Raw genomic sequence first — 461373 nt, 5'->3', positions numbered from 1 at the left:
GCCCCAGAAGGTCGCGCGCGCTCCCCCCCGGAACAAAGATCTCCAGATGCCCCGAGCTGTTCACGATGAGATTGGCTGCGCCCTTCTTCCCCTCCGCATAATTCTTCTTCAGACCCGACAGTCGAACCCCCTTTACAGCGAGCGCCCATTCGGATCCGCCGATCGACCCTTTCAAATCGGCCTCGGTCACGTTGGCAATCGCGTTTCCGAAACGATCGATATAGACAATTTTTCCAACGATCTCTCCCTCCCCTCTTTTGGGCCAAAGCCCTTCGATGACAACGGGGTCTTTGATCTCGGCGCCCAATGCCTCCGGCGGCGTCCCCGTCGCGAGAAGGGCCGCGATTGGGGCGAAATGATCCCGGCCGGCGAACGTCGGGCTCTTTTCCAATGAGAGGAGCGGCGTCTCGCCGACGGCATAAACCCGGCCTCCTTTCCTCTGAAGGATATAAGTGAGGATGCCGTTGTCGGGAGCCACGTAGCGCTGTCCTCCCTCGGCGGCGATGATTTTCCGCCGATCGGTTCCAACGCCGGGATCGACGACCGCCAGATGAACCGTTCCTTTTGGAAAATAAAGCGAGGCCTCCTTGAGGACGAAGGCGGCGGTGATCAGATCTTGCGGAGGGATCTCATGGGTGATGTCGATCAGCGAAACGCCGGGGGCCCTTTGGAGCAGGACCCCTTTGACGCTTCCGACGAAGTAATCGCTTAAGCCGAAATCGGTGGTGAGGGTGATGATAGGGACCGGGGGCCGGGGGTCAGGGGTCGGAGAAAAAAAAAGCCGATTGCGCTGCTTTCCGGGTTTGCCTTTTGCCGGCCCCCGGCCTCCGGCCCCTGGCCCCTGCATTCTTCACTCAAATGTGATTTTGAGAATTTCGTATTCGACGGTCTTGGAGGGGGTGACGATCGAGACCGAGTCGCCGACCCGCTTTCCGATCAGCGCTTTTCCAACGGGGGATTGAACGGAAATTTTTCCATCCTTCAGATCGGCCTCGTCTTGGCCGACGAGGGTATACTTCTTTTCTTCGTCGGTTTGAAGATCCATAATGGTGACGGTGACGCCGAAGACCACCTTTTCGGTCGAGAGATTGCTCGTGTCGATCACCTGCGCGTTCGCCAGCTTGTCTTCCAGCTCCCGGATCCGTCCCTCGACGAAACTCTGCTTCTCCTTCGCCGCCGCATACTCCGCGTTCTCGGAAAGATCGCCGTGCGCTCGCGCCTCCGCGATCAGGGCGATGACGTGGGGACGCTCGACGCGTTTGAGCCGCTCGAGCTCCTCTCGAATCTGCTCATACCCTTTTTGGGTCATGGGTACTTTCACTTTTTTCCTCCCATCTCTGCATGATACTCCTGGAGCGTCTTGACCGCCACTCCCCCTTTCAGCAGCGCTTCAATTCCGCGCACCGCCGCTTTGGCCCCCGCAATCGTGGTGAAATAGGGAATGCTGTAGTACAAAACCGTCTGCCGAATCGAAAAAGAATCGACCTGAGAGACCTTGTCGCCGACCGTGTTGATCACCAGATGAATCTCGCGGTTCTTGAGGGCGTCAACCACATGCGGTCTCCCCTCTTTGACCTTATAGATCCGCTCGACGGTCATCCCGTGTTGTTCGAAATAAGCGGCGGTTCCGGCGGTGGCGATCAGGCTGAAACCGAGCTCGAAGAGCCGCTTCGCCGTCGGTAAAATCGCCGGCTTGTCTTTGTCCTTGATGCTGATGAAGACTTTGCCGGAGACAGGAAGAAAATTCTCCGCCCCCGCCTCCGCCTTGGCGAAGGCTCGGCCGAAATCGTGATCGATCCCCATCACCTCGCCGGTCGATTTCATCTCGGGGCCGAGGATCGAATCGACATTCAATCGCTTGAACGGAAAGACCGCTTCTTTGACGGCGATATGGGTGATCGGCCGCGCCTCAAAAACCCCCTGCTCCCGCAGCGGCTTCCCGAGAATCGCCTTCATGGCGATCTTCGCCAACGGCAGGCCGATCGTCTTGCTGACGAAGGGAATCGTTCGGGAGGCGCGCGGGTTCACCTCCAGAATATACACCGCTCCGTCTTTAACTGCAAACTGGACGTTCATCAAGCCGACGACGCCGAGCTCTTTGGCCAGGATGATCGTCTGCGCGCGGATCGTCTCCAAAATCGACGGGCTCAACGAGAAGGGGGGGAGCGAGCAGGCGGAGTCGCCCGAATGGACCCCCGCCTCTTCGATATGCTCCATGATCCCGCCGACGAAGACCTCTTGGCCGTCGCCGACCGCATCGACATCGATCTCGACCGCGTCCTCCAGGTATTTGTCGACGAGGACCGGGTGCTGCGGCGACGCCTTCACCGCATGGGTCATATACTGGCGCAGGCTCTCCTGGTCGTAGATCACCTCCATCGCCCGCCCGCCGAGAACATACGACGGACGGACCATCACCGGATAACCGATCTCTCCCGCCGCCTTCAGCGCTTCGGGATAGGAGCGGGCGAGGCCGCTCTGCGGCTGCTTCAGTCCGAGTTTTTCCAACAATGTTTTAAATCGCTCCCGGTCTTCCGCCCGGTCGATCGCATCGGAAGAAGTTCCCAAGATCCGCACCCCTTCTTTTTCGAGGGGGACGGCCAGCTTCAACGGGGTCTGCCCGCCGAACTGGACGACGACCCCTTCCGCCCCCTCCCGCCGGACGATGTGGAGAACGTCCTCCAGCGTCAGCGGCTCGAAGTAAAGCCGGTCGGAGGTGTCGTAATCGGTGCTGACCGTCTCCGGGTTGCAGTTGACCATGATGCTCTCATAGCCGATCTCTTTCAACGCCGCGACGGCATGAACGCAGCAGTAGTCGAACTCGATCCCTTGCCCGATCCGGTTGGGGCCGCTCCCGAGGATGATCACCTTCTTCCGCTCGGTCGGGGCCGCCTCGCACTCCCGATCGTAGGTCGAGTAGAAATAAGGGGTATACGCCTCGAATTCGGCGCCGCAGGTGTCGACCCGCTTGTAGACCGGAAGGAGCCCCTCTTTCTCCCGCCAGGCGCGGACCTCTCCCTCCGAGCACCCGACCAGGTTCCCGATCCGCCGGTCGGAATATCCCGCCTCCTTCGCCGTCCGGAGAATATCTTCGCCTGTTGGAATGTCCGTCGTAGAGACGTCCCGCCGGGACGTCTCTACAGGGGATCTTGCCCCCCACTCTTTTAGCTTTCGCTCGATCGCAATAATTTCTTGAATCTGATCGAGGAACCAAGGGTCGATCTTGGTCAATTGATGGATCTCGTCGATCGAGACGCCGAGCCGGAGGGCGTCGGCGACCTGCCAGAGCCGGTTGAAGGTCGGGCGGGTCATCATCTCCTTCAGTTTTTTCCCGTCCCCATCGAGCGCGGTATAACGCGGCTCCAGGCTGTCCCGTTTGATCTCCAGCGACCGGAACGCTTTCAGGAGGGCCTCTTTGAAATTTCGGCCGATCGCCATTACCTCTCCGACCGATTTCATCTGGAGGGTCAGGGTCGGGTCGGCGCTCGGGAATTTCTCGAAGGCGAACCGGGGGATCTTCACCACCACGTAATCGAGCGTCGGCTCGAACGAGGCGGGGGTCACACGGGTGATGTCGTTTCGGATCTCATCCAGGGTAAGACCGACCGAGAGCTTGGCGGCGATTTTGGCGATCGGGAAGCCGGTCGCCTTCGAGGCGAGCGCCGAGCTTCGAGAGACGCGCGGGTTCATCTCGATCACCCGCATCTCGTCGCTCTTCGGGTTGAGGGCGAACTGGATGTTCGACCCGCCGGTGTCGACGCCGACGCCGCGGATGATCCGGATCGCCGCGTCGCGCATCCGTTGATACTCTTTGTCGGTCAGGGTCTGCGCCGGGGCGACGGTGATCGAATCGCCGGTGTGAATCCCCATCGGGTCGAGGTTCTCGATCGAGCAGATGATGACGACGTTGTCGTGTTTGTCCCGCATCACCTCCAGCTCGAACTCCTTCCATCCCAACACCGACTGCTCGATCAGCACCTCATGGATCGGGCTGCTTGAGAGGCCCGCTTCGACGCAGCTCTCGAATTCCTCGCGGTTGTAGGCGATGCTCCCCCCGGCGCCGCCGAGGGTGAACGAGGAGCGGATGATCGACGGGAACCCGGTCTCCGCCACCACCGCCAGCGCCTCTTCCCGGTTGCGCGCGCGCCCGCTCTTCGTGTACTCCAGACCGGCCTTCTCGATGACCCGTTTGAAGGCTTCGCGATCTTCCGCCCGCTTGATCGAGTCATACTTGGCCCCGATCAGCTCGACGCCGAACCGCTCCAGAACGCCGGTCTCGTAAAGCGCCACCGCCATGTTGAGCGCCGTCTGTCCTCCCATCGTCGGAAGGAGCGCATCGGGGCGCTCGCGGGCGATGATCTCTTTCAGCACCTCGACGGTGATCGGCTCGATATAGGTCCGGTCGGCCACCTCCGGATCGGTCATGATCGTCGCCGGGTTGCTGTTGACCAGGATCACCTGGTATCCCTCTTCACGGAGCGCCTTGCAGGCCTGTGTCCCGGAGTAATCAAACTCGCACGCCTGCCCGATGACGATCGGCCCAGGGCCGATTAGGAGAATTTTATGAATGTCGGTTCGCTTCGGCAATTATTTTCCTTATTTACAATTGATTAATTCACTGAAAGTAACGACCTTAAGTCGTGCAGAGGCGTTTATTACCATGGATCGAATTTTGATTCGACAACACTTGTAAAATCTTGTTTATAGCGACTATCTGTATAGTGGTTCTTGCACGTCTTGCAATTCCAATATCCCTCACCGTTACCTTGCAAATGTATAAGCTCGCTATCTTTGTCATAACACTGCTGACAAAATGGTCCATCCTTCTCCTTGTCCACCAACCAATAGTATGGAGCCTCCCATTTCAGCTTTGCTTTTATTTCGATTGCCTCTTCCAATTCCTTTATCTTCTTATCTTTTGTTGAGATCAAATCCTGAATTTCTGCAACCTGCATCTTAGTGTCAGCAAGGGCACTGATTAGCTCGGCAAGTTTTAGCTTTTGTTCTGCCTTTTCAAAAGAAAGATCTGTATCTCGAAAAAACTTTGCAATGTCGGAGGCAGTTTTAATGCTGCTAAGCATCGACGAAATTGTGACAATGTCAGTCATTTTTACCACCTCCTATTTTGCTGAAGCCCTTGCAATCGTCAGTTCATCTATTTCCGCGTTGTCGAGATACCACCGGTTTGAACCTTTTTTGCGTGGGCCAATTCTAGTTCGTATCTTTGCCTATTTGCTTCTTCTAAATTTTGAAACTTAAAAATCCCCTTTGGATAAACGATGGAATTCAGTTGGTCCGCAAATGCCCAAAGTTCGGCTACTCTTTTAAAGTACGCCTCATCCGGATTGAAATTCCATAGGGCTCGTTCCGCTTCTTCAAACGTTCTATATTTGTAGACCGGCATCAGACTTCTCGATAAAGATGAAAATCAACCCTAGCGAGGTGGGTTTGATTTTCTTGCTTTAATTAGCTCCAGTAAAAACGCTGCATCCATTTTATCTCGATCCCGCACGGTGTCCTTCTTGAGACGATACAACGTCTCGGGTGTCGCAATCTTGATCTTTGTTCCTTGGTAATCAAGAACCTCATAATCTAAGTTTTCAAATGCGGCAACCTCACCTATCCGAGCGATGACATCGATATAAAAATCATTCGGCGTTCCATAGCGAATCACCGGATATTTCTGCAACTCACCGAGCGTAATCTCCTCGATGGAACCATCATCGAAAACTTCATGGAGCGCCCTCCTCAACCTTTCAACGTTTTCAGGAACCATCTTGACCATAATGTCCACATCACGGGTTAACCGTTCCATCCCATGAAGGACAACCGCAACGCCCCCGATCAGAACATAATCCACACCATGTTTATCAAGGGCCGCAAGAACCGCAATAAAATCCCTGAATTGATCCGACATAGAACTTTATGCGCTCTCTGACTAAGGCATCCAAAGATAAAGAAACTTCGCCGATCCCCCCTGCAAAAGCCGCTTAGGATCGACCCCCCAGGCGGAGAGGGGATTCACCTCCGTCCGGATCGCCTCGGAGTAGATGTTGTTGATATGCTGGCCGGACCGGCTATAAAGGATCACACTCGCCTCCTTGAGACCCGCTTCCGACTTCGCAAGCTCGATCGCTTGGTCCAGGTAGCCGATCTGATCGACCAGGCCGGCCTCCTTCGCCTGGGCGGCGGTGTAGATCCGGCCGTCGGCGAGCGCCTTGATCCGGTCCGCCGGAAGACCCTCCCGGCCTCGGATGATCACCTCCAGGAAGCGGGCGTACATATCGTTGATCACGCTCTGGAAAATATCACGGTCCTCCGGCGAGAGAGGTTGGGTTGGAATCCCCAAATCTTTATTCTCTCCCGACTTGATCGCTTCGGCCCCCACCCCCACCTTTTCCATCAGCCCTTGAAGATTGACGTGAAGCATGATCACGCCGATGCTGCCGGTCACCGAGGTCGGCTGGGCGATCACCCGATCGGCCGCCATCGCGATATAGTACCCGCCGGACGCGCCGACGTCGAGAATCGATGCGATCACTTTTCGGCCGGTCCGCTCCTTGAATCGGACGATCTCGTGATAGATGATGTCGGACGCGGTCACCGTCCCGCCGGGACTGTTGATCCGCAAGACCACCGCCTTCACCCCCTTGTCGGACTCCGCCCGCTTCAACTCCTCCTTGACCCGGGCGACCATATCGGGGCGCTCGATCAGGCCATCCGGCTTCTCCTCGGAGATGATGCCCGAGATATCGAGCAGAAGGATCTTGTCGTCGCCGCTCCCCTCGACGACCTTTTCCTCCAACGGTCCGGGCTGGGGGAGGAGGGAAATGTTATAGATACATCCCGAGAGCAAAAACGAGAGTCCCCCTCCAAGAATGATCGTGAACAGATGTGTATCGAAGATTCGACGTCGCATGATTATCTCCCCCTTCCTTGGGCAGAGGCTGCTTGGTTGGCAAAAAAGTCGATAAACCGTTTGAAGAGAAAGTGGGCGTCGTGCGGGCCCGGCGAGGCCTCCGGATGGTACTGAACGGAAAAGACCGGGAGGGTCCGATGGTGCATCCCCTCGACCGTGTTGTCGTTCAGGTTCACATGGGTCAGCGCCACCTCTTTTTCGATCGACGCGAGATCGACGGCGAAGCCGTGATTCTCGGCAACGATCTGCACCCGCCGCGTCGCCAGGTCCATGATCGGCTGGTTCCCGCCGTGATGGCCGAATTTGAGCTTCTTGCATTTTCCCCCGAGCGCCAGCCCCAGGATCTGATGGCCGAGACAAATTCCGAAGAGCGGCTTTTTGCCGATCAGCTTCTCGGTGTTCCGGATCGCATAGGTCACCGCCTCCGGGTCGCCCGGCCCGTTCGAGAGAAGAACGCCGTCGGGATTCACCGACAGCACCTTTTCGGCCGGGGTCTCGGCGGGGACCACCGTCACCCGGCATCCCATCTGGACCAGCCGCCGGAGCATGTTCTGTTTGATCCCGAAGTCGTACGCCACCACATGATAAACCGGCGCCGGAACCGCCTCCCGCCAAGGCCCCTCTTTCCAGGGATATGCTTCGGCGCAGGTGACCTGCCGGACAAGGTCCTGCCCGACGAGCGGCGGATGAGAGTTCAACTTTTTTATGAGGGAGGCCGTTTCAAACGCTTCCGTCGAAAGGATTCCCTGCATCGCGCCGCGGTCGCGGATCTTTCGGGTCAGGGCGCGGGTGTCGATCCCCTCGATGGCGACGATCCGGTTGCGCTTCAAGAGCTGATCGAGCGGCTCGGTCGCCCGCCAGTTGCTCGGAAAAGAGGAGTACTCCTTGACGATGAACCCTTCCAGCCAGGGACGCTCCGATTCGACATCTTCCGGATTGACGCCGTAATTGCCGATCAAGGGATAGGTCATCGTGACGATCTGCCCTTTATAAGAGGGATCGGTCAGGATCTCCTGATAGCCGGTCATGCTGGTATTGAAAACCACCTCGCCGACCGCTTCGCCTTCCGCGCCGAACGATTTTCCGAGGAACGCCGTTCCGTCTTCGAGGAGCAGAATCGCCCGCTTCATCGCCCTGCCTCCGCGTCCGCAGACTTCCAAACGCCGGACAGGACGATGCCGGCGATCCGCCCCTTCATCTTCCAGCCGATGAACGGGGAGTTCTTGCTCTTCGATTTGAAGTGGCCCGCATCGACGACCCACTCCGCCGCGGGATCGATCAGCGTCACGTCGGCCCGATCGCCGATCCCAAGCTGTCCGATTTTTTTGCCGATGATCCGGGCCGGGTTCTCCGTCATCTTTTGGATCAGCGCCGGCAACGTGAGCAGCCCCTCCTCCACCAACATCAAGGAGAGGGAGAAGGCGGTCTCCAGGCCGATGATCCCGAACGGCGCATGGTCGATCTCGCACTCCTTCTCCTGCGCGGCGTGCGGGGCGTGATCGGTGGCGATCGCATCGATCGTCCCATCGGCCAGTCCGGCGCGGATCTCTTCCAGATCGCGCCGCGTCGCCAAGGGCGGTTTCATCTTGGCATTGGCGTCGAAGCCCCGCACCCGGTCGTCGGTCAGGGTGAAATAATGCGGGCAGGTCTCCGCCGTCACCGCGATCCCCCGCCGCTTCGCCTCGCGAATCAGGTGGACCGAGCCGCCGCAGCTGATGTGGGCGAGATGCACTTTCGCGCCGGTCAGCTCGGCCAGGGCGATGTCGCGCGCCACCATCACCGTCTCCGAAGCGGCCGGAATCCCCTTCAATCCAAGCGCGGTCGAGACCTCCCCCTCGAACATCACCCCGCCCGCCGAGAGGTTGAGGTCTTCGCAATGGTCGATCACCGGCACGTCGAAGATCTTCGCATACTCCATCGCCCGGCGCATCAGCTCGCTGTTCATCACCGGCCGGCCGTCGTCGGAGAGGGCGACGCATCCGGCGGCGACCAGCTCCCCGATCTCCGCCAGCTCCTCCCCCTTCGATCCCTTCGTGATCGCCCCGACCGGGAGGACATGAACTTTTCCTTCGGCCTTCGCCCGCTCGAGGATGAATTCGGTGACCGATTGGTTGTCGTTGATCGGGTTGGTGTTCGGCATCGCGCAGATCGTCGTGAATCCTCCCGCGGCCGCCGCGGCGGTCGCCGTCGCCACCGTTTCTTTGTATTCGAACCCCGGCTCGCGCAGGTGGCTGTGCAGGTCGATCAGTCCGGGGACGACGAGTTTTCCAGCCGCATCGATTTTCTGACAAGACCCTTTGACCGAAAGACGCGGGCCGATCTCGCGAATAACCCCTTCCTCGATCAGAAGATCGCCGACGGCATCCCTTCCCGCCGCGGGATCGATGATCCGTCCCCCTTGAATTAGAATTCGCTCGGTCATGATTTTTCTCCGGAAAGAAGATACAACAACGCCATCCGGACCGCGACCCCGTTTGTCACCTGCTCCAGAATCACCGACGAGAGACCGTCGGCCACCTCGGGGGTCACCTCGACCCCCCGGTTGATCGGGCCGGGGTGCATCACCAGAACACCGTTGTTGGCCAAGGCGACCCGCTTGCTATTAAGACCATAGAGCTGGGCATACTCTCGAAGGGTCGGGAGATATCCCTTTCCCTGACGCTCCAGCTGGAGGCGAAGGAGGATGATCACATCGGCCCCCGCAATCGCCTCCTCCAGACGATAGTGAACTTTGACTCCCCACTGCTCGATGCCGAGGGGAATCATGGTTGGAGGACCGGCGAGATGGACCTCGGCGCCCAGCTTTTTCAAACCGTGAATGTCGGAGCGCGCGACGCGGCTATGGAGCACATCGCCGACGATCACCACTTTCAGCCCCTGAATCCCCCCCTTCTTCTCTTTGATTGTATAGAGGTCGAGAAGCCCTTGGCTCGGATGTTCGTGCGATCCGTCTCCCGCGTTGATCACCGCGCTCCGCAGCGCCCGGGCCAAAATGTATGGGGCGCCGGAGGAGGCGTGGCGGAGGATGATGATGTCCGACTGCATCGCCTCGATGTTTCGCGCCGTGTCGAGGAGGGTCTCTCCCTTCACCACGCTGCTCGATGAGGTGGAGATGTTGATGACGTCGGCCGAGAGCCGCTTGGCCGCCAATTCGAAAGAGGTCCGGGTCCGGGTGCTCGGCTCGAAGAAAAGGTTAACCACCGTCTTCCCCCGGAGGGTCGGCACCTTTTTGATCTCGCGGGTCGAGACCTCTTTAAACGATTCCGCCGTCTGGAGAATCAGCTCAATCTCTTCTTTCTCCATCTCGGCAATGGCGAGAATGTCTTTTCGTTTCAGTCCCATTTGGTTATCCCGGGCAGACACACAGGTCTGCCCCTACAAGTTGATTATTTCCCCGACCCCTGACCCCCGGCCCCCGGCCCCTTTCTCAAAACGATCCGATCTTCTTCGCCCGCTTCCTCAAGAAGCACTTCAACTTTTTCGTCGGTGGCGGTCGGGAGGTTTTTCCCGACATAATCGGCCCGGATCGGCAGCTCGCGATGGCCTCGGTCGATCAAAACCGCCAACTGAATCTGCTTCGGCCGGCCGAGATCCATCAGGCCGTCCATCGCCGCGCGAATGGTCCTCCCGGTGAAGAGAACATCGTCAACCAGGATGATCTTCCGGTCGTTCAGGTCAAAGGGGATGTGGGTTTTCTTGAGGACGGGAGACTCTTTCCGGTGGGCCAGATCGTCTCGATAGAGGGTGATGTCGAGCTCACCGATCGGAACGGTCTCCCCTTCGATCTCTTGAATCTTTTTACCCAACCGTTGCGACAGATAGACCCCGCCGGTCCGGATGCCGATGAGCGCAAGCTCCTTCGACCCCTTGTTCCGCTCCAGGATTTCATGCGCAATCCGGGTGAGGGCCCGATAGATCTCGACCGAATTGAGAATCACCCGTTCCATCGCTCTCCCATCCTTCTCCCGCCGGCGTCAGGGTATAAAAAAACCTTCTCCCGCCTATGAAGATCGGGAGAAGGTTTTTTGAAATCGTTAAAAATCACCGTCCATTCCTTTCCAGCCTCGCGGGGCCGGTTTAAAGGGTAACTGGGGCTATTTTATTTTGATGGGAGGAAAATGTCAAGAGTTATATGACTTTCAATTAAAAACGGACTACCGCGCCGTCGCGGCCATCTGCTGGCACCAGTTGGCGTCGGGGGTGGCGCCGGCCTCGCGAATGCTGCCGGAACTCATGAGATTCTGCGGATCGGTGCTGTGATGACCCCCTTCGGCGTCCCCCGTATAACCGGCCGCGTGGCCCGATTCATGCGCGAGGGTGTCTTCGGCGGCGAGGGCGCGGTTCCACAAAATCCCTTTTTCTGGGGTGTTGGCGCGCGGGAAGATGCGGACCCCCTGCCAGGTCTGGCTCAGGGTCGATTCCGTCACAAGGACCTTCACCCCGCCGGCGCGCCCGGCGATATTGTCGAAGTTCCTGTCGCGCAGCGCGCGGTCGGCGGCGACATCGCTGTCATAGTCGCCGTCGGCGGGGGCCGGCTTGTTGGAGCGGCGCCAGTCGTAGTGTTGCTTCACGTCGATGTTGCAGGCCCGGTTATGGACGGCGCAGCAGCCGGCGATGGCGGCCTTCTCCACCCGAATCGACGCCCTCAGCTTTCTCATCGTCTCTTCATTCGCCTGCGCGCTGGAGTCGAAGCCGATATTCACCCAGATGGTCTTGCGCGGAACCGCCGGGGCCGCCTGACGCAGGATCGGTCCCGCTTCCGTCGCCGCGCCCTGCTGGATGGTATGGGTCGGCTCGTGCGCCGGCAACGTCCCCCCTTCGGCGGCATCCGGCATGCGCATCACCCGCTCGGCGACATCATCCGCTTCCCGCTCAGACGCGTCTCCCGGCCGGCTGATCGTCCGCTTCATTTGCAAGGTTCGTTGCACCGCTTGATTCCCGATGATCCGCTGCAATCGGAAAAAGGGATGTTCCAAATGATCGGTCCCCATTGTCGCCCTGTTGGACCGAGCGAGGCCGGAGGATTTTTGCGTTTGAGTTTGATTCTGCTTTCCTGCCATAGGGGACATTTTATTCCTCCCGCTTTATTGCGGCAACGCCGCCGGACGCTCCACGAACGGCAGATCGATCGCGAGAGATTCGGTTGGAAAATAATGAATGAATTGAGCCGAACAGAAAAGTTTTGTTGAAGTTCTTATGGAGAGGATATACCAGGCGAAGAGATGAAATCAATACCGCAGGAGAAAGCGGCTATGCGGCTTCATCGGCTTTCCAGCCGCCGACCTTTCCGGTCTTTCTCATTTTGGCAATGTCCGGCCGCGGGCCGAAGGGGTGTTCGCCAAATTGGTTTCGAAGAAGGGCGACGGCGCGGGCGGCGTCCGATCCCCCGCCGCGGGAGGCAAACAGGGCGAGGACCGATTGGGTGATCGCCGGCATCGGGACCTCTTTTTCGATCGCCTCTTCCAACGCCCAATTGACCTCGCCGGTATCCTCGACGTAGCTTGGGACATCGGAGAAATCGGGATGCTCGCGCAACCCCCGCTCCATCAGCTCGACGAGCCACCCGCGGATCACCGAGCCGTGCGACCAGGCATGAAAGAGATCGGCGAGATCGATCCGATAGTCGGAGCGCCGCATCAGCTCCACCCCCTCCCCGATCGACTGAAGCATGCCGAACTCGATCGCATTATGGACCATTTTGCAGAAGTGCCCCGCGCCGGGAGGGCCGGCGTAGAAGAAGCCCTCTTCAACGGCAAGCTTCATTAAAACCGGCGCCGCCCGCGCGACCGCGTCCTCCGTTCCCCCCACCATGAAGCAGGCGCCGCTCCGCGCCCCCTCCAGGCCGCCGCTGGTCCCGCAATCGACGAAGCCGACCTTGTTTTTTTGGAGGCGGCGAAATCGCGCGATCGAATCCCGAAAATGCGAATTTCCCCCATCGACAATCACATCCCACGGTTCAAGGAAAGGAACGAGCCGGTCAAGCGCTTCGTCGACCGCCGGCCCCGCCGGCACCGAGAGAAAGATGACCCGGGGCGAATGGAGCGATTTGACAAGATCGATCAGGCCCGCCGCCACCTGGACGCCGTGACGTCCCAGCGCATCGAGGTTCGTCACCTCTTTGGAGAAGCCGACGGCCCGAATTCCGACTTCGGCCGCATGAATCGCCAGGTTGCTCCCAATCCTTCCCAGACCGATGATCCCAAATTCCATGGCGCGCCTCCTTGAAATAAAAATGGGTGGATCACCCCCCGGCAAGAACGACCCGCGCCGGGGCGCCGTCGGCGCCGGCGATCTTGAGGGGAAGACACCGGAGATCGTAATCGCCCGGCGGGGGAAGCGACAGATCAAGCCCCTCAATCACAACGACACCAGCATGGAGGAAGGTCTGATGCGTCCGCGGCTGCGGCGCGCCGAACGCCTCGACGGAGAGATAATCGATGCCGACCAGACGGACGCCGCGCGCAACCAGCCACTCCGCCGCCTCCGGCGCGATGTAGACGAAATCCTCATGAAAACGGGACGCCTTGATCCACTCCCGATTCCGTGTTTGAAAAAGAACGCGGGTCGCGCCGTTTAATCCGGCCCGTTCGAGCTCGCCCGGACGGACCGCCTCCGGATCGTCGATCCGGACCAGACGCGCCGGTCCGCAAAGGATCTCCAACGGCAGCGCCTCAACCCCGGGCGCCCCTTCGATAAAATGAATCGGGGCATCGACGTGGGTGCCGGTGTGCAGGCCGAGCGAAAGGGCGGAGACGTTCGCCGGATCCCCTTTTTTCATCCGCTTGACCGGCGTGAGGGCGGGGCCGGGCTCCCCCGGATAGGTCGGCATGGAATGGGTGAGTGTCATTGTCACATCATAGAGTCGCATCGCTTCTCCCTCAAGTTTGCGGTGATGGTCCTTAAATGATCTTTTCACACGGCGCTGAAAGAAGTCAACGGAGGTCGGGGGAGAGGGCCTTCTGACGCGACCTGATCCGGCCGTTAAGATTGCGTCGATCGATCCGATCCGATAAAGAAAGTAAAGGGGGGACGATCCCCCAGGCCGGAAACGGTGATCGGACGCAAAAGGTGGAGCTCGGCCGTCAGGGCGGCCGTCGCCACGGTCCGAGAAAGGGGGGCAAGACGGGGCATCTCTTGAATTTGAGAGAGGGTGTAAAAACCGCATTGGGCGATCTCCTCGGTCGGTTGGGTGAAGCGTTCCCCGCCGATCGCCTCCAGCAAGAAGACCGCATACGACGTGTTCACATCAGAATCGGCCCGGTTGCGGAATCCGACCATCCCGATGGCGCGGCACTGAAGACCGGTCTCCTCCATCACCTCCCGGACCGCCGCTTGGTCGACTGTTTCATCAAAGTCGACGAACCCTCCCGGAAGGGTCCAGCCCCCCTTGTTCGGCTCCTGATTACGCTGGATCAGGAGAACCCGGCGCTCTCCGGTCTGGGGATCGGCGTCGATCACCAGACCGCCGACGCCGAGGGTGAAGCGGCCGTAGTCGATGAAACCGCACCCTTCTCCATCCGGGAGACAGACCTGGCGGAGGTGTCGCTCGACTTTGTGCTGAACTAACGGCCGACCGCATTCCGGACAAAACTTCATCTGCATTCTCCTTTCGAGCCCATATCGGTTTTGACTTTAGTCGAAATCCCGTCGATGAGTCAATCTCGCCTGTCATCACAGAGCGGAGCGAAGGATCTCGTCGTTCAGGTTCGCCCGCTCGCTTTTCCTCTTCGCTTCTATTAAAATGAAAATACTGTTTGAAGGAGTTTTAGGATGAAAGCAATGATCGTAGAAAAACGAGCGCCGCTTGAGGAGAGGCCGTTGCAGTCGGTCGAGCGCCCGATTCCGGCGCCGGGCGCGGGAGAGGTGTTGATCCGCGTGGAGGTCTGCGCAATCTGCCGAACCGATCTGCATGTGGTGGAGGGGGAATTGCCGGTTCACAAAAACCCGGTCGTTCCGGGCCATCAGGTCGTCGGAGAGATCAGCCGGCTCGGCCCCCATACGAGCCGGTTTCAAGTAGGCGACCGGGTCGGCGTCGCCTGGCTATGGGCCGCCTGCGGCGCCTGCTTCTACTGCCTTCGCGGCGACGAAAACCTCTGCGAGCTCCCCCAATTTACCGGCTATGACGTCGACGGCGGCTATGCCGAATACATCGTCGCGCAAGAGGCGTTCATCTATCCTTTGCCGGCCGATCTCCCCTCGCATCAGGCGGCGCCGCTCCTCTGCGCCGGAATCATCGGCTACCGGGCGCTTCATCGAAGCGACATCCGGAAGGGGGGGCGCCTGGGCCTTTACGGATTCGGCGCTTCGGCCCACGTGGCGATCCAGATTGCGCGGTATTGGGGATGCGGGGTCTATGTTGCGACCCGCGGGGAACGGCATCGCCAACTCGCAAAAGAATTGGGAGCCGCCTGGGTGGGCGAAGCGGCCGATATTCCGCCGGTCAAGCTCGACGCGGCGATCATCTTCGCCCCGGCGGGCGAGCTGGTCCCCGGGGCGCTGCGCGCGGTCGAGAGAGGAGGAACCGTCGCCGTGGCGGGGATTTACATGACCGACATCCCTACCCTCCATTACGGGACGGAACTCTTTTACGAGAAAAATCTTCGAAGCGTCACGGCCAACACGCGGCGGGACGGAGAGGAGCTCCTCCGATTGGCTTCGGAAATCCCGATTCGGACGCATACCGAATTGTTTGATTTGGAACAAGCGAACGAAGCCCTCTCGCGCTTAAAACACGACGGGATTCAGGGGGCGGGGGTGCTGAAAATAAAAAAAGACAATTAGGAATCTGTCGATTAGGAATGAGGAATCGACATCAACAAACTTGTTTTCAATTCCTCATTCTCAGATTCCTAATTGAAATCACTGTACGTTGAGGTCCCGCGCGCAGCGGATGCCGACGCTGCTCTCTCCCCGGTCGGCATGGGCCCCTCCGAAACGTTTGGAAGCGCGCAGATCGTGCGGCGAGCTGTTGAATGATCCGCCGCGGTAGACGAGGACTTTATTGATGTCGGGCTCCGCCGGTCCCTGCGGATTTTTGAAAGGGGATGTTTTGTAGTAGAACTGATCATACCAATCGGAAACCCACTCCGAAACATTGCCGGCCATGTCGTAGAGGCCGTAAGGGCTCCGCCCCTGCTCGAAGCTGCCGATCGGCGCGCTGTATTTGAACCCGTCTTCTTCGCCGCGGCCGTTGGCCAACTTCGTATTGAAGGTATCCCCCCAAGGAAAAGTTTGGCCGTTTTCTCCCCGCGCCGCTTTTTCCCACTCCGCTTCGGTCGGCAGACGTTTGCCCGCCCACTTGCAATAGGCGAAGGCATCGATCCAGGTCACCCCGACCACCGGCTGGGTCTCTCCTTTCAAAAGATTGACGTCGTCCTCAAAGACCGGAATCGTCGGGATGGGACGCTTGAGCATCTTGGCGAATCGCGCATAGTCCGCGTTGGTCACCTCGTGTTTGTCCATATAATAGGCATCGAGGTAGATGACCCGCTGCGGCTGCTCGTCGAAATCCCCCTCGGGTCCTCCCCCCATCGTGAAGGAGCCGGCGGGGATCAAGACCATCTCCCGTCCGTCGCCGCCGACGATCGTTTCAAACTGGCTGTAATCGACCGTTTTCACGTCGGGGAGCGCCTCCGCTTCCGTCTGAATCAGCCGGGTCCGCTCTCGAAGCGCCTCCGACTTTTTCGATTCGACGACCAGCGCGACCATTGTCAAGATCGTCAGCAACGCCATGGTAATGCAAATTCCAATGATGACGCCTCGGCTCATTCATGCTCCTCGGATTTGATCATTGATGGTGGAACCACCGGTTTAAAATCGATTCAATATAACGAATTCACCCTCCCTTTGCAAGGACATTTCCCCCCTCATTCTATCCGTTGCAATTTCAAAAAGTCATCGATATAATCTCACCCATGAATCTCATTGATCGGAGGAATTTTCTCCGCTACGCCAGTCTCGGCATCTTCGCCGCCCTCTTCACTCGAAAGGTCGAAGCGTCCACCTTTCTGATGAAGCGATTTTTGGCCCTTCCCCCGAAAGAGACTCCCTTCATCACCCCCAACGAACACTTCTATATCGTCAACTTCGGAAAACAGCCGCAGGTCGATGCGGCCGACTGGACCCTCCGGATCACCGGGAAGGTGCAGCGCCCGCTGGAATTGACCTACCAGGAGATCCTCGCCCGCCCCGCCGTCGAGAAGATGGTCACCCTGGAATGCATCGATAACGAGGTCGCCGGGGAGTTGATCAGCAATGCCGTCTGGAAAGGGGTGACCTTGAAGAGCCTGATCGAAGAAGCCAAACCGCTTCAGGGGGTGGAGGACGTGGCGATGTACGGCGCCGACGCGTATTCCGATGGGATCACGCTCGATCGCGCGTTGAACTACGATGTCTTCCTCGCCTACCAGATGAACGGGGTGACCTTGCCGAAGGAGCACGGCTATCCGTTGCGCGCCGTCGTGCCGGGGCTCTATGGGATCAAGAACGTCAAGTGGTTGACGAAGATCGATCTGGTCGATCATGACTACAAAGGATACTGGCAGCAAAAGGGGTGGACCGATACGGCGACGATCAAAGTAAAATCAAGAATCGACGCCCCCGGCCCGTACAACACGATCAATCCGGGATATATCTTTCGGGGAATCGCCTTCACCGGAGGATACGGCATTCGCTCCGTGGAGATTTCACTCGACGGCGGAAAGAGCTGGGTCCCGGCGACGATCGAGCCCCCCCCTTCCCCTTACTCCTGGGTCTTTTGGAAATATGAATGGAAGGACGCCAAGCCGGGAACCTATCAAATCCTCTCCAGAGCCACCGATAAACTCAGCCGGACGCAGACCGCCTTCATCTCCCGCGCCTTTCCGGACGGAACCTCCGGCCTTCAATCGATCGTCACCTTCGTGGAATAAGCGAATCGGACAACTTGACGGGCCCATCACACGGGACGATCGGACCTCTTATTCCGTTTTCTTGATGTGGAGATCTTTCAGCTGACGCGGGTCGACCTCGGAAGGGGCGTTCGTCATCAGGCAGATTCCCTTCTGTGTCTTTGGAAAGGCGATCACATCCCGGATCGAATCGACGCCGGCCAGGATGGCCGTCAACCGATCAAGTCCGAATGCGATGCCGCCGTGCGGAGGGGCGCCGTATTGGAGCGCTTGAAGCAGGAAACCGAATTTTGCCTCGGCCTCCTCTTTCGTAATGCCGAGAAGATCGAACATCTTCGACTGCACTTCGTTTTGATGGATACGGATGCTCCCGCCGCCGATCTCCGTCCCGTTGAGGACGATGTCGTACGCCTTCGCCCGCGCGCGGAGCGGATCGGTCGCAAGCAAAGGAATGTCCTCATCCATCGGCGAAGTGAAGGGATGGTGCATCGCCACGTAGCGCTTTTCGGTTTCGTCGTATTCCAGGAGCGGAAAATCGGTCACCCAGAGAAGCTTGAGGGCGTTGGGGTCGATCAGGTTGAGCCGCCGTCCGATGACCAAACGGAGATGGCCGAGGACTTCATAAACAACCTTCTCCCGATCGGCGACAAAGAGAAGAAGATCCCCCGGCGCCCCTTCCAACCGCTGACCGATCTCTTTCAGCATCTCCGGCTTGAAAAACTTGGCGATCGGCGCTTCCATCCCCTCCGGCGTCACCTTCATCCAGGCAAGCCCCTTGGCGCCTCGTCCGGTCGCCTCCTGGGTTAACTCCTCCAGCTCCTTTCGGGAGAGGGTGGCAAGCCCTTTCGCATTGATCCCTTTGACCAATCCCTTCTTCTCGACCGCCTCGCGGAAAACTTTAAACTCGGAGCGGGCCGCGATATCCGAAAGATCCTTCAGCTCCAGACCGAAACGGAGATCGGGCTTATCGACTCCGAACCGGCTCATCGCCTCCTGATAGGTCAGCCGCGGAAAGGGCGATTCCAACTGAATCCCTTTCACTTCCTTGAGAACGGTCCGGACCATCTCTTCCATCAAAGAAAGAATATCCTCCCGCTCGATGAACGACATCTCGAGATCGATCTGTGTGAACTCCGGCTGCCGGTCGGCCCTCAAATCTTCATCGCGGAAGCAGCGGACGATCTGGTAGTACCGGTCGAATCCGGAGATCATCAAAATCTGCTTGAAGAGCTGCGGCGACTGGGGCAAGGCATAGAACTGGCCGACATTCAAGCGGCTGGGGACGAGAAAGTCGCGCGCCCCCTCCGGCGTGCTCTTGGTGAGAAAGGGCGTCTCGATTTCGAGGAACTGATTTTGATCGAGAAAACGGCGGACCGCTTTCGAGAGGTTGTGGCGAAGAATAAAATTCGTTTGGACCGATTTCCGCCGAAGGTCGAGATAACGGTATTGAAGACGGAGCGATTCGGAAGGCTCTTTCTCTTCTTCGATGGAGAAAGGGGGGGTCAACGACGCATTGAGGATGATCAGATCGCCGGCATGGACCTCGACCTCTCCGGTCGGAAGCTCCCGGTTCACCGTCCCCTCGGGGCGGCGCATCACCTTTCCGGTCACCTGGATGACATACTCCGACCGGAGCTGGTGGGCGCGCTGATGGATCTCTTCGGAGAGCTGAGGGTTGAAGACGACCTGGACCAGACCTTCCCGATCGCGAAGATCGATAAAGATCAACCCGCCGTGATCGCGCCGCCGGTGAACCCATCCGACCAGCGTCACCTCTTTTTCAATCTGCGCCGCCGTCAACGCGCCGCAATAATCTGTCCGTTTCATTGTTCTATGCCTTTATTATCGTAATGGCGTGCAGATTAACACGCGTGATTTTCCTTGTCAACGCAACGACGTAAGGCTCTAAATCAGCCCCGAACGATCACTGATGAAGATTTTACGTTTAACGAATAATGATTCACGAATAACGTGTTTGGTTCCGGATTAGGGAGTATCGGCAATATGGAAGGTGCGGACTTTGTTGGGCCCGCCGTAGACCATGAAGACCTTCTTGCTCATACGGATATGGTAATTCGCCCAGGCGTTCGGCTCTCCATTATAATAGGCCTCGGGATCGACACCGCTGGCATTCAGGAAGTCGGGCTCATAAAGGCCGGCGTCCAATACTTCGGCCACCAGACACTCTGTGGTGAATCCCTGTCCTTTCAAAGTAACCTGTGTTAAGAGTTTAAGTATCTCTTCACTGTTCGTTAACACCAATGGTTCCATTCCGTCTAACCCCCTCCCGCGCGTTTACCCCGCACCGCTTCGCCCTTCGGTTTCACCGGCGCTTTTTTCGCCGCCCCCCCTTTATGAATGAGCCCCTTTAATCCCTTCACCTCCGCCGGCGTCAGCCGCCGATAATCTCCCGGAAGGAGATCCCCCAGCGCCAGAAAACCGTAAGCGACCCGCTTCAACTTCAAGACGTCATGGCCGATTTTTTCAACCATCATCCGAATCTGCCGTCGCTTCCCCTCGTGTATGATGATCTCGATCCAATCATGCTCGGAGGTTTTCCGAAGCGGCCGAACCCGAGCGGGAGCGCTCTTTCCCCCCGGCAGCGAAAGCCCTCCCTGCGCCAACTTTTTGATCTTCTCTTCCGTCAGATGCCCTTTGATCTTCACCCAATAGGTCTTCTCAACCCCGCTGCTCGGGTGCATCAACGCGCCGGCCAGGTCGCCGTCGTTGGTGAGAAGAAGAAGCCCTTCCGAATCATAGTCGAGGCGCCCGACCGGATAAACCCGCTCTTTGATGTCCCGGACAAAGTCCATCACCGTGGGCCGGCCCTCCGGATCGTGAACCGAGGTAATATATCCTCTCGGTTTATTTAAAAGCAAATAGATCTTATGCGGCTCGATCTGGATTCGCTTGCCGTTTACTTTGACGTAGTCTTTCTCCGGATCGACCTTGGTACCGAGCTCCGTGACGATCTTCCCATTCACCTGAACCCGCCCATCGAGAATCATCTCCTCCGCATGGCGCCGGGACGCAATCCCCGCTTTCGCAATCACCTTCTGCAGTCGCTCTATCATCTTTATACCCCTATTAAGGCGATTCGATCTCTGATGTTCTAACAGACTCTTTCCTGGATGGTCAAGAACTATCTCTCGCGCCACAACGAACCGACTCCGATAGAATCGTCCCGCCTCGGTCGATCCCCCTAGCCTAGGAGGGATCAACCCGCCCCGGCTATTTGGCCCGTTTTCCATTCTTAACCTCGGCCCGGAGACAGACAGCCCCTAAACACCTATTATTATTTCAAAAAAATACTTTTCAACAGCCTGTGTATTCACCGGCACCCTAAAATAGCACTCGTCCTAGTCCATCCGAACTAGTCCATTTTTCCGATACTAGGACTAGCTAGCCTTAAAATCTTTCGCCGTGTGGCTCAAGCTTTCCTTTAGGTTTTTTATCCACAGGAAATCCACACTAGTCTATACCGAGAGAGGATCGTCTCGGACCGAAGCGACCTAGTCAAACCAAAATGGAAAAAACCGGTCGAACTCGGCGACCGTGAAATCGGCGCCACTCCTAACGAATCAGGCTTTTTACGGCACTCCCCTTCCGAGAAAAAGGATCTGAGCGAAACGCGTTTTAGGAGGGTGAAATTCGGGCAAAACGGAGTGATTTTTTCAGGCAGGAGAAAATGGAAATGAGAAAAGAAAAATAGGCGGAGTTAAAGTCTTCGATGAACTATTCGCAAGCCGACCCAAATCACTCGCGGCGGTGGAACATCCCCGTTTCTAATCCCGCTCTCGGTCGGACCCGGAGGATCCCACTCCGCCCGGTTCGCAGAAGATGCTTGGAAGCAAGGGTCCGAAAAAACCGGAAACCACTCGATTCCCGGCTGCACGGGAATCACGACAAAGAGGGACCGACCGCTCAAAATGGAACGGACTCACGACGCGCCGATCGAATTGTTTCATTGAAAAAATCGACTGCACTAAAATACAAAGGGAGGGAAAATATAGGAAGGGGCGTTTGGACTACTTCTTTTCAACGATTTTTGTATCGCTGATTTTCCAGGTATTCCCTTCTTTCAGGAGACCCCAGCTGACCTTGTTGGTCGCCGTCTGGGCTTTCTTGGCCTTTTTGGCCCTTAAATTGGTCTGTTGGTTCATTGTAATGGAAGCGCGGTTTCCGTTGATTTGAAGGTCGGAGATATCGAATTGAACGGAAATACTTTCGTACTGATCAAAGAAAGACTGAAGCTCTTTTTCATCTTTCGGAGAGGACTGCACCAGGTCTTTTAAATAAAGCCCGATGTCCTTATTTTCAAAAGCCTTCTCTTGACGCCGGATAATCTGGCGGATTAACTCTTCGTCCGAAAGAACCGGGGGGGGCGGCGCAACGGCCGCAGGCGGACGGAGCGCCGCCTCTTTCACCGGTTCTTGCTTCGTCGGGATCTCTTTGGGGGCGACCTCCCGGGGCGGCGGAAGGACCTCTTTCTTCTCCGTCGGTGGAAGGGCGCTCTTCTTCGGCTCGGGAGGAGAGACCTTTCGCGCGAGGTCCGCTTCGGCAGCCGGAGGTTCGGGTGCTTTTTTAGAGACCCTAACCTGCTCTGCCGCTTTTTCTTCAGCGGGACGGTGCGTCAAGGCCGCTGGCGCCGGTGTTGCAGGCTCGGTCCGGGATGTCGATGCAACGGCGGGACGCTCGTTCGGCACATCCGGCTTCACCTCCACTCCTTTGGGCGCGGGTGCCGCGGGAGCGGGAGGCGGAGAGATCACCGCCGGCTGATTCGGGACCGGCAAAGGCTTTGCCACCAGGATGTCGGGCTCTTCTCCCTTTTTCAGAAAGACAACCGTGCCGACTCCGATGAGACCCAGCGCGCCGACAATCAAGAACGCCGTAATGGCCATCGCCCCGACCCGCTTCTTCGGGACCTCCAACTTGGGATTGGAGGGAACGGCTTTCGAAGGATTTGAATCGGGCGTCCCAATTCCGAGCTGAACCGTTACGCTTTCCGCCGTCGCCAGGGCGGCTCGCTTCATTCGGGCTTGGTCCTTCTCAATCTCCTCGTTAAAGAGCTGATGGACGCTTTGCGCCAGATCCGATTGGATCTCGCTGAGCGGCTTCGACAGGCACCGCTCCAGCTCGCCCTGCATCTGCGCGGCGGAGGCATATCGATCTTGCACCTCCTTGGCCAGCGACTTCGCTACGGCCGCTTCGACCTGTTCCGAAATCGCTGCGTTCAATTGGCGGGGAGATTCGAACTTCGCTTCGCGCACCCGCTCGAGTGTGTTGATCTCGCTGTCCCCTTTAAAGAGCCGCTTGCCGGTGGCGCACTCGTACAATACGATCCCTAACGAGAAAAGATCCGACCGGTGATCGATCCCCTTTCCCCAAGCCTGCTCGGGAGACATGTAGGCGAGTTTTCCTTTGAGGATTCCGGTTCGAGTTTCGTTCTCCTGGAGGGCCGCCTTGGCGATGCCGAAGTCGACCAGCTTGATCTCGCCGTCGTAGGAGATCAGAATATTCTGCGGGCTGATGTCCCGGTGAACCAGGTTCAGCTCGTTTCCGTGCAGATCTTTCTTCTTGTGCGCATGCTCCAACCCGCTGCAGACGCGGCTGATAATGAAGAGGATCTGATCGATCGGAAGAGGCCGGTTGCTCTTTTGACTCCGCTCCATGATCGTCCGAAGGTCTCTCCCCATCACATATTCCATCCCGATGTAGTACGACTCTTCGACCTGTCCGAAATCGAACACCTGGACGATATTCGGATGGGAGAGCTGGGCCGCGACTTTGGCCTCGTTGATGAACATCGAGACGAATTCGGCGTTCTCGGTAAACTGGGGAAGAATCCGCTTGATGGCAAGAAGCCGCTCGAATCCTTTCGATCCGGTCTGCTTGGCGAGAAAGACCTCCGCCATGCCCCCCTTGGCAATCTTATCGATGAGGAGATACTTTCCGTACTGGGCGGGAAAATTCATCCGATTCTCTTTCTCTCCCGGAGATGAAATGGGCTACTTTGTCTAAAGTTGCGGAAATAAAGGAATGAATCCGTATAGGAAAGTAAATCTTAAGGTCGGCGTTTTGTCAAGGAAAGCGGAGGGACGATCCTGATTCGGAATGAGGAATTGAGGATGAGAAATCTAAAGCGATCAAAGAAAGGAACCGCGGAAGTCACGACGCGCCTGCGGCATCTCTGGAACGGATGGGATTTGGCGGGAGCGTCAGGAGGGTTTGCACCAGCGCCGGCAGCACTTCCGGGGACGGGGCGATGCAATCGGGCTGCTCGCCCGGTCGATCGACGTAGCCCCAGGCACACCAGACCGTCGCCGCCCCGAAGGCGCGGCCCATTTTGATATCCGCCGCAGAGTCGCCGATCATCACCGCCCGCCCCTTGTCTGAAATAAAACCGCAGCAGAGGGCGGCCTCTTTCAAGACCCGCGGGTCCGGTTTGGTCGCCGAACAGGTATCTCCGCCGATGACGTCGGCGAAGAACTTTCCAATCCCAAGAAGGTCGAGCAGACGGCGCGAGATCCGCTCCGGCTTGTTCGTCACAACCACCAACGGACCGATCAAGGACAGGCGTTTGACCGCGTCGGAAATTCCCGGATAGAGTTTCGTTTCACAGACCGCATTCTCGAGATAATCGGCCTCGTATCGACGGCGGACTTCTTCCATCCGCCCCCCCTCGTCCGCTTGAAGATAGTCGTCGAAGCAGGCCTGATAGAGTTGTTCCATCCCCTTGTTGACCCAAGGAAGAACCGCTTCATCGGTGCGGCGCGGAAGCCCCAGCCTCTCGCGGACCCGATGGGCCGCCGAGATCATGTCGCGCCGGCTGTCTTCGAGCGTTCCGTCGAGATCAAAACAAATCATGCAGCTCATTTCGCCCCCGAGGCCCTGCGCGCCAGCTGTTCGACGCTCCCGCTCGCATCGCCATGCTCGGTCACCTTTCGCTCCCCGCTCAACGAACCTTTATAAGCGGAGAAAGGGCGGCCGTTGTGGCTGATCACTTCGTGCGCCAGCCCGCCCGGAATCAGGAGGATGTCTCCCCCTTCGATCGTAATGGGAAAATCGTCGAAGTGAAACGTAATTGCCCCCGACACCGCCCCCCGGATCTCCGGCTCGTCGTGCGCATGCCGGCTTCGCTCGAACCAGGGGGCGACGGTCTGAAGATCATAAACCGTGTAGCCGAACCGCTTCATCTCCTCGGCCACCGATTCTTCCGTCGGCTCCTCCTTTCGCCCCCATTTGATGACCTTCACCCCATTGGGGAAGGTCCCCACTTTCGCTTGCTGCGACATCGGCCAATCTCCTCTAAAAAAGCTGCATCGGCGTTCTCTTGTGGCATCGCTTATCTTTGCATCGGCCCTCAAAATAGCCTGCTTTTCTCTCAGAGTCAATAGGAAACAGGAGATCAAATCGGGTGAACCGCGCTCCTTTCATGAGTGCGGATTCGATCTTTTGGTTAAACTTCTTAAGCGACACCGTGCTTCTTAAACCACGCCTGGAGCCGCTTCCAGCCGTCCTGCGCCGCTTCCTTCCGATAGCTGGGACGGTAGTCGGCGTGAAAGGCGTGCGGGGCGTCGGGGTAGACGACGATCTCCGACCCGCCCCCGGCGGCTTTCAGCGCCTGGCGCATTCGCTCGACCGTTTCGATCGGAATGCCAGTGTCGGCGCCGCCGTAGAGACCGAGGACCGGCGCTTTCAATTTCGCCGCCACGTCGATCGGATGTTGCGGCTGCAGATCGCTTGCCTGTCCCACCAGGCGCCCGTACCATGCGACCCCCGCTTTCAAACGCGGGCTGTGCGCCGCGTAAAGCCAGACAATTCGCCCGCCCCAGCAGAACCCGGTGATCCCCAATCGTTTGAGATCCCCCTTGCCCGACTTTCCCGCCCAATCGGCCGCGGCGTCGAGATCGGCCATCACCTGCGCGTCCGGGACCCTGGAGACCACCTTGAAAATCTCCTGCGTGTCGGCCATCTTCGACACATCCCCCTGCCGGGCGTACAGCTCGGGGGCGACGGCGAGATAGCCGCGTTTGGCGAGACGGCGGCAGATGTCTTTGATATGTTCGTGGACCCCGAAGATCTCCTGGACCACCAGGACGACCGGGAAGCCCCCTCCCTTTTCCGGCATCGCCCGATACGCCGGCATCTCTCCACCCTTGGCCGGGATCTTCACTTCACCCGCGGTCAGGCCGCCCGCGTCGGTCGTGAGGAGCTCGCCGAACGCCGGCCGCACCGCCAGGGCGAACCCGGCGGCCAGCGCCGTCACCACAAACTCCCGCCGAGTAAATGGCTTCTTTGACAGGAACGTCTCTAGAGGTTCTTCCATGCCGTTTCTCCTTCCGCTGATCGCGATGGAATTCTTCTAAGATTGAAATAGGTACAGTCTACTTACTCCGGCCATCGATTTTCAACCCCCCCATTCTCCCCGTCGAGGGCTGCCGTCCTCCCTCCGCAATGAGTCACCCCACATTTTTAATCCTTTGGTATACTTTCTTAGGATTATTTTAACGCCTTTAAATAAATAATGACCCACGAACAATAACGGCCAACAAGGAGGCTCAAATGCAATCACGTTTCTACCGCTGGATGCTCGTCCTACTCTTCTTCTCTCCTCTTCTGCTGCAGAACTGCGGCGGGGGAGGGGGAAGCTCCGGAGGAAACCCGCCGTCCGGCGCAACGGTGTCGGGAACGGCCGCAACCGGCGCCGCCGTCGCGAGCGCCACAATCACGATCAAAGACGCCACGGGGGCGTCTGAAACGGCCACCACCGGCGCAGACGGGAAATATACGATCGATGTCACCGGTATGACCGCTCCTTTTCTCGTGAAGGTCGATCTCCCCGGCGGAACCGCCCTCTACAGCGTCGGAAGCGCAGCCGGGGTCGTCAATGTCCATCCGCTCACCGATTTAATTATCCGAACCTGGTATGAAGTGCAGAACGGCACCATCGACGCCGCATTTTCAGACCCGGCGGCCGCTCCCCCGCCGACCGAAACAGAGTTGGCGGTGATGGTCTCGGTGATTAAAGACCTTGTATCGCAATGGCTCGTCAATGCCGGTTTGGATCCGGAAGAATTCGACCTGATTTCCACACCGTTCGATGCCGACCAGAGCGGGTTCGACGGATTCCTGGACGATCTCACGGTCGACACAACCAACCTTGTCATCCATGTCGATACGGATGGAGACGGCACCAACGAGCAGGAAACGACGCTCAGTCTTGACGGAGGCACCGTCTCGGCCAGCACCACGGTCACCGTAAACGGGATCACCAGCACCAGCTTCAGTTCCGCTTTCATCCCGACCACCGCCGCGGAGCGCGAAGGGGTGGCCGGCGCCCTCGCCACGCTGCAGAGCCTCGCCGCCACGGCAACTTCGAAAGGGGATGATCTCGCGACGGCCGACCTGCTCCCCCTCTACGACGCCGACTACCTACACCGGGGGTTGAACGCCGAGCAGGACGCGGCGGGATTTGCGGACGACTTAGGTGGAGTCACCATCGACGCTTTCGTCATCGATCGCGTCCTCTCCTTCGACTCGGACAACAACATCGTCAGTGTCGCCGGACGGGCCACCCTCAGCCAGGGTGACCTTACTGTCGTAGAGATTATCGATGAAGAAGGGGACGGCCTCATCTTCAAGAAACAGAGCAACGGGCAATGGCTCTTCTACGGAAACCAAGAACGGGCGCGGGCTCAGGTGGGAGTGATTACGGAGCGAAGGAGGCTCGGAACGACCTGCGACTCCGGCTGCGATGATGTCTACTACGCCTTGAAGGTTCAGGTCAGCGCGCCGGTCGGCGAGATCACATCGGCGACGATCAGCGGTCTGATCGGCGAATCCCAACAGACCAATGTTCCTTTAACCAAAAATAGCGGCACTTTCAGCGACGACGGGGTCGAAACGGAACATTTCGATCTCAATGACGAGGGAAGCTGGTGGTACCAATTGACCGGACCGGACCAGTTTCCTCCGGCGGGAACGGTCTACACGATCACTGTGACTTTTGCAGACTCAAGTCAAGCGGTCTATACCCGCGTTCTCGGAGCATCGACCAGTGAGTCGTTTGACGTCCAGGCTGGGGTTGAAGCGGCGGTCGGTCATAGCTTCAACGACATAAAGGACACTCCAGTGACGCTTAGCTGGACTCTCCCGGTGTCGTTCCCCATCGAGGAAGTCTTTATGTATGGCTTCGTGAAGGGGTCGGACACCGGCATCGGCTGCAACGTCGAAGGACCGCTGTTGGCAACAACAGCGACTTCAGGCACCATTACCCTTCCGAGCCTGTGTGAGGAGGAAGCGGTTGAAATCGACCCCTCCTATCCGAGCATCAACGTTGTGGTGCGCGGGAAGAATGGGGAAGAAACGGGAATCTGGTACGCCTTCCAAGAATAATACCGTCTAAAGCCCCAGGCCCCGTCAACATGCGGGGCCTGGGGTTCACGGCAATCGGAACATCAGTTTCCCTAATGAACTTCAATTCCATCCAGCAATAATCTAACATGTAAAAAAGTGTGTCGTGATCCACTTTTTCGTGATCCGGATCTCCTTTGATTGACATCTCGCGATGGAACTCTTCTAAGATTGAAAAAGATAATGATCGCAAATAATAACGGCTAACAAGGAGGATTCAATGCGATCACGTTTCTACCGATTGATCAGGACGAGGGGTTTTTCCCGTCGTTTGCCCCTTCCTCCCTCACCGATTTCAAGTACTCCTCCCACTCGACCAGGAGCATATACTTTTTTCTGGTATTGCATTCTTTGCAGGCGGGCACGACATTCCCCTTGGCGCTCTTCCCTCCCCGCCCGATCGGGACGATGTGGTCCATCGTCAGCTCGGACGGCTTGAACTTCCGCCCGCAGTAATGGCAGATGCCGGTGCTCCGGCGGCGCTTCCACCACTGGCTGTTCCGAAGCTCGCGCGCCTTCGCCTTCTCCTTCTTAATGTCATCGTCATCCACATCGGTATAAAACGGCTCTACCATCGCTTGCCTATTCAATCATTGCAATGACCGGCGCGTGGTCCGACGGCCGCTCTTCGGCGCGGGGATCTTTATCGATCTCGCACGCGCGGCACCGCGCCGCCACAGCGGGTGTTCCCCAGATGTGGTCGATCCGAAGACCGAGGTTCCGGCGGAAGGCGGCGATCCGATAATCCCACCAACTGTATACCCCCGCCTCCGCGTGATGGAGCCGGAAGAGATCTTCCAGCCCCCACGATTTGAGATGCGCCAGCGCCGCCCGCGCTTCGGGATGGAAGAGGACCTCCCCCACCCATGCCGCCGGATCATGGACGTCGATCGGCTCCGGCGCGACATTGAAGTCGCCGACCATCACAAGCGGCTCCTCGGGCTTGTGGCATTGATCGAGATAGGTCCGAAGCCGCGCGATAAAACCGAGCTTATAGATAAACTTCTCAGAGCCGACCGATTGGCCGTTCGGCATATAGACGTTGATGACACGGATGCCGTCGATCGTCGCCGCCATCAGCCGTTTCTGTTCATCGAGCGGAAGATCGGGAAAGCCGATCCTCACGTCGGTCAACGGCCGCTTCGACAACATCGCCACCCCGTTGTAGCTCTTCTGCCCGGCAACCGCCGGCTCATATCCGGCTGCCCGAAAGGCTTCCATCGGGAATTTCTCATCCTCCACCTTCGTCTCCTGAAGACAGAGAAGATCGGGCTCGTGCTTCCGAAGCCAGTTTAAAATGGAATCCTGCCGGGTGCGAACCGAGTTCACGTTCCAGGTGGCGATCTTGATCACATTTCCTCCGCAATCCGGGGCTTATGTCTTTGTCATACCACTTCGGACCCCGATTTTCAATCCGCCCCGGCCCAAACTGACCCTTGTATCCTGTCTCCTGGATTTGTTACCCTAAGCATGATTCACCATCAAACGAGGAGGTATGACATGAAAACGATCAGCTGTAGAGACGCCGGAATCGATTGTGACTTCGTTGCACGGGGCAACACCGCGGATGAAGTCATGAAAGCCGCCGCGGAACATGGCCGACAGAAACATGGCATGACCAATATTCCTCCCGACCTTCAACAGAAAATGCGCTCCCTCATCCGCGAGGAAAAACAAGCGGTTTAATAAAAGGGCCGCCTCCGAATCAAAGAGGCGGCCCTTTTTATGTTCGCTTTTCCGATGAGGCTTCGTCATCTCCTGTCCGCGCGCGCGACCATCGCTTCAAACAAAAAGTGGTAGACCTCCGCGTGCCGCTTCGTCTCCCAGAGATCGGCCCCCCAGATATAGGCCCCATGGTCCTTCACCAAAATGCAGTGCGCCTTCGCGAAGTCGGGATGCTCGATCGCCGTCTTAATCTGCCCGACCAGCTCCGGCTCGCGCGGCGTATTCTGAATGACCGGGACGGCATGCCGATCGATGTTGCTTAAGCCGCGAATCCCCTTCAGCATCTCAAGACCGTGAAAGACGACCCGGTCGGACTTCCCGGCCAGATCGCCAGCCAAGACGGACGAGAGACCATGGCTGTGCATGACCGATCCGGCCCCCCGCTGATTGATCAAGAGGCAGAAGATGGTAGAACATTCGGACAGGCGCAATGTTTTGTTTTTCGGCGTACGGAGGATCTCCCCGCCGCGCCGATCGACGATGAAGAGATCGGAAGGCTGGACCCGCTCTTTGTGAACGCCGGTCGGCGCCATCAGGAATCGATCGGCATCGAGCCCGGCGCAGATGCCGCCGCCGGTCCCCGCGACCCATCCCTTTTCATAAAAGAGGGAAAGCATCTCGGAGATCAGGGCGCGGGTGGTCGCTTCCGTGGCGCGCGGTGTCGGCATGATCCTCCTCTCTCTGTTCGTCGAAAACGTCCGAGAGAATACCACGCTTCAGTCGGTTCGATCAATAGGATTTGTGATCAGGCAAACCGTGGGGAAATACCGGGGAAGACGCAATGTAGGGGCGTATGGCCATACGCCCCTACACGCCACATTTACACTTCGACGTTCATGCCGAGCCAGGCGCGGATCAGATCGTTTCGTGTAATCGTCCCGATCAATCGCTCGCCCCGGACGACCGGCAGGCGGTGGATATGAAGATCTTCCATCGCCTGACTCGCCTCTTCGAGGGTCGCATCTTCCTCCGCGACCACCACGACGGGGTTCATGATCTCTCGAACGGCAATCTCTTCCAAACGGCGCGTTCCCCGAAGCGCCATGAGGATATCCTGCTCGCTGATAAAGCCGACCACCCGGTCATCCTCGCTGACCACCGGCATGCCGCTTTCATGGCTGTCGAGAAGGAGGCTCGATACATCAAAGGCCGAGCTTCCTTCCCTCGTGAAGAGGGTGTTTCCCTTTTTAATTTCTCCGACGGTTTGATACTTGGGTCTCATGAATACCTCCTGTCATCATCATCCAGACGAACCCCTCATGCGAACCCGCATCAGAGGAGAGACCCTCCCCCGCTCTCCGGATCGGTGGAAAAGCAGACCGGTCCGATTTCCTCGTCATATGTAAAAATGATATTCCTTTTGCCGTGCGTAATGCAATCACCCGCCTTGACCGTATCGGCAAACCGGTCTATACTCCGGCAGCAAAAGGAGAAATGCGTGAGCGATTCACTGATCCTCAAAGATATTAAAGAGTACTACTGGGACAAGCCGGTCCCGTTTCTCGTGGAGCAGCTTCCGCGGCTTCGGAAGGGACGGGCGCTCGACCTGGCGATGGGAGAGGGACGCAACGCCGTTTATCTGGCGGAGCAAGGATTCACCGTCGATGCCGTCGACATTTCCGAAAAAGCGGTCCGAAAAGGAACCGCGCTTGCCCGTTCGCGCGGCGTTTCGATCAACGGGATCGTCGCCGACCTCGATCATTATCGAATCCCCCCGAACCGCTACGATCTGATCTGCTGCTTTTTCTTTCTGGCCCGGCCCCTTTTCACCGCGATGAAGGAAGGCCTCCGGCCCGGTGGAGCCATTTTTTATCAAAGTGTTACGGTTGAGGAATTAAAGATAAATCCGACCTTTCCGAGGGAGTGGTGTCTGGAACAAAACGAGCTTCTTCACGCCTTCAAAGATCTGAGAGTCCTCTATTATCATGAATCAGGACTCCAGGGAACGACCAGCCACTCGGCGGTCGCTTCTCTTCTGGCGATCCGGCCCGATCCCTCTCATATCTAACCCGGCTTGTTTGCACTCTTACCGATAAAATGGTATCCTTTGGGGACTTTTTCGCCCCCGCAGTAAATAATACGGAGCGGCACCTGACGGGGGTTTAGGAGATCAATGGCCCGAAAGTATTTTGAGTTCGTGACCGATCACGCTTACGCCGTGATGGCGGGCGTCTTGCTGATTACCCTGTTCTGTCTCTTTCGACTCCCTTTCCTGAAAACGGAACTCGATCCAAAACGGATCCTCCCGCAAGACCACCCCTACATACAGATGAACAATCAGATCGAGCAGCGCTTCGGCGGCGGCCGGGTGGTGGTGGTCGGCGTCGTCTCCAAAGAAGGGAGCGTCTTCACCCCTTCCACCCTCGCCAAGATCGATCGGATGGCCCAGGAGATCGAGAAGATCCCCGGGATCTACGCCGACAATGTCCTCAGCCTCGCTTCCCGGAAAGTCAAACACCTTCAGATCAACGATCAGGGATTCAACGTCGAGCGGCTGATGCCCGAGGTCCCGACCACGCCGGAAGGGGCCGAGGCGGTCCGCAAGCGCCTCTTCGCCAACCCCCTTTATGTCGGCTCCCTCGTTTCGTCCGACGCAACCGCCGCCGCCATTATCATCGATGTGCAGGACACCGAGGCGGCCGAGGCGATCCGAAAAGCCACCGAGGCGGTGATCGAGGGGGAAGCGCCGGAGCCGATCAGCGATCTTGCGATCTACCGGCAGATCAAAGCGATTGCCGACAAGGAAACCGATGCCAACACCACGATCCATCTCGGCGGCCTTCCGGTCTCCCTCGCCTTCCTGGAGATGGACACCGCCGTCATGAACCGGTGGGTCTTCCCGGTCGCGTTCCTCCTGATCATGGTGATCCACTATCTCTCTTTCAGGACCTTTCAGGGGATGTTGATTCCCCCGCTGACCGCGCTTCTCAGTGTGGTCTGGGCCTTGGGATTTATCAGTTTGACCGGGATGAAGCTCGATCTCTGGACGAAGGGGCTGACGCCGATTTTGATCGTCGCGATGGCGGCGGGCCACTCGGTCCAGATCCTCCGCCGTTTTTACGATGAGCTCGAATATGCGATCGGAATGGATGTTCCGGAGCCGGCGCAGAAAACCGCCGTGGTTCAAGCGGGCGCCAAGATGGCGCCGGTTCTTCTGACCGCGGGACTGGTCGCCGCGGCGAGCTTCGCTTCGCTGGTGACTTTTCAGCTCGCGACCTTCCGATCGTTCGGATTGATGACCGCCTTCGGGATCGTCAGCGCGCTGATTCTGGAGATGACCTTCATCCCCGCCCTCCGCTCGCTGATCCCCCCGCCGAGCGGCGAGGAGTTGGAGGTGGTCCTGCGCAAGACCTTCGCCGACCGGTTTCTTACCAAGATCAGCCGATCGATCCTCGGTCCGGAGCAGAAATGGATTCTCGCGGGAGGGGTGATCGTCGTATTGGTCGCCCTGATCTTCGCCAACCGGATCGTCCTGACCAACTCGCTTCGCGATCTCTTCTTTGAGCAGACCGATCTGCGAAAAGATGATCGGGTCTTGAACCAAAAGTTCGGCGGGACTTCGACCTTGAACATCCTGATCAGCACACCCGCGCCGGACGGCCTGAAAGACCCGAATATCATGCGGGCGATCGAAGGTCTTCAAACACGGCTGAAGGAGAACCCGGCGGTCGGCCGGACTGAATCGTACGTCGATTACGTGAAGCGGATGCGGCGGACCTTTTACCGGGACGATCCCCGCTCGGAGCAGGTTCCCGACAGCCCGGAAGAGGCGGCGCAGTTTCTCTTCCTCTATTCGGTCTCCGGCAATCCCGATGACTTCAAGCGGCTGGCCGACGTCGGATACCAGAATGCCGTGATCCTCACCTTTCTAAAATCGGATGCGACAGAACTGGCCGAGCAGTTGATCCGGACGATCGATGAATACAAGGCGGCCCATTTCCCCCCTGATGTGACGGTCGGGATCGCGGGAAGCGTCCCGGTCACCCTGGCGCTCAACGATGTGATCATCCACGGCAAGCTTTTGAACGTGGTGCAGATGATCGCCATTACGTTTATCCTCTCCTCGGTGATCTTCCGGTCGTTCTGGGGAGGGGTGGTCGTCACCATTCCCCTTCTCTTTGCCGTCCTCTGGAATTTCGGTTTCATGGGATTGACCGGCATTCCGCTCGGCATCTCGACGGCGGCGGTCTCCGCGATGGCGGTCGGAATGGGAGCCGATTACGCGATCTACATTCTCTATCGATTACGCGAGGAGCTCTCGCTCAACCGCCACCTCGACCGGGTCGTCCAGGTCACCCTCGCCACCGCCGGAAAGGCGATTCTCCTGATCGCCGTCGCCTTCGCCGCCGGCACTTTCCTCGTCACCTTCACCGGTTACTACCTTCACATGGAAGGGATCCTGATGCCGCTCGCCATGCTGACGAGCGCCGCCGCGGCGGTGATTCTCATCCCCGCCGCCATCATGACCTTCCGCCCCCACTTTATTTTCAGAGTCATCCCCTCCGAGTGGATTGAATTGTACACCCGGGGCGATGCTCAGAAGTTCAATGTGGAGGGGGACGTTTTGAGAAAACCGAAAAAGTAGATTAGAATCCCATCCAGGTGAGTCCCGCTTTTCCAACCCACACCAACGAAGCCAGATAGACCCAGGTCATGCCGGCCATCAAATAACCGGTGACGATGACGGCGCCGTCGTTTTCCATCATCCCCGCCGCGATCAGAAGGATCGACCAGGCCGGAATCGTATTGGTAAAGGGGATTGGAAGGGGGAGACTCAAGACCAACCCGCTCAAGAGGATGGCGAGCCCGTTCAGAAAATTGAAGGAAGGCCAATCTTTGAAGAAACGAAACCGTGGATGGAGAACCTTTTCCAGGCGGGTGGAGACGGCCAGTGCCCCCTTGATGACCTTCGTGAGGGTCGGATAGGGAATCTCCATGTTGAGCAGTCGTTTCGGGAGCCAGGGACGCTGTCGGAGCGCGATGCGAAGGCCGAAGAACATCAAGATCAGCCCGAAGGGGGTCGAGAGGCCGGGAAGCGGAATCGGCGTGCAAAACGGCAGAACCAAGATGATAATGAGGACATCGAAGCCACGGCCGTGGAGGATTTCGATGATCTTCCCGATCGTCACCCCCTTGCCGTTCGCCTGGTCCAAGATCCGCCGGAGGTCTTCGGAAAGACGCGTGGGACGGATTCTCTCGGCCCTCATCCCCCCCACCCTCCTCTCCGCATGCTCTTTCTTGATCGTTTCCATGATAAGACGATTATAGCGGAGGGGGCCAAACCGGACAACCCTTTTCTTGGCACTATTTGCTCGAAGCCTCTTTGACCGCAAGCGGCTCCGCCGTTCCCGAAGAAATGGAGGGAAGGACCCTCAGCGGGTGGGATTTGCTCTCGGGAGGAGTCAGCGCCAGGTCCCGGTAGGTTTTCACGGAGGGATCTCTCTCGACCTTCCGGGCGATCCGATAGAGCTTCCAATATAATGCGGCCACGCCGAACAACGAAGATCCGATCTCCCGCACACGGCGCCAAGCGAAAACCAGACGCCCCTCGCGGGGGAAGGACGGCCGCCGCTCGGAGCGGTCTTTCCGCCGGAAAAACCCGGCCTGAAGGGGATGGACCCCCTCGACAAATATCGAGCCGCGAAACCAGATCATCTGGCTGATCATCTTTCCGACGTTGCGCTGCCCGTCGGCCAGGCGCCGGCGGAAAATCGTCTCGATGTGCTCGAACGTATAGAACGATTTCCATGCGTGCTGATACGCCCGCATCCACTCTTCATGCGACATCTTCGGGTGGTTGGCGCAGGGATGTTCGGAATCGTACTTGTTCATGTCGGGATCAAGCCACGCCCCCTCGTTCACCAAGATCTGATGGTCCTCCGATCCGGGAAGCGGCGTCAGGACGAAGAACTCGACCAGGTCGAGCGGCAACTCCTTCTTGAGAACTTCCACGTCCTGCATCACCGATTCATAGGTGTCGTTCGGAAAACCGATGATGTATCCGGCGTAGGTGACCGCTTTCGCCTTCCGCCATGCCTGAAGCATCGCGCGGTACTCTTCCACATTGTTCTGCTTCTTCCCGGTTTCCTTCAGGGTGTCGCGGTTCACACTCTCGAGGCCGATGAAGACCTTCCGGCAGCCGGCCTTTGCGGCCTTTTCAATAAACCGCGGCAGCCGATGGCAGGCGGTGTCGACCTGGATGAGGAGGGAGATCCGGATTTTGTCCCGCTCGCGCAGGAGAATGATCCGATCCAAAATCGCTTCCCAGTTTCGGTTCCGGGCGAAATCATCATCGGTGATGAAGTAGCAGTTCAAGCCGCGCTTGTGATTTTCCCGGATGATCCCCTCAACGTCATCCGCCGTCCGCCAGCGCGATTTTCTCCCTTGGACGTTGATGATCGTGCAGAAACTGCACTCGAAGGGGCATCCCCGCCCGGCATCAAAAGTCGTCATCCGGCCCACGTTGCGCGAGATCACCTCGGCCGGCAGGATCGGCATCGGCTGCCCTTCGAGCGACGGAAGATCGTCGAGGAAATTATAGAGCGGCTTTAAGCGGCCGTGCAGCGCATCTTCCAACAACTCTCCGAAGCGTGCCTCCACCTCCCCCGCCACCAGCGTGATCCCTTCGTCCATCGCCGAAGTCAAATCTTCTGGAAGGCGCTTCAACATCGAAAGGCATCCGCTGACATGAAACCCGCCGATCATCACCGGAAGCCCCGCGACCCGGAGCGGCCGCGCCAAATCGACCGCGCGCGGAAACTGATTCGACTGCACCCCCGCAAAACAGATGACTCCCGACGTATTCCGCGCCGACAGTTGCCGGATGATTTTTTCAACGGGAATCCGCTGATTGATCTCGTCATAGACGTCGATCGACAGATCGATCCCTTCTCCCAATCTGCCTGAGGTTTTGACCGCTTCCGCGATCGTATAGAGACAGGCAAGCGTATTGCTCGGGATGGAGGACCTCATCCACCGAATGACATACCCTTCATCGTCATAATGCGAGGGCTTGATCAGCACGACGCGAAACGATCGCTTCAAACGGCCTCCTTAGGCGAAAAGTCATTTCTTTGGGCAGGTGCTCCCTGGTAGAAACAAAGGCACCGGGGATGTGGAAGCCAACGCAGGCAGGAAATTTGGGCTGGCAGGGAAGAGTATACCAGGTTACGGGAACGAGATGCCAGCAGAATTTGCTGTTTAGAACCGTCCGGGTCGAGCTGCAAACCGCTGATAGACCCGTCTGAGCCAGCGCCTCACCTTTTTGGAATTTCGATCCATCTTAGTAAGGAACCCATCGGGTTGACTTCACTGCATGAAAATGTTACCCCTTGAATTAAGAATTATGAATAAAGAAAAAAATAATCAAAGCACACAGCCCTCCGCAGGTCAACAGGCGCAAGAGGAAGATGCGGCGGTTGCGGCGGAGCGATATCGGGACCTGGCGGAAGGGATCGACCACGGCATCGTCTGGGAAGCCAATGAAGCGTTCCGGTTCTGCATGGTGAGCCGGAGGGCCGAGCAGATGGTCGGCTATTCTCTCGATGAATGGTGCGAGCCTGATTTCTGGGAGAAACACCTTCACCCGGAGGACCGGGATCGGGTCATGGCTAAATTTCAGAAAGCGTTGGATGGAGAGGACGAACACTCCGATCATCGGTTCGTTGCAGCGGATGGGCGTGTCGTTTGGTTTCATACGGGGATCCACGCTGCCCGTAATAAGGGTAAGATTGTCTATCGCGGCCTTTCGGTCGATATCACTTACCTCAAAGAAACGGAAGAAAAACTAAAACAGAAAACGAATCAACTGGAAGAAGCAAACCGGGTGAAGAGCTACTTTCTCTCTATCGCTTCCCATGAGATACGAAACGCCCTCAACGCCATCCTCGGGTATGCCAGTCTTTTAAAAGAAGAAGGAAGGATTAGAGAGGCCGAGAAGCAACGGGAGATTTACGGACACATTTACAGAAATGCCACCAACCTACTCGACCTGATCAATCAAATTCTTGACCTCAATAAAATTGAAGCCGGACAAACCGACCTCCGCGCAGAGGTGACGGAGACTTCAATTTCGGAAGTCGTCCAACAAGTTTTAGAGGACCACAAAGCTTTATGGGAGGAGAAAGGGTTGAAGGTCAGCCTGATCGATGACCCCACCGGGCCGAAGATCTATTCTGATCGTGTAAAACTTCGCCAGATCTTCGTCAATCTCATTACAAATGCAATGAAGTTTACCGAAAAGGGCTCCATTACCGTCCGCATTATCCACAACCCCGAGGCAAAGAAGGTCTCGGTCGAAATTAAAGATACCGGTTACGGTATTTCCAAAGAAGATCTATCCCACATCTTCGAGCCGTTCTACCAGTCAGGCCGGCCGGCAGAGAAAGAAGGGGTCGGATTGGGACTGCCGATCGTGAAGAAGTTTGTCGATGTTTTAAAAGGAACGATTGATGTAAAGAGTGAGCCGGAAACAGGCTCCACGTTTACGGTGACCTTTCCCTATGAGATTTCCTGAAGGGAATCTTCCCACCCGCTTCGACCGCTGAGAAATCAATTTTTGATCTCATCGCTTGCTCACGGGTAAAGCGATATTTAATGAGCGTATAGAGCGCAATCATCCCGTCCCGAACGAACCGGAGTTTTTTTCCTTCGGCATCGGTTCGCGGCTGATAGGAGATCGGAACCTCTCTGATCCGATAACCCCGCTTCAAGAGCTTGGCGGTCACTTCCGGGCAGAACTCAAAACCGGTGCACCGGAGGTCGAGACTTTTCAGGATGTCGGCCTTAAAGAGCTTATAAGCGGTCGCTTCATCGGTCAGGCGGGCGTTGTAGAGAAGGCGGATCAGAGGGGTGAGAATCCGCTGGGCCAGACGGCTTTTCCAGGGAATTCGATTGGCGGAATTGAGAAAGCGGGAGCCGTAGACCACCGAGGCTTGGCCGGAGAGGATCGGGACGAGGAGGACGCCGTACTCCTTGGGGTCGAGTTCCAGATCGGCGTCTTGGATGAGAACAATCTCCCCGGTGACATATTTCAGGCCGATTCGGACCGCCCTCCCCTTCCCAAAGTTTTTTTGCGAGCTGCAGACCGTGACGATGTCGGCGTGCTCCGACTGCTCGTGCTTTAAGACTTCCGCCGTCCCATCGGTGGAGCCGTCGTCAACGACAATCACTTCCTTTTCGACGCCGGAGAGTTCAACCGACAAGACCTGTTCGATCACTGCGCCGACGGTTGATTCCTCATTATAGACAGGGATGATCACGGAGAGCTTCATCACAATGGGAGTATACCCGAGGATATATTAATGGTCAAAATGGAAGTAGTGACAGGTAGGGCATCATCCGATAGGATGCGCAGAACCTACGGACCATTGGAAACCTGATCGATTGACTTCCCTTCCCCACTTCATTATCCTTTCCTCAAGCATTCCAACCCGAGATAACCCCATGGATCCATCCGCTCCCTGCACCATCCTTCACGTCGATATGGACGCCTTCTTCGCCTCGGTCGAGCAGGCGCGCAATCCGGCGCTTCGCGGGAAGCCGATTGCGGTGACCGGCGCGGGGGAGCGGACGGTAATTCTCACCGCTTCGTATGAAGCGCGGGCCTTCGGCGTCCGGACCGGGATGCGGGTTCCGGAGGCGTATCGGAAGTGCCCTCACCTGATTCGCGTCCCGGCGAATAACGCCGCCTATGTCGCCGCCTGCAATCGGATTATGGAAATCCTCCGGCGGTACACGCCGGAGGTGGAGGTCTTCTCGATCGATGAAGCCTTTCTCGACATCACCGGCTCTCTCTCCCTCTTCAAGGGGGCGGAGCGGATCGGCCGGTTGATCAAAGCGGAGATTCAGAAAGAGCTTGGGCTCGCCTGCTCCGTCGGAATCGCTCCCAATAAGCTGATGGCCAAGCTCGCTTCCGGGCTTCAGAAACCGAACGGCCTGACCCTTCTGAAACCAGCTCTCATTCCGGCACTTCTCGAAGAGATTCCGATCGAAGCGCTTTGCGGAATCGGCCCGAAATTAAAGTTAAAGTTGAACTCCATGGGAATCAAAATGTGCGGGGAGCTGGGCCGGATGCCGGTCTCGACGTTAAGGGGGGCCTTCGGCATCTGGGGGGAGCGGCTTTCAATGATGGGGCGAGGGGAAGATCCGGGAGAGGTGGTGCCGGAAGAGATCCGGGCCGATCCGAAATCGATCGGCCACTCGATGACCCTTGCGCAAGATATCTCGGATCGGACGCAGCTTTCAATTTTCCTGCTACAACTCTCGGAAAAGGTCGGCCGCCGGCTGAGGCGGGGCGGCTGGGCCGGGCGGGTGGTCGGCTTGACCCTCCGGAATCGCGACTTCACCACCCACACCCATCAGCGCCGCCTCCCCTCCCCCGCCTGGGAGAGCCGGAAGATCTATGAGGCCGCGCAAGCCCTTTTCGAATCGATCTCCCTTCCTCAACCGATTCGTTTGGTCGGCGTGAGCATGGCCGACCTGGTACCCAGGGGAACGCAAACTTCCCTCTTCCCGGAGGTGAATAAATCGGAACAACTCTATGAAGCGCTCGATCGGGTCAACGAGCGCTTCGGCGAATGGACCCTCACCTGGGGCAGCCTGATCGAGCGACAGAACCATAAAGGGGTCCTCTCCCCCGCCTGGCGGCCCGATGGGGTTCGGCGGTATCTCTAAGTGTCACTTGTCACGTTATTAATCATCTTGTCATGCTGAGCGTAGCGAAGCATCCCCGTTCGTATCCTTTTCCGAAATAACGAGAGAGACTTCGCTTCCGCTCAAAATATAAAAAAGCACGCAAACCCGGCGCCTGCACTCACTATCCGGTGCCGCTGGGAACGGCGGGTATTTTATTCGGGTCTTGATAAATCATCAAGTGGGCGTACGGCGTCCCCTCCCACATGATGTAAACGCCCCCCGGGTTTTCACCCGTCGGAAGACCGGTCGTCTCCGCATCGAACGGCCAGAGGAGCATCCAATGGGGCGGCTCATTCACCAATTTGGCCCCCTCCTCTTCTTGCAGCAGGATCTTTCCGTCCTTGTTCCAATGTTGTCCTCCATTGCCCATGTAGGCAATCCCGGGCGCTTTGTTTGCCGGCTGCGGCTCCCCCTTCAGAAGCGACGTTAAAAATTGCATCGCATTCGGATCGGCGCAGACCGGATCGGCCTTAGGGGTGCCCGGAAGATCGGCCAAACAGGTGAATTGGTTCGTCCCCTCTTTGACCGTCATGAGGGTTCCATTTTGGTCAAGCGCCACGATGGCGGCATTTTTTGCAATCCGATCGGGACCGGCGCTCATCGCAAGCCGGATCTGATCACTCTCTGAAAGTTTTGGGACCAGCCCTCCTTTATCTTCCGTCGTACCTTCCTGCGCCGACACAAATGAAATTCCGGCCAGGAGAAATAGGCCGAGAACAACTGCACCGTACAATTTATATCGCATCAATGTCCTCCTTTCATTTCGGGTTTCTTGTTGTCTATTAAGCTCAGGCTAACATCGGCTGAAAGGAGCGTCAATTCATTCGAGTAGATGATAGCTGCCGGATTGACAGCGGGACAAAAGCTGGTAATCTTAAAACGATTTTCCGATGAGGATCGCTTGGGGAGTGTCGATGGAAGATGAGACAAAAACACATACCGTCAAAATAGAGAGAAGGCGGCTCGACCGGGTTCATTTCCATTTCCCCTGTCTGGTGGTCGTCGCCGGCCCATCCCTCGGGGAAAAGTTCCCGCTCACCAAAGAGCGGACCATCCTCGGCCGCCATCGGGAAGCGGAGGTCTGGATTAATGACGATTCAATGTCGCGCAAACATGCCGAGATCCTCTCAAAGGGGGGCCGCCTCTTTCTTCGTGATCTGGGAAGTAAAAACGGGACCTATATCAACGACCACAAAATTCTGGAGATCGAGTTAAAGGATGGCGATCTGATCCGGACCGGAAATGCGACGTTGAAGTACCTAGGGCCGAACAATGTGGAGCAGTTTTATCTGGATGAGCTCTCCGAGCGGGCCAAGTGCGACGCGCTGACGGGGCTGTTCAATAAACAGACCTTCTATACTTGTCTGGAGAAGATCCTCCTGCGCTGCAAGGATCTCGGCGAGCCCCTCTCTGTCGCCATGATCGATCTCGATTTTTTCAAAAGGATCAACGACCAGTGGGGGCACCCTGCGGGCGACGCTGTTTTAAAGGAGTTCGCAAATCTGATTAAACCGACGATCCGTCCGACCGATCTTTTCGCCCGATGGGGCGGCGAAGAATTCGGCCTGATTCTCCCCCACACCGGATTGAAAGAGGCTCCGATTGCAGCCGAGCGGATTCGGAACCGGATCGAAAATCATCCATTCCTCTTCGAAGGACAGCGGCTTCCGGTCACGATCAGCATCGGGGTCACCGAACGAATCGACGCCGATCAAACGATTGAACCGCTGATCGCCCGCGCCGACAAAGCCCTCTACCGGGCAAAACAGGAAGGCCGAAACCGGACCTGCTGTCTCAGCGGCCCCTGACCGACTCAGTCGGCGGCCCGCGCCTCGTCATCGACTCTAAACCGGTAGACGAACGGAACGGAACGCTCCACCACCAATGTTCTAAACCTCAAATCATAAACCGAAACGTCGGCCGGCGCATCTGCGGACCCTCCCTCCGCCGTTTCATCTATTTGCCAGACCGGCGCCTTGAAGAACCACTCAATCCGGCGGGCCAACGGGGTGGCCCGAGCTTTCTCGACCCGCGGGTCGCCGATCTCAGTGATTACCTGATCGCGCTCCTCCTTTTCCCCGGAGAAGAGGTGAAGCAAATAGACCCGGTAGAGATCCCCCTCCCGCCACACCCCGCGCCACCGATGGGGCCCGAGCGGCTCCGGGAAGACATAGCTGAAATCGGCCGGCTGTGTCGATCCCTCTTCCAAGAGCTGCTCGGCCTGCGTCCTGCTGAAGACGCAAAGAAGAACATACACCGCCACCAGGGCGACCGCTCCGCGCGACAGGGGAACAAGCGACTCCCGCATCGATGGAATCCGGGAGAGGAATAAAGGGGCGGCGAGCAATCCGGTCAGGATCAGATCGATGATGAAGATAATTCCAAGCTCCGGCCGCCAATCGCTGAACGGCCAGAGAAGGACCACGCCGAAAGAGTTCACCAGATCAAAGAAGAGGTGAATCAATGCGCCGATGGAAGTCAGACCGATCAGCGTCTTCCAGCGAAGATGCGGATAATAACGGCGAAAAATAAAGCTGAGCGCCACTATCCAGATTGGAAGGAGAAAGAGGGAGTGGCCGAAGGTCCGCCGCATCAGGACGGCGGTCGGATCTCCGGTCAGCATGACGGCGCCGTCGATGTCGGGAAGATTGGAGGCGAAGGCAAGAATCGGGACGGCGGCCTTTCCGATCCGCTTCCGAAAAAAAGCGTTCGCGATGCCGACGCCGACCAGAGTATGTGTCACGGGATCCACGGCGGGATTATATCATTCGGCTCCGTGATGGACAATCCCCGACGGATGAAATCAGACGAAAAGATTTTGGGGAAGACTCATCCCCGTAAACGGATCGCGCAGGGCATTCCCCTCGAATTGAAACGGAAACCAGATCAGCGTGGCACTCCGAACGAAGAAGGGCTTTTCCTCCGGCGGTTTCATCTCCTGCGTCCCCCGCATTCCAGCCCAGGTAAACCGGGCAAGGGAAGCGGCGTCTTCCGAATCGTAGCACCCCCCCTGGGAAGGAACGAACGGCGCCGTTGAAACCGTGTAGACAGGCTGTGCCTTGGAGAGCCGTTTGGCCAAATCGCCGAGGAGCTTCAAGCGGCGATAACGGAACGCAGGGAGAAAGAAGCGGGCGGGAGGATTCCCCTCCCCCTCCGCCTGAAGCACCCAAAAGGGGAGATACCGAGAGACGGCTGCTCCCGCCGGCGGAGAAACAACCTGGTAATCGATCGGGGAAAGGGCGCTCCCCTCGATCTGCCATCCTCGGGCACAGGAGGTGCAAAAGAAGAGAATATCCTCCGGATCAAACGGAAGGTCCCATCCGCAATTCGGACAGGTGAGGGGTCGAAAGCCGACCGTCGCGGCCTCACCCGACGCGGGACGGCCCAAAAACTCGAGAAGAGAGATCGGGGCATCCGAATGAACCGCCCGCTCGGAGACGGCATCAAGAAAAACCAACCGCTCTTCTCCCTGGCGTTGCACCCGGATCACCCAGAAGGGAAAATAGATCAGCGATAAAACCCGGCCGAGAACCTGGCGATAGAGAACATTCTCCGGTTCGGCCTTCCTCATTCCCTGACGGAGCGCCTCCTCGGAGGAAAGCGTCACCCCCACGATCGTCCCCTGCGCCTCCAGGACCTCTTTCCGGAACAGTTCCAGCCTGAGAACAGCCGCCCGGACACCGAGCGAATAAGATCCCCATCCCTTTAAGTCGCAGGCGATAAAATTCTTTTCAACATACCGATCCCGAAATGTCATCTCCTCTTCTTCGGAGGCCGGCGCCGCCCCTTTTCGCCGCAGATCCACAACCGGTTGCTTGCGCTCGATCGGCCCCGTCGGTTTCGATTCATCGGGCTCAGAGAGGGGTTCATCCTCTCCCCGATACATTTTCTTTCCGATTTCCCAGAGATCTCCCAGAAAATCGGAGGCCACTTGAAGCGTCATCGTCAGATCGGCCTGCGGAGGGTCGGGAGAAAACGCCGAAAGATCGATCGGCTCGATCTTCGGTTTTGGAGCCGATTTCTCCCAGAGAAAATCGTGGCCGGTCAGGCGGTAATAGGGAATAAAATAGAGACGCGGCTCGATGACCCGGCATTCAACCCCTTCTTCCTTTAGAGCCAGGAGCGCTTTCGCCACCGCGCGATGGACATCAAGCTTGGGGGAGATAAAGTAGCTGAGGAGCTGTTTTCGACCGGTGACGAGGAGGCGGGAGCGGCAGTGGCCGCATTGAATCGCGTGACTCCCCTCCGTAAAATCAAGGGGCGCCCCGCAGGAGGGACATCCGGTTGAAACGGTCAGCCGGCTGTTCATCGGTCCTAGGCGGGATGGGGAGAGGTCATGATTTCGCCGGCGCGGAAATCGGCTCGCCGCAGTTGAAGCAGAATTTCGTTCCGGGCGGGAGCTTCGTCTTGCATTGCTGACACTGCAATTTACTCTTCAGATCGACCCCGCAGGCGGGGCAGAATTTGGCGTTGGCGGTAATGTTTTTATTGCATTGAGGACATTTCTTGATCACCACCATCTGATGGCCGCAGTGGGCGCAAAACCGGCTGTCGAGATTCACCTCGCCATGACACTCCGGACAATGAACCGTCCCCTTGGAGGAGATCTCCGGAGCGATCCCCTCTTTCCCAAGGGTTTGATAGAGCATGCCGGGAATCATCATCCCAATACCGGCGCCCATCCCCGCGCCGAGTCCCAGTCCCATTCCGGGCGCCCCTCCTCCGGAGGTCGCCGCATCCCCCATCGCCTTTGCCGCTTTGTACTTCATAAATTTTTCGATGTCGCCGACGGCGGCCATTCCGGCCCGCTCGTCGATCATCTTCTGGACCTCTTCGGGAGGGGTGATCCGATTGATATAGAAATCGACCAGCTCGGTTCCGTATTTCCGGAAATCCTCCGTCAGACGGGTCTTCACCGCCACCCCCATTTCATCGTAATACTTGGGAAGGTGGATCAGGCTATCGACCATCTCTCCGAGAAAATCGTTCAGACGCGAGACGATCACCTCGCGCAGATAATCCTCGATATGGGTCGTTTGGAAAGAGCCTTGGGTGCCGACCAGGGTGTTCACAAAAAGAAGCGGCTGCGTCACCTGCATCGTAAAGGCGCCGAAGGCGCGCAGGCGGATCAGCCCCAGCTCGCTGTCTTTGAACGCCACCGGATCTTTGGTTCCCCATCGCATGTTCGTGAAGATCTTCTGGCTGACAAAGTAGACCTCCGCCCGGAAGGGGCTCTTGAATCCCCAGGGAAGCGAGAGGACTTTGGTCAGGATCGGAAGATTCATTGTCGAGAGGGTGTGCCGTCCCGGGCCGAGGATATCGAGCCCTTTCCCGTCTCGAACGAAGATCGCCGCCTGATTTTCCCGGACGACCAGCTGCGCGCCGAATTTGATCTCCGCCGACCCCTGCTTGGGATAACGATGGACGATCTCCGATCCGGTCTGATCCAACCACTCGATCACTTCCATGAATTGAGACATCATCGCCTCCTAATGGATCGTGTAGAGATTGCAGCGGGTTGAAAAGATCTTCTCCAACCCGTCCAGGGCCTCATCCAAGGCATGGATCGCTTCTTTGAGGGCCGAGGGATCGCCGGCGACCTCCTCCAGCGTGTGGACCTTCTCCTGGATCGCTTGGACTTCGTCGAAGAGCGTGAGATCAAACGCATAGAGCTGTTCCAGCTTTTCCCGATCGACCGGAAATGGGTCGAAGAACCCACGGTAGCCTTGGCCGGCATATCTCATCACGTTACTTAACTTATCCATTTTCGCCGTCAGGTAATCGAGCGCGGGGAGAAAGGAAAGCTCTTTTTTCTCTATCAATCGACGTTTGATCCCTTCAATGTCACGTTCCCTTTCCCTGAGATCCTCGGCAAGGCGCACGCGAATCATTCGATCGGTCTCCCGCAGGTCCTCCATATTTTGATATCCGGCGACGCCGGGAACAACCCTCGCAAAGCGCTTCAGATGCTGTGCCATCTTCATACTGCTTCTCTCGTTTTGTCGTGCGATTTTCGTCCGGATGGGACGGCCTGAGGTGAGGAAGGCAGGTGAATCGAGGCCTCCTTCATGCCGCCCTAGTATTATGATGAAAGGGTACCAGATGTTTCGGGTCTGTCAAGGTATCCGGCGGATCAGAGCCGATTCGGTTGGAGATCGGGCCGTTAAAAACCTAACCTTTCTCCTTAATGATGGTTTGCGGATCGCTCCCGATCGCGAAGCCCTCCGCTACTTTTCCTTCCACCCTGATCTGCTCTCCCTTTCGTGGAAGCGGCTTTGAGGTGACCACCCTGATTTCACCGGTTTTATCTTTCACAATGAAGTATTTATAAAGAACCAAAGAGAAGGCCTCCTTGACCTCTCCGGAGACCTGGACTGTCTTGCCGACCCATTCGCGCGGATGGTCTTGGATCTCCGAAATGGGGACGGGGATCGCTTTCTCTTTCCGAATGGAGGCACATCCGAACCCTGAGAAAAGGACGATCACCAGCGTGATCAGCACCCAACCTGAATTAATCTTCTTCATCGTTCTTCCTCCAATCATTTCCTTTTAATATTTTAGGCTCATTCCGCAATGGATCACAAGGGAGGCGGAGTCACCTTCAAAATATCCGCTTGATCTGATATAGTTCCGGAAAAGAACAACTCACCTGGTCAACGACGCCATGGACCCACTCAATCGACTTCATTGCCTTGAAACCGGTGCCGGCCCGCCGCTGCTCTTCATTCATGGTCTCTTCGACCTGCTCGAAACGTGGGAGCGGTTGACCCCGCTTCTATCGGATCAATTCAAACTCTGCGCGATCGATCTGCCGGGGTTCGGGAAGAGCCCTCTTCCCGAGGAATGGGAAGAGAGTTTTTCGGGGATGATCGAGGCGGTCGTCGCCTTTCTCGATTGGAAAGGAATCGAGAAAGTCTCGATCGTCGGAAGCTCGATGGGGGGGGGCATCGCCCTGGGGGTCGCGGGAAGACATCCGGAGCGGGTCGACAAAATCGTCCTGATCAATCCATATGGATTCCCCTCTCCCCCCGTCGCGGCGGAAGTCGCCCGGAGCCGGATTCTCGGCACCCTCCTCCCCTATCTCTTGAATAAACCGGTCCTGAAACGCTGCGCCCGGGCCCTCTTCTCCCGCTCCCTCCATGATCCCCGTCTCCTCACCGACGCATTGGTCGAGCGGGTGATCGCCCCCTTCGCGACATTACGCCGACGGAAGGACCTCTTCCGATTCCTTCAGGGAATCTCCACCGAAACGATGCGGGAGATCGATGACCTCCTCCCTCAAATTCAGCAGCCGGTCCTCATCCTCTGGGGCGAAAACGACCGCTGGCTGCCGATCGACCATGCTCACCGACTGAGGCAACGCCTTCCGAACAGTCAGTTGACCACCCTCCCCGATTGCGGACATCTTCCTCAGATGGACAAACCGAAAGAGGTTGCGGAAGCCATCCGCCACTTTCTCCTCAACGATCTGTCTTATCTTTGAGCGCTCCCTTTGAGCGCTCCCCCTTGCCTTACGACGATATTTACTTTAGTATACTTAGGTGCAACGCTCTCAAACCGCGCACAAAACACCCGAAACAAACCAGGGCAATTTCGAAATCCTCAACATCAACAACGAGGGTTGACCAATCCATGTTGGAAACGCTGATCCTGACGATATCGATCATCCTCCAGTTCGTCGCGGCGTTGCTTGCCCTGAGGCTGATTCGAATTACGGGAAGATGGACCGGCTGGAGCTTGATCGCCGCCGCCATCACCCTGATGGCCGTCCGACGCTCCATCACCCTGTTTCACCATCTCACAAATGGGGGTCCCTCTGACCTTTACACTGAGTCAATCCCCTTGACCGTCTCCATGATCATTTCGGTTCTGATGGCGGCCGGTATTGCGGCGATCACCCCTCTTTTTGTTTCGATGAAGGAATCCAAGGAGGCGCTGCGCCGGAGCGAAGAACGTTTTCGGCGCTATTTCGAGCTCGGTCTGATCGGCATGGCGATCACCTCTCCGACCAAAGGGATTTTGGAGGTCAACGACAAGATCTGCGAAATCTTAGGATATGATCGGAACGAGTTGGTGAAACGGACTTGGGCGGAGCTAACCCATCCTGACGATCTGGCGGCAGATGTCGCCCATTTCAACCGAGTCACGGCGGGAGAGATCGACGACTATTCGATGGACAAACGGTTTATCCGCAAGGACGGCCAGATCATTGACTCCACCATTTCGGTGAAATGCGAGCGCCGTCCGGACGGCTCGGTCGACCACTTCGTGGCGCTGCTGGAAGATATCACCGAGCGCAAACGGGCGGAGGAAACGCTGAGGGAGAGCGAGGAGCGGCTTCGACTGGCGCTCGACGCCGCGCAGATGGGAACCTTTGATTGGGACATGCGGCGGAATCGGGTCACCTGGTCGCGCGGCCATGAAAAACTCTGGGGTTTGGCGCCCGGCGAATTCGGCGGCACTTATGAAGCGTTCTCGGAAAGAGTCCATGCCGAAGATCTGCCGGGGATAGAAGCGGAGATCTCCCGCACCATCGCGGCTCGGGAGCCCTTGGCACGCGAGTTTCGCGTCGTCTGGCCCGACGGCAGCCTCCATTGGGTGCTCGGCCGCGGTGAATTCACCTTTGACGAAAACGGCAAGGCCCGCCGGCTTCGAGGAGTGATCATCGAAACCACCGCGCGTCGACAGGCCGAAGAGGCGCTGCATGCAAGCCGCGAGTTGTTGAATAACATCATCGATAGCTCCCCTTCCTATATCTTCGCGCAGGATCTGCAACATCGTATTATTCTGGCCAACGATGCGCTGGGCCGGCTCTTTGAAATCTCCAAAAAAGAGATCTTGGGCAAGACGGAACAAGATCTTTTTCCCAAACAGATTGCGGACAGGATTCAAGCGGCTAATAAAAAGATCATGAAGACCGGAACGACGCTGGAACTCGAAGAGATCGTTGCTCGCAGAAGCGGTGGAGAGCCGCGCATCGTGATGACGGTTAAGTTTCCCCTGCGGGACCGACAGGGGAAGGTTTACGGTATCGGTGGGGTGGCAACCGACATCACGGAGCGTAAGCAGGCGGAAGAGGCGCTGCGCAAGAGCGAGGAGCGTCTCCGATTCGTCACCCTTGCCACGCATGATGCGGTTTGGGATTGGGATCTGGCGACGAACACAATCTGGTGGAACGAAACCTTCAAGGAAACGTTCGGCTATAAGACCGGGGAGATCAAACCGGGGTTCGAATTTTGGGAAAGTCTGATACACCCGGAAGACAGAGAACCACTTCTCTCAAATCTTCAAGCGACGATCGATAAGGGCGAGCAGTCTTTGGCGGCAGAGTATCGGCTCCGTCGGGGGGACGGAAGCTATGCAACCGTTTTAGACCGAGGCTTTGTTCTTCGTGATCAGAACGCGAAGCCGGTCCGGATGGTCGGGGCCATCATGGACATCACCGATCGCAAACAGGCGGAGCAGGCGCTGCAAGAGGCGGAAGCGCGGCTCCGGCTGGCGCTGCAGGCCGGCCGGATCGGAACATGGGATTGGAACCTAACGACCGGCAAAATCGTCTGGTCCTCCAGGCACGAGGCCTTGTGGGGGATGGCGCCCGGCACCTTTAAAGGGACCTACGAGGAGTTTGAGGCGCGCCTCCATCCCGACGACCGCGATGGAGTGAAGCGCGCGACGGCACGGGCGATCGCCGAGCGTTCAAATTTCCGCATTGAGTATCGGATCGTTTGGTCCGACGGCAGCGTCCATTGGATTGCGGGCCAGGGGGAACCCTTCTATGACGACGCGGGACAGCCGGTGCGGATGATCGGCGTGGTCATGGATATTACCGAACGCAAACAGGCGGAAGAGGCGCTTCGCAAAAGCGAGGAGCGCTTCCAACTCGCCTCCCGCGCCACCAATGACGCCATCTGGGATTGGGATCTGGTGACGAATGCCGTTCGATGGAACGAACGGTTCCAGACCCTATTCGGCTATCAGCCCGAGGAGATCGAATCGGGGGTCGAGTCCTGGACCAACCGGATTCACCCCGAAGACAAAGGGTGGGTCCTCTCGGAGGTCGATGCCGCAATCAAACAGGGGCACGAGAATTGGTCGGGTGAGTATCGATTCCGTCGGAGAGACGGGAGTTACGTCACCGTTTTCGACCGGGGCTATATCGTTCACGATGAGAACGGAAGACCGGTCCGGATGATCGGCGCGATGCTCGACATCACCGAACGGAAACGGGCCGAAGAAGAGATCAAGAAATTGAACTTGGATCTGGAACGGCGGGTCGCCGAGCGGACGGCCCAGCTTGAAGCGACCAACAAGGAACTGGAGTCGTTCAGCTACTCCGTTTCGCACGATCTGCGGGCGCCGCTTAGGGGGATCAGCGGCTTCAGCCGGGTCCTCCTGGCCAGGTACGCCGACCGGTTCGATGCCCAGGGAAAAGATTTTCTCCAACGGGTCGATGCCGCCAGCCGCCGGATGGGAGAGCTGATCGAAGATCTGCTGAATCTCTCCCGTATCACCCGAAGCGAAATTCGCGAAGAGCCGGTTGACCTGAGCTCCCTTGCCAAATCCATCGCCGAAGAACTTCAGCATTCCGAGCCTGAACGGAAGGTGACCTTCCTCATCCAGGAAGATCTGAAGGCATCGGCAGACCCCCGCCTCCTGAGAATCGCTCTGGAAAACCTGCTCGGAAACGCTTGGAAGTTCACCATGAAGCGGCCGGTCGCAACAATCGAATTCGGGCGGATCGAACGGGAGGGAAAAACGATCTATTTCGTCCGAGACGACGGGGCCGGATTCGACATGGCATACGCCGACAAGCTCTTCGGACCCTTTCAACGCCTCCACAGCCTGAGCGAGTTTCCGGGAACGGGAATCGGCCTCGCCACCATTCAACGGATCATCCATCGCCACGGCGGACAAGTCTGGGCCGAAGGAGAGGTGGAGAACGGGGCCACTTTCTACTTCACCCTTTGATAAGGAAGCCACATGTCGAAGAAAACCATCCTGCTGGTGGAAGATAATCCGGACGACGAGATGCTCACCCGGATGGCGCTTCAAGAAAACAACCTTCTCAACGAAATCGTGGTCGCCCACGACGGCGTCGAAGCGCTCGATTACCTGTTCGGGAGAGGAAGGCATGCCGGACGAGATCTCAACGACAAACCTCAAGTGGTTCTCCTCGATTTGAAGCTCCCGAAGCTCGACGGCCTCGACGTCCTTCGCGCTATCCGCGCCGATGACCGGACAAAATTCCTTCCGGTCGTCATTCTCACCTCGTCGAACGAAGAGCAGGACCTTCTCGCCGGATACAGCTTCGGCGCAAACAGCTATGTCCGAAAGCCGGTCGATTTTCAACAGTTCACCGACGCGGTGAAGCAACTCGGCCTCTATTGGCTTCTATTAAACGAACCTCCCCCCGGGAGATAGAAATGGAAAAATCGCTTCGGGTATTAATCGTAGAGGACTCGGAAGACGACACCGCATTGGTTCTGGAAACGCTGAAGGAGCGGGACTTTCACCCGGTTTACAAACGGGTTGAAACCCCCGAAGAGCTGATCGACGCCCTCCGCCAGAGCCCTTGGGACGTGGTCGTCTCCGATTACACGATGCCGCGCTTCAATGCGCTTGCGGCGATGCGCCTGATTAAAGAGGCCGGGCTCGATATCCCGTTCATCATCGTGACCGGCAGCATCGGTGAAGAGATTGCCGTCCGTGCGATGAAAGCGGGCGCCCACGACTATATGATGAAAGACAACCTATCGAGGCTCAGTCCGGCGATCGAGCGGGAAATGCAAGAGGCCGTCCGGCGGCGTCAACATCGGCAGGCCGATGATGAATTAAAGAACTCCCGTCAACAACTCCGAGATCTGGCCGCCCGTCTCAATTCCATCCGGGAGAAAGAGAGAGCCTGGATCTCGCGTGAAATTCACGATGAATTGGGCCAGCTTTTCACCAGCATCAAATACGAGCTCTCTCTTCTACGAAAACGCATCGTGAAACAAGAAGGCCACTCCGAGGCAAAAACAGATATCGAGGAAAGACTCAAATCAACATCGGACATGGTCGACACCGCAATCAAGACGGTCCAAAAGATCGCGACCGAGTTAAGGCCGGGCATTCTGGACGACCTCGGCCTGATGGCGGCGATTGAGTGGCAGGCCTCTGAATTTCAACAACGGACCGGGATCGCCTGCAGGCTTCACACGGACCTTCAGATCGTTCAGCTCGATCGCGAGCAGGCGACAGCCGTCTTTCGGATCTTCCAGGAAGTGTTGACCAATATCGTCCGCCACGCCGGCGCCACCCGGGTTGAGATCCGAATCAAAGAGAAAGCGGGTCGCCTCTATGTGGATATCAAAGACAATGGCCGCGGGATCACGACGGAAGAGCGCTCCAATCCGAAATCGCTTGGGCTTCTCGGAATGCGGGAGCGGGTGCTCCTGCTCAACGGCGAGATCCGCATCAGCGGCGCCCCCAAAAAAGGAACCCATGTTCACTTGAAAATTCCGCTGAAGGGAGGCCCGCCGTTTGCCTCTCCTGAAGCGGGAGATTAAGTGTTTATTAAAAATGGAGGGAGCCATGGCCACCCCATTGCGCACGCTCATTCTTGAAGATTCCCCAGACGACACGGCCCTGTTGCTGCTTGAACTGGAACGGGGCGGTTTCGATCCGACCCACGAGCGGGTGGACACAGCGGAGGAAATGACCGCCGCGCTTGGGCGTCACACATGGGACATTATTCTTGCAGACTATAAAATGCCCCACTTTAATGCCATCGCCGCGCTTTCGATTCTTAAGCAAAAGAACCAAGATATCCCCTTTATCATCGTCACCGGGAGCATCGGCGAGGAGACCGCCACCGCCGCCATGCGGGCCGGAGCGAACGACTATCTCATGAAAGACAATCTGACCCGCCTGAATGAAACGGTCCGGCGCGAGTTGAAGGAGGCGGTCAATCGCGCGGCGCTGCGCCGCGCGGAGGCGTCACTGCGGGAGTCTGAAGAAAAATATCGGCGGTTCTTCGAAGAAGATCTCAGCGCCGACTTCATCTCCACCCCGGACGGAAAGATCCTCGTCTGCAACCCTTCCTTTGTCCGTCTTTTCGGATTTTCCTCCACGGAGGAAGCGGCCTCTCACGACTTAAAATCGCTCTTTCCCGACCGAGCCGCTTGGGACCGTTTTATCGACGCGCTCCGGGAAAAAAGAAAACTCCAATGGTGCGAGGTCGAGCTCCGTTGCCCCGGCGGAGCCCGCGTCGATGCCATCGCCAACGTGGTCGGCCGTTTCGACCCGGAAAACAAGTTGATCGAATTTAAAGGGTACCTCTTCGACAACACGGAACGGAAAGCATTGGAGCGGCAGCTTTTTCAGGTGCGAAAGATGGAGAGCCTCGGCCGGCTCGCAAGCGGGATCGCCCATGACTTTAACAATGTCTTGACCGGCATTCTCGGTTACACCGATCTCTCCCTTCTTAAAATCGACGAGACGCATCCCCTCCACAGCTACCTCACCCACATCCGCCAGTTGGTCTGGAAGGCTTCCAAGATGATCCGGCAATTGCTGACCTTCGGACGCCGGCAGGTGATCGAGCCGACCCCTCTGAATCTCAATACGGTGCTCCTCGAACTGCTTCCCCTTCTAGAAAAGGTCTTAAGCGAAGAGATCGAGATGACCTTTCACCCCGATCCGCATTTAAAAAACGTACATGCCGATCTCTCGCAAATTGAGCAGGTGATATTGAATCTCTGCGTCAATGCACGCGATGCCATGCCGGCGGGGGGACGGCTCATCCTGCAAACGAAGAACCTCTCTTCGACGGAATCGGACATTCGAGAAACCCCCTTCATTCACCCCGGCGACTATGTTCTTCTATCGGTCTCCGATACCGGCGTCGGGATGGATGAAAAAACCATCGAACGGATTTTCGACCCGTTCTTTTCAACAAAAGATCCCGATCACGGGACCGGTTTGGGTCTTTCAATCGTTCACGGGATCGTCGGCCAACATGGCGGCTGGGTCACCGTCGAGAGCCGGATCGGGAAGGGATCGACCTTCAAAATCTTTCTCCCGGCTGTTGAAAAATCAGCGCACGCCGCCCCCGGCCGGGAATTCACCCGGCATCTTCCCCGACGCTCCGAAAAGATTCTCATCGTCGAAGACGACCCGCTTCTGAAGGCGGTTTTTCAGCGGAGCTTAGAGGAGCGGGGTCATTCCGTCCTCCTTGCCGAAAATGGAGAAGAGGGCCTCCGTCAGATCAAGCAGCAGACCGATCCGGTCCCAGTCGTTATCTCCGATCTCGTGATGCCGAAGATGAATGGAAGGGAATTCTACGAGCAGGTCCAAATGATCAAACCGGGAACCAAATTTCTTTTCGTCAGCGGCTACACCGATCTCCCGGACCACCAAGAGTGGCTCAAAAAAAACAACCTCCCCCTTCTTCTCAAACCGTTCAGCCCGTCGGAACTGGCCACGAAAGTCCACGATCTTCTTGAACCGCCGACCGATGCGGCGAAGCCCGAAGCGGCATGAGAATGATCAGTAGGAATCAAGAGGATTGATCTTTTGACCTTACCGGATTAAAATCCCCCCATATGTTTTCCGAAATCGCCGATCACTTCCAAGGAGAGACCAACCCCCTCTACCGGGAACGGGACAGGCTCCTGGCCCAAGGCAAAAAGGTCATCGACCTCGTCTCCGGAAACGTCCATCACCATGGTATTCTCTACCCGCAATCGATTCTAAACCAAGCCCTCGCATCTGCCGCCGAACAAGCCCGAATCTATAAACCCAATCCCCTCGGACAGCCGATCGCCCGTGAAGCGATCAGCCGTTCCTATCGGGAAGAAGGGCTCTCCATCCCCGCCGAGCAGATCGTCCTCACACCGGGAACCAGCCTTTCGTACTGGTATGCCTTCACGCTTTTTGCCGGACCGGGAGACGAGATCCTCTCCCCCCGCCCGACCTATCCCCTCTTCGACGCCATCGCCACACTCGCCGGCGTTCGAATGGTCGATTATCGTCTTCGCGAGGCCGATCGATGGACGATCGATCTCGATCATCTCGAATCCCAAATCACGCCTCGAACACGGGCGATCATTTTGATCTCCCCCCACAACCCGACCGGCGCCGTGGCCCAGGAGGATGAAGTGACCCGTCTCGCCGAGATCGCCGCCCGCCACCGTCTTCCGATCCTCTCCGACGAAGTCTTCAGCCCCTTTCTCTTCCGGCAAAACCGGCTCCCCCGCCCGGCGGCAACGAACGCGCCGCTTGTCTTCACGCTAAACGGTTTTTCTAAGATGCTTGCCCTGCCCGGGATGAAGATCGGCTGGATCGCCCTCTCCGGAGAAGCCCCGCTCGTCCGAAAGGCACTGGCCGCCCTGGAGACGATCTCCGACACCTTTCTCCCGGTCAACGAAATCGCCCAATTCTCCGTCCTGGCCCTCTTTGAAGGAGCGAAGGGATTTCTACCCGCCTATCAGTCCGCCATCCGCGAACGCGCTCAACTCGCCATGGACCTTCTCTCCCGATCGGATCGACTCTCTTTCGTTCCCCCCGAAGGGGGATTTTATCTGACGGTTCAGATGAACGATCCGAAGGCCGACGAAGAGGAGATCGCCCTCGATCTCCTGCGGCGGCGCTCGCTTCTGCTCCATCCCGGTTTCTTCTACGATCTCGAACCGCCCCACCTGGTCCTCAGCTTTGTCTCCGAACCGTCGCTGCTTCAGACGGCCATGGAAAAGTTGACCTCTTACTTCAAATAAGTCTCTGCCCCCTGACGCCTTTCGCCTTACCCCTCCCGTGTTTTCGTCTCTAAGAATTGACTTCATGCCATCCACCATTATAAGCTTCTGAAGATGGATTTCATGACCGCGCAAAATCGGGCCCGTTTCTTTGAGATTTGGAAGAAGGCCAAAGAGAATCTCCCGATGGAGGGGGAAGAAGCCCTCTTCGCAGAGATCATGCTGGAGCACCGGGAGCATCATCCCCTCTTCGACCTCGGCGAGGCCGCGATGAATATCGACTTTGCGGGCCGCCGCCAGACCAACCCTTTCCTTCATACCTCGCTCCATGCGGTCGTCGAGCAGCAGCTTCAAGCCCATGAACCGATCGAAGTAGAACAGGCCCTGCTCTCGGTGATCGCGCGCGGCGACACGCGGCACGACGCCGTTCACCAGATCGGCGGCATCCTGGCCCAGGTGCTTTACGACGCGGTCACCCGGAACAAACCGATCGATGAAGCAGATTATCTCTTGAAAGTCCGAGCGCTCATTTATTAACGCCAGAAAGGAGAACCGATGGAGAAACATCTCGCAGAAGGGGTTCCCGCCCCCGACTTTTCGCTCCCCGCCCATGACGGAAGAACGATCCGTCTTTCCGACTACAAGGGGAAAAACCACGTCATCCTTTATTTCTATCCGAAGGACGACACCCCCGGCTGCACCAAAGAGGCCTGCGCCTTCCGGGACGACTACAATAAGTTCAAGCCGTTCGGCGTCGAGATCCTTGGGGTCAGCACCGATCCGATCGCGTCCCACCAGGCCTTCGCCCGAAAGTACGATCTCAACTTCCCGCTTCTGGCCGACGAGAAAAAAGAGGTCGCCCGGCTTTATGGGGCGCTCAATCCTGAGAAGGGATACGCCCGCCGGATGACCTATCTGATCGACAAGGACGGGATCATTCGGCGGATCATGCCGAATGTGACGGTCGATGGGCACAGCGAGGAGCTATTCACCGCCGTGAAGGCGCTGGCCCCTTCCCTCCCGATGGAATAAGACGGGATGTTTCTGGATCGTGAGAAGATCCGGGCCCCGGAGATCGAGGGGGGTCGATGGTTCAATTCAACGCCTCTCTCCATCAAGGCGCTGCGCGGAAAGATCGTCCTGATCGACTTTTGGGACTACACCTGCGTCAACTGCATCCGCACCCTTCCCTACCTCAAGGCCTGGCACGAACGGTATGCCGAAAAAGGCTTGGTCCTCGTCGGGGTTCATTCGCCGGAGTTCCCCTTCGCACGGGAGGCTTCCCAGGTCGAGCGGGCCTTAAATTCGTTCGGCCTCACCTACCCGATCGTGATGGATCATGATTACAAGACCTGGCGGGCCTACGCCAATCGCTACTGGCCGGCAAAATATTTAATCGATCGAAACGGAATCATCCGCTACCGCCACGACGGCGAGGGGAACTACGTCGAGACCGAGCTGGCGATTCAGGCCCTTCTGATGGAGATCGACCCCGCTTTGCCCCTCCCCGACCCGATGCGGCCGATCCGGGAGAGCGACTATCCCGGCGCCGTCTGTTACCCCCCGACCCCGGAGCTTTATCTCGGCGCCGACCGGGGAAGGATCGGAAACAACGAGGGACTCCCGGAGGGGAAGACCGTTCAATACACCCTTCCCGATCGGCTGATGGAAGATATTTTTTATGCCGAGGGATCGTGGGAGGTGATGGCCGACCGTCTGACGTTCACCGGTCCGCGGGGCGGGGCGATCCATTTGGTTTATTCAGCGATGGAAGTGAATCTGGTGGCGTCGGCCGAAGAAGAGGCGATCGTCTGGATCAATCAAGACCGGCGGACGATGCGGAAAGATGAAATCGGCGAGGATGTCGCGATCGATGAGAAGGGGCGAGCGTTTGTTCGGGTGAAAGCGCCCCGGATGTATCAGCTGGTGCGGAATCCCGGCTTCGAGAAACACGAACTCCGGCTCTTCACCCAGGCGAGAGGGCTCTCCCTCTACGCCTTTACCTTCGTCTCCTGCAAGGTCTCGCCGCAATAAGCGACGGCGCGCAGCCCGAGATCTTCGATCATCTTCAAATCGTCTTCGGACTTCCGCCCCAGCGTCGTCAGATAGTTCCCGATCAATGTATGGCTGGCGCCGGCGGCGAACATCCACGATTGCAGATCGCGCAGATGGACCTCCCGCCCGCCGGCGGTCATGATGTCTTTCGACGGAAGCATCAAACGATAAACCGCGATGATCTTCAAGATCTCCATCGGCTGAAGCGGCGGCAGGTTTTCAAACGGCGTTCCCTTGATGGCGTGAAGAAAGTTGAGCGGCACCACATCGGCATCGAGCTCCTGGAGGGCGACGGCCAACTCGATCCGCTGATCCGGGCTCTCCCCCATTCCGAAGATCCCGCCGGAGCAGATGCCGATCCCCGCTTCTTTGCAATATTGAATCGTACGGACCCGGTCGTCGTAGGTGTGGGTGGTGCAGATCTTCGGGAAGTGGGACCGGGCGGTCTCCAGATTATGATTGTAAAAGGCGAGTCCCGCCTCTTTTAATTTAAAGGCGATCCGCCGGTCGGCGATGATCCCGAGCGAGGCATCGGTCCGGGTGTGACCGGCGGCGACCAATTCGCGAATCCGCTGCAGCACCATCTCCAGGTCCCGGCCTTCGCGAAGCCCCCACCAGGCGGCGACGATCCCGAAGGCTTCCGCCCCATTGCTTCCCGCCTCTTTGGCCGCCTGGACAATCCCCTCCGAATCCATCAGCGGGTAACTGGGAATCCCGGTGTCGTGATAGGCCGATTGGGCGCAGAAATTACAATTCTCGGAGCAGTTCCCCGCCTTGGCATTGACGATGGAGCAGAGGTTGATCTGATCTCCCCGGTAATGATGCCGGACGCGGTTGGCCGAGGCGATGAGATCAAAGAGATCGGGGCCGGAGACCTGCATCAGCCGGCATCCTTCCTCGTAAGTCAGGCGCTCCCCTGCGATCGCCTTCTCTTCCATTTTCCGGATAAAGTCTCTCATCGCTCTACTCCTACAAGGATAATAACACCCCTACAATTTGGCGGAGTTTAACATAGGCCGTTTCTTAAAGCCATTTCTTTTTTCGGAAGAAGGCGAGCATCCCGACGGTGATCGCCGCCATCACCGCGATGACGATGAAATAGCCGTACCGGGTATGAAGCTCCGGCATATTCTCGAAATTCATCCCGTAAATTCCGGTAATCACCGTCAACGGCATCAGGGTTGCGGTAAAAATCGTCAGGAGCTTCACGATCTCGTTGAGGCGGTTCGAGACGACCGAGAGATAAGCGTCCAGGGCGCTGGTCACCAGATCCCGGTACGACTCCGCCAGATCGGTAATCCGGGCCAGGTGATCATACACATCCCGGAAGTAGACGGCCGCCGTGGGACTGATCACCTTGAGGGGATCGCGGCTTAAGCGATTGAGGATTTCCCGCTGCGGACCGGCCACCCTTCGAAGGTGCATGACCTCCTTTTTCATGCTGAAGATTTTGTTGAGCGTCTCCCGATCCGGATGGGCAAAGACCTCTTCCTCGATCTGATCGATGATGGCGTCGAACTGATCGAGAACGGGGAAATAATGATCGACCATCGCATCCAAAATTTCATGAAGAAGGAAATCGACCCCTCGGGTGATGGAAGGTCCCCCCCGCAGACATCGTTCCCGGGCTTGGCTGATGCTGCGCGACGGCTCGTCATGGTAGCTGACCAGATAGTTCGGCCCGAGGAAGAAATTGACCTCCGCGGTAACGAAAGTCTCATCGGCCATCGTGCGGGCGCCATGCAGCACCAGAAAAATATAGTCGCCGTAGTCGTCGATTTTGGGAAGGAGGGTTTCGGAGATGCAATCTTCGATCGCGAGGGTATGAAAGTGGAAGTCGCGGGAGAGGCTTTCCGCCGCTTCGGGGGCGGGTCCTTCGAAATCGACCCAGACCTGATTCCGCTTATTGGCCAGGAGTGAAGGCAAAAGCGACAAATCATCAAAAGAGCGGTGCCCCTCCGCTTCCGAGTAAACGAGTATCGAAGTCATCGCTCGGCTTAACTGACCTCCCCCGCCTTATGAAGCGCCTCAAGAAAGAGGTCGCCGTACTGCGCGAGTTTCTTCGGTCCGACGCCGTTGATCTGAAGAAGTTCATCGCCGCTGCGCGGCCGATGGGTCGCCATTTGAAGCAAGACCGCGTCGCTGAAAATCAGATAGGCCGGCAGCCCTTTCTCGTCGGCCAGTTTTTTTCGCAACGCCCGCAGCCGCGCGAAGAGATTCCCCGCTTCCTCTCCGACGTTCTCGCTCGAAACAAAGGCCCGCTTTTTACCCCTCTGGACGGACCGTTCCTGTTCCAAGGGGGCGGCGGGGCGGATCTCTTCGAGAAGGTCCCACCCGGCGCAGTGATCGCATGCGCTCCCGCAGCCGGCGATCCGCTCCCCGAAGTGGGCGACCAGCCGCTGGTGACGGCATCCCTCGCCCTCCGCAAAGGAAAACATCTCGCGCGTCTGCATCCGCATTTTTTTGTTCACCTGAGAATCGGAGGCGCTTTCGGAGAATCGATCATAGCTGATCACCTCCGACCAAGAGTAAAAGAGCACGCAATCGCTTTCGACGCCGTCCCGCCCGGCCCGTCCGATCTCTTGGTAGTAGCCTTCGATGCTCTTCGGCATGTCCCGATGGATGACATAACGGATATTCGATTTGTCGATCCCCATCCCAAAGGCGACGGTCGCCACCACCACTTCGATATCGTCCCGGCGGAAGGCTTCCTGGACGATGGTCCGCTGGTCGTTCTCCATCCCGGCATGGTAAGCCGACGCGCGGACGCCGTTTGCTTTGAGAAATTCGGTCGTCTGCTCCGCACCCCGGCGGCTGAGACAGTAGATGATTCCCTGCCGGCCGGCGCGGGAGAGGACCAGATTGAGGATCTCCCCCTTGGTGTCCCGTCCTCCCCCCTTCTTGTAAGCGTGAAGGCGCAGGTTCGGACGGAAGGAGGAGCCCCGAAAACGAAGGGGGGAGACCATCCCCATCTGTTCAACGATATCGGAGGCGACGGCATCGGTCGCCGTGGCGGTGAGCGCGAGGACGGGGATATTGCCGAAGCGGCGCTTCAGACCGGAGAGGTTTCGGTAAGAGGGGCGGAAATCGTGTCCCCATTGGCTGATGCAGTGGGCCTCGTCGACCGCAATCAGCCCGATTCTGCACGAAGAAAATAGATCGAGGAGCCCCCCTTCCAACCCTTCGGGCGCGGCATAAACAAGCCGGTATTCCCCGGCTCTCAAACGCGCGATCCGGTCGAGCCGCTCGTCAGAGGTGAGACTCGAATTGATGAAAGTGGCCGGGATGCCGACCTCCGTCATTCCATCGACCTGGTCTTTCATCAACGCGATGAGCGGCGAAATGACGAGGGTCGTTCCTGAAAGGATTCGAGCAGGAATCTGATAGGTGAGCGATTTTCCGGCTCCGGTCGGCATGACGCCGATGCAATCACGCCCGGAGAGGACCGACTCGATGATCTCCCTTTGGCCGGGGCGAAAGCCGGTGTAGCCGAAAACCGACTTCAGAACGGCATCGGGCGAAAGCGGAGGGCACGCACAGGCCAGCGCCGGAGGATGGATCGGAACGGTCGCCGCCAGTCGTTTGAGGGAGGCGACCAGCGCCGAGGTGAAGAGATCCGGCTCCACCCGAAAAAGATCGCGCAGACCCTGAAGCCGCTCGTGAAAAAGGCGCGCCCCTTCGGCCTCCCCGACCTTTCCGAACGCCGCCAAGCGGGCCAGGGCCTCGACCTCCTCCGCCACCCGATCTTTCGTCCAGGATTTCATCATCGCCGGTGAGCTTAACGGAGGCGGGGAAAAAACTCAAGGGGGAAAAGAGCAATCATCCGGCGGATGGATTGGCCGGTAGCGGATTCGCCGCCGCAGGCTCCTCTACCTCCGCTGAAGTCCACTCGGGACCGAAATCAAGGACGATGAATCCTCCCGAGGTTTGGTCCTTTTCCAGGATCAACAGTTTCCGCTTCTCCGCCTCTTCCAAAAGCTGGTTGAAGTTTCGAAACCCGTAATACGATTCGTTGAAACCGGGCTTCCGCCGCCGGAGGGTCTGCTTGACCATCGATCCCCACACTTTTCGCTCTCCCCGTTCGTTGAAGATCGCTTCAACCGTCTCCAACACCAAGTTCAACGCCTCCTGCTGCTTCGACTCCCTCTTTTCCTCATCGTCCTTGGTCACCTCGGTCTTGACATCGGTCTTCACAGAGGCCGCCTTCGCCGCCGGCCGGGGTGTTTTCCGCTTGCGTCGGGCGACCGTTTCTCGGACCAGGTCATCGTAGAAGATAAATTCATCGCAATTGGAGATCAACAGATCGGAAGTCGACTTCTTCACCCCGACCCCGATGACATTTTTATTGTTCTCCCGCAGCTTGCTGACGAGGGGGGAAAAATCGGAATCGCCGCTGACGACGACAAAACTGTTGATATGGGACTTGGTATAGCAGAGATCGAGCGCGTCGACGACCATTCGGATATCGGCCGAGTTCTTCCCCGATTGGCGAATATGGGGAATCTCAATCAGCTCGAAGGCGGCCTCATGCATTCCTCCCTTAAAATCCTTATACCGCTCCCAGTCGCAATAGGCTTTTTTAACGACGATATTTCCCTTCAGAAGAAGCCGCTCCAACACCTTTTCGATATCGAATTGAGCATAACGGGCGTCTCGAACCCCGATCGCAACGTTTTCCAGGTCGCAGAAAACCGCCATATTGAATGTACTCTCAGAAGTCGCCATTGGTTTTAATGCTCCTCTATAGTTTAAAAAAGGTCATTCTACCTTTTTTTTACAAGACAGACAAGCAGAAGCGAGCAGAAGAGATCGATTTCATCCCGTTTGAATTTGTTCCGATGCTTTAGCCTATGACAAAGATGTTCCATCCGCCCGGAAATCTCCTTTTACACCCTCTCCGTGAATCGATAAAAACCTTGACAGAGAATGCCGAAAAAGGTATCCTTTTTCTAACTTTTCAGGAGTTTTCGAAGATGGTTAAAATACGTTTTTTTGCAGTCCTCAAGAAGATCGTCGGCAAAGAAGAGGTGGTTCTCGATGTTGAAAAAGGGACCACGCTGGAGCAGCTTCTCAATCGCCTGGAGCGGGATCTTCCTCCCTTGCAACAGATCATGAAAGAAGGAAAGGTCTTGATCTCGGTCAACCAAGAGGTGGTTCCAAAAGAGTGTTTGATTCAGAACGGAGATGAGATCGCCTTCCTTCCCCCCTTCGCCGGGGGATGAGGCTTCGAGAAGATCTCAAACAAAACGTTTATTCATTCATTTAATAAGGATCGGCCATGGATACAAAACAGCTTTCCGAAAGAATCCGCGTTCAAACCGAAGATTTCAGCGTCGAAGAAGAAACCAATAAGGTGAAAAACAGCTCGAAGCGGATCGGCGGGATCGTCACCTTCCTCGGAACGGCGCGGGATTTCTCAAAGGGACGCGATATCCATAAGATCGATTTTGAACATTATCCCGGAATGGCCCAAAAACGCCTCGCGGAAATCCGGGAACAGGCGCTCAAAGATTACGACATCATCGAGGTTTCGATCATCCACCGGGTCGGCGAAATTTCGATCGGCGACAACATTGTTCTCATCGTGGTCGGGGCGGAGCATCGCAAAGACGCCTTCCGGGCCTGCTCCTGGTGCATCGATGAATTGAAGCGGATCACGCCGATCTGGAAGAAGGAGACCACTCCCCAAGGCGAGGTCTGGGTCGAAGAACATCCGTAATTTTCGGATAAAAGCTCTGCAATAAAAAAGGGATGGAGAAAACTCCATCCCTTTTTTATTCATTTTGCCTCTGTTACGGCTCTCGCTCTTCAAAAAGTCCCAACTGGATAATTTCTTCGCCCGTGAACGGAATAGGATAGTTTCCAGAAAAACAGGCGGTGCAGAAATGCCGATTCTCCCCCGAATCCGAGTTGTAGACGGCGCGGAACATCCCTTCCGTTGAGAGATAGGAAAGGCTGTCGGCAGTGATATATTTTCTGATCTCTTCGACGCTGTGACTCGAAGCGACGAGCTCTTGGCGCGTCGGCGTATCGATCCCGTAAAAGCAAGGCGAAATGATCGGCGGGGAGCTGATGCGAACGTGGATCTCTTTCGCCCCCGCCGCGCGGATCATTTTGACGATCTTCCGGCTGGTCGTCCCCCGGACGATCGAATCATCGACCACCACCACCCGCTTTCCATCCAGGATCTCACGCACCGCGTTCAACTTGATCTTCACGCCGAAATGGCGGATCGACTGCTGCGGTTCGATGAAGGTCCGGCCGACATAATGATTTCGGATCAGCCCCGTATCGTACGGAATTTTGGACGCCTCGGCAAACCCCAACGCAGCCGGAACTCCCGAATCGGGAACGGGGATCACGATATCGGCCTTAATCTCCCCCTCCCGCGCCAACTCCATTCCGAGCCGCTTTCGGATATGGTAAACATTCCGATCGAAAACACGGCTGTCGGGCCGTGAGAAGTAGACATATTCAAAGACGCACTGCGCCGGCGAAACTTTGGTAAAGGGCTTGAACGAGAAGACCCCTTTCTCGTTGATCTGAACGATCTCTCCCGGCTCGATGTCGCGGACATATTCGGCATCGATCAGATCAAAAGCGCAGGTCTCCGAAGCAAGGACATAACCTTCTTTCATCTTCCCAAGGCAGAGAGGCCGCACCCCATACGGATCGCGAACGCCGATCAGACCCTCTTCCGAAAGAAAGAGAAGAGAGTAGGCTCCGCGCACCCGCTCGCACGCATCGACAATCCGTTGCACGAGGCGCTCCTGCCGGGAATGGGCGATGAGGTGGATGATGACTTCGCTGTCCATGGAAGACTGAAAGATGGCGCCGTAGGCTTCCATCTCATCGCGCAGAAAGCTGGCATTGATCAGGTTGCCGTTGTGCACCATCCCGAGGGTGCCCAGGGCATAGTTGACCATCAGCGGCTGGACATTTTCGAGACAATTGTCGCCGGTGGTCGAGTATCGATTGTGGCCGATAGCGGCGTTCCCCTTCAGCTTTCTGAGGCGGTCCTCAGAGAAGATGTCGGCCACCAGCCCGGTTCCTTTTTCCTGGTAGAAGGTATTGCCGTCATAGGTGACGATGCCGCTCGCCTCCTGGCCGCGATGCTGGAGGGCATAAAGACCGAGGTAAGTGAGATTGCCCGCCTCCGGATGGCCATAGATTCCGAAGATGGCACACTCTTCTTGCAGCTTATCGAACACCGATTCGTCCACCTGGCTCACCCGTTGTTAATAAAAATGTTAATCAAAGTATTTTGCCAAACCCCTCGAGTAGGCCTCTTTCATCTCCGAAACGGAGAGATGGATCGCCTGCTCCTTTCCTTCCAACCGGATATCGAGAGAGCCTCCCCCCGTTGTCCCCAAGACCGAGTGACCGACCCCGGCTTCTGCGATGAGGGCCTGCAATCTCGAAAGAGATCGCTCCGGAACGCTGACGAGAATCCGCGATTGCGACTCACCGAATAAATAGGCGTCCGGCCGGATCGTCCCCGCATCCAGCGCAATCATAGCACCCATGGAGGTCGGAGACAAGATGCAACTCTCCGCCAGCGCCACCGCCAATCCCCCTTCGGAACAGTCGTGCGCGGAGGAGAGAATCCCTTCCCGCGCTGCGGTGAGGACCACCTTCTGGACCCCCTTCTCCTTCTCAAAATGGAGGATCGGCGGATAGCCGCGCTCTTGGGAATGGAGAACCTTTAGGTATTCGCTCCCTCCCAGCTCTTCGAGCGTCTCTCCGATCAACACAATCACCTCATTCGGCTCCTTGAATCCCGCGGTCAGAGGGGTCTTCATCCCTTCGATCAGACCCAGCACGCCGACGACGGGGGTCGGATAAATTCCCAGACCCCGCGTTTCATTGTAGAGGCTGACGTTTCCGCTGACGACCGGGATTTTGAACTGGTCGCAAGCCTCGCTCATCCCCTCGACGCAGAGGGCGAACGACCACATCACCTCCGGCCGCTCCGGATTTCCGAAGTTCAGACAATCGGTCAGCGCAATCGGTTTCGCGCCGACGCAGACGAGGTTCCGCGCCGCTTCCGCCACGGCGATCGCCCCGCCATAGTAGGGGTTGAGCAAGCAGTAGGTGCTGTTTCCGTCGACGCTGATCGCCAGGGCGCGATCGGTCCCTTTGATCCGGATCACCGCCGCATCCCCCCCGCCCGGCCCGACCACCGTATTGGTTTGGACCATATGGTCGTACTGGCGGTAGACCCACTCTTTGCTTGCCAGGGACGGCGAGCCGAGCAACGTCCGTAAGGCTTCGGAATACGATTTCGGCTCCTGAATCGATTCGATATTGAGCGATTGAACCAACTCCTGGAACTTGGGGGTAGCCATCGGACGTTCATAAACCGGCGCTTCGGAGGTCAAGGCCGACACCGGAATCTGCGCCACGATCTCGTCCCGATTCTTGATCGTCAGCAGCCGATCTTCGGTCACCTTTCCGATCACCGCCATATCGAGATCCCACTTCTTGAAGATCGCCTCGACCTCGGCTTCTCTCCCCTTCTTTGCAACCAGGAGCATCCGCTCTTGGGATTCGGAGATCATGAACTCCTCCGGCGTCATTCCGGGCTCTCGGCTCGGCACCTTGGAGACGTCGATTTCGATTCCAGTTCCGCCGCGGTGGGCCATTTCGGAGGACGAGCTCGTCAGACCGGCCGCCCCCATGTCTTGGATGCCGACCACACAACCGGTCTGCATCACCTCCAAACAGGCCTCCAGGAGGAGCTTTTCGGTAAAGGGATCGCCGACCTGGACGGTATGCCGCTTCTCTTCCGATTGGCCGAGCTCCGCGCTCGCCATCGTCGCCCCGTGGATGCCGTCTCTTCCGGTCTTCGAGCCGACATAGATAACCGGATTCCCGACCCCGCCGGCCGCCGCCGTCACGATCTCTTCCTTTTTCGCAATTCCAAGGCAGAAGACATTCACGAGCGGATTCTTCGAATAGATCTCGTTGAAGTAGATCTCCCCGCCGACGGTCGGAACCCCCATGCAATTGCCGTAACCGGCAATGCCGGCGATCACCCGCTCGAACAGGTAACGGTTCTTGGGAACCTCCAGCGGGCCGAAACGAAGCGAGTTGAGCAGCGCCACCGGCCGCGCCCCCATCGTGAAAATATCCCGGAGAATTCCTCCGACGCCGGTCGCCGCTCCCTGGTACGGCTCGATAAAGGAGGGATGATTGTGGCTTTCAATCTTAAAGGCGGCGACCCATCCTCCGCCGATGTCGACCACCCCCGCATTCTCGCCCGGTCCATGGAGGACATGCTCCCCTTGCGTCGGAAAACGCTTCAAGTGGACCTTGGAGCTCTTGTAACTGCAATGCTCGCTCCACATCGCGGAGAAGATCGCAAGCTCCGTGGTGTTCGGCTCGCGACCGAGGAGCGCGACAATTTTCTGATACTCCTCATCGGTCACCGGATGGGCCGGTCGTTCCGGAGGGAGCCCTTGATTTTGGGCCGTTTTCTGAGGGTCTGTCATGGATTCTCCAGATATCGTATTCGTAGTCCGTGAATCGTTATTCGTAAAATCTTACGTTTAACGAATAACGGGGGCAGCGCGCTCCCTGCGAGAGCGGCGGAGAGATTCAAAGAGTTTGATCCCATCTTCGCCGCCAAGGAGGGGATCGGCGACGCGCTCCGGGTGGGGCATCATGCCGAGGACATTCCCCGCCTCATTGGAGATTCCGGCGATCTGGTCGACGGAGCCGTTCGGGTTTGCTTCATCCGAGACCGCTCCTTCCTTCGTAACATAGCGGAAGACGATCTGATTTCGCTCCTTCAACCGCGCCAACCCGGCGGGATCGATATAATAATTTCCTTCCGCGTGTGCGATCGGAAGCGAGAGAACCTGACCCGGTTGATAGAGCAAGGTGAACGGGGTTTGATGGTTTTCGACCCGAACGAAGACCGGCTTGCAGATAAACTTGAGGGAGCGGTTCCGCCGGAGCGCTCCCGGAAGCAGCCCCGACTCGACCAAAATTTGAAATCCGTTGCAGATCCCGAGAACCATTCCCCCTTTCGCGGCGAAATCGACCACCCCCTTCATCACCGGAGAGAAACGGGCGATCGCCCCCGCGCGGAGATAATCTCCATAGGAGAAGCCCCCCGGAATAATCAGGGCATCCACATCCGGAATTTTTGTCTCCTTATGCCAGATGAAGGTGGTCGGCTCTTTCAGGATCCCACCGGTGACGTAATGACAATCTTGGTCGCAATTCGACCCGGGAAAAACAACGATTCCGAAACGCATTCTATCCTCTAATTCTATTCCGCTTTTAATAAATCCCTGACAATCTTAAGAAGCTCGTTGGTTTGAATCGGTTTGGAAAGGTAGGCATTGGCGCCCAAGGCAAGCCCTTTTTCTCGGTCGGTTTGGGAGCCTTCCGTCGTGACAATCACAATCGGGGTCGATCGATAGGCGGGATCGCTTCGAATCATGCTGACCAGCTTGAGCCCATCCATCAGCGGCATGTTGATATCCGAAACGATTAAATCGAATCGATTTTCCTTCAATTTCTTGAGGGCATCGACGCCGTCGCTCGCCTCAACGATCTTGGAGTTCGGAATTCGTTTCAAGCTGAAGGTGATCAGTTGACGCATCGTCGGCGAATCTTCGACGACGAGGAAACGGATGTCAGCCATTTTGCCCCCAGGAATCTTCTCGACCGCTCAGCAGATCAATAAAACCTTGAATCGTTGATAACTTTCTGGCCGATTGCGAATAAAGTTTGGCGCTGAAAACCGCCGTGGCGGCATGCCCCGCCAACATAGTGAAAAGCTCTTTGTCGACGTGGGTCAATGTCTTTTTCTTTTGCTCCAGGAGCGAAAAAACGACGATGACGCCGAGCGTTTGATCTTTGATTTTCAGCGGGATGCAAACAATGGGACGAGGCTCCCCTTCGACGCTTCCCACGCTTAAATCGCTTTCGAAGAAGTTTTCGCCGCTCTGGACCGCCCGGCCGATGACCCCTTCGCCGATCCGGGCCTTGCGGATTGTCCCCTCTTCCATCCCCTCTGAAGCGATGGTAGAGAGAACGCCAGAGGCTTCATCCAGCAACATGATCACAAACCGCTCCGCCCCGACCAGGTTGATCATGATTTCGATGATGATTCGAAGCACCTCTTCGAAGTCGAGGGTCGAGTGGAGCTGATTGCTGGCGACATAGAGGTTGGCGAGGTTGTTGTTTTCCTCTTCCACTTCCAAATACTTTGAAGCGAAGCCCTTATTTTCCTCTTCAACCTCCTTAAAACGGTTGATCAGGCGATTGCGCTCTTCCTCAGCCTTGGCCAACTGCTCCTGAAGCGCTTTTACTTCAACCGGATTGGAAAGCTGGACCAACCCGTTCCTTTCCTCTTCGAGCTTGAGGACCGTATATCGGAGCCGCTCGTTCTCCTTGAGCAATTCTTGAGTGAATTCCTCCCCCTTCTTGAATACCCTCAAGAACTCTTCGGCCTTTTTCGCGATCTCGTTTTCTCTTCGCTCCATAAGCGATTTCCTTCCGGATTTGAAGGCCTTGTGGATTATAACACAGCCTATTTCAAAGCGCCAACCCTATTTTGGAAAACGGCGGTAATGCCGCGTGATCTCCGCCGCAATCTTGTGAAGCGGCAAAACCTGATCGACGACCCCCGCTTGGATTGCTTCTCGCGGCATTCCAAAAACAACCGCCGTCTCCTCCGACTCCGCGAGCGTGATCCCCCCCGTTTCTTTTACCTTCTTCAATCCGATCTTTCCATCGTCCCCCATCCCGGTCAGGACCACCCCGTAGACGCCATCCTTGAAGAACTCCGCGGCGGAGATCATCATCAGATCGACCGAGGGGGCGTATCGATCGGTCTCTCCCTTCGCCTTCAGACAAGTATGAATCCGGGAGCCGATCTTTTCGAATAAAAGATGATAACCGCCGGGGGCGATATAAACCCGGCCGGCCTCCAGCGGCTCCCCCCCGCCGACCTCCGAGACCTGCAAGCGCGACAACTTATTCAGACGCTCCGCAAAAGATTTGGTGAAACCGGGCGGCATATGCTGGGAGATCACAACCGGAATGGGGAGATCCTCCGAGAGATTCGAGATGATTTCAACCAGGGCGGGGGGCCCCCCCGTCGATGCCCCGATCGCCAAGAGCCGGGAGAGGCCTTCTCTCTGTTTGGGGGGCTGAAGAGAGACCTCGACCCGTTTTTTGGAACGGGTGAGCTTGGAATATTTTTTTGACAAGCTCTCCTTTGGAATTTTAGAAAGGGTCTCGATTTTTGAGATGAGCGCCTCCGGCTGCTCCAGGAGCGTTCCGTTCGGTTCGGGTTTTCCATAGAAATCACACGCCCCCAGCTCCAGCGCCCTGAAAACAGTGTAGCCGTCGGATCGGGCGGAGACGACCAATACCGAGGTCGGATAATAGGCCATCAGCCAGCGAAGAAACGTAAATCCGTCGATATGGGGCATCTCCAGATCGAGGAGAATCACATCGGGTTTTTTCTCGACGACGAGCCGCATCGCCTTCTCGCCGTTTTCCACCAATCCCGCAACAGCCAGGTGGGGATACTTCTGAAGAATGACGTTGATCATTTGTCTAAACAGCGGCGAATCATCAACGATCAGGAGTTTGATCGGCGTTTGTTGAAGCTTTCCTTTCTCCATCTCTTTCCTCTCATCCATGTTTCGCGAGAAGCGGCTTTTGGTAAACAAGATCGTTCTTGAAATGTTTTAACGCATAATGGGTGGAAAGATTCATCAACGATTCGGAATGGCCGAGGAGGAGATACCCCCCCTCTTTCAACTTTCCGTAAAACCCCTCGATCACCCGCCTCTTCGCGGTCATGTCAAAGTAGATAATGACATTCCTGCAGAAGACCGCGTTCACTGCGGGAAGCAGAATCCATCTCTCCCGATCGTTCAGGTTCAGGTGGAGAAAAGTGACATTTTTTTTTACCCGATCGTTGATTTTAAATCCGGCCGTTTCTTTCGTGAAATACTTCTTTTGAAAATAGGGGTCCGTCGAACGGAAGGAGGTCGGCTGGTAAATGCCGCGTCGCGCGCTCTGAAGGACATTTTGGCTGATATCGCTGGCATAAATTTCAACGCTCCAGTCATGGAATAACGGACTTTCCAGGATCAACATGGAGAGGGTATACGGCTCTTCGCCGGTGGAGCAGCCCGCGCTCCAGATCTTCAACTGTTTTGTTTTTTCCTCCATATGGGCCAGCTCCGGAAGGATCTCCTGGCTAAACGTCTGAAGCTGCTGATTCTCGCGAAAGAAGTAGGTTTCATGGATGGTGACGATGTCGATTAAAGAAGCCAGCTCCTCATCTCTTTTTAGGTCGTATTTTAAAAAATAATAGTAGTCACGGAAATGAGTGAACTGTCTCCGCTTGACGCTCTGCTGCAACCGGCTTTCCATGATGAACTTCGAATCGTCGGAGAAATAGATCCCCGAGATCTCATAAATCATGTCTCGAAGAAGCCGAAAAACTTCATCGGTCAGAACAATCTGCTGTTCGCAGGGATTCATTCGTTTCCCATCAAAATGGGTCCGCTCCCCGATTCTATTTGAGAGAGGCACTGGCGGGCGGTTTCACGCACCATCGGATCCGAATCGGAATCGGCCATCTCTTTCAGACGAAGGATCGACGAGCGATCACGGAGCCGCCCGATGGCCTGAATCGAGGCCACTCGTACGGTCCAATTCAGATCGGTCAAGAAACTTTGGAGCAGCGGAACCACCGAGGGCTCGTTCAGAAGACCCAAAGCCAAAATGGCCGCTTTCTTTACGTCGAGGTCGGGGTTATTTGTCTCGGCCAAAAGGAGCGGGAGCGCCCATTTTTCACGACGCTCGCCGAGAACGGAAAGGGTGGATATTTTCACGGCGCCGACCCGATCCGAGAGCAATTCGAGGAGGAGGGTTCGCGCCTTTTCTTCCTCGACCCGGGCCAGAATCGGAGGGATCGCCGACCGAACCCAGATGTTCTCGTCGTGAACAAGCGGATGCAGGGTGTCTGCCAGATTGGCAAGGTGCCCGATCTCATCCCCCGCCAGAATCTTGAGCGCCGCCAGCCGGACATCGGCAGACTCATCACCGAGAGCGAGGAGAATATGTTGGCTCACCTCCGGCGAATGGAAACAACCCAAGGCATCGACCGCCGCTTTTCGAACGCTCTGCTCGGGATCGCTGAGGAGGAACAGCAGGGAGGCGATCGCTTTTTCCTCTTTTACCCGTCCCAGAAGAAAAGCGGCATTGCTGCGAAGCGCCGAAGAATCGTGGCGTAGATAATCGAGGAGCGTCGCCCGGGGGAGCGCCTCCTTCATCTGCAACAACGCCTTGACCGCGCTCTCCTGTACGTTCGGGTAAACATCGGCAAGAACGGGCAACAGGGCGCCGATGGTTTCGGGGTCTCCGACTTCTCCCAAGGCGGCCGCGGAGGCCTGGCGAACATGGCCGCTGCGATCCTGCAACAGTTCCAAGAGGGCCGGAACCACCCGGCTCCCCCCGACCCTTCCCAAGACGGTCGCCATGACCTCCCGAACGGCGTCGTCCTGCGCGGACAATCCGGCGATGAGCGGCGCGACATTCTCCTTGCCGATCGCGACCAGCGCAGAAAGCGCATCCTCCCGGCACGCGCCGGTGATCAGCGGAATAAGGATTGAAACGCTTCGGGCCTCCGCCGCCCATCCGTACATACGGATCGCAGCCCGCCTCAAAGAAGGGTCGGCGTCCTGAACGGCATCGTCGAGAAGAGCGCGGATCGGATCTTGGTAAATCTCCTTCACGCGGCGATGAATCACGTCTCGATCGGCCGTCGATTGTCTCGATTCCAATGCGGCGATTGCCTTCAGAGCGGAGCAGCGGATGCTCTTCGAGCCCGATTGAAGGGCGGCCGTCAACGCCTCCAAGACACGCATATCTCCCATCGCCCCGAGCGCTTCCAGGCCGACCCGTCTATAGGCATTCTTGGCGAGGAGGCCGATCAGCGGCCCCACCGCACGGGGATCGCCGATCTGCTCCAGGGCCTTGACCGCCGAGAAGACGAGAAGCGGGTTCTCCCGCGTTAAAATCTCCAACAGCGGCGGGACCGACCCGGGATCTCCGATTTTTCCCAACGCTTCGACCGCCGAAGCGGCGACATTCTCGTTTTGATCCGACAAGAGGGCCACCAAGGGGGGGACGGCCTTTCTCTCCTTGATTTCACCCAGCGTATCGATGATCAGCTTCTTGACCTCGTCATCGGTGCGGCGAAGCGAAAAAAGGAGGGGATCGACAGAGGTCTTTCCGAACTGAATAAAGACCTCGACCGCCGCATTCCGCATCCCGATATTCTTCTCTCCGCTGAGACGGTCGATCAGTTGATGAACGATCCGATTTCGATCGACCCCCTCCAGCAGGATGGCGGCCGCCATTTTCCGAACCCTCCAATCGGAATCGCCCAACGCGGTGATGGCGGGGTCGATGACCGAGGCATCGGGAAGACCGGCCAACGCATTCAATGCGGAGAGTCGCACCTCTACATCCGGACTCGTTAAACGTTTTGCAATATCTTCTTGGAGAGATCGCATGAACACCCGAAATGATCGATCAACCGCCCGGCGGACGATCAGCCCTTTTTCTTCCTGATAAAATCTTCGAAGGCCTCTTTATAGAAATCCCGCACCTTTTGAACTTCCGGAGGGACCCTGGAATCATAATGTTTTTTTCCCTCCTCGATCTCTTCTTTCAGCAATTCATAAAACCGATTGGAACGCAGCCCCTCTTCGACCTTCTTTTTATTGTAGAGAACGATGTCGGAAACAATGATCCGCGCCAGACGCCTGGCATCCTCGTGCTCCTTCGGCTCCGGCGCCTTTTCAGACCCCGGCTCCACGGCGGGGGGAGGGACACCCTTTTCCAATGCAGGACGGGTGGACTGCTCAACGTCCAGGGTCCTTCCCTGATCGATCGCCGGTGGAATCGACTCCATTTCGGGACGCCGGGTCCGGGCCGTTTCCTCTAAGGACGGCATCGACGTCTCTCTCAAGGAGGGATCCTTGGAGGTTTCGGCCGGCCGAGGAGGCGCGGCGGGGGAATCGCCATTCTGCTTCCGATCCAAATGTTTTCGGATCCTGACGAGAAGATCCTTCTCGATATGATGGCGTTCGATATAATCGTCGGCGCCGAAAAGGGAGCTCGGTTGCCTCCGATATTTGTTGTTCTTCTCATAGATGGAGGCCATCAGGATGACGATCGTCTCCTTGAGCCGGTCGTCTTTTTTGATCATGCTGCAGAATTCGCTCCCCAAACCGTCGGGCAGGCCAACATCGATGAGCGCGATCGCGGGGCGCTGCTGGTTTAGAAGAGGGAGAATTTCCTTTCCCGAGTTGGCCTCGACCACCTTGAAGCTTGCCCCGGAAAGGAGCTCCTTGATCATCTCTTTGGTCCCCTCTCCGTCAATGGCGACAAGCACCTTTTGAGGATCGACGGCGGCGGGAAGAGGGTCTTCTTGGAGCGCTTCTACCGTTCTCGCCGGAGTCTCCGCCGGCTTCGATCGTTCCGGGGATGCCGTTCCTTCATTTTGCGGGGAGGGGCTCTTGGAGGAGTGCGCCCCTTTTTCCACAAGGATTTCGACGACGATTTTTGTTTTTAAAATGGACCGGCATCCCCTGCAAACCAAGGCGGTATCCTCGTCCAGATGTTTCATGTCGAGCGCGAGTTCCGTTTGACACTTTGGACATTGTACAATCATTCCCCGCTCCTTCCCTTCCGACTTACAGCTTAAATCTCGATATTTCCGCTTCCAGTTGCTTGGCTTGGCGCATCAGTTCCTCGACGGAAAAACCGACCTTTCCGACGGTGTCGACGTTTTCGTGGGTCACCTTCTTGATCTGATCGATGGCGTGCATAATCTCTTCGCTCTGGACCTTTTGGTCCGACGTCGCATTCGCGATCTCTTGGGCCAGGCGGGAGACCTCCTCGACCGTCTCGGTGACTTTTTTCATTCCCTTCGAATGGGACAATAAAACGGACTGAAGCCCCTGCGTGATCGACTTCATCCGGTGAGTGGCCTCGATGATCTGTTCAGAGCCTTTGCTTTGCTCATTGGTCGCCTTGGCGATTTGGTGAACCATTTGGTTGACCCGCTCCATGGAGGTCGTCACCCGCTTCACGCTCTTCGATTGTTCTTCCATCGTATTCGCCACAAAGGTGATCTTCTGTGTCGAATGACTGATGCTCTCCACGATTTTTCCGAGCGCCGCGTGAGCCGAGTTCGAGAGGACCACCCCCTCCTCGACGCGGGCGTTCCCGACATCGATCGCCTCCACCGCCATCTTCCCTTCGGACTGGAGGGCCTTGATGATCTCATGGATTTCGTGCGTCGATGCGGCCGTCCGATCCGCCAACTCCTTAATCTCATTCGCCACCACGCTGAAGCCCTTTCCATGTTCGCCCGCCTGGGCGGCGATGATGGCGGCATTCAGCGCCAGCAGATTCGTCTGCTCGGCCACCTCATCGATGACATTCAAGAATCGGCCGATGTTCTCCGTCTGCTTCTGGAGATTGCGGATGACCCGGCCGACCTCGGTCGAGTATTCCTTGATCCGCGTCATCCCGTCCATCGTCATTTCAACCGTTCTCTTTCCGGCGTCGGCATTGACGCTGACCTCGCGCGAAAGGTCAACCGTCTGGTCCACATTTTCGCGCATTTGGTTGAGCGATTGATCCATCTGGATCATCGCGGAAGAGGTGACCTCCGCCTCTCCGAGGAGCGTTTCCACGTTTTCATCGATCTTCTTGACCGAAGAAGACATCCAAAGAATCGAGGAGGAGGCGTCTTCGACCGAGGTGTTCAGGATCGTCATATTTTTCGCAATCTCATCCATCGCGAACGTCATTTGTTGGATCGCGCCGGCGCTTTCCTTCGATGCGCCGGCGAGGCTTTCGCTGGTTTCGGCGACGCTGCGGATGCTGCTGTTCATCTGCTCGATGGAGACGGAGGTCGCCTCGGTCGCATTGATCTGAATTTCCGCCCCCTGCATGATCTCGCGGCTCCCTTCCATGACGCCGCTCGAGGTGGAGGAGACATTCTTCGCCGCCGTGAGGATTTGCGCGATCAAATTGGACATCTTTTCGGCGAAGAGATTGAACCCGGACGCCAATTTTCCGAGTTCATCGCTGCTCTTCACCTCCAGCCGCTTGGAGAGATCTCCCTCCCCGCCGGCGATGTCTTGAATCCGCTCCGATACCTTGATGAGCGGTTTCATCGCCAGCCGGCTCATCGAAAATTTCAGGGCAAATCCGGTGATCAGGAGGGTCGCCGTCGAAAGGACGAAGAGATTTCGCTTTTGATCCCGAATATCGGCGTGCATCCCTTCGATCGAGGTGGAGATCATCAGCACCCCCCGCAGCTTGTGGTCGGAATTATGGCAGAGGAAGCAGCGGTCAAAGTTCGGAAGCGGCTTCAGATAGGTCATGACGTTTTGATCGGCGATCTTTTCAAAATAATAGGTGTCCGGCTGCATCGGATCTTGAACATATTCCTGGAAAGCCGCTTTAAACTCCGGCGTATCGACACCATCGGCCACATTGTGCTCCTTGTTCCGGTGATTGCCGATCCATTCCGGCCTCAACCCGCCCGGAGCGCGGGTTTTGACATCGTCCAGGGTGATAAAATCCTGAAAAGCCTCTTCCGTTCCGTTTCCCGTCTTTCCACGAATGATTTGAATGCGAACCATGCCGGGAATATCTTTCAAGTCTTCGATAATATGGCGCGCGATATCGGCCCGAAAGTTGACCATGCTTCGATCCAATGTCCGATGAATCGAGGAGGCGAGCATTTCGGATTTCTGATGTGTTTGAGAGACCGAATACTTTTCGATCCTCTCCGAAAGGAGGTAATAGAGAATTCCGAATCCGCAGACGAGAAACGTCAGGATGATCGCAAGGATCTTCATTTCGAGGTGATTCGCCAGGTAGGCTTTGAGTTGTCTCATTGCTTCCTCTTATTTTGAGGAGAGAGATCCGCGCCGTTGGAAATCGTCCGGCTGAGCGTCGCCTCCAACTCGGATGTTTCGGCCGCAGTCCATAACCGCTCCAGATTCAACAGCACGATCAATCGCTCACCCACCCTGTAAATTCCGTCCACATACGCTGCGTTTTGATCCATGAACGACTCTGTTCTTTGGATTTGATCTTCCCGCACCGCTATGACCTCATTCACACGATCGACAATCAACCCGATCTTCTGTCGGCGCACTTCGACAATCAGGATATGCTCCGGCGGACCCGGCGGAACCGCCGCCGCCTTGAGTTTCTTCCTGCTGTCAATGACAGGAACAACGGCTCCCCTGAGGCTGATGACCCCCTCGATCCCCTCCCGCGCCCCCGGCAGGGGATGGACCTCCTTCGCATAAATAATCTCCTTGATCCGCTCGATGGAGACCGCGTATTCGATTCCTGAAGCGTTGAAGCGGACGATTCTCTTTTCCGCCTTGACCTTTTCTTCTTTTTTCGTCTCTTTGAACAGCGGCATGTCGATCGTCACACTTTATATCGGTTGATCTCTTCTTTTAAGATGTTGGCTTGTGTGATGAGGCTTTCGACCGCCTCATTCATCTGCTGCGCCATCTGCATGCTGACTTGCGTGATCTGGTGTATCTCCAGGATCGATTTAACGATCACTTCACTTCCTTTTTTATGCTCGCTCATTCCCCGGCCGATCTGCTGTATCCGTATCGTGACATCCTCGACCGCATCGCTGATCTGTTTGCTTCCATTCGCCTGCTCTTCCGTCGAGATCTTCACCTGGCGCGTAATCGCCCGCATTTTCTCCGAGGCCTCGGTGATATGCTCGATTCCCCTCCCCTGTTCCTGCATGGCCCGGTTGATCTGCTGCACCATCGTGTTCATCTTTTCCATCGCCTGACTGACCTGATTGATCGCTTGGACCTGTTCATAGGTCGCTTTTTCAATCTGGCGCGACATGTTCGATGAGCGTCTCGAGACATCCAGAATCTTGTTCAACGACTCGCGCGCATTGACGGAGAGGCGGACCCCTTCTTCGACGCTTTGGGACCCCTCGTTGATCGAAACCACCGCATCTTTCGCCTCGGATTGCACGTCTCGAATCAACTGCGCGATTTCTTTCGTGGAAGAGGCCGTCCGATCGGCCAAGTTCTTAATTTCATCCGCGACCACGGTAAACCCTTTCCCTTGCTCGCCGGCCTGGGCGGCCAGGATGGCGGCGTTTAATGCAAGCAGATTGGTCTGCCGGGTCACTTCGTCGATGACGGTGAGGATCTTCCCGATGTGCTCCGTCCGTTCATCCAGTTTATTGATCACGCTGGCCGATTTTTCGACCGTTCGTTTTATTTTTTCCATCCCCTCGATCGTTTTCTCGATCGCGTCCATCCCCAAGTCGGTCGCATCCTGACTCACCTTCTCCGTCATCACGGCCGACTCTTTCGCGTTTTTCTCCACCTCCCGGATCGACGCGTTGACCTCATTGATCGAGGCGGTCGTCTCCACCGTGTTCATCGAGAGCGCGTCGATATGCTCGACCACCTGCTTGATGGAGCTCGACATTTGAATCAGGGAGGAGGCGGTGTCTTCGACCGATGAAGAAAGGGTCACGGTGCTCGTCGCCACCTGACTGATGGCCGCGCTCATTTCGATGAGCGACGAAGAGGTCGCCTCCGCGGAGGTGGAAAGCCCGTCGATGTTCTCCGAGATGTTTTTGACCGACGCATTCATCTCCTCAATGGACGACGAGGTTTTCTCCGCCGCCTTCGCCTGGTGCGTGGCCCCTTCGTTGATTCTGCGCGAATTGACCATGACTTTGTCGGCCACGGTCGTCACCTGCTGAGACGTATCCTGAATTCTTTTAATCATTCCCTTCAGCCCGTCCGACATCTGTCCCAACGCATTGGCGAGGACGCCCACCTCATCCTGCGTTTTTATCTCGACCGGTCGCCTGAAATCTCCGCCGGCGATCTTCACGGCCAGCCCCGCCATTTGTTCGAGGGGAGCGATGATGATCCGTGTGAACACCAATGAGACGGACATTCCGATGGCGATCAACGCGCCGAGGATGGAAAGGGTGACCAGAAGCAGCCTCTTTATTTCCGACTCGATTCCGCTCAAGGAAAGTCCCACGCGGATGACCCCCACCTTCTTACCGTCATGCGACTGCATCGCCGCCAGGTGAACCGGCGCGACGACATCGAAATAGCGTCCCGACGCATTTTGATAACGATAGATCGTCGGTTGTAACGTCTTCGCGGCTTGCGCGGTGAGCGGATCATTCAACGTCTTCCCGTTTTCTCTCTCATCCGAATGAACGATGACCTTTCCTTCGTGGTTCAAAACGGCGATATATGCGACATCCAATTCATGGGAGGGGCCGAGAATCATCTGCTCCAGCACGGCCCGGTCTTCGACAGACACCGCAAGCGCGCCGAACTTCGCGATGCCGCTCGCCAGGGCCAATCCTCTTTTTTGAAGCTGACCTTCAAAGGAGCTCTTTAGCCCGATGAGCAAGGTCAGGCCGATGAGAAAACCCATCGTTCCCAGCAGCAAGCCGATGACGAGCAAAAACTTGAATTTCAATCCCCGATTGGGTTTCGTTTGATCCGTCTCTTGCATGATGACTCCTTATCCCGCATCCTCTTTCTATCGGTCGATCTGCAATGTTTTTTCAATATCCAAGAGAATGAGAAGCCGGTCCCCATGCCTTGCGATATTCTTGATAAAGCCGGCATCGATCGCGGCAACCCCGGCCGGGGTCGGCTCCAAATGACGTCTCATCAGCCGGACAACGTCATTCACGCGGTCCACCAACATCGCCACCATCCCTTTTTCGGTGGCGCAGATGATGAACCGGTTTTTGGGTTCCTTGACGAAAGGGGCCAGCCCCAATCTGGCGCGCATATCAAAAACGGGAATCACATTGCCTCTCAAGGTGATAATGCCTCTGATGTAAGACTGAATGCGCGGAATAAGCGTAATTTCGGTCAATTTCGTGATTTCCTGAATCAGTCCGATATCCACCGCATACTCTTCATCCGCAAGATTGAACGTGAGCAACTCCCGCTCTTCAGAAACGACTTCCGACCCCTCTTCTTCCATCGACGGCGCCGTTTCAACCGCGTCGGGGGGCACCTCCTCGGAAGAAGAGACCGGCATCGGAGACGAAGGGGGGGGTGCTTCCGCTTCCGTCGCAACCGATTCCGAACCGATCAAACCCTCTCCGGCTTCAACCGCTTCCTGCGCCTCGGGAGCGCACTTCATCTCTGGGAACGCCTGCCGTTCTTTTGACATCCGCCGAGCGGGTTTATTTTGCCGACTCTTCTTGGCCATTTTGCCTTATCCGCTTGGACCAACTCTCTCGCACCTTCTGCGCCGCCTTGCTGACCAGAAAGCCCTCATCCGTAAGCGCCTTGACCTCTTTCAAGAAATAAAAATCATCGTCGGTAAACCGCTTGAATACCTTTTTCCCATGCGGCTCCAGAATGGGCCGGACCACGCCGATCAAAACCCAATAGTCGAGCTGCCGATGTGAAAGGTTCAGCAAGCCGCAGATCTCTTTCGGTCCGAGTTGTTTCGGAATGGAATCTTCCATTGATGGAACGGCCCCTCACTCTTCGAACATACCAGCTCAGAATCACATCCCACAGGGTTGTGGGATTTAAGAGCAGTTAACTGCAAGTCGTATGCCTCTATCTTGAACGGATTCGTCTCTAAAATCCTCTGCGTAAACATACTCTTCCACATCCCGCTTTTGTCCCACCAAACGGTATTATCCCAAATATGTAACTTCATTCACGGTCGTCTAACAAAAAACGGCATCCGACAAACCACATCCTTGTGACATGGTAAGACCTAGCGGATAGGACGATCGGAACGGATCGGCAGGTTTTGATTCAGATTGCTGTAAGGGAGGTGTTTTTGCTTTAAGGAATGACTACGTGAACATTTCGAATCGGAAATGGCCAGGTTATCCGGCGATCTCGACTTTCTTCTCTTTCCCAAGGGTCGCCTCGTCGATTAAAGAGGCGACATCCAGGACCAAAATCGTCTTGCGGTTTCCAAGTTCGGTCGCGCCTGAAATCCCCGGAGCATCTTTTAACAATCCCCCGAGGGACTTGATCACGATCTCCTGCTGGCCTTCGACGGCATCGACCACGAGACCGATCCGCTTCTCCGCCAGGCCGACGACGATCACATAAAGCCGGTCATCCGCCGCCTTCCCCTCACCCAGCTCGAAGAGGTCATTCAACCGAACCAATGAGAGGGTATGGTCCCTCAGTTGGACCACCTCTTTTCGCTCGATGGTCTTGATCTCCTTGGAGGAAATCATCAAGCTCTCCGAAACGGAATTCAAGGGAACGGCGAATGTTTCCATCCCAACCCGGACAATCAACGCCTTGATGATAATCAACGTGATCGGCAAGGTGATCGTAAAAAGGGTCCCTCTTCCCAACGTCGTTTCGACATCGACCAGCCCGGAGAGCTTCGCGATATTCTTCGCGACCACATCGAGTCCCACCCCTCTTCCGGAAATCTCCGTGACCTGTTCGGCCGTCGAGAACCCGGGGAGGAACAGGAAATGGGTCAGCTCTCCCTCGCTGTACTTTTTTGCCGGATCGATCAGCCCCTTCTGTTTGGCTTTCTTATAGATCCGATCGGCATCGATTCCTCCGCCGTCGTCCTCCACTTCAATGACGATGTGGTTTCCCTTCTGAATCGCGCGAAGATGAATCGTGCCGACCTCCGGCTTCTGTGCCTTGATCCTCTCCTCACGGCTTTCAATTCCGTGGTCGAGCGCATTTCGGATAAGATGAAGGAGGGGATCGGCCAGATCTTCCACCATCGATTTATCCATCTTGGTCTCTTCTCCGGAGACCATGAGATTGACCTCTTTATTTAAATCTCTCGAAAGCCTTCGGACCGTCCGGACCAGACGGTCGAAGATTTGCCCGATCGGGATCATTCGCACCTCAACGAGCTTCTCCTGAAACTCGCTGATCCGCTTGTCGAGCATCCTCGATGCCTTCAGCAGCTCCAAGGACAATCCGGAGAAGCCCGATTGCTCCAAAAGCTCTTTGCTGATCTGGCTGACGACCGCCTTGCTCAGAACGAGCTCTCCAACCATGTTGAGCAGAACATCGAGCTTTTGAATATCGACCCGGACCGTTTGCGCCATGCTTCGAAGGGACGCCCCTTCCTGAGGAGAAAGCGAGGAGGGAGGGGCCGGGTTGGAAGGCCCTTCCGAAGGCAAAGGAACAGGCGCCATCGCCTCCGGCTTCGAAGGGACCGGGCTTTCCCCCTTCTTTCCTTTCCTTTGAATCTCGCGAATCGTCACCTGATTGGAGACAATCTCGGAACCGAGCGGGGCGCTCTCCGGGGGAAGGCCGACAATGAGGTTGAACTCCATCCCCCCCTCCGGGGAGGGGCTGATGCTCGGAAGGGTGGTAATGATCTCCCCCATTCTCTGGATCTTTTCGTTCAATGAAGAGAGATCGGTATCGAATGTCTCCAGCTTGAACCGGGCCTTCACCTCAAAAAGGGTCGCATTCGACTTGATGTTCTCAAAAAGGCGATGGCTTTCGTATTCGGTGAGAACGTTTAAAATGGAAGGATCGAGATCGACGCCGTCGAGCTGGTTCGCCCCACCTTCTTGCGGTTTTCCGCTCAAAGCGGCCTGGATCCGCTCCTCCATCTGAGAGATCTCGGGCTCTCCTTTTCCTTGGGCCGCAGACTCGATCATCTTCTGGAGCAGGTCGACCCCGTCAATCAGGACATTGAAAATCTCGGCGGAAAAGGTCAGTTTCCCCATCCGAAGCTTGTCGAGCATATCCTCAAGGTGATGGCTCACTTGGGAGACCCGGCTCAGGCCGATCATTCCGGACATCCCCTTGAGCGTATGCGCGGCGCGAAAGATCGCGTTGATCACATCGGGGCGCACCTGCGTCCGATCGGGCAATGTTTCAATCTGCCGGAGATTTTGATGGAGCACCTCGATGAGCTCTTCCGCTTCCGGAACAAAATCATCCAAGGCTGGATCGCTTCCCTTCTCGGCCATGGCTCTCCCTACTTTACGTTCAGAAGCTCCTTCACCGTCCTCTTTACTTGCTCGGGGTCAAACGGCTTCGTGATATATTTCTGGGCGCCCAACGCCAAGCCTTTCTGGATATCCGCTTGGCCATGCTCCGTTGAAACAATGACCAGTGGAATATTCCGATAGGTTTCATTATTCTTGATGAAATGGACGATTTCGAGGCCGTTGATCTCCGGCATATTGATGTCGGTCAAAACCAGATCGAAAGACTGCATCGGAAGCGCTTTCAGCGCTTCAAACCCGTTGCTCGCCTGAACCGTTTCAATCCCGTCGATCTCCTCCAGGGTCGAGACCAGAAGCGAGCGCATGGTTGCCGAATCATCCACCACAAGCACTTTTTTCTTCACCTCTCCTCCAGACCCATCCCTTCCGATAAAACCGACGCCCGATCAGCCGGGCCCTTTTTGCTTTGTTTCCTGTAGTTTTCGCTCCAGCTTCGCCTTTCCGAAAGCAAAACCGGCCACCCGGACAAACGCCTCCAACCCCTCCGTCTCCGGAATCGGCGTCTGGTGCGGAAGGTTATCCCCATAAAGAAGGGCGATGACCTCCGAACCGTTCAAGAGCGGGGCGAGAAAGACCTCTTTCGGCCATCCCCCTCCGATTTGGTCGAGAAAGTAGCGATGCCACTTCTCCTGCGCCAGGCCCCCTTTATAACTACTCTTCTTTGCAATCACCTCTCGAAAAAGGGACGGCTCATTCAGAGGGATCTGGACCTCCCGGATCTTCTCATCGGCCGATTCGTCCCTGACCTGAAGGCCGAATTGACCCAAGCCCAAGATATCGTCGCTCCGGACGAGAAAGATGATGGCGCGGTTCATCACCTCGCTTGCGAACCGAAGGACAAGAAGGGTGATTTCGCTTCCGCTCGCCGGACCGGAAAGCTCTTCGATCATCGAGGTGAGTAACGCAAGATCTTTTCGGTATGTCGTTTTTTCCGGCGCATTCGCAGCGGCTCCTTGACTGTCCTCAAGAGAAGGCAAGCCCCCTTCCGAAGTTCCTCCAGGGGGGACGGTTGCTTCGGCGCCGGAAGCCTCGTTTTCCGGTGCCGGCGGAAGGGTATTCTGCTGTTCCGCCTGGGTGCGCTCATATTCATCCTGGCGTCGGCTCGCCTCCATCATCAAGAAATCAAGGTTGAGCCCTTCCTCCAGCGTCAAGTCGTTCGCAACCGGATCTCCCAGTTCGAAATGAAACGATCCGCTCTCCCAATTGAGAAAATCGCGCACCACCTCCACAAGATGATTCCGAAGCTCCTCCTCGAGCACCCCCTTCGCGATCGCGCCGGTCTTTTCCAGAATGGCCCCCACCGGCAGCTTCATTCCCCCCGTTTTCTGGAGCCGCAGCGCTTTTTCAAGCTCCTCCGTCGTGACCAGCCCCTTCTTCACCAAGGTATAACCAAGCCGGCTGACGCTGTCGGAACTCCCATAAATCAGCATGCCGCGATTAAAAACAAGACGCCCGGTTCCCTCTTTCCGGATGATCGTCAATACCCCGGATCGCTTGCTTAAGCTGATGATTTGAAAAATATCGGCCAGGCCGAGATCTTCCAGGCGCCCTTCGAGGCTCATGGTGAATCACCTATTCCTTCGGATCGAGTTCGTACCGGTATGTTTCGATCACCGTATTGGCGAGGAGTTTCTCGCACATCTCCTTGATGCTTTTCTCCACTTGATCGATCGGACCTGGAGCCAGAACCAGCTCCATATACTTTCCGACCCGCGCCTCTTTGACCCCCTTAAAGCCGAGCACGGAAAGGGCATGCTCGATCGCCTTTCCCTGCGGGTCGAGGATTCCGCTCTTCAACGTAATATAAATTTTTGCTCGCATCTTTTTATCCACCCCGATGAACTGTGCCCTCCTCTTAATGAGGCGGCTTACGCTTCGTTGAACACCCGTTTGTAAATCGTTTCGATATGGCTGACGAACTGCCGCGGATCGAAGCAAGCCTCGATCTCCTTGACGCTCAACCGTTTCGAGAGGTCGGGGTGTGAAAGAATCGCCTTCTTAAACGATCCCCCCTTGTTGAACACCGCCATCGCCGCCGATTGAACAATCTCGTATGCCTTCTCTCTTTTCATCCCTTTCTGGATTAATAATAGCAGAACCTTCTGAGAGTAGATCGTTCCACCCGTCAAATCGAGATTTCGGGTCATCCTCTCCGGGTAAACGAAAAGCCCTTTCATGATCTTCGTAAAACGCGCCAGCATGAAATCGAGCAGGATCGTGCTGTCGGGCAGAATAATCCGCTCCACCGACGAGTGGCTGATATCCCGCTCATGCCAAAGCGGCACATTCTCCAAAGCGGCATGGGCGTGGGAGCGAATGACCCGCGCCAAGCCGCAGATGTTTTCGCAGCCGATCGGATTGCGCTTGTGCGGCATCGCGGAAGAGCCCTTTTGGCCCTTTTCAAACGGCTCCTCCGCTTCCAGCACTTCGGTCCGTTGGAGATGGCGGATCTCCGTGGCGAATTTATCGAGACTCGCGGCGATCAACGCCAGCGTCTGAAGAAACTGGGCGTGGCGATCCCTCTGAACGATCTGGTTCGAGACCGGCTCCGGGTTCAGCCCGAGCTTTTCGCAGACGAAGGTTTCGACCGAAGGGTGAAGATGGGCGAACGTCCCCATCGCGCCTGAGATCTTTCCAAACGAGACGATCTCTTTCGCCTGCCCCATCCGCAGGAGGTTTCGCTTCGTCTCCTCATACCAAAGGGCCATCTTCAGACCGAAGGTGATCGGCTCGCCGTGGATTCCATGGGAACGGCCGATCATGACCGTCTCTTTGTGCTCTTCCGCCTTCTGCTTCAACACCTCCAGGAGGCACTGAAGGTCCTCGATTAAAATATCGGCCGCCTGGACCATCTGGACCGCCAGGGCGGTGTCGAGCACATCGGAAGAGGTCATTCCCATGTGGAGGTAACGCCCCTCCTCGCCGACCTTCTCCGTAATCGACGATAAAAAAGCGATCACATCGTGCTTGACCGTCTTTTCCAGTTCGTCGATCCGGACCGGATCGATCTTCGCCTTCGATCGAATGGTCTTGAGCGCCGATTTCGGCACCTCCCCCCGATCGACCATCGCCTCACACGCCAGAAGCTCAACCTTCAGCCAGGTTTCATACTTATTTTTTGATTCCCAAATCGCCGCCATCTGAGGCCGGCTGTAACGTTCAATCATTTTCCGATCTCGCTAACGAATAAGAGTGGCTCCAAACATACGATCCGTTTTTGATCCGTTGTTGGAGGGCCCTTGCTTTTTCACCGTCTTTGACGACAAAGGTCAAATCAAACGGCTCCAGTTTTTTTGTCTCCTCCATCCCCTTGAGAAAAGATTCCATCAAAAGGATTGGGTCGAGTGACCGCGAGGGAGGAGGGAGTAGTTCCATCGCGCACTCGCGCGCCTGAAGTCCCATCATCACCCCGGCGATTCGCTTGGCGATCAAGCCGAAGTCGGCCGCCTCATAAGCGTTGGCAGGACCGAGTCCGGCCAAGATGACCTTGGGAACCTGCATCTTCTGTTGGGTCGCCAAAAGGAGAATCTCACCGAGCTTCCCGGTGACTCTCCCCTGCATTAAAAGGTTCGAGAAAATTCCGCCGTAGAGCCAATCGACCTCGCCGGCGAATCCCCGGAGAGGCCGGACATCTTCGAAGCAGGAAACGACCAAAATTTCCGCATGCAGCTTCGTCAGCTTCCCGGAGAAGATCCCTACCCGCACTGTTCACTCCAGATGTCCCCGTCCACCGGATGCGATCCGTTCAGGAGTTCGATACCGACTGGACAGGACCGACCGGAACGGTTACATGGCCCCGTGCTTCAGGTCGGTCAAACCGGACGTCGTTTCATCCCGGTGGATTCGGTCGAGAATTCCATTTACGAATGCCCCTGAATCCTCGCTTCCATACTTCTTTGCAATTTCGATCGCCTCATTAATGGTGACCTTGGGCGGAATCTCTTTTAAATAGAGCATCTCGAAGATTGCGAATCGCAGTATGTTTCGGTCGATTGCGGCCATCCGATCGCGCGACCAATGCTGTGTATATTTTTCAATGATCGGATCGATCTCGGAGAGGCGCTTCAAGACCCCGTTGACCAGGATTTCGGTGAAGGCTTTCACCTGCGGAAGCGATTCGTTTTCGGCCCAGAAAGAAGAAGGGATCTCGATGCGGTCTTCCGTAAAATCGATCTGAAAAAGCAATTGAAGGGCCAGCTCTCTGGCCTTTCTTCTAAAACCCATTTTTTACACCCGGTTTAGTCTTACTTTAATGTTCGATACAAATGAGCCGTCTCGATCGCCGCCAGGGCCGCCTCGGCCCCTTTATTGATCTCATTTCCCGATCGCGCGATCGCCTGTTCCATGGAGTCGGTGGTCAACACGCCGAAAATAACCGGGAGCCCCAGTTCCAGAGAGAGTTGACCGATGCCGCGGCTGACCTCGGTGGAGATGTAATGAAAGTGCGGGGTCTCCCCTTGAATGACGGCCCCCAAACAGATCAGTGCGTGAAATCGTCCCAGGAGGCCCAACTTCTTGGCCGCGCCGGGAATCTCAAAAGCGCCCGGCACCTTTACGACCTCAATATCCTCCGGGCCGACCCCCTGTTCTCCCAGGACCCGAAGCGCTCCCTTCAAGAGCGGATCGGTAATCGATTGGTTGAACCGGCTGACGATAATCCCGAAGCGGAACCCCGCCCCATGGGTCTTTCCCTTCCATTCCAAAACCTGAGACTGAAACGGCGGAAGGCTTCTCTTACTCCTCCCGCCTCCCGCCTTCCGCTTTCCGGCATTTTTCACCACATTAGACATTATCAAGCATATGTCCCATTTTATTCTTCTTGGTTCTCAGATAATGGACATTCTTTTCATGCGGCGCAATTTCGAGGGAAACCCGTTCGACCACTTCCAAGCCGTAACCCTCGATCCCGACGATCTTGCGCGGATTATTGGTCATCAGTCGAATTTTGCGAAGCCCCAAGTCGACCAAAATCTGCGCGCCGATTCCGTAATCTCTGAGATCGGCCTTGAAGCCGAGCTCGAGATTCGCCTGGACGGTGTCTTTACCGCCGTCCTGCAACCGGTACGCTTTCAGCTTGTTGACCAAACCGATCCCCCGACCCTCTTGGTTGAGGTAGAGGAGAACGCCGGTTCCTTCCTTCTCGATCCGGCCCATCGCCGCGTGGAGTTGTTCGCCGCAGTCGCATCGCTTCGATCCAAAGATATCTCCCGTGACGCAGCCGGAATGAACACGGACCAACATCGGCTGGCTCCCCTCGATCTCCCCTTTCACCAGGGCGATATGCACCTCATGATCGATTTCGTTCTGATAAACGACCGCATTAAAATCGCCATATTCGGTCGGAAGCCGAGCCTCGCTGACCCGATGCACCAGCGACTCCCGCTTCATTCGATACTCGATGAGATCTTTGATCGTCACCAGTTTCAAATCGTGCTGCTTGCCGAACTCGATCAGATCGGGAAGGCGGGCCATCGTCCCATCTTCATTCATGATTTCACAAATGACCCCGGCCGGAATGAGGCCGGCCAGCCGCGCCAAGTCGACCGAACCTTCGGTCTGACCGGCTCGCTTCAACACCCCTCCCTTTTGGGCGCGAATCGGAAAGATATGGCCGGGCCGAACAAGATCGCCGGGGCGCGTGTCGGGATGAATGGCGGTTAAAATCGTGACGGCGCGGTCTTTTGCAGAGATCCCGGTGCTGACGTCCTTTCGGGCGTCGATCGAGATGGTAAAAGCGGTTCCGAAAGAAGAGGTGTTCTCTTGGGCCATCGGGGCGAGTTGAAGTTGCTCGGTCCGCTCCTCCGTCAAGGTCAGGCAGACCAAGCCCCGGCCGTACTTCGCCATGAAATTGATCACTTCGGGGGTGACTTTTTCGGCGGCGATGACGAGGTCCCCTTCATTCTCCCGATCCTCGTCGTCGCTCAGAATGATCATCTTCCCTTTTTTAATGTCGGCGATCGCCTCTTCGATGGTGTGAAACTTCATAACCCTTTGTGCCCTTTGAGAAAAATAAATAGGTCGGATCGAATGTAAATATATAAGAAACCTGGGGTCTTGTCAAACCATGCAGCGTCTATGACGCGGGAGAGCAAAGCCGGAAATGTATAAAAAAGGGGCCTGTCCGTTGAGGACAGGCCCCTTTTCCGGTGGAACTTGTTTTTAAAGATCGTAGTAGAGAAAGAACTCGTACGGATGGGGCCGCAGCCGCATCGGGTCGATCTCTTTGCTCTTCTTATATTCCATCCAGGTCTGCAAGATGTCCTCGGTGAAGACATCCCCTTTGAGCAAGAAGGCATGATCGGCCTCCAGCGCCGCCAGCGCCTCATCAAGGCTTCCCGGCATCTTGCGGACCTGGGCCGCCTCCCGCGCCTCCAGCTCGTAGAGGTTTTTGTCGATCGCTTCTCCCGGATCGATCTTATTCTCGATTCCATCGAGTCCCGCCATCAACATGGCGCTGAAGGCCAGATAGGGGTTGCAGGTGGGGTCGGGGAACCGGACCTCGATCCGCTTCGCCTTGGGATTGTTCGAATACATCGGAATTCGGATCGACGCGCTCCGGTTCCGGCTCGAATAAGCGAGGTTGACCGGCGCCTCGTAGCCGGGGGTCAACCGCTTGTAAGAGTTGGTCGTCGGGTTGGTTAATGCCGCCAGGGCATGCGCATGCTTCAAGATGCCGCCGATATAGTAGAGGCACATCTTGCTGATGCCGGCGTATTCATCCCCCGCAAAAAGCGGCTTTCCCTTCTTCCAAATGCTCTGATGGGTATGCATTCCGGAGCCGTTGTCGCCGAAGAGCGGCTTCGGCATGAAGGTGACGGTTTTGCCGTGACGCTTCCCGACATTCTTCACGATATACTTGTAGAGCATGAGCTTGTCGGCCATTTTGACCATGGAATCGAACCGCATGTCGATCTCGGCCTGACCGGCGGTCGCCACCTCATGATGCTGCTTTTCAACATGAATGCCGGCTTTTTCCATCTCCCGCACCATCTCGGCCCGGATATCTTCCTGGCTGTCGATCGGCGCGACGGGGAAATAGCCCTCTTTGTTTCGCGGCTTGTACCCGAGGTTGGCTCCCTCTTTTCCGGCGTTCCAGATCCCCTCTTCCGACTCGATGAAATAATATCCGGAGTTCATGTTCTGATCGAACCGGATGTTGTCGAAGATAAAGAACTCGGCTTCCGGACCGAAAAAGGCGGTATCGCCGATCCCCGATGCCTTCAAATAAGCCTCGGCCTTTTGCGCGATGTAGCGCGGATCTCTCGGATAAGGCTCATTGCGGATCGGATCTTGAATATTGCAGACGACCGAGAGGGTCGGGATCTTGGTGAAGGGGTCCATGATCGCGGTATTGGGATCGGGAACGGCAAGCATATCGCTGTCGTTGATCGCCTGCCAACCCCGGATGCTCGATCCGTCAAAACCGGAGCCCTCTTCAAATGTCTTCTCTGTAAACTCGATCATGGGGACGGCAAAATGCTGCCACATGCCGGGAAAGTCGACGAATTTAAAGTCGACCATCTCCGCCTTGTTCTTCTTGGCAAACTCCATTACTTCCTTGGGTGTCATGTCTTCTCCTTTCCCTCTTCTCCGATGATTTGATGATCTTCTTTACTTTTGATCCGGTTTTTCTTTGCCTGATAAAAACTGCGATACCGATTGGTGATCGGCATCCGTCGATCTTTGCCCAGGGCCCGCGGGGTCAGCTTGATCCCGGGAGGGGCCTGTCTTCTCTTAAACTCCGATAAATCGACCAAGGCGATCACCTTCGCAATGACCGCCGGATCGAACCCCATCGCAACGATTTCATCGTAGGACTTATCCTCCTCGACATACGCCTTTAAAATCGGATCGAGAAGCTCGTAAGGAGGAAGGGAATCCTGATCGGTCTGATTGGGGCGGAGCTCGGCGGTCGGAGGACGGGTGAAAGTCCGCTCCGGAATCACCGGTTTCCCCTTTTTATTTCTCTCCGTCGCCAGCTCATACACAAGCGTCTTCCAGACATCTTTGATCACGCCGAAACCGCCGGCCATATCGCCGTACAACGTCGCATACCCGACGCTCAACTCGCTTTTATTCCCGGTCGTCAGGACCAGCCACCCGAATTTGTTCGAGAGGGCCATCATCAGGTTTCCGCGAATCCGCGACTGCAGGTTCTCTTCGGTGATGTCGGCGGGGAAATTCTTGAATTCGTGAGAGAGAAGCGAAAGATACGACTCGAAGGACGATTCAATCGGGAGGGTGATCAAGCGGATTCCCAGATTTCGCGCCAACATCTCGGCTTCCTCCTCGCTCTCTTGCGAGGTGTAGCGCGAGGGCATGAAAACGCCGATGACATTCTCTTTCCCGAGCGCATCGACGGCGATCGCCGCCGTCAGAGCCGAATCGATTCCCCCCGAAAGGCCGATCACCCCTTTTTTGAAACCGTTCTTATGAACATAATCGGCCAAGCCGAGCGTCAGGGCGCTGTACATCTCATCGAGACGCGAAAGACGATCTTCCAGAGAAGGTAAAAGGGGCTTCAACTTCCCCTTCCGTTCCGTATGACCTAAGACAATCTTCTGAACCTCCGGGAAAACACGCTCCCGCTTCTCCGTCCTGCGCCGGGGATCGTGCAGCCTGGCGCGGAAAACGGAATCGACCGAAAGATCGATCATGATCAACGATTCGCGAAACTGCTTCGCCCTGCAGAGAATTTCCCCCCGTTCATTTGCGACAAAGCTTCCCCCGTCGAAAACAAGCTCATCCTGTCCGCCGACGAGATTCACGTAGGCGATGATCGCCGCATTGTCCCGCGCGCGGGTTGCGATCATCTCTTCCCGGAATAATCCTTTCCCCGCATGGTACGGAGAGGCATTGATGTTGATGATCACTTCGGCCCCCCCGCCCAATGCCTGCGCGAAGGTCGGCCCTTCCGGGTACCAGATATCCTCACAGATATTCACCCCGAGGGTTATCCCGTTCAAGGTGAAAACAGGCGCCTCTTTTCCCGCCTGGAAATAACGGTTTTCGTCGAAGACGCCATAATTCGGAAGATGAGATTTGTGGTAGACGAGCCGGACCGCCCCATCGTGGATCACTGCGGCGGCGTTGTAGATATCTTCTTGTCGATCGACGAAGCCGACAATCGCGGTCAGCCCCTTGCAACGCTTCGCCACCTTGTGCAAAGCCTGGAGGTTCTCCTCGATAAACTGGGGTTTCAAGAGGAGATCCTCGGGGGGATAGCCGGAGATGGCCAGCTCCGGGAAAGCGATCAGATCGACCTTGTTTCCTTTCGCCCGCTCGATTGCCTCCGAGATCTTTTGAACGTTTCCCGCAAGGTCCCCGACCGTACTGTTGATCTGGGCCAGCGCCAGCCGAAGGGTCCGCATCGATCTCCAAAATAAAACGCCTTGCAATCGACGATTGCAAGGACGACATTGTCCCTAAAAAAATGGCGTCTTCTCCGCGTGGAGAAGACGCCATTGTCTTCCAAGTTTCCGAAAATGAATTGAGTAGGATTTTATCATATCGCAAAAATCTTGTCAAGAAAAATCCCTTTCCCATCCGCTATTGTCATTCTCAAATACCGCCCCTTTCCCAACCCCCGTTTTGGACCGGCCGCGCCAATTCTCTTCCCGCTTCGGAGAAGAGATCCGAAAGGGCCTCCGCGATTTTTTTAGAACACAAGCCAAGCCTTTCCCCCCTATATTGACTCGCAGAAAAACCTTATGTTACTTTTTATAAGATGCAAATTATTCCGAGGTTTACCTTCATAATCCGCCGACATCTCCCCCCTTCCCATTGTAAGTGGAAACCTGGAGTCCCGAATGAAGATTGCGCAAATATCCCCTCTCTTTGAGAGTGTTCCGCCCAAGCTTTACGGGGGAACGGAACGGGTCGTTTCGGTATTAACCGAAGGACTGATCAAAAACGGCCATGACGTAACCCTCTTTGCCAGCGGCGATTCGAAGACCAGCGCACGTCTTGTCTCGGTTTGCCGTGCGGCGTTGCGATTAAGTAATGTCAAAGATCCTTACGCGGACCATATTCTTCAACTTTCGACGGTTTACGATCATGCCGAAGAATTTGATTTGATCCATTCCCACGCCGATTACTTTACCTTCCCTTTTGCCCAAAGGAGCGCCACGCCGACCGTGACGACGCTGCACGGCCGGCTCGATATGCCCGAACTTCAGGGAATCCACCGTTATTATAAGTCGCATCCGCTGATCTCGATCAGTCACAGCCAACGGACCCCCTTTCCCTTCGCCAATTGGGTCAGCACCGTTCATCACGGCCTGCCGATGGAGAAGTATCGTTTCCACCCGGAACCGGGGAGCTACCTCGCTTTTCTCGGAAGGATCGCTCCTGAAAAAAGGGCCGACATCGCCGTCGCCGTCGCGCAGAAGACAGGTATCCCCCTGAAAATCGCGGCCAAAATCGCCGATCAGGATCGCGACTATTTCGACGCGGTGATCCGGCCGCTGATCAAGCCGCCGCTGGTCGAATATATCGGGGAGATCGGCGACGAGGAAAAAAACGTTTTCCTCGGCGACGCGCTGGCGCTCCTCTTCCCGATCGACTGGCCGGAGCCGTTCGGCCTCGTCATGATCGAATCGCTCGCCTGCGGCACGCCGGTGATCGCGCGGCCTTACGGCTCTGTGAACGAAATCTTGGTCCACGGAACCACCGGCTTCATTCATTCCGAGGTCGATGATTTGGTCCGCGCGGTCGAGCGGATCGGCGAGATCTCCCGAAAGGGATGCAGAGAATATGTCGAGGACGCCTTCTCGGCCGAAAGGATGGTCCGCCGTTACGAGCAGGCATATGAAGAGGTCATCGCCTTTTGGAACAGGCCGCTGTCGGCGGACGAGCTGGCCGAAGCGGCCTGACCTCCGAACGGACGCGCGGGCCGCATCGGATGAATCAAGGGATCACACCCTCTTTCAAGGAGACAGCATGAACGACGAGACCGCCCTCCGGGACGATTATTATATTTTAACCTCTCCGGTTGCGGCCGGAATCAAGAAGCTCAGCCTGAAGCAGGAAGAAGGGTTCATCGTCTGTGACAAGTTCGGCAACTTCAGAAGCCGTTTTCAGGGAGAACTGGGATTCTATTTCGAGGGAACACGATTTCTCAACCTGCTGGGGCTTCGGATCAACGAGGAATTTCCCCTTTTCCTCTACTCGACGGTCTCCTCCGACGACAGCGAGATTCTCGTCGATCTGACCAACCCCGACTACACGATCGACCGCCACCTCGTAATCCCCCGGAACACCGTTTTTATCCGCAAGCGGCTCCTTCTCTATCGGAATACTTTTTTTCAGACCCTTCAGTTCAAGAACTTCCATACCCATCAGATCGAATTGAAGATCTGCCTCCAGTACGGCGCCGATTTTTTGGATGTCTTCGAGATCCGCGGGACCGAGCGGCCGAAACGGGGCGAGCTCTTCCCGCCGGAGTATCAGCGGGGGGCGGTCTCATTCAAATATTCGGGTCTCGACGACATTCTCCGAAGTCTTCACCTCAAGTTCGATCCTCTCCCGGAGGAGGCGAACGGGGAGGAGGCGACCTTTTTCATCCGGCTTCCGCCGCAAAAAGAGTGGGAGCTCCACCTCTCGGCGACCGCGCTGACCGGAGAGCGCCGATGGAACAAACGATGGAACTTCCCGCAGGTGATCACGCGGGTCCGGAAAGGGATTATCAAGTGGGAACAGGAGCGAACGCGGATCGTCACGAGCAATGAATCCTTCAACCAGCTGCTCAGCCGATCCCTCTCCGACATCCGGATGCTCGAGACGGAGACCCCGCACGGCCCCTATCCTTACGCCGGCATTCCCTGGTTCGTCGCCCCGTTCGGCCGGGACGGGATCATCACCTCGCTGGAGATCCTCCCCTTTCAGCCCCAGATCGCCCGCGGGACCCTGCAATATCTCGCCAAGCTTCAGGGGAAAGAGCACAATCCTTTCCTCGATGAGGCGCCGGGGAAGATCATGCACGAATACCGAAAGGGAGAAATGGCCAATCTCCGGGAGATCCCCTTCATCCCCTATTACGGAAGCGTCGATTCAACCCCGCTTTTTTTGATTCTGCTTCATCAATACCTCTCGTGGACCGGCGACGTCGCGTTTGTCGAATCGCTCTGGCCGAATGCCCTGGCGGCGCTGGAATGGATTCGAAAGTACGGCGATCTCGATCAAGACGGCTATATCGAGTACCACCGGGAGTCGCCGATCGGTCTGCAACAGCAGGGGTGGAAAGACTCACACGATTCGGTCTTTCACGCCGACGGAAAATTCGCCGATTCTCCGATCGCGCTGGTCGAAGTGCAAGGGTATCTCTACGCGGCGCTGGTCGGACTCGGATCGATCGCCTCGCAGCTTGGGAAGATCAACCTGCAGATGGAGTTGATCAGCGAAGCCCAAGCATTGCGCGAGCGGTTCGATCGTGATTTTTGGAGCGACGAGAAGCAGTTCTATGCGCTGGCGTTGGACAAGGATAAGAAAAAGTGCGAGGTGGTCACCTCCAATCCGGGCCACTGCCTCTGGACCGGGCTCATCGACGACCGGAAGGCGAGGAAGATCGCAGACCGGCTCATCAGTCCCGACATGTTTTGCGGATGGGGAATCCGGACCGTTGCGGAAGGGGAACCGAGATACAATCCGATGAGTTATCACAACGGCGGGGTCTGGCCGCACGATAACGCGATCATCCTGGCCGGATTCAAACGGTACGGTCTGAATGAACATCTTCGTCTGGTTGCGACCGGCCTCTTTGAATCGACCCTTTTTCTCGAAAACGGACGGCTGCCGGAGCTCTTCTGCGGTTTTGCGAGGACGATGGGTCACGGCCCGACCCCTTATCCGATCGCGTGCAGCCCTCAAGCCTGGTCGGCCGCGTCCATCTTCTCCGTCCTCAGCTCTTTTTTAGGCCTATCGGCCGATGCGCCCAATCAACGCCTCTACTTCACCGACCCGGTCCTTCCGACCTGGCTCAAATGGGTCGACATCACCAACCTTCAGGTCGGAAACGAGCGGGTCGACTTTATCGTTCGGGAGGGAAGAACCGGCGCCTTGATCGAGGTAACCAACAAGTCGCCGAAGGTGGAAGTTGTTACGAGGAGATGACGACGTTAAACGAACAACCTTTAACGTTGTTACCCCTTTCTCACCCGCCTCGCCTGCAGCACCCCTTCGACCTTCTCGATGCTTTTTAAGACTTTTTCGAGATGTTTGGTGTCGGTGATGTCGATGACGAAGTGGAGGGTCGCTTTTTTGTCCTCGGTCGTGATGATTTCGGCCTGACTGATGTTGGCGCCGGCGCCTGCAATCGAAGTGGAGACGGAGGCGAGAAGACCGGGCCGGTCGAGGGTCAACACGGAGATATCGACCGGATGGGTCGCCGCGATCCGCTTGTCCCAATCGACTTCGACCAGCCGGTCTTTGTCGTAATCGAGCTCGTCGATGTTCGGACAGTCGACGGTGTGGATCGAAAGGCCCCGCCCCCGCGTGATGAAGCCGATGATCTGATCTCCCGGAACGGGATTGCAACATTTGGAAAGGTGGATCATGATATCATCCAGGCCGCTCACCTTCACCTCGCTTTTGGCGAGGCCGACCTTCTTGATGAACTTGTCCTTGAGCCCCTCCTTCATCCGGGGCTCCGGCAGGAGGGGCTTGATCACATGATGCGCCGACACCTTCCCGTAACCGATCGCGACGAAGAGCTCTTCGATCGTCCGAATCCCCTGCTCCCTGAGGCCGGTTAAGATCTGATCCGATTTGAGGACCTCCGACGGGCTGAGGTTCTCCTTCCGAAGCTCCCGCTCCAGAATCTTTTTACCGATATCGAGGCTTCGGGCCCGCTCTTCCTCTTTGATGAGGTGCTTGATCTTCGCCTTGGCTTTGGAGGTCTTGACGATTTTCAGCCAGTCTTTGCTCGGGACGTGCGTCGGCGAGGTGAGGATTTCAACCGTATCGCCGCTTTTGAGCTGATACCGGAGGGGGACGATCTTTCCGTTCACCTTGGCCCCCACGCAGTGATTGCCGACCTCGGTGTGGATGGCATAGGCGAAATCGATCGGGGTCGCCCCCTTGACCAGCTCTTTCACGTCTCCTTTCGGGCTGAAGATATAGACCACATCGGTGAAGAGATCGGTTTTGACCGAATCCATGAACTGCCGCGTGTCGGAGAGCTCCTGCTGCCACTCGACGAGCTGCCGAAGCCAGGCGAAGGTTCGTTCATCTTTCGGATTGAGGGTCCCCCCCTCCTTGTAAGTCCAGTGCGAGGCGATCCCTTCCTCCGCAATCCGATGCATCTCTTCCGTCCGGATCTGGAATTCGACATGCCGCCCTTCCGGGCCGACGACGGTCGTATGGAGCGACTGATAGAGATTCGACTTCGGGATGGCGATGTAATCTTTAAACCGCCCCGGCACCGGCCGCCAGAGGGAGTGGATGAGACCGAGAATGGCATAACAATTCATCTTGTTGTCGGTGATGATTCGAATCCCCATGAGGTCGTAGACCTCTTCGAAAGGGATCGCCCGCTTCTCCATCTTGTGATAAATCCCGAAGAGGTGTTTGTATCGTCCGGTGACTTTGCAGGCGAAACGGTTTGCCGCCAGCTCTTTCTGAATCGCTTCGATGACCGACTCCATATATTTTTCCCGCTCTTCGCGGCCGGTCTTCACTTTTTTGACGAGCGAGAGGTAAATATCGGGCTTCAGGTATCGAAGACAGAGATCCTCCAGCTCCGACTTGATCCAGCCGATCCCGAGCCGATTCGCCAGCGGAGCATAGATCTCAAGCGTCTCTTGGGCGATCCGCTCCCGTTTTTCTTCGGCCAGCGCATCGAGGGTCCGCATATTGTGGAGCCGGTCAGCCAGCTTGATCAGGATGACCCGGATATCCTCCGCCATCGAGACGATCATCTTCCTGAAATTCTCGGCCTGTTTTTCCTGAACGCTCCGGAACTCGATCTTTCCAATTTTCGTCACGCCGTCGACCATGGCGGCGATATCTTCCCCGAATTCCCGCGTCAGCTCTTCTTTTGTGTGAAACGTGTCCTCCACCACGTCGTGCAGCAACCCGGCGACGATGGAGGGAACGTCGAGCTTTAATTCGGTCAGAAGGTTGGCGACCTCAAGCGGATGCTGAAGGAACGGCTCCCCGGATTGGCGGAGCTGTCCCGCGTGCGCCTTCTCGGAAAAGGCATAGGCCTTTCTCAGAGGCGAGACGTCGGCCTGCGGCGCATAGGCGTGGATCTGCCTGACGATATCTTCTAGCGTCAGCTTCTTTGCCGGGCGTTCCTTAAAGATCAGTCGATTCAGCATTGCTCTTCCGGGCGCTGTTCAATCGCCCCCACCCTCCGAATTCTTTTTAATCTGAGAAAAATCCGTGGCTCCCCCTGCCAGGTCCACACTTCCGGGGCAAAAGCGAGATCGACGGCCGCTCCCTCTACAAAATCGTTCCAAGGAAGATTCATTCCGCCGGGCCCAACGACATCGAAGGTCCATCCCTTCTTGTCCCGAACCTTAAAGCGGACCGACCGATCGAGCTCCCGTTGCAACCCGATCAATGATATATTCCGCGCCAAGAAGACCGGCTCCGGATGGGCCGGTCCGAACGGGGCCAACGGCGCGATCGCGCGAATGAAATCGAAAGTCACCTCTTCCAGCTTGATCTCGGCGTCGATCCAAAGCGTCTCGGATGTTTCGACCGAGGGAATTTCCGAGAAAACATTCACCAGCCCCTCTCGAAAGAGATCGACGCGATCGGCCCGAATCATCAGGCCGACCGCTCCGGCATGGCCGCCGAATTTCTCAAGCAGAGCGCGGCAAACCGAGACCGACCGGTGGAGGTCGATCCCTTCGACCGATCGGCCCGATCCTCTCCCGATCCCTTCCGGCGAGAGGGCGATGACGATCGCCGGACGGCGATACCGTTCTACAAGGCGCGATGCGATGATCCCGACGACCCCCGGATGCCACCCTTCCGAAGCGAGGACGAAGAGCGGATGGCGATCCGCATCTCTCATCTCCGACACCTGTCGCTCCGCCTCTTCCCACATCCGCATCTGAATCCGCCGGCGCTCCCGATTATACGCCTCCAATCGCTCTGCCAGAGGGAGCGCTTTCTCTCGCGAGGGAGCGGTCAAGAGGGCGACCCCCTCTCCGGCGTGGTAGAGACGGCCCGCGGCGTTCAGCCGCGGGGCGAGACAATAACCGAGGGTCTGCTCGTTCGCGGAAGCCCGGTCCTCCCCGGCGATCTCAAGGAGCGCCGCGATCCCCGGCCGGATCCCCTCCCGGATCACGCGAAGACCCTCGCTGACGAAATAACGATTCTCTTCGGTCAGCGGCGCCACGTCGGCGACAGTCCCCAACGCGACCAAATCGAGAAGCGGGCGGAGCCGCAACGGGGAGAGCCCCGATCCTTTAAAGAGCCCCTCCGCCAATTTGAAGGCGACACCGACGGAGGAAAGGCCCCGAAAAGGGTAAGGGGTCTCCTGAGGTGGTCCCTCCGGGTTCAAAAACGCAACGGCGGGGGGGGCCCCTCCCGCAAGCTGATGATGATCGACAATGATGATGTCGAGTCCGAAGGAGGCCGCCTCTTTAATCTCCGCGTGGGAAGTCGTGCCGCAATCAACCGTGATCACCAGCGCGGTTCCGGCCTCCCGCGCCCGCCGGAGGGGGGGAAGATGCAAGCCATACCCCTCCTCGAATCGATCCGGAATGTACACATCGACAGGATAACCGAGCAGCCGGAAGGTTTCCACCAAAAGGGCGGCCCCCGTCATCCCGTCCACATCATAATCGCCGTAAATCAGGATCTTCTCATTTCTCTCGATCGCCTGCAGGATTCGCGCGGTCGCCCGTTTCATCTCCCGGAACAGGAAGGGATCGTTGAGAAGGTCGGTGGAAGGGTCCAAAAACCCCTTTACGGACGACGGCCCGACCCCCCGTTGGAGGAGCAGGCGGGCCGTGATCGGGTGGAGAGAAAACCGCGCCGAGAGACGCCGCGCCTCATCCAGGTCGATCGGCCGGACTTTCCAGAAAAGATCCTCTATCGCGGCGGTCGGCCTCATAAAATAGCCTCGTGCGGCACTCCGATTCTTCTTTCAACTGTTTTGCTTCCGTTCACGTTCCACATGGCTTAATCGTAGAATCATCGGAAGGGATTGTCAAGCGAGGAAACACCCGAAGTAGGGGAAAACTCAGACGAAATACTTGGCCACATCGATTTTATATTTGCCGGCGTCGATCGCATTGACGATCTCATATTTGAAATGGCCGCTCTCGTTTTGCTCGCAAAGATCGACCAGCTCTCCATGCGCCTCATTTCCCTCGGCATCCATGACCCGCTTTACCTTGGGGCGGTCGCCCCGCTCCGGGTTCGGATTGGAGGTGAAGACCACGCCGATCTCTTTGGTATTCAGCAGAACCAGCGTTCCGATCGGATAGACGCCGATCGCATTGACGAAGAGCTTCATCAGGATCGGGTCGAACGCCTTACCGCTTTTGCTCAACATGAACCGAAGCGCTTTATCGGGAGGGAAAGGAACCCGGTTGTAAACCCGGGAAGAGGTCAAGGCATCGTAACAATCGACAATGCAGATGATCCGTCCGAGGAGGCTTAAGTTTCGCTTCTTCGCCAACTTGGGGTACCCGGAGAGATCGTAATTGAGATGATGCTCAAAGGCGCCGATCGTCACCCGGATCGCCATGTCGTTGACCCCTTTGAGGCGGACCAGCTCTTTGACCGAAAAGATCGGATGGCGGCGCATGACCTTCCACTCTTCTTCGGTGAAGTCGGTCGGCTTGTTCAACACATCGAGCGGAATGCCGAACTTGCCGAGATCGTGGAAAAGTCCCGCCATGCCGAGCTCGCAAAGGCGCTTCTTGCTGTAGCCGAGCCGCTGCCCGATCGCCAACGCCAGGATGCAGACGTTGACCGAATGATTGTAGGTGTATTCGTCGTGGCTTCTGAGATTGGTCAATCCAAGGAGGGTCGAATCTTCCTGCATGATCAGATCGACCATCGATTGAACGATCCGCTTGGCCCGCTTCAGGCTCACCGCTTGGCGGAGCTTCACACTCTCCATCACCTCGCCGACCGCCGTCACGGTATTGAAATAGGTCTTCTTCGCCAGATCCTTTTCATTATCCTCGGTGGCCTGCGCGACCTCTTCCTTTTCCTTCTTCTCCTCCAGGAATAAGATCTGCGGATTGGTCAGGCCGGCGTCTTCCAGCTCCTTCTCCAGCCGCTCGAACGGTTCGGGAAGGCGCGTATCAAGAGAAGCAAACAGAGAGGAGAACTTTCGTATCTCCCGCTCCCCGATCCCCCGCGAGAAGACGATGCTCCCGACCTTCCGCTTCTTCATCTCTTCATTCACCAGCATGAAGTTGGTGAAGATGTCGATATCGAGCTTTAATTTCATGTCGCCGAGGAAGAGGGCCTCCCCCTCCAGGCTCAGCGCCACCTCGGGATCGTCGATGAAGAGATCGCCCAGCGTTTTGCCGAAGTTCTCCGCCGGCTGCTGCAGCGCCACATTTCCCGCGTCATGGATCTGGGAGGTCTTGATCAAGATGGCAAATTGATTGACCACCTGCTTTCCAAGCTGGGCCCTTTCTTCATCGTAGCTTCGCACGGCGGTATTCCGGCTCATGTTTTCCCCGCTCCCAATAGCTCCAGCGCTTTGACGCACGCCTCGCTGATCGGCTTGCTCTTCGAACCGCTTCCCTCTCGAAGCGCCTCCACGGCGGGAGGGCTCCCGATGCGCTGAAGCGCAAAGGCGGCGCAGAGCCCCATCTCCTCCGCCCGCGCGTTCTTAAACAGACTCCACTTTACCTCCAGGAGCCGCCGCAATCGAGGAACCACCTTGTCTCCCCCGATCTTTGCAATGGCATCGAAGATTTCCTTTTTCTCGTGCATCTCCTTCTCATCGAACTCTTTGGATGTAAGGAGGTTCATCAGCGGCTCCAGCCCCTCCTGGGACTTTCTTTTGGCCAGGGCCCGGGTCGCAAAGAGACGGTTGGAAAGATCCGGATCGGAGAGGACCTTCACCAGAAGATCGTTGGTCTTCGGGCTTTCGATCATATCGAGCGCATGGAGCGTTTCCTTCCGAACTTTGGGATCTTTATGCTGGAGCAGACGCGGGAAACTTTTAAGCGCCTTCGGATCCCCGATTTTCCCGACCACATAAATTAAATTTCTCACGAGAAACCAACGATCATCCTCCAGCTTTGAAACAAGGAAGTCGACCTGCTGGGTTCCCAGCTTGACCAGGATTTCACAAAGAACCCGCCGCGCTTTCATTTTGTCGACCGCGCCGAGCAGTTCCACCAGAGAGGGAACGATCTGTTGATCAAAAAACATCATCAGAGAAGAAAATTCTTCCAGCCGGTCCGGCTCGCATTCGTTTAATACATTTTCCAACATCCCGATCCGTTTTGGATTTCCGGCCTGGATCTTCGCCTTCTGAATCTGATCGACCAAAGGTTGCGGCAAGCCCATCGATGGATCGATCATCTCCTGGAAAAACTCCAGAATCGCGCGCGCGTGTGGGAAATCCCCCTGCAGAAGAAGGCTCTCGAAGATATTATCGATGATACCGAGGATTTCACCGAAAAGAGCCGGGTCCCGCTCGATCCGGAGGATGTCGAAGAGAATCCCTTCCAGCTCCGCCACCATATCGAGCTCTTCTTCCCCCCGGACCTCCGCCTTCATCTTGCGGATTTCCTCATCGGTGAGCTTGAAGATATGGAGCGATGGGATTTCAACCCCCTTGGGGGCCTCCAGCGCCTGGGGCGCCGCCTCTTGATGGAACATTTCCCGAAGCTGATTCGGATTGGCCGGAACGGTTTGCATCTCCTTGCACTCTTCCGCCCGGACGTCTCCTTGGAGCTCGTCGACGACGATATATTTCACGTGCACCAGATGTTTTTCCCAGAGGAGGGTGACGATGTCGTCGTCCACATTGTCTCCCTCCCCCCGCTTCCCGATCACTTCAAGGAAGGTGATCAGCTCTTCTTTCTCGATCCCGGGATGGAATGAGAGCTCCCTCAATCCGTCGATGAAAAGCTTGAAGGCCACGCTCTCCATCCGATTCGCGTTCTCGTAAACCGGCTGGCCGGAGCAAAAGAGCTCGAACTGTTTGATCCGCAGTCGGAGCGGACCGTGCTCGGTGAGGTGACGCTGGATTTTCTCCGCCAACTCGTTGATGAATTTTTGATGAATCGGATTGTTCGGCAGGTAGATCTGGAGGGTCTTGGTGGTCTTTGTCAGATACTGAACGATCTCTTTGGCCGATTTTACCTCTTCCTTGTCGTACGCTTCCCCTTCTTCAACGGGCTCTTCATCGGCCATCGGCGCTTCAGCTCTGTCATCCATGATTGATCCTCAAAAAGCATAAAAAGTATATATCACGATCCCCATAAAGTCAAAAACTTGACACCCAAAATCGATTTCAGTAAGATCGATCCTGCATGGAAAATGAATGGCTCACAAAGGAGGCGTTTTGGGAAGATTGTCGGCGGAATCCGATCGATCCTCTTCTCCGGCTGCTTCTCACGTCGGACGGAACACTCATTCGCCATCTGGAATCGCTCTTCCTGGCTTCGGTGAAAGTGACCATTCAAGATCAACGGGAAATACTGATCGACGAGGAACACGCTTCCCGAATCGGGATTCCCGCGGGAGAAAAAGGAATTCAACGAAAGGTCTGGCTGTCGGCGGGAGGGGGGAGGAAGGTCTTTGCGGTCTCCATCTTTCCCCTCTCCGGATTGAAACCCGATTTTCATCAGGAGGTTCTACTCGGTCAGAAACCGATCGGTCGGATCATTGAGGCGCAACAGCTTCCGACCCGCCGAGATCGGCTGGAGATCACCCGCCTCGCCCTCCCGCAGGTCGCCGAAGCGCTCGGACTGCAACCACGGGAGTTATTTTGGGCAAGACGTTACCGCTTAAACATTTCCGATCAGGTCTCGGGCGTCATTTTCGAGGCATTCTCACCCTCCCTTTTCTCTTCCTCCTCGTTTTCGCCCTGACCGGCTGCGGGGCCCGACTTCATCACGGGACCCGATTCGATCAGATCGATCAGATGGCATGGATCCCCGCCGGGGAATTCATGATCGGATCGGATGAGGTGGATGAGACGAAGGAAGCGATTCAGCTCGGTTTCCCTCGCCCTTGGTTCGAGGATGAACATCCTCTCAGGAAGCGATCCCTCCCCGGCTTCTACATCGATCGGCACGAGACGACCCAGGAAGCGTATTTCAAATTTGTCACGGCGACGAACTACCCGCCCCCCGCCCATTGGCCCGACGGGCGGGTGGAGAAGGGAAAAGAGCGGCATCCGGTGACGAACGTGGACTGGTACGAAGCCAACGACTATTGCCGATGGGCCGGAAAGCGGCTCCCCACCGAAGAGGAATGGGAAAAAGCGGCGCGCGGCCCGGAGGGCCGCCGGTATCCCTGGGGGGATACCTTCGAGATCGACCGGGCCCATCTCTCATCGGGATCGGGTCTGAACGAGATCACCCGACCCGTCGGCAGCTTCCCCGCCGGGAAGAGTCCTTATGGAGTCGAGGACATGATCGGCAATGTCTGGGAATGGACCGACAGTTGGTATCTTCCCTATCCGGGAAGCGCGTTGCGGCATCCCGATTTCGGAATGAAGCACCGCGTCGTTCGAGGCCTTTCTTACTTGAGCCTGGGACATTATCCGGAGGGGGCTTACCGACGGGTGCTGGAGATCTATGCAAGGGCATCGACCCGATCGTACGATCCCCCCGCGGAGCGATTGGACGACGTCGGATTTCGATGTGCGAAGTCGAAGTAGGGTGATCCACGAATGAAGCAGCTTTGGCGGAAACGGCAAGAAGTCGCAAAACTGATCCGGCTCGACAAGCAATACGGGACCCTGCTGCTTCTCTTCCCCACCCTCTGGTCGCTTTTTGTCGCCTCGGAAGGAAGGCCCAGCTTGAAGCATCTTTCCGTTTTTGTCCTCGGCTCCTTTATGATGCGGAGCGCCGGCTGCGTGATGAACGATATGGCCGACCGGAAATTCGACGCCCGGGTCGAGCGGACGAAAGATCGCCCCCTGGCAAAAAATGCGTTGACGTTGATGGAAGCGCTTGTCGTTCTTTTCTTCCTGCTCTTATCTTCTCTGTTTTTGGTTCTCCTTCTCAACCCGCTGACGTTCCTCCTCAGCTTTGCAGCCCTCTTCACCGCCCTTTTCTATCCCTTCGCGAAGCGCTTCACCTATCTCCCGCAGATCATCCTCGGCGTCGCCTTCAGTTGGGGGGTCGTCATGGCCTGGACGGCGGTCCGGAACGAGCTCGCCCTGACCCCGTTTTTAATCTTGCTCGCCAATCTCTTCTGGGCCACCGGCTACGACACCGTTTATGCCTTGATGGATCGGGACGATGATCTTCGGATCGGCGTGAAATCGACCGCCGTCCTCTTCGGCGCGCAGAGCTGGATGGCGGTCAGTTTCTTTTATCTCCTTGTTATTTTCTTTTTGACCCTGGCCGGGAAACAGCTCGGGATGAATCTGATCTATTACCTCTCTCTGGCCGGCGCCGCCCTTTTGTTTTTCGGTCAGACAATCCAGCTTCGCAGATTGCCCGAGCGGCCGGCCCTTTTCGCCCTTTTCCGATCCCACGTCTGGGTGGGATTGATCATCTTGGTCGGGATTACATTGAACTATCATTTAAAGAATTAGACACGGAGGAGAAATGCCTTACACCGATCTGCGCGAATTTATGGAGATGCTCGAGAAGAAGGGACTCCTTGTCCGGGTGAAAAAAGAGGTCGATCCCAAGCTGGAGATCACCGAGATCTACAATCGCCTCCTGGCCAAAAAAGGCCCCGCCGTCCTCTTCGAGCGGGTCAAGGGGCATTCGATCCCGGTTCTGATCAACCTTTACGGGACGATCGAGCGGGTGGCGCTGGGACTCGACACCGACGAAGCGGGGCTCCTTGAGATCGGCGAGTTCCTCGCCTTCCTGCAGCATCCGGAGCCGCCGAAAGGGTTCATCGACGCGGTCAAACATCTCCCCTTCTACGGCCGGATTCTCCACCTCTCGCCGAAGAAGGTCGGCCGCGCCCCCTGCCAGGAAGTGGTTCTGGAGGGGGATCAAATCGATCTCGATCGGATCCCGATCCTCCACTGCTGGCCCGACGACGTCGGGCCGCAGGTCACCTGGCCGTTGGTGATCACCAAGCCGCCGACCGGCGAGGAGGGGAAATACAATATCGGGATCTACCGGATGCAGCAGATCGACAAGAAGACGACGATCATGCGCTGGCTCAAACATCGCGGCGGCGCCAAACATTGGCGGCAGTGGATGGCGCAGGGAAAGACGATGCCGGTCGCCGTCGCCCTCGGCTGCGATCCGGCGATGACGATCGCCGCCGTCACCCCGGTCCCCGATCAGATCGGCGAGTTTCACTTCGCGGGGCTGCTTCGGAAGAAACCGGTGGAGCTGGTCCGCTGCAAAACGGTCGATCTGGAGGTCCCGGCGACGAGCGAAATCGTCATCGAAGGGGAAATCCGCCCCGGCGAGATGGCCGACGAGGGGCCGCACGGCGACCATACCGGATTCTACAATTCGGTCGAGCCGTTCCCCATTTTCCATATCACCTGCATCACCCACCGGAGAGACCCGATTTATCTCACCACCACGACGGGACGGCCGCCGCGCGAAGACGCCGTCGTCGGCCTGGCGCTCAACCGGGTTTTTCTCCCGCTTCTGCGGCAGAATTTTTCCGAAATCGTCGATTTCCACCTTCCGATGGAGGCCTGCTCCTACCGGATCGCCGTGATTTCAATGAAGAAGGAATACCCAGGCCATGCCAAGCGGGTGATGTTAGGTATTTGGGGCTTCCTAAAACAATTTCTTTATGTTAAATATATTATCGTCGTCGATCATGATATCGACGTCCGGAACTGGGACGACGTCATCTGGGCGATCTCGACCCAGGTCGACCCGGCGCGCGACACCTTCACGATCGAGAACACCCCGATCGATTATCTCGACTTCGCATCGCCCGAATCGGGGCTCGGATCGAAGATGGGGATCGACGCCACGACCAAGATCCCCCCCGAGACCCATCGGGAATGGGGAAAACGGATCGAGATGGACCCCGACGTGGTCGATCGGATCGACCGAATCTGGAATGAACTAGGAATCGATTGATGCCATTCCGCACAATCATCCGTCACGCATCCATCATCACCCTTTCTTTGGCGGGGGCGGTCTTCGTCTCTGCTTTTTTGGCGACGGAGGGTTCCTCGCTTCCGACGCGCCGCCTCCCGGCCCCCGCCCGCCGCGCGACCCTCTCCGATCCAAGCTGTCTGCACTGCCACTCCGACCGGTCGACCTTGCAGACCGATCCCTCCAAGCCCGAGTGCCAAGAATGCCACAGCGACCGCCCGCCCGTTCCGGAACATGAGATCACGCCGGTCCGGGCGCCGATCCAGATCAAGGAAGAAAAGATCATCGAGCAGAAGATGGTCTTGATTCCGGAAGGCGCCTTCGTCATGGGGAACAACGGGCGGCCGACGGGGGAAGGGGCGGGAGACGAAGACGAGCAGCCGGAGCATGAAGTCTTCGTGAAATCATTTTATATCGATGTGTATGAAACAACCAACGCCCACTATAAAAACTTCGTCGACGCCGGCGGCGCCGAGCCGCCGCTCCTCTGGCGAAACGGCGACTACCCTCCCGCCAAGGTGAACCATCCGGTCGTCTATGTCAGCTGGTACGATGCCGACGCCTACTGCCGATGGGCCGGCAAACGTCTTCCGACCGAGCAGGAATGGGAAAAGGCCGCCCGCGGGACCGACGGACGCCACTTCCCTTGGGGAACCCCCTTCTCTTTCCAGAAGGCGAACACGCCGCAATACTGGCTGGCCAAAGGGATCGACGTCTCGAAGGGGAGCACCCTGCCGGTCGCCAGCTTCGAAGAGGGAAAGAGCCCCTACGGCCTCTACGACATGGCCGGCAACGTTTATGAATGGGTCAGCGATTGGTATCTTCCCTACCCCGGTAATCCTTTTCCCAATATCCATTACGGAATGAAAAACAAAGTTTTAAGAGGGGGATCGTGGTATGATTGCCTCTCATACGGCTGCGGCCTCTCCGCCCCGTCGTACAACCGAAGCCGCTTCACCCCCGAGATCAAGAACAAAGGTTTCGGCTTCCGCTGCGCAAAAGACGCCGTCGGAGGGGTGAACGCCGGGGGCCGGGGAAAAGGGGCAAAGAGATAATCGATCTATCATTATTACTATTACTGCTCCCGCGCTCACCTTTTATAAATCAACCGAAGTTCACCCGACGCGTAAATCTTTTCTTCCGCTTTTTAAACAAGTCGCGATGAAGAAGGAGGTTTTGTTTTGAAGTCGAAAATCGTATCCGTGATGATTCTCTTTACGATCCTCATCGCCGGACTTTACCTCTGGAACAGACCCAGCCAGCATGCCCCCGCCGGCATGATCCTGATCCCCGCCGGCGAATTCATCATGGGAACGGATGAAACCGGCTACTCGGTCGATCCTGCCTCCATCCTCCCGAACAAACCGCTCCTCAAAGACGAGCGCCCCGCCCACGCCGTCTATCTCGACACGTTTGCCATCGACCGGACCAAGGTCCGCAACCGCGACTATCAACGCTTCGCGATGATCTCCGGCCATCCGCTCCCCTTCGGCCTCGGAGAAGCCGACCCGGACCAGCCGGTCACCGGCCTCACCTGGCAGGAGGCCGCCGACTACTGCGACTCGATCGGCAAACGTCTTCCGACCGAAGAAGAGTGGGAAAAAGCGGCCCGGGGGACCGATGGGAGAATCTATCCCTGGGGAAATCAATTCGATCCGGAAATCGAAAAAGCGGTCCGGGCTTCCCTCCCCGCCAAACCGATCTTCTCCCCTTACGGCGCCGAAGCGATGGTCGGGTTCGGATGGGAGTGGACCGCCGACCTCTATCGTCCCTACCCCAACAACCCCTATCGCGCCGATCCCTTCCGGAAAAATGTCCGCGCCATCCGCGGCGGGATCGGAGGCGATCAACCCGGCGCGCTTCGTCTCCTTACCCGAACGACAACCCGCTTCTACGCCGATCCCGAAAAGCGAGATCCGCTGATCGGCTTTCGGTGCGCCAGATCACTCTAATCCATCCGGCGGATTTGTAGCTTTTCACGAAATTGCGTAAGATGTTTAGATCGGCTTGAACTTTTCGTTCGATCGGACTACGCTCCTTCCGAACCACGCCTCCTCTCTGATCTGAGGAGGATCTGCGAAGATCATGATGATCTCCTTGTTATCCCGATGGACCCTTTTTACTCACCTCTCTGTATGGAGAAAGCGTTATGAAGTCGAAACATCGTTTGAGTGGGATCATTCTTTTGTTTTTCTTCTTCTGGACCGGGGGCTGCGTCACGAAAAGCCGCTACCTGGCGGAGGTGGCTCAACGGGAATCTTCCGCCGCGCAGCTTCAGGAAGAGCGGCAGAAACGGGCCGCGCTGGAGAAATCGCTCGAAGAGGCGAGGGCGGCCGCGTCGAAACGGGAAAAGGATCTCGCTCTGCTGGAGCAGCAGCTCTCCCTCGCGAAGGAGACCGGAAACAAGACGGAGCAGGAATTAAGAGACCAGATGCTTCAGATGAAGGGAACCTTTGAAGAGACCGATCAGTCCCGGCAGGCGATGATCAACCGGCTGGAGGAGGCATTGAAAGTCACCGAAGAGGAGGCCGCCCGGCGCGAGAGAGAGCTCCGGGAATCGGAGAAGACCCATCAACAGCTGATCGGGGAGCTTCAAAAGGAGATCACCGACGGAAGCGTCAAAATCACGCAGCTGAAGGACCGGCTCTCCGTGGAGATCGTCGATAAAATTCTCTTCGCCTCCGGGAGCGACCAGGTGACCTCCGAAGGAAAAGGGGTTCTCAAGAAGGTCAGCGACATCTTGAAGAACGTGAAGGAGAACAGTATCCGGATCGAGGGACATACCGACAACGTCCCGATCGGCCCCCGGCTGGCCGGAAAATTCCCGAGCAACTGGGAGCTCTCCGCCTCGCGCGCGACCCAGGTGGTCCGATATCTCTCCGAGCTCGGCATCTCTCCGGAGAACCTGTCGGCCGTCGGGCTGGCGGAGTATCGGCCGGTCGCCCCGAACGACACCCCCGAGGGGAAACAGCGAAACCGACGAATCGAGATCGTTCTCTATCCCAAAGACCTCCAGGAGATCGTCTCTTCCGTCGAGCCCCCTCAAATGACCGATAACCGATAAACACCCGCGCAGCAAAGGGTCCGGTCCGCCGCCTCACCCCCCGGGCGGACCGGACCCTTCTTTTCATAAAAATGACAGCCTCAAATCGATTGACAATTCCCTCCCTCTTCCCCTAAAATCGGCCCCATGGTCAATGCCGTTGAATGGAAAAAAGGGGCGGTCCGCCTGCTCGATCAGACGAAGCTGCCGACCGAGGTGATCTTCGTCGACTGCACCGATGTCGAAACCGTGGCGCGCGGGATCAAGGAGCTCTGGGTCCGCGGGGCGCCGGCCATCGGGATCACCGCCGCTTATGGGATCGCGCTGGCGGCGCAGAAGATCTCCGCCCAATCCTTCGATGATTTCTACAAACAGCTTCTTCCGAGCTGCGATCTGCTCGCCGCCACCCGGCCGACCGCGGTCAATCTCTTCTGGGCCATCCAGCGGATGAAGGAAACGGCGCAGGCCCATCGGACCGAATCGCCCGAAGCGCTCAAAAAAATCATGTTGGATGAAGCGCACGCCATCCTGCAAGAAGACATCGAGATGAACCGCGCCATCGGGAAATTCGGCGCGGCGCTCATCGAGGCGGGCGACGGCGTCCTGACCCATTGCAACGCGGGGGCCCTCGCCACGGGCGGCTACGGCACGGCGCTCGGCGTCATCCGCAGCGCCTGGGAGGCGAACAAGAAGATCGCCGTCTACGCCGACGAAACCCGGCCGGTCCTTCAAGGGGCGCGGCTGACCGCCTGGGAGCTGGTGCAAGACAGCATCCCGGTCACCGTCATCACCGACAACATGGCCGGCTTCTTCATGCGGCGGGGAAAGATCCAGCGCTGCGTCGTCGGCGCCGACCGGATCGCCGCCAACGGAGACACCGCCAACAAGATCGGCACCTACAGCGTCGCCGTTCTCGCCAAAGAGCACGGCATCCCCTTCTACGTCGCCGCCCCTTACTCCACGATCGATTTCAGCATCTCCTCCGGAGACGAAATCCCGATCGAAGAGCGGAATCAGGCCGAGCTGACCCACATCGCCGGAAACCAGATCTGGGCCACCGGCGCCACCACCGCCAACCCCGCCTTCGACGTCACTCCCGCCAAATACATCACCGCCATCATCACCGACAAGGGGGTCTTCAAGCCGGAAGAGATCGTCAGACTAAAACCATCCAAGCGCGGTTGATCGATGCGGAACCGGACCGATGCGGGACCTCTTCCCATCCCTCTTTGGCTGAAGCGTCTCGATCGGGTCCGCGAGGAGAATCGAACGCTTCCTTCCCTCTCTGCAAAAGAGCGGTCGCGGCAGGTTTTTGAATTGATGTCTTTGGGAATCAGGATGGTGGAAGCGCAGTGCCGGGAGAGAGGAGAAGATCTCTCCGCTTGGATGCGCCGCCAGGACCGGATTGACCAAATGTGGAAAACCGAGTGGGAAAATTGGCGTGAAGCGAACAAGAAGCGATCAACCCGAAACGGTTCTTCTGGAAGTCTTAAGATTCCTCCGAGGTAAAAAGATTCCGCATCTCCTTATCGGCGCCCTGGCCGTCGGTCTCTGGGCCCGTCCCCGGACCACGCTCGACATCGACCTTCTGATTTCTATCCCCGAAAATTTTAACGCGCTCTCTGATGCAGCCCCTGAAGCGGGATTTCAGGTCGACCGGCAGTGGTGGGCCGAAAATCCCCTTCTTCAGGACCGGCAGATTCGGTTAAGACGGGGATCGGTTTCGGTCGATCTGAGACGGGCGGAAGGTCCCTTCGAGCAAAACATTTTTCAACGAAAGCGGCGCAAACGGCTCGGGGAAAATACACTTTGGGTTGCTTCTCCGGAAGACCTCATTCTAATGAAACTCCGCGTGGGAAGACCGCGCGATTTTGAAGATGCGAACGCCCTTGCGGTGAACTGTAAAAAGACAATCGACTTTGATTATTTGTCTTCGCAGGCCAGACGGCTTGGCCTTGTCGATGAACTCCGGTTTGTTTTAAAATAAGCCGGATTGTCGTCGTGAACACCGAAGTCGTGGGGCTTGGGGCGAAGAGCCCCATTCCAATGCTCTTAATCATTCCGTGAACATGCTTTAATTAAAACCTATCCAAAGGATAAAAAAGGATAAAAATGGATATTCGTTCGAATGTACTCGACCTGATCGGCGGGACCCCGCTCATTCGGCTGAAGGGGCCGTCCGAGGCGACCGGTTGCAACATTTTAGGGAAAGCGGAGTTTCTCAACCCCGGCGGGTCGATCAAAGATCGGACCGCGCTCGGCATTATTCGCCATGCGGAAAAACAGGGCCTTTTGAAAAAAGGGGGAACGATCGTCGAGGGGACCGCGGGGAATACCGGGATCGGATTGGCGATGATCGGGCGGGTCCTGGGGTATCGCACCCTGATCGTCATCCCCGAAACGCAAAGCCCGGAAAAGTTCGAGGCGCTGCGGCTCTTCGGCGCGGAGTTGAAGCTGGTTCCCGAGGCCCCCTATTCGACGCCGCGGCATTTCGTCAAGATCGCCGGTCAGCTCGCCCAAGAAATGAACGAAGTGTCCCCCGGCGCCGCCTTCTGGGCGCGACAATTCGACAACGTCGCCAACCGCGAGTTCCACACCGCGACGACCGGCGCGGAGATTTGGGAGCAGACCGGCGGAAAGATCGACGGGTTCAACTGCGCCGTCGGAACCGGGGGAACACTGGCGGGGGTCGGCATGGCGCTGAAGGCGCGGAACCCGAAGGTAGTCATCGCCCTTTCCGATCCGATGGGGGCCGCGCTCTACAACTATTACAAGCATGGCGAGTTGAAGTCGGAGGGGGATTCGATTGCCGAGGGGGTCGGTCAGAGCCGCGTCACCGAAAATTTGGTCGGCGCCCCGATCGACGAGGCATACCAGATCCCCGACGACGAAGCCCTCCCCTATATTTTTAATTTATTGCGGGACGAAGGGCTCTGCGTGGGGGGCTCATCGGGGATCAATGTCGCCGGGGCGGTTCGGCTGGCGCGCAAGCTGGGGCCGGGGCATACCATCGTGACGATTCTGGCCGACAGCGGCCTGCGGTATCAACGGAGACTTTTCAATCCGGCGTTCCTGCGGGAGCAGAAATTGCCGGTGCCGGAGTGGCTGGAAGCGAGTTCTCATTAAAGTGCATCCGGGTTCAAGCAATGAACTGCGTCGTTCTACGGCCTATTCAAGTTCATCACCTCATCGCATCGATTGACATGCAATACTTACTTTTACATGCTAACATATCTCTATGAGCGAAACCTTTAACCGTATTCTGAGTTTAGTGGAACGCAGAGAGGTGAAGATTTCTGATCACGGTTATGACGAATTGGCCGCAGATCAGATTTTTGTGAGAGATATTATCAAGGGAATCGCACAGGCCGTTGTGGTGGAAGATTATCCTGACTATCTAAAAGGTCCATGCGTATTGGTTTTACAAAAAGATCGAGATGATCAACCGGTTCACGTCGTTTGGGGAATTCCTAAAAACACCTCCTCCCCTGCGGTTCTTGTCACGGCCTATCGACCCGATCCTTCGCAATGGACAGATGACTTTCTACGGAGAAAAAAACAATGAAGAGAAGATCCCATACAAAACTGGTCCGAGAGGGAAAATATATTGCCGAGGTCGAGGTTGAACTCATCGAGACGGATGAGGGTTGGTCGCCGTATTTGGCTCTCGAAGATGTCTACAAGCTCGATGACGTTCGGGAAGCCTTACGCCGCGGCGATATTAAGGATGCAACACGATTCGCCCGTGTCTTCACTCTCACCCCCGTCGCCCCGTAAGAATTACTTTTATCGGCGCCCGATCGACGAGGCGTATCAGATTCCCGACGACGAAGGGCTCTGCGTGGGGGGATCATCAGGGATCAACATCGCCGGGGCGGTTCGGCTGGCGCGCAAGCTGGGGCCGGGGCATACCATCGTGACGATTCTGGCCGACAGCGGCCTGCGGTATCAACGGAGACTTTTCAATCCGGCTTTCCTCCGGGAACAAAAGTTGCCGGTGCCGGAGTGGCTGGATAATTGCCTTTAAAACGTCTAATGTATATGAGGCCGCTGTGGACACGTTGTATAATCAAGCTCTCAACATTATGACTGATACATTTCGCATGTTGGAAGGGCGTGTACCACCTCCGCAGAGGGTACCCCATATGGACTCCTTTGCCTTCCGGTACATCGAAAAGACCATTCATCAAGCGATGGTCCAGAAACTCGCCCGGGTCATTTCAGGTTTGCATGCAGCGCGCCTGCTTATGGAGAAAGGTTTCGTCCAAGAACAAGCTGCGTTGCAACGAATGCTCGATGAGTTTCACGAGGACATCACGTTCCTGTCGTATGCCGTCATCTTCAACAATCGAATACCGCTTCATCAAAAGTATCTCGACGCATTCTATGAGGAAGAATTCGACGCACCTTCAGCGATTGAATCAACTCAGAAACGCCTAATGGTAAAGCGCACCAAGATTCGCGCCTATATTGCGCAAGTAAGTGGACCCGGGCTTGACCCAAGCACTGGCGTGGAAGCTGCGCGCACGCTTTCAAAAACCTATTCGGGATATGTACATGGTGCCTCACCACAGATCATGGATATGTTTGGCGGAAATCCACCCCATTTTCATGTAAATGGCATGCGCGGCACCCCCCTCCAAGAGGAACACCAGCATGACCTTTGGAACTACTTTTTCCGCAGCATAATTTCCTTCGCTCTTGTTGCAAAAGCGTTTGGCGATGAAGAACTTTTTCGCAGTCTCTACGATTACCATATTGAGTTCGATAGACAATCTGGGAGAAACAATACTGTTCAGAACGCTGACGAAACTTAACTCTCTCAATGTCAAACCCTTAGAATCATGACTCCGTCAGACGAGAAAGTGCGCAAACATTAACCAAGAAAAATAATGTTCGAAGGTGCTCGACTAAAGATTGAACGGGGCAATCAACACATCGTTGATCTGAGGTCTACTATCAATGCTTTTTTGCAGCGTCACCCCTACACTCTTAGCGTTCGCCATAATCCAAACGGTAACGAAATCACTATCGAGATGAACCTCCGCGAGCAAGCTCCATCCGCCATTCCACTCATCTTGGGGGATAGTATCCATAATCTTAGGACCGCCCTTGATCATGCGACATGGGAATTGATCGGTTTGGATGGCGGCACACAGGATCGATACACAACCTTTCCGACCGGAGCTGAATTACCTGGGTATAAAGGCACGTGTAATGGAATAAAAACACCCCGGAGCGATACGAAGGAATTCCTTGCTTCCTTCGAAGCATATAAAGGGGGGAAGGGCGAGATACTTTACGCGCTTCATTGCCTTGACGTTGAGGACAAGCATATTATTCTCACGCCCACAGTAAATGTGTCCTCTATCCGTCGTATGACTGTTATCCGCCCTGATGGAATAGTAGCTCTTACAGTCACGAATCAGATGTGTGGGATGGACAAAATCGGCCGGAGTAGAATTATGACCCTCGGAATTGTACCTGGCAGCACCATTGAATTCAATCCCGATACCGATTCTACGGTTGATATATTTTTTGGCGATATCGAGTTTTTCAAGTTTCAACCGATTATTCCAACGATTGTGCAGATCAGCAATGCCGTCTCGCACGCTATCGGACAGTTTGATAATTTCGTCAAAACCCGTTCTTGATTTTTTGCTTTTTACCCATTTCGAATTCCGGGGCACCATACTTAATTCACGTGGTTATGGGGGTCTGGTTATGGGGGTCTGGGGGTCTGGTTATGGGGGTCGGGTCTTGAATCTGGATAACCTCGTCACCCCGCTCGTTAATTCCATAAACCAGCAATGAAAAAACTTCTTTTCATCTGCAGCCAGAATCGTCTTCGGAGCCCGACGGCCGAAGCGGTCTTTTCAAAATGGCCGAACGTAGAGGCGATGTCCGCCGGGCTCAATCACGACGCGGAGCTTCGGGTTTCGGCGGAGATGATCGAATGGGCCGATGCCATCTTTGTCATGGAAGCGGGTCACAAGAAAAATCTCAGCAAGCAGTTCAACGGACCACTTAAAGGAAAACGGATCATCGTCCTAGGAATTCCAGATGATTACGATTATATGCAAAAGGAACTCGTTCAACTCTTAGAAACAAAGGTTCCGAAGTACCTCAACATCTGAGCCACCATCAGGAGTCAAGTTGAACTAAAGTCCACGACACCCCGTTAACCGTGATAGAATATCTTAGTCCCTCATTCTTTGGAGGTTTTTTCAGATGAACTGGAAAGAGTATATAACGGTTGATCAGGAGATTTGCCATGGTAAGGCGTGCATCAAGGGGACAAGAATCATGGTGTCCGTGGTGCTTGATAATCTTGCCGCCGGTCTCACAGCAGATGAGATTTTACAGAGTTATCCTTCCCTCACTCGCGAAGCCGTGCAGGCCGCCATCGCATACGCAGCCGAACTCGCGCGAGAGCGGGTTGTCATCATGCCGGCATAGAACGACCTAATGAAATTCAAAGTTGACGAAAATCTTCCCATTGAAATTGCCGGCCTTCTCCGCGAAGAAGGCCACGATGCGAGGACGGTATCGGAACAACACCTTGGCGGTAGTGCCGATTCCAATATCGCAAGTGTTTGTCAACAAGAAGAACGTGCTTTAGTAACATTGGATACGGACTTCGCTGATATTCGGCTTTACCCTCCTGACCAGTTTTCCGGAATAATCGTCCTGCGCCTGGAACGGCAAGACAAGCCGCATCTTCTCGACATCTTCACGCATGTGATGCAAGTATTTTCTCGTGAACCGGTCAAAGGACATCTCTGGATCGTTGAAGAGAAGCAAATTAGAATCCGAGGGTAAACTCCGAAACAACACAACCCGTCATTGCATTAACGGCGCCGCCATGCCTTATAATAAGTCTCTCTCTGACCGCCTCCAACCCCTCCTCAAAACCCGCAAAGGCTTCTCCGAAAAAGAGATGTTCGGCGGTGTCGGATTTCTGCTGAACGGAAACATGTGCGTGGGCGTCTATAAAGAATTCTTGATCCTCCGGCTGGGAAAAGAGGAAGCCGACCGCGCTTTGAACAAAAGCATGTCAAACCATTCGACATCAACGGCCGGGCAATGTCCGGATGGGTGATGGTGGAGAAAGAAGAAATCGACAGCGAACACAATCTACGTCCAAACACGGAAAATAAAATCTCCCTCACTCCATCACACGAGGATCATCACCCCGAAGTATTGCTCCAACCATCTCAACCGCCTTAGAATATCTATAGATACTTCAAGATCTCATAGTGTGATCGGAGAAACCCAATGAGAACCGTGACGCTTCCATCAGGAGTACCGGTCCCCGTGCTCGGCCAGGGGACCTGGGGAATGGGCGAGACGCCGGAACGGCGGCAGGAAGAAATCGCCGCGCTTCGCTTCGGCCTCGACCTCGGCCTAACCCTCATCGACACGGCGGAAATGTACGGCGAAGGGGGCGCCGAAGAGGTGGTGGGGGAAGCGATCGAAGGACGCCGCGACGAGGTTTATCTGGTCAGCAAAGTGTATCCGTTTAATGCCAGCCGGCGCGGAACCGTCGCCGCCTGCGAGCGGAGCCTCAAGCGCTTGAAGACCGATCGCCTCGATCTCTACCTGCTTCATTGGAGAGGCGACTATCCCCTTTCCGAAACCGTCGAAGCCTTCGAAGCGCTGAAAGAGGCCGGGGCGATTCGGGACTGGGGGGTCAGCAATTTCGATCTCCCCGATATGAAAGAGCTGGTGACCGTCCCGAACGGCGAACAGGTCGCGACCGACCAGGTGCTTTATAATCTTTATCACCGCGAGGTGGAGACCGCGCTCCTCCCTTGGTGTCTGAAGCGCCACATTCCGATCATGGCCTACTCCCCGATCGAGCAGGGGCGCATGCTTGACGATCCCCTCTTGAAGGAGATCGCCTCACGTCACGGAATCACCCCGGCCCAGGCGGCGCTCGCCTGGCTGCTTCAAAAGCAGGAGGTGATCGTCATCGCGAAGGCGAGCAAGATCGAGCACGTTCGACAGAACCGCGAAGCGCTCGATGTCCATCTAACGATCCGCGATCTGGAAGCATTGGACCAGGCCTACCCCCCTCCCCGCAAGCCCACCCCATTGAAAGTTCATTGAGGGGACCCTCATTCCAACGAGGTTGATCTCTCCCTGCTCTTCATTCTTTATATACGTTCCCATAAGAACAGAATATTTGATCTTATGGAATGTTTGACAACCCACCTATTTTCGGCGTATACCTAAAAACCAGCCGCAAGAAAAGCCTTTAAGGCGTCTACCTGTTTGGCATCAAACGAACCTGGGCGGATAAAAGCGGGAGAACGGCAGATGAATCAACCCCTTCAAGGCAAAGTCGCATTGGTCGCAGGGGCGACGCGCGGCGCGGGGCGCGGCATCGCGGTCGAGCTCGGCGCGGCGGGCGCCACGGTCTACTGCACCGGCCGGACCACCCGCGCGCAACGTTCGGAGTATAACCGTCCCGAAACGATCGAAGAGACCGCCAAGATGGTCCAGCAAGCCGGCGGCCGAGGGATCGCCCTGCAGGTCGATCATTTAGACCCGGCGCAAGTGAAGGCGTTGGTCGCGCAGATCGAGCGCGAGCAAGGCCGCCTTGATCTCCTGGTGAATGATGTCTGGGGAGGGGAACTCTTGACCGAGTGGAACGTGCCGGTGTGGGAGCATTCTCTCGAAAAGGGCTTGCGCCTGCTGCGGCTCGCGATCGACACCCACATCATCACCAGCCACTTCGCCCTCCCCCTCTTGATCAAACATCCGGGCGGGTTGCTCGTCGAGATGACCGACGGCACCGCCGAATACAACAATGCAAACTACCGGCTGTCGCTCTTCTACGATCTCGCCAAAACTTCGGTCATTCGAATGGCCTGGGCGCAGGCGAAGGAGCTTTCGCCCCATCAATGCACCGCCGTGGCGCTGACCCCCGGCTGGCTGCGCTCCGAGATGATGTTGGATATCTACGGCGTCACCGAAGCCAACTGGCGGGACGCCACCGCGAAGCAGCCCCACTTCGTGATCAGCGAAACGCCCCGTTACGTCGGCCGCGCCGTGGCCCACCTCGCCGCCGATCCCAAGGTATCACGCTGGAACGGCCAATCTCTTTCGAGCGGCCAGCTCGCAAAAGTTTACGGCTTCACCGATCTTGACGGTTCCCAGCCCGATGCCTGGCGCTACATGGTGGAGGTGCAGGATCCCGGCAAACCGGCCGACGCCACCGGGTACAGGTAACGCAGCCGCTCGACATGACCAACCAAGCAACGTCCGCTGAGGGAGATTCGACTGATGGCCGCCGCCTCTACACGCATTCGCCGCCACCTGAACGCCCCTCGCGCAGAGGTCTATCGCGCCCTTCTCGACGCGCAAGCGGTCGCGACATGGATGGTGCCGGACGGGATGACCAGCCGCGTGCATGCCTTCGATGCCCGCGAAGGGGGTCTATTCAGAATCTCGCTTACCTACGACGCGCCGACCGGGACCGGCAAGACGACCGCCCACACCGACACCTACCATGGCCGCTTCGTCAAACTGGTTCCCAATGAACAGGTCATTGAAGTGCTGGAGTTCGAGACGGACGATGCCGCGATGCGCGGCGAGATGACCGTCACCTTCACACTCATTGATGCGGCCGGCGGCGCCGATCTGCTCGCCGTCCACGACAACCTGCCGCCCGGCCTCTCGCCGGCCGACAATGAAATCGGCTGGCGAATGGCGATCGACAAGCTCGCGGCATTCGTCGAGACGCGCCGAAACAAGTAGGCCCGCGCCCTCGCGGCGCGAACCTTCGAAAGCCCACAAAGGTAGTAAAATGCAGATACGCCCGATCGAGCCTCCAGACATTCCACGGTGGATCGAGCTTCGCGCCAGGCTGTGGCCCCAGGAGTCGCGGTCCGAACTCGAAGCGGAGGGACCTGTCATGCTTACCGCGGAACCGCCGCTGATTGTTTTCGTCGCCGAGGAGAACGGCCCGCTCGTCGGATTTCTGGAGCTCGGCCTCCGGTCTGTCGCGGAGGGTTGCATCAGCTCGCCGGTGCCTTACGTGGAAGGATGGTATGTGGAGGCCGACCGGCGGCGGCGCGGCATCGGCCGTGCTCTGATGAACGCCGCGGAGGGATGGAGTCGGGCCCACGGCTACACGGAGATCGGCTCGGATACGGAAGTAGTCAACCGTCTCAGCCGCGACGCCCATGCGGCCCTTGGGTTCGAGGAGGTGGAGACGCTGGTTATTTTTCGGAAGTCGCTTTAAGTGGTCTCCCCATCATCAAGGAATCCCAAGGCCTCGCCGCGTCATAAAAAAATCTCTGGCCACCCAGGCCAGAATGACCGGCCGCCTTCGGATCGAACCGATACAGTAAGGAAGCCACGCATGGCCATAGGGGATATAAACCCGAACAGGGACCCCCAGTGGTTCCGCGACCTCTTTGGCCCGAATCGGCAGCCCCCATAACTGCTCCAACCGGCACGGGGTTCCTGATTTTTGAAGCCGCGCCAACGCGGCCCGGGCCAGCACCGGATCGTGCGTCGCCACCGCCACCTCCCTCGCCCGGCCGGCCAGCCGATCGATCAGCTCCAAAAAGCGTCCCTTCGGATCGATCGCTTCTCCGGTAGGATCGGGCCACTCCCCTTTGACCACCCGCACCGGAGCGCCAAGATCGATGGCGCATTCGGCATCGAAAAAACTCCGGCGCCATCGAGAAGGAAGCGTGCAGCCGATGTGGGGGTAATACGGAACGGCTTTCTCAAGCAACCGAAAAGTGGGCGGGGCGGTATCAAAATCATGCGAATCGAAGTGAATCCGGACCCCTCGCTCGCCGGCAACAGCCAGAAGCTCCTTCAATGCCTCAAAATCATACCGAAGCGAAGGGGCTTTGATCGAGAGATGGGCGTCCAACTTTTCGGAGGCGATGGTCTGCAGCGCCGTTTGATAATTTGAGAGAACCTCTTCCGGTGTATCCCCCGGCCCGTCCCAGGGACAGAGGATACTCCCCCACCCTCGGGCAGCCACCCGGCGGCAAAGACGAAGGGCATCGGTGAGATGAGGGCCGGCGATGTAGTTTTCGGCCAGACGCCGGACCATCCATTCTTTTATTTGGATCAACATTCCGAACCTGCCTTCTTATTTGAAGCGCCGCATGACCTTGCCGCCCGCTTGGCAAGAGAGATCGACCCCCAGGCCGAACAAGCCTTTCGGAGAATAAGGATAGGTTCGGGTCGAGACATAGGCGTGGGCCTGGTCGGTCCAGACCCGCAGCCAAGGTTCATCGATTCCCAAGAATTCATATCCTTCGAGCCCCTGCTTGAAGGCATAACGGATCATCTCATGCATCAGAAGCGCACCGGGGGAACACCGGGCCCATTTTTCATCGTAGCCGGTCTTTAAGACCCAGAGCCGGCCGGCGCATTGAACCGCCAGTATGGAGGCGATCGCCTTTTTATCCATCCTGAAAAAACCAAGCCGAAGGAGTCCGAGGCGCGCCGCGGCCTGAGCGTAGAGATAAAAAAACCGCTTCAGCGGTTCGTTCAACTGCAGCGCCGTTCCATGTTGTCCTTTCCAGCCGGCCGTCTCCACAACAAGGAGCTCTTCAAGATAACGATCGACGTTTTCGGCATCGGGAGAGACCATCTCAAACTGCACCTTTCCCTCGGCCTCCGCCCGCCTTTTCGCCCTCCGGAAACAGGCGCGGCGGGAAGAAGAAAGGGCCGACTCGAATTCGGCCCATCCCCCTTTACAAGAGAGCCAGAGCGACCCCTCCGTTTCCTTGACCGTCGTATAGGCATGCCGCTCGCTGCGCCCGCGCAATAGGCGGATTTCTTCAGCGGAGGAGGGGACCCTTCGTAGGAGCAGCGGCCGCTTCAGAGCGACGATGCCCTCCACCAGTTCTTCCAGCGCGGCGAGGTCCTCATAAATAAACCCGCCCGGCTCAAACAAAAAAGAACAACCCAATAATTCGAGTCGTTCGATCCCTTTTTGTCGAACAGAAACCAACGGCGCCGCCGCGGTGATTTTCCCTTTTGAACGGACGATAACAATGGAGAGTTGCTGCGGCGGGCAAAAGGCCTCGGCACAAGCGACAAACCACTCGTGACGAAGCAGGGGATTTCCAAACGGTTCTGCAATCTCGTTCCAAGGCGTCGAAAGGATGCGGAGATCCTCAAGACGGTCGACAATTTCAACCACGATGCATCATCCATCAATGAGTTTGATCGAGAGGTTCGCATCTTGGTAGAAATATGAGATGGAGACCCTTCTGCGATCCAGTCTTTAAATTTTTATCGCAAAGAGATCTTCGGCTGCTGTAACAGCGGATACACTGTTTGATAAAAATAAAAACTTTCGGTGGAGGGAACGGATGAAGAAATAATTCTTTCGAAAGGAGGATTACATTGGCGACGATCGAGATCACGCGTCGATCGGAGATGAAAGGTCTGTCACTCGGACCGTATGAAGGCGCTACGCCGCCCGGCGGGCTTCGTTTACGAGTTGATGCGCCATCCGTGTCGGCTCAGGCAAACGATAGCGGAGTTGGGAGGAGAGGACGATCTCGACCGCCCGGTCGAGGGTCATCCGGTGACCGGGGGAGATAAAAACCGGCGACACTCCATCGCGCGTCCGGAGGACCGCGCCGATCGTCTCGCCGCGATCGATCAAGGGAGACCACTCGCCCTGCAGCGGTCCCGGCTCGCGATGGGCGCCGATCAGCCGCGTCTTGCCGCAGCCGATGGAAGGAAGATCGACGAGCAGACCGAGATGAGAGGCGATGCCGATCCGCCGCGGGTGGGCGATCCCCTGGCCGTCGGCCATCAAACAATCGGGGCGGATCTGCAGTTTCTCCCACGCTTTTAAAACGACGGGGATTTCTCGGAAGGAGAGAAGACCGGGGACATACGGAAAGGCGACCTCCAACGAGGCGGTCGCCACCTCCAGGATCGGGAATCCCTTCGGCTGCGGATGTTGAAGATCGAGGACGACCACGGCGGCGAAGAGCCGATTCGACCCGAACGCGTTGGAAACGTCGACCCCGGCGATCGTTCGGATCACCGCCGGGGCCTGATCTAAGATAAGTTGTCTGCGGAGCCGGTTCTGGATCTCGATCGCTTCGAGGGGGGTCACATCCCATCGATGAAGATCGAGAAAGTTCATTTTTTTGCTTTGCCCTTCGGCTTGGCTTTGGACTTCGCCTTGGCCTTCGGCACGCTCTTCAGCTTCGGCTTTGCTTTGGCTTTCCCTCCCGACACCCGTCCCCTGACACCCGTCCCCTTTTTCTTGAGCAGCTTCTCGATCGCCTCTCCGATCAGCGCCGGATTTTTCACGACCGTGACGCCGGCCGCTTCGAGGGCCGACATCTTGTCGTCCGCCGTCCCCTTGCCGCCGGCGATGATGGCGCCGGCATGGCCCATTCGCCGTCCCGGAGGGGCGGTGATCCCGGCGATGAAAGCGACGACCGGCTTGCTAACGTTCCGCTTGATGTAATCGGCCGCCCGCTCTTCGGCGTCGCCGCCGATCTCTCCGATCATCACGATCGCCTCGGTCTGCCGGTCTTTCTCGAACATGCCAAGAACATCGACGAAGTGGGTCCCGTTCACCGGGTCGCCGCCGATACCGACGCAGGTCGACTGCCCCAGTCCCCGCTGCGTCAGCTGCCAGACCGCCTCATAGGTGAGGGTCCCGCTTCGGGAGACGACGCCGACGTTCCCCTTCTTGTGAATGAAGCCGGGCATGATCCCGATCTTCGCCTCTTCCGGCGTGATGACGCCGGGACAGTTCGGCCCGATCAGACGAACCGGCTTGTCGGCGAGGAACCGCTTCACCTTCATCATATCCAACACCGGGATGCCTTCGGTAATGCAGATGATCAACGGAACGCCGGCCTGCGCCGACTCCATGATGGCGTCGGCGGCAAACGGGGGGGGAACGAAGATCAGCGACACGTCGGCGCCGGTCTTCTCCACCGCCGCTTCGACCGTATCGAACACCGGAATCCCCTCGAAGTCGGTTCCCCCTTTGCCCGGGGTGACCCCCGCGACCACCTTCGTCCCATAGGCTTTGCAGGCCGAGGCATGGAAGGAGCCCTCCTTCCCTGTGATCCCCTGCACCAAGATCCGCGAGTTCTTATTCACCAGGATACTCATCGACGCTCCTCAAAGTAGATTGGAAATAATCTAAATACCATTCAGCAACTTTTCATCCTGAGCTAAAGCGAAAGATCTCAGATTCTTCAGCTTCGTCTCAGAATCACAACGAAGACCGCTTATCTTACCTGCGCCACGATTTTTTGCGCCCCGTCCCACAGCGTGTCGGCGACCGTCAGATTCAGTCCCGACTCGGCCAGCATCTGCTTCGCCTCCTTCGCATTGGTCCCTTCAAGGCGGACGACGAGCGGAACGTTGATCGAGACCTCTTTCGCCGCTTCGATGATCCCCCCGGCGATCCGCTCGCAGCGGACGATCCCGCCGAAGATGTTGACGAAGACCCCTTTCACGTTCGGATCGGAGAGCAAGATTTGGAACGCCTCTTTCACCGTCTCTTTCGAAGCGCCGCCGCCGACGTCGAGGAAGTTGGCCGGCTCGGCCCCGGCGAGCTTGATCACATCCATCGTCGCCATCGCCAATCCCGCGCCGTTGACCATGCAGCCTATCGTCCCATCGAGCTTCACGTAGTTGAGGCCATGCGCCGTCGCGCGGGTCTCAAGCGGGTCTTCCTCGTCAAGGTCGCGGAACGCCCGAATATCTTCATGGCGGAGGAGAGCGTTGTCGTCGAAGTTCACCTTGGCGTCAAGCGCCATCAGCTTGTTCTGCTTGGTGATGATCAGCGGATTGATCTCGATCTGAGAGGCGTCCTTCTCGATGAAGAGCCGATAGAGATTCCCCAGCATCGCCACCCATTGCCCGATGACCTCCTTCGGAAGGCCGAGCTTGAAGCCGACCGTGCGCCCCTGGTGCGCCTGGTATCCGATCACCGGATCGACCGAGAGCTTCACGATCTTGTCGGGAGAGTGCGCCGCCACCTCTTCGATCTCCATCCCCCCTTCGGTGCTGGCGATCAGGACGATCGACGCGGTCCCCCGATCGGCCACCCAGCTCACATAGAGCTCTTTCGCGATATCGACCCCTTCCTCGACGAGGAGCTTCTTCACCTCTTTCCCCTGCGGGCCGGTCTGAGGGGTAATGAGGATTTTTCCCAACAGCTCCTGGGCGATCGAAGCGACGTCCGATTTATTCTTCGCCAGCTTGACGCCGCCGGCTTTTCCCCGGCCGCCGGCATGAATCTGCGCCTTCACCACCGTGATCGGCGTCGCCAAGGTGTCGGCGGCGGCCTGCGCTTCCTGCGGATTAAATGCCACCTTGCCGTTCGGAACAGGGATCTGATATTTCGCGAAAAGGGCCTTCGCCTGATATTCATGAATGTTCATCGATTCGTCCTTATCTGTATTGTCCTCGTAGGGGCGGACCTGCGTGTCCGCCCTGCACTACCGGGAGGGCGCACACATCGGTGCGCCCCTACATCAATTAATTCTTCTTCACATAATCGGGAAATAACATCGGGGAGACTGTTTTCGACTCGACCCCCGCCTTCTTCTGCGCCTCGCGAAATTGATCGAGGTGCGCCAGGGTCAACTTTCCGGGGGCGATCTCCGTCGCCCGCTTCGACGCCGCGCGCCCGGCCCGCCGCCCGTAGACGATGATGTCGAGAAGGGAGTTCCCCATCAACCGGTTGCGGCCGTGAATCCCGCCGGAGGCTTCCCCCGCCACAAAGAGATTCCGGACGGTCGATTCGCCGTCGACATTGATCTGAATTCCCCCGTTCTGGTAATGCAACGTCGGGTAGACCAGGACCGGCTCTTTTCGGATATCGATCTGATAACGCGAGAACTGCCGGACCATGTTCGGGAAGCGATGGGCCAGGGTCCCCTCTCCGTTGACGATATCGACCATCGGCATGTCGAGCCAGACGCCGCGGCGGCCCGCCGCCGTCTCCACCCCCCGCCCCTCCGCGCACTCTCGGATCACGGCGGAGGCGACCGCATCGCGCGTCTCCATCTCATTGATGAACCGCTCCCCCTTCACATTGACCAACTGCGCCCCGACCGACCGGATCGCTTCGGTCACCAAGATCCCCGCCATCGGCTCGGGATAAACCGCGCCGGTCGGATGATACTGAAAGGTATCCTGAAGGGTCAGCTTCGCCCCGGCCCGGTAAGCGATCGGCAGTCCGTCGGCGGTGGCGCCGTAATGATTGCTCGTCGGGAAACCTTGAATGTGAAGGCGCCCGATCCCCCCCGTCGCCAGGATCACCGCCTTCGCCTGGACGACGACATACTGATTGTTGTCGAGGTTCTTCAAGACGGCGCCGGTGCAGGCCCCTTCCCCGTCGGTCAGAAGCTCGACGATGGGAGAAAACTCCAGCAGCTCGACCTGCTCGTTGAGGACGCAATCCTTGAGGACCCGCATCAACTCAAGACCGGTATAATCTTTACAGCGAAGCAGACGCGGCTTGCTGCTCCCGCCGCCGCCGCGGATGCTGAGGTTGCCGTCGGCCTCGCGGTCGAAGAGAACGCCGATGTCCATCAGCCACTTCGCCACCTCCGGCCCTTCTTCGACGAGGGTCTTCAGGAGCGCCGGATCGTTTTTCATGTAGCCGCCCCGGAGGGAATCGAGGAAGTGGCGCACGGGAGAATCTTCCGCCGAGACCGCCACCTGCATTCCCCCTTCGGCCATCACCGTATTCGAATCGCCCAGCCGAAGCTTGGTCGCAAGGAGGACGCCGGCCCCCGCCGCCTTCGCCGTGAGCGCCGCCGTCGCCCCCGCGCCCCCCCCGCCGATAATCAGCAGGTCCACCTGATGGTGCGGAGAGAGGGAAATCTCTTCGGAAGCGATCGGGCTTTTCCCTTCGAGGAGGTTGGCCAGCTCATGAACCGTCTGCTCCCCTTGGTTGGGGCCGATCTGAATCGTCCGATACGCCTCTTTCTTATAATCGGGATGAAACTTCCGGATCAAGGCGTCTTTGTCTTCCGGAGAGAGGAGCGCCCTCTCCTCTTTCATCCGCGCCGCCCGGCTCTCATTCACCCGTGTTTTCGAATCTTCCAAACTCATTCACCTTTCCTTATTAGTTGCTTTGTTCAATTCCTCATTTCTCTTCAGATCGGCAATATTCGGACAAGGCCGCATCGTCGGCGGAGAGAAGCCTGTCCCACGCCGACGCATATTTCCCCGATCGAACCTCCTCGATCCGGTGAAGCAGGCCGGTCGCCTCTTTCGGATAGAAGGCGCCGGTCAGACGGCGGACATACATCCCGACGCGGTGGGGCTTGATCTGCACTTCGCAGACCGCCGCGCAAAGGCCGCACATCACGCAAGTGGTGAACTTCTCCGCCACGGTTGCAAGCTCCCCGTTGATCGCCGCCCGCACCCCCCCCATGACGTCGATCTCCTGCGGACAGACCGACGTGCAGGCGCGGCAGGCGGTGCACCGGCGCGTTTCGGGATAATACTGAAAGAGGGTTTTCTGCGTGGGGGCTTCTTTCGGAAGAAGCGCGATCGCCTTTTTGGAGCTGTCGGAGGGGATGAAGGTGATCGCCATTCCATCGCGAACCGCCGTCTGGCAGGCGAGCCCCGTTTTTGAACTCATCTGATCGGGAAGGCGATAGGTGATGGGACAGGCGCCGCAAACGCCGCCGAGACAGCCGACCCCGTGGATCGTCGGCCGGCCGAGATGCCACATCGCTTGGATGACGGTGATTCCTTCCGGGACGGGGTGTTCGGCGCCATCGACCTCGATGCGGATCAGAGAAGACTGAGAATCGGAATGGGACATCAAGACGTTTCCTTTTTGTGCGGATGAGCGCAGATCAGGCGATGGGGCAGGTTTTGAGCTCCTCTTCGGACATCTTCATCAGCGTCTCCCATTGCGTATTGTACTTTCCACAGTGAATCTCTTCGATTCGGCTGGAAAGCTGCGGCGGCCGTTCGTTGAAGAAAACCCCCTCCGCGCGGCGAACATAGAGGCCGACCTGATTGGAGGAGATCTCGGCGATGCAGACCGGGACGCAGAGGCTGCACATCACGCAGGAGAGGAAGAGGTTGGAGGCCTCTTTGAAATCTCCGAACGCCGCTTTCCAGATGCCGGTCCGGACGTCGATTCCCTGGGGACAGGCTTCGGTGCAGGCGTTGCAGTTTCGGCAGAGGGCGACTTCGGGAAAATATTTGAAGAGATCCTGTTTCGGATCGGTGATCTCTTCCATCCGGTAGATCGGCTTCTGAACCGGAAAGGAGGCGGAAAGAGAGAAAGAGATCCCCTCCTCGACGATCAATTGGCAGCCGAGCCCCTGCTTGAGCTCATAACTTCCCTTGGTCCGATAGAGGGTCGAGCAGGCCCCGCAGACGCCGCCGAGACAGCCGATGCCGCGGGTGATCCGGTGGCCGGTATGCCACATCGCTTGGATCAGCGTGATCCCCTGGGGGACTTGATACTTCTTCCCCATGATCTCCACCGTCACCAGATTCTTCTTTTCGGTCGTTTCCACCGTCGGCATCTTTGTCCAAAATCGTAGGGGCGATCCTTGTGATCGCCCCTATTCTTCAATGAACGTTACGCGTTCAGCGCGTTGAGCGCCGACCCCGCTTTGAACCAGTCGATCTGCTGCGCGGTCATGCTGTGATTCGCCTGGACCGTGATCTCTTTACCGTCGGCCTTGTGGATCACGACGTCGACCGCTTTGCCCGGGGCCAACTCGGAGAGACCGATCACGCTGACCCGGTCGTTCTGCTCAAAGTTTTCCCAATCCTTCGGGTTCGCAAAAATGAGCGGCAAGATCCCCTGCTTCTTAAGGTTCGTCTCATGGATCCGGGCGAAACTCTTGGTAATCACCACCTTGATGCCGAGGAAACGGGGCGACATCGCGGCATGCTCGCGGGAGCTTCCCTCGCCGTAATTCTCATCGCCGATCACCACCGACCCGACCCCTTTGGCCATATATCTTCGGGCCACCTGGGCCGGGGTGAGGTTCGACTCGCCGGTGAGGACATCGTTCGCCTTCCCCGCCTCCGTCGTGAAGGCGTTGTTGGCGCCGAGGAACATGTTGTCGCTGATCTTGTCGAGATGCCCCCGGTACTTCAGCCAGGGCCCGGCCGGGGAGATATGGTCGGTGGTGCACTTTCCCTTCGCTTTGACCAGAATCGGGAGCTTCGAAAAATCTTTCCCATCCCATTTCGGGAAGGGCTGAAGCAGTTGCAACCGCTCGCTGGTCGGCGGGAGGTCGACGGTGAGGTTGTCGCCGTTCTCCGCCGGGGCGACAAATCCTTCTTCCCCTTTTGCAAATCCCTTGGCCGGAAGCTCTTCACCCCGGGGCGGCTCGAACTGAATCTTCGTGCCGTCGGCGGCGGAGAGGGTTCCCTTCACCGGATCGAAGGTCAGATCGCCGGCAAAGGCCATCGCCGTCACGATCTCCGGGCTGCTGAGGAAGGAGAGGGTCTCGGCGATCCCGTCGTTTCGGCCGGGGAAGTTCCGGTTAAAGGAAGAGATAATCGAGTTCGACTCTCCCTTCTTCACATCGTCCCGCTTCCACTGGCCGATGCAGGGACCGCAGGCGTTCGCCAGAACGGTCGCTCCCATCTCTTCGAAGGTCTGCATGAAACCGTCCCGCTTCATCGTATGGTAGATCCGCTCCGAGCCGGGAGTGACGAGGAACTGCGCCTTCGCTTTAAGACCGGCTTTCAATCCCTGCTTGGCGATGTGGGCCGACCGGCTGATATCTTCATACGAAGAGTTGGTGCAGCTGCCGATCAACGCCGCTTTGAGCTGGATCGGATAGCCCTTCTCCTTCGCCTCGGAGGCGAGCTTGGAGATCGGACGGGCGAGGTCGGGGGTGTGCGGACCGACGACATGCGGCTCCAGCTCCGAGAGATTGATCTCGATCACCTGGTCGTAATATTTCTCGGGCGACTGGAGAACCTCCGGATCGGCGGTCAAGAGTTCCTTGTTCGCATCGGCAATCTTGGCCCACTCCTCCCGTTCGGTCAGCTTGAGGTAGGCCGCCATCTTCTGGTCATAGGGGAAGATCGAAGTCGTCGCCCCGAGCTCGGCCCCCATGTTGGCGATGGTCCCCTTCCCGGTGGCGCTGATCGTTTCGGCGCCCGGTCCGAAATATTCGACGATTTTATTGGTTCCCCCTTTGGTCGTCAGCAGACCGCAGAGGTAGAGGATGACGTCTTTCGCCGAGGTCCATCCGGTGAGGCTGCCGGTCAGGCGAACGCCGATCAGTTTCGGATGGAGGACTTCCCACGGAAGGCCGGCCATCACTTCACCGGCATCGGCCCCGCCGACGCCGATCGCCATCGCGCCAAGCCCGCCGCCGTTCGGCGTATGCGAATCGGTCCCGATGATCAAGGCACCCGGAAAGGCGTAATTCTCAAGAACCACCTGATGGATGATTCCGGCCCCCGGCTTCCAGAAACCGATCCCGTATTTCTTCGCGGCCGACGCCAGGAAGTTGTAGACCTCCTTGTTTTCGTTGATCGCCCGCTCGATGTCTTCTTTCGCCCCGCTCTGCGCCCGGATCAGATGATCGCAGTGGATCGTGCTCGGAACGGCGGCCTGTTTCTTCCCCGCCTGCATGAACTGAAGCATCGCCATCTGGGCGGTCGCATCCTGCATCGCGACCCGGTCGGGCCGAAGCGCCAGCTGCGCCTTCCCCCGCTCCCACTTCTGCGTTCCAAAATCGTCGACATGCGCGACCAGGATCTTTTCCGTCAGGGTGAGGGGACGGCCGAACTTTTTACGTGCTTCCGCCAGACGAGCCGGCATCGATTGATATAGTTTCTTAATCATTTCGGTAGACATCATTGTCCTCCATCCACTTTGAGCGGCCCCGACGGTTTCGTCGCGCCTGAAATAAAAGAGATCTTCATCTTACAGAGCAATTCTCAGATGGTCAAGACTACTTCAATACCTCTTGCCTAACCTCGATCTTCTTGGCATTCGTCTCGAGGGGAGGGGCTTCTCTTCGCTTCGGCGAAGCGTAATTGACCACGTAATTGAACAGCCGGATCAAGCGGCTCCCGTTGCGGGTTTGATCGACCCAGTGACCGATCAGACCGATCGTCCGCGCCAGGATAAAGAACCCGTTGAGCGACTCGATCGGCCAGCCGAGATCGACCAACACGGCGGCAATCGTCCCATCGACGTTCAAAATCAGGGTATCCTTCTTCGCCGTGGTGATCTTCTCGACCGACAAAGCAAAATCGAGGTGCGGGGTCGAAATGCCGGTCGACTTCACGAAGGAGACGAGCTCTTTCACCCGCTTGTCGGGATTCTTCACGCTCTTCACCCGATGCCCGATTCCCGGCACCGGCCCGACGTTTTTCTTCATATGTTCGAGGAACGCTTCCGGCGCCATCTTATTATCAACCGCGTATTTGAACCACTTCCCGGCATCGGTGACGGCGCCGCCGAACCGCGGGCCGATCATGATCAGACCGGCCGCCACCGATTGCGCCATCTGAATTCCGGCGCAAGCGGCGATGATCGTGGTGAGCGCTCCCGAGACACAGGGACCATGGTCGGCCGAAAGCATGATGATCCGCTTGACGATCTCCGCTTCGATCGGGGTGATCAACCGCTTGTCCCAGAGCAATCCGATCACGTGAGGGATCTGATAACCTTTGTTGATCAGGTCGGAAGCGGGATAGCCGTAGTAGAGCGGCTCGTCCCCCCGGTCGTCGCTGATCGTCGATTTGATGAGCGGCTCGACGAAGACATCGCCCGACTTGACCGCCTCTTCGACCGGCTTCGGCAGCTTCGGCAGCGCGGTGACGTCGCCGTCGACCACCGGCTTCACCAGCCCCTTCGCCACGATCTCTTCGTACACCTGCTTGATCGTCGGGCCGAGCCCGCCGAAGGTCGCCGGCACGATGGCGCCTGACTTCTTCAAGGCGTCCGCCTTGCTGCGGGCCGAGCCCTCGCCGTGCTGTCCCTCTTTCGCGCCGGCATGGCCGAACTTCATCCCTTTCGGGAGTTGCTCTTGGCAGAAGCCGGAGACGACGCCGATCAGCTGGATGCGACGCTTCTTGGCGCCGTACCATTCGGCCGCCCGCTCTTCGAGATCTCCCCCCATCTCGCCGACGATAATGACCGCTTTGGTCTGGGGATCTTGCTCGAACATCTCGAGGTAAGTGACATAGTCGGAGCCGGGATAAGCGTCGCCGCCGATTCCGATCGCCGTTGTGATCCCGTCGGCGAACTGGCTGCAGATCCAGATGATCTCGTTGGAGAGACCGCCCGACTTGGTGATCACGCCGAACGATCCGGGCCGGTGGAGCTTCGAGAGAATCAGGTTGTCGAATGCCCCGCCGATCACGCCGAGCCGACACTCGCCGGCCGAGATGATCCCGATCGCCGACGGCCCGTTGAAAACCTTGCCGAGCTTTTTGGCTTCGAGGCTCAGCCGCTTGGAATCTTTTTCCGGCACCCCTTCCGTGATCATCGAGACCAGCTTGATCTTCGGATCGGCCAAAGCTTCCATCGCCGCTTTAAACGCGCGATCCGGTCCGACAAAAATCAAGGTCGTATTCAAGGCGGGAAAAGCGGCCGTGGCCTCCGCCATCGTTTTGAAAATAGGAATCGAAACCAATTCGCTTCCGAAGGGGACCTCCGCCGTTTTTCCGGCATCGGGCGGAAAAACAAACGCAAGGACTTGGAGCGGTTGGCGGGTCAGGTGGCAGAACTCGGCCATCCGGCGGGCGGCGTTGACCCCGGCCGGTCCGCCCTGAATCACAACGCGGGTGTCTTTATTGGCGACAATGCTCATTTTCCCACTCCTTTAATCGCGTAGTCGATGATATCGGTCAATGGTGTGTAGCGGTCATAGACATGGATGTTGAATCCCTCCGCTTCCAGCGCCTTCATCGCCGCCAATCCTTCTTTCTCGAACGGCCCGCCGCGCCGAACCCAGATCTCCACCCCTTCGAGCTTCCCCTCGGCTTTCGCTTTCCGAAACCCGTTGATGATTCCCGCAAAGGTTTTCTTGACATTGGTAAAGTTGGCGATCGCCCCGCCGACGATGATCCGCTTGATCCCCTTGAGGGAGCAGACCTTCTCGGTCAGCGCCTCGACCGCCCAATCGGGGGGATCGCCGGAGTACTCCGCATAATTTGCGATTTTGCCTCCCAAGGCCAAAACGGCATCGGAATAATAGACGGAAGCGCCGCCCCCCGCCGGCAAAAGCGCCGTATCGCCGCCGGGGATTTCAATGAACTTCACCGAACCCTTGATCCGGGAGTCGATCTCCATGATCGCCCGCTCGTCGTTGGTGTAGGGGCGGCCGAATTCGGAGGCGAAGGTGAAATTCCAATCGGGATGGCGGAACCGGGCGTCCGCGTCGACCATCGTCACGGCGTCGAGCGCGACCAGCTCTCCGTCCGACTCGCGGGTGACGAGGGGGTTGATCTCGATGTAGGTGCCGTCTTCCTGGTCGTAACATTGATAAAGCTTGAGGGCGAAGTCGGCGACTTTTCCGGCGAGATCTCCTTTGAACCCGGCCTCTTTGGCGAGGCTCGCCAATTGATCCCGCGTTGGATCGGTTCCCAAAGGAATCGCGATCCGCTTGACCTTCTCCCAATTCGCTTCGACCTCGATTCCGCCGACGCTCGCCAGGAGCAGCTCGGCCCCTTCCCGAACCGACTTGACGGCCAGGTAGAATTCTTCTTTATGCTGGATCATTTCGGAAATGATGACCTGAGAAATCGTCATCCCATTGAGACTTTTCCCGAGCATCTCGCCGGAGGCCTTTCGCGCCGCATCCAGATCGAGCCCGACTTTCACGAGTCCCAACTTCATTCTGGAGCCGATCGCCTCATGCGCCTTGACGACCAGCTTCGATTCCCGAAGCCAGGGATTCGCTTGAGAGAGCCGATCGAGTTGATCCGCCGCCGTGATGACGACGTAGTGAGGAACCGTCATCCCCCACTTTGAGAGAAGCCCCATTCCAGGACCTTCCAACACCTTTGCCATGCAGCGTCCTCCGTCAATTTCCTTTAGTTTTCGTTTACTTCGCTACTGAGCCCCAACGGGCATGATGCGACAATTGAAGTGTTTCCGACAAAAAAAGAAGACCGAACCGTAATTAGAGAATATAGGGAGGTGACAGTCGCTTTGTCAAGAATTTTTTCCATGTATTCGCGGGAATTCCCGCTGATGATCTCTTCGACGGACCTGATCTGAAGGATATACCTCGACTGAGTGATCCGCTAAAAAGGAAATCGGATCAGGCTGGCTTCAAAGATAAAAAACCGGTGAAAGTCGAGATGAATGGATTTGCAGGAGAGGGAAGAAAATAATTCAATGATTCGGAAGGCTTATTCTTTGCTAAGGAAACGGCAGCAACCGACGAGAGGCCCCCATTTCCTCTCGTTGGTCACTGATGCGGAGCGGAGCGAAACACCATCTTATCTCCTCATCGAAAAGTGGAAAGTTGGAACGGATCGGGAGGCGGTCAGGCTGCTTTTCTTTCCTCTTCCTCCTTGACCTCCTGAGTGGATTGGGAAACCGGCTGTTCTTCGGCCTGGGGCTGGGACTGCTGTTGGGCGAACCTCCGGCGGGCCGCCTGTCCTCCCTTCCGGCCGGCTTCCCTGGCCTCTTCGGGGGTAAACTCGTGCGCCGTCCCCTTTTGATGGGCCGCCTGTCCCCCCTTTCGGCCGGCTTCTCTGGCCTCTTCAGGGGTGAACTCATGCGCCGTCCCCTTCTCATGGGCCGCTTTTCCCCCCTTTCGGGCGATTTCCTTTTGTTTTTCCGTATCCATTGCGGCAAATCCGCGCGGGCTTTTTTCCGCCATTTTACTCCTCCATCTTAAAATTCAAATAATGCCCCTCTCTCTAGATTAATTTCGCCTTGAGGCTTGGGCTACCTTGACTTATTCCGCTGCGAACGTTTGGTATTGATTTATAATTTGATTTCAACTTTTATGCCAATCCCACATTCAAACTAGAAGGGGAGGATGAGCAAAGATCAGACCTGTCCGACTCTATCCGTTCCGTTTCGACCCGCCGGTACCTGACAAAGGACCTCTGCCGTGCAGTTTTGTTACAGGTAACACCACATCCCGCCGGCTTGTATCCTCAATTCAAGCCGCACATAAAACCCTTAAAAAGGTTCCCCAAATTTCTTGACCTTGAGCTGTCTGTTTGATAGACTACAGGACGCTTCAATACGAGCTTCAGGAACAGGATCATCGGTTTAAAAGGAGACAAAAGGAATGGCGACCAACGGGAAATCGATTTTAAGCGTAGAGGGAACGGTTCAAGAGAAGAAAGAGTGGAGTTATGAAGATCTCTCCCGTCTTCCCCAGGAGCATCAAATAGAAGATGTCAGCCGGTTGGTCGCCGGGATGGAAGGGGCGGGCGTTCGCGTCAAGGCGGTCTTAAAGGAGTCGAATCCTCTCTCCAAGGCCGACCATGTGACTTTCCATTCGCTGGATGGAAAATTCGCCGCCAGTGTTCCTCTGCAAGAGGCGATTGAAAAAGGAATTCTGATCTACAAGCGGTCCGGCGGCCCCCTCCCCGATTCGAAGGGGGGACCGATTCGGCTGATCGTCCCGCACGGGGACAACGCGTGCAGCAACGTGAAATCGGTGATCCGAATCGAATTGACCGTGGGGAAAGGGAAAGACACCACCTGGGACCCCGACCACGACAATCCCGCCATCCACGGACACTCCCACGATCACGGGCATGACCATGATCACCATGACCATGGACATGATCACGGACACGATCATCATGACCACGATCACGGGCACTCCCACTAAAAGAGACGCCCCCTTCCTTGCCTCGGAAAAGCATCCCCCTTGAATCCCATTGAGGCGCGCCTCGTCCCCTATCTCGTTCTCATCAACCTCCTCTGGGGAGGGAACGTCGTCTCCATCAAGCTGGGGGCGGGGGAGATCTCTCCCCTGACGATGGCGACCCTCCGCTTTCTCATCGGCGGAAGCGTCATTCTCCTCTACGCCGCGTTCCGGAAAATCGGTCTTGGCCTCGCCCGGAAGGAAGTTTTCCTCCACCTGATGAACGGCCTTCTCTTCGCCGTTCAGATCGCCCTTTTCTACTTGGGGACCTTCCGCACCTCGGCCTCTCACGCCTCGGTCTTGATCAACACCCATCTTTTCTTCGTCGCCGTCCTCGCCCATTTTTTTATCCTTCACGACCGCCTCAGCGTTCGGAAGATCTCCGGTCTGGCGCTCGCCTTTCTGGGAGCGGTCGTTCTCTTCAGGGACCGGCCCGAGCGGGCGATGGAGACGGTCTCGCTCCTCGGGAACAGCTTCGTTTTGATCAGCGCCTTTGTTCTTGCCGTCAAAATCATTTACATCAAGCGATTGATCGAACGGATCGATCCGGTGAAGGTCGTCTTCTGGGAGATGGCGATCGGCGTTCCCCTCTTGGGTTTGATCGCATTCTTTTTTGGAGAGACCCTTCCCGATCGCGCCTCAGCGCGGTTGATGGGGGCGATGCTCTATCAAGGAATCGTCGTCGGCGCCTTTTGCTTCGTCGCTTCCACCGTCTTGTTGAAACGCTACGCGGCCAGCAGCATCGCTTCGTTCTCGGTCCTGGTCCCCTTTTTCGGCGTGACTCTGAGCCATCTTTTTCTCGGAGATCCGCTCACCCCCCATCTGACGATCGGCGGCGGAATGATCATTCTTGGAATCGGCATCGTGAACATCCGATGGCCGATGATTCCCCCTGAGTAGGAATCGGAGGGGCGATCCCCCCACGGCGGCCCGCATGGACCGATTCAGAACAAGACAGGGGAGGCACAGGGGCCTGCCCCTACGGCCGGTTCGGTCCGGTGGTCACTCGGACCGAGCGGGGCTGTCTTCCGGCGGCGACCTGGCCGAAGGGGGTCAGCAGGCCGGTGGTCTGATCGATCGAGAAGATCGAGAGGTTATTTGAATTGAGATTGGCGACGTAGACGAACCGGCCCGACCGGTCGATGGTGATCGACCGCGGGCCGGCGCCCCCCCGGATCGCGCCGAGCGGGCTGAGCGTCCCGCTCTCCGGATCGATCCGATAGATCGAGATGTCGTTCGTCGCGGAATTCGCCACGTAGGCGAATCGGCCGGAGGGATCGACGGCGATCGAGAAAGCCTGTCCCCCCGCGGGGACGACGCCGATTCTCGTGAGCCGGCCGGTCGCCGGATCGACCCGAAACGACCAGACATCGTCGCTGTCATAGTGTGAAACATAGACGAATGCCCCCGAGGGGTGGACCGCCACGGAAATCGGGGCGCGGCCCGCGCCGATCTCGCCGAGACGGGTCAACAATCCCGACTCGGAATCGACCCGGTACATCGAGACATTATTCGTGCTGTAATTCGCCACATAGGCAAATCGACCGAGCGGGTCGATCGCGACCGAAACCGAGCTGATCCCCGCATCGGCCGTCCCGAGCACCGTCAAAACGCCGCTTTCGGGATCGATCCGGTAAATCCAAACATCGTCCGCCGCGTTCTCATTCGCCGAATAAGCGAATCGGCCCGACGGATCGAAGTGGATCGAATAGATCCCGGCGCCGGTCGGAGCGCTCCCCCGCGCGGTGAGATTCCCGGTCGCGGGATCGATCGCATAGATCGAGATATCGTTTGAGGCGAAATTGCCGGCATAAACGAACCGTCCGGTCGGATCGACGCCGATCGGATACGGATCGCGCCCGGCCGGAATGGAGCCGATCTGCGTCAGCGCGCCGTTCTCAGGATTGACGGAAAAGATCGAAACATCTCCGGAAGCGGAATTCGTGCTGTAGGCAAATCGCGGGGCCAATGCTTCCACCGGGAAGACTTCGGCCGTCGCTTCGGCCCGCTTGGTCGGATCGGCGACGCTCGTTGCAACCACGTGATACGTCCCCGGCGCGGCTGGAGCGGTGTAGTTTCCATCGGAATCGATCGACCCGCCGACCGTCCCCTCTTCGATTTCCCAGCTCACGGCGGCCTGATCACTCGCCGAAACGGTGGCGGCGAAGCGAAAGCGCCCCCCCGGCGGAAGGGTGACGGCCGCCGGCTCGATCGCCACCGAAACGACCGGCAGGGTGACCACCTCCACCTCGGCGATGGCGCGGACCGCCGGGTCCTCCAGGCTCACGGCGACGATATGATAAATTCCGGGGGTCACGGGGGCGGTGTAATTTCCATCGGGAGAGATCGACCCGCCGCTCTCCCCTTCTTGAACTTCCCATCGAACCGCCGGGTCAACCCCGTCCGTTCTCTCGGCCTTGAAGGTTTGCCGGGTCCCGGTCGTCACGACCGTCTGCCCGGGGGTGACCCTGATCGGAACGGAACCTTCCCCTCCGTCGACCTGATCCCCCCCAATCGGCGCGACCCCGGTCCCCTCTCTCCTTCCCTCATCGCTGCAGGCGGCCAGCCCGCAAAGCACAACGGCAAAAAAGATAACAATCACCCTTTTCATATCGGCCCTTTCTCCACTGAACGTAATGCGGATAACAGGTTCTCTGTAATTAAGATTACCAACGGAGCGATTGTTTCCGCCATTGGTAAGCCGACTTACTTCAAGGGGGGAAAAAGCCTATATTCCGGTAGGAAAGAGACATGCCCCGTCCGGGTCAACCTCCGGACGGGGGAGATCATCGAGGGGAGACTAATCCTGAAGGTGAGGCGCTTCCAGAGGCACGAGCTTCTCGACATCGGGGACATGCCCCTCTTCATCAAGGGCTTCGATTTCGTCCATCAGCGGAATGCTCCAGAGGACCAAGGCGAGATGATCGGAAGGGGTCGGATGCCGGGGGGAAACGGTATGATAGGTCAGTTCGATATGGGTCTTCTCGTCCTCCCAGATGACGGTGGGGCCGGGAAGTTGCTCCTTCGGTTTTCCGTAGGCGCCGGCCCACTTCGGGAGGAGCGCCTCCAGCTCGCCCGGATTATTGGTGTCCCGGAAGCGGACGTGGATGATCGTCAGCCCGAACTTGGGATGAAATCCGAGGCTGACCGACCGGATGTCGGGCTCTCCCAGCGCCCCTCCCGAAACGGTCAACTCGCCGGGGGCCGGGCCCTGCACCGCCCAGGGTTCGTTGTCATGCGTATGCTTGGGGGGAGCGAGTTGAACCTGATAGGCCGACATGAACTCCGGCTGCGTCATCCCCCACGTCGCCTTGCCGAAACCGGGCGGCAGGGCCGCCTCGGCTTCCACGCCGGCGGTCAAGAGAAAAATCATCGTTATCAGCTGTATGCTCTTCTTCATCGCACCGTTTCCTTTAACCAACCAACGACGTCGGCAATCACCCGTTCCCGGCCGATCTCGTTGAAAACTTCATGATAAAACCCCTCATACCAGAGGATCTTTTTTTTCGCGGAGCCGATCCGCTCAAACAAGGCGCGCGCCCCCGACGGAAAGACGATCCGGTCCTGGCTTCCCTGCAAGAGGAGGGTCGGCAGGACGATCTTCCAGGCATTTTGATGGAGATGGTCGTTCATCTTTCCGAACTCGACATAAAATCGGGGGGTCCCGGCCCGCTGCACCAGCGGATCGTTCCGAAAGGCGACCCCGATCGCCGGATCGTGGCTGAGCCAATCCGGAACGCTCGGGTAGCGGACCGGACGCGTCGGAAGAAGACGATTCAGCAAGACGCCGATAAAACGGAGACGGAACGGAAGCGCCGGAACATCATACGCCGGAGCCGATAAGACCAGTCCGTCGGCCGCGTTCGGATAATCGATGCAGAAGGCGGCCGAGACCGCGCCGCCGAAGCTATGTCCCAGGATCACCACTTTCCGATCGGGATGCGTTTCCCGGACAAAATCCAGAACGCGCTTCAGATCGAGGAGCATGTCGGTGTAGCTTTCCATGTGGGTCCGCGAGCCGTCCGACTCTCCGAATCCCCGCTGGTCGTAAGCATAAGAGGCGAACCCCTCTTTCGCCAGATCGAGTTGAAGGCGCTGGTACCTCCCGCGATGTTCGCTCAGACCGTGGACGATGACGAGAACCATTTCGATCGGATCGGGAATCACGGCGGAAAAGGAAAGGGTCATCCCGTCGCGGAGGATCGTCCCCCCCTTGCAAACGATCCGACCGACCGAGTCGGTCTTATCGTTCGACGGGACGGCCATAGAGGGTACTCGAAGAGACATCATGGATCCGCACGGAGACCATCGTTCCCGGTCCGAAGGGGGTTCTCGGAAAGACGACGGTGGTGTTCCCTTCCGTCTTCCCCATCTGGTGGCCGGGCCGTTTGCTGGTGGCCGCCCCTTTTCCTGGGCCATCGGCCTCGCCGTCGATCAGGACCGTCAGGGTCCGGCCGATTTTCTCCCGGTTTTTCTGAAGCGAGATCGCCCGCTGCAAATCGATCAGCCGGACGATCCGATCGGTCTTCACCTCGGGGGGGACATCGTCGGGATATTTCCGCGACGCGATCGTCCCTTTCCGCTCGGAATATTTGAAGATGTAGGCGCTGTCGAATTGGCCGTCTTTAAACAGGCCGGCCGTCTCTTGAAAATCTTCCTCCGTCTCGGTGGGAAAGCCGACGATGATGTCGGTCGTCAGCGCAATTTCGGGGATCGTCCGCCGGATCTCCTCCACCAATCGGAGGTACTCTTTCCGGGTATAGGTCCGGGCCATCAAATCGAGGATGCGATCGCTCCCCGCCTGAAGCGGAAGATGAATATGCTTGCAGATGCGAGGGTGCGACGCGATCGCCTCCAACAGCGGCTTCGGAAAGTCTTTTGGGTGGGGCGAGGTGAACCGGACCCGCTCGATTCCCGGAACGTCGGCCACTTTGAGAATCAGATCGGCAAAGCGTTTCCCTTCATCCCGGTAGGAATTGACGTTCTGTCCGAGGAGGGTGACCTGACGATACCCCTTCTGCGCCAGCGATCGGACCTCGCTCAAAATGTTCTCGATCGATCGGCTCCGCTCCCGGCCGCGGGTGTAGGGGACGACGCAGAAGGTGCAGAAGTTGTCGCAGCCCCGCATGATCGCCACCCAGGCGTTGACCCCTTCGACCCGGGTCGGGGCGATGTCGCCGTAGGTCTCATACTCCGATAAATAAGCCTCGATCTCTTGCCGGTCGGTCCCGATCACCTCGTCGATCAGCTTCGGGAGCGATCGATAGCTGTCGGGGCCGACGATGAGGCTGACCACCGGATGATCGAAGAGCTCTTCTTTCAGGTTCTGCGCCATGCAGCCGAGGACGCCGACGACAAAACGCTTTTTCTCCTTCTTGAGCGGACGAAGCATGTCGAGCCGGCCATAAATTTTTCGATGGGCATTCTCGCGGATGGCGCAGGTATTGATCAGGACCACCTCCGCCTCTTCGACCGCCGCCGTCATCTCATGGCCGTGCGGCGCCAGGATCGACCGGATCAGCTCCGAATCGTATTCGTTCATCTGGCAGCCGTAGGTTTCGAGATACACTTTCATCGGACTTCCTCAATCAGCTTCCCGACCGCCAGCCCGCCGGTCACCGCTTCGATCCGGACCGAGCCGAGCCGGCCGGAGAGATCCCGGCCGCTCTCCACCCCGACGCGGATGTAATTCGGGGTGAGACCGCAAAAGAGCCCCGCTTCATTGCGCGTCTCGAAGAGGACCTCGACGTTCTCGCCGATCGCGCCCGCGTAAAACGCCTTCCGCCGCTGCCGGGAGAGATCACACAACATCCGGGAGCGCTCCTTGATCACCTTCGACGGCACCGGCGCGAGATCCATTTTGGTCACCCGGGTCCCCTTCCGCTTCGAAAAAGGGAAGACATGGAGGTAGGAAAAAGGAAGCGAATCAATCAGGGCAAGGGTCTCGGCGAATTCCTTCTCCCCTTCCCCCGGAAATCCGACCATCACATCGGTCCCCAGTCCCAGATTCGGAACCCGCGCCGTCGCCTCCCGAACGAAATCGATATACTCCCGCCGCGTATATCGCCGCCCCATCGCCGAGAGGACGGCGTCGCTCCCGCTCTGGAGCGGGAGATGAAGATAGGGACAGAGCTTCCCCCCCCGCGCCATTTGATCGAGAATCCGGTCGGAGACGGTCGTCGGCTCGATCGATGAGATCCGGATCCGATGAAGTCCGTCAATCGTCTCCAGCGCCTCGATCAGATCGGCCAGATCCTCCCCTTCCGATCGATATTCGCCGAGGTTCACCCCGGTGAGAACGATCTCCCGATGGCCGCGCGCCACCCAGATCGAGGTTTCGAGCAAAATATCGTCGAGCTTCCGGCTTCGCTCCCGTCCCCGCGTCGTCGGGATGATGCAGAAGGAGCAGAAGAAATCGCAGCCGTCCTGGATCTTGATGTTCGGCCGGGTCGCCTGGTCGAAGGCGGCGTAGCTTTCGATCGTAAAATCGTTCCGGCCGATCTTCGGGGTATGGAAAACCATCGGCGCCGGCCGCTTCGCCGGCGGCCTCCCGTCGAGGACATCCTCGACCAGCCTCGGCAGGTCCATCTTGAATTCGGTCCCGGCGATCAGATCGATCCCCGGCATTTTCCGGAGGGCTTCGGTTCCGACCTGGGCGTAACAGCCGGTCACGGCGATGAAGGTCTTCGGGTTTTGCTTGAGGATCTTCCGGATCAGGTTGCGGCACTTCGCTTCGGCCTGCTCGGTGACGGAACAGGTGTTGATCACGGCGAGATCGGCTTCGCTCTTTTCATCGACGACGCGATAACCGGCCGAATAAAATCCGGCGCCGAGCGAAGCGCTCTCGGATTGATTCAGCCGGCAGCCGAGGGTATGGAAGGAGATGGTCGGTTTACCCGGTGAAAAGATCTGGAGAAGTCCATCTTTCAACCTTCATCACCCCCTTGCCCACGATCGGGGCATCAGCAGCCGCTCGACGATCTCTCCCTTGAGGAGATGTTTTTCGATCACTTCCAAGGCGTCTTCCCGGTTTTTCACGGTGTACCAAACCCCTTCCGGGTAGATCACGACCGACGGTCCCATCGCGCAGGTATCGAGGCAGCCGGCCTGGTTGGCGCGGACAACTCCCTTCAATCCCCGGTTCGCGATCTCTTCCTTGAAGAACGACCGAAGATCGTCGGCCCCCTTCGTGGCGCAGCATCCTTTCGAATCGCCCACGGGACGCCGATTGGTGCAGATAAAAAGATGATACTTATATTTTGACATGGCCCTTCCTTAAACATGGGCGGACACGCAGGTCCGCCCCTACCGTTCCTTCTCTTCCAGAAATCGCCGGAGCGCGTCTTTCAACTCGGGGATCTGCGGGAGGTTGTTTTGAATCGCCCCCATGATGTTCTCCAGCCGCGCCATCCGCTGTGTCTCTTTGTCGGAGGCGATGTACTGATCGAGCGTCTCATAGGCGTTGGCATGATGGGATTCCAGAAAGGGCCTCGCGGCGAGAAGGGCGGCGATCAAATCGGCCGGCTCGACATCGGGGGGAGAGGCCACCACAAACGTTCCGTCGGAGAAAATGACGACCGCATTCGACGGCCCCGTCGCAATCACTTTCTCGATTTTCTTCCCCTCGGTCGAGGCCCAGTCGGTCAGCCGTCCCGGGAAGGTCTTGGCGAAGGCGACCTTTTCGGCGTTGATCTTCCATTTTTTCTCGACGTATCGCTCGATCGCCTACCTCTCCACCGGAAGGCCGAGCCGCCGCCACACCTCGAAGCCCCCCTCCATCGAGGAGACGTTTTCATAGCCCATCTTCTTTAAGACCTGCGCCGCGACGGCGCTTCGCCCGCCCGCCGCGCAGTAGAGGATGACCGGCTGCGTCGCATCTTTAAAATGCCGCTCCATCTCCATTTCCAAGATCCCGCGGGGGATGTTCCGGCTCTTCGGGACCCGTCCGGCCTGGAATTCGTCCGCCTCCCGGACATCGATCAGGGTGAATGCTTCTCCCCGCTCGATCTTCTCCTGAACATCTTTTACCTGGAGAAGCGGCACCTCCCGCTTCGCTTCCGCCACCAGATCCCGCCACATCTTCATTCGTGTCTTCCTCCCTATCGCGATGAACCGAAGGTTCAGACTAATCTATTTTATCCCCTTTTTCAACCGGCGGGATTCGGTGTCATGAATCACTTTTGCCCCGGCGCTTCGACCGTCTCACCGAGGAGGCGCCCCAAAGCCGGCCGGCCGAAGAGGTTGAAGCCCCGCGCCGCCTCGGGGGGGTGGCCCGCCACGCAGACGATCGGCTTCGATCCCGCCGCCCCCAGCACGAGCGGCTTTCCGGAACGCATCGGGACCCCCTTCACCACCGCGCCGGGCGCCCCCGCCGCATTGACGAGATCGACGGTGAAATCTCTCCCGCCGATCGCCGTTCCCCCGGAGATCACCACCATCTCGGCCTCCGCAAGGGCCTCCTTGAGCCGCTTTGCGAAGAGATCGAAATCGTCTTGAATGATCCCTTTGAAAAGGGGGGCTCCCCCCGCCTCTTCAACCAGGGCCGAGAGGCCGAACGAATTGCAGTCCCATATCGCGCCGACCCGAAACGGCTCGGTCGGCGGAATCACTTCATTCCCCGACGAGAAAATCGCCACGCGCGGCCGCTTCGCCACGCTCACTTCCAAAATCCCCTGGCCGGCGAGGAGAAAAATGTCGGCCGGCGTGATCCGGCGCCCCTTTGCAAAGAGAAGACTCCCCTTCTTCCGGTCGCACCCTTGCGTCTCGATGTTTTCATTCTGCGCAAGCGGCCGGGTCAGCCGGATCCGGTCCCCCTCCTGGGTCACGTCCCACTGTTTGACGACGGCGAAGTCGCCGGCGGGGATGAAGCTGCCGGTCGTCACCCGCATCGCCGTGCCGGGTCCCAGTCCCTTCGCCTCTCCGGCCCCGACCGGAATCTCCCCGACGACCTGGAGCGTGACGGGCCGCTCAGCAGAGGCGGCGGCCGCCTCCGACGCAACCAGAACATATCCCTCCATGATCGAGCGGGAATAGGGGGGATCGTCGACGCCCGCCGTCACATCGGCCGCGAGGATACGCCCGCGCGCCGATGAAAGGGGGACCTTCTCCGCCCCCGAGACCCCTTGCGGGACCACCGCCAGAAAGCTCTCCAGGGCCGCTTGAACCGGATCGTCTTTTTGACTCATCATCGCTCCTTACATACCATATCGTGATTTTCGGATCAGGAAGAGAAATGCCACACCAGCCCCCCGAGCCCCCAAAGCAAGGCGATGAGGCCGTAGAAAAAGGCCCAGTACCTTTTCCCTCGGGCCGACGGAAGAAAATGGACCTCCGTGGAAAAACGCATGATCCATTTGAAGAATGAAAACTGATTCTCAAAATGATAGCTGATGAAGAAAAGAAAGGCGATCCCGATCATCACCAACGACGATAATAACATCGGACCCTCCCGGCCGGTTGGAACTCCCATTCATATCACGAAGTTCCCTGTTTATTCAAGACTTATCGGGCGATGAAGAGGGACCGCGGCGTTTTCATTGAGCTGATCATTCTAACGAAGCGCTAAGCGGGCGAAGCGGGCGTGACGCATTCGAGAAATGAATTGGATTTTAAAAAAATTTTCGTTTATAGTAATACCCATTGTTCTTAAGGAGGAAGGATGGCGCTGACGGTCGGCATTTTATCGATTAAAGAACGAGGGATCGTGCCGGGCGAGGACCGGGTCACCAACGAGCTTTCGAAGATGATCATGGAAGCCGGCGGAGAGATCGTCGTGAAAGAGGTGATCACCAGCGAGGAAGAGAAAGTCCGGGACAAGCTGATCGAATGGAGCGACCGGATCATGCCCGACGTCATCCTCACCGCCGGCGGCTCCGGCCTCGGCAAACAAGACCGGACCCCCGACGCCACCCGCGCCGCGATGGACCGGGAAGTGCCGGGGATCGCCGAGATCATGCGGACCGAAGTTTTTCAAAAAAAAACCAAGAAAGCGATCATCTCCCGGGCCACGGCCGCGATCCGGAAAGACACCCTGATCATCAACCTTCCCGGCAGCGCCGGCCCCGCTCGGGAAAACCTGGAGGTCATTCTCGGGACCCTCCAACACCTGGTGGACATGGTCCATCCGAGAAGACCATAAAGATAAAATAGAGGTCTTAAAAATGGGAAGCCCACTCTTTTTGGCGACTGTTTTCACCCTCGTTGCCATCTGGGCCGTTCTTCTCGCCATTCCGGCCCTTCGCCGTCCCCCTCCCGGATTCGAGCCCCGTCTTTGCCTTTCCTGCAGCAAGACCAGCAAATATGATGCGACACAATGTGAACACTGCGGCGCCCCGATCGAACCCCGAAAAGATGTTTGATCCGTTCAGGGGCGCGATGGTACAATCCGCACTGCAAGGAGGAATTTACTTTGGAGCCGGATGATCGGCTGATTGCCAAAAAAGAAGGGTGGGCCCGGACCGGACGGGGCCTGACGGGAGAGATCCAAAAGGACGAACGGCCGCGCCTTCCTCCCGGACAGAAGCTCAACAAAAGCTTTCCCGTGTTGGATCTCGGCATCCTTCCCGAGGTCGATGCCGACGATTGGGAGCTATCGGTCAAAGGGGAGACCGAAAACCCGCTTGTCTGGAATTGGGACCGGTTCAGCGCGCTGGCGACCGACCGGATCGTCACCGACTTCCATTGCGTGACGACCTGGAGCATCTTCGATGCGCATTGGGAGGGGCTCTTCTTCAGGAAGCTGATTGAACAGGTCCGGCCCGCCCCGGAAGCGAAATTCGTTTACTTCACCTCCTACGACGGCTATACCACCAACCTCCCCCTCTCGGTCTGCGCCGACGAAGATGTCTTGCTCGCCCGCGCGTGGAACGGCCGGCCCCTTTCGAGGGAGCACGGCGGCCCGGTCCGGATGGTCGTCCCGAAACGGTATGCCTGGAAGAGCGCCAAGTGGATCAAAGAGATCCACTTCATGAAAAACGACCGGCTCGGCTTCTGGGAAATGCGCGGCTATTCCAACACCGCCGACCCCTGGACGGAAGACCGCTACGCGCAATAGTCAGAAAGAACGGAAACAGGTGACCGGCATCATGGCGCAGCAGAGCAAAAACGCCGCAATCATCATCATCGGCAATGAAATCCTCTCCGGAAAAGTTCAAGACGCGAACTCCCCTTACCTCTCCGGCGAGCTGCGGGCCTTGGGGGTCGACGTCCAGCGGATCTCGGTGATCCCCGATGAAATCGATACCATCGGCGAAGAGATCGCCGCTTGCCGGAAGAAATACCATCTTGTTTTCACCAGCGGCGGGGTCGGGCCGACCCACGATGATGTGACGATGGAAGGGATTGCCCGAGGGGTCGGGAAGCCGTTGACCCATCATCCCATCCTCGATCAGCTCCTCAGGACCGTTTACGGGGGGGATTTAAATCCGGCGCAACTGAAGCTGGCCGATGTGCCGGAGGGGCTCGAGCTTCTCCACGCGGAGGGGCTCCGGGTTCCGGTGCTTCGCTTTGAGAATATTTATATCTTCCCGGGAATCCCCTCTTTATTGGTCCGGAAATTCGAAGCGATCAAGGAGCGATTCAGAGAAACGCCTTTCCATCTCCGGAAAATTTTCCTCACCGGAGATGAAGCGCTCGTCGCCGAAGATCTCAACAAAGTCCTCCGCCTCTTCCCCCGCCTTCTCCTCGGATCGTACCCGATCCTCCATCATCCCGAATACAAAGTGATCCTCACCCTGGAATCGAAAGACAAAGCGTATCTTGAAAGGGCGACGCAGTCGCTTCTGTTGTTCTTGCCGAAGGAATTGGTATTAAGATTGGAGTAGGGACAATTTCTGAATTGTCCCTGCTTTAGCGCGCTCTCTCGATCAGCTCGATTTCGTACTTATCGGGCGCCTCGATGAAAGCGAAGCGGCTCCCGCTGGAAGAGACGGTCGGACCGTCGGTGATCGGGACCCCCTTTGACTTGAGGTAGACGAGCATCGCATCGAGGTGGTTGACCTCGAAGGCGAGATGGACCAAATCTTCCTGAACCTGCACCGGGCCGCTCGGCTTGTATTCGCAAAGCTCGATCTCCTCCTTCCCCCCCGGCACGGAAAGGAAGGCGAGCTTGGAGCCCCGGGGGGAGTCGTGACGCTCGGTCACTTGGAGATCCAGGACCTCGGTGAAGAAATATAGCGCCTGATTCAGGTCTGAGACGCGCAATCGGGTATGCAGCAGCCGTTTAATCATCATGTCCGCCTCCGCATTCAGATTATTTGGATCGCGTTTTGGTCGACGATTGCATCAGGCTGTCGGCCTGTTCCGGATAGAATCCGTCGTAGCCGTTCCGCTCCGTCAATTCCAGAACGGAGAACGCCTCTCCCTCCCGGACTTCGGATGCCGTGAAGATTTGCCGCAGGCGCGTTCCCTTATTGCCGACCACCGCGCCGGAGAACTCCACCCCCCGCTTCTTAAGCGCCGCAATCGTTTGATCGATATCCTGAACCCGGACGGCGACGTGATGGAGCACCTGGTCGCTGAACCGGGCGACCCAGGCCGGGATGATGCTCTTTCGCCCGCGTTCATCCTCGTACGCCTGGTCGACGAAGAGGGCCGGATAGCCGGGACGTCGATAAACCTTGGCCCACCACCCCTGATCGGGATACTCGACCACTTCTCCCTCGAAACGATATCCGTTTTTCAAAAACGGCTCGGCGCGCCGATCGACATTCATGCAGCGGATCGTGATGTGGTCGATGACCAGCGGCCAACCCTGTTTTCGGCATTCATCGGCATAAACCCGGGCCGCCTCGTTACCGTCAAAAAAAATCTCGATCATTTTCTGAACCGTCGGATCGTCGTAGGTGGGAAGAGCCTTGTTTTCCATCGCTTTTCTCCAGATTCTTTCCGAATTATACGGCCTCATCCTCGACTTGTAAAGACAAGCCTTGCTCCTTCAGAATCGATTAACCGCATTTTATCCCTTTCGAATAGGAGCGGTCCAGCCCTTTTCCGGGGCCGTCTTTTTTCGTCGGTAAAACCCCATCGGCTACTTGACACCGTTTGCATTGCGCCCTACAATCGGCCCCATGAAAATCAGAAAATGGATCATCATCGGACTCACGCTTGTCGTCGGCTGGGTCTTGCACAACCCGCCGGCTCTTTCCGCAAAGCCGGAAAAAGAGTCCCGGTCCGGGATGGTCCTGATCCCCGCCGGACCGTTCTGGATGGGGCTCGACAAACTCCCCCCCGACACCCCCTGGGGCCAGGAAGACGCCAAGCCGAAACATGAGGTGAATCTTCCCGCCTTTTACATCGACCGGACGGAGGTGACCTACGGCGACTACAAAAAAGTCGATCCCAGCCTGAGGATACCGGGCCGGACCGAGACCTTTCCGGTCACCGACGTCAACTGGTTCGAGGCCGACCGCTACTGCCGGGCGGTCGGCAAACGGCTTCCGACCGAGGCGGAGTGGGAAAAGGCGGCGCGCGGGACAGACGGCCGCGCCTACGTCTGGGGAGAGGGGTTCGATCCGCAAAAAACGAACGTCGGAAAATTTCCGATGCCGGTCGGCGCCATGCCGCAAGACAAAAGCCCCTACGGCGTTCTCGACATGGGGGGGAACGTGTCGGAATGGACCGACAGCTGGTATCAGCCCTATCCCGGCAACAAATACAACTCGTCCGACTACGGCATTCTTCACAAGGTCGTCCGGGGGGGCTCGTTTAATTCGGACCGGCACTTCGCCGACGAGATGTTCACCCAGGTCACGTTTCGCAATTACAACCGCCCCGACGTCTTCGGCCCCGACAACGGTTTCCGCTGCGCCCTCTCGGCCCCGCCGGCCGATCCGCCATCATCCAATCCGAAAGACGAGAAGCGCCGATGACCGAGGCGCTCCTCCTCGGAGCGATCGGCGCGGCCGCCGGCGTAATGGCCGGCCTGCTCGGCATCGGCGGCGGCGTCATTCTGGTCCCGGCGTTGATTTTTCTTTTTCAGTCGCGCGGGACCGCGCCGGAGATCGTCACCCAGCTCGCCGTCGGAACCAGCCTCGCGACCATCCTCTTCACCGGCTCATCCAGCGCTTGGACCCATCATCAGAATCGAAACGTCGATTGGGGCGCGGTCCGGGGGATGTCGCTCTTCATCGTGATCGGGACACAGATCGGGGCCCTTCTGGCGGGGACGCTTCATGGAATCACCCTCAAGCGCCTCTTCGGTTTATTTGAATTGATGATCGCGGCTCGAATGCTCATCGTCGCGGCGCCGAAGCCCGGCGGGAAACCGGTCTCAACCGGACGGATCTACCCGGTCGGCGGACTGACCATCGGCGCCGTCTCTTCCCTCTTCGGCATCGGCGGAGGGACCCTCACCGTTCCCCTCCTCGTCTACCTTCTCGACCGGCCGATCAAGATCGCGATCGGGACTGCCGGCGCGCAAGGGGTGGTGATTGCGCTCTTCGGAACCGCCGGTTTCGTTTATCAAGGCTGGGAACATTCCGCCCTTCCCCCCGACGCCTGGGGATTTGTCTCACCGAAGGCGGCCCTCCTGATTGCAATCACCAGCACGCTGACGGCGCCGGTCGGAGCAACCATCGCCAATCGCTTCCACCCGGCCTATCTGAGCCGGGCGTTTGGGATCTTTCTGATTTTCGTCGGGATGGAACTGGCGGGATTTTTTTAAGGAAACAGGCGAATCGCAGCGGAGACGACCCGCCGGAGAGTCCCTATGAATTGGATTTATGTTTATGATAGGATACTAAAGATTTTATCTATTTATCCAATCGACACATTCCGGAAAAATGAATCCTCAGGAAAAAATAAATATATTATTGGTAGACGACCATCCTCAAAACCTTCTTTCGCTGGAAGCGCTCCTCGACTCCCCCGATTATCATTTGGTCAAGGCCCATTCAGGAAAAGAAGCCCTCAAACATCTTCTCAAAGAAGATTTCGCCCTCATTCTGCTCGATGTCCGGATGCCGGACCTCGACGGATTGGAGACCGCCAAGCTCATTAAACAAAGGGAACAATCAAAACATATTCCGATTATTTTTCTCACCGCACTCCAGCAGGATGAGAAACAGCTATTCGAAGGGTACTCCATCGGCGCGGTCGATTATGTCCTCAAGCCGTTCAACCCGCTCATTCTAAGGTCTAAAGTCTCCGTCTTTGTCGATTTATATAAAAAGAACCGGAAGCTACTGCAAGAGCAAAAAGAGCGTCTGAACGTCGAGGCCGCGCGAAGACGCCTGTCGGCTCAATATGCCGTGACGCGCGTCCTGGCGGAATCGACGACTTTAAATCAAGCCGCCCCTAAAATCATTCAGGCCATCTGCGACAGCTTAACATGGGAACTTGGCGTGATTTGGCTCGTGGACAAGGAGCGGTACCGGCTGCGGTACGTCGAGATATGGCACAAGCCTTCCGAGGCGCTTGCCGCTTTCGAAGAGGTCTGCCGAAAAAAGACCTTCCTGGTCGGCGAAGGGCTGCCGGGACGGATTTGGGCCAACGGGGAGCCGGCCTGGATTTCCGACGTCGTCGAAGACGCGAACTTCCCGAGAGAGGGAATCGCAATCGATGAAGGGCTGCATGCGGCGTTTGGATTCCCGATCCGGGGCGGGACAGATCTCTTGGGGGTCATTGAATTCTTCAGCCATCAGATCCGAGAACCGGATGCGGACGTCCTTCAGTTGATGGCCAGTATCGGAAGCTCGATCGGGCAGTTCATCGAACGAAAACAGGCGGAGAGAGCGGTGCAAGAAAGTGAGGCCCGCAAAACGGCTGTCTTGGAGTCGGCGTTGGATTGTATTATTACGATGGATCACCAGGGGAGAGTCATCGAGTTCAACCCGGCGTCGGAGAGGACCTTCGGCTTCCGGCGGGATGAGGTGATCGGGAAGGAGATGGCGGAGCTCATTATCCCCCCCGCCCTGCGAGAGAAACATCGCGAAGGCTTGACGCGTTACCTCGCCACCGAAAACGGACCCATTTTGGGAAAGCGGATTGAGATGACCGCGATTCGGGCGGATGGAACCGAATTTCCGGTCGAGCTTGCCGTCACCCGCATTCCCTTGGACGGCCCCCCCCTGTTCACCGGCTATCTGCGCGATATTACCCAACGGAAGGAAGCGGAAGAATCCCTCAAACAGCGGACGATCGAAGCGCAAGAAGCCAGCCGCCTTAAATCACAATTTGTCTCGAACGTTTCCCACGAATTGAGGACGCCGATCAATTCGATTCTCGGCTACGCTTCTCTTTTGTTGGATGAAACGTACGGCCCGGTCGGCGACGAGCAAAAGGCCCCTCTGGACGGCGTGGTGAGGAACGCCCGTGATCTCCTCGCCCTGGTCAATGATGTCCTGGATCTATCCAAAATCGAAGCGGGAAAAGTGCTCATTCATATCGAAGCGCTGAATCTCCCCGACTTACTCAAAGGAATCATCATCGGGATGAAACCCCTTTTGGATCAGAAACCGATTCAGATTCAATGGAAGGGGTTGGATCGTTTTCCCCCGATTGAATCGGATGCCGGGAAGATCAAGCAGATTTTCACCAATCTCTTCTCCAACGCCGTCAAATTTACGTCCAAGGGGAGTATTACGGTCACCGGAAAAAATCTGCCGGAGAGAAAAGGGATTGAGATCGCCATTCAGGATACCGGCATCGGCATTAAGGCGGAAGAGATGCCTAAACTATTCAACGCATTTCATCAAGCCGATGCCGAATTGACGCGCGCCTATGGGGGCGTCGGTTTGGGCTTAAGAATCGTGAAAGATTTGGTCCACCTCCTTCAGGGAGAGATCCGCGTCGAGAGCAGCCATGGGGAAGGATCGACCTTTACCGTTTTTTTACCCGTTCAATTGAATGAAACGAAACAAATAAGGCAAGACAAGGAATAATGATCTGGGGTTAAGGGTGATCCTCTGATCGCCCTTCATACTTCTTCAAAACAAAAAGCCTGAAGCAGAATGTGTTTTCCTGCCTCAGGCTTTTGTCTAAGTCCGCCGGCAGATAGTATCGGCATCCTCGCGTGTGCTAACATTGAAGTATGTCGGTTTTTTATGTTTGTGAGCAGCGCCAGGAGGAGATCAGAAGATGAACATTGCCATTTATAAAAAGACGGGATGCCCTTGGGCGGCGGCCGTCGCGGCATTTCTGAAAGCGCAAGATATTCCGTTTGAGGAAAGAGATATGACCCAGAACCCGGATTTCAAAAGGGAGGTCGAAGAGAAGTCGGGTCAAAGCAAAAGTCCGACGTTGATCATTGATGGTGAGGTCCTTCCGAATGCAAGCGTCGAGCAGGTCTTCGAAGTCTTGCAGAAGAAAAAATAACACTCCTTCAGGTAAAAAGATCCGTGAGTGAGTTCAGGGGGGCGCGTTTTGATTTCTGACTATTAGGAGAGAGTCAAAAAGAAAACAATCAAAAGTAAAGATGCGACCCCCGCGGGTCTGTTAACTTGTTTCAGGCCATGTTAATATTTTTGCATGGCTGGATTACTGCCAGTAGTTTCTCCTTCCTGGAATAAATAACCGCGAGCATTCTATAAAATGCAAGTTTTCTGCTAAATAATCAGTCCAGTGGAAAGCTTCATTCCTAACATGCCGATCGCGTCATTTTTTAGGTTGTGGTCGGAACGTCTGATATACTAAAAATGAGTGTAGGCTTTTATTACAATCTTTATCGTGGTAGATTGTGTCAGCAAAACTTTTCAAAATAATATTTTTATTATCTGCAAACGTAGTTTTGTTTATACCCCCTACAAATGCCGTTCAATTAGATGCTGTGGTCAATGCGAACGTGGCTTTCTCGAAAGAAACAGAAATTTATAAATACCAATACTCAGTCTCAAGCGATATAAATAATACCTATAATATCCAGATTATTGATATCGATATTGAAAAGCCAACTGGAAGCAAGAACCTGCCAAACCAGGGCCTGATGATAATTGAACGTAATGGGACTCAGACCGAATATGAGAACTACTGGACTTTAAAATCCAAAGGCTTTCCTGGATTGATGCAATCAATCATCCCAGTTGGATTTCATCCACCAGATAATTGGGTTGCAGTACCTACAATGAGCTTATCCGTCTCCTGGGCAGCAACGACACCTTTCGGTGAGAGCCGACATTTAATCCGCCCAGGTGAGACAAAAGATGGTTTTGAATTAACGAGCTACGGTCTTCCTGGGATTCGGATTGTCAGATTATATGTTTCCGTTCCCTTCGCAAAACTATTAGAGGAGGCATTTAATAAAGCTTATCAAACGACTCCCCCCGAAGAGATGACGGAAGAGCAAGTGGTTGCGATTAATAAAGTTGTGCGGGATGAAACCTCGATCCGGATCACGACTATCGGACCAACATCTCCACAAAAGAACTTCGTAGCGCTTGATTTTATCAACTACTTAATCAGTCTTCGCCGCCAAGCCGAAACCCACCTCTGGATCACTCAGCCGAGCATTATCCCCGCGCTCGATGCCAAGCTTGATCTGGTGAAAGCAAGCCTGACGGCCAATAACAATGCGGCCGCGATTACTGATCTAAATGATCTTATTAATGAGGTGGAAAACAAAAAAAAGGTCGCGCTAACAAGCGAAGCCTATATACTACTAAAATTTAATGTGCTCTACCTGCGTGAAAAACTTTTGAGGTCCAAATAGGATTTTTGAAACTGGGCCACATGGGGGGGCAGGTCACACTTGGGCGACTTCCGATCATATCGTAAGTATATTCAAAGCCCTATTCGACTCTGAACTATGACTACTTATTTGGCTCAGGCTCGGCAGGCATGTACTTATTAATGCTCGCCTCTTCGGGAGTGAAGGTAATTTTTTTCCCAAAGTAGCTTTCCCAATCTTCGATGGCTGTCACCTTTGAGTAATCTCCTGGTGTATCTTTTGATTGAAGGTAAGCTACTACGGCAACAATCTCAAAGTCGGTCAAGTTCACAGGAGATCGGGTTATAACGGGCATGCCGCTTTCTAGATCATTGGTCCCTTTTATCCCATGATCCTTGGCCACGTAGCATCTAGGGCAGTACAACGACTCAATCAGATATTCTCCTCCTGTCTTTGCGTGAGGTTTGGTTCCGGTTTCAGGATCCCCATCTGCGCTGTACCTATCAACAAACATTTGATATCGCTCTTCCTTAACCCGTTTATGTGAAAGCGCCTCGACTCCAAGAAGAAAGGGGGCTCGATCGGCATGTTGCTCAGGCAATAGTCTGTGACAGAGGGAGCATCGTCCCTTTCCGATAGGAGTCTCACTTTTTCCAAATTGAGGATTATCCGTTCCAAAAATAAGCACCTTCCCGATAAGTGCAAGCTTTTCATATGAGATTTCTCTGGTGCCTATCTTGATACGCACCGGATCTGCTTCCGTCGAGGGAGAATTATTGCTGCAAGCTGAAACCAGAAAAAAGAGGTTCAAAAACAATATCATCATAAATAGAAGTATACGGCTCATTCTCTGCTTCATAATATTCAGAAGTGAAATCCACAGTGACTGCCAATTAACTCTAGGAATTCCGGGGACACCATACTTAATTCAGTTGGTTAGGTCCTGGTCTTTGACGATGAAGAACACAACCAATTCCTCTTAAGGAAGGAGGGTCAATAATTATGTATGGTGTCCCCGGAACTTAATGCTTTAAGACAGACGGTTTTTCCTCTCAAGAAGAAAGCCTGAGGCAGAATCACTCCGCCTCAGGCTTTCTTCTAAAAGCTTCTGAGATTCTATTTAATCGCGTCGACGATCGCGTTCAACGTCGAAATCTGGGGACACTATACTTAGTTTAGCGTCTTTCGCTTAGGCTCTTTCAGCAATTGTTCGGCGATGCTTCGCGTACTGAATGTTTAAGATGAGCGGGGTGTTTTCCGTATCCGCTCCATTTTTTTGTGGTGCTTTTTTTCTAAGTCACGCGCGGCGTACAAGGCTTCAGGAGCGATATCGACGCCGTTTGGCCAAGCGAGTGTTCCCCCTTCTATGAAGAACTTTTTAAACAGCTTTGGATCCTTGAGAGGCTCAAAAACCGGGCCTTTGAACCATTGAGAAAGATCAATGTGTTTCTCAGTTCCGTCATCGAAACGAGTTGAAACGATAAATCCGCTTATATGGCGCGCTGCGATTACCTGTGGCAAATAATTCATAAAATTACTCCAAGGGCTTAATTCGATTGAGTGGCCGTCCCCTCTCGATGTTTCTCCAGTTTATCATAAGCTCGAGTTTGTGACGACGGGCCCAGTCACGCACCAATTTCCGCGCCGTTCCGGAGGAAATACTCCCAGCAAGGAGTCTGCCCTCGAAATTGAATGTTGCCTTCTCCCCCTGAAATTCGGCATGGAAGTGTGGAGGATTATGATCCCCGAAATACATTCGGATGATAATCCCAAAAAACGTTGAAATGATTGGCATGGGTCCTCTTATATAAGATTCGGGTCGCCAGGCCCAAGAAGCCGCTTTTTTACGATTGGTTTTTAGATATACGCCGAAAACGACATGTTGTCAAACGCTTCAGGGAAAGAGCGTAAAGCAGGAAACATTTAAATACGCCTCTAACGGTATCAAGATAAAGCCGAAACAGATAGGGCAAATTAGAAATGTGTTTGGTCACAGCATCACGGCGCTCAAAAACAAAAAGCCTGAGGCAGAACATCCTGCCTCAGGCTTTTTTCTAAAAACTTCCGAGATCTATTTAATCGCGTCGACGATTGCGTTCAACGTCGGGCTCGGACGCATCGCTTTGGTCGTCTTCTCCGAATCGGAATGATAGTAGCCGCCGAGATCAACGGGTTTTCCTTGAGCGGCCTTCAGCTCGGCCAGAATCTTCTGCTCGTTCTGCTCCATCTCTTTGGCGATCTTGGAGAAGCGGGCTTGAAGGTCCTTGTCCTGCGTCTGCTCGGCCAGGGCCTGCGCCCAGTAGAAGGCGAGGTAGAAGTGGCTTCCGCGATTGTCGAGCTCGCCGAGCTTGCGGCCGGGCGACTTGTTGGTGTCGAGGAACTTGCCGGTGGCGCGGTCGAGGGTGTCGGCCAGGAGCTGCGCCCTGGAATTGTTGCCGGCCTTGGCGAGATGCTCCAGCGACGCGGCGAGCGCCAGGAATTCGCCGAGCGAATCCCATCGCAAGAACCCTTCTTCCTGAAGCTGCTGAACATGTTTCGGGGCCGAGCCGCCGGCGCCGGTCTCGAAAAGGCCGCCGCCGTTCATGAGCGGAACGATCGAGAGCATTTTGGCGCTGGTGCCGATCTCCAGAATCGGGAAAAGATCGGTGAGGTAGTCTCTTAACACGTTCCCGGTCACCGAGATGGTATCCTTCCCCTCCTTGATCCGCTCCAACGACAGGCGCGTCGCCTCGGCCGGAGACATGATCCGGATGTCGAGGCCTTTCGTGTCGTGGTTCGGCAGATATTTGTTGACCTTCTTGATCAGCTCCGCGTCGTGCGCCCGGTCCTTGTTGAGCCAGAAGATCGCGGGAGCGCCGGTCGCTTTCGCCCGGGTGACGGCGAGCTTCACCCAGTCCTGGATCGCGGCATCCTTCACCTGGCACATCCGCCAGATGTCTCCTTCTTCCACATTGTGCTCCAGCAAGGTCTGGCCCGACGTGGTGACGACCCGGATCGTGCCGTTGCCCGGCGCTTTGAAGGTCTTGTCGTGCGATCCATACTCCTCCGCCGCTTGCGCCATGAGGCCGACGTTCGGAACGCTCCCCATCGTCTTCGGATCGAGGGCGCCATGTTTTTTGCAAAACTCGACGACTTCCTTATAGACCGGGGCGTAGCTGCCGTCCGGGATGACCGCCTTGGTGTCCTGAAGCTTGCCGTCGGGGCCGTACATCTTTCCGGAGTCGCGGATGACCGGCGGCATGGAAGCGTCGATGATCACGTCGCTCGGAACATGGAGGTTCGTGATCCCCTTGTCGGAGTTGACCATCGCGAGCGCCGGCCGCTTTTTGTACACTTCTTGAATGTCGGCTTCGATCGCGGCGCGTTGATCGTCCGGCAGGTTCTTGATCTTGGCGTAGAGGTCGCCCAAGCCGTTGTCGGGATCGACGCCGAGCTTCTGGAAGGTGTCTTTGTATTTTTCGAAGACCTCTTTGAAGAAGACCGAGACGACATGGCCGAAAATCTTCGGATCGGAGACCTTCATCATCGTCGCCTTGAGGTGGACGGAGAACAAGATCCCCTGCTTTTTGGCATCTTCAATCTGCGCTTCGAGGAATTCCCGGAGGGCCTTGCGGCTCATGAACGTGGCGTCGATCACCTCGCCCGCCTTGATCGTGACCTTCGGTTTCAGAACGGTGGTCTTTCCGTCCTGGCCGACGAACTCGATCCGCGCCTCGGTCGCCTCGTTGACCGTCATCGACTTCTCGTTCGACCGGAAATCGCCCTGGGTCATATGGGCGACATGGGTCTTGGAGTCGGGGGTCCACGGCCCCATCTTGTGCGGGTTCTTTTTGGCGTAGTTTTTCACCGAGAGGGGCGCGCGGCGATCGGAGTTTCCTTCGCGCAGCACCGGATTGACGGCGCTTCCCAAAACCTTGGCATATCGCGCCTTGATCTCTTTTTCTTGGTCGGTTTTCGGGTCTTCGGGATAGTCAGGGATTTTGTAACCCTGGGCCTGTAATTCCTTGATGGCCGCTTTCAGCTGGGGGACCGAAGCGCTGATGTTGGGGAGCTTGATGATGTTGGCTTCCGGCGTCTTGGCCAGTTCTCCCAATTCGGCCAGGTCGTCCGATTGCTTCTGGGCGGCCGTGAGATTTTCGGGAAAGGCGGCGATAATTCTGCCGGCCAGCGAGATATCCCTCAATTCAACCGAAACGCCCGATACTTTTGTAAATGCATTGACGATCGGAAGAAAAGAATAGGTTGCCAGGGCAGGCGCTTCATCCGTTTTTGTCCAAAGAATTTTGGTTGCTTTTGTCGTCATGATTTTTTCCTCACTTGAAAAATTCAATTTCCCCGAGTTTCTGAGCCTATGGACCGTTACTTTCTTCTATTTCAACATATAATTCCGCGCGATCTAAGTCCCTATTTAAATGCAAAGAGAAACGCCACGTCAAGTAAAATTTGTTGCATTTATAATGCTCATCCCCCCCTTTTGTCGATTTTCCGCCTGCCGTCATTTAAAACCATCTTTCGATGCGGAATGCCCGCCTCGTAAAAGCGCTCCCCTTCCGCGGTAAATCCGAGCGCTTCATAGAAGGATAAGGCCGATTCCTGCGCGTGGAGATAAAGTCCGACCCGCTTCTTCTTCCCAAAAGTCTTCTTGATGAAATCAATCAGGGCGGTCCCAACCCCCTTTCCGCGCCAATCTTTCCGGACCGCCATCCGGCCGATCTTTCCCGATTTTCTCTGGCCCGTTTTTCCTTTCACGACCAGGCGCGCCGTGCCGATGACCTCCCCTCCTAAGATTGCGACGAAGTGGATCGCACGGTCATCCGCGTCATCGAGCTCGATCTCAAGCGGAACCCCCTGCTCGATCACGAAGACTTCTTCCCGAAGGCGGATCAATCGAAAGAAATCTTCTTGTTTCTCGGCAATCCGAACCGTGGGCCGCACGACCATTCCCTTAATTGACAGAACGGAACCGACCGGCTAAAGTAGAAACCATTGGAGGTGACGATGCGCGCCGGACTCTTCCTCATGATCGTTTTCATCCTTCAGCCGACCCTCGGCCGCGCCGAGGTTTTAAAGTATATCGACGAAAACGGCGCGGTCGCCTTTACCGATAATATCGAGAATGTCCCGGAGGCGCTGCGCTCTCAAATCGAAAAGATCGAGCCGGAGATCCCTCCGGCCCTCTCTGAATCGGTTCCTCCCCCCGCGCAGGAGTTCGCCCGCCAGGAATATGAACGCTGGATCGATCATCCCCTCGCCAAGTACGCCTTCGGCTTTATTCTTCTTTCCATCGCCATGTTTTACGTCCAACGGAGGACAAAGAGCTTCCTGCTCGGACTCGTCATGAAACTCCTTTTCGTCGGATTTCTCGGCGCCGCGATCTACAGCGTTCTCTCCGCACAAGACAAGGCGATCACCCCGGCCGCGCTTCAGAAAGCGGCCGAGCCGTTCCTCCCCACCCCCCGGCCGATTCACCAGGCCAAAGAAGCCGTAAAAAAGATGGAAGAGGCCCAGAAGAAAAAAGAAGCGGCGATGGAGTCGCTGATGGGCGAATAGCCGGTCAGCCTAATCTGGAAAGTTTGTTTCTGAGGAAATGATCGACCAGAACCAGCGCCATCATCGCCTCGGCGATCGGAACGGCGCGCAGGCCGACGCAGGGATCGTGCCGCCCTTTGGTGGCGATCTTCGCCGGACGGCCGTGAATATCGATCGTCTCCTGCTCGATGGCGATCGAAGAGGTCGGCTTCACCGCCAGCCGCACGACGATCTCGTCCCCGTTGGAGATCCCGCCGAGGATGCCGCCGGCATTGTTTGATTTGAAACCGGCCGGCGTGATCGGGTCGCAATTCTCGCTCCCCCGCATCTCGACCACTTTAAATCCGGCCCCGATTTCGACCCCCTTCACGGCGTTGATCGACATCATCGCCCCCGCGAGCGCCGCGTCGAGCTTATCGAAGACCGGCTCTCCGAGCCCGGCGGGGACCCCCTTCGCGACCACCTCCACCATCGCCCCCACCGAATCTTTTTCCGACTGCGCCTCCTGGATCACCCGCGTCATCGCCTCCACCGCATCGGGGTCGGGGCAGAAGAGGGGGTTCTGCCGGATTTGTGCATAGTCGATCTTTTTAATTTTCACGGGACCGACCTGCGCGACATAGCCGACAATCTCAATCCCCTCGCGCGCCAGGACCTTCCGGGCGATCGCCCCCGCCGCCACCCGCGCCACCGTCTCGCGCGCGGAAGAGCGTCCGCCGCCGCGGTAATCGCGAAAACCGTATTTCTTGAAGTAGGTGTAATCGGCATGGCCGGGGCGGAAAAGATCTTTGATCGATTCGTAATCTTTCGACTTGGCATCTTCGTTGTAGACGATCAGGCCGATCGGCGTCCCGGTCGTCCGCCCCTCGAAGATCCCGGAGAGGATCTTCACCGCATCGGACTCCTTCCGCTGTGTGACGAGCTTGCTCTGGCCCGGCTTTCTCCGGTCGAGGTCTTTCTGAAGATCCTCTTCCGAGAGGGACAACCCGGCGGGGCAGCCGTCGACGACCGCGCCGAGCGCGATGCCGTGGCTCTCGCCGAAGGTGGTCACCCGAAAAATCTGTCCGAAGCTGCTTCCCGACATCCCCTCTCCCAAAAAACCGGGCGGGTCATCGACCCGCCCTGACACCAAGCGTCATTCCCGCGCAAGCGGGAATCCAGCGGTCTTTGATTTAAGTGCACTGGATTCCCGATGAAACGTTCGGGAATGACGGATTAAAGCTGTTAGTGCACGCCGACCTGAAGACACTCCTTGCAAAGCTTCTTTCCCCCCTCCTCCAACAGGAGGGCGACGTTCGTCTGCTCGCCGCAATTTCCGCACGGCTCGGCGTCATATTTACCGCTCTTCGGCGGCGGGGGAAGGGTCACATGCTCAATTTTAAAGAGGGCTGCGTCAGGCGCGTTTAGGATCTCATTGATCTTGTCGTCGGTCAGCTTTTGGAAAGCCGCCTTGTTCTCCGCCGTGGCGTTGGGGGCGGTCGCCTCCTTCCGCAGCTTTCGCAGCTGCGCATGATCGAAGGTGTCCCAATAGGTGCAGTAGGCCCGGACCGCCTTTCCGGTTTTGGTGTTCTGGAGAATATAAACCGGCTTGCCGACCTGGGTGAGATAAAGGTTCCGCTTGCCGAAGGTGCAGCCGGTGATCTCTTGAATCGCATCGAGCGCGCAGGTCTCATTCCCGACCAGAGCGACCAGCTCCTTCATGTTCTTCATCTGGTCCCCCATCTCCCGCATCAAGACTTTTGCGGCCCGATAACCGACCGCAATATCCAAACAAAGATGCCGATGAAAATCGACCGCCTTCTTGAATTCAGGATCCATTCTTCGCCCCCTTCCGGAAAAAGTTCATCATTTGCCCGCGATCATATCATATTATTCCAAGAAATCAAACGAGTGAGATCTAATCCGCCGCCACTGGCGGCGACGCCACTCTCCCCCCGATCGCCCCGCGCCGCATCAGCCACCACAACACCGCCAGTCCCGGAACCGCCCCCAATACGCTGGCGGCGAAAAACATCGGCCACCCCAACCCGGCCGCCAGGAGGCCGGTCGGCGCGCCGGCGATTTTCGGGGTGATCGCCATCAGGCTGGAGAGGAGAGCATACTGGGTGGCGCTGTAGCGCTTTTCGGTAAGGCTCATCAAGAAGGCGACGAACGCCGCCGTTCCCATGCCGCCGGAGAGGTTGTCGACGCCGACCGCCAGAATCAGCGCGGCCTTGTTCTGCCCCGCCAGGGCGACCCCCATGTAAGTCAAATTGGTGACCGCCTGGAGGATGCCGAAGGCCCAGAGCGAACGGTAAATCCCGAGGCGCGCGATGAGGCCGCCGGCGGCGACGGCGCCGAAGATCGTGGCGACCAGCCCGAATCCTTTGTTCACCGCCCCGATCTCGGTTTTGGAGAAACCGACATCGAGCAAGAAGGGGGTCGTCATCGCCCCGGCAACGGCGTCCGGGAGTTTATAAAGAATGATAAAAAGGAGCAGAACAAGCGCGGCATCGCGGCTGAAAAAAGCCCTGAAGGGGAGCGCCACCGCCTCCGCCAGGCTGCGGGGGCTGCCGCCGCTCTTCGGCTCGGTTCCCCACAACGCGGCGGCCACGCCGACCAGCATCAGCCCCGCCATGATCCGATAGACCGCCGCCCAGGGCAAGTGGTCGGCCAGGATCAGCGCCATCGCCCCGGAGGAGAGCATTCCCAGGCGGTAGCCGAGCACCGAGACCGCCGCCCCCGCGCCGAGCTCTTCCTCTCTGAGAACGTCCGCCCGGTAGGCGTCGACCACGATGTCCTGGCTCGCGGAGAGAAACGAAACGAGCACCGCCGTCACCGCCAGGAGCCAGGGCTGTGAAACCGGATTCAAACTTCCCATGAAGACGATCGCCGCCATGAGGGTTAGCTGCGTCACCACCAGCCAGCCCCGCCGCCGTCCCAGAAAAGGGGGAGTATAGCGGTCCATGAGGGGCGCCCAGAGATATTTCACCGTATACGGCAACCCCACTAAGGTAATTGCGCCGATGGCGGCGAGATCGACCCCCGCATCCTTCATCCAGGCCTGCAAGGTGCCGAAGGTGAGCGCCAGCGGCAGGCCCGAAGAAAAACCGAGCAGCAGCAACACGGCGACCCGCCGGTTGCTGAAGACTTGAAGATAGAGATTCATAATTTCTCGCGTCGGTGGAGTGGAATGATAAATCATCGCTACTTTACCCCGTTCGGATCGTTTTGTCATCTCCCTTACAGTCTAAAACTCTGCCTGAACGGTATGATGGAAAGGCAGGGGATTGACTTCCTTAAGGGCTCTGCGTATTCTAAGAAATGTTTTTCCAACCTTTGATTTTAATCCATTTCAATTCTATTCTAAGGTATAAGCGGAAGCCGATCCGACGTCTGCGAATCAACTTCACAATGGAGCCGACCCATGAAGGGACAAAAATTTCTGGAAATCTTGCGAAAGCGAAAAGACGAAATCCTGGAGAACTGGGTGAAGCGGCAACTTCCTCTGGCAGGCAAGGGAGGGGTCACTTCGGATGAGCTTCGGCGCCAATGCGTCGAGTTCCTCGACCTGCTCGAAAACGTGATACAGAGCGGGGCCTCCAGTCCGGATGATCCGAAAACGGCGCCGATCGTCGAATTCCTCAAGGAGGTCTCGCGGGATCGGGTCATGAGAGGATTCTCTCCGACCGAAACGGCCGTCTTCATTTTCAGTCTCAAAGAAATAGTCCTCCCGATGCTCCAACCGCTTGCCAAGAATGAGGAGACCTTCTCCAGCGAAGTAATGCCGCTCTCTCTTCTTCTCGACCAGATGGGATTGCTCACCTTCGAGCAATACCTGAACAACCGCGAAGAGGTCATCGCTCGACAACAGCTCGACATGACCGAGCTCTCCACCCCGGTCGTCAAGATTTGGGAGGGGATTCTCGCCCTGCCGCTCATCGGAACCCTCGATTCCAGACGGACGATGACCGTCATGGAAAAACTTCTTCAGAAAATCGTCGATACCACGGCCACCGTGGCGATCCTCGACATCACCGGCGTCCCAACCGTAGACACCCTGGTGGCCAATCACATCATGAAAACGGTCGCGGCGACCCGACTGTTGGGCGCGGAGGTGATCATCACCGGGGTCTCGCCTGCCATCGCGCAGACGATCGTTCACCTGGGGGTCGATCTTTCCGGAATTCAAACGCGGGCGACCATGGCGGAGGGGTTGAAGCTGGCGCTCCGGATGACCAAACAACAAATGACCGAGGAGGCCCGGAACGGGGTGAACCTGCTGGAGAAGGGAATTGCAGCGGCCCAGACGGCGCAGGCCCGGAAGGGACGGAGCTAAATGGAAAAAATTCCGATCATCAAAGTCGGCGACACCCTTCTCGTCTCGATTCAAACCGATCTTCAGGACCAGGTCGCCATGACAATGCAGACCGATCTCCTCGGCAGGATCGAGCAGACCTCCGCCCGCGGGGTGATCATCGATATCTCGGTCGTCGATATCGTCGATTCGTTCCTGGGCCGTGTCCTTTCCGACACCGCCTCGATGGCGCGGATCATGAACGCGGTGGTGGTGGTGGTCGGGATACAGCCCTCCGTCGCCATCACCCTGGTCGAGCTCGGTTTGGAGCTAAAACAGATTCCGACCGCATTGAACGTCGAACGGGGCCTGCAGCTTCTGCGGGAGAGGATCGCATGGGAGGATCATGCCGTCGCAGACGGCGCGGAATCGAGGGAGCTCGGTCGGGAAGAGGAGCGCGCGCGCAATGGTCACGGTTAGCCGGGCAACCCGCCTCTCGATTTCGAATGAAGTCGATCTGGTCAGGGCCCGCCAGGAGGTCCGCGTTCAGGCGCAGGCGCTCGGGTTCAGCCTGGTCGATCAAACGCGCATCACCACGGCGGTCAGCGAGCTGATCCGGAACATGATGAAATATGCCGGCGGCGGAACGATGGAGATCGAGGGGGTCCGGAATGGGGTCCGCATCGGCCTTCGGATTATTTGTCACGACAAGGGCCCCGGAATTCCTGACATCGGCCTGGCGATGAAGGAAGGTTATTCGACCAGCAACGGGTTGGGATACGGCCTGCCGGGAACGAAACGGCTGGTGGACGAATTCGACATCTGGTCGGAAGTCGGGAAAGGGACGCGGGTGACGATTTCGAAATGGCGCTGAAAGCAACGGAGCTCTGTGTGATTGTTCCCGAAGGAGCGGCATGGGCAGGCGAGATCCGGCGCCGATTGGTCCGCCTGGCGGAATCGGTCGGCTTCTCCGAGGAGAAATGTTCGGATGTCGCCCTGGTCGCCACGGAGATGGCGACCAATCTGGAAAAACACCGCGCCGTCTTGCCGGTCATCCGGTACGGCGTGACCGAATCGGATCTGCGCGGCCGAAGCCTTCTCATGATCTCGGAAGACCGGGGCCCCGGCATCCCTCATCCGGAGCAGGCGCTTCGAGACCATTATTCGACGGCAGGAACATTGGGAGGGGGGCTCGGCGCCATCCGGCGCCTCTCGGATGACTTCGCGATTTACTCCGAGACGACGCGTCCGAGGGGAGGCTTCCCCGGAACGGTCGTTGTCTCGCGGATCTGGAGCAACGGCCCCTCTTCCGACAACCTGTTCGACTGCGAAGCGCTCACCCGGCCGAAGCCGGGAGAGATCGATAACGGTGACGGGGTCTGGTTCGGGCAAAGCGGCGATTCTCTGCAGGTGGCGGTCATCGACGGCCTGGGACACGGCCTGGGGGCAAAAAAGGCGGCCCAAGCGGCGCGGGAGGGGCTCAATGGAACCGGCCGGCTCCCCCTCGACGCCGTTCTCGACCGGCTTCATCGCGCGCTCCAGCGGACGCAGGGAGCGGTCGTCGGGATTCTCCGGATCGACCTGAAAGAAGGACGGGCGGTCTACGCCGGGGTCGGCAACATCGATTGCCGGATTTACGGGCCGCACCCGGCCAGACCGATTTCAATGAACGGCTCGCTCGGGGTGGTCACGCCGCGATTTCGTGAAGAGTCGTTTCCCTTCGAAAAGGGGGACGTTTTTGTTCTTACGAGCGACGGGATTTCAACCAAGTGGGATCCGGCCGATTATGGCAAATCGGCCTCGGCGTCTCCCCTTCTCCTCGGCTCTCTCCTGTTGAGAGACCACAGCCGCCCGAAAGACGACGCCACGGTGGTCGTCGGACGAATTGGATGATGATGGGTTCCCTCACGGAAAAGAAAGTTTTATCGCTCTCAATCGGAAAACAGAGCCGGCTCTTGACCGTTCGGAACAAAATCCGGACGGTTCTCGATCACCTGGAGATCCCGCGCCGGGAGCAGAACCGGCTGATCATCGCCCTCTCGGAGCTGATGCGCAACACCATTCAGTATGCCAAGTCGGGGGAGATGACCCTGTCTGCCGTTCAAGAGGGATCAACCTGGTCGATCGCCTTCGTTCTCTCCGACAAAGGCCCCGGCATCGCCCATCTCGACGAGATCCTGCAAGGGGCCTACCGCTTCGCGCCGGGGCGGGGCTTTGGAATCGCTTCGGCCAAACGCCTCTTGGATGAATTCGAGATGCAGACCGTCTTGGGAAAAGGGACCCAGGCGTGCGGCCGGATAGAGGTCGGGCATCTCTATGCGCAAGGGCTCGATGAAGGGCGGATGGCGCGCCTGCACGAGACCCTCGCCCAGCAGCCCGACATCGAAGAGCTCGTCACCTCCCTTCGCGAAAAAGAGCAATTGATCGAACAATTGAACAATGAGCTCAACGTCACCAACGAAGGGATCATCGCCCTCTATCGCGAGATCGATGAAAAAAACGTCGAGCTCTCCCGCGCCAATCAGATGAAGTCGTCGTTCCTGGCCAGCATGTCTCACGAGCTGAGAACCCCCCTCAACTCGATCCTGGCCCTCAGCCAGATCCTCCTCGACCGGATCGACGGCGATCTTTCCGGCGAACAGGAAAAACAGGTAACGATGATTCAAGACTCGGGCGAGCGGCTCCTTCAGCTGATCAACGATATCCTCGATCTCTCCCGGATCGAGGCGGGAAAGGTCCGGATCGAGAAGATGTGGATCGATCTACGCAAGGTGGCGCAAGAGGCGATCACCAGCATGGAGCCTTTGGCGAAGAAAAAAGGGCTGACCTTGCGCTTCGTCGCCCCCGACTCCCTTCCTCAGGTCTTTGCCGATGAAGCGCGCGTGCGGCAGATCCTTCTCAATTTCTTGAGCAATGCGGTGAAATTCACCCCCGCCGGCTCGATTCTCGTGAGCTTGGCCCTGCCCGTGAAGGAGGAACGGGAAATCGCCGTGTCGGTTCAAGACACCGGGATCGGAATCGCCCAGAAAAACTTGGTTTACATCTTCGAGCCGTTCCATCAAATCGACAACACCCCCGCCCGTAAATACGGCGGGACCGGCTTGGGACTCTCGATCTCCAAACAGCTGGTGGAGCTGATGGGGGGAAGGATCTGGGCCAACAGCAGCGAGGGAGAAGGATCGACCTTCACCTTCACCCTTCCGATGGCCAAAACAGGGGTCGGCGCGAAGTTTCAGGAGTGATCGATGCCGATACGGATTTTACTGGTCGAAGACACGCCGGTGAACATGTATGTCCTTCAGCGCGTCTTCAACAAGGAAGGATTCGAGGTGCTGGAGGCGACCGACGGGAAAGAGGCGGTCCGCAAAGCCGAAAAGGAAAAACCCGATATCGTCCTGATGGACATGCGTCTTCCCGGCATGAGCGGGTACGAAGCGGTGACCCTCCTCCACAAGAAGATCCCCTCGCTTCCGATCATTGCCGTCACCGCCGACGCCCTGCCGGGAGACCGGGAGTGGTGCCTGAACCTCGGATGCGCCGATTATTTTTCCAAGCCGATCAAATACCGGGAAGTGATCGACGCGGTCTATCGAATTATCAAGGACGGCGACAATCGATCGACCGCAAGCGCTTAAGAAAGGTGAGCCGACGGAAATGAGCCAAGCCGATTCAATCAACCCATATTTTGAAGGAGGAAGAGAGAATATGCCGACCGTTTTAGTCGTGGATGATACCGAAACCAACCGGTATATCCTGGAGAAAATTTTAAAGACCGAGGGCTTCCAGGTCATCTCCGCCGAAAACGGCGCCCAAACCCTGGCCCGCGCCGCCGAGGAGCGGCCCGACCTGATCCTCCTCGACATCAATATGCCCGACATGGACGGGTTCGAAGTTTGCCGGCGCCTCAAAAAAAATCGACAGACCGAGGTGATCCCGGTCATCATCATCTCCGCCACCTATTACGATCTCGAAAGCCGCGTCCGCGGCATCGAGCTGGGGGCGATCGACTATTTGACCCAGCCGGTCAACAAGGGGGAGCTGTTGGCCCGCGTCCACAGCAACCTCCGGTCAAAATACTATTATGACCGGGCGGTCAAAGATGCGGAGCGTTTCAAGCGGATGACCGAAGTCGGGAATCTTCTCTTCGCCTCCGTCTCAAGCGGTCCCTTCCCTTCCGAGATCGCGACGAAGATCATGCAGATGTTCGACGCGGCGGGAGCCGCCGTCCTCTTTCGAGACCGGTCGGAGGGGCACTTCCGCTGGACGATGACCGGCGGTATTTTTGCGGGGCTGGAGAGCGACCCCGACGCGCTCACGGGGGAAACCCAAGGGCTGCTGGCGCAGGTGCTCTCAAAGCAGCGGCGGACGGTTCTCTCCCGCGCCGAGGTCGCGGCCGATCCTTCTCTTGGAAGAATCTTGGCCGGAAAGGAGTTGGAGGGATTGGTCCTCTCGCCGCTCTCCTACCAAACGTACACCAAGGGGGTGCTGCTGATCGCCCTTCGCAGGCCGCTCCTCTCCCCCGAGGAGGAAGATCCCATTGAGATTCTCTCCTCCCGAATGACCGCCGGACTGCTGAACCGGGAGGCCTACCAATATCTTCACCGGACGAACGAGGTCCTCTCCCGGACCAACCTGAAACTTCGAGAAGAGGCGATGCAGCACCAAACCTCCGTCTCCTACACCTCTCACGATCTGAAAACGCCGTTAAACGCCATCATCGGATTTGCCTCGCTCCTTCGGGACGCGAACATGGATGACGAAAAAAAGAAATCGGCGGTCGAGCGGATCCTCACCAATTCGAAAGACCTTCTCCGGATGCTCGAAAAGGGGCTCGACCAGTTCCGCTCCAAAGCAACCGAGGCGGCCGAGGTCGATCTGAGCGAGCTGGTCCGGGAGCAGATCCAAAACGAGCTGATTCCCCTCCTCTTCGGGAAGGAGGTGGAGGCGGAGAGCCGGATCGAGCCGGGGGTGCGCATCCGCGTCTCCGACCCGGACCTGATCAAACATATCCTCTCGAATCTCCTGTCCAACGCGGCCAAGTTCACCCCCACCGGAAGCATCCAGATCCGGGTTCGGAAGGCGAAGGAGAAAGAAGAAGAGGGGGCTCAAATCGTCGTGACGGACACCGGGATCGGCATCGAGGCCGACCGGCTGGCCCGCATTTTCGACACGTTCAGCCACGCGTCGGGATATGAAGGGAGCGGGATCGGCCTGACGATCGTCCACCACATCGTTCAACGGCTGCGCGGAAAGATCAAGGTGAAGAGCACGCCGGGGGCCGGAACGCAATTTACCCTCTGGCTCCCTCAACAGTGCGATCCGGCCGGTTGAATCGATCGTGGACAGCGCGCCCCCTCCTTCATCACGCATCGACCGGATCACCTTTTGTCTTGTCTCACCCGAAAGCCCCGGCAACATCGGAAGCGCGGCCCGTGCCCTCAAGAACATGGGATTCAGCCGCTTGGCGCTCGTCTCCCCTACCGACCCGCGCGGCGAGGAATCGATCCGGATGGCCTACCGCTCCCGCGAGATTCTCAATGAAGCCCGGCTGTTTCCCGATCTCTCCGCGGCCCTCTCCGAAACGGAGTGGGTCGTCGGCATCAGCGGGCGAAAGAGAAGAGGGGCCGGGGTTGAATCGATCGAGACGCTGGCCGCGGAGATCTGGGAGCGGGCCGGCCGTCAAAAGATCACGCTGCTCTTCGGTTCGGAAGGAACCGGCCTCTCCAACGAAGCCCTCTCCCGCTGCCACCGAACCGCCTTCATCCCGACCGGCCCCCGTTTCTCCTCGCTGAATCTCGCCCAGGCGGTCTTGCTGGTCGCCGCCGCCCTCCACCGGGCAAGTTCCCTCGCCCCCTCTCCCTCCTCGGATCCGAACGGCCGGCCCGCGCCAGGGATCGCCTCTGTTGCCGAAACGGAATCTTTCTTTCATGAGATGGAACGGACGCTGGAAGAAATCGGCTTTTTGAAACCGCCTGCAAAGAAAAAAACGATAAGAAGGCTGAGGGAAATTTTGATGCGGGCGGAGGTTGATTCGGAAGAGGCAAAGCTGTTGCGGGCGATGTTCCGGCAGATGCTCCGGGCGGCGGGAAAAAAGAAATCGAACTAACGCCGCTCCGCCGTTACCATCATTCCGTGTTTGGGCCGCAGCGTGATCAGCGGTTGAAGCACCACCGGATGGCCCGGAACCAACCGCAGCCGCCAGCGTTGGGCGAGGGTCGCAATCAGGAGAATCCCCTCCATCCAGGCGAACGATTCGCCGATGCAGACGCGGGGGCCGCCGCCGAAAGGGAAATACGAAAACTTCGGACGGACCGCCTTCGCCGCCGGCTCCCAACGCTCCGGGTCGAACCGGAAAGGATCGGGATAATAACGGGGATCGTGATGCATCACATATTGGCTCATCAGGACGATCCCCCCCTTCGGAACGACATACCGGCCGACCGGGTAATCCCGGATCGCGCGATATCCGAGCAGCCACGCGGGGGGATATAGCCGCATCGATTCGGCCAGCAGCTTCTCGGTATAGGTCAACTTCGGCAGATCGTCGACCGCCGGGAGCCTTCCTCCCAGCGCGTCGATCTCGGCGTGGAGTTGCGTCTCCGCGTCGGGATGTTGCGACAGCAGATACCAGGTCCAGGTCAGCGCGTTCGCGGTCGTCTCATGTCCCGCCAGGAAGATCGTCATCGCTTCATCCCGAAGCTGTTGGTCGGTCATCCCGCCGGTCCCCCCTTCCTCGTCGGTGGCGTGAAGGAGCATCGAGAGAAGATCGCCTCGGTCTTCTTTGCTCGCCCGCCGCTCGGCGATCATCCGGTAGACTGTTTCATCCAGGCGGCGCTTTGCTTTTCGAAATTTGAGGGTGCTCGGCACCGGCAGCTCCGCCAAAAGATCGGCGAAGGGAAGGGTAAACCGGTTGAAAAATTCGACCGAGACCGACAGCGCCTCCCCGATCTCCTTCGCCTCCGACTCGGCCTCGGTATCGAAGAGGGTCTTCGCCGCAACCATCATCGTCAGGTGCATCATCTCCTTTAAGACATCGAACGGTTTCTCCTCCTCCCAGCGCTCCCGCGTCCGGACGCCGTAGCCGGTCATCATCTCGCCGTAGGCCCCGATCCGTTGCCGGTGGAAGGCCGGCTGCGCGATCCGCCGCTGGCGGCGGTGGAACTCCCCCTCGCTGGTCAAAAGCCCTTCACCCAGAAGGCGCTTCGCCCACTGAAGTCCCCGCCCCTTGATAAAGCTGCGGTGATCGACCGTTAAGACGTTTTTGATGAGATCGGGATGGTTGAAAAGAAACAGCTCTTGCGATCCGATCTTGAAGCGGGCGATATCCCCGTACTCGCGGGCAAGCCGCATCAGGAAATCGATCGGATCGCGTCGAAAAGGAAAAAGCTGCCCGACCAGCGGCGTTCCCGCCGGGCCCGGCGGCATGTTGGGATGTTTCGGAGTCATGCGGTAGAGGATACCTTAAGCGGCCTTCGATCTCAAGTGGGGCATCTTGTAAGGAAGAATCGCCTTGAAGGTCGCCCCGGCCCCCAATGCGCTCGCCACCCGGACCGTCCCCCCGAGCAGCTCGGTGAACTTTTTGACAATCGAGAGCCCCAATCCCGTCCCCTCATAAGATCGGGTATCGGAAGGATCGGCCTGGTAGAACGGCTCGAAGAGATGCGGCAGATCGGACTCGCCGATGCCGATCCCGGTGTCGGAGACTTCGATGCAAGCGCGCTGTTCCGTCGAATGATCCGAGAGCCGAATCGTCACCGAGCCGTGGTCGGTGAATTTGATGGCGTTCGTAATCAAGTTGGTGACGATCTGCTCGATCTTTTTCGAATCGGAGTGAATCGGCAGCGGGCCGTCTTCATTGATGAACGCCACCGTTAAGCCTTTCTCCTCTCCCATCGGTCTGAGATTCTCGACAATCCCGCCGACCACATCGGCAAGAAACACCGTCTCCGCCTCCACCGGCATCTGTCCCGCCTCCATCCGGTTGAGGTTCAGAAGATTGTTGATCAGCTCCAAAAGAATGTGGGCATTGTAGTAGATCCGGTCGATCCGTTCCGCTCCCTTCGCGGGATCTTCAGCGACATTCGGACGCTTCAGAAGGCCGGAGTAGCCGATGATCGCATTGAGCGGCGTCCTCAGCTCGTGCGAGATAATCGACACAAAGTGCGATTTGGCCCGGTTCGCCTCCTCGGCCTCCCGCGTCTTTTGCTTGAGGTCCTCTTCCCCCCGCTTTCGTTCCGTAATGTCGTCAAAAGTGGTATAAACCTGATAGGGTTTCTCTTCCCCCGGATGGAACTGCGGGACGGCATTGATATTAATCCAACGATAGGCCTCCTCCCGAGGATGAAAGATTCCCATCACCACGTTTCGCACCGCTTTTCCGGTCTTCAGCGCGACGATCGCCGGATGGCTTTCTTCCGGAAAGTGAGATCCATCCTCGTGAATCGCCCGCCAGGAGAGATCAAACGAGGTCCTCCCCGGCATCTGATCCAACGTCAGCCCCAAGATCCGCTCCGCCGCCGGATTGACCGAGATGATTTTTCCCCACGCATTGTGATAAACGACCCCCTGCGCCATCGTCTCGAACAGGTTCCGGTATTTTTCTTCCGACTGCCGCAGAGATCCTTCCACCCGCTTGCGCTCCGCAATTTCTTCTTGAGCGGCGCGGTAGAGTCGCGCGTTCTCGATGGCCAGCGCGGCCCGGCGGGCGAGGTCTTCCGCCAAGGCGAGATCGGTCGGGTTATATCGCCTCCCCGATTCCGCCGAGATAAAGGTAATTGCGCCCAAAATCCGATCGCGGCCCGCGATCGGAACCACCATCACCGACTTTGGATGAATCCCCCGGATCAGCGTTAAGTGCCTCTCATCCGAAGCGGCTTGCCGCAAGAGAGGATCGGAAACCTCCGGGTAGAGTTCCGATTGACCGATCCGTATGACCTGCGGGGCGCCGACCCCCACATTCTGATTAAGCGATTGACGTTGCAGGTCGCGCGCGAGGAGGTTCTTGGAAGGGTCGGCTTGCGCCACGGCCAAACGGAGAAGCGACTGGTCTTCTTCAACCATATCGATCAAGCACCAGTCGGCAAAGCGGGGAACGACAAGATGGGCCACGCTGGAGAGGGTGGTTTTATAGTCGAGCGAGTTCGCCAGGAGCGCCGTCGCCTCGGCCTTCATCAACTCCGCTTGACGCGCTGTCCGCCGATGCGTCAGCTCCTGTTCGATGACATACGCCGTATGCGCCGTCAGAATCACCCGCTCCGGATTGTCGTCGGCCCCGGGGGTCCCGAAGCCGATCGCGCCGATGCCGTTTCCGTTCAGATGAATCGGCGCGCCGGTGCAGGTATAGGCGTGGAAAGGCCGGGCGAAATGCTCCATCTCGATGATCGAAATCGCCTGATCTGCCGATAAAGCCGTTCCTGCGCCGTTGGTCCCCACCTGCCGCTCGGACCAATCGTAGCCCGGAATCAGGTGGAGTTTTTCCCGAAGTTCGGAATCGTTCCCGGTGACGTAGAGGACGATGCCGTCGCGGTCGATCAAAAACAAAACGTGCGGGAGACGGGTCCATGACGAGGAGATCCAATCGAGGTGGAGGGCGGCGATCTCGATCAGCTCACGATTCGATTCGAGTCGACGCTGAAGGGTCTCCTCCGCAATACGTTGGAATAAAACCTGCTCCGGATTGACGCCTTGGGCGCGACATCGCTGCCACGATTCCAGGATGACGCCTCGCCCCCCCTCGGGGGGAACCCCTTCCATAAATTGTTTCCACTGTTGATGGATGGGGTTTTCTTGATTCATCTTGATGTGTGCCGATGGGAAAGACTTTCCAATCCCTTTTCTCGTTTGCTCTGCGGTCTCTTGACTTCGAGATGTTTTCCTCGACCGCAGCTTTTCTAGATCGCGATCCATCTTCATCCTCGCTTGGGATGACCCAAGCTCATCTCTTGAATGTAAGCCTGTTCACTCTATCTATCTTACGCCTACAAAAATAACGGTTCAAGAGGAGGGAAAACGGAGATTTACGACGGAGGCTTCCGTTCATAGGGGAGGGAGAGGGTGAAGGTCGCCCCGGCCCCCAACGTGCTCGCCACCCGGACGGTCCCTCCGAGCAGTTCGGTAAATTTCTTCACGATGGAGAGCCCCAATCCGGTCCCCTCATAAGATCGGGTATCGGAAGGATCGGCCTGGTAGAACGGCTCAAAAAGACGCGGAAGATCCCCCTCGCCGATCCCGATGCCGGTGTCCGACACTTCGATGACGGCCCGCTGCTCGGCCGAGCGGTCCGACAGCCGCACCGTCACCGCGCCGTGATCGGTGAATTTGATGGCGTTGGAGATGAGGTTGGTGACGATCTGCTCGATCTTCTTGGAGTCGGAGTGAATCGGCAGCGGGCCGTCTTCATTGATGAACGCCACCTTCAGCCCCTTCTCCTCTCCCATCGGCCTGAGATTCTCGACAATGCCGCCGACCACGTCGGCGAGAAACACCGTCTCCGCCTCCACCGGCATCTGCCCCGCCTCCATCCGGTTGAGGTTCAGAAGATTGTTGATCAGCTCCAAAAGAATGTGGGCGTTGTAGTAAATACGGTCGTTCATCTCCGACCGCTTGCCCGGCCGTTCGGTAAATTCGGGACGCTTCAGGAGACCGGAGTAACCGATGATGGCGTTGAGCGGCGTTCGCAGCTCATGCGAGATAATCGACACAAACTGTGATTTGGCCCGGCTCGCCTCCTCCGCCTCGCGGGTCTTTTGCCTGAGGGTCTCCTCCATCCGCTTTCGATCGGTGATGTCGCTGGAGATGCCGCAGATCGCATACGGTTTCCCGGTTTGATCGAAGAGAGGAACCTTCATGGAAAGGTAAACGTGGACGCCGTCCACCAGCGGAACCTCCTCTTCGAATTCCAAAGCGTGTTCGGCTTCCAGCACGTTTTCATTATTGGCGCGGAAAGCATCGGCCACCTCTTTAGGGAAGAGGTCATCGATTGATTTGCCGTCCACCTCTGCTTTCTTTAAATCAAAGAGCCTTTCAAATTGCCGGTTGACCATCATGAACCGATGATCGATGCTCATCAGATAAACCACGGCCGTCGTATTATCGAGAATCGCCTGGAGCTGTTCCCGGCTGTTCCGAAGCGCCGCCTCCGCCCGCTTGCGCTCGGTGATATCGACCACAAAGGCAACCCCCTCCGCTCCACTTTCAAGCATGGCGCCGCCGAACAGACCCCAGAACCGGGTGCCGTCTTTTCGGAAATATTCTTTCTCATAAGGGGTGCACCGGCCTCGCGTCTTAAATTCTTGGACCGCTTGCCGTGTCCGCTCCATCCATTCCGGCGGCGTCAGTTGATCCCAACGCACTTTCCCTTCGAGGAGTTCCTCCCGTGTAAAGTCGATCATTTTGAGAAACGCATCATTGGCATCGGTAATCCGCCCGGTTAGATCGAAGAAGGCGAGGCTCACGATGCCGCTCTCGCTCACCTGGCGAAACCGCTCCTCACTTCGACGCAGCGCCTCTTGCGTCCGCTTTCGCTCCGCGATTTCTTCTTGGGCCGCGCGATAGAGCTGCGCGTTCTCAATAGCAAGCCCTGCCCGGCGGGCGAGATCTTCCGCGAGAGCCAGATCGACCCGGTTATAACGCCGGCCCGATTCTGCCGAGATGAAGGTGATCGCCCCCATCACCCGACCCCGACCCGGAATCGGCACCACCATACCTGAGATCGCATTCATTTGCTGGATCAAGCGAAAGTGCCTCTCATCCGAGGCCCCTTCCTTCTTGGCCAAATCGGAAATTTCAGGGTAGAGCTCCGATCGACCGGTCCGTGTCACCCGAGGAGCGCCATAAGGCACATCCGGATTGAGCGACTGATGCCGAAGATCATGTGCGAGGGTGCTTTTGGAAGGATCGGCATGCGCCACCGCACATCGAACAATTAACTGATTCTCTTCGACCATATCGATGATGCACCAATCGGCTAACCGAGGGACAACCAGGCGCGCAATGATGGAAAGGATGGTTTTATAATCGAGCGAGTTGGACAGGAGCATCATCGCCTCGGCTTTGATCGACTCCGCTTGGCTTGCGGTCTGCCGATGCATCAACTCCTGCTCGATGACATAGGCCGTGTGGGAGGTCAGGATCATCCGCTCCGGATGGCCGTCCGCAACGGGGGTCCCGATGCCGATCGCGCCGACGACCTGGCCATTTGCATGGATCGGAACCCCTGTGCAGGCATAATGATGAAACAGTTGAATGAAATGCTCCGGCCCCGAGACCGCGATCGCCTGGTTCCCCGCCAGGGCCGTTCCGACCGCATTGGTCCCCATTTTCCGTTCGGACCAATCATATCCCGGTTCCACATGGAACGACTCTCTCATGCGGGAATCGTTTCCGGTCGCATAAAGGACGATGCCGTCCCGATCGACCAAAAAGACGGCATGAAGGATCTGCGCCAATGAAGAGGAGATCCAATCCAGATGAAGGGCGGCGATATCGACCAACTCTCGGTTCGTGTCGAGCCGAGCCTGAAGATCATCTTCTGTAATGCGACGGGGGGAAAGTTGAGACGGTGCCGGATCGATGCCGTCGGCGCGGCTCCGCCGCCACGACTCCAGGATCACATTTCGCAGCGGCCCCTCGGGCGGAAGCCCTTGAAGAAACCGCTTCCACTGGAGATGGATCGATTCAAATGGCGCTTCACCCCCTTTTTTCGACGGAGAGCGCTTGCCGATCCGATTTTTTTCGATGGGGTTCTTTAATTTTGACTGGGTCTTGCTCGTTCGGATGCCTTCCCGATCGCGATCCATTCATCAATTCCCGGATGTGTCTGAGCTGTGGTTATTATGTAGATACTCTTTATTTATTCTACGGCATTAAAGAGGGTCGTTCAATAGGATGACAGGGAAGGGGGAATTTACTCGGCGCGGAGAATCGCCAGCGGCTTTTGTCCCAAGATCCGGTAGGTCATCAAGAAACCGGTCAGGAGGGTCAGAAGAAGGGTCGCGATCACCCCTTGCAAGAGGGAGACGCCGTCAAACCGCCACGGCAGATCGAGAAAGAAATGGACGATCCCCCAGGAAAGCCCGATCGAGAGGAGGCCGCCGACGGCGGCGGCAAGAAGGCCGAGAAGGCCGTACTCCACCGCCATGATCGCAAGCAGCGTCGGCCGGGTCGCCCCGAGGGTTTTGAAGAGGGTCATTTCGTGAAGCCGGCGGGCGCGGGTCGCCGCAATCGCGCCGGAGAGGACGATCAGCCCGACGGCAAAGCCGAAAAGGGCCATGAACCGGACCGTCCGGGTGATCTCTCTGAGGATTCCGGCGATCGTCTCCAGGATTTCCCGCAGATGGATGACGGTGACATTCGGAAAGGCGCGAATGACGGCGTTCTGGATCGGAAGGTCCTCCGCGGGGGTCGTCGTTGCGGTCGCCACATAGGTAATCGGCGCGCCGTCGAGCGCCCCCGGCTCGAAGATGAAGAAGAAGTTCGTCGAGAGGCTTCCCCAATCGACATCACGGATGCTCGTCACCTCCCCCTCGATCGGAACCCCTTGGATATCAAAGGTGACCTTCGAGCCGATCCCGATCCCGAGATGCCGCGCCGCCTCCGCCTCCGCCGAGATCCGGGCAACCGCGCCGTTGGGATTCCCCCCTTCCCACCATTCGCCCTTGCGGATCGTATTGTGCTTCGGAAGACCCTGTTGGTAGGTCAGAACATACTCCCGGGTGAAGTACCATCCGTCGGGACGCTCCTCGACCTGAATCTCGGAGACCTTTTGGCCGTTTAAATCGAAAAGCCGCGAGCGGACCAGCGGGGTCAGCTCGACCGGCTTTTTTAGATCCCACTTCGCCATGATCTTCTCGAACGGCTCTTTTTGGTCGGGCTGAAGGTCGATAAAAAAGAGACTCGGCGCATCGTCCGGAATATTCTGCTGAAGATTGGCCAGGAGATTCTTCTCCACCTGCAACAGCGTGAGGAGAATCAACACGCCGATCCCGATCGAAAGGACCACCGTCATGATCTGCCGTCCGGGGCGGGTGAGGTTGCCGATCCCGTAGCGGAAAATCAGCGGCCGGGGGCGGCCGAAGATGCGGATCAATCGTAACGCCCCCCAGGTCGCCCCGAGCAGAAGGACGACCGCCGACGCCACCCCGCCGATCACCCAGCTACCCAATCGCCACGACCCCGCTTGCCAGATCGAGAGCCCGGCCCATCCGAGGACAATGAGGAGGCCCAGCGCGAAGGAGCGGGATGAGAAAAAAGAGAAGAACCTTTTGGAGTTCTCCCCGATCGCCTCCCTCCCTCTCCCGGGCTCCCCAAAAGAATCTTCCACCTCCTGCCGGAAGACCCGCGACGGCGCGATCCGCCAGACTTTTTGAAGCGGCCAGAGGGAGAAGAGGATGGTCGTTCCCACCCCCATGGCCACGCCCCGGAAAATCGGAAGGAAAGACATCTCGAAAGCGAAACCGGGGGGGAGAAATCGGGTGAGAAGCCCGAGGAGCGATTGATACATCGCCACCCCCAGGCCGACGCCGAGGAGGCTGCCGACGGCCCCGAGAAAAGCGGCCAGGAGAAGATAGATCAGAAGGACGGAAAAAGCGGGACTCCCGAGCGATTTGAGAATGGCGATCGTCCCGATCCGCTCGGTCAAAAAAGCATGGATGTTGCTCGCCACGGCGATCCCCCCGATCATCAAGGTAATCAGGCCGACGAGACCGAGGTAGGTGGTGAAATTCTCAAGAAACCGCCCGAGACGGGGCTGAGACTCCCGGTAGGTCTTCAGCCGGACCGATTCGCTCGCCCACCGCTCCTCTAATTCGGTTTTGAGGGAGTCGGCGTTCCAGGGCTCCGGGGTCTGAAAGAGAATTCGCCGGTTGATCCGGCTCCCGGTTTGGACCAGCTTCGTCCGCGCCAATCCCTCCTGAGACAACATGACGCGCGGCCCCAGGGTAAACGTTCCGACGGCCCGGTCGGGCTCTCTGCGGATGACCCCCTTGATCGTGAAGGCGGCCTCCCCCAGCTTGAGCCGGTCGCCCACCTGAAGGCCAAGCCGAATCAACAGCCCTTCCTGAACCCAGGCCGCTTCGGGATCTTGAAACGGGTCGGAGGTCGGCGGATCGACGGCAAACCGCCCGTAGAAAGGATAGCCCGGCTCGACCGCCTTTAACTCCACGAGCTGCGACTGATACCCTTGCGGCGCGTCTTGAGAGGAGGGGTCGGTGGCGGCCATGCCGATCATTTCGGTGATCCGGACCAGTCGAATTCCTTGGCCGGTCAAATCGGCCAGCGCCGCCTCCCCCTCCGGCGACAACGGCTGCCTTAACCGCGCCTCCAGATCGGCCGTGAGGAGATTGCGCGCCTCATGGAAGGTCATCTCTTCCAGATTGGCCGCGATGATGCCGACCGCCACGATCGATCCGACGCCGAGGGCGATCGAGAAGAGAAACGAGAGGAAATGCCGGAGGGAGCCGCGCGCTTCGCGCCAAATCATTTTGAAAATAAAAAAGGCCATGTCAGACTTCCGTTATCCTTCGTTCCTTAACTCATCCCCCACGACCTTCCCGTCGCGCAGCGAGAGGACCCGCTCGGCCCGGGCCGCCAGCGACGGATCGTGGGTGACCAAAATCAGCGTGCTCCCCTGATCGCGGTGAAGCTGAAGAAGGAGATCGATGACGCGGGCGCCGTTGGCGGAATCGAGATTGCCGGTCGGCTCATCGGCGAGGAGAAGGGCCGGCTTCGCCGAATAAGCCCGGGCGACGGCGACCCGCTGCTGCTCCCCGCCCGAAAGCTGGACCGGATAATGATGTTTCCGATCGCCCAGCCCCACCGCATCGAGAAGACGGATCGCTTCCCGGTCGGCGGACCCCTCTCCCCGAAGCTCCAGCGGGACCTGGACGTTCTCCAGGGCGGTCAGCGTCGGGATGAGATGGAACGACTGGAAGATCATTCCGACCTTTTCCCGGCGGAGGCGCGCGAGATCATCTTCGCTCAACGCGGAGAGGGAGACGCCGTCGATCCGGATCGACCCGGAGGTCGGCCGGTCGAGTCCGGCGATCAGCCCGAGCAGGGTCGACTTGCCGCTCCCGGAAGGGCCGACCACGGCAAGGAACTGCTTGGCGGGAACGGAAAGATCGATCCCGTCTAAAATGGTGACGGTCCTTCCGCCGCTGGTGAGTTGCATCGTGAGATTGGAAATTTCAATCATGGGCGCTCCTCGTCCTCAAACACAAGCTCGTATTATACACCAGGCGGAAAGGAAGGAACAGAAGCGGAAGAGATTCGCTTATCGAGCCAACTTCTTAAGGAGGAAGGTGGATATCAAAGGAAGAGGGAGAACCTCATCGACGGCCCCCCGGGCGATCGCCTCCTTCGGCATGCCGAAGACGATGCAGGTCGCCTCGTCCTGGGCAACAGTCGTCGCCCCCGCCTGTTTCATCTCCAGGAGGCCCGCCGCCCCGTCGTCTCCCATCCCGGTCATGATGACGCCGACCGCGTTCGGCCCCGCCGCCTTGGCAACCGAGCGGAAGAGGACATCGACACTCGGACGGTGGCGGGAAACCGGCGGGCCGTCGACGATCTCCACGGCGTAATGAGCGCCGTCGCAGGTGAGGAGCATATGATGGTTCCCCGGCGCGATCAAAGCCCGGCCGGGGATCACCCGATCCCCGTGCGCCGCCTCCTTGACCTCGATCCCGCAGCGTTGGTTGAGGCGATTGGCGAACGCTTTGGTGAAACCCTCCGGCATATGTTGGACGATGACGATCCCGGGGGCGTCGGGGGGCATCGCTTCGAGGCACTCCCGGAGCGCTTCGGTTCCCCCGGTGGAGGCGCCGATCGCGACGATCTTGTCGGTTGTAAAGGTCAGCGGACGCCTGCTCCCCGGCGGGAGGATGACATCGGCGTTTTGTTTCTTTCCCGACGATCGGAGGGGCGACGCAGAAGGCCGGAGGCGCGCATGGGCCGCCCCCCGCACCATCTCCGTCAAAGCGCGGGCCGATTCGGAAAGAAAATCTTTGACCCCCATTTTCGGCTTGGTGATGATCTCGACCGCTCCCTCTTCCATCGCCCGAAGCGCCGCTTCCGACCCTTCTTCGGCAAGGCTGGAGCAGATCACGACCGGAATCGGATCTTCGGCCATGATCTTTTTGAGAAAGGTTAAACCGTCCATCCGGGGCATTTCGAGGTCGAGGAGGATCACATCGGGCCGGGTCTGCTGCATCTTGCCGATGGCGATCAACGGATCGGCCGCGGTGACGACGTGGATGTCCTTCTCCCGCGAGAGCAGGGCGATCATCGTCTGGCGGACGACGGCGGAATCATCCACCACCAACACATTCAAAAAACGCCCCGCTCCGTTTTCCATCGTCATGGTTTTCGGCTCCATTCGGCATTCCCCCGACCTCCCCCCTTCACGTAGACCGTCGGGAGGACGCTCCGGACGCGATCGGCCAGTCCGGTGAGGCTCTCCGCATGACCGATAAAGAGATACCCCGTCGGCGAGAGCGCGCGGAGCAAGCGGTCGATGACGCGGCGTTTCGATTCGGCGTCAAAATAGATGAGAACGTTCCGGCAAAAAATGAGGTCCAGCGGTCCTGAGGTGGGATAGACTTCTTCGTTGAGATTGAGCCGCTCGAATTGAACGATGGAGCGGATCTCCGGGCCGGCTTTGATTTTCCCCTCTTGGCTTCCGGTCCCCCTCAACATAAAGGGTTGAAGATAGCGGGGCGGGATCTCCTTCGCCTTTTCGATCGGCCAGACCCCCTTCCGGGCCCGCTCCAGCGCGCGGGTGGAGAGATCGGTCGCCAAGACTTCGATCCGCCACCCGGAAGTGAACGGGAATTGAAGCAGCAGACTCATCGCGAGGGAGTAGGGTTCCTCCCCGGTGGAGCAGCCGGCGCTCCAAACCCGGATCTTTCGGGGCCGCCGTCCCGACTCCCCCTCGCGGGACCACTCCGGCAGAAGCCGCCGTTCGAGAAACTCGAATTGTCCCGGCTCGCGGAAGAAATGGGTCTCGTTGGTGGTGACGGCGTCGAGAAGGAGAATTCGCTCCGCTTCCCCCTCTTGAAGGACGAAGCGGTAGTAAGCCTCGAAGGAGGGGAGGCCGAGCTCCCGGAGCCGGCGGGTCAATCGACCGGCCAGCAGCGTGTTTTTGACTGAAGAGAGGTAAATGCCGGCCTCTTTGTAAATCAGCTCCTGAAAGAGAGAAAATTCCCGATCCGTCATCGGCCGAAGAGCGATCCGCTCCCGCGCCGGCCTCTCTTCCTCTTTCATCACCGTCCCGGCTCGCGCTCTTCAGCAGGACGCGGATCGGACCCGGCCGCTTCCTGGAGCGACGCCACCACCTGCAGCTCGTCGGCGGATAAAACGCGGTCGGCATCCAAAATCAAAACGAATTTCTTCCCGGCCTTCCCCATCCCTTTCAAATAATCGGTTCGGATCTTGGTTCCGAAGGCCGGCGGCGGGGTCACCTGCTCGGGAGAGAACGCCATCACCTGGCTGACGGCATCGGCCATGATCCCCATGACCGAACGCTCCCCTCCCAGATCGACCTCGACGATCACGATACAGGTCCGCTTGCCGACCGGGCTCTCCGGGTGTCCGAACTTCACCGCCAGGTCGATCACCGCCGCCACGCTCCCCCGAAGGTTGATGACCCCCCGCACCCAGGGAGGGGTCATCGGAACCTTCGTCAGAGCGTCATATTCGATAATCTCCTTCACCTGGAGAATATCGATCGCATATTCCTCTCCGGACAGATGGAAGGTCAGGTACTGCATCTGATGGGTCATCTGATTCACGATTTTGTCCTTCCTCGCCAGAAAGTGTTAACGGGCCGGCCGGGCTTCTTTCGGAATGCCGACCGGGCCGACCGACATTCGCTGGCTCATCATGGAGCTGATCAACGCCAGCCCGAGGACAAGCAGGGTCGCAATGCCGACCCCCCATGCCAGCGAGGAGCTGTTCATCCCCGTCGCGGAGGCCGCCGACGCGGTCGCCGAGGAGGCGGTCGGCATGAAATTCGACGCCATCATCGCCGTATAATGGAGTCCGACGATCGCCCCCCCCATCACGAAGGCGCTGATTCCCTTTTGAAGCAACCCGATCCCCCCCGTCTCGTTACGCAGATGGAAAGAGAGCCAGAGGGCGACAACCGACACCACCACGGCGATGACGACGGAGAGAAGGAAAAAAACCGGATCATACGAAACGGTCGCATCGACCCGCACCGCCCACATCCCGGAGTAGTGCATGACCCCGATTCCGACCCCCATCAAAACCCCGCCGAGCAGCAACTGGGTAAGCCCCATCTCATTGCGGCTGACGATAAAGAGGGCGATCGCCGAGGCGATGATCGCCGCGATCATCGAAAAGATCGTAATTCCGATGTCATACGAAATCGGAACCGGAAGGCTGAAGGCAAGCATGCCGATGAAATGCATCGACCAGATGCCGATTCCCATCGCAGTGGCCCCTCCCAGCAACCATACGGTGCGCGACCCTCCCTGCGCCGCCGTGACCCGCCCGGCGAGGTTCAACGCCGTGTACGATGCCACGATGGCAACGACAATTGAAAGAACGACCAGCAGCATGTCGTAGCTGCTCGTCATGGCCATATTCATCCCTGTGTTTAACATTTCATACCTCCTTGCTTGGTGTTGTTACCGCACTTCCTTTATTAGAAACGCTTGAATTCATGATCGTGCTCTTCCGCAGGGGTCGCACCGTTTCCCTCCTCGCTTCGCCTTCCCTCCTTCACCCCCGCGAGTGAAGCGGCCCTGTCCTTCGCTTCCTGTAACAGGAGCTCCTCCCTCTCATGCGCCGGAGCCGTTTCGATGAGATCCTGGCGTTGTTCCCCCATCTCGTCTTTTCCGAACCGGAAGTAGGCCATCAGCTGTTGCAATGCAATCGCCTGAGAAGACATCTCCTCCGCCGTGCTCGAAAGCTCCTCCGCCGCCGCGGCATTGCGCTGGGTCACCTGGTCGACCTGTCCCATCGCCTTGTTGATCTGCATCACCCCCGACGATTGCTCCCGGGAGGCCGCCGCCACCTCTTGGACCAACTCCGCCGTTTTCCGGATCAAAGGAACCAGCGCGGAGAGCATCTCTCCCGCGCGCTCCGCCATCTTGACGCTGGAGCCGGCCACCTTCCCGATCTCCTCCGCCGCCGTCTGGCTTCGCTCCGCCAGCTTTCTGACCTCGGTCGCCACCACGGCGAACCCTCTTCCATGCTCTCCGACCCGCGCCGCCTCGATCGCCGCATTCAGGGCAAGCAGGTTCGTCTGATAAGCGATCTCTTCGATCACCGAGACCTTCTCCGCGATCTCCTTCATCGCGTCGACCGTTTCCGTCACCGCCTTTCCGCTCTCCTCGGCATCCTTCGCCCCTTTGACCGCCATCTGCTCCATCTGCCGGGAGTTGTCGGCGTTCTGCGTGATGGAGGCGCTCATCTCCTCCAGACTGGAAGTGACCTCTTCCACCGACGCGGCCTGCTCGCTCGTCCCCTTCGACACCCCCTGCGACGAAGCGGAGACCTGCGACGAGGCGGAGGTCAGGGAATCGGCTTGACTCCGGACCTGCGTGATGATCTGTCTGAATTTCGAAATCATGACATCCAAGGCAAGCAGGAGCTGCCCGACCTCGTCTTTCGAGGTGACGTCGATTCGGGCCGTCATCTCGCCCTGGGCCACCTGATTGGCGACATCCACCGCCCGGCCGAGGGGGGTGGTAAAAGAGATGATGAGGGCGATCGACAGTCCCGCCAGACAGACCACGCAGACGAAGCTGATGATGGCGATGATCACCATCAACATCCGCTCATTATTGTCGGCCTGAACGAACGCGGCGGAGATGACCGATTCATTCTGGCGGATGACGGTGTTTAGTTTCTCGGCCAGGTCGTCGTATTTTGCCTTGACCGCGTCGGGGAAAGCGCCCCTTCCCCTCCCTTGCAGCGCGGCCTGTCGCGCTTCGGAATAATAGTCCTGGAACATCCCGATCATCCGTTCTATCTCGGACGCCGCGATCTCCCGATTTTGCTTCCCGCTCTCCAGCTTCTTGATCAATTCATCTTGAATCGCTTCGGCGGTTTTGAGCTCCTCGATTTTTCCGGCCGTGACGACCTCTTCCAAGACGAGATGAAGCGCGCCAAACGACTTCTGCAGCTCCTGGCTCAATCGCAATGCGGGATAGTAGCCGGTCTCGATTCGATCAAACAGCGCTCTGTTCTTGTTCCCCATGAAGAGGACGACAAGAATCATGATGACAAAAGCGACGGTCGCCAGGATGGGCAAAAGGATCACTTTCGATTTCACCGTCATATCTTTAAACATCTCTACCTCCTGCAAAGGGCGTTAAGAAAAACCGTACAACGGAAGACCGTTCATCAGCGGCCCGGAGCCACCTCCATTGAAGCTCCCCGCCGCAAGCAGCGGGGAATGTGCAGTTATAAATCGGGTACGAAGTACTTCTACTCACATCGCGAAGCCATCTTCGACCGAAAGGAGAAAATTCTATTTGTATTCGCGCGTCTAACCCTCGCCCCCAGGGGGCGGGGAATGCGACGCGCGTGCGTGTTCACTTACCCGGCGATTCTCTCCGGTCGGCGTTTCACCGCCTCACGCAGCAATCCCGGCACATCCAAAATCAGCGCCACCCGTCCGTCTCCTAAAATCGTCGAGCCGGAGATCCCCGGAAGGCCATGAAAAAGTTTTCCCAACGATTTGATCACCGCCTGCATCTCGCCGTGGAGGAGATCGACCACCAAACCGGCCTCCTTCCCTCCCGAATTCACAACCACCACGCTCTGCCGGCGGGGAGGGCTTCCCCCCAGATGGAACAGACTCCGAAGATGCAGATAGGGAAGCGGCCTCCCGCGAAGGGAGATCACGCCGTCGCCGTTCGGATGGACGCTCTCCTCCCTCGGCAGCTCCACACATTCCGTGACCGCCTCGAGGGGAAGGATATAGGTCTCGGAGCCGACCCCCACCGCGAACCCTTCGATGATCGCCAGGGTCAGCGGGAGCCGAAAGGTAATCGTCGTCCCCTTCCCCTCGTTGCTCTCGACCGAGATCGATCCGCGCAAGGCATCAATGTTTCGTTTGACGACATCCATCCCGACCCCCCGTCCGGAGAGATCGGTCACCGCTTCCGCGGTGGAGAACCCGGGCTCGAAGATGAACCGGTAAACCTCCTCGTCCGACAGCCCCTCCGCGCTCGCGATCATCCCTTTCGAGAGGGCCTTCTCGATGATCCGCCGCCGGTTGAGTCCCGCCCCGTCGTCTTCGAGTTGGATCACGATGCTTCCCGCGTCATGGAAGGCGCGAAGGACCAGGCGGCCGCATGGATCTTTTCCGAGCGCTTTTCTCCGGTCGGGCGGCTCAATCCCATGGTCGAGGGCGTTCCGGATCATGTGAACCAGCGGATCTTTCAAATGCTCGATCACGGTGGTGTCGACCTCCACCTCCTCCCCTTCCAGGCTGAGGCGGGCGCTTTTCCCATGGGCTCTGGCGACATCCCGGACAGTCCTCAGATGCGGTCGAAAGATCGGGCCGACCGGAACCATTCGAATCTTCATCACCTGCTCCTGCAGGTCGATGAAAAGGCGGTTCGCCTCCTGATGCGCTTCCAGGAGATCCTCTCTTCTCCCTTTCCATTCCAGCAACTGTCCGAGGCGTCCCTGGGCAATCGCAACCTCGCCGGCAAGATTCAACAGCCGGTCTAATCGATCGATGTCGATTCGGAGGGTCTTGGTCCGTTCATTCGTAAAATGGCGATCCCCTTCCCTTCTTCCCGGCTCCTTGCGGCGATCCTGCGTCGGAGCGTCGACAGGGATCTCTTCTCCTTCCACGGCCGCCAATGGAAGTCGCCGAAAAAAATTGAGGGCCGCCGAAGAGACCGTTCCGGCTTCGGTTTCCTCGATGACGATCCGCCGGAGATAATCAACGGCTTGCAGCAGCAGACTGATCAGCCGATCATGGACTGGAAGCGTCCGGTTTCTCAACCGCTGAAGAAGATCCTCGACGACGTGAGCCGACTCGGCCGTCTGGACGAAGCCGAGGCTTGACGCATTCCCCTTCAATGTGTGCGCCATCCGAAAGATCGTGTGAAAGAGTTCGTCATTCTCCGGCTCCGTTTCGAGCGTGATCAACAACTCCTCCATCTTGGAGAGATTCTCCTCCGCCTCGACCAGAAAGGTCTTCAGAACCATTTCCAGGGTGATATCCTCGGGACTCATCTCTTTCGGCTCTCGTTCCATCGATCCCTCTTATAGCGATTTCACCCAGACAACGCCGTCATCGGTCTGGAAGATCAATTTGCGGCCATACCGCCCCCCCACATCTTCCCCGATGATTCCTATCCCCGCTTCTTCTAAAAGCCTTCGGGCGACCCCGACGTTCTTCATTCCGAGATGGTTCTCACCCTCTTTAAAAGCCTCGATGACGCAAGCCCCTCCGAAGAGCTTGGCCACCAGCCGCTCCTTCACGCATCCGAGGGAGAGCAGACTTTCAATGAGGCACTGCACCGCCACATTGCCGTATCGAAACGACGCGGCGACACCCCCCGCCCAGTGGGGGAGGAGATAATGGTTGATTCCGCCGACCTTCAACAGAGGATCCCAGAGACAGACCGCCACGCATGATCCCAAAATCGTCGTCACCGCAGCCGGCTCGGAGGAGACACGAAACTGTCCGGGATGGAGATAGACCTTCAAGCGCCCGCCCTGCGCCTCTCTGCCGGCGGGGCGGCCGGCGCTTCCACTCACGCCCCCCTCACCCCCGCGGCCACTCGCGCGTGAAGGCCCGCGCAATAGAGGGACATGGCGGCGTGGGTTGCCAGAAGATCGAACATCTCCTGATCGATCGCTTCCAACGCCGTTTTATGTTGGAGCAGCCTGAAAATAGCGATCACGCCGGTCACCTTTCCCTCCACCTTTAACGGAATGCAGGCGATCAGCGGGGTCCGGTCGGAGGCAGCGGGGTCCGCCCCGTTCTCCTTGGCGAGATAAATTTCCCCGGCCCTGACCGTCTCGCCGATCTTCCCCTCCCCGACCGGAATGCGCCCGTAGCGCGCCGTATCAATCCCCATCGAGGCGGTCAACGTAAGCATTCCCCCGTCATCCAGGTCGAAGATCGCAAATTCCTCGCAACCGACCAGATTGATGATGATCTCCTGGACGGAGCTGAGAATCTCCCTCCGGTCCAACGTCCCATGCAGGCGGTAACTGGCCACATAGAGATTGGCGAGGTTGGAATTCTGAACCTCGACCTCCAGGTATTTTTGGGAAAAGCTGTGGTTCTCCTCCCGAATCTCGGCCATTTGACGCTTCAGGGCCTCTTCTTCCCTTCGACGATGCTCGATCTCGGCCCGCATCGTCGAAAGCGCCTCCTCGGAATCCCGCCTCTCTTTTTGCAGCCCCGCCACCAGGTTGCGGAGCCGCTCGTTCTCCGTCAGAAGGTCCTTGGCAAAACGGCGCGTTTCTTCATGAACCTTCCAGACATATCCCTCTCCACCCTTCTCCTCTTCGCCCATCCGAATCCTCCCTGCGCTACTCGCCCAGATATGTCTTGACCTTCGACATCAACTCGACGCCGTTGATCGGCTTCGTCACATAATCGGTGCACCCGCTTTGATAGCCTTTTTCGACGTTTCCTTCTTCCCCCCGCGTCGTAACCAGGATAATCGGGGTCGATCGGGTCGCATCACTCTGCCGGAGCTGCACACAGGCCTCGAATCCGGTCATATTCGGCATCATCACATCCATGAGGATCAGATCGGGCCGCTCCGCCGCCGCTTTTTCGACCGCCTCCCGGCCGTCTTTGGCGGTCACCAGATCGTATCCCCCCTTCGCCAGGATCATCTTCTCCATCATCAGGATGGTGCTGGCGTCATCCACCAACAAAATCTTCTTTCGTCCCACGATCTCCCTCCCTTTTTCTCTCCGCAGTCAACTTTCCGATCGTCACAGTAATGAAATCTAGCACATCTTTTCATTCCGTCAAGGAATACGATTAGACAACATGAATTCACTTACCGATACAAACTTGATCAATCGCCCTGTTTATGACAAAATAATTTTTTGAAAGTCGCAGAAAAGCAAGTTTCGGAAAGAGGGAGGAGAGTTGAAGCAAGGGATCGTTTTATTTTTACTGGTTTTTTTTCTTCTCGGGACGGCGGATGATCCCGGAAGGAGCCCCTTCTTTGCGGCCCATGCGCAGGAACGGGAGCGGGTGATCGTCGCCTTCGGCGACAGCCTCACGGCCGGCCTGGGGGTCGCGGCGAGCGAAGGGTACCCGGCGGTGCTGGAGGAAAAGTTGAAAGAGGCCGGCTTTTCTTATCGGGTCATCAATTCGGGGGTGAGCGGGGAGACGACCGCGGGGGGACTCCGCCGGGTCGATTGGGTCCTACGAAGCCGGCCGGAGATCGTCATTTTGGAGCTTGGCGCCAATGACGGACTGCGCGGGCTCGACCTGATTCAAACCGAAAAAAACCTTGCCGGCATCATCGAGCGCCTCCAGGAAGCCGGGGTGGAGGTGATTTTAGCCGGGATGAAGATGCCGCCCAATTATGGGAAGGAGTATACGGAAGGGTTTGAGAAGATTTTTCCGAGACTCGCCGCGCGATACCGACTGACATTGATCCCATTTTTCTTAGACGGGGTCGCCGCGCAATCGAATCTCAACCAGGCCGACGGCATCCATCCGACGGGGCAGGGTTATCGCGTCATCGTCGATCGAATCTGGCCGATCATCAAACCGTTGCTGAACAAATAAGAGAAGGGCCAGAAAGGGGGAGGGGAGATCAAAAGGCTTCGGCGGTGAGAGAAGGCGCCTTCCCTTCCCGTTGCGAGGAGAGAAGCACCGTGATCACCCCCCGCTTGCTCTCGGTCTGCATCAAGACCGGAACCCGCTTGTCGTCCTCCGTAAACCAGATAAAAAAGCGGCCTTTGCTTGAAAGGGGGCTTTCTTTCGGGAGGGCCGTCTCGACTTTCGTCGTTTGAAAGGTCCCGGCGGGTGTCGTGACAAGCTGCCTGGATAAACTCCGGACCTCCAGCTTGCCGTTCTTTTCGCTCTCATGGATATCGATGGAAATCTCCTCGCCGGCCTCCGGAAGCGGCTGCGTTCTGAAAAAATAAAGCGAGCTCAAGGAATCTTGAACCCGGGGAGGAATTTCGAACGTCTCCGCTTCATTGTTCTTCCACTGAACCGCGCGATGGCCGACCTGATCGAAGGTCACCACCTTTTCTTCCGTCTTTCTGCGCCGCTCCTTTCGGATTTCAATCCGGTGCGAATAGAGGCCCTTCATATCCATGTAGGACTCCACCCGATCGTTGATCGGAACGAGAAGGGAAAAAAAACCGCTCGATTTCACCTCGGAGATCAGGTGGTAGACCGCCCTCCCCTGCAGGATCGTTTCCTCCACCTTCATGACCGCCTTCCCCACCTTGGCGTCATTGAGCAGGACATCGTAAACGAACCGCTCGCCGGGGGCGAAGGGAACCGGCGAGCGGTATGAGACGGGGGGGATGGCGCCGAATGCGCCGGGAGAGATCCTCTCCAGCGTCAAGGCGGGAAAAAGGATCAAGAAAAAAAGGAGGGGGGCGACACGTTTCTTCATGATTTTTCTTCCTTCCGACGAAATGGGATAGGAGCGTCTGTCGATGGAGGACATCGAGAACCCGCCCGATCGTAAAGGAAAGAATAACAGATCACGATCTCATCGGCATTCGGAAGGAAGCGTAGTTTTGATAAGAAAATACCCTATAAAAAGGAGGATAAAGACCGAGAGGGTCTGGCGGAGAAAACCTTCAGTATCCCATTTCGGTCAAGAAGGCGTCATTCTTGCCCCACCCCTTCTTGACCTTGACCCAGAGCTCCAGGAAGACGCGGGTCCCGAGGAGGGTTTCCAGCTCTTCCCTCGCCTGTTTTCCGATTTCTTTCAGCATCTGTCCCTTCTGCCCGATCAAAATGCCTTTCTGGGAGTCCCGCTCCACAAAAAGGGTCGCCTGAATCGTGATGAGATTCTTCTCTTCCTCCTCTTTGAACGTATCGATGTAGACGGCGACGGCGTAGGGGATTTCTTCGTGGGTCTTTTGGAAGACCTTTTCGCGGATGATTTCGCCGGCCAAAAAACGGACCGGCTGATCGGTGACCAGATCCTCCGGAAAAATCGGCTCTCCTTCGGGGAGATAGGAGAGGGCGATGGGAACCAAGCGGTCGATGTTCTCCCCGGTAAGGGCGGAGATCGGGAAAATCTCCGAAAATTGGGTCTGCTCGTTGTAAAAAGAAAGAAGCGGAATCAATCGATCTTTCTTCACAAGATCGATTTTGTTGATCACCAATACCTTCGGCGTCTTGATCTGCTGCAAGTGTTCGGCGATGAATCGGTCCCCCTCCCCCGGCTCCGGATCGGGCTCGACCATGAAAAAGATCAGGTCAACCTCCTGAAGCGATCCGATCGCCGTTTGGACCATCCGCTGGTTCAGCTTGTTCCGGGCCTTATGAATTCCGGGGGTATCAAAGAAGACCATCTGCCCTTCGGGAAGGGTCTTCACGCCGACGATTCGGTTGCGGGTCGTCTGCGGCTTGTCCGAGATGATCGAAACCTTCTGACCCAAGAGGTGATTGAGCAGCGTCGACTTCCCGACGTTGGGACGCCCGATAATCGCGATAAATCCTGAACGGTAAGACATCGACATCACCACAAAAAAGAAGAGGCCACCCTTCGGATCGCCTCAATCATAAAACGGTCACCCGATTTAGATCGGATTCCCCTCAGTCAAAAAATTCATAAATCAGCTCTCCCTCTTTTGCCAGCCCCAGACGGTCCCGGGCGATCCGCTCAATGGCATCGGAATCGGTCTTTAATGTCTTGATCCGCCGGCCGAGCCTTTCATTCTCCTCCCGGAGCGCTTCATTCTCTCTCCGAAAATGCGCATAGGTCTGCTTCATCTTGATGAATTTCAGCAGCCCCATTTCGCCGAAAAGAAGGGAGAGGAGGAGATAGCCGTTGGCGACGAGGGCCATCGCGCAAAAGAGGCGTTTCAGACGGGTCTGCCGATGCACGACTTCCCCTTTTGTCCGGTTCCTCATAAGAGAGAGCACAGGTGAGGTGTTAGGCGTGTAGCCTAGAAAATGGAGCGGCCATTAGAAGCGTGAGGGGTAAAAGATGAAGGTCTTTAAATCTTTCGACTTGACCCCTTACGCCTCGCCCCTCACGTCTATTCGCCTTTAAAGGTGATAGTTCAGCCGAAGCGTGAGGGAGTTCTCGTTGATGATCCGCGCCTCGCTCGAGAAATAATAGTTTCCGTAAATCTTGAATTCAGCGCCGATGAAAAAACCGATGAAGTCGTCCGATCGGATCGTCGGGCCTCCTTCGAATTTCCCTTGCGCCTTCGAAAGCAGGAGACCGAAGTAGGGGACGAACTGCTCCATCCCCTGGAGCGATCCGCCCAGGAACGATTCGATCTCGGTCCAGGTGACCTTCGGCGCCGCCGACCCGCCGTCCCGGCTGAAGAATTCGAGAAATTGAATTCCGGCGCCGATTTTGAGTTTGTCTTTTTGGAAGAGGGTCCACCGTCCCCCTCCTCCGAAGGCGATCCCGAAGTCTCCTTGAAAATTCCGGGGACCGGTCTCCAGATCGGCGACGCCGACCCGAAGATAGAGATCGACAAAATGGGTCAGCCCGTAGACCCCTTGGAGGAGGATCCGCTCGCTCGTCGCCTCCCCGCCGAACCCGTTTTGGCCGGCGTCCATGTCGCGCTGGACCAGATCATATTCGAGGTTGAATTGGGAAAGGGTGTTCGGCTTCCCCGATGCGGTCGGCTCTCCGATGACCCCCGCCCTTGCTTCCTGCGCCCAGATCAGAAAAAAGAATCCCGAGACCAACAAAAGAAAGTGCGATAACCGTCCTTCCCTCGACCTTACACAACCCCCGCCTCGCCCCGCGACGCCCATTCCGCCTCCCCTATTGGATCGAAATAACGGGAGGGGTGACGCCGAACGCCTCGCGTTATTTCAAATAAAGGTTTTTCCCTCGAAACACCGCCGCATCGCCCAGTTCCTCTTCGATTCGAAGGAGTTGGTTGTACTTGGCGGTTCGATCGGTCCGGGAGAGCGAGCCGGTCTTGATCTGTCCGGCCCCGGTGCCGACCGCCAGGTCGGAGATCGTCGTATCTTCGGTCTCTCCCGACCGATGTGAAACGATTGTACCATATCCCGCCTGTTTCGCCCGCCCGATCGTATTGAGGGTCTCGGTCAAGGTGCCGATCTGATTCAGCTTGATCAGGACGGCGTTTCCGATCCCCTCCCGAATTCCTTTCTCCAGGATCTTTTCATTGGTGACGAAGAGATCGTCGCCGACCAGCTGGACCCGTTTCCCCAAATGCTCGGTCAGCATCTTCCACCCTTTCCAATCGTTCTCCGAAAGCCCATCTTCGATCGAGACGATCGGAAAAAGATCGATCAGCTCCTCATAATAGCGGACCATCTCTTCGGGAGAAAACGCCTTCCCCTCGGATTTGAGATGATATTTCCCCTTTTCGTGGAACTCGCTCGCCGCCGCATCGAGGGCCAACAGCACATCCCGCTCAGGCCGGTAGCCGGCCTCCTCGATCCCCCTGATGATCATTTCCAACGCTTCCTTGTGCGACCGGACCGCCGGGGCGAATCCTCCCTCATCGCCGACCGCGGTGGTATACCCCTTCTTTTTCAAAACCGATTTGAGGCTGTGGAAAATCTCCACCCCCATCCGGAGCGAGTCCGAAAAGGTGGCTCCCCCCGCCGGGATGATCATGAACTCCTGAAAATCGAGACCGTTGTCGGCGTGCGCGCCGCCGTTGATGATATTCATCATCGGAACCGGAAGCTCCCGCGCCCCGAGCCCCCCGAGATAACGATAAAACGCCATTCCCCGCTCCTCCGCGGCCGCTTTCGCCGCGGCGAGGGAGACGCCGAGGATCGCATTCGCCCCCAAAGACCGCTTGTTCGGGGTCCCGTCCAGCTTGATCAGCGCTTCATCGAGGGACGCCTGCTCTTCGGCAAAAAGGCCGATGATCTCCGGCCGGATCTTCTTGCGGATGTTCTCGGTCGCCTTGAGGACCCCTTTCCCATGGTATCGCTTCGCGTCTTTGTCGCGAAGCTCCAGCGCCTCCCGCTCCCCGGTCGACGCTCCCGAAGGGGCCGCGGCCCGGCCGACGGCGCCGCTTTCGAGAAACACTTCCACTTCGACCGTCGGATTGCCGCGGGAATCTAAAATCTCACGCGCATGCACATCAGCGATTTGACTCATTCGAACCTCCACACCCAAAATTCGTAGGGGCGAATCTTGCCTGCACTGTTCCACCGTGTATTCGCCCGGTCTCAATCGTTTCGCAGTCAGGGCGATCACAAGGATCGCCCCTACGTCTGCAATTTTTTCTTCAACAGTTCGTTCAGCTTTCCGGGGTTCGCCTTTCCCCCGGAGCGCTTCATCACCTGTCCGACGAAAAATCCGAGAAGCTTCTCCTTGCCGGCCCGATAACCCTCGACCTCTTTCGGATTCGCCGTCATCACCTCGTCGATCACCCCTTCGAGCGCCGATTCATCGCTCACCTGGACGAGCCCCTTCTCCTCGACGATCTTTTCGGGATCGGCGCCGCTCCGATACATCTCTTCGAAGACGGTCTTGGCGATCTTTCCGCTGATCGTTCCGGCCTCGATCATCTTCAGCATCGCCGCGAGCTGCCGGGGACGGACCTGCGCCTGGCCGATCTCCTTATTCTCATTGTTCAGCTCCCGGAGAAGATCCCCCATCACCCAGTTGCTGACGTTCTTCGGCTTCGGATAAAGCCGGACGGTTTCTTCGAAGAAAGCGGCCAGCGCCTGCGAACCGGTCAGGATCACCGCATCATATTCCGGGATCTGGTATTCCGAGACAAACCGTTTCCGCTTGGCGTCGGGAAGCTCCGGCAGGGTCGCCGCAATTTCATCGATCCATTTCTGATCGACGGCGAGGGGAACCAGATCGGGCTCGGGAAAGTAGCGGTAGTCATGGGCCTCCTCTTTGCTTCGCATCGAAAAGGTCATTCCGCTCTTGGCATCCCAAAGCCGGGTCTCCTGAACGACCTTTCCCCCCTCCTCCAAAATTTTCTCCTGCCGCGCGATTTCGTACTCGATCGCTTTTTGGACAAATCGGAAGGAGTTCATATTTTTTATCTCGGCCCGGGTGCCGAACTTTTCGCTTCCGGCCGGCCGGAGCGAGACGTTGGCGTCGCAACGGAAATTTCCCTTCTCCATGTCGGCATCGGAAACACCCGTATAGACCAGAATCTCGCGGAGTTTCTTCAGATAGGCGACCGCCTCTTCCGGCGTCCGAAGGTCGGGCTCGCTGACGATCTCCAGAAGAGGGACCCCCGCCCGGTTCAAATCGACATGGCTCGCCCCCTCGATCCCCTCGTGAAGATTTTTCCCGGCATCTTCTTCCATGTGAATCCGGGTCAGCCCGATCTCCCGCATCTTCCCGCCGACGGCGATCTCAACCAGGCCGTGCTCGGCGAGCGGCAGCTCATACATCGAAATCTGATATCCCTTCGGCAGGTCGGGATAAAAATAGTTCTTCCGCGCAAAGCGCGCATAAGGAGCGATCTTGCAATGCGTCGCCAGCCCCATCCGAATCCCCTGCTCCACCACTTTCCGATTGAGCACCGGCAAGACCCCCGGATGGCCTAAACAGATGGGGCAGGTCTGGCTGTTCGGCGGCTGGCCGAACTTCGTGCTGCAGCCGCAGAAGATTTTTGATTCGGTGAACACCTGGGCATGCACTTCAAGCCCAATGACAGCTTCGTACTTCATTCAAATCATCCTACTATAAATGACGACGTAGGGGCGACGCACGCGTCGCCCCTACTACAGGTTCATTTCAATCATGCGTTCGGAGCGATTTCAAAAAACCGAGATAACGTTCCGAAACTTTGTTCTTCTCGGCCCCTTGGATCATTTTACTCAGGTAGGACCGGGAGGGAAGGAAAACGCCTTGACGGATCGCCACATAGGTCAGCGCCGGAAGGGTCTCCCCATCCATCTCCACGAAGACATCCTGGCGGATGTAGGAATTCGGATAGTCGGCGAACTTATCCATCCGCTTCAGGTCATCCAGCGTCAAATCATAAAGGACGCCGCAGATCTCCTTTCCCCGCTCCGGAAGGATATCGGCGGTCCCGCTGTTCCACGATCGGGACCACCGCGTAAAGGCGAGGGCGTAATTCGGCAGCCGTACCGTACCGATCACGCGGTGTCCGGGACAGCGGGTTTGCATCTGCTCATGATCCATGTTGGATCCGTAGGCAAAATAAATCACGACAGCGACGGCCTCCGTGTGTGAAATTCCGTTTCTTGTTCAAAGGTGTAGGCGACGCGAAGAATCCCCTCTTCGTCGAACGCGCGACCCAAAATCTGCAAGCCGATCGGAAGCCCCCCCTTGGAGAAACCGCCGGGGAGGGAGATCGCCGGGATGCCGGCGAGGTTGACCGAGATCGTGAAGATATCGGAAAGATACATCTGGAGCGGGTCGGCGGTCTTCTCCCCGAAGCGGAACGCCGGGGTCGGCGCGGTCGGGGTGACGATGACATCGACTGCTTTGTAGGCTTCGTCGAAATCGCGCTTGATCAACGTCCGGACCTGCTGGGCTTTTTTATAATAAGCATCATAATAGCCGGCGGAGAGAGCGTAGGTCCCGAGCATGATCCGCCGCTTCACCTCCTGCCCGAATCCCTCGGCCCGCGTCTTCATGTACATCTCCAGTAAATCGCGCCCCTCCGGGGCCCGATAACCGTACCGGACGCCGTCGTAGCGCGCCAGGTTGGAGCTCGCCTCCGCCGTCGCCAAGATATAATAGGTCGCGACGGCATATTCGGTGTGGGGAAGCGAGATCTCCTTCACCTCCGCCCCGAGCTTCTTGAGCGTCTCGATCGCCTGCGCGACCGCCCCTTCCACCTCCGGGTCCATCCCCTCGATGAAATATTCTTTCGGAACGCCGAGGCGCATCCCCCGAACGTCGCGTCTCAAAGCGCGGGTCAAGTCGGGCATCGGAAGATCGGCCGAGGTCGAATCGGACCGATCGTATCCGCCGATCACGTTCATCAGGGTCGCCGTGTCGGTGACATCTTTGGTGAGCGGGCCGATCTGATCGAGCGATGAGGCAAACGCCACCAGACCGTATCGGGAGACCCGTCCGTAGGTCGGCTTCAACCCGACCACCCCGCAGCAGGCCGCCGGCTGGCGGATGGAGCCGCCGGTGTCGGACCCCAACGCCGCCGTCGCCTCCGAGGCGGCCACCGCCGCGGCCGATCCGCCGCTCGACCCCCCCGGAATCCGGGAGAGGTCCCAGGGGTTCTTTGTCTTCTCAAAGGCCGAATTTTCGGTCGAGGAGCCCATGGCGAACTCATCCATGTTGGTCTTTCCGAGAAAGATCGCCCCCGCTTTTTTCAAAGAAGAAACCACCGTTGCGTCATAGGGGGGGCGATAACCGTCGAGGATTTTAGAAGAGCAGGTCGTCCGAACTCCTTCGAGACAGAGGTTGTCTTTGAGGGCGATCGGGATGCCGGCCAGCGGACCGATCGCCTCTCCGCGCGCAATCGCCTGATCGATCCGGTCGGCCTGCGCGAGCGCCTCTTTCTGAGTGAGGGTGTTGTAAGCGCGGACCCCCTTTTCGACCGATTCGATCCGCGCGTAGAAAGCGTCCACCAGCTCCTTCGCAGAGACCGATTTCTTCTTCAGCGCGTCATGCAGCTCATGCGCGGTTAACTCCACCCAGTTCAAATCCCGCTCCTGATCGCTTCGACTCGGTTCTTTTCGTCCACCTTGACCACCTTCGGCTGATACCCTTTGAGCTCTTCCTCGTTATAAGCGGCATAACAGAAGATGATCACCTTGTCCCCGACCACTCCCTTTCGGGCCGTCGGCCCGTTGAGACAAATGGTGCCGGAGCCTTTCACTCCCGGCAGGGCATAGGTCACAAACCGTTCGCCGTTGCTGAGATTGGAGACCATCACCTGCTCATAGGGGAGCATCCCCGCCGCCGCCATCAATCCCTGATCGATGGTAATGCTTCCCTCATAATCCAACTCGGACTCCGTGATGGTGGCCCGGTGAATTTTGGATCGTAACATCTGTCTTAACATCCAATTCCTCTTTATAATGGATAGGCGTTAAAACCGTTCACCCATCCCGATGTTATTATTTATGAAACAACTACTCGATAATCTTCGGAACGCGGAAGAACGGTCCCTCCGCATCCGGAGCGTTCTGCATGACCTTTTCAACCGGGAGCGACGGTCTCGCGCGATCCTCTCGAAAGACGTTCGAGATCGACATGACATGGGACGTGGGTTCGACCTCCTTTGTGTCGAGTTGATTGAGTTTCTCGACATAGGTGAGGATGTTGCTGAGCTGATCGGTCAACCGTTCGATCTCTTCAGACGACAACTCCAGCCGCGCCAGCTTCGCGACGTGCAACACCTCTTCCCGACTGATTTTCACTTTATTTTCCCCCGATCACCCGCTGATTTTTTACAAACATTTTTCCAGTCTAGCATATTTCAATGCCAATTTCTTCGTCCCGGCCGAGGAGAAGGCGACGGTGACTTTCGCCCCCTCTCCCTCTCCCTCGCACCGCTGGACGCGGCCGATTCCGAAGAGCGGATGGCGGACCATCGCGCCGACCGGGAAGAGCCCCGCCTCGCTTTCCTGGATGTCGTTATAGACCGGATCGTCCGACTCTTTCTTGACCCGCCAGCTCTGCGCGCGGCGGCCGTCCGCCTCCGGACGGAAGGCCGGCCGGCGGCTCACGATCGTGATCCCCTCCTTCGGCAGCTCTTGAATAAATCGGGACGGCGCGTTCCACTGAGCGCTGCCGTAGAGCCGCCGGTGCGCGGCGCTGACGAGGTAGAGCCGCTCCATCGCACGGGTCATTCCAACATAGCAGAGTCGCCGCTCTTCTTCCATCTCCCGAAGATCGGTGAGCGACCGGGAGTGGGGAAAGAGCCCCTCCTCCATCCCGATCAGAAAGACGACCGGAAATTCGAGCCCCTTCGCCGAGTGGAGCGTCATCAGCGTCACCCCGCCGCCGCTCGCGTCCCGTTCATCCCCATTCGAGACCAATGCGATCTGGTCGAGAAAGGCCTTCAGGTCGGTCGGACGCTCGGTTTCGGCCACGCCGGAAAGCTCCTCCTCGTCGACGATCGGATGGAACTGATCGGCCGCGTCGATAAACTCCATCACGTTTTCGATCCGCCCTTCGGCCTCCGTCGTGAATTCCTTCTTCAGATAATCGAGATAATGAAGCTCTTCGATGAGATAACGGACGACCTGCGATAACGGTTGGCTCTCGGAGACGATTCGGATCGCCTCAATAAACTGATAAAAAGCCGAGAGGCCCCGTCTCGCCCCGCCGGTCAGCTCGATTTGATCGGGAAGCATCGCGTCGCTCCCAGAGACAATTCGGCCGATGGCATCGTACAACGAAAGGGCGTGTGTCTCCGCATAGGTCGCGAGCCGATCCAGAGAAGTCGCCCCCACCCCCCGTTGCGGCAGATTGATCACCCGCCGGAGGCTGAGTGCGTCTTCCGGATAGACGGTCAGCCGGAGATAGGCGATGAGATCCTTGATTTCCTTCCGCTCATAAAATCGAAGGCCGCCGAAGATGAAGTAAGGAATGCCGGCGTTGCGAAGGGCCTCTTCCATCACGCGCGACTGGGCGTTCGTCCGATAAAGAATGCAGAAGTCGGAAAGGGTTCGTCCTTCCCGATCGACCAAGCCCCGGATCGTGTCGCGAACGAAGCCCGCTTCTTCCTCCTCGCTTTCGACCTGGGACCAGAGGATCGGCTCCCCCGTCGGGTTCTCGGTGAAGAGCTGTTTCGATTTTCGCTTGGTGTTGTTCTCGATCACCGCCGATGCCGCCGCCAGGATCGTCCGGGTCGACCGGTAATTCTGGTTGAGGATCACCACCCTCGTGTCGGGGAAATCGCGCTCGAAGCTGAGGATGTTTCCGACGTCGGCCCCGCGAAAGGCGTAGATCGACTGGTCGTCGTCGCCGACGACGCAGAGATTTCGCCGCTCCGAGGTGAGGAGCCGAATCAGCCGATACTGGGCCGGGTTGGTGTCTTGATACTCGTCGACCAAAATATATTCGTACTGTTCCCGATAGCGCCGGCAGACCTCCGGGACCGACTCGAAGAGCCGGATCGTCAACCCGAGCAGATCGTCGAAATCGAGCCCCTGCGCGGCGATCAACCGTTCCTGGTAGAGGGCATACACTTTCTTGAGCTTGTCGTCCAGACCGTAGTCGGCCCCCTTCTCCGCGAATTCGGCGGGGCTCATCAACTGGTGCTTCAGCTGGCTGATCCGGGTCAAAAAAGTCCGCGGCGGATAGAGATCTTCATTGACCGACAGCGCCTCGGTGCACCCCTTCACCAGGGCGAGTTGATCGCCGGCATCGTAGATCAAAAAGTCGTTCTTGTAGCCGAGCAGATGGATGTGGCGCCGAAGGAACTTGAGACAAGCCGCATGGAAGGTCGAAATCGTCAGCCGCCGGCATTTCTCCGGCGAAACCAGCTGCGCGATCCGCTCCCGCATCTCTTCGGAGGCTTTGTTGGTGAAGGTCACCCCGAGAATCGCGGAGGGCGAAACGCCGCGCTGCTCGACCAGATAAGCGATTCGGTGGGTGATCACGCGGGTCTTGCCGCTTCCGGCGCCGGCCAAAATAAGAAGCGGCCCTTCCGTATGCCGGACCGCTTCGCGCTGCTCTGGATTCAAACCACTGAGAAGATCAGTCAATCGAAAATCCTTTCGTCCTTTATTCTAGGCGGGGCGAACAGACAGGTTCGCCCTACATCCGGATATTATTCCACCGTCACGCTTTTCGCCAGATTTCTCGGCTGGTCGACGTCGCTCCCCCGCAGCACGGCGATATGATACGCCAGCGACTGGAGCGGGATCGTCATCAAAATCGGGCTGACGTGGGGATGAATCTTCGGGACATAGAAAATCTCATCGGCCAGGGAGGCCAGTTCGCTGTCCCCTTCTTCCGCAAAAGCGATGATGATCCCGCCGCGCGCCTTCACCTCCATCACGTTGTTGACGATCTTATCGTAAACGTCGTCCTTCGGCGCCAGAATGACCACCGGCATGTTCTCGTCGATCAGGGCGATCGGGCCATGTTTCATCTCACCCGCCGGATAGCCTTCCGCATGGATATAGGAAATCTCCTTCAACTTGAGCGCCCCCTCCAAGGCGACCGGGTACTGGATCCCCCGGCCGAGGTAGAGGAAGTCGCGGTGCCGGAAGAAGTGCTTCGCGATCGCCGCGATCCGCTCTTCGTGCCGGAGGAGTTCCTCGATCTGCTTCGGAAGATGGACGAGGGCATGGATCAACCGCTTTCCTTCTTCTTCCGGAAGAACTCCCCGTTTACGGCCGAGATAAATCGCCAACAGGGTCAATGCGGTCAATTGGGTGGTGAAAGCCTTCGTCGAGGCGACGGAGATTTCGGGACCGGCATGGGTGTAGAAAACGGTCTCCGCCTCCCGGCTGATGCTGCTGCCGACCACGTTGCAGATCGAGAGGGTCCGGGCCTTTTTGGATTTCGCCTCCTTGAGCGCCGCCAGGGTGTCGGCCGTCTCTCCCGATTGAGAGATCGCGACCAGAAGATCGTTCTCCAAGAGCCGGGGATTTCGGTAGCGAAACTCCGACGCGATATCGACCTCGACCGGAAGATGGGAGAGCGATTCGATCAAAAATTTTCCGACGAGCGCTGCATGCCAGGAGGTGCCGCAACCGACGAGGATCGCCCGCCGGAATTTTTGAAGGTCGCTCTCCGACCAGCCGATCTCGTCGAGGTAAACCTCCCCCGCCTCCTGCGCCACGCGGCCGCGGATGGTATCGACGATCGCCCGCGGCTGCTCGTGAATTTCTTTCTGCATGAAGTGGCGATAGCCCCCCTTTTCGGCCATCACCGGGTCCCATGAGATATGCTGGCTCTTCTTTGAGAGGAGCGCTCCCTTGAGGTCGGAGATCTCCGCGCCGTTCCGGGAGAGGACGGCCAGCTCCCCATCTTCCAAGAAGATCACCTCGCGCGTGTGGCTCAAAAAAGCAGGGATATCGGAGGCGACGAAAAACTCTTTGTCTCCCACCCCGATCACCAGCGGACAGCCGGACCGGAAAACGATCATCTTCTCCGGCTCTTTCTCGGAGATCAGGCAGATCGCATAACTTCCGACCATCTTTTCAATGGCGGTCCGGACCGCCTGCTCCAGCGGCATTCCTTTTTGATAAAGGTGATCGACGAGCTGGACGATCACCTCGGTATCGGTATCGGAGGTGAAAACCCGCCCCTCGGACTGCAAACCCTTTTTCAACGAGAGGTAGTTTTCGATAATTCCGTTGTGAACCACGACCAAGGAGCCGGCCCGGTGGGGATGGGCATTCTGCTCGGAGGGCTTTCCGTGGGTCGCCCACCGGGTGTGGCCGATTCCTAAATAGCCCTTCGGCGGGATGCCCGAGAGGGTCGATTCGAGCGCGGCGAGTTTCCCGACCGACCGCTTCACCTCCAACGCCCCGTCCGAGAAGTACGCGATCCCGGCCGAATCATACCCCCGGTACTCCAACCGCCGAAGCCCGTCGACCAGAATCGACACGACGTTTTTCTCCCCGATATAACCGATGATGCCGCACATATGAACGACTCCAAATGACGGACGGCGGAAGGCTCCCGCCTCACTCCGCCCGTTTTTTTCTTCTCCGACGGACCCAGCCTTCTTTATTTTCTTGCCGGATGCGTGAAATCGCGAGCGCCTCCGGCGGGACGTCTCGTGTGATCGTCGAGCCGGCGGCGATCAACGCGCCAGCGCCGACCCGGACCGGCGCCACCAGCTGCGTGTCGCTTCCGATAAAAACTTCATCTTCGATGATCGTCTGGTATTTCTTTTCGCCGTCGTAGTTGCAGGTGATCGTCCCCGCGCCGATGTTGACCTCTTTCCCGATCACCGCGTCCCCGATATAGCTGAGATGGTTCGCCTTGGAACCCTCCCCCAACTCGCTCTTCTTGATCTCGACGAAGTTTCCGACCTTGGCCCCCTTCCGAAGCACCGTTCCGGGCCGGAGATGGGCGAAGGGGCCGATCGACGCGCCCGATTCGATCTCGGATTCTTCAATGACGCTGTAATCCTTCACAACGACATGCTCTCCTAAGCGGCTGTTCTCGATCCGGCAGGCGTGCAGGACGCAATCTTCACCGATCTTCGTCTTCCCCTCCAAAGCGACGCCGGGATGGATCACCACATCGCGTCCGATCTCCACCGAGGCGTCGATCCGGACGTGGGAAGGATCGAGGATCGTCACCCCTTCGGCCATCCAGCGGGCGGCGATCCGCTTCCGGAGCGTCCCCTCGGCCGTCGCCAAATCGGCGCGGCTGTTCACCCCGATCACCTCGTCCGGATCGGCCGCAGCACCCGCGAGCCGCTCCCCCCGGCGGGCGGCGATCCCGATCAGGTCGGTCAGATAGTATTCCTTCTGCTGGTTGTTCGGCTGGACTTCCCCGAGCCCATCGAAGAGAAACGGCGCTTCGATGATGTAGACCCCGGTGTTGATCTCCTGGATCGAGCGCTCCGCCGGCGTGGCATCTTTCTCTTCAACGATCCTGGAGATCGCGCCGTTTTTCTTTCGGAGGATGCGGCCGTACCCATGGGGGTTCGCCAGGCGCGTGGTCAGAAGGGTCATCGTCGCCCGCTCCTTTTGATGAACCTCCCAAAGCCGCTGCACCGTCTCCGGCCGCAGAAGCGGCGTGTCGCCGCTGAGGATCAAGACCGAGCCGGAAAAGTCTTCGAGCGCTTTCTTCGCCTGGAGAACGGCATGCCCCGTCCCCAGAGGGGGATCTTGAAGAAGGGAGGTCACTCCCCATGATGAAACGGCCTCGGAGACCTGTTCCGCGCGATGGCCGATGATGACGAAGGTCCGCTGAATCTCCAGCCGCTTGACCAGATCGAGAACGTAGAAGAGCATCGGCACCCCGGCGAGGGGATGAAGGACCTTCGCCCGCTTCGACTTCATCCGTTTTCCCTGGCCGGCCGCCAGAACAATCGCCGCCCGTTCGCCCGAGGGACGCGGAAATTCCCCAGGTTTACCCGCAGCGATTCCTCTCTTTCGGCTGTTTCGTCGCGGCGCTGAAGGGTGATGCCCCCCCTTTTTCTTTCCGTCTTTCATGGCTGGATCAGTTTAGACCTTCAGAATCGTTCAAATCGGCTTCAAAACGGGATGCAAAGGACCATCAGGGTAATACAATCGATGCAAACGAGACAATATACCTGACTTTTCAGGCTGCTTGCAATATTTTTTTCCCCGAACTCGGAAAGGGAAGCCGCCTACAACCCAAGCAGCCTTTTCGCATTTCCAAAAAGAATTTTCTCCCACACCGCCGGTTTAAACCCTGCCTTCTCGAAATCGGCGATCCAGCGTTCGGGGGTCAGAAAAGGGTAATCGGAACCGAAGAGGACCCGATCTTGAAGCAGACTGTTGGCATGCTGCACCAGCGAAGGGGGAAAATACTTCGGAGACCAGCCGGAGAGGTCGATGTAAACGTTCGTCTTATGAACGGCGATCGCCAGCATCTCCTCCTGCCAGGGCCACGAAGGATGCGCTCCGATGATCGTCAGGTTGGGAAAATCGGCGGCGATATCGTCGATGCAGGGAATCGGCCGGGCGTATTTCAACTTCAGGCCGTTCCCCCCCGGGACCCCCGCCCCGACCCCGGTCGTCCCGGTATGAAGGAGCAGCGGAATCTTCAGCCCTTCGCAGCATTCCCAGAGCGGATAAAACTTCCGATCGTTCGGATAAAAGGCCTGGATGATCGGATGGCATTTTAATCCGCGCAGCCCGAGCGCCTTGACCGCCCGCTCCAACTCGCGAACCGCCAGGGCCCCTTTCCAGGGATCGACGCCGGCAAAGCCGATGAAGACGTCGGGATACTTCTGAACGATGCCGGCAACATAGTCGTTGGTCACCGGCGGCAAGCCGGTATGCGTCTCCGCATCCCAGGCGAGCAACACCCCCATCATGTCGAGCCGGCGATAATACGCCGCCATCTCCTCGATGCTCACGACGGCGTCGTGCCGGTGAAAATAGTGAAGCGCGTCGGAAAGATATTTCCCCCCGGCATCGACCAGATACTCCCTGGTCCCGGGATGGACATGCATGTCGATCGCCCGCATGGCTGCTTTCTCCTAAGAATTCCGAGATTGTACCATAACTCTCTTCTCGAATTCCTCCGAAAACACTTCCGGCTTGTAACTTTTTTAAAGTCAATCTAGAAAACACCCCGTATCCCTTAAAAATCAAATTTGATAGGGTGATCCGGCATCGCGATCGGACCGAATTTCAATCTGCCGGAATCCGGCCGACCCGATGCCGTTACTCTTACCGAGACTTTCAATAAAGGAGAAAATGATGCTCCAATCGATTGGGTTTGGATGGTTCATCCTGGCGGCCTTTCTTTTCAGCAACCTTGTTTGGTTTTGGGACACGGCCATCACTCCTCCCCCCCGCACGATGAGAAAAAAACGGGCGCCCAGATCGGCCAAGCTGATGATAAAAAAGGTGACAAGACGCCCTGCCCTCCCGATGGCCCGGCTTCATCAACTGTCCGCCAGAAAGCCGGTCGCTCAACCCATTCCGTAAAACGCTTTGAGCGGACCGGATCACCTTTCCTCCTCTTTTCGAACAATGCGGACGCTCACCGGCGCGACGACGCGCCGGTGAGCCACGCGTGAACCGGTTTAAAAAACCCGGTTTTATTGATGAACCCCTCCGGGTCGCCTTCCGTCCTCTTTATGGAACATCCACTCCCCCTTTGCCCCAAAATGTCACTCGCTGTGAAATCGCCTCCACAAGTTTAAACTTCTAAGGTTGCCGGCCTTCTCCCGGCCATCCGTTCGATTCTTCCCTTCGCAATTGGAATTGTTGAAGAAAAAGAACCTATCCGACATCCGCCATTCTTGGCACCACTATTGCTTTAAGGTATCGTCCTAGGTATCTCCGGCCGGGATGGCGTCAAGCGCGCAAGCGGCTATCTCAGGCCCTTGAGCGGTATATTCCAGCTCAGGATAGGCTCCGGCTTTGAAAAGCGCGGACCTTCGATTCAATCCAAACTGAAATGGAGGAGAGAATGCGACCACCGAAATTCCTGTTACAGCTGATCGTAGCGGCAATGCTCTTTGTTTCGCTTCCGAAGATGGGATGGTCTTTCGAAGTCAACGATCGGCTGCGGATCGACGCCTTCGGAACCCAAGGGTATCTCAGAACCAGCGAGAACGAATTCCTCGGCACCGATTCGAGGGGGACCTTCGATTTCGGCGCCTACAACCTCTTGATCAAAGCAAACCCGGCCGAGCGTTTTCATGTCTGGCTGGAGTTGTTCTCTTCCTCCCAGCTGGACGACATGATCATGCTGGAGTGGGCTTTCGGCGAATATATCTTCAACGATCAGGCCCATCTGAAGTTCGGGAAAATCCCGGCGCCGATCGGGATCTATAACGAGATGCGGGACGTCTACCCGATGTTGCCCCTCTCCCTCCTTCCCGCCTTCTATGCCGAGGCCACCGAGTTCAGCCCGGCGACCTTCAAAGGGGTGGGGCTCAGCGGCCGAACCTCCGCCCTCGGAATGGAGATCGAATACGACCTCTTCGGGGGAACGAGCTACTTCAATCACTCGACAAACACCCGTCGATACGAATCTGTGACGGGCGCCCGTCTCTGGCTGAATTCACCGAACCGTGTCCTCCGTTTCGGGCAGAGCCTCTTTTCCGGCACCGAGATGCCCGACACCGGGGCGACCGCCGGACAGCGGATTCGGATGACCACCTACATTCCGTCGATCGAATACTTCTCTCCCATCGGGCTGAACATACGCGGCGAGCTCGGCCTGCATTACCACCAGGGTGAGCTGAAGAACCCGAAAGACCCCCGACGGCTCGGCTACTATGTGGAAGCGACCTACATGATCGCAGAGCGCCTGATGCCGGTGGTCCGTTATGATGTCTATTATCCCCGCCGGCGCGAAGTGAACACCGCCGCCGATTATCAAAAGGATCTCACCGTCGGCTTCAACTACAACGTGACCCATTTTCTGGTTTGGAAGGCGGATGTCCACTTTATCAAAGGCACCGCCCTTCTCGCCGCGGCGGATAACCCCTCCCCCGAAGAGGAATGGCGGCTTTACGCCACCAGCATCTCTTTTCTGTTCTAATCGTGGAAACGGCTCCACCTTTGACAGGCGAGCCTTTTTTAGATAAGGTAGGGATGATTCCGGGGGTCTGAACCTGGAGAGTCGGTGAGGGGGAGATCGATGGACGATCTCCTCCTCCATCATAAGATCGAAGGGATCGTCTTTCGATGAAAATCGTTCTTCTGGCGCTGGTCATGCGCCTCTTGATGATCGGCGCCGCCTCGGCGCAAGAGACCGCCTCATTCAAGATCGTTGTGAATCCTTCCAACGGCATCTCTTCCCTGACGAAGGAGCAGATCTCGGATCTGTTCTTGAAAAAGGTGACACAGTGGGAAAACGGGCGGAAGGCCCTCCCGGTCGATCAGGTCACCGCCTCGACGATCCGCGAAAAGTTCTCCAAAGAAATCCATGAAAAATCGGTGACGGCAATCAACAGTTACTGGCGGCAGAAGATCTTCTCCGGCCGCGACGTCCCCCCTCCCGAAAAATCATCCGACGCCGACGTGCTAGCCTATGTCGCGGAAAACGCCGACGCCGTCGGTTATGTCTCGGCCAATGCCCCGGTCGATAAAGTCAAAGTCCTGAAGATTACGAAGTAAGCCTCCCCTGTCCGGACAACCCCCGAACGCTCCCTCCTACGCGATTGATCCCCGATGTTACGAGCGATCCCGCACCGCCGAGAGAAAAGCAAACGCGCGCGCTTCAGTCCAATAACGGACCTTCCAGGGCGAGGAACCTCCGACGAAACCGGTGTGGCCGCCGGAAGGAGGAAAATCGGCCGTGAGCCATTTCGACTGCGCGACGACTTTGAAAGGAAGACACTCCCGCGGCAGGAAGGGATCGTTCTGGGCGTTGATGAGGAGGACCGGCCGGCGGATCGCATCGAGAAACTTTTTCGAGCTGGTGCTCGTCCAATAATCGACGCCGTCCCGGAATCCATGGACCGGCGCGGTCACCTGATCGTCGAACGCGGCGAAGGAGGCGATCCGCCGCAGCCGCGCCGGATCGACCAGGCCGGGATATTGCCGCTCTTTGATCAACGCCTTCTCCTTGAGCGTTCTTAAGAAGACCTTGCCGTAAATCCGGCTGAATCCGCGGTCGATGTTCCGCGCCGCCTCGGCAAGATCGAACGGCACCGAGATCGCCGCCGCTCCCCGGACCGGATCGGGGGCCTTCTCCCCCTGCTCGCCGAGCCATTTGAGGAGGACGTTTCCTCCGAGCGAGAAGCCGATCAGAAAGAAGGGAGAGCCCGGAAAGCGTTCGATCAGCCGCCGGACGACCCAATCGATATCGGTCGTCTCCCCCGAATGGTAAAACCGCCGCTGCCGGTTGATCTCCCCGCTGCACGACCGAAAATTCAGCGCCGCCCCCCGCCAGCCGAGCCGGTTCGCCTCCCGGAGCATGCCGAGAATATACTTCGCGCGGGAAGAGCCTTCCAGACCATGGAGGCACAAGACGGTCGGGACCGGCCCGACGCCTTCTTTCGCCGGATCGGGATCGAAGAAGTCGAGATCGAGAAAGTCATCATCGGGGGTCTCCCACCGCTCCCGCCGGAGGGTGACGGTCGGAATCTCCCCATAGAGCCGCCGCCAGACGGTCTGCAGATGCGGGCCGGGACACCACCAGGCCGGGTTAAAGTTGTCGTGCTGCATAAAATACCCGACAATCAATTACGAATCTGAAAATTAGGAATGAGGAATCGAATTCAGGAAGAAAAGTTTCGCTCTTGATTCCTAATTGAACGACTCCTAATTCCTAATTGCATTTTAGTGACCCCTCCATTATGATGATTGTTTCGGAGGTTGTATGAAGGGGCATTTTATCACATTCGAAGGGGTCGAAGGGAGCGGGAAAACCACGCAAATGGCGATCCTCGGCCACGCCCTCGAAACACGAGGATACCCCGTCGTTCGGACGCGCGAGCCGGGCGGCACCAAGATCGGCGACGCCATCCGCTCGCTCATTCTCGACTCCAAAAATCAGATGATGGACGCCAAAACCGAGTTCTTGCTCTACCTCGCCAGCCGCGCGCAGCATCTGAAAGAGGTGATTCTCCCCGCCCTGGCGGAGGGGAAGGTCGTCCTTTGCGATCGATTCGCCGACGCCACCTATGCCTACCAGGGATACGGCCGGGGCCTTTCGAAGCGGGAGATCGAGCTGATCGGCCGCTTCGTCACGGGGGGGCTCTCCCCCGATCTGACCCTGCTGCTCGATATCGATGTCAAAAAAGGTCTCGCCCGATTGAAGGGACGAGAGGAAATCAACCGGCTCGACCAGGAAGCGCTTCAGTTTCATGAATCGGTCCGAAAAGGCTATCTCAATCTGGCCAAAAGAAATCCGCGCCGCATCCGGGTGATCCGGACCGACGCCGGTGTCGAAGAGATCGCAAAAAAAATTAAGGAGGCGGTGGATGACTATTTCCGGGTCCCCTGACAAGCCCGCTTTTCAGGGTGGCTTTCGTGATATTATCGGGCACCCGCGGGCGCTCGATATTCTGCAATCGATGCTCCTCTCCGAGGAGGTCCCCCATGCCCTCCTCTTTATGGGGGAGGCGGGGATCGGCAAGCGCACCGTCGCCCTCACCTTCGCGCAGACGCTCCTCTGCCACGAGCGGCAGATGCCGGAGGGGGAATCGGAAGGGTGGATCGAGCCGTGCAATCGATGCCTCTCCTGCCAGAAATTCGCCGCGCAGAACCATCCCGACTTGACGATCATCGAACCGGAAGGAGCCTCGATTAAGATCGAGCAGGTCCGCGCCCTGCAGGATAAAATCATTTACAAGCCGCTCGACGGGCCGAAGCGGATCGTCATCATCGACCCGGCCGACAAGATGAACGCCGCCGCCGCGAACGGCCTTTTGAAAACCTTGGAAGAGCCGCCGAGCCATGCCATCCTGATCTTGGTCACCTCGAAACCTTTTTCCCTTCCGGAGACGATCCTCTCCCGCTGCCAAAAAATTTCCTTCTATCCCCTCTCCCTCTCGCAGGTGGAGCGCCTTTTGACCGAGCGGAAAGGATGCTCGACGCAGGAAGCCCGGTTGATCGCTTCCCTCACCGGCGGCGATCTGGGGGAAGCGCTCTCGCTGGAGATCGAAGGGGCGCGGGAGCTCGAAGCGGCGCTCTACACCCTCGTCTCCGAGACGACCCTCAACGATTATGACGCGCTCTTCGATGCCGCCACCGCCCATTCCCGGGATGAAGCGGTCATGGCCCAATCGCTCCACTATCTCTCCGCCTGGTTCCGCGACGTCCTGGTGCTGCAATCGGTCCCGAACCCGGAAATCCTCGATCCCTCCTGGCTCGTCTACAGCTGGCGCCATGAGGAGATCCGGCGATGGGCGACGCGGATGAATTCACACGAAGTCGGATCGTTCCTGGCCGACATTCAAGAGATTTACCAGGCGCAGGTCCGCAACGTCAACCGCCAGCTCGCCCTCGAAACCCTCCTGATGCAATTAAGAGACAAAGTGCTGAGCCAAAAACAGAAGGCCTCCGGATGACCTCGAAAGAAAAGTTCTACCTGACCACTCCGATCTATTATGTGAACGACGAGCCCCACATCGGCCATGCCTACACCACGATCGCCGCCGACGTCCTCGCCCGCTACCACCGGCTGCTTGGACATGATGTCTTCTTTCTCACCGGCACCGACGAGCATGGGCAGAAGGTGGCGCAGGCCGCGGCGAAGCGGAACGTCCCCCCGCAGCAGCATGCCGACGAGACGGTCGTTCGCTTTCAAGCGCTCTGGAAGAAGCTCGGCATCTCCAACGACGATTTCGTCCGTACAACCGAAGACCGGCACAAGCGGGTCGTCCAGGCCGTTCTCCAAGAACTTCAAGACAAGAAGGAACTCTACACCGGCAGCTATGAGGGATGGTACTGTCTCCCCGACGAGCGGTTCTGGACCGAGAAAGATCTGGTCGACGGGAAGTGCCCCGACTGCGGCCGGCCGGTGGAGCATCTTTCGGAGCAGAACTACTTCTTCAAGATGGGACAATACCAAGACAGACTCCGGCAATACATTCGCGATCATCCCGACTTCATCCGTCCGGAGAGCCGCCGCAACGAGGTCTTGGGATTTTTGGAAAAACCGCTCACCGATCTCTCCATCTCGCGCCCCAAGAGCCGCCTCCCGTGGGGAATCGAATTTCCGTTCGATCCGAACTATGTCACCTACGTCTGGATCGACGCGCTCGTCAACTACATCTCGATCCCCGGCTACGCCACCGATCCGGCCCGTTTTCAAAAATGGTGGCCGGCCGATTTGCATCTCGTCGGAAAAGATATCCTGACGACCCACGCCGTCTACTGGTCGACAATCTTGATGGCGCTCGGCCTCCCGCTGCCGAAGACCCTCTTCGCGCACGGCTGGTGGACGCTCAATGCGCAGAAGATGTCGAAGAGCCTCGGCAACGTCGTTCATCCCGGCGACGTCATCGAAAAGTACGGCGTCGATCCGTTCCGCTATTTTCTCTTCCGGGAAGTTCCCTTCGGCCAAGACGGCGACTTCTCCGAGACGGCGCTGATCAACCGGATCAACAGCGATCTCGCGAACGACCTCGGCAATCTCCTCTCGCGAACGCTGACGATGCTGGAGCGCTACACCGGCGGCCGCACCCCCCCCGCGCACGAGGGGAAGCAGGCGGAAGATCTCGATCTGCGCCGAAAGATGGAGGCGCTGCCGGCGCGGGTCGATGTGCTGCTGGCGCGGCTGGAATTTCAGAAGGTGTTGATCGAGATCTGGGACGCGGTCAATCAGGCGAACCGGTATATCGAGGGGGCTGCGCCGTGGGTCCTGGCGAAAGATCCCGCCAAGGCGGAGCGGTTGCAGACGGTCCTCTACCATACGGCCGAGGCGCTTCGCATCGTCACCCTCTTCGTCTCTCCATTCATGCCGGCGACAGCCTTGGAGATGGCGCGGCAGATGGGGCTTCCCTCTCTCTTCGAGGGGATCTCTCTGAAGGAGGCGGCGCAATGGGGCCGGCTGCCGGCCGAGCAGCCGATCGCCAAGGGAAAGTCGCTCTTTCCACGCATCGAAAAAAAGACGGAGAAGACATTGGAGAAAGAACCGACCGCCGCCGCTCCCACCCCCACTGAAAAAGCCCCTGCCGAGAAAAAGAGTGCCCCGGCCTCCCCGGCCGGTTTTAAGCCCGCCATTCCCTACGATGACTTCGCCAAGATCGATCTGCGCGTGGCGGTGATTCTCGCCGCCGAGAAGGTCTCCGGATCGAAGAAGCTGCTCAAGCTGCGCGTGACGCTCGGCTCGGAGGAGCGGCAGGTCGTCGCCGGCATCGGGACGAAGTATGCGCCGGAGGCGCTGATCGGAAAGCGGATTGTGCTGGTGGCGAATCTTCAGCCGGCGAAGATTATGGGGGTGGAGTCGCAGGGGATGCTGCTAGCGGCGGGGGCGGAGGAGGTTTTGGAACTGGCGACCTTTCTCGAAGAGATCCCGCCGGGGACGCGGATTAAGTAGGAGCCCATGAAGCCCTTTGAGAAATGTCTAATTTGTGGCGGCGACCTGGTTGAGAAAGAGGTCGAAAAGATCTTACGTGGCGGGGTCCACACGGCGGTCTTGAAAGTGCATGCCGAGGTTTGTCTTCATTGCGGTGAGCGCCTTTATTCTCAAGAGACGGTCAGGCGGTTTGAGGAAATCAGAGCCAAACTGGAACGCCAGGAAACGGCGGACTTTGAGCCGCTGGGACAATCGTTTAAGGTGATGTGATGGGCTCTACCCCAAAAGGTGAACACGTACGCGCATTGCACTCCGAGCCCTTGAGAACGGGCTAGATGCGCGAATGCAAATTGATACCTTCTCCATTCGGGTCGAAGATTCCCCGACCCCAAGCTGAGGGGAATCTTCAATATTTGAAGCAGGTCTTCGCCGCCAAGAAAGCGCGGAGGAAAGAGCTGGCCGCCCTGCCGTATTCGGAGAAGTTAAAGATTTGGTTGGAGCTGAAGACCCTCTTCAACAGCGTCTGGAGAATCAAATAGCGGAAGGTCCGCGGCGCCAAGAAGCTGCTCAAGCTGCGCGTCACCCTCTGCTCGGAGGAGCGGCAGGCATGCCGGAACTCAGTAGGTTTTTCGGAATCATCATTCGTATGTTTGCAGAGGTCGATGCGCCGCATCATACACCCCATTTTCATGCTTACTACCAAGATCAGGTCGCGGTCTACGGTATTGATCCGATTGAAATGATTTCGGGATCTCTGCCGAAGCGTCAACAACGTCTGGTGGAAGCCTGGGCAGAGCTACATCAGGGAGAGTTAACGGCCGACTGGAATTTGTTGCAGTCCGGCCGGAGGCCTACTCCCATTGAGCCGTTGAAATAGGGAGATGAAATGATTCATCCAATTTATCGTGTCCGCTCTTTTGAAATTCTTTCGCCTTATACCTTGCGTGTAGAATTTGACGACAACACCGAACAAACGATCAACTTTCAGCCGATCCTGGCAGGAGAGCTGTACAAACCGCTGCGTGATCTGACTCTGTTTAACCAGGTTCGTATCGATCCTGAAGTTCATACGCTTGTTTGGCCGAACGGAGCGGATTTCGACCCGGCGACATTACACGACTGGTCTCGGCACATCGAGGCGTTGACGGAACGAGCGAAGAAGTGGGAACGTGCATTGGCATAGCCCAGCGCCCAGCCCGGCGCTGGAGCCGACCGCATCGGGACGAAGTATGCGCCGGAGGCGCTGATCGGGAAGCGGATCGTGCTGGTGGCGAATCTTCAGCCCGCGAAGATCATGGGGGTGGAGTCCCAGGGGATGCTGCTGGCGGCGGGGGCGGAGGAGGTTTTGGAGCTCGCCACCTTTCTCGAAGAGATCCCGCCGGGGACGCGGATTAAGTAAGCCGTCCGCCATTTCTTTGTTGGTACCATCAACCGCATCAGAATAAATTCATCTTCTTGTGGTGCAAAGGCGCTGGACTCCTTTCCGACGTTTGCCATCCACTCTCTCCCAACATTTCGATCATAGTGGTGTCATTTAAATCCCTCTTGAAAATAAGTCGTTGACATTAAGGGTGAACTGGCTTATACAGAAAAGCCAGGCGAGACAGAAGATGTTTTAGGGATGTCTATTATGTATCATGTTCCTTTGGAGAGACTACCTGTGTCCAATATAAAAGTGTTGTTTTCGGCTCTGATCCTTGGCGTTATCTTCCTTGGCTGTGCGGCGATGGGAGTACCAGCCACAAGCGATCCTGATAAAAAGATCGGATATGCATACATGCTATTTGATCGACAGCAAAGACCGCTACCAGCCGAACGGCTAATACGGGAGGCCATTGAAATTTATCAAGAGAAGAATAATGACCTCGGGCTAGCGGAGGCATATCGCGCATATGGGTTCTTTTTTCGATCCGGCGCTTTAGAGAAGTGGCACAAACACTACGAATCAGACGGCTTTATGGAAGAAGGCGCTACATACGCGAATCGGCATGAAAAATCGATTGAGTACTTTGAGAAATCGGCCGCAATTTTTGAGAAGCATCACAAAAACGATGCGCTGACGAATGTTCATCTCAATATGGGATTCACATATGAGTTCGCCAATCAACCTGAAAAAGCCTGTGATGAGTACAAGAAAAGCCTTGTCAGCAACCAGCTTCACATAAAAGAAAATCCCGGTGTTACATTTACGTTACCAGAAGGATTTTCCTCATACGAAGCGTATGTGACGCCCATGATGGATAGGTTGAAGTGTGTAAAATAGAAGGCATAACAATGAGGAAATAAATCGAAATAAATCTGTCCCCTTTTCCACTTTTCTGGAAGAGATTCCGCCGGGGACGCGGATTAAATGAGTTGTGCTGTCATGATGTGCGTATAGGTTGCCAAGGCACTGCAGCCCCTCTGCGAGTGGGGAGAAGACAATCAAACCTAACGATCTCTCAGAATCAATTATTACAGCCGTGGTCCACTCAAAGCTGAACGAAGTATCGGTAGATATCGCAGAGATTGGGCTGGACACCTTCTTAGATGAAGGGGTGCTCCGCGAAGTTCCACTTATAGGAAGCATCGTCAATATTGTGAGAAGCGGCTTTTCAATCCGGGATAAGTTGTTCATCCGGAAACTCTGCACGTTTCTTATCCCATTATCCAATATCCCAGAACAGGAAAAGGAAAAGTTCGCAGGAAAGCTGGATACAGATCCGAAACTAAAGCGGAAGGTTGGCGATAACCTTATTTTATTGCTGGACCGATTGGATGATCTAGAGAAACCGCAATTTCTAGCAGATGCTTTTAAAGCCTACATTCGGGGCGACATCTCCTACGAAGACTTCCGTCGCCTATCTTCCGCAATCGATATCGCGTTCATTGATGATTTGGGAACCCTCACCTCAGTAAAAGAACATGCCAGTTACGATTTGTTGCACCGATTGACTAGAGCTGGTCTGGCTGAGACGGCAAGATCCACCCCGACTACATTCGGTGAAACAGACATTGGAGTAGTACTCTCCGAGCTTGGGCGGTTATACATCAGGGTCTTGGGAGCGCGCTGATTAGAAAATAAATTGTGTTTGTTGCGAATCTTCAGCTTGTGAAAGATTATTGGGATAAAGCTGCAAGGGATGTGTCTAGCAGTGGTCAAGAATTAAATCTGTCCCCTTTCCCAGGAAAAATTAAAGATTTGGTTGGAGCTGAAGGCTTTCTTCAACAGCGGCTGGAGGATCAAAAGCGGGGTGATCCGACTAACGTTAATACGCAGTTTGTAGACCTGGCCCTAAGCCTCTTGCGAAACGGCTGAAGCGCAGAACCGCGCAGCGAGGTCTAAGAACTATCTGCGGGCCATGAGGTTTGTTCTCGTTCTAACGGTGATTCTGCTTGCTTCAGTCTGGTGGAAACATTGGGGCGTTTTAGTTTCGCGCACTCCGCGCCGGGTAAGCCGTGTAACATTTCGGTGAACGCGGATGTCCGCGAGCATGCCTTCTTTTTCGGTTGTCAAGATCAGCCACACCATGCAGATGCGCCCCGTCACTCGCGGCTGCTGGTTACCTTAACATTCGGCCAAGAAGGAATACAACATGAAGATAATTGTTCTAGGGATACTTTTGGTGCTGTGCGCGATACCTGATAAGGGTCGGGCAGGAGACATGTTCAATTATGGTAGGTATTGGTCTCAACTTCCACCAATAGCCCGTTCTGCCTATGTTGAAGGAATTGTTGACGGCGGATCCCATGCGTACTTCCAAGCAGCTTCAGAATGGTTGCCACCCGGCGAAATAATTAAAAAACCAGAGCCGGAAAAGGTCGGCATAGTCAGGAAAAAGGTATTCATTATGGTCGATCCGAACACAATCATCTCCGTGATAACCGATCTATACAAGGACCCTGCGAATACCTTTATCGACACCGTGGACATGCTTTATATCGCACGCGACAAGCTTCTCGGTGAAAAAATTGATGATCGCTTGGTATCTGCCCGGAAAAAAGCCGTTGAGTCAAATGAACAGTTGAAAGTCTTCGAAAGGGACAAGTAGCAGAATCCACTGAATTAAGTATGGTATCCCTGGAATTCAAGGGTTTGTTTCGAAACTTAAAAAATCATTGAAGAAATTAGGGTCAAATCTTGAATATTGATAATGCAGGCTGCGCTGTAATAAAAGAACCAAAATATCAACAATCAAAACTTGACCCCATTCTTGGAAAGCCATACCCAAAAACATCTATTGGGGATATATGTTAGGCAGCTCAAATAACTAAGGAGAATAAGTTATGACAAAAGCGTCCCTGAAGCTTCCGAATGGAGCGGTCGTAACACTTGAAGGCACGCCTGAAGAAGTCAGGCAGCTCCTCGAACTTTATGACGGCAATCAGCCCGCACCAGAAACCCCATACCGTAAAAAACGCAAATCGGGAGCTGCCGTAGGTAAAGCGAAATCAGATTCGGACAGCAACGATGGTAAACCCAATCTCAACCACATCGTTACGCTTACCAAGGAATGCGATGAGGCGGAGACCATTGAGACGCAGATTTTGGACCGTACTGCTCAAGTGGATCGCACGCTGCTTCCGCTATATGTCGTGCATGAATACCTTGATAATGCATTTGGTCTCACCTCAGGAGAAATAAGGAAGATCACGACCGACCTAGGAATCCCGATCTCTCAGCCAAATGCTTCACGAACACTGTCTGGAACTGCTTCGAAATATGTAATTGGCGATAAGGTCAAGGTTAAGGGCCAGCCGGTTCGTTACAAACTATCAAGACGCGGCGTCCAGTATATGAAGGAGGTCCTAGCAGGGAACGCTAATGGCTGATCGCTCACGCTTTGCCAAAGGCATAGCTTCGCTGGATCTGTCCCATGCGGAGAGAGCGGTTGCGTTCCTCTGGTATTACCGCCAAACTCAAGAATTTGAAGAGCGGACGGCTTCTGAACTTGCCAATGATCTTCACGACGAGGGTTTTCCCCAGCCGAATGTGACCCGATTAAATCGGGATCTTGGACGAAGCCGTCTTACCATAAAGGGTCGAAGGGCAGGGTCATTCCAGATTGACGTGCGGCATGTTTCCAATCTTGAAGAGAAGTACGGTCAGATCCTCAAAACGAAAAAGGTAGATGTTCAGGACTCTGTGGTTCCAGGGGAGTGGGTTAAAGGTACCCGGGTCTACCTTGAAACATTAGTTCATCAAATTAATGGTAGCTACGAGTATGGATTTTATGACGCTTGCGCAGTCCTATGTAGGCGTCTTATGGAGTCTCTAATTATCGAGATTTATATTCACAACAGTAGGCATCACGAGATCCAGAACAGTGGAGTATTTCTCGGTCTCGAGAAACTTATTGCACATATTCGGACGGACGATAAGCTCATGCTCGGGCGGAATACCTCAAAAACAATGACCGAGGTCAAGCAGCTTGGGGATACCGCAGCTCATGATCGAGTTTATATTACGAGCAAACAAGATATTGATGATGTGCTCGCTAGGTACCGTCGTATGATTCAGGATCTCTTAGCGGCTTGCGGAATTCGGAAATGATCGGAAAGTCATCTAACTAAATTCCGAGGACGCCAAACTTAATTTAGCTTCATCATTATGTGCTTTGGAAAAATCGAGGAACATCGAAGCAAAAATATATTTTCTTACCACTGAACAGTAGAAGGGAAAATAGGGCCAAGTCTACAAACTTGACTATAGAAACTCTAGTACACAATTTGTAGACCTGGTCCAGACCAGTTAACGTTCGCAGCCAAGAGAGCGCGAAGGAAATCCCCGGAATTACAAACGTTAGAAGGCGTAGTGGATGATGACAGTCGATGTAGCCGAAGCACTGCTTTTTCATGCACAACTTCGCCGTGAAGAGATCCCGGCGATCGCGGTCGCTCTGTTGGAAACCGGAACCGACACGCCGACCATCAGACGGCTTGCCGGCCTGACCCCTTCGGAGTTGTCAGAGGCCCACGATCTGTTTCGGCGTATCCTTCAAGAACTGAGGCGCCGTCCCCCAACGGTCAGCGAGGCAGCGAAGACAGTCGCGAAGTACCTTGCTTCACTCGTGCTTGCCGACCGCGCCGACTTAAGACGTATAGCAGCTGAGGGCGCGCTTCTGGCAGCCACGTTTAACTATCCCGATATATTGATGCCGTTCTACACCGCTGATGACTCATATGCCCTCCCTGAGGTACTGAACCGGGCCGACGTGGATCGGGACCTTATTGAGGACGCTCGGCGATTGCTTGAAAATGATCGGGGGCATGCTATCTGATACATTGCTGGAGTTGTCCCGCACAAAGGAAATAAATCTGTCCCCTTTTCCACCTAAAAATGAGGATGATCTAGCCACACGGCAAGATAGTGGGTCACAAATGCAATGCTCTCGGTTCATATGCGGATTTCTGCTCGTCGCCCTCAGTCTGGCAACTGCCAACTGCTCGCGTGTCTCTTGGTATCGTGTACCGATTGATATGAACCCATCTATAGGGCTGAGCCAGGCCGAAAGAAAGATTATCAGCGCAGAGGAATCCTCCGCGCTACCAAAAACCTTTGTCCAAGTCCTGCGGCATGTCGAGAAAGATCATATCGATGAGGTAGATCCCACGGCGCTCAAGGAATCGGGGTCAGAGTACTTTAAATGAACACCTTCTCTTCCAGAATAGTACTCTGACCCTCATTTTTACTCACTCATTTTTACTCAGTCGGCGCTTAAAGCGAGCAGAAAAGGGAAGTACATGATTGCAAGACCCGACCCTAAACTTACTAAACTTAAGATTTACTCATATAGCTTTTACTGGGATCTGTGAGGAATATGAAACCGTTTTTGATTGGGATACTGTTAAGCGCAATTCTCTTTGTTCCGGCTTTTGCAGGAAAGAAAACGGCTAAAGAGGAAGCGGGTTTACTTGGCTTGGTTCGCACGGTACACACCGAGAGTGTAGAGTTTTCAAATAAGTCTGGTCAGTGGATTGAGAAAGTAAAGTTTAAACAAACGATGAGTTATGACCAAAAAGGAAACCGGGTTGGAAGAATTAATTACAATCCGGATGGTACTTTTCGATCAGAAGAAAGAAGTAATATTACCTATGATAAACATGGAAGAATAACGGAGATCAATTCGGCGGATAATTTGGGGTCTTTTGGTGGAAAGAAAATCTATAAGTATGATTCAAAGGGTAATATCAGTGAAGAAACGAATTACATCAATGATGGTTCAATGGGCAGCAGGAATGCCTATGTTTATGATGAGAACGGCAACATCTCTGAAGAGCTTCACTATGCTCACGATGATTCGTTTGTTAGCAAGAGGGTGTACAAATATGCTCCGGAGGGGTACGTTGCTGAAGAAGCCGTCTATGACTCTCGAAGCAAGTTGCTGCGTAAAAAGGAAGTGGCCTATGATGCTAAAGGGAACAAGACTGTGGTTCATTATGGCGGAAAGGGTTCTGCTACCGATAAGGAAGTATTTACATACGACACTAAAGGAAACATAAGTGAAATACTCTTTTATAAACCGGATGGTTCTATCGATGGGAAGAACACCTACAGTTATGAATATGATTCAGTTGGAAATTGGATTAAGCAGAGAGAGTTTCACAAGGGCAAAGTAGAATGGTTAAGAGTAACTGATCGAACCATCACTTACTATTCTAGGGCAGAATAAAATGTCATTTTTAAGAAATAGTGTAAATATTTTGGGACATGGGGACACCATTAATTCCGGGCAAGATCACCATACTTAATTTTTGACACCCCTTAAGCTGAATTCAATACGTTAGGCACCGACGTCTTCTTCGCTTCACAAAGAATCCGTGACGGCTTTACCTTTCTGTTGCAAGCGGGAGCCTAGCATGACATTGGAGACACGTTAATTCGAACACGTGTAAACAATACCGCGTACCGATCCGCCATCGGCGTTGCGCTCGCGGCAGCAGTCCTCCTCGTCTGGCTGAGTCTGGGCGTCGGCATCATCGGGGCGGACGGCGATCCCGCCAACCGGATGTATTTCGGGGTGCTCGCCGTCGGAATCATCGGGGCCATTATCGCGCGCTTCCAACCCCAGGGGATGGCGCGCGCGTTGTTCGGGACGGCGCTCGCGCAGGGGTTGGTTACCGCGATCGCGCTGATCGCAGGGTTGGGTCTGCCGTGGAGCCCGCCGGCGGAGATCATTCTGCTCAATGGGTTCTTCATCGCGTTGTTTTCCGGATCGGCCTGGCTGTTTCGGCGCGCCGCGCGCGGGCAACCCGAACGGGGCGACGCCTAACAATTTATCAGTGAAAGAATGGGGAGGTCTGGGCCCTGTACGCCTTACTTCGATTTTCGGGAGCCGTCCGAAGAGATCCGTCGATCGACGCCTGGCTGGCCGAACGGCCCGCCGAGCTGGGTTTCATTGCCCGGACCTGGTTTTCGAAAATGCGCCAGTGCGGCGCCGATGTTCGAGAGCTGATGCATGACGGGTATCCAACGGCGTGTGTAGAAGATGCCCCTTTCGGCTACGTCGGGGTCTTCAGGGCGCACGTCAACGTCGGCTTCTTCCACGGCGCATCGCTGCGCGACCCCGCCCGCCTGTTGGAGGGAACCGGAAAATACATGCGCCATGTAAAACTGAAACCGGGAATCCCCATCGACAGTGCGGCTTTGGAAGCCCTGATCCTCGCCGCGTACGCGGACATAAAAGAGCGGCTGAGCGCAGATGAGGCCGGAGCGGAGTTCCAATGAGCCAGACCGAGTATGTTTTTCAAAACACGTCGTTTCAAGCCGAATTGAATCGTCTGAGATCGATCGAGGCGATCTTTGACCCCGCAACGCGCCGCCGACTCCTTTCCGCCGGCTTGAAAAGAGGAATGCGCTGCCTGGAAGTCGGGGCCGGCGCCGGCTCGATCATGGCCTGGATCGCCTCCGAGATCGGCCCCTCCGGCCGGGTGACCGCCGTCGATATCAACACGCGCTTCATCGGCAATCCGCCGCCGAATGTACAGCTCTTATCCGGCGACATTCAGACGGTCCCTTTGAAGCCCGATTCATTCAATCTGATTCACGCCCGCTACGTTCTGGTCCATATCCCGGAATATCAAACCGTCCTGCAAATCCTCTGGAGATCGCTGAAGCCGGGGGGAAGCATCGTCATCGAGGAGCCGGACTTTTCTGCCTTTCGCGCGATCGAAGGGAGCGACGCGGGAAAACGGGCCTTCAAAAACATCCACCAAGCCATCAACCAGATGTATTCTTCCAAAGGGATCGATCCCGCTTTGGGAATGAAGCTTCCGATCCTTTTTCAGGAGTTGGGAGCGAAAGAGGTCGTGGTTGAGAATGACGCCCCGATTTCCCGAGGCGGATCGGACATCGCCGAGATGATGAGGATGTCCTCGATCCCATTGAAGGAAAAATATATCGCCACGGAGAAAGCCACCCCGGCCGATATCGACGACTACGAAGCCTTCACCGCCGACCCCGATTCAGCGGCAATTTATTATGCGACCATCGGCGTCATCGGCTGGAAAGAGGGAGTGGCTTAACGGCCAAGGAGGGAGTCATGAGCAAACTGCGGGTGGAAAGTTTCTCCATCTCGATCGACGGCTTCGGGGCGGGGCCCCATCAGAGCCTTGAGAATCCGTTGGGGGTCGGCGGAGAGGCGCTGCATGAATGGGTCTTACCGACGGCCACCTTTCAGAAGATGTTCGGAAACGAAGCCGGCACCACCGGAACGGACAATGACTATGCGGCGCGCGGCTTCAAAAATATCGGCGCATGGATTCTCGGCCGAAACATGTTCGGCCCGGTGCGCGGGCCCTGGCCGGATGAAAAATGGAAAGGATGGTGGGGAGAGAACCCGCCCTATCACGTGCCGGTGTTCGTTCTGACCCACCACCCCAGACCCTCCATTTCAATGGAAGGGGGCACCACCTTTCACTTCGTGACCGACGGGATTGATGCCGCATTGGCCGCGGCCAAGAAGGCGGCCAACGGCTTGGACGTTCGGGTCGGAGGGGGCGTTTCGACGATCCGGCAATATTTGAAGGAAAGATGGATCGATGAAATGCACGTCGCCATCTCTCCCATCCTTCTCGGATCGGGCGAGCCGCTCTTTTCCGGATTGAACCTGGTGGAGCTGGGGTACCAATGCGTCGAACATGTCGCAACAGAGAACGCGACCCATGTTGTGCTCAAGAGAGCATGAGCCGAACATGGAAGAATGAATTAATGTATGGTGTCCCCGGAATTTGTGAAAAACGACAAGGAACTCTATCGTGAACGCGATTAGGACGGTTCGGGCAACTAGGAACGAAGTGGGGTATGTAGAGATTGAAGTTGACGGAAAGCGCTTGGCTCATCACTTTGCAGGTCGTCTCGGCACTCATCCGTCGCAACTGTCTCCTCTCGGTTGGAGGTCAGCCACCGCAGCCCATCGAGCGGAAATCGTCGCACTGTTTCTGGCCGAAATACCATCGAAGTTGGAATCTGGGCGTGTTCCAGTTTTAGTCTGTGAAGAGTGCGGCGACGTCGGATGCGGTGCCTTCGCGGTTCGCGTGGTTCGGGAAGACGACCTTATTAAATGGACGGACTGGGCTTACGAGAATGGATATGAACCCGCCCGAGAACTCACATGGCCCACACGACCCAGTAACTTGGTATTTGATAGAAATACATATGAATCTGAGATCCGAAAAGCATTGTGACCACAATAGCGTCCAATCAACCAAATTCAACAAAGAGGAGAAAACTTCAATGTCGAAACGTTTTCTGGCGTTAACTTTATAATCTTTTCACTTTCTGGATAAGGAAATAAATCTGTCTCCTTTTCCAGATTCGTTTTAGGAGGGCAACATGAGAGTAATCATTGCTGCCATTCTGATCTTATTTGCCGGTCCTGCTTTCGCCGCCGATTCCTGCGAGGCACAGATTCCCTCCTCCTTGAAAGTCGCCTTAGCCAAGGCCTTTCCCAAGTTCCGTCCGCCGCTCGCCTCCGACAACTTGGAAGAGGACATTGAGTTCATTTGAAGGAGGGGGGGAAGGGGTGTCTCGGTGTGGCCGTCGCAGACTTTGATGGCGATGGAACCAAAGACATCCTGTTGGGTCTCACAGCGCTCAAAGGATCGGGAGCCCTCATCGTGGTTGCACTCGCGCGCGGCAAGGATTGGAAGCTCGAGTCCCTTGACGAGTGGCCTGAAGGTCGAATCAGCCTCTACGTTAAAGCGAATACGCCCGGAGTCTACCGACGGACAAAGGCCTCGGATGGCCCATTGGAGCCGGGTGAAGTAAACCCTCTGACGTGTCCCCACTCGGTCGCCGTTTTCGGCGCCACGGAGTCTTCAGGCGTTGCTTACTGCTATAACGACCAAAAGTGGCAGCACGTTTGGATATCCGACTAATGTTGCCCAACAATCAGAGGAACCGCGATGGCTAAACAGCAATCAGTCTCCGTCGCAACATTGAAGACGATTACCGATGCGTTTAACGCCCACGATCTGGACGCCATCATGGCGTTCTTTGCCGACGATTGCTCGTTAGACCTCCCTCGGGGACCGGACCCCTGGGGGCGGCGCTTTACCGGTAAAGCGGCCGTGCGGGAGGGGTTAGCGACACGCTTTAAGGGTCTCCCGGACGTCCACTACAGTGATGACCGGCATTGGGTCAGCGGCAATATGGGCGTGTCGGAGTGGCTACTCACCGGCACGACACCCGACGGAGTTCCGGTTCGAGTACGCGGTTGCGACCACTGGGAGTTCCGGGACGGGAAGGTCATCAGGAAGGACTCGTACTGGAAGATCGTCGAGAAACCCACATAGACAGTCAAGGAGGGATATGCCCATGTCTCTGCGTCGTCAAGTCTCAGCGCCATTCTGGTTCTTTCTTCTGTTCTTCACGCTTGCCGCCTTTGGTTGTTCAGGGGCGAGTTATATCAAGGCAAGCGTCCCCGACAACCCCCTTCAGAGAGTTGCACAACAGGCCGAGCCGGAGTGGTCCGTTGAGCGGGTGGACGAGAACACGTTGCACCTTCGCGACTCCTGGCCCATCCACAGCATTTTTGCTCTAGGTTACAGTGCCTCGTATGCCCATTTGTTCTACGATCCATCCGTTTCGGAACTCAACATTCAGTATTATTTCAAATCCTATCAACCCATCACGTTATGGGTTGTTCCCTTCTCCCTCGACGCCGAGCCCGGCTTCGCAGGTGGCGCCCTCAAGCCAACCATGAATCAGCAGATCGACGATATCCTGAGGTGGAGCGGCGCGACCGTCACATCGCGGCGCGGCGGGTCAACGTCGGAGCCGTTCCCCCCGAAGAAGGAAGACGGACTTGCCCCCCCTCTTGCTCCATAGATGGATTAAAAAAATAGGGATGGACACTTTTTGCGAAATACAAGATAATTGATCTGTTTCGGCGTAAACGAACAAAGGCGAATTGAGTCTGCCGCGCCGATTTCCCCTAAACGCGAAAGGCACAACGCTCCGAAGCTTCGTTCCTTTCCCTCAACAAAAAGGACAACCATTTGGCAAAACCGAATTATCAACATGAAAAGCGTCAGCGAGATATCGCGAAGAAAAAGAAACAGGAAGAAAAAAGACAGAACAAGCTGAAGAAAAAAGAAATCGCCTCCAAGGCGAACCCTGATCCATCTCCAAAAAATTGACCACCTAACTTCTCGGGTCGAAGATCGCTTCGCGATGTGAATGGAGGTACTTCATACCCGATTTATAACGGCACATTCCCCGCTGCTCGCGGCGGGGAGATTCAATTTCGAATTCCAGGGAGAAGCTACTTCATGATTGACTCTCCGTAGGGAGAAGTGTACCCTCCCGCCATAGCCGGAAAAACACGCAGGCCCCACCCGCTTTCCCCCACCCACCCATCACTCAACGCGGCAACCACCGGCAGCAACCACTTTTCATCAGGCTTCGGGACCGTCTTCTTTACCGTCGAAACCCGGACCGAAGCAAAACTTGAATGAATGATAAAAATTCGTTATGCCCGATGTCGATTTCAGGGTTCCCCGACGACTATTAAGTGTAGGGCGGTAATTGTCAAAAAAAAGATGATGAATTACACTGATCCGGATTAAAATAGGCTTCATCTGAACAAAAACAAGGAGAATCCAGTATGAGTCGCGTACGCGTTTTGGTCGGCACACGCAAAGGGGCGTTCATTCTAAACTCGGATGGGAAGCGGGCCAAGTGGGAGGTCAGCGGACCGTTCTTTGCCGGATGGGAAATCTATCATATGAAAGGCTCTCCCGCCGATCCGAATCGGATCTATGTCTCCCAGACCAGCAGCTGGTTCGGACAGATCATTCAGCGATCGGACGACGGCGGCAAAACCTGGCACCAGCCCGGCCTAAAGCCGGGGGAGCCGACCACGACCCCCGAGGGGATGCCGATGGCCGAGAGCAACAAGTTTGTTTACGACACCTCCCCCGAAACGGGCAAGCCGCTCACGACCCACCAGTGGTACGACGGCACGCAGCATCCGTGGGAGTTCAAGCGGGTCTGGCACCTGGAGCCGTCTTTGAACGATCCAAACACGGTCTATGCCGGCGTCGAAGACGCGGCGCTTTTTCGCACGACCGACGGCGGACAAAGTTGGCACGAGCTCGCGGGATTGCGGGGCCACGGCACCGGACCCCAATGGTCGCCCGGCGCGGGAGGGATGGGATTGCATACGATCCTGCTCGATCAAAAAAATCCGAATCGCATCTATATCGCGATCTCCGCCGCGGGGGTCTTCCGAACCGACGATGCCGGGAAGACGTGGAAACCGATCAACAAGGGGCTGACCTCTCAATACATTCCCGATCCCAAGGCCGAAATCGGTCATTGCGTTCACCGCATTGCCATGCACCCGTCGCGCCCCGACGTGCTCTATATGCAGAAGCATTGGGACGTCCTGCGGAGCGACAACGCCGGCGAGTTATGGCAGGAGGTGAGCGGGAATTTGCCGACCGACTTCGGGTTTGTGGTCGATGTCCATGCGCACGAGCCGAACACCATTTATGTCGTCCCGATCAAGAGCGATTCGGAGCATTTTCCGCTCGAGGGCAAGCTCCGCGTCTACCGCAGCCGCAACGGCGGAAATGAATGGGAAGCGCTGACAAAGGGACTCCCCCAAAGCAACTGCTACGTCAACGTCTTGCGCGATGCGATGGCGGTCGATTCGCTCGACTCCTGCGGGATTTATTTCGGCACCACCGGCGGACAGGTCTATGTGTCGCCCGACGGCGGGGAGAACTGGAGCGCCATCGTGCACGATCTTCCGGCCGTCTATTCGGTCGAAGTGCAGACATTAAGATGATCCGCGTCGGGCTCCCCTATCATCTGCGAAACCTGGCGCGGGTCGATGCGGAGGTCCAACTCCAGGTCGACGGCCCGGTCACCCAACGGACCGTGCTGAATGCGCTCGAAGCACGCTACCCGATGCTGGCCGGGACGATTCGCGACCATGTCACGCAAAAGCGCCGGCCGTTTCTCCGGTTCTTTGCCTGCGGAGAAGATCTCTCGCTGGAATCTCCCGACGCCCCGCTCCCCGACAAGGTGGCGGCCGGAGAAGAGCCGTTTCTCATCATCGGCGCCATCGCAGGAGGGTGAATCTGAACACCGGGATCGACAATGAGCCACTGATGAACGAATCCACATTTTAAATAGGAGAACAAATCATGTCTAAAAATACTGTCCGACTTCACCGGGTCCTCCGTTCCACCCCGGAAAGAATCTATCGGGCGTTCCTCGACCCCGATGCAATGGCCAAATGGCTGCCGCCGAACGGATTCACCGGCAAGGTTCATCATCTGGAGGCCAAGGTAGGCGGCACCTACAAGATGTCGTTCAAGAACTTCACCACCGGCCACGGCCACTCGTTCGGCGGGGAGTATCTTGAATTGGTGCCAAATGAACGGATTGTCCACACCGACAAATTCGACGATCCGAATTTACCGGGAGAAATGAAGGTGACGATCTCATTGAAGCCGGTTTCCGTCGGAACGGAGATGAACATCATCCAAGAAGGGATCCCCGACGTCATTCCGCTGGAGGCCTGCTATCTCGGCTGGCAAGAATCGCTCACGTTACTTGCAAAACTGGTCGAGGCGGAGATTACAGAGTAAGGAGGATCAAAATGTCTATTCCGAAAATTACCCCCTGTTTGTGGTTCGATAACCAGGCCGAAGCGGCGGCGAAGTTTTACACCTCCGTCTTCAAAAAGGGAAAGATCGGAAAAATCACCCGCTTCGGAAAAGAGGGTTTCGAGATCCACGGAAGGCCGGAGGGATCGGTGATGACCGTGGAGTTTGAGATCAACGGCCAGCCGTTCACCGCGCTCAACGGCGGCCCGGTCTTCAAATTCAACGAGGCGATTTCGCTTCAAGTGCCATGCGAGACGCAGGAAGAGATCGACTACTATTGGGACAAACTTTCCGAAGGGGGAGAAAAATCACAGTGCGGCTGGCTCAAAGACAAATACGGCCTCTCCTGGCAGGTCTTTCCGAAGGGGATAGACGAATGGGTCGGCGATCCCAACTCCGAAAAATCGCAGCGCGCAATGAAAGCGATGCTTCAAATGGAGAAGATCGACATCACGAAACTCAAGCAGGCCTACGAAGAAAAGGGCACAAGATAGCAAAGCTGGATCCGGGACCGGGCAGTTGAACTTTAAAGAACGGGGTGGTAAAGAGATTGCATCTGATATGGATCGAACCCTCGCAGAAGGAGAGAGGCCATGTCTAAAAAAGATGCAACCGCTCCGAAAGAGATTCCGAGCGAAAACAACCGCCCCTACCTCATCCTCCGCCCCGAAGAGCATGCCGTTCTCGGCGAGAGCGAGTTCGGGACGCCCGGCCTTCGCGCCGTCGAGTCGATCGGCCCCTTTACCGAAATCCAAGCCTCCGGCCCGCTCATCACCGTGCACGACGCCACCGTAGCGCCGCACCTCGGCATCGGACATCACCCGCACCGGTTCAACGAGCGGCTCTTCTACATCGAGCAGGGGGAGCTCGACCATGACGACGCATGGAACAACATCCATGGTCATATCGGCCCCGCCGACGTCGGTCAGTTTACCGAGGGGAGGCGCGGGATGCTCCACTCCGAGTGGAACAACGGCGACCTTCCCACGCGCGCCTATATCCTCGTCTACAGTACCGATCCGGTCCCGGAGGAAACCGCTTTTCATGTCCTGAAAGACGACGAAGCGCCTCGCTATGGCGAGGGACGCGGTGTCGAGACGAAAGAGCTGGTCGGCGGAAAATCGCCGCTTCGCGTACACGGCGACCTCCGCCGCTTCACCGACTCGCGCCTCGAACCCGGCGCCGAGTTAAGCCTGCCGCTGGCGGCCGGCGAAGGGGGTCTCATCAGCGTGCGGGAAGGGCGGGTCCGCCTCGGCGGCGAAGTGCTGCCGGTCGGCGAAACGGTGATCGTTCCCCCCGCCGACGCGCCCGGCACGCTGCGGCTTCGAGCCGACGCGCCGAGCCGCGTGATCCGCGTCGTCTACGGTCCCGGCCACGGATTCGTCCGCGCCGCCCCCCGCTATCGGACCCGCACCCGCGCTTGACCTACTGGACGTAAAGCCGTAGTTTGCGGGAGCGCAGCGGACGGCGGCCGACTGAATTACAGGGTTCAGAAAGCAAGCGCCTTGGAGCCGGCCGCAGAAAGCCGTCGCATTTCGGCGAACATTCTTCGCGATCTTCCCTCGACGCTCTCTTCGCGCAACGGTTCCAGATCCGGTTCTTCTTGACTCTCCCGAAGGAATCGGTTTACTTTCGACTTATGGCGAGACTCCTATCGACGGCCTTCAAGCGCTTCCCCGGCCCTCCCACAAATGGCCACCCTCGTCAGCAAACCCTTGTTCCGCAGAATTCCGAACATCATGGAATGGCCGATGCAAACAATTAACTGAGGAGGCAACGCAATGAGCGCTAAGATTGTTCTGCCTACGGATAATGAAAGCTTCGACTTCGGCGGCCTCGGGGTGCTCTGGAAGGTGGACGGACAGGAAACCGGCCAGCGCTTCTCCATCATTCACCATCCGATCGCCCCCCGCGCGCTGGCCGCGCCGCTTCACTACCATCACCAGGAGGATGAGCTCTGCTACGTCTTGAAGGGGACGCTCGGCGCGAAGCTGGGGGACGACATCGTCACCGCCCGACAGGGGACGTGGGTTTTCAAACCCCGCGGACAGTGGCACGCATTCTGGAACGCGGAGGAGACCCCTTGCGAGATCATCGAAATCATCTCGCCGGCCGGCTTCGAGAACTACTTCAGGGAGGTGGCCGCGACCTGGGGCAACCTCGCGAAATTCGAGGAGATCAACAGGAAGTACGACCTCGACATGGACTTCGACAGCATTCCGAAGCTCTGCGAGCGCTTCGCCCTGACGTTCCCTCAGCTCTGACGCCGCGCGCGCAAACGGTCGATGTCTGTATGAAACCGCCGCCATGGATGGATCCTCGATTCCGGCGGCTCATCTTCGGGCGAAAGGAAACTTCGAGCATGAGCAGAGAGACCTTCCCCTCAGGGGTCCACACGGCGCTGAGCTTCCCTCTCGTCTCAAGCGCTCAGGTGCACAGCGACGAATTCAAAGAGTGCGTGGCGCTTCAGGCGCAGTACCTCTATGACCGGTTCAGAAAGTTCCCCGGCACGGTGCCGAGCATCTTTTCCCTGATGTATCTGCAAGCCCATCATCTCGATTTAGAATTCTACGACCACTATTTCGAGCCTGGCGCCTATTTGCAGACGCACGCCGAGCATATGGCGGGCTGGCACGGCCGAGAAACCTAACCTCACGCCCGCCGGTGAGCCCGCCGCTCCGGATGAAGCGTGCGGTCGGCCCCGCGGTGGAAAAGAAGCTCGCTCCCTTTTCTCCAAAAGGTCCCGAGCGCCGTCTGCCGGAGGGGTTGGGTCTGAGACCGTCTCGGCGTCAGCCAGTATTTCCAGGCAAACCGAAGCCACTCCCTTCGGACCACCGGCCAGATGTGACCGTACCGCTCCCGCCCCCGGAGGACCTCGAAGTAAAGCTCGGCGATCCACTTGTGGCTCTGAAGGAATCGGTAGCTCGTCTCCGGCCATTTGTGGAAGAGGCGCGCAAATCGGCGGGCGGCCTTGAACTCTTCCGCCGTCTCGGCCCGGACCCGCGCGGTATAAGCCGACAAGCCCTCTCCGGTCCCCTTCAGGTTATTCGAGATCACCTCCGCCGCGATCAGGCCGGTCAGGAGGGCATAGTAAAGTCCGTCCCCGGAAAGGGGATCGATCAGGCCGGCGGCGTCCCCGACCCAGAGGACCCCTCCCTCGTGAAGCGGCGTCCCCTCGCTGATGGAAGCCCGTTGGAAAACGCTCACCGGTTGTCCCGACGCCTCTTTGAGGATTCCCTGATTTTCGATGAACTGGCCGTAGAGCTCTCCGGCGCTTTTGACCTTTCGGTCCGCGCCGGAAACGCCTGTCGCGTGATGATCCCGCTTCGGGAGACGCCAGCCGAAGCCGTGCGGGGCCGATCCGAGATCGATCCGAATGAGGCTGTGATCCTCATGCGCTTCCCCCTGATACGGAATCTCGCTCTCCACGCCGACCGCCCCTTCGCCCGGCAGCCCTCCGCCGCGCCGGATCAGGCCGTTGAGGCCGTCCGCGCCGATCAAGTAGCGGCAACGCCAGCCGTCGTGCCGGGTCCGGACCGCGATCTCGCCGTCCTCCTCCGTCCACTCGACCACCTCGGTCTCGTCGCAAAGGACCGCTCCCGCCGCTTCCGCCTTCGAGGCCAAAAGGTAGTCGAATCGGTCGCGCGACACCGTCGAGGCGACCGGCTCGGGCGTTTCGATCATGAAAGGATCCTTCCCGCAAAAATCAAAACGAATCCCCTGGATCGTCTGCTCGATCTCACCGCTGATATCGAAAGGGATCAACGCGGCGGCCCGAACCGTCAGGGCCCCCCCGCAGATCTTCCCCCGAGGGAGAGACGATCGCTCCAGCGCTAAAACCCGGTGTCCCCGACGGCTCAGCTCATACGCAGCGATGGCCCCGGCCGGACCGAGGCCGACCACAATGACATCATAATCGGTCATGGGATTACCCCTGCACTTTTAGTTTATTCTCTACCTGTTTGACGCCGGAGACGTCCTTCGCCAACGCTTCGGCCTGACGCCGCTGCTCCCTTGATTCAACCTCTCCTTCCAGGACCACGATCCCTTTGCGGCTGGTCACATCGATATCGGCCTGACGAGTCACCGGATCGGTGATGAGGTCGGTCTTCAGTTTGGCGACAATGGAATTGTCCAGGATCACCTCGCTGGTGAGCATCAATCGGTTGTCGATTCTTCGAAGCTCGCCCACAACAGACCGCGTCAACTCCTCCGCCCGCTCCCGCTCTTCCTCGCGGTCGACCAGACCGGTCAGGACGACGGTATCCCCCTCCAGCTTCGGTCGGATCTGCCAAGCCGCCGTGAGGGGATCCCCTTTCAATCTGCTCTGAATCTTCGATTCAATCGCCTCGTTCCGCGGAGGGGCCTCCGCGCGGCGATTTTTCGCGCCACAACCATTCAAAAAAAGCGCAACGATCAAGACAACCCACACCGTTCTCTTCATTAGACAGTCTCCTCTCATCGCTTACATTTTCTTATGTCTTGAACAAGGGTCTTCTGAGGATGGAACTAAAAACCTAAACAAAGATAAAGCAAAAACCAGGCCGCTAAAATCGTTGCCCGATGCCTGATCGTAAGCCAAGTTTCATTTAGAGTGATCCATTTGGGACCACTTTCGATTCAGGATGATCGAATTTGTGAAAAACATGCACAAGGTTGAATTTTTTATTCATCGGAAGTAACATGATCCCTTCATGAAGAGGGCTCTGAAATGTTGATCGATACGCATACCCATATTGCCGACCCCGAATTCGATGCAGACCGGGCGGCCGTGATCGAACGCGCCCTCGCGGCGGGGGTTCGAAAGATGGTCCTGATCGGAACCGACCTCGCCTCCAGCCAAAGGGCGGTGACCCTCGCGGCGCAATACCCCTTTTTTTGGGCGACGGTCGGCCTGCATCCGCACGAGGCGAAGTCGCTCGACCGGGACCTCCTTCAGGCGCTTGAGAAATTGGCGGAACACCCCAAAGTGGTCGGCCTGGGGGAGACCGGCCTCGACTTTCACTACAATTATTCCAGCCCGGAGGAACAGCGCCGCGCGTTTATCGAACAGATCGGTCTGGCGAAGCGAAAGCGGCTCCCCTTGGTGATTCATACAAGAGAAGCCTGGGACGAAACCTTTCAGATCTTGGAAGAAGAAGGAGGGCGATCCCATGCCGCCGAGGTCGGCGGGGTCTTTCACTGCTTCACCGGGGACGGCGCGGTCGCGGAGAAGGCGGTTCAATTCGGCTTCTATCTCTCTTTCTCCGGCATCATGACCTTTCCGAAGGCGATCCCGCTTCAAGAGGCCGCCGCCGTCGTCGATCTCTCGCGGCTTCTCATCGAAACCGACGCCCCCTACCTGGCGCCGCAAGGGTATCGGGGAAAAAGGAATGAACCGGCCTTCGTCCGCGCGGTGGCCGAAAAGATCGCGCAGATCAGAAACACTCCGTTCGAGAAAATCGCAGAAACCACCTCCGCCAACGCCGAGCGACTCTTCACGCTTTCCTAAGCCGACTTTATCGCCTCTCTTCTGAACCCCTCGTAATTTGACAGCTTTTTGATCGGGTGGTAGATTTTGTTCTGCCCGAATCGCCACGTTATTGCAGGCCATGTCATTCCTGTTTGAGCACGCCGAACAGGAAAACCGCTAAAGGATCCAATCCAGTGAGAATTTTAAAATGAGTCAGCCGATCCGGTTCGGAAAATATCTCCTCCTCGACAAGATCGGCACCGGCGGCATGGCCGAGCTCTTCCTTGCGAAGCAGACCGGCCTCTCCGGTTTCGAGAAGACCGTCGCCATCAAACGGATCTTGCCGCACCTCACCCAAGGCGCCGAGTTCATCGCGATGTTCATCAATGAGGCGAAACTCGCGGCCCTTCTGAGCCACCAGAACATCGTTCAGATTTACGATCTCGGAAACGTCGATCAGTGCCATTACATCGCGATGGAATATATCATGGGGAAAGACCTTCGAACCGTGATCAACCATGGAAAATCGAAGAGCATGCCCCCCTCGATCGGCGATGCGCTTCTGATCGTCAGCAAAATCTGCTCCGCCCTCGATTACGCCCATCGGAAGAAAGATCTCAACGGAAACGACCTGCACCTGGTCCACCGCGATATCTCCCCGCAGAATATCCTCGTCTCCTACGAAGGGGAGGTCAAGCTGGTCGATTTCGGAATCGCCAAGGCGGCGACGGGGGGACAGGAGACGAAGACCGGCGTCTTGAAAGGGAAGCTCGCCTATATGTCTCCCGAACAGGCGTGGGGGAAACCGGTCGACGGCCGGACCGATCTCTTCGCGCTCGGGATCGTTCTCTACGAGGCGGTCACGGGGGAGCGGCTCTTCACCGGCAACGATGAAATCTCTATTCTGGAGAAGGTCAGAAAGGCGGAGGTCCCCCCGCCGACGCAACTGAACCCCGCCGTTCCCCCCGAGCTCGAGGTCATTCTCAAGAAGGCGATGGCCAAAGAGCCGGAGGATCGGTATCAGACCGCTTCGGAAATGGAGATGGCGCTGGAAGATCTGATCACAAAAAAGGGATACGCCTTCAGCAGCCTCTCCCTCTCTCATTATATGCAGGCCCTCTTCGCGGATGAGATTTTAAAAGATACCCGGCGGCTCCAACAGGTCACCAGCCAGGCGCATCCGGTCGCGCCGGTGGAAGATCGCAGCACGATCGTTCGTCCCGCGCACGCGGCCCCGCCCCCCGTCCCCGCCGACCCTGCGGCCGCCGTGCGAAAAAGCATCAGCCAGAGCAAGCTGATTTTTCCTCCGCCGAAAGGACGCCGGTTCTCCCAGTGGGTCTCAGTCAGCCTTTTGCTCAGTTCCTGGTCGATATTCTTGCTGCTTCTCTTTCTTTCGGATATTCACTTTGTCGCCCGGCTACGATCGAAATTTCCGGTCCTGGAGGAATCGAAGGCCAAGATCTCGGCGTCGCTGGAGAGGACCGGCCTGCTCTCTTTTCTGGATGGCTTCCAGAACGGCCTCTTTCGACTCGTCGAAACGGGAAACCCCGGCCCTCCGTCCCACGCCTCCTCGGGCGAGAAGCCGGTTGGCGTGACGCTCGCTCGCGAATCCGCGCCGGCTTCGCCGCCGGCGACTCCCGACACGATCGACTCGGAAACAGGCGTCCAACCGGCTTCTCTCCCCCCTCCGGCGCCAGATATTCCGAGCCTCTATCGGGAAGCCAAAGAGGATTACCATGCCGGCCGGCTGGATGAAATGGAGCGGAAACTGCGGCAAATTATCGAAATCGACCCGAACGAGGTGCAAGCGTATCATCTCCTGGGAACGGTCTACCAGGAGAAGAAAGAGCCCGACAGAGCGCTTCGGATCTTTGCCGACGCGGCGGCGCTCTTTCCAAAAGAAGCGATCCTTCATTATGATTTGGGGTTCCTCTATTTCAAGAAGGGGGTCGACTCCCTCGCCGCACAAGAGCTGAATTTAGCGATGAAGCTCTCCCCCCGGAGCCCGGAGGCGGAGCGCGCCCGGGAGATCTTACAAAAACTGGGGCAACGGCCGCAGCCCGCCGCTTCTCTCCCGAAAAAAAAGACGGAGCCCCCCCGACCGGCCGCCGCGCTCCCCGCCCTCACCCCAAAGCCGGAGACGCGGGAGGAAACGGCAGAAAAACCGACGGCGCCGCCGCTCCAATCGGCGGCTCTTTCCCCCGCCGCCCCCTCTATGGTCGACGATCAGGAACAGATCCGGCTGCTCATCTCTAACCAGAAAAGAGGGTTTGAGGGAAAAAACATCGAGGGGGTCCTTCAAGGCCACCTCCACCCTCTGCCGGCCTTCCGGCAGAAAGTGGGGGAGTGGTTTCAGCGCTTTGACCGGGTTTCGGTCAATTATGAGGTCTATGAGCTCAAAATCGAGGGGAATGAAGCGTCGGTCTCGGCCCTCGAAACGATTGTCCTTCAATCGGATAAAGCCGCCTCCCGTCAGGTCGAGAAGGCGCTTGTTTTTTGGAAATTGGAGAAGGTCAGTGACGGCTGGAAAATCGCCAAAGCCAATGTGGTTGAGAAATATTAAGAGGGATCGCCATGCAGATCACTTGTGAAAATTGTTTTACCGTTTATGAACTCCCCCCCGAAAAGAGCGGCCTCGCCGGCTGTCCCTATTGCGAGCATATCAACAAGCCGAAGAAGAAGGTCGCCTCCGTTCAGTTCGGAGGGGGCGCCGGCGGAGAGATGGGGATCGACCCCAGCAAGACGATGCTGAACTATATTGAAGGGGAACGAAAGAGCGAAGGCTCCGCCGTCCACAAAACGATCGCGGGAAAAGCCCCCTCCCTCCCAGCGGAAAAATCATGGATCCTTACCATCCTGGAAGGGGAGGACAAAGGAAAACGTTTTCTTCTCTCCAAGCCGGTGATCCGGATTGGACGGAAAGAGGTGGAGTTGGTATTGAGGGACCCGGAGGTCTCCCGGCAACAGTGCGTGATTCAAATTTACGGCGAGACGGCGATCCTTCGCGACCTGAAGAGCGCAAACGGCACCCTGGTCAACGGCTTCGTGGTGCAGGAAGAGATCCTGAAGAATAACGATCAAATCCGCGCGGGGAATACCCTCTTCCAAATTTCCCTCCAAAAAAAGAAGTAAAAAGAAAATTATCGAAGGGAATCGGTTTCCCATTGAAGCCAAATTTCGACCCCCTCCCTGTGACAGTGATCACCCCCCCTTCCAGAGATCCCCTCATAACACATTGATTTCTTTCCGATGAGAGATCTCATCCAATACGGAATAGAGATTGCATTTACTCTCGGCAGATATCCCTTGGAAGGATCTCCTCCCAAAGGAAGGTCCCCCACCCAGGAGGCCTTATGGAAAGGCACTTTATCCTCATTGTCGATGATGAACCGAGCATTCGAAGCGGCCTGGCCCGGCTCCTTCAGAGAGAAGGATATGATACCCTCTTGGCGGAGAGCGCGGAAGACGGGCTCGCCATCCTTGAAAAGAAATCGTTCTCGGCGGTCATTTCCGATTACCGGATGCCGGGCCGATCCGGAACCGATTTTCTGACCGAGGTGAAAAGGCGGCATCCGGAGTCGATCCGGATTCTTTTGGCCGGGCAAGAGGAAATTGACGAAGTGATGCCGGCCGTCGATCGAGGCCTGATTTCTCATCTGATCGTCAAACCTTGGGACAATGATACTTTAAAAAAGGCGATCGAAAGATGGGGTGAAGAATTCGAGAAAGCGCACCCCGGGAGGCCCCCGGTCCCGGTGGAAACATCGGACGAAACGGAAGAAGGGATGATCCTCATCGACGAACTGGAGACAGCCACGATCCCGGACGAATTCCTCCAATTCATTCCACCCGCCTCAAAGAAACCTTCCTGACCTTTCACATCGATCCCGCTTGACTTTTCTTTCCGCTTCGATAAAAATCGACCCATGTCGATCCCGCCGAATTCTTCTCAAAGCAATACCATCGATTGGAATGAGATGTCGAAGAGCTTCGACCGGTGGCTTCCTTATATTCAGCCGGTCGCCGAGGCGCTGATCTCTCTGGCCGATCTCTCGGAAGGGGACGAGATCTTGGACGTCGCCGCCGGGACGGGAGAGCCTTCGCTGACGATCGCCCGGCGCTTCGGATCGGCCGTCCGGATCACCGCCGTCGACGGCGCCGAGGCGATGGTCGCCGTGGCCGAAGAGAAGCGCCGGAGAGAAGGGCTTTCGGGGATCACCTTCCAGCCGATGAAGGCCGAGGCGCTCGCTTTTCCTTCGAACCGGTTCGACCGGGTCATCAGCCGGTTCGGCGTGATGCTCTTCGACGATCCCCTTCAGGGACTCAAGGAGATGCGGCGGGTGATGAAGCCGGGGGGGAAGATGGCGATCGCGGTCTGGAGCGAATTCCACCGGATCGAATCGCTCCATCTGATCTGGGAATCGATCATGAAGCGCCTTCCCCCGGAAGGGCGCCCGCCCCTCCCCAAAATGGCCGACCTCGGCCCCCCGGGAAAACTGGAAGCGCTTTTAAAGACCGCCGGGTTCGAACAGTTCGAGATCAGGCCGTTTCTTTTATCGTATACCTTCGACGATTTTGAAACCTATTGGGCCATCAATACCGAATCGGGAACCCTCCGGGAACCGCTCGACCGGTTCAGCGCCGAAGAGCAGGAAGCGATCAAAAAAGAGACCTCCAAACAGGTTGTCCCTTTCTTCAAAGAGGGGAAAATCATCATGCAAAATCAGGCCCTCCTCGCCGCCGCAATCGCGTAGGGGCAATCTTCACCGCTCTCTTGCATCCTCTGCTTTTAGTCCGCTACAATATGTATCTAAACGAAACCGGTCATCAAGGAGGGTCCATTGCTGAAGACGATCCCGCCCCGCCCATTCGGCGCAACAACATTGGAAAACGGTTCCGTCGCGTTTCGCGTCTGGGCCCCCTTTGCGAGAGAGATACAGATCAAACTGATCGGCCGGGACTTGCCCCTTCAGGCGACAATGAGCGCAACGGGAGAACGTCACTGCTTCGAAGCGATCGTCCCGAACATTCCGGCCGGCACCCGTTATTTCTACCATCTCAACGGAGATCGGGACCGCCCCGATCCCTACTCCCGCTTTCAGCCCGAAGGGGTGCACGGCCCCTCCGAAGTGGTCGATCCGAACGCCTTCGCCTGGTCCGATCAAGGGTGGCGCGGCATCCCGCTCGAAGATTATATCCTTTACGAACTCCACCCCGGGACCTTTACCCCGGAAGGGACCTTTGATGCGATCATCGCCCATTTAAATTATCTCAAGCGGGATCTCGGGATCACCGCCGTGGAGATCATGCCGGTCGCGCAGTTCCCCGGACGCCGAAACTGGGGTTATGACGGCGTCCATCTCTTTGCCCCGCAAAACAGCTACGGCGGGCCCGACGGGCTGAGGCGGCTGGTCGACGCCTGTCACGCCGCCGGCCTGGCGGTGGTGCTGGATGTGGTCTACAATCACCTCGGACATGAAGGAAATTACCTCCGAGAGTTCGGCCCCTACTTCACCTCGAAGTACAAAACCCCCTGGGGAGATGCGGTGAATTTCGACGATGCCGGGTCGGACTTCGTCCGCCGCTACGTGATCGACAACGCCCTCTACTGGATCCGGGAGTATCACATCGACGCCCTCCGCCTCGACGCCGTCCACGCCATCTATGATTTTTCCGCCAAACACATTCTGCAGGAGATGAAGGAGGCGGCGGATGAGACCGCCCGGGGGCTCGGAAGGCCGGTTTATTTGATCGCCGAAAGCGATCTGAACGACCCCAAAATCATCCGCGCGCCGGCGCAGGGAGGCTACGGCCTCGACGCCCAATGGAGCGACGACTTTCATCATTGCCTCCATGCTCTCCTCACAGGCGAACGAGAAGGCTACTACCAGGATTTCGGGCGGCTCGATCAGATGGAGCGGGCGATCCGGGAGGGATACGTCATGGCGGGCGTCTATTCCCCCTACCGCGATCGGATTCATGGGAGCCCCTCCGACGGCCAACCCCCTTCCAAATTCGTCGTCTTCTCTCAAAACCACGATCAGACCGGCAACCGGGTATTGGGAGATCGGCTCTCGACCCTCATTTCGTTCGAAGCGCAAAAGCTCGCCGCGGCCGCGGTCCTCCTCGCCCCGAATCTCCCGCTTCTCTTCATGGGGGAAGAGTACGGCGAGACCGCCCCCTTTCAATATTTCACGCACTATCAGGATCCGATTCTCGGAGAGGCGGTTCGGAAGGGACGTTGGGAAGAAGCGATCGGATTCGGATGGAAGGGCGAGGTCCCCGATCCGCAGTCGGAGGAGACGTTTCAGCGCTCCAAGCTCGATCTCTCGCAACGCTTCCAGGAACCGAACAGCCGGCTCTTCGCGTTTTATCAGCGGCTCATCGCGCTTCGGAAGTCGGCGCCCGATCTTCATCCCACAGGAGGAACGGCTCAGATCAAGCGTCACGATCAGGAGGCCTGTCTCACGCTCCAACGGGGGGATAAAATTTTAATCGTTCTCAGCTTTCATCCCAAAATCGTCTCCCTCCCGATCTCCTTTCCCGGAGGGACTTGGGAACGGCTCCTCGACAGCCAGGAGAAACAATTCGGCGGATCGGAAGAGCGACTCCTCCCCGCGCGCCTGGAAGCAAACCGCACCGCCGAACTTCGACTCTCCCCCTATCAGGCCGCGCTTTTTCGACGGATCGAGTAAAAAGAAGCGGACTTGTCACGTCGTTCCTATTTTGATACGATCCGGCGGATGAAAGCGAGAACCGTCGCATCCCTCCAGGAAGAGGTCATCCGCTGCACCCGCTGCCCCAGGCTGGTGCAGTATTGCACCGAGATCGCGCGGACGAAACGAAGGGCTTACCGGGATGAGGCGTATTGGGGAAAGCCGGTGCCGGGGTGGGGCGATCCCGATGCGCGGCTGCTGATGATCGGCCTGGCCCCCGCCGCGCACGGCGGCAATCGGACCGGCCGCGTTTTTACGGGAGATGCTTCCGGCGATTTTCTCTTTCGCGCCCTTCACAAGGCCGGCTTCGCCAATCAGGCGACATCACTCCACAGGGAGGACGGCCTCCGATTGAAAGACGCCTACCTGACCGCCGTCGTTCACTGCGCCCCGCCCGACAACAAACCGCTGCCGGCCGAGATTGAAACCTGCCGGAGTTACCTTGTGGCGGAGCTGACGGCGCTAACGAAGGTGAAGGCGGTCTTGGTTTTTGGAAAAATCGCCTTGGACGGATTTCGCGCCGCCCTTCCCGAGGCGCACGGGATCGATCTTCCGGCGGCATCGACCCCTTTTCAGCATGGGGCCGCTTACGAGATCGGCCATCCCCCGCTCCGTCTCTTCATCTCGTATCATCCCAGCCGCCAGAACACGCAGACCGGCCGTTTGACGGCGCCGATGTTCGACGCCGTCTTCCGAAAGATCCGGGTCTATCTCGATCAAAGCTAAACAACCGAATTTATTTTTTCTGCGGCTGCAAGCTTGCAATAAACCGGTCGATCGGAATGGCCGGCATCGTCAAAAGCTTGACCGATCCCCGCCCTCCCAACTCCACGGAGAGCCGCGCGACCGTCTCGTTGTCGGGCGCTTCGATAATGTTGACGAAGTCATACGGCCCGAGGGTCGCGTACTGGCTCATGATCTTCACCCCCATCCCTTCGATCTCTTTATTGACCTCTTTGAGCCGGCTTGGATTTTCTTTGAGCGTTTCGCTCCCATCGTCGGTCAGCGTGCTGAGCATAATATACGTCGCCATGGCGCCCTCCTCGTTGAAGGATCACGTTCGGATATAAACCTCTCAAAGTGTAAATCGATTGAAAATGAAAATGCAAGTAAGAGCAAAAAAAAAGGGGAAAGAGGTCAGGAGGGACTACGTATAGATGAGACCGAAGAGCCGCTCCGCCCGGTCGCGATCGATACCGGAGAGGATTTTATATTCTTCCAGCGCCGCCGCCTGATTCTTCAGGCTGACATAGGTAATTCCGAGGTTGAAGTGGGCTTCGGGATAAGCGGGGCGCAGAGCGACGGCCCGCTTTAACATCTCGACGGCCTCCTGCTTGCGGCCCATCACCCCGTAAAGGGTGCCGAGATTAAAATAGCCTTCCGCGCGCTCCGGCTTGATCCGGATCACGTTTCGGAACGCCTCCGCCGCTTCTTCCGGACGGCCCAGGTTGCCGAGAACGACGCCGGCATTGTAATAGGCTTCGGCGTAATCGGGCGAAAGCGCGATCGCTTTTCGGAAAGAGGCGAGCGCTCCTTCCTTATCCTTCTTGGATAATTCGAGACCATGATTAAAATGTTTCTCGGCATCCGGATCTCGTATTGACACGGCATCGTACCTGCGCGCAGACTCCTCGTCCGACCAGTCGATACCGGACGAAATCGAGGGGGCGCTAACCCCGAAAGATCTGGTCGTGTTCTCTTACGTGATCGCGCACTTTCAACCCGAATATCTGACCGGCTGAAGCTTCTTGAACCGATTGGTGATCGACCTCCATCGATTCAACCGATTGCCGCAGATCGGTGGTATGCCCTTTGATATGGATGGGTTCCCCAACCCGCAACGGCCCTTCGTTCAGTTGAACGACCGCGACGGAAAGGTGGGAGTAATAATGGGTCACGACGCCGATCGGTTGCTCGGCCGGCATCGGGGGGGCCGCCGGCGGCGGCGCGGGTGAGGTCGTTGTCGCGGAGGGGGAGGGAGCGGCCGTTTCTCTCATCGGGATGACCGGGGCCTGTCGTTTTTCCTCTTTCGGAGCGGCGGGGGCTTTTCGAGGGGCGGCGGCGCTTCTCTTGGCGGTGGTCTTCTTCGCCGCCGTTTTTTTGGCCGTCGTCTTTTTCGCCGTTGTTTTTTTGGCGGTGCTTTTCTTCGCCGTGCTCTTCTTGGCCGCGACCGTTTTCCGCTTCGCCGTCGTTCTTGACTTCGCCGCGGTTTTCTTTTTCGGTTTTGCAGCCGTTTTCTTCCGTGTCGTTTTACTCGCCGTCTTTTTGGTCGCTTTCTTGGCGGTCCTCGTTGCCGCTTTTTTCTTTTTCACTCCCCTCTTCATCGATTTGACCCCCTCCCGTGTATTTAGACAGGTAACCGATTACAAGCGTGATCAGATCCCGCTTCAAGAATTACAATATTCCCAAAAAGGAGTCAAGTAGTTTTGTTTAAAGTCCTCCCACCGTTCTTGTTAAGGCGCGACTATCCTTTCCGCTCCGAGAGGGGAACATAGGCCCGGTCGTGCTCTCCCTCATAGATCTCGGTGGGACGGAAGATGTGGTTGTCTTTCACCTGTTCAATCCAATGGGCCAGCCAGCCGACCACCCGTGCCATCGCGAAGATCGGGGTGAAGAAGTCGGTCTCGATCCCCATTTTCTGGTAAAGAATCCCCGAGTAAAAATCGACATTGGCATAGACCTTTTTAGAGGCAAGGTACTCTTCTCCGACCTTCTCGACCTCGACCGCCACCTCGTAAAGGGGTGATTTGCCATAATGCTCGAACAGGCGTTTGGCCAGGCGCTGTAAGATAATCGCGCGGGGGTCCTTGACCTTGTACTCGCGATGCCCCAACCCCATGATCCGCTGCTTGGCTTTGACCTTTGCTTCGATGTACGGCCGCACCCGATCGATCGAGCCGATCTCTTTCAGCATCGTAAGGACCTTTTCGTTCGCCCCTCCATGAAGCGGCCCTTTCAGGGTCCCGACGGCAGAGGAAACAACGGTATAGGGGTCGGCCAAGGTCGAAGCGGTCACCAATCCGCTGAACGTCGAGGCGTTCATCGTATGCTCGGCGTGGAGAATGAGACAGGTGTCGAGAATCTCCGACATCACCTTATCCGGGACCTTTTCGGTCAGCATGTAGAGGAAATTTTCGGTGTAGTTGAGGTCGTCGCGCGGCTGGATCTGATCGTCTCCGCGCCGAAGACGGGCATAAGCGGCGACGATGGTCGGAATTTTGGCGATCAGACGAACGGCTGAAAGATATTGGGTCTGCTCATCCTGGACATTTTTATCGGGATAGAACATCCCGAGCGCCGCGACCGCCGCCTGAAGCGCATCCATCGGGTGACCGTTGTCGGGAAGGCATTTGATCAGATCGGTAATGCGGTATTTGATCCGCCGGTGCACGCGGAGGTCTTTGTCGAACTTCTCAAGCTGGGTGGGGGTCGGCAGGTTTCCGAAGAGGAGAAGGTAGGCCGTTTCGATGAAGTTGCTCCGATCGGCCAGGGTCTCCAATCGAATCCCTCGGTACTCGAGAACCCCTTTGGTCCCATCCAGATAACTAACCTTGGACCGTGTCGCAGGAACCCCCGCCAATCCCGGTGAATAGTCGCTCATCAGTCTCCTCCGCGTAGAATTTCAGTGAGTGTATTTTATTCTAGCGGATTTAGGAGATTCGGTAAAGTAGGGGCGAATCTTGTATTCGCCCTCTTGTATTCGCCCTGATGTGGATTGCGAGGGCGATCGCAAGGATCGCCCCTACGGGGAAAGCACCTGCAGGACGATGCACTTGAGATATTCGGTTTCGGGAAGGGACAACAACACCGGATGATCCTTTGCCTGGGAACGGAGCGTCACCAATCGGAGGGTTCTTCCGACGTCTCGCGCCGCATCGAGGAGGATCTCCCGAAACCGCCCCTCCGAAAGGTGATACGAGCAGGAACAGGTCAACAGAAACCCGCCCGGACGGAGAAGTTTCATCGCACGAAGATTGATTTCCTTGTAACCGCGGACCGCGTTCTCAATCTCTTTCCGGCGCTTCACGAAAGAAGGGGGATCGAGGATGATGCAATCATACTCTCTCCCCTCCCCCTCCTGCGCCTTTAAAAGATCAAAGACATTCCCCGCCTCGAATCGGCATCGCGACTCGAAGCCGTTGCGCGCCGCGTTCCGGCGCGCGAGATCGAGAGCCCCCTCCGAAGCATCGATCCCGATCACCGCTTTGGCGCCGAATCGGGCCGCATGCACCGACCACCCCCCGGTGTAACAGAAGGTATCGAGCACTTCTCCCCCGGCAACGAGCCCCTCCAACTGAAGGTAATTTTCGGATTGATCCAAAAAGAATCCGGTCTTTTGACCTTCCAATAGATCGATCTCAAAGGCAAGGCCGTTCTTCAAGATAACAACGGGCGGCTCCAGTTTCCCGGAAAGGACCTTCCGCTCGACAGGAAACCCCTCCAGGGCGCGAGATGGAATATCGTTGCGGGCGACGATCGCCTGAGGCGAGAAAAGCGACTCGATCGCAGCAAGGATCGATTCGGTATGCCGCTCCATCCCGGCGGTCAAGACCTGAATGACGATATACGATCCATATCGGTCGACAATCAGCCCGGGGAGGAGGTCCGCCTCGCTGTAAACGACCCGATAACTCTCTTCCCCGGCATAAAACCGTTTTCGGTAAGCGTCGGCGCCCGCGATCTTTCTTAGGAAAAAGTCGCCGTCGATTTTCTCCCGTTCCCGGGAGAGGATACGGACCGAAATCACCGATTTCGGATTACAATACCCGATCGCGATAAATCTCCCCTTTGGATCGGCGAGTTCCACCAGCTCTCCAGGCGGGAAATCGAGCGGGAGCTTCGGCAATTCGTTCCGATAGATCCAGGGATGCCCCTGTACGACGCGGGTGGCGATTGTTTTATTTAAGCGAAATGATTCCATGGAACGCTAGCCTACAAGATAAAGGGGGGAAGATGCAAGAACCGTTATTTGAAATCAGGGAGGGCGAACCGCTTCCGATCGCATCCCGGTTCATTAACTTTCTAAACGGAGAGGGCCGGATAACCCGACGGTTACCCGGCCCTCTTTCATTTACGAAAATCTTTACTAAAAAATATTATCGCTTGATCGCCAGCTTCTTACGGCCCCAGATTGCGAAACCGGCCAAACCGGATCCGAGAAGCAAGAGACTGCCCGGTTCCGGCACTTCCGAAACGCTGAGCGCTCCTCCCCCCTGTGTTCCGGAGAAAGCAACCCCGGTGGCCGTGGGAGAGGTCCCGAAGAAGATCTCTACCTGAGCAATCGACCCGCCGGAGGCGGGGGGATTGAAACCGAGCGCCGCGGCCAGATCGGCGTCAACATAAGAGATGTCGAGGAGGCCGTCGAACGAGGAGGCATACACCGGTGAAGTACCGGAGCAACAGGTAAATGTCGAGGTATCGGCGAAATTCCCTTGCATCAGGAGAACCGAGCCGGAACCGATATCTCCATGGATGGTCACAGACCCTCCTGCCGCATAGTTATTTTCAAACCCGCTCGTCGTCGCTCCGCCGCCGATGTAATTGCCGGTGGCAAAGTCGAGGTCCCCGCCCGCGATGGAGAGGTTGGTCGATCCATTCCCGACCTGGGTTACCGCTCCATTTGTCGTCGTAAACGCGCTATCTCCCCCCCCGTAAGAGACCGTCCCGCCAAAGCCTAAGTTGAAGACGATTGGAACGGCCATCGCGGGGATGCTGGAAAACCCGACGAAGAGGGTGAACAAAGCCGCGATCACGGCCGCTTTCTTCATTGTTCTGAAATCCTTCATATTTAAGATTCCTCTGTTTGTTTCTGAATGTTGTCGTTTCTTTACCTGTTCCGGACTTACTTTGTCTTCGTCTGGACCGGATTTCCCTTGAGCCTGCGGCTCCAGATCCCGATTGCGATCATACCCGAGCCGAGGAGCAAAAGGGTCGTCGGTTCGGGAACCGCCGCCGTATCTGTCACCGCCACGGCGCCGCCGCCCTGAATTCCTGAGAAGGCGGTGCCGGAGGTCGTCGGCGAAGCGCCGAAGAAGATTTCGACCTGGGCAATCGATCCGCCGACCGGGGGATTGTTGAAGTTCAGCGCCGCAGCCAGCGTCGGATCGACATAAGCGATATCGAGAAGACCGCTGAAGGAGGAAACGAGGACAGGAGAACTCCCCGAACAGCAGGCGAAGGTCGCGGTATCGGCAAAGTCCGCCTGCATGAGGAGAACCGAGCCCGACCCGACATCTCCGTAGATCGTCACCGATCCGCCCGCTGCATAGACGTTTTCAAAGCCGGTCGCCGTCGCTCCGCCGCCGATGAAGTTTCCCGTGGCAAAGTCAAGATCCCCGCCCACAATAGAGAGGGTCGTCGAGCCGTTTCCGACCGAGGTCACCGCCCCGTTCGTTGTCATAAATGCACTGTTCCCACCCGCATAAGAGACCGTTCCGCCGTATCCTAAGTTAAAGACAATCGGAACCGCCAACGCAGGGGAGTTGAAAAGCAATGTGAGCGAAGAGAACAAGAACACACTCAAGATTGCCGTTCGAAGTTTTCGCCGCAGATTCATCATTTCGAGTCCTTGCTTAATTTGATTGTTTGTTGATCTAAACTCGGACACACATAGAGCAAAGGACATGCCAAACAACCACATGAAAGAAATTCAATATATAAGAGGTTGATTTTCATAGGTTTGTTTAATACTCTCCCCTCGAATATCTCCTAGGTAATTTAATCCTGAAAGCAAAGGTGTCAACTTTTCCGTCTCCCGACGGAGGATTCAAATGGCCTAATTTAAAATTTTCTTTATAAATCAAATGAATTGAATGAATACCTGGAAAGAGGGGTGTCAACTTTTCTGTCGGCCGGCGTTACGTTCGATCGATTTTGTGTTTGGAAAGGATATCGTGGAGGGCTTGCCGTAAGATATCGAGGGCGGATGCCGCCTGGGTGACGTTTCCGCGAACCGCGCCAGCGCCAGCTCCACCAGCTCACGTTCCAGCTTCTCTCTCGCAGCTTTTAATCTTGGCAGGGGAACCGGCTCGCCCGGTACGGCCAATTCCAGGTCTTCCGGGGTCAAATGAACCCCGTCGGTCATCACGACCCCCCTTCTGACCTTGTTTTCCAACTCACGGACGTTCCGGGCCAGGAATGGGGCCGTGAGCGCCTCAACGGCCGCAGGGGTTAACCCCTTGACCTTATCCCCGTTTCGCTCATGTAACGGGGGAACCGATTCCCGACGATAGCCAGGATAGAAGAAGGTCGCCCCGCCTCCGAGCAGCGGCCCTCTTGTCGATTGAACGGATTTCACACGACGAACGGTAGGTAAAAAGGGGAGAGGATGAAGGAACAGAAGTGGGGGAAATAAAAAAATCGGCAGAAATCGATCTTCCGATTCCTGCCGATGGAAACAATCGGAGTTCGCCGCCGGGAAGAGCGGCTATTTTCCGGTTCCCCGCATATTCCTCTTCCAAAGCCCCAGTCCGATCAGACCGGAACCGAGAAGGAGGAGGGTGGAAGGCCCCGGAACCTGTTCGGTTCGCCTTGCTTCCGCATCATGAGAGAAAGGGGCAAATTGCGTAACGTCAATATCGCCACCATTCTTCAATTTCGTATTGTAAAGGTCGAAGTGAATGGAATAACCGGGAGAGAGATCCGATAGGTCGACGACAAACGCGGCGTAATAGAGCGCCCCGGACGGATCGTCGATGGGGCCCTGTCCTGCATCGTCTTGAGTATTATACCCCGTCGCCCGGTTGGCGCTGGAGAATTGAAATTCAAACTCGGCAAAATAGGTCGGATAGATCCCATGCTTCGGCAAATCTCCCGAGTCCCACCCCTGCAGCTCAAGTATTTGTTCCAACGGCGGGACGCCATAGACCATATCACCGGTGACATCGATCGTACTGCCGTTGAATTGAAACGATCCCAGATCGGTACCGTCGCTGACCATTGGGCTCAGGGCAGCCGAAATGTAGTAGGTATCGCTCAATGTATTCTTCAAATTAGGCTTTAGCAACGCATAAAGCGTAAAAGAATCTCCGGAAGAGACGATTGTCTCCGTCGTGAGATCATAAGTGCCCCCCCCGATATCCAGTTGAAGGGTTGGGAGCGCCAATGCGGGTTTGTCCCAGATCAGGAGAATAGCGCAAACAAAGAGGTAAAGAGAAACTAATGGAAATCTTTTTTTAGCCGGTTGAAACCGATCGGAGAAATTCATATTGCACCCCTGAATTGTTATCGTTATCCTACCTGCCTATTCGAAAATAGAAGCACTTGCAGCTAAACTACTAACCAGTATAAACTATAAGCAAAGGACATACCATACTTCAAAAATTCAAGAGGCCTTAGAGAAAATAGAACTAAGCATTTGATTTATATATAAAAATAATATGTATTTTCGATCCTTTTCTCCTGTTAAAGAGGGAAATACAAAAATAAAAATCGGCAGCTGTCAAGTTTTCCGTCGGGCGTCACGAAACAAGATAAGAGATCCGAATCAATCGACTTCCGAATGGAAAAATACCGTAAAAAATTATTCTCGGCATCTTTTCCCGCGTTTTGGCGTTCACTGAAAAAGGAAAATCCCGCTTCTAATTCGAGGAACGCTCGATCTGGCGCTTCGTCAGGATATCGTGCAGCGCCTGCCGTGAGATACCGAGGGCGGATGCCGCCTGGGTGACGTTTCCGCCGAACCGCGCCAGCGCCAGCTCCACCAGCTCACGTTCCAGCTTCTCTCTCGCAGCTTTTAATCTTGGCAGGGGAACCGGCTCGCCCGGTACGGCCAATTCCAGGTCTTCCGGGGTCAAATGAACCCCGTCGGTCATCACGACCCCCCTTCTGACCTTGTTTTCCAACTCACGGACATTGCCGGGCCAGGAATGGGCCGTGAGCGCCTCAACGGCCGCAGGGGTTAACCCCTTGACCTTCTTCCCCGTTTCTTCCGAAAAACGGGCGATGAAGACGCGGGTTAAAACGAGAAGATCCCCGTTTCGCTCACGTAACGGGGGAACTGAAATAGAAACAACCCCCAACCGATAAAAAAGGTCTTCTCGGAAAACCCCGCTCGCCATCCTCTCCTTCAGATCGCGATTCGTGGCGGCAATCACCCTCGCGTCGATATGAAGACTCTCCCTTCCGCCAACCCGCTCAATCGTCTTCTCTTGAAGAAAACGGAGCAGCTTCACCTGAAGGCCCAATCCAAGCTCTCCGATTTCGTCCAGAAAAAGGGTCCCCCCCGCCGCATATTCGATCCGGCCTTTCCGCTGCGCGTGCGCCCCCGTGAACGCCCCCTTCTCATGACCGAAGAGCTCGCTTTCCAAGAGGTTCTCCGGAATGGCGCCGCAATTGATCGCGATAAAAGGACCGGCCTTCCGGGCGCTATGCTGATGGATCGATTGGGCGACCAGCTCTTTCCCGGTGCCGCTCTCGCCGGTAATCAGAACAGGGATATCGGTCGTTGAAACTTTGCGGATCGTCGCGTAGAGCCCTTCCATCACCCGGCTGGCGCCGATCATCCCTCCCTCTTGTGTCGGGCGTTTCTTTAATTGACGATTCTCCTCCTCCAACTGAAAGAGGTGAATCGCCCGCCGGAGGGTCACCCGGATCTCGTCGAGATCGATCGGCTTGGTGAAGAAATCATAGGCCCCTTGCTCGATCGCCTTGAGGGCATTCGCCCGGTCGGAGTTGCCGCTGACAATGATAATTTTGACCCGCGGGTCGATCTCCAGCATTTCGGAGAGGGCCAGCAGCCCCTCCGTCGCTTCCCGGGGATGAGGCGCCAGGCCGAGGTCGAGGGTCGCCACCGGAGGGAGCTCCCGCCGGAAAAGATCGATCGCGCCCCTTCGGTTTTCGGCCAAGAAGATCTCGTACTCGTCGGCCAGGGCCCATTTCATCTGTTGGCGGATCGTCTCATCATCATCGACGATGAGAATTTTATACTTTGTGTTCTGTGCCATTGACGCTATGGATCGGCAGGATCACCCGAAAAGTGGTCCCGACCCCCTCCTCGCTTTCGACTTCGATTTTACCGTGATGCGCTTCCACAATTTTCTTCGTATGAAACAGACCGATCCCAAGCCCCTGACTCTTTGTGGTTTGAAACGGCTGGAAAAGAGAGCGCTCGATAAATTGTTTCGAGATGCCGCAACCGTTGTCGCTGACGGAGAAAACGACGCACTCTTCCGTCCGGTCGGTCTCGATCCGGATGACCCCCCTTTGGTCGACCGCTTCGTTTGCATTGAGGATAAGATTCACGATGACCTTCTGGACCTGGTCGGGATCGATCATGCACTTCGGCAACGTCTGAAGGTTTTTCTCCACCGTCGATTTGACCGATCCATTCATTCCTCCCAGGGTGGAGGCGACCAATTCATTCAGATCGACTTCAACACACTGCAGCTCCATTTTTTTCGTCAAAAGGGAGAGGCGGCTGCACATGTCGTTCATTTTGGAGACGCTCTGGGAGATCACCCGCAGCGCATCACTCCTAAATTCGGGATTATCAAAATGGGCCGGCAGATTCCGCATCGTGAGAGAAAGCATCGATGCCAAATTTTTCAAGTCATGGATGAAAAAGGCGGAGAGGCTCTGGAACGCCTCCATCTCTTTCGCCTTCAAAAGACGCTCCGTCAGCTTCACGTTGAGGAGACTCCCCGCCGCTTGATCCGCGATGGTTTTCAACAAATCGGCGTCCTCCAACGAGAACGGCTCCTTGGTTAGACGGCGGCTCAACGTCATCACCCCCAGCAGGCTCCGGCTGGAAATGAGCGGGACGCAAAAACTTATTCTGGTCTTTTCAAAATAATCGGCGTGAGCTTCCTTCATTTCTCTTATCTTTTCGTTTTTGGGCGAGTCCACATCGAGCGGCGCCGGATGACGATTCATAAATGAAAGGAGCTCATCCCATATTTTACTCTTGTTCTTCACATCCAGGATTTGAATATCGGAAAATACGGTCGATCCGCCGAAATAAATGGCATTGGGACTCTCATCAACCAGCCAAATCGTTACAGAAGGGGCTCCAAACGTCTCTGAAACCATTTTTGATACTGCGGAGCAGAGATCGTTGACGTTCATCAATGAAGTGGTCTGTTGGGTAAATGCCGTCCACTCCTTGCGATAGTCGTAACGCGGCTGATAAAAGTTCCGGCTGATAAAACGCTTTAGCTCCTGGCGCAACTGATCGGAAAGAAGGATCGCCGTAAGGCCCAGGAGCGAAACAAAAACGAAAAAAGTGCCGAGGGGAATGGCCTGGTTGCCCCCAAAATAAGCGATCGCCTTCGCAAGGATACCGACCGTCAGAAGATAGGCCCCGACGACCACGATCGTAATCGAGTTGTAAAGCAATGTGCGTGAGAAATAAATATCGACATTGAGGAAGCGATTACGCAGGAGGGAGAGGACAATCAGGATATTCGCCACCAGAATCGCAAAAGAATTGATCGATTCCATCCCCGAATTAATCAATGAAAAGAGAAGGGTATGACTGGCGGTATAAATTTGAACGGCAAACAGCCCCCCGATCCCGAGGAGCATAAATTTGACTTGCCACCGCTTATTCCCCGTGGAAGCCCGGAGGGTTCCCTCCAGATTCATCAGTATCACCACGGAAGCCAAAAGATAGAAAAGGTAAAAGGTATAACCGGACCATCCAAGACGGAGAACGGGAGATCCCCCTTCTTCCGGAAAAGCGGACACCAAGAGAGACTCCCTAAAGAAGAGTGTCATCGAAAAAGGGAGGGTCAGCGACAGGAGGATAAACCACTTCCATTTCGCCACCAGCTCCTTGTAATTCGAACGACCGAAACTGAGGCTGAACAAAAACCAGCTTCCGGGAAGCATACTGGCCGCTGTCAGCCCCCAGGCCCCCCAATCGACCCTTTCCGAGGGAAGGGGGGTTCCCATCGCCATTCCGACGAAAAGCTCTTTAAGGGCCAGGGCGATCATCCCGAAAGAAAATACCCGGTGGACAAAGGACCGCTTGTCTTCAAGGAAGATGAACAGCGCCAATCCTGCGCAAAGAAGGGCATTCAAGAATGGGATAAAGGAAGGAAATGTCATATTGACCTGTTTTTATGGAAATCAGAGTATTTTAGTAGAAACTCTGGCGCGGCACAATCCCCTCGATCGGGGGGGGGGCCCTGGGTAATCGGCTTCACATCGGAGAGACAAAAAGAGGTTTTCAGCCGTAAAATGCCGTTTTCCCGATCGAACACGATCATACGCCCCTTGAGAACTCCTTCCATAATCATTGGATAGAATCTAGCCTCAAGAGACGGCCTTTGAAAACTCCTTCCATAATCGTTGGATAGAATCCATTCTTTTCTCCATTCGTGTTTCACAGGCATGTCGCTTGCGTATACCGATACGCAACATACGACAGCAACTCGTGAAAAAGGGCAAACTATCCGAGAGGGTAGGACGCAAAGCCAAGAGACCGATGAGTAGGGGATCCACTTCCCACGGTTCGTCTGGTTGCCATGACGATGCCGGCGCATCTTTAGGCACAAGCCCATTCCGAGGAATGGGCTTTTTTATTACACAGACCAAACACTTTTTATTGATGCATGGAGGAACAGCATGCAGACCTCATTGATCAAGCGAAGCGCTCTGATGATCATCGGTATGATCCTTCTCCTGAATTGGAAAACCCCCGCGATGGCTGCGGACGCCTTCCTCTCCTGGGACGCCAACACGGAAAACGATCTCGGGGGATATAAAGTTTACTATGGAACCTCCTCCGGCAGCTACGGCGCCCCCGTGGACGTCGGCAATCAAACGTCTTTCACTGTAAACGGTTTAAGCAGCAGTCAGACCTATTATTTTGCCGTCAGCGCATACAACACCTCGGGGGCGGAAAGCGGCTACTCCAATGAAGTCAGCAAGAGCTTCGGCGACACCACCGCGCCGACCCTCTCCGCCATTGCGGCCGGCAGCATCACCAGCGCCGGAGCAACCATCAGCTGGAGCACCAACGAAGCGGCCACCTCCCAGGTGGAGTACGGCGTCACGACCTCATACGGTTCCTCCTCCGCGCTCAATTCGACCCTCGTCACCGGCCATAGCCGCGTGTTAAGCGGCTTGAACCCTTCAACGACTTACCATTATCGGGTCATCAGCAGAGACGCCGCCGGGAACACCGGCACCTCCGGGGACCGCACCTTCACCACCTCCGCCGCGCCCGACACCACCGCGCCGGCGATTTCCGGAATCGGCGCCTCGAATATCACCACCACCGCGGCCACGATCAGCTGGACGACCAATGAGAGTTCCGACACCCAGATTCAATATGGGACAACCACTTCGTACGGAAGCTCCACGACGCTCAATACCACGCTCACTACAAATCATAGCCAACAGGTGACCGGGCTTCTCCCCGCCACGCTTTATCATTATCGCGTCCGCAGCCGGGACGGCGCCGGAAATCTGGCCACCTCGGGAGATCGAACGTTCACCACCGCCGCGCCCCCCGACACCACCGCGCCGACCCTTTCCAATATTGCCGCCAGCAACATCGCATCGACCTCCGCAGTAATCACCTGGAGCACCAATGAAACGGCGACCTCCCAAGTCGAATACGGAACGACGACATCGTACGGCTCTTCCTCCGCATTGGGCGCCACGCCGGTCACCAGTCACAGCCGGACCCTCTCCGGCCTGAGCCCCGCCACCACCTACAACTACCGGGTCATCAGCCAAGATGGGGCCGGAAACATCTCGGTCTCCGGAAATAGAACCTTCACCACCTCCGCCACCCCCGATACAACGGCGCCGGTTCTCTCCGGTATCGCCGCGGGGAACGTTGCTTCCACCTCGGTTGTCATTTCCTGGAGCACCAATGAAGCGGCCACCGCCCAAGTGGAATACGGGCCGACCACGGCGTACGGCTCTCTCAGCACATTGAATACGACCCTTCTGGCCGCCCACAGCGCTTCATTGACGAATCTTCAGCCGGCCACCACCTACAACTACCGGGTCATCAGCCGGGACGCCGCCGGGAATACCGCCACCTCCGGGAACAATTCGTTTACAACAGCCGCCCAATCTTCTTCCGATACGACCGGACCGGTTCTGTCGGCGATCGATGCGCGGGACATGACCACGGAGGGTGTGACGATCACCTGGGGAACGGATGAGCCGGCGACGAGTGAGGTGGAGTATGGTCTTACCGTCGGATACGGGAACAGCAGCGGGGTCAACGCCACCCTGTCGAACAGCCACAGCCGGACCCTCTCCGGGCTCCAACCGAACACGGTCTACCATTATCGGGTCAAAAGCGCCGACGCCTTGGGCAATCTCTCCGTGTCGGCCGACCACAGCTTCACCACGAACCCCCTCGGCGATACGGTCCCTCCGGCGGACGTCGAACACTTCACCGCCGTTCCGGGGACTCAAACGGTCACATTAAGCTGGGTCAATCCGTCCGATTCCGACTTCGTCGGGGTCCGCATCGTCTACCGGACCGATCGATTCCCGAACGGCATTGAAGACGGTGAGATCCTCGGAAACTTTTCCGGGCGAATCAATGAAAGCATCACCGTCATCCATGCAGGGCTACAGGATAACGTGACCTACTACTATTCGGCCTCATCATACGATAACAACGGGAACTATCAACAGACCGCGCATGCTTCTGCAACCCCCTTCGGTTTTTCGACCGGCGGCTCGAATGCAAACGACGGCGGCTCGGGGGGCGGGGGCGGCTGCGCGATGATTTCGCCGAGCTCTGGAACCGCGTCGGGACCGGGCCATTCGGCCGACATGATCGGGCTGATTCTGGTCCTCTCGCTTGCGGCGCTTCGGAAGGGAATCAAGAAATGAACGCGGCGCCGGCGATCGACTCATTAAGTATGGATCACTTACGAAGGACCGCTACGTTGACCTTCCGATTGATCTCGATCCGCTTTTCTTATATCTTGCCGAGGATCGATCGAGAATGTTGAACGACAGGAAGATATTGATTAAGTCGAAACGGTATAGATTAAATGGAGGGTGATTATAGTTGACGGGAAAAAAGGAATATAGTATTTTATATCGTTATTAACACCACATAAGTCGAAGCGTCAGAGTGGGTTGCGCTGAAGAATCTCACGCCGATGGCGTAACTCAAGTTACATTTCGACCTTTGCTCAGAGCAAACCCATCGAAAGGTGGGGACGCAGAGTAACGGGGCTAAAGCTGAAAGGCCATGCCCGCCGAGCCGCCAAAGGATTCCCTTGGCGGCTTTTTTTATTGTATTGACGGAGAAATAAAATAATTGACGCAAAAATCGTCCCTTCAAATACAACGCATTTATTGCAGATGGCCCGGCATTAACTTGATCTCCGGATATTTGATGATAGACAATCGACACAATAAAGACCTGAAAGAAGATATGCTTAAATCAAATATCCAATTATCAATCAAAGAGTGACAGGGAGGATAACCATGTCATTAAAGAAAATCGTCAGCATTCTTTTTTTCATCGCCTCTACAGTGCCATTTCACCTCTCCGCCTTGGCACAACCGGTCATTACGGGTGTTTCTGGCTCCCTCAGCCACGGCACCGCTGTTACTATCAGTGGTCTCGGTTTCGGCAGCAAAACGGCGGGTCCCCCAATAATTTGGGACGATTTTGAAAAGGGAATCCAAGGCGGTGCTATCAAGGGGAACCTCCCTGTTATAGGGCCGGCATGGGACGACTATTTCAACGGCACCATCGGACCTAAATACTCCAATGTGGGAGTCCGACCGAACTCGACGGTGTCAAGTTTCCACGACTTCCTAAATGGAGGAAGCAATATCTCGCTTGAGTATTCCGGCCAACATAGCTCGGTTTATTTCACCTTCTGGTGGAAAATGCAAAAACAAAGCACAAGTTGGTCGAGAAATATAAAGCCCTGGCTCGAATATGGTAGTGATGGTTTGCTCCCAATGACCTATGCCGGTCTTGGAATGGGCGGCACTGCCGATAGTAAATTACGAAGCAGTGTCCAGGATAATCCGACGATCAATATACCGACCCTTTGGGGAAGCACACGCATCGAGGACATTGAAAACGAATGGGTACGATTTGAAGTCTATCTTGTTCAAAGCACGCCGAACGTGCCGGATGGAAAGTATAAAATGTGGGTACACCGGCCCTCTTCCCCTGTCCCTTCTATTCTGCTCGACTTAAATGGCGATGCATATATCACCCGAACAACAACTAAAACTTGGCGTCAGTGGCATTTTGGGTCCTACTTCGCCAAGGACAATCCCACTGACGCCCGAGCTCTCGTTTATATTGACGACCTTTATTTCGACACAACGCAAGCCAGGGTTGAGATCGGAAACGCGCCGATCTGGACCGCCGTCACCCATCGAGAGATTCAAGTTCCGACATCTTGGGCCGATACGTCGGTCCAGGTCACCTTAAACAAAGGATCTTTCGGCAGCTTGAATGACACATATCTCTACATTGTCAACGCAGACGGAACAGCTAATCCGGTCGGTTTTCCCCTCTGCCAAGACTGCCCCCAGCCGCCGAAAAACCTGCAGGTCCAATAACTCGTACAGTGGAGGTCCATGATACTGTACTTCGCGGCGCTTACTTGACTACAAAGATCTGAACGAGTTTGGCATATCGCCGGATGCGAGGAAAGCCCTTCATCAAAACAGAATCGATCTTCCTAAGAACCGGCCTGAACTTCGTCGCAAACCGGCTGGCGGAGGTTTCGAACAAGTTGAATATCCCATAATGCTCGAAGTGATGACTTGAGAACCTGGAGACGATCTGCGCCAAATTCTCATCGTCTAACGCCTCCTCTGTCTCCGTATGCTGACCCGGCGTCATCCGCCGATACAGGCGCATAAGGGGATGATAGGCATAATCTTCAATGAAAACCGCTTTCCCTCTCGGTTTCAAGACGCGACGCACCTGATTGGTCGTTTTGTCGAGGTCGCAATGATGCAGCGCCGCATGCATAATAACAAAATCGAAGAATTCATCTTGATAAGTAATCTCTTCAGAGGCCATGGTACGAAAATCGGTTAAGTCGGACAGGTTATTTTCACTGGCATACCGCATGGCTATTTCGATCAGATTCGGCGATATATCGCAGCCGTATGCCATCGCCCCACTCTTAGCTAGACTGAGAGATATCCACCCATCCCCACACGCCAAATCTAAGACCCGCTTGCCTCTCACCGGCCCCCAGAAATCGATGACCGGGACAAGATAAGGGATCGACCGACCGAGATCTTCTAAAGTGGGCAGGTGGGGATGTCGATAACTGTAAGCAGGATCCCTCAAGATGACTTCAGCCCGTCGATCCCAATATTCTCTTTCATGCTTATATCGATCCTCAGCATCCATCTCTTTTGCTCTCCTGGATTTAACAGTAGGTTTCATACCATTTTTGAAACACGATTAATGAAAAGATTAGCTTGTCATGCGACTCCCTTCTCATCACGTGGTCGTCGAGTAGTTTGTTGATATAGCCACTCCGAAAGAAACCATTTCTGTTGAGATTGTCTTCGGAGAGGAGATCCCTCGAATAGCCCCTTAAATCATTTCTAAGCCAGGAAGCCATCGGAGAGGCAAAACCCTGCTTCCTGTGATTGATCACTTCAGAAGGCAAAAACGACCTGGCAATCTTCTTCAGCAGATACTTCTTCTTAAAAAATCGGATCTTCATAGAAGAAGGAATCGTCGCGCAGAATTCGACCAATTCATGATCAACAAACGGAACCCTCAGTTCCAGAGAATGGTGCATACTCAATCGATCAGAGAGGGCCAGAATGTCATCGGGAAGGTACATTTTGAAATCCTGGTAGAAGGCCCGATCGAGTATCTGGTCGTTCCTCAGCGCATTAAAGTATCGCGTTCCCAGTCGCTCTGTTTGGGCGACATTGATCTCTTTCTGAAGTCCTTCTGAATAAAGCTTCCCCCTAGCTGAATCATCCAGCGCCGACATGTATCTCTGGTAACGGCTCGCCGGATCGCCGTCCACAGACCGAACAAAGCGCTTTAAGTGATTGATCAAATAATGGCCGCTCTGCTGTTCCGGAATTCTTCCAACCAAAGGTTGAATAATCGCCTTTGTAATCAGGGGGGGGATCTTTTGGTAAAACTGGCTCAGGGTCAACCCGAGGTAACGCTCATACCCTCCGAATAACTCATCCCCCCCCAGGCCGGTCAGCGCGACGGTAACATGCTCTTTCGCCAACTTACAAATGTAGTAGGTCGGAATAACTGAATCGTCGGCAAACGGCTCATCAAACGATTGGATAATAAAATCGATGATTTCCTCTAGCTTGGGACGCACCTCGAATTCATGGTAATCGGCATCGTATCGCTCCGCGATCTTTTTTGCATATCCTCTTTCATCCAAATACCCTCCGACCCCTCCGCCGAATCCCATTGTAAAGGTCTGGACCGGAGAAGTCATATGTCGGGCCATCATCGCGACCATCAATCCGGAGTCGATTCCACCACTTAGAAAGGCACCGAGAGGAACCTCGCTCATGAGGTGAATCCGAACCGATTCATCGAAGCGCTTCAAAAACTCTTCTGCGAATTCTTCCTCGTTCTTTCGGTGATCAGGTTTGAACTGCAAGTCCCAGTATTGTTCGATCCGGATTCCTTTCGCATCACATTTAATGAAGTGTCCCGGATCAAGTTTTCGGACTGATTTAAAGATGGTGAGCGGCGAAGGGATATAGCCATAGGTAAAAAAGGCATCCAAAGCGGCAAAGTCGATCTCTCTGGAGATCGCTTCATCCTGCAAAAGGGCCTTCATTTCGGAGGCGAATAGAATCCCCCCTCCTTGCATCGAATAGAATAACGGCTTAATCCCAAGCCGATCCCGGGCGACGAACAACGACCGATTCTTCTGATCGATAACCGCAAAGGCAAACATCCCTCGCAGATATTGGACGCAACGCTCACCGTACTCTTCATAGAGATGAACGATGCATTCGGTATCCGAGGTTGTCGCAAACGTGTGTCCCTTCCGGGTGAGATCCTCTTTGATCTCCAAATAATTATAGATCTCACCATTGAGAACCACCCAAATTGACTTATCTTCATTCGGGATCGGCTGGTGACCGGTCGCCAGACCGATGATGCTCAGCCTCCTCATCCCGATTCCCATGTTCCGGTAGCAGTACTGGCCTTCGTCGTCTGGGCCGCGATGAATCAGGCTTCGACACATTTTTGTCAAGAGACCGGAGCCAACCGCCGCCTGCTGATCTTTATGAAATACCCCAGCGATTCCACACATAACTCTTAATCCTTACGACCTCAAGAGCGAAGGGCCTGGACAATGCGCTGAGCGGCCAATCCATCCCCGTATGGATTGTAGGGCAATGGGACCGATCGGCTCTCACCTAAACTCTTCAAAGCCGAAGTGACCCCTTCGACGATCTGATCTCGATCGGTGCCGACCAGTCGGCTTGTCCCGGCCTCAACCCCCTCTGGACGCTCCGTCACTTTACGCATCACCAAAACCGGTTTACCGAGACTCGGCGCCTCTTCTTGTATTCCTCCCGAGTCCGTTAAGATCAGCGCACTCCTATCCATCAGCCAAACAAAGGGCTTATAGGTCAATGGGGCAGTTAAGAGAACCCGCTCAACCTTTCCCAAAAGACGCATCACCGGCTCCTGCACATTTGGATTCAAATGGACAGGGTAGATGAAAACAACGTCCCGGTACATCTCCGCCAACGTTCGGATGGCGAGACAGATCTGCTCGAAACCTGGACCGAAGCTCTCGCGCCGGTGCCCGGTTACGAGCACCATTCGCTTTCCATTGGAGAGCGCCTTCAGGACCTCTGCCGACAGGGAAGGTTGTTCTCTTCGAACCCGCTCGATCATCCAGAGAAGGGCGTCGACTACGGTGTTGCCGGTTACCAAAATATCGCTTTCCGCCACCCCCTCGCTCAGAAGGTTTCGCTTCGCCCTATCCGTCGGGGCAAAATGCCTGTCCGCAACCATCCCCGCAACCCGACGGTTCACCTCTTCCGGAAAGGGGGCCCATCGGTTGTGACTCCGAAGCCCAGCCTCCACATGGCCGATCTTCACCCTTCGGTAAAAACTGCAAAGGGCGCCGACCATCGCTGTCGTCGTATCCCCCTGAACCAAGATCCAATCGGGCCGTTCGGATTCAAGAAGATGATCAATTGCTTCAAAAAGGCGGGCCGTCACACCGGCAAGCGATTGTCCCGAACGCATGACGCTCAGATTCATATCGGGGACGATCTCAAAATCGGATAAGGCCTGGCAGAGCATTTCGTTATGTTGGCCGGACGCACAGATGACCGCCTCGAAGAGATCAGCGTTTTTCTTCAACTCCAGGATAATAGGAGCCAGCTTAATCGCCTCGGGACGCGTTCCGGCGAGTACAATGATTTTCTTCTTCATAATGTCCGGAACACGCGCTCCATTTTTACGACATGTTTTTCAAAGGTGTGATGGGCCATCACGACTTGGCAGGCATTCTGTGCAATCCGTTCCATCTCCTTCTGGTCTTTAAAAGATTCGATTATCGCCTTAGACAGGCTCTGAGGATCGTTGGGTGGAACTAAAATTCCCGTTTCTCGATCTCGAACGACCTCCGGGGTCCCGCCGACCGACGTTGCAATGACAAGCTTTGAACAGAGAAAGGCTTCCAACACCACAGTTGGAAGTCCCTCCGTAAGCGAAGGGAGGAGGATCCTATCGGAGAACTTCAGATAATCGATGACATTCGGCCGGAAACCGACGAAGTAGACTTCATTCGAAACGCCCAACTCGTGGCCCAGCTTCCGCAATCTCCCTTCTTCCGGTCCTTCGCCCAAAAAAACGAGACGACATTCAGGGATTTCCTTGATTGTGCTCGCAAAAGCTTGGAGCGCGACTTTCTGACCCTTTTCGAAACTGAGCCTTCCGACGCAGATGCAAATCTTCTCATCTCCACTCAAGCCGAGTTCTTCCCTCAACATTTCAGGCCGACCCAATCGGGAAAGGCCAAGGAATTCTTCAGGGTCGATTGCGTTCGGCACCACCGTCATTTTAGTCTCTTCGATCCCGGATTGCTGCAATCGTCTTTTGTTCGCCTCCGAAACGGTGATAATGTGGTCCATCCGCTTCAAAACCGCTCTATCGATTCGATCAAAGAATCTAACTTTCGAATTAGAGCCGGTCCAACCGTGAAACGTAGCGACGATCGGAACGCTTAAGACCCTCGATGCGATGAGGCCAATCAGATCGGCGCGATAGCCGTGCGAATTGATGATATCGTATTCCCCGCGCCTTGCAAGGGCGATCAAATTCGTGATCTGCTTCGGATCATAGGAGTGAGCGCACGGGATGACGAACGAATTGATCTTCTTCAACGCGTGCGATTGAGATAAAAAAGGGCTATCCGAACCGTCGCTTCCGAAGGTTGAGACTGCTATTTTGATTGAATCATCCAGCCCCTTCGCATATCCGAGGATATACTTTTCCGGGCCTCCCAGAGAATTCGAGTCGATCAGATTCAGGATTTTAAGTTCTCGCATTTCCATTGCATAATAGCTGAGGAGGATGCGTTAGCGCAAGGACGGCTTCGATCAATCGGCGCGAATCGTGGTCCCAATTGTATCTGCTCAAAACGGCCTGATACCCCGCCTCTCCCATCTTCCTCCGCAACTCCCTACTCCGAAGCTGAATAATCGCTTCCGACAATTCATCCACACGGTGATCCTTGTACACCAGACCGCACTGCGCAAAATCGACGATTTCAGAGAGGGTTTTCGCGTGGGTGACGATCACCGGTTTCTTCTGCAGCATATAATCGAAAATCTTATTCGGAATCGTCGTATCGGTATGCTCCGTGACGTAATGGGGAACCAGACAAACATCGGCCGCCTGAATCAGCGAGGGAACCGATTTCGGATCCTGCCACCCCATCCAGAGAAGGTGCTTTTCAAGCCCCAACGCTCGAGTCAATTGTCTGAGCATCGGCTCAGAGGTTCCCTTTCCAACGAGGACGACCAGGACATTCGGCTCCACTTCAGCGACCCTTGGGATGGCTCGGATCAGGGTATCCAACCCTCTCGTTTCCTCCAGTCCCCCCACATAGATCAAGATAAAATCGGACCTCTCTCTGATTTCATTTGCAAAGGAATGACTCACTCCTCTTTGGAGGGAGGGGGTATTTCCGACGACTGAGATTGTCTCTTTTGGGACGCCCAAATTCCCAACTCGCGCCGCACTCGCCTCGGAGACAACCAGAACGCCGTCCATTTTGGGCAGGATGAACCGCTCCATGCTCCGGAGCAACGCGGGGTTTCGAATGAGGTAATCGAACCCCTGGGGTCCTCGATAGGTCCAGGTGTCCTGAATCATCGCAGGATAATTCTCCGCCATGTCTAAGAGAACCGGTCGCCGGGTCATCTTTCCAGCAATCCAGGCTGTAATCGCAAGAGGCAAATCCCGGACGATGATCAGTTCGGAGGCCGTCTTCCAAACGCTCGAGACGATCGCCTTCAGCCAGAATGGAGAGAAAAAGGCGGGGAAATTGAGGAGATCTCTCACGACCGGATGAAATCCCTTAGACAACCGATGAATGGTGATCTGGTCACGATAGGGTTCGGTTCTGGCCAAACCATCCCGATTGCGCGAGACAATATGCACTTCGACACCCTGTTGTGCGAGCGAATCCGAAATCTTTTCGACCCGCACATCCCACGGATATTGATCCTGAAAAATATAGCAGACTCGCTTATGCAACGCGACCCCGTCCATCAAAACCGCGCGACTTTCCCCCGTACATGACATGCGCCTACAAACTACAAAGTTTCTTTCGGTGAGGCAATCGCGAGCGGCCTAGAATGCACATCGTGCTGCGACTCCGAAAGAGCCCGAGCACTGGCCACCCTCCGCATTACGACGGAAAGCCCACCGGCAAACCACCAGTAATTTTCATAAAGATCCATACCGAACATCCCGACAATTAGTCTCCCTAGAACAAAGATTGTCACGGCTTGAGCCAGCTGTGACAGCCAAATGTTTTCACGTCCTCCAAGGGTCTCCAGGTGCCGTTTCGTGCGGGTCAAATTTTTGAATATTGATACCATCAAATTGAAAAAAGCGATTCCACCGATGATTCCCAAGTTGGTTAAGACCTGAAGATAAAGATTATGCGTATCCTGCCAGCGATTGAAACGGGCCCCTCGGACAGTTGGGAACGCGTCAACACCGACGCCGAGAAACGGATGGTCGAGAAAGATCATCCAGGCATCTCGAACAATTTCCCATCGCTCCATCATCGACCCATCGACCGCTTCGTCTTTTGATAAGATCACCTCATCCATCGACTTCAGCGAAAGAAACTGGTTCCGGTAGTCGTCCGGCATCACGAACCAAATAACGACCAGAAAAAAAAGCGCCAGCACGATATTCCGAATCTTATGAGGGTTCACTATCCAAATCGCACCTACCACACCGAGCACCCCGACGTAGGCGGTCCGTGAACCAGTAAAGATGATGCTGCCAATTGAAGAGACCGCAATCGCGAGGATCAGCCAGCGCTTGAGTTTGGAATTTTCCGCCTTGTAAAGGAAGTATAAGAACGGTAGGTTCGCCGACGCGAAACCACCCAATGAGTTCGGATGAGCCCAGAGCCCGGTCGCACCCATGAGCCTGTCGTACCCCCTGTGTGAACCGAAAGTGGCGTTTCCTGTGATCACGCCCAGAAACGGCTCCCCCACGATGAGAAAAACCATCATCAAATAAGTCCAGACAAATTGTTTTAATTTCTCCTCGGTATCGACCGTCGAGACGATCATGATATAGATCGAGAAATATTTCAGTACACGGATGAGCGTCTCGATCGATTTTCCCGGCCAGTATGAAATTGGAATCGTTATGAGCATCGATATAAAAAAGAAAATAATGGCATAGTTGAACTGATTTCCCGACTCGGCCTTCCGAGATCGGTCAAGTTTCCTCATCAAAATTAAGCAAAGAGCGAGGGAACCGACCAAAAATTCGATTCGAATCTTCCCGAGGATCGGAACACGTCCTCCGATCTGAGAGTAAAATATAACAATATACAGGAGAACCAACCGGAAGAGCATCTCTCATATCTCACAAGGGGCAAATAAGAAGTGGAGGATCAGGTATACGCCCGCATCCACCCAGATCAATCGACTCCAGAACTCACAGATATTCCTCCAGTTCTGCGAGACCATCCAATACCCCCTTTCCCAGTCTCTTCACTCCAACGCAGCAGAGCGATGATTTCTCTTTTATAGAGAGCGATATGGCCTCTGCCATGTGACAAACAATTTGAACTGGCACCGAAATCGATCATGAAGAGATGATATAACTGGACATTTTCAAATACCTCTTTTTGTCATCCTGAGTCCGTTGTCTGTCATTCTGAGCGCAGCAAAGGATCATTGCTTCTCTTCTCAATCCCCCGTTCTATTGATCGACATTGCAGATTGAAAATCGATACTTTCCATTTCGCTCCGCCTGTATCTCCCCGACCTCGCTTAGCTCAATCTGCATATTCAAACCGAATGTCTTTGAGAAATATCGAATCAGCTCATTCCTGTTTTCCGAGGAGAATGCCTGATCTGGGACAATATTTACCCTGATACTTTCCCGATCATTCTGAACGATCTGCATCTGTTCGATTCCCGGAATGCGGGTGAGCGTATTTTCGATGAGAGAGATGCCGGCGATCAGTGTTCCATCCTTGCGCACCAGAAAATCGGCGACCCTTCCGGCGATCTTCTCCATCAGGGGAAGTCCCCTCCCGCAGGAGCATTTCCGATCGAGCGGAACCCCCATATCCTCGATTCGGTATCGGATAAAGGGCATCGCCTTGTTGATCAGATCGGTAATGACAATCGCTCCAAGCTCGCCCGGCTGCGCCGGCGTTCCGTCCTCTTTGATGAATTCTACGAAGAGATGATCGATGTTGATGTGCATCCCTTCATGCCGGTCGCATTCGCTGGAAATGAGTCCGACCTCCTCACAACCATAACGGTTAAAGACCTTCACGGAGAACACCCGCTCTATCACCGCCCTTTCGTGGGGTAGCAGCATCATAGACGAGGAGATAACCCCCTTCGGCGCAATGCCGTGAATCCCCGTCTCAAGAACCATTTTTGCCAAAAGATAGATGGAGTGCGCATGACCGAAGAGAAGCGTCGGCCGAACCCGCTTCCAGTCGGCCGCGAATTTCTTTACAGCCTCTTCGGTCAAAGCCATCGTATCAAGATATATTGTCGGGGAGAGAAGCGCATCACGAAGTTTTTCCTTAAGCCCAACCGGATAAACCGGGTTTCCCCAAACCGCGGCGACCGGCTCCCCCACTTCCCAGCCAGACCATCGATTATGCCTTCGGGCACACGCATTTTTTAACTCGCTACACACTTCTGTCAGATAGAGCTTTAAAGACGTTCCCGTTGATCCTCCGGTCTTCGCCTCCATGAGATGAGAGCGGCTGAATCCGTTTGATATCAGTTCCTCTCCATGTCCCCGAATCTCTTTTTTAGTAAGTATCGGCACCTTGCGAAGATCCTCTGGTGTTTTTATCTCCTCCAGGCGTATACCGTATTCCTCGAATCTTCTTCGATAGTAGGCATTATTCAGGAAAGCGAATTCAACCATCATCTTAAGCCTGGCCCATTGACGTTCCCGAAGCTGTTTCTCCGAGAGGAACTGTGACTCTTCCAGTTCTCTCCAATGGCGCAACAAAGGCGTTCCGCTCTTTATTGCCCAGAGCGGCTCGATTATACTTCTTCTTATCAGGGGATGAACTTTCATTTCCGTTTTTCAGTGATGAATGGTTAAGTGCTCCTATTCACGCGTGACGACGAAATCCTTAGAGCCATTGTAACTTAATATCTTTGCCGGCACCCCCCCGACGACAGCATCATCGGGAACATCGTCGCAGACGACTGCATTTGCGCCGACGGCGACATTATCGCCGATTAGAATCGGTCCGAAAATCTTCGCGCCCGGACCAATATAGACCCGATCCCCGATTTTAGGAACACCCCTACACTCTCCCCTTCCCCCTTCTCCGATAATGACGCCGGGAGAAATGTTACAGTACGAGCCCAATTTGGCGTGGGGATTGACCACAATATATCCGCAGTGTCCGATGTAAAATCCTCTTCCGATCTCCACATCAAATGGAATATCAATCTTTGTGATGATCCGGAGGACGGCATGGAGAACCAGGGTGAACGCCATGAGTATCTGTTTGACAATTGGAATGTATAGCTCATATCTGACCCATCGACCAAGACGGTAGCTGATTAGGACCCAGATCCCTTCGGTCGAAACAATGCCCCAGAGCTTGTAAAGCGACGGCTCCTTAGACAAAAGAACATGATACCTTCCCAAGTCTTCTTTTAAATCCGAAAACGACAAGATCTCTCCTTACGCCTGCCGACTGCCGGCTCGTTTTATCCCCAGCAATGCCAATAAGTTCTTTGCCAGGCCTCTGTACGCTCCTTGGTCTAAAGGAGCTCTCGGAATTGCTTTTAAAAAGTATCTAGACGATTTTCGAAGGTCCTTACTTCTGTAATATTCCCCTCGGTTGCAGTATGTCTTAAACCATGCACGATTCAAAGCGGCCCCGGACAACATTTCAGGACTTTCCGACAAAAACTTTTCCATGATTCTGTCGGAGCATCTCATTCGCACTTCCATGTTTTTCGACATCTGATTGACATGCCCCATCCGGTAATAGAGAAGCGGTTCGTCCACAACATCAAATTCATACTGGCGAGATATCCTCAGCCACAAATCCCAGTCTATTCCCATCCCCAGTGATTCGTCGAACAGACCGGCCCGTTCAAAACATTCACGGCGAATCATCGCGGAAGAAAAAGGGATGAAATTGTCAATAAATAGCTCCTCGGTAATGCGTCCTGAATAGGTCTTCTCCGGATAAATCCAGTCCAAGGGAATGCCGTTGGAATCCATAATTTGAGACTTGGAATAGACGACGCCGGTATTTTCCTCCGAAAATCGCGCCGCCAGCTTTTCGAGTTTCATTTTGTCCCACCAGTCATCCGCATCTAAAAAAGCGATCAGACGGCCCATTGAATTTCTAATTCCATTATTCTTCGCGTTCGCCTGGCCCCTGTTTTCCTGTTTGATGTATTTTATCTTTTTCTCGCTGAGGTAAGGTTTCAGGACGTCGTCCGTATGATCGGTGGAACCGTCGTTCACGATAATGACTTCAAAATCGGAATATGTTTGAGCTAAAACTGAGTCGACCGCTTGGCTGATGAACTTTGCATAGTTATAGCAAGTGATCACAACGCTGACGGTTTGGCTTGTCTCAGACGATTGGAGGCCCTTCATTTTATTTTCCGAGCGCACGGCTTCGGTGTTTTTAAGATCGACATTGCGCCTCCAAACACGATTCCTCTCCGACCTTTTTTTCAACAGTCGACCGAGATCGGTCGATTATGATTCCGACGAAGATACCGGCCAGATTGGTCAACAGATCGCTGGCGGAGGAAAACCGGCCCGGCAAAAAATACTGCAGCGACTCAGCCGTCAGGCTGAATAATCCTCCGATCAACATCACCCAGACGACTTTTGCTTTTCTCGACCCCAGGTGCTCTCCGAGCGCAGCGTGGAGCAAGAACCCAACCGGGATAAAGAGGATGATATTCAAAACGCCGTCGATCAACATCGTTACGGTCAGATCGGACAAACGGACGGGGTACTCCAAAAAATGGGCCGGACTCTTCTGCTGGATTCGCTTCGGAATGTAGAGGTTCGAAGACAAGGGGTGGCCGGAGCGATCTGCGATGATCCCCCCTTCCCTCTCGTCAAAGAGATAGAGAGCCGCCAAGCCGTCCGAAACGCGCCGCAGACTCCCCTCGCCGTTTGGCGCGGCCATCCACCCCGCCTGATAATTCCGATGAATCTCCATCGTATCCAATGCGCGTTGATAGAGGGCCACCAGGAAAATTCTCCCCAGCCAAGGCCGATCTCCGGTCGCTTCGTTCGCCAAGACCAACGGATACGATCGATCCCAATTCGAGAAAGTCCCTTTCACCCCTTGAGACCGAATCTGCTCCTCGCCGTCGACGTAAATGACTTCTTCCTTAAAGTCATACGTCGCCACGATGTGGCGCGGTTCAGTTGACTGAAACACATCTTTCACAACGAGGTGTGGGATCGTGCCGTTGAGGTCGGTCCCGGTGGTTCGCAGCCGCATGATCAGATTCTTCCCCTCCTGACCGAGCGTGAAATTCCGCCGGGAGGGATTTCGGGAATGCGAGACAATCCTCGCCGGTCCGGATTGCTGCGGATCGGCGGTCGCCACCCACGCCTCCAGCGTGAAACCGCCTCCTGATGCAAGGAGATCGCGCAAGGGGATCCCCCCCGGGGAGAGGATCTGCCCCGGCTCGCCGATATCGACACCGTTCGAACGCTCCAGCCACCGGGCGCCGTTTTCGCTCCTCTCAAAAGCGCGCCAAAAATCAAACGGCCATAAGAGGAGAAGCACGACAAAAAAAAGGTAGGCGACAGCCGCCCGTAAAAAGCCGCCCTCCCGAAGAGGGTAAGATTTCTTAGTCATAACCGCCGCCGACTCAAATAGGCAGGTGAACACTTCAGGCGCCCCGTTCGCAACGAACTCATCCATAGATCGAAATCACCATTCCCTTTGCTCATTAACAGCACCATTTCATGGATTGGTCCTCTTTATGAACCGGGAACCGACCGCTTGAATAACTTCTTGATTCTCATGATAAGAAAGTCCATCCCATATATCTTCCAGAGGAAATCGATCCGGTCCTCCGAGACAGAAACGCGCGTTATCTTGTATCTCTCCGCGGGCCGGTAAGGCCCCTCATGCGCCACCACGGCTCCCTGATAGCCGGCCTTTTCAACGGCCGCGACGACCTGCTCATTATAATCGGAAGTCTGTCCATTCGGATAGCAAAATGTCTTCACAGTTCTTCCGATCCGCGCCTCGATCTCCTTTTTTGAGAGCTCAAGCTCCTGTCTCAACGACCCGTCGTCCAAATCGGTCAAAATCCGGTGACTGACGGTATGCGATCCGATTTCGACTCCATGATTCGACAAATCCACAATTCGATCCCAGCCGATCTGTTTATACGGGCCGACGGGGGTATCCGGCACCACGATCCCCAGCATGTCGGCAACCGCACCGATAAACCTCAATCGCTCCGATTCGGAAAGGGTCATGCAATAATCGGCCAAGCGATGCCAGGTCTTGCTCTCTTTCGCCGGCGTTGTTTTATCCACAATAAACAGGTCTCTTTGATAACGCCACTCTTTCCTTGCCTCCGGCGCCTGCTTTAAAATGTACCTTAAACGATCCCACCAAAACCACGATTCACCCCCGACATAACTTGTCACAACGAAGAGGGTCGCCGGTATCCCGTTTCCGAGCAGGATCGGGTAGGCGATCGCGTAAAAATCATCGTAGCCGTCGTCGATTGTAAGGGCCACGATCCCGTTTCGCGTTCCGCCGTTTTGGGACTGTTCGATACATTCGGAGAGAGTCTTGGCGCGAAAATCGGCTTTGATCACTCCGATTTGCCATTCGAATGTCTCCCTGGAAACAATCGTACCGTCCCCCCCCCGCACCGCTTCGAACCGGTGGTACATCAAGATGCGCGGCACATGTCGCGTGAGGGAAAGCGCCAAGCCTTTGACAAAGGGAAGTCGAACCAAAAAACACTTGAACGCTCTCTTAAAAGACATGTTCATACATTTGCGCTGGAAACCTTTTCAGAAGGCCGCAGTAGTAATCTTCCAGCTCCCGCATCGTCTTCTCCCAAAAATAGGTCCTTTCCACTTTTTCGAGGGAGCGTCTTCCCATCTCCTTTCGCAAGACGGGGTCGAGGGCCAGTTTGATCAACGCCTCCGCAAGAGCCTCCGGATCGCCCGGAGGGACACAAAACCCATTCGAAGAATCGACCAGTTCGGCGTTACCTCCCACATTCGTCGCCACCACCGGGAGGGCACACGACATATACTCCAGCAGCGCATTTGAAAAACCTTCCCTGTCCGAGCATAACACGCCGATATCGAGATGTTGCAAATAGGGGGTGACGTCGGGAACCGCCCCCAAGAAATGGACATCCCCCGAGAGTCCCAGAAATCCCGAAAGGGTATAAAGTGCGTCTCGCTTCGGTCCGGCCCCCAAAACGACCGCCCGAACGCGGAACCCTTCGGGGAAAGCGGCTTTTACTTTCGCCACGGCTTGAAGAAAGAGATCGATTCGCTTTACCGGCTTCAAGTTCGCCGCGATGCCGATCCAGAGGTCGGCACGATTCTCGCAGAAAATCGGCGGCTTCGGCGCTACAACGAGGGGGATGCTGACCCCGTTGTGGATGACCGTTACCTTCTCCTCGGAGAGCCGCTCCCGTTCAATGACATACCTTTTGAGGTTATGGCTGTTCGCGACGATTCCATCGAACCGCCGATTGACAAAAGGGAGGACCTGTCGGTAGGCCGAGTGATACCAAGGCTGCTCCCCCAACCCCATGTCCCGGCGGCTCGACAACAAAACCGGCACAGACCGGCTGAGCAAGGCGCCGAGGTAGCCGACAAAAATGGCGTCTTCGAAAAAGGTATGGACGATATCGAATTTCCTCTCCCTTAGGAGATCAACCCATCTTCCCAACACGTTAATAATATTGGGCTTGATGAAGCCGCGATATCCGAGGGTGATCACCTCGCAAGGGAGGGGATTCATCTCCATCCAGGAAGATTTCCACAAACAGACCAGGGACGGCTCGAAAATGTTCCGATCGAGTCGCTGAATAATCTGGAGGAGTTGCTTCTCCGTTCCCGCCGTATCACAGATAATGGTGTCGATCAGGTAGGCGATTTTTATCTTGTGCATCTGTATTTGAGCGATCAGTACGCCAAGGGAGCGTTACCCTTTCCGGGGAACCCACAGCGCCTGCTTCTCCCCTTTGAGAAACTTTAGAAAGGCATGTCCTGCCGCAATGTTGATCAGCGAGAAATAGAAGGGGATATAAAAGAGCCGCAAGTCCCACTTTTTCGTCTGCAGCAGATACCCGATGTATGACCCGGTGTGGAAGAGCGTCTGGAGGAAAAAGAACAATTGATAAATCCGGTGATCTCCCAATAAAAATCCGTTCAGAACATAGAGCGCCAGCATCAGGCCGAAGGCGGCATATCGGAGCAATTTATGAGAAAACAATTGCCAGGAGAACCACCCATAACGAAAAAGGTTGAAGAGGCTTTTCATCTCCATCAAGGTCCAGAGAGATCGAAGCGAAACGCGAACGCGCATCTTGTACTCATCCCTCGCCGCAGAAAGCGCCTGCTCCTTCAGGAGCGCATTCGGCTCATAGACCACGCGGTATCCCTGCTGCACCACACTCAAAGGGAGCACAAAGTCGGGCAGCTGATGCGGCATCATCGGCCGGTAGAGTTCCTTTTTCACCGCATCGATTCCGCCGTCCACCCCGACGATCGATCCGATCAAGGTCTCTTTGGACCTCAGAAAGTTTTCGTATTTCATGTAAGCCGAGCAGCCGTCTCCAATCATCGATCCGTCAGGGTTCGCATAGATCATCTTTCCCGTCACATAGCCGATGGTGGGATCGTTGAAATTACTCATTAGATGCCGAAGCGCCTCTCGATCGTAGATCGAATTGGCGTCGGAGAAGACGATGATCTCTCCCTTGGCCTCCCTCACCGCCAGATTCAGCGCCGATGTCTTTCCCCCCCTCGGCTCCTGGCGAAAGAATCGAACATTCGAAGAGATAAAACTTTTGACGATCTCGTCGGTTCGATCAGTGGAGCCGTCCGACACGACGATGATCTCCAGCTTTTTCTCCGGATAGTTGAGGGACAGCTTGTTTCGAATCGTCTCCCCGATCGACCCCTCTTCGTTGAAAGCGGAGATCACAATTGTCACTTGCGGCGCGTACTCCCCCCGCCGGATCTCCTTTCTGATCCATTTTGAAAAAATCAGAACGGAAAAAGGATATCCGAAATAAATGTAAGTCAGGGTGATCAACACCCCAATGAAAGCCGCTTCAAGCGCGCTCATTGCCGCACCTGCATTCTGCTTCAGCATTGAAGGGGTTCAAAGTCATTCTATGGTGGCTCTCTTTTCCGATCATGGACCAATCGCTTAAAGCCGTCGGAGGATCCGCTCTAGGCTGTTTTTCGGATTCAGCAGAGCATCAAACAGTTTCGAGAGAATCGCCACGATCAGCTTCGGAATGCTCAACGGATGCCCTGCAGCCTTCCGCATATTCATTGTGAACGACCAAAACTTCTTTTCCCTTAATTCAAAAACCCCATTTGCCAGCAATTGATAATAGCTCTGCCAGGTTTCGTTTAACAATCTCTCATGCTCATCCCGGCCCAGATAGGATTGACCATATTTTTCCAAAATTATAATTTTCCCCAACTGGTAAGCGCCGCTCGTCGCCAGAAAAGTGCTCGCCTGCTCTTTATGGACCCTGAAACAGGTGAGGACTTGATGAACAAAGCCAAAATCGTGGGTCCGAAGGATATCGTAGACCGCCTCTTTGTCGGCCGTTGAATAATTAATCTCATTGTAAAAGCTTGGGCGGCTTCGAACCAACTCCGAACGGAGTAAAATGGCGGTCGGCGGGCCAAACACATCCGGCCCTCCCAACAGGGTTGATCGGCCGATCTCTCGGCCTGAAATGACCGCAATCGGGTGGCGGACACCGCCCGCCATTTGATCCCCATTGATCCGATATGACCCGACGACACCGACCGACGGATGCGCCTCGGCCAACCGGACCATCTGAGTAATGCAATCTGGGAGTAGGAAGTCATCGGCATGAACGACCTTGCAATACTTGCTCTCGGGAGAGATCTGGCGCATTGCATTGTTCAAGTTCTGCATCAACGGTAAGAAGGTGCTGTTGTGATGAATTCGAATACGCGCGTCTTTTTCGGCGTAACGTTGCGCGATCGCCGGGGTGCGGTCGGTGCTGTAGTTGTTGACGATCACATATTCCCAGTTTTTGTAGGTCTGGCCGAGAATACTTTCGATACATTCCGCCAAAAAGGTCTCACCATTATAGACCGGTGTTACCACGCTGACGAAAGGCTCTGACGCTTTCTCCAAGCTAGTTCTCCTCCGAGGAATTCAATTCCGTCCCGTCACGCCACTTGAGGATGCGCAAGGGAGATCCCCCCACGACGGCCCCGGCCGGAACGTCCTTTGTCACGACCGACCCTGCGCCCACCACCGCGCCTTTTCCGATCCGCACACCGTCTAAGACAATAGCGCGCGCGCCGATCCAGACGTCATCCTCCACCACAATGCCGCCCCTGGATTGGAGAGGTTGCTCCTTGATGAACACTCCCGGGGCAATGCCGTGATTGTAGGAATAAAATACGGAATAGGCGGCGATCATGACGTGCTGGCCAATTTGAATGGGAGCCACATAAGAAGAGAGGATACAGCGGGGCTGCACGCTTGAATGGGCGCCGATGCTGATGCTTCCCCCGTAACCGGTTTGGAGAATGGCATCGCGGTAAATCGAGACCCAATCTCCCAACTCGACCGGCCCCCCCTCATGATCCTGGAAGATGAGCGCGCGGTCGTCGATGAACACATGCCGTCCGAGGCGAAACCCCTGATGACGGATGGTTGCGCTGGGGGCGATATATCCCGCGGGGGAAAAGCCGGCTAGTTGGCGCGCGGCTTTATACCGGGGGGCGAACCAGGTCGCAAGGCGCGTGGCGATCCGGCCAGTCCAAGATAAACCGGCCCATCGCATCCAGAATCGAATCCACAATCGTATCCATAATTTCGGCAGCAAACGAAATTTCAGGCGCTTCCAAACCCCATATGCATGGCTTACTTTTGAAGCTAAGGTGCGATAGCTCTCGTGGGCATTCGAGTTTGTTTGTGGATGCAAGTCGTTCACCAAAATTTCCGTACAAAAGCTAAACTTTTAATACGACGCCATACGCTGTTTAATATGGTCCGCCAGTCGAATGGCCAGGGCAACAATCGTCAGGGTTGGATTCGCATAGCCACCGGTCGGGAATGTAGACGGACCCGCGATGAACAAATTGTTTATTCCATGGACAAGACAATGCTCGTTGACGACACCCTGCTTCGGGCTATGATGCATTCTGGTTGTCCCCATGTGGTGCCAACCGCCGTGAAGGTCGGGAGGAGAAACCTCCCCTTCCCCTTCCATTTCAATTTCCAAGCGCCCCAGGCCGGCGCGTTGTAACTCTTCATCCAGAATTTGCTGACCGCGCAGAAGGGTCCGTATATCGATTGCGCTGAGTCGCCAATCGAGTTTGACCTGCCTCTGTCCAAAACAGTCCAGCTCCTCGGAAAGGGTCACCCGGCTACTCGGATTAGGCGCTTGCTCAGACATGTGCTGAAGCGAAAAAAATCCGACCTTACGTGAAGCGAAAAGATAATTGAGAACCCGCCTCCTTAAAAGGCCGATCATTTTCCGACCGACCGCTGCCGACACCTCATTGAAGACGAAAGGAACCAGGAACTTCAAATGTCGCCCGCAGTCCCGGAAATTGCCCCTCACGACCGCGTTTCCAATCATTCGGCAGGTCTGATCCACTTTTTGTAGACCTGCCCTAACCGTCAGAGGCCAGAACTTCGGACTGATCGACACCGTCCAATTCAGCAGTTGTTCCTTCCTCAACGTCTCTTCCGAAAGCGCAAACCTCCCGTACGTGCGCCCGTTGTCTGAGGGAGGGAATGAATATAACGCCAGAGTCTGTTCGAGGTGGAGCTTTGAAGTTATATAAGTACCCGAGGTCAAATGGGGATGCTCCATAAAGAAGCGGCCGACAAGATCGTTGCCGTTCCCCAGCCCCTCCCGCTGTCTCCGGTTTGACAGCAACAACAACCGAGGTGTCTCAACTGCGCCGAGCGCTAAAATAAAGAGTTTCGCCGTGACCCAGACGACCTTATCGGCGGAGCATGCCATCCTCAGCCGCGTCGCGGTCCGCCCGGCCGAGTCAGTCTCGATCTCTGTGACGGTGGCATGCAGATAGGTCGTAATGTTCTCCGCACGCGTGATCTCGGCGCGATGATGCGTGATAAACGTGTCTCGCTCCCCCAGTTGAAAGATGACCGTCTCGACACGTCCATTTAGCAGAGGGAGGGATGGTTTCCTTTCCGGGTCTGCCCAATCCTCCGAGCGATACTTGAACGGTCCGAGTCGGCAGACCGCTTGAGCCCGTTCATAGAGCGGATCTAAATGAGCCCGTTTAAAAGGCCAACCGCTGTATGGAACCCAATCTCTTTCCTCGAAATCGATCGGGTCTAAAGGTCGCAGTTGAATACCCGGTCGGTTTTCAGCGATCTGCAGGAACCAATTGTACGCGGCTCCCCCAAAGCATCGGGGGCGGGCCAATTCTAATTGAAAGTACGGGTGGCCGACATTTTCGCCGCCGGACAAAGCCTGCGTATCGCCGGCGGGCTCCATCCCCCCGCTTTCCAGCAAACAGACCCGGAACGGCTGGCCGATAAATTCGCGAGCGACCGTGATGCCCGCCACACCCCCACCGACGATGCAGACGTCGGTGTCGATTTGTTGGTTATGAGGAAGCGACCGCGCGTCAACAATCATAGTTTCCGGGCCATTTCTTTTTTCTGGAGAAGGGTTTGATTTAGATGAACCAGACTGCTGTTGAGATATTTTCGGTCGAACTGTTTGAGCTTCGTTTTCCACCGATTCAACTTCTCTGATCTCTCGCACTGCTTGATCTTATCCTCAATGGCCGATACAAGATCTTTGCGACCTCTCTCCGCCAAAGGAGCTAACAATTCATGGTAGCAACGCACACTGACGCTGCTTAAACGAACGGATCTGACAAGGTCAGCCGAGATGTCTTGCGCAGGGAAAACGGGAACCTTATGGAGAATCCCCAAGGCCGAGAAGGACAGCATGGTTCGGATACATTTTTCACATTTCCCACAGTTTAATGTCTCGGATCGAACACTCCCTGTCCTATTGCAAACCCTCAGATGCTTCAAGGCGAAGTCCCAGTCAGAAATCAACCGTGCCTTCTCCAACCTTGAGAGGGCGATTCCGTCATGATGTATTCTAAGATCACTGCTGCTGTAATTGGGATCGATCAAAGGGTGTGATCCATGCGGATCGAATTTTCTTGGAAAGCAGAACCCGGCCGAAGCGAGGGCGACTGTTGTGAGGCGATTGGTGAAGGCATGTGCAACTGCGGCGAAGGCGGCTCCAAATAGCTCATCCGCCCAGAACGCCCAGCCTGGACCGAGCGCAACCAGGTTGGTCCGTATCTGGATAGGAGTGATCCCGACCTCCTCGGCCACCTCCGAAAGCGACGCCAGAACCTGCTTGAAGTGATCGGGTTCCTCCCCGTGGAAACCAAAAACGATAAGACCATCCTTAAATGATCCCGGATGCTCCGGCGAAAAATTGAGCCGATTTGAGCGTAGCGCTGCGAAGGAATCTAAACCGCCGGAGACAAAAACCCCTGTCCTTGGCGGTTTATTGGGGGTCAGGACCTTTGCTCTTGTTTTCGTCTCGATTTGTACCAGTTGTTTATCGGGTTTGTAATACCAATGCCGCATTAATGTCATCACTGCAAGGAGCCCCTCTCTCAATTCGGGACAGATCTCCTCCTTGATGAGGATTCTTCTTTCTCCGAAATGGAAGGCAGGGATCAGACTCGCCACCAGGAACGCATGCGGATTGCAGGTCAAGCTGTCGGCAAACGCCGCATCCGTTTCAAAATACACGTCCGTAACCGGCTGGTCATAGTCTTCCCAGATTACCGTTGCAATCACTTTTGCCTTATCTGTGCCAAATTCCGTCCTTAAATTTTCTATTCTCATGTCATCCACACAGCTCTAATTTTCCCTCGCAGACGGATCTTTCTCAACCCAGACGATCATCCCGCGGCTGTGATCGAAATGTTTTTCCGTAGCCTTTCCGTAATAGCCTCTTTGGAGACGCCTTCAAAAAACACCTTGGACCAAACTTCCAAATGCATAAGCCTGAGCCGGAGGTTCCTGCCTGCATTCTCAAAGAGAAAATCGGCCTCACGCGTTGTCAAGCCGAACATCTCAAGAATGACTGATCCTTCAAACAGTTCAGAAGATATCTCCATACGATCGAACGCATTAATCGGGAAGGGTTTCTTCGGTCTCTCGTGCAACTCTTTGGGCAGATACCGTCTTGCCACCTCCCGCACGACCCATTTATCCTTGAAGAAATAATGGTTTGGGTCCAAGAAGAAAGGAGAGAATCTGACCTTGTACTCGTACGGCATATTGACCGCGAACTTGACCAGGGCGCTGTCCAGGAACGGAAACCTGGCCTCGACACTGGCGGCCATCCCCATTGTATCGTTCCGATGAAGCAATCTGCGGAGGTGATAGCTCAGCAGGTCCATCGAATGATAAGCCGACTCGCCCGCCGATGTCCCGAGTTCTTTTTTCAGACTGGAGCGGATTTCCGCGTTCTCATACTCGCGCTCAAATCGGGTGTGTAAACCCATCGCAAATTCGGACGATTGAGCCCAGTAAGGAGCAGTGTTCGGTTTACGGCGGCGTATTATCCTCATCATCTTCCTGAACGCCCGGAGTGCGTATTGAGGCCACTTCCGAATATCCGGGGACAAATAATCATAACCGAGGAAACACTCGTCAGAACCCTCTCCCGACAGAACAGCTTTTATCCCATTTCTGCGGATCAACCTGGCAACCATCAACAGAGGAATAGAGTGAGGACAGATATAGAACGGGAGGCTGAAATGCTCGGTGACGACCGGAATCTCATCAATAAAATGGTGGTCATGAACATCGGCTGCTTGTAAATCCAACTTCAGATGCTTGGCAAGTTGATAGGCGGCATCATATTCGCTGAGCTTGCCAACAATGTTTGCATGGAAGACAGCCAAGTTCTTATGAAATCTGGCCGCCATTGCCACGATGATGGAGGAATCCAAGCCGCCGCTGCAGAGGCCTCCGATGGGAACATCCGCGACAAGCTGCTTCCTAACACTCTCAAGCAGCAGCTGCTCCACCTGATCGACGATCTGCGCCGGCTTTAAGCATTTTATCCGATCGGCATGTTCCGGGTCCCAGAAATCCGGCATAGAAAAGAACGTCTTGAATTCGGACTTGCCACCGATTCGCACCTTCACGACCGATCCGGGAGAGAGGATTTTGACTTTGTCGAAAAACGTATGTCCCTTGGTCGGACCGTTAAAGCCGTAGAGGAAGGCCGAAATGGTTGGGAAATCAGGCTTCAAGTCGATCCAGGGCATCATCGCCTTCACTTCTGAAGAAAACAAAAAACAATTCTCATCCTCATAAATGAATAGCGGTTTGATTCCAAACCGATCTCTGGCAAGAACCAGCTTTTTTTCAACTTTATCGTAGAAAACAAATGCAAACATTCCCTCCAAGCGCTGGAGGGTTTTTTCCAATCCTGTGTAAATGATGCTCTGTAATAGAACCTCCGTGTCACTCGTCGTTCGGAAGGGGATGCCCTGCGTTTCAAGCTCCGAACGTAACTCCTTAAAGTTATAAATCTCCCCATTATAGACGATACAATAGCGCCCTTCGGTATCCCAAAACGGTTGGTTGCTTCGTGATGAGAGGTCGACGAGAGACAATCGGGTGTGGACGAATCCCAGACCGGGCTCTGAATATACTCCATAACCATCCGGACCTCGATGTTCCAGGAGACGGGCGGCCTGTTCCAGCCGGTCTTTCCCAGGAACGAACTCGCCGTTATGCATTACAATGCCGAAAATTCCACACATCTTGGCTGCCTCCCGACTTTCGATATTTTGGCTGATCTAAATATCGCTGCGAACGTCGATTCACGAATCGAGCCTTTCCGTTTTCCATTCCAATAGCGGCTGCACAACACCCAGCATCCTTCCGTTGTACCCCCCTCTGGCCGATAGACCACTCCCTGAGTCGACTACCGAGAAGGACACCACTTGATGCTCATTACACTGTACAGTCATCGGATCGAGCGTGACGAGATCTGCGTTCACGAAAAGGGTCCCTTCTTTGAGAAAGTGTCTAGGGATGATCGCCCGACTTCGGTATCTGCCGGAGGGGCGTCTGCGTCCAAGCCAGGCCGGATCGACATCTAGGGAGGCGAATATGCAGATCCCCTCTTCATTCCAAACACCAAAATTAGGCGCAAACACATAGCCCGATTTCAAGATTTCGTATTCCATTTCGATCATGATCTGGCTCGTCACGTCAATCAGGTCGGCCACACGTCCCTCCCCATCGCGCACGCGCACCGCTCTCAATCGGGCTAATTCACCCCCAGGTGCCGTAGCAGGATCGGGCCATTCGCGCTCGGGTACGTTAAGCAAGCCGGCATTCATGTAGCTCGCGACAACCCGGCCTGCGGGTCCATCCTCTTTGATCCGGCCCTCGTTGACGAGAATCGCCCGTTGACACATCCGGGTGACGGCCTGCATGTTGTGGGAGACAAAGAGCACAGTCCGCCCTCCCTTGCCGACCTCTCTCATTTTATTCAAACATTTCTTCTGGAACGCGATATCTCCCACCGCTAGGACCTCGTCCACCATGAGTATTTCCGGCTCCAGATGAGCAGCCACGGCGAACGCCAGCCGCATGTACATCCCGCTGGAGTAGTGCTTGACCGGCGTGTCGAGGAACTTCTCGATTTCAGCAAAATCGACGATCTCATCGAACCGACGTTTGATATCGGCCCTTTTCATCCCGAGGATGGCGCCGTTGAGATAGATGTTCTCCCGCCCGGTCAGCTCCGGGTGGAAGCCGGTCCCCACTTCCAGGAGAGAGCCGACCCGTCCATGGATTTCCGCAAAACCATGCGTCGGCTCGGTGATTCGGGAAAGAATCTTCAACAGGGTGCTCTTCCCGGCGCCGTTTCGTCCGATAATGCCGACGACTTCACCATGTTTAATCTCCAGGCAAAGGTCCCTCAACGCCCAGAAGGGCTCGTTGAGCTCCGCCGCGCCGGTCGCCTGGCCACGAATCAGTCGGCCGACCCGCCGGATCGGCGAGAGAAACGCCTCGGTCAGTGTGTCTCGAAGGGTCTTATACGGCTCTTGCTTGCTCCCTGTGTGGTAGAGTTTGCTCAGGCCGACGGTCCGAATCGCGATATCGCCCATGATTTCATCCATTCGAGAAAGCTGAGATAGGCACAGAGGCACAAAGGTTCTTGCCTATTTGCCACTTAGCTTCCTAATTAAACTGCTGAGCATTCGTTCTATCTCTCAGCTTAACGCATATACCTTATCGAATTAATCTCTGTTTAATAATGCAGATTCATAGAAATTTCCATCTGGGTTTGCAATTCATATAGAGAACCCGTTGCAGTTCGCAGGAAATGAAGCATTCGTCGAATTCCGACCATAACCTTCCGCCATGTTGCTGGGAATTGAAGTTGCGCAGCGCCTCATTTGAAAAGTCAATCCGTAAGTTTCATCTTTAGGAAACCCTTTAGAAATCTTATATGCTTCAGCAATTAAAACCATGGATCTTTGCCAAATCTGTAAGTCTCTATACATTCTCACTTCTCTTTGTGCCTCTGTGTCTGTGCTGCCCTGTGCCCATCTATCCCCAAGGATCATTCATCAAACCACATCCGCAAAGGTTTTTTCCAGACGGCGAAAATAATAGGTCCCGCTTACCAGAAGCGCGACGGCCGTTACGGCCGAAACCCCCATCATCGGGCCCAATGCCGTTTCGGTTCCGAGCAACGCCCAACGAAACCCCTCCACCACGCCGACCATCGGGTTGATGCCGTAGACCGTTCTCCAAGGCTCACTCAGCAGGCTGCTGGGATAGGCGATCGGCGTGGCGAAAAGCCAGAGCTGCGTCAGGAAGGGGACAGCATAACGAACATCCCGAAATTGAACGTTCATGGCCGACAGCCAGAGCGACACCCCCAGTGCCGTCGTCAGAGCAAGTAGGAGAAGGGCCGGCAGCCAAATCAGGTTGACCGTCGGCACAACGCCGTAATAGAGCATCATCGCCAGCAGGATGACGAAGGCAAAGACGAAATCGACGATGCCGCTGAAGACCGAAGCGAGCGGTACCGTCAGCCTCGGGAAATAAACTTTCTTGATCAAATTGGCGCTGCCGACTAGGCTGTTGGACGCCTGCGTCAATCCGTTCGCGAAGAAAGTCCATGGGACCAAAGCGGCCAGGGTGAAGATCGGATAGGGAACTCCGTCCGACGGCATCTTCGCCAGACCGCCGAAGAAGAGCGAGAAGATCATCATCGTAAAGAGCGGTTGAATGATCGCCCAGGCAATTCCTAAAACCGTCTGCTTATACCGAACCTTCACATCCCGCCAGATGAGGAAATAGAGAAGCTCCCGGTAGGTCCAGACTTCATCCAGTTTGAGGGAAATCCATCCTTTGGAAGGTTCGATCCGAATGGGGGGAAATTGTTTCTCCTTCGCACGCTCCAAGACGGCAGACGGCGTGTTCAGTTGTATCTGCTCTTCGATTTTCATTTCCTCATCCTCAAAATAAAGTCTTCTCCGTATGATTCCATCGTCGACATTCCTTGAACACTTACAGTGCCCTATGACACAGGGGGTTGACAACTTAGTCGCGCGCTGGTCATTCCGAAGTGGGCGTTTTGCTCATTCCTCAACCGATCCGAGAGCCGTCCTTCGGGAAGCGCTACATCCGCGTAGGTGAGCACCTGAGTTCTCGGTACATCCCGACTCAACCTGCACCCCTCCGCCAGTCCCATGGGGAGGAGTTCCAGCAAATTCGCCACCTCCGCATTCTCGCAAAGCCCATACGTCATGTAACCCCCGATCCCGTCCAAGACCTCGCCGGCCTTGAGATCCCTCTTTGCTGCAGCCACCACATCCACCATCGGCCGGCCGAGCGGCGTAATGGCGGCATCCCGGAATAGGACAGCGCGCGCAACGGTGTTCGGCACCTCAAAGTGGCAGAGATGATAGGGCGTATAGAAACAATAAAAGGGGCCAGTTCCCATTTTGTAGAGATTCAAATAATGCTGCTGAACAGGATCGGTATGCACACCGATCACGAAAACGCCAGGATTGGGCGACGCGCCGACGACATAGTCCACAAACCCGGCCCCTTCCATCATGGCGTCTTTGGGATACCAGTTGACTGCTTCCTGGACCGGGGTCCCCTCCGGAACGTGCGGTCCCATCATCCCCCGCTTGAACACCCGCATTCCGGTCGCATTGGCCACAATCGCCTGTTCAAAGGAGATCTTGGTCCCATCGGCGAACGAGGTGACCATATACGGATTTTGTTTCCATCGGCGCGCGAATCCTTCCTGGGTGGTCGGATTGCGATAGGGATCATGCAGTCCTTTGATGTTGCCGCACAGTACGGGCCTGACCCCGATTCCCTTCACAAACCGATAAAGGTTCATGATCACCCCGGGTTGATCGCCGTCTACATTGGTGATCACCACACCCGCTCGCTCGGCATACACCTTCAAAATTGGGCCCAATGTGCCATCGAGCTCTGCATTCATCAGGATGACATGCTTTCGATGCGCCAGCGCCTCGCAGACGATCCGGGCTCCAAATTCGATTGTCCCCGTGACCTCAATAATCGCGTCGATCCCTTCCGCCCGGCAGAGGAACTCGGGATCCTCGGTCACCGCATATTGGTTGGAGGAGACACACTCCTCCATCTCTGCCACGGTATGAACCTCACGCACTCGGTCGATGCCCACCTCCATAAAAGCCCGCCTCGCCTGCTCCAGGCGGCGATTCGAAACGGCGACGATCCGGATCCCCTTCACCGCGCTAAATGTCTGCAGGAGAATTCCCTTGGCCATGAACCCGGCGCCGATCATTCCAACCCGGATAGGACGACCCTCCTCCTCGCATCTCTCCAGCATTTTATCAATGATGATCATCTCCCTCCCCTCGTACGCCACGTCGGTGAATCAGAATCTTTCATCAAAATATAATCCGGCCAACTCCGATCTTTATCCGATATCCCACTGACCGGCAACGGCCATTCAATCGCGAATGCAGGATCATTATATCGGACGCCCCTCTCCAACGCGGGAGAATAGAACTCCGAGACCTGATAGAGAACTTCAGAATCATCCCTTAACGTCTGATAGCCATGCGCAAAGTTTTTGGGTACATAAAGCGTTCGATAATTATCGGCCGTCAATTCTACGGCGATCCACTCTCCATGTGTGGGTGAATCGGGTCGCAGATCGATAATGACATCGTAGACAATTCCCCGGACACAGCGGACCAACTTGATCTCTTCAGAGGGGGCCACCTGATAGTGCATCCCCCGCAAGGTTCCCCGCGTTTTATTATAGGAAATGTTCATCTGAACTGAAAAATCGTTCAACCCTTTGGCCCGGACCTCTTTCTGGCACCACGCCCTCGCAAAAAATCCCCGCTCATCCTCGCGTTTTTCGAGTTCGATAATGAACGCTCCCGGGAGTTTTGTCTCAATGAAGATCATTTCGCAGCCAGCCGCTCATACCGCGCAATCTGCTCCTCAGTCAAAAGGCGCATATCCAGATGATTAAGATAGCCGCGGTACCATTCGATGATCCATTCCAGCGCCACTGGTAAACCAAGGACCGGATACCAACTTAGCAGACTCTTCGCTTTAGAACAATCCAATTTTAGAACGCCGGCCTCATAGGGATGTTGCGCCGAATCCAATTCCCATCGGGCTCTCTCTCCCCAGAGATCGGCCAGTCGTTCTACAATCCAGGAGACCGGCTTTGCATCGTCTTCGGCCGGACCGAAGTTCCACCCCTCGGCAAAGGCAGACCCCTGCGTCCAGAGCCGCTCCGCGAGGGAGAGATATCCCCGGAGTGGCTCCAACACATGTTGCCAGGGACGAATTGCATGTGGATTGCGGATGAGAACGGGACGCTCTTCCATGAATGCCCGTACGATGTCGGGAACAAGCCGGTCCTCCGCCCAATCCCCACCCCCGACCACATTGCCTGCCCGGGCAGTCGCGACGGCGACGCCCCGATGGGGATGACCCTTATCGGCAAAGAACGATTGGCGGTAGGCCGAGGTCACCAATTCCGCGCATCCTTTGCTGCTAGAGTAAGGGTCCTTTCCCCCCATCGGTTCCTCTTCCCGGTATCCAGGGTGGGGAGCGTTGTTTTCATAGCATTTGTCACTCGTCACGTTGACCACGATGCGGACACTCTCGGCGTGGCGGACGGCCTCAAAAAGATTCACTGTCCCCATGACATTGGTCGCGTAGGTCTCGACGGGATGCGTATAAGAGCGGCGGACCAGTGATTGCGCGGCCATGTGTATGATGATCTCAGGTTGCTCCTTGAGAATCACCCTTTTGAGATGATCAAAATCCCGAATGTCGCCCAGAATCGACGTCATCCCATCCGAGATCCGGGCTACCTTAAATAGGCTTAGCGTCGTCGAGGGAGGAAGGGCATAGCCGACCAAATCGACACCCATCTTCTGGAGCCAAAGGGATAACCAACTTCCCTTGAATCCGGTATGTCCAGTCAGTAGGACCTTTTTGCCATTCCAGAAGGGCCGGTTCATTCCCAGATTTTCCAAGGCGCTTTCCCCGAGATCCATAGTTCTTCCAAAATACTCTTCTCTTTAATCGTATCCATGCACGACCAGAAACCGTCGTGGCGATATCCCATCAATTCGCCGTGGCCTGCCAAATGCTCCAGCGGCGCTCTCTCCCAGATGGTTTCATCATCGTTGATGTAATCAATCGCCCGCCGATTCAGGACGAAATAGCCGCCATTAATCCGTCCTTCTCCGTCAATCGGCTTCTCATGAAATTGGACGATCTGATCCTCTTTAAATGTGATTCGCCCGAACCGAGCCGGTGGAAGGACGGTCGTCATCGTGGCGAGCTTACCGTGCGCTCGGTGGAATCGCAACAGCGCTCCGATATCGACGTCGGCCAGCCCGTCCCCATAAGTAAAAAAAAACTCCTCATCGTCCTCCAGCCAACTCCGTATTCGCTTTAGCCGTCCACCCGTCTGCGTATAGAGGCCGGTATCAACGATGTGAACTTTCCAGTTTGGCTGTTTCCCAGCGAGAATTTTGACCGCTCCGGTGGCGAGATCGATGGAGATATCATTATTGATCGCGTAAAAATTAAGAAAGTACTCTTTGATGACCTCCGCTTTGTAGCCGACGGCGATCACAAACTCCTTGACCCCCTGGCATGCATAAATGTTCATGATGTGCCAAAGGATCGGCTTCCCTCCGATCTCGATCATCGGCTTCGGCTTGAGATGGCTCTCCTCGCTGATGCGTGTACCGAAGCCTCCCGCAAGGATAACTACTTTCATCGAATCGCCTCCCCCCTCTTCAGGATCGTTGATATGAGCTTGGGCCTCTCTGCGGAGGCCTTGGCGAAGGAGCGAATGGCCCTCGCCTTGTTTCGAATCAGTTCAACGATCTTTACAATGCCCGGACGCGCCAGATAGATGCTGCAAAGGGTCCTGTACTCGCCGGTCCATCTTTTCTTATAAGAATCCCCGCTGCCCCTCATCAGAAAATCGTACTCCTTCATCCCGTCCCGGATCGCTTCCTCGATTGCATGAGCGTGGAGCAATAGTCCGGGTGCCAAGGTCGGATCGAAAGAAAGATCCATCCCCGATTGATAATAATATACCCGATCTTTGTATCTGATGTTGTACAAGGCGGCCACATTTTTCCCCTGAATTGAGAGGAATTTCAACTCTAGATGCCCTTTTTCGAGCATTGATGCCGCCATCCGGCGCTGAAAGAGCGGAAACCGTCCCTCTGCAAACGAACCGGGAAGACGCCGCGCCTCCCACCGCTGCTGGTGCAGCCGGACAAATTCCTTAAAATCCCTTTCCAATTCAGAGAGATCGCGCGTCTTCCGGAACGAAACCGCCGGATATCGGAAAAGCTTTTTTTGTTGGCTTCGAATCTGATGCCTCAGAGAGGGTCGGCAACCCGATAGGAATTCCTCCCATGAAGAAGGCAGATGAATATACGGGCTCTCCATTTCACAGCTCGTATTGCATAAAAATTGTCTCGCCTCTGACGCTTTTTTAAGAAGGGGGAGCGTTTGCGAGGTGGTGACAATGTTATGAAGTGAGAGATCGTCACAAAGGTCTTCCTGCACCACTTCATTGATCACCCGTTTGACAACCGCCTCTTCTTCCCCAGGCCGGCAAATAATGTTCATATATTCTGAGACGAGACTCTCCTGCGTGGTTCCTAAAAAAAGAAGGCGCCGGACCTTGAAGATATTTTTCCACGATTGATTGGTCACGTAAAACGGCGCAATACCGACCAGATCCTCCCCTCTAAGAAGAAGAAGGATGCAGAGTCTATCCCGGCTGGTTTTGTAGGCATCCCACCAAGTCGATAACCATTCCCAGCGCAGAAAATAGTGATCTGCCGAAGAGGCCTCCAAAAGCGCATTCCAACGGCCTCGAAGTCGTGAAAACCCTTCCTCTGTCGTGAGTCTCTGAATGGTCAGCGCATCCGCCGGTCGATTCATTACGCCCCGCTTTCGGGAGGAAGATAACCCCGGAGCACCGGGACGATCTCTCTGATAAATGCCTCAGCATCCGACAATGCCGGATCTGGATCGCTCTGGGTGAATTCGCCCGAAACGACAATCACCGCCCCATTCGACGATCCGCGAACAAGGGTATCCCAGGTGGTGTAGGCTTTCGCCAAAAACCGATCGGTCGCAGTGCGCCCGTTGAGGTCATACCAGAATAAGATCACTCGATTCGTTTTTTGATCAATCAGTCGATTGACCTCCAGGCTCTTCCCACCGTTTAGTCCGACCTGCATCGGCACCGAGGCCCGATGAAACGCCCCGGATTCATAGTTGACCAGTTCTCTTCCTTGTGATTGCGCTTCGTAATAGCCGATATAGAAATGCAGCGCTTTCCCGGAGGCGGTCCTGTATGTTCTCGACAGGCTTGCATCGACAACTCCGAATGCGCCGTAACCGCTCCCCCCGTCGCTTCCCCACCAGGGTCCGACGGAGAAGGGGAAAGCTGTCAATTCCATCTTCAACGGAACAGGACGGGGCTGAAAGAAGTGAAGATATCCTCCGACCAAAAGCAACATCGCCGTCAGAATCGAAAGGGGATAGCCAGGGAGCCCCTTCAAAATGAGTTTTGGCCGAACATCCGCTTCAAACGAAGCCGACGGCCGCGGGACCGCGACTAAGACGGCAGGCCTTTTCGAGAGAGACCACGTTCCTAGAAATAAGACGACGAAACCGATCTGCGAAACGACGAGTCCCTGTAGAATGTGATACGGGCCGTGCAGACTTTCCGATATCTGATGGTAAGAAAGGGCCCCGATAAAAGCAATTCGGAGGCTGTTTGTCAAAATTCCGATCACTACCGCACCACCGACCAGAAGGATTTTTCTAGGCCAGCTGCGCAAGACAATCGAAGCCAGCGCCACCGCCATGGCCAAGATCGCGATGAGATAACTTACGCCGCTGCATACCTTCGCCACCTCCAGGGTAATATTCGGCAATTCAATGAAGATCGACTGCCGAAAGGCGGGAACACCGATCATCTGCAACATTGCCGTCCCCAAAATCGCCGAGAACTTCTGAAAGGGAAAATGAAGCCGGTCAATCATGATTCCCCAAGAGGGGAGCATGAAAAGCAGATAAGTGATAGGGAACCACAATACCTTCAGAAATGCAACGCCGAGGAGAAGGAGCACCATCCCGGCCACGGTAATGATCAGAGAGAATTCCTCTGCCAGGAGAACCCCTCCGGCATTTCCGCCAAGCCGCAATGTCAGGCCGGCCAGAACAACAGGAAGTCCCCAAACATAGTTCGAAGCAAGGGGGAGATTCACGAGGTTCCCTCGCCGAAGCCATACGATGTAAAGACTGATGAATGGAACCAAAAAGCCATGAGAGTAGACATCATTGCTCCACCAAGTCTGTACCAGGCTGGCAAACAGACCGGCATAGCAAAAGAGCACCGCTCCCGCCAGCAGAGCGGATTGCAGCCAAAACTGCTTGGCCGGGTACCCGAATTGAACCCAAGTCTTCTGAACCATCTCGGAGATGGAGAGATTCATTCTGTGATCCCGATATGATTGCGGCCGACGGCGACCGGTGCCGAAATCCCCTTGACCTCTCCCGGCAGGCTGAGATCGCTCCCGCGGTACGATTCCGCCAATACCCTCAGGGGAACAAATTGGAAATCAGAAAGAAGATTCTTCAGTTTCTGTTCCATTTTTTCCAAATTGACATAATGCCTGAACCGGGAGAGCCGATCTCCATTTATCCGGGGTTGGTTCGGGTCAATTTCCCAAGGATGAAGATAAACAATCGCCGGAGCCTTCTCCTTTTCGTTGATTTGTGCGATTCCCCACCGAATAAACCAATAGGGAAAGAGCCGCAAATATCCCCCGCCCGCTATCGGGATATTCCACTTCATCATTCGGACCGTCGACAAAGGAAATTCCAGCAGTTCTCTCCCCTCCGACAGGGAGTGGCCATAGGGGAATCGGGAAGCATTTGGGATTCCATATCGGTCATGATGAATTGGAAAGATGCTCGAATCGTATTGAAAACCCAACGCATGCAAGACTTCAAGACTCCAGAGAGTCTGCTTGGTGATCGAATAACTCGCCGCCCGATAGCCGACGACCGGCACACCGCAGAGATCTTCCAAAACCTCCTTCGACCGTTCGGTGTCCTGTCGAAATTCCTCCCGGCTCATATTGTAAACGAGACGGTGCCGGTAGCCGTGAGAGGCGATCTCATGCCCCTCCTTGTGGATGGCGAGGACGACCTGGGGGTAACGTTCCGCAATCCAGCCGAGAATGAAAAAGGTCGCCTTCACCCGATGAAAATGAAGCATCTCCAGAAGGCGCCAGGTGTTTCCGACCACCCGGCTCTCATAATCGGGCCACTGCTCGAACCGAATGTGGGATTCGAAGCCGGAGACCTGATAGTAATCTTCAACATCGATCGTCAGTGCATTCAATCGACCATCCATCACTTGACCCATCCTCGTGTCCATTTTATTGCATGATCCTCAACGCCGGCGCGGCCGTCAGGGTGACCATCACCAGATTTCTCCGGGCACCGCGATCGGTCGCACCCCCTTCCGTCCGTTGGCTCAAATAGGAATAATTCACCCCTCCGCTCAGCCAGGAAAAGAGACTCGCTTGCATTTCTATTCCGACCTCCTGGGTGGAGATCTCCAGAGGGGAGCCGGAAAGGGCCTCGTTGACGCCATAGCCGAATCGGAGGGAAGCCGACGCCGACCGTCCCAGGACCCGCGTGACCCCGGCCACCAGATTTTGGGTAAGGGTCGGCGTCGTCGTCACACCGCCGCCGGTTCCGATTCCACGGATGTACTGCAGCGAGAGACTCCCCATCGGACCGGTCTTTTCCACCCCCGCGCCGAATGTCCATTGCGTCGAGTCCCCCGGAATGAGCGCGGCGCCCGCCCCGAGATTCGCCCTGAAGGTCCGGTTGATCTGATAAACCGCTCCGATGTCGGACTGATGCGCCAGGATTGAATCCGCTTCTTCATATTCCTTGAGAGAGGCCGAATAAGAGATCCTCCACTGAAGGTTTCGCGACGCTTGATAGTTGCCGCTCAAACCACCCTCATGGACGATGTGATCCCTCAGTGTCCCTCCCTGATATCGATTGATCAGATTATTATAAGAGAGGGACGCGCTGAAAAGAGGGGTCCAGCGATAACCGAGCACCATTCCGGCACGGTTTCGGAAAGTATTGGTCCGGCCGACCTGAATCCCCTGGTTGGCCTCGGGGGCGAGCGGGTCACCGCTTCGGCCGAAAGAAAAAGCGGGGAGCTCCGGCACATAAGCGACGCTCTCGGTAATACGGAGGTCAAACCTTCTGCCCCCCCGCGAATGGAGATCGATCCCGAGCGTTTGGCCGTACTGGTTCTCTTCCGGATGGCGCGCGTTGAACTCCGCGGTCCCTTCATACCTTGCGGACATGCTCCAATTTCGATTTTCAGCGGCCAATGTCAATTGCGGACCCACCCTGGTTGTAAATTCACCTTCTCGATTCGCCTCTATCTCCGAGAAGAAAAAATTATCGCTGTATCTTTCCGAAAGAGCGAGCGAAGGGGAAAAAGTGACGACCCCTTCTGCGCTTTCATGAAAACCGATGAGGAAAATCAAAACCGGCGTGACCCACTTTCCTAATAGTCCCCGGGAGAAAATGCGGTGTCGGGTATTGTGCGCCCTCAATCGGTTCCCCGCCCTCCGGCTCGCTCCCCTCCAGACCCGCGCCGCTTCATCGTCCTTTTCCTCCCAAGATCACCTGAATGGTCTCCATCACGATGGTCAGGTCAAAGAGGGGGGAAAGATGCTTGATGTAGTAGAGGTCATACTGGAGCTTTTCCAGGGCGTCTTCCTCGGTCGATCCATATTGGTATTTAATCTGGGCCCAGCCGGTCAGTCCGGGCTTGACGGTAAACCGGAGATCATAATAGGGAATTTTCTTCCGAAGCTGGTCTACAAAGACCGGCCTTTCAGGCCTCGGCCCGACGAAGCTCATTTCTCCCCTGAGGACGTTGATCATCTGAGGAATCTCATCGAGACGGAGCAACCGCATGATCCTTCCCAGTCGCGTCACGCGCGGGTCGTTTTCACTGGCCCAAACCGGCCCGGTTTTTGTCTCGGCGTCCTGGCGCATCGAGCGGAATTTAATCACCATGAAGGTTTTTCCCTTCTCTCCCACCCGCTCCTGGCGATAAAAAATCGGCCCCTTCGAATCGAGCTTGATCAAAACGGCGAGGATCGCAAAGATCGGCAAGGAAACGATCGAGCCGACGGAGGCGAGAAAAATATCCAGCGCGCGCTTCGATAGGCGCATAATCTTCATCCGGTTGAACCCTTCGCTGAAGATTAGGCTGCTCGGCCGAAGGGGTTTGACGAGGATCTTGCCCGAAATCTGCTCGTAAAAAGAAACGCCTTCGATCACCTCGACCCCCTGCACCCGAAGGTTGAGGAGCGCTTCGACCGGAAGCTGCCTGCGCCGGTCATTCAAAGCGATCACCACCTTGCGGACCTGATGCATCCCGAGCACATTTCCGAGTTTTTCCCATTCTTCTCCCAGCTTATCCGGGGCGCCTAAATCCCATTTGAACTGAACGGGCCGATAACCCAAATTCCGGTGTCGACTCAGGGTATCCATCAAGAGCGTCGCAACCTGTCCCGATCCGATGATGAGCACCGATGTCTCCCATTGTCGCACGGCGACCAGCGCCTGGTACCCGAGACGAAGTCCGATCAGGATGAACGGGGAAAAAGCCAGATGCTTCCAGAAGCGCTCCGTCGATGCGATCTCAACGGGGGTGACCACAAAAATCGCAAAAAGAATTCCCCCCGCCAGCAGGATCGACTGAAGATGCTTCACCCAAAACTCTTTCAGGGAAAATCGGGGAAAGGAGGGATGCAATTCATTGTAATAGAGACAAACCTGAACGACGAGCGGGACCAAGATTAAATTGGGCCACCCGCTTCCCATGGTCGTAGACCACATGAGGAAGAGAAGGATGAGCGCATTTTCCAAGATGAAGTACACGGTATCCCGAATCGGGAGATAACGATTAAAAATCCGAATCATTTTCCAAGTCCACCAGAAAGAAAGGTCAAAATGCTTAAAACAACCGACGATGTGACGTTCCGATGCCCTTTACTGCTGCCTGCTAATACCCATACTCATAATACCGGGAAGGCCAATCCATCTTGGCCCTGTTGAGGACGCTTCCGATGATCTTTGAAGAACCGAGTGATTTGATCGCCTGGGCGAGGACCTGCTCGGGAACCTCCCCGGCTCGGACCACAATCAGGGTGCCGTCGACCGAATCCGAAATGAAGCTCATATCGAAAAGGGGAAGAATCGGCGGGGCGTCGATCCAAATGTAATCAAACCAAGCCCGCACTTCGGTCAAAACATGCTTGATCTCTTCCGTCGTCCATATATTATTCTCCTTGCCCGATCGGCGTCCCATCGGGAGAATGGCCAAATTCTCAACCGGCCCTCTTTTCAGCGCGTTTCCAAGCTGCACCCTTCCCTCGATGACATCGATCAAACCCGACTCTTCGGGCATGGCGAATTTTTTTGCCAATGTCGGGTTTTTAAAATCCCCGTCGATAATGAGGCACCGCTTCCCGAAATCGCGCGCGGCCACAATCGCCAAATTCGCCGTGGTGGTTGTTTTTCCCTCCCCCTTGATCGAGCTGGTCAGGGCGATCAACTTTTTCTCCGGTGTGCGGCAGAGTTGATCCACCTTTGCAAAAAGCATTCGGTACCGGTCGGAGGCAAGGGAAGCCCGTCGGGTCAAGGTCACCAACTCCTCCCCTTTTCCTTCCTGAAAATCAGGTATGACTCGTTTCGCCATTTGTTTTCTCATCATTCACCGCGGTTTTGCTCAAGTACTTCTCAGTGATCATCAATTCTTCATCGAAGTCCGGAATCGAGGCAAGGACCGGCACGGAGGTAATCCGTTCCACTTCCTCCGGTTTGCGGATGGAGCTGTCGAGTTTCTCTCGAATAAAAGCAAGCGCAATGCCCACCCCCAGCCCGCCGGCGATCCCCATCAAACCGATTTGCATCGGCACCGGTTTGAAAGGCCTTTCCGGAAAATTGGCCGGATCGAGGATCCGAAACTGCTCCCCTTTTTGCCGCTTCTCGAGGTTTTCGGAGATTTGTGCGTTTAACTTCTTGTCCAAGAGCGACTCATAGTTTTTCTTGGTGTTTTCATAATCTCGCTCCAAAACAGCCAGATCTTGTTCGCGTGCCGGCACGTTTTCGACCCGTCTTTCGTAAAGTTGAATCTGTTTTTGAAGCCCGATCTCCCGCTCTTTCAGGGTGTTCAGCTCCACTTCAATCGTCTGAATCTGCCGTTGGCTTTCGGCGATGTGCGATCTCTCCAGCTCAAAACCCATCGGCACCCTCAACGGCGCTCTTCTTCGATCACTTTGGTTGTTTTGGCCCGGCTCCCTCAATCCCGCCGGAAGCGTTCCCGCCTCGCTCATTTCCGTAAGGGCGACTTGATCCTCCAGCTCTTGAATCTCCCGCTTCAGCATAATAATATCGGGATAAGTCTCCTTATATTCCGTCTGAAGATTGGCAAGATCCATTTTCTTTTGGATCAATTTAAGCATCTGCGGAGAGGGGGGTCTTTCCGCCGTAGGAGGTGCGATCCCCGATTCGAGAAGGGTTTTATCGTCGATTTCCCGTTCCTGACTGGCTGCCCTCTCGATCCGCTGCCGTGTCAATTCGATGGTTTTCTCAAGAACCAGTTTTCGGTCTTGCGCGGACCGTTTGGCCAATTGAGTCGCTAGAAGGTCCGACTGAATCCGATCGAGCGAACGAAGGTTCGCCTCCAACTGTTGGGGAAGTTCTCCCATATTCATCCGTTTGAACTCACCGATCCGGGCCTCCTGCCGCTCCAGCGTTTCTTTCAAGTTTTTTAACTCGTTGTCGAGGAATTCAGTGGTCCCTTCGACCAACTGCTCTCGGATCTTCAAGTTCTCCTCGATAAAGAGAGAGGCGAGTTCGTTGGTTACATTCATCACCATCACCGGATCTTTTCCCTGGAAGGAGATGGAAAAGGCCTCGATATTGTTGTTTCTCGCCACGGTCGTTCTGACATCGATATTGTTCCGTATCCGGCCGACGGCTTCTTCCGTAATCACCCCGTTGGAGTTTTCCGGATAGAGTCCGAACTTTTTGATAATTTTTTCAATAAGGCTCCGGCTCATGATCTGCTGCTGGATGGTTGAAAGGCGGCCTTCCACCGTCCCCGAGACGGCCGACTTGACATATTCCTCCGGAACCTTTTGCGCCTCGACCAGGATGAGCGTCTTGGATCGATAGATTTTGGGTAATTTCACGATCAGAACGCCGGCGATGAGGATTCCTCCGATGAGCGGAAGGATGATCCACATTTTTTGACGCCAAACCATCCCAAGGTAATCGCGCACAAGCTGTAGAAGATCCTGGTTCGTCTCTTCCATCTTCACCCTATCCTTCGCTACGGATTGATCTTGTTTTTACGTTGTGAATCATGAAAATCATGGAACTAAAATGGTGTCCCCTCGATGGAGAAGAAGATTTCCGTCGGGATTCCTGCCGCTGACGATGTCCTTGTAGCGGACGCGGATCCGCGTCTCGCCACCTCCTTCTCTCCGCAAGAGGAGAATGTTATCCGGGTCCGCATACTGGGTGAAGCCGCCCGATAAGGACAAAGCCTGAAGGAGGGTCGTCTCGCTTCGGAGTTGAAGTTTTCCGGGACGGGCGACCTCTCCCAGGATAAAAACCGCCAGGCTGTTGACTTCTCGGATAATGACAGAGACTTCAGGCGTCTCTTTGTATTCCTGCAGATGTTCTTTGATCGAATCGCGCAACTGCGTCGCGGATAAGCCGGCCGCCTGTAAATCGCCCACAATTGGAAGTGAAATCTTACCATCGGGACGAATGGACACCGTCCGGGAGAGCGCTTCATTTCTCCAAACAAGAATTTCTACGACATCCTCCGCGCCGAGAATATATTCTTTGGATGCTGAAATGGTCGATTCCTGCATCTCCGCCGTTTGATTCTCCGATTGAGAAATCGTTTTCCGGCGTTCGGCGCAGGCGCCGTTCACCAGCAAAACCAACCCTAAGGAGACCACCATCAAATACTTTCCGACAAACACATTTCCTCCAGTCGCAAACAAAAATCCCCTCTTCCAACTCGCGGGTGCGGGAGGAGGGGATATTGACACAGGCCTTTTATCATGATATACAGCACCTGTATCTCTCCACCGTGGAGATACCCCGCCTTATGGGACGTTCATAGTATCGTAAGGAAACTGAAAGGGTAGCGATCTGGCCATCGCTACCCTTTTCTTACTTTATAAGAGAAAACGAAGACCGACCCAATATCCCTTTTGCTTCTTCAGCCCCTCCACCCAACACACTTCCGCCAATGTGGGTGACATCGCATTTACTTTCGGTATGGGAATGCTCACCCGTATGATCTGGGATTGCGACAGAGGCGTTTCCGTCTTCAAACAAAAGCCCCCGCTGCTGATATTGATCGTTCTTCCAGCATGCACCTTTTCTTTAAGGTCCAGTCCCGCGGAGGGCTCATACATTACTTTTGTCCGAAGTCCATACCGCTCTGATTCCCTCCGTTCTCGATCGATTCCTTTCGCCATGCTTGCCCTTCCTACATGGTAGTTGGTTAATCGTGGCATACGAATACTCTGTCTTACAGGGTTCGAAGCACGGCTCAGACAAGAGCCTCTATACTTCACAGGATTGTTTCAATTTCAAAAGGAGGGAATCTTGACAGGTATTCCTGAAAGATGATATATGAATAAATGTATCTCATCCACTGGGATACCCTCCTTACAAGAAGCGTTTACCACCACTCAGGGGAGGTAAAAGGGTAGCGATCCGTCCATCGCTACCCTTTTTCTTGCCGAAATATTGTTACAATCTAAGTGATAATCGTCCAAATATCAATCCCCCCAAAAGAGGGGGTTGTGAAGAAATCGTTATTCGTTAAATGGTATTCGTTAATCGTAGAGATAAAAGAAAATAAGGGGGAGTTGCTCTTTGTCTTGGGTTTTCACGTTTAACGTTAAACGAATAACGTTTAACGTTCATTATTGGCGGGGAGGTGCTGGTGAAGAATTTTTGCCACAATGCCGGCTCGCGTCGTAACGTTTAATTTTTTCATGATTCTTTTGACATGATCTTTGACGGTATACTCCCCGATATTCATGCACGATGCAACCTCTTTATTCGTTTTCCCTTCAAGGAGGAGCCGCACAACAGCCTGCTCGCGCTCGGTCAGGTTCGTCGACTGGACAAACTGATCGATCCGAACCCCTTGGGATACTTTTTCGATTAATACCATAATATGCATGGAGTCTCGACTGGTGCCTTGCTTCTGTAAAAGAAGCGCCCGGAAAAGAAAGACAACCCCCTCATGGATGCAAACTCGGTTGACCGTCGGCATGGATGACCCAAGCAGATCCGGGCCGATGCCGTTGATGTTTTCCTTAAACTGGGTATAAAGTTGATAGACGATTTGAGGCAACGGACCATGATTCGGAGAGGGTGAAGGGCTTTTCGCTGTAAGCGCTTCCAGAAGGCCTTTGGCGTCCTGGTTCACATAAAGAATGTGCCCATCCTGATTGAGAATAAGGATACCGGGTTGCGCCCGCCGGCGAACCAGCTGATGGAGCTCTTCCTCGCTGATCTCAGAAACTATTGATTTCTTTTGAGAAACAGGAATTCTCTCTAAGTGGGCTCCGATGATCGGGGAAGCAAAGCTTAATGCTTCAAGATTTGCGTCAGTAAAATCGCCTTTATTCTTCTCTCTCCAAAGGGTAATGTACCCTCTACACTTCTTCTCCCCATCGAGAAGAACAAGAATAAGGGCAAAGTGAAGCTGATTCGGCTTCAATACTCTTTGATAGATCGGATGGCTGCTGAGACGAGAGGGACTCCACCACTCCTCTCCCCGCATACAGAGCGCACCCCTTTGCAGCAGTTGTCGAACGGTCGGGAATAGCGACGAACCGTGATTCGCGCCGTTCATTTCCGGGGGAGCCACTCCGCTCCAGACTTGCCGAGCGGATTGAATCGGTTGCAACGTATTCGGACTCGTCTGAAAAAACCATCCGGCCCGAAATGGAATCTCTTTTTTGACTTCTGAAAAGATCTCATTGAAAAGGGAATCGAGGTCAAGATCATTCGAATCGATTTTCTTAAGCTGGGCCGCAAGCCGCTTTTGATTAGAAATCATGGAACCAACCATCTCAGAACCCGAGGAATATACCTAAATAACATGAATCCGGGTCAAAAGTCAATTTTTTGACGCCGAGAGGCTTCATTATCGAAATTCAGGTCATCTAAAGAAATGAATTAAAGAAATGAATTTTAAGTTTTCATTAAAAAACAGCGGCTTGAAAGAAGACCGTCGCTCTTGACCGGATCACTCGATCTTGGCATTACGAATTTAATTCGTTTATCCTATAATAAGTAATAATAAATAATCGACCTTACCCAAAAATAAATATTGGCAGTAAGGCTAGCTGAACCATCCAACGCCTCATCGACGTCGATTCGGAACGGCACTACAGCTCGTTCAATGTCCTCTCCGCCTCATCGGCGCCGGGAAATTCCTTCCCGAGCTTTAATGATTCGGACAACTCTTTTTTAGCGAGCCCATTCTGACCGCTTTTGTAATAGGCCATTCCCAGATGATAACGAACAACCGGGTTCTTCGACAACTTTTGGGCGCTCTCCTCCAACAGAGAAACCGCTTTCAGAAAGGCATTCTTTTTATAATAGATCCAGCCGAGCGTGTCGGAAATGGCAGGATCATCCGGGTATTTCTCCTTTGCCATTTGCGCCAAGGTCAACGCACGATCGATGTTGCCCCCATGTTCGGCGTAAATCCAGGCTAAATTATTCGCGGCCGGCGCAAAGCTCGGATCAATCTGCAGCGCTTTCTCATAGTCGCCTCTCGCTTGAGCATACTTTTGCTGCGCCTCATAAATCGACCCCCGTGTCATATAGATTTGGGGGAGGTTCGGATTGACCTTGACCGCCTCATCCAACTTTTGGATCGCCTGATCAAACCGCTTCCCCTGAACATAGAGGCTCCCAAGATCTACATAAGAGGCAAGATAATCCGGATCAACTTCGATTGCCTTCTGATAACTCTCTTCCGCCTTTTTGAACTCTTTTTTTGCAATATAAACTTTTGCCAGCAGGTTATACAAAGCCGGGTTTTGCGGCGATGCATCCACCTGCGTCGTGACCCGTTTTAGCGCTTTTTCCGAATCCCCTCTTGAAAAATCGATCGTAACAATCTGCGCCAACGCATCGACATGGTCCGAGTTGAGCGATAATGCCTTCTCGAAAAGCGTCAGCGCTTCCGGGTCCCTTTTCTGTCCGCGCCGGAGAAGACCGAGCTTGTAATAGCCGATCGGCTCATTCGGCGCCAATTTGACGATCTGCTGATAAGAACCTTCCCCTTTTTTGATCTCCCCCTTTGCTGCAGAGGCATCCCCCAAAATCAAGAGCGCTTTGATATTGGAAGGATCCAATTCGATCGCCCGTTCGGCTTCCGTCTCGGCAAGATCAAACGACCGCGCCTGAAGGTGCATCTCCGCGATCGCCGTTCGGGCGCGGACATCTTTTGGATTCTGACTGAGCGCCTCCGAAAATGCCGACTTCGCCTGTTGGATATCGTGATCCGCAAAATGAGCCAGTCCGAGGAAGTAATGTCCCGAACGAAGAGAGGGTTCCGACTGAACCGCCTTCCTGATCAGGGCCACGGCCTCGCCGCTTTTGTTCTCCGCCAGGAGAAGGCGGCCCTTTAGCAAAAGCCCTTCCGGATCGTTTGCATTCTTCGTCAAGAGCTCTTCAATCATCCCTCCCGCCTCGTTCCTCTTCCCTTGATTGAGGTAAAAATCGGCCAGCCGCTTCCGGCTGAATATTCCATCCGGCCTGGCATCCGTCGCCTGCCGATAGGCCCTCTCCGCCTCTTGCATCTTACGGTGGCTGACGTAAAAATCACCGAGCGCGATAAAGGGTTGGGGATCTTTTACGTCGAGTTGACTCGCCTCTACCAGTTTGGTTTCCGCCTCCGCCGTCCTTTTTTCAATCGTATAAAAATTCGCCAACGCAAAATAGAGCGATTTGTTCTGAGGGGAAAGGGCGAGCGCTTTTTGGTAAAAGGCCTCGGCCTCGGCAGGCTGCCGATTATAATGATAGAACCGGGCGAGGGTAACATGGCTTTCAACCGAGTTGGAATCGATTGCAAGGGCCTTCTGGAGAAGCGCCTCGGCCGACGCAGGATCCTTCTTCAGCAGGTGAAGGCCGGCAAACTCATAGTAGGTCAACAGCCGCTTCGAATCGAGATCGAGGAGTTGACGATACGTTTTCTCCGCATCGTCCAGACGGCCTTCCCTCTGCTCGATGCGAGCCTTCACCAAAAGGGCGTCGACACTGTTGGGCTCTTTATCGAGGATCCAGTCGGATTTTTCCTTTGCCTTGATCAGGTCGTTCGACGCCAAATAAAGGCCGGCGAGTTTGATTTGAGCGTCGATGAGATCCGGTTTTTTTTCCACCGCCTCACTCAACATCTTAAAAGCATTTCGTAGATTGGCCGGTCCGCCCATTTTCAGATAAGCAAGCCCCAGGTGATACTTCGCATCGACATGATTCGGATCGAGTTGGAGAACATTTTTAAACTCGACGACCGCCTCCGGGTACTTCGCTTCGGCGACATAGTCCCGCCCCCTTTGATAGTGCTTCTCCCGCTTTGCCTCCACCGATGTGCAAGACGACAACACAACGAAATAGAGAACAAGGAGCATCGGGACCCAGGGCCCTCCGGTCAGGCGCATTGAACGATTCTCCATGATTATTCAATCAATTCATATCGATCATGAAGGTATCCGAGAAGAGTACAAATGTCAAATCCTGGAGCGGGCTTCCGGAGAAGACCGGATGCTCCAAGCCCCTGCCGGCTTGTTCTGCAAAAGGACAGCCTATGTCAGATTTTCTCCGGGGCCGTCGGGAAGCCCGCCCCAAAGATGGAGCGCTCTCCAACGGTCGGTTAGATCAAAGGGACTCTCCTTTAATCCCGCGATCGTCATCAGGATTTTATCGTGGAGATCTCGTTTGAAATGGATCGATCGGAAGATCCGATCTCGCGCCCAGGTCACCGGGGGGAAACCGCTGTTCCAGAGCCAGGTCAGCTCGTCTCCAAGCCGTTGGAGCGCCTCCACGGAGGGGCGGCGCCGTGATTCGTAGTCGGAGAGCGCTTCCGCCGAAAACTCTCCCTTCCGGAAACATGTCTCCAGAACTTCCGCGAGAACGATTCCATCTTCCATCGCCGTATTTCTCCCCTGCGCCACGTGAGGGTTCATCGCATGGGCGGCATCCCCGATCAGCGCGGCGCCGTCCGTGACCCACCGCCCGCACCGAACTCGAAAACAGGACATATAGGAGGTCTCCTTCCAAGAAGAAACCGCTTTGAGCGGTCCTTCTAAAAAGGAACGGGTGGAGGGATGGAACGAGAGGATCTTCTCTTTAAATAGGTCAAAGCTCCCCTCACGGAGCCGCTCTAAAAGACCGGAAGGAACCATATAGAAAAGATAAAGTTTCTCCTTTGAGACCGGAAAGGCGCCGAAGATCGCCCGGCGGCCGAGATAATACCGCGATTCCCCCTCGAACCCGGCGGGGCGATCGACGACCATCGTCAAATAACCATCCTTATATTGATGAAGCCGATGCTCGATTTGGAGCGCCGTCCGAATCGCGGAGCGGGCGCCGTCCCCCCCCACGACCACCGGCGCGCGCAATGTTGTTTTCTCCCCGTTCCAGTCGACCTCGACCCCGGTCAGCCGCGTCCCTTCATATACGAAGCCTCGGAAAGTGGTCCCCCAAAAAAGAGAGACATTCGATCTCTGAGCGATTTTCTTTAAGAGAAGGTCCTGCGCGACCTTGGGGAGAAGGATCAAAGAGTAGGAAGGAGGCGCCGGAAGGAGACGATAATCGACGGTGCAGAGAAGCGGTCCTTTTTTTTGAAAAAAGTCCACACGCTCATTTCGGTAAATATCCGAGGCGAGAAGTTCCGGAAGAAGGCCGAACCGGTCAAGAAGACGGAGGCCGTTCGGCTGGATAATCTCCCCCCTCGGAAGGGAGACGGGATGCGGCTGCCGGTCGAGGATCGCGATCTGAAGCCCCTTCTTCGCCAGCTCCAGCGCAAGAACAAGCCCACCCGCCCCGCTGCCGACGATGATCAGATCCCATTTTTGGGGTCTTACCACAGCTCCCTCCATGAGGCCCTACTCTACTTGAGCCTACGTGACCCGTCAAGTTACCATTTGACGATCGCCCGATATTTGAATACACTCATTTAGGATGGAAGCCGGTGATCCCTTTTCAGACGGGATCGTTGATTCACTTTGTATAGAACCGCTGTCACAAGGAGGAACGTTGAGTCGGCAAGATCGGTGGACGGACGAGCATTTCAGGGAGCAGCTTCTATCCATTATGGACCGGAAAAATCATTGGGCGTGGACCCGCTTCTCCGGTCCCAAAATCAGCAAAGCGCAATTGAAGATTCATTATCAACAAGAATATGCGGTCTACGTTCGGGATTTTCCCATCTTTCTCGGGCGGCTTTATTCAAAAACCCCCTCGGCCGAAGCCCGGCGTCCCCTGGCCACCAACTTATATGAAGAAGAGACCGGCGGCTTGAGCCTCGGGAAGCCCCACCCGGCGCTTTTCCTAAAAATGATGGAAGCGCTCGGACTTCAGGAAAATCACTTCCAGCGCATCTCTCTTCTGCCGGCCAGCCGCCGTTACCGCCGCTGGCTGGATGAGGTCACCCTCTCCCCCTCCTGGTTGGAGGGAACGGCCGTCATCACCATTTTTGTCGAGGGGAGCATTCACGATCGAAAAGAGATCGGCGACAATCCCCCCGCCGCCCCTCCCATCGAAGAGGTCCTAAGAAATCATTTTCTGGTCCGCCATCATCAACTCGATCCCTCGGCGCTCGATCTGATTCGGGCCCACTACCTGGTGGAACATGGTCACCGGCTGGATGCCTGGCAGATTGTGCTCAAGAATGCAACATCCCACGCCTCACGGAAGCGGGTTTACGACCATCTCCATCGCTCTTTAGATCTCTGGCTTGCCTATCGAGAAGGGGTCGCCAAAGAAGCCGGGATCCGCCCCTCTTGACGGTCCTGCGATAAAGTATGAGGCCCTCCGGATGATCGAATGGAACCAGATCGATTCCGTCCTGCTCGACATGGACGGAACCCTCCTCGACAAACATTTCGATGATTACTTCTGGGAAGAGTTGATCCCGGAGAAATTTTCGGAGTTAAAAAAGATTCCTCTCGATGAGGCCAAACGCCAACTGCTCGCCGCTTATCGCGCGGAGGAGAAAACGCTGAACTGGACCGACATCGAATACTGGTCGCGGCGGCTCGGCATCGACATCGTGGCGCTGAAGGAGAGCATCTGCAGCCGGGTTCAGGTTCATCCCGGCGTGGAGCCGTTCCTCCATTTTCTCAAGCAGGAGGAGAAGCAGATCGCCCTGGTGACCAACGCGCACCCCAGAACGGTTCAAATCAAGCTCGGCCAGACGATCCTGACCCCCTACTTTGATGTGATCCTCTGCTCCAGCGACATCGGCTTACCGAAGGAAGAGGTCCATTTCTGGAGAGGCGCCCAGAGGGTGCTCCAATTCGATAAGGAACGATCGCTCTTTATCGACGACAACGAAGAGGTCCTTCTCGCCGCGCACGCCTTCGGGATCAAGTATCTCTTCTTTAAAACCCACGCCAGCAGCCGGGTCCCCCGCGACGATTCCAAAAACTTCCCATCACTCCGGCATTTCGGCGAACTCTTGCCCTAACTTTATTTTGTCCTCTTTTTGATTCTCGGACTGAGAATTCCTCTTGAGACCGACTAACCAAAAGAGAACAAGGAGCGCGCTCCAGAAAAGGAGGACGTTTGCCGTGATCACCAAGCCAACCTGAGCCAAGGGCGGCGTGAAGGCCCAAGGGGAAGAATCGCGCAAAATTTCATTGATATGCCAGTGGAGTCTCACCGCCGATCTCCGATACCCTCCGACTCCCATGATCCATGTGACCGTGACCGCGATAAAAAGGAGGGCGTAATGCCCCCTGTTGGGAAGACGGCCCCAGATCGGCCGGTCGATCTTCTCTTCCTTTCTGACCATGGCATGGCTGAGAATCGATCCGAACAAAGCGATGCTCAATGTTGTCATGACCATTGGAATCTGGAGACCGATTCGCGCATTCGCGGGAATAAAATACCCGTACGTTCCAAGTACGACGATGTTGGCCACCCCAGCTGCAAAGAGGGTGATCAAAGCGATCTCCGCTGCTCTCGGCTTCGATCTCCGAGAGCGTGATCTCCAAAACGAAAGGAGAGACCAGATTGTTACAATGATCATGATGTTGACGGCGGGCTGTTTCGACGACTCCACTCCATAATTGCCGGTGACCGGGTGCTGCGCCCCTCCCATCGCCTTCAACTCCGCCGGGGTCATGACAAGGGTATGCGGCGTGACGTAAATAAGAAAGCAGACCCCTAGGATAAGAAGCAGGTACTTTGCTTGTCTATTGAATCGGCGCTCTCCGGTCGAATCGATCCGCAGCCAGAGATAGTAGTTGATCGCGATAAAGAGGCCCCCCAGTAAAATGACAAGAAGCATCCCAACCCATGCCAACAATCCCCCGAGAAGGGTAATCCCCATCTGCTGCCGATAGCCATACGTCGCCCGCATCATCCAGTACCCTCCCGCCGGAAGGGTGCAGAGGGCGGCGATCATTGCCAGTAGGGAAACATGGCTCATCCATTCATACCAGCTTCGATGTTCGACCGACGTCGATGCCAGGGACTTGACCGCCGCATAGGCCGTTATCACAGCAGCGCCCAATACGATATTTCCGAAGAAACGATGCACACTGGACGTTATCCATAATGGATTGTTCAGAACATTCCAGCTGTTCCCCAGAAAGCGGCCCGCCTCATCGACCCCGGAAGGAGAACTCATAAAACTGCTCCAGCCATTCGCGACAAGCAAGAGAATTAAACCGAATATGTTGATTAGAATTCCAATGAAAAAGTGGCCCCACTTCGCAATCCCCGATTGCATTTGGTGCCATGCATATTCATAAAGGGCGGTCGTACCGCTGAGAAGGATGAAGAGAAGCGCATAGATCAGGAGAAGTGGTCGAAAGACCGTCGCCAAATATCTGAGAAGCTCCGGATAGAACGCCAACAGACCAAACAAAAAGAGCCCTCCGGTGATCGCAGTCAGGGAGAGCGCCAACAAAACGGCTCGGAGCATTTCGTGGGCCATCCGATCATACTTCTGCCGGGTCTCATTTTGTCGCGAGCAAATTCCTCTCAGCTCAAAGATCATCACCAAAAATAACGTGCCTAATGTAAATGCGCCGAAATAGAGATGGATCTGGGCCATCATCCAGACGAGGATCCGATTTCCTCCGAACTGCGGAAGCGGTATGAAGTAGAGATAATCGGTTTGCTTTAGGCGTGGCGCGGGTGGGCCGGAGATCACCCCGTCCGATTTGAAATAAATGTCTTTGGAGGTTTCTTTTTGAAGCGGAGGAGAGGACGGCTGAACAGCGGACTGGCCGTCCGAATCCGACGGGAGGACAACCGTGAGAAAAAAGATCAGGAGAAGGAGAACAGCCCTCCGAGAAAGGGGCGGTTCTAGAAAATCAGAGAATCCGCTTTTCTCCATGTCGATCTCTCCGAACGATCAAGCGACCCATACCGGACGAGCGTCGTTGCATATTCTATTCTCATTTAAATAATAAATCAATTTCCATGGCAATGAGACACGCAGACAATGAGGACCGTCCTCATGCCAATTTTCGCTGCTCTTCGCCACTTCGGGCCCAAGCGGCATGAGGGAAGCGGATTTTGTTTGAAGGCCGGATATCCGCTTTCAGCAGGCGCTTCATCATTCGAAGCGCCTGCCGGTTTTCAGTTTCGGTGTGGGAGGTCACGCAGTCGGAGGGAATGATCAGATAATAATCGCGAAGATAGGCATCGTTCGCCGTAAAAAGGACGCAGTTGTCTCCCGTGATGCCGGTGAGAATCAAGGTTTTCACATTGAGATAATTGAGAAGGACGTCGAGGGTCGTCGAGTAGAAACCCGAGTTCTTCGGCTTTAATACAAAATAATCGTCCGGCTCCGGCTTTAACTTCTGCACCAGAGGCCTCCCGCAAACGTCGTCGTCGAGACAGTGGGCCACCAGCCTTTTGAAGTCCGACCGCCACTTTCCGAAGTTGTCGTTGACGTAAACGACCGGAACATCCGCCCGTTTTGCCCGCCTCTTCAGCTGCGCGATTTTGTCGGCGACCCGCAAGGCCCGCTTAAGAAGAGACCGTCCCTCTTTAAACTCCATGTCGTTGATCACGTCGATCAACAGCAAGGCGACGTCCGCCTTGTCTGGAACATTACCGTGCAGATCGGGATTCCGAGCCGGCATCTCCCACCCCTTCTGTTGTTCATGAGAGCACGACGCTTGAGCCGCCGCCCCTTCTATACTTCCATGGTACCGAAAACCGTCCTTGGATACAATCTTCTCAATCTGTTCCTATCCCGCCTGCGGTAACTCCGTTTTCTTTCTCCCTTTTGCTTTTTCTCTCGTCCGTTTCAGGCTCGCCTTGAGCGCCTCGGCCAAATCGATGAGCGGGGCCTCGGCCTGCTTCGAGATCGTCACCTCCCTCCCCTCGATCTTGTTATGAATGATCTCAAGCAGCTGTTCGCGATGGGTGTCGTGATACGCCTCCGGATCAAACGGGGCGGACAATTGCTTCATCAATTCAACCGCCATCTCCAGCTCCTTCGGCTTCAACTCAATTTTTTTCGGAAGCTCTTTTGAAAGGGTGTCCACCGTCCGGACCGATTCAGGGTAATAAAGGGTCTCCAATCCGATGGCGTTTTCGATCGGCCGCAGGAGGGCCAGATGTCCCTTCTGCCGGAGGGCGATCCGGCCGACCGCGGCGAGATTCATCTTTTTCATCGCCTCGCGGAGGAGCGTATAGGCTTTCGCACTTCCCTCTTCGGGGACGGCGTAATAGGCCCGATCGTAATAGACCGGATCAATTTCCTGAATGTGGACGAAGTTGAGAATCTCGATCGTTCTCTCCAGTTGTTCGGCCGCTTTCTCAAAATCTTTTTCATCCAGCAGGACAAACTGTTCCTTCGAGTATGGATAACCTCGGATGATCTCTTCCTGTGCGATCTCCCTCTTGCAGTTCGGGCAATATTTACGATATTGAATCCGGGAGTTACATTCTTTGTGGAGATAGTGGAATTTCAACGGACGATCTTCCGTGGCGGTGTAAAGCCGGACGGGAATGTTCACCAGTCCGAATGTAATCGAACCCTTCCAAAATGAGCGAAATGCCATTGTGATTCTCCTTGCTTATTGGAGCTTCTTTAGAGCCTCCATCGGATCTTGCGCCGATTTGAGGATTCCCTCCCAGAGGTCGCCCGATTTTGTCAGCAAATCGGGGACCGACTCCATCGTATAATCAAGGGGAGAGACGCGCCGGAGCGCTTCCCATTTGATCGGGAAGGAAACGGTCGCCTCCGGCACCGCGCGAAGCGAATAGATGGAAGCAAGCGTTTTCCCCGCCGCATTCTGATTAAAATCGATCAACACCTTCTTTCCCCGTTGCTCCTTCTGCCAGGCGGTTGTGATCTGCTTCGGATGCTCGGCCTGAAGCTGCTCGGCCATGGCGCGCGCGAACCGGCGGGTCTGGGTGTAGCTGTAGATCGGAATGATCGGCACAAAAACATGGAGACCCGATTTCCCTGTCGTCTTTACATGCGACTGTATCCCCAACTCCCCCAACTGGCGATTCAGCCAAAGGGCGACCTCCGCTCCCTGCTCGAATCGTTTCCAATCCACCCCTTCTTTCCCTTCGCGCTTCGGAGGGTCGATGTCGAAAACGATAAAATCGGGGGGGGCGAGAGACCCTTCCGGATCGACGCGGCTATACGAGGGATGCAGCTCGATATTCCCGAGGTTGGCGAGCCAGACCAGGGTGGAGGCATTGTTGCAGACGATCATCCTTCGATGCGTTTCCTCCTCGGTTTCAATCGTCACCCGGTGGACCCAGTGGGGAGCCGCTTCCTTCCAATCCTTCTGATAAAACGACTCCCCCTCGATCCCCTCCGGAAAGCGAATTAACGTCAACGGACGATCCTGTAAATGAGGGAGGACGAAGGGGGCGACCTTCGAGTAATAGTCGATCAGATGGGCCTTGGTATATCCACGCTTCGGCCAGAATTGTTTGTTCAAATGGCCCAACTCCAGCCGATTCCCCTCGAATTGAACGGCGACGCGCTCACCGATCCAGATCTCCTTTTTTTCTTTTTTCTGCGGGACGACCTCCTCCGGATTCACGCGCGGCTCAAACCGGCACTCCTTCGGCGCGATATCGTCCCGGAGCCCCAGCAGGATCGGCGCGCGAAGGTGGCGGTCTTGGGTCCAGTGGGTGAACTTCACCCGCGCCACCAGACGCGGCGTCACCCAATGGGCGCGGGCATTGGTCTTCGGCCGGGTTGAAAAGGGACATTGGTCGATTTCAAGCGGCCGGAGCTCTTTTTCGACCTGCCGCAGCATTTCCGCATCGAAGCCGCTTCCGGTGTGCGAGATATAGTGGAGCGCCTCCCCTTCGTAGAGACCCAGAAGGAGCGCTCCGATCGTATGCGACCGGTTCCCCCTCCCCTCCGTCCATCCCGCCACGACACAATCGAGCTCCTGAACCAGTTTGAGCTTGATCCACTCTCGGCTCCGTCTCCCTGGAGAATAGACCGAGTCTTTTCGTTTGGCGACGATCCCCTCTCCTCCCTCCGCGCGAAGACGCTCAAAAAGAGCGATTCCATCTTCATAAAGAGGACTCAACCGAAGCGTTCCATGAGGCAAGGAGAGAGAAGCGAGCAGCTCGCGCCGGTAGATGAGAGGAGCCGTCATCAATGACTTGCCGTTCATATAAAGCAGGTCGAAAAGAAGATACGTCGCCGGAACGTCCTTTCGCACCACCCCGATCTCCTCTGAATCGGTCAGATGCATCCGATGCTGAAGGAGCTGGAAAGAGGGCTTTCCTTTTTCGTCCAACGCCACCACCTCTCCGTCCAGAATCAGCGATCGGATCGACCGGTTGGCTTCCATCAGCTGACACAACTGTTCGACCACCTCCGGATACTGCGAATCGAACCGGGAGAGATTTCTCCCCCAGAGATCGATCCGAACCGATTCTCCCTCCCGAACCAATCTCACCAGGGCGCGAACCCCGTCCCACTTCTCCTCAAAAACCCAATCGGGATCGACAAACGGCTTCTCACCGAGCGCGGCGCGCATCGGAGCAAAGGGAGAGGGAATGGGATCATTCCCCTCGGGAAGGGACGACCCGCTCTTCATGATCAGCCAGGCTTCCTTCTCCCCTTTCCGATCCGTTCGGACCAGCGTGTATCGGCCATGATGCCGGCGGCCCGACACGACGAACGTCAGCTTTCCTTTCTCCAGATCGCCGGAGACAACTTGATAGGTGCCGATCTCCCAAAGAAAGACCTCTCCGGCGCCGTAATTTCCTTCCGGAATCACCCCCTCGAAGTCGAGATAGTCGAGCGGATGGTCCTCCGTTCGGACCGCCAGACGCCGCTCCTCCTCCGACGCGGGAAGCCCCTTCGGGATGGCCCACGACTTGAGGACCCCATCCATTTCCAGACGGAGATCATAGTGGAGCCGCCGCGCATGGTGCTCTTGAATCGAGAAGCGATTCCCGATGGAAAAAGGACGCGGGGGTATTCGGACGCCGCTCGGTTCCGGCGTTTTATTAAAGTTCCTCTTCTGTTGATAAACTGAAAGCGGGTTCTTTTTCATCCTAGTTTCATCCTAGAATGATTGAATCCCGCGGGTCAATTCCGTCGCCGTGTCTAATCCAAAAGGAGTAAATCGGCCCGAATACGCTTAAAGGAGTAGACGACTCGGCTGGAAAACTAGAGAAAACTAGTATTGTTGGTTTCTTTCTGCTTTTATTTTCGATATAATGGCTTGAACTTCTAGAGAGAGGACGAGCCGTGGAAAACGATCTGATCAAGGAGCGCGTCCAGCAAGCGCTCGACTGCGTTCAAGGATTGGATGAGCCGTATCGCGGGATTGCCTTTCAGGTGATTCTAAAAGAATTGTTTCGAGAAGGGATCGCGCCGGAATTAAAACGTGTTCAGCGCCCGGATCTGCCGCCGAAATCATTTCCTCCGATCAACGAGTTCTTCTCGGCGGTGCACCCCAAGGCCTATACCGATGCCGTGATCACGATCGCCTATCATCTCCTTCACGGCGAAAAGGTCCAATCGTTTACGATTCAGGATATCGCGGAATCTCTTTCAAAATGCCGCGCCGAGAAGCCGAAGAACCTCTCCGATGTCTTGGCCGGCTGCGCGCGAAACGGCTGGCTGGCGGAAGGAAATCAGAAACAGCGGGGGATGAAAAGCTGGTATCTGACCTCGACCGGAGAGAAGTATTTTCAGTCAAAATTAAATCCGGCGGGAATGGGCGGCTAACGACCGCTGGAAAGGCTTAAGATTCGAGCAGGGCGGCGAGATCTTTCTCCATCGCCGGCAGCCAGGCCTCGATCGGCTGATCGGCGTCGACGGTGATCTCGAACTTTCCATTGAGAAGTCGGCGGACCCGCCCCGGGGAGGCCGGGCCGAGCGGGACGACAATCGCTTCTCGCGAGATGCCGAGTCGGTCGGTCACGCTGAAAATCGCATTCATTTCGTTCATTCCAATGATCTTGATCGAACCCATATCACCTCTTTGAAAATTTTGTCGCCTGACGTAAATGACGAAACGCTTGAAGTATAACATCGCAAAATGTTAATTTCTACTTATTGTTGTTCCTACTGTATCGGCGGAGAAAAATGATTCCTGAAGCGACCGACCATTCTTTCGATCGAATCATCGAGAACAGCCCGACGCCGGTTTTGGTGGAATTTTGGTCCCCGACCTGTCGAAATTGCAGAGCGTTATTATATGAGCTCGATCGGCTCTCGGAGGAAAGAGGGGATGAAATCGCCATTTACAAAATGGACGTCACGGAAAACTACCAAATCCCCGCCGAGTACGAGATCTCCAGCCTGCCGGCGCTCGCCCTTTTTTCAAAGGGGAAGTTCGTTCAGTTCATCGGCGGGATGGGAAAGAAGAGCGCGATCGAATCGGCCGTCCAAAAAGCCCTCGCCCTTCGCGAACGGTCCGGCCGACATTTTATAACAGACAGAACCAAATAGAAGAGGTCCTCGACCGCTCGCGATCTCGGACATCTCTTGTGATTTCTTACAAGTCTCTTTGAAATTAAGACGGTGAGACTCCCGCAAACTCTCCCTTCAGATAGACCGGCCCGGTCGGTTTAGGTTTTCCTCCCGCCGGCTCGATCGTGACGGAAAACGCCTTCAGCCCTTCCAGGTTGATGATCTTTGGGACCTTCATCACCGCTGTCCGGTCTTTGGAGGGTTGGAACATCCCGGCGCTCACCGGAGCCGCTCCGATGGTCCAAAGCTGGTAGATCTTCCCCGCCGGCAGCTTCTGCAGGTCAAAGCCGTAGAAGGCCGCCGTCTGTGTCTGAGGATCGAACAAAAGGAGCCCTCCCGCCCCTCCGGCCTCTTTCGATCCGGTCATCCGGACAAGCTCGGCCGTCGGCGATGAAAGGAGCCGGAGCCATTCCGTTTGATTGGTCATCGCATTCTGGAGGGAGGCGTTTTCGAGCTGTTTTTGAACGAGCTGCGACTGTAATTCGCGCGTCTTCTTCGGCAGCTTGGCGCCGAACTGGGCCGTCTGCTGAAGCCGGGCGATTTGGCCGTCCCTTTCCATCAGGGCCAGCCGCATCGACTCGATCTGCCCCTTCAATTGGTTGGTCTCCGCACGCGTTTGCTGGAGGAAATCTTCGCGGCCTTTCGCTTCCTCCGTCAACATGGCGACGGTCCGATCACTGGCCGCCGTCTCCGTTCGAAGTCCCTGGATGACCGAATGCATCCCCTGAATCTCTTCTTGAAGCTTGAAATAATTCAAACCGCCGAGGCCCGCTAAGGCAACCATCAGAACGGAGATCAATACCGGCTGATAGGACCGTCGGCTCGTTTTCGTCGGCTTGGCTTTCTTTTCAACCGTCGCCTTTCCCGGAGCCGCCTTGAGAGGATCGATATCCCCAAACGTGCCGATCTGCGTTTCCCCTTCGATTTCAGAGTGGTCCATCGGTCCCTCCGTGTTTTAGAATAATTAGAGTAAAAGGTAGACGAGGTTTGGAAACCTGTCAAGGAAGCCCCCCACTGCATTATCCCTCTGGTGGATTACTTCGGCGGCCCGGATCGTTGTCAATTTCCGTATTTACAAACCGATCCCGGACGATTTAAGATGACCCAAGAGACTTCAATCCTAAGAGAAAAGGACGGAACCGATGGAGCAGCCGAAGCACACCAATCGCCTCATTCACGAGACCAGCCCTTATCTTCTCCAGCATGCCCACAATCCGGTCGATTGGCACCCCTGGGGGGAAGAGGCCCTTGAAAAGGCCAAAAATGAAAACAAGCCGATCCTCCTCTCCATCGGTTACTCCGCCTGCCACTGGTGCCACGTGATGGAACACGAATCGTTCGAGGATGAAGAGACCGCGCAACTCATGAACGAGCACTTCGTCAACATCAAAGTCGATCGCGAGGAGCGGCCCGATCTCGACCAGATTTATCAGAATGCCGTTCAGCTCTTCATCCGGCGCGGCGGGGGATGGCCGTTGACGATGTTTCTCACCCCCGAGAAGGTCCCCTTTTACGGCGGGACCTATTTCCCCCCGGAGGACCGCTACGGTCTCCCCGCTTTCTCCAAGCTGCTGGAAATTGTCACGAACACCTACCGCGAAAAACAAGACGAGATCGTGAAGACGGCGGAGCAGGTCAGGACGGCACTGGGGGAAATGTCGGGAGGCAAAGCCGCCCCCGCAAAACGAGAGATCGACCCTCATCTTTTGGAAGGAGCGGCGGAGAGCCTCGGCCGGATTTTCGACACCAAACAGGGCGGATTCGGCGGCGCCCCGAAGTTCCCCAGCACACCGGCGCTGAACCTCTTCCTGCGATACTACCAACAAAACGGCGAAGAAACCTATTTGACGATGGTCACCTATACCCTCGGGAAAATGACCTGGGGAGGAATCTACGATCAGCTCGGCGGCGGATTCCATCGCTACTCCACCGATGATCACTGGTTGGTCCCCCACTTCGAGAAGATGCTCTATGATAATGCTCAGCTCGCCCGTCTCTATTTCGCGACATACCAGGCAACCGGCCAAGCGTTCTATATGAAAATCGGCGAGGAGATTCTCGAATATGTCCTCCGCGAGATGACCGACCCCCTCGGCGGATTCTACTCCACACAAGATGCCGACAGCGAAGGAGAAGAAGGGAAGTTCTTCGTCTGGACCCCGCAGGAGATCAAAGCGGTCGTCGGAGAGGAAATAGGTGCGTTGATCTGCCGGCACTACGGTGTCACGGATGCGGGCAACTTCGAGGGGAAAAACATCCTCCACGTCCGACAACCGCTCGACAATCTTGCCAGGGAAATGGGGAAAACGACGGAGGAGATGGAGCGGATCGTCGGCGAGGCGAAGAAAAAGCTCTTCCTGGAACGGGAGAGAAGGATCAAACCGTTTCGGGATGAGAAGGTGCTGACGAGTTGGAACGGCCTGATGATCGGCGCCTTTGTGAATGGATACAATGTCACCCGAAATGAGCGTTACCTGGCCGCCGCTCAGAAGGGGGCCGATTTTCTCTGGACCCGCCTCTACCAAGAAGGGCGATTGCTTCGCACTTTCAAAGAAGGGGTCGCCAAGCTCAACGGTTATCTCGACGATTATACCTTCACCGTCGATGCCTTACTCGACCTATATGAGGCAACCTCCGATGCAACATATCTCGATCGGGCCCGGGGTCTGACCACCCGCTTGATCGACCAGTTCTGGGATGACGCTCAGGGGGGGTTCTTTTTTACCTCGAAAGATCACGAATCGCTGATTGCCCGGTACAAATCGTCGGCCGACCAATCGATCCCATCCGGAAATGCCGTCGCCGCGCAAAGTCTTCTCCGGCTCTTCTACCTGGCCGGGGAGGCCTCTTATTTTGACAAAGCAGAAAAGACCCTCCAATTTTTCTCCGAAGCGATGGAAGAAAACGTCTTTGCCACCGGCAACATGATCGCCGTTGCCGACTTCTACCTGCGAAAACCGAAGGAGATCGTCGTCATCGGAGACCCAAAATCTCCCGAGACGGAGCGCCTTCTCGCCGGCATTCAGCGGCTTTACCTTCCGAACAAGGTTCTCTTTCGCGTCGACCCCGGTCAACCGCAGGAGACTCCCCTCCCCGATCCGGTCAAAGGGAAGAAGATGATCGACGGAAAACCGACCGTCTACATTTGCCACCACTTTACCTGTTCTCAGCCGCTCACCGATTGGGAGGCGATCCGGGCGCAGCTCATCGCAAAGGGTTAGCTATGGGCACGGAAGTTCTCGATCTTCCCGAAGTCGAAACCATCTCGGAGGAGGCGACGCAGGTCGATCTTCCCTGGAATGTCATTCTTTACAATGATGACTTTCATGGCTTCGATGAAGTCATCCTCCAGGTCCAAAAGGCGACCGGCGTCTCGCTGGAGCGGGCCGCCGAGATCACGCTGGAGGCCCATCTCAAAGGGCGCGCGGTCTGCTTTACCGGCCCACTCGAACGTTGCGAGCATGTTGCCGTGATCCTCCGGCAAATCGAGCTCACAGCGGAGATCGAGCGGGCCGTATAATTCCGACGAACATCCATTCCACCTCAAGGCAAAAAAATAGACCCGCTGTCGACGGGTCTATTTTTTCAGATGGAAACCTGGGATTATCTCTCTTTCTTACAATAGGGGCAGACCAACCAGTCGGCTTTCAGGTGTCTCTTGCAACAAGAACAGTTTGATTGAATCTCATGCCGGCAATGAGGGCAGATCACGAAATCGAGATGGATCGCCTTTTGGCACCCGGGGCACAGAATACGAATCTCCTCTTCCACTTCGATCACACGGAGGACCTCCTCCAGCGTGGTCACCCCTTGCTTGACCTTGGTCAGCCCGTCCTCTCCCATCGTCGTGACCCCCTGCCCCTCGATGGCCCAACGGATCTCTTCTTCCGCTCCGCCCGAGGCGATCATCTCCCGGATTTTGGTGCTGAAGGGAAGGACTTCAAAAATTCCGGTCCGACCTCGGAATCCGGTGAAATTGCACTGGGCGCAGCCTTTCCCCCGATAGGAATCGGAAGGGCTCAACGGGGAGGCCCGCTTGCTCAATTTCCGAATCCCCTCCTCGGAAACCGGCGCCGTCTCCTTGCATTTTAAGCAGATCTTTCTGACGAGCCGTTGGGCCACGATCCCCACCAGCGTGTTGGCGATGATGTATCTCGGAATTCCCATATCGAGCAGCCGGACGATGGTCGCAATTGCGTCGTTGGTATGGATGGTGCTGATCACAAAATGACCCGTCATCGCCGCCCGGAAAGCGATCTCCGCGGTCTCCAGATCCCGGATCTCTCCGACCATAATCACATTCGGATCTTGTCGGAGGATCGATCGGAGACAGTTGGCGAAGGTGAGTCCGATATCGGGTTTTACCTGGATTTGATTCAATCCCTCGATGTTGTACTCGATCGGATCTTCCACCGTCATGATGTTGATCTCTTCGGAGCGGATCTGATTGATGAAGGAATAAAGTGTTGACGTCTTCCCGCTTCCCGTCGGGCCTGAAACGAGAAGGATGCCTTGCCGCTTCTGGGAGAATTGGAGAAGCTGCTGATAATCCTTCTCGGACAGTCCGAGCGTCTCCATGTTCACGGGGATCGCCGATTGGTCGAGGATCCGGATCACCACCTTCTCCCCATACTGCGTCGGGAGGGTGGCGATTCGCAGATCGATATCACGGTTGTCCAGCCGGACACGGATCGCCCCGTCCTGGGGAAGTCGGCGCTCGGAGATATCGAGAGAAGCCAGAATCTTGATCCGCGAGACGACCGCCCCCTGGACCCATTTGGGGAGACTCATCTCCTCCTTCAAAATCCCGTCGACCCTGAACCGAACGGAAACTTTGTTCCGCTGCGAATCGATGTGGATGTCGCTCGCCCGCGCTTTCATCGCCTTAAGAAGAATCAGATTGAAGAGCCGGATAATCGGGGCCATCTGGCTCTTATCCCTGAGATCCTCGGAAGGGGCCACTTCCGATTGCGAGATGACCGGGACAATTTCAAGGTACGAATCCTTGAAGGCATCGGTGGTCTCTTCGACGATATTCTCCACCGAGTCCTCCAGATGGTAGTGCTGCTCGATCGCCTTGATGATCTCTTTTCGGGTGGAGATCAGCGGTTTTACTTCCAAGTTGGTGTTGAAGCCGATATCTTTGATGCATTCATAATCGAGGGGATCGACCATCGCCACCGAGAGTTGCCTTTTATCGACGTTGATCGGGACACAGTGATATTTGCGCGCCAGATTCTCCGGGACGATGGCGATCGCCTCCGGCTCGATGGGGGTGCTTTCAAGGGAGATGTATTGGATGCCGAGTTGGTTGGCGAGGGTATTTGCAATATCAAACTCGGTCACCAGCTTCAGCTCGATGAGGGTGACCCCCATCCGCTTGCCGGTCCGTTTCTGCTCCTCGATCGCCATCTGAAGGTCGGCCTCGGTGATCAGTCCGGAAGAGCAGAGAAGATCGCCAATACGTTTTTTTGTGAACGACGGCTCTTTCATCACGTTTATTTTATCCGAGGATGGGATAATACGCAACTTCACGGGATGCGGGGAGGGCGGATATTTCTCTTGATCGATCCCGATCGCTTGGATATAGTGACGATTCACCCTCTTACGTTTCGCCGATCTTTCTTTTTCAGGGACAGAATGGGAATTCCAATCGCCCAAGTCGACGCCTTTACCGATCAGCCTTTTTCGGGGAATCCCGCGGTTGTCTGTCTTCTCGACGAGCCGATGGAGGCCGCCTGGATGCAGAAGGTCGCCCGGGAGATGAATCTTTCCGAAACCGCCTTCCTTCTCAAAGAGGGAGCGCTGTTTCATCTCCGCTGGTTCACGCCGACGATCGAAGTCGATCTTTGCGGCCATGCCACGCTCGCCGGCGCCCACATGCTCTGGGAATGGGGAATTTTGAAGCCGGATGAGCAGGCCCGTTTTCAGACGAAAAGCGGCCTTCTGACCGCCGACAAAAAAGGAGGGTGGATCGAGCTGGACCTCCCGGCCGAGCCAGAGAAGGAGGCGCCGTTTCCCCCGGCCCTTCGGAAGGCGCTGGGGGTGGCGCCGAAATACATCGGCAAGAATCGTTTCGACTATTTGATTGAAGTCGAATCGGAAGAGGTCCTGCGAAAACTTCAGCCCGATTTCGGACTGCTCGCCACCGTGCCGTGCCGCGGGGTGATCGTAACGAGCCGGTCGGATTCGGACCGGTTTGATTTCGTCTCAAGGACATTCGCGCCGCGGGCCGGCATCAACGAAGATCCGGTGACGGGGTCGGCGCATTGTTGCCTCGGTCCTTTCTGGAAAGAACGGCTCGGTAAAAACACTTTCCTTGCTTACCAAGCCTCCGCGCGAGGAGGGGTCGTTCGGGTCCGTTTGGCCGGAGATCGTGTACAGCTCGGCGGAAAGGCGGTCACGGTTTCGCGGGGGACGCTCCTTTCTCAATCTTTTACAAAACATTGAAGGTGAGCGGCTTCTCTATAAAGATTCTTCTAACACCTTCTGAACGAATTGTCCTGTAAGTGTGCCCAAAAGAATGGCAAGGGCTGGAACAAAAATGTAACTTCCTGCCAAGAAAACAGGATCATGTCGGCCTTGCAGCAGGTGGATGACCAGAGCGACAGATAATGCGGAGAGGAGAGACTCGCAGAATCCTCTTGTCGAACGACTTCGACCGGAGAGAACCGCTAAAAAACCGACCGGGAGGAAGAGAAGAAATCCAAGTAAGCCCCGGTCCCTCTCGATCGTCGTTCTCAAAGCGAGGGAATCTGCCAGGAGAAAAAGGCCGCCGGTTAAAATTGCTTCGGCCACGGGGACTCCATTCACGTAGAGGCGTGTTAGTCCCCGGTTATAGACCGAAATCAGATGGGATGGCCCTTGCGGGAGGGGCAATTGGGTTGTTTGTATATTTCCTAAGTTCGGAAATCCCGCCTTCAGGCGGTTTCGGACTTCAAACCCGAGATTGATTCCTCCCTGCTGGAGTAAGAAGTATTCAATGCCCGGCGCCTTCGCTAAAGAGACCAACCGGCCCCGTTCTTCATACGGAAGCGGCCCCATCTCAACCCAGGCTTCTACGGTAAATTGATCTCTGTCTGAGATTCTCCGCCGGATCTTTTCCGCCGGTTCCGAACTAATAAATGCAGCAGACCGATTGAACTCGTAGCCGAAGGGAAAGAGCCATCTCCCCCTCTCCGGATTCAACAGCCGCAGGTCGAGCGGCGGAAGCGTTTCGGCGTGGTCCTGGAGCGTGGCCCCTCCTCGTTCATCAAAGAGGTAGAGCACAATCGGGTTCTGCTGCAGATAGATCTCCGGCGGAGCAGAAATACCGGTCTGGTAATGCCGCCGGATCGTATCGGGATCAAAAGACCGATCGTAAACGGCCAGCCGATAAATCTTCCCCTTCCAGCCGTCTTCCATTTCCGGATCGACACCGACCCAAAGAAATGCACCCGGATCCCATCGGTCCAAATTTTCCCATGAGAAGCCTGCAAGAAATAGGAGAAGCCCGGCATGGAGCAAAAACCCAAGCTGCGCAAAACGGCGTCGGTGATGCCCTATCCGGCGAAGCCACCCCCGATCGGCCGATGCCTTGAACAATAAAAAACCGGCTCCACCGCCCAGAGTATTGGTGATCAAATCGCTGTAAGAGGGAAATCGCATTGGAAGAAAGAGCTGCGACATCTCCACCAAGAGGCTGATCGCCGCGGAAATAAGAAGAATAAATATGAGACGGGGCGGACGGTTCGAAAGACCATAAAGCAACCCTCCCAGTGGAAGAAAAAGGAGGAGGTTGACGGCAATATCGGGGAACGAAAAAACGAGCGACTTTTCCCATCGGTGGGGCTGTGAGACCTGCTGAAAATCAAAAGGGCCGAGGGTCGCGGCGCCAAGGTAAAGGAGATAAAAGACCAAACCGACGAAACAGACTCTTCGCATCTATGCTCTGCCGTTGATTTTTATAGGGATCTCAAACCGATGGCAACAATACCTTCTTACTCGGACGAGAGCAACAAGAATAAAAATGCTTTTTAGAAGAATTGCAACAGACAAATCTTAGGAAGGAGAAACGGACCAAACACACCTTATTCAATCATTACTTCTACCTTCAAAGATCCCTCGGAGGGAGGAGTTTTTTTGGAAATCTCTTTGACCAGTCCAAGCGATTGGAGCGACTGGGAAAAACTCTCATAACGTTCGGCGGGAATTAGAAGCACCACCTTGGCCTCCATCTCATCTCCTTTTTTGCTGAGCACCCTTCCCTGAGAGGCTACCGTATCGGCGGCCTCCTTGATATTTCTGGAAATCAGAAGCAGTTTGATCTCGGACGGCCGCGGAAGTGCGGCCTGCCGACGGGCCGCTTTCGAAAGAGGTTGGGTCGTTTCGTTGTGAACTTTCATCGGCATAGGGGCCGGCGGATCGGCCGGCGCGGTTTGCGATGATGGAGGGGGAGAGATCGGCGTTTCCTTCTCCTGTGTACCTCCGTGGTTTTCCGCGGGAGCGGAGAGGGCTACCGCCTCTGCGGCCCGCGCAGCGCCATTTTCCGTCATTGAGAAATCGGCCTTCAGATCGGACGCTCCCCGTTGATAGAGGAAAAGGGTCCCGCCGATCAACACGATCGTCACGGTTATCTCAACGGGGCGATGCCACAGAGCGGAGAGCATTCCAGAAGTGGATGGAAAGCCGGAGGAGCGCTCCTGCGGGGGAGAGGCAATCTTCTCCGACGAAATTGCAACCTCCTTCGCCTTTTTTGGACCCCCTTTCTCCGCCTTCAAGGCCGCAATACGGCTCCGACACTTTTTACACCCCTTCAGGTGCGCCTTGATCGATCGGCAGAGGGCTGGATCGGCCTCTTCAGCAAGATAAGCGGAGAGGTCTTCCTCAATCTCTCGGCACTTCATCTTTTATCCCAGCGATGCCTGAACGGCTCATTGTCTTCCAGACTTTTAAAATCAATATTTTTCGGAAATTTCCGCGATAAATTTCTCTATTTCACCCGCCAGTTCCATCGGCCGCTCCGCCGGAACGGCATGGCCGGTTTCCCTAAAAACCGAGCGCTTTGATCCAAGTATACCCGAATGGAGACGTTCTTGGTATATCGCCGGAATCGCCCGATCGTGATCGGCACTAATAATTAAGGTCGGCATCCGGATCTCGTGAAGCCGGTTGTGAAGCTCCGGGACCACTTTTTTTCGTTCAACCAGGCGGGCAAGGGCCCGAGAAGAACGGAGGATCTCCTCTCTCTCCGCCGGTGTCGGTTTATGTCGGGCCAATTTTTCGCGAATTTCCGGACGATGATAAAATCGATCGAGGATCTCTTTGAAATTCATCCCGGACGGGCTGACGATCGGAACTCCCGGAAGACGTCCGCCGGAAGCGGCGATCAGGATGAGGGTTTGGAATCGCTCCGGGTGGGAGAGGGCCAAAAGCAGACCCATCCATCCGCCGAGGGAAAATCCGACCAGATGGCAGCGCTGAAGGCCGACGGCATCCATCCAATCGATCATGAACCTCGCGAGATCTTCGGTCCCCTCAATGGAAGGGAGGGAATCGGATTGGCCGAAGCCGGGATAGTCGAGGGCATAAACATGAAACGATTTTGAAAGAAGCGGAAGGACCTCCCGGTATTCGGCGGCACGCCCGGCGGCGGAGGGAAGAAGGAGGATAGGCGCTCCTTGTCCGGCTTCTAGATAACGAATCGATGCGCCGTGAACGACGACACGTCTTTCATGTGCGATCACTTCAAAAGCTCTGATGAAGGAATTCCCGATGGAGACGATTCCACTAAGATGGCCGCAATCTCGGGTTACGGCAAGTAGCGGACCAAAGCAAAATCAAAACCGTTGGTTTCCTGGAAAGTGTTGCCGGCAACAACAATCTTACCGTCCGGCTGAAGAGCCATCCCCCACGAATCGTCGCCAAGACCGATCGGGGTGGTGATCTTTCCATCGTCCCCAAACGTCGGGTCAAGATCGCCGTCGGGTTGATAGCGGACCACGGCGAAGTCATCGTTCTCGCCGTTGAAGCTGATCCCTGCCGCAATGATCTTGCCGTCCGATTGAAGAACTAACGAGGTGGCCGCCTCCCCTCCCGTTCCGATGGCGGTCCGAACCGTCCCGTTGTTTCCGAAGGTCGGATCGAGCCCTCCACTTTGTTCATACCGGGCCAGAAAGAAATCGTCGTCGCGCTCATTCAATGATTGTCCTGCGACAAGGATCTTCCCGTCCGAGGTCATCTCCATGGCAGCAATCACATCTTCGTCCGGTCCCCAGTCGGAGGTCACGACACCGACGATGCCAAAGGTCAAATCGCGCGCTCCATTTGAATCGTAACGGACCAAGGCCGCTTGAAAAACGCCCCCGCTTTCCGACATTCCCGCCGCCACGATTTTCCCGTCGGATTGCAGTTTGACCGCTTGGGCGATGTCATCCCCGCCGCCGATCCCGGTCCGAACCACCCCTCGCTGTCCGAATGTTGTATCAAGAGCCCCGTTTGTCTGCAGCCGGACTAGGGCAAAGTCGTCGCTGCTCCCGTTATAGAAAGACCCGGCGGCCACGATCTTTCCATCCGGCGCAAGGGCGAGCGCATAGATCCGGTTGTCGCCGGGGCCGATCCCAACGGTCACCATTCCTCCATTTCCAAATTCAGGGTCGAGGAGCCCGCTCGGCTGGTATCGGGCCAATGCGAAATCAACATTGATTCCATTAAAGGTCTCGCCGCCCACGACGATTTTTCCATCAGGCTGTATAACCATCGCACGGATTCCGTCCCCCCCGAAACCAAAATCGGTGATCACCTTCCCCTCATTTCCGAAGGTGGTATCAAGGTTCCCGTTTGAATGATAGCGGACCAAGGCAAAATCGTTATCGAGGCCGTTAAAGGACCAGCCGGCCGCAATGACCTTGCCGTCAGGTTGAACGGCGACCGATAAAAGGAAATCGTCTCCCTCACCAAAATGGATCAGGATGCCTCCTTCCGTGCCGAAAGTTTGATCCAGGCTTCCGTCGAGGTTATACCGCAGGAGTCCTGTATCCTCGTTCTTGCCCTGGAAGACCCTTCCAGCCGCCACAAGTTTTCCGTCCGTCTGAATAATAACCGATTCGATAAATTCCGAACCGCTCCAGATCGCGGTGGTTACCTTCCCTCCCGCACCGAAATGGTCATCCAAAGAACCATCCATGTTGAACCGGACCAAGGCGAAGTCTTCGTTGTTTCCGACGGAAGCGTATCCCGCTCCCACGATTTTCCCATCTTGTTGCAGCGCTAGAGAGAAAATAGCGCCCGCCTGGCCGACCGGCGTGACGATCTTTCCACCTCCCGAGCCGAAGAGAGGATCGAGGCTTCCGTTCGAATCGAAGCGCGCCAGCGCAAAATTGGGAAAACCCAACCCGTCATACGATTCCCCACCCGCAATGATTTTTCCATCAGGCTGGATCGTAATGGCCCGTATGAAATCATCGCTGACACCGACGGCGGTGACCACTTTGCCTCCGGACCCAAAGCTCAGATCGAGATCCCCGTTCGCGTTGTATCGGGCCATCCCAAAATCCAAGTTGCTGCCGGTGCTTCCGGTATCAACCGACCCTCCGGTCACAATCTTCCCGTCGGCCTGAATCGCCAGCGCAAGGATTGAATCATCTCCGCTACCGAACGAAGTCACTACCTTCCCCGCCGTTCCAAACTGCAAATCAAGGTGGCCGTCGGTCAGATAACGCACGACGGCGAAGTCGTTATTGCTCCCATTCCTTGAAAAACCCGCCACAACAATCTTCCCGTCTGTTTGGATACCGATGGCGCGGATCGATTCATCGCTGAACCCGATGGGGGTCGTCACCCCCCCTTCTATACCGAAAGATGGATCAGGATCGCCATTCGATTGAAACCGAAGGAGACCGAAGTCGTAATCGTTTCCGTTAAAATATCCTCCGGCCACGACGATTTTGCCGTCCGGCTGAAGAATAATCGCCTGAAGAAAATCGAAACGGCTCCCAAAAGGGATGACCACCTTACCGTCGTTTCCAAAGCTGTTATCGAAAGTTCCATCCACATTGAACCGCGCCAACACAAAAAAATCGAGCGTGGCGTTTATCATTTCCCCGACGATAATGGTTTTCCCGTCGGGCTGAACCGTCATACCGTATATCGCATTACGCGTCTTTCCCAGAGAAGTCACCACTTTGCCGTTCACCCCGAAACCGGCATCCAGTCGCCCTGATGCGGATCCCGGAGGTCCGCCTGTATTGGTTCCCGGCGCTCCTCCGCCGGTTCCGCCGCCGCCTCCACCCCCGCCGCAGGCGGCCAGGAACATCAAGGTGAAAAGGAAATAAATCGCCCAAAAAGCGACGCTTCTTTGTGTTCGGTAAAACATGCCTCTCCCCACTACGGATAGAACGCTCACCGACCGCGGCCTATCCCACTTTGGTCTTAATAAAACCCATCTGAGGTTAGCACTTCGCCGCCCGAAGTGTCAACAGCGGAGACGTTGCAACGGACCGGTGCGTCGGTCGGTTGAACCGCCGGATCACCCTCGATTCCGTGATGAACCTGTCGATCAAGCGCATCACGAATTGACATGTTATACTTCCAGAAGTAAGATGGTCACTTTATGAGGATCGGATGAGAAACGATTCATACTTCCAGATTCACCACATCGCTATCCAAACGGCCGACCTGGAACGCTCCGCCGCCTTCTACGGCGAGACCCTCGGTTTGGTCCGGATCAAAGAAGAGAAAACCCCCAAAGGGAGAAAAATTATTTGGTTTGATTCCGGAACAGGACGGATCGAGCTTTACAGCGGCAAGCCGGAACAAGCGCTGATCAAACCGTGGAGTCCCAATTCAGTCGGTCCGATCTCGATCGGTTTTCGGGTAAACGATTTAGAGGAGGCGGTCCGGCGCCTCATGGAAGCAAACGTGCCGGTGATCAAACCCCCCTATGAGCCGGTCCCGGGGGAGCGGGCTGCGATGATTCAAGGCCCCGATGGAGAAGAGATCGTTCTCTTAGAAAAAGAGGTCGGTTGACTTCCAAGAAGAGGAGAAGATGAAACAGCGGAAGCTAAGAAGATATAGTATTTTTGTCGAAGCGAAGATCGAATCGAACGATTTCCGTGTCCATGGCGTCGCGGTCAATTTCAGCTACAAAGGGGTCGGCGTCTGCTGCCTCACCCCGCTTGCCCCGAAAAGCGAAGTCTCATTGACGTTTTACTTCAATGACGAGCAGGGGGCTGTCCACTCGGAATCGGTGAACGGGATCATTCGGTGGGCCAAAAATTTCGGCCACCTTCAGACCGGTGGGATCGAGTTTTCCGAAGAGATCTCGGAAGAGAACCATTTCGTGATCCTCTCGCATATCGAAATGGCTAAGGAGTTTGAGGGGTAGTCGCTCTCTCCACCCCTTCCGGTCCCTCTGAGTTTTCTATCGTCCTTTCTTTTGGAATTTCCTTTTCCATCGCCATCCGGGTCTCCGGATAGCGTTTTTGCATTGCCTGAAGAATGGAATCGATCCGCTTTCGTAGATAAGGGGTCGACCGGCGATTCTGGTAATAACGGGGGGCTGGAAGAATCGCCGCCAGAAAAGCCGCCTCTTGAGGGGCCAACTCCGCCGCAGGCTTGGAAAAATAATGGTCGGCGGCCGCCTCCGCGCCATAAATCCCCTCTCCCCACTCCACCACATTGAGGTAAACCTCCAGAATGCGCCGCTTTTTCAACTTCGCCTCCATCACCGAGGTGATCAACGCTTCCTTTATCTTTCGAATCGGGCTCTTCTCCGAAGAGAGATAGAGGTTCTTGACCAGCTGCTGGCTGATCGTGCTCCCGCCGTATTCGAACGATTTCGCCGCCCAGTCCCGTTCGGCCGCCTCCACGATCGCCTCCCAATCGAATCCCTGATGTTGGTAAAAACGCGCATCCTCCGCAAGGACGACGGCGCGCTGAAGGTGGGGCGAGATCTGGCCAAGGGGCCGCCAGCGCGCGGCGAGCGAGATCGACGCCTCTTTTTTTCCCTTCGCCCTCCGCGCTTCGATCAAGGCCGTCGTTTTCGGATTGGTTTTGGCCAGCCGCTCCACCTCCGGCCAGTAGGAGAAGAGATAGGCTCCTACGGAGATGGGGATAATGAAGAGACAAAGAAAAACAACCGATCGAAGCCTTACCCGTTTCATGTTGATCTCACCGGACGTGAACGCGCTATAACTTCGCGATCTCTTCCATTATTGTATCAACAATTCGCTGGGAAGTTTCGACCGTATCGGGGAGGGAATAATAAATTGAAAGGTTGATCGGAGATCCATAGGTGATGGTCGTCTTCTTTCCGATTCGGGGAAGGATCTTCCCGACCGGTAAAATCTGATCGACCCCCCGCACCCGGACCGGAATCACCTTTCGCGGGCGCGCGTCGTAAAGGATCTTTCCGACACCGGCCCGCCCCGGCTGGAGCGCGCCGTCGGAAGAACGCCTCCCCTCCGGCGCGATCACCACGACCGAATGCGACAGCATTTCCGCCATTTTTTGCATTGCCGCCAGATCGCGTTTTCCCCGCCGGACCGGAAAAGCCCCCCAGGAGGAAAGAATCGTCCGAACGATCGGAATGCCGAACAGCTCTTCCTTCCCCGGGGCGCGCCACCAGACGGGGGAGAAAAAAGGCATGCTGGTGGCCCCCACCAGAAAGGGATCGATCGCCGAGATGTGGTTGTACAAAAGCATCACCCCCTCCTCTCCCCGTTTTGGGATATTTTCTTCGCCGAAGACCTCGACGTGATTGATCCACTTGAAGACGAAATGCCAGAAGGAAAGCCCGAGGAGGTGCCACAGATTTAAAAAGAAGCCGGGACCGTATTGCATAATTTATGGAAGATTAGAATGGAAAAAGCCGATGGAAGGGGGCCGATCACCGGCTTCTTCTCGGCCTTGAAGAGGAAGGCCGTCCCTTGGTCGGGCGCGAAGGGGGATGGGCCGGCCGCGTTCTTTGTATCCGCTCGGAATGAGGGATCGATTTGGGCTGAACGAAGAGGTCGTCTTCCGGCCATTCGACCGGAATCTTCTGTCCGATGTACTCCTCGATTTCCTCCAGGGCCATGACATACTCCTCATCGGCCAGGCTCAACGCCTTTCCCGCCGCGCCCGCGCGGGCGGTCCGGCCGATCCGGTGGACATACGCCTCCCGGTCCTGGGGAAGATCGTAATTCACGACGAGGCTGACCCCCTCGATATGCAGCCCCCGCGAGGCGACATCGGTGGCGACCAGGATCGGCACCTTCCTCTCCTTGAATTGCTCCAACGCCTTCATCCGCTGTTTTTGCGGCAAGTCGCCGGTGATCGCACGGGCCGGATACCCTTGCTCGGTCAGCCGATTCGCCAACACCTCCCCCTGGTTTTTGGTATTGACGAAAATCAACACCCGCTCCCAGCTTTCTCTCTTGAGCAAGCCGAGCAGGAGAGGGATCTTCTTTGTCCGCTCCACATGGAACAGGATCTGTTCCACCTTCTCTGCGGTGATCTGCTCGGGAGAGACTTCGATCTTGATCGGATTATTCATATGCTCATAAGCCAGCTCCATCACGCGCTGCGTGAGGGTGGCGGAAAAGAGCATCGACTGCCGCTTATGATAAGGAGGGAGACGCCGCATCATGAAACGAAGGTCGGCGATAAATCCCATATCGAACATCCGGTCGGCCTCATCGATCACGAGGACCTCCACCCGGCGGAGGTCGTAGACCTTTTGCTTATAATAATCGATCAGTCGTCCCGGCGTTCCGATGAGAAGATCGACCCCCTCCGCCAGCATCGATCGCTGCTTCTGATAATCGATTCCGCCGTAGACGGCCTGGATGTTAAAAGGGGTCTTTTGTCCGAGCAGGGTTGCTTCTCTGGCGATTTGAATCACCAGTTCCCGCGTCGGGGCGATGACGATCGCCCGCGGAGAAGAGAGCTTGGAGGAAGGGGAAGGCTCGGTTTTGAGAAGACGTGAAAAAAGGGCGATCAGAAAGGCGGCGGTCTTTCCGGTCCCGGTCTGGGCCTGACCCGCGACATCCTTACCGGCAAGGGTGATGGGAAGAGTCCCCTCCTGGATCGGAGTACATTCTTTAAAACCGAGAGACTCAATTCCCTCAAGAACAGGAGGAGGAATCGGCAACGATCGAAATTCAGTAGGCATATCGTTGATATATTACCCTGCCGTCTCCTAAAATGCAAGGACCGATTGACTTCGACGAGGCCCGATGCGCCGGACATTTTTATCTCACACGAGAGGAGTCGTTCAATAATTCTGGTTGCGCGGCTTCCTTCTTTCATGCTACATTTTTAACTGGATGCAGAATGAATCCCCGATCACAGATCGCGAACTTCGTAGAGTTCTTTTCTCGTATTCCAATAGGGTAAACGTAGAGCTGAAGGAGGAAATGAATGGCCGATATCTTGGTAGTAAGTTCGAAAATTAAGAAATTCATTCGAGAGAAATCCGAATTCAACACCTCCGCTGAATTTCTCCAGGCGCTCAGTCAGCGTGTCGAAAAACTCGCGATGGAAGCGATTGAACGCGCCAGAGCGGACAAAAGAAAAACGGTCAAGGAGAGAGATCTGCCCTGACCGTTCGATAAAGGCGCTTCGAGCAGGCGGCCCTCCTTAGCAGCGGCAATGCGGCCCGAACCGCCTCCTCTTGAATGATCTACAAACCGATGTCGTTCCGATGAGTTCAGGGGGAGGAGCTATCTCTGCAGTAGCCCTCCCAATCCCTCTTTCTCCAGCCTCTCTGTCAATCTTTCCCGAAGCTGCTTCGCCGCCGTCTCTTTCAGCGCCTCTTCACGCAAGGCGAGGCGGGCCCCTTGGGGGGTCCCCGCAATTTCGATCGGGATCTCCAATCTCCCTCTCTCCATCGGGAGGAGCGACCCGACCGGCGTGCTTCGAATTTTCTGTGTGACCGACTCGGCCAGTCTCATCTCGCCGAGAAGATGATAAAGGCCGTCCAATCCGACCTCCCCTTCTCCCAAAAGATCAAAAAGAGGGTTGTCCATGGAAAGACGGCTCAGCCCGATGCGGCCGGCCTCGACCTGAAGCCCCCCCTTTGCGGAAGAAAATCGGGTGTTCGGCTCCAACGGGAGTTGAACCTGATCGAGGATCTGAAGCGTGGCGAGAGACTCTCTCAAGAGGTTCACATTCTTAATCTCCCCTTCTCCCACTTCCCATTCTCCCTTCCCCGTCAACGTCTTTGAAAGCGCTCCCCAACTCCCCCCGCTCCCCTGCAGCGTCAGTCCGACCGACGCCTCCCCGCTGAAAATCTCCGGGTCAATCGGGACAAACTGCCTTATGACCGACCCGAGAGAAGCATTCTCCAGGGCGAAATCGGTCATGAATGGAAAAGCGCCGCTCGATAGGCCCACCCGGCCGCTTCCTGTAAAATGACCGCCCCAAATATCGCCGCTGAGATCTTCCAGGGCGCCCCATCTTCGATTCACCTTTGCCCGGCCGGAAAGATCCGAAATGGTCATTCCTTTTACCAGGACCTCCTCCAGATTAAAATCAACCTCCATCGGAGCCGCTCCCGGAGAGGAAGGAGGGGGTCCCGGAGGAGGTGAGGTCTTCTGTGGAGGAGACCCCCCTTGCGGCAGAAGAAGCATGATCTCATCGAGATCGACCTGCTTCGCATTCGCCGTCAAGAGAAGGCGCCCTTTTTGGTATCCCCCCTGGAGGTGAAGATCGCTCCGCCCGACGGTTCCCGAAAGATCGATCGTTTCCGGTTTGAGCGCTGTGGTCAGCGGTCCGACCCGTCCTTTCAAACTTGTCTGCTTCCCCTGCGGCTCGATCCGTGTCTCCAGATCGATCGAAGCGATCTCACCCAACTGAAGGTTGGATAGGTTGAGATCGAAATCTTCCGCGGCCGTCGACAACGGCGGCCCTCCTTTCACACGGCGAACGTAGGCGATCCGCCCGTTTTTGACGATCACTTCGTCCGCAAGAATTCCGATCGGACGTTGCTCCTGCGGGGATGTTGCCCCCCCCGGCGGGGATTTCCCGCCGCCGCCGAGGGTCGATGTGTTCCATTTTCCGCTCGCATCCTGGATCAGTTGGAGCGCCGGGCTTTGAATGAGAAGCTCCTCCACTTCCACCCTTTTCTGCAAGAGCGGAAGAAGCCGGAAGCTCACAACGACTGAATCGGACCGGAAAAAATCTTCGGGAGAGAATTGAGGATCATCCCGGACAACGACATTTTTCAATTGAACGCCAAGCGGCCAGAGCGAGAGGCGAACGCTCCCGACGTCGACCGACCGTCCCAATGCCGCTTCAACCTGGGGCAAATAACGCGATTTAACAAAAGAGAGGTCGACCAAAAACGGAGCCAACAGGAGGATGAGGATCAAAACCAGAACAATCCCCCCCAGAATAACCGCTATTTTCTTCATCACCACACTCGGATTTATGTTTCTTTTATTATAGGGAATCCGAAGCGGGTGAAGCAAGTTGGGCAGATGGATGAATCGAAATCCGTTCAGGCGGGGGGGGCCACGCAGATGCGGTCTTTTCCCTGGTCTTTTGCAACGTACATCGCGGCATCCGCCTTACGGATCAAAAGATGGCGGATATTGCTGTTCGAAGTGCCGTTGCCGACATGTTTCTTCAAAGAGGCCAGCCCGATGCTGCAGGTCAGCCGTCCCTGAAGGGTCTCGGCTTTCGCCTTTTCATTGATCGGCACGGTGGAGAAGGGGAATTTCTTGATCGCGGTCCGAATCCGATCGGCCACCTGCACCACTTCCTCCAGCGTGGTTTGAGAGAAGATGATGACAAATTCATCGCCGCCGTAACGGGCGACCGTCGTCCCCCGGACTGGAACGACTTTCCGGAGAACGTCGCCGACCTCTTGAAGAATATGGCTTCCGGTCAGATGACCGAATTGATCATTGACCCCTTTGAAGTGGTCCATGTCCAAGAAAAGGAGGATCAGGTCATGCTGGCCCCTTCGGACCTGCCGGACCTCCCGTTCGAGGCGGGTGTGAAAATAGCGGTCGTTATAGAGTCCCGTCAATCCGTCCCGCTTCGCCAGCTCGATATGTTTGCGGGCGTCCAACACGTTTTGAATCAATGTCGATGTATACCCGGCGAAGATCTCGAGGAGCTTCAACTCTTCCTCGGTAAAATTGGGCTTCCCTTTGCGATTGATTAATTCAATGACGCCGTAAATCGAATTTTCCACGATGATCGGCGCACAGATAATCGAACGGGTGCTGAATCGACTGATCTTGTCGATTTTGGCGTAGAACATCTTATCCCGCTTGACGTTCTTGCTTAAATACGGCTTCCCGGAGAGATAGGTCGCCCCGGCGATGCCGGTGTTGATCGACAGCCGAAGGCCCGGAAGCTTTGAGGAGCCCGGTCCGAAGCAGGCGACAAAAACCAGCTCTTCCCGCTCTTTCTTTCCGATCGGATCATCCAACAGAATGGAGCCGGCCTCCGACGGGACGAATTGATTCGCTTTTTTCAGGATTTCCTTCAACATCAGATCGAGGGCAGGCTCGTCCCGATCGGGCGCTCTCTGTTTTCGCTCGCGTCCCAGCAAGACGTTCAAATGTCGGTGATCGAGAAGATGGAGCTTCATGAGAATTTAAGATAACCTCTAATCAAAAGCATGTCAACGACGTAGTGAAAAATCCCTCCTTTCTCAGGAGGCCTTGAAATGACTTGACAATGGAACGAAAAAAAGATAGTTTTCTCAGCGATGGCTCTTTTAAAAAGAACACCCTGGTTGCTTATTTTCTTCATCTTGGCGGGAGGCCTGTTAGGTGGAGTGATGGGAGAGATTCTACTTCTCTTCTCTCCTTCCGGCTTTCTTAAAGATGTTTTTCTCAAAGGGTACCATATCGGCATTACCCCTCCGTTTACCTTTGATCTTCATTTGGTGACGTTTACCTTCGGCTTCACCTTCCGAATCAATCTCCTCAGTCTTCTCGGCATTATTCTGGGAATCTATACTTACAAACAGGCATAAGATTGGCGTTTAACGGATGACTTGCCCCTCCTTCAGTCGCTTGATGCGATCGCGAATCTCCGCCGCTTTCTCATACTCAAGGCGTTTTGCCGCATCGCGCATCTCCCGCTCCAGGCTCTGCAGAACCCGCGGCAGCTCCTCTTCCGGGATATAGATCTCCCCCTCCTCCGCGGCGATCGGAACCGTGTAATAGTCCGCCTCGACCGCCTCGCGAAGGGTTTCGGGAATCACCTTTCGGATCGATTCGGGGGTGATGCCATGTTCCATGTTGTACGCCGCCTGGATCTGACGACGCCGGTTCGTCTCATCGATCATCATCCGCATCGACTTCGTCATCGTGTCGGCATAAAGGATCACCTCTCCCGAAACATGCCTGGCCGCCCGCCCCGCCGTCTGGATCAATGAGCGGTGGGAGCGAAGATAGCCCTCTTTGTCGGCATCCAAAATCGCCACCAGCGACACCTCCGGAAGATCGAGCCCCTCGCGAAGAAGGTTGATCCCGACCAGGACATCGAACTTCCCCAGCCGGAGATCGCGGATGATCTCCATTCGCTCCATCGTTTCGATGTCGGCGTGGAGGTAGCGGACTTTGATCCCGATCTCTTGATAATACTCAGTCAGATCTTCGGCCATCCGCTTGGTCAGTGTCGTAACCAAAACCCGCTCGGACCGGTCGACCCGCTTTCGGATCTCCTCCAGCAGATCGTCCACCTGGCCTTTGGCCGGCCGGATGACCACCTCCGGATCCATCAGGCCGGTCGGCCGGATCACCTGCTCGACGATCCGGCCCTTCGCCCGCTCAAGCTCATATGGACCGGGCGTCGCCGAGACGTAGAGGACGGTCCGCATGAATTGCTCGAACTCCTGGAACTTCAACGGACGGTTGTCGAACGCTGAAGGAAGCCGGAACCCATACTCCACCAGGTTCGTCTTGCGGGCCCGGTCCCCCTCCTGCATCCCGCCGATCTGCGGAACCGTCGCATGGCTCTCGTCGATGATCAGGAGAAAATCGTCGGGAAAATAGTCGAGCAGGGTCGGCGGCGGCTGCCCCGGCGCGCGGCCCGAGAGGTGGCGCGAGTAATTCTCAACCCCCTGGCAGTATCCGATCTCCCGGATCATCTCCAAATCGAAGATGGTTCTCTGCTCGATCCGTTGCGCCTCCAGAAGCATCTGCCGGTCCCGAAAAAACTTGATCCGGTCGTGAAGCTCTTCCTCAATCCCTTGCAACGCGACATGGAGCCGATCGGGCGGGATCACGTAATGGCTCCCCGGATAGACGGCGATTTTCGGGAGGCGTTGAATGATCGTTCCGCGGAGGGGATCGACTTCATAAATCGCATCGACCGTATCGCCGAAAAATTCGACGCGGATGCAGCGGTCTTCCGATGACGCCGGAAAGATTTCGATGACATCTCCCCGCACCCGGAAGGTCCCTCGATAAAAATCAAAGTCGTTCCGCTCGTACTGGATTTCGACCAGCTTCTTCAATACCTGATCCCGCTCGATCTCCTTCCCTTCCTCCAGATAAACCAACATGTCATGATAGGCCTCCGGCGATCCAAGGCCGTAAATACACGAGACCGATGCGACGATAATGATATCGTTCCGCTCCAGGAGGGATCGGGTCGCGGAATGCCGCATCCGGTCGATGGCATCATTGATGGAAGAGTCCTTTTCGATGAAGGTATCGGTGTGGGGGATATACGCCTCAGGCTGGTAGTAATCGTAATAGCTGACAAAGTACTCGACCGCGTTTTCAGGAAAGAAGGTTTTAAACTCGTGGTAGAGCTGCGCGGCCAAGGTCTTGTTGTGGGCAATCACGAGCGTCGGCTTCTGGACCCGCTCGATTACATTGGCGAGTGTATATGTTTTTCCTGAGCCGGTGACACCTAGGAGGACCTGGTGCGGCTCCCTCCGACGGACCCCTTCAGAAAGGGCACGGATGGCGTTCGGCTGGTCCCCTTTCGGTGTAAAATTCGAATGAAGCTTGAATGGATTCATGTAAACCCCTCGAAGATGGCATGATAACACACCTGGATAAATCTTACTATCTTTTGGCTTGACTTCGAAAAGTGTATCGGACTATAAAGGGCAGATGAAAAAGGCGAATCTGGTCGCTTTCAAATGGCTTCTTCATCCAGTGGACAGGCAATCTATTTATGCAACGAACCTTAGATTTAAACAGGCACAAGTGGGAAGAAATACAACATTCTCTATCGTCTTTAACCGGCCTAACCCTTTTTATCTACGATCCCTCGAAACACCGGCCATGTACAGCGATCACGCGTGAACACCTTCTTTGTCACCTGGTTCATCAGACCGAGCGGGAGACCCTTTGTCAGAATGCGTTTGCGCAACAGGTTGATCTTGCGATTCAGACACAGCAGATCTCTTTTTCCAAATGCCAGGCCAACCTGAACTATTTTGTCATTCCGATCCGGCTCTCGAACGAGATGAGTTATGCCATGATCGGCGGGAAAGTGTATCAACATCCCGATGAATATGCCCATTTCAAACAAAATGCATCCGAGTGGGGCATTTCATCCGAGAAGCTGCCTGTCGACGTCGATCTCTCCTGCCCCGGCGCGCAAGAAGGGCTTCAACAGGTCGCCTCCTATCTCCAAGTCGTCGCCACCGCCCTGTTGGAGAACATCTACCGTCGCGGTCAATACCAGGGAAAGGCGGCCCACCTGACGACCCTTCTCAATGTGGGAAATCAATTCAAAAGCGTCAGCAATATTTCAATCCTTCACAGCACGCTTCTGAATACGCTCGGCATCCTCTTCAACTTGAAAAGCGCCTGCATCTTCCATCAAACCAAAAAACAAGGAGCTTACCGCGGCGTCGCCGTCTTCGGGGAGAAGAAGGAGCGGTTTAACCAATTGGAGGCGTCCCTGGACATTCTCTTTCAGAAAAGAAGCGGGGGCGATCCGTTCGTCTTCAACGACGTGACATTTGACCTGTTGAAGTCGAAACTTCCGCAAGACGTGACCTCCTGCTATCTCTTCCCCCTTTACCAAGGCCGGAACGCAACGTCAACCCTGGCGATATTCGACACCATCCTCACGTCGGAAGAGACCGCGATGATCTCTTCGTTCTGCAGCCAGGCGGGGTCTGCCGTTGAAAATATCGAGCTTCAAAATCAATTGGCGGAGCAACGGAAAATCATGATCGCCCTCTCGAACCTCACCCTCATGATCGATTCGCCCCTTTACCTTCATCACCTTCATCATAATATCTTGGAGCAGACCCTTCAGCTCCTGCAGGCGGAGCAAGGATCGTTGATGGTCCTGGACGAGTTCAAAAATGAGCTCTCCGTGAAAGCGATGAAGGGGATCAATCGGCCCGTTTATGAAATGTTCAACTCGAAGCCGGGGGAAGGCATTGCGGGATCGGTCTATGAAACCGGCGTCCCGCTTCTGGTTCAAGATCTCAACCACGATCCTCGCGTACAACAGGGGGCCAAGCCGCGATATCGCACCCCTTCCTTCGTCAGTGTTCCGCTCAAATTGAGAAACCGAACCCTCGGCGTCATCAATCTGGCGGATAAAATCACCGGAGAGGTCTTCTCTGAGGAAGACCTCCAATTGTTGCAGGCGATCGGTAGCTACATCTCGATTGCCATCGAGCGGTCCGAATTGTACGAGAAAACGGAAGAGCTGAAACGGATCTCGATCACCGACGCCCTGACCGGCCTTCTGAACCGCCGCTACTTTCAGGAACGCTTGACGGAGGAGATCGAGCGATCCCGGCGCCACCGGATCCCCGTCTCCCTCATTATCGTCGATATCGATAATTTCAAAGGCTTCAACGATACCTTCGGCCATTTGGGAGGAGACGAGATTCTGGTTTTGCTCGGACAGGCCCTTCGAAACTACATCCGGGCGATCGACGTCGCCGCGCGCTACGGAGGGGAGGAATTCACCATCATCCTTCCCCAGACGAATAAGGAAGATGCGCGGATCATTGCAGAGAGGCTGTGCAGGGAAATCGAGCGGAACGAGACGCTACAAAAAAAATACTCCGATTTGGCCCGACTGACCGTCAGCGTCGGTCTTGCCACTTTCCCGGATGATGCCGAAACGTTCGAAGAGCTGATCCGAAATGCCGACCGCGCCCTCTACCAGGCGAAGCTGCAGGGAAAAAACAGGGTCATTACATTTGATAATGGACTCTTCTCTTAAATCAGTGCGGGTCCTCACTCCTTACCGCTTTCAAAAAGTCCCTCTGCAAATGACTCGATGTTGAACGGGATCAAATCGTCCACCCCTTCGCCGACGCCGACGTAAGTAACCGGAACCGAAAGGGCTTCGACGATCGGGACGATGATTCCCCCCTTTGCCGTCCCGTCCAGCTTCGTCAGGATAATCCCCGTCACCCCGATCGTCTCATGAAAAAGCCGCGCCTGGGAGAGGGCGTTCTGGCCGGTGGTGGCGTCGAGCACCAGGATTCTCTCATGGGGGGCATCGGGAATCGCCTTGGCGATGACCCGCTTGATCTTCTTTAACTCTTCCATCAAATTGCTCTTCGTCTGGAGACGGCCGGCGGTATCGATCAAAACCGCATCAATCTTCCGCGCAAGGGCGGCGCTCACGGCATCGAAGGCGACCGCTGCGGGATCCGCCCCCTCCTGATGCCGGACGACCTCGGCACCGACCCGGTCTCCCCAGATGGCGAGCTGCTCTCCGGCCGCCGCCCTGAAGGTGTCGGCCGCCGCAAGGAGGACCGTTTTCCCCTCTCGCCTCAATTGAGCGGCCCGCTTGGCGATGGTGGTGGTCTTGCCGACCCCGTTCACCCCAACGAAAAGGGAGACGACCGGCGTCGTCTTCGGCGGTTCCTGCGGAACCCCCTTGTTCAGGATGACGACCAGATACGACTTCAGCTTTTTTTTGAGGGAGGCGAGATTGGAGATCTCCTTCCGCTCCACCGAGGCCCGAAGCCCGATCATCAACCGGTCGGTCACCTCCATTCCTAAATCGGAACCGATGAGGAGCTCCTCCAACCTGTCCAATGTTTCCTGATTGATGTTCGGCTGATCGAGAAAAACCGCCTCCAATCCGGACGACAGGTATTCCCTTGTCTTCGCCAGTCCCTTCCCAAGTTTTCCCCAAAACCCTTCCGCCATCATTCTCCTTCCAACCCGCAGGAGAGGCCGCTTCGCCTCCCCTAAATTTCCTTTTGAATTTCAGCCGCCGCCCAACGGAGCCAACGCCTCGCCTGGCCGATCCCTTCCGAGGGATTCACCAATAAGAGCACCATATATTCTTTCTGCACCGGCCGCATCAGGCAGATTCCCTTCTCTGCCGCAAAAATCGCTTCCGCCGCGGAAGCGGCAAGGTGGCGAGATACCATCGCCTCTATTTCAAGCCAGACGATGCCGTAATGCGCCCCCATCAATTTCATTTCATCTCCCGAAAGACTTGTGTAATGGGCGATCTCCTCTCCCTCGCGATCAAGAAAGATGGCGCCGACCGCTCCTTGGGTTTCCACAACGGCTCTCTTGAGGATCTGATTAAAAACCATCTACCCCTGATGATAAATGCGTTTGAACAGAAGCCGTTCTCGGCGTTGCATTCGACGCTCCTCCTTCGGAGATCGTTCGTGGTCATACCCGAGGAGATGGAGCACTCCATGAATGAGGAGAATCAGCAACTGTTCGCGGCGGGATCTCCCATACAAGATCGCTTCTTCCGCCGACCGCTCCAACGAGATCATCACATCGCCGAGAAAATCAGGATGAAGCTCACCTCCGACACCCTCCCGCATCGGAAAGGAGAGGACATCGGTCGGCTGATCTTTTTTTCTATAATCACGATTATAAACGCGGATTTGACGATTATTCACCAAAATAATTCCCATCTCCGCATGATCCAGCTTCTGCAGCGATAAAATTTGGCGGGCCCACCTCAGGAGATTCTTCTGGTTCACAGGGTAGGTCCGCTGCCGGTTTTGCATCGAAATTTGCATAATAAATTAAATAGAAGATCGGAAGATCGGGTCAATCGATAAGGGAGCCGCCGACAAGGGTCGGCAGATTCTACCTGTTGATGGAAACAAGAACAAGAAATAAAAATGACCTCAGAAGAAAAGTGAGGTCATTTGGCGTGATCATGGAGGGATCCTACTTTTTCTTTGATTTTCCCCCCTTTCCCTCATACCGCTCGTACGCTTTCACGATCTCCTGGACCAGACGGTGCCGGATGACATCGCGCTCGCTGAAATAAACAAACTTGATCGCGGAGACCTCTTCTAAAATCCCCTGGATTTCGATCAGCCCGGAGGTCCGTTCGACCGGGAGGTCGACCTGTGTAATATCTCCCGTGACGACCGCTTTCGACCGGAACCCCAGACGCGTCAGAAACATCTTCATCTGCTCCGACGTGGCGTTCTGGGCCTCATCAAGGATGATAAATGAGTCGTTGAGGGTCCGCCCGCGCATGAAGGCAAGCGGGGCAATTTCGATATCCCCCCGCTCCAGGAGGCGCGTGGCGCGATCGACCTCCATCATATCGTAGAGGGCATCGTAAAGGGGCCGCAGATAAGGATTGACCTTTTCAACCAGATCCCCCGGAAGAAAACCGAGCTTTTCACCCGCTTCGACCGCCGGACGGGCTAAGATGATCCGGTTTACCTCTTTCTTGAGGAAAGAGGAGACGGCCATGGCCATAGCGAGATACGTCTTTCCCGTCCCCGCCGGACCGATCCCGACCACGATATCGTGCTTTCGGATGCTTTCGATATACTCTTTTTGGGAGGGTGATTTCGGGGCGATGAGCTTCTTTTTCCCGAAAACCGGAATGGCGTCTTGATAAATTTCCCGGACGGAAGCGGGGGCGTTTTGTTGGGAAGATTGGATGGCGTAGTTGACATCTTCCGCCGTCACCCGGAACCCGTCTCTGGAGAGATTCGCGAGATCGGCGATGACCTTCTCAACCTGTTGAACCTGTTCAGGCTCCCCTTCGATCGTAACCTCTTCCCCTCTCGCCGTCATTCGAACGTTGAAGGCCTGCTCAATCATCTTGATGTGGCGATCGTAGCTTCCATAGAGGGCCGAGGTATCGGTTCCTTCTTGTAAATTAACTTTCCCGATAAGCGATTTTTTCAACGAAAAATAATTTCTCCCAAACGTAAAACCACTTCAGAACAAACTCATTATAACAATCCCCTTTTCAAAATACAAGAAAACGAAGCAGAAAGGATGAGAAAGAGAGCCGTGGCATCCTTTATCTGGCATGGAGTGTAAATCGCTGGATGCTTTTCCCCCCTTTTTTGTCGATGGCCTGAATGGTGACCGGCACCATTTCCTGTGGAAGCGCCTCCACCTTCCAGACCAAGAGCCCCGATGCCGCATCCAACATCATTCCGGGAGGCCCTCCATCAAGGTGGTACTCGACGGCGTCTCCATCAGGATCGCTGGCGACGATCTGGTACCGGTATTCGTTCTCCCCAATTTCAGACGTAGGGGACGAGATAATTTCAGGGGGCTGATTAATGACGGCGATGGACCGGCTGGCCGTCGGGGTGCCGGCGTCGAAAGAATCCGAGGCGGTCACGAGGACCCGGATCTGATCTGCGCTCTGAATCAACTTTCCATCCAACAGATTTCCGGTAACCCCTTCCACCGGCACTCCGTTGATTTCCCATTGATAGTCGTAGAAAATCGAGTCTCCCTCTTCGTCTCTTCCCTCCACCTCGGCCAGGATCGTCTGCCCGACTTTCGGCTCCGTCGGAAGGAGCACGATGCGGGTCACGGCGGGGGGATGATTTCCGATCTTCACCGTCGGACCGGGAAGGGAAGGACCCTCCGACTTCCCGTCGGAAGGGGTCACCTCCACTGAAACCAGATCCCCTTGCCGAAACCCCTTCAAAGAGAGAACCGGCTGGTCTCCGACCTCTTTCTGATTGACAAACCATCGGTACCGATAGGTCAACGTATCCTGATCGGGGTCTTCCGCTTGAAGCGCCACCTTCAAGACCGACTGGAGGTCGGGCGAAGGGGGGAAGATCTCCACCCGCGTCATCCAGGGGGGGTGATTGGTCTGTCCCGGCAAGGAAGCGGCGGCGGAACTTCTTTCCTCCGTCCCCTTTCCTCCCTGGATCAGAGGATCTTCTTTGCCCCGGAGAAGCCAGACCGCCAGCAGGAAAACGACCAGCGAAATAATCCGTGTTCTCATTCCACCCCCCCCTAATCCGATTTCTCTCTCAACATTCTGGTTCCCGTGCTGATGCTGTTGGGCGTTTGGATATCCTTGATCTGAACGATCTCCCCGGTGCTGCTCTGGACAAAGCCGGTAAGGGTGCTCTTTCCGGTTGTCGGGTCCCGACCGACCACGACGTTCACCTTAGAAGCGACCCCGATCCCAAGCTCTTTTTTCCGCCGCACGGTCGTCCCATCCGATTCAAGACCGATGGAGCCCAAAACCTCAGCGGTATCCCCATCTCCGTCCGAATCGTTGACGTCGGCGCTCGGATAGGCGGCGCCGGTTCCATAGTGGAGCGCATAAACGGCATTGGTCCCCTGGGGCAGACAAACATCCACACCCGGCGTATAGGACGTTGCGGCGACAATTCCTCCAAGGACCGTCGGTTCGTGGAGAACGCGCTCCCCGCCGGTGAGGGTCAAAAACCATCCCGCTTTTTCGCTAGATGTGCTGTCGATCCGATTACTCAGCGCCGTCAGAGTAGCCGCCCCGCAGCTGCTGCAGGAGACGGCGCCCGTGATCGATACGGAAGCGTCGGTTACATCGACCAAGTCGGTGGCGGCGATCGTCGGACAGCTTGCTTTCCAGCTCCCGAGACTCCTGTTCCAGCAGCCGTTCGCGCTCGACTCTTTGACCCCATAGAACGCTTGGTTGGTCTGGTCGTCCGCGTCGCTGCTCGGCCCGCTGCTGAAGAATCGACCTGTTCCGAAATAAACCCAGAACCTCCCGGCGCCGTCCAGGGTGGCCGACGATTTCACCAGGACCGGCTTCGCCGGATTGAACAGGATGGACAACGACCAGGTCGTCGGATCGGCGTTCCCTTTCGTCAACAGACGATAGACCTTTCCGTTCCAGGCGCCGGTCGATCCATAGCCCTTCCCGATGTAGGCGATATCCGAGAAATAATTCTTGGGAAAATCATAGACGACCGGATCTCCCATAAAGGCATAGCGATCGGTATTGTCTGTGGCAAGCTTGTTCAGCAGTGCCCCTGTTTCGAGGTCGAGCACATAAATTTGGCCATATTCGGAAATACTCTGACCGAATTTATTTCCGGTTGCGGGAAGACCCGCCAGCCGCTCCCCCTTATAGGTCGTCGGACCGGAGCCGAATACCGCATACCAGGCGGCGCCGGAGGAGCCGTTCAACCTCATCACCGCCGGCCAGCTGGTGGTAAAACCGAGATCGGAATCTTTAAATACCCAGAGAAGCTTCGGCGGGGTCTCCGGATTGGTGATGTCGAGGGCGAAGTAGGCCGAACGAAACCGGTCCTCTCCGGGATCGGTGGTGTTCCCGTTCCCGTTCAGATCGACGCTGATGCTTCCTCCTCCCATCCGCAAGCTCCCGATGAGAACCGTCCCCCATCCCTTCGGATGAATACATCCCGAGTCGGTCAGGCTAGTAGCACAGGCGCTCTCCTCCGTGAAAATCTGGGCGTCGACGACGCGGGGACTGCCGTCGACAAAGTAGACGTGCCGGGTCTTGTTGTAGTCGGTCTGCGTCAACCACTTCAAATGCGGGAGGAGTTCCTGTGGGATAAAGCCCCAGAGTTCCTCTCCCAATAACTCTCCGCCGTTCCCGTCCGCATCCGTGGTCGTAAACCAGCCATGCTCGATGACCGAATTGGTGGCCGAATCGTCTCCCGGGTGGAAGAAACCGCCGTTGAAGGCATGGAGCATCCCGTCGTTGGCCCCAACATAGATCACGTGCCGCCGATTCTTATATTTCTCGAAAAAAAGCGTATAACTGCTGTCTTTGTACTTTGTATCGAACTGTTCTTGAGGGGCGCTGACCGAAACCGGGCTGGAATAAATAATGTCACCCAACCGCCAGGTCTTCTCAGATGCGCCGGAGCCGATCTCACGGGGCCGATAGCCGGAGATCTTTTCCCCCCGAATATAATTGATGATGTCTGCCCCCTCGGTCGAATTCGCCGCGCGCAGATACGGTCGAAGGTCGGTTTCATTCGCCGTCGAAAAATCGATGAACTCCGCGTCATCAACGACCCCGTCTCCGTTTTCATCAACCCAGGTCTTAATGACCCGGGGGTTGGTCGACAGGTCCCGGTCGGCGAGATTGCTTCCCCCCTCCCAAATCGGGGTCAGTTCGCGCAGGGAGATGTCTTCAGGCGTTCCTGTCCTGTCTCCGGATGCATCTACGGCATATCGTTTCACCCTGGTCTCCGCAAGATCGGTGTCGAAGTAGGTCTCGATGATCTTGTCCTCGGTCAGAACCAAACGGCCGTCGGCGACGGTGTCCTCACGGAGTTGTCCCTTGAAATCGAAGAAAATACCTTGAAGATATCCGTGCCAGTAGACCTCGTTGGCTCCGATGCCGACCCGGGGATAGAAATAGGCCTGATAGATCGCCCCCTCCCCGCCGGAGGAGGTCGCCAGAACGGAGACCGACGTCCCGGAGGCGCTCTCCTGCAAGATCTTGGTGATCGCCGCGATGAGACTGCTCCGGAGGGCGAAGGCATCCGCCGACTCGAAATAGGTGTCGGGGACCCCGTCGCCGTCCTCATCCCACTCCGAGGTAAGGTCAGGCACCCCGTTTCCATTCTTATCTTTAAAGCCGCCTGCTTTGGCGGTATCCATCAATAAGTTGGAACCGGAGCCGAAGGCGAAAAAGGAATAAATGTTCAAACTCTGAACCCCCGGGAGGCGGTTGGTGTTCGGCGTCGCATTGATGCCGGAGATGTTGCCGCTCTCAGGGCGCAGATCGGTCGTGTGCGCCCAGAAGGCGACATCGTCGAGGTAATGAGAGCCGTCCGAATTACATGGATCGCTGCTGCTCCCTCCATAATAGGCGGAGCAGACATCATGATGGTTGGAGGAGTGACCCAATGCGGCATGGGCATAGTCCTGGATCCCGCTGGGAATATTCTCGTCTTTTGTCGGTTGGCCGTCGGTAAAGACAATGACGAAACTCTGGCAGCAGGGAACCCATCGTCCCTGGGTGCTGCTGCGGCACCCCGTCTCCCCGGAAGGGGGGTTCAGATCGCCGTAACAGTATGGATCGTTGTTGACGTGCACCGTAAAATTGGCCGCCCCGGAATCGGACGTGGGGGAAATCTGGGCGAAATAGCGGGACGCTTCATACACCGTCTCGGCAAGCGGCGTCCAGGAAGTGGCGACCATTCCTTCGATGGCATTAACCATCGAGACTGTATTGCCCCCGATGTCGCTCCGGATCTCCCCGCCGTTTTCGACGGTTCCATCATCGTCGAAGACCATCAGACCGAATCGGGCCCGATTCCCGACCTCCTGGATCACCCCGGTCTGCTTGACGCCGGCGTCGACCCGGATATTGAATGTTGTATCATCATCGCTGGAGTTGCTGCCGCAGCTTGCCCCGTTGTCCCGGATGGTGAAATTTCCGCCGTTTACACGGATACAACGGGTTGTGGTGTAGGTCGAAGGAGCTAAGCCGGTCAAATTAAATTGTTTATAAAAAACATGGCAGCAGGCGCCGCTATTAAATGAGCTCTGCCCGCGCATCGTGGAGCAACTGTTCTCGCTGCTCCGAACCGAATTACACTGCCCGCCGGTCATGACCCATTTGGTGATGTCGATCCGCCGCATCGTCACCCAATTTAGGAAATTCCCATCCCAGGCATCGGAGCAAGGCTTCGAGCCGCTCGGAGAGAACTTGCTGCTGGCGTAGGCATAACACTTATCCGATTCGAAGTAGCCGCCGTAGGTCGTTGTGGATTGATATTGATCGGAAAGACCGCTCCCGCTGCTAGCAAGACAATCGTCCTCTCCCGAGCCGGTGTCGACCTTGTCGGAGTAGGCGCAATTGTTCATGCTTCCGGAGTTGTCGACGAGAAGGAGAACGTTGGGGGTCACCGAGGAAGCGAGGAAAGGGGGGATGCTGCTGTAATCATCGATCGTCTGCGCCCGCAACGTCTCTCTTCCTATTCCTAAAAGAAGAAAAAGAAACATTGCAACGTAAAACAACTTTCTCGGTTCCATGACCTTCCTCCTATCTCGTCAAAAGGCCGAAGACCTTGATCCGAGTGACTGTCTGACCTGTCAAGGTTAATTCAACCTTCATTTGTTGCCTGAGCGCATTCAAACCTTTTTCAAGAATCCCATCCTCTTCATTCGTAACCCGAACATCCACCGCAACCTGAAAGCGCTTCCCACCGATAATGACAAATCCGCGACCGACTTCGTCGATGTTCCCCCGGACGGTATTCGACGGCAGGCCTGCACGGGCCTCTGAAACCGGCACAACCGGCGGCGGCGCCATCGAAAAGGCCGGCGTGTGGCCGGCGCCTCCGAGAATGCCCCAGATGTAGAAGACCATCCCAGTGAGGAAAAAAACAACCTTTTGCATAACCTCCTCCGGTTTAAATGCTCAACACTTGTAATAAGCCGACCCGACATTCGATCGGGTATTCAACGGACCGACGGAGACCACATCGATGTAGTAGAGGGTGCCGGAGCCGCATCCGGCTCCGGATACCTTTTTGTGGTAAGCGATCCCAAACTCCTCCAACTCCGATCCCGGAAGATTCGCCGTCCCCTCCAGGTCGATATCGATCTGCATCGTGTGACCGAGCGCCGTGACGACAAGATCCGGACCCCTCGTCTCTCCGGCCGCGGGGTCGGCGGTCGGCGCGATCGGAGGGGCCGCACAGTCGTAAGTTGTATCCCCCGAGGCGCTGTCGTTCGCCAACAGGCCGCCGCCGCTCCTTAACTCCTCCACAAAATCGTGGAGGCCCGTATCCCCGATCGTCGGGCTGTTGGAGCAGTCGAACACGATCGTCGCTGGATAATTTCTCGTCGTCGACGGGTTCGGGGGATTGGTCGGGACGGCGTTCAATTCCAATGTGTCCTCAATCACTTGGTTGGCGATCTGGATCCCCGCTTCGGCCGCCTGAAGCCCTTGGGTCGTCCGCCGATTGGTGGAGGCAAGATTGCTCTCGATTCCGCTGATATTCAGCGCCATCATCAGAAGGGCGGTCACCAGGAGAATCATCAGCACCATCGTGATCAACGCGGCCCCTTCTTCATTTTTCCGAAACGAAAACAGTTTAGAATCCAAGGTTCCTCACCTCTGTAACTTTCTGGGTTAATCTTCGGTGAAACCGATCGGCCGCCGCCCCCGCCGCGTGATCCTCCAAGGCCGGCCGGGTTGATATGGAATTGACCTTCGGATTGGGATTCTGCGCCCGCGCCAGCATCCCGATCCGGATCGCGCGAATCGAGGGGATCACCGTCGTCGCCACCGCCCCCGGATCGTTGACCGCCGTTCCATTGTTCAGAAGATAGGCAAATTGCAGATCCTCGATTCCGGAAGCGACCCTCTGTCCCGGAAGGACGCCGTCGTCGATCCTAAACAAAACCGGTTCGGTCTCGCCGTCCGGCACATCCACGTAGTAGGTAATCTGCTGTAGCCGGAGGACTGAATTATTCTGAGAGTAGTCTCTGTTCAAAGCCGAATCGAGGGTCAACGTATACGCTCCATTTCCGTTCGGCCCGGAGATTGCGGTAACGGTCCCGACGTAAAAACCTTCCAACGTGATCGTCGCTCCCGCGACCGTCGGACTGGTTGGATTGGTTCCGGCCGACGGCTGCACGAGGATCTGTGTCGCCCCTTCGGCCGCCACGGGATTGGCACAGGGAGGGACAGCGCAGGTCAGCGTCCCAACCGGCTGATATCCCCCCCAAAGCGAAATCCGATCAAGCTTGCTCGCGACCCCCGAGGGGTCCGGATCAGCGTTGTTGCCGGCGGTAATGATCTGATTGAGGGTCGCCCCCGGATGGATCTCGTTGCTCGCCAGCGGATGCCGCACCCCGAACCCGGCGTTTCGAATCTCACGGCTTATCAGGTCGATCGCGATGCGGATCTCCCGCTGCATCTCGATATTGCCTTTGTGAACGACGGAAAAATTAAAAGTGTTTGTAAAAAAGGTATATCCGGCGGCGCTGACGACGATGGCGATCACCGTGGCGATCATCAACTCCAGCAGGGTAAATCCTTTTGCGTTCACGCGATTTCTCCTTCTCACTAGAAAATGGTTTGAACGGCTACCGTCCGAGCGCCCCACGTCAAGGTGACCGTCACCTGTTGCATGGTCGAGATCGGCCCGGCGGCGACCGCCACCGTTCCTCTCCCTCCCGCCAGTCCATAAGGGGATTGTTCAATCTGCGCCTTCCAGGCGTCATAGTCGTCACGGGCCATGCCGGCCGAGCCCGGCCTGGTGCCGGCATTCCCCGTATCGAAACCGTTGTAAGCGGCGACATTGGCCTGGTTTCGCCTCATCCGCTCCAACATATCTTCGGCGGAAGCTGTCGCGAAGGAGATCTCGCGGGCCGTGCGGCCGGTTCCGACAGTGATCGTCTCACCGGTCCCGATCGCCAGGAGCCCAAAACCGAGTATCGCGGCCGCGATCAAGACCTCGAGAAGGGTAAATCCCCTTTCGTCTCTGTTCCTTCCGCTTACCCGTGCATTAACATGCGGCGTTGCTGACATTGATATCCCCCACCAACGTGACAGTCGTACAGTACTTTTTAGTTTCCGCATTCCTCAGTTCGACGCCCGGATTACCCCCCGATGGGAGCTGTCGGATTCCCCTTCCGTTGAAAAGAAGAAACGGAGTTCCAAGGGCATTGCTTGCCAAGTTGTGAAGGGAAAGAGAGATCCCTTGAGAGAGCTCCCTGGCTTGAACGGCGGAATCGTCCATGCCGATTTTCGAGAGATACGGTTCCGATCCGTTTCTGACCCCGTCTCGGGCCGTCCCTCCACCTGCTCCGTTATCGAAGAAAAGGACGTACTGACCGGCGGCCGGGGTATTGAAGAGAACCGTCACCGCGGCGCCCCGATTAATCGCCGCCATCCGAGCCGCGTGAAGATCCCCCTCCAGTTGCGCCAAATCCGACCGGAGTCTTTGGTTGCTGACCCAGACCTGATAATTTGGGATCGCAATCGCGACCAGTATCGTCAGGATTGCCACCGCAACCATGATTTCCAAAAGGGTAAATCCTCTTCGGTCCATCCGTTATTCTCCCTGGTTGATCGATAAGTTGTGCAACTCCCATACCAGCTATTCCGGAATAGGATCACTCATATTTTCGACATGAAAACAAACGATTGCGGCATCTCGGAAAAAGAATGGAGGGTGAATACATCTTCGGGATGGGAATCGAAGGATCCAATCACTATGTAATCGGTTACATATCAGGCGGGATATAGCGCCACGTACCCTTGAGGCGGATCAGCGGGGGGATGCTCGAATAAGCGGCTGAAGCAAAATCTTTGTTATACCAAATTTGTAAATTTTCCGCGCCGGGGCCGGTGAATCCTTGCCCTGCATAGACGGCCCCGTAAGCCGCGAAGGGCCCTTGCAGCTCAATCGCACCCGGCGTGAAGAAAAACCCATCAAGCCGGATATAATCGAGCGCAATCGGGAAAGGATGCGAGGCGGACCATGGATGCGCGTGGACCTGAACCGTCATTCCGATCTGAGACCGCTCGTCTTCAATTTGAATGTCTCCGGAAAAATAAAAATATCCCTTATAGTTTTTCCGGCCCAACCGGATCGGCCCCGAGCGGCTGTACCCGGGAAGAACGTCGATCCATGCCAAAGCATATTCACCTCCAGGGTTCCCGAATACTTCGTCGAATTCTCCCCGGTCGGCCCCGTTTTGCTCCAGGCGGCCCGACGGGGAGACGACATAGTAGCCTCCCCGCTTCTTGATGAAATTTTTGATCTCGGTTAATTGGTTTGGCGTGAATGAATCAAGGCGCACGGCGCTGTCGTTTTCATAGACATTGGGACGCCGGCCGATAGGAGGGCCTGTAATCCCCCTTTCAATATGAATCTCCACGACCGGATCCTCGTTCAACCCTTCTTCCCTATAAGGATGGGAATGCGGCGAGAGGATCGGATTGATCGTCGGAATTCGTTCCGGACGCGGGCCCAATCGAACCCCTCCGGCATAGCGGATCGGGCCCCAGTGTCCCCAGACCGGGGCCGAGACCCCCGTCTCGCCGAACCCCTGAATCGCCGCCGTGATCGGCGGCATCGGATTTCGTGCAATCTCGACCTGGACGACCTTCGCCGCCCCTTTCCCGGCGACCGCCCCGCTTTGAACCGTGCAGATCCCCTCCGGATGAGACGGTTTGTAGAGGCGGAGATCGACGATCTTCCCCCGCTCGCTTATTTCGGCGAAGGGGCCTTCTCCGTGATCGTCCATGTGCGCCTCCGAGAGCTGAAAATCAGGAGAGGTCCTCTCCCCGTCACAGCGCCGGGTCGGCAGTTCGGCGAAAAACGGCGGATCGGGAGATCGGGCCGGTTCGGCCACCCAGGAGAGAACCTTCTCCACCCCCGATTCAGCCAGATAGGTCGATGCAAGCGCACGGCCGGCATAGGCGGAGATCTGAAGCTCCCCTGTGGAAACATGGAACGCAAGTAATCCAAGCCCGGTGGCGAGGACCAGGAGCATGAGGGCGGCAAAAATCGCCGTCCCGTTTTCATTCTTCACACATCTTCCAAAGGGGTCTTCCATCTACATATTCCTCAGCCGCACTTCGAACGTGATGTGGCGCATTCGGAAGCCTCCGCCGGAGGGATTGTTCGGATCTCTTCGCTCCGACCGGGCGCGCAGCGTCATCCCGATTTTTCGAACGCGCGTCCGCTCGTCTTGACTCAATGCCCGTTCGGGAAGAGCCCGCCCCTGTTCATCAAAATAGACCAATTTAAATTGATCGATCGAAAAAGCGACCTCCTGCCCCCCTCCGCCCCCTCCCGTATCCCTGTAGAGGGTGAACGGCGCTTTTCGAATCCCGCAGGAATCGATCCCGCTCGCTCCGACCCATTCATAACGGACATCTTCATCGATATCCTTTCGTGTGGAGATGGAATCATCAAGGACGGCGTTTCCATTCAGGTCGGCCAAAAAGTGAAAAACGACAGGGGTCGCCTCCAGAATTCGCTCGGCCGGATGGGCCCTCCGTTCACAACCAACCCGACTCATCGCTTTGGTCAGCTTGTTTTCGTTCGGGAGACCTTCCGGCGGAAAGAGCGATCCGGTCGGATCGTATCCGGCCACCTCGATCTCCCTCGACAAAAGGTCCGCGGCCACGCGCGCCTGCTGCTGCATCTCCGCGATCTCCTCCTGGTTCTGGTAGTTTTGGTAGAATGCAAGAAGCAATCGATAAAAGGAGGCGGTCACGACGATGAGAATGATCGAAGAGAACAACAGCTCGATCAGGGTCGCCCCCTCCTCATTCTGCGAGATTCGGCACATCGTCGTCCCCGTTAATGGAACACGAAGCTTTTGAGCAAAACGGTCCGGTTCGGCGCCAGGCCGCCTCCCCAATCGACCTGGACTTCGACGATCCAGATCCTCGGATCTCTCCCGCTCCGCTCAATCGTCCAACGCCTTGCCATTCCTTCCGGTTCATCTTGTCCCCCGGAGAGGAGGGACGGATCGGCGGAGCGAAACGCTTCCATCTTCTCTCGCGCCAACTGCACCGCAAGACCTTGCCTGTTTCCGGCCCGAAGCGCCTTGAAGCCGACTTCGAAAAAACCGATCACGCCGAGCAGCCCGACCGACAGGATCGACATTGCGATGAGAACCTCAAGGAGCGAGAAGCCGATCTGGTCCTTTTCAACGCCACGCATTTCCATTCCACTTTCGAATTTTGACCCGCCCGGTGGTGACGACGGAGACCGCAACCGTTTCATGATGGACCGAATCGTTGGTCAGGTACACCGTCCCGCCAAGCCCCGTGATCGTTCCGTTCGGCTGGAAAGTAATCGTATTCTCCCGAAAGCTGATCCCATCGTCGGGAAGGACGGCATCGGGTAGAGGTGGGACCCCCTCTCTGAGACCGAACCGGATCTGCGGGGGGAGGGTCCGCTCCCCTATACCGGGGACGCTGTATTTTCGACCGTCCGGATGGAACTGAATCGGGCCGGCAATCCCCTCCGCGATCACCTTCTGACGAATCAGTCTCAAATCAGAAATGATCTGGCGGCCGGCGTCGGTCAGATGGTTGTGCGCAATTTGGTTGGAGAACGAGGCAACCCCCACCACTGATAAAGAGGTCGTAATCGCCAACACCACCATCGTTTCAATCAAGGTGTAACCTTTCTGGGATAAGTGGACCATGTCGCTCCCTCCGAGTGATCTCTCTGATACTCGAAGAGCATTAGCAACAAGGGTGCCAACTTAATCGGAGACACCTAAGTATCACAAATCGAAGAAAATGAAAAGCTTTTGATAGAGGATCGTCGAGGAAGGTCTTTAAGAAGGGGAGAGCCGGAGGACTCAACAGATACAGTCCCCCGGCTGATTGTATTCAGAAAGATTCAGAAGGTATCATGCATCTCCTTTCTCCAAACCGTAATCTTTGATCTTTGTCAGCAGCGTTTTATAGCTCACCTGCAGGATCTCCGCCGCGCGGGTTTTATTCCCGCCGGTCTCATTTAAAACTTTTCGAATCATTTTTGATTCCACCAGGCGCGTTACATTCTCGCTGACCTCTTGGAGGGTCCCTTCGATCGAGACATCCCGAAGAGAGAAATCGCCGGGCGCCCTGGTCTTCAAACCGAAGTGCTCGGGAAGGAGTTCGTTCCCGTCACTAAGGATAATCGCCCGCTCGATGGAATTCTGCAGCTCTCGGACGTTCCCGGTCCAGGGGTGGGTCATTAACAGATCCATCGCCTCGGGGGAGACTTTTTTCACCTCTTTCTTCATTTCCTTGGAATAATAAGACATAAAATGATCGACCAGGGCCGGAATGTCCTCGCGGCGGTCGCGAAGAGGTGGAATGACGATCGGAAAAACATTTAGGCGGTAGTAGAGATCCTCTCTGAACGTCTTTTGCTGAATCAGCTGCATCAGATCACGATTCGTCGCCGCCACCACACGGACATCGATCTTCACTTCGACGGTCCCCCCCACCCGCATCATCTCCTCTTCTTCCAGGACCCTCAGCAGCTTGGACTGAAGCGACAGGTCCATCTCCCCGATCTCGTCCAGGAAGATCGTTCCCTTATCGGCCAGTTCGAACTTTCCGATTTTTTTCCCGACCGCTCCCGTGAACGCCCCCCGCTCATGGCCGAAGAGCTCGCTTTCCAAAAGGTCATGCGGAATGGCGGCGCAATTGATCGCGACAAAGGTCTTGTCTTGGCGGGGACTCAACATGTGGATGGCGCGGGCGAAGAGCTCTTTCCCGGTCCCGCTCTCCCCGCCGATGAGAACCGTCGTTTTCCCCGGAGCGACCTTCCGCATCTGCTCCACCACCTGGTTCATAGCGGGGGTCTTTCCGATAATCTTGGGGAACCGGAGCTGATTGGTGAAATCCTCCTTGAGAATGATATTCTCCGTCACCAAGCGCTGTTTCTCCAATGCTTTTTCGATTTGGAGCAAAAGGTGGTCGGGATCAAACGGCTTGGCGATGAAATCGTAAGCGCCCTCTTTCACCGCCTTGACCGCCGTCTCGATACTTCCGTAGGCGGTCATGACGATGACCGGGATAAATGTGTTCTGCTCCTTCACTGCGTGGAGGACATCGAGGCCGCTTTTATGGGGCAGCTTCAGATCGGTCACAACCAGGTCGATCTTCCCCTCTCTGATTTTGGCGATCCCTTCGCGGCCGTCTTTGGCCCAGACAACCTGATAGCCGGCCCCCGTGAGGGCCTGCGAGAGCATCTGCGCGAGACTTTCCCGATCTTCGACGATTAAAATGTTTTCCATGATTACTCCATCAGGGCTCGTTGATTTTGAGGGGAGACATCTGAAGGGGCAGGTGGATCGTAAAAACGGTTCCGCTCCCCTCCGTACTCTCTACCGATATTTGTCCGTTATGCGCCAGGATAATTTTATGGACCAGGGCCAGCCCCAAACCGGTTCCCTTCTCTTTGGTGGTATAAAACGGGAGAAAAATTTTATCGATGTGTTCCTTGGCAATGCCGAGCCCGGTATCGGAGATCTTCACCGCCAGCATCCCCGCCGGCCGATTCGAAATACGGATATGGATCTCCCCCGTCCCTTCCATCGCCTCCAAGGCATTTTGAATTAAATTGGAAAAGGCCTGCCGAATGAGGGTCGGATCAACGGCGATTTCAGGGGCCTCTTTCAATGAAAGAAACCACCGGACATGGGGATAACCTCCCGATGAAACAAACTGCTCTTTCAACTCCTCGATAAGCGGGGCAAGGGGGGTCGTCACCGGATGGATGACCGTCTTCCGGCCGTATGAGAGAAGCTCCGTAATCAACCGCTCCATCGCGGAGAGCTCGGCCATGATCGCTTTGATCATCTCTTGGCGCGGGTCGTTCGGTTCGATCTTCTTGGAAAGGAGCCGGGAGAAGCCCAAGATCGTCCCCATATAATTCCTAAATTCATGGGCGATCCAAGCCGACATTTCCCCCATCACGGTCAGCCGTTTCTTCAACTCCACCTGGTCTTGCAACATCTTCATTTCGGTCAAGTCGGTGAAAACCAGGGTCGCGCCGATCGTCGAATTATTTCGGTCCCGAAGGACGGAAGTGTTCAGCCCCAGCCAGATTTTCCTTCCGTCCGATCGTTCCACCTCACACTCTTCGCGCGCCACCTCTTTTCCCAGATCGACCGTCTCCTGGAGCAGGCGGGTGATCTTCTCTTCCCCTCCGAAGATCGCTTCGTACGACTTCCCGAGGACCTCCTCGGGAGAGAGATGAAGAATCATCCCCGCCGTCGCGTTGAACGTGGTAATCCTCCGTTCGCAATTAAAGGTCAAGACACCGCTGGTGACGCTCTGAAGAATATTTTCATTATAGCTTTCGACGTTTTTTGCGTACTCTTCCGCCCTTCCCTTCAACTGCTCCAGCGCTAGCTCTTTCTGTTTTAATTGCTGGATCAGACCCTGAAACGTGTGGATGACGAATCCCGTTTCTGTGGCGGGGTTTTCAGGAACGCCATGAAAGTACGAGGGCGAAGGGACCATGAACAATCGGAGGAAATAATATCCGAACATTCCGGCGCCCATCACTCCAAACACATTCATAAACAAAAGAAGCAGGCGGGCCTTTGGATCGGTCCTCGACGGGAGCGTCACGAGGAGTTGGGCCGCCCGGCCGTTCAACGGAAGCCATATCTTTCCGACAAACTCTCCAGACGCCTCCTCCGCCGTCTCCATGACGATCTCCCCCGCGAGCGCGGTCCGCCAGGCGGCGCCCCCTTTCCCGGAAGGGATCTTCTCCTTCGTCTTGATCTCACGATGAGAATCGGCCAGAAGGGTGCCGTCGGAATCGGCGAGAATGATCCGCTTGAGGTTCCTCTCCGCAGCGACATCATAAAGAAAGGCGGGGTCTTTCCCGACCTGATCGAGAGAGCCCAATAAGACCGGCTGAACCGAATCTCCGAGAAGTTTCAGCCGTTCCCGATCACTCGCTTCGAGAGCCGATTGAAAAGCGCGAAATTGCAGAAGGCGATAACTCGCGAAGAGAACCAGGAATAATAAGAATAGCCCTAAGAAGAGGAAAGCAAAAAAGCGAATTTGACGCGGTCGGCTTGTAGGGATGAGCACCTGTCTCCTTAAATAGGCGTTCGAACGAACTCCGCCCGGACATGAGGAAAAAACTCAGAGGCATCCGATCCGGATCGATGCCTTACGTCCGGCCGAGGAGTAAATACCATTGAAGGATTTCCGGCCCCCAGAAAAGGCTGACCATCGCTCCCAGCGCCAGGAACGGACCGAAGGGGATCGGCTCCGCGCGGTTCTGCCCTCGAACGAGAACCAGGAACAGGCCGATGACCGAGCCGGACAACGCGGCCAAGAAGATCGTCAGGAGCATTCCCTTCCAGCCGAGAAAAGCCCCGATCATCGCAATCAACTTGATATCGCCTCCCCCCATCCCCTCTTTCTTCAAGAGCGCGATCGACAAAACCGCCACCAGGTAAAAAAGGCCTCCGCCCAGAAAAAGGCCGATGAGCGAATTGATCGGACCGGGGGGGAGCACCGTCGAGGCGGCGAGAAGGCCGAGGACCATCCCGGGAAGGGTGATGACATCGGGTACAATTTGATGAGAAAGGTCGATGAAGGTCACCGCCATTAAAGAGGAGAAAAAGAGCGCATAAATGACTGCCGCGAAAGAGGGACCGAATTGATGCAGGATAAAGAGGTAGCCAAGGCCGTGGACCAATTCCACCAATGGATAACGCCAAGAGATCGGCGCCCGGCAGGATCGGCAGCGTCCCCTCAAAAAGAGGAAGCTCACGAGGGGAATGTTGTCATAAGGCCGGATCGGTTGCTCACAAGAAGTGCAGTGGGAAGCAGGGAAAACGATCGATTCTTTTCTCGGTACGCGATAGATGCAGACATTAATAAAACTGCCGATGAGCAATCCGACAACAAAAACAACGGCTTCCAACATAAGGATCATCCTTTTTGCCGGTAAGTCTAACACAAGATCCGAACACCAGCAAGAGATCCTTAGATCACGAAAAAAACGCCATGACCGAAAACCGACCTCCATCAAAGAGCGTCGGAGATTATCGATCCGCTTCCCGCCGCCTAAAACAGATACGACGCCTCGACCATGACCGCCCTCCCCTCCCGGGGAAGATCCCCCGGAACCACGGCGGGAAGCGGATCTGCGTACGCCTTATCGAGGAGGTTGTGAACGGACATTCGAAGCTCCAGCCCCTTCATGAGCTCCTTGGCGATCACCGTCGCATCGAGGAGCGCGTAACCCGGGGCATCTTTTCTGGGGTCTCCCGGCGCCCTGGGTCTCTTCCCGATCATGAAGAGATTGACATTGGCGTTGAAGTGCCTCAGAAAATAAAGATCGAATCCGACGTTCCCCTTGTGGGCGGCGACGTCGGCCAGCGCCTGATGGGTCTCCGCGTCTTCGGTCTTTTGATAGGTGTAGTTCCCGTAGAGCGCGCCGAGCAGGCCGAACGCGTGTTTCGCCTCGATCTCGACCCCCTGGACGATCGCCCCGCCCCGGTTCACGAATTGAGATGCTCCGGAAGGCTGTAGTTGCAGCTGGATTTTTTGATCGAAGTCGTTATGGAAATAGCTGATCCGTCCCTCGGTTTCGCCCGCGACATAACCGATGCTCGCTTCATAGGTCTGCATCTCCTCGGGATCAAGGTCGGGATTGCCGAGCAAGGTCGGGTTGTTGATAAAATAAAGCGAACCGAAAGTCGGGGCCATGAAGGCGGTTCCGTACATCAGCTTGGCATCCCACGTTCCGGAACGCCAGACCGCCGCCACGCGGGGATTGGTCGTCGCGCCGAAATCGGAGTAGCGGTCGTGCCGAACGCCGGCGACCAAATTGACCTCCTCGGTCACACTCCAGTCGTCCTGAAGATAAACCGCCCAGATCTCTCTCGACTTGTCCTGAATATAGTTTCCATCGTCGGTGATGTCCAAAGTCGCGCCGAGGGGGGCGCCGGTCAGAGGATCGAAGTTGGCGATGTGTCGGGTATCATAGAGCCGTTTTCGTTCCGTGACGGCGCCGATCGTCAGCCGATGGGAGTCCATCAGGCGGTAGTCGAACTGCGCCTCCACCCCTCGCTCCAACTCCTTGCCGGAGGGGCTGCCGATCATCCCATCCGTGAAGGGACCGCTCCCTTCAGGGAGGAGTTCCCAATAAAAGTCTTCCATCGCATGCTCCACGTACGTCCTGATGGTGACGTGGGCGTTCTGACCGAGACCGTGTCGGTAGCTCAGGTCGGAAAAATAGTACCAAGTATCGAGGTCCGACTCGTCGTTGACGGCGAAGAGGGCCCCCAGGTAAGGCCCCTGATCCAACCGGATCAACCGTGTGTTGAGCGCAAGGTCTTTGTACCCGATCTTGAACCCGGTGTCGAGCCGCTCGATCCGGAAATCGGTCATCCCCGAATTCCCCAGGAAATCGACCGGGACCTCGCGCCTCGGACCGTCCGTCCGGCGGTAATTCAGGAAGAAGGCCGCGTCGAGATCGGCAAACCGCTTTCCGGCCTCGATGCTGAATGTGTCTGTATCGAAACTCCCCCGTCCTCCGGACACCGTCACCCCCATCATGTCGGCCCCCCGCTTCGTCACCACATTGACCACCCCGCTGAAAGCGTTGGAGCCGTGCAGCGCCGAGCCGGGGCCTCGGATGATTTCGATCCGTTTGATGTGATCGACCGAAATCTGCATCATCGCCGTCGCCAATCCGCCGTGAACGAGCTCATTGACGGAAACGCCGTCGATGAGGAGCAACATCCGCTCGGAATCCTGGCTCTTGATTCCTCTGATCTCGAACTCTGTCCTTCCTTGGTGGTTGATCGATACGCCGAACCCGGGAACCCGGCGGAGGATATCGAGCAGATCTCTCGCCCCCATGTTCCGGATCTCTTGCCCGGTGACGACCGCCACAATCGCCGGCGCCTCCCGGACCGATTGGAGATGCTTGGTTGCGATGGTAAGCTGACGGGCCTCCATCTCGAAGAAAAGAATCTCCTCTCCCACCGCTTCGGTCTCTTCGGCGACGCCAACCCCCTGAGTAAAAAACAACGACATCAGCGCCGCAAGAATGATCTTCGATTTCATCGGGTGAGATCCTCCATGCAAAAATCGGGAACATTCGCTTCTATTTAGTTAAATACCGGAAAAGAGTTTATCCCATTACTGAGTTTTGTCAATGTTCTGGCCGGATCGGGCATTCCTCCTTTCATGCGGTTCCATCAGGCGATGCGATCGACCCGGCCTGAGGAACCGGCCCCTGAGACGGGGGTGCGCTGCGGACTCGAAACGGAATGAACCCCTCCCGGCAGGAACGAATCGGTCGCTCCCGCGTGCGCAATCGATGATCGCGAAAACCGTTCTCTTTCTTGACAAGGCTTTGAAAAGGCAATAGGATTAGTTGCAATCGGCCCGATCACATGGAGAAAACATGAACATTGCCGTCATCGGCGGAGGAAGTTGGGGGACGGCGCTGGCAGGTCTGCTGGCCCGAAAAGGTCATTCGGTTTCCCTCTGGGTTTACGAAAAAGAAGTCGCCGAATCAATTCGACGTCGGCATGAAAACAGCCTTTACCTTCCCGGGTTTTCCCTTCCGAGAAACCTCTCCGCGAGTTCGGATCTGACGAAAACCCTTTCGGGAGCGCGGTACGTCCTCTTCGCCGTCCCTTCCCATGTCGCTCGCGACGTCTTGGTTCAAATGCGTCCCTTTCTTTCCCCCGAAATCCCGATCATCAGCGCAACCAAAGGGATCGAGCGAAAGAGCCTGAAGCTGATTTCCGAGGTCATCCGCGAGGCCCTTCAGAGAAAAAATGCAGACCGGATCGCCGTCCTCTCCGGACCGAGCTTCGCGAAAGAGGTGGTCCTTGAACACCCGACCGCCGTGGCCCTGGCCGCCGCCGACACGCGTCTGGCCGCACGCGTTCAAAATATTTTCTCCACCCCGTTCTTCCGGCTCTTCTTAAGCGCCGACCTGATCGGCGTCCAGCTCGGAGGGGCGATCAAGAACGTGATCGCACTGGCCGCCGGCGGTTCGGACGGGCTCGGCTTCGGATACAATACGAAAGCGGTCTTGATGACGCGGGGTCTCTCCGAAATGGCCCGCCTCGGCCTTGCGATGGGAGCCGATATCAACACCTTTTACGGCCTCTCCGGCATGGGCGATCTCTTTCTGACCTGCAGCGGCGCGCTCTCCCGCAACCGAAGGGTCGGCGAGGAGATCGGGAAGGGGGTCCCTTTGCCCCAGATTCTCAAGCAGACCCAAATGGTGGCGGAAGGAGTCCATACCACCGAATCGGCCTATGCCCTCTCGCTGAAATACAAGGTCGAGATGCCGATCGTGCGGGAGATTCATCGAATTCTTTTTGAAGGAAAACCGATCAAACAGGCGGTGATGGATCTGATGAAGATCGCGCGGGGGGGAGAGATCCCGCTGAAGGTCAAGCGGACGAGAGAGAAGCGATGACGGAGGATATCGGATCGGCGCTCTTTGTCCTCTTTCTCCTGGCGGGAGGGATCGCCATTCTCCTGCACGGACTTCAGTTGGCCGGAAGCGGCCTTCAGGATCTGGCCGGAAAAGGGCTGAGATCCTTGATCAGCTCCGTCAGTCGCAATAAAATCTTGGCGACCGGATTCGGCGCTTTTCTCTCCGCCGTCATGCAGAGCAGCAGCGCGACGACCATCTTGCTGGTGGGATTGACCCGCGCCGGTTTGATCTCCCTCTCCCAGGCGATCCCGATCATCCTCGGGGCCGATATCGGAACGACCCTCACCGTCCAGCTGATTGCATTTCAGATCCACCGGCTCTCGCCGCTGATTATCGCCGCCGGTTTCCTGATCCAGGCGATGGCAAAAAGGAAAAAAGCCAAATCGGCCGGCATCGCCATTTTGGGGTTCGGATTTATCTTTCTGGCGCTCGACATGCTGACCCAGGGAATGCGGCCGATACAGTCCCAGCCCTGGGTTCAGGAGATGTTGCGATCGGTGGAGGACGCTCCCCTGATTGGAATCGTCGTGGCGGCGGCCATTACCGCCCTTCTGCACAGCAGCGCCGCGACCCTCGGAATCGCCCTGGCGATGGGAGGAGAGGGACTCCTCACATTGAAGGGCGCCTTGCCGATTATCTTGGGGGCGAACATCGGGACCTCCGCCCCCGCCTGGTTCGCCAGCTTCGGCGCCTCGGTCGAGGCGAGACGGGTCGCGATGGCCCATGTTCTCTCCAAGCTGATCGGCGCCCTGTTGATCTACCCGTTTCTCTCTCCGTTCGCATCGTGGATCACCGAAACGGCATCGACCCTTCCCCGCCAGATCGCGAACGCCCACACCTTTTTTAATCTCGGCCTCGCCGCCCTCTTCCTTCCCCTGACCGATCCCCTCGCACGCGGGCTCTCATGGCTGGTGAGCCCTCCGCCCCCTCATGAAGATCCGGCCAAGCCGAAATACCTCGATCCCCAGCTTTTGGGGACCCCTTCGTTTGCCTTGGAGCAGGCGGCGCGCGAAGCGTTGAGGATGGCAGGGTTCGTTCAGGGGATGTTCAAACAGGTTCCCCGCATCTTCACCGAAAACGATGAATCGCTCCTCGAAGAGATCGAACGGCAGGAAGAGGTGGTCGATCATCTCAACCGGGAAATCAAACTCTACCTGACCCGGCTTTCGCAAAATGCGTTGACCGACGACGAGTCCGACCGGGAAATCGCGATCTTGGATCTGACGAAGGACCTCGAAAATATCGGCGACATCATCGACAAAAACTTGATCGAGCTGGCGCGAAAGCGGATCTACAGCGGCCGCCGCTTCTCCGGGGTCGGCCTGAGGGAGCTGATCGACTTTCACAAGCTGATCTCGGATGATCTCGATATGGCGATCAATGCTTTCGAGCGGCAAGATCTGGAGATGGCCGAACAGGTCATCAAAGAGAAAAACCGCATCCGCCAGCGGGAGCGGGAGCTCTCGGCTTCTCATATCCGCCGCCTCCATGAGGGGATCTCCGAGACGATCGATTCGAGCTCCATCCACTTGGATATTCTGACCAACTTAAAACGAATTACATCGCACATCACCTCCATCGCCCATAGTGTCATCGGAACAGGACCGGCCGCCCATGAATCGTGATTTACTGGAAAAGTTGTTGAGAGAGGTCCAGGAGGGAAAACGCCCGATTGAAGAGGCGATTGAAAGATTACGCCATCTCCCCTACGAGTCGTTGGGATTCGCGCGGCTCGATCACCATCGAACTCTCCGGCAAGAGATGCCGGAGGTGGTCTTCTGCCCCGGCAAAACCGAGGCGCAGGTTCTGACGATCCTGCAGAAGCTCGACGCTTCCGAAGTTCCGGTCCTTGCCACCCGGGTGGAGCCGGCGCTGGCTCGGAAGATCCTCAAGAAGCTCCGGAAGGCCGAGCACAACCCCCTCTCCCGGACGATCGTCCTGAAAAAGAAGAGCGTCGCGCGGCGGCCGGGGGAGATCGCCCTTCTCACCGGCGGGACCGCCGACCTTCCGGTCGCCGAAGAAGCGAAGGTCACCGCGGAACTGCTCGGTTATCGGGTCCTCCCCTTTTACGACGTCGGCGTCGCCGGGGTCCACCGTCTCCTTGACCAGCGGGAGAAAATCGAGAAGAGCGATCTGATGATCGTGATCGCCGGAATGGACGGCGCCCTCTCGAGCGTTGTTGGCGGGCTCTTCGGTCAACCGGTCATCGCCGTCCCGACCAGCATCGGCTACGGAACAAGCTTCGGCGGGATCGCTCCCCTCCTCACCATGCTCAACTCCTGCGCCGCCGGTCTCGCGGTCGTGAATATCGACAACGGATTCGGCGCCGCGATCTTGGCCCACCGGATTTTAAAAGACCGCAAATCGTAACAAGACACCTTGGCAATCCTCCCCGGCTTTTGATATGATGTGCTCCGAATCAATTTTATTCAAGGAGATCGGATTGCCATGAAACGGAGCGCTCTCTTCATTCTCTTTAGTCTGTTTGTCTCCCTCCATTCAATAAACGGCTTCGCGGAAGAAAAACCCGCCTCCGTCGTTCTAGAGGACTTCTCCAACCCGGATGAGAAGGGACTGCCGAAAGGATGGATCGCGCAAAATGAGAACCCCGATCCCGCCCAGGTTTACCAAATTAAGAAGGAGGGGGACGGTTTTTACATCTCGGCCAGCGGGCGGCCCAACCGGATCTTCAAGAAGATGAAATGGAACCCGAATGAATATCCCTTTCTGAGCTGGAAGTGGCGGATGAAGAACGTCCCGGTCGATCCGCAGAAGGAACGACGCGCCTCCATTTATGTCTCTCTCGACCGCGATTTCTTCGGCATCCCCGTGATTACGAAGTATCTCTGGAGCAGCCTGGCGCCGGCCGGAGAGGAAACCTCCGGCGGGTTCTTCGGCGCTTCCACCATCGTCGTCCGAAGCGGCCCGGACCGGGCCGGGGAGTGGATCACCGAGAAGATCAACGTCCTGGAGGATTTCAAGCGGCTCCACGATGGAAAACTTCCTCCGGAGGACGCCTATGGAATCGGCATCATGACGAGCATCGAGGCCGACTTTGCCGATTTCATTGCCCACAAATAAAAAATCGTAAAACGTTATTCGTTATTCGTTAAACGTGAAAAGAATTCGGATTGCGGAATAAAAAAGAGAAGGAACAGATGCGAATCGCCTATTTTGAGTGTTTCTCCGGGATCAGCGGAGATATGATCCTCGGCGCCATGATCGACGCAGGCTTGGATCCGGACGCGTTTCAGAAAGAGCTCTCCAAGCTAAAACTTCCCGGCTGTGCGATCGAGGTTCATCGCGTCCGCCGAGGGGGAATCTCGGCCGCAAAAGTCGATGTCCTCAACCGGAAAAATCTACCGCCTTTGACGACCTTTCCCGAGATCGAGCGCCAGATTCGCAAAAGCGCCCTTTCCGAGCCGGTACAAGATCGGGCCTTGTCGATCTTCAATCGCATGGTCAAAGCCGAAGCGGCGGTGCATGGGCGAAAACGCCATCAGACCCATCTGCATGAGGTCGGCGAGGTCGACACCCTGGTCGATGTGACCGGCGCCGTGATCGGACTCTCCCTCCTGAAGATCGATCGGATCATCGCCTCTCCGATCCACGTCGGGACCGGGGAAGTCGAAACCCGGGCCGGTCTTTTTCCGATCCCCGCGCCGGCCACCGCGGCCCTCCTTCGCGGGACGCCGATCTATGCCACCGGCCTGCGGGGGGAATTGACCACCCCGACCGGCGCCGCGATCATCACCACCCTTGCTTCGGCGTTTACTTCTCTTCCCCAAATGACTGTCGAGAAAATCGGCTATGGCGCGGGAAGCGCCGAGCGGACGACGCCGAATCTCCTCCGGCTTTTTATCGGCCTTCAAGCGTCTCCCCTCTCCGAAGATGAAATCGTCCAGATCGAAACCAACATCGATGATATGAATCCGCAGATGTACGAACATGTCATGGAAACCCTCTTCCAGGCCGGCGCGCTCGATGTTTTTTTAACCCCGATCATTATGAAGCGGAGCCGGCCGGCAATCCTGATCACCCTCCTCAGTCCCGTCTCCGCACAACACGATCTCCTCCAGACCCTCTTTACGGAGACGACTACGTTGGGAGCTCGGATCCTCCGGGTCGGACGGAAGAAGCTGGAGCGGGAGATCCGAACGGAGAAGACCCCCCACGGATCGATCCGGGTGAAAACCGCTTCTCAAAACGGACGGGTGGTTCGGAAGCGGCCCGAATTCGAAGATGTCCGCCGGCTCGCCCGAAAAAGCGGCCGGCCTTTACAAATCTTATGGGAAGAGATCACACGGGACGTGTAGCGCGACGCAAGCGCAGCGCTTCTTTCTTTTCTATAGATAAGATAAGGTGGGAAGAAACCCATCACGATGAGACGGAGACAAAAAAGCGCCTCCCGAAATCACAGGGGGCGATACAAGCCGTTTTATTGAGGCCGGGCCGGAAAGGACTCCTCGTCAAGGTAGAGGGTCTGCGTGTCGGGATTGTATCCCAACAACTCGGCATACCGTCCCCAATTCACGATCGTCTTGAAGAGCACCTCGGCATTCTCATGGGGATAAAGACGGGCGAGCTCTTCCAAAACAACATCCCGGCTGAGTCGTCCCTCCTCCGATTTCTGCAAGGTCTCGATGAGGTGCTGGAAGATTTTCAGCTTCTTCAATTGCTCTCGGATGATCAGTTTCCGCTGCGCGACCTTGCTCTTGAGAATCTTTCGCCCCAAATCGGTGAGGACGACATCTCCCCCGGGAGTCTCCACCAGGCCGAGCATTTCGGCCATTTTGATCACCGCGAGAAGCTCTCCCAATTCATAATGAATCGCCTCGGCTAACTTGTAGATGTCTTCTTTCCCGTGATGGTCGTCCAGGTATTCCAACAATCCAATCACTTTGCTCGACGAAACACCGTGGGGCAAAGGTTCCACTTCCATACCCTCTCCTATTAGAAGCGATCGATCTCGGCTTCGAGGACCCAAGAAGCCGAATACAGATCGCTGTTTTATGCCATCAACGAAAAGATGCGGTCACTGAATTCACTCAGGACCGGATCTTTCCGGTCGCGGGGACGGGGCACGTCGATGGGGATATCGGCCACCAGAGTCCCCGGATGGGTCGACATCACCAAGACACGATCGGCCATGAAGACCGCCTCTTCAATAATATGGGTTACCATGATGATGGTGTTGACCGGCATCGACTTGTCTTCCCACAACATCAAAACCTCTTCCCGCAACGCCAGCGAGGTGAGGGGGTCGAGCGCGGAGAACGGCTCATCCATGCAGAGGAGCTTCGGCTCCACGGCCAGGGCGCGGGCGATGCCGACCCGCTGTTTCATCCCTCCGGAGAGCTCTCTCGGGTAGGCCTCTTCGAAACCGTCGAGCCCGACCTTCTCGATAAAGTGGATCGCCCTCTTTCTCCTCACTTCGATCGGAAGCCCGCGGGCCTCAAGGCCCAATTCGACATTTCCCAAGACGGTCAACCAAGGGAAAAGCGCGAACGATTGGAAAACGATCGCCGAATCGAGATTAACGGAGCGGAGCTCTCTGCCTTGATAGAGGATCCTCCCCTCCGTAGGGGGAATCAGGCCGTTGATGATTCTCAAAAGGGTGCTCTTTCCGGAGCCGGAGGGACCGACCAAAGCGACAAACTCCCCCTCCCTGACGCTGAAAGAAACTTCTCTCAGAACCGGCATCGGGGTCCCGTTCTGATGAAATGACTTGGAAACCTTTTCGACTTCGAGTAGATCCATTTTAATAGTCAATCTTATACCGCTCTACGGCATAGATAAAAAGCCTTCTCCAGAAAAACCGATTGATCAATGTGATGGCGAGAACCATTGTCACCAGGGACAACAAGATCATCTGCCCGCTTCCGGATTCGTAGATCGCCCGGTCGAGCATCGCCCCGATTCCGGTCACGGAATAAATCTCGCGCTGATAGACGACATATTCCGAAACGATCAGGGCGTTCCACCCGCCTCCCCACGCGGTGATGCTCCCGGTGATGAGGGCGGGAAAAATGGCCGGGAGATAAAGCCGCTTCCAATAGAGCCACCTTGAAACCCCCAACCCCTTTGCCGCTTCTTTGAGGTCGCCCGGGATATTTTGAACCCCCCCGATCAAATTAAAGAGAAGATACCATTGCATCCCGGTCAAGATCAATAGAATGGCGGCGCCGTTCATCCCTCCCAGCACATGAACGGCCAAGACGATGAAGAAGGGGAAAAGGGCCGTGGCCGGAATCGACGCGCCGATCTCGGCGATCGGGGTGACGATCCGGAGGGCGCGCGGATTCTCTCCCACCCAGAAGGCGACCGGAAGGGTCCAGGAGAGCGCGATCAGATAGGCCACCGATAACCGCAAAAACGAGGCGAGAAGGGCCACCGGAATTTGCCTCGCCTCGGCAGGAAACGGTTGCCCCAATCCGTTCACAAGCAGAACGAAGCTCCACCCGATCAGGAGGAAGAGCCCCCCGAGGAGGAGATAACCGATTCCTTTCCGGAGGCGGGGCCAGATTCGCTTGCGGGTTTCTTGGACCAGCCTTTTCCCGGTCGGCGGAAGATACCGGCGGGGATCGATGAGGAAGATCGGTCCTGCAAGAAACCGTCTGATCCTCCGCCATCGCTTCGTCACCCGGAGCCTGCGGTACCACTGAAGCGCAAAGGATTCGGGAGGGGCCGTCTCCGCGGAAATGTTTTCATATCGGAATTTTTCTCCCCAAACCGAGAGCGGCCTCCAAATAAAAAGATCGAGAAGGACGATGATCACGATCAACACGAACAATCCATAAAAGGTCCGCCCCAGTTCTCCCTCCTCGACCGATTCGATCAAAAAGCTCCCCAAACCGGGAAGATGATACCGGATCGAACCGATGGCGATAATCTCGCAGGCGATCAGAAAATACCAGCCGCCGGCCCAGGAGATCATGCTGTTATAAATCAACCGCGGGATGCAGATCGGAAAGAGGGCCTTTTTAAATTTGGGCCAACCTTGAAGGCCGAGCCCGTCGGCGGCCTCGATCAGATCGTTCGGAACGGTTTTGAATGATTCGTACGTGCCGAAGGCCATGTTCCATGCCATCGACGTGAAGATCAGGAGGACACTCGCAAGCTCCACCCCCAACCGGCTTCCCTGAAAAAGATTGACGAAGAAAAAAACGGCCACCGGGAAAAACCCGAGGATGGGGATCGATTGGAGGACGTCAAGGACGGCGATCATGGGACCTTCCGCTTTCTTCACGGTTGCAGCGATGTAGCCGTAGGAAACGGAAAACAAAAACGCGATGAAATAGGCGAAAAGCATTCGGAGTGTCGAGTAGGCCGCATAGAACGGAAGTTTGGAGAGGGCCGTATCGAACTCGATCTTTACCGTCGGGAACTCCAACCTCCGGCCGATCGCATACGTGAGTCCCACGATCAGAAGCAGGGTGACCCCGAAAACCAGTCTTCTTTTCCCCTCTTTCGACATCCGATCACCCTCATAAAGCGGACGAAGACTAACAGAAACAAAGGGTAAATTCAAATCAGAGATGCCTCCCTGTCATTTTGACATCTCCCACCTTGAATGATAGAATAAGGACATTTTACGCGCCCCGATTTTTACGTAGAAATTAGTCCCGGGACAACATACGCATGATAAAAATCACCCGAAGTTTTCAGGCCCGGATGATTTTTTCCATCCTCTTGATCGCCGGGCTGACATGGGTCCTGGGACTGACGGTGATCTATATCGTCGGCAAGCGCGCCATCGAAAAAAGCATCGGCCTGGAATTCCAGCATACCGCCGAAGAAACCAGCAAGAACTTTACCCGGCTTCTGGAACATCACGTCGAAGAAGCTTACGCCTTCACCTCCTCGCCGGACATCCTCGATATTCTCCACCAATCGAACCGAGCGTACGATCCTCCCCCGCCGAAACAGCACCCCGACCGGGTGGCTCACATGCGGGCCGAATGGAGCGATGAGTCGACCCGCTCCCTTCTCGCCGCGCATTTGCTGCAAAACCCGGCCTCCCACCACCTGCAAACATTCCATCTCAAACCGGGACGGACCGAGGGAGATTTGGGAACGCTGGTCATCGACGAGAAGGGAATCGTCGTGGCGGCGACCGCGGAGCCGATGGAGATTTATTATGGAGATCAACCCTGGTGGGAGAACGTTCTCAACGTATCGGAAGGGAAACAATATATCTCGGATATCGAGATGAGCAGTCCCTTTAAAAACGTTCCGACCATGTATACCCTCTCCATCGCGACCCCGATTTACGATTTAAAGGGAGACCGGCCGATCGGCGTCCTCCTGATGGTCCAATCGGTCAAGGAGTTTTTTGAACTGGTCACCCAGGTCAAACTCGCCAAAACCGATCATACGATGCTGGCCGGCTCGGACGGCAACCTTCTCTTCTGCCCGATCTTCCTTGTAAAAAACCACACTCTCGAGCCGGAGTTGGTTCAAAAGGTCACGCAACCGCAACCCGGATGGGGAAGCAGCCATGCCGATGTTCACCACCCGGGAGAGCGATCGATCAACGGCTTCGCCCCGGTCGTCGTTCCAACCGCCATCCGGGGGAGCTTCGGCGGCCACCGCTGGTATATCTTCACAAGCCAAGACCCGAAGGAAACCTACGCCCCGATCCAGACCCTCCTTTCCTGGGTTGCGGGCATCGGACTCCTCGGGATGGGATTGCTTGCATTCTTCATCTCCTATGCCACGGGAAGGCTCGTTCAGCCGATCATGCAGCTCCGAAAGGGCGCTAAACAGATCGCCCAGGGCGAACTTCAGGCGCAGCTCGATATCCGGACCGGCGATGAAATCGAGGAGTTGGCCGCCGACTTTAATGAGATGGCGGCCAAAATCAAAGTCTCCTATACCCAGCTCGAACAGAAGGTCGCGCAACGAACCCATGATCTGGCGGCAAAGAACAAAGAGCTCTCCGCCCTCTACATGATCGCTTCAACCCTCAGCAAATCGCTCAATCTGAAAGAGCTGTTGGATGAGGCGCTTTCCACCGTTCTCAAAATTTTCGGCACGGAGGCGGGGATGATTCATCTGCTGGAAGAGGCCGGAGGACCGCCGCGGCTGACCTCCACCCGGGGCTTTTCAGCGGACGGGCTGGATCCGGACCAAAAACAAAAGGACAGCGAAATTCTCTACCGTCAGGTGATTGAAAAGGAGGTGCCGATCTCCTCCATCGAAGAGTCGCTCGAAGAGGTGCCGTTCAAGGAGACCCCCTATCCCAACTTCATCACCATCCCGATCCGCTCCAAGGGAAAAATCCTCGGGACACTCACCCTCCTTGACCGGACCTCTCAGCCCTTCATCCGTCAAGATCTGGGACTTCTGGTGGCGATCGGAAATCAGATCGGCGTCGCGGTCGAGAATATCCGGCTTTATGAAGAAACCAAAAAGGTCGATCAGTTGAAGTCCGATTTCGTCTCGAAGGTTTCCCATGAATTTCGCACGCCGTTGACCTCCATCAAAGGTTTCATCGAAATTCTCCTCTCCTACCAAGACATCGCCGCCGAGAAACAGCAGGAATTCTTACAGATCATCAATCAAGAGTCCGATCGTCTCATCCGGTTGATCAATGACGTGCTCGATATCTCGAAGATCGAGGCGGGAAAAATCGCTTGGAAGGTCGAGCCGCTCGATCTGGTCGACCTGATCGATTCGACGGTTCGCGCCACCCATTCGCTGGTCGATCCGAAAAAGATTGCCCTATTGGTCGAGACCGAACCCGATCTTCCGCCCGTTTTGGGCGACCGGGACCACCTCATTCAGGTTCTGAACAACCTCCTCTCCAACGCGATCAAATTTACGGAACGGGGACAGATCGTTCTCTTTGCCCAGCGCTCCGGGGAGGACGAGATCCTCGCCGGTATCCGCGACACCGGGATCGGCCTGCCGCAGAGTGAGACAACGAAGATCTTCAACAAATTCTATCAAGTGGCCCGGCCCGAGAAAGGCCTGCCGAAAGGAACCGGCCTGGGGCTGGCGATCTGCCGCGAGATCATCAGCCATCTCAATGGAAAAATCTGGTGCGAGAGCGCGCCCGGAGAGGGATGCACCTTCTATTTCACCCTGCCGACGGCGGCGCGCCAGCCGGAACGGGAAACGGAACCTTCTCCCTCCTAAGACCTAAAAGGAAGCGCAACCAACGATGCCTAGAACCGTAGAAACGAACACCGGCCAGGTCAAGAAGATCTTGATCGTGATCCTCGGTCTGAATCTTCTGACCGCGCTCGCGAAGTCGTTCTGGGGATATTGGACCGATTCGATCAGCATGCAGGCCGACGGGTTTCACTCCTTCCTCGACGCGGCATCCAATGTGATCGGGCTGGTCGGCGTCTGGTTCGCCTCCCGCCCTCCGGACGACACCCATCCCTACGGCCACCGCAAGTTTGAAACCTTCGCCTCGTTTTGCATTTCTGTTTTCCTTTTTCTCGGATGCTTCGAAATCCTAAAGAGCAGCTACACCCGATTTCAGGATGGAATCACACCCGAGGTGACGGCGACGAGTTTCATCATCATGATTCTGACGATTGGGATGAACCTCTCGATCAGTCGGTGGGAGAGAAGGAAAGGGGATCTCCTCAAGAGCGAAGTCCTGATCGCCGACTCATTGCACACCAAAAGCGACGTCTTCGCCTCTCTCTCGGTGATCGTCAGCCTCGCCGCCGGCTGGGCCGGCTATCCGATCCTCGATCCGCTTGTCGCGGTGGTCATCGCCTTCATCATCGGGAAGGTCGGGATGCAGATTTTGATGGAAAGCTCAAAGGTCTTGACCGACTACTCCCGAATCCATCCGCGGGAGATTCACGGCCTGGTGATGCAACTCGACGGGGTCGAAGAGTGCCATGCCGTCCGCACCCGCGGGAGCATGAACCACATCTACGTCGATCTCCACATTCATGTCAATCCCCAGATGCATTTGGAAAAGGCCCACGTTCTCGCCCATCGTGTGGAAGCCGAGATCATGAAGAAATTCTCCGACGTCATCGAGGTGGTCGTCCACCTCGAACCGCACCTTCCGGAGCTTGAGAACGACTGAAAGGATTTCACTAGAATGAAGCCGATCATCGCCGTCACGATGGGCGATCCGTCCGGGATCGGCCCGGAGGTGATTGTTAAAGGACTCCTGGAAAAAACAACCTATACCCGCTGCCGTCCCTTCGTCGTCGGAGATCCGAACCGGATGTCGGAAGCGGCGGCCCGTTTCGCCCCCGAGCTATCGACTCGCCGAATCAAAACACTTTCCGAAGCGCGCTTTCAGGAGGGAACCGTTGAAATTCTGGAACCCCCTGGGAAACCGCTTCCGTCGTTAGAATACGGAAAAGCCCACCCCGAAGCGGCCCGCGCCGCCTTCCAGGCGATCAAGCTGGCGGCCGAGATGGCGTTGCGCGGGGAGATCGACGGGATCACCACCGCTCCGATCAACAAAGAGGGGATGAAGACGATCGGCTTTGCCTTTCCCGGCCACACCGAATTTCTGGCCGATCTCGCCAAGACCGACCGGTTCGCGATGATGATGGTCGGCGGCGGATTAAAAATCACTTTGACGACGATCCATCTTCCCCTCCGGGAGGCGATCACAACGCTTCGGAAGGAAATCATCGTCGAGGCGATCCGCCTCACCGACAGGGCGATGAAACAAGACTTCGGCATCGAAACCCCAAAAATCGCCTTGGCGGCGCTGAATCCGCACGCCGGCGAGCGGGGCATCTTCGGCGATGAAGAAAAGCGGCATGTCGTCCCTGCAGTCGAAGCGGCCCGGCGGGAGAAAATCGATGCCCTCGGCCCGTTTCCGGCCGACACCCTTTTCTATCAATTAAAAACGGGGCGATTCGATGCCGCCGTCGCCCTCTTTCACGATCAGGCGCTCATCCCGATCAAGCTGTTGGCCTTCGGCAACGCCGTCAACGTCACCATCGGCCTCCCCTTCATTCGAACTTCCGTCGATCATGGGACGGCGTACGACATCGCCGGCAGAGGGATCGCCGACCCCGGCAGCCTCCGCGAGGCCTTGAAGCTGGCGGCCGAGATGGCGGAGAGCCGAAAGCGATGACCGAAACCACCCCCCGCCCTCGAAAATCGTGGGGCCAGAACTTCCTGATCGATTACAACATCCAGCGGAAGATCCTCGATACGGCCGAAATCGGGCCGGGAGAGCGGGTCGTCGAAATCGGGCCGGGCCGCGGCATCCTCACCACAGGGCTCCTGGAGCGCGGGGCGGAGGTCCTGGCCATCGAAATCGACCCGCTTTTGGTCGCCACGCTCCGGCAAGAGATTCCCTCCCCCCATCTTCACCTCATCCAGGAAGATGCGCTTCAGTACCCTTATCACCAGATCCCGTCCCCTTATAAAGTGGTCGCCAACCTCCCCTATTACCTCTCGACACCGCTTCTCTTTCGCCTCCTCGAAGAGCGGCAACGGATCTCGCGGATGGTCCTGATGCTTCAAAAAGAGGTCGCCGAAAGGCTCGTCGCCCCCGTGGGAGAAAAAAACTACAGCGTCCTCTCGGTCATGGCTCAGCTTTATGCCGACATTCGGATCGCCTTTCATGTCTCGCGGGGCTGCTTCCGTCCCCGTCCCGATGTCGACTCTTCCGTGATCTCTCTCACCCCGCTTCCCCATCCCCGCGTTTCCATCAGAGATGAAGCCCTTTTCCGGCGGATCGTTCGAGGGGCCTTCGGACACCGGCGGAAACGCCTCGCCAACGCCCTCGCCGACGCCGGCTTTCCGAGAGATCAAGTGGAGGCCGCCCTTCGGAAAATCGGCCTCGATCCGACCCGCCGGGGGGAGACCCTTTCCCTCGCCGAGTTCGCCCTTTTGGCCGATACTTTGTTTGATTAAGAAGCCGATCTATGCTATAGTCCAGTGTTTGAGAAACCTGATGTCGAAAGAGCACTTAGAAAAAAATGTCCATCCTCTCCGGGTGATCCCTCTCGGAGGGCTGGGGGAGATCGGCATGAACATGATGGCCTTCGAATACGAAGGATCGGTCGTGCTGGTCGATGCCGGATTGATGTTTCCCGAGAACGATATGTTCGGGGTCGACATCGTCATCCCCGACTTCTCTTTTCTCCTCGATCCGAACAAGCACGTTCTCGGCGTTTTCCTCACCCACGGACACGAAGACCACATCGGCGCGGTCCCTTACCTTCTCCGGGAAATGAACGTCCCGATTTATGGAACGCCGCTGACCCTCGGCTTTCTTGCGGATAAATTCAAGGAACATCGATCCGAATTTCTTCGAGAAGAAGACGGGTCGCCGATCACCCCCCGTTTGATCACCGTCAAGCCGAGGGAGCCGATCTTCGTCGGACCCTTCTGCATCGAGCCGATCAGCGTCACCCACAGCATCTCCGACAGCGTCGCTTATGCGATTACGACGCCGGTCGGCGCCGTCATTCACACCGGCGATTTTAAGATCGATCCGGAACCGGTCGGGGGAAGCTACTTCGATGTCGAGCGCTTCAAAGCGTATGGCGAGAAAGGGGTGCTCGCCCTCCTCTCAGACAGCACCAACGCCGAGCGCGAAGGGCACACCGGATCGGAAAGCCGGGTCGGCGAGAATTTTGAAACGCTCTTCGCCGAAGCGGAAGGAAGGATCATCGTCGCGACGTTCTCATCGAATATCCACCGGATCGATCAGATCGCGCAAATCGCCAGCCGGCTCGGCCGAAAGGTCTTCCTCTCTGGAAAGAGCATCATCGGCAACGTGAAGATTGCCCGGGAGCTCGGCTATCTCTCCTTTCCACTCGACCAGATTGCCCCGCTGGAGGAGCTGAGCCGGACCCCCGATCGGGAGGTGGTCCTGATCACCACCGGCAGCCAGGGAGAACCGATGTCGGCCCTCTACCGGATGGCGACCGACGACCATAAGCAGATTCAGGTCAAGCCGGGCGATACGGTGATCCTCTCCGCACGCGTAATTCCGGGAAACGAAGAAGATATCTCGCGCGTCATCAACCATCTCTTCCGGAAGGGAGCCGTCGTCCTGCACGAGAAGATCGCCCGGGTCCACGTTTCGGGACACGCCAGCCGGGAGGAACAGCGGAAGATCATCGAATGGGTCCGGCCCGAATTCTTCATCCCGGTCCACGGGGAGTATCGCCAGCTCGTCTCCCACGCCGCGCTGGCGGCGAAAGCCGGGATCGATCCGCGGCATATTTTGGTCGTCGAGGATGGAGAGGAGATCCTCCTTAGGCCGGGACGGTGCGAAAAGGGGAATTCGATCCCCGCTCGGCGGATCTACATCGACGGGAAAGGAATCGGAGATGTGGAGCAAACCGTTTTGAAAGACCGCCGGCACCTCGGCTCGGACGGGGTCATCGTCGTGACCGTGGCGGTCGATCGGGAGGGGCGAAAAGTGCGATCCGGCCCGACCCTCCTCTCGCGCGGCTTCACCGGAAACGACATCGAACTTCCCCTTTGGGAAGAGATGGAAATCTCCCTCCAAACGCTCCTTCGCGAAGTGGAAACCGATCCCACGTGGGGAGATCATTTCGCCGCCGACCTACAACAGGGGATTGAGACGCGGATCAAACAGACATTGAAAAAGATCATCTCGAAGAAAATGAACCGTTATCCGATGATTATTCCCAACGTCATTGTGATCTGAATATTCGGGTTCGCCGTTGCAGGGGCGGCGCATGCGCCGCCCCTGCGGCGACAAGCTCCCACGGCAACGATATCCGAGGAAACCCGCCATGGCTTCCAACAAATCCCATAACGGTTACACTGATGAGATTATCGGCATTCTCCTGATCGTTCTCGGCCTTCTCCTCGGCATCAGTCTTTTGACCTATCACGCCGATGATCTTTCATTCTCGACCGTCTCCTCCGATCCGAAGGTACAAAACGCGATCGGACGGGTCGGCGCCAATCTCTCCGATCTCTTTTTTCAGTTGTTCGGAATCTCTTCCTATCTCTTCCCGATCTTTTCAATCATTGTCGGGGTCCGGTTCTTCAGGGAAGGACGCGGCCTCCTCACCAAACAGGGCCTCGCCGGATCGGCCCTTCTCCTCCTGACCCTCTCCTCCCTGGCCGAATTGGAATGGGGGGGATCGACTTCGATCACCTCCCCGAACCTGAAGGGAGGGGTGATCGGGCGAATCCTCTCCCGCTTCTTCCTAGACTATTTTGCCTCGATTGGAAGCCACATCATCCTTCTCTTTCTTTTCCTTCTCGGGTGGATGTTGATCTCTCCCTTTTCCCCCCGCGCGGCGTTGAGCCGATTGCAGCAGCGCCTGATGGAGGCCCGGCAATCGATCCTGGAGCAGATTGTGATCCGGCAAAGTAAAAAGAAGCGCCGCGCCGCGGCGCCGCCGGCCCCCTCCAAAGCGCCGGAAATCGCCCGGACGCCGGCCGTCGAGCCGCCGCCGCCGAAGATCACGATCCCTCCCCAGCAAGAGGTCTTTCCCTTTATCCGTCCGGAAGAAGGGGACTACCGGCTTCCCCCCCTCTCCCTCCTGGCCGACCCGTCCGGGGCGGCCAAACGAATGACCGAGGAAGAGTGGGTCGCGCAGTCGCGGATACTCGAAAGAAAGCTGCTCGATTTCGACGTGGAGGGAAAGGTCACGCAGGTCCATCCCGGACCGGTCGTGACGATGTTCGAGTTCGAGCCGGCCCCCGGCATCAAGCTGAACCGGATCACCAATCTCGCCGACGACCTCGCCCTGGCGATGAAAGCGATGCAGGTCCGCATTGTCGCCCCCCTGCCGGGGAAATCAACGGTCGGGATTGAGATCCCGAACGTCGTTCGCGAAGAGGTGCTGTTGAAAGAGATCCTCTCCTCTCCCTCGTACAACCAGATCGGCTCCAAGCTTCGGCTGGCTCTCGGCAAAGATATCTTCGGGAATTCGGTTTCCGCCGATCTGGCCACGATGCCGCATCTGCTGATCGCCGGCTCGACCGGCTCCGGGAAAAGCGTCGGCCTGAACGGCATGATCCTCTCGCTTCTTTACTCGGCCACGCCGTCCGAGGTCAAGATGCTGATGATCGACCCGAAGATGCTCGAGTTTTCGCTCTACGACGGCATTCCGCATCTGGTCGCGCCGGTGATCGTTCGGGCCAAGGCGGCGTCCGATGCGCTTCGCAAGATGGTCGCCGAGATGCAGCGCCGCTATCAGCTCCTCGCAGAGAAGGGGGTGCGGAACATCGACGCGTACAACAAGCTCTTGAAGAACAGCCCTCCCCCGCCCTCCAAAACGGAGGAAGCGGTCCCGGGCGGAAAGCCGCCGCTGGAACATGGCCCCCTCCCCTATATCGTGATTCTCATCGACGAGCTGGCCGACCTGATGATGGTGGCGCCGCGCGATGTGGAAGATTCCATTACCCGCCTCGCGCAGATGGCCCGCGCCGCCGGGATTCACTTGATTCTGGCCACGCAGCGCCCCTCGGTCGATGTGATTACCGGCGTGATCAAAGCGAATTTCCCGGCGCGCATCGCCTTTTGTGTTTCATCAAAAACCGACTCCAGAACCATCCTCGACGCCAACGGCGCCGAGCAGCTCCTCGGAAAAGGGGACATGCTTTATCTCTCGGCCGGAACCGGAAAGATCCTCCGCGTTCACGGCTCTTATGTCTCGGAAGAAGAGATTAAGAAGGTGACCACCTTCGTGAAAGAACAGGCTTCTCCCCATTATGAAGCCGCTTTGTCCGAAGAAGGCCCCTCCCCGGAGGAATCTTCTCTGAGCGAGCGCGACGATCTTTACGAACAGGCGCGGGAGCTGGTGATCTCCACCGGGCAGGCCTCCGCCTCTTTCATTCAACGCCGGATGCGGGTCGGTTATCCCCGCGCCGCCCGAATGATCGAGATGATGGAGGAAGACGGCGTCATCGGGCCGGCGTCGGGCGGAAAACCGAGGGAAATCCTCGTCAAGAAGGACGCCAACTAACGAACGGGCAGGCATCGAGCAACTCCCCCCGAGAAAGGACAACCGTGAAAATCTTATCGATCATTGTGACGCTGCTGAGCCTCTGCGTCCTCGCTCCCCACGTCGCGGCCGAGGAAGACCCCGCCGCCGTAGCGGCCAAGATTCAGAGCGCGTACGAAAAGATCAACGACCTGCAGGCCGACTTCGTGCAATCGGTCCGCTTCGAAGATTTCGACACCCCTTACGTCTCCAAAGGGAAACTCTTCCTCAAGAAAGGAAAGATGCGGTGGGATTATCACGAGCCGAGCCGCCAGCAGATTGTCGTCGACGGAGAGCGCCTTCTCTTCTATATCCCGGAACACCAACAGGCCGTGAAGAGCCGGCTCGGAGGGGAATCGGACGGCCATCTCCCCCTCCAGCTTCTCTCCGGCGCCGGCCGCCTAGAGCAGGATTTCCAAATCTCCATCGAAGAGGAACCCCGGTCGGATCAATCGATCGCGCTTCGCCTGATTCCGAAAAACAAGAAATCGCAATTGACCAAAGTCGTCGCCTCGGTGGCCCCTTCTCCACAAGTGGAAGGATTGGTCATTCAAAAGGTGACCCTCTTTGAACGGAACGGGAATGTCTCGACCTTTTCATTTGAAGGAATTCAAATCAACAAAGGTTTTTCGGAGGATGTCTTTACTGTAAAATATCCGAAAGGAACGGAGGTCATCGAGTCCCCCTAGCCCGTCAGACCCTTCGGTCCGGATCGACGCTGACCGATCCTCTCTCCTCACCCGCCAGTACAGGGAAATCAGGTGACAAGTTGGATTCATTCGAGTATACTTTAGAAAACTTTCCGTCGAGGAGCCGTTGGTCGATACGTCGAGAAAGACGGGACTGCGAAAAAAAATCGTTTCAGCGATGGTCATCATGGCCATCCTCCCCGTTCTTCTCGGTCTGATCGTCACATCCTGGAGAGGAACGACAGAGCTTCGCAAAGCGATCGGAAACAACTTCGAAGGGCTTGCGAAGGAAGCGGCCAGCAAAACCGATCTCGGCGTCCAGAAAGAGATCGCCGAACTTCATTTTCTCGGCGATTCGATCGAGATTCAAGAAGCCCTTCAAAATGCGCTGAGCCCCGCTCCCAAAGGAACCGCCGCCCAAGCCGCCCTTCCCACGATCCCGTCGGACCCGAAAGTTTCCGCCTTTCTGAATCGCGCCATGCGCCTTCCGGAAACGCAAGCGGTCCTTCAGTCTTTGATCATTACCAACAATGTCGGCCAGCAAATCGCCTCTTCCGCCGCGGCACCGGCAAACAGCTCATTTCTCGCCGACGAAATCTGGTGGAAAGAGAGCGCGCGGGGGGAGAAGGGAGCGGTCTACATCGGAGCGCTCTACCAGCACGATCAGGACGCCACCGACTTTCTCTTTGACATCGCCATGCCGGTTCTCCACAAAGAGTCGGGGGAATTTTTAGGGATCTTAAAAGCCACCCTCCATCTCAAACCCTTTTTGCAGCCGTTCATCTATCCGATCCGGTTCGGCTCGACGGGCCATGCGATGCTCATCGACTCCTCCGGCGTGGTCCTGATCTGCCCGATCCTTCCGACAGGAAGTCATGTCGCCGATCCGGTCCTGCTGCAGCGGATCACCGAAGATCGTTCCGGGTGGATGACCGCCCAAAATGACGGCCACGGCGGGACCAATTCGATCGTCGGTTTTGCGCCGGTGTCGGCGGTGAATCAACTGGTCTCTTCAAAGGGGGGAAAGCAGTGGCACAGCTTCATCCGGCAGGAGCCGAAAGAGACGTATGAGCCGGTCCAGTCCCTTATTCGGACCGTCTTCCTTTACGGATCGCTTCTGGTCGGCTTCACCGGCGCCCTCGGCTTCGTTGTCGCCGGAAAACTCGTTCGGCCGCTTCTCCTTCTGCACGAGGGGGCCGAGCATATCCGGAAGGGAGATCTCGGCTATCGCCTCCAGGTCAAAACGGACGATGAGATCGAAGCGCTGGCCGACAAGTTCAACGAGATGGCGGAAAAACTCTCCGAATCGTATGCGACCTTGGAGCACAAGGTCCTCTCCCGGACGCGGGAGCTTCAAGCGCTCAATCAGATCGCGACCACCGCGAATCAGTCGCTGGAGCTTCAGGGGCTGCTCGATACCACACTGGAGAAGGTGATTGAGGTCACGGGATTCGAATCGGGTTATGTTGAAATCTTCAATCCCTCGGAGAGCCGGCTGGTGATGAAGAGCCATTTCGGCATCTCCTCCCCTTTGTTGAATGAGCTTCACGCCGCCGGAAATCTGCAGATCTCCCTGGAAGTCGTCGACACCCGGGCCCCGGTCATCTTGGAGCAGGCCGATGTTTCCGAAACGACCAATCCGTTAATCAACGCGGGATACCAAACGCTGATCGTCTTTCCGGTTCAGTCGAAAAACAAGATCATCGGCGCCTTCACCCTCGCGAGCCGCACCGCCCGCAGCTTTACCGCGCAAGATCTCCAGCTTCTCTCCTCCATCGGAAATCAGGTCGGAACCGCGGTGGAAAATGCCCATCTTTTCCAAAAGGAGCAGGAGACCGTCGAGAAACTGATGGAGATGGACCGGATCAAATCGGAGTTTCTCTCGAACGTCTCACACGAATTGCGCACCCCCCTCACCTCGATCATCGGCTTCTCGGAGATCCTGCTCGACCGGCTGGCCGGAGCGTTGTCCCCCGATCAGGAGTCCTACGTCCGCAACATGAACACCAGCGGCCAGCACCTCCTGGAGATCATCAACAACCTGCTCGACCTCTCAAAAATCAAAGCGGGCAAGATGGAGATCCATCCCCACCTCTTCAGCCTTCGCTCCCTTCTCGAAACGATCCAGCAGACGGTGATTCCGATGACCTACAAGAAGGGGCTCCATTTTGACCTCTCCGTCGATGAAGGGGTCGATATGGTCTACACCGACGAGGGAAAGGTCAAACAGATTCTTTTGAATATTCTTGGAAACGCCATCAAGTTTACCCCGGCGAAGGGCTCCGTCCAGCTCCAGGTCCGCGCCGGACGCCTGGGACGCGCCCGGGCGATCGAGATATCGATCCGGGATACCGGCATCGGCATCCCGACCCACGCGCTGAGCAAAATCTTCGATGAGTTCCAGCAGATCGACGGTTCCTACACGCGGGATTACCCCGGCACGGGACTCGGCCTGGCGATCACCAAGCGTTTCGTCGATATCCTGGGGGGGGAGATCCAGGTGGAGAGCCGATCGGGCTCCGGAAGCACCTTCCGGGTCTCCATCCCGATCCCGGAGGAGCGCGACGTGCAACCCCCGCCGATCCAGACATTCAGCTCCTCGGAATTGACGGCCAGGGCCGATGCGATTCTCAACATACCCGGCCTTTCGGAAGGGGCCGAAGAGGACCGGCCCCGTATTCTGGTCGTCGAGGATGATCCCGCCGTCGCAAAATTGCTCGCCCTTTATCTGACCCAAGAGGGCTACGCCGTCGTCCATGCTTATGACGGACAGGACGCCATCGAGAAGGCGCAGGAGATCAAGCCGTTCGCCATTACCCTCGATATCATGCTGCCGCGAATCGACGGGTGGGAAGTGCTCAAGAAACTGAAAACGCTCCCCACCACCAAAGATATTCCGGTGATCATCGTTTCGATCGTGGAGAATCCGACGCTCGGATTCAGCCTCGGCGCGGTCGATTATTTCACCAAGCCGATCAATCGCAAGGGACTCATCGACAGCCTGAAAAAATACAGCATCACCCAATCGGTGATCCGCAAGCCGATCAACTTCCTGGTGATCGAACAAGATACCGTCGTCATGGAACAGATCGGATCGATCTTGGATGAAGAGCGCTTCGGGGTGATCAAGACCAACAACGGTGAAGAAGGGATCGCTTTGGCGGTCGAAATCCAACCCGACCTGATTCTGCTCGACCTGATGCTGAACAACATCTCCGGCATTGAAACCATCCATCGCCTCAAGCAGCATCCGACCGCCCGGAACATCCCGATCATCCTCTTTGCTTCGAGAGAGCTTACCGCGGAAGAGAAACAGATTCTGGACGGTCAGGTCCGCGAGATCATCTACAAGAACCCTTCCCTCAAGGAGACGCTGATTCAGGAGGTCCGGAAATTCGAGAAGCTCTATCCCGACAAGGCCAAGATGATCGACGGCCTCACCGGTCTTTACAATGAACGCTATTTGAACAACCGCCTCGCGGATGAGGTCAACCGGGCGTTCCGCTACAAGCGCCCTTTTTCCATTCTCATCTCGAATGTAGACCAGTTCCGCCTCTTCAACCGCCGCTATGGAACCGAAGCGGGAAATCATGTCCTCCGCGAGATCGCCATCATCTACAGAAGGAATACGCGGTCGTCCAACCCGCTCTGCCGGGGGGGCGGAAGCACCTTCATCCTGATGATGCCGGAGACAACCCGCGAGTCGGCGAAGATGGCCGCCGAAAAGCTGAGGCGTCTTGTGGAGAGTTACGACTTCTCCATCCCCGGAAAACAGAGCATTGAAATGGTCACGGTGAGCATCGGAACCGCCACCTTCTTCGACGACGCCGATACCGCCGAAAGGATGATCATTCATGCAAGCAATGCGCTCAAAAACGCGCAGGAGCAAGGAGGCAATTGCACGATGTCGCTAGACCGGGTTCGCACATGAATCCTAAAAAAGTATTGATCGTCGATGATGAAGAGTTCGTCCGTCAGCTCATCCAGATCAAGTTGAAGTTCTGCGGGATTGAGACGGTCGAAGCGGGAAACGGCGTCGAAGCGATCGAAAAAGCCGTTTCCGAGAGGCCCGATCTCATTCTGCTCGATGTGATGATGCCGAAGATGAACGGATTTGAAGCTTGCCAACGGCTGAAGGCCAACCAGGAAACCTCCCACATTCCGATTATCATGTTGACCGCCCGCGGCGATCCCTCGGCGAAGGAGCGGGGTGAAAATGCGGGCGCCCTCGAATATCTCACCAAACCCTTCTCGCCCCAGAAACTGGCGGAGAGGGTCCTTGAAATCTTAAAAGAATTCGAATCCCGGGGGTAGAGGGGCGGGGCTGTGACTCGCCCTCGGTTTCTTCTGATCCGTCCGATTCCGTCCGGGCGACGCACGCGTCGCCCCTACAACCGCCATTGACAATCCGATCCTGCCCATTGTATTTTGAAGCCATCTCCCTTTATCATTGGGAATGATCTTCATTTAAGAATCCCGCAACTTCCTCTGATCACCCATTCATCGAAAGAAAGGAGTATTCCATGGCGGAGACGAGCTCATTTGATGTGGTTTCGAAGATTGACATACAGGAAGTCAAAAACGCCGTCGAGCAGGCGATGAAGGAAGTCCGCCAGCGCTTCGATCTGAAAGGAAGCAAAAGCGAGATTCGGCTGGAAGAGGAAAAAGAGCTGATCGTCACCTCCGAAGACGAGTACAAGCTCAAAGCGGTCCTCGATGTCTTACAGACGAAGCTGGTAAAACGGAATGTCTCGCTCAAGGCGTTGGTTTACGAGAAAGTCGAAAAGGCGCTCGGCGGGGCCGTCCGGCAGAAGATCTCCCTTCAGCAAGGGATCCCCTCGGAGAAGGCCAAGGAAATCAGCAAAGCGATCCGGGACGGCAAGTTCAAAGTGCAAGCCCAGATCCAGGCAGACCAGGTCCGGGTCCAAAGCAAGAGCAAAGACGAGCTTCAGTCGGTCATCACTTTTTTGAAGTCACAAGACTTTGGACTGGATCTGCAGTTTCTTAACTATCGATAACGTCGGGGGCGATCTTCCCGGTCGGAGCGGCGCTCACCGAATCACGACGAAAAGGAGGGAGCTTGACCCGGACGAGAAATCCTCCCAGCCGCTCGGAGCGTCCGAAACCAATTTCTCCCGAATACTGCGTCACAATCTCCTTTACGATGGCAAGCCCCAGCCCATGTCCGACGGCCGATTCATCGATCCGGACCCCTCGGTCGGAGAGGCGCTGAAGCCCTTCCGGCGGACAGCCGGGGCCGTCGTCTTCGACGGAGATCAGCACCCCCCCGTCCGTTCCCTGCTCCAGGAGGAGCATCACTCTCCGGCGGCCCCACTTGCAAGCATTATCGAGAAGATTCCCCAACAGCTCCAGCATATCCTCACGGTCGCCTAGGACCACCCGTTCGGTCGGAACCGACCATTCAATCGTAAGCCGTTTCTCATGATAGATTTGTTTGAGCGCGCCGACCAGGTGGCGGATCTCTTCTGCGAGGGCCAGCGGTTTCCCCGGCTGCGCCCTCCCCGCCAACCGGGCCCGCTTGAGTTCCCGCTCGAGCAAATGACGGATCGTCTCCGTTTGCTCCCTCAATTCTTTTTGCAGCGCCGGCGATCTCTTTATCTCTTCGCGGTCGGCCAGTTGCATCAAGAGGGTCAACGGCCCTTTGAGCGCGTGGGCCACATTCCCCAATGCGTTGCGCGAGCGCTGAAGCCGCTGGTGCATCGCTTCCAGTAATCGATTGATCTCTCGGATCAGCGGTTGCACTTCGCCGGGGACCTCTTCCCGAAGCCGACCGATCTCTCCCCGTTCGAGGGAAAGGATCTCTCGGCGCACCTTCTCGAGCGGCGCCAACCCGGCCACAATCAACCTCCTTTGAGCAAGGATGAGGATTCCCAGAATGGCGGCGGAGACCAGACCGTATAAAAGCTGAAATCGCCGGAAGTCGGCCTCCACCGCCGAGAGGTCCTCGGCAACGGCGATCGCCACCTCCCGATCCTGCTTTTTAAACCCGCTGACCGATAGGAGCAAGGGCTGCCCCTGCGGCCCGGCGGCGTGGAGCGTGGTTCGGTCCCCCGGCGCAACCGGAGGGATGGAAAGCGCCTGATCCCACAACGATCTGGACCGAAGCTCGGTTTCCCCAAGGCGAATTTGGTAATAATGGCCTGAAAAGACCCTTTTGTAGACTGGATCGATCCGTTCCGGATCGAGGGAAGGAGAAGCGGTTTCGCTGATGAGTAACGCCGCGAGAATATTCTCCGTGTCGTGTCGAAGCCGCGATACGACGTAGCTTTCCGTGAGAGACCGAATGGCGGCGCCGACGATCCACCATTGGAGAAGAAAAAGGAGGACCAAGCTGACGATGAGGCCGGCGGTAAGACGCGACTGGAGGGAGCGCATTAATCCGGGACTCTCAAGACGTATCCCTGGCCGCGCCGGGTCTCGATCCACTCTTTGCCGATCTTCCGGCGCAGCCGGTTGACATAGACCTCGATCACATTGCTCTCCTTCTCCGAGTCGAAATCGTAGACATGTTCCGTGAGGCGGGTTTTGGACAAGATGGCATTGGGGTGCGTCATAAAATATCGAAGCAGGCGAAACTCCACCCCGCTCAGTTCTACCGACCGGCCCTCCGGCGTGAGGAGGCATTGGCGCTCCTCGTCGAGGGTCAGATCCTTCAGAGACAACCGCCCCCCCACCTTTGCATTTGTCCGGCGGATCAAGGCATTGATCCGGGCCACCAACTCTTCGGTATGGAACGGTTTGGCGAGGTAATCATCTCCCCCCGCCTTGAACCCCTCGACCTTCTCATGCCAGGCGTCCCGCGCGGTGAGGATAATCACCGGAACATGATTCCCTCCGGCGCGCCAGTTTTTGAGGACCTCCAAACCGGGACGGCCCGGCAGTCCCAAATCGAGGACAATGACGTCATACGGCTCTTCGCTCCCCATGAACTGCGCATCGACGCCATTGTCGGCCGTATCGACGGCGAATCCGGCCTGCGCCAAATCCGCTTTCAGCCGCCGGCAGAGCGCCGCGTCATCCTCGACGATCAAGAGTCTCACCGATCAATGCTCCTGCTTTTCCTTCAGCAGCTCCCCGCTCTTTGCATCGTACTTCAACTCCCAGACAATCCCCTCCTCGTCGAGCAGCTCCAACTCGTAAATGAACCGTCCCTTCTTTTCGTCCAGCTCGGCTTCAAGAAGCTGGCCGGGATGATCCCTCTTGGCCCTTTCAATCACCTGCTCCAGCGAGAGGATTTCACCGGCCTCTTTGAGCTGCTTGGCCCTGTCGTGATCGCCGTCGGCAAGGGCGCCCCCTGGGAACAGGATCAAAACGACGAAGACGATAACATTGAACCAGGCGCCTCGTTCAGACGGAACAGACCGACTAATCATCCCACACACCGTGGCCGGGGATAGAGACGTCGTGTTCGTTGAAAGCGCCCGACTCGGCCCGCTTGTGGCAGGCGTTGCAGTTGCTGAGGCTCTTTACTTTGGGATTCCCTTGAATCAATCGGGAGGGAATCTCGTAATGTTTGCGGACGATGTAGGGAACCTCCGAGATTCGAAGCGGCGCCTCTTCGTTTTTCAAGGAGCGGACCACCTTCGCGGAACGTTTCTGTCCTGAGCGATCGGCCGCATTTTTCACAAGGTAATCGGTAAGGGCGCTCTGATCCTCCGGGGCGAGCTCCGCGTTGTCTCCGAAATGATCAGAGAGGCCGTTCATTAACTTTTCCCAGGAGCGCGCCGGAAGCAGGCCGGGAGGATAGGCGAGGTGGCAGGCGCCGCACTCTTTCGTATAAAGATCATTGGAGATCGGGATTACTTCGGAGCGCGAGGCGCTTCCCATCAGCCGCTCTCCCATTTTTTCTTCACCTGCCATTGCACGCCAATAACCGGCGATGAGAAATAATCCGCCGATCACAAGGACCATCCAAGTCGACGTTTTCATTATAGTCTCCTTTCGCAGTGGTGTAAATTCGCGTTACTGATGTTGGATAAATGTCAGAAACATCCCCTTTTCTTTGGGAGTGCACTCCCGCCCCAGCGTCCATTGGCAATTACGCTTGAACCACTTCTCGACAAATTTCGGGTCGGTCAGCCGCTTGGCGTTGACCGACGGGGCCATCGGGTCGATCGGCTTTCCGGTTTGGAGATGCTTTCCGACGCGACGCAGATCGCTCCCGTGGCAGCCGGCGCAACTTCGCTCCTCCCCCGTTTTCGCATCGGGGATTAAGCGGTTCCATGCCGCCTTCCCCTCCTCCGCGCTGAAAGCGCCGCCGACCTGCGTCTGATATTGTCCCAACAGATCATCAACCACAGCGGCGTTCGCAAAGGATGCACCCGATACAAAAACCATCATCACAGCACTTATCTGCAAAAACCATTTCATCGCACACCTCCTTCGCATCCTTCCGCCCTTTCTCGAAGCGGTTCCGGCTCCATTCCGACAGGAGGGCGTTTCTCGTCCCCCGCGCGCTTTCTGCCGGTGAACATCGCCTTGATCAAATTTTCGTGGTGCGCCCAGCTTGAGAAGAGGACCCCCATCACATGGACTGATGCCAAAAAAAGAATCAGTCCGGCAATGAATTCATGCACCTCTTCCACCGCCTCGCTCCAGAATCCGCCCAATCCCGCCATCAAACCGGCCAGCGGACCTTGATACTCCTGCCCGCCGAGCAGCGCGAGGCCGGAGAGGGTCGTCGCCAGCAATCCGAGCAACAGCGCGACGACCATTGCCCCGCCGGCCGGTCCGTGGCCGATGTATCGCTTGGCCTTCAACGTCACCAGATCCTTCAGGTATCCGAAGACCACCTTGGGACGAAAAACAAAATCTGAAAACCGCGCATGCGGCGTCCCGATGAACCCCCAGACGATCCGGAAGAAAATGAACCCTAAGATCAAGAGCCCCGCCAACACATGCAGATCCAGGAGATGATCTTGGGTGAAATAAGCGACGGCGACCAGCGAGACCAAGGCCCAGTGGAAGAAACGAACGAACGGATCCCAGACTTTCACCTTCTTTGCCTCTTCATGTTCATCCATGCGCGCACCCCTTTCGTGGTTGGTTGAGAGGAGGATAGCAGATCAACCTGAATTGAAGCTGAACAGAAAGAGAAGGATCGATTGATCAAAAAAGAGGAGACAACGACTCTGGAGGTTTTTTGGTGGAGACGGAGGATCGGCGCTTTGCTTCGCGCCGGAATTGGGATCAAAAATTCATCTGGTTATCAAGTCTACCGATCAACGGTAGGGCAAGGAGATAGTAAAGGTCGTGCCCGCTCCGACGGTGCTTTCAACGCCGACGCTCCCTTTTAATAAGGAAACAATTTCTTTCACGATGGCCAGGCCGAGTCCCACCCCCCCGAATTCCCGGGTCGTCTTTCTGTCCACCTGATGAAACGCATTAAAGATCGTCGGGACCTCTTCCGCGGGAATCCCGATTCCGGTATCCTTCACGACGATTTCGATCCCCTCGTTTTGCGCCCTGCTCCGCGCCGAAACGGTCACGCCGCCCGTCTGTGTAAATTTCAAGGCGTTTGAGAGCAAATTCATGAGGATCTGTCTGATTTTGTAAGGATCGGATTCGACCATTGGAAGCGCCTCGATATTCCAATGAATAGAAAGCGACTTCTTCTCGAAGAGCGGCTGCATCACCACACAGACGTCCTCCACCAACTTCCGGAGATCGACCTCTTCAATATCGACGACCATCTTTTTTGATTCGATCTGCGTAAGGTCCAGCAAATTACTCACCAGCTTCGATTGATCCTTGACATTTCGTAAGATCCCCTCCAACGGCTTCCGTTGTTCTTCGTGAAGGGGGCCGTACGTGCCATCCATCAAAAGTTGGGCGTAGCCGAGAATGGCGTTCAGCGGCGTTTTCAGCTCATGCGAGACCGAAGAGAGGAAATAGGACTTTGTTCGATTCGCCTCCTCGGCCTCGATCGTTTTCTGCTTCAGCTCCGCTTCGGTCCTGATCCGCTCGGCAACCTCGTGTTGGAGCTCCGTATTGGCCTCAAGCAATTCAGCGGTCCGCTCCGCAACCCTTCTTTCAAGTTGAGCGTGGGCCTCGCGCAGGGCTTTCTGTGCCGCTTCATATTCTTTGCGCAGCTTTTCTTTTTCAAGCGTTTCTTTTACCGTCAGCAAGAGCTGAAAGAGATACTTCTTCAAGACGTAATCGCTTAGGCCGGCTTTCATTCCCTTCACGGCGATCTCCTCATTTCCGGTATCGGTGACCATAATGACCGGGAGGTGCGGGTGATGCGCCTTGAATTGCGAGAGGACCCACAGACCGTCGGTCCAGTTGAGTCGATAGTCGGTAAAGATCATGTCGAAACCTCCCACGGCCAGGGCCGCGTCAAAATCGCGTCTCCGGAAAACCTCGGAATAGGCCGCATCCGGATAATCTTTCTTTAACTCCTGAATAATCAGCTCCCGGTCGTCCGGATTATCATCAACGATGAGAAACTTCAAATTTTCATCCCGCCTTCCATGTTGTTCGGCTTTTCCTCGACATCCAGTTCGATCCAAAACAGGCTTCCCTCATCTGGAGAAGATTCGACCCCGACCCGGCCCCCCATCATTTCGACCACCTTCCGGACGGTCGAAAGCCCCAACCCGATTCCCGGATATTCCTCGACGCCGTGGAGGCGGACAAAGGGTGAAAAAATACGGCGTTGGTGTTCGGACGAAATGCCGATTCCGTTGTCTTGAATTTGAATGCGCCGGCTTTGCGGTCCGCTCGTCGCCGAGAGAACGACCCGGGGTCGCGTTCCGGGCGCGACATACTTGATCGCATTGGAGAGAAGATCGGTCAGAGCCATTCTGAGCAGGGTCGGGTCGGCCTTGAGCGCGGGGAGATCCCCCTCGATGACGACCTGCGCGTCTGCCGCTTCAATTTCTTCTTGCAGATCTCTCAGAGAGGATGCGACGGCGGAATCGAGCCGGACCGTTCGCAGCGTGATCTCTTTTTGCTCCAGGCGGGAAAAGTGGAGCAAAGCGTCGATCATGTCCCACGCCTGTTCCGCAACCGACTGGATCCGATCGAGTTGGTGCTTCCCCCGCTCATCGAGTTTCTCCTTCTGCTCCTGAGCCAATAATTTCGCAAAGCTGCCGACGGCCCGGACCGGCGCCCGCAGATCGTGCATCAGCGCTTGAGCGTACGCTTCCAGGTCGTCGTTGCGAAATTTCAGCTCCGATGAAAACCGGCGGGCGCGCAACAGCACTTCGATCCGGACCAGCAGCTCCATCTTGTCGATCGGGTTGACGATCAGCTCGTCCACACTTTCCCAAAGATGCTGTTTGAAGAGCGCTACATCCGGTCGAGAAACAGTCAGGAGCATCGGAAGAAAGCGGGGATGCTCGGCCTTTTTTCTGGCGTGGATCTCTTTCGATAAACGGCTGAGGGCGGGGCCGTCCACGATCCCCAAATCAAACGGCTGCCGGAGGTCCTCTGCAGCGCCGGCCAGCGCGGCCTGATACCGCTTCTGTAGCCACTCTGCCAGCAGCCGGCGGTTCTCATCATGATCGATCAGAAGCAAAATGCGGTTCATGAAGGCTCGTTCAAAACATTGGACCTGACGGCGCTACCGCTCCCGGTGTCCCCTCGGATCTTTTGGATCGGACCGGGGCGCCGCTTTGGTCGGGCGAGTCGAAGAGGGACGACCGGTTTCCCTTCTATCCTCCCTTTTCTTGGGGCTGCTGATCCATTCAGGAATACCCCTCAGAATACCCCGCAACTCGACCATCGGCGCCCCGATTTTGATCCCCTCCTTGGTAATCTCCATCTCTCGGAGGGTCTTCTCGAAGTCGGTCAGACGCTTCTTCAACACCCCGATCGCCTTTCGCAGCTCCCCGTTTAATTCCAGATAGCGGAGAAAGACCACATTATCGGCCAGATAGCTCAGTCCCTTTTCGGTCGCGCGAAAGTCACCGGTAATCTCCTCGGTCTCATTCATCAGAATGATCGTGACCCCCATGTTTTTTAAATATCTGCAGAGGGCATGCAGATGGCTGATTAAATCTTCTCCCCGGACGGAAAGCCGATAGCCGGAAACCCCATCGATCATCACGATTCGGGTATTTTTTTCCTCAATCTCTTTCCGAACCAGGTTTGCAAACTCATCCGGAGCAAACTGAAGGGGCTCGACCTGAACCACCGAGAGGGTCCCCCGATCGAGCATTTTTTTAATCGGGACACCAATCGACTCCGACCGGTGCAGGAGCGTCTCCGCAGCCTCCTCAAAAAGGTAGATGACCGAGCGCTCGCCCCTGGCCGCCGCTTCCTTCATGAACTGAACGCCGAGGGTCGTTTTTCCGACACCGCTGGGACCGGTTACCATGGTAATGGTGCCACGCTCCAGACCGCCGTGCAGAAGATCGTCCAGGTGGGAGACCCCCGAAGAGATCGACTCGGCGATGAACTCCCTCTGGTGCGCTTCCGGAATGAGGCGGGGCGAAACGACGATCCCCGAATCGGTCAGCCGGAGGGTGTGGCAGCCGCCTCGGAAGCCGGAGCCTCGGAACTTGGTCACGCAAAGACTCCGTTGCCGGTCCGACATTTCGAGGTGGATCGCCCCATCACACATAAATTCCAAATCATCATCCGGAACCGAGGCGGTTCCCTCGGAGGTGAAGAGAACGGTGATCTTTCGAGAGGTGAGAAACTGAAGAAAGGAGAGGACCTGTTTTCGGAACTGGAAGGAGTCGGGGGAGAGATACCGGAACTGCGTGATCGCGTCGATCAGAACGCGTTGTGGTTTGATCTGTTCGATTTTTTCAATAATCTTTTGGGTGGTCGGCGCTCTTTCCACATCGGCGGGGGAAAAGATGTCGTACGTTTTTACTTCGGAGAAAAATTCAGGGGAGGGACTCAGATCGAGAAAAGAAATGCCGGATAGATCCAACCCCAAGGTCAATGCATTTTTACGGATCTGCCCCTCCGCTTCCCCCAGGGTAATCAACAGCACCTTTTCCCCTTTTGTCGCGCCGTCTGTGAGAAAATGAAGACCGAGGATGGTTTTTCCCATTCCTGGCTTTCCGCGCACCATATAGGTCCTGGCGGGGATCAGCCCTCCCTGGAGAATTTCATCCAGGCCGACAATGCCGGTCGACAAACGGACGGATGGTTGCTGGGTCATCGAGTTCTCCCTTTGTATGAGATTTTCGACATTCAACTATCCTAATACAATCCCCTCAAAACAATCAACTTATGACACGAAGGTTGAGCTTGGGCATACCCGGTCGGTGTGCTCCATACCCACCCTATCCTTCATTGGGAAAAGTTGAATCAATCTAATTCTCCTCCGCGGAAGCGCTCGGGATGAACAAAAGATAAAGATCGTTCAGGTGGGTTCGCGTCGGACCGGTTCGGATCAGATCCCCGAGCGCATCAAAGAAGGGATACGCGTCGTTCTCAGCCAGCGCCATCCGAGGATCCATCCCCTTCCGTGTCGCCCGCTGCACCGTCTCCCCGGTGGCGACCGCCCCCGCCGCGTCGGTGGGACCGTCGGTCCCGTCCGTCGAGAGCGCCGCAGCCGTGATCCCTCGCGTTCCGGCCAGCGAAAGAGCGGCGGAAAGCGCAAACTCCTGACACCGCCCTCCCTTCCCCTTGCCTCGGACGGTCACGGTCGTTTCACCGCCGGCAATGAAGCAAACCGGTTTTCCCTTTCGACGAAATTGGATCTCCTTGGCCAGCGCAACAAGGACCTTGGCGACTTCGCGTGACTCCCCTTCAAGGACACTTGTGAGAATGTGAGGATGAAATCCCATCCGCCTCAATTGCCGGGCCGCTTCGTTCACCGCCGTTTCGCCGTTTCCGATCAGAATGTTTTCAATGTGACGGCCGAGCCGCTTCGGCGTTTCGGGCCGCTCCCCCCGCGCTCCTTCTTCCAAGACGAGGCGGACGGAGGGATCGATCTCATCCCAAAGGCGATATCGTTTCAAAATCTCGATCGCATCGTTGAAAGTGGTCGGATCGGGCACGGTCGGGCCGGAAGCGATGACATCGAGCCGGTCACCGACCACGTCGGAGAGGATAAAGTTCACCATCCGGGCCGGACCGACCGCTTTGGCAAGTTGTCCCCCTTTGATTTGAGAGAGATGCTTCCGAACGGCGTTGATCTCGCCGATCACCGCGCCGGAACGCAAGAGAAGATCGGTCACCTGCTGTTTGGATTGGAGAGAAATCCCGGAAACCGGCAACGGGAGGAGGGCCGATCCCCCGCCCGACCAGAGGCCGATGACGAGATCCCCCCGGTTTGCACGGCGGGCGAGAGCAAGGATCTCTTTCGCTCCTGCTGTTCCCGCCTCGTCTGGAATCGGATGGCCGGCTTCGATGATCCGAATTTTCCGGCATGGGAGGCCGTATCCATCTTTGGTGACGATCACCCCGTCGGTGATCGCATCCCCCAGGAGCCGTTCCAAGGCTTCGGCCATGCGGGCCGATCCCTTCCCGGCTCCGATCAGATAGACCGAACGGTTCGGTTCGACAAGGTAGGACCGGCCGTCCCATTCTATTTTCTTATTTCGAAAGCGGATTTTCTTTTGAAGAAGCGCCCCCGGATCGAGCGCATCGAGGAGAAGGGGAATGAGCTGTTGGAGGTCTTTCTTTCCCGCAGGAGGAGGGTTCATGGGATTAGAACCTACCCCTTCGTCTTCTCCCAATCGGCGAGGAATTTGGCCAGCCCGATGTCGGTGAGCGGGTGTTTGAGAAGCTGTTGAATAACGGCGAAGGGCATGGTGGCGACGTGGGCCCCGATCTGTGCCGCCTCGATCACATGGATCGGATTTCGAATGCTGGCGACCAGGACCTCGGTCTTAAAAGTGTAATTCGAAAAAATGGTGACGATCTGGTCGATCAGATCCATACCGACCTGGCCGACATCATCGAGCCGGCCGATAAAAGGGCTGACATAGGTGGCGCCGGCCTTCGCGGCAAGGAGCGCCTGGGCCGGAGAAAAGATGAGGGTGACATTGACCCGAATCCCATCTTTCGCAAAACGCCGGGTTGCTTTTAAACCGTTCGCCGTCATCGGCACCTTCACCACGACATTTTTGTGAATGCCGGCGAGGGAGCGCCCCTCCTCCACCATCCCCTCTTCGTCGGTCGCAACCACCTCCGCGGAGATCGGTCCATCGACGATTTGGCAGATCTCTTCGATCAGCTTCCTGAAATCCTTCTTCTCTTTTGCGACCAGGGAAGGATTCGTGGTGATGCCGTCAATCAATCCCAGCGCAACAGACTCTTTAATCTCGGAAATGTTGGCGGAATCCAAAAAGAACTTCATTCGATGCTCCTTATTTCGGCTGAGTCGCGGAGGGGATCGGCTGACTGCCGGTTTGTTTTAACTCGCTGATCTTTTTTTTCAGCTCTTCCGAGAGGGGATCGTTCGGCTTGAGCTGGACCAGCTTTTCCCAGGCTGCCGTCGCTTTCTCGGCGTCATTTTTATCGTTCAGCAGGATGATTCCGGAATTGTAAAGCGCGATTTCATGTTTCGGATCGGCCTTCAACACCTTGTTCAACTCTTCCAATGCCTGATCGATTTCGCCGAGACTCCGGTAAGAGGACGCAAGATCGGTCCGAACGTGGGTGTTGTCGGGATCGACCTCAAGCGCTTTCTGATAGAACTCCTTCGCTTTTTCAAAGCGCTGGATGTCATAGTTCGCGTTTCCCATGAAGACGAGCGCTTCGATATCTTTCGGATCTTTCTCAAGGCGCGCTTTGTATTCGGCCAGCTTCTGCATGAACGGAACGGGAGCGCCCGATCCATGAGGCGACTCCTCGGAGGCAGAGGAGGACGCGGCCTCTCCGACAGAAGCGGAGGGGGAGGGGACCGAGGGAGGGGCGGGGGCGCCGGCCCCGACATTCTCGGCCATCCCCTCCTGTTTTTGGCAGCCGATGAGCGAGGAAAACGATAAGAGGAAAAGAACCATCCACTTTGTGAAATAAAACATGAAAAACCCTCTTAAAAGACGCCCCATATTAACCGATCACCCCTCCCCTGTCAACAAGATTGAAGTTCACGGATCACCATCCCGGACAAACGCGAGCCGGCCCCTTCCGGGGAGGCATTCACCCCATGCTGCGGTCGCGAAACGCGCATAACCTCATGCAGAACCGTAGGAAAATGCCGGGGGGAGGCATTGACACCCATCGCTCAAAGTTGCAAAAATAAATCGAACCCATTTGGCCTAATAGCCCGCTCAGAAGGAGGCATCGATCATGATCTATGAGTATCAATGTCGAAAGTGTCAGGAGGTCTTTGACGCCCAGATGTCGCTTGCCGAACACGATCAGGGTGATCCGGCCTGTCCCCGTTGTCAAAGTCGGGACGTCGTCCAACGGATGACCGGATTTTTTGCCCAAACCACCCGAAAGGCCGCTTGATTTCGAAAGGAGTGATCATGATCTCATGGAAAGAAATAAAACAACTGCTCGAATATGGAAATGAAGACCACTGGGTCAGCACCCTCAGTCTGAACATCGACGGCCGCCGTTTTCCGAAACGGAAGGAATTCATGGTCGTCCTGAAGAACCTTTTGAAACAGACGCGGACCGACTTGGAATCGAAGACGCTCGCCCCGGAAGTGCGGCAATCGATCGAAGAAGATTTGAAAAAAATGGAAGGATACCTCGGCAATCGGTTCGAGCGGAATCATCACCGGGGGGTGTTGATTTACTCCTGCTCCCAAAAAGGTCTCTGGCTTCCCCTTGCCTTTCCGGTTCCTCTCCGATCGAAGCTGGTCGTCCTTCCGCACCCTTATACACTTCCCCTCACCGCGCTTCTCGATCAATATCCGAAATATGCAGTCGTCCTTGTCAGCCAGGAGCGGGCCCGCATTTTTGAAGTCTACCTGGGAGAAATCATCGAGCACTCTGAAATTTACGACGAGATCCCCGGGAAGGTGCACGATCCTTCCAGCAAGGAATACAAGTCGATGGAAGAGTACGGCCTCGCAGAGCGGCGGATTGAGCGGCGGGGGAGAAGATCGGAAACCGGAACCGGCGGATATTCGGAGAGCGCCATTTATGGATTGGCGGAGCGAAAAATCGAGCGCCATGTTGGAACGCATATACGACAACACCTCAAACGGATCGCCGACACGACCTTCGCCTTTTTCAAGGATCACCGCTTCGATTGGTTGATCGTCGGCGGCCAGGAGGAAAACCGCTCCGGGTTCGAGGAGACGCTCCATCACGATTTAAAGGAGCGGATCATCGGCCGGATCAAATCCGACCCGAAGCTCTCCCTTCCCGAAGTTTATGAGGAAACGCTGAAACTGATTCAAGAGGTCGAATGGAGTCAGAAGGATCAACTGGTCAAGCAGATCGCCGAGGCGAACCAGCCGTATGGGCTGGGGGTCTTCGGCGTGATGCCGACCCTTCACGCATTGGGGCAAGGAGCGGTCCAGACACTGGTCGTGCAGGATAACGTCGAGTTGCCCGGCGCGCGCTGTCCCTCTTGCGGGCATCTGAATATGGGCGATTCGGCTTGTCCCGAATGCGGAAGCCCGACCGATCCGGTAGCCGATCTGGTGGAGGAAACGATCGAGCAGGCGATCTCGCAGAGCGCTCAGATCGTTTATGTTCCCCGCCATCCGATTCTCGAACAATCGGGAGGGATGGGAGCCCTTCTTCGATATCAGCCGGCAAAGAACACCAATCTCGCCAAGGGAGCCGCCTGAGCGGATGATTATGGAGGAAGACCGATGGCGACCGTCGCACTGACGCAGCATTCGAAGATCCGGCAGGCCGTTGAAGAGGCGCTGGGCTTCCTGCCGGTGGAGGAGCTTTTCAAGAACAAGATCGTCGCGATCCATCCCAACGACACGACGGCGACGGAGGAGGACCAATCGGGAGTGACGCAGGCCGACACCCTTGAAGCGGTCATCCAGTTCGTGAAGCGGTTTCAGCCGAGGGAGTTGATCGTCTCCGGCGGGGCCGGGGCCTCCGAGACCGACGAGGTCTTCCGGATCACCGGAATGGACCGGGTGATCGAGAAAGAACGGGTCCAATACGTCGATCACAACAAGCCCCCCTTCGCGACCGTTCCCCTCGACTACGGACCGATGCGGGAGGTCGTCGTCCACGAGGGGGTGCTCCGCTACGAAACGGTCGTTTCGCTCAGCCAGTTGAAGGTCCACTCCCAATCGGTGATCGTCGGCGCCATCAAAAACATCGCGATGAGCTGGCCCGCCGCCGACTACTACGGCCATCCGAGAATGGCCGATCAGTACGGCCGGAGCGGGATGGTCGAGGACAAGAACGGATTTATCGTCGGGATGCTGAAGCGCTTCCCCCCGCACCTGGGGATTGTGACGGGACACCCGGCGATGATCGCGACCGGCCCGACCGGCGGGATCGCCGTCGAGACCGGATTGGTCGTCGCCGGACGCGACCCGGTTTCCGTCGATACGGTTTGCGCCTCGCTCCTCGGATTCTCGACGATGGGGGTCGAATACCTCCGCCAGGCAACGAAGCTCGGGCTGGGGGATGGAGATCTCTCCCGGATCGAAATCAAGGGAGTCCGCCTCGATGAAGCGATGCGAATCTTTAATGAACGGGCCTACGGCGTGCGCAAAGCGCTCAAGTCGGCTTGAAGAAGCGCTGCGCTACGCGCGCTTTCGCCGCTCCACCTGCGAGAGAGGCGTCTCGCGATTCTGCCGCGGCACCGAAAATCCGATCACGCCGGTGATGATGATCAGCATGACGCCGATCACCTCGCTGTTCCAAAACTCGGCCGTATCGTACCTGTAGCTGAAGAGAAACGGCGAGACGATCAACCAGGCCCCGACGATCAGATTGACATAAATGAGCACCTTCAAATCGATATCCTCTTCTATCGCCTCTACTCGCCGGACCAGTATCGGATGATATAGTAAATTGCCCAGACAACGAGAGAGACATAAACGACCTTCAACCAAAACGGAACAATACCGGCCCGCTCCACGATCCCCGAGGCGTACTCGTAATCTTGGTGGAGATGCGAATCCTTTTCCAGGCCGACCTTCTCCATCAGCCGGTGACGATCTTCTTCATGCTCTTTTTTCGGTTCCATCGGCTCCCTCTTCGGATACCTCATTCTCGAGCATTCGCCGGGCGGTCTCTTCCGTTTCGCGGAACTGCCCGTCGCGGATGGCCCAAAGAAAAACAAACCAGGCGGCCAGCGAGACCAGCATCCCGACCAGATAATTGATCCAGGTGATTTCCATCTAACACCCCAACATAGCGGGTCAGCGCCGCGCCGTCTGCGCCGATGCTCCCACGCGTCGCTTCTCCAAAAATTCCTCTCGCGCCTGAAGATAAAGGGACCGGACAAAATAAACGACATCCCAGACCTGCTCCGGCGTCAGCCGCTTTGAGAAAGCCTCCATCGGCGTTCCGCCGACCCCGGTCATCACCACAGTGAAAAGGTGCCTGGCGTCGTGTCCCAGTTTGACCCCTCCCGGCGCCCCCGCCGGGAGGGTGAAGTTCGCCGGACGGACCGGATTTCCCCAGACGTCGCGCAGGATCGGGGCGAGCGGACCATCCCCCTTTCCTTGAGGTCCGTGGCAGCCGAGACAACCCGCCTCGGCATAAACCGCTCTTCCCCGATCGACCGATGCGGAATCGGCCGGCGGCTCAGGCGGAATCGTGATTGGAGGAGGGACGGCCTCGTTCTTCCATCGGTCGGAGAAGATCTTGATGTATTGAACGACCGACGCCCGCTCCAGCTCCGAAATCTCATGCCAAGCCGGCATGGCGGTTCCCCACAAGCCGTGCGTGACGGTCCGGTAGAGATCGGCATCGAGCGGCAGGGTATTCTCCCCCCCGCCGGTGGAGCGGAACTTGAAGATCCCGCGGGTGAAATCGCGCGGCTTCGGATCCAAGAACCGGGCCGACGGCCCGTTGCCGTCCCCTTTCTCTCCGTGGCAGCCGATGCAGCGGCGCGCGTAGACCCGTTTTCCGATTTCGAAGACCTCCCGCTTCGGATCAAGCGCGGTGCCGGCGTTGACACTGATCGGAAGAAATTCCTCCCGCCAGTCGCCGATCTGAGTCCCAAGCCTTTGGAGATAGGCGATGAGCGCCTTTCCCTCTTCGCTCATCTGCGGTATGCCGTTCGCATCGGCTGGGTTGAACAGCCACCGAAAGGAGGGCATGATCGAATCGGAAACCACGGCGCGCGGCTCCCAGTGATGGGCCACGTGCCAATCATCCCCGTATTTTCGCCCGACGCGGAATAAATCAGGTCCGATTCGACGGGTCCCAAAGAGATGGGGAATGTCATAGGTATACTCGCCCGCCTGAGAAACCGGACCCCAACGGTTGTCCTCTCCGGTCACGGGGCGGACATACTGTGAATGGCAATACCAGCACCCTTCCCGAATATAAACCTTCCTCCCGAGCTTTTCTTGCTCCGTATAATCGGTCGGCAAAATTTGTATCCCCTGCACCGTCCGGACGGGCAACTCATAGTTCGACTCCAATGCAATCGGCATCAGCCATTGGATGGCGATCGCCAGGAGGAAAAACGCCACCCCGGCGATCAGGATGATGGCGGAGGGCCGCTCGAGCGGTCCCGATGCATGCATCGGCGCCCGCGCCTCCGCCGTCGGACGGGGAGAAACCGGGGTCGTCTCGATCGGCGCCCCGTCGCGCGCGCTCCGCCAGAGATTGTAGAAAAAGAGCGCCATCCCGACGTCCATCGCCATACCGGAGAGGGTCCGCGCCTCCCACCACGGCTTCATTTCCACAACGCTGTCGGTGAAGTTGACGCCGTACTCCAACATGGCCCCTTGGATAAATCCCATCGCGGCCAGGATCACCCCCATCATCCCTCCGCCGAAGAGGACCAGCCAGAAATGCCAACTCGCCAACCGCCAGCTCCAGAGCTCGCGCCCCGTGACGCGCGGCCAGATGTAATAAAGCCCTCCCGTCACCCAAATCACGAATGTCCCGAAGACGGTCATGTGAGAGTGGGAGATGGTAAAGTCGTTGAAGTGGGTCAACTGCTGCATCCGCCGGAGCGCTTCGACCGAGCCTTGAAAACAGCCGACGAAGTAATTCACCGCTCCCAGGATCAGAAACTTCGCCGCATAGTCGTACGACCGCTTCCCCGCCAGGAGATGCCATTTCCCGAGCATCGTCCCGAAGAAGTTCGTCGTCACCGTCCAGACCGGAATGATGAGAAGAATCCCGTAGGCGATGGCGACCGTCTGCGTCCACTCCGCGATCGGGCTGTAGAGGTAGTGGTGGATCCCGAGAAAGGGATAGAGAAAGGCGATGCTCCAAAAACCGATCAGGGAGAGCTTGTGGGAGTAGAGGGGGTTTCTCACGCTGCTGGGGAGGAAAAAGTAGATCAATGCCAAACCGGCCGGGGTAATCCAGAGCCCGACGACATAGTGGAGGTAGAGGCCGTGGAGCGCGGCGCTGTTGACGCCGTTGATCCAGAAAGGAAGGATGAAATTTCCGAGGGGATAATTCATCGCCGTCCAGATCAGAGCGGCCATCGCATACCAGAGGGCAACATAGACCCTGCGTTCCCGCCGCCGAAAGACCGTCCCGTAGACCTGGAGGGTCGTCATCACCAAAACGATCATGATCAAGACGCCCACCCAGACGGGATATTCCCCCGCCTCGATCCCCTTGTTGAATCCGGCCATCAGGGTGAGGCTTCCCAATAGGATCGCGGCATTCCAGAGCCAGAAAGTAAGATAACCCCATTGCTCTTTGTAGAGCCGGACGCCGCAGATTCGGGGAACGAAGTAGTAGAGCAGCGCAATGAAGCCGGTCGAGAAGGCGCCGAAGATAACGCCGTTGACATGGACCGGACGGAGCCGTCCGAAAGAAAACCAGGAAATTTCGTTGAGGAAGTTCGGATGGTGGAACTTGATCGAGAGGATCACGCCGACGATCGGGTACAAGGTCAGCCACACCAGCGTCGCATAGGCCCAACGCTTCACCAGATCGTGATTGACCAACGTCTCTTCTTGATAGACTTCCCTTTCCTCCGGCATCTCCTGCGAATCGACCTCCCCGGCCCCAAAGGGGGAATGACATGGTTGCTTATTCCTTAAAGAGCAAAAACAAGACCGCATCGCCGGGCCTCCTCACCCGCCGATGCGGACGGTCTTTTTGGCATCGCCCGCGGCTTTCTTCAGCGAGACGTAAGGAGGCCCACATTAAAAAGAAAAGTGAGTTGCAGAAAAATCACACTTCGATTCAGTCCGGGGAGCGTTTCAAAAAAGGGTTGGCGTTTGATCAGGCAGGATCTTTCCGATCGGTCCCCTAAACGGAGGACGGCTTCTCTGAAAATGGCCTCCGGTCGGGGAATTCGGAAAATTCATTCGAAAATGATTTCAGGTTTCCTAAGATGAAAATGAGGTTGGGTCGACATCTGTGATCGTTTTGGTTTGATCGATTGTCCAGACATCTCCGATCACGCGGCCGGAAATTCCCTGTCCGGTTGCTAAGAACGTCGTTGCCGCAAGGTTAGAGAGGGTATACGAATACCGTGGGGATCCTGATGCCGTGAAATCGATGCCGGCAATCGATGCGCTTGTATAACCGGTATCGACCGCGCCGTAGTGGACCATCATCCCCGTAAAGATGGCGGCCAAACCGGTCCGGACCTCGGCCTGCTGTGCTTTGGCTTGATAATTTAGAAAATTAGGGATGGCAATCGCCGCCAAGATGCCGATAATGGCGACCACGATCATTAACTCAATCAATGTGAACCCTCTTTGGCCTTTGATTCGCCCGACCATGATTGCCTCCTGTTACTGAGGAAAACGATTCTTCTTTCCATCCTCCGATCTCTTCAGTAGCAGGTTATGTGCCATTCGCCGAGAAATTATTTTTCCCTTTAGCTTAAAGGACTTAGGTCCTGAGAACTCACAAACTGATTCCTTCTGTTCCATAGAATGTCCATGCCGGCGGGTCCGGATGACATTTTTTGTCATTCCATTAAGGGATGCTTAGAGTGCAGAAAAAGACAGGATGTCCATACGGATGGAGATCAGGCTGATGATGAGACACCGATGACTTCGCCGCTTTCGGAGGCCGGTATTCTTTACCCAAAGGATCCCCGAATCAGCCTCCTTCCGTCTTCGCATTTAAAATTCCATCTTTGGAAAGTGCAACATCTTTTCCGGGAGCGTCCCCGAAATCTTCAGGGCCAGCTCCCAGAGGTGCTGATAACGATCGGGCGGCATCGGCGTGAAGCCGTGCCCTAAAATCGACCGCTCTCTTGCCTCCAGCGGGATTTTGAATGTACTCCACTGTTGATCGAAGGCGATTCCGAGCGGATCACCGATCTCCTTCAGTAGCCGGTAATCCCCGAGCAGGTCCGGCTTGATCCGCCCATCGAGCGGGCTCGTATACTTTTGAATGAAATCGGTCTTCAAGGAAGCAGGAAGCGGATCAGGATCGATCCGGTCGAATTGAAATCCTCTCTCCGCTAACCGCGCCTGCGCCAAAACCTCCAGAGCGCGCAGAAGGCGGACGGTGGCCTCCTCATATTTCTTCTCGGTGTGGGCGCGGCGTTGGGCATTGGCGAGAAGATCGAGAAAGAGCTCCGGCTTGATCTCCTTGGTTCCCATCACCAGTTTTTCCAGGAAGGAGAGGTTCTCCTTTAATTTCGCGACGACATCTTTCAGACCGGGCGGCCCGCCGAAGAGGGCCGACATCTCGAGCCCCTTCTTCGCCGACTGAAGCCGGTTCCACCCCTCCCGATAATCGAAGGCGTCCCAGAAGGCATATCCCTCCGAAAAATCGGCCAAGCTTTTATAGAGCGGCTTGGATCCGCCGCTCACCCGCTTCTCGATCTTCCGAAAAAGATCGGCCGCCTCGCGATAGCGGGCCTGATTGAATACCGCCGCCGCGTCGCGACGCCCATTTGCAGCCAATTCGTCCCACGGGTTTCCCTGGTAGAGGACCCGCGCTTCCCCACGAACGGCCGTCTCGGTTCCCCCCTTCGCCTGCGCTTTGGAAACAACCGCGTGAAAGGAGGAGGCGGCATCCACCGCGCAAAGGGCCAAGGCCGCGGCCATCGTCTTGGTCCCGCCGGAGGTGTCGATCGTCAACTGGGAAGGCTCCACCCCCCAACGGGAAAGGAGTCCCGGAATTTCCCGGAGCAAGACGCGGCAACATTGCAAAAGATCTTCCGAATCGGGGGTCACGATCTGGTCCCATTGCCGGGGAGGCTGTTCAATCTGCGGGATGATTTCCCGGTCGATCTCCCCTTGCTCCGCTTCTGCGACGAAGAAGCAGAGGGCCTCGGGGCGAAGCCGGTTGATGGCGAAGATTGTCGAGGCGAGATCTCCCCCCACTGAAACCAGCAGCGCCTTCACCGATGACTGCGACATGGCATTCTCCGATCGGACATTGACAAGAGAATCTCACTTCGATTAAGTTCGATGGACTTCTGTTCTAAACGAACACTCGATGGACTCACACGGAGGGGATGATGGCCAATGCGATTGAACAGCTCAAAACGGGACTGACGGTCGGTTATGCCGGGCTCGGTTTTCGAAGCGGAACCACCGGAAGCGTCCGGCAGCAAGCCCACGACGGCGACACACTTCATCTCCGCCCGATCGGCAACCTCGGCGTCCGGTTCCTCGGGGTCGATGCCCCCGAAATCAGCTTCACTCTCCCTCGGAACCGGCGCTTCATCGGTCTCTCCAACCCGCTCTGGGAACAGTTCCTGAGTAACCCCTTTGATCCGAGCCTTCCTCCCTTTCGGCCCGCGTTGAGCCCCGGCCTTATCGCTTATCTGAAAGAACGGACCGGACCGGGTGCCGCGCTGAACCACCACCAGCATGCCTCCGCCGCGGAGGATGCGTTGGAGGAAGAGGTCTTCAAAGATATCTCAACCCTTCGCCAGACCGACGAGACTTTTCAGTTTCTTCTCTCCTTCGCCCACGAGGTGATGGACCGCTACGGCCGGCTCCTCGCCTTCGTCAACCGGTTTCAACCCTCGGCGACTAAGCCGAAGCGGCGTCCGACCACCTACAACGAGCGGCTTTTGAAGGCGGGATGGATCACCCCTTATTTCATCTGGCCGAATATCAATCCCTTCCGCCGCCAGGATTCGCCGATGAAAGCGGTCATCCCGCCGGGGAAAGCGCCGGAGATCGTGAAGAAAGAGAAAACCCTCTCCGACGCCCGAAAGTGGGTCCGAAGCGCGCGGAAGAAAAAGGTCGGCCCCTTCGACGCGCGGAATCCGCTCCGCCTCCTTCCGTTCGAGATCCGCTTTCTCTCGCAACGGCGTCCGCCCGATCGTTGGGTGATCGATCTGAGCAAGAAGAGCGACGCGCTGATCCAACCGCAAAACTATTACACGATCCCGAACTTTGAAGATCGGCTCTTCATTCCGGCGGAGTTCGTTCCCCTCTTTGTAGAAGCGGGTTGGAAGCGGCAGGTCTAATTTAAATCTTGTCCTTTTCTCCCTACCCTCCCGTCTTGAACGCCCGATACAGCGCGTCGGCCTCGCCGACGAGCGAGCGGTGGCGCGGCTCCCATCCGAGCAGACGCTCGGCCAAAGGTCCGATGACCACCTGATCCAACGCCAGCGCGTCCGCAAAAGGTCCCATCTGCTTTCTGGCTTCTTCCAGAGGGGTGGTGTTGACGTTGCCGTAGCAGCCGGCCGCCGCGCTGAGCGCCTCGGCGACGGCGCGCAGCGTCAATCGGGAGCCGTCCGCCGCGTTGAAAATTTGTCCCGCCGGCGCCCGCTCCACGCAACGGACGTAGAGGTCAGCCAAATCGTCCCGATGAACGAGCGGCCAATGGTTTCGGCCCTCTCCGACGATCCGGATCGCTTTCTCCTTTTCAGCCGACGCCATCAGCATTGCCAGGATCCCGCCGGCGCCGCCGTAAACAAGGGCGGGTCGAATCACGCAAGGAGTAATCCCCCGGCCGCCCGATTCCAGGACCGTCTGCTCCACCGGCGGGCGCCAAGCGACGATCGCGGCGGCCTTGTCGGCCGAGGCGGTTTCATCGACGACCCGGCCGCCGGTGTCGCCCAAGACCCAGATCCCGCTGGTATAGATGAACCGGCGCAGTCCCTTCGATTGCGAGAGGGCGTCGAGCGCGGCCGCGACCCACTGCGGGTCGATCTTCCCCATGTCTCCGGACATTTCCGCCGCCGCGTGAACAACGGCATCGACCTCGGCGACCAATGGGACCAAAGGGCCCGGCTTTTTAATATCCCCCTCTACCGCTTTCGCTCCGAAGCGCTCCACCAGGCCCGCCTTCTCCGGCGTGTGAACCAGCGCCGTCACCGCGTGTCCCGCGCGGCAGAGCGCCGCCACCACCGCATTTCCGATATACCCCGATCCACCCGTGACAAAGACTCTCATGAAAACCTCCCTCTGCAACCGTTGGCCCCACTTACAGGAGCAACCAGAACTCGCCTACTTCATCTTCTGAATGTCTTTTTTCAATTCGGAAAGCAGCTTTTCCTTCTCCGACCGAAACGCCGCTTCCGCCGACGGGCCCTCCTTTTGAACCTGTTTGACGAGCGTATTGAATCGCGCGTCATGCGCCTCCGCCTGGTCCTTTCCGAGCTTTTGAGAAATTGCGTTCCTCAGCCCCGACTCTCCATAGAGGCGAGAGTGGGTGGTCAACACCTTGGTCATCGCCCCGGTCCTCTTCCCCCCTTTCCAGGTCTGGATCGCCTGGTCGAGCGAGGCGCCGACTTCATTCAGCACTTCCATCCAATCCTTATCGGGGACTTCGGTCAGATTCGCTTCTTTAGGGGTTTTCGTCGTCAAACTCAAATCGGCGGAAACCGCCGCCGCCCCGACCGTAATCGATCGGCCTCCCGTCTTGATCTCCTCGGCGGTCAGCCGGGGATGCCACGCCTCGATCCGGTATGTGCCCGGCGGAACGTTCGGAAGCTCATATTTTCCGTTCTTCCCGGCCACCGCATAATATTGCGAAGGGGCGACGAAGACCATTCCCCGCATCTGCGTGTGGATCTTGCACCGGAGCATCACCGCACCCGGCTTCTCGAAGATGACCGTTTTGATGTCCCCTTTATTATGCGCCCCGATATCGAAACGGTTTCCCGGGGTGGTCGAGTGGACGTTGTGCATCTCATTGTCTTGGTTCTCAAAGAGAATGGTAGAGCCGATCGGCACAACGGTGAAAAACGGGATGAACTCCAAATTTTCCTGCCGAATCGTCGTCTCCTTCGGCGGCACCGGCGCCGGTTTCGGACGGGTGTCCTTCAAATAAACCACCGCCCCCTCCCCTAAATCCGAGCCGACCCGGACGGTCCCCCCGACCGCGGCCGCCTCTACGCTTGCTGAAAAATAAACCACAAACAAAAGGGTAAGGATCGACAGGACGCCCCCTCGAACCATTCTTTGAAAATGATGTACATTCATCATAACTTCTTTATCCTCTCCATGAAAAGACCATCCGCGCAACAATAATCTCTGCCGAAAAAAAGTTCAAGAGGGGGGGACAATTGATTTTTTCAGCCGATCCAGAGATATGCCATCGCCAGTCCAAAGTAGATCACGAAGGAAAGGATCAGGCGCCATGCCGACTCTTTTGAAGGGCGGGCCCACTCCGGAAGCTGGGGAGCGAGAAACCGATAATTCAATAAATAGAGCGCTCCGGGAAAGAGGATCGTTCCGGAAAATCCGATCGCGGCGCTGGTAAGAATCAGCGGTCCCGGCTGATCGAGGAGCATGGTCAACGAGGTGATCACCGTTAAAAGCGCCAGGAAGAAGTAATACCACTGGCGGCCGGTGAACTTTTTGCCGGCGGGAAAGAGGATCGTGACGATATCGGCCTGCATCCGGCTGACGGCGTCGGCGGTCACGAGCCAGGTGTCGGTGAGAAACGCCGCGGCGACTATTAAGAAAAGTGTCCGGCCAAACGCCCCCCAGCTCACCTCAAAGAACCGGCTCTGCACCACCGCGAGTTCATAATCTTGAGGGACCAGTCCCTTCGGAAAGAGCAAGGCATAGGCCAAAAGACAGGTCATCATCGTCGTCGCGAGGTTGCCGAGAATGCCGATCAACACATCGGTAGAGAGATACCGCTCCCATTGCCGCCAAGCGGCCGCCGATTGCGCCGACGCTTCGGGTAAAAATCCATCGGCGGTGATCGTCTCCGGTTTTCCGGTCAATCCGGTGATCCGGCCGATATGCTCCGCCATCGCGCTTCCCTTGTCGCGCAGCCAATAGGAATAGAAGAGAATCCAGAAGCCGCCGAGCCCGGCAAAGGTGATCGCCGTCAAGAGCTTGGTGTTGTCGTTTCGATCCCAGGGCCGCGGCGGCGGGCCGGTCATGCCGAAGAGTCCGGCAAAAAAGCGGGGGATCGTCTGAAGCACCTCGGGCTGAAGGCAGGCCCAGAGGAGCCCCGCCACGGTGGTGATCGCCACGATCTTCATCGACCACTCGATCAGGGTGTAGACCATCCGGCTCAACAGAATCGCAACCAGAAAGATCGCAATGGTCGAATAGGCCCAGAAAAGGGTCTGGCCGCGCGGGCTCCAGCCGGGAGGAAAGTGGGTCAGCGCCGCCATCGCCGTTCCCCCCGCCGAGGCGAAGGCGCCGAACCAGAGGAAGGAGAGGCTCATCAAGATCCAGAGGAGGATCCCGAACCCGCGGTGGAGCCGGATGAAACCATGAAAAATGCTCTCCCCGGTGAGGAGGGTATACCGCCCGATCTCGACCGTCATCGGATACTGAAGCAGGCAGGCCGGGATGAGGAGAACGAGAAAGGTCAACCCGTATTTGGCGATGAGGTAGGGCCACCAGATCAGCTCCCCGCTCCCCTGCGCCAGCGCCATCCAGACGATCCCCGGGCCCAACGCCGCGGCCCAGCCGGGAAAGGGGGGAATCGGTTTTCGACCGTACGACATGGGCCTCCGAGAGTCAAAAAGCGGCCCATTTTAACACAAACTGAAAACGTGGAGGAAGGAAAGAAAAAGGGGGAGATCCGGTCAGGGATTTTTTCGGGTCAGGACGTTCCCTTTCCAGTCGAGATCGATCGTCGTGACCCCGGCGCCGATTCGGACGGCAAGACCCTTCGGTTTTTGATCGGGAGCGCTCCGCTCCGGGTGCCAGACTTCGATTTCATAATCGCCCGCCGGCACGCCGGAGAATGCGAACTTCCCATCCAATTCGATCGGCATAAAAAAAGAGGAGGGGGAGACGAAAACCATCCCCTTCATGTCGGAATGGATTCGGCAGCGAAGATCGACCGCGCCCGGTTTTTTGAGCACGACCTTCCTCGATCTCCCCGGAATCTGCAACCCAAGATCGAACCGGTTTCCGGGAGAGTCGGACTTGATGTTGTGCATCTCGAAGTCGTCGTTCTGGAAGGTGACCGTCGAGCCGACGGTGACGATGCTGAACTTCGGTTTGAATTTGAACATTTCCTGGCGGATGGTGATCGGCATCGGAGAAACGGGGGCGGGAGGATGATTGAGATCACGGAGGTAGACGACGGCGCCTTCTGCGGTGGCGCCATCAATCGTTAGCTCTCCTTGGACGCCAGTGGAGGTCTCGGCATGAATCAAAGCATGGAATAAAAGAATAAAAAGGAAGGAGCAAGAAAAGGAAAAAGTAACGACGGTCCTTCGCGATTTCAAGTCTAACCCTAAATCTTAAAAGTAATAGCGAAACCCTAAAAGGGCGGTCAATACGCTGGCATCCCAATCCCTGGTTTCACAACCCAAAGAGAAGCAGAACTCCATATTTCCCGAATTGGATTTCCATCCAACTTCCGTGTTGACGGCAAGATTTTTTGCAGCGAAATAATCGAACCCGCTGCTTATTTTTATTGCCATCGTATTTTCCGGATCGACTTCGAAAGGAGTGGTGAAAAGATCTGCAATCTCCTCAGCGGTTAAGTCCTCAGAGAGGATCGTTCTTCTTCTTCGTTCGTCGCGATTGAAAGAGTTCATATTGATACCCAGTCCGAACGACAAGTAGTATGAAACGGCGCCCGATACAATTGGACGCCACTCGATAAGTGGAATGATGGAAGTGGTCTTCGCTTCTCCTACACCTCTTCCGGAAATTTCAATATCGTGTTTTTCCCACTCAATATTAAGGCCGACAGAGAAAATATCACCGAGGCCATAGAGAATATTGCCGCTGACGATCGGCCCTGTTTTACTCTCAAAAGCAGTCGAAACGTCCTCATCGGGAAGCCCACCGCCCCCACGGATACCGATGCCCCATTTTCCCTCTACACTTTGTGCTCTCACCTCATGGTCGAAAACGGCAAAAAAAAGAATCACTCCTGTGCATACCAGGCGCACCCAAATATCTATTTTTTTCATCCGATCTTTATTCGTCCTGATGTTATTAAAACGATTACCTCGGGAACGCCTCCCGCACCCCCCCATCGACCGGAATCATCGCGCCGGTCGTTTTGGCGGCGCGGTCGGAGGCGAGGAAGAGGACTGATTCGGCGACGTCGCGCGCGGTGATCTTCGTCTGGAGCAGATTCCGCTTAGCGTAGAAATCTTCCACCTGCTCCACCGGAATGCCGTGGGCGCGCGCCCGCTCTTCGCGGATCGCCGGCGACCAGAGGCCGGAATTCTCGAAGACACCGTCGGGATTGACCATATTGACCCGGATGCCGGCCCCGGCGTTCTCGATCGCCATGATCCGGGCCAGCTGGGTCTGCGCCGCCTTCGACGCGGAGTAGGCGCCGAAGTCTTTCCCCGGGGCCAGGACGTTCTTCGTCGCGACCACGACGACCGACCCGCCGATCCCCTGCTCCTTCATGATCCGGAGTGCCGACTGAGAGGTGAGAAAATGGCCGGTCGCATTGACCGCGAGCGACATTTCCCAATCGGCAAGCGACAGCGTGTCGACCGAGGCGGTCTTCGCCACCCCCGCGTTGGAGATGAAAATGTCGAGCCCGCCGTAGGCAAGGATCGCCTGCTCGAATCCACGCCGGACGCTCTTCGGGTCGGTCACATCCATCGCCACCGCCGTCGCGTTGACCTCGCCTGCTTTCCCGTTGATTTCATCGACGAGCATTTGGGTCTTCTTCAAATCGATGTCGGAGAGAACCACCATCGCCCCCGCCTCGACGAACGCCGAAGCAATGGCGCGGCCGATCCCGCCGGCGGCGCCGGTGACGAGGACGATCCTTCTAGAGAACTCCTTCTCCGGCGGCAGGAGCGTCAACTTGAAGTTCTCCATCGGCCAGTATTCGAAGTCGCAGATCTCGCGGGTGGTGATCGAACGGTACGCCTCGATCCCAGCGGCCGCCTCGATCACCGACATTGTGTGAAGATAGAGATCGCGCGGGATCCGCGTCGCCCGCCGATCTTTGCCGGTAGTAAACATCCCGATGCCGGGGATCAGCACGACCCGCGGGTTGGGATCGAGCATCGTCACGCCGGGCGTCTTATATTTTTCAAAATAGGAGATGTACTTTTCCCGATACGCCTCGCACCCTTTCCGGATCTTCTCCCGAAGTTTCTCCGGATCACCCGGCCTTTTCGTATCGACGAAGAGCGGCCACGGCTTGGTGTGCATCAGGTGATCCGGCGTGAAGGGGCCGATCTGCGTCAACCGTCTTGCCTCTTCCGAGCCGGCGAACTTCAACACCGCCGGCGCATCTTCATACTGCAACACCATTCGTTTTTCTGGTGGCCGCCCCTTTACCTGGGCCATTCGGCTGACTTCGCCGCGCAGCGTGGGCGCCACTTCGGCCGCCACCGCATGCCGCTCGGCATGCGAGAGCGCCGGCACTTTCATTCCACCCAAGGCAAGCTTTCCCCGTCCTTTCTTCGCCGCATACCGCTCGGCTTGGGTGACCATTGAGATTGTGAGGTCATACGCTTCCTTCGCCGTCTCGCCCCAGGTGATCAGGCCATGTTTGTCAAGGATGATCGCTTTGAGATTGGGATTCTTCTGATAAGCTTCCCCGACCCATTTCGAGAGGAGAAACCCCGGCCGGATGTAATCGACGACCGCCACCTCCTTTCCATAGACCTCTTCAACCACTTTCGGACTGTCCGGGGTATCGGTGAGGGCGCAGATCGCGTCGGCGTGGGTATGATAAATGTGTGGAGAAGGGAGGAATGCATGGAGAAGGGTTTCGATCGACGGCTTCGGCGCGCCCGGCTCTAAGACCGATTTCATCTGGTAGGCGACCATCTCCTCGTCGGTCATCGCCTCCCGTTTCATCAACGGAAGGAGATCGTCGAGCCGGAGCGGGGTAAAGTTCTTCACGGCGATCGTCCGCATGTCCGACCCGCTCCCTTTGATCCAAAGAATCCGGACCGGGGCGCCGGTATGATCCTTTCCGTTCACCTTGATCGACGAATTCCCCCCGCCCCACAACACCAGGTTGGGATTCGCCCCGATGATCCGGGAGGTATACACGACCAAATCGACCCCCGCCAACCCCTTCGCATCCCGATCCGACCAGAGACTTTCCATGAACCCTCCTCAAGAAGATAGAATGGGGCCTATCGTAGCGGACGGACCGAAGGGTGTCAAGGTTTTGATTGCGGAACGATTGCCGGGAAAAAGAGGAATGAATGAACCGAGCCGCCTACTGCGCGACAAGATCAGGCCAAGCGGCGTCGTTGTTGTTGACCATCGCCGCCGTCCATTCGGCCATCGAAATGCCGTTTAGCCGCAAGTCATAGAAAGAGGGGTCGAGCAGAATTGTATGCAGGACCCCTGGGATGAAAAAGCGGTGCAGCCGATCTCCAACACGGCTGACCATGTCATCGGTGACTTGCCGAAGCAGCGCTTCGAATTCCGGCCCGTTCAGAAAGAGAAAGGCTTGAAGCACCAGATCGCGAAGCGAAGAGAACATTCCAACCCGCAGATTCGGATCGCGGCTGAGGGCCCATTCGAAGAGATAAGCCGGTTGCTCCGGGCAGCGGGTGCAGCCGGCCGGGAAGAAACGGGGAAAAGCCCAGTTTTGCTCGCGCTGCACTCTCGCGACGGTGTCGTTTACATTCTGGATTCCGGGGCCGGAGTCGCTCAACACCCAGTTGCTCCGGTCCGGAAAGACCAGCTTCGCCATCATCATGGCATAGAGGGTCCCGTACCCCCCTGCGCTGGAGCCGGCCACCAACATCTTCTCCGGGTCGGGAAACGTCCGTTGCATGGCGGTCATGGCCGCGCCGAGGTTCGCGAGACCGTGATGATAGGCCGTGACATCCCGGTATTGGACCACGTTGTCGCCGCTGAAGACCGACCCGTCGCAATAGGAGACAAACACAACATTCCAATCTCTAAATGGATTGTCGGACCGCGACGCGTCCAGAATCCCACCCGCGGACGACCGCTCCGCCGTCTCTCGTGCCGTCCTTAAGTCGAGGCAGGTCAATGCGTCCCAGCAGGCTCCTCCGCCCTGGAGATAGAACATGACGTTGCTGGAAGCGCCGCGGCGGATGCTGATCTGATATTCAGATCCGAAAAGGCAAATGGCCCGCCCCTCCGCCGGATTGAAAAAAAGGACCTCCCACTCCGCTTGTTGTTCTCTTCTCGATTCCGTTTGGCCCAGAAATTGATCGATACCGGTCGCCCGGATCTCTTGGACAATGGGCGGCTCTTGTGGCGAGATATCTTCTGAAGAATCGCCTCCGGAGCCGCAGCCGGAGAGAACAGAGAGGACAATCAGAATAAATAATACTGAAATTCTCATAGAACCCCGCTCGCCATAGACGCCTGTCGCTGGGGCCGATTTCGTCCCACGAAAGAGAGATCGAGTGAATCGTGAATATATTAAGTCTAGAGAAATCCACTCTCTTCATGCAAGTCGGCTTTCTAAACGAAGCGCAACTCAAAAGAGGACTTCTACCTCCGCCGGCGCGTCACACCGGACCGATTGCGGGCAAATTCGGCTTTCCACCCCGTGGCCTAATCACGATGCTTTTCTCCTTGCAATAACTTTGTGGGATAAGTTATAGATATCCAACCCAACCCCAACTAGACCTTAATGCGGCGTTTAGAGGAGAACCACCATGAGGAATCTTCGGCGGTTTAAAGTGGTCCTGTTTTTGCTGGCGCTCCTGGCGACCTCGCTCGGTGCAACGGCGGAGACAACCGATATCGCCGAGAAAAAACGGGCGACCCTCGACCCCCGGCTGCAGCGGTTTCTCATCACCCCTCCTTCCGAGCAACCCAAACTTCAGAAATCGCTTTCCATGAAGCTCAAGGAAAAGGAAGCGGCGACCATCGATGTCCTGATCGGGTTCTCCGGCGAGGCCGATCTCTCTTCGATCCCCGGTCTCGTCCTTCGGAGCCGGATCGGCAATGTGGCAAGCGCTACGGTGACTCCCGCCGCTTTGGAAGCAGTGGCCGAGAACCCAGCCGTCCGCTACATTGAACCGGCCGTCCGACTTAAGCGCTTTAACGATGTTGCCACTGCGGCCTCCTCTGCAGTGGGGGGGCCAGCTAGACGCCGGAAACCCGGTCGCCCTTCCCTATGATGCTCAAGCTGGACAATCCCTGACGATTTCAATGCATGCAGGCGCAGGTCAGGAAAGTACATTTGATCCTGTTTTGAAGGTTTGCGAAGATAGCGAGTGCAATACCATCCTTGCCACCGACGATGACTCCGGACCCGGCTCGGACGCCCAACTGACATTCACTTTCCAAACGACTGTGACCTTCTTCATTGAAGTCTCAGAAAAGATGGGCAGAGCGGGGGACTTTCGGCTGATTCTTTACAATGATCCAACAAAACGGGTTCCCCTGGGCATTGGTGCAAAACCTCTTCACGACTCCGGTCTGGAAGGCGAAGGGGTGATCGTCGGTGTGCTCGACTCTGGAATAGACTGGTGCCATGATGACTTCATTGATGATACTACGGGAAAATCGCGTATCCGCTTCCTCTGGGACCAGACCCTGACACCGGCGTTAAGCGGAGAGATATCGGTCGATGTCGGAACTGATGGCGACGCCGCCAATGATTACGGCGTGGAGTACACCGCCTCTCAGATCAACGCCGCCCTCAATACCGACGACTGCGACCAGCCAGACCTGCGAACCGGCAAGTCCGCAGCGCCGACACACTTGGGCACGGAACCCATGTGGCAGGAATCGCGGCGGGGGATGGATCAGCGACGAATGGACAAGAGGCGGCTGGAAAATACAAAGGAGTTGCGCCAAAAGCCGATCTGGTCGTCGTGAAACTAAAAGGGGGAGAGGAGAGCGGCACCTTCGAGAGTGCCGCCGTTGTCGATGCGATGGCCTATCTTTTCGAAAAGGCGAAGGTCCTGAATGAACCGGCGGTCGTCAACATGAGCTTCGGTTTTCACGGCGGCCCGATCGACGGAACCAGCCTCCTCGACCAGGCGGTCCAGAGTGCAGTCGGACCGGGTAGGATAATCGTCGCTTCGGCAGGGAATCAAAGGGCAATTCCGATGCCCGCCGAGGGAACAATTCCGAAAGACGGATCGGACACGCTGACGGTCGACCTCTCCAACTGTCACGCTCCCGGTTGCACCGATGTAATTCTCAGTCTCTGGTACGCCGGCGAGGACGCCTATACGATCAAGGTTACCGCACCGAACGGCACCCCCCTCTCTGCCACTGACGGGGCCAGACAGTCCGCCGTCATCGACGGATCAATCGTCCAAATCTTCAACGCCAATTCCTCTCCCCCCAACGGGGACAAGAACAGCCTGGTTACCTTTAGCGGCCGGGGGAGTGGTGAGTTCGTGTGGTCGATTACACTACAGCGAACAGGAAACAGAGGAAGCGGAAAGTGGGATGCGTGGACCGTTCCACCTTTTGGAGAGGTCTTTTTCAGGGATCATGTCCCCAGGAATCCAGACAGTTCCGTGGCCGGAACGGTTGCTGAACCAGGATCCTCATACGGCGCGATCACAGTAGGGGCTTACACGACCAAGTTCCGGTGGGAAAGTTCAACCGGCGCCCAACAAAGCCTGGCCGCATTTCAGGATTTCGGCTGGCTCTATTTTCTATCCGCCGGTGGTCCAACCCGGGATGGCCGGATCAAGCCTGATCTTGCGGCGCCAGGAGTCCTCATGTCATCCGCTTCTGCCGACTGTTTTGTATCTAACTGTATCCCGGAAAACCTTTCACGTGATGGGCGCCATCTAATGATCGGAGGGACAAGCATGTCGGCGCCTATGGTGACCGGTGCCGCCGCCTTGATCCTTCAGGCCGATGCGACCAACTTTCCCCGCCCGCTTTTAAAGAACACCGCCGTCCAAGACTTTTTCACCGGCACAGAGCTGCCCGACAACACCTGGGGCCATGGGAAGGTCAGCCTCCTCAACGCCTTCAATGCCCTTCAGTCCGACCAGCCCCCGACCGTGAGCCTCAGCGCCGGCCCAGCCGATGGGACCACCGTCCCCTTCACCGCGTCGGCCTCCGATCCCGATCCGGATGACAGCATCGCCGAATACCTCTGGGACTTTGATAATGACGGCGCCACCGACGCGATCACCACCACGCCGACGGTCAGCCGGAAATATACTTCCGGCGGCGCCTATACGGCGAAAGTGATCGCGGTCGATCAACGGGGAAAGAACGCCGAAGCCACAACATCGGTCACCGTCACCGCATCGGCCTCGGACGATGGGCGCGGCTGTTTCATCGCCACAGCGGCGTATGGCAGCTATCTCGACCCCCATGTTCAAACGCTCAGAAACTTCCGAGATGAGGTGTTAATGCGGTCGGCTGTGGGAAAGCAATTTATCGATTTTTACTACGCCTGGAGCCCCGACGCGGCGAGGTTTATCGCGAGGCGTCCGCTGCTGAAAGCGGGGACCCGGCTCATGCTGACGCCGGTGGTCTTCACCCTGGAGCATCCACGGCTCTCCGGAGGAGTCTTACTGACAGGCGTGATCATGTTTATTCCCCTTGCTTTTAAGTGGAGACGGAGTGACTGACCCGGTTCCGTTCATCATCCCGGCCCACCGTCTTTCTCTATTGATTTTAGTCTGAAAGGATGTAGAATTGGGTTTTCAAGAACGTGGCTCTCGAGGAGCGTTTCCGGTGTTGGATCTCTACGCGGAACTGGTTCAGATTATTGAGGCCCTGTCGAAGCAGAAGCTTCCCTATGCCCTCGTGGGGGGAATTGCCGTCTCGCTTTATACCCGGCCGAGAGCCACCGAAGATATCGACCTGCTCGTCCGGGAAGAAGACTGGAGCGCGATCCGGTCGGCCATGGAAAGGTTGGGTTATACAGTTGAAGCCAACCCGATGCTTCTTGCCCAAGGGCGTCTTCTGATTCGACGGCTGACCAAACTTTCCGGAGAGGACTTCCTGGTCCTGGACTTCTTGATTCCGCAAACGGATGAGATTGCAAGCGTGTTGGAAAACAGAACGCGCCTCTCATGGCAGGGCCGTGATCTCTGGATCGCAGCCGTCCAGGATCTAAAACGTCTTAAAGCGCTTCGGGGATCGCTTCAGGACAAAGCCGATATTGAAGCGCTTGAAGGGGGAGGAGAAGGATGAAAGAGGATGTGGACCGAACCCTTCAAAGGATCTCTCAGCTTCGATCGCTCATTCAGACCCTTCCTCACATCCCGACCCGTCATGAAGAAGTCCTCCTCGAGATTTTTGAAAGCTTTACCCGCCCCGGTGTCTCTTCTGGACAAAGGGAGCAGCGCCGACCCCCCGTGGAAGCGCTTCGGGCTGGATTTCAAGCCTGCTGGCGCGCCCGCCGCTTTGAAGTCATCGTCGCCGTAGGAAATCGCATCGATCTCGACATCCTCTGCACCGATCGGACCCTCTCCACCTACCACCAAGCCGCAAGTAAAATCGTGAAATCCAGGACATAACCACAACCTCCGCTGCGCTGGCTAAAGAATCTTCTCGGAATCATCCAGGACCGCGAACTGATTCTCCGTCGGCTCGGCGCAGCAGAACCACGGCTCGGTCAGGCGCGGGGGCTTCGGACGGTTCGGATCGACCGCCACGTCGATCTTTCGAGGGGACCGGCCCTCCTTCGCGGCAACCGCCAGCGCCTTCAATCGATAAAAAACCACCATCGGGTCCTCCTCCGTCCCCGCCTCGACCACGCGGCTCATCTCCTTCTGAAGCCGATCCATCCTCGGATCGGGATGGGTCCATTGATAAGTAAACGTCTCCTGAACGAGCGGCCCCAAATGGGGAGCCATGCTCGGCTCTTTGAGGAAGAGAGATCCGGGTGGAATCAACAGACGAATCGTATATTGGACCGGATCGAGATGATCGATCAGCCCCTCTTTCTCGACGAAATCGAATAGGGCGATTATGTCGTCCAGCGTCGTCCAGGGGGTAAAGGGAACCAGCGAAGGGCGAAGCGCAATCCCCGCCTCCCGGACAATCTTCAACGCTTCGAGAACGTCGGCCCGCGTATGATTCTTGGCAAGATGATGAAGGACGGTATCGTTTAACGATTCGACCGCCGAGATGATGAACCGGCAGCCGAGCGCAGCAAACTCGGGAATCAAGGCGCGGTGCTTCAAGAGGTGCTCAACCTTGGCCGTAAAATCGAACGTGATCTCCGGAAACGCTTCGCGCATCGCCCGGACGATCCGAAGCGAGTGGTTCGGGCCGTTGAGAAAATCGGGATCGCCGAAAGTGATATGGGTCGTCCCGAGTCGAACGAGGTTTCGTATGTCCGCCAGAACGGTCTCATAGGGAACCAGAAAAAACCGACCTTCATACACCGGCGGGATCGGGCAGTGACGGCAGAGATGGCGGCAGCCCCGGCTCGCCTCGACGGAGCCGGCCGTCCGGCGGACGCCGTTTTCTTCAAGATGAGCATACTTTGCAAGGGAGGGCAGCGTCTCGCGGTCGGGAACCGCGAAGGACAAATGCGCGCGCAGCGGCGCTTGCCGCTCCTCCCCCCGGCTGACCCCGTCAATCGCATCGGACGAATCGGCCCGCCCCGCGGCGAGCCGGTCGATCAGCGCCAGCAGCGGCCCCTCATATTCGCCGCCGATCACCGAATCGGCCCCGTTCTTCAGAAGGTACGCTTCATTCAACGAAGCGTAAAGGCCGAAAAAGGCAACGTGGCAGGAGGGATTCATCTCCCGAACCCGCTCCAACACCCGCGCGCCGATCCGGAGCGCCGTGTGCATCGGGACGGAAATGCCGACAAACCGGGCGCGCGCGACCTTTTCGGGATCGAGTTTATCGACCGAGAGATCGACCGCGTCGGGAAGATAACCGGCCCGCGCGAGAAATCCCAGCGGCATGGCGATCCCCACCGGCTGGTGTCCCAGCTCATAACAAGAAATGAGTAAAATCTCCCCCCGCTTCTTCATGACCCTCTCTTCCGACCTCCCGTGACGTTGGAAAGCTTATTATAGAGGCTTCCCCTTCTCCGGGCAATCGGGTTCTTTTACCCGGATCTGGGGTTCGGCGGCGCCTCCTGTTCGAAACCCCGCCTTTTATAAGACGATCCCCACTCCCTTTCCTTGTCAAATTTTACCGGGGTGGTATATTAAATCACATGTCGGAAGAAACAGTCATCCGGATCGCGATTATCGGAGCGGGGAGAGGGGGCCTGGCGCTGCTGCAGTGCTTCTCCGAGATCCCCGACATCCAAATTTCCGGCATTGCCGACACGAACCAAGACGCTCCCGGGATGCAAGAGGCCAAACGGCTCGGCATTCTCTCCACCACCCGTCTCCTTGATCTCATCACCCAGCCGGACGTCGATCTGATTTTGGAGGTGACCGGCGATCCCGATATGCCGGCCTTCATCCTGGGACACAAAAAGAAATCGGCGGAGCTGTTCAGCGGGGCGGAGGCCAAGCTTCTCTGGCGGCTCGTGCAAAACATGATTCGCCAGAATCGCCAGATTCGCTCTCTCATGGAGCAGATCAAATCGGAGGCGATGCGCGACACCCTCACCGGGCTTTACAACCGCCGCTATTTCGATCACCGGGCGGAAGAAGAGATCATCCGCGCAGACCGTGGCAAACATGCCCTGGCCTTTATGCTCTGCGACCTGGACGACTTCAAAAGCCTCAACGAAGCCAAGGGGCGGCAGCTCGGAGATGAAATATTAAAAGCGGTCGCCACCGACATGAAACAGTCGACCCGGGGATCCGATTTAATCTTCCGCTGGGGGGGCGATGAGGTCGTCGTGGTCCTCTCGAAGGCGACGCGGGAAGGGGTCCTCATCGCCGCGGAACGGATTCGAAAAGGAATCCGGAAAATCGGGAAAAAAGCGGCCGTCCCCCTCGATCTGAGCATCGGCGTCTCTCTCTATCCCGATCACGGAGACAATCTCGACAAGCTGATTCACCTCGCCGATCGCGCCCTCTATATCGCCAAGAAGGGGGGGGAGAAGATTCACATCGGCGACGAGGGTTACCCTCTCAATGAAACGGCGATCAAGGTGGTGTTCCAACCGATTATCGATCTGCGGACGAAACAGGTGATCGGTTCTGAAGCGCTCACCCGGGACCCGAAAGGGAAGCTGAATGTCTTCGATCTCTTCAGAAGATATCACACGATCGGACAGCTGAACGAATTGAAACGGATCTGTTTTTCCACCCAGCTCAAGGCCGCCGAAGAGCATAAAATCGAAAGGCTGTTCGTGAATATCGATTCGGATATTCTCAGCCGGATGGATTCGGTGCCGAAGCCCCCCGGCATTGACGTCATTTTAGAGATCTCGGAAGCGGAGGCCCTCCATAGCGTCGAAAAACATCTTCAGATGGCCGACAAATGGCGGGGGAAGGGCTTTAAGTTCGCAATCGATGATTTTGGGGCCGGCTTTATCTCCTTGCCCTTTGTCGCGCAGCTGATGCCCGATTACATTAAAATCGATCGAATGACGACACTCCAGGCGGTCTCGTCCAAGAAATTCAGAAAGTTTTTAAAGAATTTGATCGCCGCCCTTCAGGAATATGTGACGGTCGGGATGGTTGCGGAGGGGATCGAGACGGAGGAGGAGCTGGAGGTCGTCCGCGATCTCGGCATCTACCTCGCCCAAGGCTATCTTCTCGGCAAGCCCAAAGCGATCAAACCTTCCCGGCCCCCCAAAAAATAGGGGCCGTCTCCCTCCGGTCCGTACAAACGGAAAATCTCTCCCGGGTTCTCATTTCTTTTTAAACGGAAAATAGCTTTTCTGCTGATCGTAGAAGGCCTGCATCGCGCAATTCGCCTTGTGCGTCCGCTGGAGCTGCGGCTCGAGTTTTTCGAGCAGGCGGCCCGACAGGGCGGCGAGCATGTAGGCCGGCTCCACGCCGGTGAAGGTCCGCATGCCGCTGCAGCCGAACGAGAGGGAAACCGCCGCCCCCTGAGAGGCCACCGCCAGCGCCGCGCAGGCGGGTCGGCCGAAGATCTTGGAGGAGACATCGCTCTTCCACTCGGCATCCCCGGTCGCCTCCCGCAGGAGCATCGCCTGGGCCGGCTGAAGCCAGATCACCACCACCTCCGGCATAATCGGGAAGTTCGAAAGCGGCCCGTACAGCATCGCCTTTCCCTTCTTCGCCAAAGCGGGAATCTCTCCCGCCTCTTCGGGCTTCACATACCCAACCTCGCACATCATCGAGAGCCCGCGCCGGAGCCCCTCTTTCGCCTCATCGGTCAGCTCAAACCCCATCACCATCGCCCCGATCGGGCAATTCATATGATCGGCATCGTTCGCGGCGAAAAGCTCTTTTTCCGCCTGGCGCCAAAAAGCGCAGGAGGAGGGAGAAACCCCTTCAAAAATCGGAATCCCTTTCGGAACGGCCTCCACCGGCGCCGCCGCCACCGGCGGCCGGTCTAATCCAAGAAGCGTGGTCAACGTTTGGGCCAACGAGGCATATCCGGTCATTTTTACGCTCCTTCAGCAATAGGTTGGACGCGATCCGTTTTCATCTGTGGCCATATTATACGGAGACTCCATGCTCAAGTCCACTCTGATGTCGGGCGCGGCTTGCCTCGCTCAATGCGAATCCCTTATGATGGAAGAAGCAACTCCGCACCCCATCGCCCTGAAGCGATATTCATGCCTTTACATGGAGGAGGGATCATGACCACAGTAATGGATCGAATTTTTCGCGCCGCGAAACTGGATCGGAACCTCTATGAGGAGGTCGAAGCCGATAAAGATACGTTGTTTCAGGCGCTCGGGGTCGTCTTTTTCTCCGGACTGGCGGCCGGGATCGGCGCCGCCGGACGCGGACCGGCGCAGGTCTTATTCGGCGCCGCCGCCGCTTTGGTCGGATGGTTCATTTGGGCGGCCCTGATCTATCTGATCGGGGTCAAGCTTCTCCCGGAGCCGCAAACGCGGTCCGATTTGGGAGAGCTGCTCCGGACCATCGGTTTTGCCAGCGCGCCCGGCCTGATTCGGGTGCTGGGGATCTTCCCGGGGATGGCCGAGATCGTTTTTCTCGTCGCCGCGGTCTGGATGTTCGTCGCGATGGTGCTGGCGGTCCGGCAGGCGCTCGACTATCAGAGCACGATCCGCGCCATTTCGGTGGTCGCCATCGGCTGGATTGTGCAGATGGTGATCCTGGTTTTTGCCTTGAGCATGGTGCAGCCCTCTCCGGAGGTGGGACCGGTCGCACCGGGATAAGCCGGCCGACTCCATTCGCGGCTCAAGCCATCATTCAAGGAAGACTCCTCCGGCAAGGAAGGCTCCTCCGGTCGGTTTTCGCTTACGGCTCAAAATGTTCGACGACCCCCCAATAGGTAAAGGTATTCAATCCCTGGCTATGGTGCTCCATATAAAGGACCTTCCCCTCTGAAGAAATCACCTTGATATACCCTCCCCCCGTTGGATCGATGAAGAGGGTCAGGGGACCCTGGGTCGATCGAATCAGCTTTCTCCGCTCGCGGGTCTCCCAATAATACGCATCCCCGTCTTTGATAACGACCACGCGATGATTCCTTTTTTTCACGCTGTCCATCTCGATCCGAATCGATTCTTCCAGCGTGCTCTTTGTCTGAATCTCCGGAACCCCGCTCAAAGCCAGCGTCTTCGCAAGGACCGGCTGGACCGGAAAAAACAAAAAGAACAACAGAGCAAAAACGAATTGTTGTTTCATTCAATCCCCCATTCATTCATATCACTGAACCACGCATTGAACAATGAGCGGCCTCCCCCTGTCAATAGGGAAAACGGGCCGCTTGCTTCACCGTGGTCGCTTTGGATATTCTAATAAAGAGAGGGATCGGACGGTCCCGCCTCAGATCCAAGGATTCAAGCGGAAATGGCCACGCGACAACGTTATGTCTCCACAGAGATGACCCACTTTGTCGGGAGGGATCTCCCCGAAGCCGATCAATACAAGCTCCTGATCCAGATCATCACCTCCGGCTGGCTGACCCACCCGCCGCACAATCCGGCCATCTCCGGTCGGCTCACCGTCAATACCGACGCGCGAATCAGCGAAAACGAGATGTATTATCCGCAGATCATCTGCTTCTCCGATATTCCGATCGGAGAGCTCGATATCCACATTCAAAAATTCAGCCGATTCGGCCTCTCCTTTTTAAAATCGTTCCTGGTCGAGCAGGGGGCCAATCCGGTTTTTTACATCGCCAAAAATGCGCTCTCGCGCGACAAAGGGAGAACGGACCGGGTCACGCTGGCCGAGCGCTTTGATCAAACCATTCAGGATTACCATGATCTTTTTGGAGAGCTGCGCAACTCTCTTGAAAAGCCCGACCTTCCCGATCACCTGAAGCGGCTTCTCTCCATTAAAGAGTTCCTCGATTATCATATCTTCAGCTTCTTGAAGTTTTTTGACGCGTCGAAGCCGGAAGATGATCCCAAGCACTTCTACATGGAGCGGGAGTGGCGGATCCTCGGCAACCTCCACTTTACCCTTCAAGACATCCGCCGGATCATCCTCCCCGAATCATACGCCTCCCGCCTCCGGGAAGAGCTGCCGAAATATATCGGCCAGATTACGTTCGTGGAGTAACTGGCCGAAGCGCCGCTCCGGACTCCTATCTTTACCCTCCTCATTTGTTATGTTAACCTGATGCGTGGCATTCATTACTTCCTCAAGGGATGCGTGTGATTGAACTAAAATCGGTCAACAAAACCTACCCCCATCCGCTTCATCCGGTCGCCGCCCTCAAGGAGATCACCCTTCAGATTGAAAAGGGCTCCTTCTCTCTTTTGATGGGACCGAGCGGGTGCGGGAAATCAACCCTCCTCAACCTCATCGGCGGGCTCGATCAGCCGACCTCGGGCGATCTGACCCTCGACGGCCGGCCGACGCGCGGTTTCACTGATGCCGACTGGACCCGGCTTCGCCGGACGGAGATCGGGATGATTTTTCAGTTCTTCAATCTCCTTCCGATGCTCAATGCCCTGGAAAATGTCGCCCTTCCCCTGCTGCTCCGGGGCGATCGTCCGGAAGAGGCAAAGCGGCGCGCCACGGCGGCCCTCATTTCGGTCGGATTGGGAAATCGGCTCGATCACCGGCCGAGCGCCCTCTCCGGCGGGGAGATGCAGCGGGTGGCGATCGCGCGCGCCGACGTCGTCTCCCCGCAGATCCTCCTCGCCGACGAGCCGACCGGCAACCTCGATTCGGAAAATGGGGAAGAGGTCCTCAAGCTCCTCTCCTCCCGCGCCCGCGCCGGGGTCACCCTGCTCCTCGCCACGCACAGCCCCCAGGCCGTTCCTTACGCCGATCAGATCATCCATCTCAAAGACGGCCGGGTGGATCGAATAGACCGGATCGAAAGGAAATACTGATGCGCGTTCTGTTCGAGTGGATCTCCTTCCGCCATCTCTTCCGCGAGCGGCGGGCCTGGCTGACCCTGATTGGGGTCGCTCTCGGCATCTCGGTCTTCATCTCGATCCGGATCGCGAACCAGAGCGTCTTGAGCGCCTATCGCCACTCGGTCGATGCGGTCGCCGGAAACACCACGCTCGAAGTCGTCGGCCGCGCGGGCCCTTTCGATGAAACCATCATCGCCGAGATTCGAGAAACCCCGAACGTCCGATCGGTCGCGCCGATCATCCAGGCTCCCCTCCCGATGACCTCTCCCCCTTCGACGCAGGGAGAGATCCTGTTCTTGATGGGGGTCGATCTCCTCCAGGAAGGTCCCTTCCGCCAGTATGAGATCAGCAGCGGCCTCAACGAAAGGGAGCCGGAAACCTTCTTTACCGAATTGATGGAACCCGATGCGGTGTTGCTGACGGCGCCGTTCGCCGCCCGCCATCGGATTCAGGTCGGCGATGCGATCTCCGTTCGCGACGGGAAACGCCTCCTCTCCCTCCGAGTCGTCGGTCTCCTGAAAGGACGGGGACTGGCCGAAGCGGAGGGGGGAAATATCGCCGTCATGGACATCGCCTCCGCGCAGTGGCGCCTCGGCAAGCTCGGAACACTCGACCGGATCGATCTGATCACCGACGCGCAAACCCCGCTGAGTAAGATCATCCCCTCCTTGTCCGAGCGGATTGGACCCGGTCTCTCGCTTCGCAGACCCGAGCAACGGAGCGAGCAGGTGGAGAAGATGCTCTTCGCCTTTCAGTTGAACCTGACCGCCCTCTCGGCCATCTCCCTCTTCGTCGGGATCTTTCTGATCTACAACACCCTCCTTGTCTCGGTCGTTCACCGGCGGAAAGAGATCGGCATCCTCCGCTCCCTCGGCGTCACCCGCCTTCGGATCTTCCTCCTCTTTTTATGGGAGGGGATTTTGCTGGGAACCCTCGGGGGGCTCGGGGGGGTGCTCATCGGCGCCTTTCTCGCCCAGGGGGTTTTGCGGCTGGTCGCCCGGACGGTCAGCGAGATCTATGTCCCGATCCCCCCCTCTCCCTTTTCTCTCCCCCCGTCGATCTTTTGGGAGGGGATCGGCATCGGGATCATCGTCTCGGCCCTCTCATCCCTCCTCCCCGCGCTGCAAGCCGGCCGGCTCCGGCCACGGGAGGCGATGGAGGGGATCTATGCCTCCCAACAGCCCCCTTCGGTGGCGAAGTTCTTGATCGCCGCCTCTCTCCTCGGCGTGACCGCCGCCCTTCTCTCGCGGGTCCCCCCTCACTGGAATCTCCCCGCGGCCGGCTATCTCTCCGCCGCTTTTCTCCTGATCACCTTCTCGATGCTCGTCCCGCCCGGCCTCCTCTTCTTCTCCCATTTGATCGCGCCGCTGCTTGAGCACCTCCCCCCCTCCTGGCGGCTGGCGCGCGGCCATTTGGAGCAGGCGATCCGGCGGAATGCGCCGACGATCGCCGCCTTCATGGGAGCGCTGGCGATGATGATCAGCGTCGTCATCATGATCGAGAGCTTCCGCAACACCGTCGTCCTCTGGATCGACCAGACGATCAAAGCCGATATCATCGGCGCCCCCGTCTCGCTCCTCTCCAATGAATCGGAAGAGACCCTTCCCGATGATCTGATCTCGACGGTGCGTCAAACGGCCGGGGTCGAAGCGGTCGACGGCTACCGCTCTCTGCGACTTCTCTTTCGGGAGGAGCCGGCGCTGCTGGTCGGACGCGATCTGGCGATCCACGCGGCGCACAGCCGATATCTCTTCCGGTCGGGCGATTCGGATGAAGTCATCCAACGGGCGATTCGCGAGGGGAAGGTCCTCCTCTCCGAAGTCTTCGCCAACCGCTTCGGCCTGCGCGAGGGAGAGACGATCGAGGTCCCTTCCCCCGAAGGGACGGTCCCGCTGGAGATCGCCGGCGTCTTCTACGAATACAGCACCGACGGCGGCAAAATGGTCATCGACCGCTCGCTTCTTCAGAAATTCTGGAAAGACGACCGGCTCAATGTCATCGCCGTCTATCTAGAAAAGGGATTCTCCCCCGATGCGGTCCGTCAGGAATTGGTCCAGCGCGCGGGGGCGGAATCGGGGCTGGCCTTCATCACGCAGGTCAATTTCAAAAATGAGATCTTGCGGATTTTCGACCAAACTTTTCTCGTCACCTATGCGCTGGAATGGATCGCGGTGGCGGTCGCGCTGCTCGGGATCACCAACACCCTCTTCGTCTCGATCCTGGAGCGGCAGCGGGAGATCGGCATCTTGCGGGCGGTCGGCGCCTCGCGCCGCCAGGTGGTCCAGGTGGTCTTGATCGAGGCCTTCTACATGGGGGTGATCGGGAACATTCTCTCCCTCTTCTGCGCCTTCTTCCTCTCGCTCCTCCTGATCTTCGTCATCAACAAACAGTCGTTCGGCTGGACCCTCCTTTATCATTACCCTCCTTCCGTCATCGTCCACTCCTTCTTGCTTGCGACGGTGACGGCGCTGCTCGCCGGATATTTCCCGGCGCGCAAGGCGGCGCGGCTGGAGGTCACGGAGGCGATTTCGTATGAATAAAACGATGCGTAGGGGCGTATTGCAATACGCCCCTACAATCTGGATTCTCCTTCTTCTCTTCCTCGCCGCTTCCGATGCGGCGGAGCGGCAGGTGGCCGCTCTTTCTTCTAGGCCATTCGAGGCGGCCGCGCCAGGCTATCGCTTCTCCTTTCCGAGGGACCACGGCGCGCATCCGAATTTCAAAACGGAGTGGTGGTACTTCACCGGCAATCTCACGGCGGGCGGCAAGGGGTACGGCTATGAGCTGACCTTCTTTCGGCGCGGGGTCGATTCGCCTCAGACGGAGAAGAACCCCTCCCGGTGGGCCATCCGGGATCTCTACTTCGCCCACTTCGCGCTGACTGACGGCGATGAGAAACGGTTCCACCATACCGACAAGATCAGCCGGGAGGCAATCGGGAAAGCGGGCGCGCGGGAGGATCGATTGGAGGTTTGGATTGATCGGTGGCGGGCGAGCCAAAAATCGGACGAGACCATTCATCTTCAGGCGGATGCGGAAGAAGCGGCCGAGGGAGTACGCTGGAAGATCGATCTTCTCCTCGCCCCCGGCAAACCGCTCGTCCTCCATGGGACCGACGGGATCAGCCGGAAAGGGGGCGAGCCGGGACAGGCGTCGCACTATCTCTCCTACACCCGGTTGAAGACGACGGGAACCCTCTCGATCGATGGGAAGATGCGGTCGGTGTCGGGATTGAGTTGGATGGATCACGAATTCAGCAGCAGCATGCTGAATAAAAATCAGGTCGGATGGGACTGGTTCTCGATCCAGCTTGAAGATGAGCGAGAGGTGATGCTCTACCAAATTCGGACGGTCGAGGGGGGAAAAGATCCCTTCTCCGGCGGGACGATCATTGAGCCCGACGGAACGGCCCGGCACCTCCCCGCCGATGCATTCACCCTCACGCCGCTGCGGAATTGGAAGAGCGAAAAGAGCGGCGGGGAGTATCCGGTCGCCTGGCGGATCGAGATCCCCTCCGAAAGGCTGACCCTCGAATCGGAGCCGCTCCTGGAGGACCAAGAGCTGATCACGTCAAAAAGCACCCGCGTCGCCTACTGGGAAGGGGCCAGCCGCTTTCAGGGAACAAAGGAGGGGAGGTCGATCGAGGGGAAAGGTTATATCGAGATGACCGGCTACGCCGAGCCGTTCAATAAGTGACAATTACGAATTAGGAATCTGGAATGAGGAATTGAAAACCAGGTCTTTTGACTTTGATTCCTAATTCCTCATTGAACGATTCCTAATTGCCCTTAAACGAATCCCCACCCGCCATACACGTGTCTCAGCAGATCTCTCACCGAAAGGACGCCGATGATTTTTCCGTTCTCGATGACGCCGAGATGGCGGATATGCTCTTGATCCATGATGTCGTTCGCGTCGACGACCGAGCGGTCGGCTTCGATCGCGAGAAGAGGGGTGGTCATCACCTTCTCCACCGGCGTGGTCTCCGGATCAAGACCGTCGGCCACCAAGCGTCGAACCACGTCGGCATCGGTGACGATCCCGGCGTAACTGTTGTTCCCATCGGAGACGAGAATGCTTCCGACACGCTTGTCCCGCATCATCTCCGCCACTTTTTTAACCTTGGTTCCCCGTCGGACCTTAAGAATCTTCTTTGACATCACCATCTTCACCGGCACCATCGTCGTCCTCCTTTTCTTGCGTTCGGAAACGGTTTTAAAGATACCGTAGACGAGAAAGATTGTCAAAAAGGGAAATCGAAATCATCCTCCGCCCATTTTGGAGCGGGGATAGACCGGATGCCAATAACACGACAAAAAAATGCTTGACACGTTTTCCGGGCTTATTATAGAATCCAGCCAACGCAAATGTTTTTGCAAGGCCGTGATGATCCGACCCGACGGTTGGCTTGTCGCTCAAGCAAAATATTTGCTATCGACGGGTAGTAAGCCCGGTCATCACCAAATCAAGGAGGAGTTCGTAAAATGCCAAAAGGTCGTGTAAAGTGGTTCAACGCCAGCAAAGGTTACGGTTTCATCACCCAGGAAGATGGGAACGACATCTTCGTTCACTTCACTGCCATTCAGGGAGAGGGGTTCAAGTCTCTCGAAGAAGGACAGGAAGTGACATTTGAGGTCACTACTGGCGCGAAAGGACCACAGGCGGCGAACGTGTCAAAAGCCTAATCACTCCGATTTGCAAACAAAAAGCCCCAAGGCAAAACCTTGGGGCTTTTTGTTTGATTCCATCCCGTTTGATTCTTCATCGCCCTCTACGCGGCGGGGGCAACCGGCTCTTTGTACGCCCGGCGGCAGTGACGGCAGGTGACCACGTCGTAATCGACGCCGCGCTCCAGGTGGCAGCGGAAATTGAATCGGGCCCCGATGCCGCTGCAGTAAGGACATTTGGCTTCGAGGACCTGCCGTTCTTCCGGCGGCGCCATCGCTTCAATCTCTTCGATCACCCCCCGGGGAATCACCACGACCCGCATCTTCAAGCCGCACGGCCGGCAGACCGCTTCGAAGTGCGCTTCCTCCGGGTTTCCTTCCACGTGCGCGACCTGAAACTTGGCTTCTCCGCAGGCGGGACAGGAAACCTCATTCAATTTCTTTTGAACTTCAAACGGAGTGATGGGAGTCCTCTTATTCGATTTGATGGACCTTGATTAAATCGTTAATGGTCGAGCCGACCCACGGTGACTTCGCGACCATCACCAGCAGATCTCCCCGCTTCACCTCTTTGCTCTGGGTGACGGCGTGGACGAACTCCTTGAAGATGTCATCGGTATTTTTCAGCAACGGCATTCGACGCGGCGTGACCCCCCAGTAGAGGCTCATCCGGCGCTCGATCTCGGGATGGGGGGTAAAAGCAAGGATCGGATTCGTCGGCCGGTATTTGGAAAGTCGAAGGGCCGCCCCTCCGGTGAGGGTCGAGGTGACGATCGCCTTCGCGCTCATCTGCCAGGCGAGTTGGCAGGCCGCGGAGCTGACCGCCCGCGCCACGGAGAGTCCTTGCTGAAGACGGCGGTCCATCACCGGCGCCCGTCTTTCGGCGGCGACGATGATCCTGGCCATCGTCTTGACCGACTCCACCGGATAGTTCCCCGCCGCGGTCTCCGCCGAGAGCATCACCGCATCGGTCCCGTCGATGATCGCATTGGCGACGTCGGAGGCCTCGGCGCGGGTCGGGCGGGGCCGCTCGACCATCGACTCCAACATCTGCGTCGCCGTGATCACCGGAATCTGCGCATCGTTCGCCTTCTTGATGATCTCCTTTTGAAGCAGCGGCACCTGCTCCAGCGGAATCTCCACCCCCAAGTCCCCGCGCGCCACCATCACGCCGTCGGCCACCTTCATAATTTCATCCAGATGATCGATCGCCATCGCCTGCTCCAGCTTGGCGATCACCGGAACATCTTTCTTCTCCCGCAGGATCAACCGCTTGATCGTCAGGAGATCCTCGACCCGCCGGACCATGGAGAGGGCGACAAAGTCGACCCCATGCGCAAGACCGAATTTGAGATCGGCGCGGTCCTTGGCGGTGAGAGAGGGGAAGCCCAAATCCCGGCCCGGCACATTGATTCCCTTGTAAGCCTGAAGCGTTCCCCCGCCGATAACACGGCAGACGATCTTTTCATCTTCGATCCGGAGGACGCGAAGGTCGATCGCTCCGTCGTTCATCATAATGGCATCGCCCGGCCGGACCTTTTTGTGTAACTCGGGATGGGTCGTGGAAATCGCTTCTTCCGTTCCCGGGATCGGCCTCGGCAAGATCGTCAGAAGTTTCCCCCGTTTGAGTTGAATCGACTTCTCTTTTAAGGCGCCGACGCGAACCTTCGGCCCCTGAAGGTCTTGAAGGATGGCGACCGGCTTCCCCTTCTTCTCCGCAATCCGTCGAATGTGCCGGATCGCCGCTCCATGCTCTTCATGAAGACCGTGAGAAAAGTTCAGCCGGATCACATCGGCCCCGGCGCCGATCAGGCGGGAAATCATTTCTTCGGAACGGGTCGCGGGCCCGAGGGTGCAAACAATTTTGGCGCGTCTTGGCGTTGTCACGATAGATTATTCAGGGCGGAATCGTCGAATGAGATTGTCGCGCTCTTTCTTCTCTCCCCGCGCCCCTCCTCCTTCATTTAAGATTCAGGGCCATCAGCTTCAGGTCGGTCATCTCCTCGATGGCGTAACGAACCCCTTCGCGGCCGACCCCCGACTCCTTGAGGCCGCCGTAAGGCATGTGATCGACCCGGTAGGTGGGGACGTCGTTGACGATCAGGCCGCCCACTTCGATCTCTTCGAAAGCATGGAAGGTCTCTTTGATGTCCCTCACAAAGAGGCCGGCCTGTAATCCATAGGGGGATTGATTGATCCGGGCAATCGCCTCTTCCAGCTTTCGGTAGGGGGCCATCGTCACGATCGGCGCGAAGACCTCCTGGCAGTTCACCTGCATCTGGGGCGTCGTTTCGGTCAACACGGTCGGCTCCAGCAACGTCCCCGATCGTTTTCCGCCGGTCAGGATCTTCGCCCCCTGCGAGACCGCCTCCTGAATCCAGCGCTCGGCGCGCTCCGCCGCCTTGAGGTCGATCATCGGCCCCATCGCCGTCTTCTCGTCGGTCGGATCGCCGACCTGCAACCCCTTCACCTGCTCTGCAAAAAGACTCGAGAAGCGGGAGTAGATCTGCTCCTGAACAAAAATCCGTTGGACCGAAATGCAGACCTGGCCGGCATAGGAGAATCCGCCGATCGCGCAGCGTTTGGCGGCATAGTCGAGATCGGCATCGGAGTGGATAATGACCCCGGCGTTCCCCCCCAATTCCAGGACCACCCGTTTCTTGTTCGCCTTCTCTTTCAGCATCCAACCGACCGCGGCGCTCCCGGTGAAGCTGAGCATCTTGACCCGCGAATCGAGGACCATCTTTTCGGCCAGCGCATTCCCGCAGAGAAAGATGCTGACCGCCCCGTCGGGAACGCCCACCGACGCGATGATCTCCGCCAGGAGCAGCGCGGTCAATGGCGTCTTCGGGGCCGGCTTCAGCAGAATCGTATTCCCCGCGGCGAGCGCCGGGGCGATTTTGTGGGCGACGAGATTGAGAGGAAAGTTAAAGGGCGAGATACCGACGATCGGGCCGATTGGGAATCTCCGTGTGATGCCGACCCTTCCTTCCGATCCCGGCATCAGATCGAGCGGAAGGAGTTCCCCTTCGATTCGCTTCGCCTCCTCGGAGGCGATCTGAAAGGTGCTGACGGCGCGGTTGACCTCGTTGCGGGCGTCGGCGATCGGCTTCCCCGACTCCAACGTCATCGTCCGGGCGACCTCTTCTCGACGGGCCTTCAGCCCCTCCGAAATCTGATGGAGGATCTCCCCGCGGCGAAAGGCCGGCATCCGCCGCATTTCTTGAAAGGCATGCGTCGCTGAAGCGAGGGCCATCTCCACATCCTCCGCCGAGGCCGAATACGTCACCCCGATCGGCTGATGATTGTATGGATTGATAACCTCGACCTTCTCCGCCGATTTGCGCCACTTCCCCCCGATCCAAAACGGATGTTCCGGAATCATTGTTCCCCTCCGATCTGTTTTTCTGATGATACTAAAATCGCGATGAGGAATCAATGACTTATAAGGAACGGTACGGCATGGAGGAAAATAGTATCAGTGAAGGAGACAAAAAAAGCGCCCCGGCTTTCACCGGGGCGCCCAAAGTACAAAACCGATCAGGCTAAACGCAAGCCTCCGCCGCCTCGCAATCGTCGAAGGTCTGCTCGGCGGAGCCGTCGCCCCCTTCATCAATCTGGACCCCCGTGGAGGTGTATATCACCGCCGTGGTGACGCCGCCTCGGTGAACCAGGATTTTTCCGTCGACCGGGCAGGAAGCGTCAAGGGGAATAAAGGGCTCTTCTCCGACCGGGGTGGTGAAGGTGAATGTCCCCTTGACGCAATCGGACGAGATTGCGATGGTTCCGTCGAAGGAGAGGGTCTCTCCCTCTCGATCGATGCCCTCAAGCAGTCTTGTCGCCGGTGTGACCACCATTGCGAAATTGTTGAAGGTGGCGCTGATGTTGTCGGCTCGATTCAGGCGATTGGTGAAGGTAGACTTGCCGTTCATTGTAAAGGTCGTCGCACCCGGCGTGCAGTCGGGTTCCGGCGCATGCGCCTCCGTCAAGACCATGACGAAGTCATTAAATGAGAATGACTCATTGACTTCGAAAGTTCCGTTGTTTTCCAGATCGACCTTGGCCGTACCGTTCATATCCATCGTAAAGGTCATCTCCAGGAAGGAAGAATTTCCGCATTCGACTTCTCTGCCGGAGAAAGAGATCGTCCCATTGTTGAAGGTTTCAAAGGTACCCGAAGGTTCCGTGACGCGGCTGGTAAACCGATTAAAAGTCAATGTAAATTCCTGATCGCCGTTCGTGAACGTGAGGCGCATTGAACCGTTAAAAAAGAGGGTCGCATCCCCGTCGCTTCCGGAGCAGTTGACAAAGTTCGCGGTAAAAGAATCATCGGACTCATCGTCCGGCGTGTTGTTGTCATCCGTTCGGATTCTTTGCCTCCCGCCGCCAGGACACGGCAGATCGCCTGAGTCGGTGGTGTCCCGAAGCGTCTTCTGCCGCCGGAGAGCCGCCGACGCCTTAAAATCGTGCAACGCCTGTCGGACCTGAGCTTCATCGCTTAGAATTGATGCCGCTTTTCGGTTTAAAGCGGCTTTAGCGATGTCGCCATCGCCGCCGGGATCCGTAGCCACTCCCAGCGCGCTGACGATCGCCTTCGAAGCGGCGCCGGCGGATTGCGCCGCGGTCCCGGCCGGGGCATTGCCCCCTCCACCGCCTCCCGATCCGCAACCGTGAATCAGAACCGCCAATGAAGCGAACATTCCAAATACCACGCTGATCTTTTTTAGATTAACCATTCTCTGTCTCCGTTTTATATTGGCGGTTCTGATGACATACAGAGCGGCTGCATCTTCTTCAGGTAAGTGGTCCGCAATATACAATTTACGAAACAGCAATGTCAATAAAATTCTTGGAGACATTTACTTAATCACTCTTCCAAGGTTAGGGAAGTCTTGACCGACACCGGCCCTCTCCCGCCCGTTGCGTTTTGAAAAAAAAGATGGTAGGTTACCCGCCTAAGGAGAAAGAAGAAATGAACCATCCGCGGAAGATCATCGGCTTATTTCTGGCTGTCGTTCTCGTTTTGGCCGGCACGGCCGCCCGGGCCGATTTCATTGCCGATCAGTACATCACCATCAGCCTGGGAGAGATCGGAGAGAACGCCCGCATCTTTCCGGCCAAGGTCTACTCCAGACAGAAACAGCTTCGGGTGGAGATCAACAACGCCGGAAGAAGCGTCGTCCACATCTCGCGGGGAGATAAACGGCCGCCGGTTTTCTGGATGCTGATGCCGGATGAAAAGATGTACGTGGAAACGGTCGGGGGAGAAAACCCGCTCGACCCCTTTTCTCCCAAGTCGGGCGTGAAGATCGAGAAGGTCTTTATCGCGAAGGAAAACGTCGCCGGACGCCCGGCCAATAAGTTTAAGATGACCTGGAGAGACAAAGAGGGAAACAAACGGATCGGTTTCGCCTGGGAGGCGATCGACCTGAACAACGCCCCGATCCGACAGGAGTTCTTCAGAGAAGGCGAGCACGTTCTGGTCCAGCTGGCGAACATCAAGGTTCAAAAGCTCGACCCCGCTCTCTTCGAGGTCCCTTCCGACTATAAAAAAATCACCGCCCCGCCCAACCCGGGACCTGCAGGTCCCCCCGCGCCAAAAACGCCGGGACCGTAGACCGCCGCCGGTTTACCCCTGCGCCGGCATCTCTGGGGCGTCATGCTCCGACAGGTCCCGCCCGATAATCACCACGCCCGTCGGGAGAAACTCCCTGTCCCCTAACGGGGAGAGGGAGACGCGAAGTTCAACCATTCCCCCTTCTTTCCCGCAGAAGAGTATTTTCTCGTCTCCCAATGAGATCCCCCTGATCATCGCCTGAATCCGTTCTTCCAGTCCGGAAGAACGCCACGCGAGAGAGCCGACCGGCTTTCCGATCAGCTCTCTTTCGGAATAACCGAGCGTCGCACAGGTCGTCCGATTCACACGTTGAATCGTCCCTTCCGCATCGCAGACAATGAGAAGATCGGCCGTCGGCGAGACGATCTGATCTGCGGTAAGACCGGGCGACATGTCGATCAGCCGGTACCGGCGGATTGTTTTGGCCATGATCAGGAAAAAAATGAAGATCGGGATATAACCGAAGGGATAAAGCGGAACGCCATAATTCGCCAGGAAATCGAATGAAGCGAAATAGCCGACCCCAAACGCTTTCAGAAAAGATTTGGTCCGCTCCCGATGAACACTCGGGACCGCGTTGCGAAATTGACCGTCGTATTCCCAAAGGCTCAGAAACATGATCCCGAAGAAAAAGAGCAGGAAGGGAATGCTCAGCCAAGCCACCTTGGGATAATAACCCCACCAGTAGTCATAGACCCCCTCGACGAGGAAATCGGACAAAAGAACCGACAACGCAAAAAGCACGGAGAAAGACCAGATGATCCATCTCCAAACCCGCCGCTGACATTCCAGGTGAAGGGAAACGATGGAGAAATCATAAATGAAGGAAGGAAGGAACGTCACAGCCAGATATCCGGCCTTCGCCCAAACCAGGGCGACATCCTCCGCGACGGCAGAGTACATCCAGGAAAAGGAGAAAAGCCAAACACCCCCCGTGAAGGTCATGTAGGAAAAAAGCCGGCCGACTCTGCTCCCCCGCTCATGGATCAGGACAGCCGCTCCGAATAAAAACGTCGCGGCGGCCGCCGCGAACACCGGAATCGCATAAACGTTGAAGAAATACTGAGTTGGGGTAAAAAGTTGCGCAAACATGGCGACCCTTTCAGCGGATCGATCTATTTAACGATACCGTAAGAGAGAGGGACCGTCAAACGACGGGCCACACCGCGAAGAGGGAGCGAAGCCTATGTTTATTCAGGTAATTCTATGGCAGGAAATCTTCTCAATGGGCCCGGCCGAACCAGCGATAGCGGTTCTCGGCGACATGATGGTAAATCACGGCCGCCAGCCGGGGGACCCCCGGAAGATAAAAAAGGAGGGAAAGAAGCCGTCCGAAGGGGAGGAGGGGAAGCATTCTCCGGAAAGCGTCCACCCCGGAGGTGACCTGTCCTTGCGCATCGATAAAACGCATCGCATCCATGCAGGCCATCCCCGCTAAATCGGGGAGCTGCTCCTTTGCTTCGGCCGTTTGAAACGGAAGGAAGGTGATCCGGCGCCGCCGATCCCATCGCTCGACCCACTCTTTTGAAGAGACGCAAAGCCGGCACTCGGCATCGTAGATGAGAACATTGCGGGAAGACGTCGTTTCACCCATCCGGCTTTTCCTCTTCGTTCATCAATTGGGCGATGTGCTTCACCTCCACCTTTCCCTTCAGGCCGTTCTGAAGCTGGATCATGCAAGCGGGGCAGGAGGTGGCGACGATCTCCGCCCCGCTCTCCTCGATCCCGCGCCGCTTCCGCTCGAAGATCGCCGCCGACTGTTTCGGATTTTTGACGCAGAACGTTCCCGCGCCGCCGGCGCAGCGGTCGGCGTCGGCCATCTCGACGAACTCGAAATTCGGATTTCGACGGAGAAGATCCCGCGGCGGCTTACTCACCCCCGCCGCCCGGAGATGACAGGAAGAATGATAAGTGACTTTTTTCTTTTTTCCGGATGAAGACGGCATCTCTTTGACCGGAACCGTGCCGGCCAGGAATTCCGAGATATGGACCACCTTCGCCGCGAGGCGCTTCGCCTCCTCCTGTTCGTCGGGAGGGAGAATGCTTTCATAGTCTTTCAACATGAAGGTGCAAGAGGCGCAGCCGGTGACAACCTTCTCGAACCGTTCGAGGGAGGCGATGTTGAACCGGGCGTTCTCCCGGACCCGGTCGATCCAGCCGTAGGTCTGAATCGGCGTTCCGGAGCAGCGCTGCGGCGGGAGCGCCGCCTCCACCCCGTTTTTTTTGAGCACCTCGATCACCGCGTCCCCGACGCCGTCGTCGAAGTAGTCGGCGGCGCAGCCGTGGAAGTAGGCGATCGGACTGTCGGACTCGGTCAGCGCGGGATAACGCTCGCGCAAATGCCGCTTCGCCAACTTCGGCAAGGTCATGTCGGACGGAATCCGCGCCGTCGGCGCCAGCCCCCTCAGGACCGGCCGGGTCAAATGCTCGATAAAGAATCGGCCGATCCGATTGTCCCAGATCGGCTGCGTCCAGGCGGACAGCTTCAGCAGGCCCTCGAATAATGAGCGCTTTGATTGGAGCCGGAAGGCCATTCCCGCCACCGGGTTGGGATGTTCTTCCCGTTTCTTTAAAATCAGCTCCGAGACGTCGATTCCGGCGGGGCAGACGGTCCGACACGATTTGCAGTTGACGCACGCTTCCACGATGCGGGACGACTTCTCGTAGGTGTAATCGGGCGCGGTCACGATGTGGAACCACCCCCGCGCGGCATTCGACTCCTCCCCGGCGACATCGTAGACCGGGCAGACCGAGTTACACTTCCCGCAGGTGGCGCACTGCTTGGCGAGCCGTTCGAGATCGATCTTCTCGGTGAACGGTGTTTCGCTGATCTTCACGCCGGGATTGAGGAGATATTTCGGATCGAAGAGGGTCTTCACCCGCTTGAAGAGGGTATAAAGCTCCGGGCCGTAGAGATCTTTGACGAACTCGGCCCGCACCCGCCCGTCGCCATGCTCCCCGCAGAGCGAGCCGCCGAAGCGGTCGATGACGGTTTGATGGATCTCGTGAGAGAGGGCGACCATCTTTTCAAAGTCGACCGGATCGTTCACGTTCAGCAAGGGATTGATGTGGGCGTTGCCGTTGCCGATGTGGCCGTAGATCGCCACCGCCACCCCCTTCTCGGAAAAGAGCCGGTCGAGATAGGCGATCAGCTCCGGAATCCGGTCGGCGGCGACAACGACATCGTCGGCGAAGTTGATCGGCTTCTTCTTGGCGTCGTAGTTATATAGGGTCGGATACATCGCCTTCCGGACCCGCCAGAGCTCGGCCTGATTTTCGGGGTCGAACGCTTCGGTCATGGGGGCGCTCAGATGATACTGCGCGATCGCCCGGTGGACCGCTTCCATCTTCGCCCGGGGCGACGCGTCGAACTCCACCAGCAACATCGCCGCCGCCTGCTTCGGGATGCCGAAGCGGGCGCGGCCGACGAGGTCGAGCGAGTTGGCGTCCATCATCTCCAAAGCGCTCGGCGCCAGGGGGAGGAGGGCATTGACCGCGTCGCCGATCTCGGAGAGCCGGTCGAAGTAGATAAGGGCCGTGGCGGTTTCCGCCGGTTTGGGAACCAGCTTGATCTTCGCTTCGACCGCCAGCCCCAGCGTCCCCTCGCTTCCGATGAGGAGCTGGTGGAGCGGGAAGACGCCGCGCGCCAATCCGTCGGCAAGATCGAAGAGGTTGTACCCGCTGGAGTTCTTCGACACCTTCGGCCGCTTCGATTGGATCAGGTCGCTGTTCCGCCGGATCAGCTCGATCAGATCTTTCAAGAAGGGATTCTCAACCAGGAGCTTCTGGAAATGCGGATCATCGAGCCGGTACTCTTTGGCGGTGATCCAATGGCCGTTCGACAGAAGAACTTCCATCTCCAGGACGTTGTCGCGGGTGGCGCCGTATTTCAGCGTGTGGGGTCCGGCGGCGTTGTTCCCGAGCATTCCGCCGAGCTTGCACATGTCGCCGCTCGACGGATCGGGGGCGAACATCCATCCCCGCCTCGCCAGCCGCTTGTTCAACTCGGCGAAAACGATCCCCGGCTGAACCCGGGCCCAGCGGGCCTGCTCGTTGACTTCCAAAATCTGATTGAGATGGGAGAATTCGAGAATGATCCCCTCCCCCACCGCATTGCCGGTGAGATTGGTCCCGCCGCTCCGGGCGGTCAGCGGAACGCGATGCTCCTTGGCATAGTGGAGCACTTTTTCAAGATCGTCCCGCGATTCGATGACGGCCACCGCTTGGGGAACGACCTTGTAGATGCTGGCGTCGATCGAATAGGCGGTGATGGCGGGAGGGTCGGAGAGGATTTTCGCCGTTCCCAATGTCTGCTGAAGTTTTTTTAGATCAAACGCCATGGGCTGATTATAACAAGAGGGGAACGGCTTGACAATCAACAGACCGAGATCAAGGCGCTTTCCAGAGAACCTTCTTCTCCCGGTCAAGAAGTGTCATCGCCGGATCACCCACCAGGCTCAACGTTGGACTCCCGTCATTTCCAAGCGCCAGCTTGGCCCGGGAGGCTCCGGCCTCATCGTGAAGCTCGATCAGCGCGCTCCCGTCGGCGTTCAGCATCAATAAGATACGGTCCTTCCCCTCTTTATCAAAAAGGGCGAAACCGGGCTCCCCCTTGGCCGAGACAAAGAGGGCGCCCCGAAGTTTTCCGGTTTCATCGACGAGGTGGAAATCTTCCGCCGTAACGACCTTTTTCTCTTTCGATGCCTTTCGAGCGAACGCCTCCCCAACGTTGAAGATCCAAACCGACAACATCCCGCCGATCAGCCCGGCCGTCATCGCCGCGGCCCACCAAAGACCGACTCTTTTCATGGCCCCCCTCCTTGAACAATAAAAAAGGAGAAGGCTCTTCGAGAACCTTCTCCCCTTTCATTAAAAAAGATTATTTCAGTCCGGAGTGCGTGCCGTCGCAGAAGGGCTTGTTGGCGGAATGCTTGCAGCCGCACCAGGCGACCTTTTTCTTCTGCTCGATCTTCACCTCAAGCGGGCTGAACTCCGTCCCTTTGTGAGAGCCGTCGCAGAACGGCTGGGCTTTCGATCTCCCGCAGCGGCACCAATAATACGTCCCCGGCTCCACTTCCTGAACATAAGGCATGCGTTGCGCAATCGTCGGATCCGACATTCGTCACCTCCTCGCATCAATAAGCGAAATTAGGGTATCCTCAAAAAGGGGCAATGTCAATCCGAATACCATTTAAATTAGAAATGAAGAGCGATGAGGCGATACCTCATACGAGGAGAGCGGAATGATTCCTAACGCTCAGACGCTTAACGGTCATCGCTGTAGCTGCTTTTCCATCCCATCCGGTTCAACCGCGCCGGGAAAGCGCTCCGGCAAAAAAACCGTGAAGGTCGATCCCCTTCCGTATTCGCTTTGAACATCGATCCTCCCATGGAGGAGGGTCAGCGCGTTTTTGACGATCGTCAACCCCAAGCCGCTTCCTCCGACCTTTCGGGTCATCGAGCCGTCGATCTGCCGGAAGGGATCGAAGATGTAAGGAAGGTCTTCTCGTTTCATCCCCACGCCGGTATCTCCGATTGAAAACTGCACGCCCCGGTTGACATTGGACGCCGAAATGGCGATCGATCCCGCTTCCGTAAATTTGATCGCGTTGGAAATAAGATTCAATACGACCTGCCGGACTTTCAACCGATCGGTCCGAATCGGGATGAGCCCTTGCTGAATATCCCATCGGACTTCGATTTGTTTCCCGTTCATCAGCCCTTTGAGATTTTCAAAAACGTCGGGCAGAAGGCGATTTAGGTCGACCGGCTCGATGACAAGCGGAACCTTGCCCGATTCCATTTTGGAAAGGTCGAGCAGGTTATTGATCAGACTCAGAAGCTCCGATGCGTTTCTCTGAATCCCCTCCACCGGCGGACGTTGAGGGTCATTCACCTCCCCGTAGGTCCCCTGGAGCAAAAGAGAAGCATACCCGATGATGGCATTCAGCGGGGTCCGCAGCTCGTGAGAGACGTTGGAGACAAACTCCGATTTGATCCGGTTCGCCTCTTCCGCCTCCACCGTCTTCTGCCGCAACACCCCTTCCGCTCTTTTTTGATCGTCGATGTCGGTGCTGGTTCCCAGCCAGGCCATCGTCTGGTCGTGCTGATCCCTTTCAGGCAAGGCGCGAACCAAATGCCATCGATACGCCCCGTCGGCCCGCTTGAGGCGGCAATGGATCTCGAAAGGGATGCCGATCTTCAATGTCTCCCCCCATCGATCGAGATAATATTGAAGGTCCTCGGGGTGGATCACCTTTTTCCATCCCCACCCCTCGCTCTGCTCGAAGGGCAGACCGGTATATGAGAACCATTGCTGATTGAAAAAATCGACCATCCCGTTCGGACGGGCGATCCAGACGATCTGCGGGATCGCATTGGCGAGATTTCGGTAGCGCTCCTGCGAGAGTTTCTCCAACTGGCCGAGCTGCTGCTTTAGCTTGTTCCCCTTCTTATAGAGATCGACCAGGGCCGACACCTTCGATTTTAACGTGTCCGGATCGAACGGCTTGATGATGTAATCGACCGCACCGAGAGAGTATCCCCGGGCGGCGTCGGTTTCGGCCTTGTTGACCGCGGTAATGAAAATAATCGGGATGTTGCGGGTTTTCGGCCGCTCGCGGATCATCGCGGCGGTCTCGAATCCGTTGAGGCCCGGCATGAAGACATCCAGGAGGATCAAGCCGAAGTCGTCCTTCAAAAGAAGTTTAAGCGCCTCCATACCGGTCGCCGCTTTCACGAGGGTGTATTCCGGAGAGTCGAGCACCGCTTCAAGCGCAACCAGATTCTCCGGATGGTCGTCGACCAGCAATATATTCACTTTTGCTTCCCCCCTTTTCTTCGGCATCTTTTCCTGATTGGAATCGGGCGATCATCCGCCCGGAGATCAATCGAAGCGCCCTTCCGGCCGCGCCAAACGCTCATCCTTGATCCGGATTCGACTCAATCCGCGACTTCACCGGCTTGAACCGGTCGAATGGAAATTCGGGGAGAAAGATTTTGAAGGTAGACCCCTTCCCCGGCTCGCTCCGGACCTCGATCGTCCCGTTGAGCGCCGTGACTGCATTTTTAACGATGGCCAGACCCAATCCGGTCCCGCCGGCCTTTCGCGTGATGGAGCCGTCGATCTGCCGAAAGGGATCGAAAATATAAGGGAGGTCTTCCGGCCGCATTCCGATGCCGGTATCCTGAATCGTGAGAAGAATCCCCCCCTCTCTGTTCGACAAGGTGGTGGTGATGACCCCCCGCTCCGTAAATTTGATGGCGTTGGAAAGGAGGTTCAAAAAGATCTGTCGAATTTTCAGCGGGTCGCTCTGGATGACCCGGAGTTTCTCATCGATCATCAAGTTGATCTGAATTTCCTTGCCGTTCGTCAAGCTGCCGATATTGTCGAAGAACCCCGGGACCACTTCCTTGAGGTCGATCTGCTTGAGGTTGAGGAGCCCCTTCCCCGATTCGATCTTGGAGAGATCGAGAAGGTTGTTGACGAGATCGAGGAGGTCCGACGCGTTTCGATGAATCCCTTTGACCCACCCGCTCTGCTCCTCCTTGATCCCGCTCTCTTCCGATAAAAGATCGGAGTAGCCGAGGATCGCGTGGAGCGGCGTCCGCAGCTCATGGGAAACATTGGAGACGAATTCCGACTTGAGCCGGTTTCCCTCCTCCGCCTCCAGCGTCTTTTGCTTCAAGAACGTTTCCGCTTGTTTTTGATAATCGATATCGGTCGCCGTGCCGAGCCAGGCGACGATCACCCCGTTTTCGGCCTCGGGAATCGCGCGGAACAGATGCCACCGGAAGGTTCCATCGGCCTTCTTTAACCGGCATTCAACTTCCAGCCGCTGCCCCGCTTGGAGCGCCTCCCGCCACTGCTGCAGCAGGCGCGGGAGGTCTTCGGGATGGATCGCCCGCTTCCACTTCCACCCCTCGCACTGCTCCAAAGTCAAGCCGGTATAAAGATGCCACTGCTGATTGAAGTAATCGACGGCGCCGTCGCGACCGGCGGTCCAGATGATTTGGGGGACGGCATCGGCCAGGTGACGGTAACGCTTCTGGCTCGCCCACTCCTGTTCCAGAAACCGCCGTTCATGCTCCCGCCGCTCGCTTTGACGAAGCAGCTCCCCCTGTCTTTTGATCTGCTCGCGGTTTCTGAACAGCTCGGCGAAAACCGCCACTTTGGACCGCAACACCATCGGCTCGAACGGCTTGAAGACGTAATCGACCGCCCCGACGGAGTAGCCTCTGAAGATGAACGGCTCATCTTTGCTGAAGGCGGTCAGAAAGATGATCGGAATGTCGCGAAGCTTCGGACGTTTTTTAATTAAAACGGCGGTCTCGAACCCGTCCAGGTCGGGCATGGCGACGTCGAGGAGGATCAGGGCGAACTCGTCCAGCAGGAGATGTTTCAATGCCTCCACCCCCGAGGCGGCTTTGATCAGACGGTAGAAAGGAGAATCGAGGATTGCTTCCAGCGCGACGAGGTTCTCCGGGTGATCATCGACCAATAAGATGTTTACCTTTTCCATCAGTGTTCCTCACCGGCTAAGCCGATTTTGATTGTTTCTTTCCCTCTTCTTTCCGATCCATCCAGACACGGAGCAGGGAGAGAAGACGGTTATTATCGACCGGCTTGGTGATATAGTCGGAGACACCCGCTTCGATGCATTTCTCCCGATCCTCCTTCATTGCCTTGGCGGTCAGGGCGATAATCGGAAGCGATTTGTATTTCCCCATGTTTCGGATCATGCGGGTCGTTTCGTACCCGTCCATCTCCGGCATCATGATGTCCATCAAAACGAGATCGACGTCTTTGTTGTTTTTCAACAGTTCAATCCCTTCCTTGCCGTTCTCCGCAAAGAGGACCGTCACCCCCTGGCTTTCAAGAAGGCTGGTCACCGCGAAGATATTGCGGACATCGTCGTCGATCACGAGAATCCTCTTTCCGTTCAGGCTTCCCGGGGGGATCTCGTCCGATTTGGCGATTTCGTTCTGCCCGTCCTGGCCGTAGTCGTGTTCCACCTCGGAACCGGCATACGACTCCGGCAGGTAGAGGGTAAAGGTGCTTCCCCGGCCGGGGGTGCTCTCCACGTGAATTTCCCCTCCCAACAGCCGCGCGATCTCCCGGCTGATCGTCAGACCCAGACCGGTGCCGCCGTATTTCCGGCTGGTGGTCCCATCGGCCTGCTGGAAGGCTTCGAAGATCAGCTTCTGTTTGTTCTTGGGAATCCCGACGCCGGTGTCGGTCACCGAGAATGCAATGACGGAATTCGATCGCTTGAGAAGCTCGCTCTCAAAGGCCGTCTCCGGATCGGCGGGAGTGATCCGGAGCAGGACATTTCCTTTTTCGGTGAATTTGAAAGCGTTCGACAAGAGGTTCTTCAAGATCTGCTGGAGGCGCTGCTCATCGGTCCGGATCGCGCTCGGCAACGCCTCATCCCGGATAATGTTGAAACCAAGCCCTTTCTGCTGGGCCATCTCCCGGAAGGTCCGCTCGACATAGTCCTGGACCTCCGGAAGGCGGATATCGCTCGGGGTCACCCCCATCTTCCCCGATTCGACCTTGGAGAGATCCAAGATCTCATTGATCAGGGTCAAGAGATCGCATCCCGACGTGTAGATGGTCTGCGCATACTCCACCTGCTTGGGGGTGAGGGTCGTGTCTTTGTTCTCCGAAAGGAGCTTGGCCAGCACCAGCAGGCTGTTGAGCGGGGTGCGGAGCTCATGAGACATATTGGCGAGGAATTCCGACTTGTATTTCGAAATCAGGGAGAGCTGTTCCGCTTTTTCCTCCAGAGAGACGCTCGCCAGCTCGACCTCTTTGTTCTTGATTTCGAGCAGCGACGCTTTTTCTTCCAGCTCTTTCGCCTGGGCCTCCAGCTCCGCGTTCGACTTCTGCAGCTCCTGGAGCAGCTCTTCCGTCCGCATGCTCGCCGAGATCATGTTCAGCACCACGCCGATGCTCGCCATCAATTGATCGAGGAAGATCTGGTGGATCTGGCTGAACGGCTGGAAGGAGGCCAGCTCGATGACCGCTTTGACCTCCCCCTCGAAGAGGACCGGCAGGACGATGATGTTCAGCGGAGGGGCCTCCCCCAGACCGGAGTTGATCGTGATGTAGTCGGGGGGGACCTTCGTCAAGAGGATGCCCTTTTTCTCCAGCGCGCACTGCCCGATCAAACTCTCTCCGAGGTGGAACCGCTGAGTGAGATTTTTCCGCTCCTTGAAGGCGTAGCTGCTGATCAGCTTAAAGACCGGCTCGTTGTCCTGATTTTCCGAAATGTAGAAAGCCCCGTGGTGCGCGGAGATCAGCGGGGTCAACTCCGACATGATCAACCGGGAGATCGCCTTCAGGTCTTTTTGACCCTGCATCATTCCGGAGAACTTGGCGAGGTTGGTTTTCAGCCAGTCCTGCTCCATGTTTTTCTGCGTCGTATCCTTCAGGTTCGCGATCATCTGGTTGATGTTGTTTTTGAGGGCCGAGACCTCCCCTTGCGCCTCGACCGTAATCGACCGGGTCAAATCCCCCTTCGTCACAGCGGTGGCGACCTCCGCGATCGCCCGCACCTGCGTGGTGAGGTTTCCGGCAAGCTGGTTCACATTGTCGGTCAAGTCCTTCCAGGTCCCCGCGGCCCCCGGCACCTTCGCCTGGCCGCCGAGCTTCCCCTCGATTCCCACCTCCCGGGCGACGTCGGTCACCTGATCGGCGAAGATTCTCAAGGTATCGGTCATGCTGTTGATCGTATCGGCCAACGCGGCGATCTCCCCTTTCGCTTCCACAACCAATTTCCGGGTGAGATCCCCATTTGCGACCGCGGTCACGACCTTGACGATCCCGCGCACCTGCGTGGTCAGGTTGCTCGCCATGAAGTTCACATTGTCGGTCAGGTCTTTCCAGGTTCCGGAGACCCCCTGCACCTCCGCCTGGCCGCCGAGTTTCCCTTCGGTGCCGACCTCTTTCGCCACGCGGGTCACCTCCGCGGAGAAGGAGTTGAGCTGGTCCACCATGACGTTGATCGTGTTCTTCAGCTCCAAAATTTCGCCCTTCGCATCGACGGTGATCTTCTGAGAGAGGTCTCCTTTCGCGACGGCCGTGGTCACCTTCGCGATATTCCGCACCTGGGAAGTCAGGTTTCCCGCGAGCTGGTTCACATTATCGGTCAGATCCTTCCAGGTTCCGGCGACCCCCTTCACATCGGCCTGGCCGCCGAGTTTCCCTTCGGTGCCCACTTCCTTCGCCACACGGGTCACCTCCGCCGCGAACGAGTTGAGCTGATCGACCATGACGTTGATCGTGTTCTTCAGCTCCAAGATCTCCCCTTTCGCATCGACGGTGATCTTCTGGGAGAGGTCCCCCTTCGCGACGGCCGTGGTCACCTTCGCGATGTTCCGCACCTGAGAAGTCAAATTCCCCGCAAGCTGGTTCACATTGTCGGTCAGATCCTTCCAGGTCCCCGAAACCCCGCGGACTTCGGCCTGGCCGCCGAGTTTCCCTTCGGTGCCGACCTCTTTCGCCACACGGGTCACCTCCGCCGCGAAGGAGCTGAGCTGATCGACCATGACGTTGATCGTATTTTTTAATTCGAGGATCTCCCCCTTCGCATCAACGGTGATCTTCTGGGAGAGGTCCCCCTTCGCGACGGCCGTGGTCACCTTCGCGATGTTCCGCACCTGAGAAGTCAAATTCCCCGCGAGCTGGTTCACGTTGTCGGTCAGATCCTTCCAGGTCCCCGCCACATCTTTCACCTCCGCCTGGCCGCCGAGTTTCCCCTCGGTGCCGACCTCTTTCGCCACACGGGTCACCTCCGCCGCGAACGACCGAAGCTGGTCGACCATGACGTTGATCGTATTTTTTAATTCGAGGATCTCCCCCTTCGCATCGACGGTGATCTTCTGGGAGAGGTCCCCCTTCGCGACGGCCGTGGTCACCTTCGCGATGTTCCGCACCTGAGAAGTCAAATTTCCCGCAAGCTGGTTCACGTTGTCGGTCAGATCCTTCCAGGTCCCGGAGACCCCCTTCACCTCCGCCTGGCCGCCGAGTTTTCCCTCGGTGCCGACCTCTTTCGCCACACGGGTCACCTCCGCCGCGAACGACCGAAGCTGGTCGACCATGACGTTGATCGTGTTCTTCAGCTCCAAGATCTCGCCGCGGGCGTCGACTTCGATCTTCTGGGAGAGGTCCCCCTTCGCCACCGCGGTCGTCACCTTCGCGATGTTCCGCACCTGGGAGGTCAAATTGCCCGCAAGCTGGTTCACATTGTCGGTCAGATCCTTCCAGGTCCCGGAGACCCCCTTCACCTCCGCCTGGCCGCCGAGTTTCCCCTCGGTGCCGACCTCCTTCGCCACGCGGGTCACCTCCGCCGCGAACGATCGAAGCTGGTCGACCATGATATTGATCGTGTTCTTCAATTCCAAGATCTCGCCGCGGGCGTCGACTTCGATCTTCTGGGAGAGGTCCCCCTTCGCGACGGCCGTGGTCACCTTCGCGATGTTCCGCACCTGAGAAGTCAAATTTCCCGCAAGCTGGTTCACGTTGTCGGTCAGATCCTTCCAGGTTCCCGAAACCCCCTTCACATCGGCCTGGCCGCCGAGTTTCCCCTCGGTGCCGACCTCCTTCGCCACACGGGTCACCTCCGCCGCGAACGATCGAAGCTGATCGACCATGACGTTAATGGTATCCTTCAGCTCCAAGATCTCCCCTTTCGCATCGACGGTGATCTTCTGGGAGAGGTCCCCCTTTGCGACGGCCGTGGTCACCTTCGCGATGTTCCGCACCTGAGAAGTCAGATTTCCCGCAAGCTGGTTCACGTTGTCGGTCAGATCCTTCCAGGTCCCGCCGACCCCCCTCACCTCCGCCTGGCCGCCGAGTTTTCCCTCGGTGCCGACCTCTTTCGCCACACGGGTCACCTCCGCGGCAAAGGAGTTGAGCTGATCGACCATGGTGTTGATCGTATTTTTGAGCTCCAGGATTTCCCCCTTCGCATCGACGGTGATCTTCTGGGAGAGGTCCCCCTTCGCGACGGCCGTGGTCACCTTCGCGATGTTCCGCACCTGAGAAGTCAAATTTCCCGCAAGCTGGTTCACGTTGTCGGTGAGATCTTTCCAGGTCCCCGAAACCCCCTTCACATCGGCCTGGCCGCCGAGTTTTCCTTCGGTGCCGACCTCCTTCGCCACACGGGTCACCTCCGCGGCGAAAGAGCTGAGTTGGTCGACCATGATATTCACCGTCGTGCCGATTCGGAGGAACTCTCCCTTCACCGGTCTTCCGTCGATCTCCAGGACCATTTTTTGAGAAAGATCGCCGTGGGCGACGGCGGTGATCACCCGGCCGACCTCCGTGGTTGGACGGACCAGATCGCCGATGAGCGCGTTGATCGAATCGATACTCGTCGCCCAGGCGCCGGAGACGGCGCCGAGCGACGCCCGTTCGGTCATTTTCCCTTCCTGGCCGACGATCGTTCCGACGCGGACGAATTCTTTCGCCATCCCCTCGTTCAGCTGAACGACCTCGTTGAAGGCGCTTGCAATCTCCTCCATGACGCCCCCCTTCACCACCGGCATCCTCACCGAAAAATCTCCCGCTTTGACCGCTCTGAGCGCTTCCAGGAGAGTCGCCATCATCGATCCGCCGTTGCCTCCATGACTCCCGCCGCTCTTCGAAGAACTCTTGCGGCCTGTTTTTCCTTTCTGCTTCGATGCCGGCATGTTTTTTGCCGTTTTCCCCAATGAAGCGGTCGCCACAGCAAGCCCTCCTTGTTTAAGATAAGAGATCGCCCAGATTAAAAATGCGATGATTTGAGATAAAAGAGATGTCTTCTCCTAAAGATAAATCGATCAATTTAAATCAGGGCATTAAAAAAATAATATGGATTCGATTATATCCAAATCTTTTTGCAAGAAACAAGGGGGTGTTTCTTGAGGAATACGCTCCCCAGAGAAGGGTATTGATCCTTACATTTTAATTGCTGTAAACTATTGCTCCCCTCCAATAACACCTATTAACCTGTCGTGAGGTCGTCGATGGATTTTCAAAGGGAAGAACTCCGTTTCGTTATGGTGGAAGGTCTGGTCGCTTACGGTGAGGCGATGGCAAGACGGACCCCGCCCGAGGGGGCGACCTTTCCTCCTCTTGCCGCCGCGGCCGATCGCGTCCGCACGGCCCGGGAGGCGATCCCGAAAGTGAGGGCCTTCGTCGATCGGGCGCAGCAGGGATGTCCCGACGCCGAAGCGTACCGGACGGCGCGGCAATCTCTGATCGATGAAGGATGCGGCGGCGATCTCATCGTTTTCTTCGCAGCCTGGAATGCCGTTCTGGCCGAAGGAGGGCTCGCGCCGCTGCTACGGGGCCCGATCGGTTCGGTTCAGAAGCCGCTCGGCCGCCGGCCGGTGGCGATCGTCCCGCGGACGCAGCTGACGCCGCAGCTGGCGGAGGGGCGAATCGTCCTCGATCTCGGCGACGACCGCTTCTGGCTTCTCCCGCGCAACCTGGCCGGCCGAAGCCTTTTGTTTACGATGCGGCATGGGGTTTCCCGGGTTGAAAGCAAAACCCATCGCGTCGGCTGCCGGCTCGCCAATACGCTGGAATCAGGAAAAGGAATCCCGAAAGCCGACGCCGTCGGCGCCGCCCTCGCCCGGATGGTGGGGGTGGTCGGCCAACAGCTCGACTTCCTTCACCTGGAAAATTACCTCGACCCGAAGAGTTTCAAACATTTAATCAGCAGCAGCCCGAATACCCGCCAACTCTTTGAGCGGGTCGCCGGAGCGTTGATCTCGAACGATCAGGAGGTCCAACCCGCAACGGTCGACCCGGCGCTGGCGTCGCAAGACTTCGGCTGGGTCACCGGTCTGGAAAAGGCCGCCGAGGCGGAAGAGGCGGGGCGCGCCTTCGGGGTCGATGCGAAAAGCGCCAAGCGGCTGATAAAAAACCCCCTCTATTGTTACCCCGGCGGAAATTCGTTTTTTGATCTTTATGTCGATGTCGTCGACGGCATCCATCGGATCGCCCGATCCCACCAGGGAGGGGTCGCCTCGCTCTACACCCACAGCTCGACGCTCCGGGCGCTGATCACCTATCTCGATCCGAGGCCGTTTCACGAGGCCTTCTCCGAGTTCGGCGAATACAAGGAGGGGCAGGACAACGTCGTTCTTCTCGCGTATGAAAACGGCCAGCTCTCCGGCTACTCCACCGCGGTCGGCCTCTCCGAACGGGAGCGGACGGCGCGCGAGGCCTGGATCAGCGTCGAGCGGGAGCGGGCCGGCCGGGTCACCCTCCGGCCGAATCAACTCCGGCAGGTCGTCGCCCTGGTTTCCGGGGGGGATTTCGCCGGCGCCGGGGCGGCGCTCAAGGAGCTGCGCGCCTGCGGCGACCGTCTCGGGATCGCCGTTCACTTCGTCCGACACGGATTCTTAGGGTTGGCGAACAACTGGATCGAGCAGTTCACCGAGCGGGAGATGCGCGGCATGGCCGGCGTCGCCAGCAGCCCGATCGGGAGCAGCCGCTTCGAAGATTTCAAGGATGAAGAGGTGCAACGGGTCGTCATGCGGAACCTGGCCCCCTACCTCGAAAACGGCGCCCTCGTCGTCATGGGGGGAGACGGGAGTCTCCGGGGAGCCCGCGTTCTTTTTGAGAAGTTCGGCGTACAGGTCGTCGGCCTGCCGGGGACGATCGACGACAACCTCGCCGGCACGACCTCGCTCGGCTTTCACTCGGCGGTCGCGCTGGCGAACCATTCGCTCGAATCGCTCAAGGCGACGAGCGCCGCGATGGGAAGCGTCTTTTTCGTCGAGGTGATGGGGGCCGGGGCGGGCCATCTCGCGCTCGCCTGCGCTTATCAGGCCCGCGCCGAGGGGATCTTGGTCAACGAACATCCCGACCCGGACGCCTACATCGATCAGGTGATCTTGGGAAATCTGAAGCGGTCGATGGGGGTGCCGAACAAGAGCCATCTCTTCATCGTCGCGGAAAAAACACCGCACCGGCATCACCCGCTCGGCGGAGTCCACGGGCTCGTCGATTACATCGCCCAGACGATCGCGAAGTGGCCCTCCGCGCGATCGGCGCAGGGGGACTATCGCTTAACGGTCGCGACGAAGGCGACCATCCTCGGCCACACCCTGCGGGGCGCCCCGCCGACGCCGATCGACCGGACCTTGGCGCAGCACTTCGCCTATGAAACGCTCCATCGTCTGGTGGAGCGGCCGGAGAGCGCGGTCGGATGCCTCCTCGCCTGCCGGGTGGAAGGAGCGGTCGAAGCGATCCCGCTCCACAGCATCACCCCCAAGCCGTTCGACTGGGAACTCTTTTCGAGAATGCACGGAAACATCAATCCAATTCGGAATTAAGAATCTGGGAATGAGGAATTGGAAACTCCGTTTTTTTGACTTTGATTCCTCATTCCTAATGGAACCATTCCTCATTGGTTTTTCTCAGTCTCCGATCGCCAGCAGCGGCCGTCCTTCTTTCCGCGCTTTTTGAGAGAGGGTCTTCAGCGCTTTTAGAAATTGAAGGACGCCGTTGCGTCCGCACGGTTTTCCTTCCGGCTCGGTCTCCAGGCCGATCATCTCCGGCGGCTCCAGCGACGGCGCCAGCCCCCCCTTCCGGTAAAGCGCTTCCAGGATCGAGCGGAGGTCGTCCACCTCCCGCTCCAGACGAAAGAGACCCGCCCCTTCAAAACGGGTATCTCCATACGGATCGAGGTTCGTCAGATCGGGCGGCGCGATTCCGATTTGGATCGACAGCCGCCGGAAATAATTGCGCAGCTCCGGCTCGAAAACAAGCGCCTCCTCATCGTGAACGTTCTCAGGAGATTCTCCAACCGCAAAAGTGATCGCCATCCTACTTCACCGGGAAGGCGGTGATGACCCGGCCGGCCTCATCAATCACGACGCGCAATGTCTTCAACGGTTTTTTCTCCGGGCTGACGCCGATTTTCTTGTGGTAGGTCGCTTCGAAAATAAATCCGGGACGCCCCTCCGTGTTGGCCCGGATGCGGGCGTCGGGGCTCTTCAAAACAAAGTCGATCCCGGCGCGGACATCGAAACCTTTCACGAAGCGGCTCTTTCCGGGAACGGTCGATTTAAATCCATGCCGCGCCAGGATGTGGTCGAAGAGGGTCTTGCTGGAAAGGGCATATCGATCGGCCGCCCGCCGGGCGCGCTTTCTCAGCGCCGCCTCTTCCTCCAACGCTTGAGGAGATTTTTCTTTCGCCGGCGGCTTTTTGACCTTTTTGATCCCGGAGGCTGGCCGATCCGGAGCATCCGATGGAGCGGGGAGGGGGACCGAATCGAGGAGAGCGGACGGTGGCGCCCCCTCTCTCCGAGAGAACTCTTCTCCGAAGAGAGCCAAGGACGGAAAAAGAAAGAGAAGGGTCAGAAGAAGCCCCTTCCAGGGGAGAGAAAAAAGAAGGGGCGTCAATCGAAGGAAGATTTGCTTCACGAAGGGGGCTCTCTGAATAGAGGTCAAGCTTGACTGTTACACGATATACCGAACGATCTCCTCCCTGTCAATGTCCGGTCTCTTCTCGTCCTACGATTTTTCCAATTTTTTGAGATAATTTTCAATCCGCCGGGCGTTGGTCCCGACGTCGCTTCGCCCGACGCGGGAGACCGACCGGACATCGATCCGGCTCCCCTGATCGGCCGGCGTGATCCGGATGACGACGTCGTCTTTGAAACCGAACCAGAAGGTCGTGTCGGTCCCCTCGATCCGCCCCTCTTCCCTGTTCGCATCGACGATCTGCCACTCCATCGACCGCGCCGCCGCCACCGCCCGGTCGAAGGCCTGGTCCGGGGGGACCGGGAGGACGATCGGGCCGAGCTCCGGGTAGCCCTCTTTTTGTTGCGCGGCGATCTCGGGACCGCCGTATTCGGCCGGGTTGGGGGCCCCTTCGCGGATTTTGAGGATCGCCACAAATTCCGGGGGATTTTCGGTGTCGGTGGTAATGTCGTGAATCGGCGGAACGCGCCGCGCCGTCATCATCCACTGCACCGGGATGGCGAAGATCGTGATCCCGATGGTAAAACCGAGCAGCGCGAGGACGATCTGCCTCCGGGAGCCGGCGCTGCGCCAGAGCCCGATGAGGGCGATCAGCGAGACGATCGCCGCCGCCGCGCCCCCCATCGCCCCCCATTGAAGAAACGAGAACCCGGTGCGGAAGTGCCAGAGCTCAAAGCGGCTCCCGAACCCCGCCCCGATCGCCATGAGGGCGGAGAGGACGGCGATGGAAATGCCGATCTGGGCGGCGAAGGCCCATCCGGTGGGACGTTTGTCTGAAGGGGTCTCGGTTGGTTCAGCCATGACTCTCCTTATAATATGGGAGCGATCGTATCGACAATCCCGATCCGATGTCAACAGAGCGATGCGGCGTTGATTCAAATCCGGAAAAACGGTTAGAGTATCGATACGCTAACATGATGCATCGATGATTGCAATGAACAGGAATGGATCGCTTCTCATCCTCATCATCATTTTCTTTTCCCTCTCGGCCTGCGCCTCGCCGCCGAAAGGGCTCTTTCCGCCCGAAGCGGGCGACCCCACCAAACCGGTCTACGTCGTGAACAACGGCTGGCATGCGAGCTTCGTCGTCGAAAAACAAGATATCCCGGTGGAGGTCTGGCCGGAAAGCCGCGACTTTCCCGACGCGCGATATCTCGAAGTCGGCTGGGGGGACAAAGATTACTACATGGCCCCCGGCTTCAATCTCTGGTATGCTTTCAAGGCGCTCTTCTGGCCGACGGCGAGCGTGCTCCACATCGTCGGCTTCAGCGATCCGATCGAGGCCTTCTTTCCGGAAAGCGAGATCATCCGGATCGATCTCTCCCTCCCCGGTTTCGAACAACTCTGCAAAACGGTCCACAACAGCTACCGGCACGACGAGAAGGAGCACCCAATTGTGGCCGGGCCGGGCCTCTACGGCGAGAGCCGCTTCTATCTCTCGAACGAAAAATATCACCTCTTCAAAACGAGCAACGTCTGGACGGCGAAGGCCCTCCGATCCGCCGGCGTTCCGGTCCGTCCTTTTTTCTCGATCACCGCCGGCGGGGCGGCCCGGGAGGCGCGACGGTTCGAACGCCTTCCGACGGCGGTCCCCTCTACGGCCCCAGCAGAAAATCGAAATCGGCTTTCGAGATAGAGAACCCCTTTCCGGCCCGGGCCGTCTCTCCCATGACCGCCCGGTAGAGGGCGCGCTTCTTCTCTTTGAGCGCCATCATCTTCTCCTCGATCGTATGCCGCATCAAGATGCGGGTGATCGAGACCTTCTTCTCCTGTCCGATCCGGTGGGCGCGATCGGAGGCCTGATCTTCGACGGCCGGGTTCCACCAGGGATCGAGATGGAAGACGTAAGAGGCCTTCGTCAAATTAAGCCCCTGCCCCCCCGCCTTGAGACTGAGGAGAAAAACGGAGGCCCCTTCCCCCTTCTGAAACCCCTCCACCAGCGCCTTCCGCTTGCCGACGGCGGTGCTCCCGTCGAGCCGCGCGTAGGGAATCGCCTCGCGGTGGAGCGCCTCCTCCACCAGATCGAGGAAAGAGGTGAACTGCGAGAAGACGAGGGCGCTGTGGCCCGCTTCGAGCAACTCGTTGAGGCGGCCGATCAAAAACTCGATTTTCGGAAAGCGCCCTTCAAGCGTCGGCGCCAGGAGCCGGGGAGAGACGCAGATCTGGCGCAACTTCAGCAAGGCGGTGAGGGCGATAATCTTCGCCTGCGCCTCGGTCTTGCTCCGGTAGGCGTCGTCGATCGCCGATCGGATCTGCGCGACGGTCGCCTGGTAGAGGCGCTTCTGAGGGTCGGTCAATTCCAAGTAGACGTCGATCTCGGTTTTGAGGGGAAGCTCTTTCAGGATCTCCTCCTTCGTCCGCCGGAGGACGAACGGCCGGGTCCGGCGCAGCAGCAGATCCAAGGAGGGCGACCCCTCCCGCCGGGTGGCCGCTCCTTTCCCTGGGCCATTGGTCTCCGCCCTGAAATCGTCGTATTCCCCCAAGAGGCCGGGAAGGGCCAGATCGAGGATCGAATAATATTCTCCGAGATGATTCTCAAGCGGGGTTCCGGTCATCACCACCTTGAACGCCCCCGTCAATCGCCGGACCGCGCCGGTGGTGTCGGCATGAATGTTCTTCACCGCCTGGGCCTCGTCGAAAAGGATGACGTGGAAAGGGATCTTCCCCAACGTCTCGATCTCCCTTCGGACCAAGGCGTAAGTGGTGAGAACGATATCGGCGCCGTCGAACGCCGCGCTTCGCGCCGCGCCGGTATAAGAATGGATCTTCAGGTCGGGGTAGAACCGGGCGACCTCGTTCTCCCAGTTGAAGAGGAGACTCGGCGGGACAACCACCAGATGCGGGCCTTCGGGCAGATGCGGGCCTCCGGGGGACGGCCCCTTTTCCGGGGCATCGATCTTTCCCTCCCGAATCCCCGCCAGAAGGCTGATCGCCTGGAGGGTCTTCCCCAATCCCATATCGTCGGCGAGGCAGGCGCCGAAACGGTTCCGGTAGAGAAAGGCGAGCCAGTGATACCCGGCCTTTTGATAGGGCCGCAGCGTCGCCGCCAGCCGCTCCGGGAGCGGGGTCTCCTCGATCCGCTCGAATCGGGTCAGCCGCGCGATCAACGCCTCGTCCGCTTCGGAGAGGGTGACCTTCACCCCCGCTCTTCGGAGCGCGATCCAGTCGAGAATCTGAAGTCTCGGGACACGGATGATCTCCTTTCTCCCCCGCTTCTCCGGCCGGTAAATGGCGGCCAGGCGCTCCAAGATCTCCCGCGAATTCGAATCGAGGATCCGGACGACCCCCTCTTTCTCCACCACCCCGCGCCGGTCGAGCGCCTTCCGCCAAACCGTCTCGTCGATCAGGGACCCGTCGCATCGGATCTCCGGCTTGATCTCGAACCAGTCGATTCCGGAGGCGCGCCGGGCGTCGAACGAAAACTCCCACCGCGACGCCTCGACCCCTTTTTTGTCGTAGAAAAGGGCGATCCCCGCCTCCTTGAACCGGGCGTATAGTTCGGAAAGACCGGTGTGCAGCGCAAGGGGCGGAAGCGACATCTCGTTCGGGACGGCCATCCCTCTGAACACCTCCGGACCGAACAGATCGTACGGAATCCGATAGAGAAGGGCCTCTTTCGATTTGTCGACCGAGACGATGCGCCACCTCCCATCATAAAACCGCAGGCGAACCTCGGGCCGCAAGTAAAGGGATAAGAAGTACCGCAGGATTTGCTTCGCTTCCGATTTGATCGCATGCTTTTTAAAATCGTTCCCCGCAAGCGATTCACGGAGAAGCTTTTCCGCTTCTCCTTTCGTCCGGATCGGGAGGAGCTTGAAAAAAAGATCGTAGAGAACCGTCTTTCTCTTTTGCGCCCGGAGCGCTTGGGAAATTTCGCGCCCCTGCTCCAAGACGGTGAAAAACTCGAAGAGGGGAATCGTCGTCGCCTCCCCGGGGGCCGCCCCATTTCTGAGGCCGCTGGCGGCCGCTTTATGACCCAGGCCATTCGATTCCCCCGGACGGCATTCCGCGCGGAGGATCAGACGGTCGTCGTCCCCTCCTTTCGGATCGATCGTCATCGCGTAGGCATGTTTCGCGGGGAGAGGAGAAACCGCCTCGCCGTCGATCTTCAGGAGAAGACGGTCGAAGATCTTTTCACGGTCCGAATCGGCGATGTTGATCTGGGCCGCCTCGAAGAGGGGATGGGAAACCTCGAAAGAGACGCCGGTCTCCTCGTCGTCGAACACTTCATCGCCGCTCCAAACCGGACCGGCGCGATGGAAGCGCTTACGCAAGGTTTTAAAAACCTCCCAGCCGTCGGCGTGAGGAAGATGCACGAGCCGCTTCTCATTGAGATCGACCACCACCCCCCCGAACCGGGCGAAGGGGACGACCTCCTTTCCATCCCGGAAACAGACAGCCCGGATCGTCACCCCCTTCTCCGTGGCGTCCATCTCCGTTTTCCCCCGATAGGCGGTCGAAGGGCTCCACTCAACCCGCTCCTCCCCTTTTCCCGTCCGGAAGAAGATCGGATGGCGGTTTCCTTCTTTCTTCAAATACCCCTCGAACTGCTCCATCAAGAAAGGGGAAACGTAACCGTCGTAATGCGAAACGAACCGCGCCAGCTCCGCTGGTACCCCCCATGGAGAGAGAAGACGGCTTCCGTTTTTCCGAATGGAAAGGGTCGGGCCGCCTTTTTCTTTTCCGATCACGATCTCGTAGACGGGGGCTCTTCTCTTCGAACCCGAGGGGGAGGGCGCTTCCCGAACGTTCAGCAGCGCCTCCCTCAGCGGGGCGAGATATTCTTCTTGCGCCCCCGGAAGCTTAAAGAGATTGTTCGAAAGAAGATGGAGGGTCGTCATCAAAGCGCAGATGACATGTTTGCAGTTCGACGCGGCCGTCCAGGCGGGGCAGTCGCAGGAAAAGCGCAACGCCCCTTCCTCTATGGAGAAGAGGACGGCGTAGCGCCGCGTCCCCTGGACGAAAGCGGCCAGGACGGAAGCCCCCTTGTCCCAAAGGTATCCCGTCAGCCGTCTTTGATGATGATATTGATACCCCGACCTGACAAAACGCTCCGGGGCGACAAAATAGACCTCGTTCGGAGGAAAGGACTTCAACGTCTGAATGATTTCATTCTCTTCGAGAAACACGGCAAAAATTTTCCTGATGATGTTAGGCGGCGCCGATCCGATTTAAGACGGCGGGCCGATCCGCCCCGATATCCTAAAGAAGCCGTCGAGAAGAAGTCAATGCGATTTTACGTCCGAAACGGCTCCCGCTACAGCTGCCGGAACTTCTTGATTCCAGGACAAAAGGCTGTTAAATTTACCCCCATGGCCAAATTGCCCCAACACAAAGGACCCAAATCAACCCCCGCGATGAAGGCCCCGCTCCGCCCCGTTCAGGCGGGCGTCGATTATCTGGAGGATATTTTCCGGGATGTCCTGCTGGAGCAGGGGGGGGAGTCGCTGGTCGGCCGGGTCGATCTACTCCGGGGAATCTGCCGGAAGCTGCGCGACCGCTACGATCCGAAGCTCGAAAAAAAGCTCCTGCGGATGATCGACCGGCTCGATCTTCCGACCTGCACGCAGGTGGTCTCCGCCTTCGATCTGTCGTTCAACCTTCTCAACGTGGCCGAAGAGAACGATGCCATGCAGGCGCGGCGCGACGAGGAGCGGCGGGGGGGCTTTGTCGAAGGGGCGCTCCCGCATTACTTTTCCGAGCGGACCCGCCCGACGCTCGCCAAACAGCTGGCCCGGCTGGGTGAAATCGAAATCATGCCGGTCATGACCGCGCACCCGACGGAAGCGAAGCGGCAGACGATCCTGGAGAAATACCGGGCGATCTATCTTTTGATCTTCCGGCTGGAGAATCCGATCTGGACTCCGCGGGAGCGGCGGGCGATCGAGCGGGAAATCTACAATATGGTCACGCTTCTCTGGCAGACGGGAGACATCCATCTGGAGCGGCCGACCGTCCGGGAGGAAGTCCAGAACATCCTTTTCTACTTCAAAGAGACCTTTTATGACGTGATCCCAAGGCTCTACGGGGAGCTGCGGGACCACTTCCGGAAAAAGGGGATCCCGGTCGATTCCCACCTCCCCCCCTTCCTGCGGTTCGGCTCTTGGGTCGGCGGCGACCGGGACGGAAATCCCTTCGTCAAAGCGGAAGACACCGAGTGGACGGTCCTTACCCACAAGGACCTAATTTTCCGGCTCTACCGCGAATCGCTCGACCAACTGGTCGTCAGTCTCAGCCCTTCACGCCACCTGGTCGGCGTTTCCGACACGCTGCTTCAGTCGGTCGAAGCGGATGCGGTCCTCTTTCCCGAGGCGGCAAAACGGATCCGCTCAAGGAATCTGCACGAGCCCTACCGCCAGAAGATCGGCTTTATGAAGCTGAAGCTGGAAGAGACGCAGCGCGAGCTCGACCGGCGCCTCCGCGAGGAGATCCACGACGGTGCGCCGCCGGCGCGCAGTTATCGAGACGCCGACGCGTTCGCGGCCGATCTGGAGGTGATGCGCGAGAGCCTGACCCGCCACCGAGGGGCCCGGCCCGCGGAGATGGAGATCGACACGATGCTCTCCCGCATCCGCGTCTTCGGCTTTCACCTCGCCCGTCTCGACATCCGCCAGGATGCCTCCCGCCACCGCGAGACAATCGCCGAGATCTTCAACCGGGTCAAGCTCTATCCCGGCTTCCTCTCCGGAGACGAGGAAAAAAAGGTCGAGATCCTCACCCGCGAGCTGATGACGATGCGCCCTCTGCTCTCCCCGCACTGGACCCTCTCTCCCGAAAACCAGGAGGTGATCGACACCTTCGCGACGATGAAGAAAATCATGGGAGCGCTCGGTCCCGACGCCGTCGGCAGCTACATCATCAGCATGGCCTCTGGCATGAGCGATATCCTCGCCGTCCTCCTCCTGGCGAAAGAGACCGGTCTCTGCGGCCCCACCCCCGACGGCGGCTTCCGGAGCAAGATCGACATCGCCCCCCTCTTCGAGACTGTCGAGGACCTGCGGGCCGCGCCGGCGATCCTGACCGGCCTGCTGAAAAATCCGGTCTATCGGCTGCAGCTCCGCGCCCGCGGCCGACGGCAGGAGATCATGCTCGGCTACTCCGACAGCAGCAAAGATTCGGGGATGCTCACCGCCAGTTGGGGCCTCTACAAAAGCCAGATCCATCTTTGGGAGATCGCCCGGAAAGAGGGGATCGCGCTGACCCTTTTTCACGGCCGCGGCGGAACGGTCGGCCGCGGGGGCGGCCCCACCCATCGGGCCATCCTGGCGCAGCCGCCGCACACCGTCGAAGGCCGGATCAAGATCACGGAGCAGGGAGAGGTCATTTCGTCGAAGTACGCCAACCAGGGAACCGCGTCGCACCAGCTTGAATTATTGATCACCGGCGTTCTCAAAGCGACCTTCGGCCCGGCCCCCTCTCATATCGATGCAGAGCGGATGGCCCGCTTCCAGGGGGCGTTGGAAGAACTTTCTCAGGCCGCCTATCGGCGCTATCGCGATTTGGTCGGCCACCCCGATCTCTACCGGTATTTTCAGGAATCGACCCCGATCTCCGAAATTGGCTTCTTGAAGATGGGCTCGCGGCCGGCCTACCGCTCCCAGGCCAAATCGCTGAAGGATCTGCGCGCCATCCCCTGGATCTTCTCCTGGACGCAGAGCCGGCAGATGATCGGCACCTGGTATCCGCTCGGAACGGCATTCAAAGCGTTCGTCGATCGCGACCCCGCGGCCAACGGCCCGCTCCTGGCGGAAATGTACCGGACCTGGCCTTTTTTCAACAACCTGATCGACAACATGCAGATGACCCTGGCGAAAGCCGACATGCACATCGCCCAGCACTACGCCGAGCTCGTCTCCGATCCGCGCCTGCGAAAGGCGATTTTCGGGCGGATCCGAAAAGAGTACGATCTGACGGTGGAAATGATCAGGCAGATCACGGGGCAAAACGAGATCCTCGACAACGATCCCTCCCTCCAACGCTCGATCCGCCTCCGGACCCCCTTCCTCGATCCGATCAACTACATTCAGGTCAACCTGATCGAGAAGCTCCGCACGCAAAAACTCGAAAAAAAAGAGCGCGAAGAGCTGATTCATGCCATCCTGCTGACGATCAATTGTATCGCGACGGGGATGCGGAATACGGGATAGGGCGAGTAGGGATTGCGGAGAGCATCGCCCTCCACAGGGCCCGTTCGTGGCATAGGAGAGACCGAGTCGAATCTCCTATGCCACGAACGTCATTTTGACAAGAAAATTACATTTTAAGATGCTTCATTAAAATTTCACTCTTTACGATTCTCGGGTCGTCCGCCCCGAACTTTTTCGCACTTTGGAATGCGACCTTCGCCTCATCGTGTTTCCCCATCCCGTCTAAAGCGACCCCCAGATTAAAATAGGGCTCAGGAAAATTGGCGGAGAGATCAATCGCCTCTTTAAAAATCGGAGCGGCGACGTCCCAATGGGACTGAATAAGGTGGCCGACGCCTTCATTGTTCTTTTCCGCGGCGGCCGCGCTGGGCCAGCCGGAGGGGGAAGTAAAATGAGGTATGTCCGAGACGGGCCCCGCCTTGCCATAACAGCCGGCGAGCATGGACAATGCAATCAGAAACACGGAAAGAAATCCAATCTTTTTTATGCTCATGGGGTCTCCTTGTTTCATTGTGATCTTACCGATGCCTATTATGCCTGTAAGATAGAATGGGGTCTGGTCAATATTGCTCAGTTTTGAGGGATGATCGAGCAGGTAAAACGCGCATCACCGTCGCTGAATCCAAAATAGTCAGGACGCTTCCCGATCGATTGAGCGCCGTTCCGGAAACCGGAACCGGTTCCTTCCGGAAGCCGGGATTCCCCCCCTTCTCATACAAAAAGAACTCTTAAAAACACTGCCCCGGCCGGAAAAATCTCCGGCATCCCCCTTGCTAAGACAAGCCATGGGGAAAGTTCACGACGCGCCGATCGGCGGGGAGGAGAAAAATGGTGAAGCGGCGGATCAGTATCATATTGCTCATCGGATTTTTTTTATCCGGATGCGGAAGCGGCGGCTCCGGCGGCAACGGCGGAGGCGCGGGCGGGGGCAATCAACAAGCGGTGCAGAACGAGATCGATCGCCTCTTCCCTTTTACACCCAATCAGCCGTTCGACGTGATCTTCGTCTGCGGCCGAAGCAATTCGCAGCTCACCTACTACTTCGATTTCCGGTCGGACGGGAGCTTTAACGTCTACATCACCCTCGATACCGGCCAGGATGTTTCCTTCTCCGGAACATACAGCTACGCCAACGATCAGATCCGGATGGTGGCGCTGAACAATCCGATCCTCCCGCTGGATGAAACGACCACCGATATTGTCCCTCATATGGGGCTGGTCGGAGAATTCGAAACACCGATCATGCGGTGCGGCGCATTGGGACATCGAGAAAACGATCCGAGGATGGAGCGCTTTAAATCATATCTTTGCCCGCTGATCAACATCGGCCGGGTGAGCGACGAGGAGAACGCCTTCGAATTCGTCCACAGCGCCATCCCGTTCAACCTGACCGTCCCCGGCTCCATCTTCCGACAAAAAGACGTTCATGTCTCCGGAAACGCCAATCCGATCGTAACGCGCGGCTACGGGATCTACCGCCGCGTCGGCGATACTTTCTATGCCGACTTCGGGAATCAGTTCGACGACATCAACCTGCTGAAGGGAGCTTTTGCCGACGGCGATCAAGAAATGAGCGTCGAGCAATTGGAGCCGTCCGCAGGTCCCTGCAACAGGAGATGAAGTTCAATGAGGAATGAAAACAAAAATTAAAAGATTAGGCCGGCAGATCGTATGGGAAGCGGACGGTAAAGGTGGAGCCGGCGCCCGGTTTGCTGACGACTTCGACGCTTCCTCCGAGAAGATCGGCAAAGCGCTTTACAATCGACAGCCCCAGTCCCGTGCCTGGACCATACGCCTCTTTAAAAGCAGGGGCCTGATAGAACGGCTCAAAAATATGGGGAAGATCTTCTTCGGAGATTCCGATTCCGGTGTCTGTGATCTCCACGGAAACCGCCTCTTGGGAAAGATGGTGAATGACCCGGATCCGGATCGATCCTTGTTCTGTAAACTTGATGGCGTTGCCGATCAAATTGGTGAAGATCTGTCTCACCTTCCCGCGATCGGTCCGGATCGCGGGCGCGGTCGGATCTTCAACAAAGTCGACGACCAGCCCTTTTTCCGTCCCCAGCGGTTCCAACATATTAAGGATCTCCCGAATCAGCTCGGAGAGATCGACCTGCTCCGTTTCAATCGCGATCTTTCCGGTTTCAATTCGGCTGAGGTCCAGCACATCAGTGATCAAACTCAGCTGTATCCGGGCATTCTGGTGAATTCTTTCGAGCATCTCTTCCCGTTTGGCGACGTTCTCACTCACGCGCGGATCTCTTAAGAGGCTGCTGTAGCCGATGATGGCATTCAGCGGCGTGCGAAGATCGTGGGAAACAATCGAGAGGAATTGGGATTTGAGACGGTTGAGCTCTCCGGCTTGCCGCAGGGCCGAAAGCCGCACCTCGCTCAACACGCTGATGATCACCGCCTCCAACACAAATAAGCCGACCATCAGAATATCGAGACTTTTTACCTCAAATGCTTGAGAGGGAAGAAAAAAGAAGTACACGTCGGCCATTGTCGCCAGGAACGTCGCCAGCAGACCCGGTCCGAGACCGCCGTACCAGGAGCTGATCATGACCGCTGCAAAGAAAAGAAGAAAAGGGGGCGACTCGATTAAGGTGCCGATCGCCAGTTTGATAAACAGCGCCGATCCGGTCGCCAAAACGGCAAGGGCATAACCGATCTTACGAGACGGGCTCCCCCTGAGGATGTTGAATCTCCCGGGCCATTTCATCCAGGATCTTCCCTCCATTGAGATTCAACCCTCCGCAGTTTCAGCCGTACTTTTTTTAGTTTAAGCAGAATGATCCGACAACTTCAACCCCCGGGGAATGAAACTTCTTGTACAGGTACAGGCATTGCTTTTATTGTTTTCCGGCGGCGCTGATTCCCTGGGCGTAGATGTCCCAACTCGGGACCGCGTCGGTTCCATTGCGAGCATCTTCCCAGACGGCGGCCGCGCCGCCGGCGCCGTCCGAGATCAGCAGGGGGACTTTCTGGTCGCCCGGCGCGGTGGAGATCGCAACGCCGTCGATGCTCCATTGCGCCTCTCCGCTCCCATTCACCCGCTGGGCATAAATATCCCAACGCCCGCTGCGAAGGTCCTGCCACGCGATGATCGCCCCACCGGCGCCGTCGGTCGCCAACTGAGGCATCCCCTGAATGTCGGGGGCGGAGGAGATGACAACACCGCCGGCGGCCCAATGTGCCGCCCCGCTCCCGTCGACCCGCTGGGCGCGTACATCAAAAACGGTTTGGCCGGAACCATCCTGCCAGGTGATGATCGCCCCGCCCGCGCCATCCGACACCAACCGGGGAGCGAGTTGGTCATTGGCCGCATTGGAAATGATCACCCCGTCGGCGGTCCACGCGGCTATTCCGCTTCCATTCACCCGCTGCGCGTAGACGTCCCACGCTCCATCGCGATCATCCTGCCAGACGACAATCGCCCCGCCTGTGCCGTCCGAAACGAGCTGAGGCGCGCCCTGGGTATTCGCCGCAATGGAAACAGCGACGCCGGCGGCGGACCATCGGACCGATCCGTTTCGATTGATCCGCTGCGCGTAGAGGTCCCAATCTCCGCCCCGATCGTCTTGCCAGACGAGGACGGCCCCTCCGGCGCCATCAGGGATCAAGCGGAAAAAGATCTTGTTCGCCGCCGCGTTGGAGACGGCGACACCCCCGGCGGCCCACTGGACGGCTCCGTTCGCATCGACCCGCTGCGCATAGACATCTATTTTTCCGTTGCGATCATCCTGCCAGGCGAGGATGGCGCCGCCGGCGCCGTCCGGGACGATCTGGGGGGACAACTCGGAGTGCCCCCCTGCCGCGACGGCGATCCCATCGACAGCCCATTGCACGACGCCGTCTCTATTAATCCGCTGGGCATAGATGTCTAAATTTCCATCGCGGCCATCTTGCCAGGTGATGATGGCGCCGCCGGCGCCGTCCGAGATGATCTGCGGGTGCTGTTGGCTCCCCGCCGCGGTCGAGATGGGGACACCGTCACTCGTCCATTGCACCGCCCCGCTTCCGTTCACGCGCTGGGCGTAGAGATCGAAATGCGTCCCGCTGCGAATATCCATCCAGGCGATGATCATTCCGCCGATTCCGTCGGAGACCGCTTGGGGAGATTGTTGGTCGCTCGCCGCCGCCGAGATCGCCACATTCTCCGGATTTTCTTGGCTCCACAAGACCGCCAGAAACCCGGGGCTGCTTTCCGCTCCGTCGATCACCACCTTCACCGATCCGCTCGACGCGTCCGCGGGCACGACGGCGAGAATTTCCGTGTCGCTCCAACTCACGATCTGCGTCGCCGCCGCGCCGCCGACGATCAAGCTGCTGTTTCCCTGGCCGGTTCCGAACCGCTCTCCCGTCACCCGGATTTGTTCTCCGACTTTTGCCTCGGATGGGCTTACGCCGGTCACGATCGGCGCGGCGGGATCGGTGTTTTCCGCCGATCCTTGCGAAAGGCTTCCACACCCCGTTATGAGAAACAGGCTGAATAAAACCGCGCTCCAGCCGATCCAAACTTTTTTCATTTGTGTTCCTGGATGTAAACGGCCTCGGCCGCTAAATATACCGAGGATGATACCCGTATGCTATTGGGGAATCAATGGGAAAAAGAATGATGAAGGGGGCTACTTTCGGGGGAGCAAGAACGGCGGGGCCGAGCTGCACAGCGTCATCGCCAAGTATGGGACCGGGGTGCAGGTGGCGGCGGTGGTGAATGGGGATCTGAATTTTGGCGAGGAAGATGTGACGGAGGCTTACAATGCGGCTTGGGAAGTGATGTAATTTTTCCGGAGAAATGGGCTGACGAAAAACCCATTAAAAATATGATGCAAGTCAGTTCAACACTATATCCTGCCATATTTTTCCCAAGGCACAATTCCGGCTCCAACGTTTAGAATCGTTAATGCCTTGGCCACTGAACCACGCGGATTTAATGAGTCGAGCTTTGTAAAGTCTGCAACATCAAACCACCTTCTGAGCAAACGGACCAAACTCTGATGAGGTGTATCTCCGCCTGCTATTTTTGTAGTAAGGTTTCTGTGCAATTCATTTATCAAGACACTTACATCTCGCTTGATCCCCGCATAAAAGACAAGTGTTTCTTCCCACCATCCATCAGATCGAAAATATTCTTGAATAGCATTAACCACGCGCTCAGTAGTGATATCCTGCGCAAGCTCTTCAGCAGCCAAATATTCCTGGATAGAAAAATGGAAAAACCCAAATTCTTCCCGTGATAACGGAATAATAATGCAATCTCTAATCAAATCATCCAGGAAATCTAAAGAGGTTCTATGGTCAATAAAACTTGCTGGTATAGAATTGGTCACTAGAGTTACGAATTCATTCTTTGTAAAAGATCTCTTCTTCATAGAGTAGAGAGCGTATGCTGTTCTTCTTAGAATAGCCAGCCTTAGATCTACTTCTTGAATCGTCTGAGGTCTTTCAACTCCCTTCGCAAAATCCCAATCACCCGTGAGAAGTTTTACGAGAACACGATAAATCTCCTCTTTTCTTTTTGGAAGTCTCTCTGGTCCAATATATTGGGACAGAATTGTTATAAGTGTGAGCAGCAATGGAGATTGGGCAAGATTAAACAAGTCAGGCGTCTTTTCCAAAACGGTTAATAATTGATCCGCCCCTGATGGTTTGCGCCACGGAAATCGTTCAATAAATGCCTTTATCTGAGAAGAACTAAAGGGCAATAAGGCGACTGGCGTTAATCCAGGAACATATGGAGGAATAATAGATGGTCTTGAACTTAGAATAATGTTGGTTTCACTATTTTCAGGAGCAGTGCACCATTCTAGTATTCTCTCCCGAAGATTTGATGACTCAATTTCATCGAAACCATCAAGTACCCAATTAACTTCTTCAACTGGGAAGTTTTCAAGGCTGTGAAATGATTCTCTCGCAGCGTCAGCAATAATTTTGGTGACCTTGTGGTTTCTTTCATCCCGTGCTGTACTAAGGAAAGCGAGAACAGGAAGTTTTTGTGACGGATCATCTTTCATCTTACGAGCCATCTCATGGCAAAGCCGCTTTGAAAGAGTAGTTTTCCCCATTCCAAGGGCCCCTCGAAAAACAAGCCTTGGTATACTAGAGGCAAGAGTTAATGCATCAAAAGTTATCCTATTGTTGTGAATGATAAAGTAAAGTGGGCCCACTTGGAAGGTTCGCGATAATGTAAAATGGACCCACCCCCATTCAATGATCCTGTATGATCGGTTGGACCGAGATACAGGAGGAAGGAGATGGTGGGAGT

424 protein-coding genes, 3 pseudogenes and 2 riboswitches (1 of these 429 only partly in view) are annotated in these 461373 nt (G+C 56.5%); of the genes and pseudogenes, 158 read left to right on the top strand and 269 right to left on the bottom strand.

Translation table 11 applies throughout. From position 1 onward, the window contains the following. From MNODULE_RS16775 to MNODULE_RS16705, 15 genes are all read right to left on the bottom strand, one after another. Window positions 1-847, bottom strand: the 5' portion of a protein-coding gene (locus MNODULE_RS16775; RefSeq protein WP_168061950.1) for an SAM hydrolase/SAM-dependent halogenase family protein. The gene continues 38 nt to the left of window position 1, outside the view; the window shows 847 of its 885 coding nt (coding positions 1-847); it begins with the start codon at window positions 845-847; its stop codon lies beyond the left edge, outside the window. Between the two features lie 3 nt (window positions 848-850). Then, complete coding sequence (gene greA / locus MNODULE_RS16770; protein ID WP_168062597.1) at window positions 851-1309, bottom strand: transcription elongation factor GreA; 459 nt, start codon at window positions 1307-1309, stop codon at window positions 851-853. Window positions 1310-1317: 8 nt separating this feature from the next. Continuing rightward, entirely contained in the window at window positions 1318-4587 is a 3270-nt protein-coding gene (gene carB / locus MNODULE_RS16765; RefSeq protein WP_168061948.1) for a carbamoyl-phosphate synthase large subunit, read from the bottom strand. A 68-nt stretch (window positions 4588-4655) separates the two neighbouring features. Further along, window positions 4656-5108, bottom strand: a complete 453-nt coding sequence (locus tag MNODULE_RS16760; RefSeq protein ID WP_168061946.1) for an MCP four helix bundle domain-containing protein — start codon at window positions 5106-5108, stop codon at window positions 4656-4658. 47 nt (window positions 5109-5155) lie between these two features. Then, window positions 5156-5404, bottom strand: a complete 249-nt coding sequence (locus MNODULE_RS16755; protein WP_168061944.1) for a hypothetical protein — start codon at window positions 5402-5404, stop codon at window positions 5156-5158. A 30-nt stretch (window positions 5405-5434) separates the two neighbouring features. Beyond that, complete coding sequence (locus MNODULE_RS16750; protein ID WP_168061942.1) at window positions 5435-5917, bottom strand: nucleotidyl transferase AbiEii/AbiGii toxin family protein; 483 nt, start codon at window positions 5915-5917, stop codon at window positions 5435-5437. 21 nt (window positions 5918-5938) lie between these two features. Continuing rightward, window positions 5939-6919 carry a signal peptide peptidase SppA gene (gene sppA, locus MNODULE_RS16745; protein WP_168061940.1) on the bottom strand — a complete coding sequence of 327 codons (981 nt, stop codon included), beginning with the start codon at window positions 6917-6919 and terminating at the stop codon, window positions 5939-5941. Window positions 6920-6921: 2 nt separating this feature from the next. Beyond that, on the bottom strand, window positions 6922-8049 hold the full coding sequence (carA, locus tag MNODULE_RS16740) for a glutamine-hydrolyzing carbamoyl-phosphate synthase small subunit (protein ID WP_168061938.1): 1128 nt from the start codon (window positions 8047-8049) through the stop codon (window positions 6922-6924). Beyond that, the gene (locus MNODULE_RS16735; RefSeq protein WP_168061936.1) at window positions 8046-9341 is read right to left on the bottom strand and encodes a dihydroorotase; all 1296 of its coding nucleotides are present in this window, start codon (window positions 9339-9341) and stop codon (window positions 8046-8048) included. The genes carA and MNODULE_RS16735 overlap by 4 nt, the downstream gene beginning before the upstream one ends. Beyond that, complete coding sequence (locus tag MNODULE_RS16730; protein ID WP_168061934.1) at window positions 9338-10261, bottom strand: aspartate carbamoyltransferase catalytic subunit; 924 nt, start codon at window positions 10259-10261, stop codon at window positions 9338-9340. The genes MNODULE_RS16735 and MNODULE_RS16730 overlap by 4 nt, the downstream gene beginning before the upstream one ends. Window positions 10262-10305: 44 nt before the next feature. After that, on the bottom strand, window positions 10306-10866 hold the full coding sequence (gene pyrR / locus MNODULE_RS16725) for a bifunctional pyr operon transcriptional regulator/uracil phosphoribosyltransferase PyrR (protein ID WP_168061932.1): 561 nt from the start codon (window positions 10864-10866) through the stop codon (window positions 10306-10308). A gap of 207 nt (window positions 10867-11073) precedes the next feature. Continuing rightward, window positions 11074-11988 (bottom strand): hypothetical protein, encoded by a 915-nt coding sequence (locus MNODULE_RS16720; RefSeq protein WP_168061930.1) that lies wholly within the window; start codon window positions 11986-11988, stop codon window positions 11074-11076. Between the two features lie 181 nt (window positions 11989-12169). Beyond that, window positions 12170-13129 carry a phosphogluconate dehydrogenase (NAD(+)-dependent, decarboxylating) gene (gene gnd / locus MNODULE_RS16715; RefSeq protein WP_168061928.1) on the bottom strand — a complete coding sequence of 320 codons (960 nt, stop codon included), beginning with the start codon at window positions 13127-13129 and terminating at the stop codon, window positions 12170-12172. Window positions 13130-13160: 31 nt separating this feature from the next. Continuing rightward, window positions 13161-13787: a cyclase family protein gene (locus MNODULE_RS16710; protein WP_168061926.1), complete on the bottom strand. Its 627-nt coding sequence runs from the start codon at window positions 13785-13787 to the stop codon at window positions 13161-13163. Window positions 13788-13900: 113 nt separating this feature from the next. Beyond that, window positions 13901-14515, bottom strand: a complete 615-nt coding sequence (locus MNODULE_RS16705) for an NUDIX domain-containing protein (RefSeq protein ID WP_168061924.1) — start codon at window positions 14513-14515, stop codon at window positions 13901-13903. Window positions 14516-14689: 174 nt separating this feature from the next. Between MNODULE_RS16705 and MNODULE_RS16700 the strand changes: the two genes are divergently transcribed. After that, window positions 14690-15700 (top strand): zinc-dependent alcohol dehydrogenase family protein, encoded by a 1011-nt coding sequence (locus tag MNODULE_RS16700; protein WP_168061922.1) that lies wholly within the window; start codon window positions 14690-14692, stop codon window positions 15698-15700. A gap of 78 nt (window positions 15701-15778) precedes the next feature. On the opposite strand, the gene MNODULE_RS16695 is transcribed toward MNODULE_RS16700, so the two are convergent. Next, window positions 15779-16687 (bottom strand): formylglycine-generating enzyme family protein, encoded by a 909-nt coding sequence (locus MNODULE_RS16695; protein ID WP_168061920.1) that lies wholly within the window; start codon window positions 16685-16687, stop codon window positions 15779-15781. Window positions 16688-16833: 146 nt separating this feature from the next. Between MNODULE_RS16695 and MNODULE_RS16690 the strand changes: the two genes are divergently transcribed. Further along, window positions 16834-17829 (top strand): sulfite oxidase, encoded by a 996-nt coding sequence (locus MNODULE_RS16690; RefSeq protein WP_168061918.1) that lies wholly within the window; start codon window positions 16834-16836, stop codon window positions 17827-17829. A 48-nt stretch (window positions 17830-17877) separates the two neighbouring features. Here the strand turns inward: MNODULE_RS16690 and aspS are convergent, their stop codons facing one another. The 7 genes from aspS to MNODULE_RS16655 form a co-directional block, all read right to left on the bottom strand. Continuing rightward, on the bottom strand, window positions 17878-19635 hold the full coding sequence (aspS, locus tag MNODULE_RS16685) for an aspartate--tRNA ligase (RefSeq protein ID WP_168061916.1): 1758 nt from the start codon (window positions 19633-19635) through the stop codon (window positions 17878-17880). A 159-nt stretch (window positions 19636-19794) separates the two neighbouring features. Then, on the bottom strand, window positions 19795-20079 hold the full coding sequence (locus MNODULE_RS16680; RefSeq protein WP_168061914.1) for a hypothetical protein: 285 nt from the start codon (window positions 20077-20079) through the stop codon (window positions 19795-19797). A gap of 5 nt (window positions 20080-20084) precedes the next feature. Further along, on the bottom strand, window positions 20085-20882 hold the full coding sequence (locus tag MNODULE_RS16675; protein WP_181071084.1) for a pseudouridine synthase: 798 nt from the start codon (window positions 20880-20882) through the stop codon (window positions 20085-20087). Between the two features lie 954 nt (window positions 20883-21836). After that, window positions 21837-23783 carry a serine/threonine protein kinase gene (locus MNODULE_RS16670; protein ID WP_168061913.1) on the bottom strand — a complete coding sequence of 649 codons (1947 nt, stop codon included), beginning with the start codon at window positions 23781-23783 and terminating at the stop codon, window positions 21837-21839. 193 nt (window positions 23784-23976) lie between these two features. Then, a complete protein-coding gene (locus MNODULE_RS16665; protein WP_168061911.1) occupies window positions 23977-24684 on the bottom strand; it encodes an HAD family hydrolase in 708 nt (235 codons plus the stop codon). Next, window positions 24681-25103: an AraC family ligand binding domain-containing protein gene (locus MNODULE_RS16660; RefSeq protein WP_168061909.1), complete on the bottom strand. Its 423-nt coding sequence runs from the start codon at window positions 25101-25103 to the stop codon at window positions 24681-24683. Before MNODULE_RS16660 ends, MNODULE_RS16665 begins: the two co-directional genes overlap by 4 nt. 173 nt (window positions 25104-25276) lie before the next feature. Further along, window positions 25277-26137: a dienelactone hydrolase family protein gene (locus MNODULE_RS16655; protein ID WP_168061907.1), complete on the bottom strand. Its 861-nt coding sequence runs from the start codon at window positions 26135-26137 to the stop codon at window positions 25277-25279. Between the two features lie 236 nt (window positions 26138-26373). Here MNODULE_RS16655 and MNODULE_RS16650 point away from each other — a divergent pair, with 236 nt between their 5' ends. Next, window positions 26374-28206, top strand: coding sequence for a hypothetical protein (locus tag MNODULE_RS16650; RefSeq protein WP_168061905.1), 1833 nt, complete (start codon window positions 26374-26376; stop codon window positions 28204-28206). A gap of 263 nt (window positions 28207-28469) precedes the next feature. On the opposite strand, the gene MNODULE_RS16645 is transcribed toward MNODULE_RS16650, so the two are convergent. Then, entirely contained in the window at window positions 28470-28799 is a 330-nt protein-coding gene (locus tag MNODULE_RS16645) for an HNH endonuclease (RefSeq protein ID WP_168061903.1), read from the bottom strand. 7 nt (window positions 28800-28806) lie between these two features. Beyond that, on the bottom strand, window positions 28807-29577 hold the full coding sequence (gene xth / locus MNODULE_RS16640) for an exodeoxyribonuclease III (RefSeq protein ID WP_202882249.1): 771 nt from the start codon (window positions 29575-29577) through the stop codon (window positions 28807-28809). 147 nt (window positions 29578-29724) lie between these two features. Between xth and MNODULE_RS16635 the strand changes: the two genes are divergently transcribed. After that, window positions 29725-29910: a DUF1059 domain-containing protein gene (locus MNODULE_RS16635; RefSeq protein WP_168061901.1), complete on the top strand. Its 186-nt coding sequence runs from the start codon at window positions 29725-29727 to the stop codon at window positions 29908-29910. A gap of 65 nt (window positions 29911-29975) precedes the next feature. Here MNODULE_RS16635 and mtnB read toward each other — a convergent pair whose 3' ends face one another. Beyond that, entirely contained in the window at window positions 29976-30617 is a 642-nt protein-coding gene (mtnB, locus tag MNODULE_RS16630; protein WP_168061899.1) for a methylthioribulose 1-phosphate dehydratase, read from the bottom strand. Between the two features lie 152 nt (window positions 30618-30769). Next, complete coding sequence (locus MNODULE_RS16625; RefSeq protein ID WP_168061897.1) at window positions 30770-31171, bottom strand: CBS domain-containing protein; 402 nt, start codon at window positions 31169-31171, stop codon at window positions 30770-30772. A gap of 216 nt (window positions 31172-31387) precedes the next feature. On the opposite strand from MNODULE_RS16625, the gene MNODULE_RS16620 reads away from it, so the two are divergent. Together MNODULE_RS16620 and MNODULE_RS16615 are read left to right on the top strand one after the other, a co-directional pair. Next, window positions 31388-31957 carry a methyltransferase domain-containing protein gene (locus tag MNODULE_RS16620; protein ID WP_168061895.1) on the top strand — a complete coding sequence of 190 codons (570 nt, stop codon included), beginning with the start codon at window positions 31388-31390 and terminating at the stop codon, window positions 31955-31957. 105 nt (window positions 31958-32062) lie between these two features. Further along, on the top strand, window positions 32063-34534 hold the full coding sequence (locus tag MNODULE_RS16615) for an efflux RND transporter permease subunit (protein WP_168061893.1): 2472 nt from the start codon (window positions 32063-32065) through the stop codon (window positions 34532-34534). Between the two features lies 1 nt (window position 34535). Here MNODULE_RS16615 and MNODULE_RS16610 read toward each other — a convergent pair whose 3' ends face one another. Then, complete coding sequence (locus MNODULE_RS16610) at window positions 34536-35156, bottom strand: exopolysaccharide biosynthesis protein (RefSeq protein WP_168061891.1); 621 nt, start codon at window positions 35154-35156, stop codon at window positions 34536-34538. A 97-nt stretch (window positions 35157-35253) separates the two neighbouring features. After that, the gene (locus MNODULE_RS16605) at window positions 35254-36993 is read right to left on the bottom strand and encodes a B12-binding domain-containing radical SAM protein (protein WP_202882248.1); all 1740 of its coding nucleotides are present in this window, start codon (window positions 36991-36993) and stop codon (window positions 35254-35256) included. Window positions 36994-37294: 301 nt separating this feature from the next. On the opposite strand from MNODULE_RS16605, the gene MNODULE_RS16600 reads away from it, so the two are divergent. Beyond that, window positions 37295-38464 carry a PAS domain-containing sensor histidine kinase gene (locus tag MNODULE_RS16600; protein ID WP_168061889.1) on the top strand — a complete coding sequence of 390 codons (1170 nt, stop codon included), beginning with the start codon at window positions 37295-37297 and terminating at the stop codon, window positions 38462-38464. Here the strand turns inward: MNODULE_RS16600 and MNODULE_RS16595 are convergent. Next, a complete protein-coding gene (locus MNODULE_RS16595; protein ID WP_168061887.1) occupies window positions 38433-39221 on the bottom strand; it encodes a glycosyltransferase family 2 protein in 789 nt (262 codons plus the stop codon). The genes MNODULE_RS16600 and MNODULE_RS16595 overlap by 32 nt on opposite strands. Before the next feature lie 172 nt (window positions 39222-39393). Here MNODULE_RS16595 and dinB point away from each other — a divergent pair, with 172 nt between their 5' ends. Beyond that, window positions 39394-40623 (top strand): DNA polymerase IV, encoded by a 1230-nt coding sequence (gene dinB, locus MNODULE_RS16590; RefSeq protein ID WP_168061885.1) that lies wholly within the window; start codon window positions 39394-39396, stop codon window positions 40621-40623. A gap of 142 nt (window positions 40624-40765) precedes the next feature. On the opposite strand, the gene MNODULE_RS16585 is transcribed toward dinB, so the two are convergent. Next, complete coding sequence (locus tag MNODULE_RS16585) at window positions 40766-41389, bottom strand: hypothetical protein (protein ID WP_168061883.1); 624 nt, start codon at window positions 41387-41389, stop codon at window positions 40766-40768. 169 nt (window positions 41390-41558) lie between these two features. Here MNODULE_RS16585 and MNODULE_RS16580 point away from each other — a divergent pair, with 169 nt between their 5' ends. Further along, window positions 41559-42452 carry a GGDEF domain-containing protein gene (locus MNODULE_RS16580; RefSeq protein ID WP_168061881.1) on the top strand — a complete coding sequence of 298 codons (894 nt, stop codon included), beginning with the start codon at window positions 41559-41561 and terminating at the stop codon, window positions 42450-42452. A gap of 5 nt (window positions 42453-42457) precedes the next feature. On the opposite strand, the gene MNODULE_RS16575 is transcribed toward MNODULE_RS16580, so the two are convergent. The 5 genes from MNODULE_RS16575 to MNODULE_RS16555 all read right to left on the bottom strand — a co-directional run bounded on the left by MNODULE_RS16575 (window position 42458) and on the right by MNODULE_RS16555 (window position 47169). Next, the gene (locus tag MNODULE_RS16575; RefSeq protein ID WP_168061879.1) at window positions 42458-43396 is read right to left on the bottom strand and encodes a metal-dependent hydrolase; all 939 of its coding nucleotides are present in this window, start codon (window positions 43394-43396) and stop codon (window positions 42458-42460) included. 51 nt (window positions 43397-43447) lie between these two features. Then, window positions 43448-44953, bottom strand: coding sequence for a TFIIB-type zinc ribbon-containing protein (locus tag MNODULE_RS16570; RefSeq protein ID WP_168061877.1), 1506 nt, complete (start codon window positions 44951-44953; stop codon window positions 43448-43450). Between the two features lie 25 nt (window positions 44954-44978). After that, on the bottom strand, window positions 44979-46127 hold the full coding sequence (locus MNODULE_RS16565; protein ID WP_168061875.1) for an SPFH domain-containing protein: 1149 nt from the start codon (window positions 46125-46127) through the stop codon (window positions 44979-44981). A 6-nt stretch (window positions 46128-46133) separates the two neighbouring features. Beyond that, window positions 46134-46628, bottom strand: a complete 495-nt coding sequence (locus MNODULE_RS16560; protein ID WP_168061873.1) for a hypothetical protein — start codon at window positions 46626-46628, stop codon at window positions 46134-46136. Window positions 46629-46815: 187 nt separating this feature from the next. Further along, window positions 46816-47169, bottom strand: a complete 354-nt coding sequence (locus tag MNODULE_RS16555; RefSeq protein ID WP_168061871.1) for a cytochrome c maturation protein CcmE — start codon at window positions 47167-47169, stop codon at window positions 46816-46818. A gap of 139 nt (window positions 47170-47308) precedes the next feature. On the opposite strand from MNODULE_RS16555, the gene MNODULE_RS16550 reads away from it, so the two are divergent. The 9 genes from MNODULE_RS16550 to MNODULE_RS16510 all read left to right on the top strand — a co-directional run bounded on the left by MNODULE_RS16550 (window position 47309) and on the right by MNODULE_RS16510 (window position 58412). Continuing rightward, window positions 47309-48127 carry an alpha/beta fold hydrolase gene (locus MNODULE_RS16550; RefSeq protein ID WP_168061869.1) on the top strand — a complete coding sequence of 273 codons (819 nt, stop codon included), beginning with the start codon at window positions 47309-47311 and terminating at the stop codon, window positions 48125-48127. Window positions 48128-48276: 149 nt separating this feature from the next. After that, the gene (locus MNODULE_RS16545) at window positions 48277-51612 is read left to right on the top strand and encodes a PAS domain-containing protein (protein ID WP_168061867.1); all 3336 of its coding nucleotides are present in this window, start codon (window positions 48277-48279) and stop codon (window positions 51610-51612) included. A 12-nt stretch (window positions 51613-51624) separates the two neighbouring features. Next, the gene (locus MNODULE_RS16540; RefSeq protein WP_168061865.1) at window positions 51625-52065 is read left to right on the top strand and encodes a response regulator; all 441 of its coding nucleotides are present in this window, start codon (window positions 51625-51627) and stop codon (window positions 52063-52065) included. A gap of 2 nt (window positions 52066-52067) precedes the next feature. After that, a complete protein-coding gene (locus MNODULE_RS16535; protein WP_168061863.1) occupies window positions 52068-53192 on the top strand; it encodes a hybrid sensor histidine kinase/response regulator in 1125 nt (374 codons plus the stop codon). 25 nt (window positions 53193-53217) lie between these two features. After that, window positions 53218-55167 carry a hybrid sensor histidine kinase/response regulator gene (locus MNODULE_RS16530; protein WP_168061861.1) on the top strand — a complete coding sequence of 650 codons (1950 nt, stop codon included), beginning with the start codon at window positions 53218-53220 and terminating at the stop codon, window positions 55165-55167. A gap of 62 nt (window positions 55168-55229) precedes the next feature. Beyond that, window positions 55230-56399 carry a pyridoxal phosphate-dependent aminotransferase gene (locus MNODULE_RS16525; RefSeq protein ID WP_168061859.1) on the top strand — a complete coding sequence of 390 codons (1170 nt, stop codon included), beginning with the start codon at window positions 55230-55232 and terminating at the stop codon, window positions 56397-56399. 102 nt (window positions 56400-56501) lie between these two features. Next, window positions 56502-56915, top strand: coding sequence for a DUF1841 family protein (locus MNODULE_RS16520; protein ID WP_168061857.1), 414 nt, complete (start codon window positions 56502-56504; stop codon window positions 56913-56915). Window positions 56916-56933: 18 nt separating this feature from the next. Continuing rightward, window positions 56934-57410, top strand: a complete 477-nt coding sequence (locus MNODULE_RS16515) for a peroxiredoxin (RefSeq protein ID WP_168061855.1) — start codon at window positions 56934-56936, stop codon at window positions 57408-57410. Window positions 57411-57416: 6 nt separating this feature from the next. Next, window positions 57417-58412: a redoxin domain-containing protein gene (locus MNODULE_RS16510; protein WP_168061853.1), complete on the top strand. Its 996-nt coding sequence runs from the start codon at window positions 57417-57419 to the stop codon at window positions 58410-58412. On the opposite strand, the gene bioB is transcribed toward MNODULE_RS16510, so the two are convergent. The 4 genes from bioB to MNODULE_RS16490 form a co-directional block, all read right to left on the bottom strand. Further along, complete coding sequence (gene bioB, locus MNODULE_RS16505) at window positions 58370-59392, bottom strand: biotin synthase BioB (protein WP_168061851.1); 1023 nt, start codon at window positions 59390-59392, stop codon at window positions 58370-58372. The genes MNODULE_RS16510 and bioB overlap by 43 nt on opposite strands. Before the next feature lie 64 nt (window positions 59393-59456). Beyond that, window positions 59457-60422: a magnesium/cobalt transporter CorA gene (gene corA, locus MNODULE_RS16500; RefSeq protein ID WP_168061849.1), complete on the bottom strand. Its 966-nt coding sequence runs from the start codon at window positions 60420-60422 to the stop codon at window positions 59457-59459. 8 nt (window positions 60423-60430) lie between these two features. After that, on the bottom strand, window positions 60431-62200 hold the full coding sequence (locus MNODULE_RS16495) for a RecQ family ATP-dependent DNA helicase (protein ID WP_202882247.1): 1770 nt from the start codon (window positions 62198-62200) through the stop codon (window positions 60431-60433). 52 nt (window positions 62201-62252) lie between these two features. Next, a complete protein-coding gene (locus MNODULE_RS16490) occupies window positions 62253-63158 on the bottom strand; it encodes an NYN domain-containing protein (protein WP_168061847.1) in 906 nt (301 codons plus the stop codon). Window positions 63159-63406: 248 nt separating this feature from the next. Between MNODULE_RS16490 and MNODULE_RS16485 the strand changes: the two genes are divergently transcribed. Both MNODULE_RS16485 and MNODULE_RS16480 read left to right on the top strand, forming a co-directional pair. Continuing rightward, entirely contained in the window at window positions 63407-63655 is a 249-nt protein-coding gene (locus MNODULE_RS16485) for a MoaD/ThiS family protein (protein ID WP_168061845.1), read from the top strand. A gap of 56 nt (window positions 63656-63711) precedes the next feature. After that, complete coding sequence (locus MNODULE_RS16480) at window positions 63712-64152, top strand: molybdenum cofactor biosynthesis protein MoaE (RefSeq protein WP_168061843.1); 441 nt, start codon at window positions 63712-63714, stop codon at window positions 64150-64152. 73 nt (window positions 64153-64225) lie between these two features. Here the strand turns inward: MNODULE_RS16480 and purF are convergent, their stop codons facing one another. The 25 genes from purF to MNODULE_RS16355 form a co-directional block, all read right to left on the bottom strand. Continuing rightward, window positions 64226-65656 (bottom strand): amidophosphoribosyltransferase, encoded by a 1431-nt coding sequence (purF, locus tag MNODULE_RS16475; protein WP_168061841.1) that lies wholly within the window; start codon window positions 65654-65656, stop codon window positions 64226-64228. Window positions 65657-65683: 27 nt separating this feature from the next. Next, the gene (gene purL / locus MNODULE_RS16470; RefSeq protein ID WP_168061839.1) at window positions 65684-67927 is read right to left on the bottom strand and encodes a phosphoribosylformylglycinamidine synthase subunit PurL; all 2244 of its coding nucleotides are present in this window, start codon (window positions 67925-67927) and stop codon (window positions 65684-65686) included. Window positions 67928-67984: 57 nt separating this feature from the next. After that, window positions 67985-68698, bottom strand: coding sequence for a phosphoribosylformylglycinamidine synthase subunit PurQ (gene purQ / locus MNODULE_RS16465; protein ID WP_168061837.1), 714 nt, complete (start codon window positions 68696-68698; stop codon window positions 67985-67987). A gap of 14 nt (window positions 68699-68712) precedes the next feature. Next, entirely contained in the window at window positions 68713-69090 is a 378-nt protein-coding gene (locus MNODULE_RS16460; protein ID WP_168061835.1) for a response regulator, read from the bottom strand. Next, window positions 69083-69934: a GAF domain-containing protein gene (locus MNODULE_RS16455; protein WP_168061833.1), complete on the bottom strand. Its 852-nt coding sequence runs from the start codon at window positions 69932-69934 to the stop codon at window positions 69083-69085. Before MNODULE_RS16455 ends, MNODULE_RS16460 begins: the two co-directional genes overlap by 8 nt. Before the next feature lie 66 nt (window positions 69935-70000). Beyond that, window positions 70001-71083 carry a chemotaxis-specific protein-glutamate methyltransferase CheB gene (cheB, locus tag MNODULE_RS16450; RefSeq protein ID WP_168061831.1) on the bottom strand — a complete coding sequence of 361 codons (1083 nt, stop codon included), beginning with the start codon at window positions 71081-71083 and terminating at the stop codon, window positions 70001-70003. A gap of 10 nt (window positions 71084-71093) precedes the next feature. After that, window positions 71094-71954, bottom strand: a complete 861-nt coding sequence (locus MNODULE_RS16445) for a CheR family methyltransferase (protein ID WP_168061829.1) — start codon at window positions 71952-71954, stop codon at window positions 71094-71096. Beyond that, window positions 71951-73993, bottom strand: a complete 2043-nt coding sequence (locus MNODULE_RS16440) for a HEAT repeat domain-containing protein (protein WP_238339602.1) — start codon at window positions 73991-73993, stop codon at window positions 71951-71953. The genes MNODULE_RS16445 and MNODULE_RS16440 overlap by 4 nt, the downstream gene beginning before the upstream one ends. 38 nt (window positions 73994-74031) lie before the next feature. After that, a complete protein-coding gene (locus tag MNODULE_RS16435) occupies window positions 74032-75156 on the bottom strand; it encodes a response regulator (protein WP_168061825.1) in 1125 nt (374 codons plus the stop codon). Window positions 75157-75178: 22 nt separating this feature from the next. Beyond that, a complete protein-coding gene (locus MNODULE_RS16430) occupies window positions 75179-77401 on the bottom strand; it encodes a methyl-accepting chemotaxis protein (protein ID WP_168061823.1) in 2223 nt (740 codons plus the stop codon). Next, a complete protein-coding gene (locus MNODULE_RS16425) occupies window positions 77398-77952 on the bottom strand; it encodes a chemotaxis protein CheW (protein WP_320412486.1) in 555 nt (184 codons plus the stop codon). The genes MNODULE_RS16430 and MNODULE_RS16425 overlap by 4 nt, the downstream gene beginning before the upstream one ends. Then, window positions 77949-80051 carry a methyl-accepting chemotaxis protein gene (locus MNODULE_RS16420; RefSeq protein ID WP_168061819.1) on the bottom strand — a complete coding sequence of 701 codons (2103 nt, stop codon included), beginning with the start codon at window positions 80049-80051 and terminating at the stop codon, window positions 77949-77951. The genes MNODULE_RS16425 and MNODULE_RS16420 overlap by 4 nt, the downstream gene beginning before the upstream one ends. Before the next feature lie 27 nt (window positions 80052-80078). After that, a complete protein-coding gene (locus MNODULE_RS16415) occupies window positions 80079-80765 on the bottom strand; it encodes a chemotaxis protein CheW (RefSeq protein ID WP_168061817.1) in 687 nt (228 codons plus the stop codon). After that, the gene (locus tag MNODULE_RS16410; protein ID WP_168061816.1) at window positions 80740-81027 is read right to left on the bottom strand and encodes a MerR family transcriptional regulator; all 288 of its coding nucleotides are present in this window, start codon (window positions 81025-81027) and stop codon (window positions 80740-80742) included. The genes MNODULE_RS16415 and MNODULE_RS16410 overlap by 26 nt, the downstream gene beginning before the upstream one ends. 375 nt (window positions 81028-81402) lie before the next feature. Continuing rightward, the gene (locus MNODULE_RS16405; RefSeq protein WP_168061815.1) at window positions 81403-83490 is read right to left on the bottom strand and encodes a chemotaxis protein CheA; all 2088 of its coding nucleotides are present in this window, start codon (window positions 83488-83490) and stop codon (window positions 81403-81405) included. A gap of 8 nt (window positions 83491-83498) precedes the next feature. Beyond that, entirely contained in the window at window positions 83499-83873 is a 375-nt protein-coding gene (locus tag MNODULE_RS16400; RefSeq protein WP_168061814.1) for a response regulator, read from the bottom strand. Window positions 83874-83915: 42 nt separating this feature from the next. Beyond that, window positions 83916-85091, bottom strand: coding sequence for a DUF4388 domain-containing protein (locus MNODULE_RS16395; RefSeq protein WP_168061813.1), 1176 nt, complete (start codon window positions 85089-85091; stop codon window positions 83916-83918). A 10-nt stretch (window positions 85092-85101) separates the two neighbouring features. Further along, a complete protein-coding gene (gene purS / locus MNODULE_RS16390) occupies window positions 85102-85350 on the bottom strand; it encodes a phosphoribosylformylglycinamidine synthase subunit PurS (RefSeq protein WP_168061812.1) in 249 nt (82 codons plus the stop codon). Between the two features lie 47 nt (window positions 85351-85397). Then, window positions 85398-86696 carry an adenylosuccinate lyase gene (gene purB, locus MNODULE_RS16385; protein WP_168061810.1) on the bottom strand — a complete coding sequence of 433 codons (1299 nt, stop codon included), beginning with the start codon at window positions 86694-86696 and terminating at the stop codon, window positions 85398-85400. Continuing rightward, on the bottom strand, window positions 86689-87234 hold the full coding sequence (locus MNODULE_RS16380; RefSeq protein WP_168061808.1) for a M17 family peptidase N-terminal domain-containing protein: 546 nt from the start codon (window positions 87232-87234) through the stop codon (window positions 86689-86691). Before MNODULE_RS16380 ends, purB begins: the two co-directional genes overlap by 8 nt. A gap of 81 nt (window positions 87235-87315) precedes the next feature. Further along, window positions 87316-87753: a transcription antitermination factor NusB gene (gene nusB / locus MNODULE_RS16375; RefSeq protein ID WP_168061806.1), complete on the bottom strand. Its 438-nt coding sequence runs from the start codon at window positions 87751-87753 to the stop codon at window positions 87316-87318. A 20-nt stretch (window positions 87754-87773) separates the two neighbouring features. Further along, entirely contained in the window at window positions 87774-88319 is a 546-nt protein-coding gene (gene ribH, locus MNODULE_RS16370) for a 6,7-dimethyl-8-ribityllumazine synthase (RefSeq protein ID WP_168061804.1), read from the bottom strand. Then, window positions 88312-89514 (bottom strand): bifunctional 3,4-dihydroxy-2-butanone-4-phosphate synthase/GTP cyclohydrolase II, encoded by a 1203-nt coding sequence (locus tag MNODULE_RS16365; RefSeq protein WP_168061802.1) that lies wholly within the window; start codon window positions 89512-89514, stop codon window positions 88312-88314. Before MNODULE_RS16365 ends, ribH begins: the two co-directional genes overlap by 8 nt. Window positions 89515-89688: 174 nt before the next feature. Continuing rightward, window positions 89689-91098: a type I glutamate--ammonia ligase gene (glnA, locus tag MNODULE_RS16360; protein ID WP_168061800.1), complete on the bottom strand. Its 1410-nt coding sequence runs from the start codon at window positions 91096-91098 to the stop codon at window positions 89689-89691. After that, complete coding sequence (locus MNODULE_RS16355; RefSeq protein ID WP_168061799.1) at window positions 91095-92900, bottom strand: NAD+ synthase; 1806 nt, start codon at window positions 92898-92900, stop codon at window positions 91095-91097. Before MNODULE_RS16355 ends, glnA begins: the two co-directional genes overlap by 4 nt. Before the next feature lie 438 nt (window positions 92901-93338). Between MNODULE_RS16355 and MNODULE_RS16350 the strand changes: the two genes are divergently transcribed. After that, window positions 93339-94403: a glycosyltransferase family 4 protein gene (locus MNODULE_RS16350; protein WP_168061798.1), complete on the top strand. Its 1065-nt coding sequence runs from the start codon at window positions 93339-93341 to the stop codon at window positions 94401-94403. 67 nt (window positions 94404-94470) lie between these two features. Beyond that, on the top strand, window positions 94471-96639 hold the full coding sequence (locus tag MNODULE_RS16345) for an amylo-alpha-1,6-glucosidase (protein ID WP_168061797.1): 2169 nt from the start codon (window positions 94471-94473) through the stop codon (window positions 96637-96639). A 29-nt stretch (window positions 96640-96668) separates the two neighbouring features. Here the strand turns inward: MNODULE_RS16345 and MNODULE_RS16340 are convergent, their stop codons facing one another. The 4 genes from MNODULE_RS16340 to MNODULE_RS16325 all read right to left on the bottom strand — a co-directional run bounded on the left by MNODULE_RS16340 (window position 96669) and on the right by MNODULE_RS16325 (window position 103902). Next, window positions 96669-98846 carry a RelA/SpoT family protein gene (locus MNODULE_RS16340; protein ID WP_168061796.1) on the bottom strand — a complete coding sequence of 726 codons (2178 nt, stop codon included), beginning with the start codon at window positions 98844-98846 and terminating at the stop codon, window positions 96669-96671. After that, window positions 98840-100597 (bottom strand): single-stranded-DNA-specific exonuclease RecJ, encoded by a 1758-nt coding sequence (recJ, locus tag MNODULE_RS16335; protein ID WP_168061795.1) that lies wholly within the window; start codon window positions 100595-100597, stop codon window positions 98840-98842. Before recJ ends, MNODULE_RS16340 begins: the two co-directional genes overlap by 7 nt. Before the next feature lie 129 nt (window positions 100598-100726). Continuing rightward, window positions 100727-102178: an HD-GYP domain-containing protein gene (locus MNODULE_RS16330; RefSeq protein ID WP_168061794.1), complete on the bottom strand. Its 1452-nt coding sequence runs from the start codon at window positions 102176-102178 to the stop codon at window positions 100727-100729. Then, the gene (locus MNODULE_RS16325; protein ID WP_168061793.1) at window positions 102175-103902 is read right to left on the bottom strand and encodes a HEAT repeat domain-containing protein; all 1728 of its coding nucleotides are present in this window, start codon (window positions 103900-103902) and stop codon (window positions 102175-102177) included. The genes MNODULE_RS16330 and MNODULE_RS16325 overlap by 4 nt, the downstream gene beginning before the upstream one ends. Window positions 103903-103997: 95 nt before the next feature. On the opposite strand from MNODULE_RS16325, the gene MNODULE_RS16320 reads away from it, so the two are divergent. From MNODULE_RS16320 to MNODULE_RS16210, 23 genes and pseudogenes are all read left to right on the top strand, one after another. Further along, the gene (locus MNODULE_RS16320) at window positions 103998-104558 is read left to right on the top strand and encodes a chorismate--pyruvate lyase family protein (protein WP_168061792.1); all 561 of its coding nucleotides are present in this window, start codon (window positions 103998-104000) and stop codon (window positions 104556-104558) included. 53 nt (window positions 104559-104611) lie between these two features. Further along, on the top strand, window positions 104612-105352 hold the full coding sequence (locus MNODULE_RS16315) for a formylglycine-generating enzyme family protein (protein WP_238339601.1): 741 nt from the start codon (window positions 104612-104614) through the stop codon (window positions 105350-105352). 12 nt (window positions 105353-105364) lie between these two features. Then, complete coding sequence (gene ubiA, locus MNODULE_RS16310; RefSeq protein ID WP_168061790.1) at window positions 105365-106237, top strand: 4-hydroxybenzoate octaprenyltransferase; 873 nt, start codon at window positions 105365-105367, stop codon at window positions 106235-106237. 13 nt (window positions 106238-106250) lie between these two features. Beyond that, a complete protein-coding gene (locus MNODULE_RS16305) occupies window positions 106251-107714 on the top strand; it encodes a menaquinone biosynthesis decarboxylase (RefSeq protein ID WP_168061789.1) in 1464 nt (487 codons plus the stop codon). Beyond that, entirely contained in the window at window positions 107714-108787 is a 1074-nt protein-coding gene (locus MNODULE_RS16300; protein ID WP_202882246.1) for a formylglycine-generating enzyme family protein, read from the top strand. Before MNODULE_RS16305 ends, MNODULE_RS16300 begins: the two co-directional genes overlap by 1 nt. A 126-nt stretch (window positions 108788-108913) precedes the next feature. Then, the gene (locus MNODULE_RS16295; RefSeq protein ID WP_168061788.1) at window positions 108914-109684 is read left to right on the top strand and encodes a formylglycine-generating enzyme family protein; all 771 of its coding nucleotides are present in this window, start codon (window positions 108914-108916) and stop codon (window positions 109682-109684) included. Window positions 109685-109881: 197 nt separating this feature from the next. Further along, on the top strand, window positions 109882-110796 hold the full coding sequence (locus tag MNODULE_RS16290) for an OmpA family protein (RefSeq protein ID WP_168061787.1): 915 nt from the start codon (window positions 109882-109884) through the stop codon (window positions 110794-110796). 126 nt (window positions 110797-110922) lie between these two features. After that, a complete protein-coding gene (gene mtnA, locus MNODULE_RS16285) occupies window positions 110923-111960 on the top strand; it encodes an S-methyl-5-thioribose-1-phosphate isomerase (RefSeq protein ID WP_168061786.1) in 1038 nt (345 codons plus the stop codon). Window positions 111961-112216: 256 nt separating this feature from the next. Then, window positions 112217-112762 (top strand): nucleotidyltransferase family protein, encoded by a 546-nt coding sequence (locus MNODULE_RS16280; RefSeq protein WP_168061785.1) that lies wholly within the window; start codon window positions 112217-112219, stop codon window positions 112760-112762. A gap of 125 nt (window positions 112763-112887) precedes the next feature. Further along, window positions 112888-113901, top strand: a complete 1014-nt coding sequence (locus tag MNODULE_RS16275; protein ID WP_168061784.1) for a cysteine synthase A — start codon at window positions 112888-112890, stop codon at window positions 113899-113901. A gap of 112 nt (window positions 113902-114013) precedes the next feature. After that, window positions 114014-114340, top strand: a complete 327-nt coding sequence (locus MNODULE_RS16270) for a DUF4258 domain-containing protein (protein WP_168061783.1) — start codon at window positions 114014-114016, stop codon at window positions 114338-114340. Next, window positions 114337-114552, top strand: coding sequence for a hypothetical protein (locus tag MNODULE_RS16265; RefSeq protein ID WP_168061782.1), 216 nt, complete (start codon window positions 114337-114339; stop codon window positions 114550-114552). Before MNODULE_RS16270 ends, MNODULE_RS16265 begins: the two co-directional genes overlap by 4 nt. A 19-nt stretch (window positions 114553-114571) precedes the next feature. Beyond that, a pseudogene (locus MNODULE_RS16260) lies at window positions 114572-114802 on the top strand (cysteine synthase A); the annotation flags it as partial. 118 nt (window positions 114803-114920) lie between these two features. Then, complete coding sequence (locus MNODULE_RS16255) at window positions 114921-115592, top strand: hypothetical protein (RefSeq protein WP_168061781.1); 672 nt, start codon at window positions 114921-114923, stop codon at window positions 115590-115592. Between the two features lie 75 nt (window positions 115593-115667). After that, window positions 115668-116429, top strand: a complete 762-nt coding sequence (locus MNODULE_RS16250) for a hypothetical protein (protein WP_168061780.1) — start codon at window positions 115668-115670, stop codon at window positions 116427-116429. Window positions 116430-116585: 156 nt separating this feature from the next. Beyond that, window positions 116586-116912 (top strand): low molecular weight protein tyrosine phosphatase family protein, encoded by a 327-nt coding sequence (locus tag MNODULE_RS16245; RefSeq protein ID WP_168061778.1) that lies wholly within the window; start codon window positions 116586-116588, stop codon window positions 116910-116912. Between the two features lie 94 nt (window positions 116913-117006). Then, window positions 117007-117234 (top strand): DUF433 domain-containing protein, encoded by a 228-nt coding sequence (locus MNODULE_RS16240; protein WP_168061776.1) that lies wholly within the window; start codon window positions 117007-117009, stop codon window positions 117232-117234. A gap of 9 nt (window positions 117235-117243) precedes the next feature. Then, window positions 117244-117597: a DUF5615 family PIN-like protein gene (locus tag MNODULE_RS16235; protein ID WP_168061774.1), complete on the top strand. Its 354-nt coding sequence runs from the start codon at window positions 117244-117246 to the stop codon at window positions 117595-117597. A 43-nt stretch (window positions 117598-117640) separates the two neighbouring features. After that, window positions 117641-117877 carry a TfoX/Sxy family protein gene (locus tag MNODULE_RS25505; RefSeq protein WP_168061772.1) on the top strand — a complete coding sequence of 79 codons (237 nt, stop codon included), beginning with the start codon at window positions 117641-117643 and terminating at the stop codon, window positions 117875-117877. 176 nt (window positions 117878-118053) lie between these two features. Further along, on the top strand, window positions 118054-118887 hold the full coding sequence (locus MNODULE_RS16225) for an aldo/keto reductase (protein WP_168061770.1): 834 nt from the start codon (window positions 118054-118056) through the stop codon (window positions 118885-118887). 210 nt (window positions 118888-119097) lie between these two features. Beyond that, window positions 119098-120012 (top strand): SDR family oxidoreductase, encoded by a 915-nt coding sequence (locus tag MNODULE_RS16220; RefSeq protein WP_168061768.1) that lies wholly within the window; start codon window positions 119098-119100, stop codon window positions 120010-120012. A 54-nt stretch (window positions 120013-120066) separates the two neighbouring features. Beyond that, entirely contained in the window at window positions 120067-120540 is a 474-nt protein-coding gene (locus MNODULE_RS16215) for an SRPBCC family protein (RefSeq protein ID WP_168061766.1), read from the top strand. Further along, window positions 120473-121027: a GNAT family N-acetyltransferase gene (locus MNODULE_RS16210; RefSeq protein ID WP_320412484.1), complete on the top strand. Its 555-nt coding sequence runs from the start codon at window positions 120473-120475 to the stop codon at window positions 121025-121027. The genes MNODULE_RS16215 and MNODULE_RS16210 overlap by 68 nt, the downstream gene beginning before the upstream one ends. A 15-nt stretch (window positions 121028-121042) precedes the next feature. On the opposite strand, the gene MNODULE_RS16205 is transcribed toward MNODULE_RS16210, so the two are convergent. From MNODULE_RS16205 to MNODULE_RS16150, 12 genes and pseudogenes are all read right to left on the bottom strand, one after another. Continuing rightward, the gene (locus tag MNODULE_RS16205; RefSeq protein WP_168061762.1) at window positions 121043-121882 is read right to left on the bottom strand and encodes a proline dehydrogenase family protein; all 840 of its coding nucleotides are present in this window, start codon (window positions 121880-121882) and stop codon (window positions 121043-121045) included. Between the two features lie 15 nt (window positions 121883-121897). Beyond that, window positions 121898-122959, bottom strand: a complete 1062-nt coding sequence (locus tag MNODULE_RS25295) for a GNAT family N-acetyltransferase (RefSeq protein ID WP_168061760.1) — start codon at window positions 122957-122959, stop codon at window positions 121898-121900. A gap of 273 nt (window positions 122960-123232) precedes the next feature. Further along, window positions 123233-123922: a deoxyribonuclease V gene (nfi, locus tag MNODULE_RS16195; protein WP_168061759.1), complete on the bottom strand. Its 690-nt coding sequence runs from the start codon at window positions 123920-123922 to the stop codon at window positions 123233-123235. Further along, on the bottom strand, window positions 123919-124911 hold the full coding sequence (gene sucD / locus MNODULE_RS16190; RefSeq protein WP_168061757.1) for a succinate--CoA ligase subunit alpha: 993 nt from the start codon (window positions 124909-124911) through the stop codon (window positions 123919-123921). The genes nfi and sucD overlap by 4 nt, the downstream gene beginning before the upstream one ends. 119 nt (window positions 124912-125030) lie before the next feature. After that, window positions 125031-126191 (bottom strand): ADP-forming succinate--CoA ligase subunit beta, encoded by a 1161-nt coding sequence (gene sucC, locus MNODULE_RS16185; protein ID WP_168061755.1) that lies wholly within the window; start codon window positions 126189-126191, stop codon window positions 125031-125033. A gap of 97 nt (window positions 126192-126288) precedes the next feature. Next, window positions 126289-127872 (bottom strand): FAD-binding protein, encoded by a 1584-nt coding sequence (locus MNODULE_RS16180; protein WP_168061753.1) that lies wholly within the window; start codon window positions 127870-127872, stop codon window positions 126289-126291. 34 nt (window positions 127873-127906) lie between these two features. Beyond that, the gene (locus MNODULE_RS16175; protein WP_168061751.1) at window positions 127907-128593 is read right to left on the bottom strand and encodes a 4Fe-4S dicluster domain-containing protein; all 687 of its coding nucleotides are present in this window, start codon (window positions 128591-128593) and stop codon (window positions 127907-127909) included. 34 nt (window positions 128594-128627) lie between these two features. Then, on the bottom strand, window positions 128628-129311 hold the full coding sequence (locus tag MNODULE_RS16170) for a 2Fe-2S iron-sulfur cluster-binding family protein (protein WP_168061749.1): 684 nt from the start codon (window positions 129309-129311) through the stop codon (window positions 128628-128630). Window positions 129312-129367: 56 nt separating this feature from the next. Further along, entirely contained in the window at window positions 129368-131617 is a 2250-nt protein-coding gene (locus tag MNODULE_RS16165; RefSeq protein ID WP_168062587.1) for an aconitate hydratase, read from the bottom strand. Window positions 131618-131714: 97 nt separating this feature from the next. Beyond that, window positions 131715-133583: a citrate/2-methylcitrate synthase gene (locus tag MNODULE_RS16160; protein ID WP_168061747.1), complete on the bottom strand. Its 1869-nt coding sequence runs from the start codon at window positions 133581-133583 to the stop codon at window positions 131715-131717. Further along, a pseudogene (locus tag MNODULE_RS16155) lies at window positions 133580-134812 on the bottom strand (ATP citrate lyase citrate-binding domain-containing protein); the annotation flags it as partial. The gene MNODULE_RS16160 and the pseudogene MNODULE_RS16155, both read right to left, overlap by 4 nt. A 454-nt stretch (window positions 134813-135266) precedes the next feature. After that, a complete protein-coding gene (locus MNODULE_RS16150) occupies window positions 135267-135605 on the bottom strand; it encodes a con-10 family general stress protein (RefSeq protein WP_168061743.1) in 339 nt (112 codons plus the stop codon). 420 nt (window positions 135606-136025) lie between these two features. On the opposite strand from MNODULE_RS16150, the gene MNODULE_RS16145 reads away from it, so the two are divergent. Continuing rightward, window positions 136026-136577 (top strand): molybdopterin-dependent oxidoreductase, encoded by a 552-nt coding sequence (locus MNODULE_RS16145; RefSeq protein ID WP_168061741.1) that lies wholly within the window; start codon window positions 136026-136028, stop codon window positions 136575-136577. A gap of 39 nt (window positions 136578-136616) precedes the next feature. Further along, entirely contained in the window at window positions 136617-137513 is an 897-nt protein-coding gene (locus tag MNODULE_RS16140) for a DMT family transporter (protein WP_168061739.1), read from the top strand. Window positions 137514-137592: 79 nt separating this feature from the next. Here MNODULE_RS16140 and MNODULE_RS16135 read toward each other — a convergent pair whose 3' ends face one another. From MNODULE_RS16135 to MNODULE_RS16090, 10 genes are all read right to left on the bottom strand, one after another. Continuing rightward, a complete protein-coding gene (locus tag MNODULE_RS16135; protein WP_168061737.1) occupies window positions 137593-139224 on the bottom strand; it encodes a beta-propeller fold lactonase family protein in 1632 nt (543 codons plus the stop codon). Window positions 139225-139413: 189 nt separating this feature from the next. Beyond that, entirely contained in the window at window positions 139414-140013 is a 600-nt protein-coding gene (locus MNODULE_RS16130; RefSeq protein ID WP_168061735.1) for a hypothetical protein, read from the bottom strand. Next, a complete protein-coding gene (locus tag MNODULE_RS16125; RefSeq protein ID WP_168061733.1) occupies window positions 140010-140879 on the bottom strand; it encodes an alpha/beta hydrolase in 870 nt (289 codons plus the stop codon). The genes MNODULE_RS16130 and MNODULE_RS16125 overlap by 4 nt, the downstream gene beginning before the upstream one ends. Beyond that, a complete protein-coding gene (gene miaB, locus MNODULE_RS16120; protein WP_168061731.1) occupies window positions 140857-142188 on the bottom strand; it encodes a tRNA (N6-isopentenyl adenosine(37)-C2)-methylthiotransferase MiaB in 1332 nt (443 codons plus the stop codon). Before miaB ends, MNODULE_RS16125 begins: the two co-directional genes overlap by 23 nt. After that, window positions 142185-143543, bottom strand: coding sequence for a tRNA (N(6)-L-threonylcarbamoyladenosine(37)-C(2))-methylthiotransferase MtaB (mtaB, locus tag MNODULE_RS16115; RefSeq protein WP_168061729.1), 1359 nt, complete (start codon window positions 143541-143543; stop codon window positions 142185-142187). The genes miaB and mtaB overlap by 4 nt, the downstream gene beginning before the upstream one ends. 6 nt (window positions 143544-143549) lie before the next feature. Next, the gene (locus MNODULE_RS16110; RefSeq protein WP_168061727.1) at window positions 143550-143879 is read right to left on the bottom strand and encodes a (2Fe-2S) ferredoxin domain-containing protein; all 330 of its coding nucleotides are present in this window, start codon (window positions 143877-143879) and stop codon (window positions 143550-143552) included. A gap of 39 nt (window positions 143880-143918) precedes the next feature. Continuing rightward, window positions 143919-144218 carry a hypothetical protein gene (locus tag MNODULE_RS16105; protein WP_168061725.1) on the bottom strand — a complete coding sequence of 100 codons (300 nt, stop codon included), beginning with the start codon at window positions 144216-144218 and terminating at the stop codon, window positions 143919-143921. Window positions 144219-144338: 120 nt separating this feature from the next. After that, entirely contained in the window at window positions 144339-144698 is a 360-nt protein-coding gene (locus MNODULE_RS16100; protein WP_168061723.1) for a rhodanese-like domain-containing protein, read from the bottom strand. An 89-nt stretch (window positions 144699-144787) separates the two neighbouring features. Then, on the bottom strand, window positions 144788-145801 hold the full coding sequence (locus MNODULE_RS16095) for a molybdopterin molybdotransferase MoeA (protein ID WP_168061721.1): 1014 nt from the start codon (window positions 145799-145801) through the stop codon (window positions 144788-144790). A gap of 32 nt (window positions 145802-145833) precedes the next feature. After that, the gene (locus MNODULE_RS16090; RefSeq protein ID WP_168061719.1) at window positions 145834-146052 is read right to left on the bottom strand and encodes a hypothetical protein; all 219 of its coding nucleotides are present in this window, start codon (window positions 146050-146052) and stop codon (window positions 145834-145836) included. Between the two features lie 219 nt (window positions 146053-146271). Between MNODULE_RS16090 and MNODULE_RS16085 the strand changes: the two genes are divergently transcribed. From MNODULE_RS16085 to MNODULE_RS16070, 4 genes are read left to right on the top strand one after another with little or no spacing between them, the layout of a single operon-like run. Then, complete coding sequence (locus MNODULE_RS16085; protein WP_168061717.1) at window positions 146272-146751, top strand: MogA/MoaB family molybdenum cofactor biosynthesis protein; 480 nt, start codon at window positions 146272-146274, stop codon at window positions 146749-146751. Window positions 146752-146773: 22 nt separating this feature from the next. Continuing rightward, entirely contained in the window at window positions 146774-146971 is a 198-nt protein-coding gene (locus MNODULE_RS16080; protein WP_168061715.1) for a hypothetical protein, read from the top strand. Between the two features lie 50 nt (window positions 146972-147021). Next, the gene (locus MNODULE_RS16075; RefSeq protein WP_168061713.1) at window positions 147022-147666 is read left to right on the top strand and encodes a sulfite oxidase-like oxidoreductase; all 645 of its coding nucleotides are present in this window, start codon (window positions 147022-147024) and stop codon (window positions 147664-147666) included. Between the two features lie 19 nt (window positions 147667-147685). After that, the gene (locus tag MNODULE_RS16070) at window positions 147686-148435 is read left to right on the top strand and encodes a competence/damage-inducible protein A (RefSeq protein ID WP_320412483.1); all 750 of its coding nucleotides are present in this window, start codon (window positions 147686-147688) and stop codon (window positions 148433-148435) included. Between the two features lie 25 nt (window positions 148436-148460). Here the strand turns inward: MNODULE_RS16070 and MNODULE_RS16065 are convergent, their stop codons facing one another. Beyond that, window positions 148461-148844 (bottom strand): VOC family protein, encoded by a 384-nt coding sequence (locus tag MNODULE_RS16065; RefSeq protein WP_202882244.1) that lies wholly within the window; start codon window positions 148842-148844, stop codon window positions 148461-148463. Between the two features lie 19 nt (window positions 148845-148863). After that, window positions 148864-149478, bottom strand: a complete 615-nt coding sequence (locus tag MNODULE_RS16060) for a VOC family protein (RefSeq protein ID WP_238339599.1) — start codon at window positions 149476-149478, stop codon at window positions 148864-148866. Window positions 149479-149680: 202 nt separating this feature from the next. Here MNODULE_RS16060 and MNODULE_RS16055 point away from each other — a divergent pair, with 202 nt between their 5' ends. The 5 genes from MNODULE_RS16055 (at window position 149681) to MNODULE_RS16035 (ending at window position 155256) form a co-directional block, all read left to right on the top strand. Beyond that, the gene (locus MNODULE_RS16055) at window positions 149681-150481 is read left to right on the top strand and encodes a formylglycine-generating enzyme family protein (RefSeq protein WP_168061709.1); all 801 of its coding nucleotides are present in this window, start codon (window positions 149681-149683) and stop codon (window positions 150479-150481) included. After that, on the top strand, window positions 150478-151275 hold the full coding sequence (locus tag MNODULE_RS16050) for a sulfite exporter TauE/SafE family protein (protein WP_168061707.1): 798 nt from the start codon (window positions 150478-150480) through the stop codon (window positions 151273-151275). The genes MNODULE_RS16055 and MNODULE_RS16050 overlap by 4 nt, the downstream gene beginning before the upstream one ends. 118 nt (window positions 151276-151393) lie before the next feature. Next, on the top strand, window positions 151394-153493 hold the full coding sequence (locus tag MNODULE_RS16045) for a PAS domain S-box protein (protein ID WP_168061705.1): 2100 nt from the start codon (window positions 151394-151396) through the stop codon (window positions 153491-153493). A 196-nt stretch (window positions 153494-153689) separates the two neighbouring features. Then, window positions 153690-153926, top strand: a complete 237-nt coding sequence (locus MNODULE_RS16040) for a glutaredoxin family protein (RefSeq protein ID WP_168061703.1) — start codon at window positions 153690-153692, stop codon at window positions 153924-153926. Between the two features lie 361 nt (window positions 153927-154287). Then, window positions 154288-155256, top strand: coding sequence for a hypothetical protein (locus MNODULE_RS16035; RefSeq protein WP_168061701.1), 969 nt, complete (start codon window positions 154288-154290; stop codon window positions 155254-155256). Window positions 155257-155356: 100 nt separating this feature from the next. Here MNODULE_RS16035 and MNODULE_RS16030 read toward each other — a convergent pair whose 3' ends face one another. The 5 genes from MNODULE_RS16030 to MNODULE_RS16010 form a co-directional block, all read right to left on the bottom strand. After that, window positions 155357-156061 carry a hypothetical protein gene (locus tag MNODULE_RS16030; RefSeq protein WP_168061699.1) on the bottom strand — a complete coding sequence of 235 codons (705 nt, stop codon included), beginning with the start codon at window positions 156059-156061 and terminating at the stop codon, window positions 155357-155359. A gap of 389 nt (window positions 156062-156450) precedes the next feature. Beyond that, entirely contained in the window at window positions 156451-156744 is a 294-nt protein-coding gene (locus tag MNODULE_RS16025; protein WP_168061697.1) for a DUF2442 domain-containing protein, read from the bottom strand. Between the two features lie 4 nt (window positions 156745-156748). Then, on the bottom strand, window positions 156749-157009 hold the full coding sequence (locus MNODULE_RS25500; RefSeq protein WP_168061695.1) for a DUF4160 domain-containing protein: 261 nt from the start codon (window positions 157007-157009) through the stop codon (window positions 156749-156751). Between the two features lie 276 nt (window positions 157010-157285). After that, window positions 157286-159517 carry an NADP-dependent isocitrate dehydrogenase gene (locus MNODULE_RS16015; protein ID WP_168061693.1) on the bottom strand — a complete coding sequence of 744 codons (2232 nt, stop codon included), beginning with the start codon at window positions 159515-159517 and terminating at the stop codon, window positions 157286-157288. Between the two features lie 158 nt (window positions 159518-159675). Further along, window positions 159676-160149 carry a GNAT family N-acetyltransferase gene (locus tag MNODULE_RS16010; protein ID WP_202882243.1) on the bottom strand — a complete coding sequence of 158 codons (474 nt, stop codon included), beginning with the start codon at window positions 160147-160149 and terminating at the stop codon, window positions 159676-159678. A gap of 63 nt (window positions 160150-160212) precedes the next feature. Here MNODULE_RS16010 and MNODULE_RS16005 point away from each other — a divergent pair, with 63 nt between their 5' ends. Continuing rightward, complete coding sequence (locus tag MNODULE_RS16005) at window positions 160213-160764, top strand: hypothetical protein (protein WP_168061689.1); 552 nt, start codon at window positions 160213-160215, stop codon at window positions 160762-160764. A 4-nt stretch (window positions 160765-160768) separates the two neighbouring features. On the opposite strand, the gene aroC is transcribed toward MNODULE_RS16005, so the two are convergent. The 3 genes from aroC to MNODULE_RS15990 form a co-directional block, all read right to left on the bottom strand. Beyond that, on the bottom strand, window positions 160769-161827 hold the full coding sequence (gene aroC, locus MNODULE_RS16000; RefSeq protein ID WP_168061687.1) for a chorismate synthase: 1059 nt from the start codon (window positions 161825-161827) through the stop codon (window positions 160769-160771). A gap of 140 nt (window positions 161828-161967) precedes the next feature. Then, a complete protein-coding gene (locus tag MNODULE_RS15995) occupies window positions 161968-162561 on the bottom strand; it encodes an FmdE family protein (RefSeq protein ID WP_168061685.1) in 594 nt (197 codons plus the stop codon). Window positions 162562-162640: 79 nt separating this feature from the next. Then, window positions 162641-163891 (bottom strand): AmpG family muropeptide MFS transporter, encoded by a 1251-nt coding sequence (locus MNODULE_RS15990; RefSeq protein ID WP_168061683.1) that lies wholly within the window; start codon window positions 163889-163891, stop codon window positions 162641-162643. A 258-nt stretch (window positions 163892-164149) separates the two neighbouring features. Between MNODULE_RS15990 and MNODULE_RS15985 the strand changes: the two genes are divergently transcribed. The 8 genes from MNODULE_RS15985 (at window position 164150) to MNODULE_RS15950 (ending at window position 171125) form a co-directional block, all read left to right on the top strand. Continuing rightward, the gene (locus MNODULE_RS15985; RefSeq protein ID WP_168061681.1) at window positions 164150-165061 is read left to right on the top strand and encodes an STAS domain-containing protein; all 912 of its coding nucleotides are present in this window, start codon (window positions 164150-164152) and stop codon (window positions 165059-165061) included. Further along, the gene (locus MNODULE_RS15980; RefSeq protein ID WP_168061679.1) at window positions 165062-165499 is read left to right on the top strand and encodes an STAS domain-containing protein; all 438 of its coding nucleotides are present in this window, start codon (window positions 165062-165064) and stop codon (window positions 165497-165499) included. Continuing rightward, a complete protein-coding gene (locus MNODULE_RS15975; protein ID WP_168061677.1) occupies window positions 165486-165893 on the top strand; it encodes an anti-sigma regulatory factor in 408 nt (135 codons plus the stop codon). The genes MNODULE_RS15980 and MNODULE_RS15975 overlap by 14 nt, the downstream gene beginning before the upstream one ends. Beyond that, on the top strand, window positions 165884-166912 hold the full coding sequence (locus MNODULE_RS15970) for a SpoIIE family protein phosphatase (RefSeq protein ID WP_168061675.1): 1029 nt from the start codon (window positions 165884-165886) through the stop codon (window positions 166910-166912). The genes MNODULE_RS15975 and MNODULE_RS15970 overlap by 10 nt, the downstream gene beginning before the upstream one ends. Beyond that, window positions 166909-168261, top strand: a complete 1353-nt coding sequence (locus MNODULE_RS15965; RefSeq protein ID WP_168061674.1) for an ATP-binding protein — start codon at window positions 166909-166911, stop codon at window positions 168259-168261. The genes MNODULE_RS15970 and MNODULE_RS15965 overlap by 4 nt, the downstream gene beginning before the upstream one ends. Window positions 168262-168264: 3 nt before the next feature. Continuing rightward, entirely contained in the window at window positions 168265-168654 is a 390-nt protein-coding gene (locus MNODULE_RS15960) for a response regulator (protein WP_168061672.1), read from the top strand. A gap of 70 nt (window positions 168655-168724) precedes the next feature. Continuing rightward, on the top strand, window positions 168725-170350 hold the full coding sequence (locus MNODULE_RS15955) for a hybrid sensor histidine kinase/response regulator (RefSeq protein WP_168061670.1): 1626 nt from the start codon (window positions 168725-168727) through the stop codon (window positions 170348-170350). 7 nt (window positions 170351-170357) lie between these two features. Continuing rightward, window positions 170358-171125 carry a TrmJ/YjtD family RNA methyltransferase gene (locus MNODULE_RS15950; RefSeq protein WP_168061668.1) on the top strand — a complete coding sequence of 256 codons (768 nt, stop codon included), beginning with the start codon at window positions 170358-170360 and terminating at the stop codon, window positions 171123-171125. Here MNODULE_RS15950 and MNODULE_RS15945 read toward each other — a convergent pair. From MNODULE_RS15945 to MNODULE_RS15880, 14 genes are all read right to left on the bottom strand, one after another. Then, complete coding sequence (locus MNODULE_RS15945) at window positions 171122-172465, bottom strand: cytochrome P450 (protein ID WP_202882242.1); 1344 nt, start codon at window positions 172463-172465, stop codon at window positions 171122-171124. The two genes, MNODULE_RS15950 and MNODULE_RS15945, sit on opposite strands and share 4 nt — an antisense overlap. 15 nt (window positions 172466-172480) lie before the next feature. Beyond that, on the bottom strand, window positions 172481-174814 hold the full coding sequence (locus MNODULE_RS15940) for an ATP-binding protein (protein ID WP_168061666.1): 2334 nt from the start codon (window positions 174812-174814) through the stop codon (window positions 172481-172483). Between the two features lie 221 nt (window positions 174815-175035). Next, entirely contained in the window at window positions 175036-177816 is a 2781-nt protein-coding gene (locus MNODULE_RS15935; RefSeq protein WP_168061664.1) for a PAS domain S-box protein, read from the bottom strand. 107 nt (window positions 177817-177923) lie between these two features. Further along, on the bottom strand, window positions 177924-180518 hold the full coding sequence (locus MNODULE_RS15930; RefSeq protein ID WP_168061662.1) for an ABC transporter permease: 2595 nt from the start codon (window positions 180516-180518) through the stop codon (window positions 177924-177926). A gap of 12 nt (window positions 180519-180530) precedes the next feature. After that, on the bottom strand, window positions 180531-181211 hold the full coding sequence (locus MNODULE_RS15925) for an ABC transporter ATP-binding protein (protein ID WP_168061660.1): 681 nt from the start codon (window positions 181209-181211) through the stop codon (window positions 180531-180533). A 78-nt stretch (window positions 181212-181289) separates the two neighbouring features. After that, on the bottom strand, window positions 181290-182390 hold the full coding sequence (locus MNODULE_RS15920; protein ID WP_238339598.1) for a protein-glutamate methylesterase/protein-glutamine glutaminase: 1101 nt from the start codon (window positions 182388-182390) through the stop codon (window positions 181290-181292). Next, window positions 182372-183277 carry a CheR family methyltransferase gene (locus MNODULE_RS15915; protein WP_168061658.1) on the bottom strand — a complete coding sequence of 302 codons (906 nt, stop codon included), beginning with the start codon at window positions 183275-183277 and terminating at the stop codon, window positions 182372-182374. The genes MNODULE_RS15920 and MNODULE_RS15915 overlap by 19 nt, the downstream gene beginning before the upstream one ends. After that, window positions 183277-183795, bottom strand: coding sequence for a chemotaxis protein CheW (locus tag MNODULE_RS15910; RefSeq protein WP_168062577.1), 519 nt, complete (start codon window positions 183793-183795; stop codon window positions 183277-183279). Before MNODULE_RS15910 ends, MNODULE_RS15915 begins: the two co-directional genes overlap by 1 nt. Window positions 183796-183831: 36 nt before the next feature. Further along, window positions 183832-184641: an MHYT domain-containing protein gene (locus MNODULE_RS15905; RefSeq protein ID WP_168061656.1), complete on the bottom strand. Its 810-nt coding sequence runs from the start codon at window positions 184639-184641 to the stop codon at window positions 183832-183834. Window positions 184642-184682: 41 nt separating this feature from the next. Continuing rightward, window positions 184683-186335 carry a methyl-accepting chemotaxis protein gene (locus MNODULE_RS15900; protein ID WP_168061654.1) on the bottom strand — a complete coding sequence of 551 codons (1653 nt, stop codon included), beginning with the start codon at window positions 186333-186335 and terminating at the stop codon, window positions 184683-184685. Between the two features lie 248 nt (window positions 186336-186583). Then, complete coding sequence (locus tag MNODULE_RS15895; protein WP_202882240.1) at window positions 186584-188260, bottom strand: chemotaxis protein CheA; 1677 nt, start codon at window positions 188258-188260, stop codon at window positions 186584-186586. Between the two features lie 9 nt (window positions 188261-188269). Further along, window positions 188270-188767 carry a chemotaxis protein CheD gene (locus MNODULE_RS15890; protein ID WP_202882239.1) on the bottom strand — a complete coding sequence of 166 codons (498 nt, stop codon included), beginning with the start codon at window positions 188765-188767 and terminating at the stop codon, window positions 188270-188272. After that, a complete protein-coding gene (locus tag MNODULE_RS15885) occupies window positions 188764-189534 on the bottom strand; it encodes a GAF domain-containing protein (RefSeq protein WP_168061652.1) in 771 nt (256 codons plus the stop codon). Before MNODULE_RS15885 ends, MNODULE_RS15890 begins: the two co-directional genes overlap by 4 nt. A gap of 16 nt (window positions 189535-189550) precedes the next feature. Continuing rightward, window positions 189551-189922, bottom strand: coding sequence for a response regulator (locus MNODULE_RS15880; protein WP_168061650.1), 372 nt, complete (start codon window positions 189920-189922; stop codon window positions 189551-189553). A gap of 202 nt (window positions 189923-190124) precedes the next feature. Here MNODULE_RS15880 and MNODULE_RS15875 point away from each other — a divergent pair, with 202 nt between their 5' ends. After that, on the top strand, window positions 190125-190775 hold the full coding sequence (locus tag MNODULE_RS15875; protein WP_168061648.1) for an arylesterase: 651 nt from the start codon (window positions 190125-190127) through the stop codon (window positions 190773-190775). A gap of 28 nt (window positions 190776-190803) precedes the next feature. On the opposite strand, the gene MNODULE_RS15870 is transcribed toward MNODULE_RS15875, so the two are convergent. The 14 genes from MNODULE_RS15870 to MNODULE_RS15805 all read right to left on the bottom strand — a co-directional run bounded on the left by MNODULE_RS15870 (window position 190804) and on the right by MNODULE_RS15805 (window position 206236). Continuing rightward, the gene (locus tag MNODULE_RS15870) at window positions 190804-191619 is read right to left on the bottom strand and encodes a DUF3108 domain-containing protein (RefSeq protein WP_168061646.1); all 816 of its coding nucleotides are present in this window, start codon (window positions 191617-191619) and stop codon (window positions 190804-190806) included. A gap of 190 nt (window positions 191620-191809) precedes the next feature. Further along, window positions 191810-192694: a GTPase Era gene (gene era, locus MNODULE_RS15865; RefSeq protein ID WP_238339597.1), complete on the bottom strand. Its 885-nt coding sequence runs from the start codon at window positions 192692-192694 to the stop codon at window positions 191810-191812. Window positions 192695-192776: 82 nt separating this feature from the next. Further along, window positions 192777-193067, bottom strand: a complete 291-nt coding sequence (locus MNODULE_RS24785; protein WP_168061642.1) for a septum formation initiator family protein — start codon at window positions 193065-193067, stop codon at window positions 192777-192779. Between the two features lie 165 nt (window positions 193068-193232). Continuing rightward, window positions 193233-193958: a hypothetical protein gene (locus tag MNODULE_RS15855; protein WP_168061640.1), complete on the bottom strand. Its 726-nt coding sequence runs from the start codon at window positions 193956-193958 to the stop codon at window positions 193233-193235. Window positions 193959-194013: 55 nt separating this feature from the next. Next, on the bottom strand, window positions 194014-195291 hold the full coding sequence (eno, locus tag MNODULE_RS15850) for a phosphopyruvate hydratase (RefSeq protein ID WP_168061638.1): 1278 nt from the start codon (window positions 195289-195291) through the stop codon (window positions 194014-194016). 110 nt (window positions 195292-195401) lie between these two features. Further along, complete coding sequence (gene gatB, locus MNODULE_RS15845) at window positions 195402-196832, bottom strand: Asp-tRNA(Asn)/Glu-tRNA(Gln) amidotransferase subunit GatB (protein WP_168061636.1); 1431 nt, start codon at window positions 196830-196832, stop codon at window positions 195402-195404. Between the two features lie 67 nt (window positions 196833-196899). Continuing rightward, entirely contained in the window at window positions 196900-197337 is a 438-nt protein-coding gene (locus MNODULE_RS15840) for a gamma-glutamylcyclotransferase family protein (RefSeq protein ID WP_320412482.1), read from the bottom strand. Beyond that, window positions 197334-198797 (bottom strand): Asp-tRNA(Asn)/Glu-tRNA(Gln) amidotransferase subunit GatA, encoded by a 1464-nt coding sequence (gatA, locus tag MNODULE_RS15835; protein ID WP_168061632.1) that lies wholly within the window; start codon window positions 198795-198797, stop codon window positions 197334-197336. The genes MNODULE_RS15840 and gatA overlap by 4 nt, the downstream gene beginning before the upstream one ends. Continuing rightward, the gene (panD, locus tag MNODULE_RS15830) at window positions 198794-199159 is read right to left on the bottom strand and encodes an aspartate 1-decarboxylase (RefSeq protein WP_168061630.1); all 366 of its coding nucleotides are present in this window, start codon (window positions 199157-199159) and stop codon (window positions 198794-198796) included. Before panD ends, gatA begins: the two co-directional genes overlap by 4 nt. 70 nt (window positions 199160-199229) lie before the next feature. Continuing rightward, a complete protein-coding gene (gene gatC, locus MNODULE_RS15825; protein ID WP_168061628.1) occupies window positions 199230-199517 on the bottom strand; it encodes an Asp-tRNA(Asn)/Glu-tRNA(Gln) amidotransferase subunit GatC in 288 nt (95 codons plus the stop codon). A gap of 30 nt (window positions 199518-199547) precedes the next feature. Beyond that, entirely contained in the window at window positions 199548-201812 is a 2265-nt protein-coding gene (locus tag MNODULE_RS15820) for an ATP-dependent helicase (RefSeq protein ID WP_168061626.1), read from the bottom strand. A gap of 65 nt (window positions 201813-201877) precedes the next feature. Continuing rightward, entirely contained in the window at window positions 201878-203707 is a 1830-nt protein-coding gene (glmS, locus tag MNODULE_RS15815; RefSeq protein ID WP_168061624.1) for a glutamine--fructose-6-phosphate transaminase (isomerizing), read from the bottom strand. Window positions 203708-203747: 40 nt separating this feature from the next. Beyond that, window positions 203748-205232 (bottom strand): bifunctional UDP-N-acetylglucosamine diphosphorylase/glucosamine-1-phosphate N-acetyltransferase GlmU, encoded by a 1485-nt coding sequence (gene glmU, locus MNODULE_RS15810; RefSeq protein ID WP_168061622.1) that lies wholly within the window; start codon window positions 205230-205232, stop codon window positions 203748-203750. A 158-nt stretch (window positions 205233-205390) separates the two neighbouring features. Continuing rightward, a complete protein-coding gene (locus MNODULE_RS15805; RefSeq protein ID WP_168061620.1) occupies window positions 205391-206236 on the bottom strand; it encodes an amidohydrolase family protein in 846 nt (281 codons plus the stop codon). A gap of 232 nt (window positions 206237-206468) precedes the next feature. Between MNODULE_RS15805 and MNODULE_RS15800 the strand changes: the two genes are divergently transcribed. From MNODULE_RS15800 to MNODULE_RS15790, 3 genes are all read left to right on the top strand, one after another. Next, window positions 206469-206702, top strand: a complete 234-nt coding sequence (locus MNODULE_RS15800) for a hypothetical protein (RefSeq protein ID WP_168061618.1) — start codon at window positions 206469-206471, stop codon at window positions 206700-206702. Between the two features lie 487 nt (window positions 206703-207189). Beyond that, the gene (locus tag MNODULE_RS15795; protein WP_168061616.1) at window positions 207190-208269 is read left to right on the top strand and encodes a hypothetical protein; all 1080 of its coding nucleotides are present in this window, start codon (window positions 207190-207192) and stop codon (window positions 208267-208269) included. 146 nt (window positions 208270-208415) lie between these two features. Continuing rightward, window positions 208416-208847, top strand: coding sequence for a type 2 periplasmic-binding domain-containing protein (locus tag MNODULE_RS15790; RefSeq protein WP_168061614.1), 432 nt, complete (start codon window positions 208416-208418; stop codon window positions 208845-208847). Window positions 208848-208904: 57 nt separating this feature from the next. Here MNODULE_RS15790 and MNODULE_RS15785 read toward each other — a convergent pair whose 3' ends face one another. Further along, window positions 208905-209900: a YheT family hydrolase gene (locus tag MNODULE_RS15785; protein ID WP_168061612.1), complete on the bottom strand. Its 996-nt coding sequence runs from the start codon at window positions 209898-209900 to the stop codon at window positions 208905-208907. 154 nt (window positions 209901-210054) lie between these two features. On the opposite strand from MNODULE_RS15785, the gene tmk reads away from it, so the two are divergent. From tmk to MNODULE_RS15705, 17 genes are all read left to right on the top strand, one after another. Beyond that, window positions 210055-210681, top strand: a complete 627-nt coding sequence (gene tmk, locus MNODULE_RS15780; protein WP_168061610.1) for a dTMP kinase — start codon at window positions 210055-210057, stop codon at window positions 210679-210681. Beyond that, a complete protein-coding gene (gene holB, locus MNODULE_RS15775) occupies window positions 210659-211747 on the top strand; it encodes a DNA polymerase III subunit delta' (RefSeq protein WP_168061608.1) in 1089 nt (362 codons plus the stop codon). The genes tmk and holB overlap by 23 nt, the downstream gene beginning before the upstream one ends. After that, entirely contained in the window at window positions 211744-213720 is a 1977-nt protein-coding gene (gene metG, locus MNODULE_RS15770) for a methionine--tRNA ligase (RefSeq protein ID WP_168061606.1), read from the top strand. Before holB ends, metG begins: the two co-directional genes overlap by 4 nt. A gap of 6 nt (window positions 213721-213726) precedes the next feature. Continuing rightward, window positions 213727-213969 (top strand): YgiT-type zinc finger protein, encoded by a 243-nt coding sequence (locus tag MNODULE_RS15765; protein WP_168061604.1) that lies wholly within the window; start codon window positions 213727-213729, stop codon window positions 213967-213969. Between the two features lie 65 nt (window positions 213970-214034). Beyond that, window positions 214035-214238, top strand: coding sequence for a hypothetical protein (locus tag MNODULE_RS24780; RefSeq protein WP_238339595.1), 204 nt, complete (start codon window positions 214035-214037; stop codon window positions 214236-214238). 68 nt (window positions 214239-214306) lie between these two features. Further along, a complete protein-coding gene (locus MNODULE_RS15760; RefSeq protein ID WP_202882238.1) occupies window positions 214307-214576 on the top strand; it encodes a DUF4160 domain-containing protein in 270 nt (89 codons plus the stop codon). 9 nt (window positions 214577-214585) lie between these two features. Next, the gene (locus tag MNODULE_RS15755) at window positions 214586-214882 is read left to right on the top strand and encodes a DUF2442 domain-containing protein (protein ID WP_168061602.1); all 297 of its coding nucleotides are present in this window, start codon (window positions 214586-214588) and stop codon (window positions 214880-214882) included. 78 nt (window positions 214883-214960) lie between these two features. Continuing rightward, on the top strand, window positions 214961-215098 hold the full coding sequence (locus tag MNODULE_RS15750) for a hypothetical protein (RefSeq protein ID WP_202882237.1): 138 nt from the start codon (window positions 214961-214963) through the stop codon (window positions 215096-215098). Window positions 215099-215329: 231 nt separating this feature from the next. Continuing rightward, a complete protein-coding gene (locus MNODULE_RS15745) occupies window positions 215330-215962 on the top strand; it encodes a tetratricopeptide repeat protein (RefSeq protein ID WP_168061600.1) in 633 nt (210 codons plus the stop codon). A 118-nt stretch (window positions 215963-216080) separates the two neighbouring features. Next, complete coding sequence (locus tag MNODULE_RS15740) at window positions 216081-216752, top strand: hypothetical protein (protein ID WP_168061598.1); 672 nt, start codon at window positions 216081-216083, stop codon at window positions 216750-216752. Window positions 216753-216766: 14 nt separating this feature from the next. After that, window positions 216767-216997: a hypothetical protein gene (locus MNODULE_RS15735; RefSeq protein WP_168061596.1), complete on the top strand. Its 231-nt coding sequence runs from the start codon at window positions 216767-216769 to the stop codon at window positions 216995-216997. A gap of 277 nt (window positions 216998-217274) precedes the next feature. Next, complete coding sequence (locus MNODULE_RS15730) at window positions 217275-217730, top strand: hypothetical protein (protein WP_168061595.1); 456 nt, start codon at window positions 217275-217277, stop codon at window positions 217728-217730. Between the two features lie 235 nt (window positions 217731-217965). Further along, window positions 217966-218511, top strand: coding sequence for a hypothetical protein (locus tag MNODULE_RS15725; RefSeq protein ID WP_168061593.1), 546 nt, complete (start codon window positions 217966-217968; stop codon window positions 218509-218511). Next, entirely contained in the window at window positions 218504-219232 is a 729-nt protein-coding gene (locus MNODULE_RS15720; protein WP_168061591.1) for a DUF4145 domain-containing protein, read from the top strand. The genes MNODULE_RS15725 and MNODULE_RS15720 overlap by 8 nt, the downstream gene beginning before the upstream one ends. 265 nt (window positions 219233-219497) lie before the next feature. Then, window positions 219498-219959 carry a hypothetical protein gene (locus MNODULE_RS15715; protein WP_168061589.1) on the top strand — a complete coding sequence of 154 codons (462 nt, stop codon included), beginning with the start codon at window positions 219498-219500 and terminating at the stop codon, window positions 219957-219959. A gap of 540 nt (window positions 219960-220499) precedes the next feature. Next, window positions 220500-221351: a hypothetical protein gene (locus MNODULE_RS15710; RefSeq protein ID WP_168061587.1), complete on the top strand. Its 852-nt coding sequence runs from the start codon at window positions 220500-220502 to the stop codon at window positions 221349-221351. A gap of 336 nt (window positions 221352-221687) precedes the next feature. Continuing rightward, complete coding sequence (locus MNODULE_RS15705; RefSeq protein ID WP_168061585.1) at window positions 221688-221951, top strand: hypothetical protein; 264 nt, start codon at window positions 221688-221690, stop codon at window positions 221949-221951. Between the two features lie 44 nt (window positions 221952-221995). Here the strand turns inward: MNODULE_RS15705 and MNODULE_RS24470 are convergent, their stop codons facing one another. Then, window positions 221996-222139 carry a hypothetical protein gene (locus tag MNODULE_RS24470; RefSeq protein WP_202882236.1) on the bottom strand — a complete coding sequence of 48 codons (144 nt, stop codon included), beginning with the start codon at window positions 222137-222139 and terminating at the stop codon, window positions 221996-221998. On the opposite strand from MNODULE_RS24470, the gene MNODULE_RS15700 reads away from it, so the two are divergent. The 14 genes and pseudogenes from MNODULE_RS15700 to MNODULE_RS15635 all read left to right on the top strand — a co-directional run. Then, window positions 222134-222406 (top strand): DUF1801 domain-containing protein, encoded by a 273-nt coding sequence (locus MNODULE_RS15700; RefSeq protein ID WP_202882235.1) that lies wholly within the window; start codon window positions 222134-222136, stop codon window positions 222404-222406. The two genes, MNODULE_RS24470 and MNODULE_RS15700, sit on opposite strands and share 6 nt — an antisense overlap. Continuing rightward, the gene (locus tag MNODULE_RS15695; RefSeq protein ID WP_168061583.1) at window positions 222403-223203 is read left to right on the top strand and encodes a class I SAM-dependent methyltransferase; all 801 of its coding nucleotides are present in this window, start codon (window positions 222403-222405) and stop codon (window positions 223201-223203) included. Before MNODULE_RS15700 ends, MNODULE_RS15695 begins: the two co-directional genes overlap by 4 nt. Before the next feature lie 17 nt (window positions 223204-223220). Continuing rightward, complete coding sequence (locus tag MNODULE_RS15690) at window positions 223221-223865, top strand: dihydrofolate reductase family protein (protein WP_168061581.1); 645 nt, start codon at window positions 223221-223223, stop codon at window positions 223863-223865. A 647-nt stretch (window positions 223866-224512) separates the two neighbouring features. Then, on the top strand, window positions 224513-224686 hold the full coding sequence (locus MNODULE_RS15685) for a hypothetical protein (RefSeq protein ID WP_168061579.1): 174 nt from the start codon (window positions 224513-224515) through the stop codon (window positions 224684-224686). A gap of 398 nt (window positions 224687-225084) precedes the next feature. Then, window positions 225085-225474 carry a nuclear transport factor 2 family protein gene (locus tag MNODULE_RS15680; RefSeq protein ID WP_168061577.1) on the top strand — a complete coding sequence of 130 codons (390 nt, stop codon included), beginning with the start codon at window positions 225085-225087 and terminating at the stop codon, window positions 225472-225474. 22 nt (window positions 225475-225496) lie between these two features. After that, window positions 225497-226009, top strand: a complete 513-nt coding sequence (locus MNODULE_RS15675; protein WP_168061576.1) for a hypothetical protein — start codon at window positions 225497-225499, stop codon at window positions 226007-226009. A 170-nt stretch (window positions 226010-226179) separates the two neighbouring features. Next, a complete protein-coding gene (locus tag MNODULE_RS15670; protein WP_168061574.1) occupies window positions 226180-226320 on the top strand; it encodes a hypothetical protein in 141 nt (46 codons plus the stop codon). 467 nt (window positions 226321-226787) lie between these two features. Further along, window positions 226788-227975: a WD40/YVTN/BNR-like repeat-containing protein gene (locus MNODULE_RS15665; RefSeq protein WP_168061572.1), complete on the top strand. Its 1188-nt coding sequence runs from the start codon at window positions 226788-226790 to the stop codon at window positions 227973-227975. Then, window positions 227972-228268 (top strand): MoaD/ThiS family protein, encoded by a 297-nt coding sequence (locus MNODULE_RS15660; protein ID WP_168061570.1) that lies wholly within the window; start codon window positions 227972-227974, stop codon window positions 228266-228268. Before MNODULE_RS15665 ends, MNODULE_RS15660 begins: the two co-directional genes overlap by 4 nt. A 68-nt stretch (window positions 228269-228336) precedes the next feature. Continuing rightward, window positions 228337-228783, top strand: coding sequence for an SRPBCC family protein (locus MNODULE_RS15655; protein ID WP_168061568.1), 447 nt, complete (start codon window positions 228337-228339; stop codon window positions 228781-228783). 11 nt (window positions 228784-228794) lie between these two features. Continuing rightward, window positions 228795-229295 (top strand): VOC family protein, encoded by a 501-nt coding sequence (locus tag MNODULE_RS15650; RefSeq protein WP_168061566.1) that lies wholly within the window; start codon window positions 228795-228797, stop codon window positions 229293-229295. A gap of 99 nt (window positions 229296-229394) precedes the next feature. Next, window positions 229395-230225: a pirin family protein gene (locus tag MNODULE_RS15645; protein WP_168061564.1), complete on the top strand. Its 831-nt coding sequence runs from the start codon at window positions 229395-229397 to the stop codon at window positions 230223-230225. Window positions 230226-230582: 357 nt separating this feature from the next. Further along, window positions 230583-231065, top strand: coding sequence for a cupin domain-containing protein (locus MNODULE_RS15640; protein WP_168061562.1), 483 nt, complete (start codon window positions 230583-230585; stop codon window positions 231063-231065). Window positions 231066-231220: 155 nt separating this feature from the next. Next, window positions 231221-231451 (top strand): annotated as a pseudogene (locus MNODULE_RS15635) (hypothetical protein); the annotation flags it as partial. 2 nt (window positions 231452-231453) lie between these two features. Here the strand turns inward: MNODULE_RS15635 and MNODULE_RS15630 are convergent. Beyond that, window positions 231454-232725: an NAD(P)/FAD-dependent oxidoreductase gene (locus MNODULE_RS15630; protein ID WP_168061560.1), complete on the bottom strand. Its 1272-nt coding sequence runs from the start codon at window positions 232723-232725 to the stop codon at window positions 231454-231456. A 4-nt stretch (window positions 232726-232729) separates the two neighbouring features. Next, window positions 232730-233245, bottom strand: coding sequence for a BON domain-containing protein (locus MNODULE_RS15625; protein WP_168061558.1), 516 nt, complete (start codon window positions 233243-233245; stop codon window positions 232730-232732). 267 nt (window positions 233246-233512) lie between these two features. Here MNODULE_RS15625 and MNODULE_RS15620 point away from each other — a divergent pair, with 267 nt between their 5' ends. From MNODULE_RS15620 to MNODULE_RS15590, 7 genes are all read left to right on the top strand, one after another. Further along, window positions 233513-234292 carry a TatD family hydrolase gene (locus MNODULE_RS15620; protein ID WP_168061556.1) on the top strand — a complete coding sequence of 260 codons (780 nt, stop codon included), beginning with the start codon at window positions 233513-233515 and terminating at the stop codon, window positions 234290-234292. Between the two features lie 169 nt (window positions 234293-234461). After that, window positions 234462-236816, top strand: a complete 2355-nt coding sequence (locus tag MNODULE_RS15615) for a serine/threonine-protein kinase (RefSeq protein WP_168061554.1) — start codon at window positions 234462-234464, stop codon at window positions 236814-236816. Between the two features lie 11 nt (window positions 236817-236827). Continuing rightward, entirely contained in the window at window positions 236828-237385 is a 558-nt protein-coding gene (locus MNODULE_RS15610; RefSeq protein WP_168061552.1) for an FHA domain-containing protein, read from the top strand. Between the two features lie 221 nt (window positions 237386-237606). Further along, a complete protein-coding gene (locus MNODULE_RS15605; protein WP_168061550.1) occupies window positions 237607-238125 on the top strand; it encodes a response regulator in 519 nt (172 codons plus the stop codon). 105 nt (window positions 238126-238230) lie between these two features. Continuing rightward, window positions 238231-239007 (top strand): class I SAM-dependent methyltransferase, encoded by a 777-nt coding sequence (locus tag MNODULE_RS15600; RefSeq protein ID WP_168061548.1) that lies wholly within the window; start codon window positions 238231-238233, stop codon window positions 239005-239007. A gap of 87 nt (window positions 239008-239094) precedes the next feature. Beyond that, complete coding sequence (gene treZ / locus MNODULE_RS15595; protein WP_202882233.1) at window positions 239095-240948, top strand: malto-oligosyltrehalose trehalohydrolase; 1854 nt, start codon at window positions 239095-239097, stop codon at window positions 240946-240948. 48 nt (window positions 240949-240996) lie between these two features. Then, on the top strand, window positions 240997-241695 hold the full coding sequence (locus tag MNODULE_RS15590; protein ID WP_168061546.1) for a uracil-DNA glycosylase: 699 nt from the start codon (window positions 240997-240999) through the stop codon (window positions 241693-241695). A gap of 10 nt (window positions 241696-241705) precedes the next feature. Here the strand turns inward: MNODULE_RS15590 and MNODULE_RS15585 are convergent, their stop codons facing one another. The 11 genes from MNODULE_RS15585 to prsK all read right to left on the bottom strand — a co-directional run bounded on the left by MNODULE_RS15585 (window position 241706) and on the right by prsK (window position 253017). Next, window positions 241706-242002, bottom strand: a complete 297-nt coding sequence (locus MNODULE_RS15585) for a GYD domain-containing protein (protein WP_168061544.1) — start codon at window positions 242000-242002, stop codon at window positions 241706-241708. Window positions 242003-242116: 114 nt separating this feature from the next. Beyond that, window positions 242117-242575 (bottom strand): tetratricopeptide repeat protein, encoded by a 459-nt coding sequence (locus MNODULE_RS25110; protein WP_168061542.1) that lies wholly within the window; start codon window positions 242573-242575, stop codon window positions 242117-242119. Window positions 242576-242639: 64 nt separating this feature from the next. Next, a complete protein-coding gene (locus MNODULE_RS24465) occupies window positions 242640-243281 on the bottom strand; it encodes a hypothetical protein (protein ID WP_202882232.1) in 642 nt (213 codons plus the stop codon). A 152-nt stretch (window positions 243282-243433) separates the two neighbouring features. Continuing rightward, entirely contained in the window at window positions 243434-244570 is a 1137-nt protein-coding gene (locus MNODULE_RS15570) for a citrate synthase (protein WP_168061540.1), read from the bottom strand. A 141-nt stretch (window positions 244571-244711) separates the two neighbouring features. Continuing rightward, window positions 244712-245890, bottom strand: coding sequence for a class I SAM-dependent rRNA methyltransferase (locus tag MNODULE_RS15565; RefSeq protein WP_168061538.1), 1179 nt, complete (start codon window positions 245888-245890; stop codon window positions 244712-244714). 175 nt (window positions 245891-246065) lie between these two features. Continuing rightward, window positions 246066-246737 carry a PEP-CTERM sorting domain-containing protein gene (locus MNODULE_RS15560; RefSeq protein ID WP_168061536.1) on the bottom strand — a complete coding sequence of 224 codons (672 nt, stop codon included), beginning with the start codon at window positions 246735-246737 and terminating at the stop codon, window positions 246066-246068. A gap of 74 nt (window positions 246738-246811) precedes the next feature. Beyond that, window positions 246812-247528 (bottom strand): PEP-CTERM sorting domain-containing protein, encoded by a 717-nt coding sequence (locus MNODULE_RS15555; protein ID WP_168061534.1) that lies wholly within the window; start codon window positions 247526-247528, stop codon window positions 246812-246814. Between the two features lie 276 nt (window positions 247529-247804). Beyond that, a complete protein-coding gene (locus tag MNODULE_RS24765; protein WP_238339594.1) occupies window positions 247805-248266 on the bottom strand; it encodes an AAA-type ATPase lid domain-containing protein in 462 nt (153 codons plus the stop codon). Window positions 248267-248395: 129 nt separating this feature from the next. Continuing rightward, window positions 248396-249175, bottom strand: coding sequence for a choice-of-anchor N protein (locus tag MNODULE_RS15545; protein ID WP_238339593.1), 780 nt, complete (start codon window positions 249173-249175; stop codon window positions 248396-248398). A 373-nt stretch (window positions 249176-249548) separates the two neighbouring features. Then, window positions 249549-250913 carry a PEP-CTERM-box response regulator transcription factor gene (gene prsR / locus MNODULE_RS15540; protein ID WP_168061528.1) on the bottom strand — a complete coding sequence of 455 codons (1365 nt, stop codon included), beginning with the start codon at window positions 250911-250913 and terminating at the stop codon, window positions 249549-249551. Next, a complete protein-coding gene (prsK, locus tag MNODULE_RS15535) occupies window positions 250891-253017 on the bottom strand; it encodes an XrtA/PEP-CTERM system histidine kinase PrsK (RefSeq protein ID WP_168061526.1) in 2127 nt (708 codons plus the stop codon). Before prsK ends, prsR begins: the two co-directional genes overlap by 23 nt. A 327-nt stretch (window positions 253018-253344) precedes the next feature. Continuing rightward, window positions 253345-253439, top strand: a riboswitch (cyclic di-GMP riboswitch). Between the two features lie 97 nt (window positions 253440-253536). Between prsK and MNODULE_RS15530 the strand changes: the two genes are divergently transcribed. Both MNODULE_RS15530 and MNODULE_RS15525 read left to right on the top strand, forming a co-directional pair. After that, complete coding sequence (locus MNODULE_RS15530) at window positions 253537-255777, top strand: fibronectin type III domain-containing protein (RefSeq protein ID WP_168061524.1); 2241 nt, start codon at window positions 253537-253539, stop codon at window positions 255775-255777. Window positions 255778-256079: 302 nt separating this feature from the next. Next, a riboswitch (cyclic di-GMP riboswitch) is annotated at window positions 256080-256164 on the top strand. 219 nt (window positions 256165-256383) lie between these two features. Continuing rightward, a complete protein-coding gene (locus MNODULE_RS15525; RefSeq protein WP_168061521.1) occupies window positions 256384-257484 on the top strand; it encodes a hypothetical protein in 1101 nt (366 codons plus the stop codon). A gap of 40 nt (window positions 257485-257524) precedes the next feature. On the opposite strand, the gene MNODULE_RS15520 is transcribed toward MNODULE_RS15525, so the two are convergent. From MNODULE_RS15520 to MNODULE_RS15340, 37 genes are all read right to left on the bottom strand, one after another. Then, on the bottom strand, window positions 257525-258292 hold the full coding sequence (locus MNODULE_RS15520; protein ID WP_168061519.1) for a class I SAM-dependent methyltransferase: 768 nt from the start codon (window positions 258290-258292) through the stop codon (window positions 257525-257527). Window positions 258293-258311: 19 nt separating this feature from the next. Then, entirely contained in the window at window positions 258312-260201 is a 1890-nt protein-coding gene (gene asnB, locus MNODULE_RS15515; protein ID WP_168061517.1) for an asparagine synthase (glutamine-hydrolyzing), read from the bottom strand. A gap of 20 nt (window positions 260202-260221) precedes the next feature. Beyond that, complete coding sequence (gene wecB / locus MNODULE_RS15510) at window positions 260222-261340, bottom strand: non-hydrolyzing UDP-N-acetylglucosamine 2-epimerase (protein WP_168061515.1); 1119 nt, start codon at window positions 261338-261340, stop codon at window positions 260222-260224. Continuing rightward, window positions 261337-262458 carry a glycosyltransferase family 4 protein gene (locus MNODULE_RS15505; protein WP_168061513.1) on the bottom strand — a complete coding sequence of 374 codons (1122 nt, stop codon included), beginning with the start codon at window positions 262456-262458 and terminating at the stop codon, window positions 261337-261339. The genes wecB and MNODULE_RS15505 overlap by 4 nt, the downstream gene beginning before the upstream one ends. Further along, window positions 262445-263686, bottom strand: coding sequence for a glycosyltransferase family 4 protein (locus tag MNODULE_RS15500; RefSeq protein WP_238339592.1), 1242 nt, complete (start codon window positions 263684-263686; stop codon window positions 262445-262447). The genes MNODULE_RS15505 and MNODULE_RS15500 overlap by 14 nt, the downstream gene beginning before the upstream one ends. Before the next feature lie 44 nt (window positions 263687-263730). After that, complete coding sequence (locus MNODULE_RS15495; RefSeq protein WP_168061509.1) at window positions 263731-265020, bottom strand: O-antigen ligase family protein; 1290 nt, start codon at window positions 265018-265020, stop codon at window positions 263731-263733. Between the two features lie 349 nt (window positions 265021-265369). Next, window positions 265370-266650 (bottom strand): phenylacetate--CoA ligase family protein, encoded by a 1281-nt coding sequence (locus MNODULE_RS15490; RefSeq protein ID WP_202882231.1) that lies wholly within the window; start codon window positions 266648-266650, stop codon window positions 265370-265372. Between the two features lie 105 nt (window positions 266651-266755). Continuing rightward, window positions 266756-267334, bottom strand: a complete 579-nt coding sequence (locus MNODULE_RS15485; RefSeq protein ID WP_202882230.1) for a serine O-acetyltransferase — start codon at window positions 267332-267334, stop codon at window positions 266756-266758. A gap of 9 nt (window positions 267335-267343) precedes the next feature. Then, on the bottom strand, window positions 267344-268276 hold the full coding sequence (locus MNODULE_RS15480; RefSeq protein WP_168061505.1) for a glycosyltransferase family 2 protein: 933 nt from the start codon (window positions 268274-268276) through the stop codon (window positions 267344-267346). A 31-nt stretch (window positions 268277-268307) separates the two neighbouring features. Further along, window positions 268308-269507 (bottom strand): VanZ family protein, encoded by a 1200-nt coding sequence (locus tag MNODULE_RS15475; RefSeq protein WP_181071082.1) that lies wholly within the window; start codon window positions 269505-269507, stop codon window positions 268308-268310. Between the two features lie 125 nt (window positions 269508-269632). Next, window positions 269633-270661, bottom strand: a complete 1029-nt coding sequence (locus tag MNODULE_RS15470; protein ID WP_168061501.1) for a polysaccharide deacetylase family protein — start codon at window positions 270659-270661, stop codon at window positions 269633-269635. Next, window positions 270651-271808 carry a glycosyltransferase gene (locus tag MNODULE_RS15465; RefSeq protein WP_168061499.1) on the bottom strand — a complete coding sequence of 386 codons (1158 nt, stop codon included), beginning with the start codon at window positions 271806-271808 and terminating at the stop codon, window positions 270651-270653. Before MNODULE_RS15465 ends, MNODULE_RS15470 begins: the two co-directional genes overlap by 11 nt. A gap of 33 nt (window positions 271809-271841) precedes the next feature. Next, window positions 271842-272990 carry a glycosyltransferase family 2 protein gene (locus MNODULE_RS15460; protein ID WP_168061497.1) on the bottom strand — a complete coding sequence of 383 codons (1149 nt, stop codon included), beginning with the start codon at window positions 272988-272990 and terminating at the stop codon, window positions 271842-271844. An 84-nt stretch (window positions 272991-273074) separates the two neighbouring features. Next, window positions 273075-274049, bottom strand: a complete 975-nt coding sequence (locus MNODULE_RS15455; RefSeq protein WP_168061495.1) for a glycosyltransferase family 2 protein — start codon at window positions 274047-274049, stop codon at window positions 273075-273077. Window position 274050: 1 nt separating this feature from the next. Then, window positions 274051-274707: an acyltransferase gene (locus tag MNODULE_RS15450; protein WP_168061493.1), complete on the bottom strand. Its 657-nt coding sequence runs from the start codon at window positions 274705-274707 to the stop codon at window positions 274051-274053. A 177-nt stretch (window positions 274708-274884) separates the two neighbouring features. Next, window positions 274885-276645, bottom strand: a complete 1761-nt coding sequence (locus MNODULE_RS15445) for an FAD-dependent oxidoreductase (RefSeq protein ID WP_168061491.1) — start codon at window positions 276643-276645, stop codon at window positions 274885-274887. After that, window positions 276540-277787 (bottom strand): hypothetical protein, encoded by a 1248-nt coding sequence (locus tag MNODULE_RS15440; protein ID WP_168061489.1) that lies wholly within the window; start codon window positions 277785-277787, stop codon window positions 276540-276542. Before MNODULE_RS15440 ends, MNODULE_RS15445 begins: the two co-directional genes overlap by 106 nt. A gap of 56 nt (window positions 277788-277843) precedes the next feature. Next, complete coding sequence (gene asnB, locus MNODULE_RS15435) at window positions 277844-279724, bottom strand: asparagine synthase (glutamine-hydrolyzing) (protein WP_168061487.1); 1881 nt, start codon at window positions 279722-279724, stop codon at window positions 277844-277846. 60 nt (window positions 279725-279784) lie between these two features. Next, window positions 279785-281083, bottom strand: a complete 1299-nt coding sequence (locus tag MNODULE_RS15430; protein ID WP_168061485.1) for an ABC transporter ATP-binding protein — start codon at window positions 281081-281083, stop codon at window positions 279785-279787. A 186-nt stretch (window positions 281084-281269) separates the two neighbouring features. Next, the gene (locus MNODULE_RS25495; protein ID WP_202882229.1) at window positions 281270-281482 is read right to left on the bottom strand and encodes a four helix bundle protein; all 213 of its coding nucleotides are present in this window, start codon (window positions 281480-281482) and stop codon (window positions 281270-281272) included. Window positions 281483-281548: 66 nt separating this feature from the next. Continuing rightward, entirely contained in the window at window positions 281549-282436 is an 888-nt protein-coding gene (locus tag MNODULE_RS15420; protein ID WP_168061483.1) for an ABC transporter permease, read from the bottom strand. Window positions 282437-282507: 71 nt separating this feature from the next. Then, the gene (locus MNODULE_RS15415; protein ID WP_168061481.1) at window positions 282508-283839 is read right to left on the bottom strand and encodes an NAD(P)H-dependent oxidoreductase; all 1332 of its coding nucleotides are present in this window, start codon (window positions 283837-283839) and stop codon (window positions 282508-282510) included. After that, window positions 283836-284411 carry a dTDP-4-dehydrorhamnose 3,5-epimerase gene (rfbC, locus tag MNODULE_RS15410; protein WP_168061479.1) on the bottom strand — a complete coding sequence of 192 codons (576 nt, stop codon included), beginning with the start codon at window positions 284409-284411 and terminating at the stop codon, window positions 283836-283838. Before rfbC ends, MNODULE_RS15415 begins: the two co-directional genes overlap by 4 nt. Further along, the gene (rfbG, locus tag MNODULE_RS15405; protein ID WP_202882228.1) at window positions 284408-285520 is read right to left on the bottom strand and encodes a CDP-glucose 4,6-dehydratase; all 1113 of its coding nucleotides are present in this window, start codon (window positions 285518-285520) and stop codon (window positions 284408-284410) included. Before rfbG ends, rfbC begins: the two co-directional genes overlap by 4 nt. Further along, window positions 285481-286254 (bottom strand): glucose-1-phosphate cytidylyltransferase, encoded by a 774-nt coding sequence (rfbF, locus tag MNODULE_RS15400; RefSeq protein WP_168061477.1) that lies wholly within the window; start codon window positions 286252-286254, stop codon window positions 285481-285483. The genes rfbG and rfbF overlap by 40 nt, the downstream gene beginning before the upstream one ends. Beyond that, entirely contained in the window at window positions 286251-287441 is a 1191-nt protein-coding gene (locus MNODULE_RS15395) for a GNAT family N-acetyltransferase (RefSeq protein ID WP_168061475.1), read from the bottom strand. The genes rfbF and MNODULE_RS15395 overlap by 4 nt, the downstream gene beginning before the upstream one ends. Then, window positions 287441-289006, bottom strand: coding sequence for an exosortase W (gene xrtW, locus MNODULE_RS15390; RefSeq protein ID WP_168061473.1), 1566 nt, complete (start codon window positions 289004-289006; stop codon window positions 287441-287443). Before xrtW ends, MNODULE_RS15395 begins: the two co-directional genes overlap by 1 nt. Further along, window positions 289003-289932: an XrtA system polysaccharide deacetylase gene (locus MNODULE_RS15385; RefSeq protein WP_168061471.1), complete on the bottom strand. Its 930-nt coding sequence runs from the start codon at window positions 289930-289932 to the stop codon at window positions 289003-289005. The genes xrtW and MNODULE_RS15385 overlap by 4 nt, the downstream gene beginning before the upstream one ends. Window positions 289933-289957: 25 nt before the next feature. Next, window positions 289958-290911, bottom strand: coding sequence for a hypothetical protein (locus tag MNODULE_RS15380; RefSeq protein ID WP_168061469.1), 954 nt, complete (start codon window positions 290909-290911; stop codon window positions 289958-289960). Window positions 290912-291212: 301 nt separating this feature from the next. Next, window positions 291213-292547 (bottom strand): TIGR03013 family XrtA/PEP-CTERM system glycosyltransferase, encoded by a 1335-nt coding sequence (locus MNODULE_RS15375; protein WP_168061467.1) that lies wholly within the window; start codon window positions 292545-292547, stop codon window positions 291213-291215. Window positions 292548-292629: 82 nt separating this feature from the next. Further along, window positions 292630-293325 carry a tyrosine-protein kinase family protein gene (locus tag MNODULE_RS15370; protein WP_168061465.1) on the bottom strand — a complete coding sequence of 232 codons (696 nt, stop codon included), beginning with the start codon at window positions 293323-293325 and terminating at the stop codon, window positions 292630-292632. Continuing rightward, window positions 293303-294946 carry a GNVR domain-containing protein gene (locus tag MNODULE_RS15365; RefSeq protein ID WP_168061463.1) on the bottom strand — a complete coding sequence of 548 codons (1644 nt, stop codon included), beginning with the start codon at window positions 294944-294946 and terminating at the stop codon, window positions 293303-293305. Before MNODULE_RS15365 ends, MNODULE_RS15370 begins: the two co-directional genes overlap by 23 nt. 57 nt (window positions 294947-295003) lie before the next feature. Next, entirely contained in the window at window positions 295004-295627 is a 624-nt protein-coding gene (locus tag MNODULE_RS15360) for a polysaccharide biosynthesis/export family protein (RefSeq protein WP_168061461.1), read from the bottom strand. 198 nt (window positions 295628-295825) lie between these two features. Beyond that, window positions 295826-296131 (bottom strand): PilZ domain-containing protein, encoded by a 306-nt coding sequence (locus tag MNODULE_RS25490; RefSeq protein WP_168061459.1) that lies wholly within the window; start codon window positions 296129-296131, stop codon window positions 295826-295828. A 443-nt stretch (window positions 296132-296574) separates the two neighbouring features. Next, window positions 296575-297732: a helix-turn-helix domain-containing protein gene (locus MNODULE_RS15350; RefSeq protein WP_168061457.1), complete on the bottom strand. Its 1158-nt coding sequence runs from the start codon at window positions 297730-297732 to the stop codon at window positions 296575-296577. 331 nt (window positions 297733-298063) lie between these two features. Beyond that, window positions 298064-300346 carry a tetratricopeptide repeat protein gene (locus tag MNODULE_RS15345; RefSeq protein ID WP_168061455.1) on the bottom strand — a complete coding sequence of 761 codons (2283 nt, stop codon included), beginning with the start codon at window positions 300344-300346 and terminating at the stop codon, window positions 298064-298066. A 144-nt stretch (window positions 300347-300490) separates the two neighbouring features. Beyond that, window positions 300491-301774: an FAD-dependent monooxygenase gene (locus tag MNODULE_RS15340; RefSeq protein WP_168061453.1), complete on the bottom strand. Its 1284-nt coding sequence runs from the start codon at window positions 301772-301774 to the stop codon at window positions 300491-300493. Between the two features lie 169 nt (window positions 301775-301943). Between MNODULE_RS15340 and MNODULE_RS15335 the strand changes: the two genes are divergently transcribed. Further along, window positions 301944-302693, top strand: a complete 750-nt coding sequence (locus MNODULE_RS15335) for an iron-containing redox enzyme family protein (RefSeq protein WP_168061451.1) — start codon at window positions 301944-301946, stop codon at window positions 302691-302693. Between the two features lie 31 nt (window positions 302694-302724). Continuing rightward, window positions 302725-303375, top strand: coding sequence for a GMP/IMP nucleotidase (gene yrfG / locus MNODULE_RS15330; protein WP_168061449.1), 651 nt, complete (start codon window positions 302725-302727; stop codon window positions 303373-303375). Here yrfG and MNODULE_RS15325 read toward each other — a convergent pair. The 4 genes from MNODULE_RS15325 to ligD form a co-directional block, all read right to left on the bottom strand. Beyond that, on the bottom strand, window positions 303343-305256 hold the full coding sequence (locus MNODULE_RS15325; RefSeq protein WP_168061447.1) for a cytochrome ubiquinol oxidase subunit I: 1914 nt from the start codon (window positions 305254-305256) through the stop codon (window positions 303343-303345). The two genes, yrfG and MNODULE_RS15325, sit on opposite strands and share 33 nt — an antisense overlap. 121 nt (window positions 305257-305377) lie before the next feature. Then, on the bottom strand, window positions 305378-306010 hold the full coding sequence (locus MNODULE_RS15320) for a cysteine hydrolase family protein (protein ID WP_168061445.1): 633 nt from the start codon (window positions 306008-306010) through the stop codon (window positions 305378-305380). Between the two features lie 108 nt (window positions 306011-306118). Beyond that, a complete protein-coding gene (gene ku, locus MNODULE_RS15315; RefSeq protein WP_168061443.1) occupies window positions 306119-306937 on the bottom strand; it encodes a non-homologous end joining protein Ku in 819 nt (272 codons plus the stop codon). Between the two features lie 15 nt (window positions 306938-306952). Further along, a complete protein-coding gene (ligD, locus tag MNODULE_RS15310; protein WP_168061441.1) occupies window positions 306953-309418 on the bottom strand; it encodes a DNA ligase D in 2466 nt (821 codons plus the stop codon). 197 nt (window positions 309419-309615) lie between these two features. Between ligD and MNODULE_RS15305 the strand changes: the two genes are divergently transcribed. Beyond that, complete coding sequence (locus MNODULE_RS15305; protein ID WP_168061439.1) at window positions 309616-310098, top strand: hypothetical protein; 483 nt, start codon at window positions 309616-309618, stop codon at window positions 310096-310098. Window positions 310099-310114: 16 nt separating this feature from the next. Here MNODULE_RS15305 and MNODULE_RS15300 read toward each other — a convergent pair whose 3' ends face one another. Further along, window positions 310115-310345: a hypothetical protein gene (locus MNODULE_RS15300; protein WP_168061437.1), complete on the bottom strand. Its 231-nt coding sequence runs from the start codon at window positions 310343-310345 to the stop codon at window positions 310115-310117. A gap of 113 nt (window positions 310346-310458) precedes the next feature. On the opposite strand from MNODULE_RS15300, the gene MNODULE_RS15295 reads away from it, so the two are divergent. Continuing rightward, the gene (locus MNODULE_RS15295; RefSeq protein WP_168061435.1) at window positions 310459-310824 is read left to right on the top strand and encodes a thioredoxin family protein; all 366 of its coding nucleotides are present in this window, start codon (window positions 310459-310461) and stop codon (window positions 310822-310824) included. Window positions 310825-310888: 64 nt separating this feature from the next. On the opposite strand, the gene MNODULE_RS15290 is transcribed toward MNODULE_RS15295, so the two are convergent. After that, entirely contained in the window at window positions 310889-311785 is an 897-nt protein-coding gene (locus tag MNODULE_RS15290) for an anti-sigma factor domain-containing protein (protein ID WP_168061433.1), read from the bottom strand. Between the two features lie 202 nt (window positions 311786-311987). On the opposite strand from MNODULE_RS15290, the gene MNODULE_RS15285 reads away from it, so the two are divergent. Next, on the top strand, window positions 311988-314066 hold the full coding sequence (locus MNODULE_RS15285; RefSeq protein WP_168061431.1) for a thioredoxin domain-containing protein: 2079 nt from the start codon (window positions 311988-311990) through the stop codon (window positions 314064-314066). 2 nt (window positions 314067-314068) lie between these two features. Next, a complete protein-coding gene (locus MNODULE_RS15280; protein WP_168061429.1) occupies window positions 314069-314365 on the top strand; it encodes an ATP-dependent Clp protease adaptor ClpS in 297 nt (98 codons plus the stop codon). Between the two features lie 83 nt (window positions 314366-314448). Here MNODULE_RS15280 and MNODULE_RS15275 read toward each other — a convergent pair whose 3' ends face one another. Beyond that, complete coding sequence (locus MNODULE_RS15275) at window positions 314449-316446, bottom strand: ATPase, T2SS/T4P/T4SS family (protein WP_168061427.1); 1998 nt, start codon at window positions 316444-316446, stop codon at window positions 314449-314451. 39 nt (window positions 316447-316485) lie between these two features. On the opposite strand from MNODULE_RS15275, the gene MNODULE_RS15270 reads away from it, so the two are divergent. Further along, window positions 316486-317295 carry a PhzF family phenazine biosynthesis protein gene (locus tag MNODULE_RS15270; protein ID WP_168061425.1) on the top strand — a complete coding sequence of 270 codons (810 nt, stop codon included), beginning with the start codon at window positions 316486-316488 and terminating at the stop codon, window positions 317293-317295. A 15-nt stretch (window positions 317296-317310) separates the two neighbouring features. On the opposite strand, the gene MNODULE_RS15265 is transcribed toward MNODULE_RS15270, so the two are convergent. From MNODULE_RS15265 to MNODULE_RS15250, 4 genes are all read right to left on the bottom strand, one after another. Continuing rightward, complete coding sequence (locus tag MNODULE_RS15265) at window positions 317311-318768, bottom strand: VanZ family protein (RefSeq protein ID WP_168061423.1); 1458 nt, start codon at window positions 318766-318768, stop codon at window positions 317311-317313. Between the two features lie 146 nt (window positions 318769-318914). After that, complete coding sequence (locus tag MNODULE_RS15260) at window positions 318915-319730, bottom strand: anti-sigma factor family protein (RefSeq protein ID WP_168061421.1); 816 nt, start codon at window positions 319728-319730, stop codon at window positions 318915-318917. A gap of 51 nt (window positions 319731-319781) precedes the next feature. After that, window positions 319782-320570 carry an alpha/beta fold hydrolase gene (locus MNODULE_RS15255; protein ID WP_168061419.1) on the bottom strand — a complete coding sequence of 263 codons (789 nt, stop codon included), beginning with the start codon at window positions 320568-320570 and terminating at the stop codon, window positions 319782-319784. Window positions 320571-320635: 65 nt separating this feature from the next. Then, window positions 320636-323197, bottom strand: a complete 2562-nt coding sequence (locus tag MNODULE_RS15250; RefSeq protein WP_168061418.1) for a hypothetical protein — start codon at window positions 323195-323197, stop codon at window positions 320636-320638. Window positions 323198-323445: 248 nt separating this feature from the next. On the opposite strand from MNODULE_RS15250, the gene MNODULE_RS15245 reads away from it, so the two are divergent. Both MNODULE_RS15245 and MNODULE_RS15240 read left to right on the top strand, forming a co-directional pair. Then, entirely contained in the window at window positions 323446-323850 is a 405-nt protein-coding gene (locus MNODULE_RS15245) for a VOC family protein (RefSeq protein ID WP_168061416.1), read from the top strand. A gap of 19 nt (window positions 323851-323869) precedes the next feature. Further along, a complete protein-coding gene (locus MNODULE_RS15240) occupies window positions 323870-324208 on the top strand; it encodes a PilZ domain-containing protein (RefSeq protein WP_168061414.1) in 339 nt (112 codons plus the stop codon). Here the strand turns inward: MNODULE_RS15240 and mtgA are convergent. Genes mtgA through MNODULE_RS15225 form a run of 3 tightly spaced genes read right to left on the bottom strand, consistent with a single transcriptional unit; the run spans window position 324189 to window position 326977 of the window. Next, window positions 324189-324986, bottom strand: a complete 798-nt coding sequence (mtgA, locus tag MNODULE_RS15235) for a monofunctional biosynthetic peptidoglycan transglycosylase (protein ID WP_168061412.1) — start codon at window positions 324984-324986, stop codon at window positions 324189-324191. The two genes, MNODULE_RS15240 and mtgA, sit on opposite strands and share 20 nt — an antisense overlap. A 25-nt stretch (window positions 324987-325011) precedes the next feature. Continuing rightward, on the bottom strand, window positions 325012-325665 hold the full coding sequence (locus tag MNODULE_RS15230) for a lysophospholipid acyltransferase family protein (protein WP_168061410.1): 654 nt from the start codon (window positions 325663-325665) through the stop codon (window positions 325012-325014). Between the two features lie 46 nt (window positions 325666-325711). After that, window positions 325712-326977 carry a DEAD/DEAH box helicase gene (locus tag MNODULE_RS15225; RefSeq protein ID WP_168061408.1) on the bottom strand — a complete coding sequence of 422 codons (1266 nt, stop codon included), beginning with the start codon at window positions 326975-326977 and terminating at the stop codon, window positions 325712-325714. 248 nt (window positions 326978-327225) lie between these two features. Here MNODULE_RS15225 and MNODULE_RS15220 point away from each other — a divergent pair, with 248 nt between their 5' ends. Beyond that, on the top strand, window positions 327226-327408 hold the full coding sequence (locus MNODULE_RS15220) for an NFYB/HAP3 family transcription factor subunit (protein ID WP_168061406.1): 183 nt from the start codon (window positions 327226-327228) through the stop codon (window positions 327406-327408). Window positions 327409-327527: 119 nt separating this feature from the next. Here the strand turns inward: MNODULE_RS15220 and MNODULE_RS15215 are convergent, their stop codons facing one another. Both MNODULE_RS15215 and MNODULE_RS15210 read right to left on the bottom strand, forming a co-directional pair. Beyond that, window positions 327528-329219: an AsmA family protein gene (locus tag MNODULE_RS15215; protein ID WP_168061404.1), complete on the bottom strand. Its 1692-nt coding sequence runs from the start codon at window positions 329217-329219 to the stop codon at window positions 327528-327530. Between the two features lie 86 nt (window positions 329220-329305). Then, window positions 329306-330409: a sensor domain-containing diguanylate cyclase gene (locus tag MNODULE_RS15210; RefSeq protein ID WP_168061402.1), complete on the bottom strand. Its 1104-nt coding sequence runs from the start codon at window positions 330407-330409 to the stop codon at window positions 329306-329308. Window positions 330410-330601: 192 nt separating this feature from the next. Here MNODULE_RS15210 and MNODULE_RS15205 point away from each other — a divergent pair, with 192 nt between their 5' ends. Continuing rightward, window positions 330602-330799, top strand: coding sequence for a DUF4321 domain-containing protein (locus MNODULE_RS15205; protein WP_202882227.1), 198 nt, complete (start codon window positions 330602-330604; stop codon window positions 330797-330799). A gap of 9 nt (window positions 330800-330808) precedes the next feature. Here the strand turns inward: MNODULE_RS15205 and uvrB are convergent, their stop codons facing one another. Continuing rightward, complete coding sequence (gene uvrB, locus MNODULE_RS15200; RefSeq protein WP_168061398.1) at window positions 330809-332800, bottom strand: excinuclease ABC subunit UvrB; 1992 nt, start codon at window positions 332798-332800, stop codon at window positions 330809-330811. Window positions 332801-332958: 158 nt separating this feature from the next. On the opposite strand from uvrB, the gene MNODULE_RS15195 reads away from it, so the two are divergent. Next, window positions 332959-334983, top strand: a complete 2025-nt coding sequence (locus tag MNODULE_RS15195; RefSeq protein WP_168061396.1) for a diguanylate cyclase — start codon at window positions 332959-332961, stop codon at window positions 334981-334983. 14 nt (window positions 334984-334997) lie between these two features. Here MNODULE_RS15195 and ftsY read toward each other — a convergent pair whose 3' ends face one another. The 19 genes from ftsY to MNODULE_RS15100 form a co-directional block, all read right to left on the bottom strand. Further along, window positions 334998-335927 (bottom strand): signal recognition particle-docking protein FtsY, encoded by a 930-nt coding sequence (gene ftsY, locus MNODULE_RS15190; protein WP_238339590.1) that lies wholly within the window; start codon window positions 335925-335927, stop codon window positions 334998-335000. A gap of 38 nt (window positions 335928-335965) precedes the next feature. After that, entirely contained in the window at window positions 335966-336289 is a 324-nt protein-coding gene (locus MNODULE_RS15185; RefSeq protein ID WP_168061394.1) for a roadblock/LC7 domain-containing protein, read from the bottom strand. Between the two features lie 33 nt (window positions 336290-336322). Then, a complete protein-coding gene (ybeY, locus tag MNODULE_RS15180; protein ID WP_168061392.1) occupies window positions 336323-336754 on the bottom strand; it encodes an rRNA maturation RNase YbeY in 432 nt (143 codons plus the stop codon). A 166-nt stretch (window positions 336755-336920) separates the two neighbouring features. Continuing rightward, window positions 336921-337904: a PhoH family protein gene (locus tag MNODULE_RS15175; protein WP_238339589.1), complete on the bottom strand. Its 984-nt coding sequence runs from the start codon at window positions 337902-337904 to the stop codon at window positions 336921-336923. Between the two features lie 118 nt (window positions 337905-338022). Continuing rightward, a complete protein-coding gene (locus MNODULE_RS15170; RefSeq protein WP_168061390.1) occupies window positions 338023-338973 on the bottom strand; it encodes a putative Ig domain-containing protein in 951 nt (316 codons plus the stop codon). An 11-nt stretch (window positions 338974-338984) separates the two neighbouring features. Next, window positions 338985-342977: a pilus assembly protein gene (locus tag MNODULE_RS15165; protein WP_168061388.1), complete on the bottom strand. Its 3993-nt coding sequence runs from the start codon at window positions 342975-342977 to the stop codon at window positions 338985-338987. Between the two features lie 10 nt (window positions 342978-342987). Then, window positions 342988-343344: a hypothetical protein gene (locus tag MNODULE_RS15160; protein WP_168061386.1), complete on the bottom strand. Its 357-nt coding sequence runs from the start codon at window positions 343342-343344 to the stop codon at window positions 342988-342990. Window positions 343345-343365: 21 nt separating this feature from the next. Then, a complete protein-coding gene (locus MNODULE_RS15155) occupies window positions 343366-344055 on the bottom strand; it encodes a hypothetical protein (RefSeq protein WP_168061384.1) in 690 nt (229 codons plus the stop codon). After that, a complete protein-coding gene (locus MNODULE_RS15150; RefSeq protein WP_168061382.1) occupies window positions 344045-345004 on the bottom strand; it encodes a PilW family protein in 960 nt (319 codons plus the stop codon). The genes MNODULE_RS15155 and MNODULE_RS15150 overlap by 11 nt, the downstream gene beginning before the upstream one ends. Before the next feature lie 17 nt (window positions 345005-345021). Next, window positions 345022-345486: a prepilin-type N-terminal cleavage/methylation domain-containing protein gene (locus MNODULE_RS15145; protein ID WP_168061380.1), complete on the bottom strand. Its 465-nt coding sequence runs from the start codon at window positions 345484-345486 to the stop codon at window positions 345022-345024. After that, entirely contained in the window at window positions 345464-346009 is a 546-nt protein-coding gene (locus tag MNODULE_RS24380; RefSeq protein ID WP_181071080.1) for a pilus assembly FimT family protein, read from the bottom strand. The genes MNODULE_RS15145 and MNODULE_RS24380 overlap by 23 nt, the downstream gene beginning before the upstream one ends. A gap of 175 nt (window positions 346010-346184) precedes the next feature. Beyond that, window positions 346185-347498, bottom strand: a complete 1314-nt coding sequence (locus tag MNODULE_RS15135; RefSeq protein WP_168061378.1) for a pilus assembly PilX N-terminal domain-containing protein — start codon at window positions 347496-347498, stop codon at window positions 346185-346187. Between the two features lie 24 nt (window positions 347499-347522). After that, complete coding sequence (locus MNODULE_RS15130; protein WP_168061376.1) at window positions 347523-348263, bottom strand: PilW family protein; 741 nt, start codon at window positions 348261-348263, stop codon at window positions 347523-347525. Window positions 348264-348274: 11 nt separating this feature from the next. After that, window positions 348275-348640: a type IV pilus modification PilV family protein gene (locus tag MNODULE_RS15125; RefSeq protein ID WP_168061374.1), complete on the bottom strand. Its 366-nt coding sequence runs from the start codon at window positions 348638-348640 to the stop codon at window positions 348275-348277. Next, entirely contained in the window at window positions 348627-349130 is a 504-nt protein-coding gene (locus MNODULE_RS15120) for a pilus assembly FimT family protein (RefSeq protein WP_168061372.1), read from the bottom strand. Before MNODULE_RS15120 ends, MNODULE_RS15125 begins: the two co-directional genes overlap by 14 nt. Window positions 349131-349340: 210 nt before the next feature. After that, window positions 349341-350720: a sigma-54-dependent transcriptional regulator gene (locus MNODULE_RS15115; RefSeq protein WP_168061370.1), complete on the bottom strand. Its 1380-nt coding sequence runs from the start codon at window positions 350718-350720 to the stop codon at window positions 349341-349343. A 10-nt stretch (window positions 350721-350730) separates the two neighbouring features. Next, on the bottom strand, window positions 350731-352533 hold the full coding sequence (locus MNODULE_RS15110; RefSeq protein ID WP_168061368.1) for an ATP-binding protein: 1803 nt from the start codon (window positions 352531-352533) through the stop codon (window positions 350731-350733). 82 nt (window positions 352534-352615) lie between these two features. Further along, entirely contained in the window at window positions 352616-353380 is a 765-nt protein-coding gene (locus MNODULE_RS15105; protein WP_202882226.1) for a prepilin peptidase, read from the bottom strand. Between the two features lie 140 nt (window positions 353381-353520). Then, window positions 353521-355530 carry a TonB-dependent receptor plug domain-containing protein gene (locus MNODULE_RS15100; RefSeq protein ID WP_168061364.1) on the bottom strand — a complete coding sequence of 670 codons (2010 nt, stop codon included), beginning with the start codon at window positions 355528-355530 and terminating at the stop codon, window positions 353521-353523. Window positions 355531-355873: 343 nt separating this feature from the next. Between MNODULE_RS15100 and MNODULE_RS15095 the strand changes: the two genes are divergently transcribed. The 5 genes from MNODULE_RS15095 (at window position 355874) to larC (ending at window position 361242) form a co-directional block, all read left to right on the top strand. Then, window positions 355874-356905, top strand: a complete 1032-nt coding sequence (locus tag MNODULE_RS15095) for an NAD(P)H-dependent glycerol-3-phosphate dehydrogenase (protein ID WP_168061362.1) — start codon at window positions 355874-355876, stop codon at window positions 356903-356905. Then, window positions 356902-358551 (top strand): Na/Pi cotransporter family protein, encoded by a 1650-nt coding sequence (locus MNODULE_RS15090; protein ID WP_168061360.1) that lies wholly within the window; start codon window positions 356902-356904, stop codon window positions 358549-358551. Before MNODULE_RS15095 ends, MNODULE_RS15090 begins: the two co-directional genes overlap by 4 nt. Then, entirely contained in the window at window positions 358541-359296 is a 756-nt protein-coding gene (gene larB, locus MNODULE_RS15085) for a nickel pincer cofactor biosynthesis protein LarB (protein ID WP_168061358.1), read from the top strand. The genes MNODULE_RS15090 and larB overlap by 11 nt, the downstream gene beginning before the upstream one ends. A gap of 78 nt (window positions 359297-359374) precedes the next feature. Continuing rightward, on the top strand, window positions 359375-360007 hold the full coding sequence (locus MNODULE_RS15080; protein ID WP_168061356.1) for a DUF3047 domain-containing protein: 633 nt from the start codon (window positions 359375-359377) through the stop codon (window positions 360005-360007). Window positions 360008-360084: 77 nt separating this feature from the next. Continuing rightward, window positions 360085-361242, top strand: a complete 1158-nt coding sequence (larC, locus tag MNODULE_RS15075) for a nickel pincer cofactor biosynthesis protein LarC (protein WP_168061354.1) — start codon at window positions 360085-360087, stop codon at window positions 361240-361242. Window positions 361243-361364: 122 nt separating this feature from the next. Here the strand turns inward: larC and MNODULE_RS15070 are convergent, their stop codons facing one another. The 3 genes from MNODULE_RS15070 to MNODULE_RS15060 all read right to left on the bottom strand — a co-directional run bounded on the left by MNODULE_RS15070 (window position 361365) and on the right by MNODULE_RS15060 (window position 364403). Beyond that, window positions 361365-361868, bottom strand: coding sequence for an AAA-associated domain-containing protein (locus MNODULE_RS15070; RefSeq protein WP_168061352.1), 504 nt, complete (start codon window positions 361866-361868; stop codon window positions 361365-361367). A 68-nt stretch (window positions 361869-361936) separates the two neighbouring features. Continuing rightward, on the bottom strand, window positions 361937-362686 hold the full coding sequence (locus MNODULE_RS15065; RefSeq protein WP_168061350.1) for an ABC transporter ATP-binding protein: 750 nt from the start codon (window positions 362684-362686) through the stop codon (window positions 361937-361939). Window position 362687: 1 nt separating this feature from the next. After that, complete coding sequence (locus MNODULE_RS15060) at window positions 362688-364403, bottom strand: ABC transporter permease subunit (RefSeq protein WP_168061348.1); 1716 nt, start codon at window positions 364401-364403, stop codon at window positions 362688-362690. A 164-nt stretch (window positions 364404-364567) separates the two neighbouring features. Between MNODULE_RS15060 and MNODULE_RS15055 the strand changes: the two genes are divergently transcribed. The 10 genes from MNODULE_RS15055 to MNODULE_RS15010 all read left to right on the top strand — a co-directional run bounded on the left by MNODULE_RS15055 (window position 364568) and on the right by MNODULE_RS15010 (window position 379561). Then, the gene (locus tag MNODULE_RS15055) at window positions 364568-367069 is read left to right on the top strand and encodes an ATP-binding protein (protein ID WP_168061346.1); all 2502 of its coding nucleotides are present in this window, start codon (window positions 364568-364570) and stop codon (window positions 367067-367069) included. Window positions 367070-367094: 25 nt separating this feature from the next. Then, a complete protein-coding gene (locus tag MNODULE_RS15050) occupies window positions 367095-367985 on the top strand; it encodes a cation diffusion facilitator family transporter (protein WP_168061344.1) in 891 nt (296 codons plus the stop codon). A gap of 15 nt (window positions 367986-368000) precedes the next feature. Further along, window positions 368001-368999: a 4-hydroxythreonine-4-phosphate dehydrogenase PdxA gene (pdxA, locus tag MNODULE_RS15045; RefSeq protein WP_168061342.1), complete on the top strand. Its 999-nt coding sequence runs from the start codon at window positions 368001-368003 to the stop codon at window positions 368997-368999. Then, window positions 368996-369787 (top strand): 16S rRNA (adenine(1518)-N(6)/adenine(1519)-N(6))-dimethyltransferase RsmA, encoded by a 792-nt coding sequence (gene rsmA / locus MNODULE_RS15040; RefSeq protein WP_168061340.1) that lies wholly within the window; start codon window positions 368996-368998, stop codon window positions 369785-369787. Before pdxA ends, rsmA begins: the two co-directional genes overlap by 4 nt. Window positions 369788-369827: 40 nt before the next feature. Continuing rightward, the gene (locus tag MNODULE_RS15035) at window positions 369828-371558 is read left to right on the top strand and encodes a ribonuclease J (RefSeq protein WP_168061338.1); all 1731 of its coding nucleotides are present in this window, start codon (window positions 369828-369830) and stop codon (window positions 371556-371558) included. An 88-nt stretch (window positions 371559-371646) separates the two neighbouring features. Continuing rightward, entirely contained in the window at window positions 371647-373836 is a 2190-nt protein-coding gene (locus tag MNODULE_RS15030; protein WP_168061336.1) for an FtsK/SpoIIIE family DNA translocase, read from the top strand. Between the two features lie 44 nt (window positions 373837-373880). Beyond that, the gene (lolA, locus tag MNODULE_RS15025; protein ID WP_168061334.1) at window positions 373881-374543 is read left to right on the top strand and encodes an outer membrane lipoprotein periplasmic chaperone LolA; all 663 of its coding nucleotides are present in this window, start codon (window positions 373881-373883) and stop codon (window positions 374541-374543) included. 127 nt (window positions 374544-374670) lie between these two features. After that, window positions 374671-378474 carry a response regulator gene (locus tag MNODULE_RS15020; RefSeq protein ID WP_168061332.1) on the top strand — a complete coding sequence of 1268 codons (3804 nt, stop codon included), beginning with the start codon at window positions 374671-374673 and terminating at the stop codon, window positions 378472-378474. Continuing rightward, a complete protein-coding gene (locus MNODULE_RS15015; RefSeq protein WP_168061330.1) occupies window positions 378471-378857 on the top strand; it encodes a response regulator in 387 nt (128 codons plus the stop codon). The genes MNODULE_RS15020 and MNODULE_RS15015 overlap by 4 nt, the downstream gene beginning before the upstream one ends. Before the next feature lie 209 nt (window positions 378858-379066). Next, a complete protein-coding gene (locus MNODULE_RS15010; protein ID WP_168061328.1) occupies window positions 379067-379561 on the top strand; it encodes a YajQ family cyclic di-GMP-binding protein in 495 nt (164 codons plus the stop codon). Here the strand turns inward: MNODULE_RS15010 and MNODULE_RS15005 are convergent. From MNODULE_RS15005 to MNODULE_RS14950, 12 genes are all read right to left on the bottom strand, one after another. Beyond that, window positions 379548-380939: a sensor histidine kinase gene (locus tag MNODULE_RS15005; protein WP_168061326.1), complete on the bottom strand. Its 1392-nt coding sequence runs from the start codon at window positions 380937-380939 to the stop codon at window positions 379548-379550. The genes MNODULE_RS15010 and MNODULE_RS15005 overlap by 14 nt on opposite strands. After that, entirely contained in the window at window positions 380939-381604 is a 666-nt protein-coding gene (locus tag MNODULE_RS15000; protein ID WP_168061324.1) for a response regulator, read from the bottom strand. The genes MNODULE_RS15005 and MNODULE_RS15000 overlap by 1 nt, the downstream gene beginning before the upstream one ends. Window positions 381605-381607: 3 nt before the next feature. Next, complete coding sequence (locus MNODULE_RS14995; RefSeq protein ID WP_168061323.1) at window positions 381608-381937, bottom strand: PepSY domain-containing protein; 330 nt, start codon at window positions 381935-381937, stop codon at window positions 381608-381610. Beyond that, complete coding sequence (locus MNODULE_RS14990; RefSeq protein ID WP_168061321.1) at window positions 381930-382493, bottom strand: diheme cytochrome c; 564 nt, start codon at window positions 382491-382493, stop codon at window positions 381930-381932. The genes MNODULE_RS14995 and MNODULE_RS14990 overlap by 8 nt, the downstream gene beginning before the upstream one ends. A 33-nt stretch (window positions 382494-382526) precedes the next feature. Continuing rightward, window positions 382527-382934 (bottom strand): DUF1924 domain-containing protein, encoded by a 408-nt coding sequence (locus tag MNODULE_RS14985; protein ID WP_202882225.1) that lies wholly within the window; start codon window positions 382932-382934, stop codon window positions 382527-382529. Further along, a complete protein-coding gene (locus tag MNODULE_RS14980) occupies window positions 382931-383587 on the bottom strand; it encodes a cytochrome b/b6 domain-containing protein (protein ID WP_168061319.1) in 657 nt (218 codons plus the stop codon). Before MNODULE_RS14980 ends, MNODULE_RS14985 begins: the two co-directional genes overlap by 4 nt. 198 nt (window positions 383588-383785) lie before the next feature. Beyond that, entirely contained in the window at window positions 383786-385018 is a 1233-nt protein-coding gene (locus MNODULE_RS14975; protein ID WP_168061317.1) for an ATP-binding response regulator, read from the bottom strand. Continuing rightward, window positions 385015-386097: a sensor histidine kinase gene (locus MNODULE_RS14970; RefSeq protein ID WP_168061315.1), complete on the bottom strand. Its 1083-nt coding sequence runs from the start codon at window positions 386095-386097 to the stop codon at window positions 385015-385017. Before MNODULE_RS14970 ends, MNODULE_RS14975 begins: the two co-directional genes overlap by 4 nt. A 33-nt stretch (window positions 386098-386130) precedes the next feature. Continuing rightward, window positions 386131-387684, bottom strand: a complete 1554-nt coding sequence (locus MNODULE_RS14965; protein WP_168061313.1) for an ATPase domain-containing protein — start codon at window positions 387682-387684, stop codon at window positions 386131-386133. A gap of 154 nt (window positions 387685-387838) precedes the next feature. Beyond that, a complete protein-coding gene (locus MNODULE_RS14960; RefSeq protein WP_168061312.1) occupies window positions 387839-389176 on the bottom strand; it encodes a glycerate kinase type-2 family protein in 1338 nt (445 codons plus the stop codon). Between the two features lie 11 nt (window positions 389177-389187). Beyond that, window positions 389188-389832 carry a fructose-6-phosphate aldolase gene (gene fsa / locus MNODULE_RS14955; protein WP_168061310.1) on the bottom strand — a complete coding sequence of 215 codons (645 nt, stop codon included), beginning with the start codon at window positions 389830-389832 and terminating at the stop codon, window positions 389188-389190. 10 nt (window positions 389833-389842) lie between these two features. Beyond that, window positions 389843-390499 (bottom strand): tetratricopeptide repeat protein, encoded by a 657-nt coding sequence (locus tag MNODULE_RS14950; RefSeq protein WP_168061308.1) that lies wholly within the window; start codon window positions 390497-390499, stop codon window positions 389843-389845. 268 nt (window positions 390500-390767) lie between these two features. Between MNODULE_RS14950 and MNODULE_RS14945 the strand changes: the two genes are divergently transcribed. From MNODULE_RS14945 to MNODULE_RS14935, 3 genes are read left to right on the top strand one after another with little or no spacing between them, the layout of a single operon-like run. After that, a complete protein-coding gene (locus MNODULE_RS14945) occupies window positions 390768-390932 on the top strand; it encodes an FmdB family zinc ribbon protein (RefSeq protein WP_168061306.1) in 165 nt (54 codons plus the stop codon). A gap of 17 nt (window positions 390933-390949) precedes the next feature. Next, window positions 390950-392230: a baeRF10 domain-containing protein gene (locus MNODULE_RS14940; RefSeq protein WP_168061304.1), complete on the top strand. Its 1281-nt coding sequence runs from the start codon at window positions 390950-390952 to the stop codon at window positions 392228-392230. Window positions 392231-392254: 24 nt separating this feature from the next. Next, window positions 392255-393145: a DUF362 domain-containing protein gene (locus MNODULE_RS14935; protein WP_168061302.1), complete on the top strand. Its 891-nt coding sequence runs from the start codon at window positions 392255-392257 to the stop codon at window positions 393143-393145. A 12-nt stretch (window positions 393146-393157) separates the two neighbouring features. Here the strand turns inward: MNODULE_RS14935 and MNODULE_RS14930 are convergent, their stop codons facing one another. The 6 genes from MNODULE_RS14930 to MNODULE_RS14905 all read right to left on the bottom strand — a co-directional run bounded on the left by MNODULE_RS14930 (window position 393158) and on the right by MNODULE_RS14905 (window position 398890). Beyond that, a complete protein-coding gene (locus tag MNODULE_RS14930; protein WP_320412493.1) occupies window positions 393158-393364 on the bottom strand; it encodes an SPW repeat protein in 207 nt (68 codons plus the stop codon). Between the two features lie 29 nt (window positions 393365-393393). Beyond that, window positions 393394-393603, bottom strand: a complete 210-nt coding sequence (locus MNODULE_RS14925) for a hypothetical protein (RefSeq protein ID WP_168061298.1) — start codon at window positions 393601-393603, stop codon at window positions 393394-393396. Then, entirely contained in the window at window positions 393581-393757 is a 177-nt protein-coding gene (locus tag MNODULE_RS14920; RefSeq protein WP_168061296.1) for a cbb3-type cytochrome oxidase assembly protein, read from the bottom strand. The genes MNODULE_RS14925 and MNODULE_RS14920 overlap by 23 nt, the downstream gene beginning before the upstream one ends. Before the next feature lie 21 nt (window positions 393758-393778). Further along, a complete protein-coding gene (locus tag MNODULE_RS14915; protein ID WP_168061294.1) occupies window positions 393779-396541 on the bottom strand; it encodes a cbb3-type cytochrome c oxidase subunit I in 2763 nt (920 codons plus the stop codon). 351 nt (window positions 396542-396892) lie between these two features. Beyond that, on the bottom strand, window positions 396893-397291 hold the full coding sequence (locus tag MNODULE_RS25100) for a type IV pilin protein (protein ID WP_168061292.1): 399 nt from the start codon (window positions 397289-397291) through the stop codon (window positions 396893-396895). Between the two features lie 348 nt (window positions 397292-397639). Continuing rightward, window positions 397640-398890, bottom strand: coding sequence for a TIGR02710 family CRISPR-associated CARF protein (locus MNODULE_RS14905; protein ID WP_168061290.1), 1251 nt, complete (start codon window positions 398888-398890; stop codon window positions 397640-397642). A gap of 98 nt (window positions 398891-398988) precedes the next feature. Here MNODULE_RS14905 and MNODULE_RS14900 point away from each other — a divergent pair, with 98 nt between their 5' ends. Next, window positions 398989-399954 carry a hypothetical protein gene (locus MNODULE_RS14900; protein WP_168061289.1) on the top strand — a complete coding sequence of 322 codons (966 nt, stop codon included), beginning with the start codon at window positions 398989-398991 and terminating at the stop codon, window positions 399952-399954. 22 nt (window positions 399955-399976) lie between these two features. On the opposite strand, the gene MNODULE_RS14895 is transcribed toward MNODULE_RS14900, so the two are convergent. The 7 genes from MNODULE_RS14895 to MNODULE_RS14865 all read right to left on the bottom strand — a co-directional run bounded on the left by MNODULE_RS14895 (window position 399977) and on the right by MNODULE_RS14865 (window position 408179). Next, window positions 399977-400885 carry an NAD-dependent epimerase/dehydratase family protein gene (locus MNODULE_RS14895; RefSeq protein ID WP_168061287.1) on the bottom strand — a complete coding sequence of 303 codons (909 nt, stop codon included), beginning with the start codon at window positions 400883-400885 and terminating at the stop codon, window positions 399977-399979. Between the two features lie 54 nt (window positions 400886-400939). After that, window positions 400940-401920: a hypothetical protein gene (locus MNODULE_RS14890; protein WP_168061285.1), complete on the bottom strand. Its 981-nt coding sequence runs from the start codon at window positions 401918-401920 to the stop codon at window positions 400940-400942. Window positions 401921-402009: 89 nt separating this feature from the next. Next, window positions 402010-403407 (bottom strand): Nramp family divalent metal transporter, encoded by a 1398-nt coding sequence (locus MNODULE_RS14885; protein WP_168061283.1) that lies wholly within the window; start codon window positions 403405-403407, stop codon window positions 402010-402012. 81 nt (window positions 403408-403488) lie between these two features. Then, entirely contained in the window at window positions 403489-404139 is a 651-nt protein-coding gene (locus MNODULE_RS14880) for a cupredoxin domain-containing protein (protein WP_168061281.1), read from the bottom strand. Window positions 404140-404154: 15 nt separating this feature from the next. Beyond that, window positions 404155-404835: a hypothetical protein gene (locus tag MNODULE_RS14875; RefSeq protein ID WP_168061279.1), complete on the bottom strand. Its 681-nt coding sequence runs from the start codon at window positions 404833-404835 to the stop codon at window positions 404155-404157. 34 nt (window positions 404836-404869) lie between these two features. Continuing rightward, the gene (rhaD, locus tag MNODULE_RS14870; RefSeq protein WP_168061277.1) at window positions 404870-406957 is read right to left on the bottom strand and encodes a bifunctional rhamnulose-1-phosphate aldolase/short-chain dehydrogenase; all 2088 of its coding nucleotides are present in this window, start codon (window positions 406955-406957) and stop codon (window positions 404870-404872) included. Window positions 406958-407072: 115 nt separating this feature from the next. Beyond that, window positions 407073-408179, bottom strand: coding sequence for a pectin acetylesterase-family hydrolase (locus MNODULE_RS14865; RefSeq protein ID WP_168061275.1), 1107 nt, complete (start codon window positions 408177-408179; stop codon window positions 407073-407075). A gap of 319 nt (window positions 408180-408498) precedes the next feature. Between MNODULE_RS14865 and MNODULE_RS14860 the strand changes: the two genes are divergently transcribed. From MNODULE_RS14860 to MNODULE_RS14840, 5 genes are all read left to right on the top strand, one after another. Further along, window positions 408499-408966 (top strand): hypothetical protein, encoded by a 468-nt coding sequence (locus tag MNODULE_RS14860; RefSeq protein ID WP_168061273.1) that lies wholly within the window; start codon window positions 408499-408501, stop codon window positions 408964-408966. 31 nt (window positions 408967-408997) lie between these two features. Next, a complete protein-coding gene (locus MNODULE_RS25290) occupies window positions 408998-409669 on the top strand; it encodes a hypothetical protein (protein WP_168061272.1) in 672 nt (223 codons plus the stop codon). Then, window positions 409570-411399, top strand: coding sequence for a S8 family serine peptidase (locus MNODULE_RS14850; protein ID WP_168061270.1), 1830 nt, complete (start codon window positions 409570-409572; stop codon window positions 411397-411399). The genes MNODULE_RS25290 and MNODULE_RS14850 overlap by 100 nt, the downstream gene beginning before the upstream one ends. Before the next feature lie 106 nt (window positions 411400-411505). Then, a complete protein-coding gene (locus tag MNODULE_RS14845) occupies window positions 411506-411967 on the top strand; it encodes a nucleotidyl transferase AbiEii/AbiGii toxin family protein (protein WP_168061268.1) in 462 nt (153 codons plus the stop codon). After that, window positions 411964-412293 carry a hypothetical protein gene (locus MNODULE_RS14840; RefSeq protein WP_168061266.1) on the top strand — a complete coding sequence of 110 codons (330 nt, stop codon included), beginning with the start codon at window positions 411964-411966 and terminating at the stop codon, window positions 412291-412293. Before MNODULE_RS14845 ends, MNODULE_RS14840 begins: the two co-directional genes overlap by 4 nt. 21 nt (window positions 412294-412314) lie before the next feature. On the opposite strand, the gene MNODULE_RS14835 is transcribed toward MNODULE_RS14840, so the two are convergent. Next, window positions 412315-413766 carry a CUAEP/CCAEP-tail radical SAM (seleno)protein gene (locus MNODULE_RS14835; RefSeq protein WP_168061264.1) on the bottom strand — a complete coding sequence of 484 codons (1452 nt, stop codon included), beginning with the start codon at window positions 413764-413766 and terminating at the stop codon, window positions 412315-412317. Between the two features lie 188 nt (window positions 413767-413954). Here MNODULE_RS14835 and MNODULE_RS14830 point away from each other — a divergent pair, with 188 nt between their 5' ends. Continuing rightward, window positions 413955-415505, top strand: a complete 1551-nt coding sequence (locus MNODULE_RS14830; RefSeq protein ID WP_168061262.1) for a diguanylate cyclase — start codon at window positions 413955-413957, stop codon at window positions 415503-415505. Window positions 415506-415553: 48 nt separating this feature from the next. Here the strand turns inward: MNODULE_RS14830 and MNODULE_RS14825 are convergent, their stop codons facing one another. Next, entirely contained in the window at window positions 415554-416276 is a 723-nt protein-coding gene (locus tag MNODULE_RS14825; protein WP_168061260.1) for a DUF169 domain-containing protein, read from the bottom strand. A gap of 198 nt (window positions 416277-416474) precedes the next feature. On the opposite strand from MNODULE_RS14825, the gene MNODULE_RS14820 reads away from it, so the two are divergent. Continuing rightward, window positions 416475-417020, top strand: a complete 546-nt coding sequence (locus MNODULE_RS14820) for a YIP1 family protein (RefSeq protein WP_168061258.1) — start codon at window positions 416475-416477, stop codon at window positions 417018-417020. Window positions 417021-417102: 82 nt separating this feature from the next. On the opposite strand, the gene MNODULE_RS14815 is transcribed toward MNODULE_RS14820, so the two are convergent. Further along, complete coding sequence (locus MNODULE_RS14815) at window positions 417103-417492, bottom strand: hypothetical protein (RefSeq protein ID WP_168061256.1); 390 nt, start codon at window positions 417490-417492, stop codon at window positions 417103-417105. 165 nt (window positions 417493-417657) lie between these two features. Between MNODULE_RS14815 and MNODULE_RS14810 the strand changes: the two genes are divergently transcribed. The 4 genes from MNODULE_RS14810 to MNODULE_RS14795 all read left to right on the top strand — a co-directional run bounded on the left by MNODULE_RS14810 (window position 417658) and on the right by MNODULE_RS14795 (window position 422879). Beyond that, window positions 417658-418374 carry an abortive infection system antitoxin AbiGi family protein gene (locus tag MNODULE_RS14810; RefSeq protein WP_168061254.1) on the top strand — a complete coding sequence of 239 codons (717 nt, stop codon included), beginning with the start codon at window positions 417658-417660 and terminating at the stop codon, window positions 418372-418374. Between the two features lie 89 nt (window positions 418375-418463). Further along, entirely contained in the window at window positions 418464-419156 is a 693-nt protein-coding gene (locus tag MNODULE_RS14805; protein WP_168061252.1) for an ABC transporter ATP-binding protein, read from the top strand. Further along, on the top strand, window positions 419156-421723 hold the full coding sequence (locus MNODULE_RS14800; RefSeq protein WP_168061250.1) for an ABC transporter permease: 2568 nt from the start codon (window positions 419156-419158) through the stop codon (window positions 421721-421723). Before MNODULE_RS14805 ends, MNODULE_RS14800 begins: the two co-directional genes overlap by 1 nt. Next, complete coding sequence (locus tag MNODULE_RS14795; protein ID WP_168061248.1) at window positions 421716-422879, top strand: lipocalin-like domain-containing protein; 1164 nt, start codon at window positions 421716-421718, stop codon at window positions 422877-422879. Before MNODULE_RS14800 ends, MNODULE_RS14795 begins: the two co-directional genes overlap by 8 nt. A 92-nt stretch (window positions 422880-422971) precedes the next feature. On the opposite strand, the gene MNODULE_RS14790 is transcribed toward MNODULE_RS14795, so the two are convergent. Continuing rightward, the gene (locus MNODULE_RS14790) at window positions 422972-423364 is read right to left on the bottom strand and encodes a CBS domain-containing protein (RefSeq protein WP_168061246.1); all 393 of its coding nucleotides are present in this window, start codon (window positions 423362-423364) and stop codon (window positions 422972-422974) included. A gap of 303 nt (window positions 423365-423667) precedes the next feature. Between MNODULE_RS14790 and MNODULE_RS14785 the strand changes: the two genes are divergently transcribed. Then, window positions 423668-423868, top strand: a complete 201-nt coding sequence (locus MNODULE_RS14785; protein ID WP_168061244.1) for a cold-shock protein — start codon at window positions 423668-423670, stop codon at window positions 423866-423868. Between the two features lie 86 nt (window positions 423869-423954). On the opposite strand, the gene MNODULE_RS14780 is transcribed toward MNODULE_RS14785, so the two are convergent. The 4 genes from MNODULE_RS14780 to MNODULE_RS14765 form a co-directional block, all read right to left on the bottom strand. After that, window positions 423955-424287: a hypothetical protein gene (locus MNODULE_RS14780; protein WP_168061242.1), complete on the bottom strand. Its 333-nt coding sequence runs from the start codon at window positions 424285-424287 to the stop codon at window positions 423955-423957. Between the two features lie 37 nt (window positions 424288-424324). Beyond that, window positions 424325-425737 (bottom strand): pyruvate kinase, encoded by a 1413-nt coding sequence (gene pyk, locus MNODULE_RS14775; protein WP_168061240.1) that lies wholly within the window; start codon window positions 425735-425737, stop codon window positions 424325-424327. A gap of 73 nt (window positions 425738-425810) precedes the next feature. Further along, window positions 425811-427235: an aldehyde dehydrogenase family protein gene (locus MNODULE_RS14770; protein WP_168061238.1), complete on the bottom strand. Its 1425-nt coding sequence runs from the start codon at window positions 427233-427235 to the stop codon at window positions 425811-425813. Between the two features lie 160 nt (window positions 427236-427395). Beyond that, window positions 427396-428586, bottom strand: a complete 1191-nt coding sequence (locus MNODULE_RS14765; RefSeq protein WP_168061236.1) for a hypothetical protein — start codon at window positions 428584-428586, stop codon at window positions 427396-427398. 236 nt (window positions 428587-428822) lie between these two features. On the opposite strand from MNODULE_RS14765, the gene MNODULE_RS14760 reads away from it, so the two are divergent. Continuing rightward, window positions 428823-429467: a hypothetical protein gene (locus tag MNODULE_RS14760; protein ID WP_168061234.1), complete on the top strand. Its 645-nt coding sequence runs from the start codon at window positions 428823-428825 to the stop codon at window positions 429465-429467. 12 nt (window positions 429468-429479) lie between these two features. Here MNODULE_RS14760 and MNODULE_RS14755 read toward each other — a convergent pair whose 3' ends face one another. The 8 genes from MNODULE_RS14755 to MNODULE_RS14720 all read right to left on the bottom strand — a co-directional run bounded on the left by MNODULE_RS14755 (window position 429480) and on the right by MNODULE_RS14720 (window position 443165). Then, window positions 429480-430559 carry a PAS domain S-box protein gene (locus MNODULE_RS14755; protein ID WP_168061232.1) on the bottom strand — a complete coding sequence of 360 codons (1080 nt, stop codon included), beginning with the start codon at window positions 430557-430559 and terminating at the stop codon, window positions 429480-429482. Window positions 430560-430689: 130 nt separating this feature from the next. Further along, window positions 430690-431061, bottom strand: a complete 372-nt coding sequence (locus tag MNODULE_RS14750) for a thiol-disulfide oxidoreductase DCC family protein (protein WP_168061230.1) — start codon at window positions 431059-431061, stop codon at window positions 430690-430692. After that, on the bottom strand, window positions 431054-433807 hold the full coding sequence (locus MNODULE_RS14745; RefSeq protein WP_168061228.1) for an FAD-binding and (Fe-S)-binding domain-containing protein: 2754 nt from the start codon (window positions 433805-433807) through the stop codon (window positions 431054-431056). The genes MNODULE_RS14750 and MNODULE_RS14745 overlap by 8 nt, the downstream gene beginning before the upstream one ends. A gap of 49 nt (window positions 433808-433856) precedes the next feature. Next, the gene (locus MNODULE_RS14740) at window positions 433857-434276 is read right to left on the bottom strand and encodes a hypothetical protein (protein ID WP_168061226.1); all 420 of its coding nucleotides are present in this window, start codon (window positions 434274-434276) and stop codon (window positions 433857-433859) included. Between the two features lie 70 nt (window positions 434277-434346). Beyond that, window positions 434347-434586, bottom strand: a complete 240-nt coding sequence (locus tag MNODULE_RS14735; RefSeq protein WP_168061224.1) for a CDGSH iron-sulfur domain-containing protein — start codon at window positions 434584-434586, stop codon at window positions 434347-434349. Between the two features lie 153 nt (window positions 434587-434739). Continuing rightward, window positions 434740-436314: a hybrid sensor histidine kinase/response regulator gene (locus MNODULE_RS14730; RefSeq protein WP_168061222.1), complete on the bottom strand. Its 1575-nt coding sequence runs from the start codon at window positions 436312-436314 to the stop codon at window positions 434740-434742. A gap of 73 nt (window positions 436315-436387) precedes the next feature. Continuing rightward, window positions 436388-437989 (bottom strand): ATP-binding protein, encoded by a 1602-nt coding sequence (locus MNODULE_RS14725; RefSeq protein WP_168061220.1) that lies wholly within the window; start codon window positions 437987-437989, stop codon window positions 436388-436390. Between the two features lie 16 nt (window positions 437990-438005). Beyond that, window positions 438006-443165 (bottom strand): HAMP domain-containing protein, encoded by a 5160-nt coding sequence (locus MNODULE_RS14720; RefSeq protein WP_168062549.1) that lies wholly within the window; start codon window positions 443163-443165, stop codon window positions 438006-438008. A gap of 315 nt (window positions 443166-443480) precedes the next feature. Between MNODULE_RS14720 and MNODULE_RS14715 the strand changes: the two genes are divergently transcribed. After that, entirely contained in the window at window positions 443481-445802 is a 2322-nt protein-coding gene (locus MNODULE_RS14715; protein ID WP_168061218.1) for a 6-phosphofructokinase, read from the top strand. A gap of 84 nt (window positions 445803-445886) precedes the next feature. Here MNODULE_RS14715 and MNODULE_RS14710 read toward each other — a convergent pair whose 3' ends face one another. From MNODULE_RS14710 to MNODULE_RS14700, 3 genes are all read right to left on the bottom strand, one after another. Then, window positions 445887-446294: a hypothetical protein gene (locus tag MNODULE_RS14710; RefSeq protein WP_168061216.1), complete on the bottom strand. Its 408-nt coding sequence runs from the start codon at window positions 446292-446294 to the stop codon at window positions 445887-445889. A 1-nt stretch (window position 446295) separates the two neighbouring features. Further along, window positions 446296-446895, bottom strand: a complete 600-nt coding sequence (locus tag MNODULE_RS14705; protein ID WP_168061214.1) for a hypothetical protein — start codon at window positions 446893-446895, stop codon at window positions 446296-446298. 90 nt (window positions 446896-446985) lie between these two features. Beyond that, window positions 446986-447756, bottom strand: coding sequence for a DUF1499 domain-containing protein (locus MNODULE_RS14700; RefSeq protein WP_168061212.1), 771 nt, complete (start codon window positions 447754-447756; stop codon window positions 446986-446988). A gap of 124 nt (window positions 447757-447880) precedes the next feature. On the opposite strand from MNODULE_RS14700, the gene MNODULE_RS14695 reads away from it, so the two are divergent. Further along, window positions 447881-448591: a DUF2459 domain-containing protein gene (locus tag MNODULE_RS14695; RefSeq protein WP_168061210.1), complete on the top strand. Its 711-nt coding sequence runs from the start codon at window positions 447881-447883 to the stop codon at window positions 448589-448591. Here the strand turns inward: MNODULE_RS14695 and MNODULE_RS25285 are convergent. Beyond that, complete coding sequence (locus tag MNODULE_RS25285; RefSeq protein ID WP_168061208.1) at window positions 448551-452084, bottom strand: SNF2-related protein; 3534 nt, start codon at window positions 452082-452084, stop codon at window positions 448551-448553. The two genes, MNODULE_RS14695 and MNODULE_RS25285, sit on opposite strands and share 41 nt — an antisense overlap. A gap of 99 nt (window positions 452085-452183) precedes the next feature. Here MNODULE_RS25285 and ppc point away from each other — a divergent pair, with 99 nt between their 5' ends. Continuing rightward, window positions 452184-455102, top strand: coding sequence for a phosphoenolpyruvate carboxylase (ppc, locus tag MNODULE_RS14685; RefSeq protein WP_168061206.1), 2919 nt, complete (start codon window positions 452184-452186; stop codon window positions 455100-455102). A gap of 106 nt (window positions 455103-455208) precedes the next feature. Here ppc and MNODULE_RS14680 read toward each other — a convergent pair whose 3' ends face one another. Beyond that, window positions 455209-455595: a tetratricopeptide repeat protein gene (locus MNODULE_RS14680; protein ID WP_168061204.1), complete on the bottom strand. Its 387-nt coding sequence runs from the start codon at window positions 455593-455595 to the stop codon at window positions 455209-455211. 335 nt (window positions 455596-455930) lie between these two features. Here MNODULE_RS14680 and MNODULE_RS14675 point away from each other — a divergent pair, with 335 nt between their 5' ends. Next, window positions 455931-456722, top strand: coding sequence for a hypothetical protein (locus MNODULE_RS14675; RefSeq protein WP_168061202.1), 792 nt, complete (start codon window positions 455931-455933; stop codon window positions 456720-456722). Between the two features lie 34 nt (window positions 456723-456756). Here MNODULE_RS14675 and MNODULE_RS14670 read toward each other — a convergent pair whose 3' ends face one another. Together MNODULE_RS14670 and MNODULE_RS14665 are read right to left on the bottom strand one after the other, a co-directional pair. Further along, window positions 456757-457827, bottom strand: coding sequence for a sensor histidine kinase (locus MNODULE_RS14670; RefSeq protein WP_168061200.1), 1071 nt, complete (start codon window positions 457825-457827; stop codon window positions 456757-456759). A 130-nt stretch (window positions 457828-457957) separates the two neighbouring features. Then, complete coding sequence (locus MNODULE_RS14665; RefSeq protein WP_168061198.1) at window positions 457958-459634, bottom strand: IPT/TIG domain-containing protein; 1677 nt, start codon at window positions 459632-459634, stop codon at window positions 457958-457960. A 46-nt stretch (window positions 459635-459680) separates the two neighbouring features. On the opposite strand from MNODULE_RS14665, the gene MNODULE_RS14660 reads away from it, so the two are divergent. Continuing rightward, the gene (locus MNODULE_RS14660) at window positions 459681-459890 is read left to right on the top strand and encodes a hypothetical protein (RefSeq protein WP_168061196.1); all 210 of its coding nucleotides are present in this window, start codon (window positions 459681-459683) and stop codon (window positions 459888-459890) included. Window positions 459891-459952: 62 nt separating this feature from the next. Here the strand turns inward: MNODULE_RS14660 and MNODULE_RS14655 are convergent, their stop codons facing one another. Then, a complete protein-coding gene (locus MNODULE_RS14655; RefSeq protein WP_320412474.1) occupies window positions 459953-461275 on the bottom strand; it encodes an NACHT domain-containing protein in 1323 nt (440 codons plus the stop codon). Window positions 461276-461373: the final 98 nt, after the last annotated feature.

Source organism: Candidatus Manganitrophus noduliformans (assembly GCF_012184425.1).
Classification (GTDB): Bacteria; Nitrospirota; Nitrospiria; order SBBL01; family Manganitrophaceae; genus Manganitrophus; species Manganitrophus noduliformans.
This window is presented reverse-complemented; position numbering and strand designations above follow the sequence as displayed.

Coding starts and splice junctions, on each gene's coding strand:
- MNODULE_RS15945 (WP_202882242.1), bottom strand. CDS start 172,465: ATGACTCCGAAACATCCCAACATGCCGCCGGGCCCGGCGGGAACGCCG.
- MNODULE_RS16080 (WP_168061715.1), top strand. CDS start 146,774: ATGGGAAGCCCACTCTTTTTGGCGACTGTTTTCACCCTCGTTGCCATC.
- MNODULE_RS16350 (WP_168061798.1), top strand. CDS start 93,339: ATGAAGATTGCGCAAATATCCCCTCTCTTTGAGAGTGTTCCGCCCAAG.
- MNODULE_RS14725 (WP_168061220.1), bottom strand. CDS start 437,989: ATGGAAAAGGTAAACATCTTATTGGTCGATGATCACCCGGAGAACCTC.
- corA (WP_168061849.1), bottom strand. CDS start 60,422: ATGACTTCGATACTCGTTTACTCGGAAGCGGAGGGGCACCGCTCTTTT.
- MNODULE_RS14900 (WP_168061289.1), top strand. CDS start 398,989: ATGATGGCCAATGCGATTGAACAGCTCAAAACGGGACTGACGGTCGGT.
- bioB (WP_168061851.1), bottom strand. CDS start 59,392: ATGAGAGACTTTATCCGGAAAATGGAAGAGAAGGCGATCGCAGGGGAG.
- ribH (WP_168061804.1), bottom strand. CDS start 88,319: ATGTCTAATGTGGTGAAAAATGCCGGAAAGCGGAAGGCGGGAGGCGGG.
- MNODULE_RS16340 (WP_168061796.1), bottom strand. CDS start 98,846: ATGCTGAATCGACTGATCTTTAAGGAACGCCCGGCAAAGAAGCTGACG.
- MNODULE_RS16760 (WP_168061946.1), bottom strand. CDS start 5,108: ATGACTGACATTGTCACAATTTCGTCGATGCTTAGCAGCATTAAAACT.
- greA (WP_168062597.1), bottom strand. CDS start 1,309: ATGACCCAAAAAGGGTATGAGCAGATTCGAGAGGAGCTCGAGCGGCTC.
- MNODULE_RS16695 (WP_168061920.1), bottom strand. CDS start 16,687: ATGAGCCGAGGCGTCATCATTGGAATTTGCATTACCATGGCGTTGCTG.
- MNODULE_RS25490 (WP_168061459.1), bottom strand. CDS start 296,131: ATGGCGAAAGGAATCGATCGAGAACGGAGGGAATCAGAGCGGTATGGA.
- mtnB (WP_168061899.1), bottom strand. CDS start 30,617: ATGCCGACACCGCGCGCCACGGAAGCGACCACCCGCGCCCTGATCTCC.
- MNODULE_RS16025 (WP_168061697.1), bottom strand. CDS start 156,744: ATGAATTATTTGCCACAGGTAATCGCAGCGCGCCATATAAGCGGATTT.
- MNODULE_RS16595 (WP_168061887.1), bottom strand. CDS start 39,221: ATGAAGCTCTCCGTGATCATCCCTGTCTATAATGAGGAATCAACCGTC.
- asnB (WP_168061487.1), bottom strand. CDS start 279,724: ATGTGTGGAATTTTCGGCATTGTAATGCATAACGGCGAGTTCGTTCCT.
- MNODULE_RS14800 (WP_168061250.1), top strand. CDS start 419,156: ATGCGCGTTCTGTTCGAGTGGATCTCCTTCCGCCATCTCTTCCGCGAG.
- MNODULE_RS15615 (WP_168061554.1), top strand. CDS start 234,462: ATGAGTCAGCCGATCCGGTTCGGAAAATATCTCCTCCTCGACAAGATC.
- MNODULE_RS16125 (WP_168061733.1), bottom strand. CDS start 140,879: ATGGCCGTCCCGTCGAACGATAAGACCGACTCGGTCGGTCGGATCGTT.
- MNODULE_RS24780 (WP_238339595.1), top strand. CDS start 214,035: ATGCGCGAATGCAAATTGATACCTTCTCCATTCGGGTCGAAGATTCCC.
- MNODULE_RS15980 (WP_168061679.1), top strand. CDS start 165,062: ATGGAAAAAATTCCGATCATCAAAGTCGGCGACACCCTTCTCGTCTCG.
- MNODULE_RS15120 (WP_168061372.1), bottom strand. CDS start 349,130: ATGGTCCACTTATCCCAGAAAGGTTACACCTTGATTGAAACGATGGTG.
- MNODULE_RS14665 (WP_168061198.1), bottom strand. CDS start 459,634: ATGAAAAAAGTTTGGATCGGCTGGAGCGCGGTTTTATTCAGCCTGTTT.
- MNODULE_RS15985 (WP_168061681.1), top strand. CDS start 164,150: ATGAAGGGACAAAAATTTCTGGAAATCTTGCGAAAGCGAAAAGACGAA.
- glmU (WP_168061622.1), bottom strand. CDS start 205,232: ATGAAAGACGGAAAGAAAAAGGGGGGGCATCACCCTTCAGCGCCGCGA.
- MNODULE_RS25100 (WP_168061292.1), bottom strand. CDS start 397,291: ATGGTCGGGCGAATCAAAGGCCAAAGAGGGTTCACATTGATTGAGTTA.
- MNODULE_RS16510 (WP_168061853.1), top strand. CDS start 57,417: ATGTTTCTGGATCGTGAGAAGATCCGGGCCCCGGAGATCGAGGGGGGT.
- MNODULE_RS15660 (WP_168061570.1), top strand. CDS start 227,972: ATGATCCGCGTCGGGCTCCCCTATCATCTGCGAAACCTGGCGCGGGTC.
- MNODULE_RS15590 (WP_168061546.1), top strand. CDS start 240,997: ATGAAAGCGAGAACCGTCGCATCCCTCCAGGAAGAGGTCATCCGCTGC.
- MNODULE_RS15395 (WP_168061475.1), bottom strand. CDS start 287,441: ATGAATCGACCGGCGGATGCGCTGACCATTCAGAGACTCACGACAGAG.
- MNODULE_RS16135 (WP_168061737.1), bottom strand. CDS start 139,224: ATGAAAAGGGTGATTGTTATCTTTTTTGCCGTTGTGCTTTGCGGGCTG.
- MNODULE_RS15010 (WP_168061328.1), top strand. CDS start 379,067: ATGGCGGAGACGAGCTCATTTGATGTGGTTTCGAAGATTGACATACAG.
- cheB (WP_168061831.1), bottom strand. CDS start 71,083: ATGGAGAAAGGAAAGCTTCAACAAACGCCGATCAAACTCCTGATCGTT.
- MNODULE_RS15585 (WP_168061544.1), bottom strand. CDS start 242,002: ATGGCGACGTATATTATGCTCAGCACGCTGACCGACGATGGGAGCGAA.
- MNODULE_RS16065 (WP_202882244.1), bottom strand. CDS start 148,844: ATGATGATTAAACGGCTGCTGCATACCCGATTGCGCGTCTCAGACCTG.
- MNODULE_RS14830 (WP_168061262.1), top strand. CDS start 413,955: ATGTCGGAAGAAACAGTCATCCGGATCGCGATTATCGGAGCGGGGAGA.
- MNODULE_RS16305 (WP_168061789.1), top strand. CDS start 106,251: ATGCCTTACACCGATCTGCGCGAATTTATGGAGATGCTCGAGAAGAAG.
- MNODULE_RS16755 (WP_168061944.1), bottom strand. CDS start 5,404: ATGCCGGTCTACAAATATAGAACGTTTGAAGAAGCGGAACGAGCCCTA.
- MNODULE_RS14890 (WP_168061285.1), bottom strand. CDS start 401,920: ATGATGAATGTACATCATTTTCAAAGAATGGTTCGAGGGGGCGTCCTG.
- MNODULE_RS15500 (WP_238339592.1), bottom strand. CDS start 263,686: ATGGACGGGGTCGCGTTGCATAAGCGAGTCTGCTATATTTTTCAGGAT.
- ku (WP_168061443.1), bottom strand. CDS start 306,937: ATGGCATTTCGCTCATTTTGGAAGGGTTCGATTACATTCGGACTGGTG.
- MNODULE_RS14795 (WP_168061248.1), top strand. CDS start 421,716: ATGAATAAAACGATGCGTAGGGGCGTATTGCAATACGCCCCTACAATC.
- MNODULE_RS16730 (WP_168061934.1), bottom strand. CDS start 10,261: ATGGGACTGAAACGAAAAGACATTCTCGCCATTGCCGAGATGGAGAAA.
- MNODULE_RS16480 (WP_168061843.1), top strand. CDS start 63,712: ATGGATACAAAACAGCTTTCCGAAAGAATCCGCGTTCAAACCGAAGAT.
- MNODULE_RS14700 (WP_168061212.1), bottom strand. CDS start 447,756: ATGGCTGAACCAACCGAGACCCCTTCAGACAAACGTCCCACCGGATGG.
- MNODULE_RS16145 (WP_168061741.1), top strand. CDS start 136,026: ATGGCGACCAACGGGAAATCGATTTTAAGCGTAGAGGGAACGGTTCAA.
- MNODULE_RS15495 (WP_168061509.1), bottom strand. CDS start 265,020: ATGCTCTTCCGGTTGGTTCTCCTGTATATTGTTATATTTTACTCTCAG.
- MNODULE_RS16290 (WP_168061787.1), top strand. CDS start 109,882: ATGAAGTCGAAACATCGTTTGAGTGGGATCATTCTTTTGTTTTTCTTC.
- MNODULE_RS14810 (WP_168061254.1), top strand. CDS start 417,658: ATGGCCACGCGACAACGTTATGTCTCCACAGAGATGACCCACTTTGTC.
- MNODULE_RS14920 (WP_168061296.1), bottom strand. CDS start 393,757: ATGGAAATCACCTGGATCAATTATCTGGTCGGGATGCTGGTCTCGCTG.
- MNODULE_RS16270 (WP_168061783.1), top strand. CDS start 114,014: ATGAGCGAAACCTTTAACCGTATTCTGAGTTTAGTGGAACGCAGAGAG.
- MNODULE_RS15545 (WP_238339593.1), bottom strand. CDS start 249,175: ATGAATTTCTCCGATCGGTTTCAACCGGCTAAAAAAAGATTTCCATTA.
- MNODULE_RS15785 (WP_168061612.1), bottom strand. CDS start 209,900: ATGCAGCACGACAACTTTAACCCGGCCTGGTGGTGTCCCGGCCCGCAT.
- MNODULE_RS15080 (WP_168061356.1), top strand. CDS start 359,375: ATGAAACGGAGCGCTCTCTTCATTCTCTTTAGTCTGTTTGTCTCCCTC.
- MNODULE_RS15990 (WP_168061683.1), bottom strand. CDS start 163,891: ATGAATCTCTATCTTCAAGTCTTCAGCAACCGGCGGGTCGCCGTGTTG.
- MNODULE_RS15240 (WP_168061414.1), top strand. CDS start 323,870: ATGAAACAGCGGAAGCTAAGAAGATATAGTATTTTTGTCGAAGCGAAG.
- aroC (WP_168061687.1), bottom strand. CDS start 161,827: ATGTCGGGAAGCAGCTTCGGACAGATTTTTCGGGTGACCACCTTCGGC.
- MNODULE_RS14675 (WP_168061202.1), top strand. CDS start 455,931: ATGGTGAAGCGGCGGATCAGTATCATATTGCTCATCGGATTTTTTTTA.
- MNODULE_RS15930 (WP_168061662.1), bottom strand. CDS start 180,518: ATGGCCTTTTTTATTTTCAAAATGATTTGGCGCGAAGCGCGCGGCTCC.
- MNODULE_RS14995 (WP_168061323.1), bottom strand. CDS start 381,937: ATGATTAGTCGGTCTGTTCCGTCTGAACGAGGCGCCTGGTTCAATGTT.
- MNODULE_RS15705 (WP_168061585.1), top strand. CDS start 221,688: ATGTATTTCGGGGTGCTCGCCGTCGGAATCATCGGGGCCATTATCGCG.
- MNODULE_RS16525 (WP_168061859.1), top strand. CDS start 55,230: ATGTTTTCCGAAATCGCCGATCACTTCCAAGGAGAGACCAACCCCCTC.
- MNODULE_RS15365 (WP_168061463.1), bottom strand. CDS start 294,946: ATGGAAGAGACGAACCAGGATCTTCTACAGCTTGTGCGCGATTACCTT.
- MNODULE_RS14720 (WP_168062549.1), bottom strand. CDS start 443,165: ATGCCGGCATCGAAGCAGAAAGGAAAAACAGGCCGCAAGAGTTCTTCG.
- rfbF (WP_168061477.1), bottom strand. CDS start 286,254: ATGAAAGTAGTTATCCTTGCGGGAGGCTTCGGTACACGCATCAGCGAG.
- MNODULE_RS14820 (WP_168061258.1), top strand. CDS start 416,475: ATGACCACAGTAATGGATCGAATTTTTCGCGCCGCGAAACTGGATCGG.
- MNODULE_RS15290 (WP_168061433.1), bottom strand. CDS start 311,785: ATGGACCACTCTGAAATCGAAGGGGAAACGCAGATCGGCACGTTTGGG.
- MNODULE_RS16610 (WP_168061891.1), bottom strand. CDS start 35,156: ATGAGGGCCGAGAGAATCCGTCCCACGCGTCTTTCCGAAGACCTCCGG.
- glmS (WP_168061624.1), bottom strand. CDS start 203,707: ATGTGCGGCATCATCGGTTATATCGGGGAGAAAAACGTCGTGTCGATT.
- MNODULE_RS15955 (WP_168061670.1), top strand. CDS start 168,725: ATGCCGACCGTTTTAGTCGTGGATGATACCGAAACCAACCGGTATATC.
- MNODULE_RS15220 (WP_168061406.1), top strand. CDS start 327,226: ATGGCCGATATCTTGGTAGTAAGTTCGAAAATTAAGAAATTCATTCGA.
- MNODULE_RS16045 (WP_168061705.1), top strand. CDS start 151,394: ATGAATCCTCAGGAAAAAATAAATATATTATTGGTAGACGACCATCCT.
- MNODULE_RS15420 (WP_168061483.1), bottom strand. CDS start 282,436: ATGAAAATCGAAGAGCAGATACAACTGAACACGCCGTCTGCCGTCTTG.
- MNODULE_RS16245 (WP_168061778.1), top strand. CDS start 116,586: ATGAAAAAACTTCTTTTCATCTGCAGCCAGAATCGTCTTCGGAGCCCG.
- MNODULE_RS15195 (WP_168061396.1), top strand. CDS start 332,959: ATGCAACGAACCTTAGATTTAAACAGGCACAAGTGGGAAGAAATACAA.
- MNODULE_RS15160 (WP_168061386.1), bottom strand. CDS start 343,344: ATGCAAAAGGTTGTTTTTTTCCTCACTGGGATGGTCTTCTACATCTGG.
- MNODULE_RS16235 (WP_168061774.1), top strand. CDS start 117,244: ATGAAATTCAAAGTTGACGAAAATCTTCCCATTGAAATTGCCGGCCTT.
- MNODULE_RS14970 (WP_168061315.1), bottom strand. CDS start 386,097: ATGAACCGCATTTTGCTTCTGATCGATCATGATGAGAACCGCCGGCTG.
- gatB (WP_168061636.1), bottom strand. CDS start 196,832: ATGAAGTACGAAGCTGTCATTGGGCTTGAAGTGCATGCCCAGGTGTTC.
- MNODULE_RS14760 (WP_168061234.1), top strand. CDS start 428,823: ATGAACCATCCGCGGAAGATCATCGGCTTATTTCTGGCTGTCGTTCTC.
- MNODULE_RS15710 (WP_168061587.1), top strand. CDS start 220,500: ATGAAACCGTTTTTGATTGGGATACTGTTAAGCGCAATTCTCTTTGTT.
- MNODULE_RS15250 (WP_168061418.1), bottom strand. CDS start 323,197: ATGTTTTACCGAACACAAAGAAGCGTCGCTTTTTGGGCGATTTATTTC.
- MNODULE_RS16415 (WP_168061817.1), bottom strand. CDS start 80,765: ATGGCCAAGAAGAGTCGGCAAAATAAACCCGCTCGGCGGATGTCAAAA.
- MNODULE_RS16060 (WP_238339599.1), bottom strand. CDS start 149,478: ATGGAAAACAAGGCTCTTCCCACCTACGACGATCCGACGGTTCAGAAA.
- MNODULE_RS14715 (WP_168061218.1), top strand. CDS start 443,481: ATGGATTTTCAAAGGGAAGAACTCCGTTTCGTTATGGTGGAAGGTCTG.
- MNODULE_RS16635 (WP_168061901.1), top strand. CDS start 29,725: ATGAAAACGATCAGCTGTAGAGACGCCGGAATCGATTGTGACTTCGTT.
- MNODULE_RS16055 (WP_168061709.1), top strand. CDS start 149,681: ATGAAAATCAGAAAATGGATCATCATCGGACTCACGCTTGTCGTCGGC.
- MNODULE_RS14865 (WP_168061275.1), bottom strand. CDS start 408,179: ATGAGAATTTCAGTATTATTTATTCTGATTGTCCTCTCTGTTCTCTCC.
- MNODULE_RS25500 (WP_168061695.1), bottom strand. CDS start 157,009: ATGCCAATCATTTCAACGTTTTTTGGGATTATCATCCGAATGTATTTC.
- MNODULE_RS14785 (WP_168061244.1), top strand. CDS start 423,668: ATGCCAAAAGGTCGTGTAAAGTGGTTCAACGCCAGCAAAGGTTACGGT.
- ybeY (WP_168061392.1), bottom strand. CDS start 336,754: ATGCAAAACCGGCAGCGGACCTACCCTGTGAACCAGAAGAATCTCCTG.
- sppA (WP_168061940.1), bottom strand. CDS start 6,919: ATGCGACGTCGAATCTTCGATACACATCTGTTCACGATCATTCTTGGA.
- MNODULE_RS14805 (WP_168061252.1), top strand. CDS start 418,464: ATGCGTGTGATTGAACTAAAATCGGTCAACAAAACCTACCCCCATCCG.
- MNODULE_RS24470 (WP_202882236.1), bottom strand. CDS start 222,139: ATGCATCAGCTCTCGAACATCGGCGCCGCACTGGCGCATTTTCGAAAA.
- MNODULE_RS15800 (WP_168061618.1), top strand. CDS start 206,469: ATGATGCTCCAATCGATTGGGTTTGGATGGTTCATCCTGGCGGCCTTT.
- xrtW (WP_168061473.1), bottom strand. CDS start 289,006: ATGAATCTCTCCATCTCCGAGATGGTTCAGAAGACTTGGGTTCAATTC.
- nfi (WP_168061759.1), bottom strand. CDS start 123,922: ATGAACTTTCTCGATCTTCATCGATGGGATGTGACCCCCCTCGAAGCG.
- MNODULE_RS15170 (WP_168061390.1), bottom strand. CDS start 338,973: ATGAGAACACGGATTATTTCGCTGGTCGTTTTCCTGCTGGCGGTCTGG.
- MNODULE_RS16600 (WP_168061889.1), top strand. CDS start 37,295: ATGAATAAAGAAAAAAATAATCAAAGCACACAGCCCTCCGCAGGTCAA.
- MNODULE_RS15650 (WP_168061566.1), top strand. CDS start 228,795: ATGTCTATTCCGAAAATTACCCCCTGTTTGTGGTTCGATAACCAGGCC.
- MNODULE_RS16225 (WP_168061770.1), top strand. CDS start 118,054: ATGAGAACCGTGACGCTTCCATCAGGAGTACCGGTCCCCGTGCTCGGC.
- MNODULE_RS16655 (WP_168061907.1), bottom strand. CDS start 26,137: ATGGAAGAACCTCTAGAGACGTTCCTGTCAAAGAAGCCATTTACTCGG.
- MNODULE_RS16645 (WP_168061903.1), bottom strand. CDS start 28,799: ATGGTAGAGCCGTTTTATACCGATGTGGATGACGATGACATTAAGAAG.
- MNODULE_RS16040 (WP_168061703.1), top strand. CDS start 153,690: ATGAACATTGCCATTTATAAAAAGACGGGATGCCCTTGGGCGGCGGCC.
- MNODULE_RS14770 (WP_168061238.1), bottom strand. CDS start 427,235: ATGATTCCGGAACATCCGTTTTGGATCGGGGGGAAGTGGCGCAAATCG.
- MNODULE_RS16300 (WP_202882246.1), top strand. CDS start 107,714: ATGCCATTCCGCACAATCATCCGTCACGCATCCATCATCACCCTTTCT.
- MNODULE_RS16710 (WP_168061926.1), bottom strand. CDS start 13,787: ATGCGACTCTATGATGTGACAATGACACTCACCCATTCCATGCCGACC.
- MNODULE_RS16265 (WP_168061782.1), top strand. CDS start 114,337: ATGAAGAGAAGATCCCATACAAAACTGGTCCGAGAGGGAAAATATATT.
- rsmA (WP_168061340.1), top strand. CDS start 368,996: ATGACCGAAACCACCCCCCGCCCTCGAAAATCGTGGGGCCAGAACTTC.
- MNODULE_RS15370 (WP_168061465.1), bottom strand. CDS start 293,325: ATGGCGAAACGAGTCATACCTGATTTTCAGGAAGGAAAAGGGGAGGAG.
- MNODULE_RS15260 (WP_168061421.1), bottom strand. CDS start 319,730: ATGAAGTGCCGAGAGATTGAGGAAGACCTCTCCGCTTATCTTGCTGAA.
- MNODULE_RS16085 (WP_168061717.1), top strand. CDS start 146,272: ATGGCGCTGACGGTCGGCATTTTATCGATTAAAGAACGAGGGATCGTG.
- MNODULE_RS15700 (WP_202882235.1), top strand. CDS start 222,134: ATGCATGACGGGTATCCAACGGCGTGTGTAGAAGATGCCCCTTTCGGC.
- MNODULE_RS15035 (WP_168061338.1), top strand. CDS start 369,828: ATGTCGAAAGAGCACTTAGAAAAAAATGTCCATCCTCTCCGGGTGATC.
- nusB (WP_168061806.1), bottom strand. CDS start 87,753: ATGGGTTTTAGAAGAAAGGCCAGAGAGCTGGCCCTTCAATTGCTTTTT.
- aspS (WP_168061916.1), bottom strand. CDS start 19,635: ATGAAACGGACAGATTATTGCGGCGCGTTGACGGCGGCGCAGATTGAA.
- ppc (WP_168061206.1), top strand. CDS start 452,184: ATGCGATTTTACGTCCGAAACGGCTCCCGCTACAGCTGCCGGAACTTC.
- MNODULE_RS16150 (WP_168061743.1), bottom strand. CDS start 135,605: ATGGCGGAAAAAAGCCCGCGCGGATTTGCCGCAATGGATACGGAAAAA.
- MNODULE_RS15975 (WP_168061677.1), top strand. CDS start 165,486: ATGGTCACGGTTAGCCGGGCAACCCGCCTCTCGATTTCGAATGAAGTC.
- MNODULE_RS16170 (WP_168061749.1), bottom strand. CDS start 129,311: ATGCCGACGGTGGAAACGACCGAAAAGAAGAATCTGGTGACGGTGGAG.
- miaB (WP_168061731.1), bottom strand. CDS start 142,188: ATGAAAGTGTATCTCGAAACCTACGGCTGCCAGATGAACGAATACGAT.
- era (WP_238339597.1), bottom strand. CDS start 192,694: ATGTCTTACCGTTCAGGATTTATCGCGATTATCGGGCGTCCCAACGTC.
- MNODULE_RS16255 (WP_168061781.1), top strand. CDS start 114,921: ATGGACTCCTTTGCCTTCCGGTACATCGAAAAGACCATTCATCAAGCG.
- MNODULE_RS16410 (WP_168061816.1), bottom strand. CDS start 81,027: ATGGAAGATTCCATTCCGAAACAACTCGGACCGAAAGAGATCTGCGGC.
- yrfG (WP_168061449.1), top strand. CDS start 302,725: ATGATCGAATGGAACCAGATCGATTCCGTCCTGCTCGACATGGACGGA.
- larB (WP_168061358.1), top strand. CDS start 358,541: ATGAATCGTGATTTACTGGAAAAGTTGTTGAGAGAGGTCCAGGAGGGA.
- MNODULE_RS15470 (WP_168061501.1), bottom strand. CDS start 270,661: ATGTCTTTTAAGAGAGCGTTCAAGTGTTTTTTGGTTCGACTTCCCTTT.
- MNODULE_RS16485 (WP_168061845.1), top strand. CDS start 63,407: ATGGTTAAAATACGTTTTTTTGCAGTCCTCAAGAAGATCGTCGGCAAA.
- MNODULE_RS15600 (WP_168061548.1), top strand. CDS start 238,231: ATGTCGAAGAGCTTCGACCGGTGGCTTCCTTATATTCAGCCGGTCGCC.
- MNODULE_RS16705 (WP_168061924.1), bottom strand. CDS start 14,515: ATGAAGTTTTGTCCGGAATGCGGTCGGCCGTTAGTTCAGCACAAAGTC.
- MNODULE_RS15480 (WP_168061505.1), bottom strand. CDS start 268,276: ATGAAGGGCCTCCAATCGTCTGAGACAAGCCAAACCGTCAGCGTTGTG.
- MNODULE_RS14750 (WP_168061230.1), bottom strand. CDS start 431,061: ATGGGTGAAACGACGTCTTCCCGCAATGTTCTCATCTACGATGCCGAG.
- larC (WP_168061354.1), top strand. CDS start 360,085: ATGCGAATCGCCTATTTTGAGTGTTTCTCCGGGATCAGCGGAGATATG.
- prsR (WP_168061528.1), bottom strand. CDS start 250,913: ATGGCACAGAACACAAAGTATAAAATTCTCATCGTCGATGATGATGAG.
- MNODULE_RS16325 (WP_168061793.1), bottom strand. CDS start 103,902: ATGGATGACAGAGCTGAAGCGCCGATGGCCGATGAAGAGCCCGTTGAA.
- uvrB (WP_168061398.1), bottom strand. CDS start 332,800: ATGAATCCATTCAAGCTTCATTCGAATTTTACACCGAAAGGGGACCAG.
- MNODULE_RS15525 (WP_168061521.1), top strand. CDS start 256,384: ATGTCATTAAAGAAAATCGTCAGCATTCTTTTTTTCATCGCCTCTACA.
- MNODULE_RS16210 (WP_320412484.1), top strand. CDS start 120,473: ATGAAATCGGCTGGCGAATGGCGATCGACAAGCTCGCGGCATTCGTCG.
- MNODULE_RS14875 (WP_168061279.1), bottom strand. CDS start 404,835: ATGAAAAAAATAGATATTTGGGTGCGCCTGGTATGCACAGGAGTGATT.
- MNODULE_RS15755 (WP_168061602.1), top strand. CDS start 214,586: ATGATTCATCCAATTTATCGTGTCCGCTCTTTTGAAATTCTTTCGCCT.
- MNODULE_RS14730 (WP_168061222.1), bottom strand. CDS start 436,314: ATGCCGAAGAAAAGGGGGGAAGCAAAAGTGAATATATTGCTGGTCGAC.
- MNODULE_RS15285 (WP_168061431.1), top strand. CDS start 311,988: ATGGAGCAGCCGAAGCACACCAATCGCCTCATTCACGAGACCAGCCCT.
- pyrR (WP_168061932.1), bottom strand. CDS start 10,866: ATGGAACGGGTGATTCTCAATTCGGTCGAGATCTATCGGGCCCTCACC.
- asnB (WP_168061517.1), bottom strand. CDS start 260,201: ATGTGTGGAATCGCTGGGGTATTTCATAAAGATCAGCAGGCGGCGGTT.
- MNODULE_RS14825 (WP_168061260.1), bottom strand. CDS start 416,276: ATGACCGGATATGCCTCGTTGGCCCAAACGTTGACCACGCTTCTTGGA.
- MNODULE_RS15695 (WP_168061583.1), top strand. CDS start 222,403: ATGAGCCAGACCGAGTATGTTTTTCAAAACACGTCGTTTCAAGCCGAA.
- MNODULE_RS15050 (WP_168061344.1), top strand. CDS start 367,095: ATGCCTAGAACCGTAGAAACGAACACCGGCCAGGTCAAGAAGATCTTG.
- MNODULE_RS15465 (WP_168061499.1), bottom strand. CDS start 271,808: ATGCACAAGATAAAAATCGCCTACCTGATCGACACCATTATCTGTGAT.
- MNODULE_RS15245 (WP_168061416.1), top strand. CDS start 323,446: ATGAGAAACGATTCATACTTCCAGATTCACCACATCGCTATCCAAACG.
- MNODULE_RS15280 (WP_168061429.1), top strand. CDS start 314,069: ATGGGCACGGAAGTTCTCGATCTTCCCGAAGTCGAAACCATCTCGGAG.
- MNODULE_RS25495 (WP_202882229.1), bottom strand. CDS start 281,482: ATGTATAGAGACTTACAGATTTGGCAAAGATCCATGGTTTTAATTGCT.
- MNODULE_RS15940 (WP_168061666.1), bottom strand. CDS start 174,814: ATGAATCAAGAAAACCCCATCCATCAACAGTGGAAACAATTTATGGAA.
- rhaD (WP_168061277.1), bottom strand. CDS start 406,957: ATGGAAAGTCTCTGGTCGGATCGGGATGCGAAGGGGTTGGCGGGGGTC.
- MNODULE_RS16625 (WP_168061897.1), bottom strand. CDS start 31,171: ATGAGACCCAAGTATCAAACCGTCGGAGAAATTAAAAAGGGAAACACC.
- pdxA (WP_168061342.1), top strand. CDS start 368,001: ATGAAGCCGATCATCGCCGTCACGATGGGCGATCCGTCCGGGATCGGC.
- MNODULE_RS15115 (WP_168061370.1), bottom strand. CDS start 350,720: ATGGAAAACATTTTAATCGTCGAAGATCGGGAAAGTCTCGCGCAGATG.
- MNODULE_RS15060 (WP_168061348.1), bottom strand. CDS start 364,403: ATGTCGAAAGAGGGGAAAAGAAGACTGGTTTTCGGGGTCACCCTGCTT.
- MNODULE_RS15655 (WP_168061568.1), top strand. CDS start 228,337: ATGTCTAAAAATACTGTCCGACTTCACCGGGTCCTCCGTTCCACCCCG.
- metG (WP_168061606.1), top strand. CDS start 211,744: ATGACCTCGAAAGAAAAGTTCTACCTGACCACTCCGATCTATTATGTG.
- MNODULE_RS15745 (WP_168061600.1), top strand. CDS start 215,330: ATGTATCATGTTCCTTTGGAGAGACTACCTGTGTCCAATATAAAAGTG.
- MNODULE_RS15925 (WP_168061660.1), bottom strand. CDS start 181,211: ATGATTGAAATTTCCAATCTCACGATGCAACTCACCAGCGGCGGAAGG.
- MNODULE_RS15895 (WP_202882240.1), bottom strand. CDS start 188,260: ATGGAACGAGAGCCGAAAGAGATGAGTCCCGAGGATATCACCCTGGAA.
- MNODULE_RS14895 (WP_168061287.1), bottom strand. CDS start 400,885: ATGAGAGTCTTTGTCACGGGTGGATCGGGGTATATCGGAAATGCGGTG.
- MNODULE_RS15970 (WP_168061675.1), top strand. CDS start 165,884: ATGGCGCTGAAAGCAACGGAGCTCTGTGTGATTGTTCCCGAAGGAGCG.
- MNODULE_RS16090 (WP_168061719.1), bottom strand. CDS start 146,052: ATGTTATTATCGTCGTTGGTGATGATCGGGATCGCCTTTCTTTTCTTC.
- MNODULE_RS16395 (WP_168061813.1), bottom strand. CDS start 85,091: ATGAGCCTCGAAGGGCGCCTGGAAGATCTCGGCCTGGCCGATATTTTT.
- MNODULE_RS14765 (WP_168061236.1), bottom strand. CDS start 428,586: ATGGTTAATCTAAAAAAGATCAGCGTGGTATTTGGAATGTTCGCTTCA.
- MNODULE_RS15270 (WP_168061425.1), top strand. CDS start 316,486: ATGGGAATTCCAATCGCCCAAGTCGACGCCTTTACCGATCAGCCTTTT.
- MNODULE_RS16215 (WP_168061766.1), top strand. CDS start 120,067: ATGGCCGCCGCCTCTACACGCATTCGCCGCCACCTGAACGCCCCTCGC.
- MNODULE_RS15070 (WP_168061352.1), bottom strand. CDS start 361,868: ATGGAAGTGGAACCTTTGCCCCACGGTGTTTCGTCGAGCAAAGTGATT.
- MNODULE_RS16100 (WP_168061723.1), bottom strand. CDS start 144,698: ATGAAGATGTGGCGGGATCTGGTGGCGGAAGCGAAGCGGGAGGTGCCG.
- MNODULE_RS14835 (WP_168061264.1), bottom strand. CDS start 413,766: ATGAAGAAGCGGGGGGAGATTTTACTCATTTCTTGTTATGAGCTGGGA.
- purQ (WP_168061837.1), bottom strand. CDS start 68,698: ATGCGTTTCGGAATCGTTGTTTTTCCCGGGTCGAATTGCGACCAAGAT.
- MNODULE_RS16570 (WP_168061877.1), bottom strand. CDS start 44,953: ATGAACAGCCGGCTGACCGTTTCAACCGGATGTCCCTCCTGCGGGGCG.
- MNODULE_RS16735 (WP_168061936.1), bottom strand. CDS start 9,341: ATGACCGAGCGAATTCTAATTCAAGGGGGACGGATCATCGATCCCGCG.
- wecB (WP_168061515.1), bottom strand. CDS start 261,340: ATGAAGAAGAAAATCATTGTACTCGCCGGAACGCGTCCCGAGGCGATT.
- MNODULE_RS15680 (WP_168061577.1), top strand. CDS start 225,085: ATGGCTAAACAGCAATCAGTCTCCGTCGCAACATTGAAGACGATTACC.
- rfbG (WP_202882228.1), bottom strand. CDS start 285,520: ATGGATCTCGGGGAAAGCGCCTTGGAAAATCTGGGAATGAACCGGCCC.
- MNODULE_RS16160 (WP_168061747.1), bottom strand. CDS start 133,583: ATGAGCATTGTCGCCAATAAAGACACCCGCGTTGTGATTCAGGGCGGA.
- MNODULE_RS15105 (WP_202882226.1), bottom strand. CDS start 353,380: ATGTTGGAAGCCGTTGTTTTTGTTGTCGGATTGCTCATCGGCAGTTTT.
- MNODULE_RS15665 (WP_168061572.1), top strand. CDS start 226,788: ATGAGTCGCGTACGCGTTTTGGTCGGCACACGCAAAGGGGCGTTCATT.
- MNODULE_RS14940 (WP_168061304.1), top strand. CDS start 390,950: ATGATCTCATGGAAAGAAATAAAACAACTGCTCGAATATGGAAATGAA.
- MNODULE_RS16750 (WP_168061942.1), bottom strand. CDS start 5,917: ATGTCGGATCAATTCAGGGATTTTATTGCGGTTCTTGCGGCCCTTGAT.
- MNODULE_RS14680 (WP_168061204.1), bottom strand. CDS start 455,595: ATGAGCATAAAAAAGATTGGATTTCTTTCCGTGTTTCTGATTGCATTG.
- MNODULE_RS15165 (WP_168061388.1), bottom strand. CDS start 342,977: ATGGAACCGAGAAAGTTGTTTTACGTTGCAATGTTTCTTTTTCTTCTT.
- MNODULE_RS15630 (WP_168061560.1), bottom strand. CDS start 232,725: ATGACCGATTATGATGTCATTGTGGTCGGCCTCGGTCCGGCCGGGGCC.
- ftsY (WP_238339590.1), bottom strand. CDS start 335,927: ATGATGGCGGAAGGGTTTTGGGGAAAACTTGGGAAGGGACTGGCGAAG.
- MNODULE_RS15125 (WP_168061374.1), bottom strand. CDS start 348,640: ATGCGTGGCGTTGAAAAGGACCAGATCGGCTTCTCGCTCCTTGAGGTT.
- MNODULE_RS16545 (WP_168061867.1), top strand. CDS start 48,277: ATGTTGGAAACGCTGATCCTGACGATATCGATCATCCTCCAGTTCGTC.
- MNODULE_RS16110 (WP_168061727.1), bottom strand. CDS start 143,879: ATGTCAAAATATAAGTATCATCTTTTTATCTGCACCAATCGGCGTCCC.
- MNODULE_RS16030 (WP_168061699.1), bottom strand. CDS start 156,061: ATGAGCCGTATACTTCTATTTATGATGATATTGTTTTTGAACCTCTTT.
- MNODULE_RS15905 (WP_168061656.1), bottom strand. CDS start 184,641: ATGTTAAACACAGGGATGAATATGGCCATGACGAGCAGCTACGACATG.
- MNODULE_RS14935 (WP_168061302.1), top strand. CDS start 392,255: ATGGCGACCGTCGCACTGACGCAGCATTCGAAGATCCGGCAGGCCGTT.
- MNODULE_RS16585 (WP_168061883.1), bottom strand. CDS start 41,389: ATGCGATATAAATTGTACGGTGCAGTTGTTCTCGGCCTATTTCTCCTG.
- MNODULE_RS15345 (WP_168061455.1), bottom strand. CDS start 300,346: ATGCGCCTGACCGGAGGGCCCTGGGTCCCGATGCTCCTTGTTCTCTAT.
- MNODULE_RS16560 (WP_168061873.1), bottom strand. CDS start 46,628: ATGAAGATGGCACAGCATCTGAAGCGCTTTGCGAGGGTTGTTCCCGGC.
- MNODULE_RS14885 (WP_168061283.1), bottom strand. CDS start 403,407: ATGTCGTACGGTCGAAAACCGATTCCCCCCTTTCCCGGCTGGGCCGCG.
- MNODULE_RS16420 (WP_168061819.1), bottom strand. CDS start 80,051: ATGCAAGAGACGGATCAAACGAAACCCAATCGGGGATTGAAATTCAAG.
- purS (WP_168061812.1), bottom strand. CDS start 85,350: ATGCGAGCAAAAATTTATATTACGTTGAAGAGCGGAATCCTCGACCCG.
- MNODULE_RS16405 (WP_168061815.1), bottom strand. CDS start 83,490: ATGGCCGAGAAGGGAAGCGATCCAGCCTTGGATGATTTTGTTCCGGAA.
- MNODULE_RS16445 (WP_168061829.1), bottom strand. CDS start 71,954: ATGAATCCCTGCGAACAGCAGATTGTTCTGACCGATGAAGTTTTTCGG.
- MNODULE_RS15385 (WP_168061471.1), bottom strand. CDS start 289,932: ATGGATGGTCGATTGAATGCACTGACGATCGATGTTGAAGATTACTAT.
- MNODULE_RS15720 (WP_168061591.1), top strand. CDS start 218,504: ATGGCTGATCGCTCACGCTTTGCCAAAGGCATAGCTTCGCTGGATCTG.
- MNODULE_RS25505 (WP_168061772.1), top strand. CDS start 117,641: ATGCCTTATAATAAGTCTCTCTCTGACCGCCTCCAACCCCTCCTCAAA.
- MNODULE_RS16440 (WP_238339602.1), bottom strand. CDS start 73,993: ATGCGATCTCTCCAAGAAGATATTGCAAAACGTTTAACGAGTCCGGAT.
- MNODULE_RS16680 (WP_168061914.1), bottom strand. CDS start 20,079: ATGGAACCATTGGTGTTAACGAACAGTGAAGAGATACTTAAACTCTTA.
- MNODULE_RS24380 (WP_181071080.1), bottom strand. CDS start 346,009: ATGGACCGAAGAGGATTTACCCTTTTGGAAATCATGGTTGCGGTGGCA.
- tmk (WP_168061610.1), top strand. CDS start 210,055: ATGAAGGGGCATTTTATCACATTCGAAGGGGTCGAAGGGAGCGGGAAA.
- glnA (WP_168061800.1), bottom strand. CDS start 91,098: ATGACACCCAAGGAAGTAATGGAGTTTGCCAAGAAGAACAAGGCGGAG.
- eno (WP_168061638.1), bottom strand. CDS start 195,291: ATGAGTCAAATCGCTGATGTGCATGCGCGTGAGATTTTAGATTCCCGC.
- purL (WP_168061839.1), bottom strand. CDS start 67,927: ATGACAGACCCTCAGAAAACGGCCCAAAATCAAGGGCTCCCTCCGGAA.
- MNODULE_RS15005 (WP_168061326.1), bottom strand. CDS start 380,939: ATGCGCTCCCTCCAGTCGCGTCTTACCGCCGGCCTCATCGTCAGCTTG.
- MNODULE_RS15920 (WP_238339598.1), bottom strand. CDS start 182,390: ATGGAGCCGAAAACCATGACGATGGAAAACGGAGCGGGGCGTTTTTTG.
- mtgA (WP_168061412.1), bottom strand. CDS start 324,986: ATGAAACGGGTAAGGCTTCGATCGGTTGTTTTTCTTTGTCTCTTCATT.
- MNODULE_RS16345 (WP_168061797.1), top strand. CDS start 94,471: ATGAACGACGAGACCGCCCTCCGGGACGATTATTATATTTTAACCTCT.
- MNODULE_RS15505 (WP_168061513.1), bottom strand. CDS start 262,458: ATGCGAGAACTTAAAATCCTGAATCTGATCGACTCGAATTCTCTGGGA.
- sucD (WP_168061757.1), bottom strand. CDS start 124,911: ATGAGTATCCTGGTGAATAAGAACTCGCGGATCTTGGTGCAGGGGATC.
- MNODULE_RS15885 (WP_168061652.1), bottom strand. CDS start 189,534: ATGGGCGAAGAGGAGAAGGGTGGAGAGGGATATGTCTGGAAGGTTCAT.
- MNODULE_RS14925 (WP_168061298.1), bottom strand. CDS start 393,603: ATGGAACCGAAAAAAGAGCATGAAGAAGATCGTCACCGGCTGATGGAG.
- MNODULE_RS15440 (WP_168061489.1), bottom strand. CDS start 277,787: ATGAGAATAGAAAATTTAAGGACGGAATTTGGCACAGATAAGGCAAAA.
- gnd (WP_168061928.1), bottom strand. CDS start 13,129: ATGGAATTTGGGATCATCGGTCTGGGAAGGATTGGGAGCAACCTGGCG.
- MNODULE_RS15685 (WP_168061579.1), top strand. CDS start 224,513: ATGAGAGTAATCATTGCTGCCATTCTGATCTTATTTGCCGGTCCTGCT.
- MNODULE_RS15715 (WP_168061589.1), top strand. CDS start 219,498: ATGATGACAGTCGATGTAGCCGAAGCACTGCTTTTTCATGCACAACTT.
- MNODULE_RS16535 (WP_168061863.1), top strand. CDS start 52,068: ATGGAAAAATCGCTTCGGGTATTAATCGTAGAGGACTCGGAAGACGAC.
- MNODULE_RS15530 (WP_168061524.1), top strand. CDS start 253,537: ATGCAGACCTCATTGATCAAGCGAAGCGCTCTGATGATCATCGGTATG.
- MNODULE_RS16435 (WP_168061825.1), bottom strand. CDS start 75,156: ATGATTGTACAATGTCCAAAGTGTCAAACGGAACTCGCGCTCGACATG.
- MNODULE_RS15965 (WP_168061674.1), top strand. CDS start 166,909: ATGATGATGGGTTCCCTCACGGAAAAGAAAGTTTTATCGCTCTCAATC.
- MNODULE_RS15015 (WP_168061330.1), top strand. CDS start 378,471: ATGAATCCTAAAAAAGTATTGATCGTCGATGATGAAGAGTTCGTCCGT.
- MNODULE_RS15145 (WP_168061380.1), bottom strand. CDS start 345,486: ATGTCAGCAACGCCGCATGTTAATGCACGGGTAAGCGGAAGGAACAGA.
- MNODULE_RS15065 (WP_168061350.1), bottom strand. CDS start 362,686: ATGGATCTACTCGAAGTCGAAAAGGTTTCCAAGTCATTTCATCAGAAC.
- MNODULE_RS14790 (WP_168061246.1), bottom strand. CDS start 423,364: ATGGTGCCGGTGAAGATGGTGATGTCAAAGAAGATTCTTAAGGTCCGA.
- MNODULE_RS15935 (WP_168061664.1), bottom strand. CDS start 177,816: ATGGATCGCGATCGGGAAGGCATCCGAACGAGCAAGACCCAGTCAAAA.
- MNODULE_RS14755 (WP_168061232.1), bottom strand. CDS start 430,559: ATGTTTGCGCAACTTTTTACCCCAACTCAGTATTTCTTCAACGTTTAT.
- ligD (WP_168061441.1), bottom strand. CDS start 309,418: ATGAAAAAGAACCCGCTTTCAGTTTATCAACAGAAGAGGAACTTTAAT.
- MNODULE_RS16460 (WP_168061835.1), bottom strand. CDS start 69,090: ATGGCTGACATCCGTTTCCTCGTCGTCGAAGATTCGCCGACGATGCGT.
- MNODULE_RS15130 (WP_168061376.1), bottom strand. CDS start 348,263: ATGTGCCGAATCTCGCAGAATGAGGAGGGGGCGACCCTGATCGAGCTG.
- rfbC (WP_168061479.1), bottom strand. CDS start 284,411: ATGATCTTCATTGAGACAAAACTCCCGGGAGCGTTCATTATCGAACTC.
- MNODULE_RS16580 (WP_168061881.1), top strand. CDS start 41,559: ATGGAAGATGAGACAAAAACACATACCGTCAAAATAGAGAGAAGGCGG.
- MNODULE_RS16330 (WP_168061794.1), bottom strand. CDS start 102,178: ATGAGCCGGAATACCGCCGTGCGAAGCTACGATGAAGAAAGGGCCCAG.
- MNODULE_RS14695 (WP_168061210.1), top strand. CDS start 447,881: ATGATTGCAATGAACAGGAATGGATCGCTTCTCATCCTCATCATCATT.
- MNODULE_RS15645 (WP_168061564.1), top strand. CDS start 229,395: ATGTCTAAAAAAGATGCAACCGCTCCGAAAGAGATTCCGAGCGAAAAC.
- MNODULE_RS16455 (WP_168061833.1), bottom strand. CDS start 69,934: ATGGAGCGAAGAGAAAACGAGATCGCGAAAAAGGCCGAAGAGTTCTTG.
- MNODULE_RS16050 (WP_168061707.1), top strand. CDS start 150,478: ATGACCGAGGCGCTCCTCCTCGGAGCGATCGGCGCGGCCGCCGGCGTA.
- MNODULE_RS14735 (WP_168061224.1), bottom strand. CDS start 434,586: ATGTCGGATCCGACGATTGCGCAACGCATGCCTTATGTTCAGGAAGTG.
- MNODULE_RS16320 (WP_168061792.1), top strand. CDS start 103,998: ATGGAAAATGAATGGCTCACAAAGGAGGCGTTTTGGGAAGATTGTCGG.
- MNODULE_RS15870 (WP_168061646.1), bottom strand. CDS start 191,619: ATGAAGAAACGTGTCGCCCCCCTCCTTTTTTTCTTGATCCTTTTTCCC.
- MNODULE_RS16550 (WP_168061869.1), top strand. CDS start 47,309: ATGGACCCACTCAATCGACTTCATTGCCTTGAAACCGGTGCCGGCCCG.
- MNODULE_RS15605 (WP_168061550.1), top strand. CDS start 237,607: ATGGAAAGGCACTTTATCCTCATTGTCGATGATGAACCGAGCATTCGA.
- MNODULE_RS15620 (WP_168061556.1), top strand. CDS start 233,513: ATGTTGATCGATACGCATACCCATATTGCCGACCCCGAATTCGATGCA.
- carA (WP_168061938.1), bottom strand. CDS start 8,049: ATGAAGCGGGCGATTCTGCTCCTCGAAGACGGAACGGCGTTCCTCGGA.
- recJ (WP_168061795.1), bottom strand. CDS start 100,597: ATGAGGCCGACCGCCGCGATAGAGGATCTTTTCTGGAAAGTCCGGCCG.
- MNODULE_RS15765 (WP_168061604.1), top strand. CDS start 213,727: ATGAAGCCCTTTGAGAAATGTCTAATTTGTGGCGGCGACCTGGTTGAG.
- MNODULE_RS14915 (WP_168061294.1), bottom strand. CDS start 396,541: ATGCCGGAGGAAAGGGAAGTCTATCAAGAAGAGACGTTGGTCAATCAC.
- MNODULE_RS15555 (WP_168061534.1), bottom strand. CDS start 247,528: ATGATGAATCTGCGGCGAAAACTTCGAACGGCAATCTTGAGTGTGTTC.
- MNODULE_RS15320 (WP_168061445.1), bottom strand. CDS start 306,010: ATGCCGGCTCGGAATCCCGATCTGCACGGTAATGTTCCAGACAAGGCG.
- MNODULE_RS15325 (WP_168061447.1), bottom strand. CDS start 305,256: ATGGAGAAAAGCGGATTCTCTGATTTTCTAGAACCGCCCCTTTCTCGG.
- MNODULE_RS15995 (WP_168061685.1), bottom strand. CDS start 162,561: ATGGATCCTGAATTCAAGAAGGCGGTCGATTTTCATCGGCATCTTTGT.
- MNODULE_RS14980 (WP_168061319.1), bottom strand. CDS start 383,587: ATGGATGAACATGAAGAGGCAAAGAAGGTGAAAGTCTGGGATCCGTTC.
- MNODULE_RS16495 (WP_202882247.1), bottom strand. CDS start 62,200: ATGATGAAATCCTGGACGAAAGATCGGGTGGCGGAGGAGGTCGAGGCC.
- MNODULE_RS14660 (WP_168061196.1), top strand. CDS start 459,681: ATGATACCCGTATGCTATTGGGGAATCAATGGGAAAAAGAATGATGAA.
- MNODULE_RS15225 (WP_168061408.1), bottom strand. CDS start 326,977: ATGCCTACTGAATTTCGATCGTTGCCGATTCCTCCTCCTGTTCTTGAG.
- MNODULE_RS15350 (WP_168061457.1), bottom strand. CDS start 297,732: ATGATTTCTAATCAAAAGCGGCTTGCGGCCCAGCTTAAGAAAATCGAT.
- mtnA (WP_168061786.1), top strand. CDS start 110,923: ATGGTCAATGCCGTTGAATGGAAAAAAGGGGCGGTCCGCCTGCTCGAT.
- MNODULE_RS14905 (WP_168061290.1), bottom strand. CDS start 398,890: ATGTCGCAGTCATCGGTGAAGGCGCTGCTGGTTTCAGTGGGGGGAGAT.
- MNODULE_RS15725 (WP_168061593.1), top strand. CDS start 217,966: ATGACAAAAGCGTCCCTGAAGCTTCCGAATGGAGCGGTCGTAACACTT.
- MNODULE_RS16720 (WP_168061930.1), bottom strand. CDS start 11,988: ATGTCCCCTATGGCAGGAAAGCAGAATCAAACTCAAACGCAAAAATCC.
- MNODULE_RS15565 (WP_168061538.1), bottom strand. CDS start 245,890: ATGGAATCATTTCGCTTAAATAAAACAATCGCCACCCGCGTCGTACAG.
- MNODULE_RS14745 (WP_168061228.1), bottom strand. CDS start 433,807: ATGGCGTTTGATCTAAAAAAACTTCAGCAGACATTGGGAACGGCGAAA.
- MNODULE_RS15730 (WP_168061595.1), top strand. CDS start 217,275: ATGAAGATAATTGTTCTAGGGATACTTTTGGTGCTGTGCGCGATACCT.
- MNODULE_RS15375 (WP_168061467.1), bottom strand. CDS start 292,547: ATGATTCGGATTTTTAATCGTTATCTCCCGATTCGGGATACCGTGTAC.
- purB (WP_168061810.1), bottom strand. CDS start 86,696: ATGATTGAACGTTACAGCCGGCCTCAGATGGCGGCGATTTGGGAATCA.
- MNODULE_RS15295 (WP_168061435.1), top strand. CDS start 310,459: ATGATTCCTGAAGCGACCGACCATTCTTTCGATCGAATCATCGAGAAC.
- MNODULE_RS16615 (WP_168061893.1), top strand. CDS start 32,063: ATGGCCCGAAAGTATTTTGAGTTCGTGACCGATCACGCTTACGCCGTG.
- MNODULE_RS16275 (WP_168061784.1), top strand. CDS start 112,888: ATGGATATTCGTTCGAATGTACTCGACCTGATCGGCGGGACCCCGCTC.
- MNODULE_RS15690 (WP_168061581.1), top strand. CDS start 223,221: ATGAGCAAACTGCGGGTGGAAAGTTTCTCCATCTCGATCGACGGCTTC.
- MNODULE_RS14960 (WP_168061312.1), bottom strand. CDS start 389,176: ATGAACCCTCCTCCTGCGGGAAAGAAAGACCTCCAACAGCTCATTCCC.
- dinB (WP_168061885.1), top strand. CDS start 39,394: ATGGATCCATCCGCTCCCTGCACCATCCTTCACGTCGATATGGACGCC.
- MNODULE_RS14945 (WP_168061306.1), top strand. CDS start 390,768: ATGATCTATGAGTATCAATGTCGAAAGTGTCAGGAGGTCTTTGACGCC.
- MNODULE_RS15095 (WP_168061362.1), top strand. CDS start 355,874: ATGAACATTGCCGTCATCGGCGGAGGAAGTTGGGGGACGGCGCTGGCA.
- MNODULE_RS14740 (WP_168061226.1), bottom strand. CDS start 434,276: ATGAAAAGAGTCGGTCTTTGGTGGGCCGCGGCGATGACGGCCGGGCTG.
- MNODULE_RS16565 (WP_168061875.1), bottom strand. CDS start 46,127: ATGATGTCTCAATTCATGGAAGTGATCGAGTGGTTGGATCAGACCGGA.
- fsa (WP_168061310.1), bottom strand. CDS start 389,832: ATGAAGTTCTTTTTGGATTCCGCCAACATTTCCGAGATTAAAGAGTCT.
- MNODULE_RS15520 (WP_168061519.1), bottom strand. CDS start 258,292: ATGGATGCTGAGGATCGATATAAGCATGAAAGAGAATATTGGGATCGA.
- MNODULE_RS14990 (WP_168061321.1), bottom strand. CDS start 382,493: ATGAAAACGTCGACTTGGATGGTCCTTGTGATCGGCGGATTATTTCTC.
- MNODULE_RS15960 (WP_168061672.1), top strand. CDS start 168,265: ATGCCGATACGGATTTTACTGGTCGAAGACACGCCGGTGAACATGTAT.
- MNODULE_RS25290 (WP_168061272.1), top strand. CDS start 408,998: ATGCATGCAGGCGCAGGTCAGGAAAGTACATTTGATCCTGTTTTGAAG.
- MNODULE_RS14710 (WP_168061216.1), bottom strand. CDS start 446,294: ATGGCGATCACTTTTGCGGTTGGAGAATCTCCTGAGAACGTTCACGAT.
- MNODULE_RS15855 (WP_168061640.1), bottom strand. CDS start 193,958: ATGGGCGTCGCGGGGCGAGGCGGGGGTTGTGTAAGGTCGAGGGAAGGA.
- MNODULE_RS15760 (WP_202882238.1), top strand. CDS start 214,307: ATGCCGGAACTCAGTAGGTTTTTCGGAATCATCATTCGTATGTTTGCA.
- MNODULE_RS15230 (WP_168061410.1), bottom strand. CDS start 325,665: ATGCAATACGGTCCCGGCTTCTTTTTAAATCTGTGGCACCTCCTCGGG.
- MNODULE_RS16520 (WP_168061857.1), top strand. CDS start 56,502: ATGACCGCGCAAAATCGGGCCCGTTTCTTTGAGATTTGGAAGAAGGCC.
- MNODULE_RS15625 (WP_168061558.1), bottom strand. CDS start 233,245: ATGAAGAGAACGGTGTGGGTTGTCTTGATCGTTGCGCTTTTTTTGAAT.
- MNODULE_RS14860 (WP_168061273.1), top strand. CDS start 408,499: ATGAGGAATCTTCGGCGGTTTAAAGTGGTCCTGTTTTTGCTGGCGCTC.
- MNODULE_RS15560 (WP_168061536.1), bottom strand. CDS start 246,737: ATGAAGAAAGCGGCCGTGATCGCGGCTTTGTTCACCCTCTTCGTCGGG.
- MNODULE_RS15300 (WP_168061437.1), bottom strand. CDS start 310,345: ATGGGTTCGATCAAGATCATTGGAATGAACGAAATGAATGCGATTTTC.
- MNODULE_RS16540 (WP_168061865.1), top strand. CDS start 51,625: ATGTCGAAGAAAACCATCCTGCTGGTGGAAGATAATCCGGACGACGAG.
- MNODULE_RS15215 (WP_168061404.1), bottom strand. CDS start 329,219: ATGAAGAAAATAGCGGTTATTCTGGGGGGGATTGTTCTGGTTTTGATC.
- MNODULE_RS15030 (WP_168061336.1), top strand. CDS start 371,647: ATGGCTTCCAACAAATCCCATAACGGTTACACTGATGAGATTATCGGC.
- MNODULE_RS16005 (WP_168061689.1), top strand. CDS start 160,213: ATGCGCGCCGGACTCTTCCTCATGATCGTTTTCATCCTTCAGCCGACC.
- MNODULE_RS15055 (WP_168061346.1), top strand. CDS start 364,568: ATGATAAAAATCACCCGAAGTTTTCAGGCCCGGATGATTTTTTCCATC.
- MNODULE_RS15380 (WP_168061469.1), bottom strand. CDS start 290,911: ATGTCCGCAAGGTATGAAGGGACCGCGGAGTTCAACGCGCGCCATCCG.
- MNODULE_RS15090 (WP_168061360.1), top strand. CDS start 356,902: ATGACGGAGGATATCGGATCGGCGCTCTTTGTCCTCTTTCTCCTGGCG.
- MNODULE_RS16240 (WP_168061776.1), top strand. CDS start 117,007: ATGAACTGGAAAGAGTATATAACGGTTGATCAGGAGATTTGCCATGGT.
- MNODULE_RS14815 (WP_168061256.1), bottom strand. CDS start 417,492: ATGAAACAACAATTCGTTTTTGCTCTGTTGTTCTTTTTGTTTTTTCCG.
- MNODULE_RS16690 (WP_168061918.1), top strand. CDS start 16,834: ATGAATCTCATTGATCGGAGGAATTTTCTCCGCTACGCCAGTCTCGGC.
- sucC (WP_168061755.1), bottom strand. CDS start 126,191: ATGAACATTCATGAATATCAGGCGAAGGCCCTTTTCGCGAAATATCAG.
- MNODULE_RS15610 (WP_168061552.1), top strand. CDS start 236,828: ATGCAGATCACTTGTGAAAATTGTTTTACCGTTTATGAACTCCCCCCC.
- MNODULE_RS15460 (WP_168061497.1), bottom strand. CDS start 272,990: ATGAGCGCGCTTGAAGCGGCTTTCATTGGGGTGTTGATCACCCTGACT.
- MNODULE_RS16250 (WP_168061780.1), top strand. CDS start 115,668: ATGTTCGAAGGTGCTCGACTAAAGATTGAACGGGGCAATCAACACATC.
- MNODULE_RS16555 (WP_168061871.1), bottom strand. CDS start 47,169: ATGAAGAAGATTAATTCAGGTTGGGTGCTGATCACGCTGGTGATCGTC.
- panD (WP_168061630.1), bottom strand. CDS start 199,159: ATGTTAAGACAGATGTTACGATCCAAAATTCACCGGGCCACCATCACG.
- MNODULE_RS16315 (WP_238339601.1), top strand. CDS start 104,612: ATGGCATGGATCCCCGCCGGGGAATTCATGATCGGATCGGATGAGGTG.
- MNODULE_RS15415 (WP_168061481.1), bottom strand. CDS start 283,839: ATGATCATCATTGATAAAATGCTGGAGAGATGCGAGGAGGAGGGTCGT.
- MNODULE_RS16660 (WP_168061909.1), bottom strand. CDS start 25,103: ATGTCGCAGCAAGCGAAAGTGGGGACCTTCCCCAATGGGGTGAAGGTC.
- ubiA (WP_168061790.1), top strand. CDS start 105,365: ATGAAGCAGCTTTGGCGGAAACGGCAAGAAGTCGCAAAACTGATCCGG.
- MNODULE_RS15265 (WP_168061423.1), bottom strand. CDS start 318,768: ATGCGAAGAGTCTGTTTCGTCGGTTTGGTCTTTTATCTCCTTTACCTT.
- MNODULE_RS15205 (WP_202882227.1), top strand. CDS start 330,602: ATGGGAGAGATTCTACTTCTCTTCTCTCCTTCCGGCTTTCTTAAAGAT.
- MNODULE_RS15475 (WP_181071082.1), bottom strand. CDS start 269,507: ATGACTAAGAAATCTTACCCTCTTCGGGAGGGCGGCTTTTTACGGGCG.
- MNODULE_RS15100 (WP_168061364.1), bottom strand. CDS start 355,530: ATGAAATCGAAGATCATTCTTGCGGCGCTGATGTCGTTGTTTTTTACT.
- MNODULE_RS16530 (WP_168061861.1), top strand. CDS start 53,218: ATGGCCACCCCATTGCGCACGCTCATTCTTGAAGATTCCCCAGACGAC.
- MNODULE_RS16355 (WP_168061799.1), bottom strand. CDS start 92,900: ATGCGGACCCTTCGGCTGGCGCTGGCCCAGATCAACAGTACGGTCGGG.
- MNODULE_RS14985 (WP_202882225.1), bottom strand. CDS start 382,934: ATGAAATGGTTTTTGCAGATAAGTGCTGTGATGATGGTTTTTGTATCG.
- MNODULE_RS14950 (WP_168061308.1), bottom strand. CDS start 390,499: ATGTTTTATTTCACAAAGTGGATGGTTCTTTTCCTCTTATCGTTTTCC.
- MNODULE_RS15805 (WP_168061620.1), bottom strand. CDS start 206,236: ATGCGGGCGATCGACATGCATGTCCATCCCGGGACCAGGGAGTATCTG.
- MNODULE_RS14965 (WP_168061313.1), bottom strand. CDS start 387,684: ATGACCCAGCAACCATCCGTCCGTTTGTCGACCGGCATTGTCGGCCTG.
- MNODULE_RS15675 (WP_168061576.1), top strand. CDS start 225,497: ATGTCTCTGCGTCGTCAAGTCTCAGCGCCATTCTGGTTCTTTCTTCTG.
- holB (WP_168061608.1), top strand. CDS start 210,659: ATGACTATTTCCGGGTCCCCTGACAAGCCCGCTTTTCAGGGTGGCTTT.
- MNODULE_RS16220 (WP_168061768.1), top strand. CDS start 119,098: ATGAATCAACCCCTTCAAGGCAAAGTCGCATTGGTCGCAGGGGCGACG.
- MNODULE_RS16205 (WP_168061762.1), bottom strand. CDS start 121,882: ATGTTGATCCAAATAAAAGAATGGATGGTCCGGCGTCTGGCCGAAAAC.
- MNODULE_RS16490 (WP_168061847.1), bottom strand. CDS start 63,158: ATGGCGACTTCTGAGAGTACATTCAATATGGCGGTTTTCTGCGACCTG.
- MNODULE_RS16665 (WP_168061911.1), bottom strand. CDS start 24,684: ATGAGCTGCATGATTTGTTTTGATCTCGACGGAACGCTCGAAGACAGC.
- MNODULE_RS15210 (WP_168061402.1), bottom strand. CDS start 330,409: ATGAAGCTCCATCTTCTCGATCACCGACATTTGAACGTCTTGCTGGGA.
- MNODULE_RS15570 (WP_168061540.1), bottom strand. CDS start 244,570: ATGAGCGACTATTCACCGGGATTGGCGGGGGTTCCTGCGACACGGTCC.
- MNODULE_RS16650 (WP_168061905.1), top strand. CDS start 26,374: ATGCAATCACGTTTCTACCGCTGGATGCTCGTCCTACTCTTCTTCTCT.
- MNODULE_RS15450 (WP_168061493.1), bottom strand. CDS start 274,707: ATGCGATGGGCCGGTTTATCTTGGACTGGCCGGATCGCCACGCGCCTT.
- MNODULE_RS15640 (WP_168061562.1), top strand. CDS start 230,583: ATGAGCGCTAAGATTGTTCTGCCTACGGATAATGAAAGCTTCGACTTC.
- MNODULE_RS15430 (WP_168061485.1), bottom strand. CDS start 281,083: ATGGGCGATATCGCGATTCGGACCGTCGGCCTGAGCAAACTCTACCAC.
- MNODULE_RS16015 (WP_168061693.1), bottom strand. CDS start 159,517: ATGACGACAAAAGCAACCAAAATTCTTTGGACAAAAACGGATGAAGCG.
- MNODULE_RS16365 (WP_168061802.1), bottom strand. CDS start 89,514: ATGAAGTTTCACACCATCGAAGAGGCGATCGCCGACATTAAAAAAGGG.
- MNODULE_RS15915 (WP_168061658.1), bottom strand. CDS start 183,277: ATGAAAGAGGAAGAGAGGCCGGCGCGGGAGCGGATCGCTCTTCGGCCG.
- MNODULE_RS16670 (WP_168061913.1), bottom strand. CDS start 23,783: ATGAATTTTCCCGCCCAGTACGGAAAGTATCTCCTCATCGATAAGATT.
- MNODULE_RS14670 (WP_168061200.1), bottom strand. CDS start 457,827: ATGAAATGGCCCGGGAGATTCAACATCCTCAGGGGGAGCCCGTCTCGT.
- MNODULE_RS16430 (WP_168061823.1), bottom strand. CDS start 77,401: ATGAGACAACTCAAAGCCTACCTGGCGAATCACCTCGAAATGAAGATC.
- MNODULE_RS15790 (WP_168061614.1), top strand. CDS start 208,416: ATGAAAATCGTTCTTCTGGCGCTGGTCATGCGCCTCTTGATGATCGGC.
- MNODULE_RS16130 (WP_168061735.1), bottom strand. CDS start 140,013: ATGAAGAAGAGCATACAGCTGATAACGATGATTTTTCTCTTGACCGCC.
- MNODULE_RS14840 (WP_168061266.1), top strand. CDS start 411,964: ATGAAAGAGGATGTGGACCGAACCCTTCAAAGGATCTCTCAGCTTCGA.
- prsK (WP_168061526.1), bottom strand. CDS start 253,017: ATGACATTTCCTTCCTTTATCCCATTCTTGAATGCCCTTCTTTGCGCA.
- MNODULE_RS16095 (WP_168061721.1), bottom strand. CDS start 145,801: ATGATGAGTCAAAAAGACGATCCGGTTCAAGCGGCCCTGGAGAGCTTT.
- MNODULE_RS15795 (WP_168061616.1), top strand. CDS start 207,190: ATGCGACCACCGAAATTCCTGTTACAGCTGATCGTAGCGGCAATGCTC.
- MNODULE_RS15900 (WP_168061654.1), bottom strand. CDS start 186,335: ATGTTTAAAGATATGACGGTGAAATCGAAAGTGATCCTTTTGCCCATC.
- MNODULE_RS16180 (WP_168061753.1), bottom strand. CDS start 127,872: ATGAGTTTGGAAGATTCGAAAACACGGGTGAATGAGAGCCGGGCGGCG.
- MNODULE_RS16700 (WP_168061922.1), top strand. CDS start 14,690: ATGAAAGCAATGATCGTAGAAAAACGAGCGCCGCTTGAGGAGAGGCCG.
- MNODULE_RS16165 (WP_168062587.1), bottom strand. CDS start 131,617: ATGTCTACCGAAATGATTAAGAAACTATATCAATCGATGCCGGCTCGT.
- MNODULE_RS16175 (WP_168061751.1), bottom strand. CDS start 128,593: ATGTCCCATTCCGATTCTCAGTCTTCTCTGATCCGCATCGAGGTCGAT.
- MNODULE_RS16675 (WP_181071084.1), bottom strand. CDS start 20,882: ATGATAGAGCGACTGCAGAAGGTGATTGCGAAAGCGGGGATTGCGTCC.
- MNODULE_RS15910 (WP_168062577.1), bottom strand. CDS start 183,795: ATGACCCATCAGATGCAGTACCTGACCTTCCATCTGTCCGGAGAGGAA.
- MNODULE_RS16515 (WP_168061855.1), top strand. CDS start 56,934: ATGGAGAAACATCTCGCAGAAGGGGTTCCCGCCCCCGACTTTTCGCTC.